The 455,086-nt window shown below is 65.8% G+C and carries 421 protein-coding genes, 10 tRNA genes, 6 pseudogenes, 1 riboswitch and 1 other annotated feature (2 of these 439 only partly in view); of the genes and pseudogenes, 321 read left to right on the top strand and 116 right to left on the bottom strand.

The genetic code is table 11. The annotated features are described in order from the left end of the window. A protein-coding gene (locus PA01_16645; protein KAI5912360.1) for a methyl-accepting chemotaxis protein crosses the window boundary here: on the top strand, positions 1–106 show its end. Its footprint begins 1,412 nt before the window's first position; 106 of the gene's 1,518 nt are visible here — the last part of the coding sequence; the start codon falls outside the window, past its left edge; it ends in the stop codon at positions 104–106. 146 nt (positions 107–252) lie between these two features. Continuing rightward, positions 253–1,692, top strand: a complete 1,440-nt coding sequence (gene thrC / locus PA01_16640; GenBank protein KON80051.1) for a threonine synthase — start codon at positions 253–255, stop codon at positions 1,690–1,692. Positions 1,693–1,810: 118 nt separating this feature from the next. Here thrC and nadC read toward each other — a convergent pair whose 3' ends face one another. From nadC to PA01_16610, 6 genes are all read right to left on the bottom strand, one after another. Next, a complete protein-coding gene (nadC, locus tag PA01_16635) occupies positions 1,811–2,659 on the bottom strand; it encodes a carboxylating nicotinate-nucleotide diphosphorylase (protein KON80050.1) in 849 nt (282 codons plus the stop codon). 31 nt (positions 2,660–2,690) lie between these two features. Then, positions 2,691–3,647 carry a DMT family transporter gene (locus PA01_16630; GenBank protein ID KON80049.1) on the bottom strand — a complete coding sequence of 319 codons (957 nt, stop codon included), beginning with the start codon at positions 3,645–3,647 and terminating at the stop codon, positions 2,691–2,693. Between the two features lie 74 nt (positions 3,648–3,721). After that, on the bottom strand, positions 3,722–5,227 hold the full coding sequence (locus tag PA01_16625) for a bifunctional ADP-dependent NAD(P)H-hydrate dehydratase/NAD(P)H-hydrate epimerase (protein KON80048.1): 1,506 nt from the start codon (positions 5,225–5,227) through the stop codon (positions 3,722–3,724). Positions 5,228–5,380: 153 nt separating this feature from the next. Continuing rightward, positions 5,381–6,919 carry a SpoVR family protein gene (locus tag PA01_16620; protein KON80047.1) on the bottom strand — a complete coding sequence of 513 codons (1,539 nt, stop codon included), beginning with the start codon at positions 6,917–6,919 and terminating at the stop codon, positions 5,381–5,383. After that, the gene (locus PA01_16615; protein KON80046.1) at positions 6,916–8,184 is read right to left on the bottom strand and encodes a YeaH/YhbH family protein; all 1,269 of its coding nucleotides are present in this window, start codon (positions 8,182–8,184) and stop codon (positions 6,916–6,918) included. The genes PA01_16620 and PA01_16615 overlap by 4 nt, the downstream gene beginning before the upstream one ends. A gap of 54 nt (positions 8,185–8,238) precedes the next feature. After that, positions 8,239–10,161 carry a PrkA family serine protein kinase gene (locus tag PA01_16610; GenBank protein KON80045.1) on the bottom strand — a complete coding sequence of 641 codons (1,923 nt, stop codon included), beginning with the start codon at positions 10,159–10,161 and terminating at the stop codon, positions 8,239–8,241. Positions 10,162–10,511: 350 nt separating this feature from the next. On the opposite strand from PA01_16610, the gene tig reads away from it, so the two are divergent. The 22 genes from tig to PA01_16505 all read left to right on the top strand — a co-directional run bounded on the left by tig (position 10,512) and on the right by PA01_16505 (position 32,555). Further along, complete coding sequence (gene tig, locus PA01_16605; GenBank protein ID KON80044.1) at positions 10,512–11,816, top strand: trigger factor; 1,305 nt, start codon at positions 10,512–10,514, stop codon at positions 11,814–11,816. Positions 11,817–11,835: 19 nt separating this feature from the next. Further along, positions 11,836–12,474 carry an ATP-dependent Clp endopeptidase proteolytic subunit ClpP gene (gene clpP / locus PA01_16600; protein ID KON80043.1) on the top strand — a complete coding sequence of 213 codons (639 nt, stop codon included), beginning with the start codon at positions 11,836–11,838 and terminating at the stop codon, positions 12,472–12,474. 17 nt (positions 12,475–12,491) lie between these two features. Continuing rightward, positions 12,492–13,760, top strand: coding sequence for an ATP-dependent Clp protease ATP-binding subunit ClpX (gene clpX / locus PA01_16595; protein ID KON80042.1), 1,269 nt, complete (start codon positions 12,492–12,494; stop codon positions 13,758–13,760). Between the two features lie 87 nt (positions 13,761–13,847). Next, positions 13,848–16,274 carry an endopeptidase La gene (lon, locus tag PA01_16590; protein ID KON80041.1) on the top strand — a complete coding sequence of 809 codons (2,427 nt, stop codon included), beginning with the start codon at positions 13,848–13,850 and terminating at the stop codon, positions 16,272–16,274. Positions 16,275–16,443: 169 nt separating this feature from the next. Then, positions 16,444–16,519: transfer RNA gene (locus PA01_16585), tRNA-Val, on the top strand. Positions 16,520–16,664: 145 nt separating this feature from the next. After that, the gene (locus tag PA01_19170) at positions 16,665–16,904 is read left to right on the top strand and encodes a hypothetical protein (protein KON80040.2); all 240 of its coding nucleotides are present in this window, start codon (positions 16,665–16,667) and stop codon (positions 16,902–16,904) included. Positions 16,905–17,023: 119 nt separating this feature from the next. Further along, positions 17,024–17,623, top strand: coding sequence for a DUF937 domain-containing protein (locus tag PA01_16575; protein KON80039.1), 600 nt, complete (start codon positions 17,024–17,026; stop codon positions 17,621–17,623). Next, positions 17,623–18,171 carry a DUF3617 domain-containing protein gene (locus PA01_16570; protein KON80038.1) on the top strand — a complete coding sequence of 183 codons (549 nt, stop codon included), beginning with the start codon at positions 17,623–17,625 and terminating at the stop codon, positions 18,169–18,171. Before PA01_16575 ends, PA01_16570 begins: the two co-directional genes overlap by 1 nt. A gap of 108 nt (positions 18,172–18,279) precedes the next feature. Next, on the top strand, positions 18,280–18,840 hold the full coding sequence (locus PA01_19165) for a hypothetical protein (GenBank protein ID KAI5912359.1): 561 nt from the start codon (positions 18,280–18,282) through the stop codon (positions 18,838–18,840). Next, positions 18,837–20,327, top strand: coding sequence for a helicase-related protein (locus PA01_16565; protein KAI5912358.1), 1,491 nt, complete (start codon positions 18,837–18,839; stop codon positions 20,325–20,327). The genes PA01_19165 and PA01_16565 overlap by 4 nt, the downstream gene beginning before the upstream one ends. Positions 20,328–20,608: 281 nt before the next feature. Further along, positions 20,609–22,003, top strand: coding sequence for an MFS transporter (locus PA01_16560; GenBank protein ID KON80410.1), 1,395 nt, complete (start codon positions 20,609–20,611; stop codon positions 22,001–22,003). 572 nt (positions 22,004–22,575) lie between these two features. Continuing rightward, complete coding sequence (locus tag PA01_16555; GenBank protein ID KON80037.1) at positions 22,576–23,607, top strand: TRAP transporter substrate-binding protein; 1,032 nt, start codon at positions 22,576–22,578, stop codon at positions 23,605–23,607. A 180-nt stretch (positions 23,608–23,787) separates the two neighbouring features. Further along, on the top strand, positions 23,788–24,162 hold the full coding sequence (locus tag PA01_16550; protein KON80036.1) for a helix-turn-helix domain-containing protein: 375 nt from the start codon (positions 23,788–23,790) through the stop codon (positions 24,160–24,162). After that, positions 24,159–24,638, top strand: a complete 480-nt coding sequence (locus tag PA01_16545; GenBank protein KON80035.1) for an arsenate reductase ArsC — start codon at positions 24,159–24,161, stop codon at positions 24,636–24,638. Before PA01_16550 ends, PA01_16545 begins: the two co-directional genes overlap by 4 nt. Positions 24,639–24,665: 27 nt before the next feature. Continuing rightward, a complete protein-coding gene (arsD, locus tag PA01_16540) occupies positions 24,666–25,025 on the top strand; it encodes an arsenite efflux transporter metallochaperone ArsD (GenBank protein KON80034.1) in 360 nt (119 codons plus the stop codon). Between the two features lie 14 nt (positions 25,026–25,039). Next, on the top strand, positions 25,040–26,815 hold the full coding sequence (gene arsA / locus PA01_16535; protein KON80409.1) for an arsenical pump-driving ATPase: 1,776 nt from the start codon (positions 25,040–25,042) through the stop codon (positions 26,813–26,815). Between the two features lie 18 nt (positions 26,816–26,833). Next, a complete protein-coding gene (arsB, locus tag PA01_16530; GenBank protein KON80033.1) occupies positions 26,834–27,949 on the top strand; it encodes an ACR3 family arsenite efflux transporter in 1,116 nt (371 codons plus the stop codon). A gap of 148 nt (positions 27,950–28,097) precedes the next feature. Continuing rightward, on the top strand, positions 28,098–28,277 hold the full coding sequence (locus PA01_16525) for an NF038104 family lipoprotein (protein KON80032.1): 180 nt from the start codon (positions 28,098–28,100) through the stop codon (positions 28,275–28,277). Positions 28,278–28,519: 242 nt separating this feature from the next. Continuing rightward, positions 28,520–28,996 carry a 4Fe-4S dicluster domain-containing protein gene (locus tag PA01_16520; protein KON80031.1) on the top strand — a complete coding sequence of 159 codons (477 nt, stop codon included), beginning with the start codon at positions 28,520–28,522 and terminating at the stop codon, positions 28,994–28,996. Positions 28,997–29,010: 14 nt separating this feature from the next. After that, on the top strand, positions 29,011–30,861 hold the full coding sequence (locus PA01_16515; GenBank protein ID KON80030.1) for an aldehyde ferredoxin oxidoreductase family protein: 1,851 nt from the start codon (positions 29,011–29,013) through the stop codon (positions 30,859–30,861). A gap of 121 nt (positions 30,862–30,982) precedes the next feature. Beyond that, a complete protein-coding gene (locus tag PA01_16510) occupies positions 30,983–32,257 on the top strand; it encodes an FAD-dependent oxidoreductase (protein KON80029.1) in 1,275 nt (424 codons plus the stop codon). A 46-nt stretch (positions 32,258–32,303) separates the two neighbouring features. Continuing rightward, positions 32,304–32,555: a MoaD/ThiS family protein gene (locus PA01_16505; GenBank protein ID KON80028.1), complete on the top strand. Its 252-nt coding sequence runs from the start codon at positions 32,304–32,306 to the stop codon at positions 32,553–32,555. Between the two features lie 175 nt (positions 32,556–32,730). Here PA01_16505 and PA01_16500 read toward each other — a convergent pair. Further along, positions 32,731–33,953, bottom strand: a protein-coding gene (locus PA01_16500) for an IS3 family transposase (protein KON80027.2) whose coding sequence is annotated in 2 segments (ribosomal slippage) — positions 32,731–33,671 and positions 33,671–33,953 — 1,224 coding nt in all. Because the reading frame shifts where the segments join, the coding sequence is not laid out codon by codon here. After that, positions 33,559–33,675 (bottom strand) — a sequence feature (AL1L pseudoknot). Its footprint overlaps the gene before it by 117 nt. Positions 33,954–34,059: 106 nt before the next feature. On the opposite strand from PA01_16500, the gene PA01_19160 reads away from it, so the two are divergent. Next, positions 34,060–34,188, top strand: a complete 129-nt coding sequence (locus PA01_19160; GenBank protein ID KON80025.2) for a hypothetical protein — start codon at positions 34,060–34,062, stop codon at positions 34,186–34,188. Positions 34,189–34,368: 180 nt separating this feature from the next. Here PA01_19160 and PA01_16485 read toward each other — a convergent pair whose 3' ends face one another. Beyond that, positions 34,369–35,064: a DUF502 domain-containing protein gene (locus PA01_16485; GenBank protein KON80024.1), complete on the bottom strand. Its 696-nt coding sequence runs from the start codon at positions 35,062–35,064 to the stop codon at positions 34,369–34,371. Between the two features lie 307 nt (positions 35,065–35,371). Here PA01_16485 and PA01_16480 point away from each other — a divergent pair, with 307 nt between their 5' ends. Together PA01_16480 and PA01_16475 are read left to right on the top strand one after the other, a co-directional pair. Beyond that, positions 35,372–36,076, top strand: a complete 705-nt coding sequence (locus PA01_16480; GenBank protein ID KON80023.1) for an ABC transporter permease — start codon at positions 35,372–35,374, stop codon at positions 36,074–36,076. A gap of 5 nt (positions 36,077–36,081) precedes the next feature. Next, the gene (locus PA01_16475; GenBank protein ID KON80022.2) at positions 36,082–36,795 is read left to right on the top strand and encodes a phosphate ABC transporter ATP-binding protein; all 714 of its coding nucleotides are present in this window, start codon (positions 36,082–36,084) and stop codon (positions 36,793–36,795) included. Positions 36,796–36,838: 43 nt separating this feature from the next. Here PA01_16475 and PA01_16470 read toward each other — a convergent pair whose 3' ends face one another. After that, complete coding sequence (locus tag PA01_16470; GenBank protein KON80021.1) at positions 36,839–37,759, bottom strand: LysR family transcriptional regulator; 921 nt, start codon at positions 37,757–37,759, stop codon at positions 36,839–36,841. A gap of 105 nt (positions 37,760–37,864) precedes the next feature. Between PA01_16470 and PA01_16465 the strand changes: the two genes are divergently transcribed. The 6 genes from PA01_16465 to PA01_16440 all read left to right on the top strand — a co-directional run bounded on the left by PA01_16465 (position 37,865) and on the right by PA01_16440 (position 42,396). Then, the gene (locus PA01_16465; GenBank protein ID KON80020.1) at positions 37,865–38,743 is read left to right on the top strand and encodes an NAD(P)H-binding protein; all 879 of its coding nucleotides are present in this window, start codon (positions 37,865–37,867) and stop codon (positions 38,741–38,743) included. Positions 38,744–38,779: 36 nt separating this feature from the next. Continuing rightward, positions 38,780–39,325: a cytochrome b gene (locus tag PA01_16460; GenBank protein ID KON80019.1), complete on the top strand. Its 546-nt coding sequence runs from the start codon at positions 38,780–38,782 to the stop codon at positions 39,323–39,325. An 11-nt stretch (positions 39,326–39,336) separates the two neighbouring features. Then, the gene (locus PA01_16455; GenBank protein ID KON80018.1) at positions 39,337–39,930 is read left to right on the top strand and encodes a YceI family protein; all 594 of its coding nucleotides are present in this window, start codon (positions 39,337–39,339) and stop codon (positions 39,928–39,930) included. A 56-nt stretch (positions 39,931–39,986) separates the two neighbouring features. Beyond that, entirely contained in the window at positions 39,987–40,565 is a 579-nt protein-coding gene (locus PA01_16450) for a YceI family protein (protein KON80017.1), read from the top strand. 336 nt (positions 40,566–40,901) lie between these two features. Continuing rightward, a complete protein-coding gene (locus tag PA01_16445) occupies positions 40,902–42,068 on the top strand; it encodes a class I SAM-dependent methyltransferase (protein KON80016.1) in 1,167 nt (388 codons plus the stop codon). A gap of 121 nt (positions 42,069–42,189) precedes the next feature. Next, the gene (locus PA01_16440) at positions 42,190–42,396 is read left to right on the top strand and encodes a CsbD family protein (protein KON80015.1); all 207 of its coding nucleotides are present in this window, start codon (positions 42,190–42,192) and stop codon (positions 42,394–42,396) included. Positions 42,397–42,485: 89 nt separating this feature from the next. On the opposite strand, the gene PA01_16435 is transcribed toward PA01_16440, so the two are convergent. The 4 genes from PA01_16435 to PA01_16425 all read right to left on the bottom strand — a co-directional run bounded on the left by PA01_16435 (position 42,486) and on the right by PA01_16425 (position 50,648). Beyond that, positions 42,486–42,950, bottom strand: a complete 465-nt coding sequence (locus PA01_16435; GenBank protein KON80014.1) for a phasin family protein — start codon at positions 42,948–42,950, stop codon at positions 42,486–42,488. A 173-nt stretch (positions 42,951–43,123) separates the two neighbouring features. Next, positions 43,124–43,264 (bottom strand): DUF3096 domain-containing protein, encoded by a 141-nt coding sequence (locus PA01_19155; GenBank protein ID KAI5912357.1) that lies wholly within the window; start codon positions 43,262–43,264, stop codon positions 43,124–43,126. 86 nt (positions 43,265–43,350) lie between these two features. Beyond that, the gene (locus PA01_16430) at positions 43,351–45,360 is read right to left on the bottom strand and encodes an AsmA family protein (protein ID KON80013.1); all 2,010 of its coding nucleotides are present in this window, start codon (positions 45,358–45,360) and stop codon (positions 43,351–43,353) included. 158 nt (positions 45,361–45,518) lie between these two features. Beyond that, the gene (locus PA01_16425; GenBank protein ID KAI5912356.1) at positions 45,519–50,648 is read right to left on the bottom strand and encodes a CHAT domain-containing protein; all 5,130 of its coding nucleotides are present in this window, start codon (positions 50,646–50,648) and stop codon (positions 45,519–45,521) included. 565 nt (positions 50,649–51,213) lie between these two features. Between PA01_16425 and PA01_19150 the strand changes: the two genes are divergently transcribed. Both PA01_19150 and PA01_16415 read left to right on the top strand, forming a co-directional pair. Continuing rightward, complete coding sequence (locus tag PA01_19150; GenBank protein KAI5912355.1) at positions 51,214–51,624, top strand: EF-hand domain-containing protein; 411 nt, start codon at positions 51,214–51,216, stop codon at positions 51,622–51,624. 127 nt (positions 51,625–51,751) lie between these two features. Continuing rightward, positions 51,752–52,393, top strand: coding sequence for an ABC transporter substrate-binding protein (locus PA01_16415; GenBank protein KON80408.2), 642 nt, complete (start codon positions 51,752–51,754; stop codon positions 52,391–52,393). Between the two features lie 101 nt (positions 52,394–52,494). Here the strand turns inward: PA01_16415 and PA01_16410 are convergent, their stop codons facing one another. Together PA01_16410 and PA01_16405 are read right to left on the bottom strand one after the other, a co-directional pair. Beyond that, entirely contained in the window at positions 52,495–52,986 is a 492-nt protein-coding gene (locus PA01_16410) for a hypothetical protein (GenBank protein ID KON80407.1), read from the bottom strand. A gap of 208 nt (positions 52,987–53,194) precedes the next feature. Continuing rightward, positions 53,195–54,454 (bottom strand): MFS transporter, encoded by a 1,260-nt coding sequence (locus PA01_16405; protein KON80406.2) that lies wholly within the window; start codon positions 54,452–54,454, stop codon positions 53,195–53,197. Between the two features lie 107 nt (positions 54,455–54,561). Here PA01_16405 and PA01_16400 point away from each other — a divergent pair, with 107 nt between their 5' ends. After that, positions 54,562–55,452 (top strand): LysR substrate-binding domain-containing protein, encoded by an 891-nt coding sequence (locus PA01_16400; protein KON80012.1) that lies wholly within the window; start codon positions 54,562–54,564, stop codon positions 55,450–55,452. Positions 55,453–55,456: 4 nt separating this feature from the next. Here the strand turns inward: PA01_16400 and PA01_16395 are convergent, their stop codons facing one another. After that, the gene (locus tag PA01_16395) at positions 55,457–56,398 is read right to left on the bottom strand and encodes an AEC family transporter (GenBank protein KON80011.1); all 942 of its coding nucleotides are present in this window, start codon (positions 56,396–56,398) and stop codon (positions 55,457–55,459) included. Positions 56,399–56,618: 220 nt separating this feature from the next. After that, positions 56,619–57,212 carry a hypothetical protein gene (locus tag PA01_16390; protein ID KON80010.1) on the bottom strand — a complete coding sequence of 198 codons (594 nt, stop codon included), beginning with the start codon at positions 57,210–57,212 and terminating at the stop codon, positions 56,619–56,621. Positions 57,213–57,575: 363 nt separating this feature from the next. On the opposite strand from PA01_16390, the gene PA01_16385 reads away from it, so the two are divergent. Further along, a complete protein-coding gene (locus tag PA01_16385; GenBank protein ID KON80009.1) occupies positions 57,576–58,640 on the top strand; it encodes an RNA methyltransferase in 1,065 nt (354 codons plus the stop codon). A gap of 33 nt (positions 58,641–58,673) precedes the next feature. Here the strand turns inward: PA01_16385 and PA01_16380 are convergent, their stop codons facing one another. Then, positions 58,674–59,183, bottom strand: coding sequence for a DUF2242 domain-containing protein (locus PA01_16380; GenBank protein ID KON80008.1), 510 nt, complete (start codon positions 59,181–59,183; stop codon positions 58,674–58,676). Positions 59,184–59,388: 205 nt separating this feature from the next. Here PA01_16380 and PA01_16375 point away from each other — a divergent pair, with 205 nt between their 5' ends. Further along, positions 59,389–59,832 carry a CBS domain-containing protein gene (locus tag PA01_16375; protein KON80007.1) on the top strand — a complete coding sequence of 148 codons (444 nt, stop codon included), beginning with the start codon at positions 59,389–59,391 and terminating at the stop codon, positions 59,830–59,832. An 81-nt stretch (positions 59,833–59,913) separates the two neighbouring features. On the opposite strand, the gene PA01_16370 is transcribed toward PA01_16375, so the two are convergent. Beyond that, positions 59,914–60,390 carry a hypothetical protein gene (locus PA01_16370; protein KON80006.1) on the bottom strand — a complete coding sequence of 159 codons (477 nt, stop codon included), beginning with the start codon at positions 60,388–60,390 and terminating at the stop codon, positions 59,914–59,916. A gap of 55 nt (positions 60,391–60,445) precedes the next feature. Further along, the gene (locus PA01_16365) at positions 60,446–62,227 is read right to left on the bottom strand and encodes an alpha/beta fold hydrolase (GenBank protein KON80405.2); all 1,782 of its coding nucleotides are present in this window, start codon (positions 62,225–62,227) and stop codon (positions 60,446–60,448) included. A gap of 182 nt (positions 62,228–62,409) precedes the next feature. On the opposite strand from PA01_16365, the gene gstA reads away from it, so the two are divergent. Continuing rightward, positions 62,410–63,018: a glutathione transferase GstA gene (gene gstA / locus PA01_16360; GenBank protein KON80005.1), complete on the top strand. Its 609-nt coding sequence runs from the start codon at positions 62,410–62,412 to the stop codon at positions 63,016–63,018. 101 nt (positions 63,019–63,119) lie between these two features. On the opposite strand, the gene PA01_16355 is transcribed toward gstA, so the two are convergent. Both PA01_16355 and xseA read right to left on the bottom strand, forming a co-directional pair. Beyond that, complete coding sequence (locus PA01_16355; protein KON80004.1) at positions 63,120–63,707, bottom strand: superoxide dismutase [Fe]; 588 nt, start codon at positions 63,705–63,707, stop codon at positions 63,120–63,122. A gap of 133 nt (positions 63,708–63,840) precedes the next feature. Beyond that, the gene (xseA, locus tag PA01_16350; GenBank protein KON80003.1) at positions 63,841–65,217 is read right to left on the bottom strand and encodes an exodeoxyribonuclease VII large subunit; all 1,377 of its coding nucleotides are present in this window, start codon (positions 65,215–65,217) and stop codon (positions 63,841–63,843) included. Between the two features lie 300 nt (positions 65,218–65,517). On the opposite strand from xseA, the gene PA01_16345 reads away from it, so the two are divergent. The 7 genes from PA01_16345 (at position 65,518) to PA01_16315 (ending at position 70,639) form a co-directional block, all read left to right on the top strand. After that, complete coding sequence (locus PA01_16345) at positions 65,518–66,126, top strand: MotA/TolQ/ExbB proton channel family protein (GenBank protein ID KON80002.1); 609 nt, start codon at positions 65,518–65,520, stop codon at positions 66,124–66,126. Positions 66,127–66,134: 8 nt separating this feature from the next. After that, positions 66,135–66,557, top strand: coding sequence for a biopolymer transporter ExbD (locus PA01_16340; protein ID KON80001.1), 423 nt, complete (start codon positions 66,135–66,137; stop codon positions 66,555–66,557). A gap of 50 nt (positions 66,558–66,607) precedes the next feature. Further along, complete coding sequence (lpxK, locus tag PA01_16335) at positions 66,608–67,618, top strand: tetraacyldisaccharide 4'-kinase (GenBank protein ID KON80000.1); 1,011 nt, start codon at positions 66,608–66,610, stop codon at positions 67,616–67,618. Beyond that, positions 67,599–67,793 (top strand): Trm112 family protein, encoded by a 195-nt coding sequence (locus tag PA01_16330; GenBank protein ID KON79999.1) that lies wholly within the window; start codon positions 67,599–67,601, stop codon positions 67,791–67,793. Before lpxK ends, PA01_16330 begins: the two co-directional genes overlap by 20 nt. Then, complete coding sequence (kdsB, locus tag PA01_16325) at positions 67,793–68,569, top strand: 3-deoxy-manno-octulosonate cytidylyltransferase (protein ID KON79998.1); 777 nt, start codon at positions 67,793–67,795, stop codon at positions 68,567–68,569. The genes PA01_16330 and kdsB overlap by 1 nt, the downstream gene beginning before the upstream one ends. 81 nt (positions 68,570–68,650) lie before the next feature. Beyond that, positions 68,651–69,304 (top strand): adenylate kinase, encoded by a 654-nt coding sequence (gene adk / locus PA01_16320; protein KON79997.1) that lies wholly within the window; start codon positions 68,651–68,653, stop codon positions 69,302–69,304. A 78-nt stretch (positions 69,305–69,382) separates the two neighbouring features. Further along, positions 69,383–70,639: a 6-phosphofructokinase gene (locus PA01_16315; GenBank protein KON80404.1), complete on the top strand. Its 1,257-nt coding sequence runs from the start codon at positions 69,383–69,385 to the stop codon at positions 70,637–70,639. 25 nt (positions 70,640–70,664) lie between these two features. On the opposite strand, the gene PA01_16310 is transcribed toward PA01_16315, so the two are convergent. Together PA01_16310 and murJ are read right to left on the bottom strand one after the other, a co-directional pair. Beyond that, the gene (locus PA01_16310; protein KON79996.1) at positions 70,665–71,300 is read right to left on the bottom strand and encodes a YbhB/YbcL family Raf kinase inhibitor-like protein; all 636 of its coding nucleotides are present in this window, start codon (positions 71,298–71,300) and stop codon (positions 70,665–70,667) included. Positions 71,301–71,456: 156 nt separating this feature from the next. After that, a complete protein-coding gene (murJ, locus tag PA01_16305) occupies positions 71,457–72,992 on the bottom strand; it encodes a murein biosynthesis integral membrane protein MurJ (protein KON79995.1) in 1,536 nt (511 codons plus the stop codon). A 117-nt stretch (positions 72,993–73,109) separates the two neighbouring features. On the opposite strand from murJ, the gene rpsT reads away from it, so the two are divergent. Continuing rightward, a complete protein-coding gene (rpsT, locus tag PA01_16300) occupies positions 73,110–73,376 on the top strand; it encodes a 30S ribosomal protein S20 (protein KON79994.1) in 267 nt (88 codons plus the stop codon). Positions 73,377–73,524: 148 nt separating this feature from the next. Here the strand turns inward: rpsT and PA01_16295 are convergent, their stop codons facing one another. Further along, the gene (locus tag PA01_16295) at positions 73,525–73,821 is read right to left on the bottom strand and encodes a DUF3579 domain-containing protein (protein ID KON79993.1); all 297 of its coding nucleotides are present in this window, start codon (positions 73,819–73,821) and stop codon (positions 73,525–73,527) included. A gap of 292 nt (positions 73,822–74,113) precedes the next feature. Between PA01_16295 and PA01_16290 the strand changes: the two genes are divergently transcribed. From PA01_16290 to PA01_16220, 16 genes and pseudogenes are all read left to right on the top strand, one after another. Beyond that, positions 74,114–75,283, top strand: a complete 1,170-nt coding sequence (locus tag PA01_16290) for an aspartate aminotransferase family protein (protein ID KON79992.1) — start codon at positions 74,114–74,116, stop codon at positions 75,281–75,283. An 11-nt stretch (positions 75,284–75,294) separates the two neighbouring features. Then, complete coding sequence (gene argF, locus PA01_16285) at positions 75,295–76,218, top strand: ornithine carbamoyltransferase (GenBank protein KON79991.1); 924 nt, start codon at positions 75,295–75,297, stop codon at positions 76,216–76,218. Positions 76,219–76,301: 83 nt separating this feature from the next. Then, complete coding sequence (locus PA01_16280; GenBank protein ID KON79990.1) at positions 76,302–77,531, top strand: argininosuccinate synthase; 1,230 nt, start codon at positions 76,302–76,304, stop codon at positions 77,529–77,531. 12 nt (positions 77,532–77,543) lie between these two features. Then, positions 77,544–77,774 (top strand): DUF2788 domain-containing protein, encoded by a 231-nt coding sequence (locus PA01_16275; GenBank protein ID KON79989.1) that lies wholly within the window; start codon positions 77,544–77,546, stop codon positions 77,772–77,774. Between the two features lie 13 nt (positions 77,775–77,787). Beyond that, positions 77,788–78,123, top strand: coding sequence for a pyrimidine/purine nucleoside phosphorylase (locus tag PA01_16270; protein ID KON79988.1), 336 nt, complete (start codon positions 77,788–77,790; stop codon positions 78,121–78,123). A gap of 13 nt (positions 78,124–78,136) precedes the next feature. After that, complete coding sequence (locus PA01_16265; GenBank protein ID KON79987.1) at positions 78,137–78,622, top strand: YajQ family cyclic di-GMP-binding protein; 486 nt, start codon at positions 78,137–78,139, stop codon at positions 78,620–78,622. Between the two features lie 11 nt (positions 78,623–78,633). Continuing rightward, on the top strand, positions 78,634–78,834 hold the full coding sequence (locus PA01_16260; GenBank protein ID KON79986.1) for a YjfB family protein: 201 nt from the start codon (positions 78,634–78,636) through the stop codon (positions 78,832–78,834). A 252-nt stretch (positions 78,835–79,086) separates the two neighbouring features. After that, on the top strand, positions 79,087–80,631 hold the full coding sequence (locus PA01_16255; protein KON79985.1) for a cytochrome B6: 1,545 nt from the start codon (positions 79,087–79,089) through the stop codon (positions 80,629–80,631). 205 nt (positions 80,632–80,836) lie between these two features. Beyond that, positions 80,837–81,127, top strand: coding sequence for a hypothetical protein (locus PA01_16250; protein ID KON79984.1), 291 nt, complete (start codon positions 80,837–80,839; stop codon positions 81,125–81,127). Between the two features lie 280 nt (positions 81,128–81,407). Then, a complete protein-coding gene (locus tag PA01_16245) occupies positions 81,408–81,971 on the top strand; it encodes a GspH/FimT family pseudopilin (GenBank protein KON79983.2) in 564 nt (187 codons plus the stop codon). Then, positions 81,962–82,747: a prepilin-type N-terminal cleavage/methylation domain-containing protein gene (locus PA01_16240; protein ID KON79982.1), complete on the top strand. Its 786-nt coding sequence runs from the start codon at positions 81,962–81,964 to the stop codon at positions 82,745–82,747. The genes PA01_16245 and PA01_16240 overlap by 10 nt, the downstream gene beginning before the upstream one ends. 16 nt (positions 82,748–82,763) lie before the next feature. Continuing rightward, complete coding sequence (locus PA01_16235) at positions 82,764–84,053, top strand: PilX N-terminal domain-containing pilus assembly protein (GenBank protein ID KON79981.1); 1,290 nt, start codon at positions 82,764–82,766, stop codon at positions 84,051–84,053. A gap of 7 nt (positions 84,054–84,060) precedes the next feature. Further along, the gene (locus tag PA01_16230) at positions 84,061–85,809 is read left to right on the top strand and encodes a hypothetical protein (protein KON79980.2); all 1,749 of its coding nucleotides are present in this window, start codon (positions 84,061–84,063) and stop codon (positions 85,807–85,809) included. A gap of 32 nt (positions 85,810–85,841) precedes the next feature. Further along, positions 85,842–85,997: pseudogene (locus PA01_19145) on the top strand (prepilin-type N-terminal cleavage/methylation domain-containing protein). Next, positions 85,977–86,300, top strand: a pseudogene (locus PA01_16225) (type IV pilin protein). Before PA01_19145 ends, PA01_16225 begins: the two co-directional pseudogenes overlap by 21 nt. A gap of 93 nt (positions 86,301–86,393) precedes the next feature. Further along, positions 86,394–87,410: a histidine kinase gene (locus PA01_16220; protein KON79978.1), complete on the top strand. Its 1,017-nt coding sequence runs from the start codon at positions 86,394–86,396 to the stop codon at positions 87,408–87,410. Positions 87,411–87,435: 25 nt separating this feature from the next. On the opposite strand, the gene PA01_19140 is transcribed toward PA01_16220, so the two are convergent. Continuing rightward, positions 87,436–87,897 (bottom strand): GspH/FimT family protein, encoded by a 462-nt coding sequence (locus PA01_19140; protein KAI5912354.1) that lies wholly within the window; start codon positions 87,895–87,897, stop codon positions 87,436–87,438. A 361-nt stretch (positions 87,898–88,258) separates the two neighbouring features. Between PA01_19140 and PA01_16210 the strand changes: the two genes are divergently transcribed. Beyond that, positions 88,259–88,918 (top strand): TIGR02281 family clan AA aspartic protease, encoded by a 660-nt coding sequence (locus PA01_16210; GenBank protein ID KON79977.1) that lies wholly within the window; start codon positions 88,259–88,261, stop codon positions 88,916–88,918. Positions 88,919–89,086: 168 nt separating this feature from the next. Beyond that, positions 89,087–89,620: a CoA pyrophosphatase gene (locus tag PA01_16205; protein ID KON80403.2), complete on the top strand. Its 534-nt coding sequence runs from the start codon at positions 89,087–89,089 to the stop codon at positions 89,618–89,620. 50 nt (positions 89,621–89,670) lie between these two features. Here PA01_16205 and PA01_16200 read toward each other — a convergent pair whose 3' ends face one another. Together PA01_16200 and PA01_16195 are read right to left on the bottom strand one after the other, a co-directional pair. Beyond that, on the bottom strand, positions 89,671–90,012 hold the full coding sequence (locus PA01_16200; protein ID KON79976.1) for a DUF86 domain-containing protein: 342 nt from the start codon (positions 90,010–90,012) through the stop codon (positions 89,671–89,673). After that, on the bottom strand, positions 90,002–90,310 hold the full coding sequence (locus tag PA01_16195) for a nucleotidyltransferase domain-containing protein (GenBank protein KON79975.2): 309 nt from the start codon (positions 90,308–90,310) through the stop codon (positions 90,002–90,004). The genes PA01_16200 and PA01_16195 overlap by 11 nt, the downstream gene beginning before the upstream one ends. Before the next feature lie 198 nt (positions 90,311–90,508). Here PA01_16195 and PA01_16190 point away from each other — a divergent pair, with 198 nt between their 5' ends. From PA01_16190 to PA01_16145, 10 genes are all read left to right on the top strand, one after another. Further along, positions 90,509–91,276 (top strand): 3-hydroxyacyl-CoA dehydrogenase, encoded by a 768-nt coding sequence (locus tag PA01_16190; GenBank protein ID KON79974.1) that lies wholly within the window; start codon positions 90,509–90,511, stop codon positions 91,274–91,276. Positions 91,277–91,471: 195 nt separating this feature from the next. Continuing rightward, complete coding sequence (locus tag PA01_16185) at positions 91,472–93,964, top strand: heavy metal translocating P-type ATPase (protein ID KON80402.1); 2,493 nt, start codon at positions 91,472–91,474, stop codon at positions 93,962–93,964. After that, entirely contained in the window at positions 93,964–94,161 is a 198-nt protein-coding gene (gene ccoS, locus PA01_16180; protein KON79973.1) for a cbb3-type cytochrome oxidase assembly protein CcoS, read from the top strand. The genes PA01_16185 and ccoS overlap by 1 nt, the downstream gene beginning before the upstream one ends. Positions 94,162–94,559: 398 nt before the next feature. After that, a complete protein-coding gene (gene ccoN, locus PA01_16175; GenBank protein KON79972.1) occupies positions 94,560–95,984 on the top strand; it encodes a cytochrome-c oxidase, cbb3-type subunit I in 1,425 nt (474 codons plus the stop codon). Positions 95,985–95,999: 15 nt separating this feature from the next. Continuing rightward, positions 96,000–96,638, top strand: a complete 639-nt coding sequence (gene ccoO / locus PA01_16170) for a cytochrome-c oxidase, cbb3-type subunit II (protein KON79971.1) — start codon at positions 96,000–96,002, stop codon at positions 96,636–96,638. Positions 96,639–96,655: 17 nt separating this feature from the next. Continuing rightward, complete coding sequence (locus tag PA01_16165) at positions 96,656–96,835, top strand: CcoQ/FixQ family Cbb3-type cytochrome c oxidase assembly chaperone (GenBank protein ID KON79970.1); 180 nt, start codon at positions 96,656–96,658, stop codon at positions 96,833–96,835. Between the two features lie 3 nt (positions 96,836–96,838). Then, positions 96,839–97,741, top strand: a complete 903-nt coding sequence (gene ccoP / locus PA01_16160; GenBank protein KON79969.1) for a cytochrome-c oxidase, cbb3-type subunit III — start codon at positions 96,839–96,841, stop codon at positions 97,739–97,741. 83 nt (positions 97,742–97,824) lie between these two features. Next, on the top strand, positions 97,825–99,258 hold the full coding sequence (gene ccoG / locus PA01_16155) for a cytochrome c oxidase accessory protein CcoG (GenBank protein KON79968.1): 1,434 nt from the start codon (positions 97,825–97,827) through the stop codon (positions 99,256–99,258). Between the two features lie 15 nt (positions 99,259–99,273). Next, complete coding sequence (locus tag PA01_16150) at positions 99,274–99,786, top strand: FixH family protein (GenBank protein ID KON79967.1); 513 nt, start codon at positions 99,274–99,276, stop codon at positions 99,784–99,786. Between the two features lie 23 nt (positions 99,787–99,809). Then, complete coding sequence (locus tag PA01_16145; GenBank protein KON79966.1) at positions 99,810–100,049, top strand: hypothetical protein; 240 nt, start codon at positions 99,810–99,812, stop codon at positions 100,047–100,049. Between the two features lie 48 nt (positions 100,050–100,097). On the opposite strand, the gene PA01_16140 is transcribed toward PA01_16145, so the two are convergent. Beyond that, positions 100,098–100,541: a universal stress protein gene (locus PA01_16140; protein KON79965.1), complete on the bottom strand. Its 444-nt coding sequence runs from the start codon at positions 100,539–100,541 to the stop codon at positions 100,098–100,100. A gap of 461 nt (positions 100,542–101,002) precedes the next feature. On the opposite strand from PA01_16140, the gene PA01_16135 reads away from it, so the two are divergent. Further along, entirely contained in the window at positions 101,003–102,700 is a 1,698-nt protein-coding gene (locus PA01_16135) for an alpha/beta fold hydrolase (GenBank protein KON79964.1), read from the top strand. A 147-nt stretch (positions 102,701–102,847) separates the two neighbouring features. On the opposite strand, the gene PA01_16130 is transcribed toward PA01_16135, so the two are convergent. Then, positions 102,848–103,537 carry a Crp/Fnr family transcriptional regulator gene (locus tag PA01_16130; protein KON79963.1) on the bottom strand — a complete coding sequence of 230 codons (690 nt, stop codon included), beginning with the start codon at positions 103,535–103,537 and terminating at the stop codon, positions 102,848–102,850. A gap of 107 nt (positions 103,538–103,644) precedes the next feature. On the opposite strand from PA01_16130, the gene PA01_16125 reads away from it, so the two are divergent. From PA01_16125 to PA01_16115, 3 genes are read left to right on the top strand one after another with little or no spacing between them, the layout of a single operon-like run. Then, entirely contained in the window at positions 103,645–104,868 is a 1,224-nt protein-coding gene (locus tag PA01_16125) for an NnrS family protein (GenBank protein KON79962.1), read from the top strand. Between the two features lie 6 nt (positions 104,869–104,874). After that, the gene (locus PA01_16120; protein KON79961.1) at positions 104,875–105,270 is read left to right on the top strand and encodes a SirB2 family protein; all 396 of its coding nucleotides are present in this window, start codon (positions 104,875–104,877) and stop codon (positions 105,268–105,270) included. Continuing rightward, positions 105,270–105,821 carry a hemerythrin domain-containing protein gene (locus PA01_16115; GenBank protein ID KON79960.1) on the top strand — a complete coding sequence of 184 codons (552 nt, stop codon included), beginning with the start codon at positions 105,270–105,272 and terminating at the stop codon, positions 105,819–105,821. Before PA01_16120 ends, PA01_16115 begins: the two co-directional genes overlap by 1 nt. Before the next feature lie 6 nt (positions 105,822–105,827). Here the strand turns inward: PA01_16115 and fnr are convergent, their stop codons facing one another. Next, positions 105,828–106,568 carry a fumarate/nitrate reduction transcriptional regulator Fnr gene (fnr, locus tag PA01_16110; protein KON79959.1) on the bottom strand — a complete coding sequence of 247 codons (741 nt, stop codon included), beginning with the start codon at positions 106,566–106,568 and terminating at the stop codon, positions 105,828–105,830. 125 nt (positions 106,569–106,693) lie between these two features. Here fnr and hemN point away from each other — a divergent pair, with 125 nt between their 5' ends. After that, on the top strand, positions 106,694–108,085 hold the full coding sequence (gene hemN / locus PA01_16105; protein ID KON79958.1) for an oxygen-independent coproporphyrinogen III oxidase: 1,392 nt from the start codon (positions 106,694–106,696) through the stop codon (positions 108,083–108,085). Positions 108,086–108,185: 100 nt separating this feature from the next. After that, complete coding sequence (locus PA01_16100) at positions 108,186–108,896, top strand: sulfite exporter TauE/SafE family protein (protein KON79957.1); 711 nt, start codon at positions 108,186–108,188, stop codon at positions 108,894–108,896. Positions 108,897–108,936: 40 nt separating this feature from the next. Here PA01_16100 and PA01_16095 read toward each other — a convergent pair whose 3' ends face one another. Beyond that, positions 108,937–109,341 carry a MerR family DNA-binding protein gene (locus PA01_16095; protein ID KON79956.1) on the bottom strand — a complete coding sequence of 135 codons (405 nt, stop codon included), beginning with the start codon at positions 109,339–109,341 and terminating at the stop codon, positions 108,937–108,939. A 109-nt stretch (positions 109,342–109,450) separates the two neighbouring features. On the opposite strand from PA01_16095, the gene PA01_16090 reads away from it, so the two are divergent. After that, positions 109,451–111,862: a heavy metal translocating P-type ATPase gene (locus PA01_16090; GenBank protein ID KON79955.2), complete on the top strand. Its 2,412-nt coding sequence runs from the start codon at positions 109,451–109,453 to the stop codon at positions 111,860–111,862. 25 nt (positions 111,863–111,887) lie between these two features. Beyond that, entirely contained in the window at positions 111,888–112,097 is a 210-nt protein-coding gene (locus tag PA01_16085) for a cation transporter (GenBank protein ID KON79954.1), read from the top strand. Between the two features lie 33 nt (positions 112,098–112,130). Here the strand turns inward: PA01_16085 and PA01_19135 are convergent, their stop codons facing one another. Then, complete coding sequence (locus tag PA01_19135) at positions 112,131–112,415, bottom strand: energy transducer TonB (GenBank protein ID KAI5912353.1); 285 nt, start codon at positions 112,413–112,415, stop codon at positions 112,131–112,133. 590 nt (positions 112,416–113,005) lie between these two features. After that, positions 113,006–113,146: riboswitch (cobalamin riboswitch) on the bottom strand. A 176-nt stretch (positions 113,147–113,322) separates the two neighbouring features. Between PA01_19135 and PA01_16075 the strand changes: the two genes are divergently transcribed. The 3 genes from PA01_16075 to PA01_16065 are packed head-to-tail and all read left to right on the top strand — an operon-like array spanning position 113,323 to position 118,209. Beyond that, positions 113,323–115,377 (top strand): amylo-alpha-1,6-glucosidase, encoded by a 2,055-nt coding sequence (locus PA01_16075; protein KON79953.2) that lies wholly within the window; start codon positions 113,323–113,325, stop codon positions 115,375–115,377. Continuing rightward, positions 115,370–116,998: an alpha-amylase family protein gene (locus tag PA01_16070; protein ID KON79952.1), complete on the top strand. Its 1,629-nt coding sequence runs from the start codon at positions 115,370–115,372 to the stop codon at positions 116,996–116,998. The genes PA01_16075 and PA01_16070 overlap by 8 nt, the downstream gene beginning before the upstream one ends. A 59-nt stretch (positions 116,999–117,057) precedes the next feature. Beyond that, complete coding sequence (locus PA01_16065) at positions 117,058–118,209, top strand: DUF2183 domain-containing protein (GenBank protein ID KON80401.2); 1,152 nt, start codon at positions 117,058–117,060, stop codon at positions 118,207–118,209. A 129-nt stretch (positions 118,210–118,338) separates the two neighbouring features. On the opposite strand, the gene PA01_16060 is transcribed toward PA01_16065, so the two are convergent. Next, positions 118,339–119,370 (bottom strand): helix-turn-helix domain-containing protein, encoded by a 1,032-nt coding sequence (locus PA01_16060; GenBank protein KON79951.2) that lies wholly within the window; start codon positions 119,368–119,370, stop codon positions 118,339–118,341. Between the two features lie 687 nt (positions 119,371–120,057). Here PA01_16060 and PA01_16055 point away from each other — a divergent pair. From PA01_16055 to PA01_15985, 15 genes and pseudogenes are all read left to right on the top strand, one after another. Beyond that, positions 120,058–121,437, top strand: a complete 1,380-nt coding sequence (locus PA01_16055; GenBank protein KON79950.1) for a DUF1329 domain-containing protein — start codon at positions 120,058–120,060, stop codon at positions 121,435–121,437. Between the two features lie 27 nt (positions 121,438–121,464). Further along, positions 121,465–123,237: a DUF1302 domain-containing protein gene (locus tag PA01_16050; protein KON79949.1), complete on the top strand. Its 1,773-nt coding sequence runs from the start codon at positions 121,465–121,467 to the stop codon at positions 123,235–123,237. A gap of 57 nt (positions 123,238–123,294) precedes the next feature. Then, complete coding sequence (locus tag PA01_16045; protein KON79948.1) at positions 123,295–125,658, top strand: efflux RND transporter permease subunit; 2,364 nt, start codon at positions 123,295–123,297, stop codon at positions 125,656–125,658. Positions 125,659–125,668: 10 nt separating this feature from the next. Beyond that, positions 125,669–126,649, top strand: coding sequence for a YCF48-related protein (locus PA01_16040; protein ID KON79947.2), 981 nt, complete (start codon positions 125,669–125,671; stop codon positions 126,647–126,649). 27 nt (positions 126,650–126,676) lie between these two features. Continuing rightward, positions 126,677–127,159 carry a TerB family tellurite resistance protein gene (locus PA01_16035; protein KON79946.1) on the top strand — a complete coding sequence of 161 codons (483 nt, stop codon included), beginning with the start codon at positions 126,677–126,679 and terminating at the stop codon, positions 127,157–127,159. Between the two features lie 83 nt (positions 127,160–127,242). Continuing rightward, the gene (gene peaA, locus PA01_16030; protein ID KON80400.2) at positions 127,243–128,877 is read left to right on the top strand and encodes a quinohemoprotein amine dehydrogenase subunit alpha; all 1,635 of its coding nucleotides are present in this window, start codon (positions 127,243–127,245) and stop codon (positions 128,875–128,877) included. Between the two features lie 21 nt (positions 128,878–128,898). After that, complete coding sequence (peaB, locus tag PA01_16025; protein KON79945.2) at positions 128,899–130,323, top strand: quinohemoprotein amine dehydrogenase maturation protein; 1,425 nt, start codon at positions 128,899–128,901, stop codon at positions 130,321–130,323. Next, entirely contained in the window at positions 130,320–130,640 is a 321-nt protein-coding gene (gene qhpC, locus PA01_16020; protein KON79944.1) for a quinohemoprotein amine dehydrogenase subunit gamma, read from the top strand. The genes peaB and qhpC overlap by 4 nt, the downstream gene beginning before the upstream one ends. Before the next feature lie 5 nt (positions 130,641–130,645). Continuing rightward, positions 130,646–131,719, top strand: coding sequence for a quinohemoprotein amine dehydrogenase subunit beta (peaD, locus tag PA01_16015; protein KON79943.1), 1,074 nt, complete (start codon positions 130,646–130,648; stop codon positions 131,717–131,719). A gap of 13 nt (positions 131,720–131,732) precedes the next feature. Then, a complete protein-coding gene (locus tag PA01_16010) occupies positions 131,733–133,451 on the top strand; it encodes an ABC transporter ATP-binding protein/permease (GenBank protein ID KON79942.1) in 1,719 nt (572 codons plus the stop codon). Then, the gene (locus PA01_16005; GenBank protein ID KON79941.1) at positions 133,448–134,146 is read left to right on the top strand and encodes a S8 family serine peptidase; all 699 of its coding nucleotides are present in this window, start codon (positions 133,448–133,450) and stop codon (positions 134,144–134,146) included. Before PA01_16010 ends, PA01_16005 begins: the two co-directional genes overlap by 4 nt. Further along, positions 134,143–135,060 carry a hypothetical protein gene (locus tag PA01_16000; protein ID KON79940.1) on the top strand — a complete coding sequence of 306 codons (918 nt, stop codon included), beginning with the start codon at positions 134,143–134,145 and terminating at the stop codon, positions 135,058–135,060. Before PA01_16005 ends, PA01_16000 begins: the two co-directional genes overlap by 4 nt. 152 nt (positions 135,061–135,212) lie before the next feature. Continuing rightward, positions 135,213–136,247, top strand: a complete 1,035-nt coding sequence (locus PA01_15995) for a U32 family peptidase (GenBank protein KON79939.1) — start codon at positions 135,213–135,215, stop codon at positions 136,245–136,247. A 47-nt stretch (positions 136,248–136,294) separates the two neighbouring features. After that, positions 136,295–136,468: pseudogene (locus PA01_15990) on the top strand (thioredoxin family protein). Between the two features lie 409 nt (positions 136,469–136,877). Next, a complete protein-coding gene (locus PA01_15985) occupies positions 136,878–138,809 on the top strand; it encodes an AAA family ATPase (protein KAI5912352.1) in 1,932 nt (643 codons plus the stop codon). 39 nt (positions 138,810–138,848) lie between these two features. Here PA01_15985 and PA01_15980 read toward each other — a convergent pair whose 3' ends face one another. Beyond that, positions 138,849–139,445, bottom strand: coding sequence for a DUF3365 domain-containing protein (locus PA01_15980; protein ID KON79938.1), 597 nt, complete (start codon positions 139,443–139,445; stop codon positions 138,849–138,851). Between the two features lie 318 nt (positions 139,446–139,763). On the opposite strand from PA01_15980, the gene PA01_15975 reads away from it, so the two are divergent. Next, positions 139,764–140,690, top strand: a complete 927-nt coding sequence (locus tag PA01_15975) for a CobD/CbiB family protein (GenBank protein KON79937.1) — start codon at positions 139,764–139,766, stop codon at positions 140,688–140,690. Between the two features lie 22 nt (positions 140,691–140,712). Beyond that, positions 140,713–141,894, top strand: a complete 1,182-nt coding sequence (locus PA01_15970) for an acetyl-CoA C-acyltransferase family protein (protein KON79936.1) — start codon at positions 140,713–140,715, stop codon at positions 141,892–141,894. An 86-nt stretch (positions 141,895–141,980) separates the two neighbouring features. Here PA01_15970 and rsgA read toward each other — a convergent pair whose 3' ends face one another. Together rsgA and PA01_15960 are read right to left on the bottom strand one after the other, a co-directional pair. After that, positions 141,981–142,931 (bottom strand): ribosome small subunit-dependent GTPase A, encoded by a 951-nt coding sequence (gene rsgA, locus PA01_15965; GenBank protein ID KON80398.2) that lies wholly within the window; start codon positions 142,929–142,931, stop codon positions 141,981–141,983. Positions 142,932–142,946: 15 nt separating this feature from the next. Continuing rightward, positions 142,947–144,203, bottom strand: a complete 1,257-nt coding sequence (locus PA01_15960) for a M48 family metallopeptidase (GenBank protein KON79935.1) — start codon at positions 144,201–144,203, stop codon at positions 142,947–142,949. Positions 144,204–144,277: 74 nt separating this feature from the next. Between PA01_15960 and orn the strand changes: the two genes are divergently transcribed. Continuing rightward, positions 144,278–144,829 (top strand): oligoribonuclease, encoded by a 552-nt coding sequence (orn, locus tag PA01_15955; protein ID KON79934.1) that lies wholly within the window; start codon positions 144,278–144,280, stop codon positions 144,827–144,829. A 22-nt stretch (positions 144,830–144,851) separates the two neighbouring features. On the opposite strand, the gene pgi is transcribed toward orn, so the two are convergent. The 3 genes from pgi to rpmE form a co-directional block, all read right to left on the bottom strand. Continuing rightward, positions 144,852–146,486, bottom strand: coding sequence for a glucose-6-phosphate isomerase (gene pgi / locus PA01_15950; GenBank protein KON79933.1), 1,635 nt, complete (start codon positions 146,484–146,486; stop codon positions 144,852–144,854). A 5-nt stretch (positions 146,487–146,491) separates the two neighbouring features. After that, a complete protein-coding gene (locus PA01_15945; GenBank protein KON79932.1) occupies positions 146,492–148,129 on the bottom strand; it encodes a hypothetical protein in 1,638 nt (545 codons plus the stop codon). 187 nt (positions 148,130–148,316) lie between these two features. Continuing rightward, complete coding sequence (gene rpmE, locus PA01_15940; GenBank protein ID KON79931.1) at positions 148,317–148,535, bottom strand: 50S ribosomal protein L31; 219 nt, start codon at positions 148,533–148,535, stop codon at positions 148,317–148,319. 414 nt (positions 148,536–148,949) lie between these two features. On the opposite strand from rpmE, the gene PA01_15930 reads away from it, so the two are divergent. The 3 genes from PA01_15930 to PA01_15920 all read left to right on the top strand — a co-directional run bounded on the left by PA01_15930 (position 148,950) and on the right by PA01_15920 (position 150,795). Next, positions 148,950–149,663, top strand: a complete 714-nt coding sequence (locus PA01_15930) for a methyltransferase domain-containing protein (protein ID KON79929.1) — start codon at positions 148,950–148,952, stop codon at positions 149,661–149,663. Positions 149,664–149,675: 12 nt separating this feature from the next. After that, positions 149,676–150,401 carry a UPF0149 family protein gene (locus PA01_15925; protein KON79928.1) on the top strand — a complete coding sequence of 242 codons (726 nt, stop codon included), beginning with the start codon at positions 149,676–149,678 and terminating at the stop codon, positions 150,399–150,401. Between the two features lie 61 nt (positions 150,402–150,462). After that, complete coding sequence (locus tag PA01_15920) at positions 150,463–150,795, top strand: YkgJ family cysteine cluster protein (protein ID KON79927.1); 333 nt, start codon at positions 150,463–150,465, stop codon at positions 150,793–150,795. Positions 150,796–150,853: 58 nt separating this feature from the next. Here PA01_15920 and PA01_15915 read toward each other — a convergent pair whose 3' ends face one another. Next, on the bottom strand, positions 150,854–151,723 hold the full coding sequence (locus PA01_15915) for a DUF4922 domain-containing protein (protein KON79926.1): 870 nt from the start codon (positions 151,721–151,723) through the stop codon (positions 150,854–150,856). Positions 151,724–151,830: 107 nt separating this feature from the next. Between PA01_15915 and PA01_15910 the strand changes: the two genes are divergently transcribed. Then, positions 151,831–152,052, top strand: coding sequence for an RNA-binding S4 domain-containing protein (locus PA01_15910; GenBank protein ID KON79925.1), 222 nt, complete (start codon positions 151,831–151,833; stop codon positions 152,050–152,052). Positions 152,053–152,058: 6 nt separating this feature from the next. Here PA01_15910 and PA01_15905 read toward each other — a convergent pair whose 3' ends face one another. The 4 genes from PA01_15905 to acnA all read right to left on the bottom strand — a co-directional run bounded on the left by PA01_15905 (position 152,059) and on the right by acnA (position 157,429). Then, complete coding sequence (locus PA01_15905) at positions 152,059–153,798, bottom strand: potassium channel family protein (protein KON79924.1); 1,740 nt, start codon at positions 153,796–153,798, stop codon at positions 152,059–152,061. A gap of 16 nt (positions 153,799–153,814) precedes the next feature. After that, positions 153,815–154,198, bottom strand: coding sequence for a DUF6394 family protein (locus tag PA01_15900; protein KON79923.1), 384 nt, complete (start codon positions 154,196–154,198; stop codon positions 153,815–153,817). A gap of 108 nt (positions 154,199–154,306) precedes the next feature. Then, positions 154,307–154,702, bottom strand: a complete 396-nt coding sequence (locus PA01_15895) for a YchJ family metal-binding protein (GenBank protein ID KON79922.1) — start codon at positions 154,700–154,702, stop codon at positions 154,307–154,309. Between the two features lie 9 nt (positions 154,703–154,711). Continuing rightward, a complete protein-coding gene (gene acnA, locus PA01_15890; protein ID KON79921.1) occupies positions 154,712–157,429 on the bottom strand; it encodes an aconitate hydratase AcnA in 2,718 nt (905 codons plus the stop codon). 335 nt (positions 157,430–157,764) lie between these two features. Here acnA and PA01_15885 point away from each other — a divergent pair, with 335 nt between their 5' ends. From PA01_15885 to PA01_15865, 6 genes are all read left to right on the top strand, one after another. Beyond that, positions 157,765–160,386 (top strand): bifunctional aconitate hydratase 2/2-methylisocitrate dehydratase, encoded by a 2,622-nt coding sequence (locus PA01_15885; GenBank protein ID KON79920.1) that lies wholly within the window; start codon positions 157,765–157,767, stop codon positions 160,384–160,386. Between the two features lie 244 nt (positions 160,387–160,630). Beyond that, entirely contained in the window at positions 160,631–161,047 is a 417-nt protein-coding gene (locus PA01_15880; protein KON79919.1) for a VOC family protein, read from the top strand. Between the two features lie 91 nt (positions 161,048–161,138). Further along, positions 161,139–161,315 carry a hypothetical protein gene (locus PA01_19130; GenBank protein KAI5912351.1) on the top strand — a complete coding sequence of 59 codons (177 nt, stop codon included), beginning with the start codon at positions 161,139–161,141 and terminating at the stop codon, positions 161,313–161,315. A gap of 350 nt (positions 161,316–161,665) precedes the next feature. Then, a complete protein-coding gene (locus PA01_15875) occupies positions 161,666–163,450 on the top strand; it encodes an N-acetylglutaminylglutamine amidotransferase (GenBank protein ID KON79918.1) in 1,785 nt (594 codons plus the stop codon). After that, positions 163,447–165,177: an N-acetylglutaminylglutamine synthetase gene (gene ngg, locus PA01_15870; protein KON79917.1), complete on the top strand. Its 1,731-nt coding sequence runs from the start codon at positions 163,447–163,449 to the stop codon at positions 165,175–165,177. The genes PA01_15875 and ngg overlap by 4 nt, the downstream gene beginning before the upstream one ends. Positions 165,178–165,192: 15 nt before the next feature. Further along, a complete protein-coding gene (locus tag PA01_15865; GenBank protein KON80397.2) occupies positions 165,193–166,467 on the top strand; it encodes an osmoprotectant NAGGN system M42 family peptidase in 1,275 nt (424 codons plus the stop codon). A gap of 10 nt (positions 166,468–166,477) precedes the next feature. Here PA01_15865 and PA01_15860 read toward each other — a convergent pair whose 3' ends face one another. Next, positions 166,478–167,041, bottom strand: a complete 564-nt coding sequence (locus PA01_15860; GenBank protein KON79916.2) for an alpha/beta hydrolase — start codon at positions 167,039–167,041, stop codon at positions 166,478–166,480. A 147-nt stretch (positions 167,042–167,188) separates the two neighbouring features. After that, a complete protein-coding gene (locus PA01_15855; protein ID KON79915.1) occupies positions 167,189–167,458 on the bottom strand; it encodes a hypothetical protein in 270 nt (89 codons plus the stop codon). A gap of 209 nt (positions 167,459–167,667) precedes the next feature. Here PA01_15855 and PA01_15850 point away from each other — a divergent pair, with 209 nt between their 5' ends. The 22 genes from PA01_15850 (at position 167,668) to PA01_15745 (ending at position 190,071) form a co-directional block, all read left to right on the top strand. Then, positions 167,668–168,567: a helix-turn-helix transcriptional regulator gene (locus PA01_15850; GenBank protein ID KON79914.1), complete on the top strand. Its 900-nt coding sequence runs from the start codon at positions 167,668–167,670 to the stop codon at positions 168,565–168,567. A 428-nt stretch (positions 168,568–168,995) separates the two neighbouring features. After that, entirely contained in the window at positions 168,996–170,135 is a 1,140-nt protein-coding gene (gene bzdN, locus PA01_15845; protein ID KON79913.1) for a benzoyl-CoA reductase, bzd-type, subunit N, read from the top strand. Between the two features lie 19 nt (positions 170,136–170,154). Further along, entirely contained in the window at positions 170,155–171,468 is a 1,314-nt protein-coding gene (gene bzdO, locus PA01_15840) for a benzoyl-CoA reductase, bzd-type, subunit O (GenBank protein KON80396.2), read from the top strand. A gap of 32 nt (positions 171,469–171,500) precedes the next feature. Beyond that, entirely contained in the window at positions 171,501–172,310 is an 810-nt protein-coding gene (locus PA01_15835) for an acyl-CoA dehydratase activase (GenBank protein KON79912.1), read from the top strand. A 35-nt stretch (positions 172,311–172,345) separates the two neighbouring features. Next, positions 172,346–173,263: a benzoyl-CoA reductase, bzd-type, subunit Q gene (gene bzdQ, locus PA01_15830; protein ID KON79911.1), complete on the top strand. Its 918-nt coding sequence runs from the start codon at positions 172,346–172,348 to the stop codon at positions 173,261–173,263. 108 nt (positions 173,264–173,371) lie between these two features. Further along, positions 173,372–173,656: a ferredoxin gene (locus PA01_15825; protein KON79910.1), complete on the top strand. Its 285-nt coding sequence runs from the start codon at positions 173,372–173,374 to the stop codon at positions 173,654–173,656. 40 nt (positions 173,657–173,696) lie between these two features. Then, a complete protein-coding gene (locus PA01_15820) occupies positions 173,697–173,993 on the top strand; it encodes a hypothetical protein (GenBank protein KON79909.2) in 297 nt (98 codons plus the stop codon). Between the two features lie 54 nt (positions 173,994–174,047). Continuing rightward, on the top strand, positions 174,048–174,500 hold the full coding sequence (locus tag PA01_15815) for a GNAT family N-acetyltransferase (GenBank protein KON79908.1): 453 nt from the start codon (positions 174,048–174,050) through the stop codon (positions 174,498–174,500). A 28-nt stretch (positions 174,501–174,528) separates the two neighbouring features. Continuing rightward, positions 174,529–175,167, top strand: coding sequence for a PHP domain-containing protein (locus PA01_15810; GenBank protein ID KON79907.1), 639 nt, complete (start codon positions 174,529–174,531; stop codon positions 175,165–175,167). Between the two features lie 146 nt (positions 175,168–175,313). Next, complete coding sequence (locus tag PA01_15805) at positions 175,314–177,863, top strand: FAD-dependent oxidoreductase (GenBank protein ID KON79906.2); 2,550 nt, start codon at positions 175,314–175,316, stop codon at positions 177,861–177,863. An 11-nt stretch (positions 177,864–177,874) separates the two neighbouring features. Beyond that, positions 177,875–178,057, top strand: a complete 183-nt coding sequence (locus PA01_15800) for a hypothetical protein (GenBank protein KON79905.1) — start codon at positions 177,875–177,877, stop codon at positions 178,055–178,057. A gap of 124 nt (positions 178,058–178,181) precedes the next feature. Further along, positions 178,182–178,961, top strand: coding sequence for an enoyl-CoA hydratase-related protein (locus PA01_15795; GenBank protein KON79904.1), 780 nt, complete (start codon positions 178,182–178,184; stop codon positions 178,959–178,961). A 167-nt stretch (positions 178,962–179,128) separates the two neighbouring features. Next, a complete protein-coding gene (gene had, locus PA01_15790) occupies positions 179,129–180,196 on the top strand; it encodes a 6-hydroxycyclohex-1-ene-1-carbonyl-CoA dehydrogenase (protein ID KON79903.1) in 1,068 nt (355 codons plus the stop codon). 36 nt (positions 180,197–180,232) lie between these two features. Then, positions 180,233–181,363 (top strand): 6-oxocyclohex-1-ene-1-carbonyl-CoA hydratase, encoded by a 1,131-nt coding sequence (gene oah / locus PA01_15785; protein KON79902.1) that lies wholly within the window; start codon positions 180,233–180,235, stop codon positions 181,361–181,363. 140 nt (positions 181,364–181,503) lie between these two features. Next, a complete protein-coding gene (gene fabG / locus PA01_15780; protein KON79901.1) occupies positions 181,504–182,250 on the top strand; it encodes a 3-oxoacyl-ACP reductase FabG in 747 nt (248 codons plus the stop codon). Between the two features lie 116 nt (positions 182,251–182,366). Then, positions 182,367–183,968 (top strand): benzoate-CoA ligase family protein, encoded by a 1,602-nt coding sequence (locus PA01_15775; GenBank protein ID KON79900.1) that lies wholly within the window; start codon positions 182,367–182,369, stop codon positions 183,966–183,968. A 61-nt stretch (positions 183,969–184,029) separates the two neighbouring features. Then, positions 184,030–185,217 (top strand): ABC transporter substrate-binding protein, encoded by a 1,188-nt coding sequence (locus tag PA01_15770; protein KON79899.1) that lies wholly within the window; start codon positions 184,030–184,032, stop codon positions 185,215–185,217. Positions 185,218–185,304: 87 nt separating this feature from the next. Continuing rightward, a complete protein-coding gene (locus PA01_15765) occupies positions 185,305–186,171 on the top strand; it encodes a branched-chain amino acid ABC transporter permease (protein ID KON79898.1) in 867 nt (288 codons plus the stop codon). A gap of 2 nt (positions 186,172–186,173) precedes the next feature. Then, on the top strand, positions 186,174–187,148 hold the full coding sequence (locus tag PA01_15760; protein ID KON79897.1) for a branched-chain amino acid ABC transporter permease: 975 nt from the start codon (positions 186,174–186,176) through the stop codon (positions 187,146–187,148). After that, a complete protein-coding gene (locus tag PA01_15755) occupies positions 187,141–187,902 on the top strand; it encodes an ABC transporter ATP-binding protein (GenBank protein ID KON79896.1) in 762 nt (253 codons plus the stop codon). The genes PA01_15760 and PA01_15755 overlap by 8 nt, the downstream gene beginning before the upstream one ends. Then, positions 187,895–188,611: an ABC transporter ATP-binding protein gene (locus tag PA01_15750; GenBank protein KON79895.1), complete on the top strand. Its 717-nt coding sequence runs from the start codon at positions 187,895–187,897 to the stop codon at positions 188,609–188,611. Before PA01_15755 ends, PA01_15750 begins: the two co-directional genes overlap by 8 nt. A 101-nt stretch (positions 188,612–188,712) precedes the next feature. Next, entirely contained in the window at positions 188,713–190,071 is a 1,359-nt protein-coding gene (locus tag PA01_15745; protein ID KON79894.1) for an aromatic acid/H+ symport family MFS transporter, read from the top strand. A 43-nt stretch (positions 190,072–190,114) separates the two neighbouring features. On the opposite strand, the gene PA01_15740 is transcribed toward PA01_15745, so the two are convergent. Next, entirely contained in the window at positions 190,115–191,011 is an 897-nt protein-coding gene (locus PA01_15740) for a TetR family transcriptional regulator (protein ID KON79893.1), read from the bottom strand. Between the two features lie 276 nt (positions 191,012–191,287). Between PA01_15740 and PA01_15735 the strand changes: the two genes are divergently transcribed. From PA01_15735 to PA01_15710, 6 genes are all read left to right on the top strand, one after another. Then, on the top strand, positions 191,288–192,430 hold the full coding sequence (locus tag PA01_15735; protein ID KON79892.1) for an ABC transporter substrate-binding protein: 1,143 nt from the start codon (positions 191,288–191,290) through the stop codon (positions 192,428–192,430). A 17-nt stretch (positions 192,431–192,447) separates the two neighbouring features. Next, positions 192,448–194,301 carry a feruloyl-CoA synthase gene (locus PA01_15730; protein ID KON79891.1) on the top strand — a complete coding sequence of 618 codons (1,854 nt, stop codon included), beginning with the start codon at positions 192,448–192,450 and terminating at the stop codon, positions 194,299–194,301. 50 nt (positions 194,302–194,351) lie between these two features. After that, complete coding sequence (locus tag PA01_15725) at positions 194,352–195,122, top strand: crotonase/enoyl-CoA hydratase family protein (protein KON80395.1); 771 nt, start codon at positions 194,352–194,354, stop codon at positions 195,120–195,122. A gap of 2 nt (positions 195,123–195,124) precedes the next feature. Beyond that, positions 195,125–196,384, top strand: coding sequence for a thiolase family protein (locus PA01_15720; GenBank protein KON80394.1), 1,260 nt, complete (start codon positions 195,125–195,127; stop codon positions 196,382–196,384). 31 nt (positions 196,385–196,415) lie between these two features. After that, the gene (locus PA01_15715) at positions 196,416–197,183 is read left to right on the top strand and encodes a 3-hydroxyacyl-CoA dehydrogenase (protein KON79890.1); all 768 of its coding nucleotides are present in this window, start codon (positions 196,416–196,418) and stop codon (positions 197,181–197,183) included. 156 nt (positions 197,184–197,339) lie between these two features. Beyond that, the gene (locus PA01_15710; protein KON79889.1) at positions 197,340–199,130 is read left to right on the top strand and encodes an acyl-CoA dehydrogenase; all 1,791 of its coding nucleotides are present in this window, start codon (positions 197,340–197,342) and stop codon (positions 199,128–199,130) included. A gap of 178 nt (positions 199,131–199,308) precedes the next feature. Here PA01_15710 and PA01_15705 read toward each other — a convergent pair whose 3' ends face one another. Beyond that, positions 199,309–200,550, bottom strand: coding sequence for a polysaccharide pyruvyl transferase family protein (locus PA01_15705; GenBank protein ID KON79888.1), 1,242 nt, complete (start codon positions 200,548–200,550; stop codon positions 199,309–199,311). A 175-nt stretch (positions 200,551–200,725) separates the two neighbouring features. Here PA01_15705 and PA01_15700 point away from each other — a divergent pair, with 175 nt between their 5' ends. The 5 genes from PA01_15700 (at position 200,726) to PA01_15680 (ending at position 206,696) form a co-directional block, all read left to right on the top strand. Further along, a complete protein-coding gene (locus PA01_15700) occupies positions 200,726–202,630 on the top strand; it encodes a radical SAM protein (GenBank protein KON80393.2) in 1,905 nt (634 codons plus the stop codon). A gap of 240 nt (positions 202,631–202,870) precedes the next feature. Beyond that, on the top strand, positions 202,871–203,083 hold the full coding sequence (locus PA01_15695) for a hypothetical protein (GenBank protein KON80392.1): 213 nt from the start codon (positions 202,871–202,873) through the stop codon (positions 203,081–203,083). A gap of 159 nt (positions 203,084–203,242) precedes the next feature. Continuing rightward, a complete protein-coding gene (locus tag PA01_15690; protein ID KON79887.1) occupies positions 203,243–203,674 on the top strand; it encodes a PaaI family thioesterase in 432 nt (143 codons plus the stop codon). A 450-nt stretch (positions 203,675–204,124) separates the two neighbouring features. Next, the gene (locus PA01_15685; GenBank protein ID KON79886.1) at positions 204,125–206,224 is read left to right on the top strand and encodes a TonB-dependent siderophore receptor; all 2,100 of its coding nucleotides are present in this window, start codon (positions 204,125–204,127) and stop codon (positions 206,222–206,224) included. 139 nt (positions 206,225–206,363) lie between these two features. Further along, entirely contained in the window at positions 206,364–206,696 is a 333-nt protein-coding gene (locus PA01_15680; GenBank protein ID KON79885.1) for a thioredoxin family protein, read from the top strand. 12 nt (positions 206,697–206,708) lie between these two features. On the opposite strand, the gene PA01_15675 is transcribed toward PA01_15680, so the two are convergent. The 4 genes from PA01_15675 to PA01_15660 all read right to left on the bottom strand — a co-directional run bounded on the left by PA01_15675 (position 206,709) and on the right by PA01_15660 (position 211,890). Beyond that, the gene (locus PA01_15675; GenBank protein ID KON79884.1) at positions 206,709–207,107 is read right to left on the bottom strand and encodes a S4 domain-containing protein; all 399 of its coding nucleotides are present in this window, start codon (positions 207,105–207,107) and stop codon (positions 206,709–206,711) included. Positions 207,108–207,189: 82 nt separating this feature from the next. After that, complete coding sequence (locus PA01_15670) at positions 207,190–207,912, bottom strand: BON domain-containing protein (protein ID KON79883.1); 723 nt, start codon at positions 207,910–207,912, stop codon at positions 207,190–207,192. A gap of 222 nt (positions 207,913–208,134) precedes the next feature. After that, entirely contained in the window at positions 208,135–210,459 is a 2,325-nt protein-coding gene (locus PA01_15665) for a MoaD/ThiS family protein (protein KON79882.1), read from the bottom strand. A gap of 234 nt (positions 210,460–210,693) precedes the next feature. Continuing rightward, positions 210,694–211,890, bottom strand: a complete 1,197-nt coding sequence (locus PA01_15660; protein KON79881.2) for a porin — start codon at positions 211,888–211,890, stop codon at positions 210,694–210,696. Positions 211,891–212,189: 299 nt separating this feature from the next. Here PA01_15660 and PA01_15655 point away from each other — a divergent pair, with 299 nt between their 5' ends. The 6 genes from PA01_15655 to PA01_15630 all read left to right on the top strand — a co-directional run bounded on the left by PA01_15655 (position 212,190) and on the right by PA01_15630 (position 220,404). Then, entirely contained in the window at positions 212,190–213,239 is a 1,050-nt protein-coding gene (locus PA01_15655; GenBank protein KON79880.1) for a TRAP transporter substrate-binding protein, read from the top strand. Positions 213,240–213,359: 120 nt separating this feature from the next. Further along, entirely contained in the window at positions 213,360–213,881 is a 522-nt protein-coding gene (locus PA01_15650) for a TRAP transporter small permease (GenBank protein ID KON79879.1), read from the top strand. Further along, positions 213,878–215,197 carry a TRAP transporter large permease gene (locus PA01_15645; protein ID KON79878.1) on the top strand — a complete coding sequence of 440 codons (1,320 nt, stop codon included), beginning with the start codon at positions 213,878–213,880 and terminating at the stop codon, positions 215,195–215,197. Before PA01_15650 ends, PA01_15645 begins: the two co-directional genes overlap by 4 nt. A 162-nt stretch (positions 215,198–215,359) precedes the next feature. Further along, positions 215,360–216,841 carry an AMP-binding protein gene (locus PA01_15640; GenBank protein ID KON79877.1) on the top strand — a complete coding sequence of 494 codons (1,482 nt, stop codon included), beginning with the start codon at positions 215,360–215,362 and terminating at the stop codon, positions 216,839–216,841. Between the two features lie 57 nt (positions 216,842–216,898). Further along, positions 216,899–219,040 carry a XylR N-terminal domain-containing protein gene (locus PA01_15635; protein KON79876.1) on the top strand — a complete coding sequence of 714 codons (2,142 nt, stop codon included), beginning with the start codon at positions 216,899–216,901 and terminating at the stop codon, positions 219,038–219,040. Continuing rightward, entirely contained in the window at positions 219,037–220,404 is a 1,368-nt protein-coding gene (locus PA01_15630; protein ID KON79875.1) for a sigma-54 dependent transcriptional regulator, read from the top strand. Before PA01_15635 ends, PA01_15630 begins: the two co-directional genes overlap by 4 nt. A 62-nt stretch (positions 220,405–220,466) precedes the next feature. Here the strand turns inward: PA01_15630 and PA01_19125 are convergent, their stop codons facing one another. After that, on the bottom strand, positions 220,467–220,592 hold the full coding sequence (locus tag PA01_19125) for a hypothetical protein (GenBank protein KAI5912350.1): 126 nt from the start codon (positions 220,590–220,592) through the stop codon (positions 220,467–220,469). Between the two features lie 186 nt (positions 220,593–220,778). Here PA01_19125 and PA01_15625 point away from each other — a divergent pair, with 186 nt between their 5' ends. The 10 genes from PA01_15625 to PA01_15585 all read left to right on the top strand — a co-directional run bounded on the left by PA01_15625 (position 220,779) and on the right by PA01_15585 (position 229,746). After that, positions 220,779–221,546, top strand: coding sequence for a hypothetical protein (locus tag PA01_15625; protein KON79874.1), 768 nt, complete (start codon positions 220,779–220,781; stop codon positions 221,544–221,546). Positions 221,547–222,029: 483 nt separating this feature from the next. Further along, positions 222,030–222,332 carry a cytochrome c gene (locus PA01_15620; GenBank protein ID KON80391.1) on the top strand — a complete coding sequence of 101 codons (303 nt, stop codon included), beginning with the start codon at positions 222,030–222,032 and terminating at the stop codon, positions 222,330–222,332. Positions 222,333–222,339: 7 nt separating this feature from the next. Further along, entirely contained in the window at positions 222,340–222,993 is a 654-nt protein-coding gene (locus PA01_19120) for a hypothetical protein (GenBank protein ID KAI5912349.1), read from the top strand. Next, positions 222,990–224,537, top strand: coding sequence for an FAD-binding oxidoreductase (locus PA01_15610; protein ID KON79873.1), 1,548 nt, complete (start codon positions 222,990–222,992; stop codon positions 224,535–224,537). Before PA01_19120 ends, PA01_15610 begins: the two co-directional genes overlap by 4 nt. A gap of 8 nt (positions 224,538–224,545) precedes the next feature. Continuing rightward, the gene (locus PA01_19115) at positions 224,546–225,310 is read left to right on the top strand and encodes an aldehyde dehydrogenase family protein (GenBank protein KAI5912348.1); all 765 of its coding nucleotides are present in this window, start codon (positions 224,546–224,548) and stop codon (positions 225,308–225,310) included. Between the two features lie 2 nt (positions 225,311–225,312). Beyond that, a complete protein-coding gene (locus PA01_19110) occupies positions 225,313–225,987 on the top strand; it encodes an aldehyde dehydrogenase family protein (protein ID KAI5912347.1) in 675 nt (224 codons plus the stop codon). A gap of 79 nt (positions 225,988–226,066) precedes the next feature. Next, the gene (locus tag PA01_15600) at positions 226,067–226,996 is read left to right on the top strand and encodes a transporter (GenBank protein KON80390.1); all 930 of its coding nucleotides are present in this window, start codon (positions 226,067–226,069) and stop codon (positions 226,994–226,996) included. Positions 226,997–227,588: 592 nt separating this feature from the next. Further along, on the top strand, positions 227,589–228,167 hold the full coding sequence (locus PA01_19105) for a hypothetical protein (GenBank protein KAI5912346.1): 579 nt from the start codon (positions 227,589–227,591) through the stop codon (positions 228,165–228,167). After that, positions 228,167–228,565, top strand: a complete 399-nt coding sequence (locus PA01_15590; protein KON79872.1) for a phage holin family protein — start codon at positions 228,167–228,169, stop codon at positions 228,563–228,565. The genes PA01_19105 and PA01_15590 overlap by 1 nt, the downstream gene beginning before the upstream one ends. Further along, entirely contained in the window at positions 228,562–229,746 is a 1,185-nt protein-coding gene (locus PA01_15585) for a DUF3618 domain-containing protein (GenBank protein KAI5912345.1), read from the top strand. The genes PA01_15590 and PA01_15585 overlap by 4 nt, the downstream gene beginning before the upstream one ends. A gap of 134 nt (positions 229,747–229,880) precedes the next feature. Here the strand turns inward: PA01_15585 and PA01_15580 are convergent, their stop codons facing one another. Further along, on the bottom strand, positions 229,881–230,357 hold the full coding sequence (locus PA01_15580) for a MarR family transcriptional regulator (protein ID KON79871.1): 477 nt from the start codon (positions 230,355–230,357) through the stop codon (positions 229,881–229,883). Positions 230,358–230,609: 252 nt separating this feature from the next. Between PA01_15580 and PA01_15575 the strand changes: the two genes are divergently transcribed. Further along, positions 230,610–230,807 (top strand): YfhL family 4Fe-4S dicluster ferredoxin, encoded by a 198-nt coding sequence (locus PA01_15575; protein KON79870.1) that lies wholly within the window; start codon positions 230,610–230,612, stop codon positions 230,805–230,807. A gap of 171 nt (positions 230,808–230,978) precedes the next feature. Here PA01_15575 and paaX read toward each other — a convergent pair whose 3' ends face one another. Beyond that, positions 230,979–231,935, bottom strand: coding sequence for a phenylacetic acid degradation operon negative regulatory protein PaaX (gene paaX, locus PA01_15570; GenBank protein KON79869.1), 957 nt, complete (start codon positions 231,933–231,935; stop codon positions 230,979–230,981). A gap of 310 nt (positions 231,936–232,245) precedes the next feature. Between paaX and fdhD the strand changes: the two genes are divergently transcribed. From fdhD to gspD, 24 genes are all read left to right on the top strand, one after another. Then, positions 232,246–233,067: a formate dehydrogenase accessory sulfurtransferase FdhD gene (gene fdhD / locus PA01_15565; GenBank protein ID KON79868.1), complete on the top strand. Its 822-nt coding sequence runs from the start codon at positions 232,246–232,248 to the stop codon at positions 233,065–233,067. 13 nt (positions 233,068–233,080) lie between these two features. Then, positions 233,081–235,837: a molybdopterin-dependent oxidoreductase gene (locus PA01_15560; protein KON79867.1), complete on the top strand. Its 2,757-nt coding sequence runs from the start codon at positions 233,081–233,083 to the stop codon at positions 235,835–235,837. Further along, positions 235,834–236,481, top strand: coding sequence for a 4Fe-4S dicluster domain-containing protein (locus PA01_15555; GenBank protein ID KON79866.1), 648 nt, complete (start codon positions 235,834–235,836; stop codon positions 236,479–236,481). The genes PA01_15560 and PA01_15555 overlap by 4 nt, the downstream gene beginning before the upstream one ends. 8 nt (positions 236,482–236,489) lie before the next feature. Then, on the top strand, positions 236,490–237,401 hold the full coding sequence (locus PA01_15550) for a dimethyl sulfoxide reductase anchor subunit (GenBank protein KON80389.1): 912 nt from the start codon (positions 236,490–236,492) through the stop codon (positions 237,399–237,401). 97 nt (positions 237,402–237,498) lie between these two features. Next, positions 237,499–238,071 (top strand): 2-oxoacid:acceptor oxidoreductase family protein, encoded by a 573-nt coding sequence (locus PA01_15545; GenBank protein KON79865.1) that lies wholly within the window; start codon positions 237,499–237,501, stop codon positions 238,069–238,071. Then, on the top strand, positions 238,068–238,367 hold the full coding sequence (locus PA01_15540; GenBank protein ID KON79864.1) for a 4Fe-4S binding protein: 300 nt from the start codon (positions 238,068–238,070) through the stop codon (positions 238,365–238,367). Before PA01_15545 ends, PA01_15540 begins: the two co-directional genes overlap by 4 nt. Positions 238,368–238,369: 2 nt before the next feature. Next, positions 238,370–239,629 (top strand): phenylglyoxylate dehydrogenase, encoded by a 1,260-nt coding sequence (locus PA01_15535; protein ID KON79863.1) that lies wholly within the window; start codon positions 238,370–238,372, stop codon positions 239,627–239,629. Positions 239,630–239,654: 25 nt separating this feature from the next. Beyond that, positions 239,655–240,908, top strand: a complete 1,254-nt coding sequence (locus PA01_15530; GenBank protein KON79862.1) for an FAD-dependent oxidoreductase — start codon at positions 239,655–239,657, stop codon at positions 240,906–240,908. A 23-nt stretch (positions 240,909–240,931) separates the two neighbouring features. Then, on the top strand, positions 240,932–242,326 hold the full coding sequence (locus tag PA01_15525) for a thiamine pyrophosphate-dependent enzyme (protein KON79861.1): 1,395 nt from the start codon (positions 240,932–240,934) through the stop codon (positions 242,324–242,326). Further along, positions 242,316–243,665 (top strand): phenylacetate--CoA ligase, encoded by a 1,350-nt coding sequence (gene paaF, locus PA01_15520; protein ID KON79860.1) that lies wholly within the window; start codon positions 242,316–242,318, stop codon positions 243,663–243,665. Before PA01_15525 ends, paaF (PA01_15520) begins: the two co-directional genes overlap by 11 nt. Before the next feature lie 184 nt (positions 243,666–243,849). Continuing rightward, positions 243,850–245,934 carry a CoA-binding protein gene (locus PA01_15515; protein ID KON79859.1) on the top strand — a complete coding sequence of 695 codons (2,085 nt, stop codon included), beginning with the start codon at positions 243,850–243,852 and terminating at the stop codon, positions 245,932–245,934. A gap of 76 nt (positions 245,935–246,010) precedes the next feature. Further along, positions 246,011–246,421 (top strand): LysR family transcriptional regulator, encoded by a 411-nt coding sequence (locus tag PA01_15510; GenBank protein ID KON79858.1) that lies wholly within the window; start codon positions 246,011–246,013, stop codon positions 246,419–246,421. Between the two features lie 47 nt (positions 246,422–246,468). Next, positions 246,469–246,594 carry a hypothetical protein gene (locus tag PA01_19100; GenBank protein KAI5912344.1) on the top strand — a complete coding sequence of 42 codons (126 nt, stop codon included), beginning with the start codon at positions 246,469–246,471 and terminating at the stop codon, positions 246,592–246,594. 537 nt (positions 246,595–247,131) lie between these two features. Continuing rightward, positions 247,132–248,823, top strand: a complete 1,692-nt coding sequence (locus tag PA01_15505) for an ATPase, T2SS/T4P/T4SS family (GenBank protein ID KON79857.2) — start codon at positions 247,132–247,134, stop codon at positions 248,821–248,823. Beyond that, positions 248,816–250,057 (top strand): type II secretion system F family protein, encoded by a 1,242-nt coding sequence (locus PA01_15500; protein KON79856.1) that lies wholly within the window; start codon positions 248,816–248,818, stop codon positions 250,055–250,057. Before PA01_15505 ends, PA01_15500 begins: the two co-directional genes overlap by 8 nt. Positions 250,058–250,157: 100 nt before the next feature. Then, the gene (gene gspG, locus PA01_15495; protein KON80388.1) at positions 250,158–250,589 is read left to right on the top strand and encodes a type II secretion system major pseudopilin GspG; all 432 of its coding nucleotides are present in this window, start codon (positions 250,158–250,160) and stop codon (positions 250,587–250,589) included. Further along, positions 250,586–251,077: a GspH/FimT family pseudopilin gene (locus PA01_15490; protein ID KON79855.1), complete on the top strand. Its 492-nt coding sequence runs from the start codon at positions 250,586–250,588 to the stop codon at positions 251,075–251,077. Before gspG ends, PA01_15490 begins: the two co-directional genes overlap by 4 nt. After that, the gene (locus PA01_15485; protein KON80387.2) at positions 251,074–251,475 is read left to right on the top strand and encodes a type II secretion system GspH family protein; all 402 of its coding nucleotides are present in this window, start codon (positions 251,074–251,076) and stop codon (positions 251,473–251,475) included. The genes PA01_15490 and PA01_15485 overlap by 4 nt, the downstream gene beginning before the upstream one ends. After that, positions 251,472–252,137 (top strand): prepilin-type N-terminal cleavage/methylation domain-containing protein, encoded by a 666-nt coding sequence (locus PA01_15480; GenBank protein ID KON79854.1) that lies wholly within the window; start codon positions 251,472–251,474, stop codon positions 252,135–252,137. The genes PA01_15485 and PA01_15480 overlap by 4 nt, the downstream gene beginning before the upstream one ends. 102 nt (positions 252,138–252,239) lie before the next feature. Beyond that, positions 252,240–253,070 carry a general secretion pathway protein GspK gene (locus tag PA01_15475; protein ID KON79853.2) on the top strand — a complete coding sequence of 277 codons (831 nt, stop codon included), beginning with the start codon at positions 252,240–252,242 and terminating at the stop codon, positions 253,068–253,070. Beyond that, the gene (locus tag PA01_15470; GenBank protein KON79852.1) at positions 253,060–254,082 is read left to right on the top strand and encodes a PilN domain-containing protein; all 1,023 of its coding nucleotides are present in this window, start codon (positions 253,060–253,062) and stop codon (positions 254,080–254,082) included. Before PA01_15475 ends, PA01_15470 begins: the two co-directional genes overlap by 11 nt. Then, the gene (gspM, locus tag PA01_15465) at positions 254,079–254,639 is read left to right on the top strand and encodes a type II secretion system protein GspM (GenBank protein KON79851.1); all 561 of its coding nucleotides are present in this window, start codon (positions 254,079–254,081) and stop codon (positions 254,637–254,639) included. Before PA01_15470 ends, gspM begins: the two co-directional genes overlap by 4 nt. Beyond that, entirely contained in the window at positions 254,636–255,256 is a 621-nt protein-coding gene (locus tag PA01_15460) for a hypothetical protein (GenBank protein KON79850.1), read from the top strand. Before gspM ends, PA01_15460 begins: the two co-directional genes overlap by 4 nt. A 17-nt stretch (positions 255,257–255,273) precedes the next feature. Then, positions 255,274–257,628, top strand: a complete 2,355-nt coding sequence (gspD, locus tag PA01_15455; GenBank protein ID KON79849.1) for a type II secretion system secretin GspD — start codon at positions 255,274–255,276, stop codon at positions 257,626–257,628. 385 nt (positions 257,629–258,013) lie between these two features. Here the strand turns inward: gspD and PA01_15450 are convergent, their stop codons facing one another. Both PA01_15450 and PA01_15445 read right to left on the bottom strand, forming a co-directional pair. Then, complete coding sequence (locus tag PA01_15450; protein ID KON79848.1) at positions 258,014–259,690, bottom strand: ATP-binding protein; 1,677 nt, start codon at positions 259,688–259,690, stop codon at positions 258,014–258,016. Then, positions 259,687–260,943, bottom strand: coding sequence for a DUF3391 domain-containing protein (locus PA01_15445; GenBank protein KON79847.2), 1,257 nt, complete (start codon positions 260,941–260,943; stop codon positions 259,687–259,689). The genes PA01_15450 and PA01_15445 overlap by 4 nt, the downstream gene beginning before the upstream one ends. 202 nt (positions 260,944–261,145) lie before the next feature. On the opposite strand from PA01_15445, the gene tadA reads away from it, so the two are divergent. Both tadA and PA01_15435 read left to right on the top strand, forming a co-directional pair. Then, positions 261,146–261,610, top strand: a complete 465-nt coding sequence (tadA, locus tag PA01_15440; GenBank protein ID KON79846.1) for a tRNA adenosine(34) deaminase TadA — start codon at positions 261,146–261,148, stop codon at positions 261,608–261,610. Between the two features lie 5 nt (positions 261,611–261,615). After that, positions 261,616–262,095, top strand: a complete 480-nt coding sequence (locus tag PA01_15435) for a L,D-transpeptidase (protein KON80386.1) — start codon at positions 261,616–261,618, stop codon at positions 262,093–262,095. Between the two features lie 52 nt (positions 262,096–262,147). On the opposite strand, the gene PA01_15430 is transcribed toward PA01_15435, so the two are convergent. From PA01_15430 to PA01_15420, 3 genes are read right to left on the bottom strand one after another with little or no spacing between them, the layout of a single operon-like run. Beyond that, the gene (locus PA01_15430) at positions 262,148–262,948 is read right to left on the bottom strand and encodes an NRDE family protein (GenBank protein ID KON79845.1); all 801 of its coding nucleotides are present in this window, start codon (positions 262,946–262,948) and stop codon (positions 262,148–262,150) included. Next, positions 262,939–263,247, bottom strand: coding sequence for a DUF4936 family protein (locus tag PA01_15425; GenBank protein KON79844.1), 309 nt, complete (start codon positions 263,245–263,247; stop codon positions 262,939–262,941). The genes PA01_15430 and PA01_15425 overlap by 10 nt, the downstream gene beginning before the upstream one ends. Positions 263,248–263,250: 3 nt before the next feature. After that, positions 263,251–264,297: a folate-binding protein YgfZ gene (locus PA01_15420; GenBank protein ID KON80385.2), complete on the bottom strand. Its 1,047-nt coding sequence runs from the start codon at positions 264,295–264,297 to the stop codon at positions 263,251–263,253. A gap of 112 nt (positions 264,298–264,409) precedes the next feature. On the opposite strand from PA01_15420, the gene mltG reads away from it, so the two are divergent. The 10 genes and pseudogenes from mltG (at position 264,410) to rmuC (ending at position 275,686) form a co-directional block, all read left to right on the top strand. Continuing rightward, positions 264,410–265,411 (top strand): endolytic transglycosylase MltG, encoded by a 1,002-nt coding sequence (gene mltG, locus PA01_15415; GenBank protein ID KON79843.1) that lies wholly within the window; start codon positions 264,410–264,412, stop codon positions 265,409–265,411. Continuing rightward, a pseudogene (tmk, locus tag PA01_15410) lies at positions 265,408–266,039 on the top strand (dTMP kinase). The gene mltG and the pseudogene tmk overlap by 4 nt, the downstream one beginning before the upstream one ends. Further along, on the top strand, positions 266,036–267,097 hold the full coding sequence (holB, locus tag PA01_15405) for a DNA polymerase III subunit delta' (protein ID KON79842.1): 1,062 nt from the start codon (positions 266,036–266,038) through the stop codon (positions 267,095–267,097). Before tmk ends, holB begins: the two are co-directional and overlap by 4 nt. Continuing rightward, complete coding sequence (locus PA01_15400; protein KON79841.1) at positions 267,094–267,456, top strand: PilZ domain-containing protein; 363 nt, start codon at positions 267,094–267,096, stop codon at positions 267,454–267,456. Before holB ends, PA01_15400 begins: the two co-directional genes overlap by 4 nt. Positions 267,457–267,489: 33 nt before the next feature. After that, a complete protein-coding gene (locus tag PA01_15395) occupies positions 267,490–268,263 on the top strand; it encodes a TatD family hydrolase (GenBank protein KON79840.1) in 774 nt (257 codons plus the stop codon). Positions 268,264–268,267: 4 nt separating this feature from the next. Continuing rightward, positions 268,268–268,939, top strand: a complete 672-nt coding sequence (locus PA01_15390) for an ankyrin repeat domain-containing protein (GenBank protein KON79839.1) — start codon at positions 268,268–268,270, stop codon at positions 268,937–268,939. A gap of 156 nt (positions 268,940–269,095) precedes the next feature. Continuing rightward, the gene (gene gdhA, locus PA01_15385; GenBank protein KON80384.1) at positions 269,096–270,439 is read left to right on the top strand and encodes an NADP-specific glutamate dehydrogenase; all 1,344 of its coding nucleotides are present in this window, start codon (positions 269,096–269,098) and stop codon (positions 270,437–270,439) included. 182 nt (positions 270,440–270,621) lie between these two features. Beyond that, the gene (locus PA01_15380) at positions 270,622–271,794 is read left to right on the top strand and encodes a M20 family metallopeptidase (GenBank protein KON79838.1); all 1,173 of its coding nucleotides are present in this window, start codon (positions 270,622–270,624) and stop codon (positions 271,792–271,794) included. 28 nt (positions 271,795–271,822) lie between these two features. Next, positions 271,823–274,318 (top strand): FtsX-like permease family protein, encoded by a 2,496-nt coding sequence (locus PA01_15375; GenBank protein KON79837.1) that lies wholly within the window; start codon positions 271,823–271,825, stop codon positions 274,316–274,318. Between the two features lie 162 nt (positions 274,319–274,480). Continuing rightward, positions 274,481–275,686 (top strand): DNA recombination protein RmuC, encoded by a 1,206-nt coding sequence (gene rmuC, locus PA01_15370; protein ID KON80383.2) that lies wholly within the window; start codon positions 274,481–274,483, stop codon positions 275,684–275,686. Between the two features lie 29 nt (positions 275,687–275,715). Here rmuC and moaA read toward each other — a convergent pair whose 3' ends face one another. Next, positions 275,716–276,795, bottom strand: coding sequence for a GTP 3',8-cyclase MoaA (gene moaA / locus PA01_15365; GenBank protein KON79836.1), 1,080 nt, complete (start codon positions 276,793–276,795; stop codon positions 275,716–275,718). A 286-nt stretch (positions 276,796–277,081) separates the two neighbouring features. On the opposite strand from moaA, the gene PA01_15360 reads away from it, so the two are divergent. From PA01_15360 to PA01_15350, 3 genes are all read left to right on the top strand, one after another. Continuing rightward, entirely contained in the window at positions 277,082–277,366 is a 285-nt protein-coding gene (locus tag PA01_15360) for a hypothetical protein (GenBank protein KON79835.1), read from the top strand. A 102-nt stretch (positions 277,367–277,468) separates the two neighbouring features. Next, positions 277,469–279,889: an AAA family ATPase gene (locus PA01_15355; GenBank protein KON79834.1), complete on the top strand. Its 2,421-nt coding sequence runs from the start codon at positions 277,469–277,471 to the stop codon at positions 279,887–279,889. Between the two features lie 163 nt (positions 279,890–280,052). Then, positions 280,053–280,304, top strand: coding sequence for a hypothetical protein (locus tag PA01_15350; GenBank protein KON79833.2), 252 nt, complete (start codon positions 280,053–280,055; stop codon positions 280,302–280,304). Positions 280,305–280,373: 69 nt separating this feature from the next. Here the strand turns inward: PA01_15350 and PA01_15345 are convergent, their stop codons facing one another. From PA01_15345 to PA01_15330, 4 genes are all read right to left on the bottom strand, one after another. Beyond that, positions 280,374–285,191 carry a DUF3320 domain-containing protein gene (locus tag PA01_15345; GenBank protein ID KON79832.1) on the bottom strand — a complete coding sequence of 1,606 codons (4,818 nt, stop codon included), beginning with the start codon at positions 285,189–285,191 and terminating at the stop codon, positions 280,374–280,376. Between the two features lie 224 nt (positions 285,192–285,415). Beyond that, positions 285,416–285,491, bottom strand: a tRNA-Asn gene (locus PA01_15340). Between the two features lie 39 nt (positions 285,492–285,530). Continuing rightward, a tRNA-Asn gene (locus PA01_15335) sits at positions 285,531–285,606 on the bottom strand. 60 nt (positions 285,607–285,666) lie between these two features. Then, positions 285,667–286,872: an aspartate/tyrosine/aromatic aminotransferase gene (locus PA01_15330; protein KON79831.1), complete on the bottom strand. Its 1,206-nt coding sequence runs from the start codon at positions 286,870–286,872 to the stop codon at positions 285,667–285,669. 171 nt (positions 286,873–287,043) lie between these two features. On the opposite strand from PA01_15330, the gene uvrB reads away from it, so the two are divergent. After that, positions 287,044–289,101, top strand: a complete 2,058-nt coding sequence (gene uvrB, locus PA01_15325; GenBank protein ID KON79830.1) for an excinuclease ABC subunit UvrB — start codon at positions 287,044–287,046, stop codon at positions 289,099–289,101. A gap of 11 nt (positions 289,102–289,112) precedes the next feature. Beyond that, entirely contained in the window at positions 289,113–289,580 is a 468-nt protein-coding gene (locus PA01_15320; protein ID KON79829.1) for a low molecular weight phosphotyrosine protein phosphatase, read from the top strand. Positions 289,581–289,693: 113 nt separating this feature from the next. Here PA01_15320 and PA01_15315 read toward each other — a convergent pair whose 3' ends face one another. Further along, positions 289,694–292,717 (bottom strand): Rne/Rng family ribonuclease, encoded by a 3,024-nt coding sequence (locus PA01_15315; protein KON79828.1) that lies wholly within the window; start codon positions 292,715–292,717, stop codon positions 289,694–289,696. Between the two features lie 381 nt (positions 292,718–293,098). On the opposite strand from PA01_15315, the gene PA01_15310 reads away from it, so the two are divergent. Next, a complete protein-coding gene (locus tag PA01_15310) occupies positions 293,099–294,058 on the top strand; it encodes an RluA family pseudouridine synthase (GenBank protein KON79827.1) in 960 nt (319 codons plus the stop codon). Beyond that, on the top strand, positions 294,051–294,707 hold the full coding sequence (locus PA01_15305) for an HAD-IA family hydrolase (protein ID KON79826.1): 657 nt from the start codon (positions 294,051–294,053) through the stop codon (positions 294,705–294,707). The genes PA01_15310 and PA01_15305 overlap by 8 nt, the downstream gene beginning before the upstream one ends. Positions 294,708–294,754: 47 nt before the next feature. Here the strand turns inward: PA01_15305 and PA01_15300 are convergent, their stop codons facing one another. Both PA01_15300 and PA01_15295 read right to left on the bottom strand, forming a co-directional pair. Then, positions 294,755–295,474, bottom strand: a complete 720-nt coding sequence (locus PA01_15300) for an SAM-dependent methyltransferase (GenBank protein KON79825.1) — start codon at positions 295,472–295,474, stop codon at positions 294,755–294,757. Next, the gene (locus tag PA01_15295; protein ID KON79824.2) at positions 295,471–296,052 is read right to left on the bottom strand and encodes a Maf family nucleotide pyrophosphatase; all 582 of its coding nucleotides are present in this window, start codon (positions 296,050–296,052) and stop codon (positions 295,471–295,473) included. Before PA01_15295 ends, PA01_15300 begins: the two co-directional genes overlap by 4 nt. Before the next feature lie 116 nt (positions 296,053–296,168). Between PA01_15295 and PA01_15290 the strand changes: the two genes are divergently transcribed. From PA01_15290 to PA01_15250, 9 genes are all read left to right on the top strand, one after another. After that, positions 296,169–296,672 carry a YceD family protein gene (locus PA01_15290; protein KON79823.1) on the top strand — a complete coding sequence of 168 codons (504 nt, stop codon included), beginning with the start codon at positions 296,169–296,171 and terminating at the stop codon, positions 296,670–296,672. 27 nt (positions 296,673–296,699) lie between these two features. After that, on the top strand, positions 296,700–296,879 hold the full coding sequence (gene rpmF, locus PA01_15285) for a 50S ribosomal protein L32 (protein KON79822.1): 180 nt from the start codon (positions 296,700–296,702) through the stop codon (positions 296,877–296,879). Positions 296,880–296,965: 86 nt separating this feature from the next. Further along, positions 296,966–297,979 carry a phosphate acyltransferase PlsX gene (plsX, locus tag PA01_15280; protein KON79821.1) on the top strand — a complete coding sequence of 338 codons (1,014 nt, stop codon included), beginning with the start codon at positions 296,966–296,968 and terminating at the stop codon, positions 297,977–297,979. After that, the gene (locus PA01_15275) at positions 297,976–298,941 is read left to right on the top strand and encodes a ketoacyl-ACP synthase III (GenBank protein KON79820.1); all 966 of its coding nucleotides are present in this window, start codon (positions 297,976–297,978) and stop codon (positions 298,939–298,941) included. The genes plsX and PA01_15275 overlap by 4 nt, the downstream gene beginning before the upstream one ends. 15 nt (positions 298,942–298,956) lie before the next feature. Then, positions 298,957–299,886 carry an ACP S-malonyltransferase gene (fabD, locus tag PA01_15270; protein ID KON79819.1) on the top strand — a complete coding sequence of 310 codons (930 nt, stop codon included), beginning with the start codon at positions 298,957–298,959 and terminating at the stop codon, positions 299,884–299,886. Continuing rightward, complete coding sequence (gene fabG, locus PA01_15265) at positions 299,883–300,641, top strand: 3-oxoacyl-ACP reductase FabG (protein KON79818.1); 759 nt, start codon at positions 299,883–299,885, stop codon at positions 300,639–300,641. The genes fabD and fabG (PA01_15265) overlap by 4 nt, the downstream gene beginning before the upstream one ends. Positions 300,642–300,732: 91 nt before the next feature. Then, positions 300,733–300,972: an acyl carrier protein gene (gene acpP, locus PA01_15260; GenBank protein KON79817.1), complete on the top strand. Its 240-nt coding sequence runs from the start codon at positions 300,733–300,735 to the stop codon at positions 300,970–300,972. 21 nt (positions 300,973–300,993) lie between these two features. Beyond that, on the top strand, positions 300,994–302,232 hold the full coding sequence (gene fabF, locus PA01_15255; protein ID KON79816.1) for a beta-ketoacyl-ACP synthase II: 1,239 nt from the start codon (positions 300,994–300,996) through the stop codon (positions 302,230–302,232). A 21-nt stretch (positions 302,233–302,253) separates the two neighbouring features. Then, positions 302,254–302,724 (top strand): hypothetical protein, encoded by a 471-nt coding sequence (locus PA01_15250; GenBank protein KON79815.1) that lies wholly within the window; start codon positions 302,254–302,256, stop codon positions 302,722–302,724. Positions 302,725–302,726: 2 nt separating this feature from the next. Here PA01_15250 and nadB read toward each other — a convergent pair whose 3' ends face one another. Next, a complete protein-coding gene (nadB, locus tag PA01_15245; GenBank protein ID KON79814.2) occupies positions 302,727–304,310 on the bottom strand; it encodes an L-aspartate oxidase in 1,584 nt (527 codons plus the stop codon). Positions 304,311–304,534: 224 nt separating this feature from the next. Here nadB and rpoE point away from each other — a divergent pair, with 224 nt between their 5' ends. The 20 genes from rpoE to PA01_15145 all read left to right on the top strand — a co-directional run bounded on the left by rpoE (position 304,535) and on the right by PA01_15145 (position 320,018). Then, positions 304,535–305,134 (top strand): RNA polymerase sigma factor RpoE, encoded by a 600-nt coding sequence (gene rpoE, locus PA01_15240; GenBank protein ID KON79813.1) that lies wholly within the window; start codon positions 304,535–304,537, stop codon positions 305,132–305,134. Positions 305,135–305,147: 13 nt separating this feature from the next. Beyond that, complete coding sequence (locus tag PA01_15235) at positions 305,148–305,711, top strand: sigma-E factor negative regulatory protein (GenBank protein ID KON80382.1); 564 nt, start codon at positions 305,148–305,150, stop codon at positions 305,709–305,711. After that, entirely contained in the window at positions 305,708–306,685 is a 978-nt protein-coding gene (locus PA01_15230) for a MucB/RseB C-terminal domain-containing protein (protein KON79812.1), read from the top strand. The genes PA01_15235 and PA01_15230 overlap by 4 nt, the downstream gene beginning before the upstream one ends. After that, positions 306,682–307,155: a SoxR reducing system RseC family protein gene (locus PA01_15225; protein ID KON80381.2), complete on the top strand. Its 474-nt coding sequence runs from the start codon at positions 306,682–306,684 to the stop codon at positions 307,153–307,155. The genes PA01_15230 and PA01_15225 overlap by 4 nt, the downstream gene beginning before the upstream one ends. 41 nt (positions 307,156–307,196) lie before the next feature. Then, entirely contained in the window at positions 307,197–308,573 is a 1,377-nt protein-coding gene (locus tag PA01_15220; GenBank protein ID KON79811.2) for a DegQ family serine endoprotease, read from the top strand. Between the two features lie 23 nt (positions 308,574–308,596). Beyond that, positions 308,597–308,836, top strand: coding sequence for a glutaredoxin family protein (locus PA01_15215; GenBank protein KON80380.1), 240 nt, complete (start codon positions 308,597–308,599; stop codon positions 308,834–308,836). A gap of 54 nt (positions 308,837–308,890) precedes the next feature. Next, positions 308,891–310,687: a translation elongation factor 4 gene (gene lepA, locus PA01_15210; protein ID KON79810.1), complete on the top strand. Its 1,797-nt coding sequence runs from the start codon at positions 308,891–308,893 to the stop codon at positions 310,685–310,687. A gap of 48 nt (positions 310,688–310,735) precedes the next feature. After that, positions 310,736–311,524, top strand: coding sequence for a signal peptidase I (lepB, locus tag PA01_15205; protein ID KON79809.1), 789 nt, complete (start codon positions 310,736–310,738; stop codon positions 311,522–311,524). A gap of 19 nt (positions 311,525–311,543) precedes the next feature. Next, a complete protein-coding gene (locus PA01_15200; protein KON79808.1) occupies positions 311,544–311,903 on the top strand; it encodes a DUF4845 domain-containing protein in 360 nt (119 codons plus the stop codon). Next, positions 311,903–312,580, top strand: a complete 678-nt coding sequence (gene rnc / locus PA01_15195; protein KON79807.1) for a ribonuclease III — start codon at positions 311,903–311,905, stop codon at positions 312,578–312,580. Before PA01_15200 ends, rnc begins: the two co-directional genes overlap by 1 nt. Next, the gene (gene era, locus PA01_15190) at positions 312,577–313,494 is read left to right on the top strand and encodes a GTPase Era (GenBank protein KON79806.1); all 918 of its coding nucleotides are present in this window, start codon (positions 312,577–312,579) and stop codon (positions 313,492–313,494) included. The genes rnc and era overlap by 4 nt, the downstream gene beginning before the upstream one ends. Positions 313,495–313,515: 21 nt before the next feature. Beyond that, complete coding sequence (gene recO, locus PA01_15185) at positions 313,516–314,235, top strand: DNA repair protein RecO (GenBank protein KON79805.1); 720 nt, start codon at positions 313,516–313,518, stop codon at positions 314,233–314,235. Beyond that, positions 314,232–314,987, top strand: a complete 756-nt coding sequence (locus PA01_15180) for a pyridoxine 5'-phosphate synthase (GenBank protein ID KON79804.1) — start codon at positions 314,232–314,234, stop codon at positions 314,985–314,987. The genes recO and PA01_15180 overlap by 4 nt, the downstream gene beginning before the upstream one ends. 10 nt (positions 314,988–314,997) lie before the next feature. Then, a complete protein-coding gene (acpS, locus tag PA01_15175) occupies positions 314,998–315,375 on the top strand; it encodes a holo-ACP synthase (GenBank protein KON79803.1) in 378 nt (125 codons plus the stop codon). Next, entirely contained in the window at positions 315,372–316,442 is a 1,071-nt protein-coding gene (nagZ, locus tag PA01_15170) for a beta-N-acetylhexosaminidase (protein KON79802.1), read from the top strand. Before acpS ends, nagZ begins: the two co-directional genes overlap by 4 nt. A gap of 23 nt (positions 316,443–316,465) precedes the next feature. After that, positions 316,466–318,274 (top strand): excinuclease ABC subunit UvrC, encoded by a 1,809-nt coding sequence (uvrC, locus tag PA01_15165; protein ID KON79801.1) that lies wholly within the window; start codon positions 316,466–316,468, stop codon positions 318,272–318,274. A gap of 32 nt (positions 318,275–318,306) precedes the next feature. Continuing rightward, positions 318,307–318,900, top strand: a complete 594-nt coding sequence (gene pgsA, locus PA01_15160) for a CDP-diacylglycerol--glycerol-3-phosphate 3-phosphatidyltransferase (protein ID KON79800.1) — start codon at positions 318,307–318,309, stop codon at positions 318,898–318,900. A 36-nt stretch (positions 318,901–318,936) separates the two neighbouring features. Continuing rightward, positions 318,937–319,012 (top strand) — tRNA-Gly (locus tag PA01_15155). Positions 319,013–319,083: 71 nt separating this feature from the next. Continuing rightward, positions 319,084–319,157: transfer RNA gene (locus PA01_15150), tRNA-Cys, on the top strand. 246 nt (positions 319,158–319,403) lie between these two features. Continuing rightward, positions 319,404–320,018, top strand: coding sequence for a site-specific integrase (locus tag PA01_15145; GenBank protein ID KAI5912343.1), 615 nt, complete (start codon positions 319,404–319,406; stop codon positions 320,016–320,018). Here the strand turns inward: PA01_15145 and PA01_19095 are convergent. The 4 genes from PA01_19095 to PA01_15130 form a co-directional block, all read right to left on the bottom strand. Then, positions 319,984–320,343, bottom strand: coding sequence for a helix-turn-helix domain-containing protein (locus tag PA01_19095; GenBank protein ID KAI5912342.1), 360 nt, complete (start codon positions 320,341–320,343; stop codon positions 319,984–319,986). The genes PA01_15145 and PA01_19095 overlap by 35 nt on opposite strands. Positions 320,344–320,452: 109 nt before the next feature. After that, positions 320,453–321,409, bottom strand: a complete 957-nt coding sequence (locus tag PA01_15135) for an IS110 family transposase (GenBank protein KON79799.1) — start codon at positions 321,407–321,409, stop codon at positions 320,453–320,455. Positions 321,410–321,499: 90 nt separating this feature from the next. Beyond that, positions 321,500–321,871, bottom strand: a complete 372-nt coding sequence (locus PA01_19090) for a hypothetical protein (GenBank protein ID KAI5912341.1) — start codon at positions 321,869–321,871, stop codon at positions 321,500–321,502. Beyond that, on the bottom strand, positions 321,868–322,296 hold the full coding sequence (locus PA01_15130) for a hypothetical protein (protein KAI5912379.1): 429 nt from the start codon (positions 322,294–322,296) through the stop codon (positions 321,868–321,870). Before PA01_15130 ends, PA01_19090 begins: the two co-directional genes overlap by 4 nt. 202 nt (positions 322,297–322,498) lie before the next feature. On the opposite strand from PA01_15130, the gene PA01_15125 reads away from it, so the two are divergent. The 3 genes from PA01_15125 (at position 322,499) to PA01_19085 (ending at position 323,905) form a co-directional block, all read left to right on the top strand. Continuing rightward, positions 322,499–323,098 (top strand): TrkA family potassium uptake protein, encoded by a 600-nt coding sequence (locus PA01_15125; GenBank protein KON80379.2) that lies wholly within the window; start codon positions 322,499–322,501, stop codon positions 323,096–323,098. 84 nt (positions 323,099–323,182) lie between these two features. Beyond that, positions 323,183–323,404, top strand: coding sequence for a hypothetical protein (locus PA01_15120; protein ID KON79798.1), 222 nt, complete (start codon positions 323,183–323,185; stop codon positions 323,402–323,404). 45 nt (positions 323,405–323,449) lie between these two features. Continuing rightward, on the top strand, positions 323,450–323,905 hold the full coding sequence (locus PA01_19085) for a hypothetical protein (GenBank protein ID KAI5912340.1): 456 nt from the start codon (positions 323,450–323,452) through the stop codon (positions 323,903–323,905). On the opposite strand, the gene PA01_19080 is transcribed toward PA01_19085, so the two are convergent. The 3 genes from PA01_19080 to ilvD form a co-directional block, all read right to left on the bottom strand. Then, complete coding sequence (locus PA01_19080) at positions 323,841–324,014, bottom strand: VOC family protein (protein ID KAI5912377.1); 174 nt, start codon at positions 324,012–324,014, stop codon at positions 323,841–323,843. The genes PA01_19085 and PA01_19080 overlap by 65 nt on opposite strands. Positions 324,015–324,137: 123 nt before the next feature. Continuing rightward, on the bottom strand, positions 324,138–324,860 hold the full coding sequence (locus tag PA01_15115; GenBank protein ID KAI5912339.1) for a cytochrome P450: 723 nt from the start codon (positions 324,858–324,860) through the stop codon (positions 324,138–324,140). Between the two features lie 152 nt (positions 324,861–325,012). Then, the gene (ilvD, locus tag PA01_15110) at positions 325,013–326,716 is read right to left on the bottom strand and encodes a dihydroxy-acid dehydratase (protein KON79797.1); all 1,704 of its coding nucleotides are present in this window, start codon (positions 326,714–326,716) and stop codon (positions 325,013–325,015) included. 196 nt (positions 326,717–326,912) lie between these two features. Here ilvD and PA01_15105 point away from each other — a divergent pair, with 196 nt between their 5' ends. Beyond that, positions 326,913–327,557, top strand: a complete 645-nt coding sequence (locus PA01_15105) for a rhomboid family intramembrane serine protease (protein KON79796.1) — start codon at positions 326,913–326,915, stop codon at positions 327,555–327,557. Between the two features lie 208 nt (positions 327,558–327,765). On the opposite strand, the gene PA01_15100 is transcribed toward PA01_15105, so the two are convergent. Further along, positions 327,766–329,061: a pyridoxamine 5'-phosphate oxidase family protein gene (locus tag PA01_15100; protein ID KON79795.1), complete on the bottom strand. Its 1,296-nt coding sequence runs from the start codon at positions 329,059–329,061 to the stop codon at positions 327,766–327,768. A gap of 57 nt (positions 329,062–329,118) precedes the next feature. Next, the gene (locus tag PA01_15095; protein ID KON79794.1) at positions 329,119–329,664 is read right to left on the bottom strand and encodes a peroxidase-related enzyme; all 546 of its coding nucleotides are present in this window, start codon (positions 329,662–329,664) and stop codon (positions 329,119–329,121) included. Positions 329,665–329,763: 99 nt separating this feature from the next. Here PA01_15095 and PA01_15090 point away from each other — a divergent pair, with 99 nt between their 5' ends. Next, entirely contained in the window at positions 329,764–330,702 is a 939-nt protein-coding gene (locus PA01_15090) for a LysR family transcriptional regulator (GenBank protein ID KON79793.2), read from the top strand. A 160-nt stretch (positions 330,703–330,862) separates the two neighbouring features. Then, the gene (locus tag PA01_15085; protein ID KON80378.1) at positions 330,863–331,804 is read left to right on the top strand and encodes an IS630 family transposase; all 942 of its coding nucleotides are present in this window, start codon (positions 330,863–330,865) and stop codon (positions 331,802–331,804) included. A 14-nt stretch (positions 331,805–331,818) separates the two neighbouring features. Here the strand turns inward: PA01_15085 and PA01_15080 are convergent, their stop codons facing one another. Genes PA01_15080 through PA01_19070 form a run of 3 tightly spaced genes read right to left on the bottom strand, consistent with a single transcriptional unit; the run spans position 331,819 to position 332,794 of the window. Continuing rightward, positions 331,819–332,229, bottom strand: a complete 411-nt coding sequence (locus tag PA01_15080) for a hypothetical protein (GenBank protein ID KON79792.2) — start codon at positions 332,227–332,229, stop codon at positions 331,819–331,821. After that, a complete protein-coding gene (locus PA01_19075) occupies positions 332,226–332,441 on the bottom strand; it encodes a DUF6036 family nucleotidyltransferase (GenBank protein KAI5912376.1) in 216 nt (71 codons plus the stop codon). Before PA01_19075 ends, PA01_15080 begins: the two co-directional genes overlap by 4 nt. A gap of 5 nt (positions 332,442–332,446) precedes the next feature. Then, entirely contained in the window at positions 332,447–332,794 is a 348-nt protein-coding gene (locus PA01_19070; protein ID KAI5912338.1) for a hypothetical protein, read from the bottom strand. Positions 332,795–333,984: 1,190 nt separating this feature from the next. Here PA01_19070 and PA01_15070 point away from each other — a divergent pair. Next, positions 333,985–335,331 carry an NAD(P)/FAD-dependent oxidoreductase gene (locus tag PA01_15070; GenBank protein ID KON79791.1) on the top strand — a complete coding sequence of 449 codons (1,347 nt, stop codon included), beginning with the start codon at positions 333,985–333,987 and terminating at the stop codon, positions 335,329–335,331. Positions 335,332–335,483: 152 nt separating this feature from the next. On the opposite strand, the gene PA01_15065 is transcribed toward PA01_15070, so the two are convergent. Both PA01_15065 and PA01_15060 read right to left on the bottom strand, forming a co-directional pair. Then, positions 335,484–335,675, bottom strand: coding sequence for a zf-HC2 domain-containing protein (locus tag PA01_15065; GenBank protein ID KON79790.1), 192 nt, complete (start codon positions 335,673–335,675; stop codon positions 335,484–335,486). After that, the gene (locus PA01_15060) at positions 335,675–336,283 is read right to left on the bottom strand and encodes a sigma-70 family RNA polymerase sigma factor (protein KON79789.1); all 609 of its coding nucleotides are present in this window, start codon (positions 336,281–336,283) and stop codon (positions 335,675–335,677) included. Before PA01_15060 ends, PA01_15065 begins: the two co-directional genes overlap by 1 nt. Before the next feature lie 382 nt (positions 336,284–336,665). On the opposite strand from PA01_15060, the gene PA01_15050 reads away from it, so the two are divergent. The 3 genes from PA01_15050 (at position 336,666) to istB (ending at position 339,599) form a co-directional block, all read left to right on the top strand. Continuing rightward, the gene (locus tag PA01_15050) at positions 336,666–337,037 is read left to right on the top strand and encodes a hypothetical protein (protein KON79788.1); all 372 of its coding nucleotides are present in this window, start codon (positions 336,666–336,668) and stop codon (positions 337,035–337,037) included. Positions 337,038–337,242: 205 nt separating this feature from the next. After that, positions 337,243–338,769: an IS21 family transposase gene (istA, locus tag PA01_15045; GenBank protein ID KON79787.1), complete on the top strand. Its 1,527-nt coding sequence runs from the start codon at positions 337,243–337,245 to the stop codon at positions 338,767–338,769. Between the two features lie 41 nt (positions 338,770–338,810). Next, on the top strand, positions 338,811–339,599 hold the full coding sequence (gene istB, locus PA01_15040) for an IS21-like element helper ATPase IstB (GenBank protein KON79786.1): 789 nt from the start codon (positions 338,811–338,813) through the stop codon (positions 339,597–339,599). Between the two features lie 75 nt (positions 339,600–339,674). On the opposite strand, the gene PA01_15035 is transcribed toward istB, so the two are convergent. Together PA01_15035 and PA01_15030 are read right to left on the bottom strand one after the other, a co-directional pair. Further along, complete coding sequence (locus tag PA01_15035; protein ID KAI5912337.1) at positions 339,675–340,514, bottom strand: DUF3179 domain-containing protein; 840 nt, start codon at positions 340,512–340,514, stop codon at positions 339,675–339,677. A gap of 177 nt (positions 340,515–340,691) precedes the next feature. Then, on the bottom strand, positions 340,692–341,192 hold the full coding sequence (locus PA01_15030) for a hypothetical protein (GenBank protein ID KON80376.2): 501 nt from the start codon (positions 341,190–341,192) through the stop codon (positions 340,692–340,694). A 165-nt stretch (positions 341,193–341,357) separates the two neighbouring features. On the opposite strand from PA01_15030, the pseudogene PA01_19065 reads away from it, so the two are divergent. The 17 genes and pseudogenes from PA01_19065 (at position 341,358) to PA01_14955 (ending at position 357,528) form a co-directional block, all read left to right on the top strand. After that, positions 341,358–341,504: pseudogene (locus PA01_19065) on the top strand (ABC transporter ATP-binding protein). A 284-nt stretch (positions 341,505–341,788) separates the two neighbouring features. Next, positions 341,789–342,919 (top strand): PAS domain-containing sensor histidine kinase, encoded by a 1,131-nt coding sequence (locus PA01_15025; GenBank protein ID KON80375.2) that lies wholly within the window; start codon positions 341,789–341,791, stop codon positions 342,917–342,919. Next, positions 342,894–343,526: a response regulator transcription factor gene (locus PA01_15020; protein ID KON79785.1), complete on the top strand. Its 633-nt coding sequence runs from the start codon at positions 342,894–342,896 to the stop codon at positions 343,524–343,526. Before PA01_15025 ends, PA01_15020 begins: the two co-directional genes overlap by 26 nt. A gap of 348 nt (positions 343,527–343,874) precedes the next feature. Next, complete coding sequence (paaA, locus tag PA01_15015; protein KON79784.1) at positions 343,875–344,876, top strand: 1,2-phenylacetyl-CoA epoxidase subunit A; 1,002 nt, start codon at positions 343,875–343,877, stop codon at positions 344,874–344,876. A gap of 145 nt (positions 344,877–345,021) precedes the next feature. Then, positions 345,022–345,303, top strand: coding sequence for a 1,2-phenylacetyl-CoA epoxidase subunit B (gene paaB / locus PA01_15010; protein KON79783.1), 282 nt, complete (start codon positions 345,022–345,024; stop codon positions 345,301–345,303). A 21-nt stretch (positions 345,304–345,324) separates the two neighbouring features. Then, a complete protein-coding gene (gene paaC, locus PA01_15005) occupies positions 345,325–346,080 on the top strand; it encodes a phenylacetate-CoA oxygenase subunit PaaC (protein ID KON79782.1) in 756 nt (251 codons plus the stop codon). Between the two features lie 22 nt (positions 346,081–346,102). Then, positions 346,103–346,636 carry a phenylacetate-CoA oxygenase subunit PaaJ gene (paaJ, locus tag PA01_15000; GenBank protein KON79781.1) on the top strand — a complete coding sequence of 178 codons (534 nt, stop codon included), beginning with the start codon at positions 346,103–346,105 and terminating at the stop codon, positions 346,634–346,636. Positions 346,637–346,661: 25 nt separating this feature from the next. Then, positions 346,662–347,738 carry a phenylacetate-CoA oxygenase/reductase subunit PaaK gene (gene paaK, locus PA01_14995; GenBank protein KON79780.1) on the top strand — a complete coding sequence of 359 codons (1,077 nt, stop codon included), beginning with the start codon at positions 346,662–346,664 and terminating at the stop codon, positions 347,736–347,738. 186 nt (positions 347,739–347,924) lie between these two features. Beyond that, positions 347,925–349,586 carry a phenylacetic acid degradation protein PaaN gene (paaN, locus tag PA01_14990; protein KON79779.1) on the top strand — a complete coding sequence of 554 codons (1,662 nt, stop codon included), beginning with the start codon at positions 347,925–347,927 and terminating at the stop codon, positions 349,584–349,586. Positions 349,587–349,688: 102 nt separating this feature from the next. Beyond that, positions 349,689–351,008 carry a phenylacetate--CoA ligase gene (gene paaF / locus PA01_14985; GenBank protein ID KON79778.1) on the top strand — a complete coding sequence of 440 codons (1,320 nt, stop codon included), beginning with the start codon at positions 349,689–349,691 and terminating at the stop codon, positions 351,006–351,008. A gap of 12 nt (positions 351,009–351,020) precedes the next feature. After that, positions 351,021–352,226: a 3-oxoadipyl-CoA thiolase gene (gene pcaF / locus PA01_14980; protein KON79777.1), complete on the top strand. Its 1,206-nt coding sequence runs from the start codon at positions 351,021–351,023 to the stop codon at positions 352,224–352,226. 107 nt (positions 352,227–352,333) lie between these two features. After that, a complete protein-coding gene (locus PA01_14975) occupies positions 352,334–353,482 on the top strand; it encodes an ABC transporter substrate-binding protein (protein KON79776.1) in 1,149 nt (382 codons plus the stop codon). Positions 353,483–353,604: 122 nt separating this feature from the next. After that, on the top strand, positions 353,605–354,480 hold the full coding sequence (locus PA01_14970; GenBank protein KON79775.1) for a branched-chain amino acid ABC transporter permease: 876 nt from the start codon (positions 353,605–353,607) through the stop codon (positions 354,478–354,480). A gap of 2 nt (positions 354,481–354,482) precedes the next feature. Then, positions 354,483–355,415 carry a branched-chain amino acid ABC transporter permease gene (locus tag PA01_14965; protein ID KON80374.1) on the top strand — a complete coding sequence of 311 codons (933 nt, stop codon included), beginning with the start codon at positions 354,483–354,485 and terminating at the stop codon, positions 355,413–355,415. Beyond that, positions 355,415–356,170 (top strand): ABC transporter ATP-binding protein, encoded by a 756-nt coding sequence (locus PA01_14960; GenBank protein KON79774.1) that lies wholly within the window; start codon positions 355,415–355,417, stop codon positions 356,168–356,170. Before PA01_14965 ends, PA01_14960 begins: the two co-directional genes overlap by 1 nt. A 32-nt stretch (positions 356,171–356,202) precedes the next feature. Beyond that, positions 356,203–356,610: pseudogene (locus PA01_19060) on the top strand (hemerythrin domain-containing protein). Positions 356,611–356,814: 204 nt separating this feature from the next. Beyond that, positions 356,815–357,528, top strand: a complete 714-nt coding sequence (locus PA01_14955; GenBank protein ID KON80373.2) for an ABC transporter ATP-binding protein — start codon at positions 356,815–356,817, stop codon at positions 357,526–357,528. A gap of 305 nt (positions 357,529–357,833) precedes the next feature. Here PA01_14955 and fghA read toward each other — a convergent pair whose 3' ends face one another. After that, complete coding sequence (fghA, locus tag PA01_14950; GenBank protein ID KON80372.2) at positions 357,834–358,691, bottom strand: S-formylglutathione hydrolase; 858 nt, start codon at positions 358,689–358,691, stop codon at positions 357,834–357,836. Positions 358,692–358,728: 37 nt separating this feature from the next. Beyond that, positions 358,729–359,838 (bottom strand): S-(hydroxymethyl)glutathione dehydrogenase/class III alcohol dehydrogenase, encoded by a 1,110-nt coding sequence (locus PA01_14945; GenBank protein ID KON79773.2) that lies wholly within the window; start codon positions 359,836–359,838, stop codon positions 358,729–358,731. A 407-nt stretch (positions 359,839–360,245) separates the two neighbouring features. Between PA01_14945 and PA01_14940 the strand changes: the two genes are divergently transcribed. Together PA01_14940 and PA01_14935 are read left to right on the top strand one after the other, a co-directional pair. Next, positions 360,246–360,321, top strand: a tRNA-Gly gene (locus tag PA01_14940). Between the two features lie 59 nt (positions 360,322–360,380). Beyond that, complete coding sequence (locus PA01_14935) at positions 360,381–361,583, top strand: alkaline phosphatase family protein (protein ID KON79772.1); 1,203 nt, start codon at positions 360,381–360,383, stop codon at positions 361,581–361,583. A 28-nt stretch (positions 361,584–361,611) separates the two neighbouring features. Here the strand turns inward: PA01_14935 and PA01_14930 are convergent, their stop codons facing one another. The 7 genes from PA01_14930 to hutH form a co-directional block, all read right to left on the bottom strand. After that, positions 361,612–362,055: a DUF1178 family protein gene (locus PA01_14930; protein ID KON79771.1), complete on the bottom strand. Its 444-nt coding sequence runs from the start codon at positions 362,053–362,055 to the stop codon at positions 361,612–361,614. Positions 362,056–362,095: 40 nt separating this feature from the next. Next, a tRNA-Leu gene (locus PA01_14925) sits at positions 362,096–362,180 on the bottom strand. A gap of 67 nt (positions 362,181–362,247) precedes the next feature. Next, positions 362,248–364,107: a DEAD/DEAH box helicase gene (locus PA01_14920; GenBank protein ID KON79770.1), complete on the bottom strand. Its 1,860-nt coding sequence runs from the start codon at positions 364,105–364,107 to the stop codon at positions 362,248–362,250. Between the two features lie 149 nt (positions 364,108–364,256). Further along, on the bottom strand, positions 364,257–365,237 hold the full coding sequence (gene hutG, locus PA01_14915) for a formimidoylglutamase (protein KON79769.1): 981 nt from the start codon (positions 365,235–365,237) through the stop codon (positions 364,257–364,259). Beyond that, complete coding sequence (gene hutI / locus PA01_14910) at positions 365,221–366,459, bottom strand: imidazolonepropionase (protein KON79768.1); 1,239 nt, start codon at positions 366,457–366,459, stop codon at positions 365,221–365,223. The genes hutG and hutI overlap by 17 nt, the downstream gene beginning before the upstream one ends. Positions 366,460–366,463: 4 nt before the next feature. Then, positions 366,464–368,152, bottom strand: a complete 1,689-nt coding sequence (locus PA01_14905) for a urocanate hydratase (GenBank protein ID KON79767.1) — start codon at positions 368,150–368,152, stop codon at positions 366,464–366,466. Positions 368,153–368,173: 21 nt separating this feature from the next. Further along, positions 368,174–369,754 carry a histidine ammonia-lyase gene (gene hutH / locus PA01_14900; protein KON79766.1) on the bottom strand — a complete coding sequence of 527 codons (1,581 nt, stop codon included), beginning with the start codon at positions 369,752–369,754 and terminating at the stop codon, positions 368,174–368,176. Between the two features lie 368 nt (positions 369,755–370,122). On the opposite strand from hutH, the gene PA01_14895 reads away from it, so the two are divergent. Together PA01_14895 and PA01_14890 are read left to right on the top strand one after the other, a co-directional pair. Continuing rightward, positions 370,123–371,646 (top strand): sensor domain-containing diguanylate cyclase, encoded by a 1,524-nt coding sequence (locus PA01_14895; protein KAI5912336.1) that lies wholly within the window; start codon positions 370,123–370,125, stop codon positions 371,644–371,646. 163 nt (positions 371,647–371,809) lie between these two features. Beyond that, positions 371,810–372,709, top strand: coding sequence for an LOG family protein (locus tag PA01_14890; protein ID KON79765.1), 900 nt, complete (start codon positions 371,810–371,812; stop codon positions 372,707–372,709). Between the two features lie 36 nt (positions 372,710–372,745). Here the strand turns inward: PA01_14890 and PA01_14885 are convergent, their stop codons facing one another. From PA01_14885 to PA01_14875, 3 genes are read right to left on the bottom strand one after another with little or no spacing between them, the layout of a single operon-like run. Then, complete coding sequence (locus PA01_14885) at positions 372,746–373,291, bottom strand: TPM domain-containing protein (protein KON79764.1); 546 nt, start codon at positions 373,289–373,291, stop codon at positions 372,746–372,748. Between the two features lie 28 nt (positions 373,292–373,319). After that, positions 373,320–374,315 (bottom strand): TPM domain-containing protein, encoded by a 996-nt coding sequence (locus tag PA01_14880; protein KON80371.2) that lies wholly within the window; start codon positions 374,313–374,315, stop codon positions 373,320–373,322. Between the two features lie 42 nt (positions 374,316–374,357). Then, the gene (locus PA01_14875) at positions 374,358–374,975 is read right to left on the bottom strand and encodes a LemA family protein (protein KON79763.1); all 618 of its coding nucleotides are present in this window, start codon (positions 374,973–374,975) and stop codon (positions 374,358–374,360) included. 341 nt (positions 374,976–375,316) lie between these two features. On the opposite strand from PA01_14875, the gene PA01_14870 reads away from it, so the two are divergent. Next, positions 375,317–377,305, top strand: coding sequence for a winged helix-turn-helix domain-containing protein (locus tag PA01_14870; GenBank protein KON79762.1), 1,989 nt, complete (start codon positions 375,317–375,319; stop codon positions 377,303–377,305). A gap of 55 nt (positions 377,306–377,360) precedes the next feature. On the opposite strand, the gene PA01_14865 is transcribed toward PA01_14870, so the two are convergent. The 5 genes from PA01_14865 to PA01_14845 form a co-directional block, all read right to left on the bottom strand. Next, positions 377,361–378,695 carry a tetratricopeptide repeat protein gene (locus PA01_14865; protein ID KON79761.1) on the bottom strand — a complete coding sequence of 445 codons (1,335 nt, stop codon included), beginning with the start codon at positions 378,693–378,695 and terminating at the stop codon, positions 377,361–377,363. Between the two features lie 169 nt (positions 378,696–378,864). Then, positions 378,865–379,969 (bottom strand): peptide chain release factor 2 gene (prfB, locus tag PA01_14860; GenBank protein KON80370.2). Its coding sequence is split into 2 segments (ribosomal slippage): positions 378,865–379,887 and positions 379,889–379,969, totalling 1,104 coding nucleotides; the frame shifts between segments, so codons are not numbered across the junction. A gap of 156 nt (positions 379,970–380,125) precedes the next feature. Continuing rightward, positions 380,126–380,794: an outer membrane beta-barrel protein gene (locus tag PA01_14855; GenBank protein ID KON79760.1), complete on the bottom strand. Its 669-nt coding sequence runs from the start codon at positions 380,792–380,794 to the stop codon at positions 380,126–380,128. A gap of 146 nt (positions 380,795–380,940) precedes the next feature. Further along, the gene (recJ, locus tag PA01_14850; GenBank protein KON79759.1) at positions 380,941–382,632 is read right to left on the bottom strand and encodes a single-stranded-DNA-specific exonuclease RecJ; all 1,692 of its coding nucleotides are present in this window, start codon (positions 382,630–382,632) and stop codon (positions 380,941–380,943) included. Further along, positions 382,629–383,717, bottom strand: a complete 1,089-nt coding sequence (locus PA01_14845; protein ID KON79758.1) for a hypothetical protein — start codon at positions 383,715–383,717, stop codon at positions 382,629–382,631. Before PA01_14845 ends, recJ begins: the two co-directional genes overlap by 4 nt. Before the next feature lie 363 nt (positions 383,718–384,080). On the opposite strand from PA01_14845, the gene PA01_14840 reads away from it, so the two are divergent. Both PA01_14840 and lolD read left to right on the top strand, forming a co-directional pair. Beyond that, positions 384,081–385,334 (top strand): lipoprotein-releasing ABC transporter permease subunit, encoded by a 1,254-nt coding sequence (locus PA01_14840; GenBank protein ID KON79757.1) that lies wholly within the window; start codon positions 384,081–384,083, stop codon positions 385,332–385,334. After that, entirely contained in the window at positions 385,327–386,013 is a 687-nt protein-coding gene (lolD, locus tag PA01_14835) for a lipoprotein-releasing ABC transporter ATP-binding protein LolD (protein ID KON79756.1), read from the top strand. The genes PA01_14840 and lolD overlap by 8 nt, the downstream gene beginning before the upstream one ends. 12 nt (positions 386,014–386,025) lie before the next feature. Here the strand turns inward: lolD and PA01_14830 are convergent, their stop codons facing one another. Continuing rightward, the gene (locus tag PA01_14830) at positions 386,026–386,571 is read right to left on the bottom strand and encodes a DUF2062 domain-containing protein (GenBank protein KON79755.1); all 546 of its coding nucleotides are present in this window, start codon (positions 386,569–386,571) and stop codon (positions 386,026–386,028) included. Positions 386,572–386,675: 104 nt separating this feature from the next. On the opposite strand from PA01_14830, the gene PA01_14825 reads away from it, so the two are divergent. The 3 genes from PA01_14825 to PA01_14815 all read left to right on the top strand — a co-directional run bounded on the left by PA01_14825 (position 386,676) and on the right by PA01_14815 (position 390,798). Continuing rightward, positions 386,676–389,024, top strand: coding sequence for a DNA internalization-related competence protein ComEC/Rec2 (locus tag PA01_14825; GenBank protein ID KON79754.1), 2,349 nt, complete (start codon positions 386,676–386,678; stop codon positions 389,022–389,024). A gap of 145 nt (positions 389,025–389,169) precedes the next feature. Further along, positions 389,170–390,084: an alpha/beta hydrolase gene (locus tag PA01_14820; GenBank protein ID KON79753.1), complete on the top strand. Its 915-nt coding sequence runs from the start codon at positions 389,170–389,172 to the stop codon at positions 390,082–390,084. 12 nt (positions 390,085–390,096) lie between these two features. After that, positions 390,097–390,798, top strand: a complete 702-nt coding sequence (locus PA01_14815; protein KON79752.1) for a DUF599 domain-containing protein — start codon at positions 390,097–390,099, stop codon at positions 390,796–390,798. Positions 390,799–390,819: 21 nt separating this feature from the next. Here PA01_14815 and msrB read toward each other — a convergent pair whose 3' ends face one another. From msrB to PA01_14800, 3 genes are all read right to left on the bottom strand, one after another. After that, a complete protein-coding gene (msrB, locus tag PA01_14810) occupies positions 390,820–391,260 on the bottom strand; it encodes a peptide-methionine (R)-S-oxide reductase MsrB (protein KON79751.1) in 441 nt (146 codons plus the stop codon). 37 nt (positions 391,261–391,297) lie between these two features. Continuing rightward, positions 391,298–392,467 carry a DUF2863 family protein gene (locus PA01_14805; GenBank protein ID KON79750.1) on the bottom strand — a complete coding sequence of 390 codons (1,170 nt, stop codon included), beginning with the start codon at positions 392,465–392,467 and terminating at the stop codon, positions 391,298–391,300. A 120-nt stretch (positions 392,468–392,587) separates the two neighbouring features. Beyond that, positions 392,588–393,421, bottom strand: coding sequence for a kinase/pyrophosphorylase (locus PA01_14800; protein ID KON79749.1), 834 nt, complete (start codon positions 393,419–393,421; stop codon positions 392,588–392,590). A 108-nt stretch (positions 393,422–393,529) separates the two neighbouring features. Here PA01_14800 and ppsA point away from each other — a divergent pair, with 108 nt between their 5' ends. From ppsA to PA01_14780, 4 genes are all read left to right on the top strand, one after another. After that, positions 393,530–395,896 carry a phosphoenolpyruvate synthase gene (gene ppsA, locus PA01_14795; protein ID KON79748.1) on the top strand — a complete coding sequence of 789 codons (2,367 nt, stop codon included), beginning with the start codon at positions 393,530–393,532 and terminating at the stop codon, positions 395,894–395,896. Between the two features lie 82 nt (positions 395,897–395,978). Continuing rightward, on the top strand, positions 395,979–396,362 hold the full coding sequence (locus PA01_14790; protein ID KON79747.1) for a pyridoxamine 5'-phosphate oxidase family protein: 384 nt from the start codon (positions 395,979–395,981) through the stop codon (positions 396,360–396,362). A gap of 112 nt (positions 396,363–396,474) precedes the next feature. Beyond that, positions 396,475–396,975, top strand: coding sequence for an LEA type 2 family protein (locus tag PA01_14785; GenBank protein ID KON79746.1), 501 nt, complete (start codon positions 396,475–396,477; stop codon positions 396,973–396,975). A 105-nt stretch (positions 396,976–397,080) separates the two neighbouring features. Next, a complete protein-coding gene (locus PA01_14780; GenBank protein ID KON79745.1) occupies positions 397,081–397,869 on the top strand; it encodes a 3-hydroxybutyrate dehydrogenase in 789 nt (262 codons plus the stop codon). A 94-nt stretch (positions 397,870–397,963) separates the two neighbouring features. On the opposite strand, the gene PA01_14775 is transcribed toward PA01_14780, so the two are convergent. Continuing rightward, positions 397,964–400,024: an NADPH-dependent 2,4-dienoyl-CoA reductase gene (locus tag PA01_14775; GenBank protein ID KON79744.1), complete on the bottom strand. Its 2,061-nt coding sequence runs from the start codon at positions 400,022–400,024 to the stop codon at positions 397,964–397,966. A 270-nt stretch (positions 400,025–400,294) separates the two neighbouring features. Between PA01_14775 and rimP the strand changes: the two genes are divergently transcribed. The 7 genes from rimP to pnp all read left to right on the top strand — a co-directional run bounded on the left by rimP (position 400,295) and on the right by pnp (position 409,000). Continuing rightward, positions 400,295–400,723 carry a ribosome maturation factor RimP gene (gene rimP / locus PA01_14770; GenBank protein KON79743.1) on the top strand — a complete coding sequence of 143 codons (429 nt, stop codon included), beginning with the start codon at positions 400,295–400,297 and terminating at the stop codon, positions 400,721–400,723. Between the two features lie 26 nt (positions 400,724–400,749). Continuing rightward, positions 400,750–402,225, top strand: coding sequence for a transcription termination factor NusA (nusA, locus tag PA01_14765; GenBank protein ID KON79742.1), 1,476 nt, complete (start codon positions 400,750–400,752; stop codon positions 402,223–402,225). A gap of 13 nt (positions 402,226–402,238) precedes the next feature. Beyond that, positions 402,239–405,070 (top strand): translation initiation factor IF-2, encoded by a 2,832-nt coding sequence (gene infB / locus PA01_14760; GenBank protein ID KON79741.1) that lies wholly within the window; start codon positions 402,239–402,241, stop codon positions 405,068–405,070. 3 nt (positions 405,071–405,073) lie between these two features. Continuing rightward, the gene (rbfA, locus tag PA01_14755) at positions 405,074–405,457 is read left to right on the top strand and encodes a 30S ribosome-binding factor RbfA (protein KON79740.1); all 384 of its coding nucleotides are present in this window, start codon (positions 405,074–405,076) and stop codon (positions 405,455–405,457) included. Positions 405,458–405,463: 6 nt separating this feature from the next. Then, positions 405,464–406,390: a tRNA pseudouridine(55) synthase TruB gene (gene truB, locus PA01_14750; protein KON79739.1), complete on the top strand. Its 927-nt coding sequence runs from the start codon at positions 405,464–405,466 to the stop codon at positions 406,388–406,390. Positions 406,391–406,468: 78 nt separating this feature from the next. Continuing rightward, positions 406,469–406,738 carry a 30S ribosomal protein S15 gene (gene rpsO, locus PA01_14745; protein KON79738.1) on the top strand — a complete coding sequence of 90 codons (270 nt, stop codon included), beginning with the start codon at positions 406,469–406,471 and terminating at the stop codon, positions 406,736–406,738. 162 nt (positions 406,739–406,900) lie between these two features. After that, a complete protein-coding gene (gene pnp / locus PA01_14740) occupies positions 406,901–409,000 on the top strand; it encodes a polyribonucleotide nucleotidyltransferase (protein ID KON79737.1) in 2,100 nt (699 codons plus the stop codon). A gap of 98 nt (positions 409,001–409,098) precedes the next feature. On the opposite strand, the gene dksA is transcribed toward pnp, so the two are convergent. Beyond that, on the bottom strand, positions 409,099–409,524 hold the full coding sequence (gene dksA / locus PA01_14735; GenBank protein KON79736.1) for an RNA polymerase-binding protein DksA: 426 nt from the start codon (positions 409,522–409,524) through the stop codon (positions 409,099–409,101). Positions 409,525–409,704: 180 nt separating this feature from the next. Here dksA and PA01_14730 point away from each other — a divergent pair. The 3 genes from PA01_14730 to PA01_14720 all read left to right on the top strand — a co-directional run bounded on the left by PA01_14730 (position 409,705) and on the right by PA01_14720 (position 410,002). Then, a tRNA-Pro gene (locus PA01_14730) sits at positions 409,705–409,781 on the top strand. Positions 409,782–409,808: 27 nt separating this feature from the next. After that, positions 409,809–409,885: transfer RNA gene (locus tag PA01_14725), tRNA-Arg, on the top strand. A gap of 41 nt (positions 409,886–409,926) precedes the next feature. Then, positions 409,927–410,002 (top strand) — tRNA-His (locus PA01_14720). A gap of 13 nt (positions 410,003–410,015) precedes the next feature. Here PA01_14720 and PA01_19055 read toward each other — a convergent pair. Beyond that, a complete protein-coding gene (locus PA01_19055; protein KAI5912335.1) occupies positions 410,016–410,237 on the bottom strand; it encodes a DUF504 domain-containing protein in 222 nt (73 codons plus the stop codon). A 74-nt stretch (positions 410,238–410,311) separates the two neighbouring features. Between PA01_19055 and PA01_14715 the strand changes: the two genes are divergently transcribed. The 12 genes from PA01_14715 to PA01_14660 all read left to right on the top strand — a co-directional run bounded on the left by PA01_14715 (position 410,312) and on the right by PA01_14660 (position 423,903). Next, positions 410,312–410,926, top strand: a complete 615-nt coding sequence (locus PA01_14715; protein KON79735.1) for an MOSC domain-containing protein — start codon at positions 410,312–410,314, stop codon at positions 410,924–410,926. After that, on the top strand, positions 410,923–411,501 hold the full coding sequence (locus PA01_14710; protein ID KON79734.1) for an NnrU family protein: 579 nt from the start codon (positions 410,923–410,925) through the stop codon (positions 411,499–411,501). Before PA01_14715 ends, PA01_14710 begins: the two co-directional genes overlap by 4 nt. A gap of 431 nt (positions 411,502–411,932) precedes the next feature. Beyond that, complete coding sequence (locus PA01_14705; protein ID KON79733.1) at positions 411,933–412,259, top strand: hypothetical protein; 327 nt, start codon at positions 411,933–411,935, stop codon at positions 412,257–412,259. A gap of 750 nt (positions 412,260–413,009) precedes the next feature. Further along, entirely contained in the window at positions 413,010–414,014 is a 1,005-nt protein-coding gene (sbnA, locus tag PA01_14700; GenBank protein KON79732.1) for a 2,3-diaminopropionate biosynthesis protein SbnA, read from the top strand. A gap of 8 nt (positions 414,015–414,022) precedes the next feature. Continuing rightward, positions 414,023–415,036, top strand: a complete 1,014-nt coding sequence (gene sbnB / locus PA01_14695) for a 2,3-diaminopropionate biosynthesis protein SbnB (GenBank protein ID KON79731.2) — start codon at positions 414,023–414,025, stop codon at positions 415,034–415,036. A gap of 5 nt (positions 415,037–415,041) precedes the next feature. Further along, on the top strand, positions 415,042–416,796 hold the full coding sequence (locus PA01_14690) for a siderophore biosynthesis protein (protein ID KON79730.1): 1,755 nt from the start codon (positions 415,042–415,044) through the stop codon (positions 416,794–416,796). A 3-nt stretch (positions 416,797–416,799) separates the two neighbouring features. After that, entirely contained in the window at positions 416,800–418,005 is a 1,206-nt protein-coding gene (locus PA01_14685) for an MFS transporter (GenBank protein ID KON79729.1), read from the top strand. A gap of 44 nt (positions 418,006–418,049) precedes the next feature. Continuing rightward, on the top strand, positions 418,050–419,744 hold the full coding sequence (locus tag PA01_14680; protein KON79728.2) for an IucA/IucC family siderophore biosynthesis protein: 1,695 nt from the start codon (positions 418,050–418,052) through the stop codon (positions 419,742–419,744). Positions 419,745–419,748: 4 nt separating this feature from the next. Continuing rightward, the gene (locus PA01_14675; protein KON79727.1) at positions 419,749–421,536 is read left to right on the top strand and encodes an IucA/IucC family siderophore biosynthesis protein; all 1,788 of its coding nucleotides are present in this window, start codon (positions 419,749–419,751) and stop codon (positions 421,534–421,536) included. Then, positions 421,527–422,288, top strand: a complete 762-nt coding sequence (locus tag PA01_14670; protein ID KON79726.1) for an aldolase/citrate lyase family protein — start codon at positions 421,527–421,529, stop codon at positions 422,286–422,288. The genes PA01_14675 and PA01_14670 overlap by 10 nt, the downstream gene beginning before the upstream one ends. Further along, entirely contained in the window at positions 422,285–423,481 is a 1,197-nt protein-coding gene (locus PA01_14665) for a type III PLP-dependent enzyme (protein KON79725.1), read from the top strand. The genes PA01_14670 and PA01_14665 overlap by 4 nt, the downstream gene beginning before the upstream one ends. A gap of 197 nt (positions 423,482–423,678) precedes the next feature. After that, complete coding sequence (locus PA01_14660; protein ID KON79724.1) at positions 423,679–423,903, top strand: hypothetical protein; 225 nt, start codon at positions 423,679–423,681, stop codon at positions 423,901–423,903. Between the two features lie 254 nt (positions 423,904–424,157). Here PA01_14660 and PA01_14655 read toward each other — a convergent pair whose 3' ends face one another. Continuing rightward, positions 424,158–426,356 (bottom strand): FAD-dependent oxidoreductase, encoded by a 2,199-nt coding sequence (locus PA01_14655; GenBank protein KON79723.1) that lies wholly within the window; start codon positions 426,354–426,356, stop codon positions 424,158–424,160. Between the two features lie 178 nt (positions 426,357–426,534). Between PA01_14655 and arsS the strand changes: the two genes are divergently transcribed. Continuing rightward, positions 426,535–427,533, top strand: a complete 999-nt coding sequence (arsS, locus tag PA01_14650; GenBank protein ID KON79722.1) for an arsenosugar biosynthesis radical SAM protein ArsS — start codon at positions 426,535–426,537, stop codon at positions 427,531–427,533. Between the two features lie 179 nt (positions 427,534–427,712). Here arsS and PA01_14645 read toward each other — a convergent pair whose 3' ends face one another. After that, a complete protein-coding gene (locus PA01_14645) occupies positions 427,713–429,509 on the bottom strand; it encodes an ABC transporter transmembrane domain-containing protein (GenBank protein KON79721.1) in 1,797 nt (598 codons plus the stop codon). A gap of 371 nt (positions 429,510–429,880) precedes the next feature. Here PA01_14645 and PA01_14640 point away from each other — a divergent pair, with 371 nt between their 5' ends. Beyond that, the gene (locus tag PA01_14640) at positions 429,881–430,237 is read left to right on the top strand and encodes a hypothetical protein (GenBank protein ID KON79720.1); all 357 of its coding nucleotides are present in this window, start codon (positions 429,881–429,883) and stop codon (positions 430,235–430,237) included. A 79-nt stretch (positions 430,238–430,316) separates the two neighbouring features. Here the strand turns inward: PA01_14640 and PA01_14635 are convergent, their stop codons facing one another. Beyond that, the gene (locus PA01_14635; GenBank protein ID KON79719.2) at positions 430,317–431,213 is read right to left on the bottom strand and encodes an adenylate/guanylate cyclase domain-containing protein; all 897 of its coding nucleotides are present in this window, start codon (positions 431,211–431,213) and stop codon (positions 430,317–430,319) included. Between the two features lie 381 nt (positions 431,214–431,594). On the opposite strand from PA01_14635, the gene infA reads away from it, so the two are divergent. Then, the gene (gene infA / locus PA01_14630; protein KON79718.1) at positions 431,595–431,864 is read left to right on the top strand and encodes a translation initiation factor IF-1; all 270 of its coding nucleotides are present in this window, start codon (positions 431,595–431,597) and stop codon (positions 431,862–431,864) included. A 37-nt stretch (positions 431,865–431,901) separates the two neighbouring features. On the opposite strand, the gene PA01_14625 is transcribed toward infA, so the two are convergent. Together PA01_14625 and PA01_14620 are read right to left on the bottom strand one after the other, a co-directional pair. Further along, positions 431,902–432,885 (bottom strand): aldolase/citrate lyase family protein, encoded by a 984-nt coding sequence (locus PA01_14625; GenBank protein KON79717.1) that lies wholly within the window; start codon positions 432,883–432,885, stop codon positions 431,902–431,904. Positions 432,886–433,008: 123 nt separating this feature from the next. Further along, positions 433,009–433,998 (bottom strand): malate dehydrogenase, encoded by a 990-nt coding sequence (locus tag PA01_14620; GenBank protein KON79716.1) that lies wholly within the window; start codon positions 433,996–433,998, stop codon positions 433,009–433,011. Between the two features lie 219 nt (positions 433,999–434,217). On the opposite strand from PA01_14620, the gene PA01_14615 reads away from it, so the two are divergent. The 18 genes from PA01_14615 (at position 434,218) to moaE (ending at position 453,556) form a co-directional block, all read left to right on the top strand. After that, positions 434,218–434,946, top strand: coding sequence for a GntR family transcriptional regulator (locus PA01_14615; GenBank protein KON79715.1), 729 nt, complete (start codon positions 434,218–434,220; stop codon positions 434,944–434,946). A 105-nt stretch (positions 434,947–435,051) separates the two neighbouring features. Continuing rightward, on the top strand, positions 435,052–435,441 hold the full coding sequence (gene sdhC, locus PA01_14610) for a succinate dehydrogenase, cytochrome b556 subunit (GenBank protein KON79714.1): 390 nt from the start codon (positions 435,052–435,054) through the stop codon (positions 435,439–435,441). Continuing rightward, positions 435,435–435,782, top strand: coding sequence for a succinate dehydrogenase, hydrophobic membrane anchor protein (gene sdhD, locus PA01_14605; GenBank protein KON79713.1), 348 nt, complete (start codon positions 435,435–435,437; stop codon positions 435,780–435,782). Before sdhC ends, sdhD begins: the two co-directional genes overlap by 7 nt. Then, positions 435,752–437,578 (top strand): succinate dehydrogenase flavoprotein subunit, encoded by a 1,827-nt coding sequence (gene sdhA, locus PA01_14600; protein KON79712.2) that lies wholly within the window; start codon positions 435,752–435,754, stop codon positions 437,576–437,578. Before sdhD ends, sdhA begins: the two co-directional genes overlap by 31 nt. Positions 437,579–437,597: 19 nt before the next feature. Further along, positions 437,598–438,308 carry a succinate dehydrogenase iron-sulfur subunit gene (locus tag PA01_14595; protein ID KON80369.1) on the top strand — a complete coding sequence of 237 codons (711 nt, stop codon included), beginning with the start codon at positions 437,598–437,600 and terminating at the stop codon, positions 438,306–438,308. Continuing rightward, positions 438,305–438,541 carry a succinate dehydrogenase assembly factor 2 gene (locus tag PA01_14590; GenBank protein ID KON79711.1) on the top strand — a complete coding sequence of 79 codons (237 nt, stop codon included), beginning with the start codon at positions 438,305–438,307 and terminating at the stop codon, positions 438,539–438,541. The genes PA01_14595 and PA01_14590 overlap by 4 nt, the downstream gene beginning before the upstream one ends. 61 nt (positions 438,542–438,602) lie before the next feature. Continuing rightward, positions 438,603–439,898: a citrate synthase gene (gltA, locus tag PA01_14585; protein ID KON79710.1), complete on the top strand. Its 1,296-nt coding sequence runs from the start codon at positions 438,603–438,605 to the stop codon at positions 439,896–439,898. 138 nt (positions 439,899–440,036) lie between these two features. Beyond that, a complete protein-coding gene (locus PA01_14580) occupies positions 440,037–442,865 on the top strand; it encodes a 2-oxoglutarate dehydrogenase E1 component (protein KON80368.1) in 2,829 nt (942 codons plus the stop codon). Positions 442,866–442,914: 49 nt separating this feature from the next. Then, complete coding sequence (odhB, locus tag PA01_14575; protein KON79709.1) at positions 442,915–444,099, top strand: 2-oxoglutarate dehydrogenase complex dihydrolipoyllysine-residue succinyltransferase; 1,185 nt, start codon at positions 442,915–442,917, stop codon at positions 444,097–444,099. Between the two features lie 80 nt (positions 444,100–444,179). Further along, on the top strand, positions 444,180–445,610 hold the full coding sequence (gene lpdA / locus PA01_14570; protein KON79708.1) for a dihydrolipoyl dehydrogenase: 1,431 nt from the start codon (positions 444,180–444,182) through the stop codon (positions 445,608–445,610). 88 nt (positions 445,611–445,698) lie between these two features. After that, complete coding sequence (gene zapE, locus PA01_14565; GenBank protein ID KON79707.1) at positions 445,699–446,811, top strand: cell division protein ZapE; 1,113 nt, start codon at positions 445,699–445,701, stop codon at positions 446,809–446,811. Between the two features lie 119 nt (positions 446,812–446,930). Next, entirely contained in the window at positions 446,931–447,548 is a 618-nt protein-coding gene (locus PA01_14560) for a methyltransferase domain-containing protein (protein ID KON79706.1), read from the top strand. Between the two features lie 190 nt (positions 447,549–447,738). After that, a complete protein-coding gene (locus PA01_14555; GenBank protein KON79705.1) occupies positions 447,739–449,694 on the top strand; it encodes an ATP-dependent DNA helicase in 1,956 nt (651 codons plus the stop codon). 32 nt (positions 449,695–449,726) lie between these two features. Next, positions 449,727–451,067: a hypothetical protein gene (locus PA01_14550; GenBank protein KON79704.1), complete on the top strand. Its 1,341-nt coding sequence runs from the start codon at positions 449,727–449,729 to the stop codon at positions 451,065–451,067. A gap of 43 nt (positions 451,068–451,110) precedes the next feature. Then, positions 451,111–451,608: a molybdopterin-guanine dinucleotide biosynthesis protein B gene (gene mobB / locus PA01_14545; GenBank protein ID KON79703.1), complete on the top strand. Its 498-nt coding sequence runs from the start codon at positions 451,111–451,113 to the stop codon at positions 451,606–451,608. Positions 451,609–451,611: 3 nt separating this feature from the next. Beyond that, the gene (locus tag PA01_14540; GenBank protein KON79702.1) at positions 451,612–452,817 is read left to right on the top strand and encodes a molybdopterin molybdotransferase MoeA; all 1,206 of its coding nucleotides are present in this window, start codon (positions 451,612–451,614) and stop codon (positions 452,815–452,817) included. A 4-nt stretch (positions 452,818–452,821) separates the two neighbouring features. Continuing rightward, positions 452,822–453,076, top strand: a complete 255-nt coding sequence (gene moaD, locus PA01_14535) for a molybdopterin converting factor subunit 1 (protein KON79701.1) — start codon at positions 452,822–452,824, stop codon at positions 453,074–453,076. A gap of 3 nt (positions 453,077–453,079) precedes the next feature. Next, complete coding sequence (moaE, locus tag PA01_14530; GenBank protein KON79700.1) at positions 453,080–453,556, top strand: molybdopterin synthase catalytic subunit MoaE; 477 nt, start codon at positions 453,080–453,082, stop codon at positions 453,554–453,556. 146 nt (positions 453,557–453,702) lie between these two features. Here moaE and PA01_14525 read toward each other — a convergent pair whose 3' ends face one another. Continuing rightward, complete coding sequence (locus PA01_14525) at positions 453,703–454,212, bottom strand: phasin family protein (GenBank protein KON79699.1); 510 nt, start codon at positions 454,210–454,212, stop codon at positions 453,703–453,705. Between the two features lie 293 nt (positions 454,213–454,505). Here PA01_14525 and clpB point away from each other — a divergent pair, with 293 nt between their 5' ends. After that, on the top strand, positions 454,506–455,086 hold the 5' portion of the coding sequence (gene clpB, locus PA01_14520) for an ATP-dependent chaperone ClpB (GenBank protein KON79698.1). The gene runs 2,002 nt beyond the window's last position; only the first 581 of its 2,583 coding nucleotides appear in the window; it begins with the start codon at positions 454,506–454,508; its stop codon lies off the right edge, out of view.

The raw sequence follows: 455,086 nt of genomic DNA, 5'->3' as shown, positions 1-455,086 counted from the left end.
CGACACCGGCGAGGTGTTGTGCGATCTTTCGCTGCCGCTCGTCGTCGGCGGCCGCCACTGGGGCGCCTATCGCTTCGGCTTCGCGCCGGCGTTGCTGCAGGATTGAACCGGGAAAGGGGCGTCCGCCCGAATGGACTGGGTCGGCCGGCTGGCGGATAATGCCGCGTTTGTGCCGCCGGCAAGACCGTGCGCCGGCGTTGCAGCGGCCCGCCGACCGTTCCATTTGAACCTGCTCATCTGAAGGACCCCACCGTGAAGTATCTCTCCACTCGCGGCCACGCCGCGCGCCCCGAGTTTTGCGACATTCTGCTTGGCGGCCTTGCACCCGATGGCGGGCTGTACCTCCCCGAAAGCTATCCGCGGATCTCGCGCGCCGAGCTCGACGCGTGGCGCTCGCTGTCGTATGCGGAGCTCGCGTTCGCGATCCTGTCGAAGTTCATCACCGACATTCCCGCCGCCGACCTGAAGACAATCTGCGACCGCACCTACACTGCCGACGTCTATCGCTTCGCGCGCCCGGGTGACGATGCCGCCGCGATCACGCCGGTGCACTGGCTTGAAGCCGGCAAGCTCGGTCTGCTGGAACTGTCGAACGGCCCGACGCTCGCGTTCAAGGACATGGCGATGCAGCTGCTCGGCAACCTGTTCGAGTACGTCCTCGAGCGCCGCGGCGAGACCATCAACATCCTCGGCGCGACTTCCGGCGATACCGGCTCAGCGGCCGAATACGCGATGCGCGGCAAGCACGCCGTGCACGTCTTCATGCTGTCGCCGCATGGCAAGATGAGCGCTTTCCAGCGCGCGCAGATGTATTCGCTGCAGGACGAAAACATCCACAACATCGCCGTCACCGGCATGTTCGACGACGCGCAGGACATCGTCAAAGCGGTTTCGAACGACGCCGCGTTCAAGGCGAAATACAAGATCGGCGCGGTCAATTCGATCAACTGGGCGCGCGTGGCAGCACAGATCGTCTATTACTTCAAAGGCTATTTCGCGGCGACGCGGTCGAACGACGAACAGGTCGCGTTCTGCGTGCCGTCGGGCAATTTCGGCAACATCTGCGCCGGCCACATTGCCCGCCAGATGGGGCTGCCGGTCGCGCGGCTGATCCTCGCGACGAACGAAAACGACGTCCTCGACGAGTTCTTCCGCACCGGCGTCTATCGTCCGCGCAAGGCTGCCGAAACGCACGTCACGTCGAGCCCGTCGATGGACATTTCGAAGGCGTCGAATTTCGAGCGCTTCGTGTTCGACCTCGTCGGGCGCGACCCGCAGCGCGTCGCCGAACTGTGGAAAGCGGTGGATGCCGGCGGCGCTTTCGACCTGTCGACGTCCGCCGATTTCGCCCGCATCGGCGATTTCGCGTTCGTGTCGGGCTGCAGCTCGCACGCGGCGCGGGTCGCGACGATCCGCAAGGTGTTCGAGCAGTACGGCACGATGATCGACACGCACACTGCCGACGGCGTCAAGGTCGCGTGGGACTGCGCCGGCAGCGTGCCAGCGGGCGTGCCGCTGCTGGTGCTCGAAACCGCATTGCCGGCGAAGTTTGCCGAAACGATCCGTGAAGCGCTCGGGCGCGAGCCGGAGCGGCCGGCCGAGCTCGAAGGCATCGAGAATCTGCCGCAGCGCGTCGAACTCATGGCGCCAGACGTCGAGGCGGTCAAGCGCTTCATCGCCGAACGCGTGTAGCCTTGCAGCATAGGGAGGCCGCGAACGGGAATCCGTCCCGGCCTCTGTCAGGCTGTCCGCGTCCTGTTGGGAGAGCGGCTGCTCCGGTGGTTCGTACCTGTCTAACCCGAAGCGGCTTTCATTCCTCGACGTGGCGCAGCGACAGGTCGATCGCCCGGACGTCCTTCGTCAGGCTGCCGATCGAAATACGGTCTACGCCGGTTTCGGCGATCGCGCGCACTTTTTCCAGATTCACTCCGCCCGATGCTTCGAGCTCGGCGCGCCCGTCGGCGATGCGCACCGCTTCGCGCATCGTCTCGAGGCTCATGTTGTCGAGCAGGATCATCTTCGCGCCGGCGTCGAGCGCTTCATGAAGCTCGTCGAGCGTCTCGACCTCGATCTCGATGAACACGTTCGAAGGCGCGATCGCCTGGGCCTGCTCGATGACGCGGGCGATGCTGCCGGCGGCGATGATGTGGTTTTCCTTGACGAGGATGCCGTCGTAGAGTCCGACGCGGTGGTTCACGCCGCCGCCCACCGTCACTGCGTATTTCTGCGCGAGGCGCAGGCCGGGCAGCGTCTTGCGGGTGTCGACGATCTTCGCCCGTGTGCCGGCGATCGCGTCGACGAAACGCCGGGTCGTGGTCGCGGTCGCTGACAGCAACTGCAGAAAATTCAGCGCGGTGCGCTCGGCGGTCAGCAGCACGCGGGCGCTGGCGACGACTTCGCACAGCACCTGGCCCGGTTCGATCCGGTCGCCGTCGCGGACGTGCCAGACGACCGCGGCAGCGGGGCTCATTATCTCGAACGCGGCGTCGAACCACGCGGTGCCGCACAGCACTGCCGCTTCGCGCGTGATGACCCGACCGCGTGCGTCGGTTTCCCACGGGATCAGGCGCGCGGTAAGGTCGCCCGTGCCGACGTCTTCCGCCAGCGAGGCGGCGACGTTGCGCTGGATTTCGATGCGTAGCTGTTGTGACAGATTCATTGGCGTCGGCCTTCGAAGTGGAGCGGGGATTCTAGCGGTTCCGTCCCTTCGATGGCGCGAATCTCGTTTGTCCCGGTGCGGGTCCGGCTGCCGTCGCAAGCGCCTCGTGCCGGCGCTGCGCGATACGGCGGCCATCGACGGCGATCAGCACGCCTGCGCCGCCGATCGTCACGATGCCGACCAGTCCCCAACCGTCCGGCAACTGGCCGAAGCCGAACCAGCCGATCAGGGTCGCCCACAGCAACTGCACGTACAGGATCGGCGACAGCATCGAAGCCGGGGCGTCGCGGAACGCGCGGATCAGCAGGAAATGCCCGCAGCCGCCGTAGATGCCGAGCGATGCGATCAGCAGCGCATCGAGCGCTCCGGGCATCGGGCCCTGCCACAACCACGGCAGCGCGAGGCTCGTGACGCCGGTGCCGACCAGCGCCGTGTAGAACAGCATGTTGACCGGAGTTTCGGTCGGGGAAAGCTGGCGGGTGAGAATCTGATAGGCCGCGTAGCTCACGGCCGCGCCGAGGGCGAGGGCGACGCCTTCGGCCACCAGCGCGCCGCCGGGTCGCGCAATCAGCAGGACGCCGACGAAACCGGTGACGACGGCGACCCAGCGCAACGGGCCGATGCGTTCGCCCAGCAGGGGTCCGGCCATCAGCGTGACCAGCAGCGGCGCGGCGAAGACGATCGCCGTCGTTTCGGCCAGCGGCATCACCTGCAGTGCGGCGATATTGAAAAAAGTCACGGCGAGCAGGCAGGTGGCGCGAACAATCTGTCGTCCCGGCCGCTTCGTCGTGATGAGCTTCAGTCGCATCGACGGCGCCAGGAACACCACCATCAGCAGGAAATGCAGCGCGTAGCGCGACCACACCAGCATCGGGACCGGATAGGTCGCGGCGAGGCGTTTGGCAGTCGCGTCGAGGAGCACGAACAGGAACAGCGCGCCGAGGAGCAGCACGATGCTGCGCAGCGCATGGGGGTGAGTGTCGGCCATGGGGCGGGAGTTCGATTATTGTGGAGGCATACACCCGGAAGTCGCGGACCGAAACACCCGCATCCGCCTTGATTTCAGCGCCCGCGGACGGACTTCACGATCCAGCCGTTGAACACGCCGCGCGCGGCTTCGGAGACTTCGCTCGCCGTCAGGCCGATCGGGCCGATGCCTTCGCGGGCCAAGCGGTCGGCAGCCGCACCGTGCAGATGCACCGCCGCAAGCAGCGCCGAACGGGCGGGCCAGCCCTGGGCGAGCAGGCTGGCGATCAGGCCGGTCAGCACGTCTCCCATGCCCGCGCTCGCCATGCCGGGATGGCCGGTGGTGTTGATGAACCATTGTCCTGTCGTCGTCGCAAGCACGCTGCCGCCTCCCTTGATTACGACGTCGGCGTGAAAGCGCGTCGACAGTTCGAGCGCCGCGGCAACGCGGTCAGCTTGCACGGCAGCGGTGCCGATGCCGAGAAGGCGACCGGCTTCGCCCGGGTGGGGGGTAAGCAGGGTTGGCGCTTCGCGAGCGGCGACCTGCGCTTTCAGGGGTGGCGCCTCGGCCAGCAGGTTGAGCGCGTCGGCGTCAAGCAGCACGGGGCGATCGGAGCGGACCGCACGCTCGAGCAGCGCCAGCGCGGTCGCGCTCGTACCCAGGCCGGGCCCGAGCGCGAGGACGCTGGCCTGTTCGAGAACCTGTTCCGGCCGCTTCAGCATCAGTTCGGGCTGAGTGTGGTCGACTGGAAGCGCGTGATCGTCGACGAGCCCGACATACACGCGGCCGCTCCCGAGTTTCAGCGCCGCGCGGCCCGCGAGCAGCGCTGCGCCGGTCATCCCCGGTGCGCCGCCGATGATGCCGACGTCGCCGTAGCTGCCTTTGTGCGTGTTTTGCCGTCGCGGCTGCAGGAACTCGCGCATCATCGCAGGGCGGATCTCGAATCCCGGCGGCGAAACCCACGCAGCGGGGTCGATGTCGAGTCGATGGACGTGCACCGCGCCGGCGCAGTCCGGCCCGTCGAGCGTCAGCAACCCGGGTTTGAGTGCGATGAAAGTCAGCGTCGCGGTGGCCTGGAACACCGTCCCGAGGATTGCGCCGGTGTCGGCGTCGAGGCCGCTCGGGATGTCGATCGCGAGCCGCGGCGCCTGCTGCGCGTTCATCGTGTCGATCCAGCGGGCGTAGCGGCCTTCGACCGGCCGGCGCAGCCCGATGCCGAACAGCGCGTCGACGACGAGCGCCCAGCCGTTCGCCGGCGCGCCGGGAAAGTCCGAAACCGTTTCGCCGCCCGCGGCGCGCCACGCGGTGAAGGCGGCCGCGGCATCGGGCGGCAGAGTGCCTGGATTTTCGGCGAATGCCACCGTCACCGGCCGCCCGGCCTGCAGGAGCCGGCGGGCCATGACCAGTCCGTCGCCGCCGTTGTTGCCCGGTCCGCACACGATAAGCACCTGTCCTGCGCGGTCCTGCGTCAGGCGCACGGCTTCTTCCGCCGCGGCGCGGCCGGCCCGCTCCATCAGCGACGGCTGGGCGAGCGGTGCGACGCGTGCTTCGATGGTACGGATGCCGGCGACCGGATAGATCGGACTGGGCGGCTGGAACATGGGGTCTCCGGATGACGAGGGAAAGCCCCGATTCTACCGCCCGGCGATTTGTCGATGATGCGTAACGGGTGATTCCTGCGATATCGGAAAGGGTCGGCAGGCCGTGCGTGCGGCCGCCTGCGCTCCTCGCAGCGACGCGTGCCGCTGCGTCGGTCAGTTGTCCGGATGACCGCGGCGCTTCTCGATTCTCGTCTCCTGCACCAGTTCGACAGTACCGTCCTCGTGCTGCGTCTCGAGACGCACGGTGAACCCCCATAGCCGCGCCATGTGCTTCATGACTTCGTCAAGCGTGCCGCCAAGCGGCCGGCGCCGGTATTCCTGATGGCGCAGCGTCAGCGAGCGGTCGCCGCGCAGATCGACGTTCCAGACCTGGATGTTCGGCTCGCGGCTGCCGAGGTTGTACTGGTCGGACAGGATCTCGCGCACGCGACGGTAACCGCGGTCGTCGTGTATCGCGGACACCCTGAGCTTGGACTCGTGCTCGTCGTCGAGAATCGCAAACAGCCGCAGATCGCGAATCACTTTCGGTGACAGGTACTGGGCAACGAAGCTCTCATCCTTGAAGTTCTTCATCGCGAAATCGAAAGTCTCGTGCCAGTCGCTGCCGGCGATGTCCGGGAACCACGCTCGATCCTCCTCCGTCGGCGATTCACAGATGCGGCGGATGTCCTGCCACATCATGAAACCGAGCGCGTAAGGGTTGATGCCGTTGTACCAGCGCTCGTTGTACGCGGGCTGATATACGACGTTGGTGTGCGACTGGAGGAATTCGAGCATGAAGCTGTCGGCCAGCAAGCCCTCGTCATAGAGCCGGTTGAGGAGCGTGTAGTGCCAGAAGCACGCCCAGCCTTCGTTCATCACCTGCGTCTGGCGTTGAGGAAAGAAGTACTGCGCGATCTTGCGCACGATGCGCACGATCTCGCGCTGCCACGGTTCGAGGAGCGGCGCATGCTTCTCGACGAAATACAGCAGGTTCTCCTCGGGTTCGGGCGGGAAGCGGGGCCGCGAGGCCCGGCCGGGCTTGGCGTCATGAAGCGGCAACGTCCGCCACAATTCGTTCACCTGGCTCTGCAGATATTCGGTGCGTTCGCTTTGGCGCAGCTTCTCCTTCGCCAGCGAGAGCTTCGGCGGGCGCTTGTAGCGGTCCACCCCCAGGTTCATCAGCGCGTGGCACGAATCGAGCAGCAACTCGACTTCTTCCTCGCCGTGGCGCTCCTCGCATTCGGCAATGTAGTGCCGCGCGAAGATCAGGTAGTCGACGATCGCGTCGGCGTTGGTCCAGGTGCGGAAGAGGTAATTGCCCTTGAAGAAGCTGTTGTGGCCGTAAGCCGCGTGGGCGATCACCAGCGCCTGCATCGTCAGCGTGTTTTCCTCCATGAGGTACGCGATGCAGGGGTTGGAGTTGATGACGATCTCGTAGGCGAGCCCCATCTGGCCGCGCCGATAGCCTTTCTCCGTCGTCAGGAAGTGCTTGCCGAACGACCAGTGGTGATAGTTCACCGGCATGCCCACCGACGCATAGGCGTCCATCATCTGCTCGGCGGTGATCAGCTCGATCTGCGGCGGATAGACGTCGAGGCCGAATTCGCCGGCGACCCGTGCGATTTCAGTGTGGTAGGTGTCGATCGCCTCGAACGTCCATTCCGACGTCGCGGTCAGCTGCTGGAGTTTTTTCACGGCGGCACGTTTCATACGAGCGTCTTCTTGAACAGTTCGCGGAATACCGGATAGATATCGGCCGGCGCTTCGATTCTCTGCATGGCGAAGTTCTTGTGTGCCCCCATCAGCTTCTCGTATTCGCGCCAGAGATTCTGGGGTTCGCCGGGCGTGATCTCGATGTACGCGAAGTACTGGCAGTACGGCAGGATTTGGGCATCGAGCAGTTCGCGGCAGATCGGCGAATCGTTGTCCCAGTTGTCCCCGTCGGAAGCCTGGGCGCCGTAGATGTTCCAGTTGCCGCGCGCATACCGCGAGGCGATGACTTCGTGCATCAGCTTGAGTGCGCTCGACACGACCGTGCCGCCCGACTCGCGCGAGTGAAAGAACTCATCCTCGTCGACTTCCTTCGCGATCGTGTGGTGGCGGATGAACACCACCTCGATGTGCTCGTAGGTGCGATTGAGGAACAGATAGAGCAGCATGAAGAAGCGCTTTGCGGTCGCTTTCTTCTCTTCGTCCATCGATCCGGAGACATCCATCACGCAGAACATCACCGCCTGCGTCGTCGGCTTCGGCACCTTGATGCGGTTGTTGTAGCGCAGGTCGAAGCTGTCGATGAACGGAATCGCCTCGATCTTCGCCCGCACCCGCGCGATTTCCTCCCGCAGCGCGATCGCTTCCGGGCTGTCTTCGCCGCAGGCTTCGGTGACGTCGTCGAGTTCTTTCTGCAGCTCCCGCAGTCGCACCGTGAACGGCGAGCCGAGCGCCAGCCGGCGCCCGAGCGCGCCGCGCATCGAGCGGATGATGTTGATGTTCGCCGGCGTCCCGTCGGCGGTGAAGCCGGCCCGCTGGGTCTTGTAGTCGGTGATCTTCGCAAGCTGCGTGCGGATCAGGTTCGGCAACGCGAGGTCGTCGAAAAAAATGTCGAGGAACTCCTCGCGCGACAGGTGGAAGACGAAGTCGTCCTCGCCTTCGCCCTCGTTGCTGGCCTTGCCCTGGCCGCGACCTCCGCCGCCGCCCGAGGGCGGACGGTTGATCAGGTCGCCGCTCGAGAACTGGTCGTTACCCGAAAAGACCTGCTCCCATACGCCGCCGCGACCGTGCTGGAATTGCGGTTCGCTCAGATCCTTCGACGGGATCGATATCTGTTCGCCGTTGTCGAGATCGCGGATCGAACGATCCTGGATCGCATCGCTGACCGCGCGGCGAATCTGCTGCTTGAAGCGACGCATGAAGCGCTGGCGATTGACCGCGCTTTTCTTCTTGCTGTCAAACCGTCGATCGATGATGCGGGTCATGGGTTCCTCCCGTGTTGGACTCCGCCCGCCGCCGCGCGCCGGGCGGAACGTCGCTTACGACGACTTGCGGACCCGCAGATACCACTCGCACAGCAGCCGAACCTGCTTCTCGGTATAGCCTTTTTCGATCATCCGGTTGACGAAGTCCTGGTGCTTCTTCTGCTCGTCGCCGCTCGCCTTCGCGTTGAAGCTGATGACCGGCAGCAGTTCCTCGGTATTCGAGAACATCTTCTTCTCGATGACCGCGCGCAGCTTCTCGTAGCTCGTCCAGCTCGGATTCTTGCCGTCGTTCTTGGCCCGCGCACGCAGCACGAAGTTGACCACCTCGTTGCGGAAATCCTTCGGATTGCTAATGCCGGCCGGCTTCTCGATCTTCTCGAGCTCGTCGTTGAGCGCCGAACGGTCGAGGATCTCGCCGGTATTCGGATCGCGGAATTCCTGGTCCTGGATCCAGAAGTCGGCGTAGGTCACGTAGCGGTCGAAGATGTTCTGGCCGTACTCGGAATAGCTCTCGAGATAGGCGGTCTGGATCTCCTTGCCGATGAACTCGGCGTAGCGCGGGGCGAGGAACTCCTTGATGAAGCCCATGTAGCGGGCTTCGACTTCGGGCGGGTACTGCTCCTGTTCGATCTGCTGTTCCAGTACATACATCAGGTGCACCGGGTTGGCGGCGACTTCGCGGTGGTCGAAGTTGAACACCTTCGACAGCGCCTTGAACGCGAACCGTGTGGACAATCCCGTCATTCCCTCGTCCACGCCGGCGTAGTCGCGGTATTCCTGGTAGCTCTTCGCCTTCGGGTCGGTGTCCTTGAGGTTCTCGCCATCGTACACCCGCATCTTCGAATAGATGCTCGAGTTCTCGGGCTCCTTGAGCCGCGACAGCGTCGCGAACTGCGCCATCATCCGCAGCGTGTCGGGCGCGCATGGCGCGTCTGCGAGCGAACTCTCGGTCAGCAGCTTCTCGTAGATGTGTATCTCGTCCGACACGCGCAGGCAGTACGGCACTTTCACCGTGTAGATGCGGTCGAGGAACGCTTCGTTGTTGCGGTTGTTCTTGAACGCGACCCACTCCGATTCATTTGAGTGCGCCATCACGATGCCGTCGAACGGGATCGCCCCGAAGCCTTCGGTGCCCTTGTAGTTGCCTTCCTGCGTCGCGGTCAAGAGCGGATGCAGCACCTTGATCGGCGCCTTGAACATCTCGACGAATTCGAGCAGGCCGCGGTTGGCGAGGCACAGGCCACCCGAATAACTGTACGCGTCCGGGTCGTCCTGCGAATATTCCTCGAGCTTGCGAATGTCGATTTTTCCGACGAGTGAAGAAATGTCCTGATTGTTCTCGTCGCCGGGTTCGGTCTTCGCGACCGCGATCTGTTTGAGGACCGACGGGCGCAGCTTGACGACGCGAAAACGGGTGATGTCGCCACCGAACTCGTGCAGACGCTTCACGGCCCACGGACTCATGATCGTATTCACATAGCGGCTCGGGATGCCGAAGTCGTCTTCGAGCAGGCGGCCGTCCTCGTTCAGGTCGAACAGGCCGAGCGGCGACTCGTGCACCGGCGAGCCCTTGATCGCGTAGAACGGCACTTTCTCGATCAGCGACTTCAGTTTTTCGGCAAGCGACGACTTGCCGCCGCCGACCGGGCCGAGCAGGTAAAGGATCTGCTTCTTCTCTTCCAGACCCTGCGCCGCATGGCGGAAGTAGGAAACGATATGCTCGATGACCTCTTCCATGCCGTAAAAGTCACGGAAGGCCGGGTACAGCTTGAGCATCTTGTTGGAAAAGATGCGCGACAGTCGCGGATCGACGCGGGTGTCCACCAGTTCGGGTTCCCCGATGGCCATCAGCATCCGTTCCGCGGAGGTGGCATATGCCGAGCGGTCCGACTTGCACAGCTCGAGATACTCCTGGATCGACATCTCTTCTTCGCGGGCTGCCTCGAATCGCGCCTGGTAGGCATTGAAGATGGTCATCTGGATATCTCCCTTCATGATCGAATCAGTTGAAACACAGAGCGGCAAACACGCTCTTCGACGTTTGGCGAACGACCCGGCACCCTCGGCCCGGCGCGTCTCCAGCCCCTGCCGTCACCCGTGAGAGGCACCTGGACGCAGCAAGTTCCATGCAATGTGCACCGTGCCGGGAAAGATTCCTCGTGGCATTTTGCCGCCGAAAGCCGGCTGGAAGGAAGCTCCGGAGGCTGTGTTAGAATTGAATTTTTACTCCTAATCTGCCTGTTGAACTCACCTTGATCGGCATCGCGCCGCTTGCTGGTCGGGAGTCGATTTTCAGGGCAAACTTTGACTCGTCAGGGATCACTTTAATGCAGACCAACCAGGAAACGCAGGGCGCGCTCGAGCGCCGCATCGACATGTCCGTGCCCATGGCCGAGATCGACAAGGAAGTCGATTCCCGGTTGAAGCGGATGGCCCGCACCGTGAAGATGCCGGGTTTCCGGCCGGGCAAGGTCCCGATGAAGATCGTCGCGCAAACCTACGGCTCGCAGGCGCGTTCCGAAGCGATCGGCGCGGCAGTGGAAAAAGCTTTCGGCGACAAGGTGCGGGAACAGAATTTGCGCGTCGCCGGCTACCCGCGGATCGAGCCGCGCGAAGCGGCCGCCGAGGGGGCGCTGGAATTCAGCGCAGTGTTCGAAGTCTATCCCCAGGTGCCGCTGGGCGACTTGTCGGGGCAGAAAGTCGAGCGGCCGGTGCTGACGGTGGGCGACGCCGAAGTCGACAAGACGATCGAAGTGCTGCGCAAGCAGCGCACGACCTTCGAGGCCGTGGATCGGCCCGCCCAAGACGGCGATCGGGTGGTGATCGACTTCGCGGGACGCAAGGACGGGGAGCTCTTCGAAGGCGGGAAGGCGGAGGATTTCCCGTTCGTGATCGGCGCCGGTTCGATGCTCAAGGATTTCGAGAGCGCCGTGCTGGGTCTCAAGGTCGGGGAAACGAAGACTTTTGAAATGACGTTCCCGGAGGACTATCACGCAGCGGAGCTTGCCGGACAGAAAGTGGAGTTCGAGATCACGGTGAAAGGCGTCGAAGCGCCGGTCCTGCCCGCCGTGGATGCGGATCTCGCCCGCGCGCTCGGCGTGGCCGACGGTGATGTGACGAAGCTGCGTGACGAAGTCCGGGCGAACCTGGAGCGCGAAGTGAAACGTCGCATCCAGGGGAAGGTCAAGGAACAGGTGATGGAGGCGCTGCTGGTAGCGAATCCGATCGAGGTGCCGAAAGCGCTGGTCGAGGCCGAGTCGAGGCAGCTCGCCGAGAACGCGAAGCGCGACCTCGAGATGCGCGGCATGAAGACCAAGGACATTCCGGTGGAGCCGTCATGGTTTGCCGACCAGGCGGTTCGCCGCGTCAAGCTCGGTCTCATCATGGCAGAGCTGGTGAACGCGAAGGAACTGTACGCGAAACCGGAGCAGGTTCGCGCGATGATCGACGAGATGGCGCAAAGTTACGAGGATCCCGCGGAACTGGTGCGCTGGTACTACGCTCAACCCGAACGTCTGGGTCAGGCCGAAGCGGTCGTGATCGAGGACAACGTTGTTGCGTGGGTGGTGTCCCAGACTCAAACTGAAGACAAGCCGGTGAGTTTCGACGAATTGATGGGTAACGCGGCCTGATGCCGCAAGGGGCATAGCGATGAACAGTGCAGCGCCACAGGGAAGCAGCAACTGGGATCCGGTCGGCCTCGGACTGGTCCCGATGGTGGTCGAACAAAGCGGTCGGGGCGAGCGCGCTTACGACATCTACTCGCGTCTGCTGAAGGAACGGGTGATCTTTCTGGTTGGTCCGGTCAACGACGTGACCGCGAACCTGATCGTGGCGCAACTCCTGTTCCTCGAATCCGAGAATCCGGACAAGGATGTCTATTTCTACATCAATTCGCCGGGCGGCTCGGTGTCGTCGGGCATGGCGATCTACGACACGATGCAGTTCATCAAGCCGAGCGTGAGCACCTTGTGCATCGGCCAGGCGGCGAGCATGGGTTCGTTCCTGCTCGCGGCCGGCGAAAAAGGCAAGCGCTTCTGCCTGCCCAATTCGCGCGTGATGATCCACCAGCCGCTCGGTGGATTCCAGGGGCAGGCTTCCGACATCGAAATCCACGCCCGCGAAATCCTCGGCATCCGCGCGAAACTGAACGAGATGCTGGCCAAGCATACCGGCCAGCCGATCGAGCAGATCGAGAAGGATACCGACCGCGACCGGTTCATGTCGGCTGCCGATGCCGTGGAGTACGGTATCGTCGACAAGGTGCTGACCAATCGCGCCGACAGTTGATATAAGAGAGGAAGACCATGACGGATAAGAAGGCGGGTGGCGAAAAGCTGCTGTACTGCTCGTTTTGCGGGAAGAGCCAGCATGAGGTTCGCAAACTCATTGCGGGGCCGTCGGTCTTTATCTGCGACGAGTGCATCGAACTGTGCAACGACATCATCCGCGACGAGATTGCCGAGACCGTCGACGCGGAAGGGGCGCGCACGACGTTGCCGACCCCGCAGGAAATCTGCGAGATCCTCAACCAGTATGTGATCGGACAGACCCAGGCCAAGCGCAACCTGTCGGTCGCCGTATATAACCACTACAAGCGCCTGCGCCACCTCTCCGGCCGCAAGGAAGAGGTCGAGTTGTCGAAGAGCAACATCTTGCTGATCGGTCCGACCGGTTCGGGCAAGACGCTGCTCGCGCAGACGCTGGCGCGCCTGCTCAATGTGCCTTTCGTCATGGCCGATGCGACGACGCTCACCGAAGCCGGTTACGTCGGCGAGGACGTCGAGAACATCATCCAGAAGTTGCTGCAGAAATGCGACTACGACGTCGACAAGGCGCAGCACGGCATCGTCTATATCGACGAAATCGACAAGATTTCGCGCAAGTCGGACAACCCGTCGATCACGCGGGACGTTTCCGGCGAAGGCGTGCAGCAGGCGCTGCTGAAGCTGATCGAAGGCACGGTCGCGTCGATTCCGCCGCAGGGCGGGCGCAAGCATCCGAACCAGGATTTCATCCAGATCGACACGACGAACATCCTGTTCATCTGCGGCGGCGCGTTCGACGGCCTTGAAAAAGTCATCCGCAACCGCACCGAAAAGATCGGCATCGGTTTCGGCGCCGAGGTCAAGAGTCGCGAGGGAAAGAACGTCTCGGAGTCGTTCCGTCAGGTCGAACCCGAGGATCTCATCAAGTTCGGTCTGATCCCGGAATTCGTCGGTCGGTTGCCGGTTGTCGCGACCTTGCAGGAACTTGACGAAGAAGCGCTGATCCAGATTCTGGTGGAGCCGAAAAACGCGCTCGTCAAACAGTACCAGAAGCTTTTTTCGATGGAAGGCGTCGACCTCGAGATCCGTCCCGCAGCGCTTCATGCGGTCGCTCGCAAGGCGATTCGGCGCAAGACCGGGGCACGTGGCCTGCGCTCGATTCTCGAGTCCGCGTTGCTCGATATCATGTATGACCTGCCCACGCTGGAAGGGGTGGAAAAGGTGGTGGTGGATGAAGGCACCATCGAAGAGGGCGCCCAGCCCCTTCTGATGTATGCCGAGCAGCCGAAGGTTTCGGGCTCGAACTAGCCCGGACCAATCGGTCGCGCGCCGCTTGATTTTTCCCGGTCGGGCCCCCATGTGGGCTCGACACGTCCCATCGAGGTAACAACAATCATGTCAGGCCCGCTCGACCTCCCCAACGAACAAATGGAACTGCCGCTTCTGCCGTTGCGCGACGTGGTGGTGTTTCCCCATATGGTGATCCCGCTCTTTGTCGGGCGTCCGAAGTCGATCAAGGCTCTCGAGAACGCGATGGAAGCGGGCAAGGGCATCTTGCTGGTGGCGCAGAAGTCGGCTGCCAAGGACGAGCCGTCGGCCGAAGACCTGTACGAAATCGGCTGCATCGCGAACATCCTGCAGATGCTCAAGCTTCCGGATGGCACGATCAAGGTGCTCGTGGAAGGCGTGCAGCGCGGCCGCGTCGATTCGGTCGAAGACCAGCGCAGTGTATTCGTCGCGAAAGTTACGCCGGTGCCGGTGCCCGAAACCGACACCAACGAACTCGAGGCGATGCGCAGGGCGATCGTCGCGCAGTTCGACCAGTACGTGAAACTCAACAAGAAGATCCCCCCGGAGATCCTCGCGTCGCTCGCGGGCATTGAGGATCCGGGCCGGCTCGCCGACACGATCGCAGCGCATCTGCCGCTCAAGCTCGAGCAGAAGCAGGAAGTGCTGGAAATGTTCGGCGCGGGCGAACGACTCGAGCGCCTGCTGACGCAGCTCGAAACCGAACTCGACATCCTGCAGGTCGAAAAGCGCATCCGCGGCCGCGTCAAGCGCCAGATGGAGAAGAGTCAACGCGAGTACTACCTGAACGAGCAGGTCAAGGCGATCCAGAAAGAACTCGGCGAAGGCGAGGAAGGCGCCGATCTCGAGGAGATGGACCGCAAGATCAAGTCCGCCGGCATGCCGAAAGATGCGCTCGCGAAGGCGCAGGCGGAGTTCAAGAAGCTGCGCCTGATGTCACCGATGTCCGCCGAAGCGACGGTGGTGCGCAATTACATCGAGACGCTGATCGGGTTGCCGTGGAAGAAGAAATCGCGCGTCAGTCGCGACCTCGCCGAAGCCGAAAAGATACTCGACAAGGATCACTACGGTCTCGAGCGGGTCAAGGAACGCATCCTCGAGTACCTCGCAGTCCAGCAGCGCGTCGACAAGGTCAAGGCGCCGATCCTGTGCCTCGTCGGCGCTCCGGGCGTCGGCAAGACGTCGCTCGGCCAGTCGATCGCGAAAGCGACGAACCGCAAGTTCGTGCGCATGGCGCTCGGTGGCGTGCGCGACGAGGCCGAAATCCGCGGCCATCGCCGCACTTACATCGGTTCGATGCCCGGCAAGATCCTGCAGAACATGCAGAAAGTCGGCGTCAAGAACCCGCTGTTCCTGCTCGACGAGGTCGACAAGCTCGGTCAGGACTTCCGGGGCGACCCGAGTTCCGCGCTGCTCGAAGTGCTCGATCCGGAGCAGAACCACACGTTCCAGGATCATTACATCGAGGTGGATTTCGATCTGTCCGACGTGATGTTCGTCGCGACCGCGAATACGTTGAACATTCCCCCCGCGCTGCTCGACCGGATGGAGGTGATCCGCCTGTCCGGCTATACCGAGGACGAAAAAGTCAATATCGCGCAGCGTTACCTGCTGCCGAAGCAGATGAAGAACAACGGCCTCAAGCGCGACGAGCTGTCCGTGACCGAAGAGGCGTTGCGCGACGTGTGCCGGTATTACACGCGCGAGGCAGGGGTGCGCAGCTTGGAACGCGAAATCTCCAAGATATGCCGCAAGGTCGTGAAATCGCTGGTGTTGCGCAAGCGCGCAAGCAAGATCATCGTCAATGCGCGCAATCTCGACAAGTATCTCGGCGTGCGCCGCTACTCCTTCGGCATGGCGGAAAAGGAAAACCAGGTCGGGCAGGTGACCGGCCTGGCATGGACGGAAGTGGGTGGAGAATTGCTGACCGTCGAAGCGGTGGTGTTGCCCGGCAAGGGCAAGGTCGTGACGACCGGCAAGCTCGGCGAAGTGATGCAGGAGTCGATCCAGGCCGCGTTGTCGGTGGTGCGCAAGCGTGCTCGCTCGCTCGGCGTTCATGAAGACTTCTATCAGAAGAGCGACATTCACATCCATTTGCCGGAAGGCGCAATTCCGAAGGACGGGCCTTCCGCCGGTACGGCGATCTGCACGGCCCTCGTGTCGGTGCTGACCGGCATTCCGGTGCGCTGCGATGTCGCGATGACGGGCGAGATCACGCTGCGCGGTGAAGTCCTGCCGATCGGGGGCTTGAAGGAAAAGTTGCTCGCAGCGGTTCGCGGGGGCATCCGGGTGGCGCTGATTCCTGAGGAAAACGTCAAGGATCTGGCCGAGATCCCGGAGAACATCAAGAATACGCTCGAACTGATCCCGGTACGGTGGATCGACCAGGTGCTCGAGCACGCCCTCGAGCGACAGCCGCAACCGCTGACCGAAGCCGAACTCGCGCAGGAAACGGCGGCGGTAGCGGAGCCGGCTGAAGGCGTGGCGGGCAAAAGCGGCGCCAGAGCCCACTGAGCGCTCTCTCGCCGTTTCCCTCGCACCGAAGACGCGGCGCAGCCTGATTTTCATGCTGCGTCGCGGTCGTCCTCGCCTTGTCCGCATGCCAAGGGACCAAGGCGAAATCGCACTGGCAAAGCGGCGAAGGATGGTTTACAGTTCCCCGCTTCTTCGAGTCTGCTGCTACGGGTGCTTAGCTCAGTTGGTAGAGCGCCGCCCTTACAAGGCGGATGTCGGCGGTTCGAGCCCGTCAGCACCTACCAGATACGAATAACAACCAGTGTCACGCAGTACCATAACCCGCACGGCTCAAGGCTTTGCGGGTTTTTTGTTGTGTCAGCCGGCGAAGTCCTGCCTCTTATTGGTGCATTCATCTTCGGTTCAGGCGACAAAATCTGGACTCGGCCCATGTTTACAGCTATCGGCTCTGTCATGAAACGTCACGCCGCAACTTCGATGCTGCTTTTTTCAACGCTGCTTGTTGCGCCTCCTTTGGCCCTGGCCGACATCGAATCGGGCCGCCCCGAACTTCCCGCGGAGCGTCCCGTCGCGCCCGCCGAGGAGAAGTTTCATCAGGACTGTGCGAGATGCGGTGAGCGAATCTCGCGGCTCATCGCTGCCGGACGCGAGGAGTGGCACTATCATTAACATGCGTGCGGCCTCGAGCAGGCAGCGCAGCGGCTTCTTCGCTCACAACCAGAGTCCCGTGCAGCGCGGTTTTTTCCGACGCCGACCGGCTGCCTCCCCATCCCTACAGGAGCAAGCACATGCAGATCACGGACATCCTTGCGCAGACAGGCGGGCTGCAGTCGCTCGCGCGCGAACTGGGCCTCAGCGAGACGCAGGCGGCGAAGGGCGCCGAGGCGCTCGTCCCGGCGATTCTTGGCGGGTTCAAGAAGCAGGCGCTGCAACAGCCTGCCGGTGTCGCAGGACTCGATGGGCTGCTCGGACAACTCGGCGGCGGGGCGCTTTTCGACCAGGTGCTGGCGCCGCAACCCACGGACGTGAGCCGCGGCGACAACGTGCTCGGCGAGATATTCGGCTCGAAGGACGTAAGTCGTGCGGTCGCGCAGAACGCGTCCGACCGGTCGGGCCTCGATCCCTCCCTGTTGAAGAAGATGCTGCCGATGCTTGCAATGCTCGTCGCAGGCTACCTGGCGAAACAGCGGGGCGCCGGCGACGTGGGGAACTCCTCTCCGATCGGCGGCGGGCTCGGGGGCCTGGGAGGTCTGTTCGGTGACCGGACGGGAGCCGCCGGCGACGCCTCTGGCCGCGCTGCTCCGGGACTCGCTTCGATGCTCGACCTGGACGGCGACGGCAACATGCTCGACGACATCGTGCGGATGGCCGGCAAGGTGATGCGCTGATGAGCAGGACACGTTCGCTGATTCTCGGTCTTTCGGCGCTCGGCATGAGTGCGGCAGGATATGCAGCCGATATTCGGCCCGGGTTGTGGGAATTTCGCTCGACGCGGATGAACATCGGCGGTCTGCCCGACATGTCGTCGCAGATGGCGCAGATGCAGCAGCATCTGAAGAGCCTTCCTCCGGACATGCGGCGCATCATCGAGCAGCAGATGACCGAACGCGGCGTGACGCTGGGTCAGGATGGCGCGGTGCGCAGCTGCATCTCGCCGGAACAGGCGAGGGAGGACAACATCTACTCCGGCAAGATCGAGGGCAGCTGCACGTTGGGCAACGTGACAAAGACCGGCGACCGCGTGACGGGACAGCTGACCTGCACGCAGCCGCAAGCAACGGGCGATTTTGCGGCGCGGGTCAGCAGTCCGGAACACTTCACGACGCGCGTCAATATGAAGTCGGCGCACGGCAACATGCAGATGGAAACGGAAGCGCGCTGGCTTTCCGCACACTGCGAGGTTTCACAACGCGCCGTGCCGCCGACGGCACGATAAGGTCAGGCGGCAGGCACAGGAGTTGCCGGCGAAGGAATCGGGCGGCTGGGGCGAGGCACAGCGCCGGCCGTCGCGAAGTTTGAATCGTTATTGACCGAGTCGAACAAATTGGAAGAGAACTTCTTCATCGATCCCGAAGCGATCGTGCCGGCCGGGCAGGACCCGGAAAGCGACGACGCGCTGCTCGACGTCGCCCGCGAGTTGCACGCCTACCTGCAGGGATTCGGCGCCCGGCTGGTGCACAACGACGGCGCGGTCGCGGTCGAGGTCGCCGGCAACGTCGAAGTCGATGGCCGCCGCTATCCGTTTCGCCTCGTGCCCGAGCGCTGCGTCCTCGCCCGCGTCCAGAAGTGGCGCAAGCTTACTGCCGAGCGCCATCTGGCGCTGGTCCGCGAGCGGCTCAACGAAGCTTCGGTCGCGGAGTTCGAAAGCGAGGTGCACCGTTTTGTCGCGCGTGTGCTGCGCGAGGCCGAAGCCGAGGGCTGGCCGGGGGGCGCTTCCTGCGCGCGCTCGAAACCGGCAAGGAGCTGGCGAGCCGGCGCTTTCGCATCGTCGAGGACCGCCTCGCCGATGCGGCTTCGCGCCGCCGCGCCGAGACGCTTGTCGAAGTCGCCCGCGGCACGGTCCAGCTCACCCGTTACCCGGAGTCGTTCGAGACCGCATTCATGATGCGGCGACGCTTCGTCGCGATCCTCGGGCCGACGAACTCCGGCAAGACGCACCAGGCGATGGAAGCGCTCGCGCAGGCGGCGACCGGTGTGTACCTCGCGCCGCTGCGCCTGCTCGCGCTGGAGAACTACGAACGCCTCGCCGACCGGGGCGTCGCGGTGAGCCTCGTGACCGGCGAGGAGCGCCGCATCACGCCCGGCGCGACGCATGTCGCGAGCACGATCGAGATGCTCGACACGTCGCGCGCGGTCGAAGTCGCGGTGATCGACGAGATCCAGATGCTCGAGGATCTCGAGCGCGGCTCAGCGTGGACCGCCGCCGTGTGCGGAGCGGCGGCGAAGACGGTGTATCTGCTCGGTGCGCTGTCGGCGCGTCCGGCGGTCGAGGCGCTCGCCGAGCGCCTGGGCTGCGAGCTCGAAGTGACCACGCTCGCGCGCAAGTCGCCGCTCGAGATGGCGCCACGCGCCGTCGGCAGCATCGGCCAGCTGCGTCGCGGCGACGCCGTCATCGCGTTCTCGCGCCGCGACGTGCTCAACTGGGCGACGAACATCGCCGCGGCCGGGTTTCGCGTCGCGACGATCTACGGCAACCTCTCGCCCGAAGTCCGTCGCGCGCAGGCGCAGCGCTTTCGCGACGGCGAGGCCGACATCGTCGTCGCGACCGACGCGATCGGCATGGGGCTCAACCTTCCGGTCGCGCGGGTCGTGTTCTCCACCGCGAAGAAGTTCGACGGCATCTCCGAGGACCTCCTGCCGCCGTGGCTCACTCACCAGATCGCCGGCCGGGCGGGACGTTTCGGCCTGCACGAGGCCGGGCTCGTCGCCGGATTCGACGACCATACCCACCGCATCATTTCGCGCCTGATGCGCACGCCGGCCGATCCGCTGTCGAACCGCGGCTTCTACGTCACCCCGTCGCTGCGCCACGTGAAGAGCATCGCCGCGGCAACCGGGGAGCGCACGCTGGCGCGGCTGCTCGAACTGTTCTCGCGCAACATCGACCTCACCGACGACTTCTTTCTCCCCGGCGACCTCAGCGAGCAGACCGAGCGCGCGCAATGGCTCGACTCCCTGCCGCTGTCGCTCGAGCACCGCTTCACGCTGTCGCTCGTGCCGGTGTCGACACGCGTTGAAACGCTCAACCAGGCGTGGCAGGGATGGGCGCGGGCGCTGGCGAAGGAGCGTAGCTCGCATCTGTCGATCGAACCGGTCGGCGACGCGCGCTACGCGCTGCAGGCAGCCGAGGACGCCTGCAAGAAGTACTCGGCGTATGCGTGGCTCGGCTACCGCCTGCCCGACTACTACCCCGATGCCGAAGCGGCGGTGGCGCTCGCCCGCAGCATGTCGGAGACGGTGGATGAAATGCTCGCCCGTCAGCACGGCCGGCGGCGCGACGACAAACGCCCGCCGACCCCCGCCCGGCGCGTTCGCCGCGGCCCGGCAGCGCGCGGCGATCGACGAGAAGGGCGGGCGCGCACCGGGGGATGAGCGGCATCCGGCGAGGCGCTCCGGGGCACCCGTCGCCATTCGGAGTGCATTGAACACCGACGTGCCGGCCACCCTGCATCTCGGCAGCGACGACAAAAAGTTGTATCTACAATTGCTTGATTCCCACCAAACCAACTGCTATTGTTCCGCCCGTTTTGGGCCGTCCGATCCGGGTTGCTTCCAGCGAGGCCTCCCGAAAGGCGTGCGACGCGCAGCGAGCGCTCGCGGCGGCGCATGAAGTGAAAACGGCAAGCGATCAGGAATTCAACGGAGACAAGTTCATGCTGCAAAAATCGTCCCCCGGCGGGGCGCCCGTCGACATCGGCCGGGTCCTCGACCACGGACCCTTCACGTCGATGCAGATGCTCGCGGTCATGCTCGCCGCGTTCGCGATCGTCATGGACGGATTTGACGGACAGCTGATCGGGTTCGCGCTCCCGATGCTGATCAAGGAGTGGGGCATCACCCGTGCGGCGTTTGCGCCGGCGGTGGCCGCAGGGCTGGTCGGCATGGCGGTCGGCAGCGCGTGCGCCGGCATCGTCGCCGACCGCATTGGCCGGCGGCTCGTCGTCGCCGCGAGCGTGTTCCTGTTCGGCATCGCGACCTGCGCGATCGGCTTCGCGCCCGACGTGGTGACGATCTCGGTGCTGCGGTTCATCGCGGGCCTGGGAATCGGCGGCGCGTTGCCGAGCGCCTCGACGATGACGGCCGAGTTCACGCCTGCACGTCATCGGACTCTCGCGGTCACCGGCACGATCGTGTGCTACCCGCTCGGCGGCATGCTCGCGGGCCTCTTCGCGAGCGCGATCCTTCCGGTGTTCGGCTGGCGCGGCCTGTTCTGGATCGGCGGGGCATTGCCGGTCGCGTACAGCTTCGTGCTGCTCGCAACGCTCCCCGAGTCGCCCCGTTATCTCGCCCGCAAGCCGGATCACTGGCCGGTGCTGAAGAAACTGCTCGCGCGCATGGCCCGTCCGACCGCCCCCGACACGACTTTCGTCGATGCGGCGGAGCGTGCCGCCGAGCAGCGCGCCGGATTCACTTCGCTGTTCGCTGGCGGGCTGGCACGCGACACGCTCGCGATCTGGTGCGGATTCTTCATGGTCATGCTGGCGACTTACACCGCGTTCAGTTGGCTGCCTGCGATGCTCGCATCCGAGGGGCTCCCGGCAGCGCTGGCCGGCTCCGGTCTGACGGCCTACAACCTTGGCGGCGTCGTCGGTTCGCTGGGCTGCGCGATCGCGATCACGCGCTTCGGCTCGCGCTGGCCGCTGATCCTGTGCTCAATCGGCGCGGCCGCGAGCGCGTTCCTGCTCAAATACGTCGATATCGCCGAGAACGGGACTTGGCTGATGATCGGCCTCGGCGTGCACGGCATGTTCGTCATCGCGGTGCAGGCGACGATGTACGCGCTGTGCGCGTATGTTTACCCGACGATCGTGCGCGCCACCGGCACCGCTTCGGCGCTGTCCTTCGGCCGCCTCGGCGCGATCCTGAGCTCGTTCGCCGGGGCCGCAGTCATCACTTCCGGCGGCGCGTCGTCCTACCTGTCGATGCTCGGCTTCACGATGGTCTTGACGCTGGTCGCGCTGGCGCTCGTCAAACGCCATATCCCGAGCGTGAACGCACAACCGCCCGTCGTCGCGCCGGCCGCGGCGACCGCAAAAGGCTACGCCTGATCGCATCAGGCCGGGCCCGGACTTCGCCTGTTGCGGTGACCGGGCCTTCCGCTGGTGCGGAAAGAGCCGCTGACGGGCAGGGCATTGCTCGCCGCCTTCATCCCTTGTTCCATATGCGATCCACGCCCGGCCTGGGGCCGAGTGCCTGGTGTATTCGACGATTGCGCGTGCGCCAGCAGCGGCTCACGTTGCTGTTGTTGCTGTTGGGGGCGTCGATATCGCCGACGCTCGCCGCCCCCGACATGTGAATTTCGCCTCGTGCGCGATAGTGCGCGCCTCGCACGCAACTTCCATCACCCCGCCGGATACCCGGCGCCGGCTCGCCTCACGTTCGGAAGCGCAGTACCTCACGGTTCGTCTTCAATCGCGTTTGACAACATGTAATGAGTGAACCATCATTCGCACGCATTGGCCGACGGGCCATCGGTGCGGACCTTTCGCGGATGTGCGGCGGTACGCGGCCGATCCCCCGCAGTTCCTGTGCTGCTTTTCCCTGGTCGTTCCGCTGTATCCGGTTCGGACGGTCGGTCATCGCCGAAGCCGGTTCATTCCACGTGCAGAAAGGAAAAACGATGAAGACTCGCACCGCGCTCACACCGCTTTTCGCATCCGCCCTGATGACGTTCGGCGCCGCCTACGCGCAAGGGGACAAGGTCGTCACGTTGCGCGTGCACCACTTTCTGCCGCCTTCGTCGAATGCCCAGGTGAAACTCATCGAGCCGTGGTGTGCGAAGATCGGCGCGGAATCGGCAGGCCGGCTCAAATGCCAGATCTATCCGGCGATGCAGATGGGCGGGACGCCGGCGCAACTGTTCGACCAGGCCAAGGATGGCGTCGCCGACATCGTCTGGGCGGTTCCCGGTTACCAGGCCGGGCGCTTCCTCGTGTCGGAGGTATTCGAACTGCCGTTCATGGGCATCTCGGGTGAAAAGTCGAGCCGGGCGTTGTGGGCCTATGCGACGAAAAATGCGACGGACGAATATCGCGGCGTACGACCATTGATGTTCCACGTCATTGCCGGAATGGCGCTGCACACGACGAAGAAGCCGATCAAAACGATGGCCGATTTCGACGGCATGAAGCTGCGTGCCCCGACCCGTCTTGCGACGAGGATGGTGAGCGCACTCGGCGGGACACCCGTGCCGATGCCGATGCCCCAGGTCTCGGAGAGCCTCGCCAAAGGGGTCATCGATGGCGCAATGATGCCGTGGGAAGTGGTGCCGGCGATCAAGGCGCAGGAGATCGTCAAGTATCACAGTGAGACCGATCCAACGATGCCGCTGCTGTCGACGACGACTTTCGTGCTAGCAATGAACCCGGCGAAATACGACAGCCTGCCGGCGGAACTGAAGAAAGTCATCGACGCCAACAGCGGCGCCGACGTGTCGGCGTGGGCGGGCAAGGTTTTTGACGAGGTGACGCTGACCGGGCGCCAGTCGGGTGTGGATCAAAAGAACACGTTCTACATGGTGCCCGCGGACGAAGTGAAGAAATGGCAGAAGGCCTCGGACGGCGTCGCGATGGAGTGGGTCAGCGAAGTCACCGCGAAAGGCCACGATGGACAGAGGCTCCTCGCGGAAGCCAAAGCGCTTCTCGACAACTGACGCGTCCGTCATGCGTGCGCAAGCGCGCCGGTAAGCAGTCATCGACGCTGCGAAGAACGCCGCGGAGGCGCACGGGCGAGGAGGGGACTCCTTGCCCGTTTTCATGCTGATCCGCTCCCGAATTGACGTCCCTTCGTTCACTGTCTTACAATGTTTCGAAAATAGTGGAAATGTAGAACCATGGATCAGAAATCAGCGCTTGCAGTGTTCGAGAGCCTCTCGTCCGGAGTGCGGCTGGATGTGTTTCGATTGCTCGTCAAGGCGGAGCCGACAGGCATCGTCGCCGGCGAGATCGCGTCAGCACTGGATGTGGCGCCGAGCAGCCTGTCTTTCCATCTGCGCACGCTCACCCAGGCAGGCCTGCTGACCGTGGAACAGGAAGGGCGCTTTCTGCGCTATCGGGCGAATCTTCCTCTGATGGCCGAAGTCATCGGTTTCCTCACCGAAAACTGCTGCGCCGGCGTTCCCGGGCGTTGTGTGGCGGTATGCGACGTCGAGGCGCAGCTCGCGGACTGCTCCGGCAGCTGCGGCACGGGTACGGAGTCCCGGGCATGAAAGTGCTGTTCCTGTGCACCGGCAACTCGTGCCGCTCGATTCTCGCGGAAGCCACGTTCAACGCGCTCGCCCCGCACCGGCTGAAAGCGCTCAGCGCGGGCAGCCGCCCCGCCGGCTACGTCCATCCGCGCGCGCTCGCGCTGCTGGCGCGTGAAGGGATCTCGACCGAAGGACTGTCGAGCAAGGCGTGGGACGGACTCCCGGGCACGCCCGACGTCGTGATCACCGTGTGCGGCAGCGCAGCGAGTGAAACGTGTCCGGCCTATCTCGGGCCGGCAGTGCGCGCGCACTGGGGCGTCGAAGACCCCGCCGGGGCGAGCGGCAGCGATGCCCGGATCGACGCCGCCTTTGACCATGCCTATCGCACGCTGCGTGCGCGCATCGAAGCGTTTCTCGCGCTGCCCGAAAACCTTGCCCGACGCGATCCGGCCGCATTCCGCGCGGCGCTCGAACGCATCGGGCACATCGCTGCCTGACCCCGTTCAACTTCCAAGGAATCCGTCATGACCACGATCCAGATCTTCGATCCCGCGCTGTGCTGCAGTTCCGGGGTGTGCGGCACCGATGTCGATCAGCAGCTCGTCAACTTCGCCGCCGACGTCGAGTGGGCGAAGCAGGAGGGCATCGCGATCGAGCGCTACAACCTCGCCCAGCAGCCGCTGGCGTTTGCCGGCAACACGGTCGTAAAGGGTTTCCTCGAGCGTTCGGGCGCCGACGCGCTGCCGCTGGTGCTCGTCGATGGCGAGGTCGCGCTCGCGGGGCGCTACCCGAACCGCAGCGAGTTGTCGCGCTGGGCGGGAGTGAAGGCGAAGCTCACGCCGTTGCCGGCGAGCGAGTGCTGCAGCGGCGGTCGCTGCTGCTGAGCGCGGGAATCGCGATGCGCTTCCTCGACCAGCCTCCGCGCTACCTCTTTTTCACCGGCAAGGGCGGCGTCGGCAAGACTTCGCTCGCGTGTGCGACCGCGATCCACCTCGCGGCGACGGGTCGCCGCGTGCTGCTCGTCAGCACCGACCCCGCGTCGAACGTCGCGCAGGTGTTCGAACAGGAGATCGGCAGTCGCATCACGCCGCTGACGGCCGTGCCCGGCTTGTCGGCGCTCGAGATCGACCCGCAAGCCGCTGCCCAGGCTTACCGCGACCGCATCGTCGGTCCGGTGCGTGGCGTGCTGCCCGAGGCCGTCGTGCGCAGCATCGAGGAACAGTTGTCCGGGGCGTGCACGACCGAGATCGCGGCGTTCGACGAGTTCACCGGACTGCTCACCGATGCGACGTTGACGGCCGGATTCGACCACGTCGTGTTCGACACTGCGCCGACCGGCCACACGATCCGCCTGTTGCAGTTGCCGGGCGCATGGTCGGGTTTCCTGCAGAACAATACTGACGGAGCGTCCTGCCTCGGCCCGTTGGCCGGGCTCGACAAGCAGCGCGAGCAGTACGGCGCAGCGGTCAGCGCGCTCGCCGACCCGGCGCGCACGCGGCTGGTGCTCGTCGCGCGCGCGCAGGCTTCGACGTTGCGCGAAGTCGCCCGCACGCAGATCGAGCTCGCCGCGATCGGCCTCGCGCGGCAGTTCCTCGTCATCAACGGTGTATTGCCCGCAGCGGAAGCGGCGGACGACGCGTTGGCGGCGGCGGTGCTGCGACGCGAAGCGGCCGCGCTCGACGAGCTGCCGACCGGGCTGCGCGGCCTGCCGACCGATCGGGTGCCGCTGATGCCGTTCAACCTGGTCGGCCTGCCCGCGCTGCGGGCCTTGCTCGGCAGCGCCGACGCGGCAACGGTAGCCTCGGCCCCGCCAGCTGGGTTGGAGGAGCGTCCGGCGCTGCCGGACCTGGCGAGCCTCGTCGATGAACTGGCCCGGGATCGTCACGGACTGGTGATGCTGATGGGCAAGGGCGGCGTCGGCAAGACGACGCTGGCAGCGGCGATCGCGGTCGAACTCGCGCAGCGCGGCTTCCCGGTGCATCTGACGACGTCCGACCCGGCGGCGCACCTCGCGGACACGCTCGACGGCTCGCCGGCGAACCTCACCGTCAGCCGCATCGATCCGCAGGCCGAGACGGAACGCTATCGTCGCGAGGTGCTCGACACGCGCGGCGCGAGCCTCGATGCGCAAGGCAGGGCGCTGCTCGAAGAAGAGCTGCGTTCGCCCTGCACCGAAGAGATCGCGGTGTTCCAGGCGTTCTCGCGCGTCATCGGCGAGGCCGACCGCAAGTTCGTCGTCATGGACACTGCGCCGACCGGCCACACGCTGCTGCTGCTCGACGCGACCGGGGCGTATCACCGCGAAGTGGCGCGGCACATGGACAAGAGCGGCGTCGCGCAATTCACGACGCCGATGATGCAGCTGCAGGACCCCGCACAGACGAAAGTGCTGGTCGTGACCCTCGCCGAGACGACACCGGTGCTCGAGGCCGCGCGCCTGCAGGCTGACCTGCGCCGCGCCGGCATCGAGCCGTGGGCGTGGATCATCAACAACAGCCTGGCTGCGACGACGACCGCAGCATCGATGCTGCGCCGGCGCGCCGGGCAGGAATGGGCGCAGATCGAGGCGGTGCGCGAACATCACGCGAAGCGGCTCGCGCTCGTCGCGATGCAGGCCGACGAGCCGACCGGAATCGGGCGGCTGCGGGCGCTCGCCGGAACGGGTGCGAATTGAAGGGAGGCAGTGCTTGGCATGTCTGCGCAGTGTGAAGTGATGGCGAAAAACGAGGCGGACATTCCGCTCGGGCGATTCGAGCGTTACCTCAGCGTCTGGGTGTTCCTGTGCATCGTCGCAGGCACGGTGCTGGGGCAGGTCCTGCCGGCAGCGGCGCAGGCGGTGGGGCGCCTCGAAATCGCGCACGTCAATATCCCGGTCGGGGTGCTGATCTGGGTGATGATCGTGCCGATGCTGATGAAGATCGACTTCGCGTCGCTGCACGAAGTGCGCGCGCAGGGGCGCAGTATCGGCGTGACGCTGTTCGTCAACTGGGCGGTCAAGCCGTTCACGATGGCGTTGCTCGGCTGGATCTTCATCCGCCACGTGTTCGCGCCGTGGCTGCCGGCCGAACAGCTCGACAGCTACGTCGCCGGGCTGATCCTGCTCGGCGCCGCGCCCTGCACGGCAATGGTTTTCGTCTGGAGCAACCTGTGCCGGGGCGATGCGAACTTCACGATCAGCCAGGTCGCGCTCAACGACCTGGTGATGGTGTTCGCGTTTGCGCCGATCGTCGCGCTGCTGCTCGGCGTGTCGTCGATTCCGGTGCCGTGGGACACGCTGCTCCTGTCGGTCGTGATGTATATCGTCATCCCGCTGGCGATCGCGCAGTTCTTGCGTCGGCGCCTGCTCGCGCGCGGCGAGCAGACTTTCCGCGACGTGATGGAGCGCATCGGCCCGGTCTCGATCGTCGCGCTGCTGGCGACGCTGGTGCTGCTGTTCTCGTTCCAGGGGCAGGCGATCATCGAGCAGCCGCTCGTCATCGCGATGCTGGCGGTGCCGATCCTGCTGCAGGGAATACTCATCGCGGCGCTCGGCTACTGGCTGAACCGCAGGCTCGGCGTCGCGCACAGGGTGGCCGGACCTTCGACGATGATCGGCGCGTCGAATTTCTTCGAACTGGCGGTCGCGGTCGCGATCGTCCTGTACGGCTTCGACTCGGGCGCGGCGCTCGCGACCGTCGTCGGCGTGCTGATCGAAGTGCCGGTCATGCTGTGGCTGGTGCGCATGGTCAATGCCAGCAAGGGCTGGTACGAAGCCGGCGCCGCGCCCGCCAGGCTCGCTGCCGCGGCGCCTCGTCGCCCATCGCGTTGAACTGGCGCTGAATTCGCGCGCCGCGCCGCGGCAGGCCGATTGTCGCCGAGGTGGCGGGGCCGCATAATTTCGCCGCTGCACGGACCTTCCTTGCGTAACCCGTGACCGCCCGGGTTCCGTTCATGATGCGGTTTTTCCGAGGCAATCGATGAGAGCGATCCTGCTGGCTGCGCTGACCGCGGCTGTTTTGCTGACCGGTGGCTGTGCCGTCTTCACCGTTGCCGACGCGGCGGTATCGGTCGTCGCGACGACGGTGAAAGTCGGCGCCAAAGTCGTCGGCGCGGGCGTCGAAGCGGCGCTGCCCGATGACGACGACGAGGACGACTGACGCGCCGGCAGCGGGCCTCGTGAAGGGGTACTGGCGGCCGGCGAAAACGCCGTCCCGTCCCATGCGCGCCGTCGGGAAAACAGATTGCTTCGGCCCGGCCCCGGTGCTACTTTCAGGAACGCAAAAGCCGGATCGGCGAACGCAAACGCCCGCAGCCGGACCCCCTCGGCGCCAGGCAGTCGAAAGCCCGTTGGCGATGCTCGTAGTCCCGAAAACGTGTCACAGCCCGGAGGAAATCATCGATGTGGAAATCGCTTCACATTGACCCCGCCAAGTGTACCGGCTGCCTGCAGTGCGAAATGGCATGCTCTTACGAACACACCGGCGTCATCAATCCCAGCAAGTCGCGGATCAAGGTCTTCAGCTTCGAACACGAAGGGCGCAAAGTGCCCTACACCTGTACGCAGTGCACCGAAGCGTGGTGCCTGCACTCCTGTCCCGTCGATGCGATCCGGCTCGACCTGACGACCGGCGCGAAGATGGTGTTCGAAGACACTTGCGTCGGCTGCAAGGTCTGCACGATCGCCTGTCCGTTCGGCACGATCAACTACAACCAGGACACCGGCAAGGTGCAGAAATGCGACCTGTGCGAAGGCGATCCGGCGTGCGCGAAAGCCTGTCCGACCGCCGCGATCACCTACGTCGATGCCGACTGGACCGGCCTCGCGCGGATGCAGGCCTGGGCGGCGAAAGCCAACACGCCGGCTTCGGCGGCCTGAGAGGAGCGGACATCATGGGATGGAATCGCAAGGTCCTGCGCGTGAACCTCGCCGCAGGCACGTGCACTGCCGAGCCGCTGAACATGCAGTGGGCCGACGAATACCTCGGGTCGCGCGGGCTGGCGACGAAATATCTCGTCTCCGAGATCGATCCGAAAGTCGATCCGCTGTCGCCGGACAACAAGATGATCATGGCGACCGGCCCCTTGACCGGCACGCTGGCCTCGACCGGCGGGCGCTACACGGTGGTCACGAAAGGGCCGCTGACCGGCGCGATCGCCTGTTCGAACTCCGGCGGCTTCTTCGGCGCCGAGATGAAGTTCGCCGGCTGGGACATGGTGATCTTCGAAGGCCGATCTTTGAGGCCGGTGTACCTCTTCATCGAGAACGACCGCGCCGAACTGCGCGACGCGTCGCACCTGTGGGGCAGGAGCTGCTGGGAAACCGAGGAGACGATCCGCGCGCAGCATCAGGACCCGCTGATCCGTGTGTCGTCGATCGGTCGCGCGGGCGAGAACCAGGTGATGTTCGCGTGCATCGTCAATGACCTCCATCGCGCGGCGGGGCGTTCGGGTGTCGGCGCGGTGATGGGTTCGAAGAATCTCAAGGCGGTCGCGATCCGCGGCACGAAAGGCGTCGCGGGCATTCGCGATTTCCCGGAATTCGTCAAGGCGACGACCGAGGCGAAGAAAGTGCTCGCCGGCAATGCGGTGACGAGCGAGGGGTTGCCGAAATTCGGCACCCAGGTGCTGATGAACGTCATCAACGAGATGGGCGCGCTGCCGACGCGCAACCACCGCGACGTGCAGTTCGAGGACGCGTCGAAGATCTCCGCCGAAGCGATGCACGAGAAACGTCCGAGCGACGGCAAGCCGCAGCTCGTGACGAACGCCGCATGCTTCGGCTGCACGATCGCGTGCGGGCGCATCTCGGCGATCGACAAGACGCACTTCACGGTAAAGAACAACCCGAAATACTGGGGCGCTTCCGGCGGCCTCGAATACGAGGCGGCGTGGGCGCTCGGGGCGGCGAACGGCGTCGGCGACCTCGAAGCGCTGCAGTACGCGAACCTGCTGTGCAACGAGCAGGGCATGGACCCGATCTCGTTCGGCGCGACGGTCGGCGCGGCGATGGAGCTATACGAGATGGGCGTGCTGACGCAGGAGCAGCTCGGCGTCGACGCGCCGTTCGGCTCGGCCGAGGCGCTCGCGAAGCTCGCCGAAATGACCGCGACCGGCGGAGGGTTCGGGCGCGAGATCGGCCTCGGTTCGAAGCGCCTGTGCGCGAAATACGGCCACCCCGAGCTGTCGATGAGCGTCAAGGGCCAGGAATTCCCCGCTTACGACTCGCGCGGCATCCAGGGCATCGGCCTCGCGTACGCGACGTCGAACCGCGGCGCCTGCCATCTGCGCGGCTACACGGTCGCCTCGGAAGTGCTCGGCGTGCCGGTCAAGACCGACCCGCACGTCATCGAAGGCAAGGCCGAGCTCGTCAAGGCGTTCCAGGACGCGACGGCGGTGTTCGATTCGGCCGGCATCTGCGTGTTCACGTCGTTCGCGTGGACGCTCGCCGACGTGCAGCCGCAGATCGCCGCGGCTTGCGACGGCGACTGGTCGATGGACAAGCTCGCGACGGTCGGCGAGCGCATCTGGAACATGGAGCGCCAGTTCAACAACGCTGCCGGCCTGGCCGCGCGGGACGACAACCTGCCGCCGCGCCTGACGAGCGAAGCGGCGAAGACCGGGCCTGCGAAAGGCATGGTGAATCGCCTCGCCGAGATGCTGCCCGAGTATTACGAGGTGCGCGGCTGGACCCCGGAAGGCACGCCGACGCCGGAGACGCTGTCGCGGTTGGGGCTGTCCTGACCGCCGGATGATGCGCCCTGCGGGACGCGGCGAGGTGGCCTTTACGGGTTGCCTTGCCGCCTCCCGCTTACGCGGTCGCCCGTCCGGGCCGCGCCTACCGACGCGAACGAGGATTGTCCCGATGAAACACGTGATACTCGGCAACGGCCCGGCGGGCGTGATTGCCGCCGAAACCCTGCGCCGCGCCGCGCCGAACGACGACATCCTGCTCTTCGGCAGTGAAGACGCGCCGCCGTATTCGCGCATGGCGATTCCCTACCTGCTCGAAGGAAACATCGACGAATCCGGCACGTGGCTGCGCAAGTCGCCGGGCCATTTCGATCGCCTGCGCATCCAGGAGGTGCGCGGCCGCGCGGTGTCGCTCGACAGCGACCGGCGCCGCATCCTGTTCGATGACGGCCACTTCGAATCCTGGGACCGGCTCTTGATCGCGACCGGCTCCCACCCGGTGCGGCCGCCGATTCCCGGCGTCGATCTGCCGGAAGTGCAGACCTGCTGGACGCTCGAGGACGCGCGCGCGATCGCCCGCTTCGCGACGCCCGGTGCGCGCGTGCTGCAGCTCGGCGCGGGCTTCATCGGCTGCATCATCATGGAAGCGCTCGCCGCGCGCGGCGTCGAGCTGACGGTCGTCGAGATGGGCGACCGCCTCGTGCCGCGGATGATGACGCCGCAGGCCGGCGGCATGATCCGCAAATGGGTCGAGGACCAGGGCGTGCGCGTCGTGACGAACGCCGGTGTCAGCCGCATCGACCGCCGCGCGAGCAACGACGCGCCGCTCGATGTGACGCTGTCGACCGGCGAAGTCGTCGTCGCCGATCTCGTCATCGTCGCCGCCGGCGTCGCGCCGAACATCGCGTTCCTCGAATCGACGCCAGTGCATGTCGCGAAAGGCGTGCTCGTCGACGACCGGCTCGAGACCAGCGTCCCCGGTATTTTCGCCGCCGGCGACGTCGCCGAGGCCCCGGATCTCTTCACCGGTGCGCATCTGGTTGCCGCAATCCAGCCGAACGCGGCCGACCAGGCGCGCGTCGCGGCGCTCAATATGGCGGGGCACGAGACGCGCCTGAAAGGCGTGCTCGCGATCAACGTACTCGCGACGCTCGGCCTTGTATCCTCGTCGTTCGGCCAGTGGTGGGGCGAGCCGCCCGAGAGCGGCGGCGCGGGTGTCGAGCACGTCGATGCGTCCGCATACCGTTATCTCAGCCTGCAGTTCAAGGACGATGTCATGATCGGCGCGACGTCGATCGGGCTGACCGAGCACGTCGGCGCGCTGCGCGGCCTGATCCACGGCAGGGTGCGCCTCGGCGAATGGAAGGAGCGGCTCCTGCGTTCGCCGCTGCAGTTCGTCGAGGCGTACATCGCGCGCGCGCAGCAACCGATCGCGCTCGCGCGATGATCGGCGCAGCACGCGCGTGCTGCCGTGCGCCAGGGAGGAGTGCGGGATGAGAGTCGCGTTCAAGCTGTTCGCGTCGCTGACGGACTACCTCCCGCCCGAGCGCGACGGCAACCGCATCGAACTCGACGTCGAGGCAGGCACGACCGTCGCGGAGCTGATCGCGCGTTTCCGGGTGCCCGAACGCAGCGCGCACCTCGTGCTCGTCAACGGCCACTTCGTGCCCCCGGCGGGGCGTGCCACGCGCCGGCTCGCCGATGGCGACGAACTCGCGGTGTGGCCGCCGATCGCCGGTGGTTGAGCGCGCGACGAGCGGACTTCGGACTCGTGGCGATTGACGCGTTCGAGCGTGAAGTCACCGCGTCGCCGCAGCAGTTCGAGCGCGAATTGCGCAAGGCGTGGCCCGCCGGCGTCGTGACGCTCGCCCCCGGGCGATTTGAATCGCCCCGGGTTTCGCGGAGGCCGTTTTGTGTGAGTCAGGCGGCGACCGCCTGCTCGCCAAGGCTGCGGTAATAGTTTGCCTCGGCTTCGGCTGGGGGAATGTACCCGATCGGCTCAAGTAACCGGTGATGGTTGAACCACGAGACCCATTCGAGGGTGGCCAGCTCGACCGCTTCGACGCTTTTCCAGGGCCCACGCCGGTGAATGACTTCTGCCTTGTAGAGCCCGTTGATGGTTTCGGCGAGCGCGTTGTCGTAGCTGTCGCCCCGGCTGCCGACCGACGGCTCGATGCCCGCTTCTGCCAGTCGCTCGCTGTATCGGATCGAGACGTACTGCGAGCCGCGATCGCTATGATGAATCAAAGCATTACGTTCGGGTTGGCGCGCCCACAGGGACTGTTCCAGCGCATCGAGGACGAACTCCGTGCGCATGGACCGGCTGACGCGCCAACCTACGATGTAGCGGGCGAAGACGTCGATGACGAAGGCGACGTACACGAAACCCTGCCAGGTCGAGACATAGGTGAAGTCGGAAACCCAGAGCTGGTTCGGGCGCTGCGCGGCGAACTGACGATTGACGCGATCGAGCGGACAAGGAGCAGCAGGATCCGGCCGGGTAGTCCGCATGACCTTGCCGCGCATGGCGCCGCGCAGCCCTTTGACACGCATCAACCGCTCAACCGTGCAGCGGGCGACCTCAAGGCCTTCGCGCCGCAACTGCCGCCATACCTTGCGCGCTCCATACACCTGCAGATTCGCCTGCCAGATCCGCTCGATGTGGTCCTCCAGCATCGCGTCGCGACGGGCCCGCGCACAGCGCAAAGCCGGATCGCGCCGGCGCGCCACGGCACGTCGATAAGCCGACGGGGCGACCTGCAGCACCTTGCAGATCGGCTCGACCCCGAAGTGCTCGCGGTGCGTGTCGATGAAACCGTTCATCACTTGTTGCGGCGGTCGAGCTCCGCCTGCGCGAAATACGCGCTGGCCAGGCGCAGGATCTCGTTGGCCTTCTTCAGCTCGCGGACCTCGCGCTCGAGTTCCCTGATGCGTTGCTGCTCGGCGTTCGTGAGCCCCTCGCGCTGGCCGGTGTCGCGCTCATGCTGGCGAACCCACCGGCGCAGTGTCTCCGCCGTGCAGCCAATCTTTGCCGCGATCGAGACGATCGCCGCCCACTGGGATTCGTACTGACCCTTGGCCTCACACACCATACGCACGGCGCGCTCGGTGACCTCGGGGGAGAACTTCGCTGTCTTTTTCATGGGCTCCATCTTCTCAAGAGTTGGAGCCTCCGCAAAACCCGGGGCGATTCAATTCCGCGTGCGGGAAGGTCACACGCAGCTCGACATCGAAACGGAATCGCGGGGCATGCGACGGCTCGGCCGGTTGGAGCTGCCGGTCGTCGTCGTGCGCTATCGCTTCGCCGGGGGTGACGCGGTGACGCGTCGCGCGTTGCTCGCCGCGCTCGACCGGGCGATGCAGCGCGGCGGCGGCTGAGCGACGCAGCTCGGCGACAGCGCTCCAGACGAGCGCGGCATTGATGACGCCGAGCGCGACGCCGGGGCGCGACCAGTGCCACAGCGCGCGGGGTGGCCGAGCCAGGGTGTCAGCCAGCGCAGCCATCGATTGGCGACGAGGGTCTTGCGCTTCGGGATTCGGCGTCGTTCGAATTGCCGTTTAGCTGCCTGCCGGAGGTGGATTCTTGAATCGGATCCGGTCGGGAGCGGTCGTGCCGCCGGTCATGACGAAAGTCATCGCTTCTTCCATCGTCCAGTCCGTCTGCACGACGTCGACGAGGGGGACGATTTCAATATAGCCCGAAGTCGGATTCGGGGCCGTCGGCACGTAGACTGCCGCGAGCTCCGCGCCGCTCGTCGTGTCCCGCATCACCTTCGTCACGAAGCCTATCGTCTTCATCTCCGGTGTCGGAAAGCTGATCAGAACGACGCGCTGACCCTTGACCGGCGGCTTCTGCAGCGTTTGCAGGAAACGCTTCGTGCCGCCGTAGATCGTTTGCACGAGCGGCAGGCGCGCGACCATCGCTTCGGCGGCGTCAAGTAGCTTGCGTCCGATCACGAGCGAGGCCATGACGCCGATCGCATAGAGGCTCGCGAGCGTCAGCAGCACTGCGACGAGCTTCTGGAAGTCGGAGTCGAGCAGCCATGCGGCAAGGGTGTCCGAAATCGGCTCGACGAGCCGTGCGGACGCGCGCAGCAGCGGCGTTCCCATCGCGGCGAGGATGCCGAGCAGGAAGTCGAACACGAGCCAGGTCACCCACAGCGGCGCGACGGTGAAGAATCCGATCAGCACGCGCCGGCCGAAATGACGGCTGGCGCGTCCGGGATGCGGAAAAATCGGGTCCTCCGCGGTCATCGCGTCGCGCCAGGCGCGTTCGGGTTCCCCCCGGCCCGCGGCATCGATGCGGCCCCGGCCGCCAGGCGGTGGTGAGCGTCGATCGTTGTCGAGTGAATCTGCCTGTCCTCCCACTTCGCGTGCCGCCCGAGCGGCGCCTCGGACACTGCGCATGCCCGCCAACGGCCGATTCGGTTCGTCGCTGCCAGCTTCGATATTGTATTGTCGCCCGCGTTCCGGTTGCTTTGCGAAGGAAGATATTCGTCACGGTCCGGTGAGAAAGGCCCGGGCGCTGCCGAAACGCCGCCGTTCCGCTATCCTCCCGCCGATGTCCCTGTTCGCCGCGACCTTCTCCGAAGCATTTTCACTGCTCGCCACGTTCGACGACCGCGTCGCGGAGATCGTCGTGCTGTCGCTGCGCGTCAGTGGCGGTGCGGTGCTGATCGGCATGCTGTTCGGGTTGCCGCTGGGGGCGTGCCTCGCGATCGGCAATTTCCCCGGCAAGCACACGCTGTCGGTGCTGATGAACGGGCTGATGGGAGCGCCGTCGGTCGTCGTCGGCGTCATCGTCTATCTGCTGCTGTCGCGCTCGGGCCCGCTCGGCGATTACGGCCTGCTGTACACGCCGGCCGCGATGGTGTTCGCGCAAAGCCTGCTGGTCATTCCGCTGATGGCGGCGATCACCCGCCAGGTCATCGAGGACGCCTGGCAGCGCTGCGCCGAGGAACTGCGCGTGATGCGGTTCTCGTGGTGGCAGAGCGTCACGACGCTGCTGTACGACTGCCGCCATTCGCTGGTCGTCGCGGTGCTCGCGGGACTGGGGCGGGGGATGAGCGAAGTGGGCGCAGTGATGATCGTCGGCGGCAACATCGACGGCGCGACGCGCGTGATGACGACGACGATCGCGCTCGAGACGAGCAAAGGCGACCTGCCGCTCGCGATCGCGCTCGGCATTGTGCTCGTCGTCGTGATCCTGGCGCTCAACGCGTTCGCGTTCGCGATGCGCGGCTGGGCGATGCGGCGGTACGGATGAGCGCAATGTTCCCGCTGCGGATCCGTGACCTGCGTTTCCAGCCGAACGGCCGGGCGGTGCTCGACGGCGTCGATCTCGAACTTGCAGGCGAAGGCATCACGCTGCTGCTCGGGCCGAACGGCGCCGGAAAAAGCGTGCTGCTGCGCACGCTGTGCGGCCTGATCGAGCCGAGCGGCGGGACGATCGACTGGGGCGGGACGGTGCTGCCGAAGTTCGGCGTGACGATGGTCTTCCAGCACCCGATGATGCTGCGCGCATCGGTGCTGGAAAACGTCGCGCTCGCGCTGAAGCCGCATGGCATCGGCCGCGCCGAACGCCATCGCCGCGCCGCAACAGTGCTCGCGCGCGTCGGGCTCGGCGGGCGCGAAGCCGACAGCGCGCGTTATCTGTCGGGCGGCGAGAAGCAGCGCCTCGCGCTCGCCCGCGCGTGGGTCACGGCGCCGCGCCTGCTGCTGCTCGACGAACCGACCGCGAGCCTCGACCCGTCGGCGACGGGCGAAGTCGAGCGCATCGTGCGTGAGATCCGCACCGACGGCACGCGCATCCTGATGGCGACGCACAATCTCGGCCAGGCGACGCGCCTCGGCGACGATGTCATTTTCATGAGCGCCGGGCGGGTGCGCGAGCACGCGCCGGTGCAGCGGTTCTTTGCGAAGCCGGCGTCCGAGGAGGCGCGCCTGTTCATCCAGGGCGAATTGCCGTGGCGGATGAATTTCTGAGCCGCATGGCGCGGCAGCCCCGTTGCCTGACCGCGGCGCTCGCTCAGGCGCTGACGCGCGGCACGGCGCGAGTCCAGTACGGCGTCGGGCCGAACCGTTCCGCGAGGTAATCGACGAGCACGCGCACGCGGTGCGGCACGTAGCGGCTGCCGGGGAACACCGCGTAGATCTGCAGCTCGGTGGCGGAATAGTCCGCCAGCACTTGCTCGAGCAGGCCCGCCTGCACCGCCTGCGCGCTGAGGAAAGTCGGCTGGTTCGTGATGCCGAGGCCGCGGATCGCCGCTTCGAGCAGCGCGTCGCCGTTGTTCATCTGCAGGCGCCCCTTGACCGGAACCGTGCGGTGTTCGCCGTCGATGCGGAAACTCCAGCCGGACGACGGCGCGAGCGTGTAGCTCAGGCAGTGGTGCCCGAGCAAATCGTCCGGGTGCTGCGGGCGGCCGTGGCGGTCGAGGTATGCAGGGGCGGCGACGACGGTTAGTTCGCTGGTGCTCAGGCGGCGGATGACGAGCGTCGGGTCGATGTGCTGCGAGATGCGCACCGTGAAGTCCAGCCCCCCTTCGATCAGGTTGACGCGCTGGTCGGTGAATTCGAGGTCGACGGTGACTTCCGGGTAAGTGGTGATGAAGTCGGAAATCAGCGGCACGAGGTGGCGGATGCCGAAGCTCATCGGCACGCTGATGCGGATCGGCCCGCGCGGGGCGCGCTTCTCGCCGGCGAGATCGCCTTCGGCAGCTTCGACCATCGCGAGGATCTCGCGGCATTTTTCCAGGTACGCGGCGCCGGACGACGTGAGGCTCAGGCGTCGCGTGCTGCGGGCAAGGAGCTTCGTGCCGAGGTGCGCTTCGAGCCCCGCGATCTGCCGCGTGATTGCCGAGCGCGCGACGTTGAGGTGATCCGCGACCGCCGTGAAGCTGCCGGCTTCGGCGACCCGAACGAAGACATCCATTGCCTGCAGACGGTCCATTGTTTTCCTGGTCGCAACAAAGAATTTGAAAATAGCGCCTGTTTCGATACTAATCAATCGCCTAAAGTACGTCGCTTGAAAGTGGCGGCACGAGAGGAGGGCAGGGTGATTCTGGTGACAGGGGCGAGCGGGCAGTTGGGGCGGCGTATCGTCCAGTGGCTCTCGGTGCGGCTTCCCGAAGGGGGTGCCGGACAGCTCGCCGTCAGCGTTCGGGACCCGGCACGCGTCACCGACTTTGCGGCGCGCGGCATCGACGTGCGGCGCGGCAACTTCGACCGCGGTGAAACCCTGTCCGCAGCGTTCGCCGGCGTCGAGTGCCTGGTGCTGGTGTCGACCGACGGGCCGGCAGACGCCTGCATCGGCCGCCACCGCAACGCGATCCAGGCAGCCACGGCTGCGGGTGTGCGGCGCGTTTGCTACACGAGCTTTCTCGACGCCGATGCGACGTCGCCATCCGCTTTCGCCCGGATCCATGCGGCGGCCGAAGCCGACCTCGCCGCGTCCGGCCTCGCCTGCACCGTGCTGCGCAATGGCCTTTATGCCGATTTCATGCCGATCGAATTCGCCGCCGCGCTGCGTACCGGAGTGCTGCGGCTGCCGGCAGCGGACGGCAAAGTGAGTCACCTGTCACGCAACGAACTGGCCGAGGCGATTGCCGCTGCGGCCATCGCGCCGCGGCTGGAGAAACAAACGTATGAGCTGACCGGGCAGACCGCCCATGATTACCGCGATCTCGCTGCCCGGGTCGCTGCCGCAGTCGGCAAGACGCTGCGCTACGAAGCGGTGCCTGCGCGGGCCGCTGCCGAGTCGGCCCACCCGGGGGACATGCCCGCAGGGACGGTCCGCGCGCTCGCGCCGCTGTACGCGTCGATCGCCGGGAACCGCCTCGCCCGCACGACGAACGATTTCGCGGCGCTCGTCGGCCACCCGCCGAAATCGGTCGATTGCCTCGTCGCCGAATTCTTCCGCGCGCCCCGCGCGTAGGCGCGCGCCGCACCGCACGCAAAAGGAGAACACCCGATGCCTTCCCGGCCCCACTACACGATACCCGCGCGCACCGCGCACTGGCTGATGGCCGCGCTGATGCTCGCGGCGTTTCCGCTCGGCGTCTATATGCACGACTTGCCGCTGTCGCCATCGAAGCTGCAGCTCGTCTCGTACCACAAGTGGCTCGGCGTCGCAGTGCTGCTGCTGATCCTGCCGCGCCTCGTCGTGCGCCTCGCACACCGCCCGCCCGCGCCGTTGCCAGCGCCGACGTGGCAGCAGAAAACCGCCGCCGCGACGCACCTGCTGCTGTATGCGCTGATGATCGCGGTGCCGCTGACGGGGTGGCTGATGAGTTCCGCGAAAGGCTTTCCGGTCGTCTTCCTCGGCGTGCTGCCGTTGCCGGACCTCGTCGGCAAGAATCAGGAGCTTGGCGAGCTGTTCATGGCCGCCCACGAAATCCTCAACTACACGCTGCTGGTGCTGGTCGGGCTGCACGTCGCCGCTGCGCTCAAGCACCATTTCATCGACCGGGACAGGACCCTGTCCCGCATGCTGCCGGTACTCGAACGGGTCCGCTAAGGAAAATCAAAATGAACACATCGCTGTCATTGAACGCCGCACTGCTCGCTGTCGCGCTGCCGCTCGCCACGGGCGCAGCCCTCGCGGCCGGGCCGGAACAGGTGTTCAACCAGGTCCAGGCGGACAAGAGCCGGGTCGATTTCGTCTTCAAGCAGATGAACGTGCCGATCGAAGGGCATTTCGGCAAGATCAGGACGGATCTCGTGTTCGACGCCGCGGCGCCGGCAAAATCGAGCGTCCGGCTCGAACTCGACCTCTCGAGCATCGATGCCGGTTCGTCCGAAGCCAACGCCGAAGTGCTCGGCAAGCCGTGGTTCAACGTCAAGGACAACCCGACTGCGACTTTCGTGTCCACCGCGGTCAAGCCGCTCGGTGGCAACCGCTTCGAGGTCGTCGGCAATCTCAGCCTTAAAGGCAGGACGCAGCCGCTGACCGCACCCGTCACCGTCACGCGCGAAGGCGATACGGCGACGTTCGACGGGGGTTTCACGCTCAAGCGGCTCGAATTCGCAATCGGCGACGGCATGTGGGCCGACACGTCGGTCGTCGCCAATGACGTCGATGTCCGTTTCCATGCCGTCGCCCGCAGTGCCGCAGCGAAGTAACGCCGGCGCACGCTCTTTCACTCTTTCTTATCCACTCAACGCAAAAGGAATCAACGATGAACGAATTCGTCCGTCTCGCCGTCGCCACCACGTTCGCCGCCGCTGTCGCCGCTCCCGCGCTGGCCGCTCCCGAAACCTTCAGCATCGATAATTCCCACACTTTCCCGCGCTTCGAGTACAGCCACTTCGGCTACTCGACGCAGCAGAGCCGCTTCAACAAGACTTCCGGCACGATCGTGCTGGACCGGGCCGCGAAGACCGGTTCGGTCGACGTCACGATCGACGCGACGTCGGTCGACACCGGTTCCCAGCTTTTCGACGCCCATATCCAGGACGAGAAGTTCTTTCACACCGAGAAATACCCGACGATCACGTTCAAGTCGACGGGCGTAAAATTCGACGGCGACAAGCTCGCGTCGGTCGATGGCGACCTGACGATCAAGGGCGTGACGAAGCCGGTGACGCTCGAGATCAGTTCGTTCCACTGCATGCCGCATCCGATGCTGAAGAAACTCGGTTGCGGCGCGAACGCGACGACGATGATCAAGCGCTCGGAATTCGGCGCCGGTGCGAACGCGCCGTATGTCAGCGATGAAGTGAAGCTCGTGATTGCGGTCGAAGCGGTGCAGAACTAGTAGTCCGTTCCACACCAAACCAGTTACCGTTCGCGGTGAGCCTGTCGAACCGCATTGCCTTGCCGCAACTGGCCTTCGACAAGCTCAGGCCGAACGGATTCATTGGAATGATTTTTCTGGAACGGACTACTAGGCACCCGCTCCGCGCTGGACTCCGAGCACGCAGTGCCCCCGGCGACGGGGGCACTGTCGATTGGACCCGGCGTTTCCTGAGCGGGACGCGCGAGGCGTTTCCTGACAGGGGGCGCGGAATTTAGTGGAGAAGCTGGTGGATCTGAATTCGGGAGCCTCGGGCTCGTCTGCGCTGTCGCAGCCATCGGCAGCCGCTGCAGGGGCATGGCCGTCGTGAGCGGCGATACCTCGATCGTGTGGAACGAGGATGGGGAGGTGCGTTCGGCGCGCTGGCGCTCGGAGAGCGCTGCGCCGGTGCCCAAACGCGTCGTCGTCGCCGACGACCGCCTGAGCGCCGACGCCGCGTACCGGCTGGCGTGCGAGGGGACTGCGATCCTGTGGCGCGGGGACTTCCAGAATGCGCGCCAGCTGCTGCAGGCGATGGCGCGCCGCACCGAGCGCCGTGGCGGACGATCGGGCAAGCCGGGCAAGGCCGCTGCCGGGAGCAACGTCGCCGCGACCGACGCGTTCCATCTGTACCGGCAGGCCCAGGCGCAGCGGGCGCGCACGCTCGGCATGCTGCTGCTGCCGTTCGAGGCCGACTACACTCTTCCGCTGCGCCGTGCCCCCGACGTCCGGCAGGCGTGCGCGCAAGCCTACGGGCCGCCGACCGAGCCTTTCGTCGCGTCGCTGCGCGAGCTGCTCGGCCTGATCGGCGCGCACGAATGGCGCAAGAAAGGAGTGTCGATCGCGGCGCTCGGTGAGCGCATCCACCCGCATTACGGCGTGTTTTCGCCGCTGCGCGGAGAATACGTCGGGCTGGTCATGGAGGCGCCGCTGCCGGTGGGGGCCGCAGAACTCGCGTTCGATATCGGCACCGGCAGTGGCGTGCTCGCGGCGGTGCTCGCGCGCCGCGGCGTTCGCCGCGTCGTCGCGACCGATCAGGATCCGCGGGCGCTGACGTGCGCGGCTGAAAACCTCTCCCGGCTCGGCCTCGCCGCGCAGGTCGAAGTCGTCCGCGCCGATCTCTTTCCCGAAGGTCGCGCGCCGCTCGTCGTCTGCAACCCGCCGTGGGTGCCGGCGCGGCCGAGCTCGCCGGTCGAGTACGCGGTCTACGACCCGGACAGCCGCATGCTGCGCAGTTTCCTCGCCGGGCTGGTCGGGCATCTTGCCCCGGGCGGGGAGGGCTGGCTGATCCTGTCCGATTTTGCCGAGCATCTCGGACTGCGCTCGCGCGCCGAACTGCTCGCGCTGATCGACGACGCGGGCCTGAAAGTCGTCGGGCGTCTCGACGCCCGCCCCGAGCATCCCCGCGCCGCTGATGCGTCCGATGCGCTGCATCGGGCACGCGCAGCGGAAGTGACGTCGCTGTGGCGACTCGCGGCGCGTTGACGCCCGCCCCGGGAACGCAGATTGCTGCACGGATCGGTGACTACGGACTCGACTCGACCGATGAGCTCATCGGTCGGACGGATCCGGTCAAAGAGATCACCCAACCACAAGGAGCGACGAAATGAACTGGGATCGGATCGAAGGCAACTGGAAGCAGTTCAAAGGCAACGTCAAGCAGCAGTGGGGCAAGCTCACCGACGATCAGCTCGATGTCATTGCGGGCCGCCGTGACGAGCTGGCCGGTCGCATCCAGGAGTCCTATGGAATATCGAAGGACGAGGCGGAAAAGCAGATCTCGGACTGGGAAGCCCGACAAAAGGATATCTGAGTCCCTGACGGCGCGGCTGTTTTAGCCGCGGGGCTGCAAAAAAGGCCCCTTGCGGGGCCTCGCCGTGAGGTCTGCGGCAACCGAATCGTCTACGCCGATTTCTTGCCGTACGGCCGCCCTTCAGCTGCTTGCGAAGCGGCTTCGCTCGCGGCGGTGAGGTTGTCCGCGGTCAGCGACGAAAACCGGCGCATGCCGGTGTTGAAAGCTTCGAAGGCGGAATTCCAGTCACCGATGAACGGGTTGCGGCCGGTGAACTGCGGAATCATCGCATTGACGGCTTCCTGCTGGGTACGGGCAAGGATGTCGCACGCCTTGCGGGTGTAATTCTGGGCATTTTCGAGTAACGGCTGGAAGACCATCAGCTGGACGTCCTGAGGATTTCTGGCACGACCCATTTCCTGAATCGCCGATGCACTGATTTCCATCGCTTCGTGCATCGCGCTCATGTTCAATTCCGCGAGCCGCTGCGCGCTGGTCAGATAAAGCGTCGAAATCGTCTGGAACGCCTGGGCGACATTCGCGCCGATCGCTTCGTGCTCATGCTTCGTGGGCATCGTGTTATTCCTCCGGATTCTCGTTGTAGGACGCCGGAGCCTTGTCGACCTCTTCTTGCGTCACGGTTTGTCGCGCCGTGGAGTACCGGGCGCGAAGAGGCTCAGTTTCCTCCGTTCGTCGCCAGAAGCAATCCCTCAATCACTACCGGATGTTTCGAGCGCTGCGACGCGGCTCAGCGCACGCCGAAGAGCCCGATCAGGCCGATGACGATCAGGTAAATCGCGACGATGTAGTTGAGCAGTCGCGGCACGATCAGGATCAGGATGCCGGCGATCAGCGATACCAGCGGGCCGGTGCTCAGATGCAGGTCCATGTTCGAACTCCTTCAGCGTCGAACTCCTTTAGCGACGTTCCAATATAGTAGAAATCCATTACCTTTTTTCCGATACGTGAGCCCGCTCATTCGCGCGACGACGATTTCGCCTCGCGGATGAGCTTCGCGCAGTCGCTGTCGATGCCGGGCCCGGTTTCGACGAGCGGGAGGAGGGCGAGCAGCGGGTTGATCAGGCCCAGCACGACGGCGCCGAGCCCGCGCGCGGCGACCTTGGCGGTGTCGACGGAGGGTTCCGGATTCGCGAACGTCCCCTGGATGTAAATCGGGCTGCGCAGCGCGACAGGAGTCGTGACTTTGGTATCCGATTCCAGCGTGAGATCGAGTTTTTCCTCGCCCAGGTCGACCGTGCCGGAGCCGATGATCCGCATGATGTCGGTGTCGAGCACGAGCGCGTTCGTTTCCATGAGGCCGTCCTTGACGCTGAAGTCGGCGATCAGGCAGCGGATCTCGACGAGTTCATCGCCGGTAAGCTTCAGCTGCAGCATGTCCCACAGGTGCAGCCCGATCGCTTCGACCATGAAACGGCTGATCTGACCTTCGGACAGGATCAGCGCGGCTTTGCCGTCCGCGGTGCCGAGCATGCCCGCAACGGAATTTCCCCGCCCCTCGAGATCGACCTGGCCATTGAGTTCTCCGAGCGTCGGTTTCGCGAGGTCGGACGGAGGGAACAACTTTGCGAGCTTGAGGTTTCGCACCCGAAGCTTGGTGCTCGCTTCGAGCGGTTTTTCCTGGCCATTCATGCGCACGGTGCCGCTGAGCGTCCCTCCGGCAATGCCGAATTCGAGCGGATCGAGCGTCAACACCGAATCCTGCATCTGCAGGCGGGTCACGAGCTTGTCGATCGGCAGCGCGTCGGGGCGGCGGATCCGGTCGGCCCGGAGCTTGACGTCGGCATCGACGGTGTCCCACCGTCCGGTGCGGAACGGAATCTCGGGCAGCACGGTGCCGTCCCGAGCGGGCGCATCGGCGGCAGCGTCTTCCGGCTCGGCCGGCGCTTGCGTCGCCCCGACGAGCGGGCCGAGGTCGGCGAAATCGAGCAGCTTGAACGACAGGTCGCCATGCAGCGCCGGCCGTTCGCCGCCGGTGGCCACCTGGATCGTGCCCGCGACGTCGCTCTTGCCGATCGCTCCCGAAAAGTTCTCGTAGCGCCACATGTTGCCGTTGCGGATCAGGTGGCCGGCAGTGCGGTAAGGCGGTGTTTTCGGCAGCGCGATGCCGATGAGCCGATACAGGTCTGCGATGCTCGCGCCGCGCAGGTCCAGATCGAGGTCGATCGCCGTCAATTTCAGCAGACTGGTGATGCTCCCTTCGGCTTTCACCGCTGTGTCGCCGAAGCGCGCCTGCACGTCGAGCGGGTACGGCGTTTCCTCGTCGCGCAACGCGAGGACTGGACCCCCGGTGCCTTGGGCAGTCATCGCTAGCCCTTTGTATTGCCCTTTTGCATCGAACCGGATGCCGCTTTCGGCCGCGGTGACCGCCGGTGCATCCGCTTCGGATTTCCCGCGGGCTGCGTCGTCCCGCTGGCGTTCGGCGCTGCTGTTTCCGCTGTTTTCGCCCTCGCCGGCCGTCGACAGCGTCGCGTCGATGCGGGTCTTCTGCGCGGGATCGACGTAACGGATGCGTCCGTCGTGCAGCGCGAGGCGGCCGATGCCGACACGCGCGCCTTCGTCCTTCTGTTCCCGGTCGAGCAGCCAGTTTTTCCGGCCGTCCGGGTGTTGTTCGAGAAAGACGTCGACGTGGTCGAGCGTGATCTCCGGCAGCATCACGACGCGTCTGAACAGCTGCGGCAGGCTGACGCCGACGCTGATGTTCTCGGCGGTGAACATCTGCGGTTCCTCGGCCCACTCGGGGTTCGCGAACGTCACGCCCGCGGCGCTCAGGCGCGTGACCGGCCAGCCCCAGTCGATGTCCAGATCGCCATTGATCACGAGCTCGCGGCCGGTCTTCTCGGTCGTCTGGCGCATGATCGGGCCGCGTAGCCAGTTCGGGTCGAACAGCAGCGCGACGAGCACGATCAGCCCGATCAGGCCGAGAACTGCCACGCCGATGCCCTTGAATACGCGTCCCGCACTCATCTGTCCCTGCCTCCGTGACCACCGGCCACCGCGCGTTCCGTCGTGCCTGCATCGATGCGAGCGCGCAATGTTCCGGCCGTGCGAGTTGCGAGCAATCAGCGTTCCCAGGTATCACGACGCAGGCGACGATCGGCGCAGCTGCGGTGCGGGAGCAACGCTCACGGCTTCTTTTTCGATCGCGATCGCCTCGCACTAGCCGGACGGGGTTCGGCGCTGCGGGCCGGCGGTGCGCCACGATCTTCGGCTGCGATCGCGCCGTGATATGCGGCGCGGGGCGGCCTGAAACCTTCGCCGAGTTCACGATACACGGCGCCGATTGCCGCCTGCACTTCGGGGAGCGTTTGCCAAGCGGGCGGCGCGCGGGCGAGCAGGGCGCCGAGCTCGCGTTCGAGTGTTGCGAGATCGCGAGGTTCATGGCTGAGATCGAGGCGCGCGCAGGCGAGCGCGTCCAGCAGCTCCAGAGGCGACACCATCGCAGCGGCGCTCGCTCCGCCGGGGTCGCCGGCGGACGGCTCGAGCACATGCTCGGGGTCGCCATACGCCTGATATGCGCCAAAGGTGTTGTACCGAGGAAAGCGCTCCCATGTGCTGAGGCGCGCGGCGAACACTGCCGGGCCGAACGGCTGGCAGCGACGCACGAAGCGGTCGAAGAAAGTCGTCGCGAAGACTTTCGCCGCGTCGTCGTTGACCTGCCAGCCGGCGACGACGATGCAGCGTACGCCGATCTCGATCAGCTCGCGCGCCAGGCTGTACGCGAGCCGGTTCGCGGTCTCGCGTTGCACGCTCATCGCCCCGAGGTGGCAGCAATTGAGGAACACGAGCTCCGGCACGGTTTCCATCTGGCCGACTTCGGCTGCCGTCAGCAGCAGCCCGTCGGACAGCACGACGCCGCTGCGGGCACGCCCGTCGCGCGCGACGACGCGAAACACGCCGTGCGCGGCGATCACGAGGATGCGCCACGGCTGATGGAAAAGGCGAGCGAACACATCGAGCGCTTCAAGTCCTTCGCCGTGGGTGACTTCGTAGCCGCATTCGGCGAGCAGATCGCGGATCGCCGCCCCTTCGGCTGCCGCGCCGGGCAGGTCGGGCAGGTGATCGACGTGCGGCGCCAGAGCGGCTGCGGCCGGGTCGCCGAAAGCGGCGTGGTAACCGCGCGTCGAAGGATTCGCGATCACGCATGCGACTTTGCGCGTCAGGATCAGCGGGTTGCGACGGTAACGCGGCGAGGCGAACTTGCGCACGATCGCCGTCTTCAGCGCGAGCGGCTGGTCGTCGGCTTGCACCATCTCCCACGGCAGCTTGGCGGTGTAGCCGTCGACGACGAGCACGAGTTTTTCGGTGTCGCGCGCGGTCGCCTTGAATTCGAGCGGCATCATCAGCTGGAACAGCGTGCGCGACAGGTCCGCGCTGTATTCGTCGCGGCCGATCGCGTTCTTCACCAGCGCTTCGATCAGGCCGGGCTGGCGTTGCTGCACGACGGTTTCGGCGCGGGCGCGCTCCGACAGGAACACGTACTTGAGCCGCGTCGCGAGCGGTCGGGCACGCGGATGCAGGGTCTGGCCCGGAAAGGTTGGCGCTTGCCCGATGTCGTCTTCGCCGTTCGACGTCGATTCGTCGCTGCGATCCGCGTCGGTGACCATCAGGCGCGGCCAGTAACCGAAGCGCGCGAACACCGCCAGGCGCGGGCGCGCGCCTTCACCCTCGCGCAGTTCTTCGGCCGGTGCGACGCGGGCTTCGAGCCGGCGCAGATCGGCGGCGATGCGTTCGGGCAGTTCGCGCACCGCGCGCGCCGCACTGATCGCGGTGTCGAGGAACAGTTCGATCAGCTCGAGACGGGCGACGCGCAGCCGGGTGCCCGGCATCGCGTCGGCGAACTGGCGGTTCGCCGCGATGACGCCGCGCACGATCATCGCAATCGAGTCCTCGATGCCGATATGCGCGGTCGAGTTGTAACCGATCAGCAGGCTCGCGAGCGTCAACTCGGTACCGGTGTCGTCCGCAGCCGCTGCGCTCCCGTCCTGGCGGTCGAGCGAGTGCAGCAGGAAACGCAGCACGCCGGCGCGCACCGTCTCGGCGATGTCCAGTGCCGTCACTTCGCCGAAGCACCCGAGGCCGACGATCACGGCGCCGCGCGCAGTCCCGTGCGACCGGTCTGCGGCATCGCGGGCCTGCAGCACGACTGCGCTCGAGCCGACTTCGCCGGCGTACACGCCGAGCCGTTCGCGCTGCCGCAACGCCCCGTCGACGAGGTAACGGTCGATGCTGGCCTCGGCGCCGGCGATCGTGTCGCCGATGTAGTGGCCGCAGATGACCGGGTGGCGGGCGAAGCGCAGGTCCATCGCCGCGACCGAAACCCGCAGCGACTGCAGGTTCGCCGCCGGCAGGCGAGGTTTCGGCTTGCCGCCGAAGATGCTGTATGCGAGCTCCTCCTCGGTCGGCAGCACGGGCGGAGGGGCGTCGTACGTCGACGTCGCTGCGGCCGCGCCGCGCAACACCGGCAGGCGGCCGAGGCGGGTGGTCGTGCCGGCGTGCAGCAGTTCGACGATTGCCGGAAAGTGCTCCCTGGTGCCGGTCAGGCTGCCGTGATCGACCGGCATGAACCAGCATTGTTCGTCCGGCAGGCCGGCGAGGCGCTCCGACGCCCAGCTCACCGAGCCGTCGCCTTCCGGCGTGCCGACCATCTTCAGCCGGCCGCCGTCGAGCACGAGTCCGCACGGGGTGTTGTCGGCCTTGCCGAACACGCAGACGACGCGCTCGACCGGTTGCGGCGGGGCGCCCGTCGCGAGCGTGGCGCGCCACAGCTCGCGGGCCTGCGCCACCGTGTCCGCATTCGGTCGACCGGCGAGGTGGTTGCCGAACCAGCGGTCCTGGTTCTGCTCGGCAAGCGCCGACCACACTGCGGCGTCGAGATAGTCGGCGTGCAGTGCTGCGCCATTGTCAACGAAGCCCGGCCGCGGCAGGAGCTGCAACGCGCCGGGGAAGCCGGCGATGATATCGAGCACATGCTGCATGTCGTGGCGCAGGTCGAGGCGCGCGAGCTTGCGCACCAGCTCGGACTTGCCGAGCATCGCTTCGACCATCAGGTGCGAGCCGTTATTCGGCGTGCCGAGCATCACCAGCCGGCCGCCCGGCCGGACCACGAGCTGCGCCCACAGCTGCGGGTGCTTCGCGATCATCGTGCGCGCGACGAGGCCACCGAGGCTGTGCGCGAGCAGGCGCACCGGCTGGTTCGGGTGCTCGGCGAGGGCCTGCTTCAGCACCGCCGCGAGATGGTCGGCCGAGGCGCCGTCGGCCTGCATCGGCTGGCGCCAGTCGTACGGGCAGCGGATCACGAAGTGGCTGTCGGCGAGGTAATCCGCGAGCTCGCCGTAGAACATCTCGAACAGCGCTTCCTCGCGCACGTCCGGCCGGTCGAAGCGGATTTTCGTCAGGCCGCCGCCCGCGAGATCGAGAAAGTCGAACCACACCCGGTCGCCGTCGCCCGGCCGCCTGTCCGCCGCGCGGATCTCGAGGTGCGAACCCATGATCCCCGGCAGCAGGATCACGACCGGTCGGGTGTCGGGCGAAGGCGCGGGACGCTTCGCCGCCCGGCTGCGGGCGGTCGCGGCATCCGGCTCGTGGCGTCGGACGAGCGGAGTGAAGGCGGTGAGCGCTGCCGGCTCCTCGGCCGTCAGCCAGTCGCGCAGCGCGCTTCGCGTGCGGCGATGCGAGAAATAGCCGAAGTGATGCACCGACGCCCCCTGGTCGAACAGGTAGCGGGCGTCGTTGCGCGTGGCGAGGCCCGCGTACATCGACTCCGTATCGATGACGAGGTCGTTGTCGGCGCGGTCGAAGAACATCCAGTCGGTGAACAGCACGCCGATCCGCCTGAGCACGCTGCCGCCTTCGATGTCGCCGCTGATGATCGACATCGCGATGCCGTGCTTGCGCTGGGCGTCCGCGAGGAGCCGCGCCATCGGCGCGTCGGTCAGCATCGCCTCGATGCCCGGCAGGAAGCGCGGGTCGATGCGTCGGGCGGCGATCTCCAGCACGATGCGCCGGAAAGCTGAAAGCGCCGCGCTGCCGGCCGGACCGGTCGCCGCGCCGACCACCTTCGTCATCAGGCTCAGCAGGCCGGACAGGAACACGTCGAGGTTGTCCGTCAAGAGCGAGGTGCCGCGTGCCGGACAGGCGACGCGGATGTAGCGCTCGATGCGGAAGTTCTTGTCGGCGAGTTCCTGGCGCAGCGCGCGCAGCGAGTCCTGCTCGCGCGCCGCGACCAATTCGCGCAGGCGCTTTTGCTGCGCCGTCTCGGTCGTGTTCGGCGGCGACTCGCGACGATAGGCGGTGATCGCGGCGTCGGTGAGGCCGGCAAGGCACAGCAGGTCGCCGACGAGGCCGCCGCGCGAATGCGTGACGAGCGACAGCCGGGCGCCTGCGGGCAGCGCCCGCGCGAGCGCGAGCGCGTTGTCGATCGGGCTTTCGGAAAACGTCCGGTGCTCGAAGCCGAACATGCGGCCGCCGAAGCGCCGCGCCAGCGCCTCCCAGTCGCCGGCGGCGCTGCCGCTGCGCAGATCGCCGAAGCTGGCGAAAGTGTGCGAGCCGGTGCCGTGAATGAACAGCAGCATCGGCGCGTCCACGCCGGCCGTGAGCCGCGCGTCACCGGGTTCGCAGCGGTCGGACGCGGCAGGCGCGACGTCGTTGCGCCAGTGGTAGATCCCCGGCGCGCCCGGCAGGCGGCTTTCGATTGCCCACATCAGCGCTTTCGCGCCGAGCCACGACGCGCCGGATTGCGCGAGCTCCGGCGCCGCTTCGCCGAGCCACTCCCGCAGCCATTCGAGCGCCTGGTCGAGCGCCGCGCCGGTGATCGCGTCGCTGCCCAACGACAGCACCGACAATCGCGACCAGATCCACTCGGTCCTGCCGCGTGCCCCCGCCGCCTGGTCGCGCAGCGCAGTGAGGTCGAGCGAGCCGTCGGCGCTTACCGCTGCGGGATGAACTCGGGCGAGATCGTCGCGCAGCTTGTCGGCGCGGATGAAGACCGCCGTGCCGTCCGCCGCTTCGAGCGCAAGCAGACGGTCGTCGGCGACTGCGGTGACGCTTTCCGGTCCGTCCGCCCGTCCGGGTGCGACGAGGCTGAAGGCGGCCTCGACGTGGACGATACGATCGAGAAACGGGTCGGGGAACTGCACGGCAGCCCGGCTTCCGCCTGTCAACGCAGGCGGCAGGGCCGCGGCGGCCGCGTCAGCGGGAAGCGTCTCGCCGGGCAGGTGGACGAGGATCTCGCCCGGTTTCAAGGTGCTCGGCATCGGGCCTCCGTCGGAAATGCGCTCCGTCCGGCCACGCCGGACTGCCGTTCGGACGCAGGCCGCCCGCGACCTCATGTCCCGCCGGACTTTTCACACGCCTTCCGGCTCGTCGCCGCTGTCGTCACGCCCGGATGCGGGGACCGGGGGCTTATTCTTTTTGACTATTCCTGTTTAGAAGCCGGCTCCGATTTTGTCAATCGGGCAGGGCAGAAGCCTTTGGCGGCGCCTCGGCAGGTACGAGCGTGCGGCACATTCGTCATGCTTTTGTCGCCGAACAGCGACAAGCGTCGGACGGCCAAAAAACAATGTCATGTCGGGACGCCTGTCCCGGCTGGCGCTGGCAACGGATGCGGCGGCACGCCGCGAATTCCGCCGCTGCCGGTGTCGTCGGAGTGTTGCTGATCCACGACGGATTCGGTGCGTCGGACGCGCCGAGCGCTCCTCGCATTCCGCCAAACTCTTGTGGTGATGGGGGTTTCCGTCGCTTGGCATCCGATTTGCTCATCGGTCAATGCCGGATTTTCGCCGGCTGCCCACTCGGACGAGAACTCTCAGGAGACCTACCATGAAACGCAAACTCACACTCACGGCCTTGATCATCGCCGCGGCTATGCCGCTCGCAGCGGTAGCCCAGGGTAGCAGCGGCCAAAGCTCGTCCCCCAGCCGGACGACACCTTCCGGCACCACGCCTGCGACCCCGGCGACCCCGGCCACCCCGGGCGCGGCGGGAACTCCGGCCACGCCGGCGACTCCGGCGACTCCGGCTTCGCCTGGTGAGCGGATGGGAGGCGATGTCGCGAAGGACTCGGACGCGACGATGTTCATGGAACTGGACCGTGACAGGGACGGTCAGGTGACCAAGGACGAGGCCAAGCGCTCGGCCGACTTGACCGCGCGCTTCGACCAACTCGACACCGACCGGGACGGCAAGCTGTCGATGAACGAGTGGAACGCCGGCCACAAGAAGACGCCGTGACGAAAACGCCGTTCACGGGAGGGCGAACGTCGTGGTCGGTATCCTGCCGGCCCGTTCGCCTTCCGTTTGAAGGCTCCCGGCGTGCCGGCTCCAGTGCCGGTGCTTCGGGAGCGCTGCCAAGGAGTTCATGATGCCGTCGTTTGCGCGTTCACTGCTTGCTGTCGTGCTGCTGCTTGTGGCGCCGGTGGTCGCCGCCCAGCAGCGGGCGCCCGACGCCTTGGTCAAGGACGTCACTGAAGAGGTGTTGGCGATCCTCAGCGAGGACAAGCAGATCCGCTCCGGAGACAGCACGCGCGCCGCCGAGTTGATCGAGACGCGCATCGCGCCCCACTTCGATTTTCCGCGCATGACGGCGCTCGCCGTCGGTCGCCACTGGACGCAGGCGAACGAGGAGCAGCGCAGGCAGCTCACCGAGGAATTCCGCACGTTGCTGGTCCGCACTTACGCGAACGCGCTGACCGAGTACCACGACGAGACGGTGACGTTCAAGCCGATGCGCAAAGGGCCGGACGCGAAGGAAGTGGTGGTTCAGAGCCAGATCAACAAGCCCGGTGGGCAGCCGATCGATCTCGACTATCGGCTCGTCGACAAGGGCGGCGAGTGGAAAGTCATCGACGTTACCGTGGCCGGTGTCAGTCTCGTGACGAACTACCGCAGTGGCTTCAGCAACGAGATCAGCAGCGGCGGGATCGAAGGTTTGCTGAAGGCGCTGCAGGAGAAGAACCGCAACCCGCAGGCCCCTGCCCGGACCGCAGCCGGGACGAGCTGATCGAGCGCGTCCAATGATGAGGGTAGTCGAGCTTCGTAACCGAGCAGGAGGCGACGACGAGGGGCCGTCTGCCCGGGCGGTTTCCGCTGTTGTCGGGAGCGTTACAGTCCGCCGAGGCGCTTCGCGTTGGCCGTCGCCTTGGCGTGGATCGGCCGAAGTCCACGATGGGCGAGCGTCACGCCCGAAGCGGCGAGCTTCGACATGCTCTGCGCCGATGCCGAAACCAGGTTGAAGAGATCGGCCTGTCGTTCGACCGACTGACCGAGCGTCTGGCTGCCGGCCAGCGAGAGCATTGCGGTGGCGCCCTCGACCATCCGCGCAGACGTCTGTTCCCACAGGCGCTGGTTGAGTTTCATCAGGTGCATCGTCATCGCCTGCGCCGATTCGGCTGCCGCCTCGAATTTTTCCTGCCCCATCAGCGCGAATTCCTGCTGGTCACTCGCGCTCGGCGCAAAGCCCGCGCCGGCCATCCGCGTCGTGCGGTGGCCGATCACCTGCGCGGACGCCATCATCATCTCGATCGTCCTCACGGCGAGGTTGGTCCATTGGAGCATCGGGTCGGCGGACAGGCCACGGGGTCGGACTTGAGTCATCGTGATGTTTTCTTCCATTCAATGAGACGGAGCTGCCGGGACGATGTCTCGGCGATCATCGTAAAGATCAAGAGTAACAAGAAACGGCGGAGGCGCGTGTTACGACTCGTGCCGGTCGCATGTTACGCCTCAAATTTGCGATTCTCCGGGAACCCGACGGCGCAACGCGGCGCGGACCGTGCCCGGAGTCGCGTCACGGGAGCGAAGACTAGGATACGGGGTTGAGCGCGGTCGGAGCAGGCGCTGCGAGCGGCTGCAGCTTTCGCAAGCACCACGCCGCGCCCAGTGCGATCGCCATCGCGAGCGCGATCGCCGCGACGACGCCGGGCCACGCCGCCCATTCCCACGCCAGCCCGGAAAGCGTGCCGAGCATGCTCGCCCCGAGATAGTAGCTGCACAGGTACAGGGCCGCCGCGAGGGCGCGGCGCTCATGGGCGCGCCGGCCGACCCACCCGCTCGCCGCCGTATGTGCGCCGAAATAGCCGAACGTGAACACCGCAACCCCGGCGATGACGCCGGGCAAAGCGCCCGACAGCGTCAGCGCGAGGCCGCAGCCGCTCGCGAGAATCATCGCCCATAGCACGGTGCGCCGGCCGACCCGGTCGACGAGCCGGCCGGTCCACGCCGACGAGGCGGTGCCGACGAGGTAGAGCATGAACACGCCTCCGATCGCACTTTGGCCGAGGGAAAACGGTGCGAGCTGGAGGCGGAAGCCGAGGTAGTTATAGAGGCTCGTGAACGCCCCCATCATCAGGAACGCGATCGCGAAGAGGCTGCGCATGCCGCGGTCGCCGAGCAGCGCCGCGGCGTCCGCGATCACGTCGCCGAGCCCGGCGGCGCGCGGCGCGAAATGGCGTGAGCGCGGCAGCGCATACCAGAACAGCGCGGCGGCGATGACACCGATGAAGCCGAGGGCCGCCAGCGCGAGCCGCCACGAACTCCAGTCGGTCAGCACGGCGACGAGAAAGCGCCCGCTCATGCCGCCGAGCGCATTGCCGGCGATATAAAGGCCGATCGCGCGACCTTGCGCGCCCGCAGCGACTTCTTCGCCGAGATAGGCCATGGCCGCCGCAGGCAGGCCGGCGAGCACTGCGCCGAGCAGCACCCGCAGCACCAGCAGCTGGGTGAAATCCGCGGCGAACGCGGCCGCGAGCGCGACGATCGCGCCGAGCACGAGCGCGCCTTTCATCACCCGCTCGCGCCCGTAACGGTCCGACAGCACGCTCGCGGGGATCAGCATCGCCGCGAGCGCGGCTGTTCCCGCCGCGACGGACAGGCTGGCAGCGGTCGGCGCGACAGCGAAATCGGTGGCCAGGCGCGGCAGGATCGGCTGAGTCGCGTAGAGCATCGCGAACGTCGCAAAGCCGCCGACGAACATCGCCAAGTTCGCTTTGCGGAACGCGCTGCTGCCCGCTTCGATGCGCCCGTCCTCGCGGATCGCGTCGGCAGTGTCGCAACGGCTGGCCATGATCGTCTCCTCGTGCAAATGCGCTGTTCCTGGAGAGGAATGCTAGGTTGTCGCGATGCCCCGAGTCCAATATATTGTTCTAGCCTTATCGATATAAAAAACAGATCATGGAACTGCGCCATCTGCGCTATTTCGTCACCGTCGCCGAAGAGCTCAACTTCACGCGCGCCGCCGCGCGGCTGCATATCGGGCAGCCACCGCTGTCGATGCAGATTCGCGATCTCGAAGCGGAAATCGGCACGCCGCTGTTCGACCGCAGCCGGCGGCGCGTCGCGCTCACCGAAGCGGGGCGACGCTTTCTCGAGCACGCGCGGGAAATCCTCGCCCGGTCGCGCGAGGCCGTCGAGGAGGCGAGGCGGGCCGGACGCGGCGAGGCCGGTGAGCTGAAAGTCGGTTTTGCGTCGTCGCTCCCCTACACCTCGACGCTTGCCGACACGCTCTACACCTATCGTCAGCGCTATCCGAAAGTCGGGCTGCAGCTGCACGAGATGTTCACGACCGAGCAGTTCGGCGCGATCCTGCACGGGGTTCTGGACGTCGGCTTCGTGCGCCACGGCGGCCTCGAAGTCCCCGCCGGCATCCGGGCGCGCGAAATCGGGCGTGATCCGTTGCGGCTCGTCGTGCATGCCGCCCATCCACGGGCCGATCGGGGGGAAGTGTCGCTCGCGGAATTTCGCGACGACGGCTTCATCGCGTTTCCGCCCGACGTTGGCTCGGGCCTGCCGTTCGTCCTCGATCGCCTGTGCCGCAGCGCCGGGTTTGTGCCGCGCATCGTGCAGACGGCGCGCGAGGCGACGACGCAGATCGGACTGGTCGCCGCGGGTCTCGGCACGGCGCTGCTGCCGGCGCCGCTCGAGTGCGTGCGGCTGCCACGCGTACGCTATCTGGCGATCCGCGACGAGGGAGCGCATTTTTCGCTCGCCATCGCGACCCGCGACGCTGCGCCGAGCCCGCTGCTCGCGGGCTTTCTCGAGGTGCTGAACGAAGTCGCCGGATAGGCGGTCAGTCCATCCGGGCCTGCAATACCCAGATCACTGCGCTGATCGTGAAGAACGCACTGACCGTCGCGGCCATCAACGCGGCAGCGCACAGCTCTTCGCGGCCGTATTTCTGCGCCAGGATCGGATAGATGCTCAGCATCGGCATGCACGCGAACGTCACTGCGGCGATCTGCAGTGCGGGGTCGGCGGGCGGAACGAGCAGCACTGCGGCGAACACCGCGAGCGGATGGAGCAGCAGCTTCCCGGCGACGATATACGCGATGTCGCCACGCATCCCCGCGATTTTCAGCCCGACCAGCGTGCCGCCGATGACGAACAGCGCGATGCCCGCCGACGCCAGCGCGAGCAGGTCGATGGCGCGCAGCGCCGGCCCGGGCAGCCGCAGGTCGAGCATCGTGCACGCGAAGCCGGCAGCGATCGCGAGGATCAGCGGATTGCGCCCGAGGCGCAAGAACGTGTTCGACACGACCTTGAGAGCGCTTTCACCGTTGCCGCCGCCGCTCTCCGCGAGCGCCAGCGCGAGAGGCAGGATCAGCAGGTTCTCGACGAGAAAGCACAGCGCGAGCGCGACCGCCGCGGGCGGGCCGAGCAGCTGCAGGACAATCGGATAGCCGATGAAGGCGCTGTTCGACAGCGACATGCCCATCCCGTGCACGGCGCTCAGCTGCAGGCTCCTGTGGCGAAAAAAGCGCGTCGCTGCAACGCCAATCGCGAACGTCGCGAGCGAGCCCAGCGCGTACGCGAGCAGGTAACGGGTGTCGAGGATTTCCGCGAACGGCCGTTCGGTCAGCGCCTTGAACAGCATTGCCGGCAGCGCGATGTTGATCGCGAATTTGCCGAGGATGCGCGTGTCGGACTTCGCGAAAAAACCCGATTGCACCGCGGCGAACCCGAGGGCGATGACGATGAAGACCGGGCCGGTGATCGTGAATACTTGCAGCATGAGTGACATCCGGGCGCAGGCTGTATCCGGAACGGATTGCCAGGCGAGCGCGCGAGGATAACACCGGACTGCAGAGTATCAACGCGGCCGGGCTGTGACGCCGGAGCGTTGCAGCGATGGGGTGAGCGGCGAGAAGGGGGAGCGAGGAAAAAAACAGAGGCAGGTGAACTCCGCGCTGCAGGGTCGATTCCCTGCAGCGGGCGTTCATCTGCCGGGATCGTCACGCCGCGCGACGACGATCGGGAAAGTCGATCACACGGGCGTGGGTGCGACGCTCGAAGAGCACCGGACCGGCGGCGTCGTCGTTCCGTGCCCCGGTCGCGCCGAAAGCGAGCAAACCCATTTCGGCCTGCGCAGCGGCGGTCATTTCGAACCACGAGCGGATGAGTTCGGTGATTCGCTGCGCGTTTTCCGCGTCGAGCGGGCGCGATGCCTGATCGTTCCCTTCAAGGTCCGACGCCGGCGCGCGCGAACGCGACATCTCCGCGATCGCGATGTCCGCAGCCGCGCTCTGCATCTGCAGCGTCCGCTCCCGCAGCGAATCGAGCAGCGTCGTCATCCTGGTGATCGTGCGCATCGTCGGCGCGCACGGCGTACCGCTCACCTGCCGGAACGTCGCCGCGCCGGCGCTTGCCGTTGCGTTCGTCAGCGGGTTCGCTTCCGCATCGCTGCCCGCATTTGCGGCCTGCCACGCGAGCACCGCGTCCAACTGGCGCTCCCACGCCAGCCCCCAGGTTTCCGGCAGATCGAGCGGTGGAACGAATTCGCACTCCATGTTTTCGGTCCGAAGCTGTTCTGTCGGCAAATTCTTCATGTCAGGTCTCCTCATCTTGCGTCGATTCGGGTATCGGTGCAGCACCGGCTGCCTCACCCGCCATACTGATTAATAGTCGTCAAAGAGCGACTGGCCAAGGAGATTATGAGGAGGATCGGGGAGGTTGCCGATACCGCGCTCGGTGTAGCTGGCATCCGGTGAAAACGGGTACCTTGCTGCCCCGAAGCGCGACTATTAATCTAATTGAATACAAGCGTTCGCCCTGCGCGGGTCGAAGGGCACTGCCAGGGCTTCGACGCGCCTGTCCCGAGCGAGGCCGAAAGGCTCAGCCCGAACGGCATTGGGTTGCCGGTTACAGCAATAGGCGGCGATCGTCGCACGATGCTAGCATTCGCGCATTTGATGCGTATCGACGATATCCGCCAGCGCCTGCAGGTCAGCGGCGCCAAACCCTGCCACGAAGAGCGCGTACTGCGCGCCTGGACGCACGCACTCCCGCTCGACGGCGGCCGATGCCGGCCCGAGGATTTTTTCCCGGCGCCGCTGCGCGCCCGGCTGCCCGCGCTGACCGCGGAGCTCGCCGCGCTCGCGCACGTGCGCTCCGAACATCCCGGCCAGGACGGTGCGCGCCTGCTGGTCGAACTGGCCGACGGTCAGACTGTGGAGAGCGTGCTGCTGCCGCGCGACGGCCTGTGCGTGTCGACGCAGGTCGGCTGTGCCGTCGGATGCGCTTTCTGCATGACCGGCCGCGACGGCCTGCTGCGCCAACTCGGCAGCGCCGAGATCGTCGCGCAGGTGGTGCTCGCGCGCTCGCGCAGGGTCGTCCGCAAAGTCGTGTTCATGGGCATGGGCGAGCCCGCGCACAACCTCGACAACGTGCTCGAGGCGATCGCGCTGCTCGGCAGCGAAGGCGGGATCGGACACAAGAACCTGGTTTTCTCGACCGTCGGCGACCGGCGCGTGTTCGAGCGGCTGCCGCAGGGAAAGGTCAAGCCGGCGCTCGCGCTGTCGCTGCACACGACTCGCGCCGCGCTGCGCACGGAGCTCATGCCGCGCGCGCCACGCATCGACCCGGCCGAACTCGTCGAGCTCGGTGAAACCTACGCTCGCGCGACGGGCTATCCGATCCAGTATCAATGGACGTTGCTTGCAGGCGTCAACGACGACGACGAGGAACTCGACGGCATCGTTCGGCTGCTCGCCGGCAAGTACGCAGTGATGAACTTCATCCCGTACAACAGCGTCGCCGGCACGGGTTTCGCCCGTCCTTCGTGGGAGCACGCCGCGGCAATGGCGCGTCACCTGCATCGGCGCGGGATCCTGACGAAGCTGCGTCATTCGGCAGGGCAGGATGTCGATGGCGGCTGCGGGCAGTTGCGTGCCCGCGCGGCGACCTTGGAGGCGACGCACAAGCCGGCCGAAGCCAGGCCCGCTGAAACGGTCCTCGCGCAGCACGGGCAAGCCTGAGCGATCGCGGGAAGGTCCCGCGAACTGCGGAGGTCAGGCGTCGAGGGCGTCGATGAGGGCGAAAAGCCGTCGATAGAAGTCCGGGTCGGCGACGGTTTCCTCGCCGACTTTCACCAGCGCTTCCTTGTGCGCCGTCCACGGCAGCGAAATCGAGCCGACGCCTGCGACGCTGACGCCGGTGCTGTTCGAACTCGACTTCAGCTCGTAACGCGTCTGCAGCGCATTGGCGTACAGGACCGTTCCGACGTTGCTGGGCAGGCACACCAGCGTGATGTGGAGCGTTATCCCATGGTCCGCCTTCGGCTGGAAGAATTTCTCGCCGCGGATGCTCGTCGGATTCGCGCTGTCGATGCGGTAACCCTGGCTGAGCAGCGCGCGCTTGCCCACGTCGCATGCGACAGGCGGTTCCTGCGTGCTCCAGTTGACGAACGGGGACTCGGGTTCGAAAGTTTCGGTACGGTAGACGGGCTGGGGAGACGAGCAGCCGGCGAGGAGCAGTCCGACGACAGCAATGACCGAAAGAAAACGCGTGCGCTGGAGCATGAGGGAAATTCCGGAAAGCAATGGCCGATTCATTGGTGCGAATGTTAGAGCATCCGCGGCCGTTGGGTGGGGTCACTTGGCCGAGGTCCGAAAAAACAGCGTCGCTGCGCGCCGAGGCTTCGCGCCAGTGGCAACGCGGGCCGCTGGCAACGCCGGCCTCGAACAGCTACGATCAACTATCAGCCGATTCGCCGGGGAGAAGCCCGTGAAAAGCGTCGCCGCCATTCTGAAGGAGAAGCGCGATCCGCGCGTCCACACGATCGGCCCCGACGCGTCGGTGTTCGAGGCGCTCGAACGGATGGCCGAACACAACGTCGGCGCGCTCCTCGTCATGGAAGCCGGGCGGCTCGTCGGCATCGTCAGCGAACGCGACTACGCGCGCAAAGTCATCCTGCTCGCGCGTTCGTCGAGGGATCTGCGGGTGCGCGCGATCATGTCGTCGCCGGTCATGTATGTGGGTTTGCACCAGACCAACGAGGAATGCATGGCGCTGATGACCGAAAAGCGGCTTCGCCATCTTCCCGTCGTCGAAGCGGGCAAGGTGGTCGGCATCGTGTCGATCGGCGACCTGGTGAAAAGCATCGTCGCGGAGCAGCGCTTCATCATCGAGCAGCTCGAACACTACATCGCCGGCGACCGCGGCGTCTGAGCGCGGCGCGAGCGCTCCGTCGGCGCCGCCCGCCTCGCGTCGCTGCCGCGGGATTTCCTCCCGCAGGACCCGGAAGACGCTTCAGTGCGCCTTGCGCGCGCGCGAAGGCCTGGCCGCCGCAGCTTGCGGCGGCGTCGACACCGACGGCACATAATCCTCGATCAGGTCGCGCAAAGTCGTGCTGAGCGGCATTGCGCCGGTCGTCTCCCGCAGCGCCGCGGCGGCGTCCCGCTGCCACGTCGACAAAGCTTCCTGCACCGCCGTAACGAAAGCGCTCTGGCTGCCGATCATCGTTTCGGCGAGGTGCTGCACGGCATTGACTTGGTGCTGCGCGGCTTTCCATGGCGTTTCGCCGGCCGCCAGCGTCATCGCCGACCAGTCGCCCGCAGCGAGCATGCGACCGACGACGGTCTCGAGTTCGGCGCTGCAAGTGTCGATCGAATGCGTGCTCGCGTCGATCCAGCGCAGGCTGTTTTCCCGGTGCAGCGCGCACAGGCGCAAGTACAGTTCGAGATTCGTCTTGTACAGCGCCAGCGACGCACGCGTGTCGAAATGCATGGCGACCTCCTTTTTGGAAGGGGCGAACGGGACGGCCATGGAGGCCGGCAAATGCCTATTTTTCCCGCACGTACTGGCCGGGAGCGTCCTCGAGGACGGGGTAACCGGACTGCGGTGCCCCCAGTGTCGGTGGGGCGACGGGGGCCGCCGAGCGCGCCTTCAGCCAGGCAACCCACTCCGGCCACCACGATCCTTCGTGTCGTGGCGCGCTCGCGAGCCACTCGTCCGGTGAGACATAGTTGCCACCAACCGGTCGCTCGAGGATCTGGAAGTGCCGTCGTGCGCGGCCGGGCTCGCTGACGATGCCGGCATTGTGGCCGCCGCTCGTCAGCACGAAGGTGATTTCCGCCGGGGTCAGGTAATGCAGCTTGTGGACCGACCGCCACGGCGCGACGTGGTCCGTGACCGTGCCGACACAGAAAATCGGTGTGTCGATGTCGCTCAGCGCAACGGGCTTGCCGCCGACCGGGTAACGCCCTTCGCTCAGGTCGTCGTTGAGAAACAGCAGCCGCAGGTACTGCGTGTGCATGCGCGCGGGCATGCGCGTCGGGTCGGCGTTCCACGCCATCAGGTCGTTCATCGGCGCGCGCTCGCCCATCAGGTACTCGCCGACCATGCGCGACCACAGCAGGTCGTACGAACGCAGCAACTGGAACGCGCCGGCCATCTGCCCGGCGGTGAGATAGCCGGTTTCGGCCATCTGGGCTTCGAGCAGGCTGACTTCGCTTTCGTCGATGAAAAGCGCCAGCTCGCCCGGCTCGGTGAAATCGGTCTGCGCGGCGAACAGCGTCATCGACGCGAGCCGCTCGTCGCCGTCGCGCGCCATCGCCGCGTTGGCGATCGACAGCAGCGTGCCGCCGAGACAGTAGCCGGCGGCATGCACCTTGCGGTCGGGGACGATCGCATTGACCGCGGCGAGCGCGGCATGGAAGCCGGACTGCACGTAGTCTTCCATGTCGAGGTCGGACTCTTTGGCGCCGGGGTTCTTCCACGAGATGCAGAACACCGTGTGTCCCTGGTCGACGAGATACTTCACGAGCGAATTGTGCGGTGAGAGATCGAGGATGTAGTACTTCATGATCCACGCCGGCACGATCAGGACCGGTTCGGGATGGACTTTTTCGGTCGTCGGCGCGTACTGGATCAGCTCGATCAGACGGTTCTTCAGCACCACTTTGCCCGGCGTCACGGCGACATCGCGGCCGACGACGAAATCTTCGGCGCCGGCCGGAGGGTGGCCGGTCGCGACGCGCTCGAGATCGTCCAGCGCATTCACCAGTCCCCGCCACAGGTTCGTTCCTCCCTGCTCGGCGGTGCGTTTGAGCACGAGCGGATTCGTCGGGAGATAATTGCCCGGTGAAAACACGTCGAGCCACTGCCGTGCGGTGAACGAGATGACGTTCTCGTGATGCCGGGAGACGCCGGGAACGCCGCGCGTCGCCGCCTGCCACCATTCGTCGGCGAGCAGGAAGGACTGGTGCATCAGGTTGAATGGCCAGTGATGCCATTCGTCGGCGATGAAGCGCCGGTCGCGCGCCGGAGGCTCGATGCATTCATGCGCGGGCGAACCCGGCAGCGCACGGGCGAGTTCGCGGACGTAGCGCACCAGGCGGCGGTTCTGTTCGAGGGCGAGGTTGACGAGCTCGAGCCGTTTGCCTGGCGAACCGGCCAGGTGCCCGGCCCAGTCGATGCTCGCGAGCAGCAGGGACATCGGGGAAACCGACGACGTCGCCCGCGCCAGCGCGGCATGGACCTTGATGTCGAGCGGATTGCGGCTGCGTGAGGGCGGTTCCGGAATTGTCGGGGGCGTCGCGGGCGAAGGATTGCGCACGTTCATGGTCGTCTGCTCCTGGAGGGCAACAGCGGGGCGATGATCCGTCGAGCGGGGCTCGCGCGCATAGTGTGGGGCATTCTTTTACCCTGTGTTAGAGTTTTCGCTGCCCGGCCTGGGGCGGACGGAACGTCCAGGCACCCGAACGCGCAGCACCTCAGGATTCAATTCCCTCGAAGGAGACGTCGATGAAGCTCTATCATTCCCCCGGAGCATGCTCGCTGGCGCCGCATATCGTCTCGCGCGAGCTCGGCCTCGCGATCGAACTGGAAAAAGTCGATATCCCGACGAAGAAGACTGCCGGGGGCGACGACTACTGGAAGATCAATCCGAAAGGCTACGTGCCGGCGCTGGTGCTCGACAATGGCGAAGTGCTCACGGAAGTCGGGGTCATCTGCCAATACCTCGCCGACCAGAAACCCGAATCGGGGCTGGTGCCGAAACCCGGCACGATGGAGCGTTACCACCAGATGGAGGCGCTCAATTTCGTCGCCACCGAAATCCACAAGCAGATCGGGGCGCTGTTCAATCCGGCGATGACGTCGGAGTTGAGGCAGGTGCAACTCGGCACGATCGAGCGCCGCCTCGATGCGCTGGAAAAGATCCTCGCCGGAAAGCAGTTCGTCACCGGGGACACTTTCACGGCCGCCGACGCGTATCTGTTCACGGTGCTCAACTGGACGGGGATGCTGAAGATCGACGTCGCGAAGTGGCCGAACATTGAGGCGTTCATCGCCCGCGTCGCGCAGCGGCCGAAGGTGCAGGAGGCGATGAAGGCCGAAGGCCTGGTCGCATAGCGGCGAGGGCTTCCGCTTCAGGCAAAACGGCCGGTCGACGGGATGTCGACCGGCCGTTCCGTTTTCTGCGCACCCCGTCGAAGGGGGGTAAAACAGCGCGCTCAGGCGGCGAAATTCTTCGACGCGAAGTCCCAGTTCACGAGATTGTTCAGGAACGCGGCGACGAAGTCCGGGCGGCGGTTGCGGTAGTCGATGTAATAGGCGTGTTCCCACACGTCGATGCACAGCAGCGGCTTGTCGCCGGTCGTCAGCGGCGTGCCTGCCGCGCCCATGTTGACGATATCGACGCTGCCGTCGGCTTTCTTCACGAGCCAGGTCCAGCCGGAGCCGAAGTTGCCGACGGCGGAGGTCGTGAAGGTCTTCTTGAAGTCTTCGAACGAACCCCACTTGGCCTTGATCGCGTCGGCCAGCGAGCCCGCCGGTTCGCCGCCGCCGTTGGGCTTCATGCAATTCCAGAAGAACGTGTGGTTCCAGACCTGGGCGGAGTTGTTGTAGAGGCCGCCGGCCGGCGCCTTCTTGACGATCGCCTCGAGATCGAGGTTCTCGAATTCGGTGCCCTTGATCAGGTTGTTCAGGTTCGTCACGTACGCCTGATGATGCTTGCCGTAGTGGAATTCCATCGTCTCGGCGGAGATGTGCGGGGCCAGCGCTTCTTTCGCGTAGGGCAGCTGAGGCAGGGTATGTTCCATTTTTCTCTCTCCTGTTGCAATTCAGGTTGTTGGGCTACAAGCCTGACGATTCTAGGCGGGCTTTGATGATAGTGGCAATGCCGGAACGGCGACTCCGTGGACAGGGTCCTGCCACAAGCGCGCGTTGTCCGCGTCATGCGTCCGTGCTGTTCACCGTAGCATGAAGTCGGCCGGTGGCCAGTTCTACCGATACCTTTTCGCCGGCGCCGACGCCTGCCGCGGTGCGCACGATGCGTCCGTCGGCATCCCGCGTGATGCTGTAGCCGCGCGCCAGCACGGCGTGCGGCGCGAGGTGCTGAAGATGGGCGGCGAGGCCTTCCAAGCGTGCGCGAGGCCGGTCGATCAGGCGATCTGCGGCGAGCGCGAGGCGGTTTGCAAGGCGGGCGCAGCGTTCGGCCTCGCGGTCGAGGTCGGGCCGGCGCGCCTCGAGGCGAAGGCAAAGCTGCTCGTTGCGGGCCTGCAGGCGCTCGAGACGCCGGCTCATCGCGGCAGCGAGCCGGACGCGGAGGCGGGCGGTGCGTTCTTGTGCCGCCGCGAGGCGTTCGCGCGGGTGGACGAGGCGCAGGGCGGCGCGGTCGATGCGCTGCGCGAGCGTGTCGAGACGATAGTGCAACGCTGCCGAAAGCGTGCGGCCGAGCGAAGTGATTCGCCCACAGGCTTCGTGGTAGCCGGCGCTCGCGAGTTCGGCCGCGCCGGTCGGAGTGGCCGCGCGCAGGTCGGCAGCAAAATCGGCGATCGTGAAGTCGGTCTCGTGTCCGATGCCGCTGACGACCGCCACCGGGCACGCGCGGATCGCCCGGGCGAGGTTTTCGTCGTTGAACGCCCACAGATCCTCGATGCCGCCGCCGCCGCGCACCAGCAGCAGCAGGTCGATGCCATCCGTTGCGGCGCGCGCCGAGGCAACGCGCAGCGCCTGCGCCAGTCGTGTTCTGGCCGCATCTCCCTGGACCGGAGCCGGGTACAGCACGACTTCGAGGTGGGGCGCGCGTCGTCGCAGCGTCGCGAGCACATCGTGCCACGCGGCCGCTGCCGGCGACGTGACGACGCCAATGCGTCGCGGGTAGCGCGGCAGCGGCCGCTTGAGGGCCGCGTCGAACAGTCCTTCGTCAGCGAGTCTGTCCTTGAGGCGCACGAAAGCTTCGAAAAGATTGCCGACGCCGGCTTGGCGAAGCGCTTCGATGCCGAGCTGGAAATCGCCGCGCACCTCATACAGCGTCACCAGTGCGCGGGCTTCGACGCGCATGCCGTTTTCGGGCCGGAACGGCAGCAACTGGGCGCGATTGCGCCACATCGTGCAGCGAACCTGCGCCTGCGCGTCTTTCAGCGTGAAGTACAGGTGGCCCGACGGCGCGCGAGTCAGGTTCGACAGTTCACCGCCGACCCACAGCAGCGGAAAACGGGATTCGAGCGTCTGGCGCGCGAGCCGGTTGAGTTCGGCGACGCTCAGTACGGTGCCGGCCGAAGGGAGACGGCGCGGATCCCCGTCGCCATGCGGGAGCTCGGTTTGCATGCGCGGATTGTAGCGGAATCCACAAGCGCCGCGCCGTGTCAATCCCGATCAGGAAAACCCTTTCGATTCAAGGTCGTATTTTTAAGTTATTGATAAAAAAGAAGAATTAAGTTGCCCATTTTTTGATCGAAGTGGCCATTGGCTTGACGCGACAGAGTTTCGGGGCGCTATCCGCGAAAAATCCACACACTTATCCACAGCTTTTGTGGATTCTTCGAGGCCCGCTGCCCAACTGTTCGAGCTTGCCCTGCCCGCATGCGAACGCTAGAGTTCCGCCTTTGCAAAGGGGAGTCTTCTCGCGTGTTCGCGCTCATACAGGCCTCGGGCTGGCCGATCTGGCCGCTGTTGCTGGCATCGGTGATCGCCCTGGCGCTCATCATCGAGCGCGTGACGACGCTGCGCCGCTCCAGAATCGCTCCTCCCGACCTGCTCGACAAGGTGCTCGCGGATCTGCGCCAGAAAGGCGTATCGGGTGAAATGGCGAACCGCGTCGCAGCCCATTCGCCGCTCGGGAAAGTGCTCGCCGCCGGATTACGCAACGTCAACAGCTCCCGCGAAGTCATGAAGGAGGCGATCGAGGAAAGCGGGCGCGTCGTCGCGCACGAACTCGAACGCTTCCTGACGACCCTCGGCACGATCGCCGCGATCAGCCCGCTGATGGGGCTTTTCGGCACCATCGTCGGCATGATCGACATCTTCGCGTCGCAAAGCGCCGCCGGGACGAACCCGCAGCAACTCGCGCAGGGCATCTCGACCGCGCTCAACTCCACCGGCCTGGGCCTGATCATCGCGATCCCGGCGACGATTTTCTGGCGCCATTTCCGCGCTCTCGTCGACAGCTTCGTCATCGAAATGGAGCAGCAGGCGATCAGGCTCGTCGAAGTCGTGCACGGCGAGCGTCGCGCCTGAGAACGCACGTGAACTTCCAGCGCGGCCGACGCCAGGAAGAGCCGGAGATCAACCTGATCCCGCTCATCGACATCATGCTCGTCCTGATCATCTTCCTCGTGCTGACGACGACGTTCTCGAAAGTCTCGGGCCTCGAGATCAACCTGCCGACCGGTGAAGCGCAGACGGCCGAGACGATGCCCGACCAGATCGATATCGCGGTGAGCGCCAGCGGCGACATCCTCGTCAACCGGCAGCCGGTCGAAGGCAAGGACATCGACGCGATTGCCGCGGCGCTCGGGCAGGCGGTTCCTGCGGGGAAGGATGAGCCGGTCGTCGTCATCAATGCCGACGCCAAGGCCGCCCATCAAAGTGTCATCAACGCGATGCAGGCGGCGCAGCGTGCAGGCCTGTCGCACATCACGTTCGCGATCCAGGCGCCGCCCCAGTGACGCCGGCCGCTGCCTTTTCCCGCCGGGGACCGGCCCGGTCGTTCTGAGCGATGCCGCGCAACGCGCCGGCGTTCTGGCAGACCCGCTCGCTCGCGGCCGTGCTGCTGCTGCCGCTGTCGGGCCTGTTCCTGCTGCTTGCGGCCGCGCGCCGGCAGTTGTTCAAGCTCCGCGTCCGGCGGGCGGTACGCCTTCCGGTGCCGGTCGTTGTCGTCGGCAACATCGCGGTCGGGGGCAGCGGCAAGACACCGGTCGTCGAATGGCTCGTCGCCCGGCTGCGGGACGCGGGCTTCACGCCGGGCATCGTCAGCCGCGGCTATGGCGGCAAAGTCGCCGGCGCCGTGATCGTCCCGCCGCACGGCGAGGTACGGCTGTTCGGTGACGAGCCGGTGTTGCTCGCGCGGCTCACCGCATCGCCGGTCGCCGTCGGCGCCGATCGCCCGGCCGCGGCGCTCAAACTGCTGCAGGCCCATCCCGAATGTGACGTGATCGTCGCCGACGACGGCTTGCAGCATTACCGGCTCGCGCGCGACGTCGAAATCGCGGTCGTCGACGAACGCACGCTCGGCAACCGCTGGCTGCTGCCGGCGGGGCCGCTGCGCGAAGGGCCGGGGCGGCTGCGCGACGTGGATATCGTCGTCGCCCATGGCGCACTGTCGCCCGCGCTGTCGTCGCTTCTCGGCGGGCGTGCGGTCTTTGCGATGCATCTCGAAGGCGCCGAATTCCGCCGCCTCGACGGCGGCGCGTGCTGCAATGCCGAAACGTTTCGCGGCAGGCGCGTGCACGGCATCGCCGGCATCGGCCGCCCGGAGCGTTTCTTCGCCCAGTTGGCGGCGCTGGGGCTCGACGTCGTGCCGCACCCGTTTCCCGATCATCATCCCTTCACTGCCGCGGACCTCGATTTCGCACCGGGCGAGCCGAAAATCCTCACCAGCAAGGATGCGGTAAAATGCGCGTCTTTCGCGTCCGCCGACACTTGGGAGTTCCCGGTGAAAGCGCATCTCGCTGCGGGCGCCACCGAACGTATCCTGGAGAAACTGACGCATGGACGCCCGACTGCTTGAAATCCTCGTGTGCCCGATCTGCAAAGGCCCGCTCGACTTCGTCAAGGACAAGCAGGAACTGGTGTGCAAGGCCGACCGCCTCGGCTTTCCGGTCCGCGACGGCATCCCGGTGATGCTCGAAGAGGAAGCGCGCCAGCTCGGCGCCGAAGAAGTCGACGCCTTGCGGCGCCGCTGATGGCTGCGTTCCACGTCGTCATCCCGGCGCGCCACGCGTCGAGCCGGCTTCCGGGCAAGCCGCTTGCCGACATCGCCGGCAAGCCGATGGTCGTGCGCGTGCTCGAGCAGGCGCGCCGCGCCGGCGCCGCGTCGGTGTGGGTCGCCACCGACCACCCGGCGGTATTCGACGCGGTCCGCGCAGCCGGCGGCGACGCGCTGATGACGCGCGAAGACCACCCGAGCGGTACCGACCGGCTCGCCGAAGTCGTCGACGCGCTGGGCTGGAGCGCCGACGACATCGTCGTCAACGTCCAGGGCGACGAACCGCTGATCGAGCCGAAGCTGATCGCGGCCGTGGCCCAGGCGCTCGCCGACGACCCGGTCGCGGCGATCGCGACCGCCGCGCACCCGCTGCATGTCGCTGCCGAGTTCTTCAACCCGAACGTCGTCAAAGTCGTCTGCGACGCGCACGACCACGCGCTGTATTTCTCGCGCGCCCCGATCCCGTGGGCGCGCGATGCGTTCGCCACGGCGCGCGACGAGCTTCCCGCCGGCCTGCCGGTGCTGCGCCACGTCGGCCTGTACGCGTACCGCGTCGCGTTCCTGCGCTGCTACGCGAGCCTCGCTCCGTCGCCGCTCGAGCAATGGGAAGCGCTCGAACAGCTGCGCGCGCTGTGGCACGGACACCGGATCCGGGTGATGCCTGTCGAAGTTGCGCCGGCCGCGGGCGTCGACACGCCCGAAGACCTCGAGCGCGTGCGGGCGGCGTTTGACCGGCACGAACGAGTCGGCTAAGTTTTGCGGCTTTTGTTTGCAGTTCTTTTTTGCATAACGACGCGGCCGGCAGCATCGGCCGCCTGACTGGGAGAGAGATGTATGCGTCTGATTCTGTTGGGACCGCCGGGCGCGGGGAAAGGTACGCAGGCGAACTTCATCAAAGAGAAGTTCGGCATTCCGCAGATTTCCACCGGCGACATGCTGCGCGCCGCCGTCAAGGCCGGAACGCCGCTGGGCGTCGAGGCGAAGAAAGTCATGGATGCGGGCGGGCTCGTGTCCGACGACATCATCATCGGCCTCGTCAAGGACCGCCTGAAGGAAGACGATTGCAAGTCCGGCTACATGTTCGACGGCTTCCCGCGGACGATTCCGCAGGCCGAGGCGATGAAGGAAGCCGGGGTGCCGATCGACTTCGTCCTCGAAATCGACGTGCCCGACAGCGAGATCATCGAGCGCATGAGCGGGCGGCGCGCGCACCTGGCGTCGGGGCGCACCTATCACGTCAAGTACAATCCGCCGAAAGTCGCCGGCAAGGACGACCTCACCGGCGAGGACCTCGTGCAGCGTGACGACGACCGCGAGGAGACGGTCGCGAAGCGCCTCGAGGTCTATCATTCGCAGACCAAGCCGCTCGTCGAGTACTACTCGAAGTGGGCCGCGTCGGGGCAGCCGGGCGCGCCGAAAGTGCGCAAGATCAGCGGTCTCGGAGCGGTGGACGAAATCACCGCGCGGGCTTTCGCGGCGCTGAAGTAAACCGGATTTTTCCCGCCTGGCGCGGCGAGCGGCGGGAGTCTTTCCCGTTCCTCGCCGCGTTTGCGTTTCTGGACCGTGATGAACAAAGCCAACCTGCTCTATGCCCAGTCGGGCGGCGTGACCGCGGTCATCAACGCGACCGCGGCAAGCGTCATCGAAGCCGCGCGGGCGCGCGCCGACGCGATCGGGCGGGTGCTCGCTGCGCGTCACGGCATTCTCGGCGCGCTCGACGAAGACCTGATCGACACCGCGCCGCTGTCGGCCGCCGATCTGCGCCGCCTCGCCGGCACGCCGGGCGGCGCGTTCGGCTCGTGCCGCTTCGACCTCGACGCGCCGGAGGCGAACCGCGACCAGTACGACCGCCTGTTCGCGGTGTTCGCGGCGCACGACATCGGTTATTTCCTCTACAACGGCGGCAACGGTTCGATGGACACGGTCGCGAAAGTGTCGCGCGCGGCAGCCGATCGCGGCTATCCGCTGGTCTGCGTCGGGGTGCCGAAGACGGTCGACAACGACCTCGAAGGCACGGACTGTTCGCCCGGTTTCGGCTCCGCAGCGAAGTACGCGGCGACGTCGATGCTCGAAGCCGGGCTCGATCTGGCGGCGATGACGAGCCGCGTCGGGCGCGCGTTCGTCCTGGAAGTCATGGGGCGCAACGCCGGCTGGCTCGCCGCGGCGACCGCGCTTGCCGCGCGCAACGACGACGAGCCGCCGCATGTCATCCTGATGCCCGAAGTGCCGTTCGACGAGGAAGTGTTCCTCGCGGCAGTGCGGTCCACGGTGTCGCGTCTGGGCTATTGCGCGATCACCGTATCCGAAGGCATCCGCCGCGCCGACGGCTCGCTGCTGATGGAGCAGAACGAGGATGCGAAAGGCCATGTCCAGCTCGGCGGCGCCGGGCAGTGCATCGCGCGCCTGATCCACGCACGCTTGGGCTACAAGCATCACTGGGCGATCCCGGACTACCTGCAGCGCGCGGCCGGCCACCTGGTGTCGGCGACCGACTACGCGCAGGCTCGCGCGGTCGGGCAGGCGGCGGTGGAGTACGCGCTGGCGGGGCGCGACGGCGTGATGGCCGCGATCCGCCGTCTCGCCGGCGCGCCGTACCGCTGGGACGTGGCGCCCGTCGCGGTGGCCGCGATCGCGAACCTCGAACGCCAGGTGCCTGCGGCCTTCATTCGCGCCGACGGGCTGCACGTCACCGATGCCGCGCGGGCGTACCTGCGCCCGCTGATCGAGGGTGAAATGCCGGCGTGTTTTGCCGGCGGACTGCCGGATTACCCGCGTTTCGCGCTGCCTGGCGTGCCGCGCCTCCTCGCGCCGTACCGTCCGTGACGGGCGCTTGCGACGCCTGCCTGCGTCACCGCGCGCGGTGCTCCAGCGCGGGATTCAGGCTGTAGAGGCCGGTCAGCTTCGCCTCGGCGAGCACGTGGCCCGCGAGCGCGTTGCGCACTTCGGCGCCGCCGAAGCGGCCTTCGAGCGCGATGCATTCGACGTCGAGCGCGTACAGCGTGAAGACGTAATGGTGCACCAGCTCGTCGTTCCACGGCGGGCAGGGGCCGTCGTAGCCGTAGTAGTCGCCGCGCATCGACTCGTCGCCGGCGAACCATGCCGTGTAATCGTTGATTCCGTGCCGCCCGTGCGGGGCCTGCGGTCCGGGCTTGCCGGCGGGGGTGACGCCCGCCGAGAAGCTGCCGGCGGCGATTTCGCGCAGCTCCGCGGGAAGATCCACCAGCACCCAGTGAAAGAAATCGACGCGCGGCAGACTCGCCGGCACGACGTGTCCTTCCTGATTGACGTCGTCGCCCTTGCTTGGAACATCCGGGTCATGGCAGATCAGCGCGAACGACCGGGTTCCGGACGGGATGCTGGTCCACGCCAGGTGCGGGTTGAGGTTGCGGCCGAGGCATACGTGCCCGGCGGCGGCCGGAATGCAGAAGGCGAATTCGCCGGGAATCGTGGCGTTGTCGGTGAAGCTCTGGCTCGTCAGTTTCATGCCCTTGGGCTCCTTCGGTGGGGCGGCGGGAAAGCCGGGATGGATTCATTGTAGAGCGCGATGCGGTGATCGGCGGCCTGCCTCCGGACCGACGTCGGTCCGGAGGAAGCCCTTGCGCAGCCCTTGTGCAGCCCTTGTGCAGCCCTTATGCAGCCCTTATGCAGCACGGCGGCGAAAATCGCGCAGGCGAAAGCCGAGCGCCAGAAGTGTCGCGAAATATGCCGTCACGCCGGCCGCGACGACTGCCGACAGCCGCAGCACGCGCGCCAGCCCGCCTTCGGCCAGCCACCACGCATCGTCGCCGCGGCCGAACCACAGCACGGTGCCGAGCACCACCAGCCCGCCCGCGAGCCGCAGCCAGAACGTGCCCCACGCCGGCTGCGGCCGGTACACGCCGCGCCGCCTCAGTCCGCGATACAGCAGCCCGGCGTTGAGCAGCGACGCGAGGCCGATCGACAGCGCGAGCCCGGCGTGCTGCAGCGGCACGATGAATGCGAGGTTCATCAGCTGCGTCGCCGCGAGCGTCAGCAGCGCGATCTTCACCGGCGTGCGGATGTCCTGACGCGCATAGAAGCCCGGTGCGAGGATCTTCACGAGGATCAGCCCCGCGAGGCCGACGCTGTACGCGATCAGTGCGAGGCGCGTCTGCATCACGTCGGCGGCAGTGAAGGCGCCGTGCTGGAACAGCGTCGAGATCAGCGGCACCGCGAGCAACGCCAGCGCCAGCGCCGCCGGCAGCGTCAGCATCAGCGTCAGCCGCAGGCCCCAGTCGAGCAGCGACGAAAAAGCTTCGGGCTGTTCGTCGGCATGCAGCTTCGACAGGCTCGGCAGCAGGATCGTCCCGAGTGCTGCGCCGAGCAGTCCGGCGGGGAATTCCATCAGGCGGTCCGCGTAGTACAGCCACGACACGCTGCCGCTGGGCAGAAACGACGCGAAGACGGTGTTGATGATCAGCGAAACCTGGCTCACCGACACACCGAGCATCGCCGGTCCCATCAGCTTCGCGATGCGCCGCACGCCGGGATCCGACAGATTGAGGTCGAAGCGCGGCAGCAGCCCGAGGCGCGCGAGCGGGCGCAGCTGCAGCATCAGCTGCAGCACGCCGCCGATGAACACCGCCCAGCCGAGCGCGAGCACAGGCGGGTCGAAGTACGGCGCGGCGAACAGCGCCATGCCGATGAACGACAGGTTCAGCAGCACCGGCGTGAAAGCGGGAATCGCGAAGCGGCTCCAGGTGTTGAGCACGCCGCCGGCGAGCGCGACGAGCGACATGAACAGGATGTAGGGGAAGGTGATGCGCGTCAGCTCGACGGTCAGCGCGAACTTGTCCGGATTCGCCGCGAACCCGGGTGCCGTGACGTGGATGATCCACGGCGACGCGAGAATGCCGAGCACCGACACTGCCGTCACCGCGAGCCCGAGCGCCGTCGCGACGCGATTGACGAGCCGGTGCGCCTCGTCGGGCCCCTGGCGGTTCCGGTATTCGGCGAGGATCGGCACGAAGGCTTGCGAGAAGGCCCCTTCGGCGAACATGCGCCGCAGCAGGTTCGGCAGACGGAACGCGACGAAAAAAGCGTCGGTCGCGATCCCGGCGCCGAATGCCCGGGCAATGACGAAATCGCGGACGAACCCCAGGATGCGCGACAACAGGGTCATGCCGCTTACGGTGGCGAGGGCGCGCAGCAGATTCATCTGGGGTAGCCAAAAGGGGGGGATGATAACGGCTGAAGGCCCGCGGCGCACTTGCATCGGGCAGCCCGAATCGGTAGACTCGCGCGTTTTCAAGAACCAACCAACGGAAGAACATCTATGGCCAATTCGGCACAAGCCCGCAAGCGCGCCCGTCAGGCGGTCGTGGCCCGCGCTCACAATGGCAGCCTGCGTTCACGTCTGCGTACCGCGATCAAGGCTGTGCAAAAGGCCGTCGTGGGTGGCGACAAGGCGGCGGCACAAGCGACGTTCCGCACCTCGATGAGCACCATCGACAGCATCGCGGACAAGAAGATCATCCACAAGAACAAGGCCGCTCGCCACAAGAGCCGCCTGTCGGCCGCGATCAAGGCGATGGCCGCCTGATCTTCACACCCGGCTGGCAGCAAATAAAAACGGCGACTTCGGGTCGCCGTTTTTATTTTCCGCGTCCCGTCCGCCGCGGCCACGGTTCAATGCCCGCTTCTGCTTCGGGCCGAAAAAGGCCGGGCGGCGGGCAGGGCTGCGCGGAGAATCAGATCTTGACCTGCTCGTCGTCGATCCGGTCGACGACCAGGTCGTTGTCTTTGGCGAAGTTGGTCAGGAATTTGTAGGCGAGCGGCTCGATGTCGTGCAGCCTCGCATCGACCAGCACCGCCTTGTGCCCTTTGAGCGTGCAGCCCGGGCGCACGTAGGGCGAATACATCATGCGGTGATCCGCGCCGAACGCCGACATGATGCCGCACAGGCGATCGGCCCAGTCGCTCGGGCGGAAAGTCTTTCCCTCTCGCGTGACCCCGATGATGACGAAGCTTTCGATCAATTGGCTCATGTGGCGCAACCCGGCGGCTGAGGGAATTTTCAGAAGGCGGTGTCCCGGCTCGAGCCGGTGTTGTGGGGACCGCGAAAGACGCGGCGGATTCTAGCAGAAAACACGCTTTGCGATTTCATGTCGTGGCTGACGGTTTCATGATGCGGGTGTCGTGCCGCGGCGAGCCGGCGCCGCGGCGGAGGCTCGCAATCTGTACAAGGCGCACATTTTTCGCTTAACATCGATCCTTCGATTATTCACGGCGGCGAGTGCCGCCGTGTGCATTTCTGCTTCATCCTGATCGGGGTCCTCCATGTCGCATCTCATGAATACCTACGCCAGATTGCCGGTCGCATTCACGCACGGCGAAGGGGTCTGGCTCTTCGATGAGACGGGCAAGCGTTATCTGGACGCCCTGTCCGGGATCGCCGTGTCGACACTCGGTCACAACCACCCCCGTCTGGTGCGCACGATCGCCGGTCAGGCGGCGAAGGTGCTGCACACGTCGAACCTCTACCGCATCCCCCTGCAGGAAGAACTCTCCGACCGGCTCGCCGCGGTATCGGGCATGGATGAAGTGTTCTTCTGCAACTCCGGCTGCGAAGCCAACGAGGCCGCGATCAAGCTCGCGCGTTTCTATGGACACCGCAAAGGCATCGACCAGCCGGCGATCATCGTCATGGAAAACGCTTTCCACGGGCGCACGCTGGCGACCTTGTCGGCGACCGGCAACCGCAAGACGCAGGCCGGCTTCGAGCCGCTGGTGTCCGGTTTCCTGCGCGTGCCGTACAAGGACATCGGCGCGATCCGCACGGTCGGCGAGCACAATCACAACGTCGTCGCGGTCATGCTCGAAATGATCCAGGGCGAGGGCGGCGTCAATATCGCCGACGAAACTTTCCAGCGCGAGCTGCGCGCGATCTGTGACGAGCGCGGCTGGCTGCTGATCTGCGACGAAGTCCAGTGCGGCATGGGGCGCACCGGAAGCTGGTTCGGTTTCCAGCAAGGCGGCGTGACCCCCGACGTGATGACGCTCGCGAAGGGCCTCGGTTCCGGCGTGCCGATCGGCGCATGCGTCACCGCCGGGCGCGCCGCCGGCCTGTTCGGCCCGGGCAATCACGGTTCGACTTTCGGCGGCAATCCGCTCGCCTGCGCTGCGGGCCTCGAGACGCTCGCGACGATCGAGGACGACGGGCTGATGGCCAACGCCGTCAAGGTCGGCGACGCGATCCGTGCCGGTTTGCACGAAGCGCTCGCAGGGCTTTCCGGCGTCGTCGAGATCCGCGGCCGCGGCCTGATGATCGGCATCGAGCTCGATCGCCCCTGCGGCGACCTGGTCCGCCAGGCGCTGGACGCCGGCCTGCTGATCAACGTCACCGCCGACCGCGTCATCCGCCTGCTGCCGGCGCTGGTATTTACCGAGGCCGATGCCCAGGAACTGGTGTCGCGTCTCGCGCCGCTGGTGCGCAAGCATCTCGAATGAACGGGCGCGCGATGACCAGACCCAGGCATTACCTGCAGTTCAAGGATTTCACGCGCGACGAATACCGGCACGTGTTCGACCGCACGCGCTGGATCAAGGACAAGTTCAAGCGCTACGAGCCGTATCACCCGCTGTTCGACCGCACGCTGGTGATGATCTTCGAGAAGGCCAGCACGCGCACGCGGCTGTCGTTCGAAGCCGGGATGCAGCAGCTCGGCGGTTCGGCGATCTACCTCAATACCCGCGACTCGCAGCTCGGTCGCGGCGAGCCGGTCGAAGACGCGGCGCAGGTGATCTCGCGCATGAGCGACGTCGTGATGATCCGCACTTTCGAGCAGGACATCATCGAGCGCTTCGCCGCGCATTCGCGCGTGCCGGTCATCAACGGGCTGACGAACGAATACCACCCGTGCCAGATCCTCGCCGACATCTACACTTTCATCGAGCACCGCGGCTCGATCCAGGGCAAGACGGTCGCCTGGGTCGGTGATTCGAACAACATGTGCAACACCTGGCTGCAGGCTGCCGAGCTGCTCGACTTCAACGTTCACGTATCGACGCCGCCCGGCTACGAAGTCGAGCCGGAACGGGCCGGACTGTACGGCACCGGTCATTTCGAGCAGTTCGCCGACCCGATGGAAGCGTGCAAGGGCGCGGATCTCGTCACCACCGACGTGTGGACGTCGATGGGTTTCGAAGCGGAAAACGACGAGCGGATGAAGGATTTCGCCGACTGGTGCGTCGACGCCGAAATGATGGCAGCGGCCCGCGCCGATGCGGTGTTCATGCACTGCCTGCCCGCCCACCGTGGCGAGGAGGTCACGGCGGACGTCATCGACGGCGCGCAGTCGGTCGTGTGGGATGAAGCGGAGAATCGCCTGCACGTCCAGAAAGCGCTGATGGAATACCTGGTGCTCGGCAAAGTCGAAGACTAGCCGGCGTCTATGCAAGTCCGGGCTGCAGACCGCACGGCTGCGGCCGGTCTGTTGAGCGGAAATCGGAAAAAGCGGAAATCGACATGAGCGACGTCAAGAAAGCGGTGCTTGCCTATTCGGGCGGGCTGGATACCTCGGTCATCCTGAAGTGGCTGCAGGATACCTATCAGTGCGAAGTGGTGACGTTCACGGCCGACCTCGGCCAGGGCGAAGAGCTCGAGCCCGCGCGCGACAAGGCGCTGAAGTTCGGCATCAAGCCCGACAACATCTTCATCGACGACCTGCGCGAAGAGTTCGTGCGCGACTTCGTCTTCCCGATGTTCCGCTGCAACACGGTTTATGAAGGCGAATACCTGCTCGGCACGTCGATCGCTCGTCCGCTGATCGCCAAGCGCCAGATCGAGATCGCGCGCGCGACCGGCGCCGACGCGGTGTCGCACGGCGCGACCGGCAAGGGCAACGACCAGGTCCGCTTCGAACTCGGCTACTACGCGCTGATGCCGGGCGTGAAAGTCATCGCGCCGTGGCGCGAATGGGACCTGCTGTCGCGCGAGAAGCTGCTCGCGTACGCCGAAAAGCACGGCATCCCGATCGAGATGAAGCACAAGCAGGGCGGCTCGCCGTATTCGATGGACGCGAACCTGCTGCACATCTCTTTCGAAGGCCGCCACCTCGAGAACCCGGCTGCGGAAGCCGAGGAATCGATGTGGCGCTGGACCGTGTCGCCGGAAGCCGCCCCTGATGCCGCTGAATACGTCGACCTCGAATTCGAGCGCGGCGACCTCGTCGCGATCAACGGCACGCGCATGAAGGCGCACGAGCTGCTCGCGAAGCTCAACGAGCTCGGCGGCAAGCACGGCATCGGCCGGCTCGACCTCGTCGAGAACCGCTACGTGGGCATGAAGAGCCGCGGCTGCTACGAGACGCCGGGCGGCACGATCCTGCTGCGGGCGCATCGGGCAATCGAATCCGTGACGCTCGACCGCGAAGTCGCGCACCTCAAGGACGACCTGATGCCGCGCTACGCGAGCCTGATCTACAACGGCTACTGGTGGAGCCCGGAGCGCCGCGCGCTGCAGGCCCTGATCGACAACACGCAGGAATCGGTCAACGGCTGGGTGCGCGTCAAGCTCTACAAGGGCAACGTCATCGTCACCGGCCGCGACTCGAAGACCGATTCGCTGTTCGACCCGACGATCGCGACGTTCGAGGACGACCAGGGCGCCTACAACCAGAAGGACGCGCACGGTTTCATCCGCCTCAACGCACTGCGCATGCGCATCGCCGCGAACGCGAAGACGAAGCGCGGCTAAGGAGGCCGATCGATGGACGGCGACGCAGTCATCTTCGGACTGACGATCGCGGAGTTCGAGGACTGGTCGCTCAAGATCCTGCTGACTGCGCTGATCGTGTACATGCTGTTCATCATCGGCAACCTCGCGAAGCAATCGAAAGCCGGCCGGTACGGCACGGTGTGGCTGTTCATCGCGCTCGGTCTGGGTTTCGTCGGCTTCGTCGCGAAGAGTTTCATCCAGAGATTTCTCGGCATCGAATAGGAATGCAGCAATCATGAGCCTCACCGAAAAGTTCGACGGCGTCACTGTCGCCACCAAGGCCAACGTCTATTTCGACGGCAAATGCGTGAGCCACGGCATCGTGCTGGCCGACGGCACGAAGAAGTCCGTCGGCGTAATCCTGCCGGCGACGCTGACGTTCAACACCGGCGCGCCCGAGATCATGGAAGGCGTCGCCGGGAGCTGCCGCGTGCGCCTGAAAGGCGCCAACGGTGAAATGAGCGAGTGGAAAGACTACGGCGCCGGCGAGTCCTTCAACGTGCCGGCCAACTCCAGCTTCGACATCGAAGTCGCCGGCGAACCGTACCACTACGTCTGCCACTTCGGCTGACCGGAGGCGAGCCATGCCATCCTTCGACATCATGTCCGAAGTCGACCTGCCTTCGCTGAAGAACGCGGTCGACGTCGCCAACCGCAAGATCAGCGGCCGCTACGACTTCAAGGGCAGCGACGCGCGGGTCGAGCAGGGCGAAAAAGTGTTGACGCTGTTCGGCGACAGCGACTTCCAGATCGACCAGATGCGCCAGATCCTGCTGCCCGAAATGACGGCGAAGAAGATCGACGTGCGCTGCCTCGAATACGGCGACCTGCAGAAGATCGGCGGCAACAAGCTCAAGCAGGAGCTCAAGGTCCGCGTCGGCGTCGAGCAGGACCTCGCGAAGAAGATCGTCAAGCTGCTCAAAGACAGCAAGCTCAAGGTGCAAGCCGCGATCCAGGGCGAAGCGATCCGCGTCTCGGGGGCCAAGCGCGACATCCTGCAGGAAGCGATCGCACTGGTGAAGAAGGAGATCACCGACTTCCCGCTGCAGTTCGGCAACTTCCGCGACTGACGGCACTGCGGATGAACGTCACCGCGATCGCCACTGCGGCTGCCGCGAACAGCGCGGCGCGCCTCCAGGCGCACGCCTCGCTGCTCGTCCTCCGGAAAGCGATGGAGCTGCAGCGATCCGGCGCCGCGCAGCTCCTCGAGGCGCTCCCCCAACCCGCGGTCGCACCCACTCCCGACGCCAGCGTCGGCGGATCGATCGACCTCTTTGTCTGACCGCTGCGCGTCGCAACGCGAGCGATCCCGCATCGGAGTGACGGGCGATTCGGCCGAAACTCCCTTGAAATTCCCTGAAAACACGGCGTTTCCGACATTCACTACCCATTTCTGGTAGTGAATGTACGTCCTGTTCGTCATAACAATCCTGCTGTTCAGCGTCTAGTGTTCGAACTGGTGACCGCTCCGCGCCTCGGGGAACGGTCGGGGGGCCGCGTGCGAAGCTTCCGAGGAAAGCCAAAGGAGAGATCGATGAACAGACGACGTAGCCCGGTTTTCGGTGCCAGTGTTGTGATCGCCGCCCTCTTGACGAGTGGAGCACCGAGTCATGCCCAGAACACCCCCGACCGTCCCGCCGCGGCGCCCCGCGATGCAGCGGCCGAAGTGCAGGCTCCGCGCGAGGTCCCCGTCACCCGCCCCGAGCAGCGCCTGTCCGAACATGACCGGTCGGACGTGTTCGACCCGCCGGACGGCGCACCGCTGTCCCCGGCCTTCCGCAACCAGCCCGACAATGGCCGCGTGCTGGGCTTCGATTTCGCCCGCGATCCGCTGAACGCCAAGAAGCCGATGCAGACGTTCGAGGAGACGATGCGCGCCGACGTCGACGCCCGCGCAAAAGTCATGCAAACCCAGCGTGAGCTGCTGGCGAGCCGCTACGATCTGACGCCGCGTCTCGACCCGGAAGCGCGGATGTCCCGCGGCAAGCCGCTGCCGGTCGGCCCGACGGCGCGTCTTGCGGAAGGCGTGGACTGGGATGCCCTGGGCGAAATGGCGCCGGAGCAGATCCGCGAGCGCGGCATCTTCCCCTATCCGTCGCTGCCTCATCCGAAGCAGGCCACGGGCGGGCAGGTGTTTCCGCAGATGCAGATCGACATGTTCCCGCGCCTGGAGCGCTTCGACGTCGAGTTCGACCTGCCCGAAGCTTTCCTGCCGGAATTCCCGCCGGCGATTTTCCTGCAGAACCGGCCGGAGCTGGGCGACGTGTCGCGCGGCGAAGTGGTGTCGATCAACAACTTCCACCGCCTGTTCAAGGGCATCCTCACCCCCGTCCAGCTCGACGGCCTGCGCCTCCTGGTCACGCCTTTCCCGCAGGAGGAGTTCAACGCGACGGACGACCGCAAGAGCGCGCAGCCGAGCCTCGGCGTCGCCTGCTTCGACTGTCACGTCAACGGCCACACGACCGGGCAATTCCACCTGAACCCCGACGACCGCCCGCAGGAACGGCGCTTCCGCCTCGATACGACCAGTCTGCGCGGCCTCTTCAACCAGCAGATCCACGGCTCCAAGCGCAGCCTGCGCTCCGTCGAGGATTTCACCGAGTTCGAGTTCCGCACTGCCTACTTCAACGGCGACCCGATCCACGCGATGAAAAAGGGCTTCACGATCTTCGACCGCATCCACGTCAGCCACATGGCGCAGGTGCAAAACATGCTCGACTTTCCGCCGACGCCCAAACTCAACGTCGAAGGGCGGCTCGATCCGGCCAAGGCGACGGAGCAGGAGCTGCGCGGCGAGGCGATCTTTTTCGGCAAAGGCCGCTGCGCCGGCTGCCACGAGCCGCCGGCCTACCTCGACCACCAGATGCACGACCTGCACCTCGAACGCTTCCTCGACGAGCCGGGCGACGGACCGATCAAGACTTTCACGCTGCGCGGCATCAAGGACAGCCCGCCGTACCTGCACGACGGGCGCCTGCTGACGCTCGAGGACACGGTCGAGTTCTTCAACCTGGTCCTGGCGCTGAAGCTGAACGGGCAGGAGAAAGCCGACCTCGTCGCGTTCATGCGGCAACTGTAGGAAAAAGGGCGGGATGGGGTGGCGCGCTTCACGACAACTGCGCCGCTCCTCCCGCGGCGGTGGGCAGTGATGGATGGGGGCGATCGGCGACGGTCGCGCCCTGCACCGGTTACCGCAGCCGCTCGTCGAGTAGACTATGCCCCTTCATCGAAAGCACCACCGCCCGATCGAGGCTCCGATATACAAGCAACGGGAAGTCTGAAGAGTGATTGGAATCCTGAACAGAATCACCCGCAGGAAGCACGACGACAACAAGCGATCGCTGAGGGAGAACGCCGAAAAAGTCCTGAAGCACGATCAGCTGATCGCGAGAGTGAAATCGGGAACGGAAGTGCCACCCGGAACTGCCGACGCCGGTGCCCGCTCAAAGGAGCCGCCTTCAGCGGACCCCGTGATCGACGTAGTAGACTCCACCATGCCGCCTCAACCCGGCCTGCCTCCGGGATTCGAGGATGAGCTTCGGCGTCTGAGCAAGCTGATGGATTTCGACGATTAGTAGGTAAGTAAGTTGGCTTGACCCATTTCTCCGGCGCCATTTCTGCCGTCGCCCCATTTGTCGGCCGCCCAGCCGTTCATCCGCCGATTCATGCCATTCGCTCTCCCGGTCTTTCATCAGGGATGAGGCGAGGTTACGATCTGTAACAAATCAAAGAGAGTTTCTGGCGGTGCCGCGTCGAGGTCACATCTGCCCGGTTCCGGGTGTTTGCCCATCGTGCCGCACCAAATTCACGCTTGTGTCGTCCAGGGGCATTTTGCATAACTTTGGGACGGGTCTCATGAGTACTTTGCGTCGTCCTTCTGGGGTCACGCTGATCGAACTAATGGTTACTGTTGCCGTGCTCGCGATCATTGCAGCCACAGCCGCGCCGAGCTTTCAGAGCTTCCTCGACAAGAACCGCCTCGTCGGGGCGGCCGAGGCGATCTATAGCCAACTGCAGTCCGCACGCTCGGAGGCAGTCAAGCAGTCGGCCGACATGGTGTTCGTGGTCTCGCCGGACGCGCCGTGGTGCGTGGGATTCAGCCGACGCAATACCATTACCGGTACGCCGTGCGACTGCACCTCGGCGATCGATGACGAGGACGCCTGCAGCGTCGTCGCCGACGGGACGAACTCGGTACTGAAGGTCGTCGAGGGCAGCGCGTTCAATGGTGTCACGGTGGATGCCGGCGCGCCGGCGAGCATGACTTTCAGTGGGGTCCGGGGTACGACGACTGGGGCCGGATCGATTCCGCTCCAATCCGCGTTGGGCCGTCAGTTACAGGTGGAGGTCAATTCAATCGGCCACGTGCGCCTCTGTTCGCCGTCAGCTCCCGTCGGAGGCTATCCCTCATGTTCCTGAGCAAATCCCGCCAAGCGGGCCTGTCGCTCGTCGAACTCATGGTCGGTCTGGTCGTGGGCTTGATCGTTGTCGCGGGCGCGGGCGCCATGTATGTGACGACGGTGCGCGGGCAGACCCATGCGCTGCGCGCCGCGAAGCTTAATCAGGATCTGCGGGCGACGATGAGCGTGATCGCGTCCGACATCCGGCGCGCCGGCTACTGGGCGGGCAGCGTCGCCGTGAACGCCGGGCCGCCGGTTACCTATACGTTCCCGACCAATCCCTACACCGCGGCAACGACTGACCTCGCGATTCTCGAAGGTGGCACTTGCGTGATGTATGGCTACGACGCCGACGGGGACGGGGCAGCGGTCGAGGGGGGCGAAGTATTCGGTTTCAAGCTCGATGACGACGACGTCATACGGATGCTCGATCCCGGCAACACGCTGACGCAGACGTCCAACTGCACCACCGGCACGTGGGGCGCGATGACCAGCAACGATACCGTCGTCATCGACTCGCTGACCTTTTCGACGACCGGCTCTCAGTGCATGAACGCGACGACCGGGCTTACTTGGCGGATCACGGAATCGAGTACGAACCGACCTTGTGCCGCGCCGGAGGGCGAGATCACGCTGAACGGAGGTGGCTACGTCGAGCCGGTCGCGGGTGATCTGATGACCGAAGTGCGGCAGGTGACGATCACGCTGACTGGCCATCACGCGAGCGATCCCGCGATGGCGAGCACGGTGACGGAAACCGTGCATCTCGCGAACAACCGTATCTTCAACTGGTAGTGAGTGGGGTGATGTGATGCGAAAACCGAGCGGATCGCGCGCGCAACAGTATGGCGCCGCCACGCTGCTGGTATCGATGGTGCTGCTGATCGCGGCCACGCTACTGGTGCTCTACGCTTCCAATACGGTTGTTGGCGAGCAGCGGATGTCGGCGAACGAAGTGCGCAGCAAGCAGGCGTTCGAGGCGGCCGCGGCCGGCATCGAGCTGACGATTCAGCAAATCAACGCAAGCGAAGACGACATCGACTTCAATGCGGCTGCGCAGACCGCACTAAACATTAGCTGGACGCCAACGAATTCGAGTTTCAGCGTGTTGTTCTGCGAACCAACGACCTTTGATCTCGCCAATTTGCCTCACTGTGGAGATAGTGCGGACGATGGCATCACGGCAGCTTCGTGTACCACTCCTGGTGCCTCTGCAAAAACGGCTTGGGCGGTTTCGTGCGGATGGAGCGACGACAGTGCAGCGAGAAAACGCATCCTCACGTTGGTCGCGAAGACCGACCCGGTGCCGGTAGACATTTCGAATCCGCTGATTGCGAATGGCTCGGTCGGGATGAGCGGTAATGCGACGGTCGTCAATTACTTCAATAATCTCACCGTGTGGACTGGGTCGACCCTCGACAACACCGGCAACACCGGCAAGACGGTGATACGGCGCCCGGGCATGACCAACGCCACGAGCGGCTGCGCAGGGGGCGCCGGTGCTTGTACGTCGCAAGAGGTGACGGACCAAGTTGGTGGTGGCGACCAGGTCTGCACCCAGGCAGAGGATTTGATCTGCACGACGAGCACCGGCGTGTTTGGGCCGGACGTCATCCAAAGCGATACGACGCTCGCGAACTTGACCGGGGACCAGTATTTCGAGAATTTCCTCGGCATGAAGCCGAATGAGTACAAGTCCACGCAGGCCGAAGAGGTCGTGGTCGGCGCCCACGCGGGTTCCATCGGTGACGGGGAAGCCGACAACGGCGGTGGCACAGTATTCTGGGTCGAGGGCAATGCCGCGATCAATCAGGACATCGGCTCGGCCAACAAACCCGTGGTGCTGGTCGTCGATGGTGACCTCGACCTCAGCGGCAGCCCGACGATCTTCGGTATTGTCTTCGTGAGGGGGAATCTGACGCAGAGCGGTTCGGCGACGATCCGCGGCGCGGCGCTCATCACTGGCAGCGTGGATGCCGACGGCAGCCTCAACGTGATCTACGATCCGGACGCGATCGGGGGCGGGAAATGCTGGAAGTTATGCCTCACTGCCGGGAAGTTGGCGCGATTTCTGAGCTTACGCAACATATTCGACAGGTGAAGCGGCCATGAAAAACGCTGGACGGCAGGCCCACAGGGGCATGGTACTCATCGAGGCAATGGTCGCCCTAGTGGTGATGGCTGCCGGGGTTCTCGGCATCGCGAAACTCAACACCTTCTTCATCGAGGTCAGCGGGCAGGCGAAAGCGAGGACGCAGGCGGTGCAGTTGGCGGAAGGCAAGCTCGAAGAGTTGCGTTCGCTGATGGTGAGGAGCCAGTTCGACGCAATTGCCGGTGAATGCGACAGTGTGTACGGTATGTCTGCGTCCGACGTGCAGTCGACGGCGTTCGAGCGCTGCTGGACGACGACGCCCGATCCGATCACCGAAGACGATGACCATGCGGAAATCACGGTACTTGTGTCCTGGACCGACCGGATGAACGTCGAACAGGTGGTCGATGTGCGCTCGATTGTCGCGTGGGACGATCCCGGCAAGGCGGTCGCGCTCGTCAAGCCCGGCGAGGGGGCGGGCAGCCACGCCGAAACTCCTACCGGGCGGGCGCAAATTCCCGGTAATACCGTCCCGCCCATTACCTCAGGCTTCACGCCGACCGTTGATGGTCTTCGTCTGAAGCAGATTGATGACAAATGGCACCTTGCCGACTCGACTGGCAAGGTGGTGTTGGTCGCGACTCGGGACGATGAGCAATTTAGCCAGATTGCGGGCAACGTCTACATTGATCAGAACAATCTAAGTTCCCTCACTAATGAGGTGGTCTATGTCGTAATTTCCGACGCATCGTTTTGTTCGATGACGCCGGCGAAAAACCCCGCCAGCCCAAGTGCTCTGACAAACTATGACACGGGAACCATCTATAAATACTTCAGTTATCGTTGCTATGTCGGCGCGAACTGGTTCGGCAACATCGGTGTAGTGCGGACAGACAGTGCGAACACGAATGACCGCGTGTGCCTCGGTGATCCGGCCGTCACTGCGGTGGCGTCGACTGTGAAGAGCGACAATCGCCATCCTACGCTCGGCAGCTCCCGGATGTATCGCGGCTACGTGTCAGCCGGCGCTTTCTACAAGTCGACTGGCATCGGTGTACAGTCGAGTGATACGAACGACTACACCGAAGCCGTCTACGACGGTCACGATTTCCTGCTGACGAGGATCACCGGCAATCCGGTCGATTCGGATTGCAGCGCGAAGCTCAGGCTCTACGACAATACGAGTCCATATCAGCCGTTCTCGACCGACGCGGTCACGCACACCGGCTTCCAGCCTGATAGCGACACGCTGGACGCAACCGAAACTGCCTACCTATATGGCGGCAGCGATACCGTAGTGCTCGGCAATCCCGGAAAGTTGTTCTGCTTCACTACGACTTGCCCCGATCCTTTGCCGAACGCTGCAACGCCTGAAATCACGATCAGTATCACCGGGCGGGTTACGCGAAGCCCGACGACGGGTTCCGGCAAGCCGACGACCGTGTCGATGTCGACGAACAGCGGCGGCAACTGCACTCCGCCGTCCTGGTCTGGCAATGATGCTGAAAGTAGCCTTTACACCTGCTCCTTTACCGGCGCCGGCTTCACCGGCAGTAGCTGGTCGGGGGCGATCACCGTTACCACGGGAAGCGGCAACTTTGTTTGCCAGACTGCCACGACCGGAACAGCGTCGCCGCTACCGGCAGCCCCTTCGACTGCGACAGCGACGACCTACACCTTTAATTTCACGGACCAGTCGATCAGTGCGGGCAGCAGCACCTTTAACTTCGGGATCGGCGAGACCGCAGATCATTGCGTACCCTGAACTCGACAATTGATTTTGGGAGCAGCACGGATATGAACGAGAGAGGCCACAACTTGCGCGGCTGCCCCACCGCCGTCCGAGCGGCGGAGGGTTTCACGTTGATCGAATTGATGATCGCTATCGCAGTGATCGGTATCCTGGCTGCCATCGCCTACCCGAGCTATCAGGACTACGTCCGCAAGGCGCGTAGAGCCGATGGCAAGGAGGCGTTGGTGAGGTTGCAGATCGAGCAGGAGAAGTGGCGTACCAGCCATACGACCTATACCGGCACTATCGGTGGCACGGCCGGCGTATCCGGGCTCGGCTTGCCGACGACTTCTGCAGAGGGCCATTACACCATTGCGATCACCGCCAACTCGGCGATCGGCTTTACTGCGACAGCCACGGCTCGGGGATCGCAGGCGAGCGATACCGACTGCACCACGCCCACGCCCTTGACGTTGACGGTTGCGGCCGGAGGCGAAACCAAGACGCCGGCGACCTGCTGGTAAGTGCCAGGCCGTTAAGGTGACGGTTGCACGAACCCCGGAAGCGGCTGGGAGCTTTGCTCCCGCTGCCGTGGCAGGGGCTGATGAGGCGGGGCTGTGCGTAGTGACAAACTGATCACGCTTCCCGATTTTCGCAACCTCGGTGTGATTCTGCGGATTCTCGTGATTGCGGAGTTGGCAAGTCTCGGCGCGCTGCTGGCGCACTCAACGGATGGATTCGCGGCCTTGCTCCGCGTTCCCGACTCGGGACTGCTGTTCGAATCATCGCTGCTGGTTGTCATGCTGCTCCTTTTTCTGCTGTCGCCTTGGCTACGCCCTTTGCCGTACCGCCAGGCGGTGTGGCTAATAATCGGGTTGGCGGCGGCCGTTTCAGCAGCGCAGGACGTCGGTCTGAAGGCATGGGTCGGACCCCTGCCGACTGGGGGCGGCTTAAAGGCGGCGGTGATCGCGGCATTGCTAGCCGGCCTGATCCTCGCGTATTTCAACTGGCGCCAGCGAGTACTTTCCCCTGCGCTCGCGGAAGCACGCCTCATGGCGCTGCAGTCGCGGATTCGGCCGCATTTTCTGTTCAATAGCCTTAATACTGCGGTGTCGCTTGTACGGCGCGATCCGCGGCTGGCGGAGCAGGTTCTGCTCGACATGTCGGACCTGTTCCGCGTGCTGCTCGCTGAACCGCGTTCGCTCGTGCCGCTCGCCGACGAGATCCGGCTGGCGCGTTCATATCTCCAGATCGAGCAGCTTCGGCTTGGGGAGCGCCTGCGGGTAACATGGGATTGCGAGAACGCGCCGATGAGTGCATCGGTGCCGATCCTGTTGCTGCAGCCCTTGCTTGAAAACGCCGTCCGGTATGGCGTCGAACCCGCGTCAGGCGGGGGAGATGTTTTCGTCCGGATCCACGCAGAAAGTGGGGCACTGCATATCGAGATCGCCAATTCGATTCACGATGCAGCGTCGGAAGTTTCGAAGGGAAACCGGATCGCCCTTGCGAATATCGAAGAACGACTCGCGCTGCATTTCGACTCCGAAGCGCAGCTGCGAACTTTCGGCAAGGATGGGCGTTTCGTTGTGCAGGTGAGACTGCCGGTTGATGCCGGATCCCGGGCGGCTGTATGAAGGCTCGTGCATGCACGATGCTTCGTCAGCAGGTCGGGTAGCCGAGAACTTTTCCGTCGCCGCTTGGCGAACAACTGCGCACTCGTCCGATATTGCTGACGATCACGCGGACCTCCTTCCCGCCTGCCGATCTCAGCGTTACCGTCGCGTTCGTACCGAGCGCCGTGCCGCGCACGGGGTTGAAGCGTGTCGATCCGCGAGTGGCCCGAGCGATCACGCCCGGAAATTCTGCAGCCTCGAACACTTTCAGAACCCGTTCGTCGGCCTGCGGGATCGAGCACGCGGTTTCGTCTTCGGGATCGGCAATGGCGGTGTCGCACGTGGTGAGATCACGAATGCCGACGCGCCACGCGCCCGTGTTGTTCATCGAGTAGGTGACGACCATCGGAACCATCTGCTTGATCCCTTCCGAGCGCGCCAAGTGCAGCGCGGATTGAACTGCCTCGGCCGCGCCGCTCACGCGGCGGGATTCGACCATCATGGCCATCAGAGGCTGGCCTGCACCGAGCAGGATCCCGATCACCGCGAGTGTGACGAGAAGTTCGACCAGGCTGAAGCCGGACGTGGGCTTTCTGAACATGCCAAATATATAAATGGTCTGGGCAATATATGCAAATAAAGTACATTCTCTCCGTGACGTTATCCTCCCTGGTCCCTCTCCACTGCAGTCTGGTGCGCTTGAGCATTCGGCGGTAACCTCTACGCCATTACTTTGAATGGGGGCCGAGATCCTGATCTTTCTCTTGCGACCCTCGTTCCGGCGGCCCATTTCTTTCGGGCCGGCGACTGCCGGGAGTGCCTTCCGCCACTGCCGCCATACCGCGCAATTTCTTCTCCGAAGGTCATCGATGCTGCGGATTTCAAAGCTGTGCGGGGTTGCGATGGCGTCGCTCGGGGCGGCTTTCGCAGCTGCGGCGTCGTTCGGCGCCGAGGTCGAACTGGTCGGCGTGTTCGGCGCGAAGGCGGTGCTGATCGTCGATGGCGGGGCGCCGAAGACGCTGGCCGTCGGGGAACGTACGCGCGAGGGAGTCAGGTTGATCGAAGTCCGTGGCGAGACGGCGGTCGTCGAGGTGGATCGCATGCCGCGCCGCATCGCGCTCGGGCAGTCGGTGCTGCGCGCGGGCGGGCCGCCAACGGTGTCGGCAGCGGTCAGTCTTTTTGCCGATTCCTCCGGCCATCACTTCGCGAACGGCACGATCAACGGGGCCGCGGTGCGTTTTCTCGTCGACACCGGCGCGAGCATGGTGTCGATCGGGATGGCGGATGCGCGGCGGGCCGGCATCGACTACCGTCGCGGTGTGCCGGCCCGCACGCAGACGGCAAGCGGGCCGGCGATGGTTTGGAAAGTGCGGCTCGATAGCTTGCGTGTCGGCGACATCACGATGCACGGCGTCGACGGACTGGTGCATGAAAACGACCTGCCGTTCGTGCTGCTCGGGATGAGTTTTCTCGGCCGCATGGACATGCAGCGGGAGAGTGATCGGCTCGTGCTGCGCAAGCGCTATTGAGCGCCCCGAGGAACCGGCTGTGCCGTTTCCGCTCCCGAATAAAGGGACAAGAAAATCCGGGGCTGCCAAGCGTTTTCTGGAGAGGTAAGACGAGTGATCGAAAAGAAGCTCATGGAAGCGGCACTCGATGCCGAGGGGCTGCGGCGCCGGTTCGTCGATGCGCCGCAGATGGCGCCGGTGCGCGAAGACGGCTCCCATCGGGGCGAGTTCCGCCCGGCCGCGGTGCTGGTGCCGGTGGTCCTGCGCCCGGAGCGGCTTGCGGTGCTGCTGACGCGCCGCACCGATCATCTGCATCATCATCCGGGCCAGATCAGCTTTCCCGGCGGGCGCGTCGAGAAAGCGGACGTCTCGCCGGTGATGACGGCGTTGCGCGAGACCGAGGAGGAGACCGGTCTCGACCCGGAACGCATCGAACTGCTCGGCGAACTGCCCGATTACTTCACCGGGACCGGCTTCAGGATCACGCCGGTGGTCGGGCTCGTGCATCCGCCGTTCGAGCTGAAGCTCGACGCTTTCGAAGTTGCCGAAGCGTTCGAAGTGCCGCTCGCGCATTTCCTCGACCCGGCCAACCACGAGCGCCACAGCATGGAATACCAGGGCCGGATGCGACAGTATTACGCGATGCCGTACGAAGGGTATTTCATCTGGGGCGCGACGGCGGGAATCCTGGTGTCGCTGTACCGGTTCCTGGGCGGATCGTGAACGGGGACTGCGTGAATCGGCGCGCCGTTGCCGGGGGGTGGCGGTTCAGATCAGGAAGGGGCCAAGAGGTCGGTGATCGTATGGCGGAGGGTAGATAGTTTCGCTTCGACGACGCCCCATACGAGCTTGTCGTCGACTGACGCATAGCCATGGATCAGCACGTTTCGAAACGACACGATGCGCGCGAGATCGGGGATAGTTTTCGCTGTTGCCGGGTCACGGCGCGAAAGCGCATTGAGCGCTTCTCCGATGATTCCGAGTTGCCTCTCGACTGCGGACTTCAGCATCGGGTCGCTGACGTAGTCCTCGTAAGATCTGCCCGATACGAACTGCTCGATGAGCGCGGCAGCGTTTTGCGCGTCCCAGAGATACTTGGGCGAATCAGCGTGCATAGATCGTTTCTCGCGTCTGCAGGACACGATCCCGGAAATAAGGGTTCGCCATCGCGCTGCTCGTGACGAGATCGATCGGACGCCCGAGCAGCAGTTCCAGTTCTTCTTGCAGGGTAAGCCAAGCCTCAGCGTACTTGGCAGGGGGCCTATCGTTGAACTCGACCAGGAAGTCGAGATCGCTGCTGGACGGCGAATAGTCGTCGCGAACCCCTGAGCCGAAAAGATCCAGGCGCTGAACCCCGAGCGATCGGCAAAGTTCGGCGATTCGTTCGCGTTGTGACTCGACGAGAGCAATCACTGTCGTCTCCATGGGGGCGTCGGGAGCGAATGAAGTTTAGCCTATGCGCGTCAGTCGCTGGCGCGATAGACGAACCGCTGCCGGGGAACGGGTGGAAAATCTATCGGTGTCGGCTCGCCAGTTGACGTTGACGTCAACGGACATTATGGTGCGCCTTCGTACGCCCGCATCCGGGCGGCATTCACGGAGAGTCTCGCAATGAAGATCGAAAATGGCGTGTTCGTCGTCACCGGGGGCGGGTCGGGACTGGGGGCGGCGACCGCGCGGATGCTGGTCGGGGCCGGAGGCAAGGTGGTGCTGGCCGACGTGAATCGTGACGCGGGCGAGGCGCTCGCGGCGGAGCTGGGCACCGCGGCGGCGTTCGTCGCGACCGACGTAACTGACGAGGCGAGCGCGAAGGCGGCGATCGATCGCGCGGTGTCCGGCTTCGGGGCACTGCACGGGCTGGTCAATTGCGCCGGCATCGCTCCGGCCGAAAAAGTCGTCGGTCGCGAGGGACCGCACCGGCTCGAGTCGTTCGCGCGCACGATCACCGTCAACCTCATCGGCAGTTTCAACATGATGCGGCTCGCCGCGGACGTGATGACGAAGGCGGCGCCGAACGACGAAGGCGAGCGCGGTGTGATCGTCAGCACCGCGTCGGTCGCGGCCTATGACGGCCAGATCGGCCAGGCGGCGTATGCGGCCTCGAAGGCGGGCGTGGTCGGGCTGACGTTGCCCGTGGCGCGCGAGCTCGCGCGCTTCGGCGTGCGGGTGATGACGATCGCGCCGGGGATCATGGAGACGCCGATGCTGATGGGCATGCCGCAGGAAGTGCAGGATTCGCTCGGCAGGACCGTGCCCTTCCCGTCGCGCATGGGACGGCCCGCGGAATACGCGGCGCTGGTGCGCCACATCATCGAGAACGCCTACCTCAACGGCGAGACGATCCGCCTCGACGGCGCGATTCGCATGACTGCGAAATGAACTGAAGCGGACGCGGTCGCGGCGACCGTGAGCGGCGCGAGCGACGATTGCGGCGCTCCGGGGGGCGGGCGTGCCGCAAGTTTTGCTGCACTGCAATAGCGGCGCGACGTCGAGTGTGCTAAATAGACGTTTCACTGCCTGAACGGGCGGATGGATCGCCCGTTCGCCGCCCTCGCAGCCCTCGGTGTTTCCCTGATGAGCGCTTCCGAAATCGAGTCTGTCCGAGCATCGTTGCCCGAGCAGGACTGCTATCACTGCGGCTTGCCGGTCCCGCCCGACACGCATCACTACGTGACGATCGACGGGGCGTCGCGGCGCATGTGCTGCGTTGGCTGCGAAGCCGTTGCGGAGTCGATTGTCGCGAACGGTCTGACCGATTACTACCGCCATCGCGACGCGATGCCCGAGCCGCAGAAGGAGGCGCTGCCGGCCGAACTACAGGAACTCGGGCTGTTTGATCATCCCGATTTCCAGAAAACCTTCGTGCAGCCGATCGGCGAGCACGAGCGCGAAGCGGCGCTGATCCTCGAAGGGATCACTTGCGCCGCGTGCGTGTGGCTGAACGAACAGCACGTCGCGCGCCAGCCGGGCGTCTCGTTGGTCGAGGTCAACTATGCGACCCGGCGTGCGCGGGTGCGCTGGGACGAACGGCGCATCAAGCTGTCCGAGATCCTCTCCGCAATCCAGGCGATCGGCTACCGCGCGTATCCCTACGACGCCGAGCGCTCGGAGCAGATCGGCAAGCGCGAGCGGCGGTCGATGCTGTGGCGCGTCTTCGTCGCCGGCTTCGGCATGATGCAGGTGATGATGTACGCCTTCCCGGCGTACATCGCGCCGGAAGGCGACCTCGCGCCGGACATCGAGCAGCTGATGCGCTGGGCAAGCCTGCTGTTGACGCTTCCGGTCGTGCTGTATTCCGCGGCGCCGTTTTTCCAGCGCGCGCTGCGCGACCTGAAGCTGCGCCGTCTGGGCATGGACGTGCCAGTGGCGCTCGGGGTCGGCAGTGCGTTCGCGGCGAGCGTCTGGGCGACGCTTGTCGGGAGCGGCGAAGTGTATTTCGACTCGGTGACGATGTTCGTGTTCTTCCTGCTGTGCGGGCGCTATCTGGAGATGGTCGCGCGTCAGAAAGCGGTGCGTGGCGTCGAGGAGCTCGGCAAGGTGCTGCCGGCGTTTGCCGAGCGCCTGTCGGGCTGGCCTGCGTCGGACGGCGAGCGCGTGCCGGTGTCGCAGCTGGTGCCGGGCAATTTCGTGCGGGTGCGGCCCGGTGAAGCGATGCCCGCTGACGGCGTCGTCGTCGACGGGCGCAGCGAGGCGAACGAGGCGCTGCTGACCGGCGAGAGCCTGCCGGTGCCGAAATCTGCCGGCAGCCCGGTCACCGGCGGCAGCATCAATATTTCGAGCCCGCTGACGGTGCGCGTCGAGCAGGTCGGGGACTCAACCCGCCTCGCGGCGATCCGCCGCCTGATGGAGCGCGGCGCGAGCGAAAAGCCTCGCCTCGCGCAGCAGTCGGACCGCGTCGCGGTCGTGTTCATCGTCGCGCTGCTGGTGCTCGCGTTCGCGACGGGTTTCGCGTGGTACTTCATCGAGCCGGGGCGGGCGCTGTGGGTGTTCGTGTCGGTGCTGGTGGTCGCGTGTCCTTGTGCGCTGTCGCTGGCGACGCCGACGGCGCTGACAGTGGCGACCGACGCGCTGGCCCGCATGGGCGTGCTGGTGACGCGCGGGCACGCGATCGAGACGCTCGGGCGCGCGAATCACTTCGTCTTCGACAAGACCGGCACGCTGACGCGCGGGCGGATGAGCCTCGAGGAAGTCCAGCCGCTCGGCGAGCTGGGCGAAGCCGAATTGCGCATGCTGGCGGCGGCGCTCGAGCGCGACTCCGAACATCCGGTCGGCGAGGGCCTGCGCCGCGCCGCCGCGGCAGACCGCGTGCTGCCCGTGGTCGATGAGGTCGTCGCGCAGACCGGGCAGGGCATCGCGGGGCGGATCGATGGCGTGCGCCATGCGATTGGACGCCCGGGCTACGTCGCAGCGCAACTGGATCTCGCCGAACCGGCGCGGTGCGCGCAGTTCGAGACGCGCGGCGGGTCGGTGATTGCGCTCGGCAGAACGGGCGAATGGCTCGGCCTGTTCCGCCTCGCGGACGTGCCGCGCGAGGAGGCCGCGCAGCTGACGACCAAGCTTCTCGCCGAGAAAGCCCGCCTGACGGTGCTGAGCGGCGATTCGCCCGGCGCGGTCGACGCGGTCGCGCAGGGCCTGGGCATCGACGACGCCCATGGCGGGCTGACGCCTCAGGGCAAGCAGCAGTGCCTGGAGAAGCTGCAGCGTGTTCCCGGCGCAGTCGTGGCGATGGTCGGCGACGGCGTCAATGATGCTCCGGTGCTTGCGCAGGCACACGTGTCGGTGGCGATGGGCGGCGGTACCGAGCTCGCCCGCAACGAAGCCGACATCGTGCTGTTGAGCGAGAGCCTGGCCGGGCTCGGACGCGGGCTCGATCTTTCGCGCCGCACGCTGCGGATCATCCGGCAGAACCTGTGGTGGTCGTTCGCATACAACTTCACTTCGGTGCCGCTCGCGATGGCGGGTCTCGTCACGCCGTGGATGGCCGGCATCGGCATGGCCGGAAGCTCGCTGCTCGTCGTTCTCAATGCGCTGCGCCTGCAGCGCCAACCATGGAGCAGGGTTCGCTGATGGAAAGCCTTTACATCCTGATCCCGCTCTCGGTCGTGCTGGTTTTCGGGATCGGCGTGATTTTCTGGTGGTCGCTCAAGTCGGGCCAGTACGACGATATGGAAGGTCCGGCGTACCGGGTGCTGATGGACGACCGCGATGCGCCACCGCCTGCCGAAAAGCAGCCGGACGACCCCGAGCGCGAGCCGCCGAAGTGAGTCGGACCACGTCGTCGTGCTGTCAGGGACACTCTTTGTTGACCCTGGTCAAAACTTCATCCGGACGAGATGGGCATACTTTTTCCATGGTTTTTACGGGTGTCGCCGCGAAATTTCGGGCGGCACTTCGGCAACTGGTATTTATGTCTCTCTGTTGGGGTTGGGGGTGCGTTCGATACGCACCCTTTTTTTTGCCTGCGATTTTTACCATGTTCCCAACATGGTTTTTTGCGCGATTGATGTTCCATGTGCTTCCGCCCGATTGCGCGGTGCAATATAATGTTGATCTAAGTCAACGGCCGATCAGCGGGGTTGTGCATCGACGCGTTCGTCCGGGCTGCTAGGGCGGGTGTGATTGCAGACCGGGCGCAAGGGTTTTTCATCAAGGGGGCAGTTACATGCAATCGCAAGCGACTTACAACTACAAAGTCGTGCGCCAGTTCTCCATCATGACAGTGGTGTGGGGAATCGTGGGCATGCTGGTCGGCGTGATCATTGCGGCACAGCTTGTATGGCCGGAACTCAACGTCGGGGAATGGTTCCACTTCGGCAGGTTGCGTCCGCTTCACACCAACGCGGTGATCTTCGCGTTCGGCGGCTGTGCGCTCTTTGCGACGTCGTACTTCGTCGTTCAGCGCACCTGCCATACCACGCTGTTCGCGCCGCGTCTCGCGGCGTTCACGTTCTGGGGCTGGCAACTGGTCATCGTGCTGGCCGCGATCACGTTGCCGCTTGGCATCACGAGCAGCAAGGAGTACGCCGAGCTCGAATGGCCGATCGACATCCTGGTCGCGGTGGTGTGGGTGTCCTACGCGGTGGTGTTCTTCGGCACCATCGCCAAGCGCAAGACTTCGCATATCTACGTCGCGAACTGGTTCTTCGGCGCGTTCATCCTGACCGTCGCGCTGCTGCATATCGTCAATAGCGCCGCGCTTCCGGTGACGCTCACGAAGTCTTATTCGGCGTACGCCGGCGTGCAGGACGCGATGGTGCAGTGGTGGTACGGGCACAACGCGGTCGGCTTCTTCCTGACGGCCGGCTTCCTCGGCATGATGTATTACTTCGTGCCGAAGCAGGCCGAGCGCCCGGTGTATTCGTATCGCCTGTCGGTCGTGCACTTCTGGGCGCTGATCTTCACCTACATGTGGGCCGGCCCGCACCATCTGCACTACACCGCGCTGCCCGACTGGACCCAGTCGGTCGGCATGGTGTTCTCGCTGATCCTGCTGGCGCCGTCGTGGGGGGGGATGATCAACGGCATCATGACGCTGTCCGGCGCGTGGCACAAACTGCGCACCGACCCGATCCTGAAGTTCCTGATCACCGCGCTGTCGTTCTATGGCATGTCGACGTTCGAAGGCCCGATGATGTCGATCAAGACGGTGAACGCGTTGTCGCACTACACGGACTGGACTGTCGGCCACGTCCATTCGGGCGCGCTCGGCTGGGTCGCGATGATCTCGATCGGCTCAATGTATTACCTCCTGCCGCGCATGTACGGTCGCACCGAGATGTATTCGACGGGCCTGATCAACGCCCACTTCTGGATCGCGACGATCGGCATCGTGCTGTACATCGCGTCGATGTGGATTGCCGGGGTGATGCAGGGGCTGATGTGGCGCGCGACGAATCCGGACGGCACCCTTACGTACTCGTTCGTCGAGAGCGTCAAGGCGAGCTATCCGTTCTGGTCGATTCGCCTCGCAGGCGGCGTGCTCTTCCTGACCGGCATGCTCATCATGTTCTACAACATGGTCAAAACGATGGCCGGCCACCGCGCGTACGACGCTCCCGTCGTGCTTCCCGCCGCTGCGCACGCCTGATCGGAGAAACGTGACATGGCCAAATCCAAATCGAATCACGATTTCATCGAGCGCAGCGTTGGCTGGCTGATCGTGCTCACGCTGCTGACGGTGAGCGTCGGCGGCCTCGTCGAGATCGTCCCGCTGTTCTTCCAGAAGTCGACGACGATGCCGATCGATCGCCAGGGCAACCCGCTGAACGTCAAGCCGTACGATCCGGTCCGGCTCGTCGGTCGCGACATCTACGTCCGCGAAGGCTGCTACAACTGCCACTCGCAGATGATTCGCCCGTTCCGCGCCGAGACCGAACGCTACGGCCACTACTCGGTCGCCGGCGAATTCATCTACGACCGGCCGTTCCAGTGGGGCTCGAAGCGGACCGGTCCGGACCTGCAGCGCGTCGGTGGTCGCTACTCTGACGAGTGGCACCGGGTGCACCTCAACAATCCGCGCGACGTCGTTCCGGAGTCGAACATGCCCGCGTTCCCGTGGCTCGAACGCCCGGTCGCGACGGACGACATCGAGCAGAAGATGCAGGTGCTGCGCACCCTCGGCCATCCGTATTCCGATGAGGAAATCGCAGGGGCCCGGGCGGCGCTCGAAGGCAAGACCGAGATGGAAGCGCTGATCGCGTACCTGCAGGGGCTGGGTACCGCGCTTTCGAACTTCAAGTGACGAGCAGGAGAAGCGCCGTGGATATCAACGATTTGCGTTCCCTCATCACCGTACTCGGCATGGCCTGCTTTCTGGGCATCTGTTTCTGGGCTTACAGCAAGCGGGCCCGGGCCGGATTCGATGAAGCGGCGCTGCTTCCCTTCACCGACGATGACGAGCCGGCGCCGCAGGGTGGCCGGCAAGCCAAGGAAGGATAAAAAATGGCTGACTTTGTTAGCGGCTTCTGGAACGTGTATGTGATGGGCCTGGTGGCCCTGAGCCTGCTGTTCTGCCTGTTCGTGCTGATGTCGAACAACAAGCGCGAGACCGGCCCGGTCGAGTTGCACGGCCACGTCTGGGACGAAAACCTCGCCGAATACAACAACCCGCTGCCGCGCTGGTGGTTGTACCTGTTCTGGCTGACGCTGATTTTCGCGGTGGTCTATCTGATCCTGTATCCGGGATTCGGCAACACGAAGGGCGTGCTCGGCTGGGCGTCGGTCGGGCAGTACGAAACTGAAATCCGGAAGGCGGAAGAGCGCTACGCGCCGATCTTCGCCAAGTACCAGGGCATGGACGTGGCCGCAGTGGCGGCCGACCCGGAGGCCCGCGGCATGGGGCAACGGCTGTTCGTGACCTACTGCGCGCAGTGCCACGGTTCGGATGCGCGCGGTGCGAAAGGTTTCCCGAACCTCACCGACAAGGCTTGGCATTGGGGGGGGGAGCCGGAGACGATCAAGGCCACCGTCACCGCCGGGCGGATCGGCGTGATGCCCCCTCTCGGTCCGACGCTCGGCGCCGGCGGCGTGAAGGATGTTGCGAACTACGTGCGCTCGCTGTCCGGCCTCGCGCACGACTCGCTGCGCGCGCAGCGCGGTGCGGAGCTGTTCCAGCAGAACTGCGCGGCCTGTCACGGCGCCGAGGCGAAAGGGACGCCGGCGATGGGCGCTCCTGATCTTTCCGACGACGCCTGGCTGTACGGCTCGTCGGAGGCGACGATCATGGAAACGGTCACGAAGGGCCGGATGAACCGGATGCCGGGATTCGGCGAATTCCTCGGCGAGGCGAAAGTGCACCTGCTGACGGCGTACGTCTACGGCCTCTCGAACAAGCCGGCGCAGTAAACCGTTTCGGGCAGCAGTCATTCCCCGGGGGCGACCCGGGGATTTCAAGCCCATGAAATTAGAATTTACGGATATAGCGATATATGACCGCCCCGATACCTCTTCGGAAGTTCCCTTCCCCGCGTGACAAATCGGCCGCCGAGTCCGACGAACTCTATGCCGCGCGGAAGAAACTCCACGTGCGTTCGGTGAGTGGCCGCTTCGCAACCTGGCGCTGGATCCTCGTGTGGTTTACGCAGATCCTCTATTACGGCCTGCCCTGGCTCACGTGGAATGACCGGCAGGCAGTGCTGTTTCACCTGACCGAGCGCAAGTTCTACATCTTCGGCTGGGTGTTCTGGCCGCAGGACGTGTTCTATCTCGCGATCCTGCTGATCATCTCCGCTTTTGCGCTGTTCTTCTTCACCGCGATCGCGGGGCGGCTGTGGTGCGGGTACGCGTGTCCGCAGACCGTGTACACCGAAATATTCATGTGGATCGAGGAGAAGATCGAAGGGGATCATCTCAAGCGCAAGAAACTGGACAGCGCGCCGCTGGGCGCGCGAAAGCTCGCGGTCCGCTCGGCGAAGTACGGCGCGTGGATTCTGCTGTCGCTGTGGACCGGTTTCACGCTGGTCGCGTACTTCACGCCGCTCGACGAGTTGCTCCAGGCGGCGAAGACGCTGAGTTTCGGACCATGGGAAATGTTCTGGATCCTGTTCTACGGCGGCTTCACCTACCTTTTTGCCGGCGTGATGCGCGAGCAGGTCTGCAAGTACATGTGCCCGTATGCGCGCTTTCAGGGCGTGATGTTCGATGCCGACACCCTCGTCGTCACGTATGACCAGGAGCGCGGTGAGCCGCGGGGTTCGCGCCGGAAAGGCGTCGCACCGCGCTCGGCCGGGTTGGGGGACTGCGTGGATTGCGGGATCTGTGTTCAGGTGTGCCCGACCGGGATCGACATCCGGGAGGGGTTGCAGTACGAATGCATCGGTTGCGCGGCGTGCATCGACGGCTGCGACGACGTGATGGACCGGATGGGCTATCCGCGCGGGTTGATCCGTTATTCCACTGACAATGCGCTCAAGCAGCACTGGGGACGAAAGGAGATCATCGCGCACCTGCTGCGGCCGAGAACGCTGATCTACAGCGCGATCCTGACGTCCGTTTGCATCGCGCTGCTGTGGGGCCTGGCGACGCGTTCGGACCTGCGGGTGGACGTGATCCGCGATCGGGCAACGCTCGCGCGCGAGGTCGAAGGCGGCCTGATCGAGAACGTCTACCAGCTGCAGATCATGAACATGCTCGAAACGCCTCGCATGTTCGACATCGCGGTGTCGGGCCTCGACGGGATTCGCATCGACGGTGTCCGTCAGGTGAACATCGCTCCGGCATCGACTGAATCCGTGACGGTGCAGGTGAGAGTGCCGCCCGAATCGGCGGCGCCGGGTTCGCACGAAATCGTCTTCGACGTCGGCATGAGCGGCGATCCGTCCGTGTCGGTGCAGGAAGACACCACTTTCCATCTGCCTCGCTAAGACGGGATCGACCGCATGCGCACAGCACTTCTGACGAAAGACATTCAGCCTTGGTATCGGCAGGGCTGGCCGTGGTTCCTGATTGCAATCCCGGCGACCGCCGTGCTTGCGGGCGCAGTAACTTTGTGGCTGGCCATCACCACTTGGGACGGGCTGGTGGTGGACGATTACTACCAGCAGGGCAAGGCAATCGAACAAACCATCGGTCGCTCGATCCGCGCCCGCGAAATGGGCCTCGTCGCCGATCTCCGGCTTCGTGCCGAGGAGGTCAGCGTTCGGCTGGGCGCCGCGCAGGGGATCGTGTTGCCCCCGACTGTCGTGCTGACGATCGCGCACCCGACGCGCGCCGGGCAGGACCAGAAGCTGCTGCTCAAAGGGCGCGACGGCACGTTCGCCGGTGCTGTCGCACCGCTATCGTCGGGTCGTTGGCTGATTCAGCTCGAGGACGAGGCGCAGACGTGGCGACTCAGTGAAACCATCGTCGTGCCGACGGGCGCGGAGATCCGGATCGTCCCTGCGGATTCTTAACTGACTGGCGAAGGGGGTGTCACGTGCTGAAATGGATTCAGGTCCTGTGGCCTTCGTTTCTTGTCGCAGGCATTGCCGAGGCGGTTTTCTTTACGGTTGTCGATCCGAAGACCCTGTATTTACTCGGCGAGCCTGTTGAATATTCGCTGACGGCGACGTATTCGATCGGGTTTTTCGGTTTCTGGATCGTCTGTGCGGTCTCCAGCCTGGCGACGCTGTTTCTGCTGCGCAGCCCGGAAGAACTGAACCGGCAGCAGCCCTAGCGCGCGGCGAGACCCGCGTCTGCGGGTTTCGCCCGCCGGCCGTCAATCTCAGCGATACACCAGCACGGGAATATTGCTGTGGGTGAGCACTTTTTGCGTCTCGCTGCCCAACAACAGGCCGGCGATCCCGCGGCGACCGTGTGAAGCCATGAAGATCAGGTCGCAGCCGTGCCGCCTGGCCGCGTCGATGACGGCTTCGTACGGCACTTCATTGACGATCGTATCGGTGTCGGCAGCGACACCTTCGCTATCTGCCACCGCCTTGGCCTTGCCGAGAATCTTCCTTGCTTCCTCTTCGGCCGATTTCGCGAACTGCTCGGGAGTCGTCGGATCGATCAGCGCGCCTTCGCCATAGATCGGCATCGGAAAATCGGGCTGCGCATAAAAGAACGTGATCCGTGCGCCGGCGTCCTTGGCGAACGAAACCGCCCGTGCGACAGTGCCTTCGGACAGCGGCGAGCCGTCGGTGGGGACGAGAATGTGCTTGAACATCGCGCTGCTCCCTCGGTTTTTGATGGACGATTGATTATAGCCACGTCAGGCGCGATGGCGCGTCGCAGGCAGCAGCGGACGATTGACCCACGTCAACCAGCACGAAGGGATATGAGAACAAGCTACCCGAAGCGCAGGAGAGGCCATGAATTTGACATCTCCGGCCGCCGCCGGCGAGGTTGCCGAGCATCTGCGAAGGTGCGCCACGAGGGCCGAGCCGTGCGTTTCATGCAGCACGTCGAGGACTCGAGCGCATTGAACGCACAGCCCCCGGGGCGGGTCATCATCGCTGGAATTACGATTCCTGCAGCGGGGCAGGTCTATCCGCTCGATCGAGCAGGACCATTTCGGCGGGGCGATTGCAGCATGCGGCGGTTCGCCCCCCCAAAGACGACGGGATGATGGCCGTGAATACAGCAAGAAACGGGAAACCTTCCAGTCCGCTCACGCCGCCGCAGGCGGTGCGTCGGACGCTGCGCCAGATCCACGACCACGTCGAGGGCACTGTCGATCCCCTCGGCGTCGCAGCGCCGATCGTGCATGCGCAACTCGCGTGGGCTGCGCACCCGCAGGAACTTGCGGAAAGGGTCGCCAGCCTGTCCTCCGATCTTTGGCGTCTGCACGAGCACTCGTGGCGCCGCCTTAGCGGGCTGGCGAATCCCGATCCGATCAGCCCGAATGCGGGCGACGAGCGCTTTGCCGACCCTGTCTGGACGGACGTCGCGAGCTGGGATCTGGTCAAGGAGTGGTACCTGGCCTTTACCCATCACATGCAGGACATGCTGTACGACACCCCCGGCTTGTCCGGCAAGGAGCGCCGCCGCGCCGCATTCTGGTGGCGAAAGTGGCTGAACACCGTCGCGCCGACGAACTTCTATTGGACGAACCCCGTCGCGATGCGCAAGGCCATGCAGACCCGCGGCGCGAGCCTTTTGCGCGGCTACGGCATTTTTCTCGGCGATCTGCAGGCGGGCGACGTGCGCATGACCGATCCGCACGATTTCGAGGTCGGCAGGAATCTCGCCACGACCCCCGGCGCCGTCATCTTCCGCAACGAGCTGCTGGAAATCCTCCATTACGCGCCGACCCGGGCCAAAGTCCATGCCGAGCCGGTCGTGATCGTCACGCCGTGGATCAACAAGTTCTACATCCTCGATCTGGTGCCGAGAAAAAGCATGATCCGCTTTCTCCTCGACCAGGGGCTGGACGTGTTCATCACGAGCTGGAAGAACCCGGATGCCGGGATGCGCGACGTGGGGTTCGACCACTACCTGCAGGACGGCGTTCACGCGATTGTCGAGACGGCCCGGCGTTTTACCGGTGCCGCGCGAGTGCACGCCGTGGGCTACTGCATCGGCGGAACAGCGCTGTCGATGTACATGGCGTGGGCCAATCGGCGTTTCCAGCCGGAAGAGGTCCCGGTGGCGGACTGGACGTTGCTGACGACGCTCGTGGATTTTCGCCAGCCCGGCGACATCGAAGTCTTCATCGACGACGGAAGCATCCGCTATCTGAGCGCCAGCATGACGCGCAAAGGGTTCCTCGACGGCAAGGAGATGGCGTCCGCGTTCCGCCTGCTGCGTTCCAACAGTCTCATCTGGCACTACGTCGTTCATGGCTGGCTGTACGGCGAGGCACCGCCGCCGTTCGACGTGCTGTACTGGAACATGGACACGACGCGGATGCCATGCGCGATGCACTCGTGGTATTTGCGCGAACTCTACCTGCACAACCGGCTGATCGAGCCGGATGCGCTCATGGTTGCCGGCGAGCCGATCGATCTCGCCCGCATCACGCAGCCGCTGTATGCCGTCGCCGCCGAGGACGACCACATCGCCCCGTGGCACGAGGTTTATCGCGTCAACAACTTCGTCACCGGACCGAAGCGCTACGTGTTGTCGAGTTCGGGGCACATTCTCGGCATCGTGAATCCTCCGGTGACTCCGCCGAAGCGCAAGTATCGTGTCGCCGACGCGCACCGGTCCGACACCGCGGAAGCGTGGCACGCGAAAGCCGCGGAAGAGTCGGGCAGCTGGTGGACCGACTGGATGAACTGGCTCACGCCGCGGTGCGGGGAGCTGGTCGAGGCGCGGGCGGCCGCATCGGAAGTCTATCCCCGGCTCACGGATGCGCCCGGGATCTATGTCCTCGCGCCCTGAGCACGATCCGAGCACGATTCGTCCGGCGGCTTTTTGGAGGCCGCGGCCCCTTCCGCGGGCTTCTTTATGCAATTGACCCGAGTCAAGGTGAGCACTCGGGGCGCTGGGGAGAATGCTTCGGGCCTGCAAGCCGGCCGGCTCGTGCGATCAGCCCTGGTAATGGGCGAGGCCGACGGGGTCGTGCAGGGCGATGTGTTTGCCGTGGACGGTGATCAGTCCGGCATTGACGAGGTCGTGGAAAATTCGCGAAAGCGTTTCGGGAGTCAGGTTCAGACGCGAGGCAATGACCTGCTTGCTGGTCGGCAGCTGGATGTCGCGAGCGCCGGTGGCGCCGTCCTGCTCGACCTGCTGCAGCAGATAACCGATGACGCGCTGGGTGCTCGAGCGCAGCGAATAGATTTCGACGTCCTGGATCATGCTGTGCAACCGGATGGCCATGCCCGCCAGCAATTTGCGGGCGAAGCTGGAGTCCTGGTCGATCAGATCCGAGACCACCGCTTGCCCGATGTGCAGGAGGCGGGTGGACACGAGTCCTTCGGCGAAAACGGGATACGGGCGGTTCAGGAACATCACCGCTTCACCGAAGCTGTGCATCGGGCTGATGATTTCGACAACCTTTTCGTTGCCCTGGGCCGACGAAACCGCGAGTTTCACCTGCCCGGAGACGACGAAAAAGAAACCATGGACCGGGTCGCCGCGCTGGAACAGGACTTCACCTTTTTCCAGCGTGCGTTCCCGGGTGTAGCGGGCAACCCGGTCGATGTCGTCGGCGGAAAGTTCGCTGAAGAACGAAATCTGACGCAGCAGGGTGGGGATGTCGGCAATGGGGTTGGGCATCTTGGCCTCCAGCGGAAACAACTGGACATTCTACCGTGTCGGACCCTTGCCCCCGGAATTCCCGGCCGTAACGGCCGGGCAGGGATTCACTGAAGGAACGCAGCACCATGCAGACTCAAACCCAGGCCGCGCCCGCGCCGCCGATCCTCTTCGCAGCGCCGCATCGGGCGATGTTCTTTTCCGGTGGCGTGATGTTGCTCGTGGCCTTCGTGCTGTGGGCATTGGAACTCGCGGGCCGCATCGGCGTGGGGACGCCGCTGTCGTGGACGCTTCCGCCGGGCTGGATGCACGCGTTGCTGGTTCTCGCCGGCGTGTTCCCATTGTTCATGTTCGGTTTTCTCCTCACCGCGATGCCGCGCTGGCAGGGCGCTCCGGACGTGTCCGCTGCACTCTGGCTGCCACCGTGGCGTCTGCTCGCCGCCGGGTGGGCGGTCACGATGGTCGGATTGTGGATTCCCGGCCTGCTCGCGGTCGGCCTGCTGCTGGTGCTCGCCGGATGGGGCGGCGCGCTGCGCGTGCTGTGGGGCGTGGCATTCAACGACAATCCCGACTCGCTGCACGCCCGGCTGGTGACTGCTGCGCTCGCGGCAGGTGCTTTCGGCGTGCTCGCCTGGATCGTCTTTGCGATCACCGGTGACGGCGTGTGGGCGCGTGCCGCGATCAACCTCGGGGTGTGGTGGTGCCTGCTGCCGGTGTTCTTTACGGTCTGTCACCGCATGATTCCGTTTTTTTCCAGCAACATCGTCAAGGATTACGTGGTCGTCCGTCCGCGCTGGGCGCTCGGCATCGTGCTCGGGGCGAGTGTCATCCACGGCACGCTGGCGATGGCGGGGTTCGGCACGATGACCTGGATCGTCGATGCGCCGGCGGCGGCGACCGCGCTGTGGCTGTCGGTGCAATGGCGGCTCATCCCGGCGTTGCGCGTGCCGCTGCTGGGAATGTTGCACATCGGTTTCGCGTGGCTCGGGATCGCTTTCCTGCTGTCGACGCTGCAGGGCGTCGCCGCGCTGTTCGGCCATGCCTGGCTCGGCCTCGCGCCGCTACATGCGCTGGGTGTCGGATTCTTCGGCTCGGTGCTGCTGGGCATGGTGTCGAGAGTGACTTTGGGGCATTCGGGCGGCAAGCTCGTCGCGGACAAGCTGACGTGGTCGCTGTTTCTCGGGCTCGAGTTCGTCGTGGTGCTGCGGGTGGCCGGCGAACTGGTGCCGCCTTCGTGGTCGAGCGGCGTGATGCTCGCCGCAGCGCTGGGCTGGATTGGCGTGTTCGGCTTGTGGGGAGCTCGATATCTGCCCGTTTATCTGCGCCCGCGCAGTGACGGCCGGCCGGGATGACGTGCGGTGTACGCTGCGATCAAGCACCTGCACATCTTCTGTGCGATGTTGAGCGGGTCGGGCTTTTTGCTGCAAGGGATCTGGATGATGCGGCGCAGCCCGCTGCTCGATCATCGCGCGACGCGCATCCTGCCGCACGTGATCGATACCGTGTTTCTCGCCAGCGCGATCGCGCTCGCCACGCTGAGCGCGCAGTACCCGTTCGTCGCTCCGTGGGTTACGGCGAAGGTGACCGGGCTGGTCATCTACGTGGTGCTCGGTTACATCGCGCTGCGCGGCGGCTCGACGATGCGTGTACGCGTCTTCGCGCTGGCCTGCGCATTGCTCGTCTTTTCATGGATCGTGTCGGTCGCGTTGACGAAGAACGCGGCCGGCTTTCTTGTTCTTACCGGAGCTTTCTGATGGCTGATTCCCTGATACCCGTTGCTCCCGGCCTGGAAACGCCGCTCGAAATGCTCGAAGCCTGCCACGGCCGTCTGCAGGCGCAGCTCGCGACCCTGTCGCGCCTCGCGGCGTGGCTGCCCGAGCATGGTGCCGACCGCCAGGCACAACAGGCGGCGGCCAACGTGATGCGCTACTTCGACCTGGCTGCCGTCAATCACCATCTCGACGAGGAAGACGACCTGTTCCCGGTGCTGCGCGCGCGCGTCGATGGCGGACGCCGGGAAGCGCTGTACGAGCTGATCGACTGGATACTGGCGGACCACCAGGAAATGTTCGCGGCGTGGGCGGCGATCCGCGCGAAGCTCGATCCGATCTCGCGCGGCGAACCGGCGGAGCTGCCGGCCGCGGAAGTCGAGCAATTCACGGCCCGTTACCGACGCCACATGGCGCGCGAAGAGGGCGAACTGCTGCCCTATGCACGCGAGTTGTTGACCGAGCAGGACATCGCCGCCCTGACAGCGACGATGACTGCGCGACGGCGGCAGGACGCACCGCCGCACAGTCCGTGATGCGGATCAGGGGCGCGCGGACGGGTGCTGGATCAGCTTTTTCAGCCCGCCGATATTGAGAATGCGGATGTGTTTCTGCTGGACGGCGATCAGTCCCTCTTCCTGGAACTTCGAGAACGCCCGTGACACGGTCTCCAACTTCAGCCCGAGGTACGAGCCGATTTCCTCGCGCGTCATCCGCAAGTGGAATTCCGCTGCCGAGAAGCCGCGCGCGGTGAAGCGCTGCGACATGTTCAGCAGGAACGCCGCGAGACGTTCTTCCGCGCGCATCGAACCGAGCAGCGTCATGACGCCGTGGTCGCGGACGATCTCGCGGCTCATCACCTTGTGGAACTGATGCTGCAGACCGTCGACGACGCGCGACAGCTCTTCGAGCTTGCCGTATGCGATCACGCACACTTCGCTGTCCTCGAGCGCGATCGCATTGCACGAATGCAGCTCCGTGCTGATGCCGTCGAGTCCGAGCATCTCGCCGGTCATCTGGAAACCGGTGACCTGCTCGCGTCCGTCTTCAAGCAGCACGTCCGTCTTGAACGAACCCGCACGGATCGCATAGATCGCCTCGAAAGGGTCGCCCGCGCGATACAGGTGATGCTGGCGCTTGATCTTGCGACGCGCTCCGACCAGTTCGTCGAGGCGGTCGATCTCGTTTTCCGACATGCCGAACGGCAGGCACAGCTCGACCAGGTTGCACTGGGAACACGCGACTTTCAGACTGGCTACCGTAATTGGCACCGTGGCCTTCATTTGCACGATAATAATGCCCTCTGTTCAAGTCCGACTTGCGATTGCCAGGGAAGTCCGTTGATCCACGTCAACCCCCGCGGCGCTGCTTTTTGCGATCGTACGAAACGCACCCGAGCGATACAACCATGACCAGCCAGAACGATCTTGTATTCGACCCGCAGCTGATCCGCCGCTTCGATATCAACGGGCCGCGCTATACGTCCTATCCGACCGCCGACCGCTTCGTCGAAGCCTTCGATGACCGCGCCCTCCGCGACTGGCTTGCCCAGCGTGCGGTGGGCGGGGTAAGCAAACCTCTTTCATTATACTTCCACATCCCATTTTGTAACACGATTTGCTACTACTGCGCGTGTAACAAGATCATCACGAAGGATCATGCCCGTTCCGCCAAGTATCTGAAATACCTGGATAAAGAAATCGGCATGCAGGCCGAGGCGCTCGGCGGCAGCCACCAGGTCACCCAGCTGCACCTCGGAGGCGGAACGCCGACTTTTCTTTCGCACGACGAGTTGCGCCAGCTGATGGATTCCGTCCGTTCGCGCTTCACGCTGGTGCCGAACGGCGAATACTCGATCGAAGTGGACCCGCGCAAAGTCGACTTCGAAACGGTCAAGCTGCTTGCCGACCTGGGTTTCAACCGCATGAGCGTCGGCGTGCAGGACTTCAACGAGGACGTCCAGGTCGCGGTCAATCGCGTGCAGAGCTTCGACGAAACCAAGCTGGTCATCGACTCGGCCCGGGCGACCGGCTTCAAGTCGATCAGCCTGGATCTGATCTACGGGCTGCCGAAGCAGAACATCATCAGCTTCAACCGCACGCTCGAGCAGGTTCTCGCGCTGTCCCCGGACCGCATTTCGCTTTACAGCTATGCGCATCTGCCGGGTCTGTTCAAGCCCCAACGGCGCATCACCGTCGTCGATATGCCCACTTCGGACACGAAGCTGCAGATCCTGCAACTGGCGATCCGCCGGCTGACCGAAGCAGGCTACGTGTATATCGGCATGGATCACTTCGCGAAGCCGGACGACGAGTTGACCGTGGCGCAGCGCCAGGGCCGGCTGCATCGGAACTTCCAGGGCTATTCGACGCAGGCCGAATGCGACCTGCTCGCGTTCGGCGTGTCCGCGATCGGCAAGATCGGACCGGTATATTCGCAAAACTACAAGTCGCTCGACGAGTATTACGACGCGCTCGATCGCAACGAACTGCCGGTGCTGCGCGGCATCGAGCTGACGGCCGACGACCTGCTGCGCCGGTCGATTATCCAGGCGCTGATGTGTCATTTCGAGCTTTCGATCGATTCGATCGAAATCGCGCACCTGATCCAGTTCAACGAATATTTCGCCGAAGAATTGCAGGACCTGCGTGCAATGGAAGAGGCCGGGCTCGTCGAGGTTACCGACAAGTGGATCACCGTCATGCCGGCAGGCCGTCTTTTGGTGCGTGGCATCGCGATGGTGTTCGACCGGTATCTGCGGGCCGATCGGGAGCGCGCTCGCTACTCCAAGGTGATCTGACCGCGCCGTCGGGCGGAGCCTCGCGGCGGGGGAGTGTTAGAATAGAAGCGTTTTCTGTCGCGGGTTCCGCGTCGCCTTCGCTTGTATTCGATGCCCCCTGATGCCTGAAACCGGTTATATCGCAGTTTTCCTCATCGGCCTGCTTGGCGGAACTCATTGCGTAAGCATGTGCGGGGGGATCGTCGGGGCGATGACTTCGGTGCGCATGCCGGGCGACACGCGTCGGCAGTGGCCGATCCACCTCGCCTACAATCTCGGGCGCATCGCCACCTATACCCTGCTCGGCGCGGTGCTCGGCGCGCTCGGCACCGTCGGCCTGCTGTTCAACGACGTGCTGCCGGTCCAGCTCGGCCTGTATGTGCTGGCGAACCTGATGCTCATCGCGCTCGGCTTGTACCTGACCGGCTTCACGCGTCTATTGACTCCGGTGGAGCGGGTCGGGCTGCGGCTGTGGCGGGTGGTTCAACCCCTGACGCGGCGCTTCCTGCCGGCACGTTCGGCAGCTCAGGCCCTGCCCCTCGGCCTGTTGTGGGGGTTCCTGCCGTGCGGCCTCGTGTATAGCGTCCTGACCACGGCGCTCGTCACCGGTTCGGCGGGGCGCGGCGCCGGCCTGATGCTGGCGTTCGGGCTCGGAACGCTGCCGAACCTGATGCTCGCGGGAATGCTCTTCAAGCGCTTCCGGGAGGTCACGCGCAACGGCAAAATCCGCTTTGCCGCCGGTCTGCTGGTGCTCGGGTTCGGAGTATTCGGGCTGCTCAACGCGCCGACGCTCGGGGGCAAGCTGTGGAGCGGGGTGGTCTGCGAAGTCTGAAGGCACGCGGCGAGCGAACCGTGCTCCGCATGCCCCTTTGTCAGTCAGCTTCCCCGCCGAGGGTGCGCAGGATCGGACACGGCGCCGGTGCTTCCGTGTGCTCGCAGCAGCTGACGAGCTCCTGCAAGGCGGAATGCACGCTCTGCAGTTGCCGGATGCGCTCTTCGACATCCGCAATCTTCGCCCTCGCCAGGGCTCGTGCACTTTCGCGGTCGGTTTCCTCGTCGAGGGCGAGCAGGCTGGCGATTTCATCGAGCTTGAAACCGAGGGTCTGGGCGCGGCGGATGAAACGCAGGCGCGCGAGCTCCGCGCCGCCATAGACGCGAAACGCGCCTTTCTTCGTGCCTGCCGTCGCCAGCAGGCCGCGACGCTGGTAGTAGCGCACGGTTTCGACGCCGACGCCGGCAGAACGTGCCAGCGTGCCGATTGTGATTTCGCTGCTCATGGGAGTTGACTCCGTACTTCGGTACAGGGTCTAGACTGCCACCGACAGCTGCGGCCCGCAACATCGTTTCCGCGGACCGCTGACCTTCGGTGTTTTGCAGAGTCGACCAATGAACAATCCCGTGATGGATCCGCGCAACGCTGCAATCGAACTGCCGGTGTCGGGCATGACCTGCGCCGCCTGCGCTGCACGGATCGAGAAAGTGCTGAACCGCCTGCCCGGCGTCAGCGCGAACGTGAATCTCGCGGCCGAGAAAGCGCGCGTCAATTTCTCCGGCGCAGAGGCGGGCCCGGCCGAGGTCGTCGCGGCGATCCGCAAGGCGGGCTTCGATGTTCCGGCGGCGACGCTCGAGCTGGCGATTTCGGGCATGACCTGCGCCGCGTGCGCCGCGCGGCTCGAAAAAGTCCTCAACCGGCTGCCGGGCGTCGAGGCGGGGGTGAATTTCGCGACCGAGCGCGCGACCGTGCGTTACCAGCCCGGTCTGGTAACGGTCGAGGCGATGAAGGATGCCGTGCAGCGGGCCGGTTTTGCTGCGGCGGAAACCGGGCTTGCGGACCGGCAGCAGGTGCGTTTGCGACAGGCGGCGGCGTGGAAAGCCGAGCTGCGGCACTTCTGGATCGCGGTGCTGCTGACGCTGCCACTCGCTGCCCAGATGCCCGCGATGTTCGGCGGGGGCTGGACGGCCGACGCCCATCACGAGTTCCTCCCGCGCTGGCTGCAGCTGATGCTCGCGACGCCGGTGCAGTTCTGGATCGGCGCGCGCTTTTACCGCGGCGCGTGGTCCTCGGTGCGAGGAGGGGGCGCGAACATGGACGTGCTGGTCGTGCTCGGCACGAGCATGGCCTGGAGCTACAGCGCGATCGTCACGCTGTTCGGCCGCCATGACCTGCACGTGTATTACGAAGCCTCGGCGATGATCATCACGCTGATTCTGCTCGGCAAGCTGCTCGAGGCGCGGGCGAAGGCCCGCACCACCGCTGCGCTCGATGCGCTGCTGCGCCTGCAGCCGAGGGTCGCGCATGTCGAGCGCGCCGGCGAACTGGTCGCGGTTCCGGTCGACAGTCTGAAGCCGGCGGATCTCTTCGTCGTGCGGCCGGGAGATGCCGTGCCGGTCGATGGCGAAGTCGTGTCCGGCGCGTCGGCGCTCAACGAGGCGATGCTGACCGGCGAGAGCATGCCGATCGACAAGCGCCCCGGTGACAAGGTGTTCGCCGCGACGCTCAACGGGGAAGGGGTGTTGCGCTGCCGGGCGACCGGCGTCGGCGCCCACACGCTGCTCGCCGGCATCATCCGCATGGTCGAGCAGGCGCAGGGCTCGAAAGCGCCGGTGCAGCGCCTCGCGGACCGCATCGCGGCGGTGTTCGTGCCGGTGGTGGTCGGCATTGCCGTCGTCACGTTCGTCTCGTGGTGGTGGCTCGGCGGCGATTTCGCGCAGGCGCTGATCAGCGCGGTCGCCGTGCTCGTGATCGCGTGCCCGTGCGCGCTGGGCCTCGCGACGCCGACGGCGATCATGGTCGGGACCGGGCAGGGCGCGCGCGCCGGCATGCTCGTCAAGAACGCCGAAGCGCTCGAACTCGCCGAGAAAATCCGCGTGCTCGTCGTCGACAAGACGGGCACGCTGACCGAAGGCACGCCGGCGGTCAGCGATGTCGTGCCGATCGACGGATGGGACCGGACGAGCCTCCTCGGCATCGCGGCCGCGCTGGAACAGGCCAGCGCGCACCCGATCGCTGCGGCGGTTGTCGCCGAGGCGCGCGCCGCAGGCGCAACGATTGCGTCGGCCGGAGACAGCCTCGCGGAGCCGGGCAAGGGGCTGTCGGGCTCGGTCGATGGACGGCACGTCGTGCTCGGTACGCCGGCTTTCCTCGTCGAGCGGGGCATCGACATGTCGGGCGCCTCCTGGGAGCATCTCGCGGCGGCCGGCAAGACGATGGTCGCGGTCGCCGTCGACGGTCGTTACGCCGGCGTGATCGCGGTCGCCGATCGCGTGCGCCAGGATTCGGCGAGCGCCGTGGCGCGCCTGAAAGCGCGCGGCCTGCGGGTCGTGATGCTGACCGGCGACCACGCCGCCACGGCGGCGGCGATCGCTCGCGAAACCGGCGTCGACGAGTGGCAGGCGGGCGTGATGCCGGCAGACAAGGCCGCTGCGGTGCAGACGTTTGCCCAGGGCGGCGAACGAATCGGGATGGCCGGTGACGGCATCAACGACGCGCCGGCGCTCGCGGCCGCCGATGTGTCGTTCGCGATCGGGGTCGGAGCGGACGTTGCGGTCGAGGCGGCCGACATCACGCTCGTGAGGAACAGCCTGCACGGTGTCGCCGACGCGATCGACCTGTCGCGCGCGACCTTGTCCAAGATCCGGCAGAATCTCTTTTTCGCGTTCATTTACAACATACTCGGCATCCCGCTCGCTGCGTTCGGATTGCTCAATCCGGTGATCGCGGGTGCGGCGATGGCGATGAGCTCGGTGTCGGTCGTCACCAATTCACTGTTGCTCAAGCGGTGGCGGCCAGGTCGGTGATTTTCGGTGGACAGGAGAACTCGTGATGGTCGAAACAGTAATCAGAGTCGAAGGAATGAGCTGTGGCGGGTGTGTGAACAGCGTCACGGCGGCGCTGAAAGCGCTCCCCGGTGTCGCGGACGCCACCGTGTCGCTGGAGTCCGCGCAGGCGCGCGTGCAGTACGACCCGGCGACGGTGTCCGAGCAGCAGCTGCGCGAGGCGGTCGAGGATGCCGGTTTCGACGCGCCGGCGTAATCGAACTGCTGGCGCGGCGCACTGTTGGCGCAGTCAATCGTCGAGACGGAACACGATCGGAACGCGCAGCCAGCTGTCGATCGGCACCTGTCCGCGCTGCGCGGGCGCGAAACGCCAGTTGCGCACGGCTTGGCGTGCCGCATCGTCGAGGCGCGGATGGCCGCTGCTTTCCGCCACTTCCACGGCGTCGGCGCTGCCGTCGCCGAGTACATGCACCTTGAGGATGACTTTTCCTTCGTCGCCGCGTCGTCGCGACGATCGCGGATAGGTCGGCGCCGGGTTATGCAGATATGCGGCATCGAAGCTCGCGGGAGTCACTGCAAGGGTCGTCGCTTGCGCAGTCGGTGGCGTAGGTGCCGGAGCGGGCATGTCGGGAGCCGCTGCACTGCCGGAAAGTGACGAGGAGGGCGCAGCGTCGGCGACGGGCAGGGGTGGCTCGTCGGGATGCGGAAGTGCGTCGGCGGGCGGGGCCGGCGCCGGGGACGGGCGAGGCGACGTTCGCGGCGGCGCCGGGGGACGGCGCGCAGGGCGCGTTGCCGGTTTTGCGACGGTGCTGCGCGGTGCGATCGTCGCAACAGGCGGCGCGTCCACGGGCACTGGCGTCACGGACGGAGGGGCTGCCGGCGCCGGCGGGGCGATCAGGCGCACGCTGAGGGTCGCCGGGGCGGAAGGCGGAACCCGGGCCGGGGCAGGGCCGCCGAGACCTGACAGCGCGAGCAGCCCGGCCGCGTGGGCGCCGGCGACGAAAGCCAGCGCTCCCCACTGAACCGACGAGAACCGCTGGCGGGCGGCATTGCCGCCGGACCAGGCGGATCGAGAACCGGGTGAGCCCATTGAATCCCGCGTAAAGGTTGTCGAATGCGGGGCTGGCACGGGCACGAGGCACGTGCTGCGCGGCCGGCCCGCAACGCAGTCACCATCAGGAAGGCCGGTCTCCGGGCTTTGCGCAAGGCGCGCATTTACCGTTGCGGGGGCAGCGCAGGAATTTCACCTGCTTCCCGATTCTCCGCGGCATCGATCGTCGCGGCACCTTCGAGCGGGCCGATTATATCGCTTCCGCCGGTCGTTTTCCGCACCCCTCTGCGGCTGACGGGAGGGCCAGCGCTCGGCTGCCGCAAATTTGGCGTGGGCGCCGCAGCGATCAAGGCGGCGACCCCGCAGATCGGGAAATGTGCGAACGCGGCGGTGCGGCTGCGGTCCTTTCGGCATGGACCACGAACAACCGATGACTTCTCGCCCGCTCGTTCCGCTCGTGCCGCCGTGGAAGGCGGGCGGCGATCCGGCCGCGCTGCGCGAGCGGGAATGGCTCGTGACGAACGGGCTCGGCGGCTTCGCGTCAGGAAGCCTCCTCGGCGTGCCGACGCGTCGCTATCACGGATTGTTCGTGCCCAGTCTCTCGGAGCCGAAAGGGCGCTATGTCGCGCTGTCGCGGCTCGATGAACTTGTCGAGACCTCCGCCGGGCCGGTCAATCTCGGGGGCGCCGAGTTCATCGACGGCATGCGCAAAGGTGTTGCCGAACGCCACCTGCGCGAATTCCGGCTCGACGGGCTGACGCCGGTGTGGGTGTTCGACATCGACGGCAGCATCGTCGAGCGGTCGATCGTGATGCCGCATGGACGCAACGCAGTGTGCGTGCGATGGCGGCTGCTCGACGGGCCGGCGCGACGGATGCGCATACGGATCTACGTCGGGTCTCGCCGTCAGGACGCGGTGCTGGTATGCGACGAAGCGCGGCCGTGCGAGCTCGAGCGCACGACGGCGCAAGACGGCGGACAGGTCCTGCGGCTCCGACAGCCGGCGCGCGACATCATGTTGCGCGTCGCGGTACGGCCGGACAACAACGCGTTCGTCGAGGAGTGGCAGATCGACCGCGAGGTGCTCTTGCGCGTCGAGCGCGATCGCGGCTACGACCACGTCGAGCACATGCACAGCCCGGGCGAGTGGTCGTTCGACCTGGGCCCCGAGCGCGACGCGGCGTTTTTCGCGACGACGGACGCCGAGTTGCCAGGGCTCGACGCGGGCGCGTGGTTCGACGCCGAGCGTGCGCGGCTCGACGCCCTGCTTGCGCACGGCGGGTTTGACGACGCCGACGAAGTCGCGCAGCGGCTTGTGCTGGCCGCGGACCCGTTCATCGTGCTGCCGGGCAGCCGCAGGGATGAGCCGCCTGGCGGGCGGTCGGGCGAGAACGCGTTCCGCTCGGTGATCGCCGGTTATCACTGGTTCAACGACTGGGGGCGAGACACGATGATCTCGCTCGAAGGGCTGACGTTGTGCACGGCCCGGCTCGACGAGGCGAGGGCGATCCTGCGCACGTTCGCGGGCTATATCCGCGACGGACTGCTGCCGAATCTGTTCCCTGAAGGCGGGCGCGAAGCGCTGTATCACACGGTCGATGCGACGCTGTGGTATTTCCACGCGCTCGAACGTTACGTGCTGCGCACGGGGGACATCGCCCTCGTCGGAGAGCTCTATCCGGCGCTGCAGGACGTCGTCGCGCATCACGTGCGCGGCACGCGCTTCGGCATCGGCGTCGATCCGCGCGACGGGTTGCTGCGTGCCGGCGCTGAAGGCTATCAGCTGACGTGGATGGACGCGAAAGTCGACGACTGGGTGGTGACGCCGCGGCGCGGCAAGCCGGTCGAGATCCAGGCGCTGTGGTACAACGCGCTGCGGCTGATGGCCGGCTGGGCGCGGCTGCTCGGCGTCGCCGACGACGGCTGCGACGCGCTCGCGGACCGGGTCCACGGGGCGTTCAACGCGCGCTTCTGGTCGCCTGAGCGCGGTCACCTCGTGGACGTCATCGACGGGCCGGCCGGCGACGACGCGAGCCTGCGACCGAACCAGATCTTCGCGCTGTCACTGACGCATCCGGTGCTCGACAAGCACCACTGGGACGACGTGCTCGCCGCGGTCGAGCGCGCACTGCTGACCCCGCTCGGGTTGCGCACGCTCGCGCCCGCCGAAGCGGGTTACCAGGCGCGCTACGAGGGGTCGCTGCGCGAACGCGACGCGGCCTATCACCAAGGCACGGTATGGCCGTGGCTGATTGGCCATTTCGTCGATGCGTGGGTCCGCGTGCGCGGGCGCGTCGGGGCGCGCGAATTGCTCGCGGCGTTTCCGGCGCAACTGCTCGAAGCCGGGGTCGGCAGCGTCAGCGAGGTGTACGACGCCGAGCCGCCGCACCGCGCCGGGGGATGCATCGCGCAGGCGTGGAGCGTCGCCGAAGTGCTGCGTGCGTGGCTGGCGACGCGCGAGGAGCGGAGGAAAGCGGATGGCTGAGCACTGGTACAAGAATGCGATCGTGTACTGCCTCGACGTGCGCACGTTCGCCGACGGCAACGGTGACGGTACCGGCGATTTCGTCGGTCTCGGACACAAGCTCGACTATCTGCGCGGGCTCAATGTCGATTGCGTGTGGCTGCAGCCGTTCTTTCCGTCGCCGATGCGCGACAACGGTTACGACATCGTCGACTACTACAGCGTCGATCCTCGCACCGGCACGCTCGGCGACTTCGTCGAGTTTTCGCGCCGCGCGCGCGAGAACGGCATGCACGTGATGGTCGACCTCGTCGTGAACCATACGTCGGTCGAGCATCCGTGGTTCCAGGCCGCGCGCAGCGACCCGCATTCGCCGTATCGCGACTATTACGTCTGGAAGGACGACAAGCCGGACGACGCCGACCAGGGCATGGTGTTTCCCGGCGAGCAGCATACGACCTGGACGTGGGATCGCGAGGCGAAGGCGTATTACTACCACCGCTTCTACGACCATCAGGCCGAGCTCAATATCGCGAACCCGGCGGTCGAGCGCGAGATCGAGAAGATCGTCGGCTTCTGGCTGCAGCTCGGCGTCAGCGGCTTTCGCATCGACGCGTTGCCGTTCCTGATCGAGCTGAAGGGCCTGGCGGTCGAAGGCGAGCGCGACCCGCATCGGTACCTGCGCGAGCTGCGTCACCATGCGCAGACCCTGTGCGGCGAGGTCTGCCTGATGGCCGAGGCGAACCTGACGCCGCAGGAGGTGCCCGATTACTTCGGCGACGGCGACATGATCCACATGTCGTTCAACTTCTGGGTCAATCAGCACCTGTTCCTCGCGCTCGCGCGCGGCGATGCGACGCCGATCCGCGAGGCGTATGCCGAGCTGCCGCCGCTGCCGCAGTGGTGCCAGTGGAACAACTTTCTGCGGAGTCACGACGAACTCGACCTCGGCCGGCTGACCGACGCCGAGCGCGAGGAAGTGTTCCGCGCGTTCGGTCCGGACGAGGACATGCAGCTCTACGGCCGCGGCATCCGGCGGCGTCTCGCGCCGATGCTCGGCAACGACCGCCGCCGCATCGAGCTCGCGCACAGCCTGCTGCTGACGCTGCCCGGCACGCCGGTGCTGCGTTACGGTGACGAGATCGGCATGGGCGACGACCTGTCGCTGCCGGCGCGCGAGAGCGTGCGCACGCCGATGCAATGGAACGACGAGGCGAACGGCGGTTTCTCGTCCGCTACGCCCGATCGCCTGGCGCTGCCGCCGATCGCCGACGGCCAGTTCGGTTACTCCACCGTCAACGTCCAGGCGCAGCGGCGCGATCCGGACTCGCTGCTGAACTGGCTCGAACGCGCGCTGCGCCGGCGCAAGGAATGCCCCGAGTTCGCGTTCGGCGAATGCACGTGGATCGACACCGACCAGCAGCATGTGCTCGCGCAGCGCTTCGACCTCGGCGATTCGACATGCTTCGCGGTTCATAATCTCAGTTCGAAGCGCGTGAAGTTCCTGCTGCCGGTCGGATGCGGCGAACACCTGCACGACGTGCTCGCGTTTCACCGCCACGAGGTCGAGGAGAACGGACATTTCCGCCTCGAGCTCGAACCGTACGGCTACCGCTGGCTGCGGCGCGGTCCCGCGGACTAGGGGCGGCTCGGGCTGCACGACGCAAGGACGCTCGGACAATCGCAGGAGCACGACTGCCTATGGTCTGGAAACGCAGGCTCGCCGCTTTCGTTGGCCGCACGGACGACTTCATCGACGGCGCGCGCGCGCCGCTGAGAAGGCTGTGGCCCGCGTCAGGGCCGTTTTTTATCGCGGCCTACGCGAGCTACGGCACGCGTGACGACGTGTTCGTTCACGGCCGGGTGCTCGAGGACGAAGGCTTCGTGGCGCCGGGCGCAGGCCAGCGCACGTGGCGCAATCTCGTCGAGCTGTACAAGCGCTTCGAGTCCGACGAGGTCCCGCAGGCGCGGGTGAGGGTACGCTTTGCCGGCGTGGACGAGACCGTGACCGCGGACATGGAAGGCTATTTTCGCGCCGACCTCTCGCTCGCCACGCCGCTCGAGCGCTCGGGCTGGCATGAAGCGCAGCTCGAGCTCGTCGCTCCGCTGCCGCGAGCGGGCGCCGCGGTTCGCGCCGCTGCACCGATCCTCGTCCCGCCGCGCACGGCGCGTTTCGGTGTGATCAGCGACCTCGACGACACGGTGATGTGGACGAACGTCACCGACAAGCTGCGCATGCTGTTGCTGCTCGTGCGCTCGAATGCGCACACGCGCAAGCCGTTCAAGGGCGTCGCCGCGTTCTACCGTGCGCTGCGCGACGGCACCGGCGGCGCGGAAAACAATCCCGTCTTCTACGTCTCGGGCAGTCCGAGGAATCTCTACACCCCGCTCGTCGAGTTTCTGCGCCTGCAGCGCATCCCCGAAGGACCGCTGCTGCTGAAAGACTTCGGCGATCACACGCTGTTCGCGTCCGGCGACCAGCAACTGCACAAACTGAGTCATATCGAGCGGATTTTTGCGCGCTATCCCGAGCTGCCGTTCGTGTTGATCGGCGACAGCGGCGAAAAGGACCCGGAAATCTACACCGAGGTCGTGCGCATGCATCCGCAGCGGGTGCGCGTGCTCTACATTCGCAGCATCGACCCGGATCCCGACCGGATCGCCGCGATCGATCGCCTGATCGCCGAGGTCCGCGAGGCGGCCGTCCAGCTCGTGCTCGCTCCCGATACGGAGTTCGCTGCCGCACACGCCGCAGCCGAGGGGCTGATCGGCACGCAGGGGCTCGCGGACGTGCGGGCCGACAAGCGGGAGGAGCTCGACGGGCCGCCGGCCGGGGCCAAGCGCGAAGCCTGACTGCGTCACGATTGCGGCTTTCGGAACCCGCTGCTCAGCGTCGTGTGCGAAGAAGGCTGCAAAAGCCGGAACCGGCCTGAAGGGGTGGAGCAGACGATCGCCGCAGCAGCCTGAAGTGATGCCGCCCGCTCAGCAGCCCGCCCGGCTTGCGCCGGAGCCGGTGCCACGCAGCGTCTCCGACGGAAGTTCGCCGAACATCGTGCGATAGTCGGCCGCGAAGTGCGACAGGTGCCAGAAGCCCCATTGCGCCGCGATGTCCGCAACCGCGGCGTGGCCGTGCTCGGCGCTCTTGAGCGCGCGGCGCACGCCGTTTAGGCGCAGCGCGCGCAGGAAGCTGACCGGGTTGAGGTTGAGAATGTCCTGGAAGCTGTATTGCAGCGTGCGCCGCGAGACCTCGAGCTCGGTGCACAGGTCCGCGACCGTGATCGGCTCATCGATATGGGCGCTCATGTATTCTCGCGCGCGATCGACGATATGTTGCCGGCCGCGCCCCGGCGTCGCGGCGCGCGCTGCGTCCGGCGAACCGCTGATGGCCGCGAGGAGGCTCGCGTAGATCGCCTGCTCGAGGCCTTTGCGCATCTGCGGATGGCGGAGCAGTTCCGGCGTCGCTTCGAGGCTCGAGATCACCGTCAGCAGGAAGGATCGGAGCGTCGTGGCCTGTTCGGGTGTCGCGGCGATGACTCGGCGGTTGCCGATTTCGGCTTCGATGTCGCGGTGTTCGACCTGTGCCGCGTAGTCGCTGAACGCCTGCGTGTCAGTCGTGACCGCGACGACGTCGTGCACGCGCGGTGTGCGGTAGTCGAGATCGTCGCCGCCGCGCAGCGTGATCAGCGAATCCACTCCGCAGGCCTCGCCGCAATACCAGCCGGTGCCGTCGAGCGCGACCGGCACGCCGACCGTGCGCGAGCCTTCCCACGCGCTGCCGATTTCGTGCACGACCTGGTTCGTGCGCTCGCGAAAGACCTGGACGTTGCCGAACCAGAATTCCTCGAACTTGCCGGAGAATGCACCCGCCGACAACTGGTCGTAGCGCTGGCGCCAGTGCTGAAGGCAGGAGGCGTGGTCGTCGGCGTCGCGCGTGTCGAGCTGGACGACGGAAAAGGCGTCGTCGCCGGCGAGCGCCGCGTCGTCGCTTGCCGCCGTCATTGCAAGAGCTTCCATTCGGTCTGTCTCCTGACCGGAAAGTGTTCTGATGATATTTTCTTTATATCTTTCAGACTAATCCCAAACCCACACGGCGAACAAGTTTTTTCGGTTGTTTCGTGTATCGCGACGTGTGATTGCGCGTGCCGGAACCGACGTCCGCGAAGTGCTCCGACGTGAGTCTGCGCGGGCGGGCAGGGAGTCCTTTGCCGCTCGCACGGCGGTTTCGTCCCCGTGTGCGGCAGGCGGACGGGAAATCGTACTTGCCGATTTCGGATAACGCCCGGCGAACACCCGTTCCTACAATCCGCCTCAGCGATGCGTCCGCAGGCCGGGCGCAATCGACAATAAAACGGTCCGCCGCACAATCGCGAGCGGGACACGGAGACAGCGAAGGCGCGCTCATGGCCGCCGTCGCCCGAAAAGGAGGTCGATCGATGGCTCGACGTCACGCATTGCACGCCCGATGCTTGCAGCCCGCTGCGCCGCCCGCGCTTTTCCCGGCACATCGCGCGGCGTGTGCCGTGCACGCCGATCTTTCCTCCCCGGCAGTCTCCGCCCGTTCCCGGCTGTCGCCTGCAGATTCCGGCGGCGCCCGATCCCGCAGGCGCAGCGCCGCGGCGCGCAGCGAGCAGCACAACACGTCATCGAGAACGTGAAGGCAGCAGAAGTACCGCAATCCACATAAAAAGCGAGGAGACGAACGTGACCAGAACGACCATCAAACCACCCCGCCTGGGGCTTATCGGCCTCGCCGTGGCGGCGCTTTTCGGCGCCTCGATCGTGCGGGCGGCCGCCACCGACGCCGAGGCTGCCGCGCTCGGCAAGAACCTGACGCCGATCGGCGCCGAAGCCGCGGCCAACCCGGACGGCTCGATTCCCGCCTGGACCGGCGGCATGACGAAAGCGCCGGCGGGCTGGAAGCCGGGGCACCTCGATCCGTTCAAGGACGACAAGCCGCTCTATTCGATCGACGCGTCGAACGTCGATAAATACGCCGACAAGCTGTCGGCCGGGCAGATTGCGCTGATCAAGGCCTACCAGGGCTACCGGATGGACGTGTATCCGAGTCGCCGCAGCTGTCCGGTGCCCGACTTCGTCGCCGAGCAGACGAAGAAGAACGCGACCGCCGCGAAGCTCGGCGGCGACGGCTGGCAACTCGAGCAGGTGTACGGTGCCGGCATCCCGTTCCCGATTCCGAAAACCGGCGCCGAAGCGATGTGGAACTTCAAGCTGCGGTACACCGGCCTGGGCCGGCGCGCGCAGATTGCGGCACTGATGCCCGAAAAGGACGGCTCCTACGTCGAGAACAAGCAGTGGGCGTACGAGATGTATCCGTTCAACGACCCGAAAGTGACTGGTCCTGCCGACGTCGGCAGCGTCGAATCGAAGCTGCTTTACGACGTGCTGACCCCGCCGTCGCGCGCCGGCGAGGGCTACCTCGTCCATACCTACGTGGACAAGCCGCAGGACGCGTGGATTTACTTCCCCGGCCAGCGCCGCGTGCGCCGTTCGCCGACTTTCGCCTACGACAACCAGGTCGCCGGCTTCGACAACCTGTACTTCGTCGACCAGATCAACATGTTCACCGGCGCGCTCGACCGCTATGACTACAAGCTGGTCGGCAAGAAGGAGATGTTCGTCCCGTACAACTCGTACAAGCTGATCGACAAGTCGCAGAAGTTCAAGGACATGCTCGGGCCGGAGTACGTCGACCGCGACATCCTGCGTTACGAGCCCCATCGCGTGTGGGTCGTCGAGGCGACGGTGAAGCCGGACAAGCGCCATTCCTTCGCGAAGCGCGTGTTCCACTTCGACGAGGATTCGTGGGCCCTGCTGCAGGTCGACATGTACGACGCGAAAGGCAACCTGTGGCGCGTGCAGGAAGGCAGCCTGTGGGCGGCGCCGGAGGTCGGGGCGTGCATCACTTACGAGACGCAGATGTACGACCTCGTCGCGCGCCGCTATGTCGTCGATAACTGGACTGCGGAAGGCGAGGTGCTCGACCTGACCGCCGCGAAGGACGGCCGGGTTACGGCCGCGAACTTCACCCAGGACGAAATGCGTCGCCGCGGCGAACGCTGACCGCCGCCCACTCGAGGGAGAAAACCAATGAAAACAGAGACGATTTCGCATCGTCGGGGCCTGTTCGCCCCGTCGATCCTGGCCGTGTCGGTCGCGGCGGCCTGTTGGGCGCCGGAGAGCCATGCGTTTCGCTTCGGCTCGGAGGAAGGGCTGTCGGGGAGTTTCGACAGCACGATCTCGTTCGGCGTCGCGAGCCGGCTCGAATCGCCGAGCTGCACGATAATCAGCAACGACAGCGGCGGCTGCAACAACACGACGAACAACGAGCTGCACACGAAACAGGCCGGAAACGGCTATGCGAACGCCGACTTCAACTACACCCAGTTCGACGACGGCAACCTCAACTACGACGAGGACGACATCGTTTCCGCCGCGTTGAAGGGCACGCACGACCTGTCGCTGAAGTACCCCGGTGGCTGGAGCGCGCTCGCCCGGGTGAACTGGTTCCACGACTGGAAAGCGGACGACACCGAGCGCACCGACGTCGCGAGCGAGGCGACCGACGACGCGACGCTGCTCGACCTGTGGGTCGCGAAGACGTTCAGCCTCGGCGACCGCCGCGGCAAGGTGAAAGTCGGCAACCAGGTGCTGTCGTGGGGCGAAGACATCTTCATCGTCGGCGGCGTGAACCAGATCAACGCGATCGACCTGCAGAAATTCCACGTCCCGGGCACGCAGCTGAAGGAAATCTTCATCCCGGCGCAGATGATTTCGGCTTCAATGGACCTGACCGAGAAGCTCGGCGTCGAAGGGTATTACCAGTGGCGCTGGAACGGTTTCAAGTTCGACCCGTCCGGCACGTTCTTCTCGACGGTCGACGTGCTCGGCAAGGGGCGGCGCATCGCGTACGTGCCGACGAGCATCATCGAGGATTTTGCCGGCGTCGGCGCCTGTGCAGGGCTGCCGAACGGGCGCTGCGGTGACGATCCCGGCCTCCCGGACGCCGATCTCATCGCCGAAGGCCTCGCGGTTCCGTACCTCGGCCAGGACGAGCCGAAGAAAGGCGGCCAGTACGGCGTGAATTTCCGCTACAACGCCGAGGAGATCGACACCGAGTTCGCGTTCACGTACCAGCGCTACCACGACAAGCTGCCGTTCCTCGGCTTCACCGGCACGCCGGAAGGAGCCGTCACCGGCTATTTCCTCGCGTACGGCGAAGACAAGGACCTGTACGCGATCTCGGCGAACACCAAGCTGATGAACGTCGCCGTCGGTGCGGAACTCTCGTACCGCCCGGACGACAGCGTGGGCATCGACCCGACGGTGCCGTTCGCGGGCAAGTTCAGCATCTACGAGAACGGCAGCAACCCCGGCTTCGTCGAGGAAGAGAAGTACCAGTTCCACCTCACCGGCTTCTACACGTTCTCGCACAACGATCCGCTCGGCGGCATCGCGAAGGCGCTCGGCGCCGTCGACGGCTTCGTCCTCGTCGAGGCCGCGGTCGCGCATTACCCGGGCCTCGACCGCAGCGGCGTGACGCCGTTTTTCCTGCCCGACTATTCGCTGCCGGACAAGACTTCGTGGGGCTACGTCGTCGAAGCCGCGCTGAACTACCCGAACGCGTGGGGCAGCGGAGTCACGCTGACGCCGCAGATCGACTGGTACCACGACGTCAATGGCACGACGCCGAACGGGCTGCCGTTCGTCGAAGGCCGCAAGGCGCTGACGCTGTCGCTGTTCGCGAACTACCGCGACAACTGGAAAGGCGGGATCCAGTGGGTCAACTTCTCCGGCGGCGGCGCGAACAATTTGATGCGTGACCGCGATTTCCTGTCCGCGAGCATTTCGCGTTCGTTCTGAGTTAGAGCGCCGGCACGGCGGAAGCTTTCCGCGGTGCCGGCCTGACGGATACCCAACATGATCGAGACACTGGTGCGTGCGTTGCAGCGGGCGTGCTTCCGGCACCGCCCGACGATCCTGCTCGCGCTGCTTGGCTTCACCGTGGTGATGGCGGTATTCGCTTCCCGCCTCGAAATGAGCGCCGGCTTCGACAAGCAGCTGCCGCAGGACCACGAATACATCCAGACTTTCAACCAGTACCGCGAGGTGCTGTTCGGCGCCAACCGCATCATCGTCACCGTCGAGGCGAAGAACGGCGACATCTGGAACGAGAAGGCGCTGACGAAACTCCACGACGTCACGCAGGCGGTGTTCTTCATGAAGGGCGTCGACCGTCGCACGGTGACGTCCCTCTGGACGCCGAACGCGCGGGCGGTGCAGATCACCGAGGAGGGCATGCGCGCCGAGGACGTGATCGGCGGCGACGTGACCGTCAAGGCGCTCACCGACGACAACATCGCGGCGATCCGCGAGCGCACGATCGTTGGTGGCTTCGTCGGCAGCCTCGTCGCGAACGATTCGTCGTCCGCGATGGTCGTCGCCGAGCTCGCCGATCCCGATCCGCAGACTGGTGAACGGCTTAATTACCAGCAATTCAGCGAACGTCTGGAGCGCGAAATCCGCGACGTCTTCACCGATGAGGACATTCGCATCCGCATCATCGGCTTCGCGAAGCAGATGGGGGACATCTCGGAAGGGGCGACCAGCGTCATCGAGTTCTTCGCGCTCGCGTTCCTGCTCACTGCGGCGGCAGTCTATTGGTACACCCGCTCGCTGATGCTGACTTTCCTGCCGCTCGCCTGTTCGCTGGTGTCGGTGGTGTGGCAGTTCGGCACGATCACGCTGCTCGGCTTCGGCCTCGACCCGCTCGCGATCCTGGTGCCGTTCCTGGTGTTCGCGATCGGCGTGTCGCACGGCATCCAGCAGGTCAATTACATCGCGAAGGAAGTCATCAACGGTGCCGACGGCTACACCGCCGCGAGTCGCAGCTTCACCGGCCTGTTCGTGCCCGGCACGCTCGCACTGATCACCGCCTTCGTCGGCTTCGCGACGCTGGTGCTGGTGCCGATCCCGATGATCCGCGAGCTCGCGATCACCGCGTCGGTCGGCGTCGCGTACAAGATCGTCACGAACCTGATCATGCTGCCGGTGGTCGCGAGCTATTTCCGCTTCGACGACGCGTTCGTGGTGCGCGCAGGCAAGGTCGAGGCGATGCGCAACCGCATGATGTCGACGCTCGGAGTGCATATCGCGAACCCCAGGAACGCCGCGATCGGCACGCTGGTGTGCGTGGTGCTGATGGGCATCGCGGTGTGGCAGAGCCAGGGCCGCCACGTCGGCCACGTGCTGCCGGGCGCTCCGGAACTGCACGACGATTCGCGCTACAACCAGGACGTCGAAGCGGTCGTCGGACGCTACGGGCTCGGTCTCGACTTGTTGACGGTGGTCGTCGAATCGCCCGCGGACGGGTGCTACCGCCATGACGTCATGAGCTATGTCGACCGCTTGACGTGGTATCTGGCGAACGTGCCCGGCGTGCTGTCGGCGCAGTCGCTGCCGAGCATGACGAAGCTCTCCGCGTCCGGGGTCAACGAGGGCAACCCGAAATGGGCCGCGCTGCCGCGCGAGGAGCTGACGCTCGGCGAAGCGGTGCGCCAGGTGCCTGAAGGCATGCGGCTTTTCAACGCCGACTGCACGCTGCTGCCGGTCAATCTTTATCTGGCCGACCACAAGGCGTCGACGATCGAAGGGGTCGTCGCCGCAGTGAAGCATTTCCGCGCGATGCAGCCGTTCGACGGCGTCACCGTGCGGCTCGCCAGCGGCAACGCCGGCGTGCAGGCGGCGACGAACGAAGTCGTCGAGCATTCCGAACTGCCGATGATGCTCTACGTGTATGCGACGATCCTCGTGCTGGTGTTCGCGGTGTATCGCGACTGGCGCGCGATGATCGCGTGCTGCGTGCCGCTGACGCTGGCGACTTTCCTCGGCTACTGGTTCATGAAGGAGCTCGACATCGGGCTGACGGTCGCGACCTTGCCGGTGATGGTGCTGGCGGTCGGGATCGGCGTCGACTACGCGTTCTACATCTACAACCGCCTGCAGATGCACCTCGCCCATGGCGACGACATCGTCACGGCGTTCAAGCAGGCGCTGCGCGAGATCGGCGTCGCGACGGTATTCACCGCGGTGACGCTGTCGATCGGCGTCGCGACGTGGTCGTTCTCGGCGCTCAAGTTCCAGGCCGACATGGGGATGCTGCTGACGTTCATGTTCATGATGAACATGATCATGGCGATCACGCTGCTGCCGGCGCTCGCGGTCACGATCGACATGCTGATTCCGCGCCGCGGGCCGGTCCGCGCGCCGCTGATGGCCCACTGAGGAGATGTCCGTGAAAAGATCGAACCGATTGTCGCGCGGCATCGTGGCGCTGGGCCTGGCGATGAGCGCGTTGGCGTGTGCGGCCGCGCCGGCCACGCCCGAGAGCATCACGATGACTGTCCCGGCAATGAAGGCAAGACTCGCGGCGAAAGTGCCGCTGACCGGCATCGCCCGCGCCGGCAACGCGCTCGTCGCGGTCGGCGACTACGGCATGGTCGTACGCTCGAACGACGGCGGCACTACCTGGCAGCAGGCCGAAGGGCCGGTCAGCGCGCTGCTGACAGCGGTGCACTTCGTCGATGAGCGGCACGGCTGGGCGGTCGGCCACGGCGGCGTGATCCTCGGCAGCGACGATGGCGGCGCGAGCTGGAAGCTGCTCGAGGTGCTCGACGAGCGCCCGGTGCTGCTGTCGGTGCATTTCCTCGACGCCAAGCGCGGCTACGTCACGGGAGCCTACGGCGTGGCGTTCCGCACCACGGACGGCGGGCGCAGCTGGATGCCGATGGCGGTGGGCAGCGGCCAGGATGCCGATTTCCATCTCAACCACCTGTTCTCGGTGCGCGACGGCACGCTATTCATTGCGGGCGAAAGCGGCCTGGCGTTCCGCTCGACCGATCGCGGCGCGAACTGGACGAAGCTCGACACCAGCGTGTCCGGCTCGCTATGGAGTGGCTTCGAACTCGGCGGCGGCGAAGTCGTGCTGCTCGGCATGAGCGGCAAAGTCATCACCAGCCGCGACGGCGGCGACACCTGGCACGAGCGCGATACCGGCACCGAGCAGTCGCTGACTGCCGGCATCACGACGACCGACGGCGGCGTGATCGTCGTCGGAGCGGGGGGCGTCGTGCTGCGCGGCAACGGCAGTGGCCCACTGCAGCTCGAAATCCGGCCCGACCGGCAGAACCTCGCCGCGGTGATGGCGGCTCCGGACAGCGGTGGCGTCGTCGTGGCCGGACAACTCGGCGTCGAGCGGCTCGTGCCGGCGCGCTAATTCAGGACATTCCGTGGAGACCTGCGCATGCTGACAAAACTGATGGCGCTGCTGTCCGGCGAACTCCAGCCCGAAGGTCTGGAAACCGGTCCGTTCGAGCGACGCCATATCGCCGTTGCGGTCCTGCTGCTCGAAGCGATGTACATCGACCATCGCGCCACCGAGCGCGAGCACGCGGCGGTCGGCCGCCTGCTGCACAAGCATTTCGGCTTGGCGGAGGACGTCGCAGGCCAGCTCGTGGCCATCGCCGACGAACGTTTCGCCGAGGTGCTCGACGATTGGGAGTTTGCCGAAGCGGTGCGTGCGGGCTTCGACGTGGCCGAGCGCCAGGAGGTGCTGACGATGTTGTGGGAGGTGGCCTATGCGGACGGGGATCTCGTCCGTCTCGAGGACCGCCTGATGAACCGCCTCGCGAAGCAGCTCGAAATCGGCCCGCAGGCCGCGGATGCGGCACGGGCTGCCGCGGTGGCGCGTGCCGGGCTGCTCGACGATGGTGCCGGCGCAGCCTGACAGGGACGAGAGGCGACAACGATGAGCATTCCTCAAAATAAAGAACCACATGGGTGGAAACGGAGGGCGATGTGAAGGCGCAAATGAGCGACGCGTTTCGCGAAGGCGTTCGCGACGGGATTCGCGACGCAATGCAGTGTGGGGCAAGGGTCGCGGGCGTCCTGGCCGTTGCGACGGGCATCGCCGGGGCGGCGCACGCGGCGAACGGGGACGCCGCGGCGCAGCAGCTGCTCGAGGCGAAGTGCGGCGCCTGTCACCTCGACAACGGCAAGCTGAACCGTATCTCGGAGATCCGCAAGAGCCCGGAAGGCTGGGACATGACGGTCGTGCGCATGGGCATCTGGCACAAGGTCGAGCTCGCGCCCGGCGAGCGGCAGACGATCGTCAAGTACCTTGCCGACCGGCAGGGCCTCGCGCCGTCGGAGAGCGCGCCTTACCGTCCGCTCACCGAGCGCCAGCCGAACATGCAGGACACGGCGCCCGACGAGGAACTCGCGCAGATGTGCGGACGCTGCCACAGCTATGGACGCGTCGCGCTGCAGCGGCGTGACGAAGGTGAATGGCGCAAGCTGATGCACACCCACCTGGGCCAGTTCCCGAGCGCCGAATACTCGGCGATGGGCCGCGACCGCAACTGGTGGGAAATCGCCCGCGACCAGATGCCCGGGCGGCTGGCAGCGCTGTACCCGAAGGACACGCCGGCGTGGCGCGAATGGCGCAGTGCGCAGCACCGCCCTGCGACGGGGAACTGGGTCGTCGCCGGCGAGCGCCCGGGCTGGGGCGCCTACACCGGCACGATGACGGCGCGCGCGAGCGCGCCGGATCGCTACGAAGTCAGCTACGAGCTGCGTTTTGGCGCCGGCAACACGGTGCGCGGGCAGGGTGACGCGATCGTCTACACCGGCTATGAATGGCGCGGCTCGGCGCAGCTCGGCAACGAGGATACGCGCTCGATCTTCGCGATCAGCCCGGATGGCTCGCGCCTGTCGGGACGCTGGTTCCTCAAAGGAGCCGACGAGATCGGGGCCCGCTTCGAAGCGGTGCGCGCCGACGACGCGGTCAAGAACGAACTCGTCGCAGTCACGCCGCGGATGCTGCGCGGCGGCGCGACGACCGACCTGACGCTCGCCGGCGTCGGGCTCGACGCGAAAGTCGATTTCGGTCCCGGCATCGAAGTCGTCGAATGGCTCGGCAAATCACCCGGCGAGCTGAAAGTGCGCGTGCGCGTCGCGGCCAATGCGCCCGAAGGGGTGCGCAACGTCGTCGTCGGCGGCCGCGAGTCGGCGCAGACCGTCGCGGTGTTCAATCGCTTCGACACCGTCCGCGTCGAGCCGGCGTTCGCGGTCGCGCGGCTCGGCGGCGGCACCGTTGCGCCGATGAGCGCGCAGTTCGATGCCATTGCCTTCCTCAACGGCGCGGACGGCAAACCGGGCACCGACGACGACATTCGCCTCGGCAGCGTCCCCGCGAGCTGGTCGACCGAGCCGTTCGACGACCGGGCGCGCCACGACGAGGACGCGCGCTACGCCGGGCACATGGCGCCGCACGGCCAGTTCGTGCCGTCGTTTGCCGGTCCCAATCCGCTGCGACGCGGCGGCATCAACAACGTCGGCAACCTGTCAGTCATCGCGACGGTGGCCGACGGTGACCGGACGCTGAACGGCAAGGGCCAGCTGATGGTCGTTGCGCAGCGCTGGAACCCGACACCGCTGCGCTGAAGGAGACACTCCGTGACGACAATGCAGGTGCAGGCCCACAACTATCGTTCGATCCGCGCCGGCGGTCGGCATGTCCTGCTGCACGTGCCGACGACGTCGATCTTCGAGCTCGATCCGGCCGCGACCGACCTGCTCGGGCTGTTCGAGTCGACGCCCGCAGTCGCCGCCGAGGACATCCAGGCGCGCTTTGACGGGCGCTATTCGCCGGGCGAGCTGTGCGACAGCCTCAGCGATTTCATCGAGCTGGGGATCGTCGCACCGCAGGCGAAGCACTACGAGATCCCGCCGCGGCTGGTCGAGCGCTCGCCGCTGAAGACGCTCGTGCTGACGCTGACGACCGGCTGCAACCTCGGTTGCAGCTACTGCTACCGTGAGGACCTCACGTCGCCGAAGAACTCGGCGGTGATGGACTACCAGACCGGCACGCGCTCGATCGACCTGCTTTTCGCCGAAGCGAGCGAGAACGAGCGCGTCGCGGTGGTGTTTTTCGGCGGCGAGCCGCTGACGCGCATCGCGGTGATCCGCGACCTCGTCGACTACGCCGAGGAGAAGGCTGCGGCGGCCGGCAAGGACGTCGAGTTCTCGCTGACGACGAATGCGACGCTGCTCACCGACGACGTCATCGATTTTCTCGAGGCGCACCGCTTCGGCATCACCGTCAGCATCGACGGCGGCGAAGCGCAGCACGACCGTCACCGCCGCACGATCGCCGGCGGGGGCACCTACAAGACGGTCGCGATGCGCGTGCAGCGCCTGCTCGAACGCTACAAGTCGCGCCCGGTCGGCGCGCGCGTGACGCTCGCTTCGGGCAATGTCGATGTCGCCGGCATTTATCGGCACCTGCACGACGAGCTCGGCTTCTTCGAAGTCGGCTTCGCGCCCGCGACCGCCGGGCCGGATTCCCCGGTCGGGCTGTCGCCACAGGAGCTCGACGAAGTGTTCGCGGCGATGCAGGCGCTCGGCCGCGAATACGTCGGCGAGGCCAAGCGGGGCCGGCGCCACGGTTTCGGCAACATGCACCAGCTGATGACCGACCTGTGGATGGGCACGCGCAAGGTGCTGCCGTGCGGCGCCGGCGTCGGCCTGCTCGCGGTCGGCACGACCGGCAAGATCTCGCTGTGCCACCGCTTCACCGGCTCCGACTCCGACCTCGCCGGTTTCGGCGACGTGACGAGCGGCATCGCGCGCGAGTCGCTGTCCGGCTTCGTCAGCGCCGCGCAGAACCCGCACGCCGCGTGCCGCACGTGCCCGGCGCGCAGCCTGTGCGCGGGCGGCTGCTACCACGAATCGTATTCCCGCTACGGCGACCCGTTCCTGCCGACTTTCGAGTACTGCGAGCAGATCCGCGCGTGGATCGCGTTCGGCCTCGAAGCCTTCGGCGAGATCGCGATCGCCAATCCGGCCTATTTCAACGCCTCCAACGGACAAAGGAGTGCCAGACAATGAAACGCTTGCGAGCCCTCAACCACAAGGCACAGCTGCTCGAACACGCGGTGCAGGAAGGCAACGGCGAGGAAGTGCAGCTGATGAGCAGCGTCGTCGGCTGCACGACGACTTTCGATCCGGGCTGGGAGGTCGACGCTTTCGGCGGACTGGCCAGCCTGTGCCAGCCGATGGAGGCGGATCTGTACGGCTGCACCGATCCGTGCTGGTGGCCGGCGCAGCTCGCCGACGGCCTGAACAGCGCGCGCGACTGGACCGACGGCAAGAACTCGGCGCTGCGCGACTGGCGCGAGCTGCAGACCCTGTTCCCGGGAGATTGAGCATCATGAAGAAACTGCTCGTTGCGCTGTGCTGCGTCGCAGCGTCGGCGTCCGCGCTCGCTGCGGAATACCTGCTGACGGTGACGCGGCCGAACACTTTGCACGTCATCGATCCGGCCAAGCGCGAAGTGGTGCGTTCGATCACGATTCCCGGCGACGGCGTGCCGGGGACGATCACGGTGCCGAAGGACGGCAAAGTCGCGTATGTGCTGACCAATCGCATGGAGAGCGTCGTCGGCATCGACCTCGACAGCGGCAACCAGGTGTTCCGCGCCGACTTCTCGAGTCCCGGCAAGCGGGTCAAGGGTTTCTTTGCCGCCGCCGTCAGCGAGGACGGGCGCGAGCTGTACGTGCACCAGGCGCCGGTCGTGCTCGGGCGCTCGGAGTACCAGGTCGAGGACACTTACATCGCGGTGTTCGACACCGCCGACGGCGTGGGCGCGAAGCCGCGCCGCACGTTCCCGGCGCCGCGCCGTATCAGCCTGCTCGCGCCGACCGGCAACAAGGACCACCTGCTCGCGCTGGGCTGGGACATGTACCTGTTCAACACGCGCAGCGGGGCGATCGAGAAGACTTTCCCGATCCGCCACTGGGAGCGTCCCGGCCTGGGCGAGCCGGACGTCCTGGCGATGTGGGGAACGTTCGAGCAGGCGCGCGCGTTGAGCACGCCGTACTTCGTCGCGAAGACCGACGCTCCGCCCGATTCCGCCGAAGCGTTCAAGGCCGGCATCGCGGTGTTCGACCTCGACGCCGAGACGCTGAAGACGGTCGAGTTCGAGAACGCGCAGACGGCGATGTTCTCGTCGGTGATCAATCCGGCTGCCCGCAACGAAGCTTTCCTCGTCATGAACCAGCTGTCGAAAGTCGATACCGAAACCGGCAAGCTGATCAAGCGCGTCGACCTCGAGCAGACGTTCTACGCCATCAATATCTCGGGCGACGGCAAGGAAGTCTATGTCGGCGGGGCGCTCGACAAGATCGCGATCCACGACGCCGAAACGCTCGAGAAAACCGGCGAGATCATGATGCCGGGCGGCGCGGACCAGTCGATCGGATGGCTGCGGGTCGTCAGGCGCTGAGGAGCGTCGCCGCGTGATCGCGCTGCGGAAAAACGGGTCGCCGCCGCTGCAGGCGCTCGCGTGGGCGTGGCCGACGCTGCGCGGGCGGGCCGGCGCGGCCGCCGGCATCGTCGTACTGTCGTTCCTCGCGTCGGGCGCCGCGCTGCTGCCGCCGTATCTCACGCAGCGCCTCGTCGACGACGGCATCGTCGGCGGGCGCATGGATCTGGTGCTGCAGCTGTGCGGCGCGTTCCTCGCGCTGCTCGTCGCCGGCGTCGCGATCGAGGCCGTTTCCCGGCTCGCGTATCTGAAGCTGTCCGCGCACGTGCTGTTCGGCCTGCGCGAGCAGATCTACCGCCACCTCCAGACGCTCGCGCCGACGTACTACGCGCGCACCCGCGGCGGCGAGATCCTGTCGCGCCTCGACGGCGACGTCGCCGAAGTGCAGCGTTTCGCGATCGACGCGCCGATGGGGCTTCTCAACGCGGCGTTCTCGCTGGTCGTCGCGCTCGCGCTGATGCTGTCGCTGAGCCCGCTGCTGACGGCGCTGGTGTTCGCGCTCGTGCCGCTGCACGTCGCGGCGCTGATCGGCTCGCGGCCGTGGCTCGAACGCAGCGCGCAGGCGGTGCGGCAGCAGAGCGCGGCGATGTCGAGCTTTTTCGTCGAGTCGCTGCGCGCGATGAAGTTCATCCAGGCGACGAATGCCGGCGCGCGCCAGGAGGCCGAGCTGCGCGCGCATCACGGCGACTATTTCGCGGCGCTGCGGCGCTCGCAGGTCGCCTCGCTCGGCGCCGGGGGCGTGCAGCGCATCCTGTCCGGGCTCGGCGTGCTGCTGGTGTTCGCGGTCGGCGGCAGCCTCGCGGCGGCGGGCGAGCTGACGGTCGGCGTCGTCGTCGCGTTCATCGCCTACACGACGCGCGCGGCCGGTCCGCTGCAGACTGCGGCCGGTGTTTTCATGGGCTGGCAGCGCGCGAAAGTCAGCCTGAAGCGCATCCGCGAGCTGGCCGCCGAACTGCCGACGGTCACGTCGCCGGCGCAGCCGGTCGCGCTCGCGCAGCCGGTGCGCGGCGACCTGCGCCTCGTCGACGTGCGTTTCGGCTACGGCGAGGGGCGCGTGCTCGACGGCGCGTCGCTCGACATCCCGGCCGGCCGCAAGCTTGCGCTGATCGGCGCATCCGGCGCCGGCAAATCGACGCTGATCGACTTGCTGCAGCGTCATTACGATCCGTGTGCCGGCCACATCCTGCTCGACGGGACGCGGCTCGATCGGCTCGATCTCGCCGAGCTGCGCCGGCGCATCGTCGTCGTCGACCAGGACCCGGTGCTGATGCCCGGCAGCGTGCGCGACAACCTGCGCTTCGTCGCGCCGGATGCCGACGAGGCGGCGCTGCTGCGCGCGCTCGACCTCGCCGGTCTCGCGCGCTTCGCGCATGCCGGCGGCCTCGACAAGGCGGTCGGCGCGTCGGCGTCGGCGCTGTCGCGAGGCGAACGGCTGCGCATCGCACTCGCCCGCGCGATCCTGCAGGACCCGGCAGTGCTGATCCTCGACGAGACCACGTCCGGGCTCGATCTGCCCGTCGCCCAGGCGATCGTCAGCGCGGTCGACCGCGTGTTCGCCGGGCGCACTCGCATCGTCATCACGCACAACCTCGCGTCCGTCGGAGAGCTCGACGGCGTCGTCGAACTGCGCGACGGCGCGCTCATCGAGCAGCCGCCGGCGCGACCGCCCGCGCCGCTGCTGAGGGCCGTATGAAACTGCGCGTCGGCGTCGTCGATGGCGGTTTCGAATGCGTCGCCCCGGCAGCGCTGCACGCGGCGGCACAATTCACCGGTAGCGAGTCCGATGGCGTCGTGCGCTGCGAAATGCCGCACGCCGCTGCGCTGCCGCACGGCGAATGCGTCGCCGCGCTGATCCTCGCTGCGGCGCCGGCAGCGTGCCTGATCGACGCGCGCGTCGCCACGCTCGCCCGCCCCGCGACGCCGCGCCTCGTCGCCGCGGCGATCGACTGGTGCGTCGCCGAAGGAGCGCGGGTTGTCAACCTGAGCCTCGGCCTCGCCGACGACCGCCGCGTGCTGCGCGACGCCTGCGAGCGGGCCGTGGCGCAGGGCGTGGTGCTCGTCGCCGCAGCGCCGGCGCGCGGCTTGCCGGTCTATCCGGCGCGTTACCCCGGCGTACTCGCGGTGAGCGGCGATGCGCGTTGCGCTCCCGGCCAGTGGTCGCGCCTCGATGCGGCGAGCGCTTCCGGCGCCGCGTGGGGAACCTGTCCCGACGCGCCCGGTGGAGCTCCGGGCGGCGCGAGCATGGCCGCAGCGCGCTTTGCCGGCCTCGTCGCGAATCACCTCATGCAGCACCCCGACGCGGGCCTTCGCGGGCTCGGTGACCACCTCGCGGCCTTTGCCTCTTGGCACGGGCGCGAAAACAGAAGAATCGCGGAGACCGATTCATGACCCCCACCCCGACCCCAACTCCGACTCCTTCCATTCCGCCGAAACCTCCTGCCGGCCCGATCGAGCTCGGCTTCGCGCTCGTCGATGAGCGTGAGCTGGCTGCGTTCGCGCGCCATGAGCGTGTCACGCGCGACGACTACCTCGAGCAGCTCGGCAACGCACGATCGTGTGTCACGCTGCCCGATGACGCCGAGCCGACGCATTTCTTCCTCGGCAGCGAGTTCTGCGAGCACCTGCTGCCGAGCGTCGAGGCGATCGATCGTGCCGTCGCGCTTTGCGAGCGCTGGGAAGTCACGTTCGGCCTCGTCACGCCGATCGCCTGCGACACGCTGTTCGAGCCGCTGCGTGCCGCGTTCGCGCGCCTGCCTGCGGGCGCCGAAGTGACCGTCAACGACTGGGGCGTCGCGCGCGTCGTGCAGCGCGAATTCCCCGCGCTGCGGCCGGTTGCCGGGCGGCTGCTCGGCAAGATGCTGAAGGACCCGCGGCTGCCGTCCGCGACGTGGGCGCGCATGTACCCGAACGGCCTGCGCGCCGGCCCGTTCCGCGAGATCCTCGACAAGCTGGGCATCGGTCGCCTCGAACTCGACTTCCCGCCCTTCGGCGCTGCCGACATGTATGCCGGCATCGATTTCCCGGTCGGCGTGCGTGCGCCGTACGGCTACATCGCCAAGGGGCGCATCTGCAAGCTCGGCTCGCTTGCGCTCGAGGTGCCGGAAAAATTCTCGCCCGGCCACCGATGCCGCCGCGAATGCCTCGGCTTCTCCGAGGTCGGTGCCCGACCCGGCACCCGGGAGCTGCAGACTTCGCAGCGCGGCAACACGATGTATTACCGCCACGCGCCGGGCATGACCGCGGCGATCGCCGAGGCGGTAGCGAATGGCTGGGTCAGCCGTATCGTTCTGTCGGGAGCGTGAAATGACAGCCCCCACGCTCACTTTGTTCGCGGAGGGCCGGCTTTGCACAGCCGACCCGTTCGACAGGCGTGGCGCAGTGCGCCGCGAAACCCCTGTTTCACCCCCCAAAGGTGGGCAGGCCTCCCTTGGGGCGGCCCTACGGGAGTCCTGACATGAAAATCACCGCACCGATCAGCACGCCTGCCGAAGTCGAACCGCTCGTGCGTGCCGGCGCGCGCGAGCTCTATTGCGGCGTCGTGCCACCGGACTGGATCCAGCGTTTCAACACCTCGGGTGTCAATCGCCGCGTGTTCGGCAACCTCAACGGCTACGCCGACCTCGAGCGCGTCGTCGACCAGGCTCACGCGCTCGATGCCGAAGTGTTCCTCGTCCTCAACGCGCAGCAATACGGCGAGCAGCACCTCGACGCGCTGACCGAAATCGGCGCACGCTTTCGCAGCATCGGCGGTAACGCCGCGATCGTTGCCGACATCTCGCTGATTGCCTCGCTCGCGGCGAACGTGCCGGAGCTCGCGATCCACGTCAGCTCGGTGGCGACCTGCCGCAACGTCGAATCGGCGCGCTTCTTCGCGCAGCTCGGCGCGCGTCGCATCATCGTGCCGCGCGACGTCACCGTCGCCGAGATCTCCGCGATCGCGACCGGACTCCCCGAGCTCGACATCGAAGCTTTCGTCCTCAACGACGGCTGCGTGTTCGAGGAGGGCGCGTGCCACACCGTGCATCTGCCGATGAGCAAGGGCGGTCCGATCTGCATCGACAACTACCAGTTCGAATACCGCGCCGCAAATGGCGAAGCGCCGGCCGAACGGGCGCTGCGCCGCTTGGAAAAGAACGACCAGGACTACAAGCGCTGGCTGTGGTACCGCTTCGGCAACGGCTTTTCGGTCGCGCCGAACGGCTACCCTTGGGGCCCGTGCGGCCTGTGCGCGATGCCCGCAATGCACGCGGCGGGCGTGCATTCGGTGAAGATCGCCGGGCGCGAAGGGGCGAGCGAGCGCAAGGTGAAGAGCGTCGAGCTCGTCCATGAGGTGTTGCGCCGTATCGAGGACGGCGAACCGGAGGCGAAAGTCCGCGAATGCGCGGTCGGACTGCGCGACGCGCCGAGCCACTGTGCGAGCGGTTACATGTGCTACTACCCCGAGAAGCGCAGCCGGCAGGAGATCGTTGTACACGCACAACCGGCCTGAAGTCGCCGCCGGATCGCCTGCGACACAAGACGTTCTGTCGTCCCGCGGCGCTCGCGTCTCTCGGCGTCCAAGCGGACATCGTCACGATCACCGACATGGCCACGATCCTCGACTACGACGTCATCCAGACGCCGGGCCTCGTCATCAATGAAAAGCTCGTTTCGTCCGCCCGGATTCCGACTGCGTCGGCGTTCGCCGAGTGGATCCGGATGAGCAGCTGAGCGCAGAGGAGCGGCGGTTCCCGGATGCACTCCGCGCAGTCGGGCTGTCGGACGACCGATTATGTAACTATATGTTTCGTTACCTGTTTGGTGCGGCGAAACCGGCTGCATAACGCGTAGGCGTAATACCGGCTGAAGTCTGGCAGCGGCGGCCGCCACACAGGCCGCCCTGTGCGAACGTCATCGTCTCAGCGGGGCGCGCGAAAGTTGCTCGCGGATGCCTGCTGGGAAAGAATGCTTCACCGCACAAAAATACTGCGTGTGCGGTAGCAATAATCGAGGGTGCAGCGTTACGGTCACACCCCGGCACGCTGCACTCGAAGCTGAACCCGGCGGTTCGCGCCGCCACATAACAGGCCCTGCCTGGACCCTCCGACGGTCCTATTCGGGGCTGAATCCCGGATCGTCGATGAAGCTATTCTCTGCCTGGCCCCGCTGGGTCCAAATCGTTTTTTCCGTCGCCGTGTTTTTCATCGCCGTCGCCGGCTGGGTCGCGTTCGACTACCACAGCCACGCGCCGAGCGCGACCGGCAAGACCGAACTCGCACGCGAGTTCGAATCCGGGCCCCGCATGTGGCTCGATCACCCGCTCGACGCCTCGGTGTTCGCGGACAAGCTTCGCCAGGGCGAGATCGCTGCGGCCGGCGTCGATGGCCAGCGCGTGCTCGCGACGACCCGCAGCGGCGAGCAAATCAGCACCGAACTCGTCGCCGGCGACGAAGGACTGCTGGCCGGCCTTGAAGCGGCGAGTCGGGAGCAGGGGTTCGCGCTGACCCGCATCAGCGTCGACGCGCGCACGGTCGGCGAACGCGTCCTCGCCAGCACGGGCAGCGTGCTCGAACGGCTCTTCACGCTGTTGACGGTCGCCGCGATGGTCTTGGTCGGCGTCTATCTGCTGCGACAAGGCGCAATGGGCGGCGGCGCGAAAGCCAAGCTTGCCGAGAAGCCGCAGACGAGTTTCGCGGACGTGGTCGGCGCGTCGGACGCGAAAACCTCCCTGCAGCAGGTGACGGCCTTCATGCGCGACCCGCAGAAATATCTCGCGCTCGGGGCCAAGCCGCCGCGCGGCGTGCTTCTCGAAGGCCCGCCCGGAACCGGCAAGACCTTGCTGGCGCGCGCGCTCGCCGGCGAATGCAAGGCGAACTTCATCGCCGTCGATGGCTCGCATTTTTCGAGCATGTTCTACGGCCAGGGCATCGCGAAGGTCCGCGAGCTCTTCGCGACCGCCCGCAAGAATGCGCCCTGCATTATTTTCATCGACGAGTTCGATGGCATCGGCAAGCGCGCGAGCGGTGCCAAAGTCGAAGGCGGGCAATCCGAAGAGAATCGCATCATCAACAAGCTGCTCGTCGAGATGGACGGTTTCTCGACGTCCGACCACATCGTCGTCATCGGCGCGACGAACCACGTCGGCAACGTCGACGACGCGCTGCGCCGCCCCGGGCGCTTCGACCTCGTCGCGCGCGTCAATCTGCCCACCGTGCATGATCGCCGCGAACTGTTCGAACTGTGTCTCGCAGGGGTGAGGGCCGAGCCCGGGCGGATCGACGCGGAGGCGCTCGCGCGCGCGAGCAGCGGTTTGTCGCACGCCGACATCACGAACATCGTCAACCGCGCGACGGTGCTCGCGGCGGAGTCGGGCAGCGCTTCGGTGACCCAGGCTCACTTGCACCGCGCGCTCGAAACCCATCAGCTCGGCGGCGAAGTGTCGAGCCTGAAGGCCGCGTTCACCGAAACGCACCGCGAGCGCATTGCGGTGCACGAGGCCGGCCACGCGCTGGTCGCCCATGCGCTGAAAGCGGGCCGTGTCGAGCGCATCAGCATCGAGCCCCGCGGCCAGGCGCTCGGCGTGACCTTCGTCAGCCGCGAGGACGAAGTGCCGCTGTATGGCGAGCGCGAACTGAAGGCGCGGCTGTCGATGCTGCTGGCCGGGCGCGAGGCCGAACTGATGAGCTATGGCAACACGACGTCGGGCGCGGCCGATGACCTCAAGCGGGCCTCGGAACTGGCAATCGAAATGGTCAGCTCGATGGGCTTTTCGAGCCAGTTCGGCCTGCTGAGTCTCGCCGGCGTGCCCGAAGCGCTGGTCGGGCCGCACATCCAGGAGCGGGCGCTCGGCGAAGCGCGCGCGATGCTCGAAGCGGCGCAGCGTGCGTGCCGCGAGACGCTCGAACATCATCGCCACGTGCTGCATGCGGTGACTGCGGCGCTGCTGAAGGACGACACGGTTTCCGGCGCCCTGCTGCGCGAGCTGTTGCCGGCGCATGATTTCCATGCCGACGCGGCGAACGATGCGGCGGCACTGCGCGTGGCAATGGAAACGGCCCCGGGGCCGGTGTAAAGCGCGCTTGTTCCGGGGCGGGCGTAGCTCGGGGCGGCGTCAGAGGCGCTTCGTCGCGACGATCGCGCCGCGGATCTCCCCTTCCTTGTAACCGATGGCGCGGTCGTCGGGATAATGCTCGTCGATGACGGCTTTGACTTCGGGCTTCAACTGCTCGCGCGGGCCATGGCAGCTCAGGCATAGCGCTTGGGTCGGCAGAGCCTTCGCATAGCGATAAACGGCCCCGCCGCTGGCCTCGACCACTTCCCCTTTCTCGAGCGTCGCGGGGTTCTCGCCCGCGGCGGCTCGGCGGTCGAATTCTTCCAGCGCGGCTTTTTCCCACGCGTCAGGGGTCGCGCGCTGCGCGTTGCGCAGCTTCAGGCTGACGCGCTTGAGTTGCCAGCCGGTGCTCGCCGCGACTTCTTTCGCCATCGCCGGCGCCATGTCCTTGCACACCGGGATCGCCCCTTCGGGACCCACCTCGGCGATTTTCTCGGTCAGTGCAGCGAGCAGCTTCGGCGGCAGCGGGGATGCGGCTGCCCGCGCTTGCGCAAGCATCGCATCGTCGGCGGCGAGCACGGAAAACGACAGGCAGGCACAGCCGAGCGCGACGGCCACGGGGGTGGGGAGGCACTTGAGGGCGGGAATGAGTTTCATCAGAATCTCCTCGTCTGTCGTATAAAAGAGAACTCTAATATTACCCCCGATTTCCTTTCAGTGCGCTCGGCACGATGGCACTTCGGATCCGGCAGCGACCTTGACCGACCACGGCGCAGGAAGTCGGCCGGTTTGGTACGGGAAAAAAGCGCTATCGCGGCCCGATCCGCAAACCGGATCGAAGGCCCGGAAACGGTCGCAAGAGTGCCGGCGACGCAGCGCCAGCGTCATTCCGTGGTGCACAATAGGCCCGGCCTTTTGTGGTATCTTGGCCAAAAATGAATGGTTTACAGATTGTTTACCCCGACCTCCCCCTGAATGACGCTTTTCTCGCTGATCGTTGCACTGCTCATCGAGCAGCTGCGCCCGCTGCCGGTCCGGCAGCTTGTTCTGGATCCCCTCAGACGGTTTTCCGGCGTCCTCGTTGACCGCTTCAACGACGGCCGGGCGCGCAACGGAACGATCGCCTGGTGGTTGCTGATGCTTCTCGGGGTTTTGACAGGCGGGCTGGTCTTCGTCCTGCTGTGGCTGATCCACCCGGCGCTCGCGTTCGCGTTCAATATCGGCGTGCTGTACCTGACGATGGGTTTTCGCCAGGAGAGCCATTACTTCACCGACATCCACCTCGCGCTGCGCATGGAAGAGCTCGCGCGCGCCCGCACGCTCCTCGGCGAATGGCGCGGCGGACAGTATTCCGAAGCGAGTTCGAGCGAAGTCGCGCGGCTCGCGATCGAGAAAGCGCTCGTCGCGGCGCACCGCAACGTGTTCGGTGTCGTGTTCTGGTTCATCGTCATGCCCGGGCCGACCGGCGCGATTTTCTATCGCCTGGCGCGCTTCCTCGGTGAGGAATGGGGGCAGCGTCGCGATATCGAATTCGGCGAGTTCGGCCGCTTCGCGAGAAAGGCGTTCGCACTCATCGACTGGCTGCCGGCACGCCTGACCGCGGCGTCGTTTTCGGTCGTCGGCGATTTCGAGGACGCGCTGTTCTGCTGGCGCACCCAGGCGATGCTCTGGGGCGAAAAGGCGTCCGGTATACTGATTGCCGCGGGTGCGGGAGCGCTGGGAGTGCGCTTAGGGATGCCCGTGCACGAATCCGGCGAGATCGTCGAGCGGCCGGAAATGGGCGTCGGCGCGGAAGCCGATGCGGATTACATGCAGAGTACCGTGGGCCTGGTATGGCGAGCGCTGGTGCTTTGCTTGTTAATGCTCGCTTTGGTTGTGATAGCCGGCTGGGTTGGTCGTTGATTTTTGAGGAGGGAGCACTGAGATGGCGAATCGTGAAGTAGTGGTTTTGAGTGCGGTACGTTCGGCGGTCGGCGGTTTCGGCGGTTCGCTGAAGGACATGGAACCGGCCGACCTCGGCGGTGTGGTCGTCAAGGAAGCGATTGCCCGCTCCGGCGTCGATCCGCAGCAGATCAGCTTCGCCGCGGTCGGCAACTGCATTCCGACCGAGTCGCGCTACGCTTACGTCGCGCGCCTGGCGACGATCCAGGGCGGCATGTCGATGGATTCGGTCGCATTCGCGGTCAACCGCCTGTGCGGCTCGGCGCAGCAGGCAATCGTCAATTCGGCTCAGGCGATCATGCTTGGCGACGCCGATTTCGCGATCGGCGGCGGCGTCGAAGTGATGTCGCGCGGCGCGTACCTGCTGCCGGCGCTGCGCAGCGGCGCGCGCATGGGCGACACCAAGGCGATCGATGCGATGGTGGCCGTCCTGACCGATCCGTTCGGTGTCGGACACATGGGCGTCACCGCAGAGAACCTGACGACGAAGTGGAACATCAGCCGCGAAGAGCAGGACGCATTTGCGCTGGAGTCGCAGAACCGTGCTGCGGCGGCGATCGCCGAGGGCCGTTTCAAGAGCCAGATCGTGCCCGTCACGTTCGAGACGCGCAAAGGACCGGTCGTCTTTGACACCGACGAGCATCCGCGCATGACGACGATGGAAGCGCTGGGGAAGATGAAGCCGGCTTTCAAGAAGGACGGCTCGGTGACCGCCGGCAACGCTTCGGGCATCAACGACGCGGCGAGCTTCCTGGTGCTGGCCGAGGCGGGCAAGGCTGCGGCGGCAGGCCACAAGCCGATCGCGCGCCTGGTCGCTTACGCGATCGCCGGCGTGCCGAACGACGTGATGGGTGAAGGCCCGATTCCCGCTTCGAAGCTCGCGCTGCAGCGCGCCGGGCTGACGCTCGACAAGATCGACGTCATCGAATCCAACGAAGCGTTTGCCGCTCAGTCGATCGCCGTCAATCGGGGGCTCGACCTCGACCCGAAGAAGACGAACCCGAACGGCGGCGCGATCGCGCTCGGCCATCCGGTGGGTGCGACCGGCGCGGTGATCATCACCAAGCTGCTGCACGAGCTGATCCGCGTCAATGGCCGCTACGGCATGGCGACGATGTGCATCGGCGGCGGCCAGGGCATCACGACGATCTGGGAACGCGTCTGATCGCGTCTCGCGACCGACACGCAACCCCGCTGCGGCGGGGTTTTTTTCGCCTGTAATTTCGCCCGGTCGAAGGAGGGCGGAACGAATCACCAGCCCTGCGTCTGCCGTTTCGCGTGGGTGATCTCTTCACGGATGACGCGGAAATGCTCGAAGCGTCGCGCCTCGATCGCGCCCGCTGCAATCGCCGCGCGCAGCGCGCAGCCCGGTTCGGATTCGTGCAGGCAATCGCGGAAGCGGCATTTTCCGAGGTGCGGCGCGAACTCGACGAAGCTTGCCGCCAGTTCGTCGGCAGTCAGGTGGGCGAGACCGAAAGCCTGCAGGCCGGGACTGTCGATCAGCCAGCCGCCGTCGAGCGCATAGAGGCGCGCGAACGTCGTCGTGTGCTTGCCGCTGTTGAGCGCTTCGGAAATCTCGCGCGTCGCCGCCTGCGCGTCGGGTATCAGCGCGTTCGTCAGCGTCGATTTGCCCATGCCGGACTGGCCGACCAGGATGCTCCGTTCGCCGGCGAGGAAAGGGCGCAGCGCTCCGGCGCCTTCGCGCGCACTGAGTTCGACGATGCGGTAATCGAGTTTCTCGAACGGCGCGAGGATGCGCCGGGCGGCCGGCAGCTGGTCGCGCAGATCGGCCTTGTTCAGCACGATCAGGGTGCTGATCTGCTGGCTTTGCGCCGCGGCGATGCAGCGCGAGATCAGCAGGTCCGAGAAACCCGGTTCGGTCGCGACGACGACCACGACCTGCGTGAGGTTCGCCGCGATGAGCTTTTCGCGGAACGCGTCCGAACGCCACAGCAGGTTGCGGCGCGGGTGCAAGCGGTTGATGACGCCCTGTCCGCTGCCGGTAGGGCTGACCTCGACTTCGTCGCCGCACGCAAAGACGCTTTTCTTGCCACGCGGATAGCACTTCAGCCGCGGCTGCGCCGGATCGGCAGCGCTTGCCGCGTGAGGTGCGGCGATATCGACTTCATAGTGACGGCCGAAAGCGGCAGTGATGACGCCGTTCAGGCTTGCGCCGACGTCAAGCGAAGGGGATGCAGTCAATTGGGGTCGCCCGCCTCAGCTGGCCGCGCGCAGGCGCGAAACCCGCAGCAACGCTGGCGGGTGGGAATCGAAAAAGCGGGAATACAGCGGATCGGGCGTCAGCGTCGAGGCGTTGTCGCGATACAGCTTGACCAGCGCTGCGGCGAGATCGGCTGCGCTCGCCTGCCGGGCCGCGTACGCGTCGGCCTGAAACTCGTGCACCCGCGACCAGTGGCTCATCAGCGGTCCGAGCGGAAATGCGAACACCGGCAGCACCAGCGCGAACAGGCCCAGGGCGACGGCGGTGCTGCCGGCTCCGTCGGCGATGCCGAGCCCGGCGAAGAACCAGGACTGTTCCATCAGCCAGGCGAGCAGCCACAGTAGCGCGAGGCTCGTCGCGGCGACCACCGCGAGCCGCTTCCAGATGTGCCGGTGATGGAAATGGCCGAGTTCGTGCGCGAGAACCGCCTCGACTTCGGCAGGGCTGAGCTTGTCGAGCAGCGTATCGAAGAACACGATGCGCTTGGCGGCGCCGAAACCCGTGAAATAGGCGTTGCCGTGCGCCGAGCGACGCGAGCCGTCCATGACGAACAGTCCGCGCGAGCGGAAGCCGCAGCGCGCGAGAAGGTTTTCGACGCGCTTTCGCAGCGCCTCGTCGGCGAGCGGCGTGAACTTGTTGAACAGCGGGGCGATGAACGTCGGCCAGACGAACAGTCCGAGCAGGTTGAAGACGAACCAGAACAGCCACACCCACAACCACCACTGCTCGCCCATCGCGCCCATCAGCCACAGCACCGCGCCAAGCACCGGCAGGCCGATGAGCGCGGCAAGGAGCGCTTCGCGCGCAATGTCGGCGGCGTACAGCGCCGGCGTCATCCTGTTGAAGCCGAAGCGTTTTTCGATGACGAACGTGCGGTACAGCGCGAACGGCAATTCGATGAGCCAGCCGAGGACGCCGAGTGCGGCCAGCAGCGCGACGCCGTGCGCGAGTCCGGCAGGGTCGAACCACTCCGCCAGCGCGCGGTGCATCGCCTGCAGGCCGCCGCCGAAAGTGAGGGCCAGCACGAAGACCGTACCGACCGTGGCGTCGACGATCCCCAGTGCCATTCGTGCACAGGTGTAGTCGGCAGCCTTGCGGTGCGATTCGACACTGATCGCGTCCGCGAACGGCGCAGGCACCTGTTCCCGCCGCGCCCGCACGTGGTGCCTCTGGCGCAGCATCAGCGCGACCTTGATGAACAGGGTGGCGAGAAGCGCGGCGACAAACAGATTCGAGAAGGTGTCGGGTGCCATGCGGGAGGGGTGGGAGGCGGCGGGGCGGCGATTTATGCCACAATCTGCGCTTTGTTAAACCGGGCCGAAGGATTATGGCACAGGATCAGAACCACCTCATCTGGCTGGACATGGAGATGACCGGCCTCGAGCCCGACTCCGACCGCATCATCGAGATCGCGATCGTGATTACCGATTCCCAGCTCAATACCGTCGCCGAAGCACCGGTGATCGCTGTGCATCAGCCCGACCGCGTGCTCGACGCAATGGACGAGTGGAACCGGAACACGCACGGCAAATCGGGCCTGACCGATCGCGTCAAGGCGTCGCTGATCGGTGAAGCCGACGCCGAAGCGCAGATGCTCGCGTTCCTGCAGCAACACGTGCCGGCGCGCACGTCGCCGATGTGCGGCAATTCGATCTGTCAGGACCGGCGCTTCATGGCGCGCTACATGCCGCAGCTCGAAGCCTGGTTCCACTATCGCAACCTCGACGTATCGACGCTGAAGGAACTCGCGAAACGCTGGCGGCCCGAGGTGTACAAGGGAGTCGAGAAAAAAGGCAAGCACGAAGCGCTCGCCGACATCTACGAGTCGATCGCCGAATTGCGCCACTACCGGGACAACTTCCTGCGCCTCGTGCCGTGATTTCCGGCCGTGGCGCGCACGATCAGCTACGGTCCGGAGTGCTTCGCAGCGCTTCGGCTGCCGCCATCAGCCCTGCTGTCGAAGCGTCGTGATTCTCGCGCGAGCCGGATGAAAGACTGCGCGCCATCTCCTTGCCCAGCTCGACGCCGTACTGGTCGAAGCTGTTGATTCCCCAGATCCAGCCTTGCACGAACACCTTGTGCTCGTACAGGGCCATCAGCTGGCCGAGCGAGAACGCGTCGAGCGCGGGCAGCAGCACCGTCGTGCTCGGCTGGTTGCCCGGACAGGCAAGATGCGGGGCGAGTACTGCCGCTTCGCTTTCCGCCAGGCCTTTCGCGCGCAGGCTGGCGAGCGCCGTGTCGAGGCTGCGCCCCGCCATCAGCGCGGCCGACTGTGCGAACGCGTTCTCGACCAACGCACGCTGGGAGGCGTCGTCTGCCCCGACCGGGACGATGAAATCGAGCGCGACGCGACGCGTGCCCTGATAAAACAGCTGGTGGAACGCATGCTGGCCGACCGTGCCGACGCCGCCCCACACGATCGGCGAAGTGTGGACGATGCTCGCGGAGCCGTCGCGCAGGCAGCGCTTGCCGTTGCTTTCCATTTCGAGCTGCTGCAGCCACGCGGCGAAACTGCGCAGGCCGTGCGCGTAGGGCAGCAGTGCGAGACTTTCGATGCCGAGGAAATCGCTGTTCCACAGGCCGACGAGGCCCATCAGCACCGGAAGATTTTCGCTCGGCGGCGCTCCGCGGAAATGTTCGTCCATCGCCCGCGCGCCGGCCAGCAACGCGTCGAACCCGCTCTCGCCGATCGCGACCATCAGCGGCAGGCCGATCGTGGACCACACCGAATAGCGCCCTCCGACCCACTCGGGCAGCGGGAAGATGCGTTCCGCGGCAATGCCGAATGCGGCCGCAGCGTCAGTCGCATTGCTGACCGCCGCGAAATGCAGCGCCGGGTCGCAGCCGGCTCCGAGGCCTGCTTGCAGCCAACTCCGCGCTGCCTGCGCGTTGGCCAGGGTTTCGGCGGTCGCAAAGCTTTTCGACGAGACGATGAACAACGTGCTCGCGGAATCTGCGTCGGCGAGCGCTTCGTCGAGCTCGCGCCGATCGATGTTCGCGACAAACCGGACTTCCGGGGTCGCCTGCAAGCCGGTCGGTACGAGCGCCTGCGCCGCCATGCGGGGGCCGAGGTCGGAGCCGCCGATGCCGAGGTTGACGACCATGCGGATCGGTTTTCCGCTCGCGCCGGTCATCGTTCCGCTGCGCAGCGCCGCCGCGAAAGCGCGCATGCGCTGTTGCGATTGCGCGAGGGGGGCGGCGTCTTCGGGCGGAGCCGGGCAGGCGCCGCGCAGCGCCATATGCAGCACGGCGCGGTCTTCGGTGAAATTCAGATGCTCGCCGGCAAAAAGCGCGTCGATACCGTCGGGCAGGCGTGCCTCGCCGGCGAGATCGACGAGCGCGGCGAGGGCCGGCGCGTCGATCGATTGCTTCGACAGGTCGAGGAGCATGCCGCGGTGAGAGAAGGACAAGGTCGCGAAGCGCGAGGCGTCGCGCTCGAACAGTTCCGAGACGCGCGTCGTGCGGAGGCGGACAGCGTGGTTTTCGAGCGTGCTCCACGTGGGGAGCCGGTGCGCAGGGGTAAAGGGTTCAGTCACAGGGGTCAGTCACGGCGATAAAGACGGAATATTTCGAGTTGTTTGCCACCGCCGCGGCGATACTCCCAGATCTGTTGCCATTCCTGGGCGGGCGTGAGCGCGGCGGGGCTGCGGCTATCATATACCAGCAAAAAACTGCAGGCCGTCTCATTGCCGGAGACCCTCTCGGGCCGCACGCCGGCGAAATAATGGAACGATGCGCGCTGGCTCGGCGACAGTCCGAGCATCGCGACGCAGTCGCTCCTTTCCCCGGCGAGTGCGATCCCCAGCGACGTCGCGACCGGCCGGTAGCTGCGGTCGTAGTCGAACCACGGCATCAGCAGCACGACTGCGAGGCACCATAGCGTCGTCATCCCCATCGCCCAGCTTGCCGGGCCGCGATTGAAGGAGCGCGGCAGGCGCCACATCAGCACGACCCATGTCATGCAGATGCCGATCCCGGCCAGCGCCTGCGTCACGCTCCCTTTGAGTTCGAACCCCGGGGCGACTCGCGCGACGTGACGGGCCAGCCCGGGGGGCCAGGAGACGGCCTGGGCCGTCCATGCGATCCAGACCAGCACCGCGAAGACGACGAAAGTCATCACCGCAAACCAGTCGAAAGCATTCGCGGCGCCGCGGCGCAGCGTCGGAATGCCCGCTGCGGCGAGCAATGCGAGCGGGGGGATCAGCGGGAGCATTGTTGCCTGCGCGAGGCTGCCGTTGGCGATGATCCAGCTGCCGGCAAGCAGCGCCGAGGCGATCGGCAGGAGCCAGGAAATCCGCATCAGCTGGCGGCGCGCGCGCCACAGCGACCACAGCGCGATCGGCCACAACGGCCAGACGAACCAGCCGAACAGTTCGATCAGGCGCGAAAACTCGTCCGGCCGGAGAGGTTCCGCGCCGAACTCGAGCCATTCGTTGCGCCACCACAGTGCGAGCAGTTCGGGAGCCTGATAGTGAAGCACCAGCGGCCATAGCGCGCCGGCGCCGACGGCGAGGCTCAGGCCGAGGATCAGCCCGCCACTCGCGCGCGGATTGCGGCATTCCGGGCACGCAATGACGACGACGAGAAACAGCGGCAGCGTCAGGATCACGCCGGGCAGGCCTCCGGCGAGAAATGCGAGCACCGAGCCCGCAGCGGCCTGGAGGCTGCCGAGCGCGGGCCGCGTCGGAATCAGCGACAGGCCCGCAAGCGTCATCGCGACGAACGACATCACGGCGATCATCGGCTGGGTTTCGTGCGCGTGGAGCACCAGTCCCAGCGTGCCGAGCGTCAGCAGCGCGGCCGGAGTGCGCGTGTGCTTGCCGTACAGCCGCGCCGAAGCACGCGCGATCCAGAAGATCGCGAGCGCGGTGTATAGCGTGGTGGCGAGGCGCGCCGCATCGTGAGGCGGCAGCAGCCAGCCGAACAGCAGCGCAAACACCGAACCGGTCCAGTAATACAGCGGCGGGAAACTCGTCGATGGTTCGCCGGCGATCAGCGGGAACAGGAGGCCGTTGCCTTGCAGCATCTCGAAGATCGGGCCGAAATGCCGGGCGTCGTCGCCACGCCACGGCACATGCCCGGTCAGGCCGACAAGAAGATACAGCGCGACGAGCACGGCCAGCCCGGCTGCTCCGTAAAGGTGCTGCTTCGGCAGGGGAGAGGTGGGGGGGCGAGTCATTCAGGACGGGTGTCGGGCAGCACTTTCAGGTGCGAAGACCACCACGGACACGTTCGCGACGCACCGTCGTCGTCAGGGCGGGATTCTAGCCGGCAAACGGTCGGGCGTGCCGCCGCGAGAGGCTGACGGCGTGCCGGTCGAATAAAAAAGGCAGCCGAAGCTGCCTTTTCTAGACTTTGGCCAGGAATCAGCCGAGGCGCTGAACGCTGCCGTATTTCTGGCGGAAGCGCTCGACACGGCCCGCGGTGTCGACGATCTTCTGCTTGCCGGTGTAGAACGGGTGGCAGGCCGCGCACACTTCGACGTGCAGCGCCGGCTTGCCGAGCGTCGAGCGCGTCTCGAAAGTGTTGCCGCAGGAGCAGGTCACCTGGACTTCGGCGTATTTGGGATGGATATCCGCTTTCATGATGATTCCCTTGTACGAGCGGGCGGTGACTGTGGCCGCCCTGAGATCTGATTGAAACGAAGAATTATCGGGGATGAAGGGAGCAAAAGCAAGGATCGCGCACCGTTGCGGGGCAACCGGAGGGCCACGGCGTCGACCGTTCCCACCCGCCTGCGCTGGCCCACGATTGCCCCTACAATACGCAGCTTTCTTGCCGGAGCTTCGTGTGCGGCTCGTTCTCGCGCCGATCAAGGCGCACCTCGATATGCGCCCGGGGGGACCGGACAGTGGCCGAACCGGCGGCCCGGAGAATCATCCTCGCGCCGACAGCTTTTTCCAGGAGATCCGTTCGATGCGTCATCGGGCCGAAATCGACGCTCTCGTGATGCGTCACGGGGTCGTCGGCCGGGCGCTTGCCGCCGGAGCCGTGAATCGATGAGCTACGCCAATTCCCGCATTCCCGCGAGCGCCCAGTCCGGCATCCACGAGCAGCTCATGCGTCGCGTCGAGCGCCATCTCGCCGAGCCGTTCCGCAAGCCTTACGCCGACTACAACCGGGCCGCGTTCGCCGCGAGCCTGGAACAGTGGAACGGGACGGCGCCGCTGATCCTGGACGCCGGCTGCGGCGTCGGCCACAGCACGATCCAGCTGGCGCGCAGCTTTCCCGACCACTGGGTGATCGGCGTCGACCAGTCCGAGGACCGCCTGAACCGGCGCAAGCCGTATCCGCAGGCGCTGTTGCCGACGAACATGGTGTTCGTGCGCGCCGATCTCGTCGACTACTGGCGACTGTGCTGCGATGCCGGCTTGTCGCTTGCGCGCCACTACATCCTGTATCCGAACCCGTGGCCGAAGATCGGCCATCTGGCACGACGCTGGCACGCCCACCCGGTGTTCCCGTTCATCCCGCAGCTCGGCGGCGTGCTGGAGTGCCGCAGCAACTGGCACGTCTATATCGAGGAATTCGCGTGTGCGCTGGGCCGCGTGACCGGACGGGAGATCGTCCCGGAGGAATTCGAGGCACCGATACCGCTGACGCCTTTCGAGCGCAAATATCGGGACTCCGGCCAGGCGCTGTATCGGGTCGTCTGCGACCTCGGCAATGCTGCTTGCACGCCGCTGCCCGAAAGCGCACCCTGCGTGCCTTGACGGAGAGAAACGATGAATAGCGAAGCGCCCCAGGACGAAACGCCGAACGCCCACCTGCTCGACGACGCGCAGTTCGAAGCCCTCGAAGAGCTGCTCACGTCCGACGCGGTGCCTGAAGACTGCATGGACCTGGAGATGCTCGACGGGTATCTCGCCGCGGTGCTCGCGTCGCCGCAGCGCATCGCGCCGGAGCGGTGGCTGCCCGAAGTGTGGTCCGCGCATGGCGAGGACGCGTCGTTTGGTTCGGGAAGCCGGATGCAGCGGGCGATCGGGCTGGTGCGGCGCTATTACAACGAGCTGGCGACGACGATCGGCGAGCCCGAAGGGTGGGAGCCGTTTTGCTACGCGGCCAGCGACGGCGATTCGCTGCGCATCGGCGAGGAATGGATCGAAGGCTTCGCCCAGGGGCTCGAGCTGTGGTCGGACGATTGGGACCGTGGCGTGCCCGAGGACGTCGCACAGTCCGTGCGGGACGCGCTCGATACGATGATGGCGCCGTGGGCCGACGAAGCGGTGGCAAGCGCCGCGGACGATGCCACGCGGCTGCAATGGCTGGAACTGGCCGTCACGAGTGTCGGCCAGATCATCGGGCAGTGGCGAAAGCTCGGGCTCGCACCGGTCGAGCTGCTGTCGGTCGATGAGCCCGCTGCACCGGCCCCGGCAAGTGCGGGGCGCAACGAGGCCTGTCCGTGCGGCAGCGGCAAGAAATACAAGAAATGCTGCGGCGCCCCGCGATGACGGGCAGGTCGGCCCATGCGGCTTCCGTGATCGAGGGCAGGGTGCGCGGTCCGGCAAGCCGATGAGCGACGATCACTGCACCCGCTGCGGCGCGTGCTGCGCGGCTTTTCGCGTGGATTTTCACCGTTCCGAGCTGGCCAGCGCGAGGGCGGGCGGCGTGCCCGACGCCATGACGGTGCCGGTCACCGGCGTGCTCGTGCGCATGCGGGGCACCGACGAAGCGCCGCGTTGCGTCGCCCTGGCCGGCGAGATCGGGGTGCGCGCGCATTGCACGATCTATTCGAGCCGGCCTTCGCCGTGCCGCGACTTTGCGCCTTATGCGGCGCTCGGGATCGGCGAAGAGGCGTGCGATCGGGCGCGCGCGCGACACGGTCTGCCGCCGCTGCGGTCCTGAAGCAGCTCAGCGCGCCGGCGCGTTCGCGAGCGTCGCCTCCGAGTGTTTCCGGTTTCGATCACGCGGGAACGCCGACTGCCGCCAGCAGGTGCAGCGGGCCGAGGCGCCGCACGACGTCGATCTGTTCGGGGCGGCGAACGAACAGCGACCCCGCGAAACCGAGCGCGTTCACCGAAATGCCTTCATGCTGCTCGCGGCTGCGCGGAACCACGACGAGCCAGCCGCCGCCGGTCAGCATGTTGTAGGGCGGCATCGGATCGCGGTCGGCAGCGATGCCGAGTGCGTCGCACGCGGTGTGGAACGCGTCGTGGAGGATCGCTCCACTGACAGCGGAATCGCTGCCCGGCGGGGCAGGCCGGAGGCCCACGAAACAATGCCGCCACGGCAGCCGGGCGTCGAACGTGACGCCTCCCGCCACATCCGCCTGCAGGCGGGCGGTGAAGCCGGCGAAGTACGAACCGCCGGCAGTGGCGGGAATCCACTGCAGATGCTTGTGGCGCTGGCTTGCACCGGCTTCGGTGCCGCCGTTGTAGAAGCCGAGCCCGCCGAGCTCGGTGGTGACGCGCGCGAGGGCGACGAAATCCGCCAGGCCGAGCGGCGCGGTCTGGGATTCGAACGCGCGCGTGACGATGAGCAGATGGCGCTCGATCACCGGATATTTGTTCAGCACGGCGAGATGGTGCTTGCCGACCGGCCCGACGTTCAGATCCTCTTCGGGAGGCAGGAACGGGTTGTGGTCCGGATCGCGGCGCAACGCCGCGCTGACCCGGCCGGCATCCTTCAGCGCGAGCGAAGATACCCAGCGAACGGTGAAGTCGAAGTCTTCGTCGCGGATCAATGCCCGCTCGGTGCGGATCGGTTGCAGCGCTCCCGATGCGTTCGCGTGGACGTACGTTCGGTCGATTCTCGGCAGGAGCGGCAGCGGCATATTTCTCGTTCGCGGAAGCGGCAGACGGTGGTCCGGCAGTGTAGGCTCGCGGCTTCCGATCGATCAATTGATTCGCGCAGCTCCAGAGCGCTGCGCGGGAGTATGCAATGACAATTTCCTTTGCCGTGCGCGGCGAATATATCCAGCTCGACCAGCTGCTGAAAGCAACCGGCCTCGCCGGGACCGGCGGCGAAGCGCACGCCGCGGTCGAAGGCCAGCGGGTGCGCGTCGACGGGCGGGTCGAACTGCGCAAGCGCGCCAAGCTGCGCCCGGGCCAGACAGTCGCTTTCGGCAACGAGACGATCGTCCTCGTCGCCGCGCACGGCTGAACCGGTTCAGCGTTCGTGCTGGGCCGCCTGCGCGACCGGAGCGCGCGAGAATTTCTCCCACAGCCAGCCTCCCGGCAGATCCCGCCCGGTCAGCACGTAGGTAAGGGTGTGTTCGTTCGATAGCGTCAGCTCGAATTCGCGCCTCGCCACGTGTCGGCCGACCAGCAGCAGCTCGTCGCCAGCGCGGATTTCGGTCGCCGGATCGGGCAGCAGCAGGTGATCGTCGTCGTCGCGGTGCAGGTACAGCACTTCGCACGCGAGTTCATCGTCGCGGTTCGACGGCGCGCGCAGGATTTCCCCCAGGGCGATCGTCGCGCCATGCATCAGCTTGTGGTGGAGGGCCGGTGCCTGCGTGAAGCTGATGCGTTCGCTCCACACGCTCGGCACCTGCCAGCCGAAGCGTCCGGTCAGTCGGTCGAGCAGCGCCGCGCACCACGGTTCGTCGCGACGCTTGACTTCGTTCAGGAAAGGCACGAGCAGCGGCGTCGTCAGGATCGCCAGGCATTCATGGGCAATGATTTTGCTCGGCACCACGTCGACGTCGGAGTCGTAGGCCTCGAACAGCGAGTGGTTGGCATAGTGATTCTGGCGCAGGATCACGAACAGCGCCGGATTGAGTTCGCGCGCGGTCACCGCGATCGACAGGTTGTCGACGTCGTTGCCGGTGCCGGCGATGATGCCGACCGCGTCGCGCACGCCCGCCTGCTCGAGCGCCGGGGCGCCCGTGCCATCCCCCTGCACCCAGCGGTGGTGAGGATCGTCGGACGATTCGCGGTCGATGATCGTGATCGATACTGCCGATTCCTGTTCCATCGCCTGCACCATGACCCGCCCGAAGCGCCCGTGGCCGCATACGATCCAGTTGCCCGACGGCGGATCCCGCTCGCGCTCGACGGTCGTCCCCGGCAGGCCCGTCAGCCACGTCAGCAAGTGCCACGCAGCGGGTGCGTGCAATGCGAGCGACAGGTACTCGGCGAACTTCTCGAACGGGTTGATGATGTGGCGCGTGCCGAACGATGCCATGTTCGCAGCGGTTTCCGGCGTCTCGGCGCGGCACAGCGCCGGGATTTTCGGCGCGAGCAGGCGGGCGGCGATCGCGATCGCGAGGTTCGCGCTGTCGTCGTTCGTCAATGCGATAACGCCGATGCAATACGGATGGGAAAGGCCGGCGAACTGCAGCAGCTCGGGGTTGCGTGCGTCGGCACACATCGTCGGCACGTCCGCCCGGTAGCTGTGCAGGTCGATTTCGCCGGCCTTGACTTCGTCGCATTCGACGACGACGGCGCGATAGCCGAGCTGGTCGAGTGCGCCGCAGATCAGCCGCCCGGTCTCGCCATAGCCGCACACGATGTAGAACGGCTCGCGCAGGCGCTTGACTGCACGCAGGAAGCGATGCGTGCGGATCGCCAGCTGCAGGCTGCGATCGGCGAGCAGGGCAAAGACGGTGCCGATGCTGTATGCCCAGCCGACCACCGACAGGTAGATGCACAGCGTCACCCACAGGCGCTGCTGGTCCGAAAATGCGTACGGAATCTCGCCGAAGCCGATCGTGGTCGCCGTGTAGCTCATGAAATAGAGCGCGTGGAAGAAGCTCAGGTGATACACCCTGCCTTCGTCGTCGACACCCGGCGCGAGCGTCAGCCCGAGCACCGAGATCGCAAGAATGCTGATGAGCAGGATCAGCGGCGCCCGCAGGCGGCGCATGATCAGCAGGATGATGCTGTGATGGCGCAGCAGAGGCGTCATCGGCGCGCCTCGCCGCCTAGCGGCGCTGCATGATCGTTTCGGCGATCAGGATCGCCACCGACACGACGTTCGCGAACAGCGCTCCGCCCGACAGTGAAACCACCCGCGCGACCATCTCCGGCGTCACTCCCCCCGCGGAGACATGCGCGGCGTAGCCCCATACCATCGCGGCGGCGATGAGCTGCAGGTCCGCGACCAGGCTCGTCGCCAGATGGACCGCGCCGATCTGCGTGCGGTCGCCGAACTTGAGTACGGTCGCGATCAGGCTCACGACGATCGCGGCGAAAAGCTCGTAGATGTCGTGGTGCGAAGGGTCGTCGATGTCGCCGACGAAGAAGCCGAAGTTGAGCGTGGCGGCGAGCACGATGAAGAAGCCGAAGATGACTTTTTCGAGGTTCATGTTTTTGTCGTCGCCGGATCGCGCTGCGGCGCGTCGGTTGTCATCTGAGTCCAGTCGGGCAGGGTATCCCCGGCAATTATAGGGCGCGCGGGATGCTGCACGACCGGTTCACTCGTGAATATCGCCCTCCACATACTGCCAGCGGCCCTCGGTACGCACGAAGCGGCTCGTCTCGTGCAGGCGATGAGCGCGGCCGCCGACGCGATATCGCGCGACGAACTCGACGACGGCGGCATCCGCACCGGTCTGGACGTGCTGGCGGATCTGCAGCCCGATCCATTTTCGCGCCGGCTCCGCGGTGAAATCGATCGCTGCCGGCCGGCTCGACGGATGCCAGCTCGCCAGCAGATACGCCTCGTCGCCGAGCGTGAACGCCGTGTAGCGGCTGCGCATCAGCGCCTCCGCGGTGTCGGGCAGCACTTCGCCGGCGATGAGCGGAGCGCAGCAGTCGTCGAAGGATCTGCCCGACTGGCAGGGGCAGGGCGGGGCGGCAGTTCGTCGCATCGCCGAATTCTATTGCACGCGCCCGAGAATCTCCCGCAGCACGTACGGCAGGATGCCGCCATGACGGTAGTAATCGACTTCGACGGGCGTGTCGATGCGGCACAACACCGGCACCTCGATCCGCTCGCCATTGCGCCGGTGCGCGACCAGCGACAGATCCTGCTGCGGTTTGAGCGTCGCGCCGATACCGAGCACATCGAACGTCTCGTCGCCGACGAAACCGAGACTCTCCCACGAGTCCTGGCCTTTGAACTGCAGCGGCAGTACGCCCATGCCGACGAGGTTCGAGCGATGGATGCGCTCGAAACTTCGGGCGATGACGGCCCTGACGCCGAGCAACTGCGTGCCTTTCGCGGCCCAGTCGCGGCTCGAGCCGGTGCCGTACTCCTCGCCGGCGAAGATCACGGTCGGCGTGCCGGTCGCCATGTACGCCATCGCCGCGTCGAACACCGTCGTCTGCCGGTCGTCGAGAAGCGTGTAGCCTCCTTCGACGCGCGAGCCGTCCTGTTTCGGCGGCAGCATCATGTTCCTGATCCGCACGTTCGCGAAAGTGCCCCGCACCATCACGTCGTGATTGCCGCGCCGCGAGCCGTAGGAGTTGAAATCCTGCTTCGCGACGCCCTTGGCGCTCAGCCACTGACCGGCCGGAGTCGTCTCCCTGAACGAACCGGCCGGCGAGATGTGGTCGGTCGTGACCGAATCGCCGAGCATCAGCAGCACGCGCGCGCCCTTGATGTCGGCGACGGCGCCCGGTTGCGCGGAGAAACCCTCGAAGAAGGGCGGTCGCGCGATGTAGGTCGATTCCGGCCATGCGTACACCTGCCCCGCCGGCGCCGAGATCTCGTTCCACAGGTCGTGGTCTTTCGTGAAGTCGGAGTACAGGCGCGTGAACGTCGCCGGGTCCATCGCGTAAGGCATCACTGCGGCGATCTCGTCTGACGTCGGCCAGATGTCCTTCAGGTACACATGATGGCCGTCCGCTCCGGTGCCCAGCGGGTTCTCGGTGAGATCGACGTTGGCCCGCCCCGCGATCGCGAACGCGACCACGAGCGGCGGCGACGCGAGAAAGTTGGCGCGGATGTTCGGATGAATGCGCGCTTCGAAGTTGCGGTTGCCCGACAGCACCGCGGCGGCGATGACGTCGTGCTCGCCGATCGCATCGTTGAGCTCCGGCGCGAGGTCGCCCGAGTTGCCGATGCAGGTCGTGCAGCCGTAGCCGGCCAGCGCAAAGCCGAGCTCGGCGAGCGGTTCGAGCAGCCCGGCTTTCTGCAGGTAGTCGGTGACCACGCGCGAGCCCGGCGCGAGCGAAGTCTTGACGTGGGGCTTCACGCGCAGCCCTTTCGCGACCGCTTTCTTCGCCAGCAGGCCGGCGGCGATCAGCACGGCCGGGTTGCTGGTGTTCGTGCAGGACGTGATCGCGGCGATGAGGATGTCGCCATGGCCGAGGTCGACGCCCGGCAGCTTCGTCGGAAAACGCGTGCCGAGCGCAGCTTCCGGCTGGCCGAAGCCGTTTTCGCTCGCCGGCCGGGAGAACAGCCGGTCGAACATGTCTTCCATGTCGGACAGCGGGATGCGGTCCTGCGGTCGCTTCGGCCCGGCGAGCGACGGGACGATCGACGCCAGATCGAGCGTGACCGTCTCCGAATAGTCGATCTCGCCTGCCTGCGGCACGCCGAACAACTGCTGCGCGCGGAAATAGGCTTCGAACAGTTCGCACTCGACGTCGCTGCGGCCGGTGCCGCGCATGTACGCGACGGTCTTGTCATCGACCGGGAAGAAGCCCATCGTCGCGCCGTATTCGGGAGCCATGTTGGCGATCGTCGCCCGGTCGGTGACCGTCAGGCTCGCCGTGCCTTCGCCGAAGAACTCGACGAACTTGCCGACGACCTTGCGCTGGCGCAGCAGTTCGGTGACGGTCAGCACGAGGTCGGTCGCCGTGACGCCTTCGTTCAGTCGCCCTTTCAGCTCGACGCCGACGACGTCCGGCGTCAGCAGGTAGACCGGCTGGCCCAGCATGCCGGCTTCGGCTTCGATCCCGCCGACCCCCCAGCCGACGACGCCGACGCCGTTGATCATCGTCGTGTGCGAGTCGGTGCCGACCAGCGTGTCCGGGTAATACAGCATGCCATCGCCGGCGTCGTGGCCGCGCACGCCGCGGAACAGATATTCGAGATTGACCTGATGGACGATACCGATGCCCGGCGGCACGACGCGGAACGTGTCGAACGCCTGCATCCCCCATTTCATGAACTGGTAGCGCTCGCGGTTGCGCTGGAATTCGAGTTCCATGTTCTGCCGCAGCGCGAGCGGCGAGCCGTAGTGATCGACCTGCACGGAATGGTCGACGATCAGATCTACCGGCACGAGCGGTTCGATCAGCTTCGGGTCCTTGCCCAGGTCGGCCGCGACGTTGCGCATCGCGGCGAGATCGCACAGCAGCGGCACGCCGGTGAAGTCCTGCAGCACGACGCGGGCGACGACGAACGGAATCTCCGCGGTGCGCGGCGCGTTCGCCGTCCAGCCGGCGAGCTGGCGCACGTGCTCTTCGGTGACTTTCCTGCCGTCGCAATGGCGCAGCACCGCTTCGAGCACGATGCGGATCGATACCGGCAGACGCGAGATCGTCGCGACGCCGGCGGTTTCCAGTGCCGGCAACGAGTAATAACGGCCGCTGCGCCCGGTCGGGGTGGAGAAGGTTTGGAGCGTGTCGAACAGAGTATGGAGCATGGTTCGTCTCCCGATGAATGAAGCTTCGTCGAAGGGCGCGACGTGACGCCGCCGGTTGCACATCCACCATTGGAACCCCTGCCGGCTGCGCTCGTTCCCATGGTGTTCCTTGCCCTGTTTAGTTGAAAGCTCCGCTCGAAGCAATGACGACGTGATGAGAGCGACCGGACCCGGCCCGCAACCCGGGCGGGAAGAGTAGAATCCCGGCGCGGCAACGGGATGACCCGGATGCTGCATCGCACACCAGGTCTTATAAAAGACATATAATCACAGAGTCTCGTTCGGGTACGCACCCGGACGCCCTGCCACCGCCACGATATTGGAAGGAATCGCCCGTGCTTGAAGCCTACCGTGCCCATGTCGCCGAACGTGCCGCCCTCGGAATCCCGCCGCTGCCGCTGTCGAAGCAGCAGACCGAGGAACTGGTCGCGTTGCTGAAGAATCCCCCGAAGGGCGAGGAAGAGTTCCTCGTCGAGCTCCTGACCTACCGCGTGCCGGCGGGCGTCGACAATGCCGCGAAGATCAAGGCGGAATTCCTCGCCAAAGTGGCGAAGGGTGAGGAGACCTGTGCGCTGGTGTCCCGCACGAAGGCGACCGAACTGCTCGGCAGGATGCTCGGCGGCTTCAACATCAAGCCGCTGATCGACGTGCTCGCGAACTCGGAAAATGAGGCCGAAATCGGCGCGGTCGCCGCCGAAGGGTTGAAGAAGACGCTGCTGATGTTCGACTACTTCCACGACGTCAAGGAACTGGCCGAAAAGGGCAATGCCAACGCCCGTGCCGTGCTGCAGTCGTGGGCCGACGCCGAGTGGTTCACGAGCCGTCCGGAAGTGCCGGCGTCGCAGAAGCTGACCGTGTTCAAGGTCACCGGCGAAACCAACACCGACGACCTGTCGCCCGCGCCGGACGCCTGGTCGCGCCCCGACATCCCGCTGCACGCGCTGGCGATGCTGAAGAACCCGCGTCCGGGCATCACGCCGGAAGAATCGGGCGTGCGCGGCCCGGTGAAGTTCCTCGAAGAGCTGCGCGCGAAAGGCAACCTGGTCGCCTACGTCGGCGACGTGGTCGGCACCGGTTCCTCGCGCAAGTCGGCAACCAACTCGGTGCTGTGGTTCACCGGTGAGGACATCCCGTTCGTGCCGAACAAGCGTTTCGGCGGCGTGTGCCTCGGCTCCAAGATCGCTCCGATCTTCTTCAACACGATGGAAGACGCCGGCGCGCTGCCGATCGAGCTCGACTGCGGCCAGCTCGACATGGGCGACGAGATCGAACTGAAAGTCGACGCCGCCAGCGGCAAGGTCACCGCGCTGAAGAACGGCGCCGTGGTGTCCGAATCGCAACTCAAGACCCTCGTGATCCTCGACGAAGTGCGCGCCGGCGGCCGCATTCCGCTGATCATCGGCCGCGGCCTGACCGCCAAGGCGCGCGAAGCGCTGGGCCTGCCGCCCTCGACGCTGTTCCGCCTGCCGCAGGCTCCGGCCGATTCCGGCAAGGGCTTCTCGCTCGCGCAGAAAATGGTCGGCCGCGCCTGCGGTCTGCCGCTCATTGACGGCAATCAGCAGGGCATCCGCCCGGGCACCTACTGCGAACCGAAGATGACCACCGTCGGCAGCCAGGACACCACCGGCCCGATGACGCGCGACGAGCTGAAGGACCTCGCCTGCCTCGGCTTCTCCGCCGACCTGGTGATGCAGTCGTTCTGCCACACCGCGGCGTATCCGAAGCTCGTCGACGTCAAGATGCATCGCGAGCTGCCGAGCTTCATCTCGACGCGCGGCGGCGTGGCACTCCGTCCGGGCGACGGCGTGATCCACTCGTGGCTGAACCGCCTGCTGCTGCCCGACACGGTCGGCACCGGCGGCGACTCGCACACCCGCTTCCCGATCGGCATCTCCTTCCCGGCCGGCTCGGGCCTCGTGGCGTTTGCCGCCGCGACCGGCGTGATGCCGCTCGACATGCCGGAATCGGTGCTGGTGCGCTTCAAGGGCAAGCTGCAGCCGGGCGTCACGCTCCGCGACCTGGTCAACGCCATCCCGTACTACGCGATCAAGCAGGGCCTCTTGACCGTCGAGAAGAAAGGCAAGAAGAACATCTTCTCCGGCCGCGTGCTGGAAATCGAAGGCCTGCCCGAGCTGAAGGTCGAACAGGCGTTCGAACTGTCGGATGCCGCTGCCGAACGTTCGGCCGCCGCGTGCTCGGTGCACCTGGATAAAGAGCCGATCATCGAGTACATGCGCTCGAACATCACGCTGATGAAGTGGATGATCGCCAACGGCTATCAGGATGCGCGCACGCTGGGCCGCCGCATCAAGGCGATGGAAGCGTGGATCGCCGATCCGAAGCTGCTGAAAGCCGACGCCGACGCCGAGTACGCGGCGGTGATCGAGATCGATCTGGCCGACGTCACTGAGCCGATCGTCGCGTGCCCGAACGACCCGGACGACGTCAAGCTGCTCTCCGAAGTCGCCGGCGACAAGATCGACGAAGTGTTCATCGGCTCGTGCATGACCAACATCGGCCACTTCCGCGCCGCCGGCAAGGTGCTCGACGGCAAGAGCGACATCCCGACCCGCCTGTGGATCGCGCCGCCGACGAAGATGGACGCGATGATCCTCAACGAGGAAGGCTACTACGGCGTGCTCGGCAAGTCCGGCGCGCGCATGGAGATGCCGGGCTGCTCGCTGTGCATGGGCAACCAGGCGCAGATCCGCAAGGGCAGCACCGCGATGTCGACCTCGACGCGCAACTTCCCGAACCGCCTGGGCATCGACACGCGCGTCTATCTGGGCTCGGCGGAACTCGCCGCAGTGTGCGCGCTGATGGGCAAGATCCCGACGGTCGCGGAGTACATGTCGCAGGTGGAAGTGGTCAACGCGAAGGCGAAGGACATCTACCGCTACATGAACTTCGATCAGATCGAGGAGTTCAAGAGCGTGGCCGACACCGTCACGGTCTGAGGCCGGAAGCCGGGCCGCTCGGGTTCGGTTAACCGGTCGCTTCACCAAACGCCCCTGTCCGGGAAACCGGGCAGGGGCGTTCTGTTTGGTCTGATGCACCGTGCACGCCCGTTTCCGCCGGAGCGGCCGGTGCGCTCGAATGCGTGGCGCCGCTGGTGTACTACGATGAAAACCAGGCGACGGAAGTATCCGGCGCCGAGTCCGCCCCCGACAGTGAAACTCCGACTTGTCAAAGGAGCATGTGATGCTACTCAACCCCTATCTGACGTTCGATGGCCAGTGCGAGGCCGCTTTCCGCTTCTATGCCGACTGCCTTGGCGGCACCGTCACGGCGCTGGCCCGCTTCGGCGAAGCGCCCCAGTGCGACGAGGTGCTGACGCCGGAGCAGCGGGATCGGATCATGCATGCACGCCTGGCGGTCGGCGACCAGGTGCTGATGGGCTCGGACACGACTCCCGAGCACCCGTACGAAGGCATCCACGGCTGCGCGGTGTCGCTGAACGTCGATTCCGTCGCTGAAGCCGAACGCATCTTCACGACGCTGGCCGAAGGCGGTACGGTGCAGATGCGGCTGGCGCAGACGTTCTGGGCAGCGCGCTTCGGCATGTGCGTCGATCGCTTCGGCGTGCCGTGGATGATCAACTGCGAGCAGAACCAGTGAGGCATCGGTGAGGCGCGGAGCAATGTGCGGCGCCGGGGCCGCGCATCTTCCATAGCCGGCGCTCGCTTCGCGGCTTTGCCGCGACCATTCAATGAGCAACGACATCACGGTCGGCGAACCGTCGATGGTGCTGACTTTCATCGGCGTGAACATGCTCATCTCCCCCTGGTATCACGTCCCGGTCGCCGCATCGTTGACGATCGTCGCCGTGCCGATCGGATCGAACGTAATCGTCAGCCTGCAGGCGACCCGCCGGCCTTCGTCCTGACTTCCGTCTCGCGCCAGGCGCCGCCGCGCTGCGGGCCGAAAACCTGCAAGCCCTGCATTGATCGCGGTCGCATAAAATATTTGTGCAAAAGCAATTTGCTATAATGGTTTCCATTTTTGTGCCGTTGGCGCGCTGGAGCGCGGGCAACGTCCGCTCCGGCGCTTTGTCACAATCGAGCTCCGGTGCGATGGCGGAGATTGCGATCCGTGCTTCCCGACACGAGGTTTCGGCCGTGTGTTGCGAAGACCGGGACTGAATGGACTGCGTGACCCGGTGCTGTGCCTCCGATGGGTGCCTTCCGGCATCGGGACGGTGAGAGCCGATCCACGCGGACAAAGGAGGGGCAAGACATGTGCGGTATCGCAGGTGAAATCAGATTCGATGGACAGTCGCCCGACGTGGCGGCACTCGAGCGGATGAATGGGCGACAGCGCGTGCGCGGTCCCGACAGCGGCGGCGTGTTCGTCCAGGGCGCGCTCGGTTTTGGCCACCGCCGGCTGAAGATCATCGACCTGTCCGAATCGGCGCAGCAGCCGATGTTCGACCCGGCTCTCGGTCTGGGGATCGTCTTCAATGGAGCGATCTATAACCACGGCGCGCTGCGCCGCGAGCTCGAAGTTCTGGGTTACCGCTTCTACTCGACCGGCGACACGGAAGTCCTGCTGAAGGCCTACCACGCGTGGGGGCAGGATTTCGTGCAACGGCTCAACGGCATGTTCGCATTCGCGATCTGGGAGCGCGACAGCGGCCGCGTCGTGCTCGGTCGCGACCGGCTCGGCATCAAGCCGCTGTATTACAACGAACAGCCCGGCCTGCTGCGCTTCGCGTCGAGCCTGCCGGCGCTCGTTGCCGCCGGCGGCGTCGACACCACGGTCGATGCGGTGGCGTTGAACCACTACCTTTCGTTCCATGCGGTCGTGCCGGCGCCGCACACGATTCTCGCCGGCGTGCGCAAGCTGCCGCCCGCGACGCTGATGACGATCGATCCGGACGGGCGCCGCAGCGAACACAGCTACTGGTCGTTGGCCTACTCGCACGACCCGGGTGACGCGGCGCGCAGCTTCGAGGAATGGACGGAAATTCTGCTTGATGGCTTGCGAAGTGCGGTCGGGCGGCGCCTGGTTGCGGACGTACCGGTCGGCGCGCTGCTGTCGGGCGGCGTCGACTCGAGCCTGATCGTCGGGTTGATGGCGCAGGCCGGCGTGCAGGATCTGCGAACTTACAACGTCGGCTTCGAGGACGTCGGCGGGGAAAAGGGCAACGAGTTCGAATATGCCGACATCGTCGCCGAGCGTTTCGGCACGATCCACGAGCGCATCTTCGTGCCCGAGGCGCAACTGCTCGCGCGGTTGCCGGAAGCGGTCGCGGCGATGAGCGAGCCGATGGTGAGTCATGACTGCATCGGCTTTTTCCTGCTGTCGGAAGCGGTGTCCCGTCATTCGAAAGTCGTGCAGAGCGGGCAGGGGGCGGACGAAGTGTTCGGCGGCTACCACTGGTACCCGAAGCTCGCCGGCAGCGGCGACCCGGTCACCGATTACCTGGCGGCATTTCGTGACCGCGACCACGACGAGTATTGCCGCACCGTTGCCGCGGCGCATCGCGCCGACGATTGCAGCGCTGCGTTCGTCGCCGCCCACTTCGACCTGCCCGGCGCGATCGACCCGGTCGACAAGGCGCTGCGTCTCGACACCACCGTGATGCTCGTCGACGATCCGGTGAAACGCGTCGATAACATGACGATGGCGTTCGGTCTGGAAGCCCGCGTGCCTTTCCTCGACCATGAACTCGTCGAGCTGGCGGCGCGCATTCCCGCGCGGCACAAGCTCGCGCACGGCGGCAAGGGCGTGCTCAAGGAGGCCGCACGCCAGGTCATCCCCTCCGCGGTCATCGACCGGCCGAAAGGGTATTTTCCGGTGCCGGGCTTGAAATACCTGCAAGGCCAGGTGCTCGAGCGGGTGCGCGACGCATTGACGAACCGTGCGGCGCGGGAGCGCGGCCTGTTCCGCCGGGAATATGTCGACATGCTGCTCGCCGATCCGGGCGCGCACATCACCCCGCTGCGCGGCTCCAAACTGTGGCAGCTCGGGTTGCTCGAATGGTGGCTGCAGACCCACGTGACCGAGGGCACGCGATGATCCGCAAACAGCTTGTCCGGTCACTGCGAACCGGAAACCAGCCGCTGCACCTGCCCGTCGGTCAGCCCGAGGCCCAGGCGATGCCCGACAACGTCGTGATCGAGTGTGGCTGGGGGCGACTGCTGCCCGGCCAGACGTGGCGCGACCCGGCGCTGCTCGCGACGGAACTGCTGCAGGAGCGACCCGGGCAGCGCGACATCGCGTTCTACGTCGAGAAGCCGCACGTCGTGGTCGCGGCCGCGCCGCAGCAGCTCTTCGTCGATCCCTCCGAAGCGTTTCGCCTGTCGCTCGGCGGTTACCGCAGCGCCCGCCAGACGAGGCGGGGGTTCACGTTGCGACGCCTGCGCACGCGCGCCGACGTCGCCGCGATCAACGTGCTGTACCGCAGCCGCGGCATGGTGCCGGTCGATACGCAGCGCGTGTGGCGTGAGCGCGCGAGCCGGGCGATCACTTACGCGATGGCCGAAGACCGCACGAGCGGCGAGATCATCGGCGTCGCGATGGGACTGGACCATGTCGAAGCGTTCGCCGACGCGCAACACGGCGCGAGCCTGTGGGCGCTCGCCGTCGCCCCGCAAGCCGCCCATCCCGGCGTCGGCGAGTCGCTTGTGCGCTACCTCGCCGAACATTACCAGGCGCGCGGACGGATAAGCCTCGACGTGTCGGTGATGCATGACAACAGCCAGGCGATCGCGCTGTACGAAAAGCTCGGGTTCCAGCGCATCCCGGCATTCGCGGTGAAGCGGCGCAACGCGATCAACGAACCGCTGTTCACCGGCCCGGAAAACGGCGCGCAGGACCTCAATCCCTACGCCCGCCTGATCGTGACCGAGGCGCGCCGGCGCGGCATCCTCGTCGAAGTGCTCGACGCGGAAAACGGCTATTTCCGCCTCACGCTCGGCGGGCGCAGCATCGTCTGCCGCGAGTCGCTGTCGGAGCTGACCAGCGCGATCGCGATGAGCCGCTGCCAGGACAAACGGGTGACGCTGAAGCTGCTGCGCGACGCGGGGCTGCGGGTTCCGGCGCAGGCGGACGCGACGGATGCCGAAGCGAACGCGCGCTTCCTCGCCGAGCACCGTGCGGTCGTCGTCAAGCCCGTCGAAGGCGAACAGGGCAAAGGCATCAGCGTGGATCTGCGTTCGCCGGACGAGGTCGCGGCCGCGATCGAGCGCGCGCATCACTTTTGCGACCGCGTGATTCTCGAGCAGTATTGTGAAGGCGAGGACTTGCGCATCGTCGTCATCGACTTTCGCGTCGTCGCCGCGGCGGTGCGCCGTCCGCCGGTCGTCGTCGGGGACGGGCGTTCGACGGTGCTGGAGCTCATCGAGAAGCAAAGCCGGCGCCGCCAGGCTGCGACCGGCGGCGAGTCGAGCATCCCCGTCGACGAGGAGACCGTGCGCTGCCTGCGCATGCAGGGACACGGCCTCGAGGACGTGCTCGACCACGACGTGCAGCTCAGAGTGCGAAATACCGCGAACCTTCACACCGGCGGAACGATCCACGATGTCACGGGCGAGCTTCATCCGGCGCTGCGCGACGCGGCCGAAGCGGCGGCGCGGGCGCTCGACATCCCGGTCACGGGGCTGGATTTCCTGGTGCCGGCGGTCGATCGCGGCGACTACGTGATCATCGAGGCGAACGAGCGCCCGGGCCTGGCCAACCACGAGCCGCAGCCGACCGCGGAGCGCTTCATCGACCTGCTGTTCCCGCGCACCCGGGCCGCCTGAACCACGAAAGGAGGAATGATGATTCCGCTCGCCAACGCATTGCCGGAGATCGATTACGACTACCTCGAGGAGACGATGCTGCAGCTCCTCGCGATCCCGAGCCCGGTCGGGCTGACCGATGCGGTTGTGCGCTATACCGCCGCCCGGCTCGAGGCGCTCGGGATCGAATACGAGCTCACGCGGCGCGGCGCAATCCGCGCGACGCTGCGCGGTCGCGAGGCGCAGCCGGCGCGCGCGGTCGTCACGCACCTCGACACGCTGGGCGCGATGGTCCGGGAGATCAAGCCGAACGGACGGCTGGCGATCGCGCCGATCGGCCACTGGTCGGCGCGATTTGCCGAAGGTTCGCGCCTGACGGTGTTCACCGACCACTGCCAGCTGCGCGGCACCTGCCTGCCGCTGAAAACTTCGGGGCACGCCTTCGGCAGCGAGATCGACAGCCAGCCGGTCGGCTGGGACCACGTCGAAGTGCGGGTCGACGTGCCGGCAACGACGGCGCTGGAACTCGAACAGGCCGGCCTGCACGTCGGTGACTGGATCGCGTTCGATCCGCAGACCGAAGTCCTGCCCGGCGGCTACATCAACTCGCGCTATCTCGACGACAAGGCCGCGGTTGCGGCGCTGCTCGCCGCCTGCAAGGCGGTCGGCGACCACCGCCTGCCGCTTGCGGTCGACGTCCATCCGTTGTTCACAATCACCGAGGAAGTCGGCTCGGGCGCGTCCGCGGCGCTGCACGGCGAGATCGCGGAGATGGTCAGTCTCGACATCTCGATCGCCGCGCCGGGCCAGAACACGTCCGAGCATGCCGCGACGATCTGCGTGCAGGACATGTCGGGGCCGTTCGACTACCACCTCACGCACAAGCTGATCGCGCTCGCGCGCGAACACGGCATTCCCCACCGGCGCGACGTGTTCCGCTTCTACCGCTCGGATTCGGCCGCGGCGGTCGAGGCGGGCAACGACATTCGCACGGCGCTGATCGGCTTCGGCGGCGACGCGTCGCACGCGCAGGAACGCACGCACCGCGACGCGCTGGTCGCGCTGACGCGGCTCGTCGTCGCCTACATGACCAGCGAACCGGTGACGCGGCGCGACCGGTGCACGATGAGTTCGCTCGCGGGCTTCACCGAGCAGCTGCGGCCCGAAGACATGGTCGTGCCGTCGACGCCGCTGCCGGTGCCGGGCGAATTCCTCGAGGGCGGCCGGCAGGACGCCGCGGCGGACAACGGCGGCGAGGCACAGGATGGCGACCCGCTGCAATGCGAACCCGAAGGCGATCCGAAGACCTGATTCGCCGCTGCTACGGCAGCTCGTCGCCGTCGTGCAGGAAGTGTCCTGTCGCGAGGAAAGCTGCGACCTGACGCGCGCACGCTTTCGAGAACAGCATTTCGGAATGGGCGACGTGCAGTGTGAGCGAGTCGGTCGCCCCGGCGAGCTGCGTCTCGGCGACGGCGATGATGCCATCATTGGGTTTCGGCAGGCCGAACAGCAGCGGCCCCGTGCCGACGCCGCGATCACCGGCGATGACGCCGATTTCGACGTGCGCGGCGAGCGGCAGTGGGATTCCCCGCCAGTCCCGCATCGAGTGCCCGACGATCCGGGCGCATCCGGGAATCCCTGCCAGCATCGTGGCGCAATGCGATCCGCGACATGGTGTTCCCATCAGCACGACCCGGCCGCTGCGCGGCAGGTCCGGCTGCGCCAGCAGGTTCAATATCAGCAATCCTCCCAGGCTATGCCCGACGAGGTGCACGATTTCGGCGTCCCGGCCGGCGACGAAGTGCGCGAGCCGATCGGTGTTCGCGGCAAGGCCGCGACGCACTGACGGATAGGAAAAGGTTTCCACCCGAAAACCGCAGCGCATGAGCGCTCGCCGCAGAAAATGCAAGACGATCCCGTGCATCCATAACCCATGGACCAGGACGACGGTTTCGCCGCGCTGCAGGCGCGGGGGCTTTTCAGTTGGAGACAGGGTGACTCGCGTACCGCGGGAGTATTGCGGGCCTGCCAGTCAGTCCTGCCGATCGACCTCGAACATGTGGAGGACCGAATTGAACGCATCGGCGCTGACGCACGGGTCGTACCGCGAGAGGAGTTCGAGCTGGCGGACTTTCGTCGCCGACTGGGCGAGATCGATGATCAGCTGCCGCTCGGCGGCGATCTCGTCGCGCATGCGGCTGGTGACGAACAGGAACGGAATCGGGATGTAAAGATCATCCGGCCCCTGGGTGTGATAGCGAAGATTCGTGATGCGTGTCTCGTTGTCGGTATGTCTTTTCATTGTTGCGCCTTTTTGTTGACGTTCGGAGCACATCCAACTCTGCGAGTCCAATCGCCGAAAAGCGTTGATGTACCTTAAGAAATCTTGAAGACATACACGGGCGCGCACAATACCCATTTTCGCGCAATTGCCATAAGCGGTTGCAAAGATGCGAAAACAGTGCACTATAATGCATTAATATGAATCATCCTTCCGAACGGTGAACGCTCATGCACAGCGAAAACAGTGGCGAAAGACTGAAGCGGCCCGATTTGACGGTCGAAGAAAACGGCTATTTGCTGATGTTGGGAGAGCGTATACGCGAATTGCGTGCCCGGCGTGGGATGACGCGCAAAGCGCTGGCGCACCAATCGGGAGTGTCGGAACGCTACCTCGCCCAACTGGAAACCGGACACGGCAACATCTCGATCATCCTGCTGCGCCAGATCGCGCTGGGCATGGGTCTGCCGCTCGTCGACCTGGTGCGCGAAGAGCCGGAGCAACCGGCCGAGCTGACGCTGCTGGTGCAATACCTGAGCCGTTTTTCGCCGAAAAAACTGAACTGGGCGCGCGGGCTGCTCGAAAACGAACTCGAATCGTCCGGCAAGGCCGGTCGGCGTGAGCGCATCGCGCTGATCGGACTGCGCGGCGCCGGCAAGACGACGCTCGGTTCGCTGCTGGCGAAAAATCTCGAAGTGCCGTTCTTCGAGCTGGCGAAAACCATCGAGCAGGAAGCGGGGGCCGAGCTTTCGGAAATCTTTTCGCTCTACGGCCAAGGCGCCTACCGGCGCTACGAGCGACGCAGCCTCGAGTCGATCATCGAGAACAACGAGCGCTTCGTGCTCGTTCCCGGCGGAAGCATCGTCTCAGAGCCGGCGACGTTCGAATTCCTGCTGTCGTCGTGCTACACGGTGTGGCTCAAGGCGTCGCCCGAAGAACACATGGAGCGCGTCGTCGCACAGGGCGACTACCGGCCGATGAAGGACAGCCAGGAAGCGATGGACGACCTGCGCCGCATCATTGCAGGCCGGATCGCGATGTACAGCAAAGCCGACGCGATCGTCGAGACGTCGGGCAAGACCGTCGAGCAGAGCCTCGCTGCGCTGCGCGAAGTCGTCGTTTCGGCCTGAACGACCCACGGCCGGCACCGCTGGCCGTGCCGGCTGCCGTTCTCCGGCGGCCCCTTTCCACTGCCGCTCCCTCGCGCGCCGCCAAAATCTTCCCCCTCCCGCCTTCGGACGTGCCCCGGCGAGCCGAGGAATCTCCTGTTAGCGCTTCCTCCCTGCCAGCCGTTTCCGCAAGGGCTTCGGACTCTCCAGACAGGGCTGCCCGTTCCGTTCGGCCCGATTTATCTTGCTGCAATGCACAAAATTGCATGTCCGGAGAAAATGCCGAAGAAAAATGCACGAGAGTGCAGTTTTCCTGTGCCGCATTTGATCTATGTCAACAGCGGCTGCACTGGAGTGCGTAGTATGCGCAATCATGCAGGGCCGGAAAAATAATGCAGCAGCCGCGGGGTCGGTACAGGCGCCGCGGATAAATCAGAGGAGATAGTTTGATGAGCGATGGTTTGTTCGACCAGTTCAAGACCTGGTACGAGAAGCGCCACGATTATGCACGGGACTGGAAGGCGCGGACCGGTGGGCAAGTGGTTGCAACGATGTGTACCTACACTGCCGAGGAATTGCTGATCGCTGCCGGGATGCTGCCGGTGCGCGTGCTCGGTGCCCATGAGCCGCAGAACGTTACCGAGCCGCACATCTTCGGCATGTTCTGCCCGTTCTGCCGCGACTCGCTCGCCCAGGGCCTGCTCGGCCGCTTCGATTACGCCGAAGGCGTGACGCTGACCCAGTCGTGCATCCAGTATCGCCAGACCTTCGGTTCGTGGCGCCAGCATGTCCCGACGGTGAAGTGGGACTACTACGTGCCGATGCCCAACGAAGTTCAGTCGCAACATGCAAAGAAGGCTCATTACGAAGAGCTGCAGTCGTTCCGCGTGTTCCTGCAGACGCTGATCGGCAAGGAAATCACCGACGACATGCTGCGCGAATCGCTCGCCGTGGTCGATGAGAACCGCCGCCTGCTGCGCGAGCTCTTCGACTACCGCAAGGATGCGAATCCGAAGGTGACCGGCGTCGAAGCTGTCTATGCATCGCTGACCGCCCAGTTCATCGACAAGCGCGAGCACAACGAGATGCTGAAGAAAGTGCTCGCCGCGCTGCCGTCGCGCAAGGTCGAGCGCAAGACCGGTGCCCGTTTCATGACGATCGGTTCGGAAAACGACGATATCGCATTCATGGCGATGGTTGAATCCGTCGGCGCGACGATCGTCATCGACGACCAGTGCTCGGGTACCCGTTACTTCTGGAACGAGTCGAAGCCCGAAGCCGACGTCATCAAGGCGATTGCCGATCGTTACTGCGATCGTCCCGCCTGTCCGACGAAGGATTACCCGGTTCATACCCGTTACGACCACGTGCTCGGCCTGGCCAAAGACTACGACGTTCAGGGCGCGATCTTCCTGCAGCAGAAGTTCTGCGATCCGCACGAGGGCGACTACCCGGACCTGAAGCGTCACCTGGAGGCCAACGGCATCCCGACGCTGTTCCTGGAATTCGACATCACGAACCCGATCGGCCCCTTCCGCATCCGTATCGAGGCATTCCTCGAGACGCTGAGCGAAGAAGAGCTGTTCTGAACTGACTGCGGAGAGAACGATGAACGCAATGGCAAACAAGTATCCGACCGAGCAGCTCAAGCTGTGGGGCAAGGCCAAGCAGCTGCGCGAGCAGTATTACCAGAATTACGCGCGGGCGAAGGAAAAAGGCGGCATCCGCTGGTCCGGTTCGGCATGGGCGCTCGACGCGATCCCGGCCGGCCTCGGCGAGGACGTGTATTCGCTGACCGGCGAGCCGTACGCGGCAGCTGTCGCGCACGACCGCAAGTTCGCGAAGGAATGTATGGACGCTGCGGAAGCCTACGGCTTCGCCCGTGACCTGTGCTCCTACATGCGCATCTACTGGGGCGGCATGCATCTGAACAAGTACGCGTTCGGCGGCGAGTTCCCGAAGCCGGACTTCGTGTTCCAGACGCAGATCTGCTGCTCGCACTCGAAGTGGTACCAGCACGTCGCGAAGGAAGAGAAAGTTCCCGAGTTCTACCTCGACGTCGGGGTCGGCCCGTATCGCGACATGACTGATGCGCGCCTCGACTATGTCGCGAACCAGCTGCACGACGGCATCGAGTTCGTCGAGAAGGCGAGCGGGCGCAAGTTCGATGACGAGCTGTTCATCAAGGCGGTCAAGAACGAGATGCGTTCGACCAGCCGCTGGGCCGACATCTGCGCGCTGAACAAGGTCAAGCCCGCGCCGCTCGACGAGAAGACGATGTATTCGCTGTACGTGCTCTGCACGCTGCAGAAGTCGTCGCAGTGGTGCGCCGACTTCATGGACGAGCTGTACGAGGAAGTGAAGGATCGTGTTGCCCGTGGTATCGCCGCCGTGCCGAACGAGTCCGTGCGCCTGATGACGGACACGCAGCCGCCCTGGTCGTTCCTGAAGATCTTCCGCTACCTCGAGACCTATGGTGCGGTGTCGATCGGTTCGCTCTACACCTTCGCGCTCGAAGGCATCTGGGAAGACAAGCCGGACGGTTCGTGGGGTGGTCGCACGCTGCCGTGGGAGAAGGGCATCGAGATCAACGATCGCGCGACGGCGGTGCGTCTGTATGCCGACTGGAACCTGTCGAAGCCGCAGTGGCAGCACTTCTACGATCCGCGCATCAAGAGCGAAATGATGCTGCGCATCATCAAGGAATGGCAGGTCGACGGCGTGATGCTGCACCTGAACCGCGGCTGCGAAGGCCTGTCGATCGGCATCATGGAAAACCGCCTCGCGATCGCTCAGGCCGGCGTCCCGGTGATGACGTTCGAAGGCAACATGGGCGACGAGCGCGAGTTCGACGAAGTCCGCACCCAGGCCCGTGTCGATGCGTTCATGGAACAGCTCGGCATGCGTCGGCAGGCCGCCTGAGCGAATACTGGAACCCAAGGAGGATACAAAGAATGATTACCGCAGGAATCGACATGGGCTCGCGCAGCGTCAAGGTGGTGCTGCTCGAAGAGATCAAGGTGGATGGCGCGCCGCAGCTGAACTATTCGGTCAAGAAAGCGCACCTGATGATGCCGGGCGACATCGACGCCGACCAGGCCGCCGAGAAAGCTTTCACCGAAGCGCTGGCTGCCGCCGGCGTGTCGCGTGACCAGGTGAAATCGGTGTTCGCGACCGGAGCCGGGCGCAAGCAGGTCGAATTCGCGACCGAAGGCGTCACCGAGATGACGGCCGGGGCGCGCGGCGCGGTGTACATGTACCCGCAGGCGCGCACCGTGGTCGACGTCGGTGCCGAGGAAGGCCGCGGCATCAAGACCGACTCGGACGGCAAGGCGATCGACTTTGCCGGCAACGAGAAGTGCGCCGCCGGCGCGGGCTCGTTCGCCGAAGCGATGAGCCGCGCGCTGCAGCTTTCCCTCAAGGAATTCGGCGAAGCGAGCCTGCGCTCGGACAAGTCGATCCCGATGAACGCGCAATGCACGGTGTTCGCCGAGTCCGAAGTGGTGTCGCTGATCCACTCCTCGACGCCGAAGGAAGACATCGCCAAGGCGGTGCTCGATGCGGTGGCGAGCCGGGTGTGCGCGATGGTGCGGCGCGTCGGCATCGAAGGCAACGTCGTGCTGATCGGCGGCATGGTGCACAACCCCGGTTTCGTCCAGTCGCTCAAGACCGCGATGGACGTCGATCAGGTGCTGCTGCCGGACCTGCCCGAGTTCGTCAGCGCCTTGGGTTGCGCGCTGATTGCGGCCGAGCGCCAGCACTGAAACCGCCAAACGACACGGATAAAGGAGCGATCAAAATGAATGCAGAAGTTGCTGCGGCATCGGTGGCAGAAGCGGCCCCCGAGAAGAAGGAATTCTGGCGTTGGCAGGAAAACACCGTCTGGGACGAGAACAAGGACTGGCGCGACGCGAAGATCATCACCTGCGGCATCGACGTCGGGTCGGTGTCCTCGCAGGCGGTGCTGGTCTGTGACGGCGAGCTGTACGGCTACAACAGCATGCGCACCGGCAACAACTCGCCGGACTCGGCCAAGAATGCGCTGCAGGGCATCATGGACAAGATCGGCATGAAGCTCGAGGACATCAACTACGTCGTCGGCACCGGCTACGGCCGGGTGAACGTGCCGTTCGCCCACAAGGCGATCACCGAGATCGCGTGCCACGCTCGCGGCGCCAACTACATGGGCGGCAACAAGGTGCGCACGATTCTCGACATGGGCGGCCAGGACTGCAAGGCGATCCACTGCGACGAGAAAGGCAAGGTCACGAACTTCCTGATGAACGACAAGTGCGCGGCCGGTACCGGGCGCGGCATGGAAGTCATCTCCGACCTGATGCAGATCCCGATCGCCGAACTGGGCCCGCGCTCGTTCGACGTCGATGTCGAACCGGAAGCGGTGTCGTCGATCTGCGTCGTGTTCGCCAAGTCCGAAGCGCTCGGTCTGTTGAAAGCCGGCTACACCAAGAACAAGGTGATCGCGGCCTACTGCCAGGCGATGGCCGAGCGCGTCGTGAGCTTGCTCGAGCGCATCGGCGTCGAGGAAGGCTTCTTCATCACCGGCGGCATCGCGAAGAACCCCGGTGTCGTCAAGCGCATCGAGCGCATCCTCGGCATCAAGCAGGTCGAGACCAAGATCGACAGCCAGATCGCCGGCGCGCTGGGCGCAGCGCTGTTCGGCTACACGCTGATGCAGAAGCAGGCGAAAGCGGCCTGAAGTCGGGGCTGACGCAGCGCCGGCCGTCTCGGGAAACGCCGCAATTGAATGCGGCGGTTTTCCCGGACGGCCGGCCGCCTACGACATAATCCACAGGAGAGAACGGACATGATCGCGAACTACGGCTACAAGGACGGTTCCGGCGAGTATTACATCAGCATCGATACCGACAAGTGCATCGACTGTGCGGCTGACCGGGCCTGCCTGACCGCGTGCCCGAAGAATATGTTCGAAATCATCACCGATGATTACGACGACGAAGTGGCATGGGTGAAGAAGGAATGCACGCGTACGCTCGCTTACAGCTGCACCGAATGCAAGCCGGCCGGTGGCTACACCAGCCTGCCCTGTACCACCGCCTGTACTCCGGGCGCGATCAAGCATTCCTGGTAGGCCGGACGAGATGAAAGGCGTGACGACGGAGGGTTCTGCGGTGAACGTGAAGAAGATGATCCCGATCAAGCTTGCTTCGGCGAATGAAGAAGAGGAAATCGAAGACCGTCTGTTGCGCCAGGGTTGGAAGCGGCTGACGACGATCGGCGAACCGCGGTTGTCGGAGATCGCCGAGGCTTATCGCGGTATGGGTTTCGAGGTGCACGTCGAGACTTACAAGAGCGAAGGCGACGGCTGCAACACCTGCCTCGACGCCGACCAGGAAATGGGCAAGATCATCGGCACGGTGTACACGCGCCGCGCGGCTGTGCCGCAGAAGGATGACGAGTTGTTCTGAAGGGCGTGCGACGCGCGTCCCGCGCGAAGCCGCGATATCCAAGGAGGAGTGCAAATGGCCGAACAGAAGCGCGTAATGCGGGTGCTGAACAAGGACGACCTGAATGCAATCGTCGAGATCGATGCTGCGGCTTCGAAGCAGACTCGTCGCGACTACTACGAGCGCAAGATCGAAACGATCCTGAACCCGAAGCACAACATCAATGCTTCGCTGGTCTGTGAGATCGACGGCAAACTCGCGGGCTTCGTCATGGGCGACATCTATTTCGGCGAGTTCGGGATCCCGGAAAGCACCGCGACGATCGACACGATCGGCGTCGATCCGCGCTTCCAGAACCATGGCGTGGCAAGCGAGCTGCTCGAGCAGTTCATGATGAACATGAAGGCCGGCGGCGTTAGCAAGGTCTACACGCTGGTGAATTGGGACGACTTCGCGCTCGAGAAATTCTTCTCGCGGCAGAAGTTCGCGCCTTCCAAGCGCATCAATCTCGAATACACGGTGGTCTGAGAAACGACTGCGCGCGGAGCCCATCCCCATGTGGATCGATTGTCATTGCCACACCAAGTACTCGTACGACAACTGGCTGGAGCCGGTGAACCTGATCCGGCGTGCCCGTGAACTCGGGCTCGATGCGGTTTGTATTACCGAGCATTACTCGTACGAGGCGTCGGAGCCGGTCGAACAGGTCGGTCGTGACGAGGGGATGCTGGTTCTGCGCGGCGTCGAGATTGCGACGGACCGGGGCCACATGCTGGCTTACGGCGTCGAAGACGACGGCTGGAACATCTGGGGACGTGACAATTACCTCCCGCTGGCCGAAGTCGTCGAACGTATCAACGAAATCGGCGGCATCTGCGTGCCGGCGCATCCGTTCCGCGAAGTCGGGGCGTGCCTGCTCGAAGGTGTGCTGGATCTGACCGGGCTTGCCGCACTCGAGACGCACAACGGCGGCAACCGCGAAAGCGACAATGAACTGGCGATTTCCGCCGCGCAGCACATGGCGCTGCCGTCGCTCGGCGGTAGCGATTGCCACAAGACCGAAGCGGTCGGCCGCTGCGCGACGCAGTTCCTGCAGCCGGTGACCGACATGAAAAGTTTCATCGCGGCGGTGCGTGCCGGAGCGTGCCGGGGAGGGTACTTCCCCGGTTTCACGCGGGCAGCACTCGCGGCCTAGCCGGGACGCTGCCGCGGTCCGGCAGCGAACGCCGCACCACCGCACAATCGAACGCAACCGGGCCCCGCCGAGCCGGAGCCTGGAGCAACAACAGCGCAAAACGACGCCGGAAAGCGAAAACCGGCGATAGCAGAGGGACGAGAGACATGGAAGCCGTACAGACATCCGAGATCAGGTGGTGGAAGGCCAGTCGGCCGGTCGATATGCCGGAGTTCGGCGCCCTGGTGCAGTTGAGCATCGACGGTGTCGAGGTCGAAGCGCCCGCTGGCGCGTCGATCCTCAATGCCGCGACGGCAGCCGGCCTCTACATTCCCGCGCTGTGCGCGCACCCCGATCTGCCGCCGGCTGGCCAGCGTGGCGCCGGAGACGGCGGCTGCAACCTGTGCATGGTCGAGGTCGAAGGCGAAGAGGGGCTGCGCAAGGCCTGTTCGATGCCGGTCAAGGCCGGCCTCGTCGTCAAGACCCAGTCGCCCGCGATCCAGGAATCGCGCCAGGCGAGCCTCGCCAAGATCCTCGGCCCCCATCCGCACGTCTGTCTGACCTGTCCGCAGCGTGAAGGCTGTTCGCGCTCGCAGTGCTCGTACGGCAACCCGCAGGAGACGCGCTGCTGCTCGATCTTCTCGAGCTGCGAGCTGCGCAAGGTGTCCGACTACATCGGCATCCCGAACACGACGCCGCCGTACAAGCCCGCGCAGCTGCCGATCGTGCTCGACGAGCCGTTCTTCGACCGCGACTACAACCTCTGTATCGACTGCCGCCGCTGCCTCGTCGCCTGTAACGACGTGCGCGGCGTGGGCTGCCTCGAAGTCAAGGAAGTCGAGACGCCGCAGGGCAAGCGCACCTATGTCGGCACGATCGCCCCGACGCTGATCGAATCCGGCTGCACGTTCTGCCAGGCCTGCGTGACCGTGTGCCCGACCGGCGCGCTGATGGACCGCACGCTCGACCCCGCGCACCGCGAGGAATCGATGGTGCCGTGCAAGTCCGCGTGCCCCGCAGGCATCGACGTGCCGCGCTACGTGCAGCTTGCCGCCGAAGGCAAGTATGGCGAAGCGATCGCCGTCGTGCGCGAAAAACTCCCGTTCCCGGGCATCCTCGGCCGCGCCTGTTTCGCAATGTGCGAATCGGCCTGCCGCCGCAAGGACCTCGACGACCCGCTGTCGATCCGCAACCTCAAGCGCATCGCCGCGGACAACGACACAGGCATCTGGCGCGAATTCGCCAAGAAGCTTCCCGCGACCGGCAAGAAGGCCGGCGTCATCGGCGCCGGACCTGCGGGCCTGACCGTCGCGTACTACCTCGCGAAGCAGGGTCACGCGGTCACGATTTTCGACGCCCAGCCGGCCGCTGGCGGCATGGCGCGCTACGGCATCCCGTCGTACCGCGTGCCGGCTGAAGTCATCGACGACGAAGTCGCCGAAGTTGCCGCGCTCGGCGTCGAGTTCCGCTACGGCGCGAAAGTCGAGAACGTCGATGAGCTTTTCAATGACGGCTATGGTGCAGTGTTCGTCGGCATCGGCTGCCAGGGCGGCGACAAGCTCGGCATTCCCGGCGACGACCTGCCGGGCGTCGTCGACAGCCCGACCTACCTGCAGGCGGTGACGATGGGTCTCGTCAATACGCCGGACGGCATCCAGACCGGCAAGAAGGTCGCGGTCATCGGCGGCGGCAACGTCGCGACCGACAACGCCCGCAGCTCGCGCCGCTACGGCGCTGAAGTCGACATGGTGTATCGACGCACCCGCGAGGAAATGCCGGCGCGCCTGGAGGAGTTCGAAGGTTGCGTCGAGGAAGGCGTGAATATCCGCTACCTGCTCGCGCCGAAGAAGATTGAGCCGGGCACCAACGGTTTTCGGCTGCAGATCACCTACGCGAAGATGGCGCTCGGCGAGGCGGATGCTTCAGGTCGCCGCCGCCCGGTCGAGACCGGCGAAGAGCTCGTCGAAGGCGTGGATCTCGTGATCGGTGCGATCGGCCAGTTCCCGAACCGCTTCGAAGGCTTCGGCGTCGAGACCGATCGCAAAGGCCGCATCACCGTGCGCGAGGATTCGATGCTGACGAGCCGGCCGAAGGTGTACGCCGGCGGCGACTGCGTGCTCGGACCTTCGACGCTGATCGAGTCGGTCGCGCAAGGCCGGGTTGCGGCCTCGGCGATGGACAAGGCGCTCGGCGGCGACGGCGACATCTCCGAAGTGCTGCTGCGCGACGGCTGGGAAACCAACCCGCGCATCGGTCGCAAGGACGGCTTCAACACGACGCGCAAGTTCCACCCGATCATGCTCGCACCGGAACAGCGGACCGGCTGGGACGAAGTCGAGCTCGGCTTCGACGACGCGACCGCCCGTCTCGAGGCTGCGCGCTGCTTCAAGTGCAACCTCGCGCCGAAGATCGCCGAAGCGGTGCTGCCGCCGGAATCGTCGCTGAAATTCGACGAGGCGACGATCGCGTCGGTGCCGACCGAGTCGGGTGTGTTCCAGCTGCTCGACGGCGACAAGAACGTGCTGATGATCAAGGGCGTCGAGAACCTGCGCGAAGGGCTGATGGAACAGTTCGAACGCGGCGGCGACGCGACGAACTTCGTGTTCGAGGAAGCGGCGTTGTTCACGTCGCGCGAAAGCCAGATGATCCAGGCTTATCTGCAGCAGTACGGCAAGATGCCGGGTGGCGGCTCGGACGAACTCGACGACCTGTTCTGAGCGGCACCGACATGGGACAAGTCATCGATTTCTGGTCGGCGGAGGAACTGCGCCCGACGATCTCGGCGGAGGCCAAACGCCGCTGCACGAATTGCGGCGCCGACTTGTGGCACATCAGCTGTGACGGCGAAGTGTGCTGTGCGGACTGCGACGCCGTGTGCCCGTACCGTCTGCAGGTGAAGAACGAGAACTAGCGGAATGATGGCCTACAACCGTTCGCCCTGAGCCCGTCGAAGGGCATGTGCAGGGCTTCGACAGGCTCAGCCCGAACGGTATTGGGGCGGGATCAGCAAAAATGCAGTGGAAACGGGAGACACCATGACTCAATCGCAATTCAAGTTCATTACCTACGGCGTCGCCAATGGCCTGGCAACGCTGACGATCAACCGGCCGCCGTTCAACGTCCTCGACATTCCGACGATGGAGGAGATGAACGTCGCGCTCGACCAGTGCCTCGCTGACAACAGCGCGAAGCTGCTGATGATCACCGGCGCGGGCGAGAAGGCTTTCTCGGCCGGCGTCGAGGTCGCGGACCACACGCCGGACAAGGTCGATCGCATGATCGAAGTGTTCCACGGCATCTTCCGCCGCATGCAGCAGCTGCCGATCCCGACGCTCGCCGCGGTGAACGGTGTCGCGCTCGGCGGCGGCATGGAAGTGGCGATCGCCTGCGACATGCTCGTCGCGGCCTCCAACGCCAAGTTCGGCCAGCCCGAGATCAAGCTCGCGGTGTTCCCGCCGATCGCCGCGGTGCTGCTGCCGCGCCTGGTGCCGCCGGCCCGTGCGCTCGAGCTGCTGCTGGGCGGCGAGAACATCGGCGCGGACGAGGCGAAGGCGATCGGGCTGGTGAACCGCGTGTTCGCGAAGGAGTCGTTTGCGGCGGACGTGCAGGACTTCGTCGCGCCCTTCCTGGGCCTCAGCCGTGCCGCGCTCGCCAGCACGCGCAAGACGATCCGCGCCGTGGCCGACAAGCCGTTCGGCGCCGCGCTCGACACGGCCGAGAACATCTACCTGAAGGAATTGATGAATACCGACGACGCGAAGGAAGGGCTGGCTGCCTTCCTGGAAAAGCGGAAACCGGTTTGGCGGAATAGCTGACGGACTTTCGTGCCGATGGCCCGCCCCGACCGAGGCATGTTCCGCGCCTCGTTGGCGCAAGCGGACGCCTCGGCACGAAACACGCCTCGACGGGGCTGCTGCAGGGCAAACCGTCGGGCCGCACCTGAAATGATGTTTGAAGATGCGAAATCAATGGGAGACGAAGCGTGATTCCTGAATTCATCGATACCTGGCAGATGACCGAGCCGGGCAAGCTGCAGAAGACCCGCGTGCCGACGCCCGAGCTGGGGCCGGGCGACGTGGTGGTGAAGATCGCCGGCTGCGGCGTGTGCCACACCGATCTGTCCTACTACTACATGGGCGTGCCGACGGTGCAGAAGCCCCCGCTGTCGCTGGGACACGAGATCTCGGGCACGGTGATCGGCGGCGAAGCGTCGATGATCGGCAAGGAAGTGATCGTCCCGGCGGTGATCCCGTGCGGTGAATGCGAGCTGTGCAAGACCGGTCGCGGCAACCGCTGTCTCGCGCAGAAAATGCCGGGCAACTCGATGGGCATCTATGGCGGCTATTCGAGCCACATCGTCGCGCAGTCGAAGTACCTGTGCGTGGTCGAGAACCGCGGCGACACGCCGCTCGAGCATCTCGCGGTGGTCGCCGACGCGGTGACCACGCCGTACCAGGCGGCGGTGCGCGCGGACCTGAAGAAGGACGACTTGGTGATCGTCGTCGGCGCCGCCGGCGGCGTCGGCAGCTTCATGGTGCAGACCGCAAAAGGCATGGGTGCGAAAGCCGTCATCGGCATCGACATCAACGAAGAAAAGCTCGAGATGATGAAAGGCTTCGGTGCCGACTTCATCATCAACCCGAAGGACAAGAGCGCGAAGGAAGTGAAGGAGCTCTTCAAGGCCTTCTGCAAGGAGCGCGGCCTGCCGTCGAACTACGGCTGGAAGATCTTCGAGGTCACCGGCAGCAAGCCGGGCCAGGAGTTGGCGCTGTCCTTGCTGTCCTTCACCGGCAAGCTCGTCATCGTCGGCTACGGCACGGCCGAGACGAACTACATGCTGTCGAAGCTGATGGCCTTCGATGCGGAGATCATCGGCACGTGGGGCTGCCCGCCGGACCGCTACGCCGCGGTGCGCGACATGTGCCTCGATGGTCGCATCCAGCTCGGACCGTTCGTCGAAACGCGGCCGATGAGCCAGATCGAACACGTGTTCGACGAGGCGCACCACGGCAAACTCAAGCGACGCGTCATCCTGACGCCCGATTTCTGAACCACGCTGACAAACTGTAAAAACAGGAGACATTTCATGGCACTCGATTGGCTGCCCCGCGACAACGAAATCAAGGATCACGCCCTGCTGGGCGAAGAACACTTCGGCACCGAGGCTCCCTCGGTCCTGTTCGAGAAGCGCCCGGTGACGGATCCGCAGGGCAACGTGGTTCCCGGCCTGTACGCAGCGTGGATCATCCTGAACAATCCGAAGCAGTACAACTCCTACACCACCGAGATGGTGAAGGCGATCATCGCCGGCTTCCAGCGCGCGTCGTCCGACCGCACCATCGTCGCAGCGGTGTTCACCGCCGTCGGCGACAAGGCGTTCTGCACCGGCGGCAACACCGCCGAGTACGCGTCCTACTATGCACAGCGCCCGAACGAGTACGGCGAGTACATGGATCTCTTCAACGCGATGGTCGACGGCATCCTGAACTGCAAGAAGCCGACGATCTGCCGCGTGAACGGCATGCGCGTTGGCGGCGGCCAGGAAATCGGCATGGCGACCGACATCACCGTCACCTCCGACATGGCGGTGTTCGGCCAAGCCGGCCCGAAGCACGGCAGTGCGCCCGACGGCGGCTCGACCGACTTCCTGCCGTGGATGCTGAACATGGAAGACGCAATGTACAACTGCGTCTCGTGCGAGCCGTGGAGCGCGTACAAGATGAAGTCGAAGAACCTCGTTACGAAAGTCGTGCCGGTGCTGAAAAAGGACGGCGAATGGGTCCGCAACCCGCTGGTCCGCACCGACGCGTATGTCGATGACGGCGAGCTGGTCTACGGCGAGCCCGTCGCTGCCGACAAGGCCAAGGCCGCGAAGGAGCTGATCGCGCAATGCACGACCGACTTCGCGAAGCTCGACGAAGCCGTCAATGCGCTGGTGTGGAAGTTCACGAACCTCTTCCCGCAGTGCCTGATCAAGTCGATCGAGGGCATTCGCGGCAAGAAGAAGTTCTTCTGGGACCAGCTCAAGACCCCGAACCGCCACTGGCTCGCCGCGAACATGAACCACGAGGCATACCTCGGCTTCACCGCCTTCAACAACAAGAAGGCAACGGGCAAGGACGTCATCGACTTCATCAAGTTCCGCCAGCTCGTCGCCGAAGGGCATGCGTTCAACGACGCCTTCGCCGAGCAGGTCCTGGCCAAGCCGCAGTCCTAGAGTCAAAAGTCTCTCCCTTCTCGGGGTGGGGGCGACGGTCATCCGTCTTTAACCCACCCCGTTTTTTTTCGCCCGGGAGAGAGCGAAATCCCTGGCTGTACCTAATTCGAACAGTCGCGTCCGCAACAAGGGGAGCAGACATGCAATTGAAGGACAGAGTCGCCATCGTCACCGGCGCCGGGCAGGGCATCGGCGCCACGGTGGCGAGGGCCTACGCCCGCGAGGGCGCGAAAGTGGCGGTGATCGATCTGAACATCGACGCCGCCAATGCCGTTGCGGCCGAGATCGTCAAGAACGGCGGCGAGGCGCTCGGCGTCGCGTGCGACGTGTCGAACCGCGACCAGGTATTGGCGATGGCCGAGCAGGTCACCGCGAAATGGGGACGCGTCGACATCCTCGTCAACAACGCCGGCATCACGCGCACCGCGATGCTCAACAAGATGACGCCCGAGCAGTGGCAGCAGGTCCTCGGCGTGCATCTGACCGGCGCCTTCAACTGTCTTCAGGCGGTCGTCGGCGGCATGATCGAGCGCCAGTACGGCCGCATCATCTACGTCACCTCGACGGCCGGCCTCTTGGGCACGATCGGCCAGATCAACTACAGCGCGGCGAAGGCGGGCATCCTCGGCATGACGAAGAGCACCGCCAAGGAGCTCGCCCGCTACAACATCACGTCCAACGCGATCGCGCCGGGCGCGGCGACGCCGATGACGGAAACCATCCGCACCGACGAGCGCTTCAAGGAAAAGTATCTCGACCGCATTCCGCTCGGACGCTGGGCCGAACCGGAAGAGATCGCCCCGGTGTTCCTGTTCTTCGCCTCCGATGCGTCGAGCTACGTCACCGGACAAATACTGGCAGCTGACGGCGGCATGACGATCCGTTAGCCACTGCGCCACCGCGCGAACGCGCGGCATCGACGCGGCGGGTCGAAACGATTGGGCGGGATTCGGATCGCGTCGGTGAAAAAAATCGTCAATCGAGTCGAATTGGAGGAGAGACCATGCCAGAACTGAGTACCGCCGACCACACGTCGAGCCCCCCGCAGATCACGATCCCGCGCGACTACAACGCTGCCCACGATCTGATCGAGCGCAACCTGCGGGCCGGCCGCGGCAACAAGATCGCGGTGATCGACGACGCCGGCCAATACACATATGCGCAGCTGGCCGAGCGCATCGACCGCTTCGCCCACGCGCTCGGCGAAATGGGCGTGCGGATGGAAGAGCGGGTGTTGCTGTGCCTGGTCGACACCGTCGATTTTCCGACGGCGTTTCTCGGCTGTATCAAGGCCGGGGTCGTCCCGGTGCCGATCAACACGCTGCTGACGGCGTCCGACTACAGCTACATGCTGCGCGACAGCCGCGCGCGCGCGCTGGTGGTGTCGTCGCTGCTGCTGCCGGCGTTCTCGAACGCGATCGAGCAGAGCCCGTTCGTCAAGAACGTCGTCGTGTCCGGCGGAGATGAAGCCGTCAGGGGCACTCATCTCGATTTTGCCGACCTCGTCGCCGCGCCGCGCCCGCCGTTCGAAGCTGCGCCGACATGCCCCGACGACCCCTGTTTCTGGCTGTACTCGTCGGGTTCGACCGGCGCGCCGAAAGGGACGGTGCATCTGCATTCGAGCCTGATCAACACGTTCGAGCTGTACGCGCGGCCGATCCTCGGTGTCGAGGAGAGCGACGTCGTGTTCTCCGCGGCGAAGCTGTTCTTCGCCTACGGACTGGGCAACGGCCTGACGTTCCCGCTCGCCGCGGGCGCGACCGCGGTGCTGATGTCCGAGCGCCCGACGCCCGCGTCGGTCTCGCGCGTGCTGCGCCAGCACCAGCCGACCGTGTATTGCGGCGTGCCGACGCTGTACGCGTCGATGCTTGCGAGCCCGGAACTTCCCGGACGCGAGGAAGTGTCGATCCGCCGCTGCGCGTCCGCGGGCGAAGCCCTGCCGGCCGAAGTCGGCAAGCGCTGGACCGAGCACTTCGGCGTCGAGATCCTCGACGGTCTCGGGTCGACCGAGATGCTGCACATTTTCCTGTCGAACCGGCACGGCGAAGCGCGCTACGGCACGAGCGGAAAACCGGTACCCGGCTATGAGCTTCGGCTCATCGGCGACGACGGCGAAGAAGTCGCGCCCGGCGAAGCCGGCGAACTGCAGGTGCGCGGTCCGACCAGCGCGGCGTTGTACTGGAACAACCGCAGCAAGAGCCGCGACACCTTCATGGGGCAGTGGACGCGCAGCGGCGACAAGTACAGCCAGGACGCCGACGGCAATTACGCGTATGCGGGCCGCAACGACGACATGCTCAAGGTGGGCGGCATCTACGTCTCGCCGATCGAGGTCGAGTCCGCGCTGATCACTCACGAGACCGTGCTCGAAGCTGCGGTCGTCGGCAAGGCCGATGTGGACGGCCTGATCAAGCCGCTCGCGTTCGTCGTGCTCAAGCCCGGTCTGCGCCCGTCGCCCGGACTCGGCGACGAGCTCAAGCTGCACGTGAAATCGAAGCTCGCGCCTTACAAATATCCGCGTTGGCTCGAATTCGTCGATGAGCTGCCGAAAACCGCCACCGGAAAAATCCAGCGATTCAAGCTGCGCGCCGCGTCCTCCGTGTAACATCACGTTCAAATAAAGGTATCGAGCCGAATGATCGGCCAATCACCGGAGGAGTCGCGCCATGAGTCATGAAGTCAATCGTCGCCAGTTTCTGATCTCCAGCGCCGCGGTCGCGGCAGGCCTGGCGCTGCCGTCTGCGCCGCTGTTCGCGCAGGGCGCGAGGAAGGTGCGGGTCGGGCTGATGCTGCCCTATACCGGCACCTATGCGGCGCTCGGCAATGCGATCACCAATGGTTTCAAGCTGGCGGTCGAGCAGGGCGGCGGCAAGCTCGGGGGGAGCGAGGTCGAATACTTCACCGTCGACGACGAGTCGGATCCGGCGAAGGCGCCGGAAAATGCGAACAAGCTGATCAAGCGCGACAACGTCGACGTGCTGGTCGGCACCGTCCACTCCGGCGTGGCGCTGGCGATGACGCGCGTCGCACGCGAGACCAAGAGCCTGCTGATCGTGCCGAACGCCGGGGCCGACGAGATCACCGGCCCGCTGTGCGCGCCGAACATCTTCCGCACGTCGTTCTCGGCGTGGCAGCCGGCCTACGCGATGGGCAACGTGATGGCCGAGCGCAAGCACAAGAACGTCGTCACGTTGAGCTGGAAGTATTCGTTCGGCGAGCAGTCGGTGGCGGGTTTCAAGGAAGCGTTCGAAAAGGCCGGCGGCAAGGTCGTCAAGGAGCTGTACCTGCCGTTCCCGAACGTCGAGTTCCAGCCGTACCTGACCGAAATCGCGGCACTCAAGCCGGACGCAGTGTTCGTGTTCTTCGCCGGCGGCGGCGCGGTGAAGTTCGTCAAGGACTACGCCGCGGCGGGGCTCAAGAGCACGATCCCGCTGTATGGATCGGGCTTCCTCACCGACGGCACGCTCGAGGCGCAGGGCGAGGCCGCCGAAGGCCTGCTGACGACGCTGCATTACGCCGACGGCCTCGATATCCCGAAGGACAAGGAGTTCCGCGCCGCCTACGCGTCTGCGTTCAAGATGCAGCCGGACGTCTATGCGGTGCAGGGCTATGACACGGCGCAGCTCTTCGCCGCAGGCCTCGCGGCGGTCAAGGGCGACGTCGGCAAGCGCGACGAACTGATCAAGGCCATGGAATCGGCGACGATCGACAGCCCGCGCGGGAAGTTCACGCTGTCGAAAGCCCACAACCCGGTGCAGGACATCTACCTGCGCAAGGTCGAGGGGAAGGAAAACAAGGTCGTGTCGGTGGCAGCGAAGGCGCTGGCCGACCCGGCTCGCGGCTGCCGCATGTAATCCTCCACGCGGAGCCGCGGCTGCGGCTCCCGCCCCTCGCTTTGCCGTCATCCGGGCGCTTTCGCGGCGACCCGGACTGGAGCCTTCATGGACTTGACGACCTTCCTGATTCAGCTACTGAATGCGTTGCAGTACGGGTTGCTGCTGTTCCTCGTCGCCAGCGGACTGACCCTGATTTTCGGCATCATGGGCATCATCAACCTCGCCCACGGCAGCTTCTACATGATGGGCGCCTACATGGCGTTCGCATTGACCTCGGCGACGGGCAATCTCTTCGTCGCGATCCTCCTCGGCATCGTCCTCAGCGCGCTGATCGGCTTCCTCCTCGAATGGGGCCTGTTCAGCCGGCTCTACAAGCGCGACCACCTCGACCAGGTGCTGCTGACCTACGGCCTGATCCTGATGTTCGAGGAGATACGCAGCATGATCGTCGGCGACGACGTCCATGGCGTGCGGATTCCCGAGATGCTGTCGGCGTCGGTCCAGCTCAGCGAGACGCTCAGCTACCCGGTATACCGGCTGTTCATGTCCGCAGTGTGCATCGTGCTCGCGGTGCTGATGTACTGGCTGATCCGCCACACGCGGCTCGGCATGATGATTCGCGCGGGCAGCAGCAATCGCGAAATGGTCCAGTCGCTCGGCATCAACATCGATCTGATCTACCGCCTCGTGTTCGCGCTCGGCGTCACGCTCGCTGCGTTCGCCGGCATGCTCGCGGCGCCGGTGTCGTCGGTCTATCCGGGCATGGGCAACCAGGTGCTGATCATCTGCTTCGTCGTCGTCGTGATCGGCGGCGTCGGTTCGGTGTGGGGGGCGCTCGTCGCGGCCCTGCTGATCGGCCTCGCTGACACCTTCGGCAAAGTCATCATTCCCGACTTCGCCGGACTGACCGTCTATTTGCTGATGGCCGTGGTGCTGTTGTGGCGCCCCGAAGGCATCTTCCGGAGAATATGACCATGTCTTCAGCGATCAAGACTTCGCGTGGCGCGCTGTTGGCGACACTGCTGGTGCTGTCGATCTTCCCGCTGTTCGGCTCGGACTACTACAGCGAACTGCTGACGAAGATCATGATCATGGCGATCTTCGCCATGAGCCTCGACCTGCTGGTCGGTTTCACCGGCCTCGTCAGCTTCGGCCACGCCGCGTTCTTCGGCATCGCCGCCTATGCGGTCGTGCTGGTCTCGCCGCAGTACGACCCGGCCAGCCTGTGGCTCGTGCTGCCCGCGGCGGTGCTCGCGGCGGCAGTTGCGGCGTTCGTCATCGGCCTGTTCGTGCTGCGGACGAAGGGGATCTATTTCATCATGGTGACGCTCGCGTTCGCGCAGATGATCTACTTCGTGTTTCACGACTCTCCGCTCGGCGGCGGGTCGGACGGCGTGTTCATCAACTTCAAGCCGGAACTGCGGATCGGCGAGACGCAGCTGCTCGACCTCGGCAACGCCGCGCACTTCTACTACGTCGTGCTGCTGCTGCTGGTCGCGACGTACGTGTTCCTGCGCATCCTGCTGCGCTCGCCGCTCGGACACGCGCTCGCCGGAATCAAGAGCAACGAACACCGCATGCTGTCGCTGGGCTTCCCGGTGTTTCTGTACAAGCTTGCCGGTTTCGTCATCGCGGGCGCGCTGGCCGGCGTGGCCGGGTTCCTCTCGGCGTGCCAGTTCGGCTTCGTGACGCCGGAGATCCTGTCATGGCACCAGTCGGGCAACGTGCTGCTGATGGTGATCCTCGGCGGCATCGGCACACTGAACGGTGCCGCGATCGGCGCGTTCGCGTTCGTCGTGCTGCAGGAAGTGTTCTCGGCGCTGACCAAGCACTGGCAGTTCCTGATGGGCACGGTGATCGTTCTGGTGGTGATGCTGCTGCCGGGCGGCCTGTCGAGCCTGACGCAGCGCGTGCGCCGCATGCTCGTCGGAGGTGGCTCGAATGGGTGAACTGGTACTGGCTGCGCGCGGGCTGTCCCGCCAGTTCGGCGGGCTCGCCGCGAACAAGGACGTGTCGCTCGACATGCATCGCGGTGAGCTGCACGCGGTGCTGGGGCCGAACGGGGCGGGGAAATCGACGCTGATCAACCTGCTGTCCGGTGACCTGCCGCCGTCGGGCGGACAGATTCTCTACCGCGGGCAGGATATTTCGGGCTGGAGCCCGGACCGGCGCTCGCGCGCCGGGATCGGCCGCAGCTATCAGCGCACGAACATCTTCCCGGCGTTCACGGCGTTCGAAAACTGCCGGCTCGCGGCGCAGTCGCGCGCGCCGCGGGCATTGCGCGTGTTCTCGCGCGCTCAGAACTACGACGACCTGCGCACCGCGGCCGACCGGGCGCTCGAACAGGCCGGACTCGCCGCGCGACGCGACGTCGTCGCCGCGACGCTGAGCCACGGCGAGCAGCGCCAGCTCGAGATCGCGATGGTGCTCGCGACTGCGCCGTCGGTGCTGCTGCTCGACGAGCCGCTTGCCGGGATGGGCTCGGAGGAGTCGCAGCTGATGGTCGCGCTGCTGCAGAAGCTCTCGGCCGATCACGCGATCCTGCTCGTCGAGCACGACATGGACGCGGTGTTCGCGGTCGCGGACGTCATTACCGTGATGGTGACGGGGCAGGTGCTCGAGAGCGGACCGCCGGACCAGATCCGCTCGAGCCTCGCGGTGCAGGAAGCCTATCTGGGCGGAGGAGAACCCGACGATGAGTGAAACCTTGCTGGAAGCCGAAGGCCTTCATTCCTTCTACGGCAGCAGCCACATCCTGCACGGCATCGATTTCGTCGTGCGCCGCGGCGAGACGATCGGGCTGATGGGCCGCAACGGCATGGGCAAGACGACGCTGATCCGCAGCATGCTCGGCCACGTTCGTCCGCGCCACGGGCGCGTCGCGGTGCGCGGCAAGACGATGACCGGTGCGGCGCCGTATCTGATCGCGCGCAAGGGCATCGCCTACGTGCCGGAAGGGCGCGGCATTTTCCCGAACCTTTCGGTGCGGGAAAACCTGCTGATGGCCGCCAAGCCGGGCATCGACGGACGCCGGGACTGGACGTACGAGCGGGTGCTGGAGACTTTTCCGCGGCTCGGCGAACGGCTGACGAACGGCGGCGGGCAGCTCTCGGGAGGCGAGCAGCAGATGCTGACGATCGGTCGCGCGCTGATGACGAACCCGGACGTGCTGATCCTCGACGAGGCGACCGAAGGCCTGGCGCCGCTGATCGCCAAAGAGATCTGGTTTATCGTTCGCCAGATCCGCGCGACCGGCATCGCGACGATCGTCATCGACAAGAACCACGCGGCCGTGACCTCGATCTCGGATCGCAACGTGATCCTCGTCAAAGGCAAGGTCGCGTTCGAAGGCTCGAGCGCGGAGCTGCGAGCGCAGCCGGAACTCCTGCAGAAGCATCTCGGCGCAGGCTGACGCAGACCGCACGGCGCGCGCCGTGCGGCGAATTCGATATTGATCCCGCCGACACTTCATGAAGCGGCGTGGCACAGGATTTCACCCCTAGGAGACAGGCAATGCGAAAAATCGATGTTCACGAGTTGATCGACAAGGCGAAATTCAACCGCTTTCACTGGCAGGTGCTGTTCTGGTGTGCGCTGATCATCATTTTTGACGGCTACGACCTGGTGATCTACGGCGTCGTGCTGCCGGTGCTGATGAAAGAGTGGGACCTGACGCCGCTGCAGGCGGGCACGCTCGGCAGCTACGCGCTGTTCGGGATGATGTTCGGGGCGCTGATTTTCGGTCCGTTGTCCGACCGCTTCGGGCGCAAGCGGGTGATCGCGATCTGCGTCGTGCTGTTCAGTTTCTTCACGTTCATAAACGGCTTCGCGACGACGCCGACCGAGTTCGCGATCTGCCGCTTCCTCGCCGGGCTGGGTATCGGCGGGGTGATGCCGAACGTCGTCGCACTGATGACCGAGTACTCGCCGAAAAAACTGCGCACGACGCTGGTCGCGATCATGTTCAGCGGCTATTCGGTCGGCGGGATGCTGTCGGCTGGCCTCGGCATGTACCTCATCCCGAATTTCGGCTGGCCGTCGGTGTTCTTCGTCGCCGGCATTCCGCTGCTGCTGCTTCCGCTGATCCTCTACGCGCTGCCGGAGTCGATCGGCTTCCTGCTGCATGCGAAGCGCGACGCCGAAGCGGGGGTGCTGCTCGGAAGGGTCGAGCCGAGTTTCGCGGCGCGAAGCGGGGACCGCTACGAAATGCCGACCGGCAAGACGTCCCATGTGTCGCTGGTGGCGCTGTTCAAGAACGGGCGCGCGCTGAGCACGCTGATGTTCTGGCTGGCGTTCTTCATGTGCCTGCTGATGGTGTACGCGCTCGCGTCCTGGCTGCCGAAGCTGATGACGCAGGCGGGATACGGACTCGGGTCGAGCCTGTCGTTCCTGCTGGTGCTCAATTTCGGGGCGATTTTCGGCGCCGTCGGGGGCGGTTTCATCGCCGACCGGCTGCACCTGAAGACCGTGCTGATGGTGTTCTTCGTCATCGCGGCGGTCTCGATCAGCCTGCTCGGCTTCAAGAGCCCGACGGCGGTGCTCTACCTGCTGGTTGCCGCGGCCGGCGCGACGACGATCGGATCGCAGATCCTGCTCTATGCATACGTCGCGCAGTTCTACCCGATGGCGATCCGCTCGACCGGCATCGGCTGGGCTTCCGGCGTCGGGCGCAGCGGCGCGATCGTCGGACCGATCCTCGGCGGCACGCTGCTCGGCATGGCGATGCCGCTGGAATACAACTTCATGTTCTTCGCGATCCCCGGCGCGATCGCTGCGTTCGCGGTGTCGCTGGTCGCGCGCAGCGCGGCCCACGCGCCGACCGAAGAGCTGCCCCTGCCGTTCGCCGCGGAATCGGGCGCGATCGCCGACTGAGCCGGCCGCGCGCCGCGTTCGCGCAGCGCGCGGGGCGCCCCCGCTATCGCGGGCTGGTGCCCCAGCGCAGCATGTCCACCATCGTCGCCGCGATTTCCTGCGGCGACCGCCGCCCTGCGCGGTACCACAGGTATACCCAGTTCATCGCGCCGAGCAGCGTCAGCCGCAGCAGCGAGCGGTCGGTGCCCGGCGCGACGGGCAGGGCGTCGATGAGTCCGCGGTACAGATCCTCGTAGTCGTCGCGCACCGGCCGGATTTTCGCGAGCAGCGCGTCGTGGCCGATCAGCGACAAGCTGTGGCCGGTCACGCGGTGCACCGGCGAGCCGCCGACGATCAGATGCACATGCACTTGGCACGCGCGCGTTAGGCGCTCCCACGGGTCGCTCGCGCTGTCGACCGCGCGCTGCACCGCTTCCATGACATCGCGGAAACCTTCGCGGTGCACTGCCAGATACAGCTCGTCCTTCGACGCGAAGTGGTGATACACCGATCCGGCGAGCAGTCCGGCCTTGTTCGCGATGTCGCGGATCGAGGCACGGTCGTAGCCCTGTTCGGAAAACAGTTCGGCAGCCGCGTTGAGGATCACCTGCCGCCGGTCCAGCGGCTCGTCGTGCGGACCGGCATTGCCTGCCGACGGTCCGCGCGCCGCCTGCGCGCTCAACGTCGCGCGCTCGAGCAACCGGCGCTGGCCGTCGCTCAGCGCCGCGAGCCCGCGATCCGAATCACGTATCAGCGCGTGCAGGCGTTTTGCCGCGGTCTCGAGCCCGTGCTTCTGCCACAGGTAGCGCACGCCGGACGCTGAAATCCGCATCCCCGAACGCCGCAACCGCTCCGCGACCGCAGCCTGCCCGAGTTCGGGCTCCTCCCGCGCCAGCTGCAGGATCGCCTGCTCGGGGTCGAGTGCGGGGGTGTCGTCGTCGGAAGTTGTTTTCGGGGCCATCCAAAATCCTGCAATGCGTCGCGGCCGCAATGATAGCGAGCAATGAGCACAAATGCGCCTCGATAAGCCGCGCCTGCGCCGCGTCCACTCGCGGTGTGCTGCGCTCGGTCCGCTTTGCGACAGTTGCTGACAAACTACTTGAACAAGTGTTTGACAAGACTGTTTGACGTTGCTAACTTTGCGACACGCCGACATCTTTCGGCGCGATATCCAGAGCGGTCCAGCCGCCGTTCGATTGACCCGGGGAAGTCCGGCGTCAAAACCAGAGGAGTGACCATGCAAGTCAAGAAGCTCGCCGTCCTGTGCTCGTTCGCGTCGCTGTCGTTCGTCCAACCCGCTCTCGCGGATATCACGGTTGGGGTTTCATTGTCGGCGACGGGCCCAGGTGCGTCGCTCGGCATTCCCGAGAAAAACGTCTTCGCGCTGCTGCCGACGCAGATCGGCGGGGAAAAAATCCACTACATCGTCCTCGATGATGCGACCGACCCGTCGATCGCGACGAAGAATGCGCGCAAGCTGGTCACCGAGAACAGCGTCGATGTGCTGGTCGGCTCGTCGACGACGCCGGCCACCGCGGCGATGGCCGAAGTCGCCAACGAGAGCGGCACGCCGCAGGTCGCGATCAGCCCGGTGTCGCTGCCGGAGGACCGCAACAAATGGGTGTTCCGTACGCCGCAGCAGAACAGCGTGATGGCCGATGCGCTGCTCGCTCACATGAAGGCGACGGGCGTCAAGACGCTCGGCTTCATCGGCTTTTCCGACGCCTACGGCGAAGACTGGCTCGGTGCGGTGAAGAGCCGCGCCGAAGCGGCAGGCATCAAAATGGTCGCGGTCGAGCGCTACGCGCGCGCCGACACGTCGGTCAGCGGGCAGGTGCTGAAGCTGGTCGCGGCGCGGCCCGACGCGGTGCTGGTAGTGGGCTCCGGAAGCCCGGCCGCGCTGCCGCAGACGACGCTCGGCGAGCGCGGCTACAAAGGCCAGATCTACCAGACTCACGCGGCCGCGAACCAGGCTTTCCTGAAGGTTGCGGGCAAGGCTGCGGAGGGCGCGATCATGCCGGTTGGCCCGGTCGTCGTCGTCGATCAGGTGCCGGACACGCACCCGTCGAAGACTGCCGGACGCGATCTCGTACGCAAGTATGAAGCTGCGTACGGGGCAGGGTCGTTCTCGTCGTTCGCGGGTCACGCGTTCGATGCGTTCCGCCTCATCGAACAGGCGATCCCGGTCGCGCTGAAGGCCGCGAAGCCGGGAACGCCGCAGTTCCGCGCAGCGCTGCGGGACGCGATCGAGTCGAACAAGGAGGTCGTCGGCAGCCATGGCGTGTTCAACATGAGCGCCGGCGACCACTTCGGTCTCGATGATCGCTCGCACGTGCTCGTGAAGATCGAGAGTGGTGCGTACAAGATGATCGCGCAGTAAGCCGAACGGAAAATGCCATGAGCACCGTAATATCCGATATCGACGCGATGTTCGCCCGGCCGGTCGTGAACATCGAGACGCGCCCGGACGGCAGCCGCATCCTGCGTTCGGGAATTCCGCTGCCCGACAGTTATGCGCGCTGCGTCGGCGAGTGGCTCGAACGCTGGGCGCGCGACACTCCGGAGCGACTGTTCCTCGCCGAGCGCAACGCGGCCGGCGAGTGGGACCGCGTCAGCTATGGCGAAGCGCGCCGCCGCGTCGTCGCGATCGCGACCTGGCTGCTCGGCCAGAACCTGTCGGCCGAACGGCCGGTGGCGATCCTCTCCGACAACTCGATCGAACATGCGCTGCTGATGCTCGCGGCGATGCACGTCGGGGTGCCGTCGTGCGCGATCTCGTCGGGCAACTCGCTGATGTCGAAGGACTTCGCCAAGCTGAAGGCGAACATCGAGTTGCTGCGCCCGGGCGTCATCTATGCCGATCCGGTCGGCAAGTTCGCGCCAGCGATCGATGCAATCGGGCCGCTCCACGACGGCGTCGTCGTCGCCGGCGGTGGCAGCGAATCGACTGCAGGATGCGTGCCGTTCGCCGATCTCGAGGCGCGCAGCGACGAGGCGGCGGTGATGGAGGCGTTTGCCCGGATCACGCCGGACACGATCGCGAAGTTCCTGTTCACGTCGGGCTCGGTCGGCACGCCGAAAGCGGTCGTCAACACCCAGCGCATGCTGTGCGCGAGTCAGCTCGCGAAGGAGCTGGTGTGGCCTTTCCTGATCGACGAACCGCCGCTGCTGATGGAATGGCTGCCGTGGAGCCACACGTTCGGCAGCAATCACAACTTCAACATGGTGCTGCGCTTCGGCGGCAGCATGTATCTCGACGACGGCAAGCCGACGCCGGCGCTGCTCGACAGGACGCTGCGCAACCTGCGCGAAGTCTCGCCGACGATCTACTTCAGCGTGCCGCGCGCGTTCGACATGCTGGTGCCGGTGCTGCGTCGCGACAAGGTGCTGCGCGACAGCTTCTTCAAGCGCCTGAAGCTGATCTTCTACGCCGGCGCCGCGCTGCCGCAGCACCTGTGGTCCGAGCTCGAGAACCTGTCCGAGGAAGCGACCGGGCGGCGCGTCACGATGGTGTCGTCGTGGGGCTCGACCGAGACGTCGCCGCTCGCGACCGACTGCCATTTCCAGGCGGTGCGCTCGGGCGTCATCGGCGTGCCGGTGCCCGGCACCGAACTGAAACTCGTGCCGTCGGCCGACAAGCTCGAAGTGCGCGTCAGGGGGCCGAACGTGTTTCCCGGCTACTGGAAGCAGCCCGAGCTGACGGTAAAGTCCTTCGACGACGAAGGTTTCTACCTGATCGGCGACGCGGTCGAGTTCGTCGATCCGGCGCGTCCGGAACAGGGCCTGCTGTTCGACGGCCGCGTCGGCGAGGACTTCAAGCTGCTGACCGGCACGTGGGTGCATGTCGGAGCGCTGCGCGTCAAGGCGATCGATGCGCTCAAGCCGGTCGCCCAGGACATCGTCGTCACCGGACATGACCGCGACGACATCGGTCTGCTGGTGTTCCCGAACATTCCCGAATGCCGTTCGCTGTGTCCGGGGCTGCCCGCCGACGCGCCGGTCGAGCAGGTGCTGTCGAACCCGGCGGTGCTCGCCCGCGTGCGCCTCGGCATGGCGGCGATGATGCAGGCCGGCGGCGGCTCGTCGACGTGCCCGACGCGCGCGCTGCTGATGGCCGAGCCGCCGTCGGTCGAAGCCGGCGAGATCACCGACAAAGGCTACATCAACCAGCGCGCGGTGCTGACGCGGCGCCGCGACCTCGTCGAATCCCTGTACGCGATGATGCCGGACAAGTCCGTCGTCACCGTGTAGCCGGACGCCGACCGGAGAACTTCGGCATGAATCACGAAAGGATCACCCTGATGAGCGAACAACTGGTAAGAACCTCGCATGAGGACGACATCTACACCATCACGCTGGCGCGCCCCGCCAAGCGCAACGCGATCAGTGACCGCCTGCTGGCCGCGATCGACGAAGCTTTCGCGACCGTCCCCGACGGCGCGCGGGCGATCGTGCTGGCCGGCGAGGGCGAGCATTTCTGCGCCGGGCTCGACCTGACCGAGCACCAGCACCGCGAGCCTTTCGGCGTCATGAAGCACTCGCAGGGCTGGCACCGCGTGTTCAGCCGCGTCCAGAACGGCGGCGTTCCGGTCGTCGCCGCGCTGCACGGTGCGGTGATCGGCGGCGGGCTCGAGCTCGCGGCTGCGACTCACGTGCGCGTCGCCGAGCCGAACACGATCTACCAGCTCCCCGAAGGGCGCCACGGCATTTTCGTCGGCGGAGGCGGCTCGGTGCGCGTCGCGCGGATCATCGGCGCGGGGCGGATGGGCGAGATGATGCTGACCGGACGCATCCTCGATGCCGACGAAGGCCAGCGCCTCGGCCTGTCGCATTACCTCGTCGGCCCCGGCGAAGCGCTCGCGAAGGCGCAGCAGCTCGCCCGGCGGATTGCCGAAAACGCCCCGATGGCGAACTGGGCGATGGTCACGTCGATCGCCCGCATCGAGAACATGGCGGCCGACGACGGCTTCTTCGTCGAGTCGCTGACCGCCGCGGTCACGCAGACCGGCCCGGAAGTCGCCGAGCGCATCGGCCAGTTCCTGCAGCGCAAAGGCCAGGGAGCACAGCGATGAACATGACGAATTCCTACGCCGCGTCGCAAGCCGCGGCCCATGCCGCGGGCTACGATGACATCTGGCTCGTCGCCGGCAGCCGCACGCCTTTCGCCGACTACAACGGCGTGCTGCGCGACGTTTCGCCGACCGACCTCGGGATTTTTGCCGCACGCGCATTGTTCGAGAAAAGCGGCGTGCCGGCCACCGAGATCGACGCGATCGTCGCCGGCAACATGGCGCAGGCGAGTTTCGACGCGTATTTCCTGCCGCGCCATATTGGTCTCTATTCGGGCGTCGACCCGTCGGTGCCGGCATTGCTCGTGCAGCGCCTGTGCGGTACCGGCTTCGAGACGATCATCGCCGCCGCCGACCAGATCACGCTCGGCAAGGCGAAAGTCGCGCTGTGTGTGGGCACCGAATCGATGTCGCGCAACCCGATCGCCGCCTACACGCACCGCGCGGGTTTCCGCATGGGCCAGCTCGATTTCCGCGACTTTCTGTGGGAAGCGACGAAGGACACCGCGCCCGGCGCAAGCATGGGCGACACCGCGGAGAACCTCGCCAAGCGCTACGGCATTTCGCGCGACGAGGTCGACCGCTTCGCCGCGCAGAGCTTCGCCCGCGCCGTCGCCGCGTGGGAGTCGGGCTGGTTCGCAGGCGAAGTCGCGCCGGTCGTCAATGCGAAATGGGAACTGGAGGGTTACAACGCCCGCTCGCTGAAGCTCGCCGACCGGGCCGAAGTATGCGAGCGCGACGGCCATGTCCGCCCGACGTCGTTCGACGCGCTGCAGAAGCTCAAACCCGCGTTCGGCGGCGTGCAGACCGGCGGCAACAGCTCGGCGATCGTCGATGGCGCCGCGGCGGTGATCGTCGCGCACGGCGACTGGGTGCGCGCGCACGGCGTCCGGCCGCTCGCGCGCATCGTCGCCGGCGCGTCGGTCGCCGTGCCGCCGGAGATCATGGGTATCGGCCCGGCGCCGGCGATCCGCGCCGCAGCGGCGAAAGCCGGCCTCACTGTCGGCGACCTGGGACGCATCGAGATCAACGAAGCGTTCGGCGCTCAGTACCTCGCGTGCGAACGCGAGCTGGGGCTCGATCGCGACAAGACGAACGTCCATGGCGGGGCGATCGCGATCGGCCATCCGCTGGGTGCGTCCGGCGTGCGACTGACGACAACCGTCGCGCGCGAGCTGCAGGCAGCGAAGCTGCAGTTCGGCGTGTCGTCGGCGTGCTGCGGCGGCGGCCAGGGCGTCGCGATCGTCGTCGAGAACGTCGGCTGAGTCACCGGCGGCAGGAAAAGGGGAAAAAACGATGAAACTCGAAAGCAGCACTTTTATCGTCACCGGAGGTGCGTCGGGGCTCGGCGAAGCGACGGCGCGCGCGTTCCACGCTGCGGGCGCGAATGTCGTCATCGCGGACCTGAACGGCGTCGGCGGGGAAAAACTCGCCGATGAGCTCGGCGCCCGTGCGGGGTTTCACCGCACCGACGTCGCGTCGGATGCCGATGCGCGTGGCTGCGTCGAGCTCGCCATCGAACGCTTCGGCGCGCTCAACGGGCTCGTCAACTGCGCCGGCATCGGCAGCGCGGCGAAAGTGCTCGGCCGCGACGGCCCCCATCCGCTCGACATGTTCGCGCGCATCGTCAATATCAACCTGGTGGGCACTTTCAACATGATCCGGCTCGCGTCCGACGCGATGTCGAACGGCGAGGCGAACGCCGGCGGCGAGCGCGGCGTGATCATCAACACCGCGTCGATCGCCGCGTATGACGGCCAGATCGGCCAGGCCGGCTACGCTGCGTCGAAAGGCGGCATCGTGTCGATGACGCTGCCGATCGCGCGCGAACTCGCGCGTTTCGGCATCCGCGTCGTGACAATCGCGCCGGGCCTGTTCCTGACGCCGATGATGCAGGGTCTGCCCGAAGACGTGCAGCGCTCGCTCGGCGAAGCCGTGCCGTTTCCGCCGCGCCTCGGCGAGCCGGCCGAATACGCGCAGCTCGCGCGCCAGATCGTCGAGAACGCGATGCTCAACGGCGAGACGATCCGCCTCGACGGCGCGATCCGCCTCGCGCCCCGCTAAGGAAGCGCTGATTAATAAATCAAAACCGTTCGGGCTGAGCCTGTCGAAGCCCTTGTTGTTGCAGGGAATGCCCTTCGACAAGCTCAGGGTGAACGGAATAAATCAGCGCTTCCCTGAGCCCGTTTGGCCGGCCCTGCGCCGGCAGGAGTTGCCACCATGCACGACTACGCTGCGCCGCTGCGCGACATGCACTTCATCCTGCGGGAGCTCGCCGGCCAGGACGCGGTTTCTGCGCTGCCCGGATTCGAGGACGCGATGCCGGACGTTGTCGAGGCGATCCTCATCGAAGCCGGCAAGTTCGCCGCCGGCGTGCTCGCGCCGATCAATTTCCCGGGCGACATGCAGGGCTGCCGGCTCGACGCTGACGGGCGCGTCGTCACGCCCGACGGCTGGCAAGAGGCGTGGGACCGCTTCGTCGAAGCCGGCTGGACCGGCCTGTCGCTGCCGCCGGAATTCGGCGGACAGGGCCTGCCGAAGCTCGTATCGACGCCGGTGTGGGAGATGTGGTTCGCAACGAACATGGCGTTCGCGATGCTGCCGCAGCTGAATGTCGGCCAGGCCGAAGCCTTGCTGATCGCCGCGAGCGACGAGCTCAAGCAGACCTGGCTGCCCAAGGTCGTCAGCGGCGAGTGGGGCAGCACGATGAACCTCACCGAACCGCAGGCGGGCTCCGACCTCGCCGCAACGCGCACGCGCGCCGAGCCTGCCGCCGACGGCAGCTTTCGCGTGTTCGGCCAGAAGATCTTCATCTCGTACGGCGAGCACGAACTGACGAGCAACATCGTCCACCTCGTGCTCGCCCGCCTGCCCGACGCGCCGGCGGGCGTCAAAGGGTTGTCGCTGTTCCTCGTGCCGAAATTCCTGCTCGACGCCGACGGCAATCCGGGCGCGAGGAACGACGTGCGCTGCATCGCGATCGAGCACAAGCTCGGCATCCATGGCAGCCCGACCTGCACGATGAGCTACGGCGACGCCGGCGGGGCGGTTGGCTGGCTCGTCGGCGCGCCGAACCGCGGCCTCGAGACGATGTTCATCATGATGAACGAGGCGCGCTTCGGCGTCGGCGTGCAGGGGGCCGGGCTCGGCGAACGTGCTTACCAGCTCGCGCTCGGCTATGCGCGCGAACGCGTGCAGGGGCGCGACGCGATCACCGGCGAGGCCGGCCAGCCGATCCTCCATCACCCCGACGTCAAGCGCATGCTGCTGTCGATGCGCGCGCGAGTCATGGCGATGCGCGCGCTGCTGTACACCGCCGCCGGCTGGTTCGACGTCGCCGAGCATCATCCGGACGCCGCGTTCGCCGCCAAATGCCGGCGTTACGTCGACCTGCTGATGCCGGTCGCGAAAGGCTGGTGCACCGAAGTCGGCCAGCAGGTCTGCAGCGATGCGATCCAGGTGTTCGGCGGCATGGGCTTCGTCGAGGAGACCGGCATCGCGCAGTTCGCCCGCGATGCGCGCATCATCACGATCTACGAAGGCACGACCGGCATCCAGGCGAACGACCTGATCGGCCGCAAGATCCTGCGCGAAGGCGGCGAGACGCTGCGCGAACTGATCGTCGATCTGCACGCAACTGCCGATGCGCTGCGCGAAGACGCTGAACTGGCGTCGCTTGCCGACCGATTTGCCGACAGCATCGTCGCCGTCGAACGGGCGGCCGAGTGGGTGCTCGCGAACGGCAAGGAACGCTTTGCCGAAGTGCTCGCCGGCGCAGTGCCGTTCCTGCATCTGCTCGGCATCGCGTGCGGCGCGTGGCAGATGGCCCGCGTCGCGCTCGCCGCACGGCGACGGCTCGCGGCTGGCCAAGGCGACCCGGTCTACTTCGCGAGCCTCGTCGAGCTCGCACGTTTCTACATCGCAAGCTTCGGCCCGCAGGCGGCAGCGTGCTCGCAGGCGGTGCGGGAAGCCGGCGGGCCGCTGATCCGCTTCGACCCTGCTGCCTTCTGAGCGAAGTAAGCCCCGCCGTGGCGAGGTAAACCGAGACGGAGAAACAGCCGAGGCCGTTCGCCCTGAGCCTGTCGAAGGGCGCTGCCAGGGCTTCGACAAGCTCAGCCCGAACGGTAATTAGCTGACGAGCCAATAATGGCGAATGGAAGCTGTTTCTTGAGACCCCGCACCGCTCGCTTCATCCGAGCCGCTGCCGGGTTGCGTCGAACTCGCTGCGATAGCGTTCGACGAGTTCGCGCGCGGTCTGCCGCAGCCGCTCCGGGTCGGCGTTCAACGCGTTGCTGATGCCATCGGCGAGGTCGTCCACTGCGACTGTCGCACGCACTTGCGGTGGCTCCCACGTCGCGGCGAACGCTGCCGGCTTGCCGGGCCGCCCGTCTGCGGCCGGGTGGAGCAGGTTGACGCGCGGCAGCGCGAAAGCCATTGCGACGATCCGGCCGTGCAAGCTGCTGCCGCAGTAGCCGCGACTCGCCGCGATCAGCGCGCAAATGTCCCAGATGTCGAGCGATTCGACAATCCTCACCGGTGTCGCCCGCAGGCGCGCGGCGAGCCGCGCGTAGCAGGCCATGTCGTCGTGCCACGGCGCCGCGCCGGCGCGAAACAGTGCGACGCCGTAACCGCTCGAGCGCGCGCTTTGTTCGAGCCCGGCGGCGATTGCGTCGAGCGTGGCGTCGTCGCCGAAGTCGGCGCTGAACTGCATCGCGAGATACCCTTGCGGGAACGCCGCGCGGATCTGCGCGACTTCGCCGACGCGTGCGTGCCGGGCAATGCGCTCACCGAACAGCGCCGCGACCATGACCGCGGAGTCGGGCACGAGCCGGGCGGGGCGGCCTGCCGCGGCGAGCTGCGCGAGCGTCTCGCGGTCCCGCACCCCGACCACCTCGGCAGCGCGAAGATTCGCGAGGACTTCGGCGCGCATTGCCTCGTCGCACTCGCCAAAGCCCGCGCCGCCGACGGCGTTGTAGATCACGCGAGCACCGGGGAAAAGATCGCGCGGCACGCAATACGGCGCGAACGCCCGCGTGCCAAGCCGGCGCTGCGTCCATTCCAGTGCCCATTCCAAGGCCTCTTCCGGGCACCGGTCGAGGCGGGCGACGACTGCGTGCGCGTCCCGCAGCGGGAGCAGCATCACCGCGGCGTGCCACGCGCCACACGTGAGAATCTCGCCGCCGACGTGGATGAGCTTGACGGGGCGCTCACCGCAGGACGCCGCGAGTGGCCCGATCGCGCGGATCGCGTGCCCGCCGAAATGCCGCAGATCGGTGTCGACGAGGCCGGCGAACACCGGATTCCGGTCGTTGAGCATCGCGGCGACGATGTGCGGAAACAGCAGGTCGCCGAAGTTGTGGCGGTCGAACGCGCCGAACAGGATTGTCACGATGTCTGTCTGCGGCGGGGGAACGACCTGACTTCCTGCCACCACTGTCTCCTTTCGCTGCGCGCTGTCAGGGCGCAATGATTGCCTCTAGAATGTGCGGCCCGAGCCCAGCGCAAACCTTGCGGCGATTTCCGAAGGATCATGCCGGTCGCAGTCGTCGGCGCGCGTCCCTCGCGACCCGGTTACCGATCCGGTCCTCCCGACAGGCTCTCCTGCCATGATTTCAGACACCTCCTTGCGCGTTTTGTCGGTGATTCCGCCGATGACGCAACTCAACACGCCGTACCCGTCCACCGCGTACCTGACCGGCTTCCTGCGTTCGCGCGGCATCGACGCGGTGCAGGAGGATCTTGCGCTGGCGCTCGTGCTAGAGCTGTTTTCCGCTGACGGGCTCACGGCGATCCGCGACGGCATCGAAGCGACGCCCGAACGCGAACGCCCGCCACGCGTGCAGGCTTTCGTCGCGCAGTTCGACCGCTACCGGACGACGATCGGACCGGCGATCGCGTTCCTGCAGGGACGCGATCCGACTGTCGCGCACCGCATCGCCGGGCGCAGCTTCCTGCCCGAAGGTTCGCGCTTCGACGCGCTCGACGTCTATGTCGATCCGGACGGAGGCGATCCGCTCGCGTGGGCGTTCGGTGCGCTCGGGTTGCAGGACCGCGCGCGGCACTTGGCGACGCTGTATCTGAACGACGTCGCCGACGTGCTGCGCGAGGCCGTCGACCCGCGCTTCGAGTTCGTGCGCTACGCCGAATCGCTGGCGCAGAGCCAGCCAACGTTCGATCCGCTTGCCGAAGCCCTCGCGGCGCCGCTCAATCTCGTCGACCGCACGCTGCGGGCGCTGACCCTCGAGGCGATCGCCCGCCATGCGCCGCAGCTCGTGCTGCTGTCGGTGCCGTTCCCGGGTGCGGTGTACGCGGCGTTTCGCATCGCGCAGGCGATCAAGCAACACGATCCGGCGATCGTCACGGTCCTGGGCGGCGGATTCGTGAATACCGAGCTGCGCGAACTGAGCGAGCCGCGGGTGTTCGACTATTTCGACTACGTGACGCTTGACGACGGCGAGCGCCCGATCCTCGCGCTGCTCGACCACCTCGGCGGCAGGCGTTCGCGGCAGCGGCTGGTGCGCACGTTCGTGCGCGACGACGATGCGACGGTGCGTTATATCGACATCGGCGAAGCCGACATCGCGTTCGCCGAAGTCGGCACGCCGACCTGGGACGGGTTGCCGCTCGACCGCTACCTGTCGGTCCTCGACATGCTTAACCCGATGCATCGGCTGTGGTCGGACGGGCGCTGGAACAAGCTCACCGTCGCGCACGGTTGCTACTGGAAAAAGTGCAGCTTCTGCGACGTCAGCCTCGACTACATCTCGCGCTACGACGGCGTGGCCGCGACGACGCTCGTCGACCGCATCGAGGCGATCATCGACGAGACCGGCCAGACGGGTTTCCATTTCGTCGACGAAGCCGCGCCGCCGAAAGCGTTGAAGGCGCTCGCGCAGGAGCTTCTCGACCGCCGCCGCGCGATCTCGTGGTGGGGCAACATCCGCTTCGAAAAATCGTTCACGCCCGAGCTGTGCCGGCTGCTCGCCGACAGCGGCTGCATCGCGATCTCCGGCGGTCTCGAAGTCGCATCGGACCGCCTGCTCAAACTCATGAACAAAGGCGTCTCGGTCGAGCAGGTCGCGCGCGTCACGCACGGCTTCAGCGAAGCCGGCATCCTCGTCCACGCTTACCTGATGTACGGGTTTCCGACCCAGACCGTGCAGGACACCGTCGATGCGCTCGAATACGTGCGCCAGCTCTTCGCAGCGGGCTGCATCCAGTCCGGGTTCTTCCATCGCTTCGCCTGCACCGTGCACTCGCCGGTCGGCCAGCAGCCCGAAAGGTACGGTGTCACGCTGGCGCCGCTGCCGCCGGCATCGTTCGCGCGCAACGACGTGCGTTTCCTCGACCCGACGGGCGTCGACCACGACATGCTGGGGGTTGCGCTGAACAAGGCGCTGTACAACTACATGCACGGCATCGGTCTCGACGAAGACGTGCGCAGCTGGTTTGCCGATCGCGTGCCGCGCCCTCGCGTGCACCGCCATTTCATCGCCCGGGCGTTGCGGTGAGCGTTTCGGGCAGACCGATGTCATCGTTGGTACCTGTGGTCGCCGACTTTTTCTCCGGCGCGATCCTTGAGGCGGAGCGCCCCTTGCGCTAGGCTGGTGTCCCAAAGCGGAGGCCGGATGTTGATGGTGGCGTGCCGCCACGACGGCGGCACGATTCGGCAAATCGGGCCGGGCAACCGAAAATCCCTGTTCGCGGGCGTGCCGCGAGGTCCTTCGATACTGGAAATGGAGTGTTCGAGCATGAGTGCGTGGAGCTGTCCTCACGATCTGGAGGGAATTTGTCAGCGGGTGCAGGGCGCGGTATGTTCGCCGGGCATGCGCGGTTGCGAACTCGAAGGCAAGGTCCGGTTCGCGCGCGACGAGATGAACCTGCCGCGCAAGCCGGTCAAGGCGGCTCCCCCTGCGCGCAGCGAAAAGCCTGCCCAAGCTCCGAGGCGCCGGCTGCCGTTCTGAACGCCGCCAGAAAACGGCTTTGCCGTTTCCGCCCCCCCGACGGGGACAAGAAAACTTGAGGCGGCGCGACGTTTTTTCGAGAGCGGGCCGCACGCGACAATCGAGACAATCGGATTTCCGGGCCTCCGCGTCGCCGGGGCCTCTTCTCAAGGACAGTGAATGAGCCGACTCCGCCCCGATGTGACACTCGACGTGCTCAACGAGCGCGGCGGCGAATACCTGCCGGGCTATCTCGGCATCGAAATCCTGTCGGTGGAGCAGGGCACGCTCAACAGCCGGATGCCGGTCAGGCAGCTGCATTTCGCACCGAACAAGTTTCTCCACGCGGCGAGCATCGTCGCGCTGGCCGATACCACCTGCGGCTACGGTACGATGGCGCACCTGCCGGACGGCGCCGAATCATTCACGACGATCGAGCTCAAGAGCAACCATCTCGGCACGGTCAGGGACGGCAGCATCGCGTGTGTCGCGACGGCTCAGCACCTCGGGAAGAGCACGCAGGTGTGGGACGCCGTCGTGACCGACGAGGAGACCGGGCGCAAGCTCGCGCTGTTCCGCTGCACCCAGATGATCCTGTGGCCGAAGTCCTGAGCGGACACCCGATACTCGGATCGCACGGCGGCGTTTGCGCACCATAGCGAGCCGGAACCCGCTCCACAGCGCCTGAAACGCTTCTGCTGCGGTCTGCCGCGCCGCTTGCACGCGCGGGTCCGCTTTTCTCAGCTCCGCCAATTCCCTGCGCCCCGTAGCGTGATCAGCCCCGAAACCGCGCTGCCGCAAAGTCAGCGAGGGTGTGGGTGTCGCGATGACGCTCAATTGAAACCACTTGTCACTGAGAATGCTTCCCGTTTATGATGCGAAGCGTTCTCATTCACGCCCTCACGCCCGACATCATTCGTCAAGGCGGCAATCGAAATACCACCGTCCGCCCTGAGCCCGAACGGTATTCGGTGGCGGGGTTAATGGCGCAAATTTCCCAGTCAACGGCAAGCCAGGCGACATCTCTCCGAGCCAGCCAGGATTCACGAAGGAGCAAGATAGATGTCGTTCAAGATCCGCATGAAGCCCGCGGCAGTGGCGGTGTTCGCCGCGCTCGGCGGTGCTCATGTCGCTGTGCATGCCGCCGACGCGGTGCTGGTCCCGGTTGTCGTCAAGGGCGAAGCCGAGCGGGCCGACGGACCGGTCGAGGGCTACCGTGCGACGCGTTCGGCCACGTTCACCAAGACCGACACGCCGTTGAAGGAAGTGCCGGCGTCGATCACCGTCGTGCCGGGAGAAGTGATCCAGGACCAGGCGATGCGCGGCATGTCCGACGTGTTGCGCTACGTGCCGGGCGTAACGGTGGCGCAGGGTGAAGGCAACCGTGACCAGATGGTCATCCGCGGCAACAACACGACGGCCGACTTCTTCGTCAACGGCATTCGCGACGATGCGCAGATCTTCCGTGACGTCTATAACCTCGAGCGGGTCGAAGTGCTGAAGGGCCCCGGCGGCATGGTGTTCGGCCGCGGCGGCGCCGGCGGAGTGGTCAACCGCGTGACGAAGCGGCCGGTATTCGGCCATGTCGGTGAAGCCAGCCTCACCGTCGGCAGCTGGGATCAGCTGCGCGGCACGGTCGACGTCGGCGAAAAGATCAACGACGGGGCGGCGTGGCGCCTGAACGCGATGGCGGAAAAAGCCAACAGCTTCCGCGACGGCGTCGACCTCGAGCGCTATGGCATCAATCCGACGATCACGTTCACGCCGGGGGGCGCCACCGCGCTGACGCTCGGCTTCGAGCATTTCCGCGACGAGCGCACCGCCGACCGTGGCGTGCCGTCGCGCAACGGCCGGCCGTTCGACGACAGCGAGAGCCGCTTCTTCGGCAACGCCGACCAGAGCGAATCGCGCACCGGAGTGGATGCGCTCACCGCAGTCCTCGAACATGACTTCGGCGGCGTGCAGTTGCGAAACAGCTTCCGCGCGGCGCAGTACGACAAGTTCTACCAGAACGTCTTCGCGGGCAGCGCAATCAGTGGCGGAGGAACGCTCACGCTCTCCGCCTACAACAACTCGAACGACCGGCTGAACGTCTTCAACCAGACCGACCTGACGACCAAGTTCGCGACCGGTGGCCTGCAGCACACGCTGCTCGCCGGTATCGAACTCGGCTATCAGGACAGTGACAGCCGACGCAAGAGCGGTCAGTTCGCCCCCGGCACCAATACCGTGCCGGCGAGCAATCCGTTCGGGACGGCGATCAGTTTCATCCCGACTGCGGGCGACGCGAACAACAACGTCGAGTCGAATACTTACGCCGCCTACCTGCAGGACCAGATTGCGCTGAACGAGCAGTGGAAAGTGCTCGCGGGCCTGCGCTACGACAAGTTCGAAGTCGATTTCAACGACAAGCGGGCGAATCCTACTGACCTGTCGACCACCGATGAGGAAGTCAGCCCGCGTTTCGGGCTGATCTGGACGCCGACGGCGACGCAGACCTACTACGCGAGCTACAGCTACTCTTTCCTGCCCGCCGGCGAACAGCTGAGCCTCTCACCCACCACCGAGGACCTCAAGCCCGAGAAGGCCATCAACTACGAACTCGGCGCGCGCTGGGATGTCGTGGCCGAGCTGACGTTGTCGGCGGCGGTGTTCCGCCTCGATCGCGAGGACGTGCGTGCCGCCGACCCGCTGAACCCGGGCTTCTTCGTGCAGACCGGCGAGCAGCGCACCGAAGGCTTCGAAATCGGTCTGCAGGGCCAGGTGACGCCGTGGTGGCAAGTTTTCGCCGGCTACGCGAACCTCGACTCCGAGATCACGAAATCAACCTCCAGTGCGCCGAAAGGACGCAAGGTCGGGCTCGTTCCCGATCACATGACCTCGATCTGGAACCGCTTCGACCTCGGGCAGGGCTGGGGCGTCGGTCTCGGCGTGATCAATCAGTCGTCGAGCTACACGTCCTTCACGAACAGCGTGAAACTGCCGTCGTTCACCCGCGTCGACGGCGCGGTCTACTACACCTTCAACGACCGCAAGACCCGGATCGCGCTCAACGTCGAGAACATCACCGACAAGGAATACTTCCCGACTGCGCACAGCGACAACAACATCAGCCCGGGAGCGCCTCTCAATGCGCGTCTGACGCTGAGCACGGCGTTCTGAAAACTGATCCTTCCGCGGGCTGATGCGACGTGCAAAAGCCCGCGGAAGAGCGGCCCAAGCGGGCCCGACGGCTTTCGCGAGCCCTCGGGCCCGTTTTTTGATACCTTTCCGCCACCAGACTTTGCCGGAAGGAAATGCCATGACGACGAACACTGCCTATTCCGCGACTGCGCCCGAGCGCGCCGAGATCGATGCGCTGCAGGAGCCTGCGGTCGTCGAGTTCGGCGCGAACTGGTGCGGGTACTGCCAGGCGGCGCAGCCGCTGATTGCCACTGCGTTCGCCCGCCATCCGCAGGTGCGGCATATCAGGGTCGAAGACGGCAAGGGGCGCAAGCTCGGCCGCTCGTTCGGCGTCAAGCTGTGGCCGACGCTGATCTTCCTGAAAGACGGAAAGGAGGTCGCCCGCCTGGTCCGCCCTGCGAATGCGGAAGCGATCGCGGAGGCGCTCGGGCGCATCGACACGGACGCGTGAGGCGCGCCGCCTTCATCCGCCTTCGTTGAACCCCCTGATCTGCCGCCGCGCCTTCTTCGTCGGACGCCCGCGCAGATCGCTGCCCGGCACCGGCGCGAGCCGGCGGCTTTCCTTTTCCGCCGCGCGCCGTTCGCTGCTTTCGGCAGTCTCCTCGTACAGTTCGCGTGCTTCCGGCGCCGGACGACGCTGCTCGTTGAGGCCGCGTACGACGACTGACCAGTGGGCATCGCCCGTGACGATCTCGAGCGTGTCGCCCGGGCGCACGTCGCGAGCGGGCTTGACGGCGTGACCGTTGAGCCTGACGTGGCCGGCCTCGACGGACTGGCTCGCGAGCGAGCGTGTCTTGTAGAAGCGCGCCGCCCACAGCCATTTGTCGAGGCGCATGCGCTCGGTGTTTTCGGCGTTGGCCATGCTGAAACGTGTATTTCCTGAGGGTTATCGAGCGGTGCCCCGACCGCGGCGGGCCGGGCAGACGAGCGGGCGGGTGGCCGGTTCAGCGTACCTCGATTTCGTTGATCACGCCCCTGACACCGTGCAGGAACCACGCGTCCAGTTCGGCGCGCTGGCGTTCGTCGTCCGACGAGACGACGCCCTTGAGCGTGACGACGAAATCGCGACTGCCGACGGCGATCTGCTCCGCATGCACGAGCGGGTCGGTTTCGAGCACGAGGCGCGTCGCTTCGACGACTTCCTCGTCATTGTCCTCTTCGGGAGGCCTGATTTCGAGCGCGTTGTCCACGTCGCGGCAACCTCGCGCCCACCACGCCAGCACGCCCGCCAGGCGTTTGTGGGACAGACTGATGACGTGGCCGCTCAGCGTGATCACGCCATCCTCGACGGCGATGTCGATCGCGCCGCTCGGATCGACACTCGCGTCGCGCAGCACTTCCATGCGGCCCGAACTCAGGACCCGCAGCGTGCAGTTGGAGAAATCGACGTCCCGCGAAATCCGTTTGCACGCCGCGTCGCGGATCGCGCCGTCGGCTGCTTCCGCGGCCGGGGCAATCCGCAGCCGATCGATGACTGTCTGCACCCCCTCGACCGCGGTGGCGGCTGTAACCGCGCGTCGCTTGCTCGCGATTCCCGGCACCTCGCCTGACAAGGTCACGACGCCCGTCGCAACGCTCACGTCGAGCGGATGAAGGACCGGATCGATATGCGCTCCGCGCTCGAGTGCGGCAAGAACCCGGCGCACGATGTCGTCTTTCGTCTGCATGATTCCGTCTCCTTCGCGATGTCGGCAGGGCCGTTTGTCTGATCATAGACAACGAACCCGCAGTGGCGCGATCGGTAAAGGTGGGGTGGTGACAGCAGGCGGGATGGGCAACGCGGGGCCTCGCCGATCCGGGCCCCCAAAAGCGCAGCGCCCCGTTGCTGGCGGGGCGCTGTGGCGCTCTTTATGGTCCGGCCGCGGCGATCGGCGGCCCAGGGCGTGGGCTCAGCCGCCGGCGATGATTGGCACCAGGGTCACTTGGTCGCCGTCGTTCAACGCGGTCTCGCGCTCGCCCGACAGCACCATGCGGCCATTGACCGCGACATTCCACGAATGGTCGCCGAGTTCCTCCTGCGCTTCCGGGAACCGCCGGCGCAGGGCCTCGCGCAGCGCGATCACGTTCGACACCGGCTCGTCGATGACGATGTGCTTGTCCGGCGCACCCGGAATCGCCTTCGGCAGTTCGACGCGGACCGCAAAGCCGGTCATTGTGCGGGCGAGCTGCTGGTGCCAGTCGGCACTCGGCACGCCTTCGGCGTTCAGTCCGGTGAGCGTGTAGAAGCGCGACTTCATCGCTTCGAACTCCTTGCGATCGACTTTCTCGCCCTTGAACGGACCGACTTCGATTTCCTCGTCGAACCAGCGCCGCGGCAGCGTGTCGTCCTTCGCGCGCAGGCCGAAGCGGAAGTTCAGCAGCCGCTCGATGCCGGTGATGTTGCGTCCGATCTCGTTGAGCTCATCGGCGCTGAGCGTCACCTCGGTGGCCGTCGACACCTGTGTCGCGAAGTCGCTGCAGTCCGGCGTCGTCGGCGAGTTGAACAGCTTGGTGTTGAACCGGCACATGCCGACGGAGTCGCCGACGGCGAACGTGTTTTCGCAGCGGCGCACGGCGAACTCCTTGCCGCCGTAGCCGTTTGGTTCGGGCGCGACGGCGCCGCCATAGAGCTGCGTCTTGAATGCGGCGTCATCATTGATGCGCGCGTTGATTTCGAGCGTGACGCGGTTCCTGAGGTGGTCCATGCCGCGGGTCGCGACCGACAGCCCGAGCGCGAACGCCTTGAGGATGCGCGCGTCGTGCGGGTCGGACTGGAACAGGCCCTTGACCGCCATGCGGTAATCGAGCGCTTCCTTCGGGTACTTGCCGCGCTCGACGGCGCGCGACGAGTCCGCGATCGTGTCGCCGAAGCCTTCGCGCTTCGCGGTCATGAAGAGGAGCTTCTCGACCGTGTCGTAGTTGCCCCACGACAGGTCGAGGCCGCCGGTGTGACTGGCGTCGATGATGCCGCGCTGCCACAGTTCCATCGCCCACGCGATCGCGCTGCCGGTCGAGGCCGAGTCGAGACCGAGGTCGTTGAGGATGTTGTTCAGGCGCAGGATGTGCTCCGGCTCCTTCAGGCCGATCATCGGGCCGAACTTGCCGACGGTGACGTACTCCGGGCCGTCGCCCTTGTCGTACTGGTCGAACTTGCCGTCGCCGCGGATGCCGTTATAGGTGCGCTGCTTGCCGTGTTCGACGTCGGCCTGCGCCTTGTCGTAGCTGGCGTTGCCCTTGAGGCCTTTCAGTGCTGCCGAGCCCCAGCCGCCCTTGCCTTCGGGGGTCATGTCGTTGAGGTTGCGGCAATGCACCGGGCACTTGAAGCAGCCGTCCATGCCCGGGCGGTAGGGATCGAAGTTGTCGGCGTCGAGCGTCTCGTGCCACGCGGTCTTCTGGTTGTTCATCGTGCCGAGTGCGCCGAGCACGCGGGAAGGCTTGTACAGGAACGGCGTACCGACCTGCTTGAGCGCATTCTTGATCACCGATGTGGACGTGATCTTCTTGCCGATCACCTTGTTGTGCGCCTTGAGTTCGGCGACCTTGGGCGCTTCGTCCGGCTTGCCGTGCACCATGATCGCTTTCAGGCGCAAGGCGCCCATTTTCGCGCCGCCGCCGCCACGCGCCCAGATCGCCTTGATGCCGCCCATGATGCCGCTGCACAGCGCGAGGTTTTCGCCAGCGCTCGTGATGCGGGCGAGCGCCATGTCCTTGCGTTCGGTGCAGTCGAAGTCGCGCTCGATCGCGCCGGGGATCTCGAGGTTGTCGAGGCCGACGTAAGGCGTCGCGTCGAGGAACTGGACTTCGTCGTGCGCGATGCGCAGCAGCGTCCATTGCGGTGCCAGGCCGTACAGCACGATGTGGTCGTAGCCGTGGCGCTTGACGAAGGACGGGAAGTAATCGCCGCCGTTGGTGTCGAGGATCGCGTCGCTTTCGGGGGAGCGGCTGGTGAAGTTGCCCCGCGTCGCGGCCGGCATGTCGCCGGTGAGCGTGCCCGCGCCGAAGATCAGCGGCACTTCGGGGTCGAGGGCGTCGCGTTCTTCCTGCAGCAGGTTGTAGAGCAGGTACATGTTCGCGCCGCGGCCGCCGAGGAACGTCTGCAGCACGTCGCGCGGCAGGTATTTGCGGCGCGTCTCGCGGCGTTCGAGATCGACGAACAGGGTCAGGCCCTGCGTCGGGAACTGCGGCGCGTCATGCATTCTGGCGCACAACTGCTCGACCTTCGTCCTGATATTCATTGGCGTGTCCGTGGCAATCAAGGGGTGGTTCGAAGTATAGAGAGCAAATTGTTTGACGTCAAACAATGGCGGAAGGAAATGAACGCCTTCGAACGGCAACCGGTTTCCGAACCTTCGGCGACGAAGCTCGGCGTCCATCTCATCCCCCGATCGCTTGGCCCGTCCGGGCATCGAAGCGGAGACTGCAAATGAAAACGGGCGCCGTGGCGCCCGTCGATTCCGGTCAGGAGACGATCAGAACAAGTGGTTCAAACCGATCATCAGGTTGCGGCTCGTGTCGCCGAGCGAAGTGTTGGCCGCGCTGACAAACGACGGGGAGCGGACCGCCCGTCCGTCGTCGTTGCTGATGTGGCCGTAGCCGGCGTAGGCGAGCGTGCGCTTCGACAGCGAGTGGGCGTACACCACCGCCCACGAGTCGGCGTCGCTGTCGTCCGTATCCGCGTCCAGGCGGCCGTAGCCCACCGAGAATTTGCCCGAAGTGCCGATCGGCACGGTGCCGCCGATATGCCAGACGTTGTCGGTGTCTTGCGCTGCGGTCGCATCCTCGATGCGCTGATATGAGCCGGCGAGCTTGAACATGCCGAAATCGTAAGAACCGCCGATATACGCTTCGCGCTTGTCCTCGTCGCCGACGTGTTCCTCCACCTGGCTGTAAATCAGGCCGATCGCGAGCGGGCCGTTTGCGTACTCCGCGCCGATCGCTGCGATGTCGCCTTTCCGGCGGTCGTCGTCTTGGTTGACTTCGTTGAAACCATAGATCGCGTTGAGCGTCAGGCCGCCGAAGTTCGGCGACTTGTAGTTGATCGAGTTGCTGACGCGGGCGGGTCCACCTGCGACCAGGTTCGATCCGGCGGCAGCCGCCAACGCAAACTGCGGGCTGATCGGCACGGGAACGATGGCGTCGTACTTGAACACGTAGTAGCCCGGGTGGTACTGGCGACCGAGACCGATGAAGCCGAAGCCGCCCTGCAGGCCGATGAACTGCTGCCGCGAAAGGTTGGGGGCTGCACCCAGGCCTGCGTTCTGGTCGAGCTCGATCCCGTACTCCAGCGTGAACACCGCCTTGAGCCCGTTGCCCAGGTCTTCGGTGCCGCGGAAGCCGAGGCGCGAACCCGCCCAGCCGCCACTTTGCACACCGGTGAATTTGGCGTCTCCGGTCTTGCCGTAGCCGATGAAAGCATCAGCCACGCCATACACCGTCACATTCGACTGGGCTGCGGCTGAAGCCGAAGCCAGACCGGCGACGATACACGAGACCGCTATGGCAAGACGTTTTTTGTGCATTGATTTCCCCTTTTTTGATGTGGATTCGAAGCCCGTCGCAACTCGTCCGACGCGTATCGGCAAGTTGAACTTTGTTATGAATGGTGCTGCTCTCCCTGGTGAAAGCTGTGGCGGTTCTTGTCGGCGCATCGCCGGGGCGATAACCATTCTTGCGCCAATGTATTTTCCGAATCGTGTCGAACAAATAGTTACAAGTCAAACAAAAGATCAGCAAATTCATCCGTCAGGCGTCGGATGGCTGCGGGCGCGTGCTGCTGCAAAGCCTTCCGAGGGTCAGGGGCGACGCTCCTCCGACGTCCCTTGCAAGAGACATTTGTGAATATCGTAGATTGTTTGATATTCATCAATCGAAGCGAAAATAGGCGGCGCGCCGTGTTGTCGGGCGCCTGCCGCAGGCCTATCGTGCAGGAAAACAAAAACCACGAACCGATACACCGGAGGAGCATATGAGCAAAGGTATTTCAGCTGGATTCAGGGTAGTGGCCGGCGTGGCGCTGGCGTTGGCGGTCGGCGCAGCGTCGGCGGAGGAAGTGACGCTGAAAGTGCATCACTTTCTGCCGCCGGGTTCGACGGCGCACGCGAAGTTCATCACGCCGTGGTGCGACAAGATCAACAAGGAATCGGCCGGCCGACTGAAGTGCCAGATCTACCCGGCGATGCAGCTTGGCGGCACGCCGCCGCAGCTGATCGACCAGGCGCGGGACGGCATTGCCGATATCGTCTGGACGCTGCCCGGCTACAGCGCCGGGCGCTTTCCCGCAGTCGAAGTGTTCGAGTTGCCGTTCATGACCAAGACGGCGGAATTGTCGAGTCGTGCATTGTGGGAATACGTCACGGTGAACAAGCTCGACCAGACCGAGTTCAAGGACATTCATCCGATCCTGTTCCACGTCCATGACAGCGGCCAACTGCATCTCGTCAAAGGGCCGATCGCCCAGCAGTCCGACTTCCGCGGCCTCAAGCTGAGGGCGCCGACGCGCCAGACGAACAAGTTCCTCGCCGCGCTCGGTGCGACGCCGGTCGGCATGCCGGTGCCGCAGGTTTCCGAGGCACTGTCGAAAGGCGTCATCGACGGAGCGATGCTGCCGTGGGAAGTCGTCCCTGCGGTCAAGGCCCACGAACTGGTCAAGTTCCACAGCGAAGGCGATCCGAAAGCGCGCGCGCTCTACACGACCGCGTTCGTCTTCGCGATGAACAAGGCGAAGTACGACAGCCTGCCGGCCGACCTGAAGCAGGTCATCGACGCCAATGGCGGAGCCGAAGCCTCGGCGTGGGTCGGCAAGGTGTGGGACGAGTCGGCGGCCGCCGCGCGCAAACTGGCGTCGGACCGCGGCAACCAGTTCAACGTCATCCCGGCGGCCGAACTCAAGAAATGGGAGAAGGCCGGCCAGCACGTCTATGACTCGTGGGTCTCGGAAGTGTCGGGCAAGGGACACGACGGCAAGGCGCTGCTCAAGAGCGCGCAGGATCTGATCCAGAAGCACGACCCGATCTGAAGCATTCGGCACCCCGCGGTGCGGACCGCCACGGTTCGCCCCGCGGCCACATGACCCGCGGTCTGCGGGTCCGGGGACGAATCGTCCGCCGGCCGGGATCGCCTCACCGGGAGACTTCAAATGTCCGAACCCATTGCAACGCCCGTTTGTTCGCCACGGGATCCGATCGGTCGCTCGCTGTTCCTTCTTTCCCGCACGTTCGCCGCGATCGGCGGACTGGTGCTGGTCGCAGTCAGCATCATGTCGGTGTTCAGCATCGCGAGCCGCGCGCTGACCGGCAACGCCGTACTCGGCGACTTCGAACTGGTGCAGATCGGGTCCGCCGTGGCGGTCGCCGCGTTCCTGCCATGGGGCCAGATGCGCGGCAGCCACGTGTTCGTCGACTTCTTCACGACCGGCCTGCGCCCCTGTATGCGGGCACGCCTCGACGGTCTCGGTGCCTTGTTGCTCGCGATCTGCGCTGGAATCGTGGCCTGGCGAATGACGATCGGGACGGTCGATCTCAGGGCCAGCAGTGAAACCTCGATGCTGCTTGGAGTGCCGACCTGGTATGCGTACATGCTGATGTCGCCATCCTTCGCGCTGCTCGCTGCGACCGCGTTTTACACGTCCTCACAGAAATTCCTGGAGCAGCCAGCATGAGCGGTACGGCCATCGGTGCAAGTTTCTTCGTTTTCCTGCTGGTGCTGCTGGCGCTGCGGGTACCGATCGCGATCTCGATGCTGATCACCGGGGTGGCCGGCTACGTTACGATGGCGGGCTGGGATCCGCTGCTGGGCTATCTGAAAACCGCGGCCTACGGGCGCTATTCGATCTACGATCTGTCGGTCGTCCCGCTGTTCCTGCTGATGGGCAGCTTCGCGTCGCGCGGCGGTCTGTCGAAAGCGCTGTTCGGGGCCGCCGAATCGATGATCGGCCATTACCGCGGCGGGGTCGCGATGGCCGCCGTCGGCGCTTGCGCAGGGTTCGGCGCGATTTGCGGCTCGTCGCTCGCGACGGCGGCGACGATGGGCCAGGTCGCGCTGCCGGAACTGCGCCGGCTCAATTACTCGCCGGCGCTCGCGACAGCGACGCTCGCCGCCGGGGGGACGCTGGGGATCCTGATTCCGCCGTCGGTCGTGCTCGTGATCTACGCGATTCTCGCCGAGCAGAACATTGCCAAGCTGTTCGCCGCGGCGCTCATTCCGGGGATCATCGCCGCCCTCGGCTACATCGCCGTCATCGCGCTGCACTGCCGGCTCAACCCGGATGCGGGCCCGGCGGGGGAACGCAAGAGCGTGGCGCTGCGCATTCGTGCGCTGATCGACGTATGGCCGGTGCTGGCGATCTTCGTCGTTGTCATCGGCGGCATCTACGGCGGCATTTTCACGCCGACCGAGGCCGCTTCGGTCGGCACGATCGGGGCCGGGGTGCTCGCGGTCGCGAAAGGCATGCGCCTGGAGGGACTGATGGAGTCGCTGTACTCGACCGCCGAGGCCACCGCGATGATCTTCCTGATCCTGCTGGGGGCCGACGTGCTCAACGTGTTTCTCGCGCTGACGCAGATGCCCGCCGAACTGGCGAACTGGGTCTCGGGCTCGGGCCTGCCGCCGCTGCTGGTGCTGTTCGCGATCATCGTCATCTACGTGTTCCTCGGCTGCGTCATGGACAGCCTGTCGATGATCCTGCTGACGATCCCGATTTTCTTCCCGGTGATCATGGGCCTCGATTTCTGGGGCCTGGACCAGACCGAGAAGGCGATCTGGTTCGGCATCCTCGCGCTGATGGTCGTCGAAGTCGGCCTCATCACGCCGCCGGTCGGCATGAACGTCTACATCATCAACAGCATGGCGAAGAATGTCCCCATGTCGGCGACTTTCCGCGGCATCGTGCCGTTCCTGATGTCGGACGCGCTGCGCGTCGTCCTGCTGGTTTTCTTCCCGGTCCTGACGCTGTTCCTGGTCCGGTTAATCGGATGAAGCCCGGGACTTCCGGGGATTATCAAAGCGGCACTTAAATACAACCGTTCGCCCTGAGCTTGTCGAAGGGCGTCGCCAAGGCTTCGACAGGCCTGGCTTGGGCGAAGCCGAAGGGCTCAGCCCGAACGGCACTTGGTGGCCGGGTCAATAGGAGAAATCGCAATGAATGCTGCGGAAAGTTTGCTGTCGATGGGCGCCGACACGGCGATCGCGATCGAATGCGACGACGAAAAAGTGAGTTACGCGGTGCTTCGCGACCGCGTGAGCCGCGCGGCCGGCGCGTGGCAGGCGCTCGGCCTGCAACCCGGCAACCGCGTCATCGTGTTCGCGCCGGACAGCATCGACTGGGTCGTTGCCTACCTCGGCGCGATCTGGGCGGGCGGAGTCGCGATCGGCGTCAATCCGCGCCTGTCGATGAACGAGTTCGCGCCGATCCTCAACGAATGCGAGCCGCGCTTCGTGTGGTGCGAGAACGAGCAGGCCAGCGCGCTTGTCGCGCAGGCGCGGACTGCTGCGGAGATCGTCGCGAGCGGGCCCGGCACCTGTAACTGGACGACGCACCTGGCCGCGGCCGAACCGATCGCTCCGGTCGAACGCGTCGCCGAGGATCCGGCGCTGTGGATCGGCACGTCGGGGACGACCGGGGTGCCGAAAGGCGTCGTCCATGCGCAGCGCACCGTGGTCGACGCGCATTCGTTCGCCTGCGGCATCCTCGGGTTGACCGCGGCCGACCGGCTCTACGCCAGTTCCAAGCTGTTCTTCGCTTATGCGCTCGGCAACAGCCTGTTCGCGGGTCTGCGCGTCGGCGCGACGGTGATCCTCGACCGCGAATGGCCAACTGCGGAGCGCGTCGAGTACATGGTCGAAAAATATCGCCCGACGCTGCTGTTCAGCGTCCCAACGCTGTACCGCAAGATGCTGCAGACCGGCGTCGCCCGGCGGATCGCGCAATACGGCATCCGCCACTACGTCTCGGCCGGCGAGGCGCTGCCGCTGGGCGTGCGGCAGGACTGGCGCGAAGCGACGGGCCACACGCTGATCAGCGGCTACGGGACGTCGGAGACGCTGTGCCTGATGCTTTTCAGCGACGACGATTCCGGCCTGATGCGGCCGACCCCGCTGACCGAAGTCCGTCATGCCGACGACGTCGATCCGGACGTGCCGCAGCGCGTGTGGATCCGCCATTCCGCAGTCGCGCTCGGCTACTGGAAGCGGCCCGAGGCGCAGGCGGACGGGTTCCGCGACGGCTGGTTTTCTCCCGGCGACATGTTCCTGCGCCACGCCGACGGGCGCTTCGAATACACCGGACGCAACGACGACATGCTGAAGATCGCCGGCCAGTGGGTCAGCACCTTGTGGGTGGAGCAGTCGCTCGCGTCGGTCTGTGGCGAAACGCTTCATCAGATCGCCTCCGTCGGGGTAAGCTCCGCCGACGGCCTGACGGCGCTCGCAGTGCTTGCGGTGGCAGCGCCGGAGCGCGGCAGCGAAGCGCGCCAGAAGATGGATGAAGGCATTGCGACGCTCCCCGGTCATCGTCGTCCGCGCTGGGTGCACTGGTTCGACGAACTGCCGCTGACGCCGACCGGCAAGCTTCAGCGCGGGCGTCTGCGGGCGTTGCACGAGAGCGCCGTCGGCGTGTCCTGACGGGGGGTTTGCGTCGCGCGCTGGGCAAAAATTCTGCCACGGCAGAGGAGAACGGAAATGCGCGCGGACGAACTTGATTTCTTCTCCCTCGTCGAGCTGCGGCCCAACGAGGGGGCGATCGAGTTCTGTGGCCGCCGGGCGATCCTGTTGCATACCGATGCGATGGGAGCGCTGCGCAAGGAGCTCGTCGAAACGCTCGGCGCGGAGGCGGCGAAAGTAGTCCTGACGCGCTACGGCTTCAGCTGCGGTCACGAGGATGCCGGCCTCCTCGCCGCGTACATGCACCCGGACTCGATCGAGCAGTTCGTCCGCGGCGGCCCGCGCACGCACATGTTCGCCGGCATCGCCGAAGTCGAGACCTGCTCTGTCGAGATCGACTGCGAGCGCCGGCGCTATCGCATGGGCGGCTTCTGGCGGCGCTCCTATGAAGCCGAGCAGCACTTGCGCCTGTTCGGCCGCTCTCGCGAGGCCGTGTGCTGGACGCTGGCCGGCTACGCGTCCGGCTTCGCGTCGTACGTGTTCCAGACCGACATGATCTGCATCGAACACGAATGCGAAGGGCGCGGCGACGAGCGCTGTTCGTGGACGCTGATGAATGCCGACGACGGTTCGGCCGAACTCGCCGAACTGCGCAAGTATTTCCAGCCGCTGAACATCAAGGATCAGATCAACGGCCTCGAAACCAAGGTTTTCGAGCGCACGCGCGAGCTCGAGGCGTCCGAGCAGCGCTACCGCAACCTGATCGAGGATCTGCCCGAAATCGTCTTCGCGCTGCATCTGTCCGGCCGTCTGGTGCAGCTCAACAAGGCCGGGCGGACGCGCCTGGGCATCGACGAGGCCGAGCTGCCGTCGCTGCGCCTGAAGGATCTGGTGCTGCCGGAGTATCGTGCGCAGGCGTCGAGCTTCCTGAAGCAGAGCGCGCGGCAGCGCAGCGTCGCCCGCCTCGACGTCGTGATGAGCGATTCGGCGGGACATCCTTTCCCCGTGCAGCTGCAGGTCGAGCCGGTCATCAAGGGCGACAAGATCGTCGGCTACAGCGGCCTCGCGCTCGACGTCACTGCGCAACAGGAACGCGAACGCAAGCTCACGGAATACGCCGCGCGGCTCGAAAACCGGGAACAGCAGATCCAGGACATCATCAACGACGCGGTGTATATCCTCAATCTGGACGGGCGCCTGAGCTTCGTCAACGCGCGCATGGCCGATCTCCTCGGCGTGCCCGCGGATCGCGCGATCGGCCGGCGCTGCGGCGAATTCATGCTGCATTCGTCGGCCTTGCGACTGGAGCGGGATTTCCGGCGGCGCCTGGCCGGCGGGCAGGGGCAGCCGTTCGAGATCGCGCTCGAGGCGCCGTGCGGGACGAACTATCTCCTCGAAGTCAGCACCACGGTGCTGTTGACGAACGGAAAAGCGGAAGGCGTCATCGGCGTCGCGCGTGACATCACCGCGCGGCGCGAAATGGAGCGGCAGCTCGCCCAGGCGAATCGTCTCAGTTCGCTCGGGCAGTTCGCTTCGGGCATCGCGCACGAGATCAACAATCCGCTCGGCCTCGTGTCCGGCTTCGCCGAAGAGCTGCAGGCGCTGATGGAGGCGATCCCGAATGCCGCGCAAATCCCCGACCTGGAGATCATCCGCGACGGGCTGACGACGATCCAGCAACAGGCGCAGCGCTGCAAGGCGATCACCGACAACCTGCTGCTGTTTTCGCGCCGGCAGACGCCGCCGATCGAGCCGGTCGACGTCGCGCTGTACGTGCAGGAGCGCTTTGCCTCGTATCGCGATGTCGGCCTCACGCGCGGGCTGGAGATCACGTTCGACATCGAGGACCGCTTGCCACCGGTGCGCACGAACCCGACGCTGCTCGACCAGGTGATCCAGAACCTCGTCAAGAATGCGCGCGACGCGATGAACGGCGCGGGCCGCCTGCGCGTCGAGCTGCGAAGCGTGGACGACGCCGTCGAACTCGGCGTGCTCGACGAAGGCCCCGGTCTGCCTGCGGGCGTCATCGACCACGTCTTCGACCCGTTCTTCACGACGAAGCCGCCCGGCCGCGGCACCGGCCTGGGCCTGTCGATCTGCTACGGGATCATGTCCGAGCTGCACGGCAGGATCACCTGCGGCAACCGGCACGAAGGCGGAGCATGGTTCCGGATTTCGCTGCCATACGATGAAGCCGGCATCGAAGGGGCCGACATATGAGCCGCCATATCCTGATCGTCGACGACGAAGCGCTGTACCGCCAGCTGCTCACCAGCCGGCTCGGCCGCGCCGGTTACCGCCTCAGCGAAGCCGCCGACGGCGAAGCGGCGCTCGACTGCGCGCAGTGCGGCGGAATCGACCTCGCGCTCGTCGACATCAAGATGCCGGGCATCGACGGCATCGAGGTGTTGAAGCGCCTCAAGGAGCTCGACCCGCTGATCGAAGTCGTGATCCTGACCGGCCACGGCAACGTCGACACTGCGATCTCGGCAATGAAGCTCGGTGCGTTCGACTACCTGTCGAAACCTTACAAGCTGACCGAGCTCGACATCGTCGTCGAGCGTGCGCTCGAAAAGCGCGCGATGGCGCAGCGCTGCGCGGCGTTGAGCGCCGAAATCGCCCATCTGCGCGGCCCGGACGACGCCGCGGTGATCGGCGCGAGCGCCGCGTGGCAGCGCACGCTCGCGCTCGTGCGCAAGGCCGCACCGCTCGACCTGCCGGTGCTGATCACCGGCGAGAGCGGCGCCGGCAAGGAGGTCGTCGCGAGCGCGCTGCACCGCTGGAGCGGCCGCGCCGCCGAATCGTACGTGCCGCTGAACTGCGGTCTGCTCGACGACGATCTCGTCGAAAGCGAACTGTTCGGCCATAAACGTGGTGCGTTTTCCGGTGCGACGAGCGACAAGGACGGCCTGTTCCAGGTTGCAAGCGCCGGCACGCTGTTCCTCGACGAAATCGGCGAGCTTCCCGCCGCATGCCAGGCGAAGCTGCTGCGCGTGCTCGACAGCGGCGAATTCCGGCAACTCGGCGCGACCGCGCTGCGGCACACCGGCGCGCGCGTCATCGCCGCGACGCACCGTGACCTCGAGGCGCTGGTCGCCGACGGCAAGTTCCGCCACGACCTCCTGTATCGCCTGAATGTCGTCCATATCCATGTCCCGGCGCTGCGCGAGCGGCGCGAAGACATCCCGCTGCTCGTCGACCACCTGATGCGGCGCGCCGCATCCCATCTGCCCCGCCTGCCGCGCCTTTCATCGGCGGCGCTGTCGCGGCTGTGCGACTACCCTTGGCCGGGCAACGTGCGCGAGTTGCGCAACGTCATCGAGCGCCTGCTGGTCTTCAATGACGGCGAGACGATCGACGAAGCGACGGTGTGCTCGATCCTGTCGATCCCCGCCGAAAATACGCCCGCTCCCGCTGCGCGCCGCGCCTTTTCGGCGATCACGCCTCTCGAAGAGTTCGAGCGCGAATACATCGTCTGGGTGCTCGACCAGCTGGACGGCAACGTCAGCGCCGCTGCACAGGCCCTCGGGGTGTCGTGCTCGACCGTGTATCGCTTTCTGCGCACGGCCCAGCCCGCCGATTAGCGCCTGCCCGACGGGCAGGAGGCGACGACGAGCCGGACCTTCCCGTGCCTGCGCCGTCGGGCTTAGCCGGTCTCATCGCCGACCATTTCAACGTCGCAGCTGTTCAAGCCAATTTCCCGCTGCCGCTGCATCGACGATTTCAGCGATGCAGGTCCCTTGCCCTGATGCGCCCGCAGCAAGAAGGCCACGGCGGATTCCGCCGTTACGTTGTCGAAAATTTTTACATCTGGCTGCCTCGAGCCTTCGTCTCGGTTTGTAATCTATTGAAACCAAATTAGATATTCGCCCTGGTCCGCAAAATGCATCGAAGGCTTGCAGCGGAGGTTGCGTGCATTCCTTGCGCAAATGAGTTCAGCGGGCCAAAGGGGGCGATCATGACATCGATTCTGTATACGTCGGGAATTGAACGGGATGCGAGGGAACAGTCGGCTGGAACGTTTTCCAACGGCGCAACAGCGTGCCTGGTGGCACTTATCGTGATGCTGGGGGGGGCGCTCCCGGCCGCCGACGCGATCGCTACACCCCTCGACGAATTCAAGGCGCGCTACGAGGACGGGACATTTCTTGCCCACGAGCCGGATTACGCCGCCCTTTATTCCAGATCGACTGACCGCACAATCGAAATCACCCACGTGCAGCAATTCGATGGTCGCATCGATGCCTGGTATTCCACCGCGATGCTCTACGATGGCCAGCCCTACGAGCAACGCGGCGTCATGTCCCTGTATATCGAAGATGGCAAAGTTGTACGCGAAGAACATGCCGCGATCGAATCCGAGGCAGTGATCGACCTTGCGATGGCCGGGCAGGCCGCCGATATCGGCACAACTGCGGCGGCACTCGGTATGGGATTTGCCGAAGGTAATCCGGCAGTGGCAGCACTCATCGGCACGCCAGCGGGCATCGTTACGGTCGTCGGGCTGAAGCTCGGGGCCGTGCAGTACGCCAATTCACGTGGCTTGGCCGAGTGTGTCACGGCGCGCTCGCTGCTCGGATCCATCGGCTGGGGCGCCGGAGCGTGGAACGTCGGCATGGTGGCGGCCGGTCCCGTTGCCGCGGTCGTGCTGGGAATTACATCGGCGTATGTGGCATGGAACCGCGTCGCTGCCGAATCACCCACCCGATGTATCACTGCTGTTTGATTCTCCGCTGATCGAGAATCCGGCACCTGCCGATCTTGTGGCCAGGGTGCCGGGTTTTCGCGTTTGCATCCTGCGCTCTGCAACGATGCTATAGAGGGTCGCCGGCGCCGGTTCCGCCGGCGCGGAGTTGCGGACGGTCGATTTAGTTCATCACGATGGGCTTGTGCTGCTTGCCCGCGCTATCCGCGTACCGCCGTTCGGTGAGAGGCTCCTGCGCACCGTTCTGTCGCAAAAACCGACACTGCCCGGATTTGCAACACTCTGCCGAAGACCCGCGCTGGCTGACAACGCGCGCGGCATAGGCACGGCGGGCCGGAAGATGTCCAGATTCCAGACACTCGCCCCGTTGCACCCTTCGCCCTGAACGATTCTCCAACCCACTGATAACAGTGGAAAATGTTCGTGTCGCTCATTACGGCACAGGCCTTGCTTTACTGCCTTTGCGGGAATGCCGCAGAGACGGGATACAGGGAGGAGAACGAGATGGGGGCCAACAGGTTGGCGTGTTTAGTTGTCGGTGCCGGCGCGATGCTCGGGGCGGCGGGTGTCGCTGCAGGGCAGTGGCGCGACGGAGCGCAGGTGTACGAGAAGGTCTGTGCGCATTGTCACGAGGCCAATGTCGGCCCCGTGCTCAAGGGCCGGCAGCTTCCGCAGGTGTACATCGAGCGCGTCGTGCGCCACGGCAATCGGGCGATGCCGAGTTTTCGGCCGAGCGAGATCGACGATACGGCCCTTGCCGAAGTGGCGCAGCTGATCGGCGCCAGCGCGCCGGCGGTGAAGGAGTAGATGCGCGATGGAGCGACGTGATTTCCTCAAGGGAGTACTGGGAGGCGGAGCGCTGGTCGGAGTGCCGCTCGGGCGCTTCGCAGCTGCAGCCGCGCCTGCCGATGTCGCGGCCGCAGTCCCGGTGACCCTCGTCAGTCAAGTGGATCTGCCTTTTGCGACGACGCTCGCCGCGCGGATCGCCGGCAGCCTGGAGGCGACGGGCTTGCGCGTTGCGCGGCGTGCGCTGCGCCGTGACGAGCTGGGCCGCTTCGCGAGCGTCATGGCGCTGCTCGATGATGCGCGCAACGGCCATCTGATCGGGGTCATGGACGATGCCTCGGCGCTGATCGTCCAGCAGCTCGCGGCTTCCCGCGGCGCGGCGTGCGTGATCCAGACGCATCACAGGGTGTCGAATGGGGCGGTGCGCAGTTGCTGCAGCGTTGCCGGCCTCGAATCGAACCTCGTCTGGTCTGACGGCATCGCGTTGCCGGCAGACCGCATCGGGCGCCTGTACGCACAGGCAGTCGGCCGCGGACGCACGCCCTCGTCGGGCCGCGCGGCCGCAGTTGCCGAAGACGCGTTCGCAAGCGCCAGAGGCGCTGGCGCGGCGAGCCTCGTGTCCTTCGTCCTCAATACATCGAGCATCGAACGACGTCCTACATCCACGGAGACAGCAGCATGAGTTCAAACGACAGGACATTGCCGAAAGGCGTGACGGCCGCAGATTTCGACAAGGCGATGCGGGAGATCCGCGCCATCGTCGGCGCCGAGCACGTGCTCGTCGATGAAGAGCCGCTCGCGCCGTACAACAAGATCATGATGCCGGTCGCCGATGCGCAGCACGCGCCGTCGGCGGCGGTCATGCCGGACGGCGTCGAAGAGATCCAGCGCATCGTGAAGGTCGCGAACACGTACCGCATTCCGGTCTATCCCGTCTCGACCGGCAAGAACATCGGCTACGGATCGGCGGCGCCCGTGCAGCGCGGCCAGATCGTCCTCGACCTGCGGCGCATGAACCGCATCCTCGACGTCGATGCGGAGCTGTGCACCGCGCTCGTCGAACCGGGTGTGACCTATCAGCAGCTCTACGACTACCTGCAGGAAAACAAGCTTCCGCTGTGGTTCTCGTGCCCGGCGCCGTCGGCGATCGCCGGTCCGGTCGGCAACATGGTCGATCGCGGCGTCGGCTACACGCCGTATGGCGAACATTTCATGTTCTCGTGCGGCATGGAAGTCGTGCTCGCCGACGGCGAAGTGCTGCGCACGGGCATGGGTGCGATGGAGAATTCGAACACCTGGCAGGTGTTCAAGTGGGGCTACGGCCCGACGCTCGACGGCATCTTCACGCAGTCGAACTACGGCATCGTCACCAAGATGGGGATGTGGCTGATGCCGGCGCCGCCGGATTTCCGCCCGTTCTGCATCCAGTACCCGAACGAAACCGACATCACCAAGATCGTCGATGCGCTGCGCCCGCTGCGTATCGCGATGGTGATCCCGAACGCCGTGGTGATCGCACACACGCTGTGGGAGGCGCCCTGCACGCCGGTCAAGCGCGCGGACTACTTCACCGGTCCGGGCGCGATCCCCGACGACGCGGTGCTGAAGATCCAGGCCGATCATGGCATCGGCGCATGGAACGTGTACGCCGGCCTTTACGGCACGAAGGAAACCAACGACGCGAACTGGAAGATCATCGAAGCGGTCGCCGCGGGCACCGGCGGCACGATCATCACCGAGGAAGCTTCGCGCGGCAGCCAGGCGCTGCAATATCGCTTCGACCTGATGAAGGGCAAGCCGAACCTCGGCGAGTTCGGCCTCTACAACTGGCGCGGCGGCGGGGGCTCCGTCTGGTTCGCGCCGGTGTCGCAGGCAAAAGGCACCGAGACGCTCAAGCAGATGAAGATGGCGAAGGAGATTCTCGGCAAGTACGGCTTCGACTACGTCGGCGAATTCATCGTCGGCTGGCGCGACATGCACCACGTCATCGATCTCCTGTACGACCGTTCGGACGAGACGCAGACGAAGAACGCCTACGCCTGCTACGACGAACTGCTGCATACGTTCGCGAACGAAGGCTACGGCATGTACCGCGCGAGCACCGCATTCGCCGAGAAGGTCGCAGCGACCTACGGGCCGGTCAAGCGCGACGTCGAAAAGCGCCTGAAGAAGGCGCTCGATCCGAACAACATCATCGCGCCGGGCCGGTGCGGCATCAGCCTCTAGGAGCAGACATGAAGGAATACAAGCTCTTCATCGACGGTGAATGGGTCGAGTCGTCGTCGGGCACGATCCTCGACGACTTCAATCCGGCGACCGGCGAAGTGTTCGGGCGCGTGCACCAGGCTTCGGCCGATGATCTGGAGCGCGCGATCGCGGCAGCGTACCGCGCGCGTGAAAGCTGGGGCGGCACGCTCGCGAACGAGCGCGAGGCGATCTTGATGCGTGCGGCGACGATCCTCGAGCAACGCATCCCGGAAGTCGCCGAGGTGCTGATCGACGAGGCCGGGTCGACCTTCGGCAAGGCGATGTTCGAAGCGTCGTTCGTCGTGAACCTGCTGCGCAGCGCCGCAGGCGAATGTCGGCGCATCACCGGCGAGACGATGCCGTCGGACAGCCCCGGCGTGTTCTCGATGAGCGTGCGCCGGCCGCTCGGGGTGATCGCGGGCATCGCGCCGTTCAACTTCCCGTTCCTCCTCGCGACGAAGAAAGTCGCGCTCGCGCTTGCCGCCGGCAACACCTTCATCCTGAAGCCGGCGAGCTACACGCCGGTCACCGGGCTCAAGATCGCCGAGATCTTCGAGGCCGCCGGCCTGCCGAAAGGCGTGCTCAACGTCGTGCCGGTGCAAGGCTCGGTGCTCGGCAACACGTTCGTCGCCGATCCGCGCATCCGCATGATCACGTTCACCGGCTCGACCGAAGTCGGGCGGGAGCTGTCGGCCGAGGCCGGCAAGCACTTCAAGCGCATCACGCTGGAGCTCGGGGAAAAAGCCCGCTGATCGTGCTAAAGGACGCCGACGTCGATTACGCAGTCGATGCCGCCGCGTTCGGCATCTTCCTGCACCAGGGGCAGGTGTGCATGGCGAACTCGCGCCTGATCGTCGAGGCGCCGATCTTCGACGCGTTCTGCGAAAAGCTGACCGCCAAAATCAAGGGGTTCCAGGTCGGCGATCCGCACGATCCGCAGACCGTGATCGGCCCGCTGATCGATCGCAAGCAGTGCCGCGTGCTCGACGGCCACGTCGCCGATGCGGTCGCGAAAGGCGCGAAGCTGCTCACCGGTGGCAGGAGCGAAGGCGCTTTCTACCAGCCGACGATCCTTGCCGGCGTGACGCCGGACATGCTGGTGTTCCGCGAAGAGAGTTTCGGCCCGGCGGTATCGGTGATCCGCGCCGAGGACAGCGAAGCGGCGCTCGCGCTCGCGAACGACTCGTGCTACGGCCTCTCGTCGGGCCTGATCACGAACGACCTGCAGAAAGCGTTCGACCTGTCGCTGCGGCTCGAAGCCGGGATGGTGCACATCAACGACTCGTCGATCATGGACGAGCCGCATGTGCCGTTCGGCGGCGTCAAGGACAGCGGTTTCGGACGCGAGGGCGGGCATCACTCGATGGACGAGATGACCGAGCTCAAGTGGGTCACCGTGCAGCTGGGGCAGCGGCAGTTCCCGTTCTGATGCGGCCCGGATTCCGCGCTGCGCCCCGCTGCGCAGTGCGGAACGGTTGTTGCGGAAAATCGAATATCAGGGAGAAAACATGAAGGTAAATCAAATGGCCGTGGCCGCCGTGCTGGCGGCCCTGGTGGCAGGCAATGCGATGGCGAAGGAGGGGGGCGACCAGTACCCGAACGGCGCGGAAAACTGGCTGGCCGGTGCAGTGCCCCCGCCCGGCAACTACTTCCTCAATTACTTCGGCTATTACGACGCCGAGCTGCGCGACGGCGACGGCGACAAGGTGCCGAACACGTCGGTGCGCGCCTGGTTCGACGCGCTGCGCTTCATCAAGATGACCGACACGAAGATTCTCGGCGGTGACTGGGGCATGCACCTGATCGTGCCGGTCGTCAACCAGGAGGTGAAGCTCGGCGGGCGCAGCGCGTCGGAGACCGACCTCGGCGACATCACGATCAACCCGATCATCGTCGCGTGGCATACGCCGAACCTGCACTGGACCGTCGCGCTCGACTTCAACTTGCCGAGCGGCAAGTACAAGTCCGGCGATCCGCGCAAGAGCATCGGCACGAACTACTGGAGCATCGAGCCGATCTTCGCGATGACGTGGCTGTCGGACTCGGGCTGGGAGGTGTCCGGCAAGTTCATGTACAACATCAAGTCGAAGAACAAGGACTTCCGCCCGGCACCTGGCGCGCCGAAGATGGATTACGAGTCCGGGGACGACTTTCACATGGACTACGTCGTCGGAAAGCACATCGGCCCGTGGGCGGTGGGGCTGTCCGGCTACTACCTGAAGCAGACGACCGACGACAAGCTCGAAGGCAGGAAGATCTCGTCGGCGCTCGGGCCGTGGTCGTCCGGGCGGCGGGGCGAAGTGTTCGCGATCGGCCCGAGCGTGAGCTACACGAGCAAGACCGGGACGATGTTCATCGCCCAGTGGCAGCATGAAACGGAAGCGGAGAATCGATTCCGCGGCGACAAGGCGTGGTTCAAGGCCGTGCTGCCGTTGTAGGTGCCGCGATTCGTTGGTGAACATCTCGCTCCTTCGCCAACTCCGCAACGGGGCTGGAAAAGCCGCGGAATCAGATCCAGCTGCCCGGCGTTATTGCCGACCCGACAACAAGATTCCGTTCGGGCCAGGCTTGTCGAAGCCCCGGCAGCCCTTCTACAAGCAAGAGGCGAGCGGCTGTATTTGATTGCCGGATTCGTAACGCCCGCGACTACCCCAGCCTGCGCGTCGGACAAATCTTCCCCAGCAAACCGCGCTGGTCCCACTGTCCTTCCTCGTTCACCGGCGAGCCTTCCATAGAAGGCACAGCGATTGCCTGTCTTCGCCGTGATGGCCGGGCCACTGCTCTGGCCATGAATGGACTGCAATCAAGTGAGAGGAGGCGACGATGAATACGAACAATCCTGACATCCCCGGCGCGGGCGACGCGTTTCGCATGTCGACCGGCGGCACTGCGGCAGGGCCGTCGGCCGCAGGGGTCGCGGCCGGTGTCGGCACAGCAATGGAAGTGGGCACGCCGGGCGACACGAGTACCGGCAGGGGCAACGCTTCGGGTGACGGAGGCGAGGGCGGGCGCGGCCGGCCGGAGCGGGAGATGCGGCGCGAAGCGAAACATCTCGCCGAGTCGCTGTTCGACAGCCAGAAAAGCGGCGTCGCGAAGGGCGCGGTCGGTCTCGCCCGGGCATTGCGGCGTGCCGGCGACGAGCTTGAGCACCAGGAGCAGCAGAGCGTCGGCCACTACGTCGACTGGGCTGCGGACCGGCTGGAAGGTTTTGCGCGCTCGATGGAGCACAAGAAGGTCGACGGCCTCATCTCGGATGCGCAGGACCTCGCGCGCAGGCAGCCGGCGCTGTTTCTCGGCGGCGCGGTGGTCCTGGGGTTCGGGCTTGCGCGAATGTTGAAGAGTTCCGCGCGGCGGCCGCACGAACAGGAGCGCGCCGGCGAGCGGGATCACGGGAGCGACTTCGGGCGCTATCAAGGGCGCGCCGGTTTCGAACAGGACGACGCAAACGTCCCGATTGCCGCGCACGCACCCGCGACAGAACATCCGTCCGGCACAGGTCATTCGACCAATCCGCTCGATCGCACCGTCTCTGGCGCAGATCCCTCGGTCGGTACCGTCGTCACCCCGGGCGAACGGGAACCCAAGCTGCCGGCTGGAGGGCCAGTGTGATGGACATCAACAAGGAAACTCGCAGCCTGCCCGAACTCTTCACCGATCTGATGCGTGAAACCTCGACGCTCGTGCGCAAGGAGATTGATCTCGCGAAGGCGGAGATGAGCGAAAAGATTTCGCAGACGACGTCCGCGCTAACCTCGCTCGCGGTGGGTGGGGTCGTCGCGTTCGCCGGCGTGCTGGTGCTGCTCGACGGCATTGCGCGCGCGATCGCCGTGTTCGCCGACATCGGCCTGTGGGCGGCTGCGCTGCTCGTCGGCGTCATCGTCCTCGTCATCGGACTGGTGATGCTGAATCGCGGCCGCCACAACCTCGACGCCCGCAACCTCGTGCTGCGGCGCACCGCGCAATCGCTGCGCAGGGACAAGGAATTCGTGAAGGAGCAGACGAGATGAACACAGACGATCCCAGGAATGCCACCTACCGGCAGCCGCAGCAGTATCTCGACGAGGGGCAGACGCGCGTGCCCGATGCGAGGATGACGTCCGACCGTAGCCCGGAAGAGATCGAGGCCGAGATCGCAGCGGAGCGCGCACGGATGGGCGACACGCTCGAGGCGATCCAGCGCCGGCTGTCGCCGGGGCAATTGCTCGACCAGGTGCTCGACTACACGAAGCGCGGGTCGGGCGATTACGTGGCGAATCTCGGCGCCAGCGTCAGGGACAACCCGCTGCCGGCAACACTCGTCGCGGTCGGCCTCGCGTGGCTGATGGCCTCGGGAACGGGCACGCATATGCGCAGTGCAGAGCACATCGCTCGCCCGAGGACTGCCGACGACGAGTCCTCGACCGGACGGATCAAGGGGGCGGCCGAGCGTGCGAGTTCGGCGATGAGCGACGTGGTCCATCGCATCGGCGACGCCGCGCGCAGCGTCAGGGAAAGTGTCAGTGGCGCGGCTCACGGCGCGCGAGAAAGCGTCGAGCACGCACGCGAATCCGGATCGCACGCCGGCGAGCGGATGCGCGAACAGGGCCGCCACGCGCGCGATTCGGCCAAGCATTACGCGGAGCGCGCCGCCAGCGGTTGGAGCTATATGGCCACCGAGCAGCCGCTCGTGCTCGGCGCCATCGGGGTGGCAATCGGCGCCGCGCTAGGTGCGGGACTGCCGCCGACGCGGCGTGAAGACGAACTGCTCGGTGAATACCGTGATGACCTCGTCGATCGCGCCACGGAGACCGGCAAGGAGCAACTGGAGCGTGGCAAGCGGGTCGCTACGGCCGCGGTGGCCGCCGCCGCGTCCGAGGTCGATCGCGACGGGCGGTCAGCCGAGACAGGGGACGACCAGACCGCTGCGAGGACCGGCGGCATGGAGGCAGCGGCCAAGGCGGCCGCTGCTGCCGCCAGGGAAGAGGCCGAGCGGCAGGGGATCATCCATTCCCGTTCGGGGTCGGCGATGAACTCGGGGACGGCCGAGGGCGGGCAGGCGAGCTCGACGTCGGGCGCGAGTGGAAGCGTGAGCGGCTCTTCGAACGCGACGACCGGGTCGCCGTCCGCCCAAGGGACGAGCCCCGCCGGCGCGAGCGCCTCCGCCTCTGGCGCGACTCCAGCGTCCACGAAGTCGCCGGGTACCAGGTAGCACAGCTGGTCGCTAGCGAACCGGGCGGGCGCAAGAAACCGGAGTCCGCCGCGAACGATGATGCGACGCGCGACGGCGAGGCGAGTCAAGACGCCTCTCCGGCGTTTTTGCAGAAGCTTTCCGCCGAATCCGGCTTAGGTGCGCGGCTGCGTCAGACGCTGTTCTGGAAAAATCTTTTGCAGCAGCCTCACCAGCGTGACGCGCTCCTCTTCGGACAGGTGCTCGACGAGCCGTTTCTCGTGTTCGCCGACGCGGCGCTTGAGTTTTTTCAGCAGCGCGACTCCGTCCGGAGTGAGCACCAGCGCGTTCGAACGACGGTCGTTTTCGGCCGGGCGTCGTTCGACGAGGCCGCGGCGTTCGAGATTGTCGATCACCGAAACCACCGTCGAGCGGTCGAGGTGCGCGGCGCGCGCAAGTTCGCTCTGCTTCAGCCCGGGGTTCGCGTCGATGATGACGATGACGCCGAACAGTCCGGGCGTGACGTCGAACTCGCCGAGCGCAGCGGCGAAATCGCGAAAGATCGCGATCTGTGCAAGCCGCAGCTGATAACCGGCCAGGCTGGGCAGAATGCCGAAATCGAGGCCTTTGTCTGCGGATGTCTTCTTTTTCATGTCCATTCCGGGCTTGGCGTCACAGGCGCCACTCAGGTTCCAAGGGCGAATGCTACCGTAGATCGGCTCCGCGTTGAACTGCGCCTATATTGTTAGAAGTCAAACAGTTTGACTTGGAGCAATATGGATGTTACCGTTCGGCCATCGGAATGCTGGCGATAGCCGGAAGGGTGCCTCCCGCCGACGCACCCTTCGGGCCAACCCGGGCCGAATCACCATGGACCCAAGCATACAAACCAGGAGAAAGCGGCAATGGCCTTGATGATCAACGATGACTGCATCAGCTGCGATGTGTGCGTTCCGGAATGCCCGAACGACGCAATCGCGACCGGCGACGACATTTTCGTCATCGATGCCGGCAAGTGCACGGAATGTGTCGGCTACTTCGACTCGCCGCAATGCATCGACGTCTGTCCGGTCGATGCCATCGTGCCGCTGGTCGCTGCGTAGCGCCTTTTCTGCTGTTCTCCGAACGGGGCGGCCGATCGGAGGGCGGAGAGGGCAGCTAGGCATGATACAAACAAAAGGCGCGAAAGCGCTTTTTGTGTATCATTAACGCATTGTGGATTGATTGACCAGAAACGGTTTCACTGCCAGCAGTCAGCGTCGATGCATCCTGCGCTACCGCTGCTCGGCCATTTCGCGGTAGGTGGTGTCTGCGAGGCCGCCGAAACGTTCGTAGAAGTACGGCGCGGCGGGCGGCAGCGGGCCGTTGGGCGTCTTGCATGTCGCCATCAGGTGCTGCTGGGCGAGGCGGTAGGTGATGCGATAAATGTCGCGGCACACTTCGCGGGCCACCGAACCGCTCCAGTCGGCAGGCATCAGCTGGTCCGGCAGGAGCGGGTCGTGCAGCAGGGCGCGCCGGAAATCGTGCATCGTCAGGGTCTGCACGAGAAAGCATTGTTCCGGATCCAGGTCGCGAGCCGTGCGCAGCGCCCGCAACACCGGCCGCAGCCGGTCCGCGAACTCCCGGTAGGTCGCACCGATTGCTTCCAGATTCCAGCATTCGCGCGCCAGATCCTGCAGCGGGCGGTTCGACAGCGCGCCTAGATTGGTGGCGGTCATTGGCACGACCTTGTCGTGGGTGCCGGTCTCCTGGAGGATTTCCAGCAGGGTTTCAGTGTCCGCCGACGGGTGCGCGAGCACGCCCGGGGCGACCGTTCCGTAACCCGCCCACGACAGTTCCTTGCGCAGCGCGTCGCGTTGCGGCGCGGCCAGCGTCGACGGCAGGATCACGATCTGCCATTCGCCGTTCCACGGCAGCTGCCGTGCGTCGTAAATCCGGCGGTAGGCGTGTTCGAACCGCCGCCGGCCGGAGGCGGTGAGGCTGTAATAGCTGTTGCGTCCGATCTGCTCGGAAACCAGCCACTTGTCCTGCGCCAGGCGATAGACGCTGGTGCGCACCATTCTCTCGTTCAGGCCCAGCGGCTCGACCAGCCGTATGAAGCTGCCGAGCCATACGGTTCCGCCGTGCGGGGCGATGAAGTCTCCGTAGATGGTGATGATCAGCGAGTTCGCGCGTACGCGGCGTTCCGCCAGGTAGTCGTTGATCCACTGCGTAATGAACCGGCTCTTCATTGTCGTGAACGTGTTTCTCTGAGGGAGGGTTATTTCGTTATTGAATTGAATGCTGATTGATTCTAGCGCCGCTCGGGCGATTTAAGAACAGAAGGGACGTGATTCGGACGGCGGACTTCGACCGCCGGAGCGCAAAATGCGAGCTTCGCTGGCGCGACGCGGAATGATGCATCGCACCATGAAATGGTGGATGAAAAACGATACAAATATATTGACTTCTATCGGACGAATTTGTATCGTTACGGTCAAGTGAAGAGGCTGATTCGCCAATCTCGGCGGATCGGGGTGAAACCGGTTGGCGGGGTGAGCGATGCGGCACGATTCGGATTCGATCGCAGATTCGCACGGCAGGGTAGGGGTGGAGCGCTGGGTTGGCGCCGACGCCACCTGCGAAGAAGACCTGGTTGCCGAAGAAGTCCCTGCCGCGCTCGTGTACAACGGCTTTTCCCACGCCGTAATGATGACCACCCCTCAGGACCTCGAAGACTTCGCGCTTGGCTTCAGCCTCAGCGAAGGCATCATCGACGAGGCCCGTGAGCTCTACGATATCGAAGTTGTTGACCACCCCCAGGGCAGCGAAGTGCAGATGCGCATCGCGGGCGAACGTTTCGCGGGGCTGCGCCAGCGTCGCCGCGCGATGGCCGGGCGCACCGGCTGCGGACTGTGCGGCATCGAGAGCCTGGAGCAGATCGCCGGGCGCCGGCTCGGCACGGTGGATGCGGGCCGCGGCGCGCTGCAGGCCGGCGCATTGTCCCGGGCACAGGCCGAGCTGCACGCGCGCCAGCACCTGTTCCACCTGACCGGCGCAGTGCATGCAGCGGCGTGGTGCGGCCTGGACGGCGCGGTCGAGCTCGTGCGCGAGGACGTCGGCCGGCACAACGCGCTCGACAAGCTGATCGGGGCGGTTGCTGCCAGCGGCGGCGCGTTCGGCGACGGTTTCGTGCTGATGACGAGCCGCGCGAGCTACGAGATCGTGCAGAAGGCCGCGGCGGTGGGCATCGCAGTCGTCGCGGCCGTGTCGGCCCCGACCGGCATGGCGGTGCGCCTGGCCGAAGCGGCCGGGGTCACATTGATCGGGTTTGCACGCGGCGAGCGCCACAGCGTGTATTCGCACCCGCAACGCATTCATTGAGGTGAGGAACAACATGACGCTTGCCCCCAAGCCGCAGTCGGTCGCCAAAGTCGCGAGCTACTGCTACAACTGCGTCGCCGGCCCGGACTTCATGACGGTCAAGGTCGTCGATGGCGTCGCGACCGAAATCGAGCCGAACTTCGCCGCCGAGGACGTGCATCCGGCGCGCGGACGCGTGTGCGTGAAAGCCTACGGGCTCGTGCAGAAGACCTACAACCCGCACCGCGTGCTGCAGCCGATGAAGCGCACGAACCCGAAGAAAGGGCGCAACGAGGATCCGGGCTTCGTGCCGGTGTCGTGGGACGAGGCGCTGGATCTCGTCGCCGCGAAGCTCACCGCGACGCGCGAAAAAGGGGTGACGGACGAAGCGGGCCTGCCGCGCTTGGCGGCGAGCTTCGGCCACGGCGGCACGCCGGCGATGTACATGGGGACGTTCCCGGCCTTTCTTTCCGCGTGGGGTCCGATCGACTTCAGCTTCGGCTCGGGCCAGGGCGTCAAGTGCGTGCACTCCGAGCACCTGTACGGCGAGTTCTGGCACCGCGCGTTCACCGTCGCGGCCGACACGCCGCTCGCCGACTACGTGATCTCGATCGGCTCGAACGTCGAAGCTTCCGGCGGCCCGTGCGCGGTGACGCGCCACGCCGGAGCGCGGGTGCGCGGCTACAAGCGCGTGCAGGTCGAGCCGCACCTGTCGGTGACCGGGGCCTGTTCGGCCGAATGGGTGCCGATCCGGCCGAAGACCGACCCGGCGTTCATGTTCGCGCTGATCCACGTGCTGGTGTGCGAACACGGCCTCGCCGAGCTCGACGTGGCGTTCCTGCGCGATCGCACCTCGTCGCCGTATCTCGTCGGCCCCGACGGGTTGTACCTGCGCGACGCCGCAAGCGCCAAGCCGCTGCTGTGGGACGAGAGAACCGGGCGTGCCGTGCCGTTCGACACGCCGGGCGCGGTGCCGGCAGTGGCCGGATCCTTTGCTGTCGCCGGTGCCGTGAGCGTCGACGCCGACGACGTGCGGTGCGAGATGGGCGCGGTCGAAGGCAAGACCGCGTACACGATGCTCGTCGAGCACATGAAGAAATACACGCCGGAATGGGCGGCAGGCGTGAGCGACGTGCCGGCCGAGACAATCCGGCGCATCGCCAACGAATACCTCGAAGCGGCCTCGATCGGTGCGACGATCGACATCGACGGCCACACCTTGCCGCTGCGCCCGGTCGCGGTGACACTCGGCAAGTCGGTCAACAACGGCTGGGGCGCGTTCGAATGCTGCTGGGCGCGGACGCTTCTTGCGACCCTCGTCGGCGCGCTCGAGAACCCCGGTGGCACGCTCGGCACGACGGTGCGGCTGAACCGCCCGCACGATGACCGTCACGTTAGCGTCAAGGCCGGCGAAGACGGCTTCATGGCGCAGAATTTCAACCCGACCGACAAGGAACACTGGGTGTCGACGCCGACCGGGCGCAACGCGCACCGCACGCTCGTGCCGATCGTCGGCAACAGCGCGTGGAGCCAGGCGCTGGGCCCGACGCAACTGGCGTGGATGCACCTGCGCGAAGTGCCGAGCGACTGGTCGATGCCGGTGCCGACGCTGCCCGACGTGTGGTTCGTCTATCGCTCGAACCCGGCGATCTCGTTCTGGGACACGCCGACGCTGGTCGACACGATCGCGACGTTCCCGTTCACGGTGTGCTTCGCCTACACCGTCGATGAAACCAACTGGATGGCCGACGTGCTGCTGCCGGAAGCGACCGACCTCGAGTCGCTGCAGATGATCAAGGTCGGCGGCACGAAGTTCGTCGAGCAGTTCTGGGAGCACCGCGGCGTCGTGCTGCGCCAGCCCGCAGTGGCGCCGCAGGGCGAGGCGCGCGACTTCACGTGGATCAGCACGGAGCTCGCCAAGCGCACCGGGCTGCTCGAAGGCTACAACGCCGCGCTCAACCGCGGCGCCGGAGGTGGCGCGCCGTTGAAAGGCGAGCACTACGACCATTCGCTTGACCTGAGCCAGGAACATGGCGTCGAGCCGATCTGGGACGCGATCTGCAAGGCTTCGTCGGCGAGCCTGTCGAATGGCGCCGAGACGCACGACCTCGAATGGTTCAAGGAGCACGGCTTCTACACCGTGCCGATGTCGAAGCTCGACTGGTACCTGACGCCGACGCTGGAAAAGCACGGGCTGCGCTACGAGATGCCGTACCAGGAGCGGCTGTTGCGGATCGGCCGCGAGCTCGGCAACCGGCTGCACGAGCAGAAGATGCACTGGTGGGACGCGCAGCTCTCCGAATACACGGCGCTGCCCGAGTGGCACGACGTGCCCGGGCGCTGGACCGAGCAGCTCGTCAATGTCGGCGCCAACCCGGACGACTTCCCGCTGTGGCTGCTCGCGACCAAGAGCATGCAGTACCACACCGGCGGCAACGTCTCGATCGCGCTGATGCGTGAAGTGTCGCAGAACGTGCGCGGCCACACCGGCGTGATCATCAACGCGAAGACTGCGAAGAGCCTCGGCATCCAGGACGGCGACCGCGTCGAGATCCGCTCGCACATCGGCGCGACCTACGGCGACGCAGTGCTCGCGCAGGGCGTGCGCCCGGACACCTTGGTGATCCTTGGCCAGTTCGATCACTGGGCGACCCCTTTCGCCAAGGATTTCGGCATGCCGAGCCTCAACACGATCGCGCCGATGTCGCTCGAATTGACCGATGCGACCGGCTCGGGCTCGGACATCGTGCGTGTTGCAGTGCGCAAGGTTGCTGCCAAGGAGACTGTATGACCCGCTACGTGATGGCCATCGATCTGCGCCGCTGTGTCGGCTGCCAGACCTGTACCGCGGCGTGCAAGAACGCCAACGCGACCCCGCCGGGCGTGCAGTGGCGCCGCGTGCTCGATCTCGAGACGGGCGAATTTCCCGACGTGCGCCGCAGCTTTGTGCCGGTTGCGTGCATGCATTGCGACGAACCGCCGTGCGAGGAAGTGTGCCCGACCACCGCGACGAAAAAGCGCGCCGACGGGCTGGTCACCATCGACTACGACACCTGCATCGGCTGCGCGAACTGCGTGATGGCCTGTCCGTACGAGGCGCGCTCGATCGTGCACGAGGCGAAGTTCGCTTACGGCGACACGCCGATCAAGTCCGAGGAAGTGCGCTTCGACCCGGCGCGGATCGGCGTGTCGATGAAATGCACGTTCTGTGTCGATCGCATCGACGAGGCGGCGCGCACCGGCCAAGTGCCCGGGCGCGACCCCGAAGTCACGCCGGCGTGCGTCAATTCGTGCATCTCGGGGGCGATGAGCTTCGGCGATATCGACGACCCCAACAGCAACGTCAGCCGGCTCCTGGCCGAGACGCAATCGTTTCGCATGCACGAGGAGCTCGGCACGGGCCCCGGCGTGTATTACATCTGGGACAAGGGGTGAAGGCCGCGATGAAAGCGAAGACCTTGAAGGCGGGCGACCGGATCGGTCCGCGCCAGCAGCACAACTGGGACTGGCGCGCGGCGTCGAACTTCATCGCCGGCGGCGCGGGCGGCGGAGTGCTGTTCTTTGCCGCGTTGGCGAGCCTCGCCGGCACCGACGTTCGCGCCCTGCTGCTCGGCGGGATGGCGCTGATCGGCGCGGGACTCACCTGCGTGTGGTTCGAGATCGGCAAGCCGTGGCGTGCGTTGAATGTCTACCGGCATCTGGCCACGTCGTGGATGACCCGCGAAGCGGCGGTGGCGCCGCTGGTGTTTGTCTGTGGTGCGCTTGCGCTGTTCACCGCAGACACCCTGTTCGTGCTGCTGACGGGCGTGTTCGGCGCCGCTTTCGTCTATGCCCAGGCACGCATTCTGTCCGCCGACAAGGGGATCCCGGCGTGGCGCCATCCGCGCTGCCGGCCGATGCTGGTCGCGACCGGTTTCGCTGAAGGCGCGGCGCTGGTGGCGGTGGCTTCCCCGTTCGTGATGACGAGCGCGGCGGGCCAGGTCGGAGTCGCCGCGGTGACGCTCGGGCTGCTGCTGGTTCGTGCCCTGCTGTGGCGCAGCTACCTCGCGGGGCTACGCGCGGACGGGGCGCCGGAAGGCAGCCTGCGCGCGCTCGCGGCGGTCGATGGGCAGTTCCTGAAGTTCGGCAACCTGCTTCCCGCAGCACTGCTGCTGGTTGCGGCGCTCGGCGCACCGCTGGCGGGCTTCGCGCTGATTCCGGCCGGACTGATCGCGGTCGGCGGCGGCTGGCTCGTCAAATACACGCTGGTGCGCCGCGCCGCCTTCACGCAGGGTTTCGCGTTGCCGCACCTGCCGGTGCGCGGCCGCGGCCCCGCTGGCGCCGCGGTGAAACCGGGCTGGGGCGGAGCCGGCTGAACGGCCGGGGCCGGTCCCCGACCCGCGAAGCCAAACGAAGCAAACGACAGGGGCCGGGCCAGCGAGCCGGGTCCCGCGAGCAGCAGGAGGAGACAAGATGTACGAGGTGCGATTCCATGGCCGGGGCGGCCAGGGTTCGGTGCTGGCGTCAGGCATTCTGGCCGCGGCGCTGGTCGAGGAAGGCAAATATGCGGTATCGATCCCGTCGTTCGGCTTCGAGCGGCGCGGCGCGCCGGTCGTGTCGTTCCTGCGCGCGAGCGAGCGCCCGATCCGCCAGCTCACCAATATCTACAACCCCGACTGCCTGATCTGCGTCGATCCGACGCTGACCCGCTCGGTCGATATCTTCGCCGGACTGAAAGCCGGCGGCACGCTCGTGCAGGCGACGCACAAGCCGCTCGCCGAGCTCGTGCTGCCCGACACGGTCGGGCGCGTGGGCTTGTGTGACGCGGTCAAAATCGCGCTCGAGATCTTCCGCCGGCCGATCACCAACACCTTGATGCTCGGCGCGTTCGCGAAGACGACGGGTGTCGTGTCGCTCGACGCGTTGAAGCGCGCGCTCGAGGACTCGGACTTTCGCGACGCCGGGCTCGCGCAGAACATGACGGCGCTCGAGCGCGGCTATGCCGAGACGAGCGTGCACCAGATCGAAAGGAGGGTCGCCGCATGAGCCGGCATCAAAGCTATCCGCTGTTCAACCTCGAGCAGGCCAACGTCCCCGACGACCTGTGCCCGGTCGCGACTGACATCAGCCCGATGCTGCCCGGCGACTGGCGCAGCCAGCGCCCGGTCGTCGACCGCGACAAATGCGTCAAATGCGCGGTGTGCTGGCTGTACTGCCCGGTGCAGTGCGTCGAGGAGCACGCCGCGTGGTTCGACTTCAACCTCAACACCTGTAAAGGCTGCGGCATCTGTGCGACCGAGTGCCCGCAGCGCGCGATCACGATGATCGGGGAGGCCCAGTGAACATGAGCACCACCACGCTCGAAAAACCCGCGGTCAGCGCGCCGAAGAAGCAGAAAGTGATGCTGTGCGAAGGCAACGAAGCGGCCGCGCTCGCGGTCGCGCTCGCGCGCCCCGACATGGTCGCGGTGTATCCGATCACGCCGCAGTCCTCGCTCGTCGAGCACGTCGCGAAACTCATCGCCGACGGCAAGATGGACGCCGACATCGTCGACGCCGAAGGCGAACACTCGGTGCTGTCGGTGCTGCAGGGCGGCGCTCTGGCCGGTGCGCGCACCTACACGGCGACCTGCGGTCCCGGCCTCGCGTTCATGTTCGAGCCGTATTTCCGCACGTCGGGCATGCGCCTGCCGATCGTGATGTCGATCGTCACGCGCGACGGCATCACGCCGCAATGTGTGTGGGGCGGGCACCAGGACGCGATGACGGTGCGCGAAGTCGGCTGGGTGCAGATCTACTGCGAGACGGTGCAGGAAGTGCTCGACACGACGGTGATGGCGTTCAGGATCGCCGAAGATCACGACGTGATGCTGCCGGTGAACATCTGCCTCGACGGCAATTACCTGTCGTACGGCACCGCGCGCGTCGAACTGCCCGATCAGTCGGACGTCGATGCGTTCATGGGGGCGAAGGACGTCAACTGGCACGTCGCGCTCGACCCGTTGAAGCCGATGGCGGTCGATCCGCTCACCGGCGGCGCGGGCGGCAAGGGGCCGGCGACGTTCGTGCGCTATCGCAAGAGCCAGTGCCGCGGCATGCAGAACGCGCTCTCCGTCATCGAAGCCGTGCATGCCGAGTGGGCGGAGCGCTTCGGGCGCAGTTACGCGCCGCTCGTCGAGGAGTACCGTCTCGACGATGCCGAGTTCGCGATCATGACGCTCGGCAGCATGACGGGGGCGGCGAAGGACGCCGTCGACGAGGCGCGCGAAGCCGGCAAGAAAGTCGGCCTCATCAAGATCAAGACGTTCAGCCCGTTCCCGGTCGAAGCATTGATGCGTGCGCTGTCGAAAGTGCGCGCGCTCGGCGTCGTCGATCGCTCGGTCGGTTTCCGCTGGAACTGCGGGCCGATGTACCAGGAAGTGCTCGGCGTGCTGTACCGCCTCGCGGGGCAATCGGGCACGGTGCTGCCGGCGATGAGCTTCATCGGCGGCCTCGCCGGCGCGGACATCACGATTGGCCACTTTCACCGCGTCATCGACGCCACTGCGGCCCTCCTCGACGGGCCGGCGCCGACCGAGCCGGTGTGGCTCAACGAGAATGACTGAGGGCGGCAGAACCATGGAGCCAGCGATGGAACAGACCCAATACCTGATCGTCGGCAGCAGCCACGCGGCGCTCGAGGCGATCAGCGCGATCCGCATGCATGACGCGGAAGGCACGCTGACGGTGGTGACGCGCGACGCGCACCTGCCGTATTCGCCGACCGTGCTGCCGTATGTCGTGTCCGGAAAATCCGCGCCCGAGCGCGTGTTCCTGCGCGACGACGACTTCTTCGCGCGCAACGCGGTGAGCTACCGGCCGGGGGCCGGGCTCGCCGCGCTGCACGCGGACGCGAACACCGCGGAACTTGCCGACGGCACGCGCGTCGGCTACGACAAGCTCTTGCTCGCGACCGGCACGTCGCCCGCGATCCCGCCGATCCCCGGTATCGACACCGTCTCGTACCACGTGCTCCGGACGCTCGACGACGCGCTCGGGCTGCGCGAAGCGATCGCGCAGTCGCGCCAGGCGGTCGTGCTCGGCGCCGGGCTCGTCGGCATGCACGCCGCGGAGAACCTGGTCAAGGCGGGCGCGAGCGTCACGATCGTCGAGATGAGCGACCAGCTCACCGCGGGCTACTTCGACAAAGTGGCCGCGCAGATGATCGAGCAGGCGTTCACCGACAACGGCGCGAAGATCCTCACCGGCAGCCGCGTCGTGCGCCTCGAGCCCTCGCCCGTGGGCGCGCGCCTGACGCTCGCCAACGGCACCACGCTCGAAGCCGATCTCTTGCTCGTCGCCACCGGCGTCAAGCCGAACCTCGAGTATCTCAATGGCAGCGGCGTCGCGTTCGACCACGGCATCCTCGTCGACGACACGATGCGCACGAGCGTCGCCAACGTCTGGGCGGCAGGCGACTGCGCGCAGGCGAAGCATTTCTTCTCGCCGACGCCGCGCGTCAACGCGATCCTGCCTTCGGCGACCGAGCAGGGGCGTCTGGCCGGCATGGCGATGGCGGGCGATGCGGGCATCAAGCCTTACGCGGGCGGCGTGCCGCTCAACACCTACCACTTCTTCGGCCGGCATGCGATCTCGGTCGGCTCGAGCGAAGCGCCCGAAGGCAGCGAGGTGCTGACCCGCTTCGATGAAAAAACCGGACGTTACCTGAAAGCGATCTTCCGCGACGGGCGGCTCGCCGGCATCTTCGGCGTCAATGAATTCTTCGACGGCGGCATCATGGCGCAGCTGATCGTGCGGCGCATGGACCTCACGGCAGTCAAGGAGCGCCTGGTCGCCGACCCGCTCAAAGTCGGCCGTGAGCTGATGTCGAGGACGTGGCGCTAGAAGCGCCCGATCAAGGAGCAGATATGGGACGAGCTTACAGCACGATCGCCTTCGACCCCGCCAAGTGCGACGGCTGCGGCGATTGCATGACGGCCTGCGCGCAGGCCAAGACCGGCACCGACGATTGGGCGCGTTCGCGCATCCAGATCGTCGGCCGAGGTAACGCAGCCACGGACGCAATGGCCAACGCAATTGAGGACGCCACTGAAAAAGCGTTCGAGCTGGCGCTGTGCCGCCAGTGCGCCGACCCCAAATGCGTCACCGTGTGTCCGGCCGGCGCGCTCGCCAAGGACGGTGCGTCGGGCGTGATCGGCTGGGACGCTTCGAAATGCGTCGACTGCCTGCTGTGCACGGTCGGCTGTGCGTACGGCGGCATCGCGTTGGAGGAGGCCACCGGCCACGTGTCGAAGTGCGACACTTGCGATGGCAGGCCTGCGTGCGTGCCGGTGTGCAGCAAGGGCGCGCTGACCTATGTGACGACGGCGAACATCTACAACGAAGTCGGCGACTGGGAAGACCTCTTCGCGCCGGGACTCGCAGGCTGCCAGGGGTGCAACACCGAACTGCTGATGCGCCACACGCTGCGCCGCGTCGGCCCCGATACCGTGCTCGCGACCCCTCCCGGGTGCGTGCCCGGCATGGGCTCGGTCGGCTTCAACGGCACGACCGGCACGAAAGTCCCGGTCTTCCATCCGCTGCTGACGAACACCGCCGCGATGCTCGCGGGCGTCAAGCGCCAGTTCAAGCGCATGGGGCGCGACGTGACCGCCTTGGCGATCGCCGGCGACGGCGGCGCGTCGGATGTCGGCTTCCAGTCGCTGTCGGGCGCGGCCGAGCGCGGCGAGCAGATGCTCTTCATGGTCGTCGACAACGAAGGCTATATGAACACCGGCATGCAGCGCTCGAGCTGCACCCCGTACGGCGCCTGGACGTCGACGACGCCGATCGGCGCCGGCTGTGCCGCAGGGCAGCCGGCGCAGGGCAAGACGCAGGACGCGAAGAATCTGCCGCTGCTAATGGTGAACCACCGCTGCGCGTACGTCGCGACCGCGTCGACCGCGTACATGGAAGACCTCTACGCGAAGCTCGACCGCGCGATCGAAGCGTCGAAAACCGGGTTCGCGTACGTGCATGTGTATTCGCCCTGCACGACCGGCTGGCGCTTTCCGTCCGACCAGAACATGGAAGTCGCGAGGAAAGCGGTCGAGACCAACTTCGTCATGCTGTGGGAGTTCACGCCGGACGAGGGCCTCAACTTCACCCGCCCCGTCGACGACCCGCTACCGGTCACCGATTACCTCAAGGCCATGGGACGCTTCCGTCACCTGAGCCCCGACCAGATCGAGCATATCCAGGGGAAGGTCATGGAAAATGCAAAATTCGTACAACGTTTTTCGGAGCAGGCCCATGGCGGCTAGACAAGACTGGGAGTCGGGGCGCGCCCCGGCAGGGGATGAACTGGAACCGATCGAGACCGCGAGCCGCGAGGAACTCGCTGCGCTGCAGCTCGAACGGATGAAATGGTCGTTGCAGCACGCGTACGACAACGTGCCGCACTACCGCGCCGCGTTCGACGCCGCGGGCGTGCATCCGTCCGACCTGAAGCAGTTGTCCGATCTTGCGCGTTTCCCTTTCACGAGCAAGAAGGAACTGCGCGAGAACTACCCGTACGGGATGTTCGCGGTGCCGATGAGCGAGGTCGTGCGCGTGCACGCCTCGTCCGGCACGACCGGTCTGCCGACCGTCGTCGGCTACACGAAGAACGACATCGCGATGTGGGCGGGTGTCATGGGGCGCTCGCTGCGCGCCGCCGGCGGCACGCGCAACGACATCATCCTCAATTCCTACGGCTACGGCTTGTTCACCGGCGGCCTCGGGGCGCATTACGGTGGCGAGAATCTCGGTGCGGCGGTGATCCCGATGGGGGGCGGCAACACCGAGAAGCAGGTCCAGCTGATCCGCGAATTCGCCCCGACGATCATCCTCGCGACGCCGTCGTACATGCTGACGATCGCCGACGAGCTGCAGCGCCAGGGCATCGATCCGGCTTCGACGTCGCTGCGCCTCGGCGTGTTCGGCGCCGAACCCTGGACCAACGAGATGCGCCGCGAGATCGAGACGCGGCTCGGCATCGACGCAATCGACATCTACGGGCTGTCCGAAGTGATCGGCCCGGGCGTCGCCTGCGAATGCATCGAGACGAAGGACGGCCCGCATATCTGGGAAGACCATTTCTATCCCGAAATCATCGATCCCGAGACCGGCGAAGTGCTGCCCGACGGCGAGCCGGGCGAGCTCGTGTTCACGTCGCTGACGAAGGAAGCGCTGCCGATCATCCGCTACCGCACGCGCGACCTCACCGTGCTGCTGCCGGGAACTGCGCGGCCGATGCGCCGTATCGGCAAGATCACCGGCCGCAGCGACGACATGCTGATCATCCGCGGCGTGAACGTCTTCCCGACGCAGATCGAAGGAATTCTGCTCAAGCATGAATGCCTGTGCGGCCATTACCAGCTGCAGATCACCCGCGAGCACCACATGGACGAGATGACGGTGCTCGCCGAAGTGCGCCACGACCTGTCGGAGGTGCTCAATGCGAGCCAGCGCGCGGCGATCGCGACGGAGATCCGCCACGAGATCAAGAGCGCGGTCGGCGTGTCGGCCGATGTCCACGTGCTCGAAACAGGCAGCATCGAGCGCACGCAGATCGGCAAGGCGAAGCGCGTCGTCGACAAGCGGCCGAAAGCGAGTGTGTGACGGCCGTGCCCGTGACGGCGGACGTGAATGAGGCGTCTGCCGTGCGGGCCTTCCGGCAGCGGGAATGGCGAATTGGGGAATGGCCGGTCGAAGCCGCCCGGTTTTGCCGCCCGGCCCCGGTGGCACAAGGGAATTCCAACAAAGGCCGCGCGGCAGTCCGCGGGGCGATAACGGAGACAGCACAGTGAACGATCGGTCGACATTCAATCCGGGTGCGGCGGTGAACGCCGTCGCCGGAGAGCTGTTCAAGCAGGCGGCGTCCGAAGGGCGCGACGCGCTCAACGCCACGGAACTCGAGAAGTTCGTCGCGAGCTTTGGCGCCGCGCTGGCCGAGGGGACGCCGGGCGGCGTCGATCTTCGCATCGAACTGAACAACACGCGCGAGTTCGGCATCGTCATCACCGCAGGGCAGGGCGGTATCGATGCGCAGCTCGACCGCGACAATTTCCGCAAGGACCGTGCGAGCGTTTCCGCTTCGGTCGAACTGACCGACGCCGCCGACTTTCTCGGCCTGTTCCGGCGCACCCTTGCGTACCGCAAGATGGCAGCGCTCGCGCAGCGTGACGGACGTCGTCCGCCGGACCAGGTGCTCGAATTCTGCTTCGGCCTGATGCTCGGCCTCGCCCGCGAGTATTCCGCGACGAACCCGCAGGCGCCGTTCGTGCTGCGCACACTCGAACTCGACTCGGTGCAGTTCAACAAGAAGCCGACGGTCGGCAGCGCCCGCTTCGAGTTCGGCGCCCCGGTCGCGGGTCGCCTGCCGCGCCCGGTGCACAAGATCGACAAGCTGATCCACCCGCAGTCGATCGGTGTCATCGGCGTGTCGGCGACGAGCATGAACTTCGGCCGCATCATCCTCAAGAACCTGATGGGCAGCGGCTACCCGAAGGACAAGCTGACCATCATTCGTCCGGGCGAGACCGAGATTGACGGCGTTCGCTGCGTCGAGAGCCTGCGCGCCCTGCCCGCGAAGCTCGACCTGCTGATCGTCGCTGTGCCTAACGATGCGGTGTACGCGCTGGTCGACGAAATCATCGAAACCGATGCCGTCGAATCCGTGATGCTGATTCCCGGCGGTCTCGGCGAAACCGCCAAGAGCCGCGAGCCTGCCGCCGAGCTTGCCGCGAAGATCAACGCCGCCCATGGCAAACCCGGTGGCGGTCCTGTGTTCCTCGGCGCGAACTGCCTCGGGGTGGTCTCGCATCCCGGCGGTTACGACTCCTGGTTCATCCCGCTCGAGCGCCTGCCCAAGCCGCAGAAAAAGGCGCAGCGCAACTCCGTGATGCTGAGCCAGTCCGGCGCCTTCATGATCACGCGCATCTCGCAGAACCCCTGGCTCGACCCGGCCTACATGCTCGCGCTGGGCAACCAGACCGACCTCACTCACGGTGACATGCTCAACTTCTTCGCCGAGAAGAAAGGCATCGACACCCTCGGCATCTACATCGAAGGCTTCAAGGATGGCGATGGCCTCGACTTCGCCCATGCGGTGCGCAAGGCGGTCCTCAACGGTAAGCAGGTCGTCGTGTACAAGTCCGGGCGCACCGAAGCGGGTGCCGGCGGCGTCATGGGCCATACGGCTTCCATCGCCGGCGATCCGGTGCTGTTCGAGTCGGTGCTGCGCCAGGCCGGCGCGATCGTCGCCGAGGATTTCAATACGTTCGACGACCTCTTCTATATTGCTGGCGCGCTGCACGGCAAGAAAGTCGGCAAACGCATCGGGGCGATCAGCGGTGCCGGTTTCGAGGCCGTCGGCATGGCCGATTCGATCGTCTCCGAGACTTTCGCACTCGACATGGGCGCGCTCGAAGATGCCACCGTCGAGCGCGTGCAGGCCATCCTCGCCGCCAAGCGCCTCGACGCGCTGGTCGAAGTCAGGAACCCCATCGACATCAACCCCGGCGCGGACGACGAGGCCCACCTGCAGATCACCGAAGCGTTTCTCGACGACCCGAACATCGACGCCGTCGTCGTCGGCCTCGACCCGACAGCCCCATCGATCCGCGGTCTCGAAACCAGCAAGCTGCGCCCCGGTTATGACCTCTCGGACCCGAAGGGCACCGTGCACATCTACCCGCCGCTCGCGGCGAAGAGCGAGAAGCCCGTCATCGGCATCGTCGACGGCGGCTCGCTCTACGACGCGATGGCTGCCCGCCTGATGGACCAGGGCGTGTGCGTGTTCCGCAACTGTGGACGCGGCACGCGGGCGCTGGTCCGCTACGTCGAGGCGCGCCTCGACGCGGACGCGATCAGGAACCGCAACCAATAAGCCCTTGCTGAAAAAGCGGCAGCCTTCCATCCGGGCGGCTGCCTTTCGAAAACATGGAACAACTGGAGGAAATCAAATGAGCGAAACCCTGAAAGCCGGCCTGACCTCGACGCGGCGTTACGACATCGATGCCGGCCGCACGATCGGATTCATGGGCGACGATTGCCGCGTCTACTCGACGCCGAGCCTGCTGTACGACATCGAAGTCGTGTGCCGCGACCTGCTGCTCGAAAACATCGAAGCAGGCAAGGATTCGGTCGGCACGCGCGTCGAACTCGACCACGTCGGCGCGACCTTGCTCGGCATGTGGATCGAGATCACCGTAACCGTGACCGAAGTCAATGGCCCGGCCGTGACGTTCGAATTCACCGCACGCGACGCACTCGAGGAAGTCGCCCGCGGCAAGCACAGCCGCTTCGTCGTCGGCGCCGAGAAGACCGCGCAGCGGCTGAAGGCGAAACTCGCCAAGGCGCTGGCCACCGCCTGAGTTGCCGGACCCGCTGTGCCGTCCTTGCGGACGTGCGCAGCGAGGTCATGGAGCGCCCTGTAGACGTGCGCATGCCGTCGTCGCTGGCGGCGGTGCACCTCGCAGCGCACGGCTACCCGAGCCGTGTCGCTGTCGAGGACGAAGTCGGTCGCGCGCCCACGCTCCTGAACTAAATCCCGACGAATATCTCAACCTCGACCTGAAGGCGACGATTCGTTCCGGTTCGATCGCCAAGACGGTTGCCGCACGGCTTGAAGAAGCGCGCGCAGGCATGGAGCTCATTGCAACGATGCCGGAGCGGGTGCGCTCGTTTTGCAAGCATGAGTACGCGGATTGCCAATCACTGTAAGTGCTCGATAAACCCCAGCCTCCGGCGAGCACCACGCGGTGGCCTGAAGGCCGTTTCTGCTCCAGTGCAGGGCTTTTGCACCCTTCTCAGCACACTGCCTCAATCGACAGCGGCGGAAATTCGGACCGGGATGTGAAGTCCCCTCGCGAGGACTTAGTACTTTGCTCGGACGAGCCCTGTCGTCATATCCCCCGCCCTCTCATCCATCTTTTTTCCCGTCTCCCTCCCGGAGATGTGGAATCGCGGCGGCGTTGGAGTTAGCCTTGGATCCTGACAAAAAAGGTCCGGTGCCGACTCTCGTCGGTGACTCCGGGCTTCCGACCACGGGCGACAGATGCAGACAGCTTCGACGGTTAAGGCGATGCGACTTGGCGAATTGCTCGTCCGCCAGGACAAGCTTACGCCCCGCGATCTCAAGCACGCCCTCGCCGCGCAGCAGGAGATCGGTGATCTGTTCGGGCGCGTGCTGGTCCGGCTCGGGTTGCTGTCCGAGCTTGACGTCGCGAGCGCGCTGTCGGGCCAACTCGACATCCCGCTCGTCCTCGCGAAGGACTATCCGCACGAGGCAATCCTCGTCGAGGGACTCGCTTCGGACTATCTCGTCGCGCACGGCGTGCTGCCGCTTTGCCGCGATGGCGACCGACTCGATGTCGTGATGGGCGTGCCGCAGGACGCGTTCCTGACGAAGGCGCTGCGTCTCGCGACCGGTCTGGGGATCCGCGCACGACTCGGGCTCGAATCCGAGATCCAGGCCGCGCTGTCCCAGCTCTACGCCGAACCGGAGGTCGAGGAGGAGCAGGGGGCAGGGCCGCATGCGCCCAGCGAAACGGCGAGCGGGGACGACTTCATCGAGCACCTGCGCGACCTCGCGAGCGAAGCGCCGGTGATCCGGCTCGTCAATCAGCTGATCGCGCGCGTCATCGACCTACGCGCGTCAGACATCCATATCGAGCCGTTCGACGACGGCGTTCACGTGCGCTATCGGGTCGACGGCGTGCTGCAGGACGCGGAGACAGTCGCGGCCGAACTCGGTCCGGCGGTCACGTCGCGCATCAAGCTGCTCGCGCATTTGAACATCGCGGAGCGGCGTCTGCCACAGGACGGGCGGATCATGACGCGCGTCAAGGGGCATGAGCTCGACCTGCGCGTGTCGTCGCTGCCCACCGTGCACGGCGAGAGCGTCGTGATGCGCGTGCTCGACCGCGCGAGCGTGCGCCTGAGCCTCGAAGATATGGGCTTCGCCGGCGACAACCTCGCACGCTTTCGGGAACTGCTCGGCAGGCCGCACGGCATCCTGCTCGTGACCGGCCCGACCGGCAGCGGCAAGACGACGACGCTGTACGCCGCGCTCGCGAAGTTGAACGCGACCGAGCTGAAGATCCTGACGGTCGAGGACCCGGTCGAATACCAGCTGAGCGGCATCAACCAGGTGCATGTGCAGCCACAGATCGGTCTCACGTTCGCGCATGCGCTGCGCTCGATCCTTCGGCAGGACCCGGACATCATCATGATCGGTGAGATGCGCGATGGCGAAACCGCGCAGATCGCGGTGCAATCGGCCCTTACCGGACATCTCGTGCTGTCGACGCTGCACACGAACACCGCGGTCGGTGCGATCATCCGGCTCGAGGACATGGGCGTCGAGCGCTATCTGATCACTTCGACCGTCAACGGCGTGCTGTCGCAGCGCCTCGTGCGCCAGCTCTGCCCGCACTGCAAGGTGCCCGTCGATCTGCCTGCGGCGACGATTGAAAGTTCCGGACTCGGGCGCTTCGTGGGCGGCGGCGCCGGCAAGACTTACGCGGCGCGCGGCTGCCCGCAATGCAAGGACACCGGTTACCTCGGCCGCACGTCGATCCACGAGCTCTTCGTCCTGGACGACGCGGCGCACGAGATAATTCTGTCCGGCGCCGACGCGGCGACGCTCCATGGCGTCGCGCGGCGCGCAGGCATGCTGACGCTCTACGAGGACGGATTGCGCAAGGTCGCCGACGGCACGACGTCGCTCGCCGAGGTGCTGCGCGTGACCCAGGACCAGAACGCCAATGGTTGACTACGCCTATCGCGCAGCGCGAGCGGATGGCCAGATCCTCGAGGGGCATCTGGAGGCCGCGTCGAAGGACCTTGCGCTGCGCATGCTGCGCAGCCAGGGCTACACGCCTATCCGCATAGACGAGGCGGGCGGCGCGGCGACGCCTTTCGCGGCCCCCGCCCACACGACCCGGCCCGCCGGCCTGTTCGCGAGCGATCGCGGGCCGGGTGCTTCCGATGTGCATGCGCTCACCGGCGAGCTCTCGATCATGCTACGGGCCGGGCTGCCGCTCGACCGGGCGCTGCGGGTGCTTGCGGGAATGACGACGAAGCCGTCGGTACGGGCGATTATCGACGACCTGCTCGCTGGGGTGAAGGCCGGCAAGGGTCTGAGCCAGGCGCTTGCGCCGCACCGGCCGCTGTTCGGCGAGTTCTACATCAACATGGTCCGGTCGGGCGAGGCCGGTGGCGAGCTTGCCGACGTGCTCGCGCGCCTCACCGAACACCTCGAACGGATGCGCGCGCTGCGCGAGAGCGTCGTCTCGGCGCTGATCTATCCGGCGATCCTCGTCGTCGTCGCGGTTGTATCGGTGTTCCTGATGCTTGCGTTCGTGATTCCGCAGTTTGAGTCGCTGTTCGAGGACATGGGCGACGCGTTGCCGCTGCCGACGCGGATGATCGTCGCGGCCGGCCACGTCGTCGTCGACTGGGGTTGGATGCTGGTGCTCGCGCTCGCCGCCGCGATCCTGATATTGCGCCGTTGGTCGCGCACGCCCAACGGGCGGCAGTGGCTCGACGCGCGGATTTTGCGACTTCCCGTTCTCGGTCCGGTCGTACAGAAATTCGAGATCACGCGCTTTGCCCGAAGCATGGGAACCTTGCTTCACAGCGGCATCTCGATCGTGACGGCAATCCGCATCGCGTCCGACACGATCGGCAACGTCCACCTGCGCTCGGCGATGACCGGCGTCGTGCCCGCGATCAAGCAGGGCGGGCGGATGGCCGACGCGCTCGCCGCGACGGGCCTCTTCACGCCGCTCGCGCTGAACATGGTGCGCCTCGGCGAGGAGACCGGCCGGCTCGACGAGATGCTGCTCGATCTCGCGCGCGTCCACGACGGGGAAGTACAGGCCGGTGTGAAGCGTGCGCTGACGCTGCTCGAGCCGCTGCTGATCCTCGCGCTCGGCGCCGTCATTGCGTCCATCATCATCTCAATCCTGATGGGCATTCTTTCGATCAACGAACTCGCGATGTGACCACGACGATGACCCGGACCCACTCTTGCCCTGCTGCTGGCGCGGTTACATGTTTCCGGCGACCCGGAACCCTTTCCACCTGATCCACGAGCGCCAACCGATGACGACCTCCTCACGCCCGCATTTCCGAAGCCCCGGCTTCACGCTCGTCGAACTCCTCGTCGTGCTCGTAATCCTTGGCCTGCTCGCCGGGCTCGTCGGCCCTCGTGTCCTTGACCAGCTTGGCGGCGCAAAGTCGAAGACGGCCCGCGTCCAGGTCAGCGATCTCGAACAGGCTGCCGAGCTGTTCAAGCTTGACGTCGGACGGTTTCCGACGAACGAAGAAGGGCTCGACGCGCTTGTGGCGCGGCCTGCGGCCGGGACGGGCTGGAACGGGCCCTACCTCAAGGGCGGCGTGCCGCCAGACCCTTGGGGCATTCCTTATCAGTACGAAAATCCCGGCCGCCGTGCGCAGATCGACATTTTCACGCTCGGTGCGGACAACACGCCGGGAGGCGAAGGCGAGAACGTGGACGTCGGCAACTGGAAATGAACCGGCGCCCGCGCTCCTCGAGCCCCGCAGGCTACCGCCATCGGTCGTTTCGCGGCTTTACGCTCGTCGAGATACTCGTCGCGCTAACAATCGCGGCCACGCTGTTCGCGGTCGCGCCGGTCGTGCTGGACCGCGCATACGAAACGATGCAGTACCGCGCGACGCTGCGGACGCTGCTCACGGGGCTGAACGCCGCGCGAGCCGAAGCGGTACGCAGCGGTCGCACGACGACGTTCGACGTCGACTTACAGACTCGCCGTTTCGGCGTTGACGCGCGTTTCGACTCCGAACTGCCCAGCGACCTCGACGTCCGCGTCGTCGTCGCGCAGGGCGAGATCCGACCGGGCGGCCAGGCGGCGATCCGTTTTTATCCTGAAGGCGGCGCGACCGGCGGTAGCGTCGAGCTCATCCGGCCGTCGGGGGCCGGGGTCAGATTGCGGGTTGACTGGCTGCTCGGACGCGTGACGCAGGAGCCGCTCGGAACGTGAGTCTGCGCCCCACCGCGCGCACCGCGCGAGGCTTCTCGCTGCTCGAGGTGCTCGTCGCGTTCGCGATCATGGCGATCGCGCTCGGCGCGCTGTATCAGTCGCTGGGGGGAAGCGTGCGCGCGACCGCCATGTCCGGGCGTCATACCCGGGCCGTGCTCACCGCTGAATCGGTGCTCGCGCTCTACGAGTCAGTCCCCGGTGCCGGACTCTACGCCGAGGGTGGAAGCGAAGACGGGTTCGCGTGGCGCATTTCGAGCGCGCCATATCCGGTCATGTCACACACCCCGCCGGAGTGGGAACTGCATCAGGTCACTGTCCAGGTAAGCTGGCAGGAGAGTGGGCGAGAGCGTGGCTTCCGGCTCGTTACGTTGCGTCCGCTCGAGGCGGAAGGGCAATGAGACGCGGGCGGGCCGAGGACGGTTTCACACTCGTCGAGGTCGTCGTCGCCCTCTTGCTCGTGTCGCTCGTGATGCTCGGCCTGACGACGGCACTGCGCACGTTCGGCGAGACCGGCGCGCGGCTCGACGTGCACCGCCACGACGCGGAGGATATGCGCCTCGTCAGCGCTTTCCTGCGCCAGAGTTTCGCGGACGCATCGGCGCGACGCCTTCCTCTCGGGCCTGACGGCGGGCTCCGCCCGGGATTCGTCGGCACTCCGGACGTGGTCGAATGGCTCGCACCGATGCCCGCCCGACAGGGGGTCGGCGGATTGCACCGCTTGCGCCTGTCGGTCAGCGAGCTGCGCACGTCGGTCGGTGAAGACCGGCGGCTCGTTCTGCAATTCGTGCCTTTCGTCGTCGCCGAACGCGACATCGACTGGACTGCCGAGCCCGAGCACGTGCTCGTCCCGGGGCTCGCGGCGTTCTCGATTCGCTACCTCGGCAGCGAGGGCAGCTGGAAAGAGACTTGGGCTGTCCCGGGGTTGCCGCGCGGCGTGCGCTTAAGGATCGCGAATGCGGCCGGGCCCTGGCCGGAACTTGTCGCGGGGGTACGTGCCGCCCGCGTCGCGCCCGGCGAGGACGGCGCCGACGACACGAGCGGCATCGGGGAGGACGACTGAATGGCGAGGACCGGCGCCGCCGCAGTCCATGCGGGCTTCGCGCGTGTTCGCCAGCACGGTGTCGCGCTCGTCGCAGTGCTGTGGATGACGGCTGCACTCACGTTGCTCGCCGCGGCGCTCGCCGCTGGCGCGCGGGAGGAGCTGCGGGCGAGCGGCACCGCACGCGCGACCGCCGAAGCGGCGGCCCTCGGCGATGCGGCGATCCAGCTCGTCGCCGTCGACCTGCGCGGGGCTCCGGAGCGCGCGCGGGCGGGCGCGATCACGACCTACAACTTCGGCGGGCGCGAGATCGAGATCCTGATTTCGTCCGCGAGCGGCTTCGTCGATATCAATCGCGCACCCGCGAGCCTGCTGCGCGATCTGTTCCTCTACGGGGCCGGCGTCGAGGCCGGGACCGCGGAAGTTCTCGCGGATCGCGTCATCGACTGGCGCGATCCGGACAGCACCGCCGGCGAGCGCGGCGCCGAGGACGATGCGTATGTCGCAGCCGGTGTGCGATTCCGCCCGCGCGGCGGTCGGTTCGAGTCTCCTGAAGACCTGCTGCAGGTGCTTGGATTGACTTTCGAGGTATATGATAAGGTCAAGCCATTCGTGACGCTTTACGGTCCTGGCCGCATCGATCCGCTCGCCGCGCCGCCAGGCGTACTGCATATACTCGCACGTGGCGACCGCGATTTCGCCCGCGGCTTTGCCGCAGCCCGGGACGCCGGGGAAACCATCATCGACATGAGCGCCTTCGTGCAGGATCACCTTCAGCCAACGTCTCCGGCGTCGCGCTATCGCGTCGAGGCCCGCGTCGCCGACAGCAGCGGACAGCGCTTCGCTCGGGTGCGCTGGATCGAGCTCGTCGAACGCGACGGGCTGCCGTGGCGCAGCTTGCGCGTCGAGCCAGTGCGTGCGATCGGTGCGGAGGATGCCGCAGATGGCGCTTGAGCTCAGAGACTGGCGCCTCTTCGGTTTCGACCTGCGCTCGCTGCCGCGGCGCTGGCGCAAGGGCTGGGACGAGGCGCTGGCGTGGCCGATGTTCGCGTGGCTGTCGCCGCGGGAGCCGGTGCGCGTCCTGCTTCCGGACGGTGCCGAGGAAGTTCGCAGTGGCGCGACCGCAGTTGCGGCCCCCGCGAGCGCGCAGCCCAAGGCCGTCGCTGTCGTGCTGCCCGAGCCGAACGTCCTCGTCCGCGAACTTCGCCTTCCGCCGCTCGCGCGCGCCGAGTTGCGCGAAGCGGTCGCGCTCGAAGTCGCGTCGCTGAGCCCGTTCCCGACCGAGCAGGTCGTGTCGGGCTGGCGCGCCGAACTTCGCGGGGACCGGCTGCACGTGCGTCTCGCGCTCGCGGCCCGCGACCAGGTCGCCGCGTTCGTCGCCGCGAACGCCGAGCGGCTCGGAGGCAAGGAGCCCGAGGTCTGGGCAGACGCGACTGCGCCAATCGTGCTCGACGGATACGCCGAGGGCGAACGTAGCGCCCGCCTCGTCACCGACCGCACTGTCCTTGTTGCCCTGGTCGCGGGCGCGGCGATGCTCGCGCTCGTGCTGGCCTTGATCCCGGTGCTGCAGGCCCGCGAGCGCCTCGAGGACGCCGAGGCGCGCCTCGCGGCGCTGGAAGCCGAAACGGAGAGCCTCGTCGCGTCGCGCAATGCGCTCGCACTTGGCAACGATCGGATACGCGCGGTGCGCGCGCATCTGGACGAACGCCCGGAAGTCCTGCAACTGATCGAGACGCTGAGCGCGCTGCTGCCCGACGATGCGTATCTGACGCGCCTCGAGATCCAGGGAAGGCAGGTGCGAATCGGCGGGCAGGCGGCGAACGCATCCGCCCTGATGGACATGCTCGGAACGCTGCCCGAGTTCCATGAGGTCAAGGCTCCGGCGCCGATTTCGAGGGTCGCCGGCTCCGATAAGGAGAGCTTCGTCATCGAGTTCGTGCTCGCTCCACCGGGAGAAGCCTCGTGAACTTCCCCGGACGCGATGCGCGCTTCGTCGGGGCGACTGCGGCAGCGCTGCTGCTCGCCGCAGTGTCCATCGCCGCATTCGGGCTCGCGGAAGCCCTCGGCAACGCGCGCGAGCCGCTCGGCGCGATCGAGGCCCGGTACGCGCGGCTCGCGGGTCTGAAGGAAGTCCGCGACCAGGTCGAGCGCGGCGTCGCGGATGTCGGCGAGGTTCTCGCGCGGCACACGTATCCGGCGTCGAGCGGCACCGATCGCATCGGCACCGACCTTCAGCAGCGGGTGCGTCGCGTCGCCGAATCGGCGGGCATGGGGGTCACCGGGAGCCAGATTCTTCCGGTCAGGGCGGCGAACGGCTTGTCGCAGATTCCGGTCGCCGTGACCGTCGAAGGCAGCCTCGAAGGCCTGCGTGCGATGCTCGCTGCGCTAGGTCAGGAGATCCCTTCGATCCACATCGACAGCATCGTGATTCAGACCCGGATGCGCCGCCGGCTGCGCGGCGCGCCTCCGGACCAGCGCCTGAGCGCGCAGATGAACCTCAGTGTCCTGCACTTGCAGCAATGAAGCGGACAGCGTTTTTCGTTCTGATGGTGATCAATGGCGCGTTGCTCGTCGCAATCGCGATCCTGTGGGCGGGCGCCGACTCGGACTGGACGCCGCCCGCGGCACTGCCCCCGGAACCCGCTTCACTCGCCGCCGAGCGGATCGAGGCGCGCGACTCCGAGCTCGCGGCGCTCGAGGAGTCGGCGAAACGGCCGCTGTTCTCAGCGACGCGCCGCCCTTCCGACGAGCTCGCCGATAATGACGGACCGACCGGGGCGTTCGATCCGGTCGTGCTGGGGCTGTTCGAGCGCGCCGGGGGCGGGAAGGGCGCGATCGTGCGGATCGACGACAAGGTGCATCGGCTCAGCGTCGGCGATGGCCTCGGTTCGTGGGTGCTGGACGCGATCGACGCGCAAGGGGCCGCCGTGTTCAAGCGCGACGACGAGCGGCTCGCAGTACAGCTCCTGCACCTGCCGCAGCCAGCTCCGTCTCCTGCCGCGGCCGCTGAGCGCGCCGCACCCGGGCGAGCTGCCGCGTCGTCCGCGGGCGGAATTCGTCCGGTTCCTTCCACAGATTCCCGCTCACCGGCGCGTGGACGCGCAGAGCGGCGGTCGCGTGCGGGACTCGACAACGACTGATTGAAGAAGAATCATCAATGCCTCCTTTCGAATCTGAAAAAATTTTCCGCGTAATCCTGATCCTTGCGACGATCCTGCTCGCAGGATGCGCCGGGAGCGCGGGCGTGCGCTCCGACGTCGTGCTTGGCGGTGACGCGCCGCACTCGCGTGCCGCTACCCCGGCTCCTGTCGCGACGGTCCCGTCCGCGGAAATCGGCGCGGCCGAGGAGCCGCTCGACCGCCAGCAGCCGATGCTGATGATCGGGACGGATCGGCAGGTCCGGCTCGCGCCGGCGCGGCCGGTGTCCATCTCCGCGGGCGGTGCCGTTTCGTTGAAATTCGAGCAGGCTCCGGTGACTGAAGTCGTGCATGCGGTCCTCGGCGACGTGCTGAAGCTCAACTACACGCTGCACCAGCCGGTGACCGGCGAAGTCACGCTGCACACCCAGGCGCCGCTGCCGCCCGACCAGTTGCTGTCGCTGCTCGAGGCCGTCCTGCAGGCGAACGGCCTGCTGCTCGTGCGCGACGCCGGTGGTCTCTATCACGTGGGCCCCCCTGAAGCGCTACGGGGTCTGAGCAGCGCACCGGCGCAGGTCGGGGCGCTGCCGTCGGGCTACGGCATGGTCGTCGTGCCCCTGCAGTTCGTCGGTGCCGCCGAGATGGCCGAGATCCTGCGCCCGATCGCGAATCCGGATACCTTCGTGCGCGTCGACACGCTGCGGAATCTGCTGGTCCTCGCGGGCCCACGCAATCAGATCGAAAACTGGCTCGAGTTCGTCGAGATATTCGACGTCGATATGCTCAAGGGCATGTCGGTCGGCATGTTCCCGCTCGAGCATGTGTCGGTGCAGGAAATGGCTGCGACGCTGCGGCTTCTGACTGGCGGAGCCGCAGTCGATACGCCGCCTGCACCTGCTCCGCGCGCTCCTGCAAGGCGTGCTCCTGCAGCGCGCCAGCGCGCGGAGGCGGGGGCCGGAGCCAACGTCGAGGAGCAGGTCGAGGCGCAGCCCGTACCGCTCGGCCCGCTCGGCGGGGCGCTGCGCATCCTGCCAATCGAGCGTCTGAACGCGATCCTGGTCGTCACGCCGCGCGCGCATTTTCTTCAACAGGTCCGCGAATGGGTGGAGCGCTTCGACCAGCCGCGCGACGGCGGCAGCGAGCCTCAGCTCTACGTGTATCCGGTGCAGAACGGGACGGCGCAGCACCTTGCCGGCCTTCTGACCGCGATCTTCGGCGGCACTGAGCAGGCCGCGCCTGTTCCCGTCGACTACGGCGTCGCGCCGCGCCTCGGGATGGGCGCGCTCGGAAGCGGCGGGAGCGGCACCGGACTCGGACTCGCCGGAGGCGGGACGAGTCCGGTGACCCAGGCGCTCAGCGCAGCCGAGCGCGACAGCGACCGCGGGCGGGGCGGCATCGCGCAGGCGACGCTCGCGCCCGACGTTCGCGTCGTATCCGACGACTTCAACAATGCGCTGTTGATCCACGCACCGAAGTCCGAGTATCGCAAGATCGCTGCCGCGTTGCGCCGGCTCGACCTCGCCCCGACCCAGGTGCTGATCGAAGCGAGCATTCTCGAGGTCACGCTGACCGACGAGACCCGCTACGGCATCCAGTGGATGTTCGATCAGCGCGTCGGCGGCGACCACAGCGGCAGGGGCATGCTGAACAATCGCGCGACCAACGAGATCGCGTCGCTGTCGTCGGGCTTCTCGTATTCGATCTTCAACAGCGCCGGGCAGCTGCGGGCGGTCATCAACGCGCTCGCGGAAAAGTCCCTGCTGAACGTGATCTCGAGCCCGAGCGTCATGGTGCTCGACAACCACACCGCGGCGATCCACGTCGGCGATCAGCAGCCGGTGCTGTCGTCGACGACGATCACTGACGGGGGTACGACGACGTCGTCGATCCAGTTCAAGGACACTGGCGTGATCCTGTCGGTGACACCGTCGGCCAATTCGGGCGGCATGGTGTCGATGGTGATCCGCCAGTCGGTCACCGACGTCGGCCCGGTCGATGCCGCGACCGGGCAGCGCAGCTTCCTGCAGCGCGAGGTGTCGAGCCGTGTCGCGGTGCGCTCCGGCGAAACAGTCGTCCTCGGCGGCCTGATCCGCGACAACAATGGACGCGACAGGCAGGGAATTCCGCTGCTACATGACATTCCACTTCTCGGCGCGCTGTTTGGTACGACCGGGAACTCGTCGGTCCGCACCGAACTGCTCGTCATGATCACGCCGCGCGTCGTGCGCAGCGACCAGGACGTGCGCGACCTCGGCGCGGAAATGCGCCGCCGGATGCAGGGTCTGCGAGTCCTGCGCGGGTGGGAACGCTTCGAGGAAGCCGTGCCGGACGTGCCGGAGCAGCACGGCATGTTGCCGGCTGCGGCAGGAACCTGAGCACGAAAATCAGGCGCCGGCTCGCCGCCGCGCTTTCCGTCGGCGCTTTTATCCGCGCGGCCGCAATGGCTGCGCGTGAGCCTCGGCGTCGTGCAAATGGAGAGAGTGCTCGAAATGCCAGCGTCGCCTTCGTCGCCGGCTACTGGACGCAGCCGCTTCGTCGTCGGCGCCGAGAAGACCGCCCAGCGGCTCAAGGCGAAACTCGCCAAGGCGCTGGCCCCGGCGTAATGCGTTAAGCATTGAGCGAGCGGCGCTGTGCTGCCGGATGCGGCAGCACAGCGCTGTTGCCCCTCTGGGGGAGGGAACGGCCGGCCTGTCCCTCCCGCATCCTCTGTGCCAACCGGGCGTTGGCGCACCATTCAATTCCCCGATTTTTCGCTCTTTGCTACCCGTGCGCTTTGTGGTCGGAGCTTGCGTTGTGGGGCAGCACGACCCTGAAAGTGGATCCGGTGCCGACTTCGCTGCGGACTTCGATGCGGCCGCCGTGCTTGTGTACGATTCCGTATGAAAGCGACAGGCCGAGCCCGGTGCCTTTGCCGACTGCCTTGGTCGTGAAAAAGGGTTCGAAGATCCGCCCGACGTGCTCCGGCTTGATGCCTTTGCCGGTGTCTTCCACTTCCACCCACACGTTGTGCGCGTCGTGGCCGGTGCGCAGCGTGATCCGGCCGCGATTCTCGATCGCGTGCGCCGCGTTGATCAGCAGGTTCATGAACACCTGGTTGATTTGCGACGGGAAGCATTCGATCTGCGGCGGATGGCTGTATTCCTTGACCACCTCGGCCTTGTACTTGAGTTCGTTCCACACGACGTTCAGCGTGCTCTCGAGCCCGGTCTCGAGGTTTGCCCACTCGCGCTCCGAGCGGTCGACGTGGGAGAAGTCCTTCAGGTCCTGCACGATGCGTTTCACCCGCTGCAGTCCGTCGAGGGACTCGCCCAGCAGGCTCGCGATGTCCTCGCTCAGGTAAGCGGCATCCACTTCCTTCTTCAACTCCTCGAGCTCCCGGAGCTTGTCCGGAGCGCGCGTGCCTTCGAGCTGCTCGTAAGCCGCGAGCAGCTTCAACATATCGTTGGCGTATCTCTGCAAGGTGCCGAGATTGGAGTTGACGAACGCGATCGGGTTGTTGATCTCGTGCGCGACGCCCGCCGCGAGCTGGCCGATGGAGGCCATCTTTTCCGACTGCAGCAGCTGGTTCTGCGCTTCCTCGAGTTTCCTGATCAGCACTTCCTGGCGCATCTTCTCGGCCAGCAGCGTCGCGTTCGCGGTTTCCAGTTCCGCGGTGCGTTCCCGCACGCGTTCTTCCAGTCTGTCGCGCGAGTCGCGCAGCGCCTCTTCGGCATGCGTGCGCTGGGTGATGTCGCTGTAGCCGAAGACGCGGCCGACGATGCGCTCGCCAAGATACTGCGGGCGCGACTTGCATTCGAAAACCCGGCCGTCCCCGAGCCGCAGGAGATCTTCAGTTTCGCTGCTGTCGACGATCGCCTGCAGGCGCGTACGACAGCTTTCAGACTCGACGACGTGCTCCGCCATGAATTCGATGATCGCCGCGTCGTTGCGCTCGAGCAGCAAGTCGTCGGGAATGTTCCACATCGTGCTGAACAGCCGGTTCATGCTCGAGATGCGACCGTGCCCGTCGATCACGAGGATTCCGTTGCCGGTCGATTCGAGCGTCGCCCTGAGCTGCGACAGGGTCTGCTCGAGCGCGTCCTCGACCTTGCGCTCGTTCTGAACGTCCTTCGCCTGCACCAGCAGCAGGGGCGCTCCGCCGTGGTCGACGACCCGCACCGACTTGATGACGTTCAGCATCGACGCATCGGCGCAATGATAGAGCCCTTCATGGCCTTCGATGTCGCGATACTGGCCGTTGCGCACGTCCTCCCAGTAGAAGACGTCCTGCAACGAGCTTTCGATGTCGGTGATCGTCATCGCGAGCAGCTCTTCACCGGAATATCCGAGTGTCTGCGCGGCGATGCGGTTGGCCATGACGATCCCGAGATGGACCGGTTCGACGAGCAGCATCATGTGCGGGCTGTGATCGAGCATCAACTGCGGAAGGCCGTTCATGTCGCGACCGCTTCCTGACCAGGCTTGCCTGCGTCGAAGTAATAGCTCACCCGCTTGCGCGGACTCAGGTAGTTGTAGATTTCGCCGGGGACCTGCGCAGGCCTGATGGCCCGCGCGATGTTCAGATCCGGTTCGCGTATCAGATCGACGAGGATCGCGTCGTCCTTCGGGATGTTCGCGTCGTAGATGACGATCATCGGTTTCATTGGCGCGGCGGTATTGACGGTTGCGACCATCGCGATGATGCCGTTGGACAGCTGCACGATCGTGCCCGGCGGATAGACGCCGAGGCAACGGATGAATATCTGCAGCAGCTTCGGATCGAACTTGTTGCGCAGCTTGGCGAACATCACCGACAGCGCCTCGTGCGGCGTCATCGCATCGGTGATATCGACGGGATTGCACAGCTCGTCGTAATGGTTCGCGATGGCGACAATGCGTGACAGCAGTCCGATCGCCTCGCCCTTGAGTTTTTTCGGGTAGCCGGTGCCGTCGAACAGCTCGTGATGCTCCCGGATGATCGCCAGGACCGGCGGGGCGAGCTGCAACCGCTGGCCGATCTCGACGCCGTATTGGCAATGCATTTCATACAGGTGGCGTTCGGCCTGGGTCAGCGGCTCGTTCTTCAGCAGGATCCTGTTCGGGATCTCCCTGCGGCCGATATCGTGAAACAGCGCGCCCATGCCCAGCACGCTGACGACCGCCTGCGGCAGGCGGATGTCGCGCGCGACCATCATCGACAGCATCGTGACGTTCAGGGAATGGAAATAAAGCTCCTCGCCGCCCATCTTGTCGCCCATCACGTGGATCGCCAGTTCCGGCGCGCAAAGTATCGACTCGGCGATCTGCGTCACCAGTTGCGTCGCCTGCTGCACGGTTTCGGCAGGCCGGGACAGCAGGTTCTTCTCGATGTCGCGGATCGCCTTGGCCGAATTGATAAAGGCGTTCTCGATGCGTGCGGCAGCTTCGCGCTGCGCTTTGATCCGCTCCATCAACGCGCGCTTGGCCTGGAGCGCGGGGGCCAGATCGGGCTTGGCGTCCGCGGCGGCTGCCGGAGGCGCTTGTCGCGGAGCGCCCTGGAGCGGTGCGCTGATGTCGCTGAGGGACGGGTTGTAGCGGACCGTCTTCAGGCCGAGGCTGCGGATGGTCCTGATCTGCTCCTCGGTCTTGATCTTGAAATGGCTGAACGCAAAAGGATGCTCGAACCAGCTGACATCGAGAACGACGTACAGTCCGACCCGGAGCTGATCCATGGTGACAACGGAGTTCTCTGACATTGATGATGACGGCTTGAGTGTTGCCGGGCGGGGGAATGGGAGATGAGGAGCGGGACGCGAAACGCGTCATCGTATTGTCCCCGCGGCGATTATTCAACTTCGCCCGCCGACCGGCGCGCGCTGTCGTGGCGCTGCACAGCCGCGCTCCAGTAAACTGCGGGGCGAGGAGACGAGTTCGATGAGTGACGAAGATTTCATGCGTGCGGCGCTGGAGCAGGCGCGAAGGGCGGGAGCGTGCGACGAGGTGCCGGTCGGTGCGGTCGTCGTGCTCGACGGCGAGATCGTCGGCCGCGGCTTCAACCAGCCGATCGGGCGCCACGATCCGACTGCCCACGCCGAAGTGATGGCGTTGCGCGACGCGGGCGAGCGGCTCGGAAATTACCGCTTTCCCGGCTGCGAGCTGTTCGTCACGCTCGAACCGTGCGCGATGTGCAGCGGCGCGATCATGCATGCGCGGGTGGGGCGCGTCGTGTTCGGCGCGCGCGATCCGAAGACGGGGGTCGCCGGCAGCGTGATTGATCTTTTTGCCGAGCGCCGGCTGAATCATCACGCGCAGGTCGCCGGCGGCGTGCTCGCCGACGAATGCGGCCGCCTGCTGTCGGGGTTCTTCGCGGCCCGGCGCGGGCGCACGCTGATCGCGTGACAATCGTGCACATCCGGATCAGCATTGCCGGGCAGCGGCTGTTTCTGTTCGGGCCGGACGAAGCCTGCATCCGGTGCTATCCGGTATCGACCGGCGAGAAAGGTGCCGGCGAAGTTCGGGACAGCGGCTGCACGCCGCGCGGCCTGCACCGCATTCGTGCCAGAATCGGCGCCCATGCGCCTATCTGCACGGTATTTCGCGGACGGCGTCCGACCGGCGAAATCTGGTCGCCCGGTTTCGCTGCCCGGCATCCCGGCCGCGACTGGATTTTGTCCCGCATTCTGTGGCTGTGCGGGTGCGAGCCGGGGCGCAATCGGCTCGGCAACGTCGATTCGATGCGCCGTTATATCTACATTCATGGCACGCCGGACGATCAGCCGATGGGCGTGCCGCGGTCGCACGGCTGCATCCGCATGCGCAACCGCGACGTCATCGAGCTGTTCGAGCTCGTCCCGGCCGGCACCGCCGTCGAGATCGTCGAGTAGGGCCGCCCGGCGGCACGCGGTGCTGCGGCGGACAAGGGGGGTCAGCGGCGACTCAGCGTGCGATGGGAGGGCGTGTGGTAAAGCGGTGCCGCACTTCGCTTGCAAGTTCGCCCTGGTCGTCCCACGTCCATTCGACGAACCTCACGTCGCCGTCGCGCCGCATCGTGATCACGGTGGAGCAGCGCGTGCCGTAACCCGGCGCGCGGATGAAGGCGGGCGACAGCCAACGCTCCCAGTCTGCGCTGACGCCCGTTTCCGGCAGGTGGCTGTCGGGCGCCGGGGCGTCATCGCGCAACAGCGGAAGGAGCGCGTCCTCGCCGTCTTCGGGTAGGCGGGCGAGGGCGGCGGCGAAGCGCTCGCGGGCAAGCCGGACTTTCGGCCACGGCGTATCGAGAAGATGGTTCGACAGCCCGTAGATGCCGGTCTCGAGCAGCCGTACGCTGCCGATGGTGCTTTCATGAATGCCCAGATGCCGGCCGTCGCTGACGAACAGGTTGAATGCAGCGTAGTCCGGACTGACTGCCGCAATCCGGCGCAGGGTCGAGTCGGCATCGGAGTTGGCATTGGCGTTTGCGGCCGCAGTGAGGCAGTCGCGCACGAGAACGCCGCGCGACGGCGCCCCCGGCCGGTGCAGCGTCGGGTCGCGATAATTCGTCAATGCCGCGAAGCGTCCGCTGCGCGTGACGCCCATCCACGTCCCGCCGCCTTCGAGGTCCCGACCGGCGAGCAGATCCGGCGCGTCGGTCCACCAGTGCGCGGGCACTGCGGGACGCGCGAGGAACTCGTCGCGGTTCGCGGCCACGACGAGCGGGTAGTCGGGGTGAGCCTGCCAGCCGACGACGATCAGGCACATTCGACGAAACGTTCGAGGTGCCTGGCCGAACCGGGCTCGATCAGGTCGGCGAGCCGATGCGCTTCGATCTCGGCAGCAAGCGCCGCTTCGAAAGCGACCGGATCGGCAACGGATTCGTACATCTCCATCCACGTCGCATCGTCGCCGCGGCGCTCCATCAGCCGCCCTGCGACCATCGTGCGGGCCGCGACCGCAGCCTGCATCGCGCGCACGTTCGCATGCGCATCGTCGCGGTCGATGCCGGCGCGAATGCGGTAGTAAATGAAGTAATGAATGCGCGCGGTTTCGCTGGTGGCCATCGTTCAGGGCAGCGCGTAAGGAAGGTCGAGAAACGAAAGCCGCGGACCGGCAAGGCTGCCCAGATGCACGTCACCCGCTTCGGCGCAGCTGGTCTGCATGACCGCGAGCGCCTCGAACCCGCCTTCGGGGGAGGGCGCGACGTTGACGAGCTTGCCGGCGGACTGGTCGCCGAACTCCGGCGCGAAGACATCGGCGCCCGGCAGCGGCTCCGTGCCATCGGCGATCCGAACGTGGTACATGCGCTTCTTGAGCTTCCCGAGGTACTGCGTCCGGGCGACGATCTCCTGGCCGGGGTAGCAGCCTTTCTGGAAACTGACGCCGCCAATGATTTCATAGTTGAGCATCTGCGCGACGAATTCTTCCTGCGTCGGAACGGTGATCAGCGGCACGCCGGCGCGCACCATCGCGAGCTGCCACGCTGCGCTGCCGGCCTTCGCCGCGCCCGCCGCGAGCAGTGCGCCAAATGCTTGCGGAGCGTCGGCGACGGGAAGCGCGACGAGGAAGTTGTTGTCATCGAGGCGGATGCAGCGCGTGTCCCCCGTTACGGCCTGCGTCATCGCCGCGGGCGGCACGGCGAGCCCGGCGCGCGCAAGCACCTGGCTCGCGTCGCCGCCGCTGACCCCGACGAGCGCCGTTTCGGCGCCGTCATCGGCGAGCCTGACTTTGCTGCGCAGCACGTACATCGACAGCTTCTTCAGCAGCGCCGGCTGGAGGTCGGCGGACGTCACGAGCGCGTGACCGTCGGCTTCCTTCCACAGCAGGATGCTCGCGAGCATCCTGCCTTTCGGCGAGTTGAAGCTGGTCCACTGCGCGCCGTCGGCCGAGAGGTTCTTGACGTCGTTCGAGAACAGGTTGTGCAGGAACGGCGCGGAATCTTCGCCGCGACTGCGGATGATCCCGAGATTGACGAGCGGCACGACGACAGTGGCAGCCGGCGCAAGCCCGGCGTCCGGGGTATCGAAACGGATGCCGGTGCTTTCGATCGTAGCGCCTTCCGCGATGAGAAAATCGGTCCAGGTCGAATGGGTCCAGGTCGAATTCGTATTCATGTCGTTAAGCCGGAGTCGGAGAATGCGATGAAGTATTATAGGGTCCGCCCGCCCCAAGCGGTCGCCGGCGCATCGCCTCCGACACGCCGAAGTTCAATTATTTCACTATCGCATGAAGTCGCTGCTCCTCCGATTGTTTCTCGTCGTCGCACTCGGCGCTGCAGCGGGTCTCTCCGCTGCGTGGTGGTATGTCACGCGTCCGCTGCCGCTCGCCCGGCCGGTCGTCGACTTCACGGTGCAGCGCGGGTTTACGATGCGCGAAGCGGCTGCGGCGATCGCCGACGCGGGTGTCGATATCGATCCGCGCGTGCTGTACTGGATTGCGCGGCTCACGGGCAAGGCCGACCGCATTCTGGCGGGCAGCTACGAGGTCCACACCGGGATCACGCCGTGGCTGCTGATCCTCAAGCTGTCGAGCGGCGATGTCTCGCAGGCTCAACTGCGCCTCGTCGAGGGGTGGAATTTCAGCCAGGTGCGGGCCGCGCTCGAAGCAAACGCCGAGCTGATCCAGGACACCGTGGGCCTGTCGGAGGCGGAGATCCTGCAGCGCGTCGGTGCGACCGAATCCCACCCCGAAGGGCTGTTCTTTCCCGATACCTATCTTTTCGACAAGCAGTCGAGCGCGCTGGCGCTGCTCGCCCGCTCGTATCGGGCGATGCACGAGCGGCTCGCGCAGGTGTGGGAGGCGCGAAACTCCGATCTGCCGCTCGCGTCGCCGTACGAAGCGCTGATCCTCGCGTCGATCGTCGAGAAGGAAACCGGCCGCGCGGAAGATCGCGCGCTGATCGCGTCGGTGTTCATCAACCGCCTGCGCAGCGGCATGCGTTTGCAGACCGATCCGACGGTGATCTATGGCCAGGGCAGCGCGTTCGACGGGAATCTGCGCAAGCGCGACCTCGAAACCGATCACGCGTACAACACCTATACGCGCAGCGGACTTCCGCCGACCCCGATCGCGATGCCGGGACTCGACGCGCTGATTGCCGCGGTCAGGCCGGCGACGACCGATTATCTTTATTTCGTCTCACGCGGTGACGGCACGAGCGAGTTTTCGACGAATCTGAATGACCATAACAAGGCCGTGACTCAATATCAGCGGAGAACAGGAAGTTGAGCGGATCGCAGGCGCCGGCACGTTTCATCACGTTCGAAGGCATAGACGGGGCGGGCAAGAGCAGCCAGATCGCGGCCGTCGTCGCGCTCCTTGAGGCGCGCGGACTGTGCGTCGAACAGACCCGCGAGCCCGGGGCACCGCGCTCGGCGAGCGCTTGCGCGAGCTGCTGCTGCACGAACCGATGCACCTCGAAACCGAAGCGATGCTGATGTTCGCCGCGCGCCGCGAGCATCTTGCCGCGCGCATCCTGCCGGCACTCGCGGCCGGGCGTTGGGTCGTGTCGGACCGCTTTTCGGATGCCACCTATGCGTACCAGGTCGGCGGCCGCGGCCTCGACCCGGCGAAATTCGCAGCGCTCGAAGCGTGGGTGCATCCGGGCTTCCAGCCCGACCTGACGCTCGTCTTCGATCTGCCGCCGGAAGTCGCCGCTGCGCGGCTCGCGAGGGGCGGCGCGCAACCCGACCGCTTCGAGCGCGAGCAGCGCGATTTCTTCGAGCGGGTGCGTGCCGCGTACCTCGAACGGGCGCGCATCGCGCCCGCGCGCATACGCATCGTCGATGCCGGGCGCACGCCCGAATCGATCCGCGCCGAGGTCGAGGCGATCGTCGAGGAGTGTTGCCTGCGATGATGCACCCGTGGCTGCAGCAAACCTGGCAGCGGCTCGTCGCGCTCGACGAACGCCTGCCGCACGCGCTGCTGTTCGTCGGCCCGGCGGGACTCGGCAAGCGCGATCTCGCCGACGCATTGGCGGCGCGCCTGTTGTGTGCGACGCCGCGCGCCGACGGCCTCGCGTGCGACCAGTGCACGACCTGTCAGCTGCGCCGCTCGGGCAACCACCCCGACCTCTTCATGATCGTGCCGGCTGCCGACAGGGAAGGCGGCGACGGCGACGAGGGCCGGGAAGGCGGGGAACGCGACGCCGGGGTGGCAAAGAAGAAATCCACGCAGATCGTCATCGAGCAGATCCGCGAGCTGCAGCAGTCGCTTTCGGTGACCGGCCACCAGAGCGGGCGGCGCGTCATCGTCGTCGATCCGGCCGACGCGATGAACCCGTATACCGCGAACGCGCTGCTGAAGCTGCTCGAAGAGCCTCCCGCCGGTTGCCTGTTCGTGCTCGTGTCCTCGGCGCCGCGCCGCCTGCTGCCGACGATCCGCAGCCGCTGCCAGCAGTGGAGCTTTTCGCGGCCCGCCGCGGACGTGGTCGGGCAGTGGCTCGGCACGCACGATGCGCCGGCCGCGGAGCTGCTCGCCCTGACCGGCGGCATGCCGCTGGCCGCGCAGCGCTTGGCCGGACAGGGCGCCGGCGCACTGCTGGGCCGTTTCGTGCGCGACGTGGCGCAATTGCCCGCGACCGATCCGCTCCAGCTCGCCGGTCAGTGGGAAACCTGGCTGAAATCCAAGGAAGCGCTCGCTGCCGGTTTCGGTGTCGTGCAGCTGGTCGAGTGGATGCAGCGCTGGGTGACCGATCTCGCGTCGCTGCGCCTCGGCGGTCGCGTACGGTTTTTTCCCCGCGAGGAAGGCGTCGTGCGCGCGCTGGCGCAGCGCTCGACCGTCGCCGCAGTGTTGAACTGCTACAATGAGCTCGCCCGGATTCGCCGGGTTGCCCAGCATCCGCTGAATGCCCGACTGATGCTCGAAGACATGCTGTTGCGCTATGTACGTGCGCTGGCCGGACCGTCATCATGAGCGAAAGCAAACCGAGCGCTGCACGTCCGAGCGTGTTGTCGCTGAACATCAACTCGAAATCCGCGCTGTACGCCGCGTATATGCCGTTCCTCGCGAACGGCGGCATTTTCGTGCCGACGCCGCGGCCGCATCAGATCGGCGACGAGGTGTTCATGCTGCTGCAACTGATGGACGATCCGACGAAGCACCCGGTCGCGGGGACCGTCGTATGGATTACGCCGCCTGACGCCCAGGGCGGCCGCACGCAGGGGATCGGCGTGCATTTCAGCGCCGACGATTCGGGACGCGCGCTGCGCGGGCGCATCGAGCAGATCCTCGCCGGACACCTCGGTTCCAGTCGTCCGACCCACACCCTTTGATTCCGCCCGGTTTCCCCGAGGTTCGTCGATTCCATGTTCGTCGATTCACACTGTCATCTCGATTTTCCCGACCTGGCCGCGCGTGAAGACGCCGTGCTCGCGGCAATGGCGGCGAATCGCGTCGGTCACGCGCTGTGCGTCAGCGTGAAGCTCGAAGACTTCCCGCGGGTGCTGGCGCTCACCGAGCGTCATGCGAATCTCTTCGCCTCGGCCGGCGTTCATCCCGACAACGACGACGTCGAGGAGCCCGACGCGGCGCGCCTCGGCACGCTCGCCGATCACCCGAAAGTCGTCGCGATCGGCGAGACGGGCCTCGATTACCACTGGCAGAAAGACGCTCCGGAATGGCAGCGGGCGCGCTTTCGCACCCACATTCGTGCTGCGCGCGCCTGCGGCAAGCCGCTGATCATCCATACTCGCTCCGCCGCGGCCGATACGCTGCGCCTGATGCGTGAAGAAGATGCCGCCGGGGTGGGCGGTGTCATGCACTGCTTCACCGAGACGCGCGAGGTCGCCGAAGCGGCGCTCGACCTCGGCTTCTACATTTCCTTCTCCGGCATCGTCACGTTCAGGAACGCGACCGATCTCAAGGCGGTCGCGCAGTACGTTCCGCTCGATCGCCTGCTGATCGAAACCGATGCGCCGTATCTCGCGCCGGTGCCGCACCGCGGCAAGACGAATGAACCCGCCTGGGTGGTGCATGTCGCCGAAGAGATCGCGCGCCTGCGCAACGAGCCGCTGGAGCGCATCGCTGCGGCGACGACCGAAAATTTCTTCCGCCTGTTCCGCCACGCCCGGAGATCCTGATCCCATGAAGCGAACGATCCTTGCCGCACTGCTTGCCGTCGCGCTCGGCAGCGCATCCGTCCTGGCCAGCAGCTACGAAGATTCGCTGAACGCCGCGCGGCTCGGCGAAACCCGGCCGCTGGTACAGCTGCTCAGCCGCGGGCTCGATCCGAACACCGTCGATGAACAGGGCAATACGCTGTTGATCCTCGCGGCGCGCGAAGGCCACGCGGACACCGTCGCGGCGCTTCTCGAATTCCGGCCGAAGCTCGGCCAACGCAACGCGGCGGGGGATTCGGCGTTGATGATGGCGGTGCTCAAGGGCCATGACGATGTCGTCGATGTGCTCCTCGATGCCGGCGCTCCGGTCAATCATGACGGCTGGACGCCGCTGATGTACGCCGCTTTCGAAGGCCGTGTCGCGATCCTCGAACGCCTGCTCGCGCAAGGCGCGGACGTCAATGCGCTGGCGCCGAACCAATCGAACGCGCTGATGCTCGCGGCGCGCAACGGCCACATCGACGTCGTGCGCCGGCTGCTGCGCACGGACGTCGATCTCGACCAGAAGAACGACGCGGGCTTCACGGTCGACAGCTGGGCGCAGGCCAACGGCAACACCGACATCGCCGAGCTGGTACGAACCGAGCGCAGCAGGCGCGCGAAGGCGTCGCCGGGGATGCGGCGCGAGACCAGGTAGGGGTGGGTGCGGTGCGGTCGCGATGAAAACCGCGAATGAACCGGAATGGTGCGCGTGAGGCACAAAAATAGTGCAGGAAACGGCGAGTTCAAGGAAAATCCTCGTCCGCCCGCGCTTCGCGGGTGTCCGGTCACCTTCCTGCCAAAGGTCAATGCAATGCGCTATCAGTCCCTTGAAGAGTTCCTCTCTCACGTAGAACAACGCAATCCCGGTCAGCCCGAGTTCATCCAGGCGGTCGCCGAGGTCATGGAAAGCCTCGTGCCGTTCATCACCGAACATCCGCGCTATGCTGAACACGGCCTGCTCGACCGCCTCGTCGAGCCGGAGCGCGCGATCCAGTTCCGGGTGTCGTGGGTCGACGACCGCGGCGAAGTGCAGGTCAACCGCGGCTACCGCATCCAGCACAGCTCGGCGATCGGGCCTTTCAAGGGCGGACTGCGTTTCCACCCGTCGGTGAACCTGTCGGTGCTGAAGTTCCTCGCGTTCGAGCAGACTTTCAAGAACGCGCTGACGACGCTGCCGATGGGCGGCGGCAAGGGCGGGTCGGATTTCGATCCGAAAGGTCGCAGCCCGGGCGAGGTGATGCGCTTCTGTCAGGCTTTCATCACCGAGCTGTACCGTCATATCGGCGCTGACACGGACGTGCCGGCGGGCGATATCGGGGTCGGCGGGCGCGAGGTCGGCTTCATGGCCGGGATGATGAAGAAGCTGTCGAACAAGGCGAGCTGCGTGTTCACGGGCAAAGGGCTGAGCTTTGGCGGCTCGCTGATCCGTCCGGAGGCAACCGGTTACGGCATGGTGTATTTCGCCGAGGAGATGCTGCGTCACGCGGGGCAGACGATGGCGGGCATGACGGTTTCGGTCTCGGGCTCGGGCAACGTCGCGCAGTACGGCATCGAGAAGGCGATGGCGCTCGGCGCGAAAGTCATCACCGCGTCCGACTCGAGCGGCACGGTCATCGACGAGGCGGGCTTCACGCCCGAAAAGCTCGCGGTGCTGATGGACGTCAAGAACGTGCATTACGGTCGCGTCAGCGAATACGCCGAGCGCCTCGGCCTGCATTTCGAGCCCGGCAAGCGGCCGTGGCACGTCCCGGTCGACGTGGCGTTCCCGTGCGCGACGCAGAACGAGGTCGACGGTGACGACGCCGCGGTGCTCGTGCGCAACGGCGTCAAGTGCGTCGCCGAAGGCGCGAACATGCCGTGCAATGCGGCTGCGGTGCGCGTGTTCGAGAAGAACGGCGTGCTGTATGCGCCGGGCAAGGCGAGCAACGCCGGCGGCGTCGCCACTTCGGGGCTGGAGATGAGCCAGAACGCGATGCGGCTGTCGTGGACCCGCGAAGAGGTCGATGCGCGCCTGCTCGAGATCATGCAGGGGATTCACCGCATGTGCCTGCAGTACGGCAGCAAGCCCGACGGTTCGGTGAATTACTCCGACGGCGCGAACGTTGCCGGCTTCGTCAAGGTCGCCGACGCGATGCTCGCGCAGGGCGTCATCTGAGGCCTTCGTAACGAAAGCTGCGACATTTTCCACGGGGAAGGCGGCTCGCCGTCCCCGTGGAAGGAAAGCAATTCGTCGCTGCGGTCGCGCAGCCCTCGCCCGGTTCGACGGCCGGCGTCAGGATCATTACACTCGATGTTTTCGCACAACGTCACCGAAACCCGATTCACAAGGGGGCAGACATGAGCGTCATCGAATCCATCCGGCCCCGTCTCGCGAAACTCACCGAGATACGCCGCGACCTCCACGCCCATCCCGAACTCGCGTTCGCCGAACACCGTACCGCCGAGCTGATCGCGCGCCATCTCGAAGCCGCGGGCATCGAAGTCCACCGCGGCCTCGGCAGGACCGGAGTCGTCGGCGTCGTGCGCGGCGGACGCAGCCTGCGGGCGATCGGCCTGCGCGCCGATATCGATGCGCTGCCGATGCAGGAGCGCAACGCGTTCGCGCACCGTTCCGTGCACGAAGGGTGCATGCATGCGTGCGGGCATGACGGCCATGCGACGATGCTGCTCGGCGCGGCCGACGCGCTCGCGGCGCGACGCGACTTCGACGGCACTGTGTATCTGATTTTCCAGCCTGCCGAGGAAGGCGAAGGAGGCGGGCTGGCGATGATCGAGGACGGCCTGTTCGACCGTTTTCCGATGGAGTCGGTTTTCGGCATGCACAACTGGCCCGGCATGCCGGCCGGACAGTTCGGTGTGCGCAGCGGCCCGGTCATGGCGAGCGCCGACCGTTTCGACATCGACGTGCGCGGTCACGGCGCCCACGCGGCGATGCCTCATCTGGGCGCCGACCCGGTGACCGCAGGCGCGGCGCTGGTGCAGGCGATCCAGACGATCGTCAGCCGTACGCTCGATCCGATCGATTCGGCAGTGGTGTCCGTCACGCGGTTCAATGCCGGCGAGGCGTACAACGTCATTCCTGACCGCGCCCAGCTGGGCGGTACCGTGCGTGCCTTCAGCGAAATCGTGCAGGGTCGGGTCGAATCGGCGCTGCAGCGCATCTGCGACGGCGTCGCCGCGGCGTTCGATGTCGAAGTCAGGCTGGATTATCGCCGCGGCTATCCGCCGACGATAAACAGCGCGGCCGAAGCTGCCCTCTGTGCGGAAGTGGCGAGCGAACTGGTCGGCTCGGCGAATGTCGCGACCGATACCCGTCCGAGCATGGGAGCGGAAGACTTCGCGTACTTCCTGCAGCGCAAGCCCGGCTGCTATGTCTGGATCGGCAACGGCGAGGGCGAAGGCGGGTGCATGCTGCACAACCCGACTTACGATTTCAACGACGACATCATCGCGACCGGCGTCGCGTACTGGGTCGAACTGGTGCGCAAGGTACTCGCGCCGGCGCGATGAGCGTGCGCGACAGGATTCTGCGGTCGACATGAAAACCATCCGGCTCGCGTGGCGCATGATGTTGCGCGACCTGCGCGCGGGCGAGTTGCTCCTGCTCGGCCTCGCGATCGTCATCGCAGTGGCGAGCCTGACGAGCGTCGGTTTCCTTGCCGACCGCGTGTCGCGCGGGCTCGACCGCGAAGCGAACCAGTTGCTCGGAGGCGACCTGTTGCTGCGCGCCGACCGGCCGTGGGACCAGCAGTTTGCGGACGAAGCACGGCGGCGCGGCCTGCGGACCGCCGAGACAGTGGTATTCACGAGCATGGTGAGCACCGCAGAGGCGGCCCAGCTTGCGGGCGTCAAGGCGGTCGAGGCGGACTATCCGCTGCGCGGCAGCGTGCGCGTCGCGCCTGGTCCGAACCGCCCGGATGCGGTCGCCGAGCGAATGCCGCAGCGCGGCGAAGTCTGGCTCGACGAACGGCTTTTCGCCGCGCTCGGCGTCGCAGTCGGCGACACGGTTGGACTCGGGCAGCTCGAGTTCCGCGTCGGCGCGATGGTGACGTTCGAGTCGGATCGCGGCGCGAATTTCTTCAGCCTGTTGCCGCGGGCGATCTTCAACGCCGCGGACCTGCCCGCAACGGGCCTGTTGATCGCCGGCAGCCGCGCGACGTGGCGGCTGCATCTGGCGGGCGAACCGGACGCCGTCGCGGGTTTCGAACCCTGGGCGCGGCAGCGGCTCGGGCGCGGACAGGCAGTGGAAAGCATCGAGAATGCGCGCCCCGAGGTGCGTGGCGCGCTCGACCAGGCGCAGCGCTTCCTGCGGCTCGCGGCGCTGCTCGCGGTGATCCTCGCCGCGGTCGCGGTCGGCCTTGCGGCGCGCCGCTTCATGCAGCGTCATCTCGATGGCTGCGCGGTGATGCGCTGCCTGGGCGCGCGCCAGGCGCAGGTGTTGTGGATCGTCGTCGGCGAGTTCGTGTTCTTCGGCCTCGTCGCGGCGACGCTCGGCGGTGTGGCCGGCTGGGCGGTGCAATTCGGGCTCGCGGCCGTGCTCGCCGAAGTGATGGGAGCGGAGCTGCCGCCGCCGTCGCTGCTGCCGTTTGCGCATGGCCTCGCGGTCGGCATGGTGCTGCTCGTCGGCTTCGTGCTGCCGCAACTGCTGCGCCTCGGGAAAGTATCGACGCTGCGTGTGCTGCGGCGTGAACTGGGCGTGGTCGAGCCGGTCAGCGGACTTGCATGGGCGTGCGGCGCCGGCGCGCTGCTCGCGATCATTTTCTGGATCGCCGGCGACCTGAAGCTCGGCGCGACGGTCGCGGCCGGTTTTGCGGCGGCGCTCGGCCTGTTTGCGCTCGCGGCGTGGGGCGTGTTGCATGCGATCGCCGGCTCGAAAGGCCGCCGCACGATCCGCCATGGCGGCTGGCGCTACGGCCTCGCGTCGCTCGCGCGGCGCATGGCAGGCAGCGTGATCCAGGCGACCGCGCTCGGTCTGGGGCTGACGGCGCTTCTGCTGCTGACGCTGGTGCGTGCGGACCTGCTCGAGAACTGGCGCGGGATGACGCCGCCGGACGCGCCGAACCGCTTCATCATCAATATCCAGCCCGATCAGCGCGAAGCGCTCGCGGCGTTCTTCGTCGACCACGGACTCGTTGCTCCCGACATCATGCCGATGATCCGCGGGCGCCTCGTCGCGATCAACGACCGGCCGGTCGATCCGGACGATTTCGTCGATCAGCGCACGAAACGGCTCGCCGAACGGGAGTTCAACCTGAGTTACGGCGCCATGCTTCCCGACGGCAATCGGATCACGGACGGGCGCTGGCACGGCGATCAACGCGAAGCCCAGTTTTCGGTCGAGAAAGGCCTCGCCGAGACTTTCGGGTTGGCGGTCGGCGACCGCGTGCGCTTCGATATCGCCGGACGCCTCGTCGAGGCACCGATCACCAGCGTGCGCGAGCTCGACTGGAATTCGATGCGCGTCAATTTCTTTTTCATCGCCGCGCCCGGCATGCTCGAAGACGATCCGGCGAGCCTGATCACGAGCTTTCGTCTGCCCCCCGACAGCCACGCATTTACGGCCGCCCTGGTGGCCCGTTTCCCGAACCTGTCAGTCATCGATGTCGGCGCGGTCATCGAGCAGGTCCGCTCGATGACCGACAAGCTGGTGCTGATCGTGCAGTTCGTGTTCGGCTTCGCGGTGCTGGCAGGGTTCGTCGTGCTGTATGCGGCGCTGCAATCGACGCACGACGAGCGCGACTACGAACTCGCGGTACTGCGCACGCTCGGCGCGCGCAACCGGCAGGTGCGGGGCGCGCTGTTCGCCGAATTTCTCGTCCTCGGCGGCGTCGCCGGAGCGCTCGCGGGCGTCGGAGCCACGGTGATCGGCTGGGCCCTTGCGCATTACGTGTTCAAGATGGCGTACGTGCCGGCGCCGTGGCCCATCCTGTTCGCAATCATCATCGGCGCAGGCGGCGTGGTCGCGGGAGGTTGGCTCGGCACGCGCAAGCTGCTCGCGCGTCCGCCGCTCGCGAGCCTGCGCGCGTCGGCGTGATTCCGGCGCCGACTCCCGCCATCCCCGCGGCGCTGCGGGCGATTTGCTGCCGGAGTCCGGCGTTCCCGCCCGGTGCCCGCGTTGCGGCAACTGCAAGCGGGCGGGGCGCGCCGGATCATCGTCGCTATAATCCGGCACGATTTCGAACGGGGTGCGATGCGGATGCCTGAATACATGCTGGCCGGGCTGGTGGCCGGACTGATCGTGATCGTCGTCTGGCTGGCGTGGCGCATGCGCCGGCTCGAACAGGATCTTCCGGAGGTGCTCGTCGCTGAAGTCGAGGCTGCGCTCGCCGGGCAGCATCGCGCGATGCTCGGCGACCTGCACGACGGCCTGGCGCGCCAGGCCGACCGGCTCGCCGAACATGCACGCGCCGATCGCGACCTGCTGCAGCGCGGGCTCGCGGGCGCATCGGGCCAGCTCGCCGCGAGCATCGAAGCGATGACGCGCAGCGTCGATCGTCGTCTCGAAACCCTGTCCGGCCACGTCAACGAGCGCCTCGACGAAGGCTTTCGCAAGACCAACGAGACGTTCACGAACGTGATGGCCCGGCTTGCGACGATCGACGAAGCGCAGAAAAAAATAGACGGTCTGACCACGAACGTCGTCAGCCTGCAGGAACTGCTCGGCGACAAGCGCGCGCGCGGTGCGTTCGGCGAAGTGCAGCTCGAAGCGCTGGTGCGCAACATGCTGCCGCCCGATTCCTACGCATTCCAGCATACGCTGCCGAACAATGCGCGTGTCGATTGCGCGCTGCGCCTGCCCGAGCCGACCGGCCTCGTCGGTGTCGATTCGAAGTTTCCGCTCGAGAACTACCACCGCATGGTCGGCGAAAGCGTTTCGGACCTCGACCGCAAGCTCGCGCAAACGGCGTTTCGCGCCGATGTCAGGCGCCATGTGGACGCGATCGCGTCGAAATACATCATCCCGGACGTGACTTCCGACGGCGCAGTGATGTTCGTACCGGCCGAAGCCGTGTTCGCGGAGATCCACGCCCATCATCCGGAAGTCGTCGCCTACGCGCAGGGGCGCCGGGTGTGGATCGTGTCGCCGACGACGCTGATGGCGGTGCTGAACACCGCGCGCGCGGTCTTGAAGGACGTCGAGACGCGCAAGCAGGTGCACGTCATCAAGGATGCGCTCGGCAAGCTCGCGAAGGACTTCGCGCGCTTCGACGAACGCATGAACGCGCTCGCCCGCCACATCGAGCAGGCGAGCAAGGATGTTCAGGACGTGCAGGTCAGCTCGCGCAAGATCAGCGCGCATTTCCAGAAAATCGAGTCGGCGCAGCTCGACCAGGGGGCCAGCGATGAGCTGGTGCCGGTGATGGTGGCGTCGGTGAGGCGGGCGGAAGGCGGTGCGGGCTGACGGGACGGTATGCGCGTCGGCGGCGTGGCTCAACCGCCGATGTAGGACATTTCGATCTTGCGCAGTCCGGCGGTATTCGCGGTGCGGATTTCCGAGTAGCGATCTTCCCGGTTGTGCCACACGCCGGCGATCGTCTGGTCCAGCTCGTCATCGGAGACGCCCGCGCGCAGCATTTCACGCAGATCGTGCCCGGTCTGCGCGAACAGGCAGGTGTAGAGTTTGCCTTCCGTCGACAGCCGGATGCGTGAGCAGGTCGAGCAGAACGCTTGCGTCACCGACGAGATGACGCCGATCTCGCCGGCGCCGTCGCGATAACGCCAGCGCTCGGCGACTTCGCCGGTGTAGTTCGGATCGACCTGTTCAAGGGGAAAGACCTGGTTGATGCGTTCGATGATTTCACGCGAGGGCACGACCGAATCGAGCTTCCAGCCGTTCGAGCTGCCGACGTCCATGAACTCGATGAAGCGCAGGATGTGGCCGCTGCCGCGGAAATGGCGCGCCATGTCGAGGATGCCGGAGTCGTTGACGCCGCGCTTGACGACCATGTTCACCTTGATCGGTCCGAGCCCGGCATCCTTGGCTGCGGCGATGCCTTCGAGCACTGCCGCGACCGGGAAATCGGCATCGTTCATGAGCCGGAAGGTCGGATCGTCGATCGCGTCGAGGCTGATCGTGACGCGATCGAGGCCCGCGTCCTTCAAGGTCCGCGCCATTTTCGGCAGCAGCACGCCGTTGGTCGTGAGCGTCAGTTCGATGTTGGGAATCTGCGCCAGCATTTCGATGAGGTTCTCGACGTGCTTGCGCAGCAGCGGCTCGCCGCCGGTGATGCGGATCTTGCGCACGCCACGCGCTGCGAAGCGGCGGGCGACGCGGGTGATTTCCTCGAACGACAGCAATTCCGTGCGCGGCAGGAACGGGTAGTCGGCCCCGAACACCGAGCGCGGCATGCAGTAGATGCAGCGGAAATTGCAGCGGTCGGTGACGGAGATCCGAAGGTCCTGTACCGCGCGGTCGCGCCGATCCTTCAGCGGGCCCTCAGTCGGATAAGGGGTGCCGGAGACAGTCGGTGAGGCGCTCGAAGGGCCGGGCTGGATCGGGATGATTTTCATGTGACGCGGTTCGCTGAGAGCTTTTGGCGATTATCGGACGCCGTGCCTCCGGATTCCTTGCCCTGGAGCAAGTAGCCAGGGTGACAGCCGTCGGCTTTTCCATTATCGGCAGCATCGACAAGGCACGCAAGCCGGGCCGCTTCAGTCCCTTCATCCGTCGTGTTCCTTCCGGTGTGCCTACTGTGTCACGACGCGCTGCCGGTCCCGGTGGTTCGCAACTGGCGGCTCGGATATAAAAGCGAATTCTCGATTTCAATGGCTGCACGAGGCCGGGCGGAGTGTTCCGATGCGGAGAAAAGTTACCGAAACGTCGACCGAAGAGCTTTACGAACGGTTTCCCCATCTGCGGAAAATCGACCTGCTGTGGGGAAACCCGGAGTGCCGGAAGTTCCTTTTCATGCTGATGACCGACACGCGCGGCGGTACGCGGCAGGGTTTTCCGCGCGAACATGGCGCAACGATCATGGCGCTGCTTCTCGAGCACGACCGATGTTTTCCGCAGTTCGAGCACGTCGTCAGTCCCCACGACCAGCGCTGGGGAAACGACATGCGACGCAAGGAGTGGAGGTGATCGGCACCTTGCCGTCGAAGCGGATTGAAGGGGATCATGACGGGAGCTTCGGGCAGGTCGGCCGGAGCTCCCGTTTCATTGCGGCATCTGGAGAACGACGATATGGCCGATTTCGAGCCTCTGCCAGCGCAATGGTTGCGCGTGGCTTGTGCGTCGGACGTTTTCGAATTCGATTCGACGGCCGGTCTCCCCGATCTGCCGGGCGGGCTCGGGCAGGCGCGGGCCGAGGACGCGCTGCGTTTCGGTCTGGCGATGCGTCAGCCCGGCTACCATGTTTTCGTCCTCGGTGAATCGGGCACCGGTCGCCACGTCGCGGTGCAGCGCCTGCTGCGCGAACTCGCGGACCAGGGCGAGGTGCCGCCGGACCTGTGTTACCTGCATAATTTCGACGATCCGCTGCGCCCACGGCTGCTGACGCTGCCGGCCGGCCGAGGGGCAATGCTGCGTGCCGACATGCAGGCGTTCATCCGCGAATTGCGGCCGGCGATCGACGCCGCGCTCGACAGCGACACTTACAGCAGCCGTATCGAATCCTTGCAGGCCGCGCACAAGTCGCGCGAGGAAGCGGCGCTGCGTGAGCTCGGGCAGGCGTGCGCGGCGGAGGGAATTTCGCTGCTCAAAACGCCGGAAGGCTTCGTCTTTGCGCCGATTCACGACGGGGAGACGATGTCGCCGGAGGAGTTCGAGGCCTTGCAGCAGCCGGAGCGGGATGCGATCGAAGCCAAAGTCGGCGCGTGGAGCGATCATCTCACCGCGCTGCTCGAGCAGTTTCCCGGTTGGCGCAAGGCATTGCACGAGGCCATGAAGCGCGCCGCGCGCGACGCGCTGGCGCCGGCTGTGTCGCACCTGACGCGAGGCTTGCGCGAGCGCTACGCAGACCTCGAGCAGGTGGAGAGTTTTCTTTCGGCGATCACCGCCGAATTGCTCGACAGCGGCGACGAGTGGGCTGGCGGCGAAGACGAGGAAGACGTCCCCGAGGACGAAGCGCGGACGCGATTCCACCGTTACCAGATCAACCTCCTCGTCGATCACTCGGCAACGCGCGGCGCACCGGTCGTGTACGAGGACAATCCGGGTTTCGTCAACCTCATCGGCCGCATCGAGCACGTCGCGCAGATGGGCACGCTGGTGACGCACTTCAACCTGATCCGTGCCGGGGCGCTGCACCGGGCCTGCGGTGGCTACCTCGTTATCGATGTCGAGCGCCTGCTCGGGCAACCTTTTGCGTGGGACGGACTCAAGCGGGTGCTGCGGGGACGCGACATCCGCATCGAGCCGCCGGCCGAGGCGCAGGGCTGGACCAGCATCGTGACTCTCGAGCCGGAGCCGGTGCCATGCGACATCAAGGTCGTGCTGATCGGCGATCGCGAGCTGTTCTTCCTGCTCACCGAGCACGATCCCGATTTCCCCGAGCTTTTCAAGGTCGGCGCCGATTTCGATGACGATCTGCCACGGACGGCCGAGAACGTCGTGCGTTACGCGCATCTTCTGGCGACGCTCGCCCGCTCGGCGAGCCTGCTGGCGCTCGACCGCAGCGGTATCGCCGCGATGGTCGAACACGGCGCCCGCATCGCCGAAGACGGCGGACGGCTGACGCTGCAGACGCGCCTGCTCGCTGACGTGATGCGCGAAGCGGACTACCATGCGCGCAACGCGAAGCTGACGATCATCGGGCGGGCGCAGGTCGATCTCGCCGTCGCTTCGCGTGCGCGGCGGTATGCACGCTACTCCGAGCGGGTGCTGGAAGCGATGGTCGAGGGGACGACGCTGATTTCGACGTCGGGCGAGCGCTGCGGCCAGATCAACGGTCTCGTGATCGTCGACATGGCGGGAGAGCGCTTCGGCCACCCGGTGCGGATCACTGCGACGGCGCGGCTCGGTGAAGGCGACGTCATCGATATCGAGCGCGAAATCGAGCTCGGCGGGGCGATCCACTCCAAAGGCGTGCTGATTCTCTCGGCTTTCCTGGCATCCCGCTATGCCCGCCATCAGCCGCTATCACTGTCGGCGAGCCTCGTGTTCGAACAGTCGTATGTGCCGGTCGAAGGCGATTCGGCGTCGCTCGCGGAGCTGTGCGCGCTGCTGTCCGCGCTCGCACAGCTGCCGATCCGCCAGTCGTTCGGCGTGACCGGATCGGTCAATCAGCTCGGCGAAGTCCAGGTGATCGGCGGCGTGAACGAAAAGATCGAAGGGTTTTTCGACCTGTGCGCGATACGCGGGCTGACCGGGGAGCAAGGCGTCGTGATCCCGTCGGCAAGCGTACGTCACCTGATGCTGCGCAACGATGTCGTCGAAGCGGCGCGGAACGGGCAATTTCACATCTACAGTGTCGCAACGGTCGATGAGGCGATGACCGTGCTGACGGGGCTCGCCGCAGGCATGCCCGATGCGAAAGGGGTGCTGCCGAAGGAGAGCATCAACCAACGCGTCGCCTCGGCGCTCGCCGCGATGACCGCCGCGAAGCATGCGTTTGCCGAAGGGCCCGGGCGTACGCATCGCCATCGCAGGCGGAGCGATCATTGAGGCACGGGCCGGCTGCGAGGGCGGGCAACGCAGGCGGGAGTCGAATTTGCTTCACGTATAGTCTCTGCTCATCCTGGAGCCTACGATGATCTCGAGTGCCCTTGAATTGTCCAGGCCGGAACGAGTTCCCCATCGATGGCATGTCCTCAAGGTGTTGCGGGCGATGCGATCGGGCCATCCGTTCATACGACTTTTCGACATGTCGTGCCTGATGCACCTTGAAGGTGTTCCGCTGGCGGTGCATTTCTTCGGCTACCTGGAGCGCAACGGCTACATCGCGCCGCGTGCCACAGCGGGCCTGCTCGCCCATTACTACACGCTCACTTCCGACGGCATCACGTTGTACGAGGAAGGGGAGCGGTGGTGGGGCTCGCTCGGGTGGCAGCAAAAGCTCTGGGTGATCTGGCGGGGGTAGGGGGTAGATTTTGCGCGACCGCTCCGGTTTGCGTCGTCCTTGACGATCAGGTCTCTGGCAGCCTTGATTTCAAGCTACCGCGTAGCGATCCGCGACGAGCCGAAGGCGGCCGGTCGCGAGGAGTGTGTCGAGTCGTCCGCCCAGGACGCCGGCACTATTCGCCGACGCGCGCCCAAAACCCAGGGCCTCGACGGCGCTCGTGATGGCCGCCTCCCGCTCCATCGAGAAACCCGCGTGGATCGCCTGCAGCAGCGCGGCGTCCAGTTCCTCCGGCGAGACCCATTCGATCCTGCGCTCGGCCGGCGCGAAGGCGCTGCGGCTTCTGGCCCGCACGTCGCCGCGCGGTTGGGTATGGAGAAATCCGCCCGCATGCTCGAACAGCCCGGTGCGCACGCCGTGTTCGATTGCCCTCGAAACTGCGTGCGTGATGCGACTGCCGGCACGGCTCACGCCAAAAGCCTCCAGCAGGCGTCGGGTCACTTCGGCTTCATGGACGGGCGCTTCGATCGCCACGACCTTCTGTATGAGGTCCCCCAGTTGCGGAACGGCGATCTCGTGGATCGCTTCGGCGCCTTCCGAGCGCGGCAGAACGGCTTTGCGGTAAGTCGCGACGCCAGGCGGAGTCGTCTCCGCGTCCGGCTGCGCACGCTCTATAACCGGCGCGTTCACGGGCCGGACAGCCGGTCGAACCGGGCGGGCCGCCTTGCGCAGTGCGCACGCGGCCTCGATCGCGGCGATCGCGCGGTCGACTTCCCGCCCGGGATCGCGGAACCAGTCGGTGCTCCAGATCCGGTGGAAGGTCCAGCCGAGGCCTTCGAGAACCCCCTGGCGCAGGCGGTCGCGGTCGCGGGCCGAACGTGAGCTGTGATAGGCCGCCCCGTCGCATTCGATTGCCAGAACGTAACGACCCGGCAGCTCCGGGTCCTTGACCGCCATGTCGATGAAATATCCGGCGGTGCCGACCTGGGGTTCGATCCGGTAGCCGCGCGCCTGCAGCGCGGTCATCACCTCGAACTCGAACGGCGAGTCGGGCGCGCGCCCCGTTTCCCGCGGAATGTCCAGCACGCGTGTCTCGGCGTACTTGAGGAAGTGCTTGAGAGCGCGCACGCCGTGACTCGCCGTCTCGTCGAGGTCGAGTTCCTCGCCGCGGAAGTTGCTGAAGACGGTCATGCCCATCTTCGCGCGACTGATGAGGACGTTGAGGCGCCGCTCGCCGCCTTCGCGGTTCAGCGGGCCGAATTCCTTCGCGATCCGTCCGGACTCGTTGCGCCCGTATCCGATGCTGATGAAAATGCGGTCGCGCTCGTCGCCCTGCACGTTTTCCAGGTTCTTGACGAAGAACGGCTCGGTGGGATGAGCTTCGGTGAAGAACCGCTCCGACCCGGGCGATTTGCGTCGCAACAGTTCCAACTCCACCTGGATCAGGTCGCGCTGCGCGACGCTGAACGCCACCACGCCCAGCGACAAGCCCGGGTGCGTCGTCGCATGCTCCATCACTGCCTGGGCGACCGCGCGGGCTTCGTCGCGGTTGGTGCGCGTGCGCCCGCGGTCGTACAGCGCATGCGGAAGACAAACCATCTCCAGGCCTGTTGCCAGCATATTCGTGCCCGACGACGGGAAGATCGTGAGCCTGCGCTCGTAGAACTCGACATTCGATACGGCGATCAGCGATTCGTGGCGGCTGCGGTAATGCCAGCTGAGGTAACGTTCCTGGGCGCCGCGGGCGCGAAAAAGCGACAGCACGCTTTCGATGTCGGCGGTGACGTTGTCCGCTTCGTCGAACTCGACGTCACGTCCGAAAAAATCGGTCGGCGGCAGCTGGCGCGTGTCGCCGACAACGATCGCCTGCCGACTCCGCAGCAGCGCGCCGAACGCATCGACCGCTTTCACCTGCGAGGCCTCGTCGAAGATGACGACGTCGAACTCGACTTTGCCGGGAGGCAGGAAGCTGGCGATGGACATCGGGCTCATCATGAAAACAGGCTTGATCGCCTGCACCGCGCGGCCGGCCTGATCCATGAGCTGGCGGATCGGCATCAGGCGCCGCTTCTTGTTGGCCTCGTTGCGCACGATGCCCATCTCTCCCGGATCGGAAAGACGCGGCTGGGTCTCCCAGATCCGCTTCGCGAGCGCGGCCTGCGCGTGGCCCAGCGACAGCTGGTCGAGGTGGCGGAAGCGGTCGATGAGGTGCGCCTGCCTGACGCGGTCGAACCGGGCGAGCGTCGGCGAGGCGGCGTAAGCGTGAGCGACGAGGCCGGCATACCAGCTGTAGTCGAACGCATGAACGAGGTCGTCCGCGTCGCGCTCCCAGCCCGCTGCCGCCTGCGCCACTTCCGGCAACCCGAGGGCGACGAGCTCGTCCCGGAGGTCGTTGAAGCGGATCGTCTCGTAGATCGTCGGCACCGCTTCGAGCCACGTCGCCAGCTGCTCGTGCAGCTCGGCAAAAGGGGAGTCGAGGAGCGTGGACGCCGGCCGGGTCGGGACGAAACCCAGAAGGTCGACGATCGTCGTGACGCGTGCGCGCAAGTCGTCGGCAGCGCTATGGATCGCCGTGATCGAAGTGCCCACACTGCCGGCATCCGGCTGCTTGGCGAGGAAATCGACGATGCCGGCAGGCAGAAGCCCTTTGCCGATGTCGGCATGGAGTGCGATGACCCATTCGCTCGCCCGCCCGAGGACTTCCCAGTCGGAACGTTCGCCGATCCATGGGGTGCCGAAAAGCGTTTCACCAAGCGCGAGATGCTGGTCGTAAGCGCGCTTGCTCAGCTGGTAGCCGAGGATGCCATCGACCAGCGCGAGCGTCGACGCATTGTCCTTGGGCAGCGGCTTTTTGCACAGGCCCTGGACGCGGGCCCGGGCGCGTCGATAGTCGCCCGAGAAAACGCGCCACCACTTTTCGCCGAACTGCGCGAGGTGCTGGCGCTCGGTCAGCAGGTCCTGTTCCCATGCCTGCTCAATCAGCATCCCGTCGTGCGCGGCGCGCTTCGAAGCCATCTGGCGGCCGGCCGCGACGAGCGCCCGGATGGATTCGGGCGTGGTCTGCCATGCTGCGCTATCGAGGCGCACGCCGGTAAGCGCCGGCGCTTCCGTTGCGCGCCGCGCCGTGCGACAGAGCACGTCGACATCCTGGAGCGTGGCCGGGTGTTCGAGTCCGAAGCGGGCGGCCAGCTGCCCCGCCGACTCCCGCACGCGTGACAGCACCGTGACGGCGTGCTGCAGCTCCTCCGTGACCTGCGCCTGCTGAGCAGGCGAGAAGGTCGTGCACGCGGTACCGTAGAACGTGTTGAGCGACGGCCGCCCGTTTTCCCGCAAGTGACGCGCCAGCTCCGCGACTTTTTCGCGGGCGCGGGCGTGGTCTCGCTGCGACCACGCTTTCATCGGCTCGAAGGACCATGCCGGCAAGCTCTCATGCTTGCGCTGGAGGCGCAAGTAATGGCCCAGCGCGGTGATGAACGGGATTGCGCTCGCGCCGATGGCCGTATTGACTGCTTCGCAATACGCATTCAGCTCGTCGCGGACTTCCTTGAGCGCCGCCAGGTCGTCCGCCCCGTCCGCTGCCAGCGGTCGACCTTGCTGCAAGGTGCGTTCGAGCTCCCGGATCACCGACTGCTTGGTCGCCTTGTGGCTGTGCAGTTCGAGCACCGCATCGCCCAGATGGCACTCGTCGAGGCGGCGCTTGACGACTTCGAGCGCCGCCATCTTCTCGGCCACGAACAGCACTTTTCTGCCGCCGGCCAGCAGCTCCGCGATGATGTTCGTGATGGTCTGGGATTTCCCCGTGCCCGGCGGTCCCTGGATCACCAGGTTGCGGCCTTCGCGCGCTTCGAGGATCGCCATCGTCTGGCTGCTGTCGGCGTCGCGCACGAAGCGCACTTCGCCCGGCGCGATGATCGTGTCGAGACGCGTGTCCTCGGCGACGAAAGCGGCTTCGTTCGAAAAGCCTTCGCCGAGCAGGCGCCCCAGGACCGGATGTTCGCTCGGTCGCTTGTCCTCGGGCCAGAGTGCTTCGTCGAGGTCGTTGAACATCAGGAACTTGCCGAACGAGAAAAACCCGAGGTGGATCTCGTCAGGCGCCACTTTCCAGCGCGGCTGCTTCGACACGCACGCGGCAACGGCTTCGTAGAAAGCTTCGGTGCCCGGCATCTCGGAAGCATCGGCGTTCGCATCGCCCATGTACTGCGGCAGATCGAGCGCAAAGTCCGTCTTCAGCTTTGCCGCAAGCGACAGGTTCTGGATGAGATCGTCGTCGCTGTAGCGCAAGCGGAAGACATCCCGGGTGCCCGTGCGGGACAGCTCGACCGGCACGAGCAGCAACGGCGCCTTGCGAAGCTTGTCCGAGGAGTCCGCCTCGTACCAGTGCAGGAAACCCAGCGCAAGAAAAAGGATGTTTACCCCTTGCTCCTGGATGAAAGTCTGCGCTTCGGTGTGAATTTTCAGCAGGCTGAGAAATAGCCGTTCCTCGGAAAGAACCGTCTGCAGCCGGGTGTCCGTGTGCTGCGCCGCGACGGCGCCACCGGCGACGTCCCCAGCCGGCCAATCAGCCCCGTCGAGTTCTGCGACGAGGGCCATCGTCGCCGCGTCCGGCGCCGGCGCATCGTTTTCCTCGCGGATTTCACCCGGCTCGGGGGCCGCGTCCTGAACGGAGTCAGTCTCGACGATGCTGTTCCCGGTCTCTTTCCCGCCCTTCGTTTTTTTCTCGGGCGCGGGCACGAACGTCATGGCCTTGTTCTGCCGGTACAGGAGCTGAAGGATCTGCTCGGAGCGCTCATCGACGATCGCGAGGCTCCGGGGGCCGCTGCGAAAGTTGATCATCGTGTTGCGCAGGCCGATGTCGAGGAGGTCCTTTCGACTGCTGGCAAGCTTCCTTTTAATCTCTGCGTGCGACATTTCACGTTACCTATTCAACGTCAGCCCGAGCACAGGATACCGGACCCATAAAGGCGATCAATGGTAAGCGAATACGCTCTGTCTCCGAGGTCCGCCGCCGAAGTCCGGACGACCCGGCGCCGTCGATCGGGCGAAGCCGGCGGCGCATCAAAGTGATGCGATCGGAAACGGGCCGGAAAAAGAAAAAGGCCAACCTTTGAAGGCTGGCCTTGTCCTGCTTTTCCTGGCTCCCCGACCTGGGCTCGAACCAGGGACACACGGATTAACAGTCCGTTGCTCTACCGACTGAGCTATCGGGGATCGGTAAGGTGTCCGGCGAAAATCGCCGGACCGAATTTTTGGCTCCCCGACCTGGGCTCGAACCAGGGACACACGGATTAACAGTCCGTTGCTCTACCGACTGAGCTATCGGGGAATTGAGCCGCGCAGTATAGATATCCGGCGCGGACCCGTCAATATTTCACGAGGAGGATTTTCACGCCTTCGCGACGGACGCGATCGCCTTGGCGACGTAGCCGATATTGCGCGAGTTCAGCGCCGCGAGGCAGATCCGCCCGGTCGACACCGCGTAGATGCCGAACTCGTTCTTCAGCCGCTCGACCTGGGCGGCAGACAGGCCGGTGTAGGAGAACATGCCGCGCTGCTCGATGACGAACGAGAAATCCTGGGCGACGCCGGCACCTTTGAGGCTCTCCACCAGGCCGACGCGCATCGCGCGGATGCGATCGCGCATGCCGGCGAGCTCGTCTTCCCACATCTGGCGCAGTTCGGGGGCGTTGAGCACTGCGGCGACGACTGCGCCACCGTGGGTGGGCGGGTTCGAGTAGTTCGTGCGGATGACGCGCTTGACCTGCGACAGCACGCGACCGGCTTCGTCCTTGTCGGCAGTGACGATCGACAGCGCGCCGACGCGCTCGCCGTACAGCGAGAACGACTTCGAGAACGAACTGGAGACGAAGAACTGCAAGCCGCTCGCGGAGAAGAGGCGAACCGCGACCGCGTCCGGCTCGATGCCGTCGGCGAAACCCTGATAGGCCATGTCGAGGAAAGGCACGAGGCCGCGCGCGCGGCAGGCATCGACGACTTCGCCCCACTGCGCTTCGGTGAGATCGGCGCCGGTCGGGTTGTGGCAGCACGCGTGCAGCACGACGACCGAGCCGGCCGCCAGTTCGCCGAGCTTCGCTTTCATGCCCGCGAAGTTCACGCCGCGCGTCGCGGGATCGTAGTACGGGTACGTGTCGACGGCGAAACCGGCGGACTCGAAGATCGCGCGGTGGTTTTCCCAGCTCGGGTCGGAGATGTAGACGCTCGCGCCCGGATTCAGCCGCTTCAGGTAGTCGCCGCCGACTTTCAGCGCGCCGGTGCCGCCGAGCGCCTGGATCGTCACGACCTGGCCGTTTGCGATCAGCGCGGAATCCTTGCCGAACAAGAGGTTCTGCACCGCGTTGTTGTACGCCGGAGCGCCTTCGATCGGCTGGTAGCCGCGCGGCGGCATTGCCTCGAGGCGCGCCTTCTCGGCAGCCTTCACTGCGGCCAGCAGCGGAATCTTGCCGTTGTCGTCGTAATAGACGCCGACGCCGAGGTTGACCTTGTCGCTGCGGGTATCGGCGTTGAAGGCCTCGTTCAGGCCGAGAATCGGATCACGAGGCGCCATCTCGACGGTGGCGAAGATCGAAGGCATACACAACTCCAGGTTGAGCGGGCGCGCGGTCCGGCCCGAAGCCTCGTCTCGAGTCCGGGTCCAGGCTGCCGTGCTTTGAGCCGCGTTTTGGGAAATAATAGGCCTCTTGCCGTGGCCATTCCGTCCTGGACGGCAACCCGGCAAGCGCCTGAAACAGCCGGAAATTTTAGCATGACGAGTTCGACCGACAGCGTTCCGGTAATCACTTTCGAAGGTAGCCCGTTCAGCCTTCACCAGCCATTCCCGCCCGCTGGCGACCAGCCGGCGGCGATCGACCTGCTTGCCGAAGGTATCGCCGACGGACTGATGTACCAGACGCTGCTCGGCGTGACCGGCTCGGGCAAGACGTACACGATGGCGAACGTCATCGCCCGCTGCGGCAGGCCGGCGCTCGTGCTCGCGCCAAACAAGACGCTCGCCGCGCAGCTCTACGCGGAATTCCGCGAGTTCTTCCCCGAAAACGCGGTCGAGTATTTCGTCTCGTACTACGATTATTACCAGCCCGAAGCCTACGTCCCGTCGCGCGACCTGTTCATCGAGAAGGATTCGAGCATCAACGAGCACATCGAGCAGATGCGCCTGTCGGCGACGAAGAGCCTGATGGAGCGACGCGACGTCGTCATCGTCGCGACCGTGTCGTGCATCTACGGTATCGGCGACCCGGTCGACTACCACGCGATGATCCTGCACCTGCGCGAAGGCGAGCGCATCGCCCACCGCGACCTCGTGCAGCGTCTCGTCGCGATGCAGTACACGCGCTCGGACATCGATTTTCGCCGCGGCACGTTCCGCGTGCGCGGCGACGTCATCGACGTCTTTCCGGCCGAGAACGCCGAACTTGCGGTGCGCATCGAGCTCTTCGACGACGAAGTCGAACATCTGACGCTGTTCGACCCGCTCACCGGGCACCTGAAGCAGAAGCTCGTGCGCTTCACGGTATATCCGTCCAGCCACTACGTGACGCCGCGCGCGACGGTGCTGAAGGCGATCGAGGCGATCAAGGACGAACTGCGGGACCGGTCGGCCTGGTTCCAGACTTCGGGCAAGCTCGTCGAAGCGCAGCGCATCGAGCAGCGCACCCGCTTCGACCTCGAGATGCTCAACGAGATGGGTTTTTGCAAAGGCATCGAGAACTACTCGCGACACCTCTCGGGGCGCGGGCCGGGCGAGCCGCCGCCGACGCTGATCGACTATCTGCCGCCGGATGCGCTGCTGTTCGTCGACGAGTCGCACGTGTCGATTCCGCAGGTCGGCGGCATGTACAAGGGGGACCGCTCGCGCAAGGAAAACCTCGTCGGCTACGGTTTCCGCCTGCCGTCCGCGCTCGACAACCGTCCGCTGAAATTCGAGGAATTCGAGCGCCTGATGCCGCAGACGATTTTCGTCTCGGCGACGCCTTCGACCTATGAAGCTGAACACCAGGGGCAGGTGGTCGAGCAGGTCGTGCGTCCGACCGGGCTGATCGACCCGGCGATCGATGTCAGGCCGGCCACGACGCAGGTCGACGACCTGCTGTCCGAAGCGAAGCGGCGCATCGCAGCCGGCGAGCGCGTGCTGGTCACGACGCTGACCAAGCGCATGGCGGAGGATCTGACCGACTATCTCGCCGAGAACGGGATTCGTGTCCGCTATCTGCATTCCGACATCGACACCGTCGAGCGCGTCGAGATCATCCGCGATCTGCGCCTCGGAAAATTCGACGTGCTCGTCGGCATCAATCTGCTGCGCGAAGGGCTGGACATCCCCGAAGTGTCGCTGGTCGCGATCCTCGACGCCGACAAGGAAGGCTTTCTGCGTTCGGAGCGCTCGCTGATCCAGACGATCGGGCGGGCCGCGCGGCACATCAACGGCCGTGCCATCCTGTACGCCGATGTCGTGACGCGCTCGATGCGCGCGGCAATCGACGAGACTGAACGACGGCGGACCAAGCAGATCGCGTTCAACGAGGCAAACGGCATCGTGCCGAAGACAGTGAGCAAGCGGATCAAGGACATCATCGACGGTGTCTATGCAGGTGACGAGGAGCGCGAAGGGCGAAGCGTGGCCGAACCGCCGCCCGAGTACTTTTCGATGAACGAGAAGACCGTGGCGAAACTGATCCGCAAGCTCGAAAAGGAAATGCAGGAGCACGCCCGCAACCTGGAGTTCGAGAAAGCGGCCGCCGCGCGCGACGAGCTGTTCCGCCTGCGACAGCGGACGTTCGGCGCGGACCAGCACGGCACCCCATGAAGGAGGAAAGATTGACGAAGATCCTGTTTGTCTGCACGGGCAATATCTGCCGGTCACCGACCGCCGAAGGCATCGCCCGTCACCAGATCGAAGCGGCCGGACTGTCCACGGCGATCATCGTGGACTCCGCCGGCACCTACGGCGGTCACGTCGGGGAGCTTCCCGACCCGCGCGCGCGAAAAGCCGCAGGGAAGCGCGGTTACGATCTTTCCACGCTGCGGGCGCGAAAACTGGAGATGGCCGATTTCCAGAATTTCGACCTTCTTCTGGCGATGGATACGGGCCATCTCGAAGTCATGCGGGGCCTGTGCCCGGAAGTTTACCGGCCGAAACTGCAACTGTTCATGAACTACGCCCGCAAGCACCCGTTGAGCGAGGTGCCCGATCCCTACTTCGGAGGTGAGAACGGTTTCGAGGCGGTGCTCGATTATTGCGAGGATGCCGTCGAAGGTCTGCTCGAAGAGATTGTCGCGCGCTGAGGTGAACACGCGCCCGCTGTCGCTTCCGGCCTCGCGGGCGCATCCCGGCGCTACGGCAGAAAAATGGGGCCGTCCGCGAGGAGGGCCCCATTTGCGCCTAAACGCTGCAAGGCTTATTTGGAGTGAGTTTCGACCTGTTGCAGCGGCTCGTTGACGATGACCGGTGCCGGACGCGGCCGCCGTCCGAGCGGCTGCGCAGGCGTCTCGTCCAGCGTATTCGCCAGTTCCTGGACCTTGTCGCGGCTGGTTTCGATCATCACTAGGCCGCTTTCGGCCAGGTTCAGACCCAGGTCGATCGGTGCGGAGGGCGCCCGGGACTCGGCAGTCCTGACTTCGGCTTCGCTCACGGCGACTTCAGTTTCCGGCGCCACGACCTCTTGCGCGGAAGTTGCAGGAGCGGCCTGTTCGGTTGCGGCTTCGGCGGATTCCTCGCCCGCGGACGCCTGTGCCGGTTCGGTGCCTGCCGGGGTGACGGGTTCCATCAGGCTGGCCTGCAGCGCCTCACGCGCGCGCTCGGCAGCTTCGATTGCCGCTTCCGGGGCAATTTCCGCTTCGAGTGTCGGTTCAATTGCGGCTTCTCTTTCAGGCACCGGTTCCGCGGCAGTTTCGAACTTCACCGGCGCCGGCGCTGCCTCGCTTTCCGCCGGTGATTCAGCCGCGATGCTGGCTGCCGGATGCAGCGAGACAGGCAACGGTGCGACTTCGGCGGTGACCGCAATGGGTTCCGGCGAGGTGACGGCGACAGGCAGCGGGGCGGCAGCTTCCGCGGCAGCGACGGGGAGTTCGGCGACAGCCTCGGCCGGTTCGGTACTGAGGATCGGAGTCGTTTCCGGTGCTGAGTCGACGCTCGGCATCGTCGTTTCGGCCAAGGTATTCGCGGTTTCATCACCCGATGCGGCGACTTCCGCCTGCTGTTCGGTCCCGCGCCGATCCCGACGGCCACGGCTGCGGCGACGGCGCTTCTCGACCGTGCCGTCTTCGGCTGCGGGAACGATGGCGGCATTCTCCATCGGGGCGACCGGGGCGGCGGCGGTCGCGACAGTGCCGACCGGCAATTCCACGACGTTGTCGACTACAGCGGCGGCCTCACCGGCCTTCGGCTGAGTACGCGGACCCCGGCCCTGGCGCGTGCGGCCGCCGTTGTCGCGCTCCGGACGGGCCGGCCTGTCGCCGCGGTCGACGACGGTGTCGGATCGTTCCGTACGCTCGGCCCGCTCGGGCCGCTCAGCGCGTTCGCTGCGCATCGACCCTCTTGCAGCCTGGGCGGTCGAAGTCGACTCGTCACGCTCGCCTCGTTCGGTGCGTTGCGGGCCCTCGCGACGGTTGCGATTGTTGCCACGGCGACTATCGCTGCGCTCGGGCCGCGGGCGGGACTCCTGCTTCACGGCGACTTCCGGAACCATCTGCGGCGCGACGGCAGGCTTCTCGCTGCGCAGCCAGCCGAACAGCCGCTGGAACAGTCCGACAGGCTTCGCGGCGGGGGCGGGCGTCGCCACCGGCTCGGGTTTCGGCTCGACGATCGGGGCGGGCTGGGCCGGCGAGATTCCCTTCACGACCGCTTCCGCGCGCGGCGGCTTGTTGTCGTCCTTCGACGGCAACCGCAGATCGATTTCCGCAGGTTTGCCGACCATCTGGTAGCTCGCCAGCGCGACTTCTTCCTGGTTCAGCTGGTCATGACGCAGACGAATGATTTCGTGGTGCGGCGTCTCCAGATGGCGGTTCGGGATGATGATCATCTGGATCTTGTGGCGGACCTCGATATGCGCGATATCGACGCGCTTCTCGTTGAGCAGGAAGGTCGCGACGTCGACCGGAACCTGCAGATGCACGGCGCCGGTGTTTTCCTTCATCGCTTCCTCTTCGAGGATGCGCAGGATGTGCAGCGCCGACGATTCGGTGCTGCGGATGTGGCCGGTGCCGTTGCAACGCGGGCACGGGATGTAGCTGGTTTCGGCGAGTGCCGGGCGCAGGCGCTGGCGCGACAGTTCGAGCAGGCCGAAGCGGCTGATCTTGCCGGTCTGCACGCGCGCGCGATCGTGGCGCAGCGCGTCCCGCAGCAGGCCTTCGACTTCGCGCTGGTTCTTTTGCGACTCCATGTCGATGAAGTCGATGACGATCAGGCCGCCGAGGTCGCGCAAACGCAGCTGGCGCGCGATTTCCTCGGCCGCTTCGAGGTTGGTGCGGAACGCGGTTTCCTCGATGTCCGCGCCTTTGGTCGAGCGGCCGGAGTTCACGTCGATCGACACCAGCGCCTCGGTGTGGTCGATGACGACCGCTCCCCCACTGGGCAGGGTGACCTGGCGCGAGTACGCCGATTCGATCTGGTGCTCGATCTGGAAACGCGAGAACAGCGGCACGTCGTCGCTGTAGCGCTTGACGCGGTTCACGTTGGCCGGCATCACGTGTGACATGAACTGGCGCGCCTGTTCATACACGTCGTCGGTGTCGATCAGGATTTCGCCGATCTCGGGCTGGAAATAGTCGCGGATCGCACGGATCACGAGGCTGCCTTCCTGGTAGATCAGGAACGCGCCGGACTGCGACTGGGCTGCGCCATCGATCGCGCGCCACAGTTGCAGCAGGTAGTTCAGGTCCCACTGCAGCTCTTCGGCGTTGCGCCCGATCGCCGCGGTGCGCGCGATCAGGCTCATGCCGGAAGGAATCTCGAGCTGATCCATGACGTCACGCAGCTCGGTGCGCTCGTCACCTTCGACGCGGCGCGACACGCCGCCGCCGCGCGGATTGTTCGGCATCAGGACCAGGTAACGGCCCGCGAGCGAGATGTAGGTCGTGAGCGCCGCGCCCTTGTTGCCCCGTTCGTCCTTCTCGACCTGGACGATGAGCTCCTGGCCTTCCTTCAGCGCGTCCTGGATGCGGACTTTGCCGGCATCGGCGCCGGCGGCGAAATAGGTGCGGGAAATTTCCTTGAATGGCAGAAACCCGTGCCGCTCGCCGCCGTAATCGACGAATGCAGCTTCAAGACTCGGTTCGATGCGGGTGATGACGGCCTTGTAGATGTTGCTCTTGCGTTGCTCCTTGGCGGCCGATTCGATATCGAGGTCGATCAGTTTCTGACCGTCCACGATCGCGACGCGCAATTCCTCGGCCTGCGTCGCGTTGAAAAGCATGCGCTTCATTTATGTCGTTCCCCCGCGCGGAACCCACGGGCAGGACGAACGGCGCGCACCATCGCGCTTACTACGAGATCAGGAGCGGGTAGTGATGCCTACTTTTTTCTGGTCGGTAATGGGCAGTGATGGGTCGGCTGGTCGAATTCTCGCGTGTTCCCGCCGAAGGCCGGAACCCTTGATCCTGCGTGTGCGTTACGCGTCTAGATTCAATCAAATGGATTGAAGTTTGTCGATTGCGTTACCATCAATGCCTTTTTTGGCAGCGCTGGCACGTTTTGGTTGCCCGGGAGCTCGCATTCGGGCTCGGTGTCGTCCGTCCGCATCCGCTTTCGTGCGCGAGGGACTTCGACTGCAACCGGGGCCAACCGGGGCCAAGTATATTTCAGGATGATGGGACAAGGCAAAGCGATTGCGGTACGGCGCGAACGGGTGGACGAGGCGGCGGCCGGCCAGCGTATTGACAACTACCTGTTGCGGATCTGCAAAGGCGTGCCGAAGAGCCACGTCTATCGCATCCTGCGCAGCGGCGAAGTCAGGGTGAACGGCGGGCGGGTCGCCCCGACGTACCGTCTCGCCGAGAACGACGAAATCCGCATTCCGCCGATCCGGCTGGCCGAGAAGACGACTGGCGGGCCCGCGCCGGCCGGAGAACCGCTGCCGGCGGTCTTCGAGGATGAAGCGCTGCTGGTGGTGGATAAACCCTCGGGCAAAGCGGTGCATGGCGGCAGCGGCGTGAGCTTCGGCGTCATCGAGCAGCTGCGCAGCCAGCGCCCCGACGCGCGGCTGCTCGAGCTCGCGCATCGCATCGACCGCGAGACTTCGGGTTTGCTGGTGATCGCGAAGAAGCGCTCGGCGCTGACCGCGCTGCACGACATGATGCGCGAGGGGCGCGTCGAAAAGCGTTACCTGACGCTGGTCCCGGGACGCTGGGCGAACCCGCTGCAGCACGTCAAGGAACCGCTGTTCAAGTACCTCACGCCCGAAGGCGAGCGGCGCGTGAGGGTGAGCGGCGACGGCAAGGCCTCGCACAGCATCGTCAGGCTGGTGCGGCGCTGGTCGCGGTTCAGCCTCCTCGAAGTCGAACTCAAGACCGGACGCACGCACCAGATCAGGGTGCACCTCGCCCATCTGGGGTTTCCATTGTGCGGCGACGACAAGTACGGGGATTTCGCGCTGAACAAGTCCCTCGAGGCGGAAGGCCTGAAGCGCATGTTCCTGCACGCGGCGCGGCTGTCGTTCGCTCACCCGCTGACAGGCGAAGCGATCACGTTGACAGCCGATCTGCCCGCCGAATTGCAGTCCTTCCTCGCCCACCTCGACACCACGGAGCCGCGCAAGCATGGCTGACCGCTACGACCTCATCGTTTTCGACTGGGATGGCACGCTGATGGATTCGGCTGCGGCGATCGTCGCGGCAATCCTCGCGGCGTCGCGTGACCTGAACCTGCCCGAGCCGTCGGAAGAGCGCGCGCGCCACGTGATCGGCCTCGGCCTGTCCGACGCATTGCGCCATGCGGTTCCCGAACTGGCCGAAAGCGACTATCCGTTGATGGTCGAACGTTATCGCTTTCATTACCTGTCACGCGACCATGAGCTGACGCTTTTCCCCGGCGCCGCCGCAATGATCGAGCAGCTTGCCGGAATGGGGCGGAGCCTTGCGGTCGCGACCGGCAAGAGCCGGCTCGGGCTCGGGCGGGCGCTGGAGCAGACCGGCCTCGGACCGTATTTCCACACCACGCGTTGCGCCGACGAATGTTTTTCGAAGCCTCATCCGGCGATGCTCGAAGAGATCATGGACGAGCTCGGCATTGCGAAGCACCGCACGCTGATGGTCGGCGACACGACGCACGACCTGCAGATGGCGAAAAATGCCGGCGTCGAATCCCTGGCGGTGGCGTTCGGCGCCCATCCGCGCGCAGCGCTCGAGGCGGAAGCACCTGTCGAGGTCCTCGCGACTCCGGCAGAGCTGGCAGCATGGCTGCGCGACAACGCATGAGGTGCTGCGCCCCGCGTCGGGCAAGTTGCGCGAAGGTGGCCGGCGGATCAGCGCGCCAGAATGAGGAAGAGCGCAGGGCGCCGCGCGAGATCCGGCTTCGGGGCGCGCTGCCATTCGGCGATGCTGCGCGTACGGATCCATTCGTCGTCGGTCGTCAGATTGCGCGCGATGCACAGGCGCGAAGTCGGGTGGCACACCGCGAGCAGCGCTTCATGGAGCCGTTCGTTGCGGTAGGGCGTCTCGATGAAAATGTGCGTGCGCTTCAGTCGGCGCGACTCTGCTTCGAGTTCGCGGATGCTCCGGTCGCGCTCGATCTCCGCGACCGGAAGATAGCCATTGAACGCGAAGCTCTGGCCGTTGAGTCCGGAGGCCATCAGCGCGAGCAGGATCGACGAAGGCCCGACCAGCGGCCGGACCGGAATCTCCAGCGCGTGCCCGCGGGCCACGAGCCGCGCTCCCGGATCGGCAACCGCCGGGCAGCCGGCTTCGGACATCAGCCCGATGTGTTCGCCGGCAAGCGCCGGCTCGAGCAGCGCGTCGAGCTCGGCGTCGCTGTCCCGCTCGGGCAGGACGCGGATGTCGAGCTCGCGCAATGGCGCCGGATGTTCGAGGCGCTTGAGTTCGGCCCGGGCGGTCTTGGCGTTTTCGACGACGAAGTGACGGATGCCTGTCGCGATGCGCTGCGCGTCGGTCGGCAGGAAGCGCGTCCACGACGTGTCGCCGAGGCTCACCGGCACCAGGAACAAGGTTCCCGATGGCGGCTTCATGGCAGCTGGAGGCCTTCGGCCCGCAGCATGCGCGACAGCGCGATCAGCGGCAGGCCGACCAGCGCGGTCGGATCGTCGCCGGACAGCGAGTCGAGCAGCGTGATTCCGAGCGCTTCGGACTTCGCGCTGCCGGCGCAATCGAGGGGACGTTCCTTGTCGACGTAACGAACGATCTCGTCGTCGGACAGCTCGCGAAACTTCACCCGCGTCGGCACGTTCTCGCAGCGGACCTGTCCGGTGCGGGCGTTGATCACCGCCACCGCGGTATGGAATATCACCGTCGTGCCGCGCATGCGTTGCAGCTGTCCGATCGCGGCCGCGACCGTTCCGGGCTTGCCGAAGATTTCCCCATCGAGGTCGGCGACCTGGTCGCTGCCGATGACGAGCGCGTCGGGATAGCGTGCCGCGACTGCGCGCGCTTTCTCCACTGCGAGGCGATTCGCGGTCTCCGGCGGCATCTCGTCCGCCAGGGGCGTTTCATCGACGTCCGGGCGGGCCGTCTCGAACGGCAGCTGGAGACGCTCGAGCAGCTGGCGCCGGTACGCGGAGGTCGAAGCGAGGACGAGTTTCATCGGTATCTGGCGTATCGCGGGAGATGTTGATTTCAGGCGGCTGCCCACGGCGACGTCGGCGATCGCACGAGTGCTTCAGCTATTTTGACAGGGCAAGCCGAAAATAATATCATGCGCGCCTTATGTCGCAACGATGCCTTATTCCGGATCCGTTCAAGTTTGCCGCCGAGGGGCGCACGCTGTCCGGCACCATCCCGTCGGCGGATCTGAGGCGGCTCGCGGATGTGCTTGTCGATGCTTCCGGCGAAGTCGCCTATGAGCTGTCAGGCGAGCTGGGGGTCGATCGCAGACCGCGTCTCAGACTGCGCGCGACCGGAGTATTTCCGTTGCAGTGTCAGCGTTGCCTGGGTCGGATGGAGTGGCCGCTGAACATCGAAACGCTGCTCGAACTGGTCAGGCCGGGGCAGGCGATTCCGGAAGGCGAGCTGGAAAACGATGAATTCGATGTGATCGAAGCGACGCCGGATCTGGATGTCCTGGCGCTCGTCGAAGACGAAATCGTACTCGCGGTGCCCATAGCGCCGCGGCATGAAAAGTGTGACGTGCCACGTCCGTCGGACGGGGCGGAAAAGAAATCGCCTTTTGCTGCGCTCGAGAAGCTTCGCAAGAGCGATAGCGCAACTTAGGCGCGATATTTGTATTAGGAGCGTTTCATGGCTGTTCAGCAGAACAAGAAGTCCCCTTCGAAGCGTGGCATGCACCGTGCGCACGATTTCCTGCCCACTCCTCCGCTGGCGGTCGAGCCGACCACCGGTGAAGTGCATCTGCGTCACCACATCAGCCCGAGCGGCGTATACCGCGGCAAAAAGGTCGTCAAGACCAAGGGCGAATAAGCCCGGTTAGCGGAAACGGCGCGGCGCCTTGTGCGCCTGCGCCGTTTTTTCATCCGAATCAATCGTTCGAGCCACGCGAGAAGCCGATGGGTGTCACCATTGCGATCGACTGCATGGGTGGCGATCATGGCCCGGCCGTGACCGTTCCTGCTGCGCGGGCGTTTCTGCGCAATCATCCCGAAGCCCGCATCATCCTCGTCGGGCGCCAGGATGCGCTGGAGCAGGCGATCGGCACGATCGGAAACGGATTCGGCGAGCGGCTTTCGCTTCGCGCCGCGTCGGAAGTCGTCGCGATGGATGATCCTCCGGCCATTGCGATGCGCACGAAGAAGGATTCGTCGATGCGCGTCGCGATCGACCTCGTCAAGTCCGGCGAGGCGCAGGCCGCGGTGTCGGCCGGCAACACCGGCGCGTTGATGGCGATTTCGCGCTTCGTGCTGAAAACCTTGCCGGGAATCGACCGGCCGGCGATCGCGACGATTCTGCCGACGCGCAAGGGGCAGACGTACGTCCTCGATCTGGGCGCCAACGTCGACTGCCTGCCCGAGCATCTGCTCCAGTTCGGCATCATGGGCGCAATGCTGGTGTCGGCGGTCGAGCATCTCGACCGGCCGACAGTCGGCCTCCTCAATATCGGCGAGGAAGCGATCAAGGGCAACGAAGTGGTGAAGCGGGCCGGGGAGCTGCTGAAGACGAGCGGCCTGAACTTCTACGGCAACGTCGAAGGCGACGACATCTACAAGGGTACGACCGACGTCGTGGTGTGCGACGGATTCGTCGGCAATGTCGCGTTGAAGACCTCCGAAGGCCTGGCGCAGATGCTGGCGACTTTTCTGCGCGAAGAATTCAGTCGCAATCTGCTCAGCAAGGCGATGGCGCTGATCGCGATGCCGGCGCTCAAGCGCTTCAAGCATCGCGTCGATCACCGTCGGTACAACGGCGCGGCGCTGCTCGGATTGCGCGGCGTCGTCGTCAAGAGTCACGGCTCGGCCGATGCGTTCGCGTTCGAGCAGGCAATCCACCGCGCTGCCGAGGCGGCATCGAACCGCCTGATAGAGCGCATTACCGAACGGATGACGGCTATGGGGGTAGCAGCATGATCTACGCACGGATCGCCGGAACTGGCAGCTTTCTGCCGGGCGAGCCGGTAACCAACGATGACCTGGTGGCGCGCGGTATCGATACGTCCGACCGATGGATCATCGAACGGACCGGAATCCGCACTCGGCATCTGGCGTCAACGGAAATGTCGTCCAGCGACCTGGCGAAGACGGCGAGCGAGCGCGCCCTCGAAGCGGCAGGAGTGCGTCCCGACGACATTGACCTGATCATCGTCGCGACCTCCACGCCCGACTGCATCTTTCCCAGCACTGCAGCACTGCTCCAGTCGAAGCTCGGCATTCGCAATGGCGCTGCCGCATTCGACGTGCAGGCGGTTTGCAGCGGTTTTGTCTATGGCCTGACGATCGCCGAGAAGTTCATCCGCTCGGGCAGCCACAAGCGCGCGCTGGTCGTCGGCGCCGAAGTGTTCTCGCGCATTCTCGACTGGTCGGATCGCGGCACCTGCGTGCTGTTCGGCGACGGCGCCGGCGCGGTCGTGCTCGAAGCGGCCGACGCGCCGGGAATCCTGGCGAGCGCGCTGCACGCGGACGGAAGCCATCATCCGATCCTCTGCGTTCCCGGCGCAGTGGCGGCCGGCCAGGTCGTCGGCGACCCGTTCCTGCGCATGGACGGACAGGCGGTGTTCAAGTTCGCGGTCAGGGTGCTCGGCGACGTCGCGCTGGAAGTGCTCGACCACGCCGGCGTCGCGATCGACGCGGTCGACTGGCTGATTCCGCACCAGGCGAACATCCGCATCCTGCAGGCAACGGCGCGCCGGCTCGGCGTCGCGATGGACAAAGTGATCACGACGGTCGATCGTCACGGCAACACCTCCGCGGCATCGATTCCACTGGCGCTCGACCTCGCCGTCCGCGATGGCCGTATCCGGCCGGGGCACCGCTTCCTCATCGAAGGGGTGGGCGGCGGCTTCACGTGGGGCGCGGCGCTGCTCCAATTCTGATACAGGACGGATACGATGGTTTTTGCGCTGGTTTTTCCGGGACAGGGGTCGCAATCGGTCGGCATGATGTCGGCCTACGGTGAACGGGCCGAGATTCGCGACACATTCGCCGAAGCGTCGGAGGCCCTCGGCGAGGATTTGTGGCAGATGGTGAGCGAGGGGCCGGCGGAGCGGCTCTCGTTGACCGTGAATACCCAGCCGTTGATGCTCACCGCGGGGGTTGCAGCGTACCGTGCGTGGCTGGCTGCAGGCGGGCCGAAGCCTTCGCTCGTCGCCGGTCACAGCCTGGGGGAATACTCGGCGCTGGTCGCCGCGGGAGCGCTGAGCTTCAAGGATGCGGTGCCGCTGGTGCGCTTTCGTGCGCAGGCGATGCAGGAGGCGGTTCCGGCAGGCGAAGGGGCAATGGCAGCGCTGCTCGGCCTCGACGTCGATGCGGTCCGGGAGGCATGCGCCGAGGCGTCCCGCGGCGAAGTCGTCGAAGCGGCGAACCTGAACGCGCCGGGCCAGATCGTCATCGCCGGAGCGAAAGGTGCGGTCGAGCGCGCCATCGAGGCGGCAAAGGGGCGCGGCGCGAAGCGCGCGATGCTGTTGCCGGTCAGCGCTCCGTTCCACTGCGCGCTGATGAGGCCGGCAGCCGAGCGCCTGGCCGAACGCCTCGCGACGGTCGCGATCGAGCGCCCCCAGATCGCGGTGCTGAACAACGTGGATGTCGCGGTGTGCAATGATCCCGCCGCAATCCGCGACGCGCTGGTCCGCCAGGCGTTCTCGCCGGTGCGCTGGATCGAAATCGTCCAGGAAATTTCCCGGCGCGGCATCGGCCACGTCTTTGAATGCGGCCCGGGCAAAGTGCTCGCGGGGATGACCAAGCGGATCGCAGGTGATCTCCAGGGGGGCTCGATTCACGACGCCGCCAGTCTCGAACTCTCGATCGCGGCAGTGAAATGAACGCAACGAATTCACCCCTGAACGGGGCAGTGGCGCTGGTGACCGGCGCTTCACGCGGTATCGGCCGCGCGGTCGCGCTCGAACTCGGTCGGCTCGGCGCCACGCTCGTCGGGACGGCGACTTCGGAAGCGGGCGCGGCGGAAATCGGCAGGAGTCTGCTCGAAGCTGGCGCCGAAGGCTGCGGTCTGGCGCTGGATGTGACCGACGGTGCGGCCTGCGAGGCGGCGATCGGAGAGATCGAAAAACGTTTTGGCGCGGTCGGCATTCTTGTGAACAATGCGGGCATCACGCGCGACAATCTCGCGCTGCGCATGAAGGATGACGAATGGGATGCGGTGATCGACACCAATCTGAAGTCCGTCTTCCGCATGTCGCGCCTGGTCATGCGCGGAATGATGAAGGCGCGCGGCGGGCGCATCATCAACATCACTTCGGTGGTCGGCAGCGCCGGCAATCCGGGACAGGCGAACTACGCCGCAGCAAAGGCCGGAGTGGCCGGGATGAGCCGCGCGCTGGCGCGCGAACTGGGCAGCCGCAACATCACTGTCAATTGCGTTGCGCCCGGATTCATCGATACCGACATGACGCGGGCACTGCCCGAAGCCGCGCGCGACGCGCTGCTGGGCAGCATCGCGCTCGGTCGTCTTGGCCGACCGGAGGAGATCGCCGCGGCGGTCGCCTTCCTTGCTTCACCCGCTGCTGCTTACGTTACCGGGACGACCCTGCACGTGAATGGTGGTATGTACATGTCGTGAGCGCCGGCCGCGATAGCGGTTGCCATCCTTTTTGGTAGAATACGCCGGCTTTTTTATTCATATCTGGATCATTCAGGGAAGGAGTTTGTTCATGGAGAACATCGAACAGCGCGTCAAGAAGATTGTCGCCGAGCAGCTTGGCGTGAACGAGTCGGAGATCAAGACCGAGTCGTCTTTTGTCGACGATCTGGGCGCGGATTCGCTGGACACCGTCGAACTGGTCATGGCGCTGGAAGAAGAATTCGAGTGCGAAATCCCGGACGAAGAGGCCGAGAAGATCACCACGGTTCAGCAGGCGATTGACTACGTCACCGCTCATCTGAAGAAATAAATCTGATTACCGGAGCGAACATTGACCCGTCGCAGAGTCGTCATTACCGGTCTCGGGATCATCTCGCCGGTCGGTAATACCGTTCCGGAGGCCTGGGACAACATTGTCAACGGCCGCTCCGGCATCGGCGAAATCACGCGTTTCGATGCTTCCAGCTTCCCGGTCAGGATCGCCGGCGAAGTGAGGGGTTTCGATATCGGCGCCTACCTTTCTCCGAAGGAGGCGCGCCGCATGGATGTTTTCATCCACTACGGCCTTGCCGCGGGCATCCAGGCGTTCCGGGATGCCGGACTGGACGTTACCGCCTCCAATGCGGAACGCATCGGGGTAAACATCGGGTCGGGAATCGGCGGTCTGCCGATGATCGAAGCGACCCACGACGATTTTCTCAAGGGCGGGGCGCGCAAGATTTCCCCGTTCTTCATTCCCGGCACGATCATCAACATGATCGCCGGAAATCTGTCGATCATGCTCGGGCTGAAAGGTCCGTGCCTGGCAATGGTCACTGCATGCACGACGGCGACGCACTGCATCGGCGAGGCAGCCCGCCTCATCCAGTACGGGGATGTCGATGTGATGGTGGCCGGCGGTGCCGAATCCACCGTCACGCCGCTCGCCGTCGGCGGCTTTGCTTCGGCGAAAGCGTTGTCGACGCGCAACGACGATCCGCTTACCGCGAGCCGTCCGTGGGACAAGGGACGCGATGGTTTCGTGCTCGGCGAAGGCGCCGGCGTGCTGGTCCTCGAAGAGTACGAGCATGCGAAGGCGCGCGGCGCCCGAATCTACGCGGAAATAGCCGGCTACGGCATGAGCGCCGATGCCTTTCACATGACTGCACCGGCCGAAGACGGCGACGGCGCGGCGCGCTGCATGGCGCACGCGATGCGCGACGCCGGCATGACGGTCGATGAGTTCGACTACGTCAACGCCCACGGTACCTCGACGCCGCTCGGAGACGTCGCCGAGACGACTGCAGTAAAGCGCTGTTTCGGTGATCGGGCAAAGTCGATCGCGGTGAACTCCACCAAGTCGATGACCGGTCATCTGCTCGGGGCCGCGGGAGGTGTGGAAGCCGTGTTCACCGCGCTGGCCTTGCACAACCAGATCGCTCCGCCGACGATCAACATTTTCGAGCAGGACGAGCGGTGCGACCTTGATTACGTCGCGAACAAGGCGCGTCCGATGGAGATCCGCGCAGCGCTTTCGAATTCGTTCGGGTTCGGCGGCACGAACGGCACGCTGGCGTTTCGTCGCATCTGAACGGACGGAATAGCGCGGCGCATGCGCTATCCGCTCGAACTGCCGCTCAGGCCCTCCCGGCAGGCACTGGCCCTGATCGCCGCGATCCATACGATCGCGGCGATCGCGTTTCTGCTTTCGTCGTTTTCCGCGCCGGCTCTCGGTTCGGTTCTTTTCGTGCTTGCCGTATCGCTCTTCGCCGGCCTGCGCGTCGAGTTGCGGAAAACGGACCGAGTTCTGACGCTCGAGAACGACGGAACGCTTCGCGACCGCGGCGAAGTGGCGATGCTGGTGCCGGAGACGGGCTGCACCGATTTCGGGTGGGCCGTGTGGCTACAGTGGCGACGCGACGAAGCGGACGGCGCCGGTGCGCGCGGTCGCGGATCGATCATGCTGCTGCCCGACAACCTGCCCGAAGGACACTGGCGAGGGCTCCGCATCTGGTTGCGGCAGAAAGCTCGTGCCGCCCCCGAAGAGGTCAGGGTGCGCGAAAACCCGGGGCGTCGACCGTAGGATCAGGTTTTTCGCGGCTGCAGGATCGTCGGGAGCGCCTCGTCGAGCAGTCCAGGATAGTCGCGCGAGAAGTGCAGCCCGCGGCTTTCCTTGCGCTCGAGCGCGCAGCGCACGATGAGATCGGAAGTGACGACCAGATTGCGCAGTTCGATGAGATCGTTGGTCACGCGGAAGTTCGAGTAGAACTCGTTGATCTCGCTCGTCAGCAGGCGGATCCGGTGCTGTGCGCGCTGCAGGCGCTTGGTTGTCCTGACGATGCCGACATAGTCCCACATCGCTCGCCGCAGTTCCGCCCAGTTGTGCGCGATCACGACCTCTTCGTCGGCATCGGTCACCCGACTCTCGTCCCACTCGGGCAGCGCAGCGATCGGGTCGCGGGGGCGCGCCTGGATGTCTTTCGCAGCCGCTTCCCCGAATACCAGGCATTCGAGCAGCGAATTGCTCGCGAGCCGATTGGCGCCGTGAAGGCCGGTGCAGGCCGATTCGCCGACGCAATAGAGGCCGGCGACGTCGGTACGCGCCGCAAGGTCCGTAACGACGCCGCCGCACGTGTAATGAGCGGCCGGGACGACGGGAATGCCTTCGCGCGTCATGTCGATGCCCAGTTCGAGGCAGCGCGCGTGGATGTTCGGGAAATGTTCCCGCAGCCAGTCGGCCGGCTTGTGGCTGATGTCGAGATAGACGCAGTCGAGGCCGCGTTTCTTCATCTCGAAGTCGATTGCGCGGGCCACGACGTCGCGCGGAGCCAGTTCCGCGCGCGGGTCGTGCTCCGGCATGAAGCGCGTGCCATCGGGGAGTCTCAGGATCCCCCCTTCGCCGCGGACGGCTTCGGAAATCAGGAACGACTTGGCTTGGGGATGGTAGAGGCAGGTCGGATGAAACTGGATGAACTCGAGGTTGGCGACGCGACAGCCGGCGCGCCATGCCATCGCGATCCCGTCGCCGGTGGCGACGTCCGGGTTGGTCGTGTAGAGGTAGGCCTTGCCGGCGCCTCCGGTCGCGAGCACCGTGCTGCGCGCCGCGATCGTGATCACGCGCCCGTCGGCGATGTCGAGCACGTAGGCGCCGAGGCAGCCTTCGCCACTGCGTCCGACCTTGTCGCCGAGGATCAGGTCGATCGCGATGTGGTTCTCGAGGATGTGGATGTTCGGATGCGCGCAGACGCGTTCGGTGAGCGTCGCCTGGACGGCAGCGCCGGTGGCATCGGCGGCGTGGATGATGCGGCGATGGGAGTGTCCGCCCTCGCGCGTCAGGTGGTATCCGATCGCGGACTGGTCTTCGCGCGTGAAGGGAACGCCCCGGCGGATGAGCCATTCGATCGCAGCTTTGCCGTGCTCGACGACAAAGCGGGTCGCCGCCGGATCGCACAGGCCGGCGCCCGCGGTGAAGGTGTCCTGGATATGGGCTTCGATGCTGTCGGTGGCATCGAGTACCGCTGCAATGCCGCCCTGTGCCCAGGAACTCGCGCTGTCGGCGATGGAGCGTTTCGTCACCAGCGCAACGCGCAGATGGTCCGCAAGGCGCAGCGCGAGCGATTGGCCGGCGGCGCCGCTGCCGAGAATGAGTACGTCGTATTGTATTGACAAGGTCGTGGGCATCCAGGGTCGGTCGCGCGCCGGAATATAGCACGTCGCAGGGAGGAAGCCGGAGTCCTCGCCTGCTATTGGAGCTGCCGGAATCACAAGACCCCTTCGTCGTCTGAACTATTCTTGGAAGGCTGTGTCTGTTGCAGTAGCTTCGGCTTTGCCGGACTCATGGGCGGTCGTTATACTGGCGCGGATTTTGCCCAACCTAGAGAAACGACCCGCTCATGAGCGATCGCGAAATTGATCAGCAGCTTGTCGAACGCGTTCAGCGCGGCGACAAGCAAGCCTTCGGCTTGCTGGTAACAAAATACCAACGCAAGCTGCACAGGCTGCTTTCGCGGTTGATTCGCGATTCTGCCGAGGTGGAGGACGTCGCCCAGGAGACGTTCATCAAGGCTTACCGTGCCTTGGGTTCTTTCAGGGGCGACAGTGCTTTTTACACTTGGCTTTACCGGATCGGAATCAACACCGCTAAGAACTACCTGGTATCCCAGAGCCGCCGTGCCCCGACTTCGACCGGATTCGATTCGGAAGAAGCGGAAACCTTCGAGGAAGGCGACAACCTGCGCGACATCAATACGCCCGAAAGGCTGATGATGACGCGCCAGATCGGGCAGACGGTGGATGAGGCGATGGAGGCGCTGCCCGAGGAGCTGCGCACCGCGATCATGCTGAGAGAACTGGAAGGCCTTAGCTACGAAGAGATCGCGAGCATCATGGACTGTCCGATCGGGACGGTCCGGTCCCGGATTTTCCGGGCACGCGAGGCAATTGCTGAACGACTGCGGCCGCTGCTGGATACGGCTCCTGACAAACGTTGGTAGGTGGGTGGTACTCATGAAGGACAAACTGTCGGCACTGCTGGATGGCGATCTGGACGAACAGGCAATGAGCCCGGTTTTAGACTCGATTCGTCGAGATCGGTCTTTGCGCTCCGACTGGGAAACATACTGCCTCATAGGAGACGTCCTGCGAGGGACCGGGGACACTTCTCCTGGGCTGGTCGCCCGGGTGATGGCCGGCATCGAAGCCGAGCCGACCGTGCTTGCCCCTCCTGCTTCCGGTTCCGCCGGTGCGTCGTCGAAGGGTTCGCAGCCTCGGGCGAGAAAGTCGCTGATGCCGCTTGCCGCGTCGGTCATGGGCATCGCCGCCGTCGGGTGGGTTGCGTACACGTTGAACGCCGAGCCCGAAGGAGACCTTCGCACCGCGAGCGCTCCCAGCGCCCTCCAGGCAGTGGAAAATGTTTCAGTCCCGGTCGCGACCGTGTCGCATCCCCCGCCGGTCGACCGTCAGCGCGAATATCTCTTCGCGCATCAGGCGATGACGTCCGGCGGACCGCTTTCGGGCGTCATCCAGCACGTTCGGACAGTTTCGGATGTGAGACAGGACGTCAATCGATGAGAGGTCTTGCCGCTGCGTTGAGTCTGTGTCTGCTGTTCGTCCAGACGCAGGTTCTGGCGCAGGCACCGAGCGACCCGGTGTCCTGGCTCGAGCGCATCGCTACGGCGGGCCAACGCCTGACCTACTCCGGGACCTTCATTTATCAGTCGGGCAAGAACTTCGAAACTTCCCGGATCTCGCACATGGTCGACGCGGGCGGGACCGAGCACGAGCGACTCGAGGTGCTCGACGGAAGTCCTCGCGAAGTGATCCGGACCAACAGCGAAGTGCGATGCGTCCTGCCGGATCAGAAGCTCGTCATAATCGATCAGCCGGGCGGACAGCGCGCGTTTCCGGCGCGGCTTCCGGCATCGTTCGGAAGCGTTACCGAGAATTACCGCATTCGCAAGGGCGAACCGAGCCGCGTCGCCGGACTCGACGCGCAGCTCGTCATCCTGGAGCCCAAGGACGACCTGCGCTACGGCCACCTGCTGTGGGCCGAAGTCCAGTCCGGCCTGTTGCTCAAGGCCCGCACGATCGACGAGCGCGGCGAGATCATCGAGCAGTTCTCTTTCAGCGATGTGAAGATCGGCGGCGAGATCGCCACCGAGGCCTTCAAGCCGCGCTATGTCAAAGACGACCGATGGCGCATTGTCCGCGCCCATGGGGTCGAGGTGGGAAAGGAAGAGAGCGGCTGGATGTTGACGACGCCGCTGCCCGGGTACTCGATGAAGTCGATCGTGCGACGGCCGCTCGGGCGTGATCGCGCCGAAGTTCTCCATCTCGTATTCAGTGACGGTCTTGCCGCAATCTCGGTATTCATCGAACCGCTGGCCGCCGAGGGTGCCGTCAATGGTACGGAGCCGCTGGCAGCGAGCGGAGCGATAAACACATACAAGCGTGTCGTTGCGGGCCACCTGGTCACGGCGCTCGGGGAAGTTCCTCTGCGGGCACTCCAGAGGTTGGGCGACGGGATCGAACCGGTCGCACGATGATCGAAGCCAGGGCGGTGGTCACTCGCGCGGAAAGCGGCGAGGCATGGGTTCGCATCGAGGATCGTCCGGGCGGATGCGGTCGCTGTGACGAACCGGGCGGGTGCCGCTCGATCGGGCTTGCGTATATGCTCGAAGCGCCCGACAAGGTGTTCAGGGTGCCCAACCGGATCGGCGCCGAAGCGGGCGACGCCGTACGCCTGCGCATCGACGATGATGCTCCGCTGCGCGGTGCCTTGCTCGGCTACGGCTTGGCGGTCGTCCTGCTCATCGCCGGCGCGGCGCTCGGGACCGGCCTGGCAGGTGAAGGGCAGGGCGATCTGTTCGCGCTGAGCGGAGGGGTCGGCGGTCTCGTTGCCGCGGTGGGATTGCATCGCTTCGTGCTGCGCAGTGCGCGGTTGCGCCAGGCGTTCGACGTCGAGATGGTCAAGGAGCCGGCGTCGTGCCGACACCACGCGGGAACGGCTTCATGACGCCATGGAGCACGGTGTTTCGTTGTCTGATCGCGGTCGTGATGTCGTCGCTGATGCCGATCGCGGCCGCCGCGTCAGCCGTATCGCTGCCGGACTTTACCGAACTCGTGCAGCGCCAGGGCGCCGCGGTCGTGAATATCAGCACGAGCCAGTCGCCGAAAGAAGGCACGGCGTTGTTTCCGGGCTTCGACGAAAACGATCCGATGTTCGATTTTTTTCGTCGCTTCATTCCCCGCAAGCCCGATCTGCCGAGGGCGGATCCTGAAACCCGCTCGCTCGGCTCCGGGTTCGTCATCAGTCCCGACGGTTACATCCTGACCAATGCGCACGTCGTCGATGCGGCCGACGAGATTCTCGTCCGCCTCGTCGATAAGCGCGAATTCCGCGCCCGGGTCATCGGCGCGGACACGCGCAGCGATGTCGCGCTGATCAAGATCGAGGCGACGGACTTGCCGAGGCTCGTGATCGGCGATCCGGACAAGCTGAAGGTGGGCGAATGGGTCGTCGCGATCGGCTCGCCGTTCGGTTTCGATCATTCGGTGACGGCGGGGATCGTCAGTGCGACCGGCCGCAGCCTTCCCGACGAGAACTTCGTCCCGTTCATCCAGACCGATGTCGCGATCAATCCGGGCAATTCCGGGGGGCCGCTGTTCAATCTCCGAGGTGAGGTCGTCGGCATCAATTCCCAGATCTACAGCCAGACGGGCGGGTTCATGGGACTGTCGTTCGCGATCCCGATCGACGTCGCGATGGATGTCCAGCAGCAGCTGCGTACCACCGGGCGCGTGCAACGCGGGCGGATCGGGGTCGCGATACAGGAGGTGACGCGCGGGCTCGCGGAGAGCTTCGGCCTGCCGCGGGCCGCAGGGGCCCTCGTGAGCGCGGTCGAACCCGACGGCCCGGCCGCGCGTGCCGGGATCGAACAGGGCGATGTCATCGTGAGCTTCGCCGGCAAGAGCGTGGAGGCATCGGCTGATCTGCCTCGTATCGTCGCGGCGAGTCGGCCGTCCACGCGCGTCAACGTGCAGGTGTACCGCAATGGCGAACCGCGCGAACTGAGTGTGACGGTCGGCGAATGGCTGGACGACGCGCCGGCCCGCACGCCGCGCAGCGAGCGCCCGCAGCCGGCGCCGAACAAGCTGGGGCTGGTGGTCGCCGAGCCGACGCCGGCCCAGCGGCGCGAGCGCGAGGTCGAGCACGGACTGATCGTCGAGCGCGTGCAGGGCGCTGCCGCGCGCGCGGAACTGCAGCGTGGCGACTTCATCCTCGCGCTGGTGTCGGGAGGCCGACAGGTCCCGCTGAAATCGGTCGCCGCCTTCACGCGCGCCGTCGCGGGGCTCAAGGACGGCCAGCAGGTGACGCTGCTCGTGCAGCGCGGCGAGGCGACTTCCTACGTGACGCTGCAGGCGGGCGAGTGAGCGGCGTGCGCGAGCTGGTGGTGATGAGCCGCGAGTGGTGCCACCTGTGCCACGATCTGCTCGATGAGCTGCGGCCGCTGGCGACGGAGCTCGGCTGGACGGTGCGCGTTCTCGACGTCGATGCCGACCCGGAACTCGAGGCGCGCTGGAACGAACTGGTGCCGGTCGTGCTCGGCGGCGACACCGAACTGTGCCGCTTCCGGCTCGACGCGGCGGCCGTTCGTGCCTATTGCCGACGTTTTCCGCTAGAATCCGCGCCTTAGCCAGGTCAACCAATTCATCCAAGGTGCCGCACGGCACCTTTCTTTTGTTGTCGCATGCAACATATCCGAAATTTTTCGATCATCGCCCACATCGATCACGGCAAGTCCACGCTGGCCGATCGGCTCATCCATTTCTGTGGCGGCTTGTCCGATCGCGAGATGGAGGCGCAGGTTCTCGATTCGATGGATCTCGAGCGAGAGCGCGGAATCACGATCAAGGCCCAGACGGCCGCGCTGCAGTACAAGGCCAGGGACGGGCAGGTCTATAACCTCAACCTGATCGACACGCCGGGCCATGTGGATTTCTCGTACGAAGTCAGCCGGTCGCTGTCGGCGTGCGAAGGCGCGCTGCTCGTCGTGGATGCGTCGCAGGGCGTCGAAGCGCAGACGGTAGCGAACTGCTATACGGCGATCGAGCAGAACGTCGAAGTCGTTCCGGTGCTGAACAAGATCGACTTGCCGGCAGCCGACCCCGAGAGCGCGCGCAAGGAGATCGAGGACGTGATCGGCGTCGATGCGTCCGAGGCGGTGCTGTGTTCGGCGAAGACCGGACTCGGCATCGAGGACGTGCTGGAAACCGTCGTGCGCCGCGTGCCGCCGCCGAAAGGCGATCCGGACGCGCCGCTGAAGGCGCTGATCATCGACTCGTGGTTCGACAATTACGTCGGCGTCGTGATGCTCGTGCGCGTCGTCGATGGCGTGCTCAAGCCGAAAGACCGCATCCTGCTGATGGCCAATGGCGCGCAGTACCCGTGCGACCAGGTCGGCGTGTTCACGCCGCGCTCCGTGGCGCGCCCCCAGCTGTCGGCCGGCGAAGTCGGATTCATCATCGCCGGCATCAAGGAACTGCAGGCGGCGAAAGTCGGCGACACCGTGACGCTCGCGACGCGCCCGGCGAGCGAGCCGCTGCCGGGCTTCAAGGAGATCAAGCCGCAGGTGTTCGCCGGCCTTTATCCGGTCGAATCGAGCGAATACGACCAGCTGCGCGATTCGCTCGAGAAGCTGCGGCTCAACGACGCTTCGCTGCAGTACGAGCCGGAAGTCTCGCAGGCGCTCGGTTTCGGGTTCCGCTGCGGCTTTCTCGGCCTGCTGCACATGGACATCGTGCAGGAGCGGCTCGAGCGCGAATTCGACATGAACCTCATCACCACCGCGCCGACGGTGGTGTACGAAGTCGTGATGAACAGCGGCGAGGTGATCCGCGTCGAGAACCCGGCCAAGCTCCCCGATCAGTCGAAGATCGCCGAGATCCGCGAGCCGATCATCACCGCCACGATCTTCCTGCCCCAGGACTACGTCGGGCCGGTCATCACGCTGTGCAACCTCAAGCGCGGCGCGCAGGTGGACATGCGCTACCACGGCCGCCAGGTCCAGCTGATCTACGACCTGCCGATGAATGAAGTCGTCATGGATTTCTTCGACAAGCTGAAATCCGTTTCACGCGGCTACGCCTCGCTCGACTACGATTTCAAGGAGTACCGCGCAGCGGATCTCGTCAAGCTCGACCTGCTGGTCGGCGGCGAAAAAGTCGACGCGCTGTCGGTGATCGTCCATCGCGCGTCTGCGCAGTACCGCGGGCGCGAAGTCGCGGCGAAACTGCGCGGACTGATTCCGCGTCAGATGTTCGATGTCGCGATCCAGTCGGCGATCGGCTCGCACATCATCGCCCGTGAAACGATCAAGGCGCTGCGCAAGAACGTGCTCGCCAAGTGCTATGGCGGCGACATCTCGCGCAAGAAGAAGCTGCTCGAAAAGCAGAAGGAGGGCAAGAAGCGGATGAAGCAGGTGGGCAACGTGGAAATCCCGCAGGAAGCTTTCCTCGCCGTGCTACGGGTCGATGAAGGCAAATGATGCGCAGGCCGGCGTGATGGCGCCGGAACGCTTCGATACGGAGTCCGTGTGAATTTCGCCCTGGTATTGTTTCTGCTGCTGGTCGCCACCGGAATGCTGTGGCTGATCGACCGCTTCGTCGCGCGCAAACGGCGCGCCCCGGGAGCCCCCTCGCCGTGGTGGGTCGAGTACGGGGCGAGTTTTTTCCCGGTCATCCTGATCGTGTTCGCGCTGCGATCCTTTCTCGTCGAGCCGTTCAAGATTCCGTCGGGCTCGATGATTCCGACGCTGCTCGTCGGGGACTTCATCCTCGTCAATAAATGGGTCTATGGCATTCGCGTGCCGGTGATCAACAAGAAGATCATCGACGTCGAGGAGCCGAAACGCGGCGACGTGATGGTGTTCCGCTATCCGGCCGATCCTTCCCTCGACTACATCAAGCGCGTGGTCGGCCTGCCCGGCGACAAGGTCGAATACCTGAACAAGCGGCTGCGGATCAACGGTGAAGTGGTAGAACTCGCACCCCAGCCCGACTACCTCCACCCGGATCGCCTCTACTATTCTCCCCGTTTCGCCGAGAAGCTCGGCGAAGCGAACCATTCGGTGCTAATCGAGCGTGATACGCCGGCATTCGTTCCGCATGTGCTCGACTTCCCGTATCGCGAAAACTGCACCTACACGACGGCCGGGGTAAGCTGCACGGTGCCGGAAGGGCATTATTTCGTCATGGGCGACAATCGGGACGCGAGCAGCGACAGCCGCGTGTGGGGGTTCGTGCCGGACGAGAACATCGTCGGGCGCGCATTTTTCATCTGGTTCAACTTCAGTGACATGAAGCGCATCGGTGGTTTCCATTGATACGGAGAACTTTAATCGCATGAAAAGCAGACAACTCGGTCTTAGCCTGATGGGCGTGCTGATCGTCGGGGCGCTGTTGGGCTCGGCGTTGCTGGTCGCTTTCCGCACCGTGCCGGCGATCAACGAATACCTCGCCATCAAGCGCAACGTGAAGCTGGTTGCGGAAGAAGGCGACAACGGCGTGGCGACCCCCGAACTGCGTCGCAGCTTCGACCGGCGTCGCCAGATCGATGACGTCGTCACGGTCAGCGGGGCAGACCTCGACATCACGAGGCCCGGCGGCAAGACGGTCGTCGAAGTCGCCTACGAACGCAAAGTGCCGGTGGCGGGGAACGTCAGCCTGCTGTTCGATTTCCAGGCCACGTCGGCCGAGCAATAGTGGCCGGCAAGCTCGATCGCCTGCAGCGCCGCCTCGGACACCGGTTCGACGATCCGGCGCTGCTCGAGCAGGCACTCACGCATCGCAGTTTCGGACAGCCGAACAACGAGCGGCTGGAGTTTCTCGGCGACAGCATCCTCAACTGCGTCGTCGCGATTGCGCTGTTCGAGCGTTTCGCAAGCCTGCGCGAAGGCGAGATGTCGCGCCTTCGCGCGTCACTGGTGTGCCAGGACGGCCTGCACCGGATCGCGCTGGAACTCGACCTCGGCGAACATCTCCGTCTCGGCGAAGGCGAGATGAAAAGCGGCGGCTTTCGCCGTCCGTCGATTCTCGCCGATGCGCTCGAGGCGGTGTTCGCCGCGACCTTTCTCGATCAGGGCTTCGCGGCCGCGAAAGCGGTCATCGATCGCCTGTATGGCCCGATGATCGCCGCGATCGATCCGGGCGTCGCTGCGAAAGACCCGAAAACGGCGCTGCAGGAGCTGCTGCAGGGGCGCAAGCTGCCGCTGCCGACCTACGTCATGGCCAAGATCCACGGCGAAGCCCATGCGCAGGAATTCGAGGTGGTGTGCGAGGTCAACGCACTGAACCTTCGCACCACCGGCCGCGGCACCAGCCGCCGTGCCGCAGAACAGCAATCGGCGGAATTCGCGCTCGCCCAGTTGAGGAAGCAATGAATCAGGAAAACACGCCGCAAGCCGATGACAAGGTGCCGTTTCGCACCGGCTTCGTCGCCATCGTCGGACGCCCCAACGTCGGCAAGTCGACTTTGCTGAACCGGCTGATCGGGCAGAAGATCAGCATCGTCTCCCGCAAGGCCCAGACCACGCGGCATCGCGTCACCGGCATCCTGACGGACGACAACGCGCAGTTCGTGTTCGTCGATACGCCCGGTTTCCAGACCCGCCATCGCAACGCGCTGAACCGTTCGATGAACCGCACCGTGTCGCAGGTGCTCGGCGACGTCGATCTGGTGTTCCTGGTGATCGAGGCGGGGCGCTTCGGCGACGACGACCGCAAGGTCGTGTCGGTGCTGCCGGCCGACGCGAAAGTGGTGCTGGTCATCAACAAAGTCGACCGGCTGGGCGACAAGAGCCAGCTCCTGCCGTTCATCGCGAAGATGGCGGAAGTCTATCCCTTCACCGAAATCGTGCCGTTGAGTGCCGAACGCGGCACGAACGTCGAAGCGCTCGTAAAGGCGGCCACGCCGTTGCTGCCCGAAGGCGAACCGATGTATGGCGCCGACGAGATCACCGACCGCAGCGAGCGTTTTCTGGCGGCGGAATTCCTGCGCGAGAAGCTGTTCCGCCTGCTCGGCGACGAACTGCCGTACGGCGTCGCGGTCGAGATCGAGAAGTTCGAGACGGAAGGCAACCTGCGCCGCATTCATGCAGCCGTCGTGGTCGACCGGTCCAGCCACAAGGGCATCGTCATCGGCAAGGGCGGCGAGCAGCTGAAGCGCATCGCCTCCGAAGCGCGTGTCGAACTCGAAAAGCTTTTTGACGGCAAGGTGTTCCTCGAAGTGTGGGTCAAGGTCAAGAGCGGCTGGGCCGATGACGAACGGGCGCTCAAGAGTCTCGGCTACGAATAATCCGACCGTGCGCGTGGGGCCGTGAGCCAGAAGCAGCGCATCGATCAGCAACCTGCGTTCGTCCTGCACACTTATCCGTGGCGCGAAACCAGCTTGATCGTCGAGATTTTCTCGCGGGACCACGGCCGGGTCGCGCTGGTGGCCAAAGGCGCTCGCCGGCCGATGTCGGCGCTGCGCGGCGTGATCATGGCGTTCCAGCCGCTGCTGATGGACTGGTCCGGCGGAGGCGAAGTCAAGACGCTGGTGCGTGCCGAGTGGCGCGGCGGGCAGCCGCTGCTGACCGGCCGGGCGCTGATGTGCGGTTACTACCTCAATGAACTGCTGGTGCGGCTCACCGCGCGCGAAGATGCGCATCCGGCGCTGTTCGATGCCTACGCGGACGCGCTTGCGCAGCTCGGACGCGGCGACGCGGCGCCGATCCTGCGGCGCTTCGAACTCACGCTGCTGCGCGAACTCGGTTACGGCGTGGGCCTCGACATCGAAGGCGACTCGAATCGGGCCGTCGATCCCGCGCAGCAGTACGTCTATATAATCGAGAAAGGTCCGGTACGGCTCGCCGGCAACGACGAAGGACGGCCGGGCGTGAGCGGCCAGACGCTGCTCGACATGGCGCGCGGCGATTTTTCCCGCGCCGAAACCCTTTTCCAGAGCAAGGCGCTGCTGCGCCTGCTGATCAATCACTATCTCGGCGGACAGCCGCTGCAGTCGCGCCGGGTGCTGAAGGAGTTGCAGGAACTGTGATCGAACTCGGCGTCAACATCGACCACGTCGCGACGCTGCGCCAGGCGCGCCGCACGTGGGAACCGGATCCTGCGTGGGCGGCGGCGGAAGCCCATCTCGGCGGGGCGGACGGCATCACCGTGCATCTGCGCGAGGACCGCCGCCACATCCAGGACGAGGACGTGCGCAGGCTGCGCGAGCTCACGCAGGTCAAGCTGAACCTCGAGATGGCCGCGACCGACGAAATGGTCGGCATCGCATGCGCGCTCAAGCCCGAGATGGCGATGCTCGTGCCCGAGGGGCGTCACGAGGTGACGACCGAGGGCGGGCTCGACGTGCTGGCACAGGAAGGCCGATTGAAGGACGTCATCGCACGGCTCGCCGATGCCGGCATCGTCGCGAGCGTGTTCATCGACGCCGAACTCGGACAGGTCGAAGCGGCGGCCCGCATCGGCGCGCGGGTCTGCGAGATTCATACCGGCCGCTACGCCCATGCGTTCCACGCCGCCGGCCGCGATGCGCAGAGTGTCGCGGTCGTCGAGCAGCTCGACAAGGTGCGCCGCGCCGGCGAGGCGACCCAGGCACTGGGCATGCGCTTCAATGCCGGCCATGCGCTGAACTACTACAACGTGCAACCGATCGCACGTTTGCCGGGAGTGCGCGAACTGCATATCGGGCACGCCATCGTCAGCCGTTCGGTGTTCACCGGGCTGCGCGAGGCGGTGCGCGAAATGAAGCGGCTGATGCGCGAGGCCGCCAGCCTCGGGCGATGAGCGCGCGCGCATGATCCACGGCATCGGTACCGACATCGTGCAGGTCGAACGCATGCAGCGCTCGCTTGACCGTCATGGGGCGCGTTTCGCCGCACGAATTCTTGCCGCGTCCGAGCACGACGGCTTTGCGGCGAGCCGCGACCCCGCACGTTTCCTCGCCAAGCGCTTCGCGGCCAAGGAGGCGTTCGGCAAGGCGCTCGGAACAGGCGTCGCGATTCCGGCAACGCTGCACGCGGTCGCGGTCGACCACGACGAGCGCGGCAAGCCGCTGTATTGCTATGACAGCGCGCTGGCCGGTTTTTTGGCCGAGCGCGGCCTCAACGCACATTTGAGCCTCACCGACGAGGCGGACTACGTCGTCGCCTTCGCCCTGATCGAGAAACGATGACTTTCCAATCCGATTCGCCTGCCACTGTCCGGCCGCTGGGGCCGGTGATGCTCGATGTCGCAGGGTTTGCGCTGACCGATGAAGAGCGCGAGCGCCTGCTCGACCCGCTGGTCGGCGGCGTGATCCTGTTCGCCCGCAACTTCCGCGATTCGGAACAGTTGCAGGCGCTGACTGCCGAGATCCATGCGCTGCGCAGTCCGGCGCTGATCATCGCGGTCGATCACGAAGGCGGCCGGGTGCAGCGTTTTCGCAGCGGCGGCTTCACGCGCATTCCGTCGATGCGCTGTCTCGGCCGCCTTTGGGAGCATGATCATGTCGCCGCGCTCGAATCCGCGCGCTGCACCGGCTACGTGCTCGCCGCGGAGCTCCTCGCGCACGGCGTCGACCTCAGCTTCACGCCGGTGCTCGATCTCGACTTCGGTTGCAGCCGTGTCGTCGGCGACCGGGCTTTCCACCGCGACCCGCTCGTCGTCGCGGCGCTCGCGCAGTCGCTCGTGTCCGGCATGGCGGACGCGGGCATGGGCTGCGTCGGCAAGCACTTTCCGGGTCACGGCTATGCCGAAGCCGATTCGCACGTCGAGATCCCGGTCGATGAGCGCGAATTCGATGCGATCTGGGCCGAGGACATCGCCCCGTACCGCCACCGGTTGGGGCGCCAGCTGGCCGGCGTGATGCCCGCGCACGTCATCTACCCGCGCGTCGATCCGAATCCGGCCGGTTTCTCGCGCTTCTGGCTGCAGGACATCCTGCGCGGGCGCGTCGGCTTCGGCGGCGTGATCTTCAGCGACGACCTGACGATGGAAGGCGCGACTGTCGTCGGCGACATCCTTGCGCGTGCGCGCGCCGCGTTCGGCGCCGGATGCGACATGGTGCTGGTGTGCAACCGGCCCGACCTCGCGGTCGACCTGCTCGACCGCTGGGCGCCGGACATCGCCCCGGAGAGCCGCGCGCGCATCGAGGCGTTGCGCGCGCGTCCGCAGGCTGCCGATCCGTTCGCGCTGGAGCTGCATCCGGTCTATCGGCAGGCGCGTGACGTCGTCGCCGGCCTCGTCGAGGACGCGGCCTAGATCGCGTTCCCCGGGTCTTCACGATGACCGCGCCCGGCAGCCCGTTCGACGCCCGGACCTTCCTCAGGACGGTGCCCGAGGAGCCGGGCGTCTATCGCATGATCGGCGCCGACGAGCGGGTGCTCTACGTCGGCAAGGCGAAGAATCTCAAGCGCCGCGTGTCGAGCTATTTCCAGCGCACCCAGCCCAGTCCGCGGATCGCGATGATGGTCGCGCAGATCCTGCGCGTCGACATCACGCCGACGCGCTCCGAGGCCGAAGCGCTGCTGCTCGAGAACAACCTCATCAAGAGTCTCGCGCCGCGTTACAACATCCTGTTTCGCGACGACAAAACCTATCCGTACATCGAGCTGTCCGGCGACGAATTCCCGCGCCTGGCCTACCACCGCGGCGCGTTCACCAAAGGCGCGCGCTACTTTGGCCCGTTCCCGAACGTCTGGGCGGTGCGCGAAAGCATCCACCTGCTGCAGAAGACGTTCCGCCTGCGCACCTGCGAAAACCCGGTGTTCCAGAACCGCTCGCGCCCCTGCCTGCTGCACCAGATCAAGCGCTGTACCGCACCGTGCGTCGGTCTGATCGACAAGGACGCGTACGCCGCGGACGTCAGGCTTGCGGCGCGCTTTCTCGAGGGTCGGGCCTCGGAAGTCATCGACGACCTCACGGCGCGCATGCACGCCGCGGCCGAGCGCCTGGCGTTCGAGGAGGCCGCGGCATGCCGTGACCAGGTGCGCGTGCTGCAGGCGGTGCTCGCCCGCCAGTTCGTCGACAGCCGCAAGGACGAGGATGTCGATATCATCGCCGCGGTCGAGGAGGGCGGGGTGACCTGCGTGAACATCGCGATGGTGCGCGGCGGGCGGCATCTCGGCGACCGTCCGCAGTTTCCGAGTGCGGCGGCCGGGATCGGCGCGCTGGATGCTGCGCTGGCGTTCATCGAGCAGCACTACCGCGAGCACGAGCTGCCGGCAAAGGTGCTCGTGAATGTGCCGCTCGCCCCGGTCACGCTGCTGATGGACGAGATCTGCGACAAGCCCTGCGCGTTGCTCGCGCCGCGTCTGCAGGCTGAAAAAGTGTGGATGGGGATGGCGGAGAACAACGCGCGTCTTGCGATCGTCGCCCGCGCACGGGACACCGGCCGGGCTGAAATGCGCCTCGAAGCCCTGCGCGAGGCGCTCGACCTGGGTGAGCCGCCGCGGCGAATCGAGTGCTTCGACATCAGCCACACGATGGGCGAAGCGACCGTCGCATCGTGCGTCGTAAGCGTCGACGGGGCGATGAAGAACTCCGAATACCGTCGCTACAACATCACCGGCATCACGCCCGGCGACGACTTCGCCGCGATGCGGCAAGTGCTCGAGCGCCGCTACGGCAAGGTCGCGGCCGGCGAAGGCGTGTGCCCCGACCTGATACTGATCGACGGCGGCAAGGGGCAAGTCAGTTCGGCACGTTCGGTATTGGCTGACGTCGGGCTCGAATCGGTCGCAATGGTGGGGGTGGCGAAAGGCGAGGAGCGCAAGCCCGGCCTGGAGACGCTGGTTTTCCCGGACGGCCGCCTGCAGAACCTCGCGATCGACCATCCGGCACTGCATCTGATCCAGGAAATCCGTGACGAGGCCCATCGCTTCGCGATCACGGGCCACCGCGCCAAGCGGGCGAAAGCGCGTATCGGCTCGCGGCTCGAGGACATTCCCGGCGTCGGTCCGACGCGCCGGCGCAACCTGCTCGCGAGCTTCGGCGGACTCGACGGGGTGCGCGCGGCAACCGTGGAGGACCTGTGCCGCGTCGGCGGGGTCAGTCGAAAGACTGCGGAAGCGATATACAATGCGCTGCATTGACGCGCTCGCATCGGCCGGCAAGGCCTCATTCAATGCTATTCAATGTTCCAAATTCACTGACCTGGGCGCGCATTGCGCTGATCCCGCTGTTCGTCGGCGTGTTTTATCTTCCCGACAGCTGGCTCGACGCTGAAGAGAAAAACTTGGCCGCGACGATCATTTTCATCATCGCGGCCGTCACCGACTGGTTTGACGGTTATCTCGCCCGCGCCCTCAACCAGACTTCGGCCTTCGGCGCATTTCTCGACCCGGTCGCGGACAAGCTGATGGTTGCGGCAGCGCTGATCCTGCTCGTGCAGCTCGCGCGCGTCGATTCGATCATCGCTGTCGTCATCATCGGCCGGGAGATCACGATTTCGGCGCTGCGCGAATGGATGGCGCGCGTCGGCCAGTCCGCGGGGGTTGCGGTCGCTTTTGTCGGGAAGCTGAAAACCGCGGCGCAGATGATGGCCATTCCATTGCTGCTCTACAATGCCCCGCTGCTGTCGCTGGACTTGCGCATGATCGGTAACGTCCTGATTTATATCGCGGCAGCCCTGACGTTGTGGTCGATGGGGTATTACCTTCACCGCGCGATGCCGCAGCTTGCCCGCTATGACCGCGATATTCGAAACAAAAGCGGTTGACAGGCATAAATACGAACCTATAATGGCGGTCTTTCAGCGGGAATAGCTCAGTTGGTAGAGCGCAACCTTGCCAAGGTTGAGGTCGCGAGTTCGAGACTCGTTTCCCGCTCCAGAATTGCCGGAAAATTCCATTTGAATTTTCCGCCCGGTGAAGGCGCATCGGGAAGGCAGGCCAGCAAAGCTGGCGCGATGGCAGAGTGGTTATGCAGCGGCCTGCAAAGCCGTGTACATCGGTTCGATTCCGGTTCGCGCCTCCAAAAGAATCAAGCACTTAACCCGCTTCGGCGGGTTTTTTGTTGCCTGAAATCCGGCGAAAAGTGGTCTAAAGTTGGGTCGTGCCACTCCACTTGTGTGGCAAAACCACTCGTCCACGTGACGATTGTGTGTGGACGCGATGCCTAGATTGGCTCGCCCGGCGCCACGCACCCATCTTTCCCGGCAACCCGCTCCGACCCCTTCCGAAAGCCTACTCGGCCTACAGCCAGTCGGACGGGGAGGTGGCGATGGTGAACGGCAAGGGCCCGCGGGAGGACATGGCACGCGACCGAAGGCTGCAGCCGGGCGAGGAGGAGCGTATTCGGGCGGTCCTCGGCGGCAAGAACCCCGAGGGCAAGCAACGGGCGCTGACCCTGCGACACGCGGATGCGCTAGCCGTGATGTTCGACCTGGCGCTCGAATCATCGATGCGCTTGGGGGAGACGTTCACGCTCACGCTCGACCAGGTGAACCTACCGGGACGCACCATTTTCCTGGACCGGACAAAGAACGGCGACAAACGCCAAGTGCCGATTACGAGCGTTGCCGATCGGTTGTTGCGCGACTACATCGGCGAACGCACGAGCGGGGTGCTGTTCCCCTGGTGGAGTGGCACTTTCGACGCAAGCGAACTCGAGCGCATCACGTGGCAGCTTTCCCGCCAGTACGCGCGGATCTTCGCCGCGGCAAGGTGCGAGGACCTCACGTTCCACGACCTGCGCCACGAGGGGATATCGCGGTTTTACGAGCGGACGACGCTCGAGAGCGCCGTGATCAGAAAGATGGTGGGGCACCTGTCCGAGCGTGCCCACCAGCGGTACATGAACCTCAGGGCGTCGAGCTTCGCCGACCGGTTGTGGTGAGGATCACGCCTCGAGCGACGAGTGCCGGAAGCTTGTTTCGCCGCCCATACCTTGCCCGCACGGCACCCGACCCGGTCGTGACCGCAGGACGTTCCGAGCGCGCCATTTCGCCTGCCGCGATTCGTTTTGCATAATCGCGCCGCTCGGCCGTCTGACGTTCGATCTCGGCGCGCAGGTACTCCCGTAGATCGGCGATGTGCAGGACGTAGGCCTTGCCGATCCGTCCGGCGGGGATCGTGCCAGTGTCGATGAGCTCCTCGAGCGTCTCGGTGGAGGTATTCAGGTACTCGGCGGATTCCGTCAGGCTGTAGGTTTCCTTGCTCACGATTCAGCCTCCGTCGCTCCCCCTCGGGGGTGCGATCGCGCGCCCGCAGCGCTGGATCGCGGCGTTGCTGCCCGTGGCGCCCCGATGAGCTGAGCAACTGTCTTTCAAGTCAAGCGAGATGAATCGAATCGTCCCAAGAGGCGCCGGATCGGACCATCGCATTGAGGATGGTCAGCAGCTTGCGCATGCAGGCGACGATGGCGACCTTCTTGGGCTTTCCTGCGGTGACGAGGCGCTCGTAGAAGTGCCCGATCACACGATTGAATCGGATGGCGGCGAGCGTGGCCATGTAGAGGGCGCGCCGAACGTCGGCGCGCCCGCCGAAGATGCTGCGCTTACCGCGCATCTGTCCGGAATCGCGATTGAAAGGGGCGAGCCCGACCAAAGCGGCGATCTCGCGCCGGGACAGGGTGCCCAGTTCCGGCACGTCGGCGATCAGGGTGGTGAGGGTGGCCGGCCCGATGCCGCGCACGCTCGCGAGCTGGCGGGCGAGTGCGGCATGATGGCTGTCGATGTGGCTGGCCAGTTGGGCCTCGACCGTATCGAGCTGCTGACGGATGGCCTTGATGAGGGCCTCGATACTGGCACGGGCAGCCTTATGGCTGACCGCCAAGCGCTGGCGCTCGGCCACCAGCATCGTCACCAACTGCCGACGCCGGGCCACCAGCGCCTGCAGTGCCTGTTGCTCGGCGGTGGGCAGGGCCTTGACGAACTTGTCGCGCTCGGGGTGACGCACCAACACCTGGGCCAGCGCCGCCAGGGCGCGCGCGTCGATGCGGTCCGTCTTGGCCAGATAGCCCATGGCGCGGGCAAAGTCGCGTGCCTGGCGCGGATTGACCACGGCGACGGCGAACCCGGCTGCCTGCAGCGCACAGGCCAGATCCCGCTCGAGGCCACCGGTGGCTTCCATCACGATCAGCTCGACCGTCCGCCCAGCCAAGGTCGTGATCAGCGCTTCATGGCCGGCGTCGTCGTTGGGAAACGTCCGCACATCCGTCATCACACCCAAGGCAGCATCGAAACTCAGCTTGGCAATGTCGATACCCACCACGATCGCTTCGGGCATGTTCCTACCCTCCCATCCTTGCAAATGCGATTTTTCAGTCCAGCAACTGTTCGGGCTCCGGAGGAACGGTCGCGACGGCGCGCCATCTGCTCAGTTACGGGCTTGCAGGCCCCGAGGGGTAACAGGCTGCGCCGCCGTGCCCGAAACGACTCGCGCTGTGGATTTGTGGACGATGGCCTGTCGGCCACCGGGCCGCTTGCCGTGGAAAAGTCTGACGACTTTTCCACCGCGCGGCCCTTCGCCCACAAGCTCCACAGCGCACCAATCATTTTTATAAAGATCAATCTGGAAGATACAAGGGGCACCTTCGCTGATCTTGGCACCGTACCGGCCGGTCGGCTCGTGCGGGGCAGGGTTGGCCAGATTGAAGTGGTTTGCTCGGCCGCAGACCGACCAGCCGAAGTGGAAGCGGTAAATCCGTCGCGCGCCGCTAGAACGGACCGGGGTGTCGGTACGTTTCATGCCACACCCTCCTCGGTCTGGCGCCGCCTCGGATCGGCCTGCGGCCGCAGCTCGTAGTAGCGATCGATGAAGAGGTGCTTCGCCACGATGGGCGGCAGCGGCTGGAGTTTGAGCGACAACGGCCGAACCTGGAGGAGGGCGGGGCACATGCTGTCGCGCGGTCGCTCGAGGTCGCGTTGCTCAGTGGCCCGAAGGATGAGGTCGGCGTCCTGGACCGAGGAAGGCAGGGTGCCCGAGACCCCGAACTTCGCCCGAATCGCCGCGGTGGTACGGCCGTCCATCTCGCGGCTCGCCAGCAACTGCCCGAGGGCCTCCTCGATGTCGAGCAGCAGGGCTGGCAGGGCGTCTTGAGGGGGCACCATTACGCTCGCGAGATAGTCGTGTTGCGCGACCGAGTAGGTGGTCAGCCACCAACTCGAACGCATGCCGCACCCCGAGCGGGGCTACCGGGCGTGCCTCGGGCTGATGCGCCTCGGTCGTCAATACGGCAACGAACGCCTCTTCTCTGTCATTTGACAGCGCTGAGATTAATGTCCGTTGACAGGATAGGAGCCGCCAGAAACCAGGCCGGTCGCCAAGGGCGACTCGAAAACAAAAAGCTACGGAGTAGCCGCCGAAAGACCGCGCATGGGCTACGGCGGCATCACCCTGCCGGGCCGATGCACATTTGCTGATAGGCGCAGCCGGCGCCGACATCTGCTCACCCATGCGGTGCAGGCCGATTCGACCAACGCGATGACTATGCGCCAGCTCGGCGTGGCCGATTTCGCGCATGCCATCGCGGGTATCGGTGGCGATCTCGCAGCCAGTCTGATGACGGTAATGGCATTGACCGAATTGGAGATTCCCGACATCTGGGTCAAAGCCATGACGCCCCAGCACGGCAAGATCGCCGAGCGTATCGGCGCGCACCACATCGTCTATCCGGAAGCCGACATGGGGGAGCGCGTCGCCCATCTGATCAGCGGGCGAATGATGGACTATATTGAGTTCGACGATGGCTTCGCAATCGCAAAGATCCACGCGCCAGCCGCCACCCACGACCTCACGCTCGCAGCGTCGGCCGTGCGCGAGAAATTCGGTGTCACGGTCGTCGGCATCAAGCGCGCCCATGAAGATTTCCAGCACGGAAAGCCGAGCAGTGTCGCGCGCCCAGGTGATCTGTTGATCGTTTCCGGTCCGACCAAGAAGGTCGAGGCTTTTGCCGCTAGCGGCCGGCGCCGTTAGCGAGCCCGGCGACCTGCGGATGAGAACGGACCTACGCTCGGACCGGCGAGTTCCTGCTTCTACTTCTGAAAGGGCTTTCGGTACATGCTCAACTGGATCCTGAGTCAATTCAAGCGGCAGCGGACTGAAGATCTCGAGCGGGCGCGAGAAATGGTCAAGGCTGCTAAAAGTGGCAGGCAACATATCGTCCCCGTCAAGGCGCGCGAGCTTGCCCGCGCATTCGGGATCGAAGTCGATGCCCATGAGAGCATTGATCACGTGATTGACAAAATCCGACGCTATCTCACACGCATTGGCGAGATGTGAAACTGACCGCCTGGAAGCACTGAACGAGAGTCAGACAAGGTGCGCGTGGCCTATGCCAGTGAGCCCTTTCGAATGACCGTAGAGCCTCGACAACAGGCATTCAATCTGAGCGCGAACGAAGGGCAGCAACGGGTTGAAAGTTCGCGTTCGCCAGATAGGAAAGATGCCGTCCGTTGCCTCCTGGCGCTGAACGACAGGTTACGGGCGCATTCCCGCCCGATTGAGCGCCGCAGCTCAACGGCAGGTCAGGCCGAGACGCTGAATTCGATCATCCGGCATGTTTCGGAGCGGAACAGCCATTCGAAAGTCCGTTGTCGAGAGAAGGTGACCGGCCGGAGCAGGCGGGATTTCTCGCCCGGTGAGCACCGCGACGTGCCGTTCGTCGCTGGCACGGCTTCGGCGTCAACCGCGCCGAGCGGCCTTGATCGCAGCGATATCAATCTTTCTCATCCCCATCATGGCTTCGAACGCGCTGAGCCGCAGCTGGATCAGGATCGGTGATGGCGGCTGTCAGGGCGCGTGGCCGGATTTGCCACAACAGTTCCCACTTGTCTTTGCACTCGCCGCATGCGCTTTCCTGTCCGTCATTTTCTACAGTCGCCTTCCACAGGCGGTCCGTTTCAGTCTGGTCGGTAGTCCAACCTGAAATCCCACGCCAACAGTATCTGCGGGCGCCGAGTTAATGGTAGGTGGCACGTGCCAGCTTCCAACTCATGCGCCAAGGCGAACGGGGTTACGCCAGCACGATCGGTACCATGGCCCAGCCGCCAACTGGAGACACGGCCCGCTCGGCTGGCCGCTGCGAGTCGAGTGCAATCGACGACGTCGCGGCGAGGAGTTCTTGCATCGCGATGCGCATTTCCAGCGTTGCCAGCAAGCGTCCGGGGCACGCGTGCCTTCCGATGCCGTACACCAGGTTTCGGTCGGCGTTACGCTCCGGATCCATGGCGTCCGGGTCGCCGAAGACCGCCTCGTCCCGGTTCGCGGACGTCCAGTTCAGTTTCACGCGTGCACCTTGCGGCAGTTCCGTGCCACCGATCGTGACCGGGCACATCGTCACGCGGCGATTGGACACGAACGGGTCGTCGATCCGAAGGATCTCATCGATGATGGCATCGATCTCGGCGTCAGGTACGCCCGAGCGCAGATGATCCTGCACCGCTGGGTGCGTCGCCAAGTAATGGACTAGCACGCCGATACATTGTGCGATGGAGCCCAGGTCCCCACCCGTCCAGTTACGCAGAACCGACACGATCTCCGCGTCGGTCAGCGGCCGGCCGTTCACTTCGGTCCGCATGAGCCCGGCGGTGACATCGTCCGCGCCGTCCTCGCGCGCAGCGCCGCGGCGCGGCTCGAGCACGGAGCGGATCAGGTCGTCGAACGACTCTGCCACCCGCTGCGTCCACGACCGATCGCCCGAGCGCGTCGCGGCATGGTTCTCGGCAACCCAGTCCACGAGGCGATCTTCGAGATCGGCTGGCCAGCCCAGCCGAGACCGCCTGTCACCGACCGGCGTGAGAACGCCTGTTGCGGCTTCTCGCGATCTGCACCAGCTGGGCTTCGCCAGGCCCGATCCCGCGGCCTCCGGCCGGGTCTGCGGGTCACCAACTACAAGTCCAGATCCGTAACCGCACCCTTGCTCGCGGAACTGGCGAGCTTCGCAAACTTAGCCAGCACGCCGCGGGTGTAGCGCGGGGACGGCGGCGTCCAGTCGGCGGCTCGGCGCGCGAGCTCTTCATCGCCGACATTCAGCTGGACGAGCTGCCGGTGCGCGTCGATCGTGACCGAGTCCCCGTCGCGGACCAGCGCGATTGGGCCACCGACGAACGCTTCGGGGGAAACGTGGCCGACGACCATGCCCCAGGTGCCTCCCGAGAACCGGCCGTCGGTGATCAGCCCGACCGACTCTCCGAGCCCCTGCCCGACGAGCGCCGACGTCGGGGCGAGCATCTCGCGCATGCCGGGGCCGCCCTTGGGTCCCTCGTAGCGGATCACCACCACGTCACCCTCTACGATCTTGCGCGCCATGATCGCCGCCATCGCGTCGTCCTCGGAGTCGAAGACGCGCGCCGGGCCGGTGATGGCGGGATTCTTCAGGCCCGAAATCTTCGCCACGCAGCCTTCCGGCGACAGATTGCCCCGGAGGATTGCCAGGTGGCCCTGCGCGTACAGCGGATCGGACAGCGGACGGATGACGTCCTGATCGGCACCCGGCGCTGCGGGTACGTTCTCGAGCAGCTCCGCGATCGTGCGCCCGGTGATCGTGACGCAGTCGCCGTGCAGCAGACCCGCGTCGAGCAGCAGCTTCATCACCTGCGGAATGCCGCCTGCCTGATGGAGATCGGTCGCGAGGTACTGCCCGGATGGCTTCATATCGACGATCACCGGCACGCGTCGCCGGATGTGCTCGAAGTCGTCGATCGTCCACGGCACCTCGGCGGCGTGGGCAATCGCCAGAAAGTGCAGCACCGCGTTGGTCGAGCCCCCCGTCGCCATGATCACGCTGACGGCGTTCTCGATCGCCTCGCGGGTGACGATGTCGCGCGGGCGAAGGCCGCGTTTGATCGCCTCCACCAGCACCCGGGCGGACTCGGCGGCGCTCGCGAGCTTCTCGGCGTCCTCGTTGGCCATCGTGGAGGAATACGGCAGGCTCATGCCGAGCGCCTCGAACGCGGCGCTCATCGTGTTGGCCGTGTACATCCCGCCGCACGAGCCGCTGCCGGGGCAGGCGCGCTTTTCGATTTCCTTGAAATCGACCGGGTCGAGCCGCCCCGCGGTGAATTCGCCCACCGCCTCGAACACCGAGACGATGTTCAGATCCCTGCCTTTGTAATGCCCCGGTTTGATCGTGCCGCCATAGACGTAGATGCCCGGCACGTTGGTGCGCACGAGCGCCACCATGCCGCCGGGCATGTTCTTGTCGCATCCGCCGATCACCACGACCCCGTCTTGCCAGAGCCCATTGACGCAGGTCTCGATGCTGTCGGCAATGACTTCCCGCGACACCAGCGAATACTTCATGCCCTCGGTGCCCATGCCGATGCCATCGGACACGGTAGGAGTGCCGAACAGTTGGGGATTGGCGCCGGCCTCCTTCAAGGCTGCGACGGCAGCATCGGCCAGCGGTTGCAGCCCGCTGTTGCACGGCGTGATCGTCGAATGTCCGCTCGCCACGCCGACCATCGGCTTGCCGAAATCCGTCTCCCGATAGCCCATCGCGTAGTACATCGATCGATTGGGCGCGCGCATCACGCCTTCGGTCACGTTGCGCGAACGTTCATCGATCCGGGCTGGACGGGTGGGGTCGGACATATCGTCTCCTTGCGGGTAGCGGTTCGCATCCCCGGCTTCAGGGCATCGGCCGCGCCCCGACGTTTCCTGAGAATCATAGGCCGGGCCGCCCTCGGCCGCACTGGCCGGCTGCGCCGCCCATCCAGGTCGCGAGCGAGCCTAGAATGAAGCAAGACGCGCACATAGCGGGCCGAAGTCGGCCGATGAGGCAAGGACGATGGACGTAGACATTCCCGACCCGGCCTACACGAGCTCCGAGCGCGCCCGCGCGAGCTTCCGCCTTGCGTTCAGGATCGCACTCTGCCTGGTCGCTTTCCTGTGGCTGATCCAGGTGGTGAACACGGCGCTCGACTTGGGCCTCGAGAGGTTCGGCGTGCGCCCGCGCGAGTTGAGCGGACTGCCCGGCATCGTACTGGCGCCGCTGCTGCACGGCAGCTTCGGCCACCTGATCGCCAACACGGCGCCGCTGCTGGTGTTGCTTACGGCGATGCTGCACCTCTATCCGGGCTCGGCCGTCCGGGCACTCCCAGCGATCTTCCTCGGCCCCGGCGCCGCTGTGTGGCTGCTCGGCCGCGCATCGGTCCATATCGGTGCGAGCGGTGTGGTCTACGGCCTGGTCGCCCACATTTTCCTGGCCGGCGTGATCCGACGCGATCGGCGCGCGATCGCCGCGTCCCTGCTCGTGTACTTTCTCTACGGCAGTCTGGCCTGGGGAGTCCTACCGATTCAGCAGGGGCGGTCGTGGGAAACTCATTTGGCGGGTGGCCTGATCGGCGCGCTGTCGGCGATAGCGCTGCGGCGTCTCGATATCCCGCCTCGCCGCCGCTATGCCTGGGAGGACGAAGAAGGCGAGCGCGAATGATCCATTGCATGGCGCGACGAAAACCGGCCGCCCGCGCGTGAAGCGCCGCGCGAGCGTCCGTTGCGGTCATTTCTGCCGCCGCGCCGCCCGAATAGTTCGACCGTCCGCTTGCGCAAGCGGCCTGATTTCAAAGCGATCGCAAGAGTGGTCAGTTTTAAACCAGCGCCGACAATCACCTTGCTTCGCGCGGGCGAGCTTTCGTTCGGCGTCAGCAAAACGACTCGGACTGCACCCGCTGCGGCGCAATGCCGAGTCGGCCGGCCTGGGCGCGCACACTTTCGATCAAGGCAGCCGGTCCGCAGACATAGAACACCGCATCGCCGGATGCACGCCGCAACACCTCCGAGACGTCGAGACGCCGTTGGCCCGGAACGCGGCTGAAATAGGTAAAGTAGCCGCCTGGAAGCTCCGGCGCGAGTTGTTCGCGATAGGCCATTTCGGCCGGCGTTCGTGCAGTGTAATGGAGCTCGAACGTCACGTTGCGCCGGCCCAGCGCCTCGGCCATGGCCTTGATCGGCGTAATACCGATGCCGCCGGCAATCAGCACGGCCGGTCGCGAGTCGGTATGCAGCGGAAAGTGGTTGATCGGCCGCGCGACGCGCAGCCGCATGCCAATCTGCCAGGTCTCGTGGATCGCGAGGGAGCCCCCGCGCCCATCGCTTTCGCGGAGCACCGCGATTTCATAGACATCGCGGCTGCCGCATTCCGTAACCAGCGAATACTGACGTGTGACAACGGAGCCGTCGGCAAGACGCACGGGTACTTCGAGGTGCGAACCGGCCTCGGCCGGCGGCAGGGCGCCCCAGTCCTGCGCACGCAGTTCGTAGGCGCGGATGCGCGGTGTCAGTTGCCGGACACCGGTTACCGTGAGGGCAAGTTCGCCAATGCCGAGCGGTTCGTCGGTTGCGGCTCTTGTCTGGGAAGCATTTCCGACGTGCGCCGACACGGCTTCCTTGATCCGTTGCGCCACTTCATCTTCCGTGAAACGAGGGGTGATGTACTTCGGGCAGTTCCAGTCGAAGCCCTCGATGCGGATGACGATGCCGCGCTCGACACGCGCCCGGTAATGGGGATTGTCGAGGCGAGCGAGCAAGTCCGGCTCGCTGTCCTCGTCAACGACCCGCGCCCGCCCGAGGATTTTCAGTCGGGTCTGATGCGGATAGTCCATCAGGAACAGGCTGACACGGTCATCGCCTGCGAGGTTGCCGGCCGAGACGTACTGCCGGTTACCGGTAAAGTCGGCGAATCCGATCGTGCGCGCGTCGAGCACCTTGAGAAAGCCCGCCGGACCGCCGCGGTGCTGGACGTAGGGCCAGCCGGTCTCGCTCACCGTACCCAGGTAGAAGCTGTCGCGTGCCTCGATGAAGGCGGTCTCGTACGGGCCGAGCACGGCTTCTTCAACCGCTCCCTGCTCGCCGCGTGCATACGCCTCGCGGCTCCCCATGCGCGCCTGGAGCGCCCGGACCTTGGCGGTGAAGGCAATGTGTATGAATGCGTTGGCCATGGTGGTCTCCCTCGCGCGGGGCGGAAGCGGGTTGGCGCTTCCGCGGCCGCGCCGATCTCAAGGGGCGAGCCTCAGTTCGACCTTCGGGAAGTCGATGTCGACGCGGCTGGCCTTGCCGAGGATGTTTGTCAGGATGTTCAAGCCGACGTGGGTGATGATCTCGACGATCTCGGCATCGCCATAGCCGGCGCTGCGCACGTCGGCAAGTTCGGCCGAGGTAACCTCGCCCGAGTGCACGACGAGGGCGCGCGCAAACCTGACGGCTGCGGCGGCCTTGGCATCTTGGCTGCCGCCGGCCCGGTTGGCATCGATCTCCGCGTTGTCGAGCCCAACCTTGCGGCCGATCGCGGTGTGTGCCGACAGGCAGTATTGGCAGGCATTCTGCTGCGCCAGGGCGAGGGCAATCCGCTCGCGGGTCAGTGGGTCGAGGCTGCCCGCGTGGGCAATGCCGTGCAGGCCCAGGAAGGCTTTGAGGGCCTGCGGGGAATTCGCGAAGACCTTGAGGAAATTCGGAATGATGCCGAGTCGGGAATGGATCGCGTCGAAAAGCGCCTTCTGCTCAGCGCTGGCAGTCTCGTGCGTGACGACGTTGATGCGGGCCATGAGGTTTCTCCTTGGCAGTGATGAGGGGACCGGGGTGTCGTTGTTACGTCGACGGTCATCACTTTGCCAAAGGCGGTTGCCGGCAAGAATAGCCCTAAAATGCAATTCATTATTCCGACAGTCGTAATTATGATGGACCGCTTTCACCTGATGAATGTCTTTGTCGCCGTGGCGGAAGCCGAGAGCTTTGCCGGCGCCGCACGTCGCCTGAGGCTGTGTCCACCCGCAGTAACGCGCGCAGTGGTCGCACTCGAGGAGCGCCTTGGGGTGCGCTTGCTCACCCGCACCACGCGTGTCGTGCGGGTGACCGAAGCCGGTGCGCGCTACCTTGAGGATGCGCGTCGCATCATGATGGAAATGGACGAAGCCGATGCCGCCGCGGCGGGCGTCAACGCCACTCCGCGCGGACATCTGGCGGTCACGGCGCCGGTCCTCTTCGGCAAGCTCTATGTGATGCCGGTCATCACCGAATATCAGACCGCCTTTGATCAGACCACGGTGTCCGCACTGTTTGTCGATCGGGTTGTGAATCTCGTCGAAGAAGGCATTGACGTCGGCATTCGCATCGGCCCGCTGCCCGATTCATCACTGCGTGCCATCCGCGTCGGACGGGTACGCCGGATCGTCGTCGGCGCGCCTGCCTATTTCGACAAGCATGGCATTCCGCAGACCCCCGAGGACTTGGCAAAACATCGCCTCATTGCGTCGAACGGCATCTCCCCGACAAACGACTGGGGCTTCCTCTCGGACGGTGCGAAACGGGTGGTCCGCCTGCAACCGCGCATCATCGTGAATACCAATGATGGTCCGCTGGAGGCGGCGCGCGGGGGGTACGGACTGACGCGGCTGCTGTCCTACCAAGTGGCGCCGGAACTCGCTTCGGGAGCACTGCGCACCGTCCTCGCCGACTACGAGGGGCCGGATCTGCCGGTACATGTGGTCCATGGCGAAGGGCGCAATGGGTCGGCCAAGGTGCGCAGCTTTGTCGATCTTGCGGTCGAGCGACTGCGTGCGGACCGGGCCCTGAACGAGGGGTGATGGGCAAGCACGGGAGTTGAGCCACAGTCGGCCGCCGGTCGGTCACGCTTTGTCAGATCCGCTCGTCGCCTTGAAGCTAGTGTGGTGAGTTGTAAATTGCATGAACAAATGGCTCATCGGCTTGTCTCTCATGCCATACGATTGGCGGCGGGAGAAAGCGATGGGCAGACCGAAGGCAGAGATCGTGCTGAGCGACGGCGAGCGTGAGCAGCTTGAAGCTTGGACGCGAAGGCGCAAGACCGCGCAGGCGCTCGCGTTGCGCTCGCGGATCATTCTCGAGTGCGCCTCGGACGTCGATAGCAAAGTTGTCGCTCAACGCATGTCGGTGTCTCAGCAGATGGTATCGAAATGGCGTAACCGTTTCGCGGCAAATCGGCTCGATGGCCTGCTCGACGCCCCGCGCTCGGGGGCGCCGCGAACGATCGACGATGCTCGTGTCGATGCCGTGATTGCCAAGACGCTCGAAACGGTGCCGAAGAATGCCACCCATTGGAGTACGCGAAGCATGGCGCGCGAGATGGGGATGTCGCAGACGGCGGTCAGCCGCATCTGGCGCGCCTTCGGCCTGCAACCGCACCGGCAGGAAACGTTCAAGCTCTCGACCGATCCGCTGTTCGTCGACAAGGTCCGCGACATCGTCGGGCTGTATCTGGATCCCCCGGTGAAAGCGATGGTCTTGTGCGTCGATGAGAAGAGCCAGATTCAGGCGCTCGACCGCACCCAGCCGATCCTGCCGCTGGCGCCGGGACTTCCCGAACGGCGAACGCATGACTACATGCGTCACGGCACGACGACGTTGTTCGCTGCGCTCGATATCGCCACGGGAGAAGTCATCGGGGAGTTGCACCGACGTCATCGCAGCGGCGAATTTCTGACGTTTCTGCGCACCATCGAAGCCAACGTCCCGGCCGATCTCGACGTTCATCTGGTGATGGACAACTACGGCACGCACCGTTCCACCCGCCAACTCGAGCAGGCCATCCGCGACTACCTTACACGCTACAACGATGATCCCAAACCATTCGCATGGAGCAAATCCGCCGACGAAATTCTCGCAAGCGTCGAACGATTTTGTATGCGAATTTCTAACTCAGCACACTAGATCAGGTAAGCAAGTCAGGCCGCTTTGCCCTTGTCAGCGGCGTACTGTCTCGTTTGGTATGGCATCAGCTCACCTAAGCGGCTCGTGAGGTCCATCGAGGCGCCCCATGCTACAGCCAGAGGATCCTTGCGACCGGCCACCCCAGCGCTGGGTGCCGGGGGCGGCGGCTGGTACTGACGGACAGCAGAGAGCAGCCGTAGCTTCTGCTCTTTCGGCAGAACGTTGAAGCGAGCCAGCCTGTCAACCAGGTAGCCGGCGTCCGGCCGAAGCTTGGCAGGCACCTCGGCCAAATTAGGCACCTCGCCGACGTACCATAGCCGTTCAGCGACTTCACGCAGCAGGTCGGGATCGACACGCGCGAAGCCCTGGCGAGCCACATCGCCAAGCATCCGCTCGAGTGCCATCCGTCGAACCGACCGTGTCACGAAGATCTCCTTTCGTTGAATTTTCTTCTAACATGGGACAAATTCTGGGTCAAGTCCGGTCCTACATAGTATTTGTTGGCCTCCAGCGCCAATTGCTCAAACTTCTCCCAAGAGGCCTCCGGTAAGGAGAGGAGGGTGAGGATGTCTTCCAGATCCACATCTCCCAAGCGTCCTAGCTTGGAAAGGGCGATGTCCTCGATGCTCGGCAGCATGACGATCACGGGTGACCCACGGGTGCCCTCAACAGGCACGGCGCGGTCCTGGTAGTCAATGTGCAGCGGCCCAGGGTTGGGTTGAAGGTCGGGTCGTACGCCAGCTGCGACGGGCCTTCCTCCGGATCGTCGTAATCCACTGGCGGCAGTTCGGCCAGGATGAGCATCAGCTCCTGCTTGAGCGGCGGCGGGTACGCGAACTCGGCATCGACGTCGGTGCTGGCCCTGGATCGGGCATGGAGATGCACGGCACAGCCCCCGAAAATGTATGCGTGAACCGCACCGGGCGGCACTTGGCGCCGCGCGAGTTCCTCACCCAAGGTACTGAAGAGCCGCAGGATTGCGCCGGTCATTGGGGTGTTCATGGTGCCCCCACAGTTGTTGCCTGAGATTGTATAGGGCTAGCTGAGTGAGCTGGATCGCATCTACAAGATCGGAGGGCTGTGACTTTGAATGTCATCGCCTGGGGACTGATCGCGGCTCTACACTCACGTCTTGCAAAAAGCGGAGATAAGCGGCACCAAGCGGCGCCGAAAAGTGGCAAACCGAGTGGCAACGGCCCTAAAACCCGCGCCGTTGCTGGAGATTGTACGGCCTGCAAAGCCGTGTACAGCGGTTCGATTCCGGTTCGCGCCTCCAATAGAATCAAATACTTGAGCCCGCTATAGCGGGCTTTTTTTTGCCCAAAAAACGACTCGCAGAGTGTTTTGCCGCTCCGGGGTCAAGCGGAATGGAGCGGTACGTACACGGCCAAATTGACCTTGTACGATGCCTTCGCTATGGCACGGGAAGCTCGCGGGGAGCGTTCAGGGCAACGCTTGGCGGCAGGGGGTTCGCTATTTGTTGCGGTGGCGGTCGAAGAACAGGAATTTGATGGCCGCCGCCGCGACGAGCACAAGTACTACGATAACCGATAGGCCCAACAGCCCCATACGGCCGTCATGCCGTTCATTCCATGGATCATGGTCTTGCCCTTTTTTGCTCACGTTCTCGTGTCAGACCGGCGAGCGGGCGATCCGATTCTCGAGTACGTCGGCGGCCGCGCACGTGCCACCGCCTCTGGCTGTGCCTCGGCTGGAGCCTCCCCGTGAGGAGCAGGTGCGCCGCAAGACGATGGTTTCTGATCGCGCCTTGGAATCGGTCAGATTATGCGCGCGCGTGCGCAGGTGTCGCGTAAAGAGTTGCGCAGCGCGTGTAGAGCTTGCCTGGCAAGAACTGCACGATCACAAGGGAACCGACCCCCGTCCGGGCCCGCGCGTTGCTTTAGGTCGAGTTCAAAGCGAGCCTTTGCGGTGTCGTTTTTTTTGAGTGACCGGCTCGTGAGCGGCGATGCAGGACGGCTTCGGGCACCTTCCGCTCGAACGGCTTGGCGTGATCGGCGACCGCCGCACCGTCCCGGTCTTTGCGGCTACGGGCAACTTTCACTGGTGGAGCTTGCCGACCTGATGGTCTGCCTGGATGGCCGGCCCGACAGCAGGCGATGCACGGCGTGCGCGTCCGCAGGCTGTGCGGTGCTCGTCTCGATTCGATGGAGAGAAAGCAAATGGCAAAGCGATATCAACTCGTAGTCATCGGTACCGGGACGGCCGCGATGGTGGCCGCGACGCGAGTGCGCGCTGCAGGCTGGAGCGTCGCGGTGATCGACGAGCGTCCATACGGCGGCACTTGTGCGCTGCGCGGCTGCGATCCGAAGAAGATGCTCGTCGGTGGCGCCGCGGCGGTCGACCACGTCTGGCGCATGCGGGGCAAGGGTGTTGGAGGCGACACCCGGCTCGACTGGCCGGATCTGCTCGCCTTCAAACGCGGTTTCACCGGTCCCGTGCCGGCGAAGCGCGAGCACCATTACGCGGAACAGGGCATCGACACCTATCACGGTCGGGCTCGGTTCACGAGCCCCAACACGGTCGACGTCGGCGGCCAGACACTTGACGCCGAGCACGTCCTCGTCGCCGCCGGTGCCGAACCGATCAAGCTCGGCATCGCGGGCGAGGAGCACCTGATCACTCACGAGGAGTTTCTTGAATTGGAAACCCTGCCGCGCCGGATCATTTTCGTCGGCGGCGGCTTTATCGCGTTCGAGTTTGCGCATGTCGCCCGGCGCGCCGGTGCCGAAGTCACCGTTCTCGAGCAAGCTTCGCGCGTGCTCGGGCCATTCGACCCGGACCTCGTGGGGTGGCTGGTGGAGAAGTCCCGGGATGTCGATATCGACGTGCGCACCGATACTGCCGTCGAGACGATTGAACGCGACAGTGACCGCTTCACCGTCCGTTCCACTACAAATGGCAACCCGGAAAGCTTCCACGCCGACCTCGTCGTGCATGGAGCCGGCCGTGCGCCCGCGCTCGATGCGCTTGATTTGGAAGCCGCCGGGGTGGCGCGCGAGCGGGGGCGGCTGAAGCTCAACGAGTTCCTGCAGAGCGTCTCCAATCCGGCGGTCTATGCGGCAGGTGATGCCGCGCAAGTCGGGCCGCCGCTCACGCCCGTGGCGAGCCACGACGGGGAGGTGGTCGCGGCGAATCTGCTGAACGGGAACCACCAAAAGCCGGACTACAGCGGGGTGCCGAGCGTCGTCTTCACGATCCCGCCCCTTGCTGCGGTCGGGCTGACCGAATCGGAGGCGCGCCAGCGCGGTCTCGAGCTCCGCGTCAAGTGTCAGAAAGCCTCCGACTGGTTCACGGCACGCCAAGCCGCGGAGCGGACCTATGGCTTCAAGGTCCTGGTCGACGAGGCGACCGACCGGGTGGTCGGAGCTCATCTCGTCGGGCCGCACGCGGACGAGGTCATCAACCTTTTTGCGCTCGCGATACGCCACGGCCTTACGGCGAAACAGCTGAAGACGACGATGTTTGCTTACCCTACCGGTGCCTCCGATATCGGATACATGTTGTAGGGCGATGCTCCGCGCGCGGTTCGTCGACCGGTTGTTCCTCTACCTGACGGCGGTCGATGGGCTCACGTTTGCGCGAGTCGGGTACCGGCGCTCACATAGATGACCCGTCGAGCAGGAATCCGATCGCCCGCCTCGGATGGCCGACGTGCGGCTCAGGATTCGTCGCCGGCGCGCCCTTCGCTCAGACGTCGTGCGGTCTTGCGCAGGAAACCCAGGTGCTTGCCGTAGTTCGTGCAGCCGATGCACATCATGCGGTGGAATTTCAGCGCGAGCCGTTCGCGCAGCGTGAGCTCGCGCTCGTGCGCCTCGGACATCAGGCGCGTCGCGTGCCTGCAGTTCATCATCAGATGGCCCCCCTCGTGAACCAGCGATTTTCGAGGCACTCGCGCAGACCGAGGCGTGCGCGGCGGTGCAGGATCACCCAGCAGTTGTTGCGCGAGATGCCGAGCTCGCGGCAGATCTCGGCAGTTTCGAGCTCCAGGAACTCCCGCATCGTGTAGACGCGGGCGATCTGCTCGGGCAGGCCGTTCAGGCAGGCCTCGAACACTGCCCAGAACTCCTGTTGCGACAGCGACGCTTCCGGATCACGCCACGTTTCCGGCCGGTCCTCCGCATTCCAGAACCCGCGCGCGTCGAAGAGCGCGTCGAAATCCCCGAGATCGCCGTCGACGGCATTGATGAGATCCGAGCCGCAGATCTCGCGCGACGCGCGGCGAATGTGGTCGACGATCTTGTTGCGCAGGATCGCGAACATCCAGGTCTTGAAGGCCGCCCGCCCGGCGAAGCTCTGCGCGCCGCTCATCGCCGCGATCAGCGCCTCCTGCACTATGTCTTCGGCGGCGCCGGCATCGCGCAGCTGCAGCTGCGCAAAGCGCAGCATGTCGCGGCGGATCGCCAGGATCGACGGGTCGTCCCATAGAATCGCGCCGGCGTCATGCGCCCCATCGGTCATTGTTCATTCCTCCCGCATGCTCTGGCAGTGCCGCGTGCCGCACTGTAGCCCGACACGAGACAGGGCTCGAGGAAATTCCGCAACCCGCGCAGCCAGTCGATCGGCTCCACGGCGACGACCATAGCGCCCCGATCGACGAGGCTCGGCACGATGCCGACGACGAACGAGATTTCCAGTCCCGCGCGGGCGGGGTCGGGACGGCAGGCGGCGCGAAGCAGCTCGACCCCCCTTACGGAACACGAGGCCGTCGCCACGGGGCGGGTCGAATTGCCCCGCTGCTTGGTCGGAGCGCGCCGGTGATTCCTTACAACGAAAGGCGCCGCCGGCATTCGCGAGTTGGAGCTGCCCGTTCCACCGCTCGTCGCGTGCGGACCGCCCGATCGTGATCACCGACGCGGCGCTCGCCGAGCGTGCCGAAGGCATCGGCTTTTACTCGGCGACCTATCGCCTCTTCAAACTCGGCGGGCTCGAGCCCGAGAGGAGCGAGGCCGGCGAACGACGCGAGCTCGGGCCCGAGCCGATCAAATTCTGTGCACGTCAGCGTTTGCCGAAAAACGCCGGCCAGACGAAGGCGAACGCCGGGGAGCTCGGGACCTCTCTGCCCGCGGCGTCGCGCACGACCACCGTCTCCAGCTCGGTGTCCCATACGGCAGTCACGGGCGTGTCGCCCAAGCGATCTTCGACGCGCCCGCGGCGGCGCACGTCCTCGTGCACGAACCGGACGGCATCGCCCGTGTCACCGACCGGCACATAGGAGCCAGTTGATGATCGGCACAATGGAGCCAGCGCGTGATCGGCACATTGAGGCCAGGGCGTGATCGGCACATAGGCGCCAGCGCCGGATCGGCGTAATGGAGCCAGCAAAGTTCTGACGGACGTCTCGACCTTGAGCGGTCCATCGCTACCCTGCCGGGTTTTGGTTTGGCAGGAGGGAGCCGGTGGCCCGCAGGAGCATCGAGATGTACGAGTACCGCCAGGCCCTGATGCGCATGCGCCAGGGCGACTCCGAGCGCGAGATTGCGCGCGCGAAGCTGATGGGACGGGCCAAGGCCGCCCGTTTCCGCGAATTGGCCGCAGCCCGCGGCTGGCTCGATCCGGAGCACCCGGTTCCGGAAGATGCCGAGATCGCCGCGGCGATCGGCAGTCCGCGGCTGCCGGTGACGGCGCAATCATCGATCGCCGCGTTCCGGCCGCTGGTCGAGCAGTGGCTCGCACAGGGGGTCTCCGGCGTGGTGATCCACGCCACCCTTAAACGTGAGCACGGCTTCACCGGGCACTATTCCAGCGTGCGCCGGCTTGTCGCCACGATCGAGCGCGAGCGCCCGCCCGAGGCGACCGTGCGGCTGTCGTTCGCGCCTGGCGAGGCAGCGCAGGTCGATTTCGGCGCCGGCCCGCAGCTCGTCGATCCCGCCTCCGGTGAGCTGCGCCGCACATGGGCCTTCGTGATGACGCTGTGTTTCTCGCGGCACCAGTATGTCGAATTCGTGTGGGACCAGAGCGTGCGCACCTGGCTCGGTTGCCACCGACGTGGCTTCGAGTGGTTCGGCGCGGTGCCTGCGCGCCTCATCATCGACAACGCCAAGTGCGCCATCACCAAGGCGTGCGCGCACGACCCCCAAGTGCAACGTGCTTACGCCGAATGCGCCGAAGGCTACGGCTTTCGCATCGACGCCTGTCCGCCCCAGGAGCCGCAGAAGAAGGGCATCGTCGAGGCGGGCGTCAAATACGTCAAAGGCAACTTCCTGCCCACGCGCAGCTTCCGCGATCTGGCCGATCTGAACGCGCAGGCGCGTGACTGGGTGTTGAAGGAAGCCGGGCTGCGCATTCACGGCACGACACGCATCAAACCGCTGGACAGCTTCGCCGTCGAGCGCAGTGTGCTGCGGCCGTTGCCCGCAGTACCGCCGGATCTGGGCACTTGGCATCAGGTGTCGGTGCATCGCGACTGCCACGTCAGCTTCGAGCGCGTGCTGTACTCCGTGCCATTCACCTTGGTCGGCAAGAGTTTGTGGTTGCGCGCGACCGACAGCGTGGTCACGGTCTATCAGGACTTCAAACCCGTTGCCACGCATGCCCGCGCCCGTCGTCCCGGCGAGCGGCGCACCGTCATCGATCATCTGCCGCCCTCGGCGCAACGTTTCTTCGCGCACGACCGCAGTTGGTGTCTGCAACAGGCCGCGGAGATCGGAACCGCGTGCGCCCAGCTCATCGGGCGCCTCTTGAGCGACCGCATCAGTGAGCGGCTGCGTGCCGCGCAGGGCGTGCTGCAGCTGAAGAGCCGCTACGGCGCTGCGCGCCTGGAGGCGGCCTGCGAGCGTGCACTCGCCCACGACAGCCCGCATTACCGCACCGTCAAGACCATCCTCGCCGGCGGCCACGACTTGCAGCCGCTCACCCCCGTGAGTACCGAACCCTACGCCGGCCGCGCCCGTTTCGCCCGCGCGACCGCGGCGCTCTTCGCCGACGATCCGACGTCGTTTCACTGACCGGGTGCACCGCGCGCCCCCTTTACCCAAGGAGTCCCACCATGAATCCCGCCCCCGAACTGGCACCGCAACTCAAACAACTGCGCCTCTCCGGCATCCTCGATTCGCTCGACGCGCGCAATCGCCAGGCGATCGACGCGAAGCTCGCCTATACGGAATTTCTCGCGCTGCTGATCCAGGACGAGGTCGCGCGGCGCGAGCAGAAGAAGTTCGCCACGCGGCTGCGTCGCGCCGCGTTTCGCGCTACCAAGACGCTCGAAGGCTTCGAGTTCGACCGGCTGCCCTCGACCAACCGCGCGCTGGTGCATGATCTCGCGACCGGGCGCTACATCGATGAACGTGCCCCGGTGCTCATCGTCGGCCCCTGCGGCACCGGCAAGAGCCATCTCGCGCAGGCGCTCGGGCACTGCGCGGTGCGCCAGGGTCACGACGTCGTCTTCGCGTCCTGCTCGCAGTTGCTCGCGAGCCTCAACGCGGCGCGGGCTACCGGAGCCTATGAACGGAAGCTCCAGCAACTGGCGCGCGTGCCGGTCCTCATCATCGATGACTTCGGGCTGAAACCGCTGCGTTCGCCCGCCGACGAAGACCTGCATGACCTGATCGCCGAACGCTACGAGCAGACCGCCACCGTCGTCACCAGCAACCTCGACTTCACCGAGTGGGACCAGGCCTTCCCGGGTAACCGCCTACTTGCTTCCGCCACCGTCGATCGCCTGCGTCACAACGCCTACTGCCTGACGCTCGACGGAGCCTCTTACCGCACCCCGCGGCAGGGTCCGAACAAGGCCAAAACAGCCCTTGTCGGAACCCCAAAAAACAGCCAATCTTGAACCCCCGCAGACGTTCGTCAGAGCCCCTTCCAGCTGGCTCCTATATGCCGATCATCGGTGGCTCTATTGTGCCGGTCAGTGACAGCCCGCGAAGGCGTTGTGGGGCGTCGCCTCGGCGGGGCGAAACGCATAACTGATGATGGCCTTCGGATGCAGCGCGAGCTGCTCGTCGCCGCGGACCGGAAAGACGAGATTTCGGTCGGTGTAGTAGCTGCCGTAGGGGTACTTGAAGTAGTCGCGGCGGTGGCCGGTCTCAGTGGACAGCACTCGGGTGTCGGGGTGGCGCGCCTTCCAGGCGCCGAGGGTCGTTTTCACCACCGGCAGCCGCTCCAGGATTCGATTCACCGCCGGTCCCACGGCGCCGATCCCCCAAGGCTGGACGTAGAGCGTGTCGTCGGCGCGGTCGTACATCACCAGGCAGCTCTGGTAGAGCTTGCCGGAAACGCCGAAGGTCGTGCCGCCGCGCTGAAACACGAGCCCGGTATCGCACAGCGGGCAATAGGTGATCGTCACCGGTACGCCGCCCACCGTGTCGTTGACGACCTCATGCCAGTTGAGGATCCCGTACGGATAGGCGCGCACGTCGCCGTTCACCTCGACGCCGAGCACCGCTTCGTCGTCCGCAAAGGGCGTCTCGGCAGCGGACGTGAAACGGGGCGAGTCGATACTCGGGATGCCATCCTTGGGCGGCCCCCCGCTGATCAGCTCGCCGAGGTCGATGCGGCTTGCCTGCTCGGGGGCCACGTTGCGGGCCCGGATGTCCGCCAGTTCCCGCGTCTGATCGCTCAAGAGCTGCGTGAGATGGAAGTGGCGCAGCTTGAAATTGTCCCAGCCGCCGGCATTCCAGACGAATGCACCCAAGGCGATACCGCTCGCGGCCACCAGGCCGCCCGCGAAAAGGATCCAACGTTTCATCACTCCAACTCCCGCCGTCAGCGAAGTCCGATCGGCTACGGAAGCGACGCGAGCGCACGCGATTCGTGGGCCTGCATGTCGACGAGCAGCCCCGTGAGCCTGGGAAACAGTCACTCTCTCGCGCGGTTAGCGCCGGCCCACGACCTTGCGGCGTCGTGGCCGGGCCCGCTCTGGTCGTCAATGGGGCCTGCGCAGCGCGAGGTACGCCACCGCTGCCGCCAGACCGAAGATCATGTGGGCGACCGCGCTGACCCATCCGCGCGCCATCGCGAACCACGGAAACGCCGCCGCGGCGATCGGATAGAAGTTGATCAGGTAGATCGCGAAGCCGATCACGAGACCTGCAATCGACGCGAGGCCAGGCCGCAGCTGATGCACGATCCACCCGATCGCGAGGCCGTAGGCCAGCGCGAGCGGGAAGTGGATCAGCATCGCGGCCATGACGATGCCGAAGTCGAACTCGGCCGGCGCGCCCGGCGGCGGCAGCACCTCGGGCCCCATCGCCATCGCGGCGATCATGTGCGGCGGGCCCCACGGACTTTGGCCTTCGAACAGCGCGACCATCGCCATCTCCACGATCAGGAACACGACGCCGGCGATCAAGCCGGCCCACGCCGCGGCGCGCCAGTCGGTGGGCTGATGCACCAGGTAGCGTTCATAGGCATGAGTTGTTATCACGCGTTCTCCTTGTCGGTTACTCCGTGAACCTTCAGGCCGGCGCCGCGAAATCGGGTTTCCTCTTTATTTTTAGAGAGTTATGTAAGGATCGGAGCGTCCGCGCGACTAACCGGGCCCTGTTTTCGCCGCCCGCCGATGACTATCCGCGCCGGCCGTGCTTCCCGGAATCTCGATGGCGAGATGCGCGAGCGGCTCGCGCGGGAGGTGCGCGAGATCCTGAAGGCAAACGACATCGTCGCCATCGTCGTCACCCACGACCAGCGTGAGGCGTTTGGGGCCGCGGACCAGATCGGCATCCTGCGCGAGGGGCGCTGACGAAGATCAACGAGGAACTGGCCCGGCTCGCCGGCTGATGACAATGCGATGCGCTTTTTTTTATGAATGATTGCGGGAACGTTGGCAGAAAGCGCAGACACGCCGCATTACGCGAGCGGCGGGCGATGCGTTCGGTGGCGAACTCGGGTAAGAACCGGTTGCCTCCCGCGCAGCCCGCAGGTGAAGATCCCGCACAGCGCGGGCGCGGTTCAGGCTTTGGACGTCGTTCGGATTCGAAACGCATCCATTGACGTCGATCGGCAGGAATGTTTCGATAGCTCATGGCCCCACCCGCATGTCCCGCCGACCCTGCCGGTCCGCAACCCGAACGCCCGGAAATCGAATTCCACGACATTCCCTTCCAGGGGATCATCGAGCAGTCGCTGGCGGGCGTGTATCTGGTTTTCGACGAGCGGTTCCAGTATGTGAACTCGACCTTCGCCGAAATGTTCGGCTACACGCAGAAGGAGTTCGTCGGGACGTCGATCCGGGACTTCGTTCTCCCGGATTTCGTCGGGGAAGCGATGGAGAACTACCGGCTTCGCGTTTATGGGGGTGTGCCGTCGATTCGCTATTTCACGCGGTGTCGGCACCGGGATGGTCATGTGGTGCATATCGACGTGCACGGTTCACGGGTCGACTATCGGGGGCAGCCAGCCCTGGCGGGAGTCGTGATCGACGTCAGCGACCGCGTCCGGCGAGACCTGGATCTGCACCGGTCGCGACGGCGGCTCAGAGAGCTGGCCTCTTACCTCAACAGCTCGCGCGAGGAGTTGCGTGGACAGCTGGCGCGCGAAGTGCACGATGTCCTCGGTGGCATGCTCAGCTCCATCAAGCTCGACGTCTTCCGCATCCAGCGGCGCACCACCGATCCTGCCTTGGCGGAGATTCGCGAGATCACGGAAGAACTCCTCCCGCTGATCCAGGACACGATCGACACCGCCCGGCAGATTTCGGATGAGTTGCGGCCGCGCATGCTGGATACGCTCGGGCTTGTCGCCGCGATCCGCAGCGAGCTCGACGCCTTCGGCCGGCGCAACGAGATCCTCGTCGGCTTCACGCTGGAGGGGGACGACCCCGAGCTGTCCGCCGAGACGGCCACGCAATGCTTCCGCGTGTTCCAGGAGGCCTTGACGAATATCGGGCGGCACGCGCAGGCGGAAACGGTCGAGGTGCGGGTGCGCAACCGCGATGGCCGTTTCGAGATGCAGGTTCGCGACGACGGGAAGGGCATCGATCGGCCTTCGATGCGGGAAGGGTCGATCGGGATGTTGAGCATGGCCGAACGCGCACGCAGCATCGGCGGCTCCTTGTACGTTCATGCACGCGCCGGCGGGGGAACGGTCGTGCTGCTCGCAGTGCCGGGTTATATGGGGCGACGAAGCAATGATCGAACTGCTGATCGTCGATGACCATACGATCTTCCGTTCCGGCCTGAGGCGCATGCTCTCGGACGAAGCGGACCTGCACGTCGCGGACGAGGCGAGCGACGGCGCGAGTGCGCTGGCGAAGATCCGCGCGGGCAAGTTCGACGTCGTGCTCATGGACATCAACATGGCCGGACGCAGCGGTCTAGACACCCTCGAGTCGATCCGTGCCGAGCGCCCGGACCTGCCGGTCATCATGCTGTCGATGTACCCGGAGGAGCAGTACGCCGTGCTCGCATTGCGCGCCCGCGCGAACGCCTACCTGTCCAAGGACGTGGAGCCGCAGGAGCTGATGGCCGCGATCCGGCACGTCGTCGGCGGAGGGCGCTACGTGTCGCCGCGCAGTGCCGCGAATCTGCTGATGCAGATGGATCGAACGCGCGAAGGCGCGCCGCACGAGAAGCTCACGGCACGCGAGATGCAGGTAATGATGAAGATCGTGCGCGGCATGTCGCTGACCGACGTCGGCGTGCAGATGTGCCTGTCGGTCAAGACGGTGAGCACCTACCGCAACCGCATCCTCGAGAAGCTCGGCCTCGCGAGCAACGCCGAGCTGGTGCAGTACGCGATGCGCAACGGGCTGCTGGATTGATTTAACCCGCCGCCTCGTCTTCCCCGGTCGCCCGCGCCGCGGGCCGACAATAATCTTGTGACATGATCCGGAATTGATCGATATGTCGGAATGCCATGTATCGCAAGGCTTTCCGGATTGCCTCATTCTTCCTGCAGCATAAGGGCTTGGAGATCTACCGTCTCCCCGGTGTCCGCAATCAGAAAATTCCTACAAGAGGTCGAGAACACGCCGACAGTCCGACCCGGTCCGCTCCCCTAGGATTCGATCCAACGCGCGCTTGTCATGAATCACTAATGATTGACGACGCGCAAAGAAACGTATCACGTCTGATGACGGATGCACGAATCCGAAGAGAGGAGGAACAACATGTACGCCCAGATGGTGGATACAGGGGTGAAGCGGGTGCAGGGGCTCGACGAGATGTCGGCCGAGGAGCGCGCGTTCCAGGAAAAGATCGACGCCGGCATCAAGATCGAGGCGAAGGACTGGATGCCCGAGGGCTACCGCCGCACGCTGATCCGCCAGATCTCGCAGCACGCGCACTCCGAGATCGTCGGCCAGCTGCCCGAAGGCAACTGGGTGACGCGCGCGCCGACCCTGAAGCGCAAGGCGATCCTGCTGGCGAAGATCCAGGACGAGGCCGGCCACGGGCTGTACCTCTACAGCGCGGCCGAGACGCTCGGCGTGACGCGCGACCAGGTCTACGCCGACCTGCTGTCGGGCAAGGTGAAATATTCCAGCATCTTCAATTACCCGACGACCAACTGGGCCGACATCGGCACCGTCGGCTGGCTCGTCGACGGCGCGGCGATCATGAACCAGATCCCGCTGTGCCGCTGCTCCTACGGCCCGTATTCGCGGGCGATGGTGCGCGTGTGCAAGGAGGAATCCTTCCACCAGCGCCAGGGCTACGACCTCGTGATGACGATGGCGCGCGGCACGCCGGAGCAGAAGCAGATGGCGCAGGACGCGCTGAACCGCTGGTGGTGGCCGGCGCTGATGATGTTCGGGCCCCCGGACAGCGACTCGGTGCATAGCGCGCAGTCGATGCAGTGGAAGATCAAGATCCTGTCGAACGACGAGCTGCGCCAGAAGTTCGTCGACCAGACTGTGCCGCAGGCCGAATACCTGGGCCTGACGGTGCCCGATCCCGAACTGAAGTGGAACGAGGACACCGGCCACTATGACTTCGGCGAGATCGACTGGGAGGAATTCCGCCAAGTCGTCGCCGGCAACGGTCCATGCAACCGCGACCGCCTGCGCACCCGCGTGAAGGCCTGGGACGACGGCGCGTGGTTCCGCGACGCGCTGCTCGCCCACGCCGAAAAGAAATCGGAAAGACAAGTCGCGACCGCGAAGGCCGCCTGACATCAACGCCGCAGCCGCATACCCCGTTCGCCCTGAGCTTGTCGAAGGGCAGGGCTTCGACAGGCTTGTCCTGAGCCAGTCGAAGGGCTCAGCCCGAACGGCTTTGCGTTGCCGGGCGAATAACGACATCGAGAGGAGAAGAGAAATGAAGGAATGGGCCCTTTGGGAAGTGTTCATCCGCAGCCAGCACGGCCTTGCCCACAAGCACGTCGGCAGCCTGCACGCGCCGGATGCCGAGATGGCGATCAACAACGCCCGCGACGTCTACACGCGCCGCAACGAAGGGCTGTCGATCTGGGTGGTGCCCGCGTCCGAAGTGACCGCGAGCAGCCCCGCGGACAAGGAAGCCTTGTTCGAGCCGGCGAACAACAAGATCTACCGCCACCCGACCTTCTTCCCGGTGCCGGAAGAAGTGAAGCACATGTGATGACGGGATCCGGAGACAGACATGCTGCTCGATGACAAGTCCGTTTATCTGATGCGCCTCGGCGACAACGCGCTGGTGCTGTCGCAGCGCCTTTCCGAGTGGTGCGGCAAGGGCCCCGCCTTCGAGGAGGACATGGCGCTGACCAACATCGCGCTCGACCTGATCGGCCAGGCGCGAATGTGGTTGTCCTATGCCGGCGAGGTCGAAGGGCGCCGCCGCGACGAGGACATGCTGGCCTTCCGCCGCGACTCGCACGAGTTCACCAACCTGCTGCTGGTCGAGCAGCCGAACGGCGATTACGCCCACACGCTGGTGCGCCAGTTCTTCTTCGACGTGTGGCATCAGCTCGTGCTCGAAGCGCTGACCCGCTCGGCCGATGACCGCATCGCGGACATCGCGTCGAAGGCGATCAAGGAAGTCGCCTACCACCTGCGCCGCAGCAGCGACCTGGTGGTCCGCCTGGGCGACGGCAGCGCCGAGAGCCGCCGCCGCATGCAGGAAGCGGTGGATGAGCTGTGGATGTTCACGGGCGAGATGTTCAACGCCGACGAGACCGAGGAGCTGCTTGGCGCGCAGGGGCTGGCGTGCGATCCCTCGACGCTGAAGGACGCGTGGCTCGCGATCGTGCGCGAAGTCTTTGCCGAGGCGACGCTCGAGCTGCCGGAAAGCGAATGGATGCAGAAGGGCGGCAAGCAGGGCCGGCACGGGGAGCACCTGGGCCTGCTGCTCGCGGAGATGCAGTTCCTGCAGCGCGCCTATCCCGGCGCGAGCTGGTGACAACGTGGTAAGTGAGGCAGCGATGGTCGACGTGCGCGAACGCAGCGAGAGGGTGTGGGGCTTGCTCGCCGATGTGCCCGATCCCGAAATCCCGGCCATTTCCATCGTCGATCTGGGGATCGTGAGGGAGGTGAACTGGCACGACGAGCCGGCCGGAGCAGTGTGCGAGGTGGTGATCACGCCGACCTATTCGGGATGTCCGGCGACGGAAGTGATCGGCCGCTCCATCGAGGAGGCGCTTCGCGAGCGGGGCGTGGAACGTGTGCGGCTGCAAAGCCGTATCGCCCCCGCCTGGACCACGGACTGGCTGAGCAGCGAGGGGCGCCGGAAGTTGAGCGAATACGGAATCGCGCCGCCGGCTCGCCGCGCCGACGGACGCCAGGTGATCAACATCACCGGGCTGCGCCGCCGCCCGGTCGAAGACGCGCCCCTCGCGTGTCCGCACTGCGGCTCCGCGAACACCGCGCCGATCAGCCGTCATGGTTCGACCCCGTGCAAGGCGCTCCATCGCTGCCTCGACTGCCTCGAGCCGTTCGACTACTTCAAGTGCCACTGAGAAAGGCACACCAAAGGAGCAAGAGATGAGCAAGTTCCATGATATGCGGGTCGCCAGCGTGCGCCCCGAGACCCGCGACGCGATCGTCGTCACCTTCGACGTGCCGCCCTCGCTCGCCGAGGCGTTCCACTACGCCCCCGGCCAGCACCTGACGCTGCGCACCGACATCGGCGGCGAGGACGTGCGCCGGTCGTACTCGATCTGTTCCGGCGCCGACGAGCGCGCGCTGCGCATCGCGATCAAGCGCGTGCATGGCGGCCTGTTCTCGAACTGGGCGAACGACTTCCTGAAGGCCGGCGTGAGCGTCGAAGTGATGCCGCCGTCGGGCCATTTCGGCGTCGCGCCGGATCCGCAGCATCGCCGCAGCTACGTCGCGTTCGCCGCAGGCAGCGGCATCACGCCGATCCTGTCGCTGATCACGACGATCCTCGCCGCCGAGCCGGGCAGCCGCTTCACGCTGGTGTACGGCAACCGCTCGTCGTCGAGCGTGATGTTCCGCGAAGAGCTGGCGGACCTGAAGGACCAGTACGGCGAGCGCCTCAACCTCGTGCACATGCTGTCGCGCGAGCAGCAGGACATCGACCTCTTCAACGGCCGCATCGACCGCGAGCGCTGCGACGCGCTGCTCGAGCGCTGGATCGACCCAAAGCGCATCGACATGGCCTTCATCTGCGGTCCGATGGACATGATGGAAGCCGTGTCGGCGTCGCTGCAGGCGCACGGCGTGGAGAAGTCGGCAATCAAGATGGAGCTCTTCGCGACCAGCCTGCCGAAGGGTCCGCGCCCGGCGCATTCGCATCCGGTCAAGGGGACGGAGGACTGCGAAGTCACCGTGATCCAGGACGGCCGCGTGCGTCAATTCACGATGCCGAAGAACCGCGACTCGGTGCTCGACGCGGGCCTCGCGCAGGGCATCGAGATGCCTTACTCGTGCAAGGGGGGCGTCTGTTCGACCTGTCGCTGCAAACTAATCGACGGCGAGGTCGACCACGACACCAACTTCGCGCTCGAGGACTACGAGATCGCGCGCGGCTTCCGCCTGTCGTGCCAGAGCTATCCGGTCACGGACAAGCTGGTCCTGGATTTCGATCAGGAAACCTGAGCCCTTACACGTGCATCACCGGCAGCGGTCCGGAAGAGGCCGCGCCGGCCACGAATCAAACCGGCGATCCACTTCACCACCGTTCGCCCTGAGCCTGTCGAAGGGCGAGGCTCGGCGGGGCTTCGACAAGCTCAGCCCGAACGGTCTTTGGTTGTCCAGTCAATGAACCCGAGAGAGAGAATCGAAATGACCCACCCGATGTTTGCGCGCCATCAGGCGATGCTCGACCGCGCCGTCCAGGCCGTCGCCGATCGCGGCTACTGGAGCCCGTTCTCCGAAATGCCGAGCCCGAAAGTGTATGGCGAGACCGCGATGGCCGACGGCCGCGCAGCGTTCGACGCCTATTGCGGCACCGATTTCGAACTCGACCAGCCCGGCTGCACCGGCACCGCGGGCAGCGAGCGCTCGCCCTACGGCGTGCCGATGAACATCCGCTATCCGCGCTGCAGCGGCGAGGCGCTGATCGAAGCGTCGCAGGCCGCGCGCGACTCGCTGCAGGCGCTCGGCCCGCAGGGACGCACCGGCGCGCTGCTCGAAGCGCTCGTGCGCCTCAACCGGCGCAGCGTCGAGATCGCCCACGCCGTGATGTTCACGACCGGCCAAGGCTGGATGATGGCCTTCCAGGCGGGCGCCGCGCATGCGCAGGACCGCGCGCTCGAAGCCGTCGCCTACGCCTGGCGCGAGATGTCGGCGATTCCCGCCGAGGCGCACTGGGAAAAGCCGCAGGGCAAGAACCCGGCGCTGGTGATGAAGAAGCGCTACGAGATCGTCGGCCGCGGCGTCGCACTCGTCATCGGCTGCGGCACGTTCCCGACGTGGAACACCTATCCGGGCCTTTTCGCCGCGCTCGCGACCGGCAACCCGGTGATCGTCAAGCCGCACCGCAACGCGATCCTGCCCGCGGCGATCACCGTGCGCGTGCTGCGGGAAGTGCTCGCCGAGGCCGGCGCGGATCCCAACGCGGTGCTGCTCGCCGTCGATGACTCGCGCGAACTGACGCGCTTCCTCGCGACGCACAAGGCAGTGAAGTCGATCGACTTCACCGGCAGCAACAGCTTCGGCAACTGGCTGATCGAGAACTGCCGCCAGGCGCAGGTGTATGCCGAGCTCGCCGGCGTCAACAACGTCGTCATCGAATCGACCGACGACTACAAGGGCATGCTGCGCAACCTCGCCTTCACGCTGTCGCTGTATTCGGGCCAGATGTGCACGACGACGCAGGCGATCCTCGTGCCGGCCGGCGGTATCGACACCGACCAGGGCCACAAGAGCTTCGACGACGTCGCGGCGGACCTCGGCCGGTCGATCGACAAGCTGCTCGCTGATCCGGCCGTCGCTGCGGCGGTGCTCGGCTGCATCCAGTCGTTCGACACGCTCGGCCGCCTCGACGAGGCGGCGAGCTGGGGCGAAGTGGTGCTCGCGTCGAAGCCGGTCGCGCACCCCGAATTCCCCGAAGCGACGGTCCGCACGCCCGTGCTGCTGAAGTGCGACGCGGCCGACGAGGCCGCCTACATGGAAGAGCGCTTCGGCCCGATCGCCTTCGTCGTGCGCACCGCCGACGCCGCGGCGGCGCTTGCGCTGTCGGAGCGCATCACGACCGAACATGGCGCGCTGACCGTGGGCGCATACAGCAGCAAGCCGGAATTCGTGCAGCAGGTCGTCGCGGCGACGCAGCGCGCGGGCGTCGCGCTGTCGCTGAATCTGACGGGCGCGGTCTATGTGAACCAGTCGGCGGCGTACTCGGACTACCACGGCACCGGCGCCAATCCGTCGGCCAACGCGAGCTATTCGGACAGCGCCTTCGTCGCGAACCGCTTCCGCGTCATCCAGCATCGCTTCCCCGCGTAAGCGACAACAAAACCACGACATACCCAGCAGACAGGACGGCGAAGCGGACCCGGACAGGAAGATCCGCCGCCGTTCCAACCCCACAGAGAGAGGAGTACTGGAATGAACGCACGCATGGAACATGGCATCGGGTTCGACCCGATCGAGACGGCCAGCCGCGACGAACTGCGCGCGCTGCAGCTCGAGCGCCTGAAGAAGACGGTGCAGCACGCCTACGACAACGTCCCGCACTATCGCCGCAGCTTCGAGGCGGCCGGCGTCCATCCGTCGGACCTGAAGACGCTGGAGGACTTGTCCAAATTCCCCTTCACCGTGAAGAAGGACTTCCGCGACAACTACCCGTTCGGCCTCTTCGCCGTGCCGCGCGAGGAAGTGGTGCGCGTGCATGCTTCCAGCGGCACGACCGGTAAGCCGACCGTCGTCGGCTACACGCAGAACGACATCGACAACTGGGCCAACCTCGTCGCGCGCTCGATCTACGCCGCCGGCGGGCGCAAGGGCGACGTCGTGCATATCTCGTACGGCTACGGCCTCTTTACCGGCGGCATGGGCGCGCACTACGGGGCCGAGCGCCTCGGCTGCACCGTCGTGCCGATGTCGGGCGGCCAGACCGAGCGCCAGGTCCAGCTGATCCAGGACTTCAAGCCGAAGGTCATCATGGTGACGCCGTCCTACATGCTCAACATTCTCGAGCAGTTCGTGCGCCAGGGCCTTGACCCGGCCGAGTCGTCGCTGAAGATCGGCATCTTCGGCGCCGAGCCCTGGACCGAGGCGATGCGCCACGAGATCGAGGCGCGCGCCGGCATCGACGCGGTCGACATCTACGGCCTGTCCGAAGTGATGGGGCCGGGCGTCGCCAGCGAGTGCATCGAAACCAAGGACGGCCCGGTGATCTGGGAAGACCACTTCTACCCCGAGATCATCGACCCCGAGACCGGCGAAGTGTTGCCCGACGGCGAGGAAGGCGAGCTCGTCTTCACGTCGCTGTCGAAGGAAGCGCTGCCGGTGATCCGATACCGCACGCGCGACTTCACGCGCCTGCTGCCGCCGAGCTCGCGCTCGATGCGCCGCATCGGCAAGATCACCGGCCGTTCGGACGACATGCTGATCATCCGCGGCGTGAACGTGTTCCCGAGCCAGATCGAGGAGCTGATCCTGAAGCAGAAGGAGCTGTCGCCGCACTACCAGATCGAGCTCACGCGCGACGGCCATATGGACAAGATGGAAGTCGTCGTCGAGCTCTCGACCGAAGCGGCCGACCTCGGCCCGCTGCGCCAGCAGGAGATCGCCAAGCTGCTCCAGCACAACATCAAGTCCTACATCGGCATCAGCACGAAGACGACGATGGCGCAGCCCGGCTCGCTCTTCCGCTCGGTCGGCAAGGCCAAGCGCCTGATCGACAAGCGCAACGTCGCGGCCTGAGGAGGGGAGACGATGAACAACGCCTATATCTGCGACGCCATCCGCACCCCGTTCGGCCGCTACGGCGGCACCCTGTCGGCGGTGCGCGCCGACGACCTCGCGGCGTTGCCAATCCGCGCGCTCGTCGAGCGCAACCCCGGAGTCGACTGGGCCGCGGTCGATGACGTGATCTACGGCTGCGCGAACCAGGCCGGCGAGGACAACCGCAACGTCGCGCGCATGGCGGCGCTGCTCGCGGGGCTGCCGCAGGACGTCCCTGGCACGACGCTGAACCGCCTGTGCGGTTCCAGCCTCGATGCGGTCGGCATGGCCGCGCGGGCGATCAAGGCCGGCGAAGCGGACCTGATGATCGCCGGCGGCGTCGAGAGCATGAGCCGCGCCCCGTTCGTGATGGGCAAGGCCGACACGGCGTTTTCGCGCTCTGCTGCGATCGAGGACACCACGATCGGCTGGCGCTTCGTGAATCCCGTGATGAAGGCGAAGTACGGCATCGACTCGATGCCCGAGACCGCGGAGAACGTCGCGCAGGAATTCGGCATCAGCCGCGCCGACCAGGATGCGCTCGCGCTGCGCTCGCAGCAGCGCTGGGCGGCCGCGAACGAGGCGGGCCTCTTTGCGAGCGAGATCGTGCCGGTGGCGATCCCGCAGAAGAAGGGCGAGCCGAAGCTCTTCACGACGGACGAGCATCCGCGCACCGATACGACGCCGGAGACGCTCGCGAAGCTGAAAGGCGTGGTGCGTCCCGACGGAAGCGTCACGGCCGGTAACGCCTCGGGCGTGAATGACGGCGCGTGCGCGGTGCTGCTCGCGTCCGAAGCCGCGGTCGATCGCTACCGCCTGAAGCCGCGCGGGCGCGTCGTCGCGATGGCGGCGGCAGGCCTCGCGCCGCGCATCATGGGTTTCGGCCCGTCGCCCGCGTCGAAGAAGGTGCTCGCGAAAGCGGGCCTGACGCTCGCCGACATGGACGTCATCGAGCTCAACGAGGCGTTCGCCGCGCAGGCGCTGGCGGTCACCCGCGACCTCGGCCTGCCCGACGATGCCGCGCACGTGAACCCGAACGGCGGCGCGATCGCGATGGGACACCCGCTCGGCGCCTCCGGCGCACGCCTGGTCACCACGGCGTTGAACCAGCTCGAACGCACCGGCGGCCGCTACGCGCTGTGCACGATGTGCATCGGCGTAGGGCAGGGCATCGCGCTCGTCATCGAGCGCGTGTGAGGCGCCAGAGCGCCTGACACGACTCCCGTTCGCCCCTCGACCGGCTCGGGGCGAACGGGAGGTATCTGATTGCCACTGGATAAGAAAGAAACCGAAGGAGACTCCCAATGGAAAAGCGCACTTTCATCAAGTTCACCCTCGCCGCGGCGGCCTGCGCGGCCCTCGGCACGGCCTACGCCGCCGACCCGATCCGCATTGGCGCAGTGCTATCGGTCACCGGCCCGGCCGCCTACCTCGGCGACCCGGAGCTGAAGACCCTTCAGATGTACGTCGAGATGCTCAACAAGAACGGCGGCGTGCTGGGCCGTCCGCTCGAGCTCGTGCATTACGACGACGGCAGCGAGTCGGGGAAGGCGAACGGCTTCGCGAAGCGTCTGATCGAGAACGACAAGGTCGACCTGATCATCGGCGGCACGACGAGCGGGGCGACGATGGCGATGGCACCGCTGGTCGACCGCGCACAGGTGCCGTTCATCTCGCTCGCCGGCGCGGTCGTGATCGTCGAGCCGACGAAGAAGTGGATGTTCAAGACGCCGCACACCGACCGCATGGCGGCCGAGCGGGTCTTCGACGACATGAAGAAGGCGGGCCTGACGAAGGTCGCGCTGCTGTCCGAGAACAGCGGCTTCGGCCAGTCGGGGCGCAAGGAAGCGCAGGCCGTCGCGGCGAAGTACGGCATCACGCTGGTCGCCGACGAGACCTACGGTCCCAAGGACACGGACATGACGGCGCAGCTCACGAAGATCAAGGGCGCGTCCGGCGTGCAGGCGGTCTTCGTGTTCGGCCTCGGCCAGGGGCCGGCGGTCGTGACGAAGAATTTCGCGCAGCTGGGCATCAAGCTGCCGCTGTACCAGTCGCATGGCGTCGCGTCCGACGAATACATCCGGCTCGCCGGCGCCGCCGCCGAAGGCGTGCGCCTGCCGTCGCCGGCGCTGCCGATCGCGGCCAAGCTGCCGGCCAACGATCCGCAGAAGAAGGTCGTCAGCGACTACGCGAAATCCTTCGCCGAGCGCTGGAAGTCCGAGCCTTCGACCTTTGGCGGTTATGCCTACGACGGCCTGATGCTCGCCGCCGATGCGATCGGCCGCGCCGGTTCCACCGACAAGGCCAAGGTGCGCGACGCGCTCGAGGCGACGACGAACTTCGTCGCGACGAGCGGGGCCTTCAACATGTCCGCGTCGGACCACATGGGCCTGAGCCTCTCGGCCTTCCGCATCCTCGAGATCCGCAACGGTGACTGGACGCTGCTGAACTAAGCGCCGCGACTCCCCACGGCGTTCGCTTCGGCGGCCGCCTCCCGCTGCCTGTGCATCGACACGCCCCGGGCTTTCCCGGGCGGCGGGAACCCGTTCGTCCCGAATTCCGAAGGAGGCATCCCGTGCTGTCCGAACTGCTGCAGTTCCTCTTCTCCGGCCTCACCGTCGGCGCGATGTACGCGCTGGCCGCGGTCGGTTTTTCCCTGATCTACAGCGCCTCGGGCGTGATCAACTTCGCGCAGGGCGAGTTCATCATGCTCGGCGGCATGTCCGCGGCGCTGCTCGTGCAGGCGGGCGTCCCGCTGCCACTGGCGATCGCGCTCGCGGTGCTGGTCGCCGCGGCGGCCGGGCTGATCGTCGAGAAGCTCGCGATCGAGCCGGCTGGCAATTCCGAAGTCGTCACGCTGGTCATCATCACGATCGGCGCATCGCTGACGCTGCGCGGGCTCGCCGAAGTGTTCCTCGGCAAGGGCAACCACGCGCTGCCGGCGTTCTCGGGCGAGGAACCGATCGCGATCCTCGGCGCGACGCTGATGCCGCAGAGCCTGTGGGTGATGGGCGTGACGCTCGTCATGGTCGTAGCACTCGCGCTCTTCTTCGGCCGCACGAGGCTCGGCAAGGCGGTGCTCGCGACCTCGTGCAACAAGCTCGCCGCGCAGCTCGTCGGCGTGAACACCCGCTTCATCCTGCTGCTCGCGTTCGGCCTGTCGGGGGCGCTCGGCGCGCTGGGCGGCATCCTCGTCGCGCCGATGACCTACACCAGCTACGACGTCGGCATCATGATGGGCCTCAAGGGCTTCGTCGCGGCGACCCTCGGCGGGCTGGGCAGCGGCGTCGGCGCGATCGTCGGCGGCCTGTTGCTGGGCGTCGTCGAGGCGATGACCGCCGGCTACATCTCGTCCGCCTACAAGGACGCGATGCCCTTCGTGCTGATCCTTCTCATCCTCTTCTTCCTGCCGCAGGGCCTGTTCGGGAAGAAGACCACCGACCGGGTATGACGATGAAACCCACCACACGCGGATTCCTGTTCCTCGCGTTCGTGCTGGCGGTGCTGCCGCTGGCGCTGCCGAACGCCTACTACTACGACCTCGCGATCCGCATCGCGATCAACGCCAGCATCGCCGTTGGCCTCAACCTGCTGATCGGCTACACCGGCCAGATCAGCCTCGGCCACGCCGGCTTCTTCGGCATCGGCGCCTATGCGTCGGCGATCCTGACGAGCCGCTACGGCTGGCCGTCGGCGGTCGCGCTGATCCTCGGGGCGGTGGCGACCGCAGTCCTCGCGTTCGCGGTCGCGCGTCCGATCCTGAAGCTCAAAGGGCATTACTTGGCGATGGCGACGCTCGGGCTCGGCATCATCCTGTCGATGCTGATCATCAACGAGACCGACTTCACCGGCGGCCCGGACGGCATGCCGGTCGACGCGTTCAGCCTGTTCGGCTGGCAGATCGCGGGCGAGCACACCTGGTATGCGGTCGTCGCGGTGATGCTGCTGCTGGTCACGCGTGCCGCGCTGAACCTCATCGACGCGCCGGCCGGGCGCGCGCTGCAGGCGATCCACGGTTCCGAGATCGCGGCGCGCGTCGCGGGCATCGACACCACGTCGTTCAAGGTGCGCGTCTTCGTCCTCTCGGCTGTCGTCGCGAGCGTGATGGGCAGCGTTACCGCCCATTACGTCGGCTTCCTGACGCCGGGCGCGGCGGGCTTCTTCCATTCGATCGAGCTCGTCACGATGGTCGTGCTCGGCGGCATGGCGTCGGTGTTCGGCTCGATCCTCGGCGCGGTCGTGCTGACGCTGCTGCCGCAGCTGCTGTCGGCGTTCGAGGGCTGGGAGACGGTGGTCTTCGGCCTGATCCTGATGCTGACGATGATCTTCCTGCCGCGCGGCATCGTGCCGACGCTGCGCCTGAAGTTCGCCGGGAGGGCCGCGTGATGCTCGAAGTGCGCAACCTCTCGAAGACCTTCGGCGGCGTGAAGGCGGTGCAGGACGTGTCCTTCACCGTGCGGGCGGGGACGATCCACGCGGTGATCGGCCCCAACGGCGCCGGCAAGACGACGCTCTTCAACCTCATCACCGGCATCTACACGCCGACCGGTGGCGAGATCCTGTTCGACGACGCGCCCGCCGGCGGCGAGAGCCCCGACCGCCTCGCGCGCCGCGGCATGAGCCGGACCTTCCAGAACCTGCAGGTGTGCATGAACATGAGCGCGATCGAGAACGTCATGGTCGGCGCCCACCTGCGGCTGGGCTCCAGCCTGCTCGCCGGCCTGTTCCGGCTGCCCGGGCTGGCGAAGGCCGACGCCGAATGCCGCGACGAGGCCGCGCGCCTGATGGAGTTCGTCGGCGTCGGCCAGTATCGCGACACCCACGCCAGCCAGATGTCCTACGGCGCGCTCAAGCGCCTCGAGATCGCGCGCGCGCTCGCGGCGAAACCGAAGCTGCTGCTGCTCGACGAACCGGCCGCAGGCCTCAACCACACCGAGACCGCCGAGATTGAGGCGCTGATCCGCAAGGTGGCGGACTCCGGCGTCACCGTCATCCTCGTCGAACACGACATGAAGCTCGTCATGAACCTGTCCGACCACATCCTCGTGCTCGACTACGGCCGCAAGCTCGCCGAAGGCACCGCCGCCGAGATCCGCGACAACCCCGACGTCATCGCCGCCTACCTCGGCGCATCGGCCTGAAGGAGACGACCATGGAAGTTCTTGAATCGCGGATGCTCGCCCTCGACATCATCCAGGCCGAGCATCGCGGCATGTGGCGCGTCGCCGCCGCCTTCGATGCGCTCGCCGAGGCGATGGGCGAAGGACGCGACCTGCAGGCCGCCGCAGCGACGACGGTGGAGCTGCTCGAATACCTGGACGCGTACATCGACCGCATCCACCACCGCAAGGAAGACGAGTTCCTGTTCCCGGCCCTGCGCCGGCGCGACCCCGCCGCCGCCGCGGCCATCGCGCGGCTCGAAGCCGAGCACCGCGACGGGCCGGCCCACCGCGACCGGGTGCATGCCCTCGCGGTGGCGTTCCGCGACGGCCAACGCGGCGAGCAGCAGACCTTCCTCGACGCGTTGCGCGAGTTCGCCGAGCACCTGCGCCAGCACATGCGCCTGGAGGAGACGGCGGTCATTCCCGCCGCGCGGCGTGCGCTGGAGCCCGAGGACTGGGAGCGCATCGACGCGGCCTTCGCCGCCGACGAGGACCCGCTGTTCGGCGTCCGCTCGCGCGGCGACCTCGACACGCTGAAGGCGCGCATCATCGCGCTCGCGCCCGAGCCGGTCGGCCTCGGCGGGCGGCGCGAGAGCACGTCCTTCGTGCCCGCGCCGCAGCCGGTGCGCGAGACCGTCCTCGAAATCCGCGGCCTAACGTCGCACTACGGCCGCATCCAGGCGTTGCACGGCATCGACCTCGACGTGAAGCAGGGCCAGCTCGTCGCGCTGGTCGGCGCCAACGGCGCCGGCAAGACGACGCTGCTGCGCACGATCTCCGGCGTGCAGCCGGCGTCCGGCGGCGTCGTGCGCTTCGGCGGCGACGACATCACCCGCCTCGCGCCGGAAAAGCGCGTGCGTGCCGGCATCTGCCAGGTGCCCGAAGGGCGGCAGGTGTTCGGCCCGATGAGCATCGAGGACAACCTGCGCCTGGGTGCCTACGTCCGCCATGATCGCGAGATCGAGCAGGACCTCGAGCGCATGTACGGCATCTTCCCGATCCTGAAGGAGAAGCGCGCGCTGCCCGCGGGGACGCTCTCCGGCGGGCAGCAGCAGATGCTCGCGATGGCGCGCGCGCTGATGGGGCGCCCCAAGCTGCTGCTCCTCGACGAGCCTTCAATGGGCCTCGCTCCGCTGCTCGTCGAGGAGATCTTCCGCGTCATCCGGCGCCTGAAGGCCGACGGGATCACGATCTTCCTCGTCGAGCAGAACGCGCACGCCGCATTGGCGATCGCCGACATCGGCTACGTCGTCGAGACCGGCCACACGATCCTCAGCGGGCCGGGTCCCGAGCTGCTGCACGACGAGCAGGTGAAGAAGGCCTATCTGGGCATGTGATGCCCGTCACGAAAAACGGGAGAAATGCCGTGTCCGACCGCCACGATTCAAAGGACAAACTTGCCGAACCGCTGGTCCTGGCCGAGCGCCGGGGCCGCGTCGGCCTGCTCACGCTGAACCGCCCCGACCACCTCCAAGCCCGAGGGGACGCCGGTTCACCGCGGCGGCGAAGGTGCGGCGCACCGCGGTGCTCATTTCAAATCCCCTTGGAAAAAATGCTTGAAGCACACGGAGCTCCTCCTAGAACACGAGCACCTTGTCCGCCTCGGCGGTCCAGGTCCCCAGCTCCTTGAGCGTTCCGGAATTCACCCGCCAAGCGCGGCGGCATGATGGCGCAAGTGGTCGTCGATGAAACTCGCGATGAAGTAATAGCTGTGGTCGTAGCCGGGCTGGATGCGTAGCGTCAGCGGATAGTTTGCCGCGCGCGCGGCAGCTTCGAGCACTGCGGGCTTGAGCTGCTCGACGAGGAATGCGTCACGGTCGCCCTGATCGACGAGGATCGGCAGCGTTTCGCGCGCCTGGCCGATCAGCTCGCTCGCATCCCATTCGCGCCAGCGTGTACGATCCGCGCCGAGATAGCGCGAGAAGGCTTTTTCGCCCCACGGGCAGTGCGTCGGATTGGCGATCGGCGCGAACGCCGAGACCGAGCGGTAGCGCCCGGGGTTCTTCAACGCGCAGACGAGCGCGCCGTGCCCGCCCATCGAGTGGCCACTGATGGCACGCCGGTCGGAGGCGGGAAAGTGCGCCTCGACGAGCGCCGGCAGTTCATCGACGACGAACTCGTGCATCCGGTAGTGCCGGGACCACGGTGCTTCGGTCGCATCGAGATAGAAGCCTGCGCCGAGGCCGAAATCCCAGGCGCCGTCGGGGTCACCCGGCACGTCGGGGCCGCGCGGGCTCGTGTCGGGCGCGACGAGGATCAGCCCGAGCTCGGCGGCGAGGCGCTGTGCGCCGGCTTTCTGCATGAAATTCTCGTCGGTGCAGGTCAGCCCCGACAGCCAGTACAGCACCGGCAGCTTCTTGCCCTGCTCGGCCTGCGGCGGCAGATAGACCGCGAATACGGTGTCGCCGGCGAGCGCCGTCGAGCGGTGCCGCAAGCGCTGCAGCCAGCCGCCGAAGCATTTCTGCGACGAGAGTTGTTCGAGGGGCACGGCATCCTCCATTGAAAACGGTCGGCGTGGCTATCCGCGGCGCGACCATTCAGAAATGGATCACGCTGCGGATGCTCTGGCCTGCGTGCATCAGTTCGAACGCGCGGTTGATGTCTTCGAGCGGCAGGTGGTGGGTGATGAAGACGTCGAGCGGAATCTCGCCGCGTTGCGCTTTCTCGACGTAGCCCGGCAGCTCGGTGCGGCCCCTGACGCCACCGAACGCGCTGCCGCGCCACACGCGCCCGGTCACGAGCTGGAACGGGCGTGTCGAGATCTCCTGGCCGGCGCCGGCCACGCCGATGATCGTCGATTCGCCCCAGCCCTTGTGGCAGCACTCGAGCGCGGCGCGCATCAGCTTGACGTTGCCGACGCACTCGAACGAGTAGTCGACGCCGCCGTCGGTCATCTCGACGATGACGTCCTGGATCGGCTTCGCGTGGTCGTTCGGATTGACGACGTCGGTCGCGCCCAGCTGCCGCGCGAGGTCGAACTTCGCCGGATTGAGGTCGATGCCGATGATGCGCGACGCCTTCGCCATCTTCGCGCCGAGGATCGCCGCGAGCCCGATGCCGCCGAGGCCGAAGATCGCGACCGTCGCGCCGGGCTCGACCTTCGCGATGTTGAGGACTGCGCCGATGCCGGTCGTCACGCCGCAGCCAAGCAGGCACACCTTGTCGAGCGGCGCCTCCTTCGGGATCTTCGCGAGCGAGATCTCGGGCACGACCGTGTATTCGGAAAACGTCGAGGTGCCCATGTAGTGGTAGATCGGCTGGCCGTTGTACGAGAAGCGCGTCGTGCCGTCCGGCATCAAGCCCTTGCCCTGCGTTGCGCGCACCGCCTGGCACAGGTTCGTCTTGCCCGACTTGCAGAACTTGCACTCGCGGCACTCGGCCGTGTAGAGCGGGATCACGTGATCGCCCACGCCGACCGACGTGACGCCTTCGCCGACCGCCTCGACGATGCCGCCGCCTTCGTGGCCGAGGATCGCCGGGAAGATACCTTCGGGGTCGTCGCCCGACAGCGTGAACGCATCGGTGTGGCACACGCCGGTCGCGAGGATGCGCACGAGCGCTTCGCCTGCCTTCGGCGGCTCGACGTCGACTTCGACGATCTGCAGCGGTTGCTTCGGCCCGAAGGCGACGGCGGCGCGTGACTTGATGGTCATGGGAGCGGTCCTGGCGGGTTGGGAAAGCTCAGTCTAATGGATCCGCACGGCGTGGGAACGGGGGCGGGGGCTGCGGGTTTCCCGACGTCGCATTTGCGCCGCGATCCGTCGTTTCCGGGCAAATCCCGCCTCGACGGGAATTTCCCCTTCTTTGCGCCTGAACGACCGGTTGGACGCGTACAGCCAAGAGCTCCGAAAAACAGGGCCTCAAACGAAGAGGGCAGCGAACGCTTGCAGAAGGCGGAGACTTCCGGCATTATGCGCGCCTCGACAACGCAGCGACGTGTCGAGAGGTGGCAGCACCGAGTGGCAGCGGTCCGGAAATCCGCGCCAATACTGATTTGTACGGCCTGCAAAGCCGGGCATATCGGTCCGATTCCGGTGCGCCTCCAGAAGTACATGCGGGAATAGCTCAGTTGGTAGAGCGCAACCTTGCCAAGGTTGAGGTCGCGAGTTCGAGACTCGTTTCCCGCTCCAGAAATTGACAAAAGGAAGGTGCGAGCGCACCTTCCTTTTGTCGTTTACCGGCTCTGGCCATGCCCGCCTGCCGAAACATTCCATTTTCGTTGCCGCGTGCCGCTGTCGTGCCCGATTACGGGGCGAATGGCCTGTATGGCGTCGTCGGCGCGATCCGTGCCTTTCTTGATGGCCAGCGCTGGGCGGTACCAAGCGAGGAGCGCGTCGATTTCGCGCAGGACGAACCCGCGCCGGTGCTGGTGTTCCTGCTCATTGACGGCCTCGGTGACGCGTTCCTGCAGCGTTTTGGAGCGGGAAGCGCGTTGCTCGCGCACCGCCAGCGACGGCTGACTTCGGTTTTTCCGAGCACGACGGCGAGCGCAGTAACGACCACGCTCACCGGGCTGGCGCCGGCCCGCCATGGATTGACCGGCTGGTTAATCCACGACAAGCGGTTCGGCGGGGTCGTCGCACCGTTGCCGATGAGGAAACGTTCGGGCGGACTCATTCGGGGCGCGATGGCGTCGGAGCGCCTCTTTCCGTATCCGAGCCTGTTCCAGAACCGCAGGCGCAAGTCGATTTACGTCAATCCGCGCAGTCTCGCGCATTCGCCGTTCTCGGCGAGGCACGGACGCGGGGCCGAGATCGTCGCGTATCGCGGGCTCCAGGGAATGGTCGCTGCGATAGCGACGGCAGCAAGGGCGCTGAAGAGCGCAGCAGGGGGCTATATCCACGCCTACTATCCGGTGTTCGATGCGCTCAGTCATGCACACGGCTGCGAGTCCGACGAGACCATCGCGCAGTTTCGCCATATTGATGCGGCGTTCGCCGCCTTGCTCGATGACCTGGGCGGAACTGGCGTCGACGTCGTCGCGAGCGCGGACCACGGCTTCATCGATTCGCCTGCGGAGCGCGTGATCCGCTTCGAACGGTTCACGGACGCCGCGGCAATGCTCGCCGGACCATTGTTCGGCGAACGTCGGGCCGCGCTGTGCGAGCTTCGCCACGGGGCGGAGGACGATTTTCGCGCGTTCGTCGGGGCGGAACTGCCAGGCAAGGCGGTGCTGGTGCGTTCGCGGGACCTGCTGCGCAGCGGGTTTTTCGGGCCGGGGCCGCGACACCGGCAGTTGCGCGAACGCCTCGGCAGCCATGCGCTGCTGATGGAACCCGGCTGGACGATCACGGACAGGATGCCCGGCGAACACGCGCACCGGATGATCGGCGTGCATGGCGGACTGTCGCCGCAGGAAATGTGGGTGCCGCTGATTCACGCCCGCTGTTGACGCCCCACGGGCAGCGGGCCGGCAGGGGTCAGTGCAACGCTTCGTCGTCGGGCGGCACGGGCAGCACCATGATGCCTTCGTCGATCAGTTCCCCGATGTCGTCGTGCGATGCTTTCCCTTTGATGTTGCGCGCTTCGCTTTCGCCGTAGTGGATGCGGCGCGCTTCCTCGACAAACCGCTCGCCGACGTCCTCCGACTCCTTGCCGAAGCGGCGCAGCATCGCCACGGCCGTGGCGACCGCGTCCATCTGCTGGGGCGTTGCAGGGCGCGGCGAGGAGCGCGGTACCGGAGCCGCGGGCGGCACCGAGCCGGTGTTGAGGTACGGAGCGCTCGGACGCCGGCTGATCGATGCCGACCCGCAAACGGGACAGACGACCTGTCCGCGCTCACGCTGGGTTTCGAACGCGGCAGCCGAGCCGAACCAGCCTTCGAACAGGTGCTCGTGGTCGCAGCAAAGGTTCAGAACGATCACCGCAGGCAGTCCTGGAGAAAATCACGCACAGCGCGCTCGCTGGTGCCGGGGACGGGACTTGAACCCGTAAGCCCGAAGGCGGCGGATTTTAAGTCCGCTGTGTATACCGATTTCACCACCCCGGCGCGATGGGTGGCGCATTCTACCCTGCGCCCAACACGCCTGCACACCGCGGCTGGCGGCGCAGTCGATTCAGCGATCGTGCGGTTTTTTCTTGCCAGGCTTGAAGCCGGGGGAGGGCGCGCGCTTATCGCTGCTGAAGGATCTCGGGCCGGGGCTGCCGGGACGAGGCGGCTTGCTTCCGGGGGCCGCGTGACGCGGCGCAGCGCCGGGACGAGGAGGGCCCGGGCGTACGCGGGCGGCGTCGCGCTTTGCTTCCTCGGCGTCGAGCGGGCGGATGTTCAGCTGGTGCTGGCGTACGCGCACCCGGCGCAGGATGTCGAGGACGTCGTGCGGCAGGGCGCTCGGCAGTTCGACGGTGCTGTAGTCCTCGTAGAGGTTGATCTGCCCGATATAGCGGCTTTCGATGCCGGCCTCGTTGGCGATCGCGCCGACGATGTCCTTCGGCGTCGCCTGCTGGTTGCGGCCGACGTCGATGCGGTAGCGCTGCAGATTGCCCTCGGAAAACTCGCGTCGGCGTTCGAGGATTTTCTCGCGGTTTTCGCGCGGCGCGCGCTCGGCGCCCGGTTCGCGTCGCGGTTCGGGGAGGCGCGCGATGTCGGGACCTTTCGACTCCGGCAGCTGCAGCGGGCGCTCGCGCTGCGCGAGGAAAGCGAGCGCGGCGGCGATGTCGTCGAGTCCGGCTTCGTGGGTCGATTCGATGCCGGCGACGACGTCGCGGAAGAACGCGAGGTCTTCGGATTCGAGCACTTCGGCGACTTGCTGGCGGAATGCGGCGACCCGCTTGTCCGCGACCGCTTCGCGCGACGGCAGTTGCAGCGCCTCGATCGGCTGGCGGGTCGCGCGTTCGATGACTTTCAGCATGCGTATCTCGCGCGGCGCGACGAACAGGATCGCGCTGCCGGTGCGACCGGCGCGCCCCGTGCGGCCGATGCGATGCACATACGCTTCGGTGTCGTACGGGATGTCGTAGTTGATGACGTGGCTGATGCGCGACACGTCGAGGCCGCGCGCCGCAACGTCGGTCGCGACGACGATGTCGAGCTGACCGCCCTTGAGCTGTTCGATGACGCGCTCGCGCAGCTGCTGCGTCATGTCGCCGTTCAGCGCGGCGGCCGAGTAGCCGCGCGCTTCGAGCTTGTCGGCCAGCTCGACGGTCGCGGTCTTGGTGCGGACGAAGATGATCGCGGCGTCGAAATCCTCCTCGACTTCGAGGATGCGCGTCAGCGCGTCGAGCTTGTGCGCGACGCTGACCTGGCAGTAGCGCTGGCGGATCGCGGCGACCGTGGTCGTGCTGGTCTTGATCTTGACTTCGCGCGGGTCGCGCAGGTAGCGGTGCGCGACGCGGCGGATCGCGTCGGGCATCGTCGCCGAGAACAGCGCCGTCTGCCGCTCGGCCGGCGTGTGCTGCAGGATCCATTCGACGTCGTCGATGAAGCCCATGCGCAGCATCTCGTCGGCTTCGTCGAGCACCAGCGTCGTCAGGCTGTCGAGATTGAGGCTCTTGCGCTCGATGTGGTCCATGACGCGGCCCGGCGTGCCGACGATGACATGCGCGCCGCGGGCGAGCTGGCGCAGCTGCACGACCATGCTCTGGCCGCCGTACACCGGCAGCACGTGGAAACCGGGCAGGTTCTTCGCATAACGCTGGAAAGCTTCGGCGACCTGGATCGCGAGTTCGCGGGTCGGCGCGAGCACGAGCACCTGCGGATTCTTCACGCTGAGATCGAGGCGGTCGAGCAGCGGCAGCGCGAACGCGGCGGTCTTGCCGGTGCCGGTCTGCGCTTCGCCGAGCAGGTCGTGGCCGGCGAGCAGATGCGGAATGCAGACCGCCTGGATCGGCGACGGCGTTTCATAGCCGATTTCGGACAGCGCATCGAGCAGCGGTGCACGGAGATCGAGTTGGGCGAAGCTTTCGATGGGGGAAGTCATGGGATTCTGGTGCGGGCAGCGGAAAAGGGAATAGGCGCCGATCCGTCGAGCGTGACGGGGCGCTTCACGAATGAAGCGCATCGTACCGAAATCCCGCCGGTGCCGCTTGGCTCAATCGCGCCCGGGGAACACGCAGGCAAGACGGTACCTCAGCTCCGGTGACGGTCGATCTCGCGCGCGATCCGCCAGACGAGGCGTGCGGCCAGACGCGCGGTCCGGGCGTCGGAGTCGACGGAAGGGTTCAGTTCGGCGACGTCGGCGACGCGCAGCTTGCCGCTCGAGGCGGCGATGCCGATCACCGCCTCGACGACGGCCGGTTCGACGCCGAGCGTCGCCGGAGCGCTGACACCGGGCGCGCACCCCCCCGGCAGCGCGTCGAGGCACAGCGTCAGGTAGAGCCAGTCGATGCCGGCGAGGAAATCGCGCACCGTGTCGGCGATCGGATCGAGATCGCGCACGCCCATTTCCTCGTCGAGGCGAAACGTGACGCCGAGCGCGCGGGCGCGGTCGAACAACGCGGCAGTGTTCGCCGCTTCGGCGATTCCCAGCACGCAGTAGCGGAATTTCCAGCCGCGGGCCGAGCAGTCTTCGGCGATCTGGCGGAAGGGCGTGCCAGAATTGCCCGCGGGCGCCGCGCGCAGGTCGAAATGGGCGTCGACGTTGAGAATGCCGATGCGCGGAGGATCCGGTTGGCGGGCCGCATGCAGGGCAAGCCCCTGCCAGGCTGCCCACGCGATCTCGTGGCCGCCGCCGAGGCCGATCGGCACATGCCCCGCGTCGAGCAGCGTCGCGATGCGTTCAGCGTAGCCGGCCTGCATCGTCTCGAGCGTCTGCTCGCCGGATCCGGGCGTGCGGGCGCCCGCATCGCCGGCGTCGTACACCGGCCGTGCCCCGTGCCACCCGAGGTTCGCGAGCGCGCGGCGCAGCGTCCCAGGGCCTTCGGCGGCTCCGGGGCGGCCGTGGTTGCGCCGCACGCCGAGGTCGCACGGGAAACCGAGCAGCGCGATGCCGGGGGGTGCGTGCGGCGGCAGCATCGTGACGCACTGGTGCCAGCGCAATGCCCGCGGGCCTTCGTGCACGTCGGTGCGGCCGCGCCACGGCTCCCGATTTTCCTCATCGTTGTGCGGCATCACTTGCTCCGCTGATTTGTCCGCCGAACACGCGCAATGCGAGCGGGTTGTAGCCGAGGTGGTAGCACAGCTCGGCCGGGGTATCGACGTGCCACAGGCCGAGATCCGCGAGTTTTCCCGCCTCCAGCGTGCCGAGGTCGTCGCTGCGCCCGAGCGCGCGGGCCGCGTTGCGCGTGACGCCGGCGAGCGCCGCGGTGGGAGGGAGGCGGAACAGCACGCAGGCCATGTTGACCGCGAGCAACAGCGAACTGAGCGGCGAAGTGCCGGGGTTGCAGTCCGTCGCGATCGCGATCGGCACGCCGAGCGCGCGCAGCCGCGCGACCGGTGGAAGGTGCGTCTCGCGCAGGAAATAGAATGCCCCGGGCAGCAGCACGGCGACGCTGCCGGCCGCGGCGAGCGCCGCTGCACCGGCTTCGGAGAGGTGTTCGAGATGATCGGCGCACAGCGCGCCGTAGCGGGCCGCCAACGCCGCACCACCCGAATCCGAGAGCTGCTCGGCATGCAGCCTGACGGGCAGCCCGAGCGCACGGGCTGCGCGGAACACCGCTTCGGTTTGCGCCGGGCTGAACGCGATGCGCTCGCAGAACGCATCGACGGCATCGACGAGGCCTTCGCGGTACAGTGCCGGCAGCATCACGTCGCAGACTTCGGCGATGTAGTCGTCGGCGCGTCCGTCGTAGTCGGGCGGCAGCGCGTGCGCGCCAAGGAACGTCGTCGTTACGCGGACCGGGGCGATTTCTCCCAGCATACGCGCCGCGCGCAGCATGCGTCGCTCGGCGGACAGTTCCAGCCCGTAGCCCGATTTGATCTCCACCGTCGTGACTCCTTCGGCGATCAGTCGCGCGAGACGCGGCCGGCTCGCGGTGACCAGCGCTTCCTCGCTGGCGGTCCGCGTTGCCGCGACCGTCGCACGGATGCCGCCGCCGGCGCGCGCGATCTCCTCGTAGCTCGCGCCCTCCATGCGCAGCTCGAACTCTTGCGCGCGGTTGCCGGCATAAACGAGATGGGTGTGGCAGTCGATCAGTCCCGGCAGCAGCCAGCCGCCGGCGCCGTCGATTTCCTGGGCGGCACGCGCTTCGCGCGGCAGGTCGCGTTCGGCGCCAAGCCATACGATGCGCCCGGCTCGCACCGCGAGCGCACCATCCCGCAGCGTGCCGTACGGTTCGTTGCCGGCGAACGTCGCCAGATGCACGCGGCGGAACAGCAGGTCCCAGGCGGCCATGTGATCAGGCGTCGTGCATCGGCAGGCGCAGGCCGATTTCCCGTGCCGTCGCGAGCGCTTCCTCGTACCCCGCGTCGGCATGGCGCATCACGCCGCTCGCCGGGTCGTTGAACAGCACCCGTGCGATCCGGCGCGCCGCTCCGTCGGTGCCGTCGCAGACGATCACCTGGCCGGCGTGCTGCGAATACCCCATGCCGACGCCGCCGCCGTGATGAAACGACACCCACGTTGCGCCGCTCGCGGTGTTGAGCAGCGCGTTGAGCAGCGGCCAGTCGGATACCGCGTCGGAGCCGTCGCGCATCGCCTCGGTTTCACGGTTCGGGCTCGCGACCGAACCGGTATCGAGATGGTCGCGGCCGATGACGATCGGCGCATGCAGTTCGCCGTGGCGGACCATCTCGTTGAACGCGAGACCGACGCGGTAACGGTCTTTCGGGCCGAGCCAGCAGATGCGCGCGGGCAGGCCCTGGAACGTGATGCGGTGCCGGGCGAGGTCGAGCCAGTTGTGCAGGTGCCGGTCGTCGGGGATAAGCTCCTTCACTTTCGCGTCGGTGCGATGGATGTCCTTCGCGTCACCCGACAGCGCGACCCAGCGGAACGGGCCGTAGCCGCGGCAGAACAGCGGGCGGATGTACGCCGGAACGAAGCCGGGAAAGGCGAATGCGTCGATGACGCCGGCGTCGCGCGCCATCTGGCGGATGTTGTTGCCGTAGTCGAACACCGCCGCACCGGCCCGCTGCAACGCGAGCATCGCGCGCACCTGGTTCGCCATCGAGCGCTTCGCCGGTTCGAGGATGCTCTGCGGATCGCTGCGCTGGCGCTCGCGCCATTGCTGCAGCGTCCAGCCTTGCGGCAGGTAGCCGTGGATCGGATCGTGCGCGCTGGTCTGGTCGGTGACGACGTCGGGCATCACGCCGCGGCGCGCGATCTCCTCGAACACGTCGGCGGCGTTGCCGACGAGGCCCACCGACAGCGTGCGGCCCTCCGCCCGCGCCGCGTCGAGCAAGGCGAGCGCCTCGTCGAGCGACGCGGCCTTGCGGTCAAGGTAGTGCGTCTTCAGGCGCAGGTCGATGCGCGTCTCGTCGCACTCGACTGCGAGCATCGAAAACCCCGCCATCGTCGCCGCGAGCGGCTGCGCGCCGCCCATGCCGCCGAGCCCGCCGGTGAGGATCCAGCGCCGCGCGCCCTGCCCGCCGAAATGGCGATCGGCGCAGGCGGTGAAAGTCTCGTACGTGCCCTGCACGATGCCCTGCGAGCCAATGTAGATCCACGAGCCCGCCGTCATCTGGCCGAACATCATCAGGCCTTTGCGGTCAAGCTCGTTGAAGTGCTCCCACGTTGCCCACTTCGGCACGAGGTTGGAGTTCGCGATCAGCACGCGCGGCGCATCGACGTGGGTGCGGAACACGCCGACCGGCTTGCCGGACTGCACCAGCAGCGTCTCGTCCTCGCCCAGTTCGCGCAGCGTCGCGAGGATCGTGTCGAAGCACGCCCAGTCGCGCGCCGCGCGCCCCATGCCGCCATAGACGACGAGATGTTCGGGGTGCTCGGCGACTTCGGGGTCGAGGTTGTTCTGGATCATCCGCCACGCGGCCTCGATCAGCCAGTTGCGGCAGTGCAACGTCGCGCCATGCGGCGAACGCACGACGCGGCCCGGCGCGTAGCGGGGATCGGTGCTGTGGACTTCGTTCATCGCGGCCTCCTTCGGAGCGCTTCAGTGGGATTCGACGTCTTGCGCGGCCGAACGGGACGCATCGCCGTCCGCCACGCGTTCGGAGTCGAAGGACAGGGGACAATGGCGCCCGAAAGCTCCCGCCGACACGTCGTCCTTGATCGATGCGATGTCCGGCGCGAAATAGTGGTCGATGTCGTAATGCGGAACGCGGCTGCGGATCAGCGCGAGCACGGCCTGCAGGCGCGGCGAAGTGCAGTGCGGAGCGCGCAGCTCGACGCCCTGCGCCGCGGCGAGCAGCTCGATTGCGAGGATCGTCGCGGTGTTGTCGGCGAGCTCGCCGAGCTTGCGTGCAGCGAACGTCGCCATCGACACGTGATCTTCCTGGTTCGCCGACGTCGGCAGCGAATCGACGCTCGCCGGATGCGCGAGAAGCTTGTTCTCGGACGCGAGCGCGGCCGCGGTGACCTGCGCGATCATGAAACCGGAATTGACGCCGCCTTCGGTGACGAGGAACGGCGGCAGGCCCGACAGCGTCGCGTCGATCAGCAGCGCGATGCGCCGCTCGGACAGCGCGCCGATCTCGGCCGCCGCGAGCGCGAGCGCGTCCGCGGCGAAAGCGACCGGCTCGGCATGGAAGTTCCCGCCCGACAGCACTTCGCCGCTGTCGGGAAAAACCAGCGGGTTGTCGGATACGGCGTTCGCTTCGATCAGCAGCACGCGCGCGGCGTGGCGCATCTGGTCGAGACAGGCGCCCATGACCTGCGGCTGGCAGCGCAGGCTGTACGGGTCCTGCACCTTGCCGCAGTCGCGATGCGCGAGGTTGATCCCGCTGCCTTCGAGCAGCTGACGGTAGGTGGCAGCAGCGTCGATCTGCCCCGGCTGACCGCGCAACACGTGAATCCGGGCATCGAACGGCTTGAACGAGCCGGCCGCGGCGTCGACCGACAGTGCCCCCGCGACGAGCGCGGTGCGGAATACGGTTTCGATCGCGAACAGATTGACAAGCGCCAGCGCCGTAGACACCTGCGTGCCGTTGAGCAGCGCCAGCCCTTCCTTCGCCCCGAGCCTCATCGGCGCCAGTCCCGCGATCGCCAGCGCTTCGCTTGCGGGCACGCGTCGGCCGTCGATATCGGCTTCGCCGATGCCCAGCAGCAGCGCGGAAAGATGCGCGAGCGGTGCGAGATCGCCGCTCGCGCCGACCGAGCCCTTGGACGGTATGCGGGGCACGACGCCGGCGTTGAAGAGTCCGAGCAGCGCATCGATGAGTTCCATGCGCACACCCGAGTGTCCGCGCGCAAGGCTCGCGATCTTCAGCGCCAGCACGAGGCGCACTGTCGGCAGCGAAAGCGGTTCGCCGACGCCCACCGCGTGCGACAGCACTAGGTTCTTCTGCAGCAGCTCGAGCTGATCGTCCGGAATGTGCGTCTGCGCGAGGCGGCCGAAACCGGTGTTGATGCCGTAAGCCGGCTCGCCGCTGTGCGCGATCGCCTCGACCGTCGCGGCGCCGCGCGCGATCGCCGAAAAGCAGCCTGGTTCAAGCTCGAGCCGGCACTCGCTGAACGCGATCGTGCGCAGTTCGGCGAGCGTCAATCGACCGGGATGAAGGCAAACGGCAATCATCGGGAGTTCCCCCTACTGGCGTTTTGACCGCTCGTGCGCCGGAAAATTTGTCGTCGGCGACGCGACCGCAGTCATATGGCACTCGTCACGCCAGGATGGTTCGCTGCCCGGGTTCGTGCAGCGGAACCCATTCACCGTTTCATCATGGGAGGTCATTCGCCTGGCGTTATTCAATTCGCTTTATCCGATCGGCTGGCCCTGGAGGCGGGAAGGCGCTACCCTTGGGCATCGCGGCGGTCTGCCATTGAAGATCCAAAACGAAAATCCGGTCAGTTCGGCGATCTCGCTCCATGACGGAAGCATCCACTCCGACCATCCGTTCCCGACTCGCCCTGCTCGTCATGGCGTGCATCGTGCCCGCATCCTTGATGACCGCGGCGCTGATTCACTACGACTATCAGCGCGAGAATGCTCAACTCGTGCGCGAGGTGATCGCGACTGCCCGCGCGCTGACGTCCGCCGTCGATCGTGAACTGGCGGCGACGGAGTCGGCGCTGAAGGTCCTCGCGACGTCGCCTTACCTGGCTTCCAACGATCTCGCGGCTTTCCACCGCCAGGCGGTGCAGGTTCTGCAAACCCAGTCGGCGAATAACGTCGTGCTCACCGATACGAGCGGCCGGCAGCGGATCAACACGTTCCGGCCGTTCGGCGAACTCTTGCCTTTCGAAGGGGCGATGCCGCAGTTGAGGCACGTCCTCGCAACAGGGGGAACCTATGTCTCCGGGCTTTTTGTCGGGCCGGTGGTGCACCGGCCGGCGCTCAGCGTCTCGGTACCGGTGCACGGCGACGAGCGGATCGTCTACGTTCTGAGCATGGGTTTTTTTCCGGATCGCCTGTCCGGGATCCTGAACGAGCAGCGCCTGCCGCACGGCTGGACCGGCGAAATACTCGATGGCGAAAGCATTGTCGCTGCCCACACTGAAACGGAGCAGTTCATCGGGCGGAAGGGTTCGCAGGCGTTGACAGCGAGGCTCGCCGAAGCCGCCGAGGGATCGGTCGAAATCCTTACCGACGCCGGTCTTCCTGTCGTCTCCGTTTTCAGCCGCTCCGCCGTTTCCCGGTGGACGACGGTCATCAGCATTCCCCGGAAAGCGCTCACGAGCCAGCTGCGACAGTCGCTCGCCTGGCTGGTCCTCGGTACGGTGGTTCTGCTCGGCAGCAGTCTGCTTCTTGCCTGGAGGCTCGGAGGCCGGATTGCCGGCGCTTTTTCCGGACTGACGGGTCCGGCCGTGGCGCTGGGCTCGGGTGAGCCGATCGTCGTTCCGAGCTTCCGGCTCCGGGAAGCCGACGAGGTCGGAGGAGCGCTGATCAAGGCATCCGCGATGCTGCAGCAGACCCGGCACAAGGCGCTGCACGATGAACTCACGGGGCTGGCGAACCGCGTGCTGCTCGACGAAATCCTCAACAAGCAGGTGGCACTGTCGCAGCGATGCGACAGCGAGCTTGCTCTCCTTTACATCGATCTCGATGGTTTCAAGGCGGTAAACGACTGCCATGGCCATGGAATCGGCGATGAGCTTTTGCGCGTCGTGTCGCATCGTATCAACGGGGCGATTCGATGTTCCGACGTCGCCGCCCGTCTGGGCGGCGACGAGTTCGTCGTCGTGATGTTCGCCGCAGGAGCGGACGGGGCGGCGGCCCTGGCTCGCAAACTCGTGGAAACGCTTTCCGAACCGTACCAGATTGGCGAAATCCCGATCGGCATCTCGGCGAGCATCGGCATTGCAATATCTTCCGGCAGGGAAACCACGTGCGAAAGATTGCTGGAGCAGGCAGACACCGCGATGTATCGCTCCAAGGCCAAGGGAAAGCGGTGCTACACGAGCGCGGCGGGCGAACCCGGTTCATGCGCGTCTGGGGGAAACGAAGAGGGATGCGTTTCGCGCCGCTGAATGGTCCCCGTGTAGCGCCCGTCGGCGAGGGCGGCCGGCTTTCTCCCGGGCCGCCGCAGCAATCGCCCCGCCTGCCCGACTCTTCGGTCGCTCTCGTGACACCGAAATCCGCGGCCGAAAATGCGATCATGGGAGCCGATCACTTTCCGGAGCAAAACCGAGCATGAAGAAATCGCACCACATCCGCGCCCGCAATTTCCCGTCCGCGCAGGACGAAGTCCAGGCCGCGAAACCCCATTCGCCGTACGACGCGCCCGGCAGCGCTTTCCGCATGGCGTTTGCGGACAACGAATTCCTGCTGCGCGAGGAGCTGCGGCCGGTGCGGCTGCAGCTCGAACTGCTGAAGGCGGAGCTGATCCAGCAGGAGCAGGGGGTCGAATCCACGGTCGTGGTGTTCGGCAGCGCGCGCTTCAAGTCGCCCGAGGTGGCGGCCGCGATGCTGGACGAGGCGCGCGCGGGCGACGATCCGATCGCGATCCGGCGCGCCGAGCAGATGGTGAAGAACGCCCGTTACTACGCTGAAGCGCGCCGTTTTGCCGAGCTGGTCACGCTTGAAGCCGATGCGCTCGGCGAGCCCGTCATCATCGCCACTGGCGGTGGGCCCGGAGTCATGGAAGCGGGCAATCGCGGCGCGCACGATGCGGGCGGGCGCAGCATGGGCATGAGCATTTTCCTGCCGTTCGAGGAAGCGCCGAACCCGTGGATCACGCCGGAGCTGTGTTTCCAGTTCCATTACTTCGCGATTCGCAAGATGCATTTCCTGATGCGCGCGGTCGCGGTCGTAAGCTTTCCCGGCGGTTTCGGCACCCTCGACGAACTGTTCGAAGTGCTGACCCTGACGCAGACGCGCAAGATCCGCCGCCGCCCGATCATTCTTATCGGCCGCGACTTCTGGCAGCGCCTGATCGACTTCGACGTGATGATCGAGCATGGCGTGATCAGCCCGCAGGATGTCGAGCTTTTCCACTACGTCGAGACCGCCGAAGAAGCCTGGGACGCGATCAAGGCCGCTTACAGCGAAGACAATCCGGCGCTCGTGGCCCGGCAGTTGAAGGCGAGCTGAATCCTGCTCGGGAAGCCCGGGGAGCGGGTGCGGGGCTTAGCGAAACACGGGACGGTTGGGAAGCTGATCCTCCCGCTGCGGTGGAGTTTCACCCGGGCCGCGACTGGTCGGAAAGTGCCGCTCGAGCGCTGCCGTGACGGCGTCGATCGCGCGGCCGAGGCCCTCTTCGTAGCGCCCGGCACGGAACTCAGCGCTCATGCTGGCCAGCGTCTCCCGCCAGTAGGCGTCCTCGACGTGCCGCGCGAGACCGCGGTCGGCGATGATGTCGATGCCGTGCTCCGCCAGTTGCAGGTAGATCAGCACGCCGTTGTTCAGTTCGGTATCCCACACCCGCAGCTTGCCGAATTCGGTCAGCGCGCGCTCGCGCACCACCTGCTCGATCGGCACGCGGCGCCGTAAATGGCGCCACAGGTAACTCATCGGCAGGCTCGCTTCAATGCACACGCAAATCTCGCCCGTGTGACGCCGTTCGCTGTCGTGCACGCGCGCCTCGAGGCGTTGCAGCGTGTCGTCCCCGATCGCCCGACGCGCATCGTCGGAATCGAGCCACAGGTGGCGTATCACGCGCATCACAGCGTTCATCGATGACTCCCGCTCCGGTTCGGCAGCGCTACCATCGTCCCGACGCGCCGCCGCCGCCGAAACTCCCGCCGCCGCCGGAGCCGAATCCGCCGCCGCCGAATCCGCCACCGCCACCTCGGCTGCCCCCGCCCCAGATGATCGGGCCGCCAAAACCGCCGCCTCCGCCGCGGCCACCGCGGCCTCCTCCGCCGATGCCGAGCACGAGCACGAAAATGAACGCGACGACGCCGGCGACGATCGCCAGCAGCAGGCTGCCGAGCAGCAACTGCGCGAGCACGCCGGCGACGCCGCCGGTCGCGAGCGCGCCGAGCTTGCGCCCCAACATGCCCACGAGCACCGCCCCCACGATCGGTACGCCGACGAACAGGAACGCGCCCAGGTCTTCGAGCGATGGCGCTTCGCCGCGCCCGCGCATGTCGGGCTCGGGCAAGGGCAGGTTTTCACCGCGGATGCGCGCCATCAGCGCGTCGAGGCCGGCGTCGATGCCGGCCGCAAACTCGCCTCTGCGAAAAGCCGGCGTGATCGCGCGATCGATGATGTGGAACGCGGCGAGATCAGGCACCGCCCCTTCGAGCGCGCGGGCGACTTCGATGCGCACCCGGCGGTCGTCTTTCGCGACGACCATCAGGATGCCGTCGCCGATTTCGCGCCGGCCGATCTTCCACTCGGCCGCGACGCGGTAGGCGTAGGCGGCGATGTCCTCGGGAGCGGTCGTCGCAACGACCAGCACGACGATCTGGGCCCCGCGTTCCGCTTCGAAGGCCGCGAGCTTCGCTTCGAGCGCCTGCTGTTCGCCGGCATCGAGGGTGCCGGTCCGGTCGATGACGCGCGCAGTCAGGGCAGGAACCGGCTGCAGATCCTGCGCGAACGCCGCGGCCGGGCCAAGCAGTGCCGCGAGCGCGACGAAGGCTGCGAAGGCGATCGAAGCGTTCGCCAGGCAGCGTCGGGCCGTGGCGGCGACGGCCTGCAGGCCGGCAGCGAAGGGAGCGGGCCAGGAGGGGGCGGGCCAGGAGGGGCAGTTCATCGGATCAGCTCGGAGGATGATCGTCCCGGGCCGCGCCGTCGCTCAGCGCGCCCCCGACGTGCCGAAATCGACGCTCGGCGGACGCGAGATCTCCTGTTCGTTCGCGACAGTGAAACCCGCTTTCGGCTCGTAGCTGAAGATCATCGCCGTCAGGTTCGTCGGAAAGCTGCGCGCGAGCACGTTATATTCCTGCACCGTCTTGATGTAGCTGTTACGCGCGACGGTGATGCGGTTCTCGGTCCCTTCCAGCTGCACGCGCAAGTCCTGGAAAGCCTGGTTCGCCCGCAGGTTCGGATAGTTTTCGGCCACTGCGAGCAGCCGCGACAGCGCGCCCCCGAGTTGGCTCTGCGCCTGCTGGAAGCGTTCCATCGCCTGCGGATCGTCGAGCATCTCGGGCGTGACCTGGATCGCCGTCGCGCGCGAGCGGGCTTCGATGACGCGGGTCAGGGTTTCCTGTTCGAAATTCGCTTCCCCTTTGACGGTGTTCACGAGGTTTGGAATCAGATCGGCGCGGCGCTGGTACTGGTTCAGCACTTCGGCCCAGGCTGCCTTGCTCTGCTCGTCGAGGCGCTGGAAATCGTTGTAACCGCAGCCGCCGAGGCCGAGCAGCGCGCACGCGGCGACGACCACGGAGAAGCGTCGGAAAAGTCTCTCGAACATGCGGTGCGTCCCTCCATCGATTGTTGCGGACGGGCAGCGGCCCGGGCGGGGCCCGGCTGCAAGTCTTCGGCCCGCTGCTCGGCCACGCACCATCATAAAGCCGCCCGAAGCCTAGGTGTTCGGAATATTTGCGCTGCCTCCGGCCCTGCATCGCTCGTGGCCGCGCAAACGCTGCAGCACTTCGGTGTCACTTTTCTCCATCGCGGCGCTGACAGCGCCCCCAAGCGCACCCTGCGCGTTCGTCCCCGCTGCACTGCCTATACTGGCCTATCAGAGGGTCACCGCTCGCTTGGCGACAGTCATCGCACGGCGGGGCAAACGGTGCGCAGGGAGTCGCGACAATGAGCGACAGCAAGGACGTCCGCATCGACATGCTCGGCGGCTTCTCGGTCTTCCGCAGTGGCCGCGCCGTCAGCCTGCCCACGCGCAAGGCAGCAGGTTTGCTGGCGATTCTCGCGTCCCGCATGGGCACGGTGTTTTCACGCGAACGCCTTGCCGACATGCTGTGGGGCCGCAGTGCCGAAGCGCAGGCACGCGCGAGTCTGCGCCAGGCGCTCACGCAGTTGCGCAAGTCGCTCGACGACGCGGGCGAATCGGTAATCGGGGCCAACAGTGAAGGCTTGCACCTCGTGCCCGATGGCGTCACGGTCGACGTCGCGGAGTTCGAGACTGCGTCGGCCGAAGGTAGCCCGTCGGCCCTGGAGCGCGCCGCCCAGCGTTATCGCGGTCCTTTTCTCGACGGCTTCACGCTGAACGAGGCCCTGTTCGAGGACTGGCGCGCGCTCGAAGCTGAACGACTGCGGCGGATCGCGCTGAACGGCATGGTAAGGCTGCTCGCACATCAGGTCGAAGGGGGTGAGGTGGAGGCCGCGACAGCGCTGGCCGAGCGCGTGCTCGCGATCGACCCGGCGGCCGAGGAGACATACCAGTTGCTGATGCGACTGCATCTGGGCCGCGGCGCCCTCGGTTCGGCGATGCGCGAATACGAACGCTGCAAGACTGCGCTGGCGACACTCGGAGTTCCGCCGTCCGCAGCCACCGAAGCCTTGCGACAGCAAGTGCGCGTACGACCGGTGCCCGCCGATAAGAAGAGCGGCGATCCTCCGCTGATCGCGGTGTTGCCGTTCGCAAACCTCTCGGACGACGCAGAACAGGGCTATTTCGCACGCGGCTTCACCGAGGACGTGATCCGCGAGCTGGCGCAATTCCGTTCGCTGCGGGTCATCGCTTCGCATTCGTCTTTCGGCGCTGCCGATCCGCATGCGATGCCGGCGGAAACCGCAGCGCGGCTCGGGGCACGCTACCTGTTGTGCGGCAGCGTGCGCCGCAGCGCCGGATCGGTGCGGATCGGCGCTGAGCTCGTCGAGGCCGAAAGCGGCTGTTTTCTGTGGTCCGGCCGCTTCGATGTCGTGCCGAACGACATTCCCGCTACGCAGGACGAGATCGGCCGTGCGGTCGCTGCAACGCTGGTGACGCGCATCGACGACGACCGGCTGCGGCAGGCGATGCGCAAGCCCCTCACTGACCTGGCCGCTTACGATTGCTGGCTGCGCGGCATGGCGCAGCTGCGGCACGCCAGTCCCGAGAGCCATGCCGAGGCGCGCGCGCTGTTCCAGCATGCGCTCGAGATCGACCCCGCTTTCGCCCGCGCCTGTTCGGGTCTGTCGCTGACATATTTCAACGAATGGAGCTGCCTCGCGTGGGACCGCTGGGCCGAGAACGAGAGCAGGGCTTTCGACTATGCCCAGCGCGGGGTGCGGATGGACGATCGCGACCCGATCACGCATTTCATCCTCGGACGCATCCTCCTTTACCGGCGCCAGTTCGACAAGGCCGATCGCCACCTGCAGCGCGCCGAGCTACTCAATCCCAACGACGCCGACATCCTTGCGCAGCTTGCCGTGTCGGACATGTTTCTCGGCCACGCGGAGCGCGGCGCCGAACGGGCGCGTCTGGCAATGCGCCTGAACCCCTTCCACGACGACTGGTACTTCGCGTTCGCCGCCGGGCCGCTTCTTTTTTCGGGCCGCATCAAGACCGCGATCGAATACGGCCTGAAGGCGCCGGACGTCGCGACCGATGTCCATGCCTACCTTGCGGCCGCGTTCGCGCATCTCGGAAACCTCGAGGAAGCTGCGCACCACCTGGCGCTGTTCCATGAGGCCTACCGGCGCAACATCGCTGCCGGCCCCGCGATTGCACCGGACGAGACGGCGCGCTGGCTGATGCACGTGAACCCGTTCCGCCGCGACGTGGACGCGCGGTATTTCCTTGCCGGCCTGGCACGAGCCGGGCTCGCGATCCCGGCCGATCTGCAGCGGCCGGGATGAGCGGGGGAGGGGCGGGTGAAATTGCAGGCGGCCGGGCGGGAGGCTGCGGCGACGCTCAGGCAGCCAGCGCGACGCCGCTGCTGCAGGCGCGCTGCATCAGTTCACGCGCGGCAGGGCTCGCGGGCTTCAGGTCGAGGCGTTCGGCGGCCAAGGCCCGCGCCAGCGCGAGCTGTCCGTCGCGCAGCGCCGCTTCGAGCAAAGTCAGGTCGAGGAGATCGCGCTGGGCATGGCTGCCGCCGAAGCGGTGCGCGATGTCGCGGACCGGGCGCAGCAGGCGCACCGTCGTCGCGTAATCGCCGGCGCCGAATGCGTGGATCGCATTCGTCACCGGGCCGCCGACCTCACGGATGAATATCGCGTTGTCGCCGGCCCCGCGCATCGCCCGCGCCTGGCTTGCGAGCACCGTACGGGCCTGCTCCGCGCGGTTTGCACCGACGAAGGCCATCATCGCGTGCGCGTCGTTGAACGAGTAGTTCCCTGCGGCGGCGAACGGCGCCCACGCGTCGGCGACCGTTTCCCACCGGGCACCGACGTCCACGCCCCGCAGCTGCAATCGCCACAGCAGCGCCGCGGCATCGACGATGTCGAGCACGACCTGTGAACGCGCGCCATGGATCGGTCCGTCGACGAGCGCCAGCACTTCGTCGATCTCGCCCAAGTCGAGATGGAAGAGGGCGAGATGCCACCAGTTGTGCACGGCGAAGAAGTTGTCCCTCGACCACGCGTCCAGATTCGTGCGCATCCATCCGATGCCGTCGCGCTGTCGGCCTTGCATCTCCATCACATGCGCGACCGCGTGCTGGCCCCAGCCGTTGCGCGGCTCGATCTCGACTGCCCGCCGTCCGACGGCTTCGGCGCGCTCATAAAGGCCCGTTTCCTCTAAACCGAAAGCGTGCATCGCGAGCAGGTTGTGGTAGCCGGGCATGTCCGGTGGCCACGATGGCAGCGCGCGGGCGACGCGGTCGCGCAGCATGCGCGACGCGCCAGTATAGAAATCCGTGAGGTGGCCCGCCTGGAGGGCGAGCGCGTCGCGTGGATGGTCGATTGCGAGGTCTTCCAATATCCGGCCTGCGGCTCGCCATTCGCCGTCGATGAGATGGTCGACGGCGGCGAGGTGGCCGCGCTCGCGAGCATTCGCTGCAAGCCGGTGGGCCGTCTCGGCCGACGCCCGCGCTGTGGGAAGGGCGGCCGGCTCGGTGCCGAGCAGGTGCAGGTAGGCATTGAAGACGTGCCCGATGGCGAACCCGGGACTGTCTTCCAGGGCCTGGCCAATCGTCGCCACCGGATCACCGATGTAGCACTGGAACTCATTGAGCGCCTGCTCGAAGCCTTCGATCGCTGAAGCGCTGGCGCCGCTGTAGATATTGCCGAGTCGGTCGGCGTGTTGCATGTCTCTCTCCTCCTGTCGCGATGCCCGCCGGACGTGTCGGGCGCAGTCGGAAGATTAGACTCGGGGTATGGCTGGGGGCGTCAATCGCGTGTGAAATCCGCGGGAAAAAAGGCCGTGCCGGGCGCTGACGCCGCGATTGCGGCAGCCGCGCCCGAAGAGGTCAAAGGTCTCAGACGCCCTGTTTCAGGCTCGCCCCGATGAAGTCGTCGAGGTCGCCGTCGAGCACGGCCTGGGTGTTGCCGACTTCGTAGTTCGTGCGCAGGTCCTTGATGCGCGACTGGTCGAGCACGTAGGAGCGGATCTGGTGGCCCCAGCCGATGTCGCTCTTCGAGTCTTCGAGCTTCTGCTGTTCGCTCTGGCGCTTGCGCAGTTCCAGTTCGTACAGCCGCGCTTTCAGCATCGACATCGCCTCGGCCTTGTTCTTGTGCTGCGAGCGGTCGTTCTGGCACTGCACGACAACGCCGGTCGGCTCGTGCGTGATGCGCACCGCCGAGTCGGTCTTGTTGATGTGCTGGCCGCCCGCGCCGGAAGCGCGATAGGTGTCAATGCGCAGGTCGGCCGGGTTGATGTCGATCTGGATCGAGTCGTCGACTTCCGGGTACACGAACACCGACGAGAAGCTCGTGTGGCGGCGCGCGTTCGAGTCGAACGGGCTTTTGCGCACGAGGCGGTGGATGCCGGTCTCGGTGCGCAGGAAGCCGTAAGCGTAGTCGCCGCTGACCTTGATCGTCGCGCCCTTGATGCCGGCGACTTCGCCTTCGGATTCTTCCATGACCTCGACATTGAAGCCCTTGCGCTCGCAGTAGCGCAGGTACATGCGTTCGAGCATGCCCGCCCAGTCCTGCGCCTCGGTGCCACCGGCACCGGCCTGGATTTCGATGAAGCACGGGTTCGGGTCCATCGGATTGGAGAACATCCGGCGGAATTCGAGCGCATGCACTTTCGCCTGAAGCTCGCCGAGGTCCGCTTCGACCGCTCCGAGCGTGTCTTCGTCGTCCTCGGCTTCAGCGAGATCGAACAGGTCCTTCAGGTCCGAAGACAGGCTTTCGATATCGCGCAGGTTGTGCACCACGTCTTCGAGCTGGCGCTTTTCCTTGCCCAGTTCCTGGGCGCGGGCCGCGTTGTCCCACGCGGCCGGATCCTCGAGCGCGCGAGTTACTTCTTCGAGCTTCGATGATTTCTCATCGTAGTCAAAGATACCTCCGAAGTTCACGACCCCGCGAACGGAGGTCGTCGAGTTGCTGGGCGATGGCGTTGAGGCGTTCGGCTTCCATGGCGATGCTCCGGGAAATTCGGAAAACCGCGAAGTATACCCGCGATGACGAGCCCCCGCGCGGTGCGCCCTCCAGCGCTGCCGCCGGCGTGCCCAAAAGAATTCGGCGGCCCGGAGGGAGCCGCCGGTTTTCCGCGGGGGGAGGCGCGGGCGACGCTCAGAAGCGGTAGCCGATGCCGACCATGTACACCCACGGATCGATATCGATGTCGACTTTGACTTTGGCCCCGTTCAGGCGCGCAGTCGCTTCGCTGTCGATGTCGGTGCGCCACACTGCGGCGTTCAGCATAATGCGGTCGGTCAACATGTAGTCGATGCCGGCCTGGACGGCGAGGCCCCACGAACTTTCGCGGTCGAGCTGCGAGAAGCCTTGAGCCTTGCGCGCATCCTTGAGCTCCTCGTCGAAGAAATACGTGTAGTTGATGCCGGCGCCGACATACGGCTGCCACTTCGACGACGGGTCCAGCGGGAAATACTGCAGCGAGAGGGTCGGCGGAAGCTGCTTGATCGTCGCGAGCTTGCCGTTGAGGCCATTCATGTGTTTGAGCGTGACGTCGTGCTCGAACGGCGTCGCTGCGAGCAGTTCGATGCCGACGTGGTCCGTGAGCATGTAGCCGAGCGTCAGGCCGAGCTGCGTGTCGTCGCTCACCTCGACATCCGACCCCGAAATCTTTCCGGCCGGCGTCGAGACGCTGGATTCGCCGATGTCCGGAGCCACCATCGCCGCGCCGGCGCGCACGAGGATGTCTCCCTGCTTGTGTGCGAGCGCGACCGGGCTGGCGACAGCGAGGGCAAGCATCGACGAAATGAGAAAGGAAGGTTTCATGGCGCGATCCTCTTGCGGTTATTGGTCGCTTCCGATTATATCCACTTCCTCAGCATGGTTATGTGCAGTGCACAATAATATTTCTTTTGGATAGATAGACGAAATTGATCGGCCGCGACGGAAGGCGCGGCAACAGGCCCGCGACGCTAAACGGTGTCGAAATGTTCGAGCATCAGCTGCAGGCTGGTGACCCCGTTGTATTCGTTCGGCGCGAGCCGGTAGGCGGCATGGATGTTCGCGCCCGCGCTGTCGGCGAAGTTGAAGCGGATCGCGTCGAAGCGCGCGCCGTTCTTCGACAACTGCAGCTTCAGGTGCTTGTCCTTGAGCAGACGCTGGTTGTCGACGCGGAAACGATCCTCGAACACCGGGGCTGCGAAGCCCTGTCCCCAGATGTCCTGTTCGATCAGCCGCGCCGAATCGAGCGTCATGTAACCGCTTTCGAGCGCGCCGTCGGTTTCGAGCGTGCGCGTCAGGTCAGCAGTGCCGACGAGTGACTGGACGATCTCCTCGAATGCTCCCCGGAAGCGCGGGTAATCCGTCTCGCGGATCGTCAGGCCTGCCGCCATCGCGTGGCCACCGAAGCGCAGGATCAGCTGGGGATGCCGCTTGGCGACGAGATCGAGCGCGTCGCGCAGGTGCACGTTGGCGATCGAGCGCCCCGATCCTTTCAGTTCGCCGTCCGCGCCGCGCGCGAACGCGACGACGGGTCGGTGCAGTTTCTCCTTGATGCGTCCGGCGACGATCCCGATGACGCCCTGGTGCCAGTCGGGCTCGAACAGGCTCACGGTCGCGCTCTGCCCGGGATCGAAGCCCGTGAGCCGCATCAGCGCCTCTTCCTGCATGCCGTGTTCGATGCCGCGCCGTTCGCGGTTGAGCCTGTCGAGGTCCTGCGCGATGTTCAGCGCCCGGCCCATGTCGTCGCTGATCAGGCATTCGATGCCCAGGCTCATGTCCGACAGCCGCCCGGCGGCGTTCAGACGGGGGCCGAGCGCGAAGCCGAGGTCGAAAGTGTTCGCGCGTTCGGGCTCGCGCCCGGCGGCGGCGAACAGCGCGCGGATGCCGGGCTGCATCCGCCCGGCACGCATGCGCGCGAGCCCCTGGGCGACGAGGATGCGGTTGTTGTGGTCGAGCTTCACGACGTCGGCGACGGTGCCGAGCGCGACCAGATCGAGCAGCTCGCCGAGGTTCGGCTCCTGCCGCCCGGAGAACGCGCCGCGGCTGCGCAGCTCGGCGCGCAGCGCGAGCATCGTGTAGAACATCACGCCGACGCCGGCGAGCGCCTTGCTTGGAAAGTCGCAGCCGGGCTGGTTCGGATTGACGATGACGTCTGCATCGGGGAGCGTGTCGGCGGGCAGGTGGTGGTCGGTGATCAGCGTCGCCATGCCGTAGCTGCGCGCGGCGGCGATCCCTTCGACGCTGGCGATGCCGTTATCGACGGTGATCAGCAGGTCGGGCTGCATCTGCGCGGCCAGTTCGACGATCGCCGGCGTGAGGCCGTAGCCGTATTCGAAACGGTTCGGCACGAGATAGCCGACGTCGGCGCCGAAGGCGCGCAACGCGCGGATGCCGACTGCGCAGGCGGTGGCGCCGTCGCAGTCGTAGTCGGCGACGATCACCATCCGCGCGCCGGCCTCGATCGCGTCGGCGAGCAGTTGCGCGGCTTCGTCGGTGCCGCGCAGCGCCGCCGGTGGCAGCAGCGCCTTGAGCCCGTAGTCGAGCTCCTCGCGCCGCGAGACGCCGCGCGCCGCGTAGATGCGCGCGAGCAGCGGATGGGTGCCGCTGTCGATCAGATGCTGGACGGCACGGGGCGGGACGTTGCGGGACTGGATGCGTGTCATCGGTCGGGGCGGGCAGGAGCGGTCACCGGCTCTGCGGGGAGAGACGGAGCCGGCGGGGTGAGCGATTTGAGAAGCGCGTCGAAAGCGAGCGGTTTGCGCCAGAACTTCCAGCGTTCGCCGGCGCGCACGACGAGTTCGAACGTGCCGCGGTCGCCAGGGGCGGTGAGAGTCAGCTTCTGCACGCGGCCATCGCCGAGCGCCTCGACGAGCGGTGCGATCCAGTCGCGTTCGAGCGTGGCGAGGTTGCTGCGCCAAGTATCCAGATCGAGCTGTCGTGCCGCGTGGAGGAACGTGTCGAGGACGACGATCGTGTCTTCGCGCAACGCCGTCGCGAGCTCCGGCGCCGCGGCTTCGCCTCCGGCGGCGCGCACCATGCCGCGGGCGAGCGGTTCGGCTGCCTGCACTGCGGGCAGCGTCGCTGCGGGGGCGTTTTCCAGCGTGCCTGCACCCCAGAACCACAGGCTGTTCGCGGGCCGCCGCCCGGCGGCTTCGCGCGCCTGGTTGAGCGGATGGTTGTGCAGCAGCACCTGCACTTCGTTCATCGTGCGCTGCCACAGGCGGGCGTCGTCGCCTTCCGGGAGGAACTGGCGGATAGGCCGTCCGATGACGTCATGCAGCGGAAAAAGCCTGGCGCGGGTCGGCGCGGCCAGGCGGAGGTACCAGCGCGTCGGCGTGCATGCTTCGAAGCGGCCAAGATCGCCGAAACTGTCGTTGAGGGCGGCAATCAACGTCGAGACCTCGTCCTCGTCGAGTTCATCGGCCGGAAAATCGTTGAGCAGCAGGTGCTCGCGCGCGAAGGACAGGTTCACGGGGTCGGCGCACAGCCAATCGCCGCCCGGATCGGGCGCAAGCGGTGCCGATTCGCCGAGGCGGCGCAGCGCGGCCAGCGGCAGCGGGCCGTCGGACGGGCGGGTGCCCAAACCGAACAGGCGCGCAAGCTGGAGGTCGAGCGGCTCGAAGTCCCGATGCTCGCGCCGGCCGAGGCCGAGGAGTCGTGCGAGTGCGGGAAGTTCGATGCCCGCTGCGGGGGCGACGAGCGAAGCGCCGGGCCAGATCAGGCCGGGAATGACGAGGTGAATCTGCATGGAGCGACCGCAACAAGAAGCCGATCGAGTCTAGCACAGCGCCCGGCAGGTCCGAGGGCACGACGCGATCGGGTCCGGCCGGGAGCCGACGCCGCGCTCGGTGCGCGCCGGATTGCGGTTCTCGTTATTAGCCCGGCAACCAAATACCCTTCGGGCTGAGCCCTTCGACAATCCTGTCCTGAGCGAAGTCGAAGGGCTCAAGGCGAACGGCTGTATTTGATTGCCATCTTGATAGCATCGACAGACGCAGGACGCATCGAAACGAGCGGAGTGGTGGCGATTTTTCGCGATCCTGCAGGCCGTTCGTCGCGCTCGATCCGTCATTGCGGCAGAATGGCGCCTTTTCGCCGCTGCCCCCACCCGATGCGTTACGAAATCCTCGTCGGCTTGCGTTACACCCGGTCGCGCAAGCGGGCGCAGGGGCGCAACCGCTTCATCTCCTTCATCTCGCTCGTGTCGATGCTCGGCACCGCGCTGGGCGTCGCCGCGCTGATCGTCGTGCTGTCGGTGATGAACGGCTTCCAGGAGGAGTTGCGCACGCGCATCCTCGGCGTCGCTTCGCACGTGCAGGTGTCCGGTTTCGACGGCGAGCTCGAGGCGTGGCAGCAGGTGGCTGACCAGGCCGCGCGCCACCCGGACGTCGTCGCCACGGCGCCATACATCCAGGAGCAGGGGATGCTGTCGTTCGACCAGGCGGTGCGCGGCACGCTGGTGCGCGGCGTGCTGCCGGCAGCCGAAGACGGCGTCGCCGATTTCGTGCGCTTCATGCGCTCGGGCAGCTTCGACGCGCTGCAGCCCGGGCGCTTCGGCATCGTGCTCGGGCGCGACCTCGCGTTCGCGCTGCAGGCGCAGCTCGGCGACAAGGTGACGCTGATCGCCCCGCAAGGGCTCGTGACGCCGGCGGCAGTGCTGCCGCGGGTCAAGCAGTTCGAGGTCGTCGGGATTTTCGAGGCGGGGATGTTCGAGTACGACTCCGGCCTCGCGCTGATCCACTTGCGCGATGCGCAGGCGCTGTACCGCATGGACGAGCGTGTCAGCGGCGTGCGGCTGAAGCTCGACGACCTGTTCGCCGCGCCGCGCGTCGCGCGCGAACTGCCCGGTGTGATCGAAAGCCCTGTCTCCGTCAGCGACTGGACGCGCAGCCACGCGAATTTCTTCCGCGCCGTGGCGCTGGAGAAAACGATGATGACGATCATTCTGTTCCTGATCGTCGCGGTCGCGGCGTTCAACATCGTGTCGACACTGGTGATGGCGGTGCAGGAGAAATATGCCGACATCGCGATCCTGCGCACGCTGGGCGCGAGTCCCGCGTCGATCATGGCGATTTTCGTGCTGCAGGGCGCGATCATCGGCCTCGTCGGCCTTGCCGCGGGCGTCGCCGGCGGATTGTTGCTGGCGCACAACCTCGACATCGTGATTCCCGCCCTCGAGCAGGTCACGGGCGCGACGTTGTGGAACAAGGAAATCTACTACATCAGCGAGCTGCCGTCGAAAGTGCTGCCCGCCGACGTCATCACGATCGTGTCGCTGTCTTTCGTGCTGACGCTGGTGGCGACGCTGTATCCGAGCTGGCGCGCGTCGCGCGTGAATCCGGCCGAGGCCCTGCGCTATGAGTGAATCAACGAATCAGCCGGTGCTGGCCTGCGAAGGCCTGTCGAAGACTTTCCGCGAAGGGGCCGACGCGCTGCAGGTGCTCAATGGGGTGACGCTCGCCGTCGCATGCGGCGAACGCATCGCGATCGTCGGTGCGTCCGGTTCGGGCAAAAGCACTTTGCTGCATCTGCTCGGCGGCCTGGATGTGCCGAGCGCGGGCGCGGTGCGCCTGCGCGGACGCGATTTCTCGCGCATGTCGGAGGCCGAGCGCGGCCGGGTGCGCAACGAGGCGCTCGGCTTCGTGTATCAGTTTCACCACCTGCTGCCGGAGTTCTCGGCGCTCGAGAACGTCGCGATGCCGCTCTACATCCGGCGCCTGGAACGCGAGGCGGCGAACGCACGGGCGGTCGCGATGCTCGAGGAAGTCGGTCTCGGGCACCGGCTCGACCATGCGCCGGGCGAGTTGTCCGGAGGCGAGCGCCAGCGGGCGGCGATCGCGCGGGCGCTGGTGACGCAACCGGCGTGTGTGCTCGCGGACGAGCCGACCGGCAATCTCGACCGACGCACCGCGCAGAGCGTGTTCGACCTGATGCTGAGCCTCAACGAGCGGCTCGCAACGAGCTTCATCATCGTCACGCACGACGAGCAGCTCGCCGGGCGCGCGCAGCGCACGCTGCGGCTCGACGACGGCCGCCTCACCTGAGCGGCACGGCGTTCAGCCGCCGTTGCGATGAGTGCGGCGGCCGTGCCAGGTGCGGATCAGCCAGATTCGCCACGCTGCCTTGACGGCGAGGTAGCCGAGCAGCGACAGCGTCGCTGCGAGCAGGATCAGGCCGAGCCCGAGCGGCTTGCCCAGGCCCGCCATCCAGTCCACGAGCGCGCCACCCCACGCGATCAGCGTCAGCTCGCCGAGTTCGGGCGGCGGCGCGAACTCCTGCCCGTTGATGCCCATCGCCCAGCTGCCGATCTTGTAGGCGAGAAAATACAGGGGGACGATCGTCACCGGGTTCGAATACAGCGTCGTGATGATCGCCAGCGGCAGGTTGACGCGGAACACCAGGCAACAGATCGCTGCCGCGCCGGCCTGCAGCGGCCCGGGGATCATGCCGCAGAACAATCCGACCGCGAAGCCGCCGGCTGCCGAATGGCGATTCAGGTGCCAAAGCCGCGGGTGCAGCAGCGTGCTCGCGAACGGCCGCAGCCAGCGGTTGGAGCGAATCGTTTCGTGCTTCGGCAGAAAACGCTTGAGGATCTTGCGCATGGTCATCCGGTTCGGAGCGGCGATTCTAATGGTTCGCCGGGCAAGTCCCAAACGCGGCGACGAGCTTGTCAGCGCTTCCCGGCCGCAGGCATGATGTGCGCGATATGCGAATGTCAATAATCGCCTTTGCGCTGGGCGTCTGGCTGTGCCAGGGGCTTCCGGAGCTGCCCGGCACCGGTTCGCTGGTCGTGCTTCTTGCTGCGGGCGGCGCGGTCGTGGCGGCGGTGTGGCGCGCCGGAGCTCGCATGCGCCTCGCCGGAATGTGCCTCTTGGCGCTTGCTGCCGGGTTCGTTTGGTCGGCGGGGCGGGCGCAATGGCGTCTCGCCGATGAGCTGCCGATGGCCTGGGAAGGACGCGACGTGGTCGTCACCGGCGTCATCGACGAGCTGCCGCGAACCCTCGATCGCAGCGTGCGCTTCGTGCTGCGTGTCGAATCGGCGACCGCGCCGGTACCGCAGCGGATGCTGGTGTCTTGGTACGCTCCGCGCGCCCGTGCCGCCGGCGACGAGGATGCGGACGACAAGGGACACCTCCCGTCGCTGCGACCGGGCGAGCGCTGGAAGCTGACGCTGCGCCTGAAACGCCCGCACGGCCTGGCCAATCCCGGCGGCTTCGATTACGAAGCGTGGCTGCTGGAGCGCGGCCTTCGGGCAACGGGCTACGTGCGGGCGAAAGGGGAAAACGTCCTGCTCGATCCGCTCGTCGCCAGTCCGATGGTCCTCGTCCACCGCCTGCGCGATTCGGTGCGCGACCGTTTTCTCGCGACGCTCCCCGGCGCCGAATACGCCGGCGTTCTCGTCGCGCTGGCCGTCGGTGACCAGAACGCGATCGCGCAGGAGCAATGGACGGTATTTCGCAAGACGGCGGTCGCCCACCTCGTCAGCATCTCCGGATTGCACGTGTCGATGATCGCGCTGGTGGTCGGCGGCATTGCCGGGTGGGGGTGGCGGCGCATCCCGGCGCTGACGCTGAGGTTCCCGGCAAGGAAGGCGGCGGCGCTCGCGGGGCTTGCCGCCGCAGCGGCCTATTCGCTGCTCGCGGGCCTCGGCATTCCGACGCAGCGCTCGCTGATCATGCTCTCGGTGGTGGCGCTGGCGCTGCTGCTCGGGCGCGAGTCGGCAGGCAGCCGCATCATCGCCCTCGCGTTGTTCACGGTGCTGGTGATCGACCCGTGGGCAGTCCTGTCGGCGGGATTCTGGCTGTCGTTCGGCGCCGTCGCGGCGATCATGTACGTCGTTGGCGGGCGCACCGGCAGCATGCCGGGCTGGCGTGTTGCGGTGACGACGCAGCTCGCCATCACGCTGGCGACCGTTCCGGTGCTGCTCGTGCTGTTCAACGCGTTCTCGCTGCTGTCGCCGTTTGCCAATGCGTTCGCGATTCCGCTGGTGAGTTTTCTGATCACCCCGCTCGTGCTGGCCGCGATCGTGCTGCCGTTCCCGCCGCTGCTGGAACTGGCGCACTGGCTGACCGGGTTGATGATGGTCGCTCTCGAATGGCTCGCGGACATGCCGTTCGCGATGTGGCAGCAGGCCGCGCCGCTGCCGCTGCTCGCCGTTGCGGGGAGCGCCGGTGTGCTGTGGCTGCTGCTGCCGCGAGGCACTCCCACCCGTCATGTCGGCGCGCTGGCGATGCTGCCGCTGCTCGCCTGGTCGCCACCGCGCCCGGCGCCGGGCGAGTTTCGCCTGACAGTGCTCGACGTCGGCAATGGCATGGCAGCGCACCTGCAAACGGCCCGACACGACCTGATGTACGACACCGGGCCGGCTTACGGGCCGGACGTGGATGCGGGGGAGCGTGTGCTGTTGCCCTATCTGGGCGCGCTCGGAGTGCGGCGGCTCGATCGCCTCGTGATTTCGCATGACGACCTCGACCACACGGGCGGCGCGGCGTCACTGATGGAGGGTGTGGAGATTGTCGATATGCTGGCGGACCTGCCGCCCGGGCACCCGCTCCGCGCCGACCGCGTTGCGCCCGTTTCCTGTGTCGCCGGCGAGCGCTGGCACTGGGATGGCGTCGATTTCGAAGTGCTGCATCCGGGCGCAGGGGATGACCCGCGTCGCGACAACGACAGGTCGTGCGTGCTCCGCATCGCCGCCCCGGGCGGGTCCGTGCTGCTCGCCGGGGACATCGAGGCGTGGGCCGAGCGCACGCTGCTCGCGCGGTCGGCCGACGCGCTGGCGAGCGATGTCGTGATCGTGCCGCACCATGGCAGCCGTTCGTCCTCGAGTGCGGCGTTCATCACGGCCATCCAGGCGCAAGCCGCGATCTTCACGGTCGGTTACCTCAATCCGTTCCGCCATCCGCATCCGGCAGTGTGGGCCGGCTGGGCGGCTTCCGGGGCGCGCAACTGGCGCACCGACAGCCAGGGCGCGATCCGCGTCGAGGTGCGCGACGACGGCGTGAGCGTCGCGGCGCAACGCGTAGTCGCACCGCGCTACTGGCACGGGCGTTAGTCCTGTGACTTGACGTTCCACGTGTATGAACGGCTTCGAGGCGGGCCCGGCCCTGCCTGAGCGGCTTCGCAGTGTGGCTCCGGCGTCACCGGCATACGCATCCGGGCTGCTAAACTCCGGCTTCCTAATCCAACGGCCTGAATCGATGAGCCTGCTCGACACCTTGCGCCGCCTGTTTCGACCCGCGCCGCTGCCGACCCGCCCGTATCGCGGACTGCGCGAGAAGTCGGTGCAGTGCATCGGACCCCACGGCCTGCATCGCATGGCCTATACGGAATGGGGCGACCCGGCGAACCGCAGGGTGCTCGTCTGCGCGCACGGCCTGACGCGCAACGGCCGCGACTTCGACTTCCTCGCGCAAGCCCTCGCCGACGACTACCGCGTCGTCTGCCCCGATGTCGTCGGTCGCGGGCGCAGCGACTGGCTCGGCGTCAAGACCGATTACGGCTTTCCGCTGTACGTCGCCGACATGATCACGCTGCTCGCGCGGGTCGATGCCGACACCGTGCATTGGGTCGGCACCTCGATGGGCGGCATCATCGGCATGCTGATCGCCAGCCAGCCGCACACGCCGATCTCGCGCCTCGTGCTCAACGACGTCGGGCCGGTGATCACTGCGGTGTCGCTGCGGCGCATCGGCGAATACGTCGGCAAGGCGCCCAAGTTCTCCAGCATGGCCGCCGCCGAAGCCTGGATACGCGAAGTCAGCGCGCCGTTCGGACCGCTGACCGACGCCCAGTGGCGCCACCTCACGGAATATTCGGTCAGGCCGGTCGAAGGCGGCTTCGCCATGGTTTATGACCCTGGGATCGGCGATGTCTTCCGCCACACGCCGATCACGGTCGACGTCGATCTGTGGGATGTGTACAAGGCGATCCGCTGTCCGACGCTGGTGATCCGCGGCGCGGAATCGGATCTGCTGGAAGCGGAGACCGTCGCGCGGATGGCGCAGTCCGGGCCGCGCGCGCAGATCGCGGAGTTCCCGGGCGTCGGTCACGCGCCGGTGCTGATGGATGCGTCGCAAATCCGCATCGTGAGCGACTTCCTGCGCGCCTCCTGAGCAACGGCCGCGATGAAGGAATTCATGACGGCGATCTCGGGACCCGATTGGGCGGGGCTGTGCTGGTTTCTCGTCGCGTGGGTCGGCTATGGCTGGTTTTCGGAACGCAGCCGCTGGGCGCGCGACGGCCTGATGGGAGTCACGCATCGTTACCGGCTCGAGTGGGCGCGCCAGCTCGTGCAGCGCGAGATGCGCATGACCGACGCAGCACTGGTCGGCAACCTGATGCAGAGCGTGTCGTTTTATGCGAGCACGACGATCTACATCATCGCCGGCCTGCTCGCGGTGCTCGGCGCACTCGATCAGGTGATCCGCTTTGCCGCCGACCTGCCGTTCGCGCGGGAAACCTCGCGCGCGGTATCGGAAGTGAAGCTGCTGCTGCTATTGACGGTGTTCATCGTCGCGTATTTCAAGTTCACGTGGTCGTTACGTCAGTTCAACCTGCTGTCGATCCTGATCGGCGCGAGCCCGCACATCCGCCCCGGCGAAGATGCCGAGGCGACGGTGAACCGGCTCGCGACGGTCAATTGGCTGGCCGGCGACGAGTTCAACCGCGGCATCCGCGCCTATTATTTCGGCATCGCCGCAGTCACCTGGTTCATCCAGCCGTGGCTGTTCATCGGGGTCACGACGATCGTCGTGGTGGTGCTCTACCGCCGCGACTTCTCGTCGCCGGTTCTCGCGTCGCTGGTGCAGGCTCCAGCCCGCCCGTGAGCGGCTGCCGGGCGACCGCTGCTAGCCGGTCGACTGCGGTCCTCGCCTCTGGTCGTCATCCGCGGACGCGTCCGGTTCGAGCCGGATCGATGCCGAATTGATGCAGTAGCGCAGGCCCGTCGGCTGCGGCCCGTCCTCGAACACGTGCCCGAGGTGCGCGCCGCATTCGTGGCACAGCACTTCGGTGCGCTGCATGAAGTGGCTGCGGTCGTCGGCGGTCTCGACGTTTTCGGGCACCGCGGCCGTCCAGAAACTCGGCCAGCCGCAGCCGGCGTCGAACTTGTGTTCGGAACTGAACAGCGGTGCGCCGCAGCAGATGCAGCGGTATTCGCCTTTGTCCCAGCGATCCCAGTATTCCCCGGTGAAGGCGCGTTCGGTGCCTTTTTCCCGTGTGACCTGGAATTGCGCCGGAGTGAGCTGTGCGCGCCATTCGGCTTCGGACTTGTCGATCTTGCGGCTCATGGACGACTCCTCGTGTCGGCCCGACTGCCGGACGGCGTCAGTGCAGGTGCCGCGGCGTCGGCTCGCCGTGTTCTTCGGGCATTTCGGCGTGCACGATCTCGCCTTCGGGGGAAGGGTAGAGCGGCGCGCCGCAGTCATCGCAGTATTCGAGCGGGAAACGGTGCTCGAGGTTCACGATTTCGGTGACGCCGCAGTCGCGCAGCACCGCTTCGATCTGCGCCGGACTGTCGGCGTTGTCGTCCTCGGCGCCGAGCAGCGGCCAGACGACGCCATGCACCACCTCGTCCTTGCCGCGCAAGGTCAGACCGACGCGATATTCCTCGAGTTCACGCTCGTGGAACGGCGCGATCACCGCGCGCAGGTTGCCGGCGGGCGCTTCCATCTCGGCGCCGAGGAAGGCCACCGATGCGCGGATCGCGTACGGGCGGCTGTCCTTGTCGGCTTGCCGGCTGGCGGCGAAATAGGCGTCGGGCAACACGACTTCCATCGCGCAACCCGGCAGCAGCGGCATCAGGCACGCGCCGCCCTGCTTGCGCCACTGGCTGAGGGACTGGTCGCGCGATCCGCCCGCCTGCTGCCAGCCGAACAGCGCTTCGCCTTTCGGCACCACGATCGCGGCGAGCAGATAGCGGGTGTCCGACAGGAACTGCGCCGTCTCGGGCATGCCTTCGGTCTCGATATGCAGGTCGCGCCCGGAAAGCGCGGACTGCCCCAGCTTCGCGGCAAACTCGGCGGTGGCGCTGTAGCCCTGCGGCAACTGGTCGGGGCTGAACAGAAAATCGGCCAGTGCGAGCTTGACGCGATCGGCGAGGACGTGAGCCTGCAGATGCACCCGCAGGTTCGCGAGCACCGCGGGCGAAATGGTCGTCGCCGGAATGCGGTAGCGCGACCACGCGAGCACCGGCGCGGCAATCAGCAGGATATCGTGCTCGGGCGACACGCCCGGGGCGCTTTCGGCGCGCGACTCGATGAAGTCGGCCAGTTCGTCGTAGCCGGGCGAGTCGGCGCTGTACAGGTGGTCGAGCGCAGCGTTCAGCGTTTCCTCTTCGCTGTCGGCGAGCAGGCGGTCGATGGCCGCGCACAGGTGGCGGTCCCAGTAATGGTCTTCGGCTCGGCTGCCGGATTCGGCCAGGCCCGTTGCGAGCCAGATCAGCTGTTCGGCTTCGCGGCCCAAACCGCCGCGGCGCTTTTGACGTGTTCGTTTCATCCGTAAATTCCTGTTTGGGTGATGATTGCCGCTGTCGGACTCTCGAGAAAACGCTGAGCCGCCCCAAGTTTTCCTGTCCCCCGCGGGAGGCGGAAACGGCAAGGCCGTTTTCTCGGGCGATCAGTACACCGGGCGGTTCAGCCGCACGGCCTGCAGAATGGTAGCCGATATCTCTTCAATGGATTTGCTGGTCGAATCGAGCCACTGGATGTTTTCACGGCGCATCAGCTTTTGTGCCGCGTCGATCTCGAAGCGGCAGTTTTCGATCGACGCGTAGCGGCTGTTCGGGCGCCGTTCCTGGCGGATCTGCGACAGGCGCTCCGGCGCGATCGTCAGGCCGAAGAGCTTGCCGCGATGGCGATGCAGCTCTCCGGGGAGCTTGTTGCGGTCGAAATCCTCCGGGATCAGCGGATAGTTCGCCGCCTTGACGCCGAACTGGACCGCCAGGTACAGGCTCGTCGGCGTCTTGCCCGAACGTGAAACGCCGACCAGGATCACGTCGGCGTCGGCCAGTTCGCCGTCCGACGAGACGCCGTCGTCGTGCGCCATCGCGAAGTTGATCGCCTCGATGCGCGCCTTGTAGTCGCTGCTCTCGGCGATGCCGTGAAAGCGCCCCACCGTGTGCGTCGACCGCTGCCCGAGTTCGGCCTCGAGCGGATTGATGAACTGCTCGAACAGATCGACGAACAGCGCATCGACTTCGCGCAGCCCGCTCAGCGGGTCGGGGTTGACCAGCGTGCTGAAGACGATCGGGCGCACGCCGTCCATCGCTGCCGTTTCGCGGATCTGGCGCGCACAGTCGAGCGCCTTGTCGAGGTCGTCGACGAACGGCACGCGGACCTGGCGAAAGCGCGCGTCAGGAAACTGCGCGAGGAGGCTGTGGCCGAGCGTCTCGGCGGTGATGCCGGTGCCGTCGGAGATGAAAAAGACGGTACGGATGGGAGTGTCACTCATGTTTTGCGCCGGAAAAGGGGCATTGGGGAAAACCTGCCGTGCGGCAGAGCAGCATTTTTCGCTAAAATCGGATTTTGCTTTCTCCCCCACAAAATCGGAAGGCCATTCATGACTCGTTACGTCATTCCCTTCACTGAACTGCGCATGTCGGACGTGGAGCAGGTTGGTGGCAAGAACGCCTCGCTCGGCGAGATGATCAGCCAGTTGCCTGCCAGCGTCCGGGTTCCCGGCGGTTTCGCGACCACTGCGGACGCGTTCCGTGAATTCCTGGCTCACCAGGGGCTTGCCGGGCGCATCGCTGCCGCGCTCGACGCGCTCGACGTGGATGACGTGGACACGCTGGCGAAGACCGGCGCGCAGATCCGCCAGTGGATCGTCGAGACGCCTTTCCCGGCCAAGCTCGAAGAGGAGATTCACGCAGCGTACAACGTGTTGACCGCCGAAGGCGAGGGGAGCTTCGCGGTGCGCTCGTCGGCGACCGCCGAGGATCTGCCCGACGCGTCGTTCGCCGGCCAGCAGGAAACCTTCCTCAACATCCACGGCTACGAGCACATCCTGCACGCGATGAAGGAAGTGTTCGCGTCGCTGTACAACGACCGCGCAATCTCGTACCGCGTGCACAAGGGCTTCACGCATGCCGAAGTCGCGCTGTCGGCGGGCGTGCAGCGCATGGTGCGCTCGGATACCGGCGCGTCGGGCGTGATGTTCACGATCGACACCGAATCCGGGTTCAACGATGTCGTCTTCATCACGGCGTCCTACGGGCTCGGCGAGACGGTCGTGCAGGGCGCGGTGAACCCGGACGAGTTCTACGTGCACAAGTCGACGCTCGCGCTCGGCAAGCCGGCGGTGATCCGCCGCAACCTGGGTTCGAAGCTGATCAAGATGGTTTTCGCCGACAAGAAGGAGGCGGGCAAGTCGGTCCGCACCGTCGATGTCGCCGAAGCGGACCGGGTCAAGTTCTCGCTGACCAACGACGACGTGCTCGAACTCGCGCGCTACGCCGTGATCATCGAGAAGCACTACGGCCGGCCGATGGACATCGAGTGGGGCAAGGACGGCGAGGACGGCAAGCTGTACATCCTGCAGGCGCGTCCCGAGACGGTGAAAAGCCAGTCTTCCGGGCACGTGATGGAAAAATACCGCCTCAAGCAGTACGGCAAGTCGCTGACGCACGGCCGCGCGATCGGCCAGAAGATCGGCGTCGGCACGGTGCGCGTCGTCAAGGATGCGTCGGAGATGAGCCGCGTCCAGGCCGGCGACATCCTCGTCACCGACATGACGGACCCGAACTGGGAGCCGGTGATGAAGCGCGCCAGCGCGATCGTCACGAACCGCGGCGGGCGCACCTGCCACGCCGCGATCATCGCGCGCGAGCTCGGCATCCCGGCGATCGTCGGCTGCGGCAACGCGACCGAAGTGCTCGACGAGGGCGACTCGGTGACCGTGTCGTGCGCCGAAGGCGACACCGGCTACGTGTATCGCGGCCGGCTCGACTTCGAGGTCGTCACGACCGACATGGGCAACCTGCCCGAAATTCCGGTCAAGATCATGATGAACGTCGGCAACCCGGAGCTCGCGTTCGAGTTCGCCCAGATTCCGAACGGCGGCGTCGGTCTCGCGCGCCTCGAGTTCGTCATCAACAACATGATCGGCATCCACCCGAAGGCGATCCTCGACCTCAACCAGGTGCCGGCGAGCCTGCGCGCCGAGATCCTGCGCCGCTCGCGCGGCTATGCGACGCCCAAGCAGTTCTTCATCGAGAAGCTCGTCGAAGGGGTCGCGACGATTGCCGCGGCGTTCTATCCGAAGCCGGTCATCGTGCGCATGTCGGACTTCAAGTCGAACGAATACCGCAAGCTCTTGGGCGGCGAGATCTACGAGCCGGAGGAAGAGAACCCGATGCTGGGCTTTCGCGGCGCGTCGCGCTACATCGCGCACAGCTTCCGCGACTGCTTCGAGCTCGAATGCACGGCGATGAAAAAGGTCAGGAACGAGCTCGGCCTGACGAACGTGCAGATCATGATTCCGTTCGTCCGCAACGTCGAGGAGGCCGCTGGCGTCGTCGAGCTGCTCGCCGAGCACGGCCTGAAGCGCGGCGTCAATGACCTCAAGCTGATCATGATGTGCGAGATCCCGTCGAACGCGCTGCTCGCCGATGCGTTCCTCGAACATTTCGACGGCTTCTCGATCGGCTCGAACGACTTGACGCAGCTCACGCTCGGCCTCGACCGCGATTCGGGCCTCGTCGCGCACGCGTTCGACGAACGCGACCCGGCCGTCAAGCAGCTGCTGTCGATGGCGATCCAGTCCGCGAACCGCCTCGGCAAATACGTCGGGATCTGCGGCCAAGGGCCGTCGGATCACGCGGATTTCGCCGAATGGCTGATGGACGAAGGCATCCAGACGATTTCGCTGAATCCGGACACGGTGATCGACACGTGGCTGAAGCTCGCCGCGCACGTCAAGAACTGATTCCGCGCGTCCGTCCCATCCAACGAGCGGCTCCGCGTGCGGAAGCCGCTCGATCCCTGCCATTCGCTGAAAAGGAACAACAATGAGCGCAATCGATGCCGTGACCCGGGAGCTCCTGGACAAGACCGAATTCGTGACCATCGTCACCGAAGGGCCGGACGGTCCCCACGTCGTCGGCAACTGGGGCGACTATCTGCGCCGGCTCGGATTCGACGAAGACCGGCTCGTCATGCCGGCCGGCTACTACCGCCAGACCGAGGACAACCTGCAACGCAACAATCGCGTCCAGGTGCTCGTCGCGTCCCGCGCCGTGCAGGGGAATCACGGTCCGGGCCAAGGCTGCGTGCTGCGGGGAACAGGCGCGATCCTGGAGCAAGGCGAACTTGCCGAGCGCGCGAAATCGGCTTTTCCGTGGGCGCGCGGCGCCCTCGTGATCACCGTCGAGAGCGTCCAGACCCAGCTCTGATCACCGTTCATCCGAGGCTGCCCCGAACCGCTTCACGTACGCCCGCGAACGAAGCGCTTCGAAGCCGACTCGTAAAGTCTTCCTCCGCTCGGTTCATCATGAGGTGCCGCTGATGCTCTCGCATCCAGGACCGGTTTCCGTCCGCATCCTTCTCGGCGTAGCGACGCTGCTGCTCGCGCTGGTGCTCGGTGGCTGCGCGGGAATGGCCGCTCGCGATCCCGTGCGCATCGCCGTCGTCGGGATCGACCCGCTCCGGGGCGAAGGCCTCGAGATGCGCTTCAACCTCAAGCTTCGGCTTCAGAACCCGAACGAGGCGCCGCTCGACTACGACGGCCTGGCAGTCGAGCTGGAGTTGAACGGCAAGCCGTTTGCGAGCGGTGTCAGTGGCACGAAAGGCAGCGTGCCGCGGTTCGGTGAAGCGCTGCTCAGCGTTCCCGTGACGGTTTCCGCCTTCACCGCGATGCGCCAAGCGCTCGCGCTCGTCGAGGGCGGTGCGCTCGACGGCGTGCCCTATCTTCTGCGCGGCAAGCTGGGCGGCGGCGCATTTGGCGTGACGCGCTTCAGCGAAAAAGGAACGCTGAGCCTCCCGGAGATCGACGATCCGGGCAAGTGAGGGGGCGGCAGGAGAGCGGGGCTTACGATCCTTCCTTGCTTTCACCGGTCGCGTACCCAGATTTCTATCTTTAACGGCTTGTCATTGAGGAAAGGAGTTTTTCCGATGAGCGAACGGCTGGATGGGAAAGTCGCTGTCGTCACCGGCGCCGGCAGCGGCATCGGCAAGGCGATCGCCGAGCATCTCGCGCAGGCAGGCGCGACAGTGGTGGTCACGGACCTCGACCTGAAGAGTGCCGACGAGGTGGCGCGCGGGATCGTCGCTCTGGGCGGGCAGGCGAGCGCGCTCGCGATGGACGTGACCGATGAAGCGGCCGTCGATCGCGGCATCGACGAAGTGGCGGCGAAATACGGCAGCGTCGACGTGCTGGTCTCGAATGCCGGCATCCAGATCGTCAACCCGATCGTCGCCTTCTCGTTCGCCGACTGGAAGAAGTTGCTCGCCGTCCATCTCGACGGCGCGTTTCTGACGACGCGCGCGGCGCTGCGGCACATGTACAAGGACAAGCGCGGCGGCGTCGTGATCTACCTCGGCTCGGTCCATTCCCACCTCGCGTCGCCGTTGAAGTCCGGATACGTGACCGCCAAGCATGGCCTGCTCGGGCTGGCGCGGGTGCTGGCGAAGGAAGGGGCGGTGCACGGCGTGCGCTCACATGTCGTCTGTCCGGGTTTCGTGCGCACTCCGCTGGTCGACAAACAGATCCCCGAGCAGGCGAGGGAGCTCGGGATCAGCGAAGAGGAGGTCGTCCGCAAGGTGATGCTCGGCGCGACCGTCGATGGAGCGTTCACGACGGTCGACGAGATCGCGCGCACCGTGCTGTTCCTCGCCACCTTCCCCGGCGCCGCGTTCACCGGCCAGTCGTTCATGGTGAGTCACGGCTGGTCGATGCACTGAGCGCGCGACGGTTCGTTCGCGCCTGCCGGCGGGCGTTTCGTCACGCACGCCCTGCATGCCCGCCGCTTTGTGAGCGATGCGGGCCGAGGGAAGCTCAGAGCGCGACTGCGACGCGCGTGCCTTGATCGATGGCGCGTTTCGCATCGAGTTCGGCGGCGACGTCCGCGCCGCCGATGCGGATCACCGGCACTTCGGCCGCCTGCAGCGGGGCCTCGAGGTCGCGCAGCGGATCCTGGCCGGCGCAGACGACGATGGTGTCGACCGGCAGGAGCTGCCTTTCGTCGCCTATGCGCAGGTGCAGGCCGGCGTCATCGATCTTCTCGTACCTGACGCCGGCGAGCATCTTCACGCCGCGGCGCGCGAGCAGCGTGCGCCGGATCCAGCCGGTGGTTTTCGCCAAGCCTTCACCGACCTTCGTCGGCTTGCGCTGCAGCAGCCACAGTTGTCGCGGCGGCTCTTCTTCCGACGCCGTCGCGAGTCCGCCGCGCCGTGCATAGGTCGCGTCGATGCCCCACTCGCGCCGGTAGTGCTCGATCGGGTCGTCGGCGAGGTCCGCATGAGTCAGGAATTCACTGACGTCGAAGCCGATGCCGCCCGCGCCGATGACCGCGACCGTCCGGCCGACCGCTTTTCGGCCGGTGATCACGTCGACATAGCTCGCGACTTTCCGATGGTCGATGCCGGGGATGTCCGGCGTGCGCGGCGAGATGCCGGTCGCGAGCAGCACGGTATCGAAACGGCCGACGAGATCGTCCGCAGCGACGCGCCGGCCGAGCTTCACTTCGACGCCGGCCTTGTCGAGCCGATGACGGAAGTAGCGCAGTGTCTCGGCGAATTCCTCCTTGCCGGGAATGTGCTTCGCGAGGTTGAACTGCCCGCCGATCTCGGCAGCGCTGTCGAACAGCGTGACGCTGTGGCCCCGTTCGGCAGCCGTCGCCGCCGCCGCCATGCCGGCCGGGCCGGCGCCGACCACGGCGACGCGCTTTTTCGCCGTCGCCGGCGCGATGACGAACTCGAGCTCACGGCACGCGATCGGGTTCACGAGGCACGTGCACGGCTTCGCTTCGAAAATGTGGTCGAGGCAGGCCTGGTTGCACGCGATGCAGGTGTTGATCTGCGCGGCCTCGCCTGCTGCGGCCTTGACGACGAAATCCGGGTCGGCGAGGAACGGCCGCGCCATCGACACCATGTCGGCGTCGCCGCGCGCGAGGACGTCCTCGGCGACTTCCGGCGTGTTGATGCGGTTCGAGGTGATCAGCGGGATGCCGACTTCGCCTTTCATGCGCCGCGTCACCCAGCTGAACGCGCCGCGCGGGACCATCGTCGCGATCGTCGGGATGCGCGCTTCGTGCCAGCCGACGCCGGTGTTGATCAGCGTCGCGCCCACCGCTTCGACGGCTTTCGCCAGCGCGACGATTTCTTCCCACGGCGCGCCGCCCTCGACGAGGTCGAGCATCGACAGCCGATAGATGATGATGAATTCGGCGCCGACGCGCTCGCGCACGCGCCGCACGATCTCTACCGGAAAGCGATGCCGGTTGCCGACGCTGCCGCCCCAGCGGTCGGTGCGGTGGTTCGTGTGCGGCACGGTGAACTCGTTGATCAGGTAGCCTTCCGACCCCATCACCTCGACGCCGTCGTAACCGGCGCTTTGGGCCAGCGCCGCGCAGCGCGCGTAGTCGTCGATCGTGCGCTCGATGTCGGCTTCGCTCATCTCGCGCGGAGTGGCCGGGGAGATCGGCGCTTTCAGCGCCGACGGTGCGACCGCGCCACGATGGTAGGCGTAGCGCCCGGTGTGCAGGATCTGCATGCAGATCTTCCCGCCCTCGGCATGCACCGCCGCGGCGATCGGGCGATGATGCGCGACCTCTTCCTCGTTCGTCAGCACCGAGGCGCCGGGAAAGATCACGCCGTCCGCGTTGGGCGCGATGCCTCCGGTGACGATCAGCCCGACTCCGCCGCGCGCGCGCCGCGCGTAGAACGCGGCGAGTTTCTCGAAGCCGTTGCCGGATTCTTCCAGACCGGTATGCATCGACCCCATCAGCACGCGGTTCTTCAGCGTGCAAAAGCCCAGATCGAGAGGCTCGAGCAGGTGCGGATAGTCGCTGCCCGGCGTGGCCTGGGTCGGTCGGGGCGCCGAAAGGGGGTGCGTCATTACGGTCTCCTGATGATGTTTTGCACGGGGAACGTACGGGGGCGTATTGAAGCCATCGCGCCGATGATAGAGCGGGATCCGGAAGAGGACCAGCGGTGGAGCGCTGCCGCGCTGGACGGGGAACATCGGCGAACAGGGGGCGAATTGCCTGTTGCCCGGATAGCAGTTATAATTTTAGGGCTTTGGCGGGTCTAATTTTCGGTCCTCCAGTTTTCAGTTGGGAATCAACAGGGATGGGCGTTAGCCCATTTTTTATTTGTGGGCGTGGAAATGGACGTCGAAGGTCTGGTTGAACAGGTTGTCAGCGGGCTCGGCTTCGAGCTGGTCGATTTCGAGACTTCCCCGAAAGGGCGGCTGATGCGCGTTTTCATCGATATCGAGCGCGGCGTGACGGTGGATGATTGTGCCACGGTCAGCAATCAGCTCACCCGCGTGTTCGAAGTCGAGAACGTCGACTACGACCGGCTCGAAATCTCCTCGCCCGGCCTTGATCGGCCGCTAAAAAAAACCGCCGACTTCGAACGCTTCGCGGGCGACGAAGTGCAGGTGCGGCTACGCATGCCGATCGGCAATCAGCGAAATTTCATCGGGGTGCTCGAGGGACTGAGCGAAGGCGTGGTGCGATTGCGCACCGAGAAAGGCGAAGTTGCCTTTCCCTTCGATGAAATCGAGAAAGCACGCCTGGTGCCCAAGTTTTGAGCTTTCGGATGTGGAGGTTTTGATTAATGAGCCGCGAGATATTGCTGCTTGTGGATGCGCTGGCGCGCGAAAAGAATGTGGCCAAGGACATCGTCTTCGGCGCACTGGAGAGTGCGCTCGCCTCCGCAACCAAGAAACGCATCAACGATGAAGCCGACGTGCGCGTGACGATCGACCGCGATACCGGCGACTACGAGTCTTTCCGGCGCTGGGTCGTGATGCCCGACGAGGAGGTCGTCAACGACGAAGCCGAGATGGGCATCATCGACGCCCGCGAGATGGTCCCCGGCATCGAACTCGGGGAATACATCGAGGAGCCGCTCGAGCCGATCGATTTCGGTCGCATCGGCGCCCAGGCGGCCAAGCAGGTCATCCTGCAGCGCATCCGCGACGCCGAGCGCGAACAGATTCTGAACGACTTCCTCGAACGCAAGGAACATCTGGTTTCGGGCTCGATCAAGCGCATGGAGCGCGGCAACGCGATCATCGAGATCGGCCGGCTCGAAGCCGTGATTCCGCGCGACCAGATGATTCCGCGGGAAAACCTGCGCGTCGGCGACCGCGTCAAGGCGTTCCTGCTGCGCATCGATCGGGGCGCGCGGGGCCCGCAGCTGATCCTGTCTCGCACCGCGCCGGAATTCGTCGGCAAGCTCTTCGAGCTCGAAGTGCCGGAAATCGAGGACGGGCTGCTCGAGATCAAGGCCTGCGCGCGCGACCCGGGCCTGCGGGCGAAAATCGCGGTGCAGTCGAACGACCCGCGCATCGATCCGATCGGCACGTGCGTCGGTCTGCGCGGTTCGCGCGTCACCGCGGTGCGCAACGAGATTGCCGGCGAGCAGATCGATATCATCGTCTGGTCGGCCGATCCGGCGCAGTTCGTCATCGCAGCCTTGCAACCGGCCGAAGTCGTGTCCATCGTCGTTGACGAGGAAAGCCACGCGATGGACGTCGTGGTCGACGAGAACAACCTGGCGATCGCGATCGGGCGCAACGGGCAGAACGTCAAGCTCGCATCCGAACTCACGGGCTGGACGATCAATCTGATGAGCGAGGAAGAGTCCGCGCAGAAGACCGGCCAGGAACGCGAAGGGCTGCGCGAGCTGTTCATGGAAAAGCTCGATGTCGATGATGAACTCGCGGACATCCTGATCGACGAAGGTTTCTCGTCGCTCGAGGAAATCGCCTATGTGCCGCTCGCCGAAATGCTCGAGATCGAGGCTTTCGACGAGGGTACGGTCAACGAGCTGCGCAATCGGGCTCGAAACGTGCTTCTTACCGAGGCGATCGTCACGGAAGAGCATCTGGAGAATGTTTCCGACGACCTGATCAACCTGGAAGGAATGGACAAGCCGCTTGCCGCCACGCTGGCCCGGCACGGTGTCCTGACCCGGGATGATCTGGCCGACCTGGCTGTGGATGAGCTGGTCGAGATCGCCGGGATCGATCAAGAACGGGCAAGTGCGTTGATTTCGGTCGCGCGGGCGCACTGGTTCGAAGAATGACGGGAGGGCATTGATGGAACAGATGAGCGTAACCCAGTTCGCCGGCGAACTTAAGATGCCGGCCTCGGTGCTGCTCGAGCAGTTGCAGAAGGCCGGAGTCGAGAAGAGCGGTGCCGACCAACTGCTGACTGAACAGGACAAGGCCAGACTGCTCGAATATCTGCGCCGGTCTCACGGCCAGAGCCAGCCGAAAGGCAAGATCACCCTGACCCGCAAGCAAACGTCGGAAATTCGCGCGACCGATTCGTCGGGCCGCGCCCGCACCGTCCAGGTCGAAGTGCGCAAGAAGCGCGTCTTCATGAAACGCGATGACGTGAGCCCCGAGACGGGCACGCTCGAGAGCGCGCAGATCGAAGAGGAAACCGCAGACCTGGCGATGGGGGAAATCGAGCCCGCACCCGACACCGAAAACATCGTCGAGCCCGTCGCGGAAGTCACTCCCGAACCGGAACCGGTGCGCGAACCCGAGCCGGAACCCGAGCCCATCGTCGAACCGGAACCCGAACCCGAGCCGGAACCCGAGCCGGAACCTGAACCCGAGCCTCAGCCCGAACGCGAACCGGCCACCGTGGAAGCTTCCGTATCGGCAAAAACCGAGGCTCCCGCTCGCGCGCCGTCTAGGGCGCCGCTGCGCGTGTCGATCCTGAGCGACGAAGAACGCGCTGCCCGCGAACGTGAAGCGCGACGGCACGAAGAGTTGCGCGCTCGCCAGGCTGCTGACCTCAAGGCAAAGCAGGATCGCGAAGCGGCGGCACGTGCGGCTGCCGAAGCACGCCGTGCCGAAGAAGAGGCACGGGTGCGCGCGGAGGCCGAGCGGCGTGCCGAAGCAGCCAAGCCGCAGGTCAAGGAAGCCCCCAAGGCGCCCGTCGGCACGCTGCACCGCCCCGCCAAGACCGAGGAAAAACCCGCCGGCAAGGACGCGAAGCGAACCGCACGTGGCGAGACGGCTGGGGAAAGCGCGAAGCGCCGCGGCCTGAAGACCCGCGGAGAAGTCGGTGCCACGACCGGATCGTGGCGCGGCGCGCGCGGCGGCGGCAGGCGCGGCGCGCAGGACGAGCACAAGAGCTTCCAGGCGCCGACCGAACCGGTGGTGCGTGAAATTCACGTGCCGGAAACCATTTCCGTCGCCGACCTCGCGCACAAGATGTCGGTCAAGGCCGCCGAGGTCATCAAGATTCTCATGAAGATGGGATCGATGGTGACGATCAACCAGGTGCTCGATCAGGAAACGGCGATGATCCTGGTCGAGGAAATGGGGCACAAGGCGTTCGCCGCGAAGCTCGACGACCCGGATACCTACCTCGAGAGCGCCGAAGCGCATCACGACGCGAGCGTCGAGCCGCGCGCGCCGGTCGTCACCGTCATGGGCCACGTCGACCACGGCAAGACGTCGCTGCTCGACTACATCCGGCGCGCGAAAGTCGCGTCCGGTGAGGCGGGCGGCATCACGCAGCACATCGGCGCATACCACGTCGAGACGCCGCGCGGCATGCTCACGTTCCTCGATACGCCGGGCCACGAGGCGTTCACCGCGATGCGTGCCCGGGGCGCGAAAGCGACCGACATCGTCATTCTGGTGGTCGCTGCCGACGACGGCGTGATGCCGCAGACGCGCGAAGCGATTCACCACGCGAAAGCGGCCAACGTTCCGCTCGTCGTCGCGGTCAACAAGATCGACAAGCCCGACGCCAATCCGGATCGCGTCAAGCAGGAACTCGTCGCCGAAGGCGTGCTGCCCGAGGAATACGGCGGCGACGTGATGTTCATCAACGTGTCGGCGAAGACGGGCGAGGGCATCGACCCGCTGCTCGAAGCCGTGCTGCTGCAAGCCGAAGTGCTCGAACTGACGGCGCCGGTCGATTCTCCCGCGAAAGGCCTGATCATCGAGGCGCGGCTCGACAAGGGCCGCGGCCCGGTCGCCTCGTTGCTCGTGCAGTCGGGGACGTTGCGCAAGGGCGACGTGATGCTCGTCGGGGCGACGTTCGGCCGCATTCGGGCGATGCTCGATGAGAACGGCAAGCCAATCGACCACGCCGGTCCGTCGATTCCGGTCGAAGTTCTCGGCCTGTCGGACGTGCCGGCTGCGGGCGATGAGGCGATCGCGCTGGCCGACGAGAAGAAGGCGCGCGAAATCGCGCTGTTCCGCCAAGGCAAGTACCGCGAGGTCAAACTCGCGAAGCAGCAGGCGGCGAAGCTCGAAAGCATGTTCGAACAGATGGCCGAAGGCGAAGTCAAGACCTTGCCGCTGATCATCAAGGCGGACGTGCAGGGTTCGCAGGAAGCCCTGGTGCAGGCGTTGAACAAGCTGTCGACCGACGAAGTGCGGGTCAACGCGATCCACTCCGCGGTAGGCGCGATCTCGGAATCGGACGTCAACCTCGCGCAGGCTTCCGGAGCGGTCATCATTGGCTTCAACACCCGTGCCGATGCCGGCGCACGCAAGCTGGCGGAAACTTTCGGTGTCGATATCCGTTACTACAACATCATCTATGACGCGGTCGACGAAGTGAAGGCCGCGCTCTCCGGGATGCTGGCCCCCGAACGCCGCGAGAACGTCATCGGCCTGGTCGAAGTGCGCCAGGTGTTCAAGGTGCCGAAAGTCGGAACGGTCGCAGGCTGTTATGTGCTCGAAGGCGTCGTCAAGCGCGGGTCGCAGGTACGCGTTCTTCGCAACCACGTCGTCATCCACACCGGCGAGCTCGAGTCGCTCAAGCGCTTCAAGGACGACGTCAAGGAGGTCAAGTTCGGTTTCGAATGCGGCCTTTCGATCCGCAACTTCAACGACGTCCAGGAAGGTGACCAGCTCGAGGTGTTCGAGATTCAGGAAATCGCCCGGACCCTGTAAATCATGCCCAAGGAGTTTTCCCGAAGCCAGCGCGTCGCGGAGCAGATCCGCCGCGAGCTGGCGGAGCTGATCCGGCTCGAAGTGAAGGACCCGCGCGTCGGGTTCATCACTTTGACCGACGTCGAGATCACGCCCGATTACGCGCACGCGAAAGTCTTTTTCACGTCGATGAAGGGCGAGGAAGGGCTCGACGAGATTCTGACGGGGTTGCGCCGCGCGAGCGGTTTTCTGCGTCGCGAGCTCGGCAAACGGGTGCGCATCCACACGCTGCCCGAGCTGCATTTTAATTACGACAGTTCGGTCGAGCGCGGCAGCCGCATGTCGCAGCTCATCGACCAGGTGGTCCGGGATGATGACGCCCGCCACAAGGACGATCCGGAGAGCTGAGCAGATTTGAAAGCCTCGAAACAATTCCGGCATCAGCGCCGGATCGTCGACGGCGTCCTGCTGCTCGACAAGCCCCGCGGCCTGACGTCCAACGCCGCTTTGCAGACGGCGCGCCGTCTCCTGAACGCAGCGAAGGCAGGGCATACCGGAACGCTGGACCCGATGGCAACCGGATTGCTGCCGCTGACTCTTGGCGAGGCGACGAAGTTCTCGCAGATGCTGCTCGATGCCGACAAGGCCTACGAGGCCACGGTGCGGCTCGGCATCGAAACGGCGACCGGCGACGCGGAAGGCGTGGCGATCGCAACCGCTCCGGTGCACGTGACGGACGATTCGATCCGTCAGGCGCTGGCGGCGCTGACCGGTGCAATCGAGCAGGTGCCGCCGATGTATTCGGCGCTCAAGCGCGACGGCAAGCCCCTTTACGAATATGCCCGCGCCGGGATCGAAGTCGAGCGCGCCGCGCGCCCGGTGACGATCCATTCGCTCGAACTGCTCGGCGTGGAGGGTGATTCGTTGCGGATCCGCGTCGATTGCAGCAAGGGAACCTATATCCGCACGCTGGCAATCGACCTGGGCCGCCTGCTCGGTTGCGGCGGGCATCTCACCGAATTGCGGCGGACAAGGATCGGATCCTTCAACGTGGACGAGGCCGTCACGCTCACGGCGCTGGAAGCGGTGCCTCCGGAGTCGCGCGCCGGGCTGCTGGCGCCGGTCGATGCGCTGGTGGTTCATCTGCCGCGCATCGAACTCGGTGCCGCCGAGGCCGGGCTGCTTCTGCAGGGACGCGCGCTTGCGGCTCACGGTGGCGCAGCGGGGCTGGTGCGCATTTACGGCGAAGGCCGTTACCTCGGGCTGGGGGAATGCGACGGAAACGGCACGTTGTCGCCAAAACGTCTCGTTTCGACGGTCGCCACAGCGCAACAATCTTGATAACGATTGAGTTTTCCGGGCAGCGTTCGGTATAATCGTCCGCTTCTGATTGGCAGAACGAAAAGAGTAAACACCCACATGGCTCTCGATACCGCATCCAAGTCGCAGATCGTCACCGACTTCCAGCGCGCCCAAGGCGACACCGGTTCCCCGGAAGTCCAGGTCGCGCTTCTCACCGCCCGCATCAATGGGCTGACCGGTCACTTCAAGGCCAACGCGAAGGATCACCACTCGCGCCGCGGTCTGCTCAAGATGGTCAGCCAGCGCCGCAAGCTGCTGGACTACCTGAAAGGCAAGAACGCCGACAGCTACCGCAACCTGATCGAGCGTCTGGGTCTGCGCAAGTAATCACGCTGGCCGTGGCGAGTCCGACAGCGCTGAAAAAGGCAACTTAAGCCGGCAAGCCGGTGCGCGCCCCACGGGGCCGCACCGGCTTTGTTTTTGCGGCGTCGGATTTGTCAAACATCGCAGTTGTAGTTTGCTGCACCATTTATCGAGAGGATCTTCACTTTGCCTACCGCTATCAAGAAAACCTTCGCGTACGGTGCCCATACCGTAACGCTCGAAACAGGCGAGATCGCTCGCCAGGCCGGCGGTGCCGTGATCGTCAACATGGACGACACGATCGTGCTGGCCACGGTCGTCGCCGCCAAGGAGGCCAAGGCGGGACAGGATTTTTTCCCGCTTACCGTCGACTACGTCGAGAAATTCTACGCCGCGGGGCGCATCCCGGGCGGCTTCTTCAAGCGTGAAGGCCGTCCCACCGAGAAGGAAACGCTGACCAGCCGCCTGATCGACCGTCCGATCCGTCCGCTTTTCCCGGAAGGCTTCTATAACGAAGTCCAGGTCATCATCACCGTGCTGTCGCTCAACCCGGAAGTCGATCCGGACATCCCGGCGATGATTGGCGCGTCGGCCGCGCTGGCGATTTCCGGCGTTCCGTTCGACGGCCCGATCGGCGCATGCCGCGTCGGCTATGGCGACGGCCAGTACCTGCTCAACCCGACGGTCGAACAGCTCAAGACCAGCCAACTCAACCTGGTGGTCGCCGGTACCGAAGCGGCCGTGCTGATGGTCGAATCGGAAGCCAGGGAACTGTCGGAAGAAGTCATGCTCGGTGCGGTAATGTTCGGCCACCAGCAGATGCAGGTCGCAATCCGCGCGATCAACGAGCTCGTCGAAGTGGCAGGCAAGCCCGAATGGGACTGGCAGCCGCCGGCGAAAAACGAGCCGCTGATTGCCCGCATCAAGGAACTGGCCGGCGCCCAGCTCGAAGAAGCGTTCCGCATCACGAGCAAGCAGGCCCGCACCCAGCGCATCAACGAGATCCGCAAGCAGACGTTCGGGGTCGTGGCCGACGGGCTCGAAGTGCCGCCGAGCGGCAACGAGCTCAAGGACATCTTTCACGATCTCGAAGCCGGGGTCGTCCGCAGCCGCATCCTCGCGGGCGAGCCGCGCATCGACGGACGCGACACGCGTACCGTGCGCCCGATCGATATCCGCGTCGGCGTGCTGCCGCGCACGCACGGGTCGGCGCTGTTTACGCGCGGTGAAACCCAGGCCCTCGTCATTGCGACGCTGGGCACCGGGCGCGACGAACAGATCATCGACGCGATCGCCGGCGAGTACCGCGAAAGCTTCATGCTGCATTACAACTTCCCGCCGTTCTCGACCGGCGAAACCGGTCGCATGGGCGTAACGAAGCGCCGCGAGGTCGGACATGGCCGCCTCGCCAAGCGCGCGCTGATCGCCGCGCTGCCGGCCGACGAGGACTTCAGCTACACCGTGCGCGTCGTGTCCGAGATCACCGAGTCGAACGGTTCGAGCTCGATGGCTTCGGTATGCGGAGCGTCGCTGGCGATGATGGACGCCGGTGTGCCGATGAAGGCGCACGTCGCAGGCATCGCGATGGGCCTGATCAAGGAAGGCAATCGCTTCGCCGTCCTGACCGACATTCTCGGTGACGAGGATCACCTCGGCGACATGGACTTCAAGGTCGCGGGCACTGAGAACGGCATCACCGCGCTGCAGATGGACATCAAGATCCAGGGCATCACGAAGGAAATCATGCAGGTCGCCCTGGCCCAGGCCGGCGAGGGACGGATCCATATCCTCGCGCTGATGAAGCAGGCGCTGGCCTCGCATCGCGGCGAAGTGTCGGAGTTCGCGCCGCGCATGCTGACGATGAAGATCAATCCGGAGAAAATCCGCGATGTCATCGGCAAGGGCGGAGCGGTGATCCGCGGGCTGCAGGAAGAAACCGGTACCGTCATCGAACTGCAGGACGACGGCAGCGTCACGATCTCGTCGGTCAGCGCCGAAGGTGCGCAGCTCGCGAAGGAAAAGATCGAGGCGATCACGGCCGAAGTCGAAGTGGGCAAGGTCTACAACGGTACCGTCGTCCGGCTCCTGGATTTCGGGGCGATCGTCAACATCATGCCCGGGCGCGATGGGCTTCTGCACGTCTCGCAGATCGCGAACGAGCGGGTCAATAACGTCGCCGACTATGTGAAGGAAGGGCAGGCGGTGCGCGTCAAGGTGCTGGAGACCGACGAGCGCGGCAAGATTCGCCTGAGCATGAAGGCACTGCTGGATCAGCCGGCCGAGTAAGCGACGAATCGGACTGAAGAAAAAGGGACGCCATGGCGTCCCTTTTTCATGTGGTGGTCCCGGGGTGGTGACGTCGCCGGGAAGCAGAAGGGAGCCGTTTACTTCGCCACCTGGCGTTCGCGCATTTCTTCCAGCGTCTTGCAGTCGATGCACATCGTCGCAGTCGGACGCGCCTCGAGGCGCTTCAGGCCGATTTCGACCCCGCAGCTGTCGCAATAGCCGTATTCACCCGCGTTGATCCGGCCCAGCGCTTCGTCGATCTTCTTGATCAATTTTCGCTCACGATCCCGGTTGCGCAACTCGAGCGCAATATCGGATTCCTGGCTCGCACGGTCGTTCGGGTCGGCAAACACCGTGGCTTCGTCCTGCATCGTGTGCACCGTGCGTTCGATGTCCCCGACCAGTTCCTGTTTGACCGTTTCGAGCATGCTGCGGAAGTGAGCCAGCTGCTTCTCGCTCATGTACTCCTCGCCTTCGGCGGGAACATAGGGCGGGAATTGCTTTTGCAGGGTGTCGTCTGGCATGACTTCGACTTCCGGTTGGTAATTGAAGGAAGCGAACTAATAGCAGAATCTTCTGCAACGAGCAAGCAAGTGCCTGTCCCGAGCAGCATCGGCCCCGCTCGCGAGCCTCGCATCAACAACTTCATGCCCCAAGAAACATGTTTGACGCACGCCCGCCAACTGTGTATTATTCGCCGCTCTCGGGGTGTAGCGCAGTCCGGTAGCGCGCTTGCTTTGGGAGCAAGATGTCGGGGGTTCGAATCCCTCCACCCCGACCAGCTAACCCCGAAATGCCCGCGGGATTTCTGCCCGTAGCTCAATTGGATAGAGCACCGGCCTTCTAAGCCGGGGGTTACAGGTTCGATCCCTGTCGGGCAGGCCAAATGGTTTTTTGGTTGCAGAGTTTCTGCAACCTTGAAAGTGGCGGCATTAGCTCAGTTGGTAGAGCACTGGATTGTGGCTCCAGTTGTCACCGGTTCGATCCCGGTATGTCGCCCCAAATATTCAAGCATTTAGAGAAGTGCAGTATCCAGATCGGTTGTAGAACGATCTACAAAAGCGGGCCCGCCAATGAGCGGGCCCGCTTGTTTTTTAACGGTTTCGCACTGGATTGGTGAGTACTCAATTCTCGGGGCGGCCGACGCGACGCGGTCGCGATAGCCGATGACGAACTCGCCGCGGCCGCAGGCGGAGGCCCAGCGGATGCGGGCGAGCAGTGCGTGGATCGGAATCATGGCGTGCGCTGGGGCGGGGGACGGCAGGCGCGGTAGGATGATGCATCCGCCGTGTTTCATCCGCACTGACCGCCATGCCGCCTGCCCGTTCCGCCGCCGCCTCCGCTGCCGAGCCTGTTGCCCTGCGCACGCTGACACGCCGCTTCGCTCACGCCGGCCGGCTCGAAGCGATCCTGTTGCGCCCGGCGCGACGGGCTGCGGCGCAGTCGGTGAGCGAGGCGCGAGCGCTGGCCGGCCGCGGACTCGCCGGGGACCACCGCGCCGCCTCCGGCCGCGGCGGCGGCAAGCGCCAGCTGAGCCTGATCCAGGCCGAGCATCTGGCGGCGATCGGGGCGCTGGCGGGCCGCAACGAGGTCGATCCGGCGCTGCTGCGGCGCAACCTGGTGGTCTCCGGCCTCAACCTGCTCGCTGCGCGCACGCTGTTCCGCGACCAGCCGCTGGTGCTGCGCATCGGCGCCGAGGTCGTGCTCGAGCTCACCGGCGTCTGCGAACCCTGCTCGCGCATGGAGGAGGCGCTCGGCCCCGGCGGCTACAACGCGATGCGCGGCCACGGCGGCGTCGCCGCGCGCGTCCTTATTGGCGGCGTGCTGCGCATTGGCGACGCGGTCGTCTGTGAAGCGGCGCCGCCTGCGGCCGCGGCGCCCGGTGCCGACCCGCCCCTCACAACCCGCCCGGAGAACCCCAAATGATCGCCCTGATCCTCGGACTGCTGCTGTTCTTCAGCACCCATTCGGCGCGCATCTTCGCCGAGGACAACCGTGCCCAGTACATCGCCCGCTACGGCCTGGCTAAATGGAAGCTGGCCTACTCGCTCGCCTCCGCGATCGGCCTCGGACTGATCGTGTGGGGCTACGGCGCGGTGCGGCTCGACCCGCTCGTGCTGTGGGCGCCGCCGCCGTGGACGCGGCACCTGGCCGCGGTGCTGACGCTGCCCGCCTTCATCCTGATCGCCGCCGCCTACGTGCCCGGCACGCGACTGCGGGCGAAGCTCGGCCACCCGATGGTGCTCGGCGTGCAGCTGTGGGCGCTCGCGCACCTGCTCGCCAACGGCGCGCTCGCCGACCTGCTGCTGTTCGGCTGCTTCCTGGTGTGGGCGATCGCGAGCTTCGTCGCCGCGCGCCGGCGCGATCGGGCGCAGCGGGTGATGCGGGGGGATGGGGCGCTGGGTTGGGATGCGGTGGCGGTGGGGGTCGGGGCGGGAGTGTGGTTCGTGTTTGCGCGCCACCTGCACGGGGTGTTGTTCGGGGTGGTGCCATTTGGGTGAGGGGGCGGGGTCCGGCTGACGGTAGCCGCGCGACTGTTGGCTAGGGCGTCATGCGGGCGGCGATGCAGGTCAGCGACGATGTGGAGGCCGTCCCGATCGTGGGGCGGGCCTTCCATCATGCAGTTCGTCGCGCTCGATCGATACTGCTCCGGGGCCGTAGCGCAATCTGCCGACAATTTCACGCACCCCATCGACACCGTGGACAGCGCATTCCAAATCGGCTCAGACCAGCAATCGGCGGTCCGTTCGGCATTCAGCCGGGCGAAATAATTGCTGCTTGGGAACCTGAGCTGAGGGGATCTCCAGCGCTGCATGCACCTTGTTTCATTGCTGAAGACTCCTCAGCGGCCGTCGACACAGCCGCTTCCAGGCCTTGCGGGCTTTGGCAGCGCGGGATATCGGCGATTTTCCGGCACCATGAGGAGTTCGAAATGAAAGCAAGAGCACTGTTCGTCGCGCTCGGCTCTGCCGCGCTGTTGAGCTTCACGCCTGTCGTTTCTGCACAGCAGTCGGGCGTGGTCAACGTCGAGTTGCGAAATGTGGCGAACAATATCGCCAAGAACATCAACGTCGACGTGAGTCAGATTCCCGTGACCGTCCAGGCGCCCGTGAGCGTCGCCGCCACCGTGTGCGGGATCGAAGCTGCGGTACTGACGCAGCAGGCGGCGGGCGGGAATGCGACCTGCACGGCCAAGAGCACTTCCTCCGCTCTGGACCAAATCGTCCAAACTCAACTGAAAGGAACCACGCAAAAGTAAGGGCGAGCTTGTGGCGACCGGCATTGTTACCCGCGACGCCGTGGCACGATCTTCGCGTTGTGCCCGGCGTTGTCACGAGCGAGACGGGGAACTGCGGGAGTGGGCGCAGCCGAGCCGAGTCGTCACGGTCCAGGGTTCAATTTGATCACTCTGAGGCCGACAAGGTGCCTTGGCACCGACCCGGCCGGCAGCGGCAAAATCGGGTGCGCTCGGCCAGCCCTTGCCGCGCAAAGCCGGTCCTTGGCTCGGGGTTCGATCGTGAGCGGACGGGTTGGAAGAACATCAGATAGGCGGCATTGACATGAGAAATGAGAAGCATTAGCATTCGTGCTCACATCATTACTGCTCGAGAGGGTACATACCCCGCTCAACACTCGAATCGCGATTCGCCAGCGCCGGATTCGCCTTCCTCCCAGCGGGGAAGCGCTTCTGAGCGCGAACGGTAACGCGGGGTGAGCCTGTCGTCTTTAGGCGACAGGTGGAGAGTGGTCTGTTCGTTGTGGTACCGACGGCGTTGCCGTCCGAACACGCGGGTTTCTCGTCAGCCAGCCACGCCTTCCCAGGCGAGCCAGCCAGTTGCCAACGGCTTCATTGGGGAGGTGTCATGTCATTTGGTTCACCTGAAATACATGCAGGCGCATGCGTTATGGAGTCGGCTTGCCTGCTTCCTGTGCGTAGGCAGGCGCATTTACCGAGACATTTGCCGGCGCGAGACTTCTTCGCCGCTCCGACTGCGGGGAGGAGGGCGTCATGATCCTCGACAGCATTCTCGACGACGTCGGGGCCACCCCGATCGTGCGCCTGTCCCGCCTGTTCCGTGGCTCGCGGTGCGAAGTCCTTGCCAAGATGGAGCTGTGCAATCCAGGCGGCAGCGTCAAGGACCGGCCGGCGCGCTACATCATCGAACGCGGACTTGCCGACGGCAGCATCCCGCCCGATGCGCACATCGTCGAAAGCTCCTCGGGCAACCTGGCGATCGCGCTGGCGATGGTGTGCCGGCTTCGCGGACTTCGCTTCACTGCGGTGGTGGACCCGAAGATCTCGCCGACCAATCTTCGCATCATCCGCTGCTATGGCGGGAACATCGAGCAGGTCACCGAAAAGGATCGCCAGGGCGGCTACCTGGAGACACGCATCGAATGCGTCAAGCAGATGCTGCGCGAGCGGCCGGGCACGGTATGGATCAACCAGTACGCCAACGAGCGCAACTGGCAGAGCCACTACCACGGCGAGGGCGAGGAGATCCTGCGTGAGCTGGACCGGCCGGTGGACTACCTCGTGCTGGGGGTCAGCACGTCCGGCACCTTGCACGGCATCGCGCGACGACTGCGCGAGGCGTGGCCGAACCTGAAAGTTGTCGCGGTCGACGCCGCCGGGTCGGTGCTGTTCGGTGCGCCGCCCTGCCCACGGGAGCTGCCCGGGATCGGTGCCAGCCGGGTGCCGGAGCTGTTGCGGCGCGACGAGATCGGCGACGTTATCCATGTCGACGATTACGAATCGGGGCTCGCCTGCCGCGAGCTGGTCAGGCACGAAGGCATTTTCGCCGGCGGCTCATCGGGCTCGGTGATCGCCGCGATCCAGCGCCTCTCCGCCCGTCTGCACCATTCCGCCCGCATCCTCACGATCCTCCCGGATCGCGGCGAGCGCTACCTCGACACGGTCTACAACGACGAGTGGCTGTCGCGCATGAGAGACCGCCACCTCGCGCACCGCCGCGAAACTTCCCTCAACTCGACCCTTGGACAAGCCGCATGACAAACACGATGAGTTCCACGCAACTGCTCTACCTCAGCCGTCGCGACTTGGTTGAACTGGGCGGCGGCCGTTCGCAGCCTTACGTCGACGCGATTGCGGAAGGCCTCGCCGCGCATGCCCGCGGTGCCTACGTGCAGCCGCTCAAGCCCTATCTGCGCTGGCCGGGCGCCGACCACATCGCCGACCGCATCATCGCGATGCCATGCTATCTGGGTGGCGAGGATCCGATCGCGGGGCTGAAGTGGATCGGCAGCCGCCAGCACAATCCGGTGCGCTTCGGCCTCGAGCGCGCCAGCGCGGTGGTGGTGCTGAACGACGCGCAGACCAACTACCCGATCGCGATCATGGAAGGCGGCTTGCTCAGCGGCATGCGGACCGCCGCGATCACCGCCGTCGGCACCCGGCATCTCGCCCGCAGCGGCTTCACCGACGTCGCCTGCATCGGCTGCGGCCCGATCGCCCGCATGCAGATGCAGACGCTGCTCGAGCAGTTCCCGTCGATCGAACGTCTCCATCTGTTCGATCTTTCGCCGTCTGCCGCAGAGGCGCTGTCGCGCACGCTGAAGGAAAGCTTCCCCAAGGTTGCGATGCTGCGCGCCGTTTCGGCCGAAGCCGCAGTGCGCGAGGGCGACGTCGTCGTCACCTGCACCGTGGCCGACGCGCCTTACCTGGCCTTCGAGTGGCTCAAGGCCGGCGCCTTCGTCAGCAACGTGTCCATCATGGACGTGCACAAGGACGTCTACGAGAAGGCCGACAAGGTCGTCGTCGACGACTGGGATCAGTCCAACCGCGAGAAGAAGATCATCAACCAGCTCGTGCTCGAAGGGCGTTTCAGCCGCGAGCGCCTGCACGCCGAGCTCGGCGAGATCGTCATCGGCGAGCGGCCGGGCCGCGAGCGCGACGACGAGATCATCCTCCTCAATCCGATGGGCATGGCGATCGACGACCTCGTCTGCGCACGGCATTTCTACCGGCTTGCGCAGGCACAGGGCGCCGGCACCCGTTTGCCGCTCTACGGCTGACCTGCATGCCGAACATGCCCTCTCACTCTTACGAGCGCCGCCTGCTCCAGGACCTCTTCGATGCGCTCTGGCTCGAGGATCTCTACGGCTTCCGCAGCCAGTGCCGCTTTCACGCTGCGGTAGAGGGGGAGGCGGTCGTCGAAGTGGAATTGAGCCCGGGGCGGGTGCTGCGCTGGCACGGCCGCCAGGCCGGGGGTGTGCGCCCGTTCCGGGTTTCGGAGCGCGGCGTCGCCTCGCCGGGTGCGTCCCAGTCGGCCAGACTCGCCCCCGTCGAAGTTGCCGAAACGCTGCAGACTGCCGACTGGTGGAAGGAGTCGACCGGCCGCTTCGCCCGCTTCTTCAGCCTGGCGAGCGACCAGGCCAAGCTCGCTGCCACGCACGAACCGGGCATTCTGGCAAAGCTCGCCGCCGCTCCGGACGACCTGCTCTCGTGGGAAACGTTGAGTTGTCTGAAAGACCGCCCTTTCCACCCCTTGGCACGCGCCAAGGACTGGGGCGACAGCGACGGTTCGGCTTATGCCGCCGAGGCGGCGGCGCCCATCCCGCTGCAATGGGTCGCCGTGCGACGGGATCAGGTGCGAGGCAGCACCGACGCCGTCGGTCAGCCCGTCGCGGAAGCGCTGCTCGACCCTGCGCAGCATGAGCGGCTTGCCGCCGCCGCCCGCGCGCGCGGCGCCGAGGGCGATGCGTGGTTGTGGATGCCGGTGCACCCCTGGCAGTGGGCGCACCTCGAACGGCGCGCATCGCCGCCGCTCGCCCAGTGTATCGACCTTGGTACCGGGCCAGGGACGGCGATTCCGACCGCCTCGCTGAGATCGCTCGCCGTCGTTGGCCGTCCGGCCACGCACCTCAAGCTTGCGCTCTCGGTCAATGCGCTGGGCGCCGTCCGAACGCTGCCGCCGCGCTACCTGCACAACGCGACGCTCGCCCGCGCCTGCCTCGAGAATCTGCGCGAGCGGGACGAGTGGCTGGCGTCGCATCTGCTGCTGTGCGACGAGAACCACTGGTGGGCGCTGCGCCAGTGCGACGCGCTCGAAACCGAACCGGGCGAGCTCGCCTGCCTGGTTCGCCGCTACCCCTCACTGCCCGACGCGCGGCTGATTCCGATGGCGGCCCTGCCGGTCGTCACCGCCGACGGCGCGCTGCCTGCGTTCGACCTGCTCCTGGGGCCGTTGGCCGAGGAAGACGACGCGTGGGCACTGTTCGCCGATGTGGTGGGTGCCCTGCTGGAGTTGGGCTTGCGCTGCCTCGCTTACGGCGTCATGCCCGAGCTGCACGGGCAGAACGTGCTGCTCGCGTTCCGTGGCTGGCGCATTGCCGCGCTCGTCCTGCGCGACCACGACACCTTGCGCATCTGCCCGCCGCTGATGAACGCGCAGGGGGCGGCGGTGCCGGACTACGTCGTCGACCGCCGCACTCCCAACACGCTGGAGCTCGCGACGCCGCGCGAGCTGCTCGCCTACCTGCAGACCCTCGCCATCGAGGTGAACCTCTACGCCGTGATCGCCGCCCTGTCCGATCGTTACGGCCGGGACGAGGCGCGCGGCTGGCGGATTCTCGGCGGCGTCCTGGAAGCCTGCCTGGCGCGCGTGCCGCTGCCGGCGGCGATCGCCGCCTCGACCCGCAGCCTGTTGCTGGACGAACCGGGCTGGCCTTTCAAGCAGGTGTTGGCGCCGTTGCTCGGTCGCGCGAGCTTCGGCACCGGCATGCCCAGTGCCATGGGGCGCATCGACAATCCGCTTCTTCCCGCTCGGAGCTGAGCGATGGACTCCGTGCCGCTGCCTTCGCGCAACCTCGCGCTGCTGCTCGCCTGCCAGGCGGTGACGACGCTCGGCTTGATGGTGCTGGTGCCGATCATGCCACTGTATGTCGCGACGCTGAGCGGGGTCGATGCCGTCGGCGCGGCGCGCTGGAGCAGTCTGGCGCTGGCGGCGCCGGCCCTCGGCACCCTGTGCTTCGCTGCGTCAGTCGGCAAATGGTGCGACCGCTTCGGCTATCGCCGCATGCTGCTCACCTCGCTGGCGGTGTTCATCGGCAGCATGCTGTTGATGGCGCTGAGCCCGAATGTCTTCGGCTTCATGCTGGGTCGCCTGCTGCAGGGCTTCAGCACCATCGGCGTGGTTCTCACCGCTTTCATCGGTCACGCCAGCGCGGAAACTTCACGGGGGCGCGCGCTGGGGCTGCAGGAGAGCGCGATCGCCTGCGGCTGCCTGGCCGGGCCGGTGCTCGGTGGCGTGATGCTCGACTACTGGTCGCTGGCTCCGCTGCTGATCACCACGGCGGTCGCGACCGGCATCGCCGGCCTGTTGCTGTGGAGCCAGCTCAGCGAGCCCGCCAGAGCCTCGCCGACCGCCGACGCGCCGCCTTTCGCCGGCCTGTGCGGCGTGCTCGCCGACGCCGACCTGCGCAACTGGATGGTCGCCGCGTGCCTGGCTCAGGCCGCTGCCTTCGCGCTGGTCAACGTGTTCGCGCTCTACCTCGCTGCGCGCTTTCCCGCGACCGACGCCATCGCCAGCAAGACCGGGCTGCTGCACGCGCTGGGCTGGCTCGCCGCGATGTTCGCGGCCCCGCTGTGGGGCCATGTAAACGACCGAGGCGATCCTCGGCGCCATTTCATCCTGGCCGCCCTCGGCTGCGGGCTGTCCATCGGCCTGCTGGGGATAGTCGATCAGATGTGGCTGGTCGCGTTGCTGCGCGTCGTTCAAGGCGCCTGCTACGCAGCCCTGGCGCAGTCGATGCTGCTCGCCTGCAGCCGGCAATTGCCGGCCTCGGCCTACGGCCACCTGACCGGACTGAGCAGGAGCTTCATGGTCCTCGGCCAATTGCTCGGCCCGCTCCTGGTCATGCTGCTGATGCCGACGCTCGCGCCGGCAAACCTGTTGTGGGCGGTCGCGGCCCTGTTCCTCGCCACCGGCCTGCTGGCCTGCGGCGGCCGCCACGCCGTTCTCGCCAGCCGTCTGCAAAGTTAAAAGGAAGGATCGGAATGTCCTCACGCCTGCTAGAACTTCCTCCAGTGGAACGCCGCCTGGTGGAGCAGTACTTCAACACGTATTGCCGCGAGACCGGGCGCTTCGACCCGCGTCTTGCGCCTGACGAGACGGGTCCGGCGGACTTGCGTCCGCAGTTCGAGGAGTGGGGCGCCGCCGGGCTGATGCCGTTTCTGCTGCGGTTCGACGGCAGCGGGAACTGCCTGGCGGGCGCCCTGAGCCACTTCTCGTCGATCGGCTACCATCGCCTGGCGCCGTTCGCCTTGATCGGCTGCGACTGCAACTGGCAACCGCTCGTCGAGGCGACGCCGCTCGCCGACCTGATCGCCGCCGCCCTTGGCGCCGCGGGGCGCCATCGTGTGGACGTCGCGGAGCGCTGCCGCGCGCGCCTGCAGAGCTTGATGCGCAACAGCCTGGATCACGTGCGCCGCTTTCACCAGCCCGCGCCCGCGGCGCCGCGCCCGCCTTTCGTGGCCGCGGAGCAGGCGCTGCGTTTCGGCCACATTTTCCATGTCACATCCAAGGCTTCCGAGGGGTTCAGCGAGGCGGACCTGCAACGCTACGCGCCCGAGCTGGGCGCCTCCTTCCGCCTGCACTATTTCGCGGTGACTGCAAACCTGATCGAGGCGCAGACGGTGAATGGAGACGTCCCGCCGCTGGACCCCGAGGCCGCGCGCGGTGCGGCCAAGTGGCTCGACAGCGGAGATTACCGGTTGCTGCCCTGCCATCCGTGGCAGGCCGAATACCTCCTCGGCCTGCCCGAAATCGATGCGCTGAAGCAGAACGGCGCGCTCGTCCCGCTCGGCCCGCTAGGGGAGAAGGTGTGGCCCACGTCTTCGGTCCGCACGGTGTGGCTGCCGCGCCGCAACGTCTTCCTCAAGCTGTCGCTGAACATCCGCATCACCAACTTCGTGCGCAACAACCCGTCGGAACAGGTCGAGCGCGCCCTGGACGCCAGCCGGGCGCTGTCGCTGCTGCTGCCGCACGCGCTCGAATCCGCTGCTTTCCGCGTCCTGCCCGAGATTGCCAGCCAGACGCTGAAGTTGCCCGACGAGGCGCTGCGCGCCGCCTGCGCGGTGGTGTATCGGCAGGCGATGCCGGCCGAGGAAGCCGAGCATGTGCGGGTGCTGGCCGCGGTACTGGAAGAACCGGCCGGGGGCGAGATTCCGCTGCTCGCGCTGCTGCGGCAGGCGGCCGGGGAGGGCGCGCTCGACGAGGCGCTGGTGCGCGCGTGGTGGGCGCGCTACCTCGACGTGACCCTGCTGCCCTTGCTTAAGCTCTTTGTCGAATACGGCATCAGCCTCGAAGCGCACCTGCAGAATGCGATGGTCGCCTTTCGCGACGGCTGGCCGACGCGCGGCTACGCGCGCGACATGGAGGGCACGAGCATCAGCCGAAAGCGCTTCCCCCGGCTCGACCGCATCAAGCCCGACAGTCCGGTGCTGTACTCGGAAGAGCAGGCTTGGCACCGCTTCCAGTACTACGTGGTGGTCAACCACATCGCCCAAGCGATCGCTTGCCTGGGACGCACCGGCCTCGTCACCGAGGGCGTGCTGTGGCAGGACACTGCTGCGCGCCTCACGGCGAGTGGCGATCCGCTGGCGCTGCAACTGGTTGCGCGCCCGACGCTGCCGGCCAAGGCCAACCTGCTCAGCAGCTTCGATCAACAGGGAGAACGGCCGAGCTGGGTCGACCTTCCCAACCCCATGTTTCAAAGGTAATCCCATGCGACCCACCGACTATCAGGAGCTGATCGACAGCGCCGCCTACCGTCAGGCGAGCCGGCGCGTGCTGCGCCAGCTCATCGAAGCGCTGCTGTTCGAGCACGCCCTGCGGCACTGCGAGTGGCACGGCGATGCGCTCACCGTGCCCGGGCGCGGTGCCGACGGTGCCTCCGTCAACTACCGTTGCCAGGCGCAGCGGACTTTCAGTTTCGGCCGCGTGCGCGTCACCTCTCCGTTGTCGCGCGAACCCGCCGGCGCCCCGGTCGAAGAGGCTGCCGATCCGGCGCTGTTCCTCGCTGAAATCGCACCCTGGCTCGAGGCCGACGAGGCCCGCCTCAAGCAGTTCGCCGCCGAGCTCCTCGCCACCCAGATCAAGGATGCCCAGACGCTGCATGCGCGCGGCGGCCGGATCCTGCGCGATGCCGACTACGACACCGTCGAAGCGCGGCTCACCGACGGCCATCCCTATCACCCGAGCTACAAGTCGCGTCTCGGCTTCACCCTCGACGACAACGCGGCGCATGCGCCGGAGATGGCCACTACAGTGACGCCGCTGCTGCTCGCAGTGCGCCGTAACCGCTGCCGCTGGGCCTTCAGCCCGACAGCGGACCACGCGGCCGCGGCGCGCGCGTTGCTGGACGATGCCGGCTGGCAAGGCTTTCGCGACGCCCTCGTCCGCCGCGGTGCGCGCCTCGAAGACTACTTGCCGCTGCCGGTCCATCCATGGCAATGGGAGGAAGTGATCCTGCCCGCGTGCCATCAGGAGCTCGCGCGCGGCGAGCTGGTCGTGATCGGCGAGATGGCGCAGCGCTACCTGCCGCAGCAGTCGATCCGCACGCTGAGCAACCTCGACGCGCCGCGGCAGCTTTCGCTAAAACTCGCGATGAACCTCGTCAACACCTCGACGTCGCGCGTGCTGGCGCCGCACACTGTCGTGAACGCTCCGGTCATCAGCGACTGGCTGCAACGACTGGTCACCGAGTGCACGGACTGGCCCGAACCGCTGGTGCGCCCGGTGATCCTGCGCGAGGTCGCCGGCGTGAGCTGCACCGCGCCGGCTCCGGTGCACGGGCTCTATGGCGCGATGTCGTGCATCTGGCGCGAGAGTGTGCACAGTCACTTGCAGCCGGGAGAAGCCGCGGTACCGATGACGGCGGTGATGCATGTGGATGGCGACGGGCGGCCTTTCGTCGACACCTGGGTGAAACGCTACGGCGCGGAAAAGTGGCTGCAGCGCCTCGTCGAGCGAGCCTGGCTGCCGGTGCTGCATCTGCTGTGGCAGCACGGCACGGCGCTCGAGTCGCACGCGCAAAACATGATCCTGCTGCACGAAGACGGCCTGCCGGCGCGCGTGGCGCTGAAGGATTTCCACGACGGCGTGCGTTTCTGCCGCGACCTGCTGTCCGCGCCGCCGCCCGCGCTCACCGCGCCGCCCGTCGAGCATGCCCGCGTCAACCCGAACTCCTTCCTCGAGGCCGGCGACGCCGACGAGTTGCGCGATTTCACCTTCGATGCGCTGTTCTTCGTCAGCCTCGCGGAGCTCGCGTGGGTGTTCGCGCGCTTCTACGACGTCGCGGAAGAGCGCTTCTGGCAGATCACGCGCGACGTGCTGTGCGCCCACCAGGCGCGGCATCCGCAGTGGGCGGCCCGCTACGCGCTGTTCGACTGCCTGGCCGACGAAGTCGCGATCGAAATGCTCGCGAGCCGACGCTTCCAGCCGGAGATCCGCCTGCGCACGCGGCTCGCCCCCAACCCGCTGGCACAGGCCGGGAAGCCGCGATGCGCCTGAAGGCCCGCCTGCAGGCAAGCGAGCCGGTGTGCGGATTGTTCTGCTCCACACCCGCGCCGCTCACGGTCGAGCTGATCGCCGCCGCCGGCTACGATTTCGTCGTCATCGACCTCGAACACACCCTGATCGGCGGCGAGACGCTGGCCGCGATGCTGCTGGCGGCGCGCGCGAGCGGGATCGCGGCGCTCGTTCGCGTGGCCGCAGCCCATCAGGCGGTACAGGCGCTGGACGCGGGCGCGGAGGGCATCGTCTTTCCCCGCATCCGTTCGGCCGAGGCGGCGCGCGAGGCGGTGCGCGCGTGCCATTTCGCGCCGGCCGGCGATCGCGGCCTCAATTCCACCTGGGCGAGCCGCTACGGTGGCGACGATCTCGTCGCGGCGGTCGATGCCGCGCGCGAGCAGACCGTCGTGGTGGCGATGATCGAGGACCGCGACGGCCTCGAGCAGGCCGAGGCCATCGCCGCGGTGGCAGGCGTCGACGTGCTGCTGGAGGGGGCGGCCGATCTCTCGCAGTCCTTCGGCGTGCCCTGGCAGACCCGCCATCCCGAGGTGCGCGCCGCCGTTGCGCGCATCCATGCCGCAGCACGGCGGCACGGCAAGGCCTTCTGCGCGCTGCCACGCGCCCCACAAGACTTTCAAGCCTGGTGCGCCGAAGACGTTCGCATGTTCGTCCTTGGCGACGAGCGCGGCATTGCCCGACGCGCCATGGCGAGCCATTTGGCCCAGCATCGAACTCAGGATTCCACCCGATGAACCTGCAAGCCCTGCATCGCTATCTCGAAGGGCGCACCCAGCCCGTCTGCGCCTACCTCTACGACCTCGCCCATCTGCGCCGCCGCGTGGAAGGGTTGCGCCGCCGCCTGCCCGAGCAGTGCAGCCTGTTCTACGCGATCAAGGCCAACAGCGACGCCCCGATCCTGCAGACCTTGCTCGGCTGCACGGACGGTTTCGAAGCGGCTTCGCTCGGCGAGATCGAACGCGTGCGCGGCGTGGACGGCACCGTGCCGATCGCTTTCGGCGGCCCGGGCAAGACCGACCCCGAGCTGGAAGGCGCGCTCGCCCGCGAGGTCGCGCTGATCCACATCGAGAGCGAGCACCAGTTGCGGCGCCTGGACTGGATCGCGCGCCGCCGCGGTCGGGCCGCGGACATCCTGCTGCGTGTCAATCCTGCGCACGTGCCGCAGCAGGCGACCCTGCGCATGGGCGGGCAGGCGACCCAGTTCGGCATCGAGGAGGCCGCGATTCCCGAGCTCGTCGAACTCGCCCAGACCTTGCCGGGCGTCCGTCTCAGGGGATTCCACATTCACGCCATCTCGAACAATCTGGATGCGCAGACCCACCTCGCGCTGCTCGCGCACTACTTCGATTTGGCCGAAGCGTGGCAGCGGCGCCACGGCCTGACGCTCGACTGCCTCAACGTCGGCGGCGGCATCGGAGTAGATTACGCGGACCCGGATGCGTCCTTCGATTGGGACGGTTTCTGCGACGGGCTCTCGGCGCTCATCGCGGCGCGCCGGCCGGCGTTTCGCATCGTCTTCGAATGCGGGCGCTTCCTCACCGCCGACTGCGGCGTTTACCTCGCCGAGGTCACCGATCTCAAGACCACCCATGGCAGCCACTTCGCGATTTTGCGCGGCGGCTCGCATCATTTCCGCCTGCCGGTATCGTGGCAGCATAACCATCCCTTCGTCGTTCTGGCACGCGACGATTGGCCCTATCCCTTCCCGCGCCCGGCGTTGCACGACGATGCCGTCACGCTGTGCGGCGAGCTGTGTACACCCAAGGACACGCTCGCACGCGAGGTCCACGTCGAGCGCCTGCGCGCCGGCGACTGCATCGCCTTCGTGCTCGCCGGTGCTTACGGCTGGCACATCTCGCATCACGATTTCCTCAGCCATCCACACCCTGAGCGGGTGTACGTCGACGAACTGATGCAAGAGCCGTGAGGCGACCGAAGATCCGCGGGCGGCCGCGCTAGAAGTCACGCAAGCTCGTCCTGCTATGACTTCGTGAAAGGGTAGGGGGCTACTTTTTCCGCGTCTTGCGCGAAATTTTATTTCGTTGCTTCCGGACTGGATCCGGGAACGATATGTGCAAGCTCCCTGGCATTCTGCGACTGCAGAATTTCGACCAAGGAGAGGCAATGAAGAACCCCTGGACCAAGAAGAACCCGTTCTTGAGCATCTGGCTCAGCGCGGCCAACAGCGCCGCCGGGCGCGCCCGTGCCCAGACGACGGCTGCGGTCAAGCGAGAAGCGAACAAGGCCGCGAAGACCGCAACGCGCAACGGCGTCAAGCAGTTAACGGATTTCTGGGTGAATGCCCTGAAGCCGGCGCCGAGAGCGCGCAAGCCGCGCAAGCCCCGTTGATGTGGGGGTGCGGGGGCGTTTTTTGCCGAAGGCACGCCGCTTCGGGAGGGCGATAGTCGGGCACCCCGCCCGCGCGGGCGTGGCGGCAAAAAACGGATCCTGTCCGGCACCTCACACTGTTCGAGGAGGGCGCGGTCTTCCGGGAATATCACGGGGAGATTGCGCCGCCGGGCGCGTCGAGTTCATCGTTGGGGCAGCTTCTTCATCTGTGTGGAAGCAACTGCTCGGCACCGCGTCAGCGGGCTACGCATCGGTCAGCTCTGCGACGGGGAGGTCGTGGGGCGTGCCTCGCCTGTGGAATCCTCGCCCGACCCTCTGCGCCAGTCGTGGAAACGCCTGACCCACTCAAGCAGCTTCCGCGGTGCATGCGCGCGTTTCCATTCACCGGCGGCGTACTTGTTGGCTTCGGCGAGCGTCGGGTAGATGTGGATCGTGCCGAGGATCTTGTTGAGCCCGAGGCCGTGGCGCATCGCGATCACGTATTCGGCGATCAGGTCGCCGGCATGCTCGCCGACGATCGTGACGCCGAGGATCCTGTCCTTGCCGGGCACGGTGAGCACCTTGACGAAGCCGTGCGCCTCGCCGTCGGCGATCGCGCGGTCGAGATCCGCGAGGTCGAAGCGGGTGAGCTCGAAGGGAATGTTGCGCGCGCGCGCCTCCTGTTCGTTGAGGCCGACGCGGGCGACCTCGGGGTCGACGAACGTCGCCCACGGCACTGCCGAGTAGTCGGCGCGGAATTTCTTGAACGGCGCGAACAGTGCGTTGACGGAGGCATACCAGGCCTGGTGGGCGGCGGTGTGGGTGAATTGGTAGGGGCCGGCGACATCGCCGGCGGCATAGATGTTGGGAAAGCTCGTCTGCAGATAGGCGTTGACGTCGACGGTGCGTCCGGCCGAAATGCCCAACTCCTCCAGGCCGTAGCCTTTCAGTTGCGCGGCTCGCCCGACGGCGATCAGCAGCACGTCGAACGGGATGCGCACTTCCTGCCCCTGGTGTTCGGCAAGCAGGATCTTCTCGCCATCCTCGACGATGAAGCGCCGCGTGTCGTGGGTGGTGCGCAGATCGATGCCTTCGGCACGGAAGCGCGCCATCACCGCCTCCGACACCTCCGCATCCTCGCGCGGCATGACCCGCGCGCCCTTGACGATCAGTGTCACTGCGGAGCCGAAACGCGCGAACGTTTGCGCCAGTTCGCAACCCATCGGGCCGCCGCCGAGGACGAGCAGCCGGCGGGGCAGTGTGCGCAAGGTCCAGATCGTGTCCGAGGTGTAGTAGCCGACGTCGTCGATGCCCGCAGTTGGCGGCACCGCGGGGCGGCCGCCTGCCGCGATGATGATGCTGCGCGTGGTGAGCCGCTGGTGCCCGCCGTCATTGCGCGTGATCTCCACTTCCCACGGCGAGACGATCTTCGCCCGGCCCTCGATCACCTCGACGCCGAGCCCGGTGTAGCGCTCGACCGAGTCGTGCGGCTCGACGGTCTTGATGATGCTGTGCACGCGCTCCATCACGTCGGCGAAGTCGAAGTCCGCACGCGCCGAGCGAATGCCGAACTCCTTCGAGCGCCGCATGTGCGAGAGCAGCTTGGCCGAGCGGATCAGCGCTTTCGACGGCACGCAACCCGTGTTCAGGCAGTCGCCGCCCATCTTGTGCTTTTCGACCACCGTCACTTTCGCCTTCACCGCGGCGGCGATGTAGCTGCTCACCAAGCCGGCAGCACCGGCACCGATGACGACGAGGTTGCGATCGAAACGTGCCGGCTTCGCCCAGCCCGCATAGGCCCTGCGTGCCTTGACGACCTCGACGAGCTTCTTCGCGATCAGCGGGAACACGCCGAGCAGCGCGAACGAGGCGACGAGTCCCGGCGACAGGATGCCCGACAGCGAATCGATCTGCGCGAGCCGGGTGCCGGCGTTCACATAGACGAGGGTGCCGGCGAGCATGCCGAGCTGGCTCACCCAGTAGAAAGTCCAGGTGCGGATCGGCGTGAGCCCCATGACGAGGTTGATGACGAAGAATGGAAACACCGGCACCAGGCGCAACGTGAAAAGGTAGAAGCCGCCGTCCTTCGCGACGCCCTCGTTGATCGCCGCGAGGCGCTCGCCGAAGCGCGCCTGCACGAGATCACGCAGCACAAAGCGCGACGCGAGGAAGGCCAGCGTGGCACCGATCGTCGACGCGAACGACACGATCAGCGTGCCCCACGCGAGCCCGAAGATCGCGCCGGCGACGAGCGTCATGACCGCGGCGCCGGGCAGCGACAGACCGGTGACCGCGACGTACACCGCGAAGAAGCCGAATGCCGCTGCAACCGGCCGCGCGTCCCGCCACGCTTCGATCGCGGCCTGCTGGGTCTTGAAGAAGTCGAGACTGAAGTACCGATCGAGATCGAGCACGAAGAACAGCGCGGTCGCGAGGACGATCGTGCTCAGGAGGATCAGGCGGCTGGTTTTCATCGCTTGGACCCGGTGTCGTGGATGATGCGAACGCCACATGCCGATTGTCGTCGACCGCATGAATAACTTACAGCGTCCGGGAGATCGCCGCCCGATGTGCCCCGTCTCGCGTGAGCGGGCTGTAAGGCGGCGGGACCGGATTCGACTAATAATAACGACTTCGCTCGAGGAGGCTCCGATGCATCCGACTTTTCCGCTGCTCGCCGTCACTGACTTTCCGAAGATCCGTCGCGTGGTGGTGGAGACCCTGCAGCTGAATCTCGGCTATCGCTGCAATCAGAGCTGCGTGCATTGCCACGTCAACGCCGGACCGAATCGAACGGAGGAGATGTCGGCCGAGACGGCCGACGCGGTGCTTGCCTTTCTCGATGCCAGCCCGACGGTCGCGACACTGGACCTGACGGGCGGGGCGCCGGAGATGAACGCGAATTTTCGCCGTCTGGTGCGTGCGGCGCGCGAGCGGCGCTTGCGCGTGATCGATCGCTGCAACCTGACCATCCTCGACGAACCCGGTCAAGAGGAGCTGGCCGGTTTTCTCGCTGCGCAAGGGGTCGAAGTCGTCGCCTCGCTGCCGTGCTACCTCGAAGACAATGTCGATAAGCAGCGCGGCAAGGGCGTCTTCGGCGCGAGCATTCGCGCGCTTCAGCAGTTCAACGCGCTGGGTTACGGAGCGCAGGACAGCGGGCTGGTGCTGAACCTGGTCTACAATCCGCAAGGGCCGGTGCTGCCGCCGCCCGAGGAGTCGCTCGAAAGCGCCTACCGCGAACACCTCGGCGAAGCGTTCGGGATCCGCTTCAACCGCCTTTTCACGATCGCCAACATGCCGATCAAGCGCTTCGGGAGCACGCTGGTCTCGAACGGGCAGTTTGCCGCCTACATGAAGACGCTGCGCGGCGCGCACCGGACTGTGAATCTCGCAGCGGTGATGTGTCGCAGCCTCGTCAGCGTGGACTGGCAGGGCTACCTGTACGACTGCGACTTCAATCAGCAGCTCGACATGCCGATCGGCGACGCCTGCCATCCGCGCCTGCACCTACGCGACGCGACCGCGGCAGCCCTTGCCGGCGCCGGGATCCGTGTCGCCGACCACTGCTACGGCTGCACCGCCGGCCAGGGTTCGAGCTGCGGCGGGGCGCTCGGCGATATCGGGACCGAAGCCGGGAGTTGTGCGGCGTGAATATCGCCGGGGCAAATAGGCCTTTTCGGCCGATACGGCGGGAAGGTATGCGGCCCGGTCGGACAGCTTTCTGAAGCACTTCGCGCATCGACTTTGTCCGTTCCCCAAGGCCGGGGGCAAGGTGATCCTGTTCGCACTGCCGCTGGAACCGCTGCAAGGCCGGGACGCCGTCAAGACGCTCACAGGTCGAGTTGGAGCGCGGCCAGACGCGCGTAAAGGCCGCCCCCGTGGCGCAGATCCTCCGGCGTGCCGGTCTCGACGATGCGGCCCCGATCCACCACCACGATCCGGTCGGTTTTTTGCACCGTCGCAAGCCGATGGGCAATGATCAGCGTCGTGCGCCCCTGCATGGCGACGTCGAGTCCTTGCTGGACGAGGATTTCGGATTCCACGTCGAGCGCGCTGGTGGCTTCGTCGAGGAGCAGCAGCGGCGCGCCTTTCAGGATCGCGCGCGCAATCGCGATGCGCTGGCGCTGCCCTCCGGACAGGCGGGTGCCGCGCTCGCCGAGGAAGGTCTGGTAAGCGTCGGGCAGTCGCTCGATGAACTCATCGACGAGCGCTGCCCGGGCTGCGGCGATGACTTCCGCGTCGCTCGCAGCGCGGCGGCCGTAGCGGATGTTCTCCAGCGCGCTGGCGGAAAAGATCACCGGGTCTTGCGGCACGATCGCGATGCCTTTGCGCAGGTCGTGCAGGCTCAGTTGCCGGATGTCCTGTCCGTTGATGCGGATCGCGCCGCCCGATATTTCGTAATAACGCAGCAGGACCTGGAACAGGCTCGTCTTGCCCGCGCCGGACGGGCCGACAAGCGCGACGCTCTCGCCCGGCGCAATCGTCAGGCAGATGTCGTCGAGCGCACGCGGGTGGGGCCGCGCGGGATAGCAGAACGTCACGTGCTCGAAACTGATCGCCGCCTGCGTGGGACGCAGCGGCAGTTGGGGGCGGGGCGCCTCGCGGATGGCGGAGTCCGCGTGCAGCAGTTCCAGCAGGCGCTCTGCGGCGCCGGCCGCGCGCATGACGTCGCCCCAGACTTCTGCCATCGTCCCGACGCCGCCGGCGACGAGTGCCGCGTACAGGACAAAGGACGCCAACTGGCCTTGCGTCAGGATGCCGTCGTGCATCTGGCGCACGCCGACCCACAGCACGAAGATGATCGTTCCCATCACTGCGGTGATGATCAAAGTGGTCAGTGCCGCGCGCACGCGCGTGCGCCGGATCGCCGTCGTGAACCCGGTTTCCGCGGCAACGGCAAAGCGTTCCGCCTCGTGCCGCTCCTGCGTATAGGCTTGTACCGTCGGCATCGCATTGAGGACTTCACCGGCCACCGCCGAAGCGTCGGCAATCCTGTCCTGGGATTCGCGCGAAAGTCTTTTGACCTTGCGGCCGATGACGATGATGGGCAGCGTCAGCAAGGCCATGAGGCCCAGGTTCAAGGAGAACAGGTAGAGACTGGTGACGGCCAGCATGACCATGCCGCCGGTGAACTGGAACAGGCTGCGCAAGCCCATCGACACCGAACTGCCGATCACGGTCTGGATCAGCGTCGTGTCGCCGGTCAGGCGGGACAGGACTTCACCGGTCTGCAAGGTCTCGAAAAACTGGGGCGCCTGGGACAGTACGCGCCTGTACACCGCACAGCGCAGATCGGCGGTTGCCCGCTCGCCGATCCACGACACGGTGTAATAACGGGCGGACACCGCCAGCGCCCAAGCGCTCGCCAGTCCGAACAGGGCGATGAAATGCGCGTTCAGGTTCGGCTCACCGAGCAGAGCGTTGCCGGTTTGTGCCGGTGCGCCGAACCCGAGGTCGACGAGGTCGCCAAACGCCAGCGGCAGCAGCAGGATGATTGCCGAACCGACACAGAGCAGGATGAAGGCCAGCGCAATTCTCGCCCGATAGGGCTGCAGGAACGGCCACAGGCCTGTCAACGCCGACAAGCGGCGCGGCGTCGAGGCGTGTTTCACGGTATCGCCGGGCATCCGTAATTATTGTTCTTCTCGAGGCGGCATGGACGAACCGGCTCGATGTTGTCTCCCGTTGGCGCAAAGTACGGAAAGCAAGGCGGGTGGCCTTACCGCCGGGAGCTGCGGTGACAGAGGGAATTCCCGGCCTCGATCCGCCCGACGGCCGGCCGAAGCTTGCCTGCAGTGCGGCGTCCACCTGTTACCAATCAGGTCTTTCGCACGGAAGCCGCTATGTTTATTCTTAAAGATACCTATCCAGTAAACTCGGAGCCACAATGAAAAGCGCAGCAGGTGAAAAGCGCAGACGCGCCGGTGAACGGGGGAGTGTTTCGGGCAGCTCACCCGGCGTCGACCCGGCCTTGTGGATAAAGTGGTCGGAGTCGGCGATGCTCGAAGGGATGAAGTGGTTCGACGTATGGCTCCAGGGAACCCAGCGTTTCTGGAGTGCCGGGTTCAGGACACTCGGACGTCCGGGCGCCGGAAAGGAGGATCTGCGCCGTGTGTCGGATATCCCGTGGATTCCGCATCTCGAAGCCGAGGTCATCCCCCTGCGCCGCAAGACCGACCAGCCCGGAGCCGAAGCGACCCGCATCTCGATGCGCGTGCCGATGCCGTGGCCGATTGGGGGAGCGGAGGTAATTTCGCTCCAGGCGATCGTCGGCCGACGCAGCAGCCAGGACGCTGAGTTGCAAGACGGGGAAGATTCAGCCGGTCCCGACAAGAATCGCAGAACGCAGCGGTGAATGGGCGGTGACCCACGTCCCGCCCAAAACGCCGGGATGATTGAAGCCAAGGCGCTTGGCAGGACTGTTGGCTTTCGTGTCAGAGGCAAACGAAGCCGATAAGGTGCGGATTGTCGGTGCACGTCCGCCCGAGGGCGAAGTGTCCCTGTTTCCTGAGGACGACTTCCTCACGCGACAGCACGAATTCCTTTTCACCGTCTATCAGTACGAAAGTGCCGTTGCTGCTGCGGTCGACCAGCACGAACTTGTCGCCGCGCAGTTCGATTTCAGCATGCTGGCGCGAGGCGCGGGTATCACTTAAGCGCAAGTCCGCCAAGGCATCCCGGCCGAGCCGTGCGCTCGGCATCTGGGCATTGAGCACAAGCGACTGCGGGCCGAGATAAAGCCGCAGTTCGGGCTTTTCCTCGGCGTCGAAGTCCACTGTCTGCACCACGGTCAGGTCGCCCGGGGCCCCGCCGCACAGCAGTTCGAAGGGCTCGGTCAGTCGCGAAGCGCCGCGCAGGCTGCGTGCCTGCAGTGGGCGGAGCAGCGGGCGCCACTCGGCGCTGAGTTGGCGGGCCGTTTCCATCGACGTGATGGCGCGCCCGGGCGACGCGAGTTCCAGCAGGCGCGCGGCGATGTTGACCGTGTCACCGAACACGTCGCTGTCGTTTTCGACGACGGGGCCGTAGTGAAACCCGATGCGTACCGCCAGTTTCTGCCCCCCCGAGAGCGGCAGCTCCCGCACCACCTGATGAATCCTGAGCGCCGCCTCGCAGCCGTGATCGGCTTCGCCGAAGACGGCCATCAGACCGTCTCCGGTGTGCTTGACGACCCGTCCGCGACGCCGTTCGATTTCGCTGCGCATTTCGTGCAGGCAGCGATCGACTAGCCGGAAGGCGACCGAGTCGCCGACGCGTTCATAAAGGCGGGTGCTTCCGGCGAGATCCACAAAAAGCACAGTGCGTTCGGGCGAGTGAGGCTGAGCGTGGGTCATGGGGGAATTATAAGGAATTGGCCCGGACTTCTGCGTTCTTCCGCCGACGCCAGGCGCTTGCTTACACTTGGGGAGCGCAGGGGTAATCCTGTATAGTGATCGCGATAACCCAAGCGCCGGCATATGCGACTGCAGCGGGCGCCCTGTGCCACCTCCCATGTCCCGGTATTCTCGACGCCTCGACAGCTCGGACGTTGCGCCGGTGTCGGATCCGTCGTCCTCCTGCCGCCGAAAGGAAAGGGTTTCCTCGCAGCGCTCGATGAAACGGGCGGATGCTGAAAGCGCGGGTGTTTCCCGAAATGGCGAATGCTCGGTCGACAGGCGAGGAAGGGCGAACGCGGGGGAATCCCTCGCCGGATGGATGATTGAAAGGAAAAGGAAATGGCCAAAGAAGAGCTGCTGGAAATGGAAGGGGTCGTCAACGAAGTGCTGCCCGATACGCGCTTTCGCGTGACGCTCGAGAATGGGGTCGAAGTGCAGGCCTACGCTTCGGGGAAGATGCGCAAACACCGCATCCGCATCCTCGCCGGAGACAAGGTCAGCGTCGAACTGTCTCCGTATGACCTGACCAAAGCGCGCATCAGTTTCCGTCACAAGGACGAGCGGCCCGCGGGAGCAGGTGCTCCCCCGCAGCAGTTTCGCCGCCGCTGATCGCAATCCGGGCAGCAAAGGTGCTGCCCGGTCGCGACTACGAGAAAAAGCGGCGACGCCCTTCGTCCGGCAGGACCATGCCGGTCGAGCGGGCACGCTGCAGCAATTCCCAGTAGTAGCGGTAGGAGGCCCGGTCGTGGAGCTTTCCGCGATACTGGATCGGGCCCCAGTCACCCTCCTGGGCAGCGGCGAGAATGCCGCTCGCTTCTTCGACTTCGGAAAAGTCTGGGCGCATCGCTTCGATGATCGGAAGAATCTGATTCGGGTGAATGCTCCACATCCGCAGGTATCCGAATTCGCGTCGCGCCCGTTCGGCGTCGTGGCGGATGAGTTCCAGATCCTTGAGTTCGGTCGTCACGTTATGTGATGGAACGACGCCGTTGGCGAGGGCCGCGGCGGCGATTTCGACTTTCGCGCGGACGACGAGCGGATGCGTGAATTGGCCCGGACTTTTCATTGCCGCGCCGGGAATCGCGCCGTGGTGGCCGGAAACGAAATCCATCAGGCCGAAGTCGAGCGATTCGACGCCGGGCAGCGCCGCAATATCCCACGCTTCGCGCAGCGCGCCGTGCGTCTCGATCAGGACATGGACCGGAATTTCCCGTCCGGTGCGGGCAGCGGCTTCGAGCCGGCGGAGGGTTTCGATCTGGTGGCGCGCATCGGCCGCGGAGCGCGCTTTCGGCAATGTGATGAACGCGAGCCGGCCGCCTGCCCTGGCGATGAGGATTTCGAGATCGCGCTGCCAGTGAGGATGCGTGACGTCATGGATTCTCGCGCCGACGCGGCCGTCGCGATTGTCGCCGCACATCACGATATCGGCGACCATTTCGGCGTGCTCGGCTTCGGCGCCGGTACGCGCGCCGTCTTCGCAATCGCAGGTCAGATCGAACACCGGACCCAACTCGTGCTGAAGCGCCAGCGCCTTCCTCATCAGTTTTTCCGAGCCGGCGTAATGATCGACTGCGGCGAGGACCGGAAACGGCTTTTCGCCGGCGAACAGGACGTCAGCAGGGTGTCGCATCGCACATCTCCGTGGGTGGGGAAAGGGAAAGGGCTCGATTCTCCAAGGAACCGCCGCTTTCCACCATCAAAAAAATGCCGCGGCATTGGCCCGCGGCATTTTCTCGCAAGGAAGCGGAAACGGTTACTTGAGCATGTCGGCGACTGCCGCGCGCTCGTCTTCCAGTTCGCCGAGAGTCTTGTTGATCTTTTCGCGCGAATATTCGTCGATCTCCAGCCCCTGGATGATCTTGAAGTCGCCGTTCTTGCACTCGCACGGGAAACCGAACACGACACCGGCCGGAATGCCGTAGGAGCCGTCGGACGGCACGCCCATCGTCACCCAGTCATCCGAGCCGAGGGCCCAATCGCGCATGTGGTCGATCGCCGCGTTCGCGGCGGAGGCGGCCGACGACAGCCCGCGGGCGTCGATGATCGCGGCGCCGCGCTTGCCGACGGTCGGCAGGAACACGTCGTTGTTCCACGCGTGATCGTTCACCAGCGCCTTGACGGAGTCGCCGTTGGACGTGCAGAAACGGTAGTCGGCGTACATCGTCGGCGAGTGGTTGCCCCACACGACCATCTTCTTCAGGCTCGACACCGGCCGGTCGGTCTTCGCCGCGAGTTGCGACAGCGCGCGGTTGTGATCCAGGCGCAGCATGCCGTGGTAGTTGTTCGGGTTCGTGCGACCGACTTTCCGCGCAGCGGCGCCGGCGATGTAGGCGTTGGTGTTGCACGGGTTGCCGACGACCAGCACCTTGACGTTCTCGTTCGCGTTCTCGGCGATCGCCTTGCCCTGCACGGTGAAGATCGCGCCGTTGGCGGTCAGCAGGTCGGCACGTTCCATGCCGGGGCCGCGCGGGCGGGCGCCGACGAGCAGGCAGTAGTCCGCATCCTTGAACGCGACGTTCGGGTCGTCGGTGGCGACCATCCCGGCGAGCAGCGGGAACGCGCAGTCCTCGAGTTCCATCATCACGCCCTTGACCGCCTTCTGGGCCTGGGGAAGATCGAGCAGTTGCAGGATCACGGGCTGGTCTTTGCCCAGCATCTCGCCGCTGGCAATGCGGAACAGCAGGCTGTAGCCGATCTGGCCGGCGGCGCCGGTGACGGCGACGCGCACGGGGGCTTTGCTCATGTGAGTACTCCCTCTAAAGCGAATTGAAGACAGTGAGAATGATTGGTCTGTCGCCCGCGATTTCAGTTCAGCGTTCGACTCGGGTGCCTGGTAAAGCCAGCCGCCGGGGCCGAAAGATGTTAGAAGCAAGTACCGCCGCTGTCAATTCACCTCTCGTGTCTTATATAAGACACGAGACAGATGATGGACGCTGGAAAACTTTTATGATGAAATGCGCGAATGGCACAGGAATCCCCCACATTCAGTCCGCTTTACCGGCAGATCAAGAGCCTCATCCTGCAGGCCCTCGAATCTGGCGAGTGGCGTCCCGGTCAGGTGATTCCGAGCGAGCAGGAACTTGCTGCCCGCTTCAGCGTTTCGCAAGGCACGGTGCGCAAGGCCATCGATGAAATGGCGGCCGACAATCTGCTGATCCGCAAGCAGGGCAAAGGCACTTTCGTGGCGTCCCATAACGATCCGCGGGCTTTGTTCCGCTTCCTGCGGCTCGTGCCGATGGATGGCGATCTGGCGCCACCGCAGAGCGTGCCGATGGACTGCTGGCGGGCGAAGGCCGGGCAGGAAGCGTCACGCATGCTGGGCATCGAGCTCGGCGATCCGATCATCATCGTCCGGCGCTTGCTGAAATTCGCCGCCAAGCCCGTCGTCATCGACGAGATCTACCTGCCCGGCGAAGTGTTTCCGGGGCTCACGCTGGAAGTGCTGCAGAGCTGGAACGGCTCGCTCTACAGTCTGTTCGAAACCCGTTTCGGCTTGCGCATGATCCGTGCGCAGGAACGCCTGCGAGCCGTGGCCGCAGACCGCTCGACGAGCGAGGCGCTGAAAGTGCCGGAAGGAACTCCGCTGTTGTCGGTCGAACGGGTCACCTACACGTACGGGGACCGGCCGGTCGAGTGGCGGCGCGGGCTTTATTCGACCGCGGAGCATTTTTATCTGAATGAACTGAACTGACCGGGGCGGGATCGGGCGGAGCATGTTCCGCGTATATAATCCCGGCTCCTTGCAATCTGGGAGAACCGCGTCGGGAAACCGTCGCTCATCGAGGGGTAAAACAATATGTCAGAAGCCATAGTGCGCAAGCAGCGGCCGAAATTCCTGGCCCTGCACGAGATCCGGCTCCCGCTGCCGGGTTTCGTCTCGATTCTTCATCGGGTGAGCGGAGCAGGACTGTTCCTGATGCTGCCGTTCCTGCTGTTCCTGTTCGACCGCAGCCTGGGCTCGCCGGAGTCCTTTGAAACATACAAGAGTGTGGTGGCGAACCCGCTCGCGAAGCTGCTGCTGCTCGGCCTGCTGTGGGCGTACCTGCACCACTTTTGCGCCGGCATCCGTTTCCTGCTGCTCGACCTGCACAAGGGGACCGACCTCAAGTCCGCCCGCAGCAGCTCGCGCATCGTGCTGATCGTGAGCATCGCGCTGACCATCATCGTCGGGGTGAAGCTATGGTAAAGCGTATCGTTGTCGGCGCTCACTACGGCCTGCGCGACTGGATCGCGCAACGTGCCACGGCCGTGTTCATGGTGATCTTCACGATCCTGTTCGCGATTGCCGCGCTCAGCTTGCCCGAAATGAGCTATGAAGCGTGGTCCGGCCTGTTCCGCGGCGGCGTGATGCGCTTCTTCACGTTCCTGTTCTTCCTCGCCTTGTTCTACCACGCATGGATTGGTGTGCGGGACATTTTCATGGACTACATCAACCCGGCCGGCGTCCGCCTGGTCCTGCATGTGGTAACGATCTTCGTGCTCGTCGGCTATGCCGGATGGGCTGCCCAGATTCTTTGGAGGCTGTGAGCGTGAACGTCGCAAAGCGTACTTTTGACGCGGTCATCGTGGGTGCCGGTGGAGCGGGGCTGCGTGCCGCCCTGCAACTTTCCGAGTCCGGAATGAAAACCGCCGTGCTGACCAAGGTGTTCCCGACGCGCTCGCACACCGTCGCAGCTCAGGGCGGCGTCGCCGCCTCGCTTGGCAACACTACCGAGGACAACTGGCACTGGCACATGTACGACACCGTCAAGGGGTCGGACTGGCTGGGCGACCAGGATGCAATCGAATTCATGTGCCGCAAGGCGAACGAGGTCGTCGTCGAACTCGAACACTACGGCATGCCGTTCGACCGCACCGACAACGGCAAGATTTACCAGCGCCCGTTCGGCGGCCACTCGCAGAATTACGGCCAGGCGCCGGTGTCGCGCTCCTGTGCCGCAGCCGACCGTACCGGCCATGCGATGCTGCACGCGCTGTACCAGCGCAACGTGCGCGCGAACACGCAGTTCTTCGTCGAATGGATGGCGCTCGACCTGATCCGTGACGCCGACGGCGACGTGCTCGGCGTCACCGCAATCGAAATGGAAACCGGCGAAGTCTGCGTCTTTCACGCGAAGGCGACGATTTTCGCGACCGGCGGCGCGGGACGCATTTTCCACAGCTCGACGAACGCGTTCATCAACACCGGTGACGGCCTCGGCATGGCGGCGCGCGCCGGTGTTCCGCTCGAGGACATGGAATTCTGGCAGTTCCACCCGACCGGCGTGTTCGGCGCGGGCGTGCTGATCACCGAGGGCGTGCGCGGCGAAGGCGGCATCCTGCGCAATGCGTCCGGCGAGCGCTTCATGGAGCGCTATGCGCCGAACCTGAAGGATCTCGCGTCGCGCGACGTCGTGTCGCGCTCGATGGTCACCGAGATCAACGAAGGTCGCGGCTGCGGTCCGGACAAGGATCACGTGCTGCTCGACATCACGCACCTGTCGCCGGAAACCATCATGAAGCGGCTGCCGGGCATCCGCGAGATCTCCATCCAGTTCGCGGGCGTCGACCCGATCAAGGCGCCGATCCCGGTCGTGCCGACTGCGCATTACCAGATGGGCGGCATCCCGACGAACTTCAAGGGCCAGGTCGTGGCGCCGAAGGACGGCAACCCGAACTCGCCGATCTCGGGTTTCTACGCTGCCGGCGAATGCGCGTGCGCTTCGGTGCATGGCGCGAACCGGCTCGGCACGAACTCGCTGCTCGACCTGCTGGTGTTCGGCAAGTCGGCCGGCGAGTCGGTCGTCGAGGACTTCCAGAGCGGCCAGCTGAGCCTCAAGCCGCTGCCCGCGGACGCTGCCGACGTGTCGCTGGCGCGGCTCGCCCGTCTCGAAGGACAGAAGAACGGCGAGAGCGTGTTCGAAGTCGGCCTCGAGATGCGCCGCACGATGCAGAAGCACGCCGGCGTGTTCCGCTTCGACAACCTGCTGAAGGAAGGTGTCGCGAGGATCAAGGAAGTTGCCGAACGTGCCAAGCGCACCGAGATCAAGGACAAGTCGAAAGTGTGGAATACCGCGCGCACCGAAGCGCTGGAGCTCGACAACCTGATCGAAGTCGCCAAGGCCACGATGGTTTCGGCCGAGGCGCGCAAGGAATCGCGCGGCGCACATGTGCGGGATGACGCACCCGACACGGCGGAATTCCCGAACGGCCGCAACGACAACCAGTGGCTCAGGCACACCCTGTGGTACAGCGAAGGCAATCGGCTCGACTACAAGCCGGTGACGATGAAGCCGCTGTCGCAGGATGTCGAGCCGATCGCACTCGCGAAACGCACCTACTGAGCGCGGGAGAATGACTGAAATGAGCAAGCGTACCGTCAAACTGAAGATGTACCGCTACGATCCGGACAAGGACGACAAGCCGTACATGCAGGATTACACCCTCGAACTCGAACCGTCCGACAAGAAGCTGCTGGACGCGCTCGTTCGCCTGAAGTCGAAGGACGACACCCTGTCGTTCCGCCGCTCGTGCCGCGAAGGGGTGTGCGGTTCGGACGCGATGAACATCAACGGCAAGAACGGCCTGGCGTGCCTGACCGACATCGATGGCCTGCCGCAGCCGATCGTGCTGCGCCCGCTGCCGGGCCTGCCGGTGATCCGCGACCTGATCGTCGACATGACCCAGTTCTTCAAGCAGTATCACTCGATCAAGCCGTACCTGATCAACGACAATCCGCTCCCCGATCGCGAGCGCCTGCAGTCGCCGGAAGAGCGCGAAGAGCTGAACGGGCTCTACGAATGCATCCTGTGCGCATGCTGCTCGACGTCGTGCCCGTCGTTCTGGTGGAACCCGGACAAGTTCGTCGGCCCCGCGGGCCTGTTGGCGGCGTATCGTTTCCTCGCCGACACGCGCGACGAGGCGACGACCGAACGTCTCGACAACCTCGAGGACCCGTACCGCCTGTTCCGCTGCCACAGCATCATGAACTGCGTCGACGTCTGTCCGAAGAGTCTCAATCCGACGCGCGCGATCGGCAAGATCAAGGACATGATGGTCAGCCGGGCGGTATGAGCATCAACCGGGGACGCTTGCGCTGGCAATGCCGTCGGGCTTTTCTCGAGCTCGACCTTGTCTTCGCACGCTTTCTGGAAAGGGATTTCGACCGTCTCACGGACGGTCAACTGGCGGATCTGGAGGACTTGCTGCGCTGCGAGGACCATGAGCTTTGGGCCATGGTCAACGGCAGCGAGCCCTGCGGGAACGACCGGTGGAAGGAGATGATCGGCCTGTTGCGTCAGCAATGACCAGCAGGACGTTCGTTACAGGGAGCTAGTAGTTACTACCGGCAAGCAAAAGGGATGACCTATGAGCACTGAACGCACTGCAACGCTAACCGTCGATGGCAAGACCGTCGAATTCCCGGTAATGACCGGCACCCATGGCAATGATGTCATCGATATCCGCACGCTGGGGGCCAAGACCGGTTTCTTCACTTACGACTCGGGCTTCCTGTCGACCGCGAGCTGCAAGTCCACGATTACGTTCATCGACGGCGACAAGGGTGAACTGCTCTATCGCGGTTATCCCATCGAGCAGTTGGCCGACAAGTGCAACTTCCTCGAAGTCGCCTATCTGCTGAAGAACGGCGAGCTCCCGAACGGGACGCAGAAAGTGGAGTTCGAGAACACCATCAAGAACCACACGATGCTGCACGACCAGATGACGAAGTTCTACACCGGCTTCCGTCGTGACGCGCATCCGATGGCGGTGATGGTCGGCGTCGTCGGCGCACTGTCGGCCTTCTATCACGAAGCGATGGATTTCTCCGACTCCGAGCACCGCAACATCTCGATCAACCGCCTGATCGCGAAGCTGCCGACGATCGTCGCGATGGCCTACAAGTACAACATGGGCCAGCCGTTCATGTATCCGAGGAACGAGCTCGACTACACGGCGAACTTCATGCACATGATGTTCGGCACGCCGTGCGAGGAGTACAAGCCGAATCCGGTGCTGGTGCGCGCGCTCGACACGATCTTCACGCTGCACGCCGATCACGAGCAGAACGCCTCGACCTCGACGGTGCGTCTGGCCGGTTCGTCGGGCGCGAACCCGTTCGCGTGCATCTCCGCCGGCATCGCCTGCCTGTGGGGCCCGGCGCATGGCGGTGCGAACGAAGCGTGCCTGAACATGCTCGAGGAAATCGGCGACGTGTCGCGCGTCGGCGAGTACATCGCGCGGGCGAAGGACAAGAACGACAGCTTCAAGCTGATGGGCTTCGGCCACCGCGTCTACAAGAACTTCGACCCGCGCGCGAAGCTGATGCGCCAGGTCTGCTACGACGTCCTCGGCGAGCTGGGCCTCGAGAACGACCGCCTCTTCAAGCTGGCGATGGAACTCGAGAAGATCGCGCTGGAAGACCAGTATTTCGTCGAGAAGAAGCTCTATCCGAACGTCGACTTCTACTCCGGCATCGTGCAGAAGGCGCTGGGCATCCCGACGTCGATGTTCACCTGCATCTTCGCGCTGGCGCGAACCGTCGGCTGGATCACGCAGTGGGAAGAGATGATCACCGATCCGGAATACAAGATCGGTCGTCCGCGCCAGTTGTACATCGGCGCAGCGCGGCGCGACGTACCGGCGCTCGCACAACGTCCGTAAGAGACGAACAGGGAGAGGCGGCGAACCAGTCCGACCACGACCTCGACGGGATGGCACGGTGTGGCCATCCCGTTTTTTTCGGGGCCTCCGGAGCAATTCGCCGATTGCAGCGATAACAAGACACAGGTGGCAATCAACATGATGAAGCAGCTCCGATCGACTTCGTACCTGTTCGGCGCGAATGCGCCATTCATCGAAGAGCTCTACGAGAATTACCTCGCCGACCCGGCTGCGGTGCCGGAAGCCTGGCGCGGCTATTTCGACGCCCTCCAGGCGCAGGCCGGCGCCGCGGTGCGCGACGTCGCGCATGGCCCGGTCATCGCCGCATTCACCGAACTCGCCAAGCGCGGCCCGGTGCGCACGGTGACCGCGGGCGGCGACGATCGTCGCCAGGTCAGCACGTTGCAGCTGATCAACGCCTATCGCTTCCTCGGCAATCGCTGGGCGAATCTCGACCCCCTCAAGCGCACCGAGCGGCCGCAACTCGCCGAACTCGAACCGTCGTTCTACGGCTTCACCGAAGGCGACCTCAACCAGAGTTTCAACGTCGGGTCGTTCCACGGTTTTTCTGCCGATCACGCGACGCTGCGCGAAATCCTCGAAGCGCTGCGGCAAACCTACTGCGGCTCGATCGGTTCCGAATACATGCACATCTCGGATACCGGTCAGAAGCGCTGGATCCAGAGCCGTCTCGAGAGCGTCCGCGGCACACCGCGCTTCTCCGTCGAGATGAAAAAACGCATCCTCGAGCGCACCACCGCCGCCGAGACGCTGGAAAAGTTCCTGCACACGAAATACGTCGGCCAGAAGCGCTTCTCGCTCGAAGGGGGCGAATCGACGATCGTCGCGATGGACGAGCTGATCCGCGTCGGCGGCACGCTCGGCGCGCAGGAGATCGTCATCGGCATGGCGCACCGCGGGCGGCTGAACGTGCTCGTCAATACGCTGGGCAAGTCGCCGTCGATGTTGTTCGCCGAATTCGAAGGCAAGGCCGCGGCCGACCTCACCGCCGGCGACGTCAAGTATCACCTCGGCTTCTCGTCGGACGTTATGAGCCCGGGCGGCCCGGTGCATCTGACGCTGTCGTTCAACCCGTCGCACCTCGAGATCATCAACCCGGTCGTCGAAGGCTCGGTGTATGCGCGCCAAGTGCGCCGCAACGACGAGACCAAGGGCCAGGTCATCCCGGTGCTGATCCACGGCGACGCCGCAGTCGCGGGCCAAGGCGTCAACCAGGAGATGCTGAACTTCTCGCAGACGCGCGGCTATGGCACCGGCGGCACGGTGCATATCGTCGTGAACAACCAGATCGGCTTCACGACCTCCGACCCGCGCGACTACCGCTCCTCGCTGTACTGCACCGACATCTTCAAGATGGTCGAAGCGCCGATCTTCCACGTGAACGGCGACGACCCCGAAGCGGTCGCGTTCGCCACCGCGATGGCCGTCGAGTTCCGCCAGGAGTTCAAGAAGGACGTCGTGGTCGATATCGTCTGCTACCGCAAGCTCGGCCACAACGAGCAGGACGAGCCGATGGTCACGCAGCCGCTGATGTACCGCAAGATCGCCAGCCACCCGGGCACGCGCAAGCTGTACGCCGACCGGCTGGTGACCGAAGGCACGTGCGCGCCGGACGAGCCGGAAAAGATGATCAAGGACTTCCGCGAGCATCTGGACAAGGGCCAGTTGCTGTACAACCCGGTGCTGTCCGGCCATAACCGCCAGTACGCCGTCGACTGGACGCCCTACATCGGCCAGCCCTACACCGATGAAGCCGACACCGCGATCCCGCTGACCGAACTCAAGCGCCTGTCCGAGCGCCTGACGACGCTGCCCGAAGACTTCAGCCTGCACCCGCGGGTCAGGAAGATCCTCGAAGACCGCATCGCGATGGGCCAGGGCGACCTGCCGCTCGACTGGGGCATGGGCGAGAACCTCGCCTACGCGAGCCTGCTCGCGCAAGGGTTCGGCGTGCGCATCTCCGGCGAGGACGTCGGCCGCGGCACTTTCTTCCACCGCCACGCCGTGCTGCACGACCAGAAGCGCGAGCGCTGGGACCAGGGCACTTACGTGCCGCTGAAGCATATCCAGGACGGCCAGGCGACGCTGCAGATCTTCGATTCGGTGCTCTCGGAAGAGGCGGTCCTCGCGTTCGAATACGGCTACGCCACTGCCGAGCCGAACGAGCTTGTCGTCTGGGAAGCCCAGTTCGGCGACTTCGTCAACGGCGCCCAGGTCGTGCTCGACCAGTTCATCTGCTCGGGCGAAGCGAAGTGGGGCCGCCTGTGCGGGCTGACGCTGATGCTGCCGCACGGCTACGAAGGCCAGGGCCCGGAGCACTCGTCGGCGCGGATCGAGCGCTTCATGAACAACGCCGCCGAGAACAACTGGCAGATCTGCGTGCCGACGACTCCTGCGCAGATCTTCCACCTGCTGCGCCGGCAGATGCTGCGCAAGGTCAGGAAGCCGCTCGTGATCATCACGCCGAAATCGCTGCTGCGCCACAAGGAAGCGACTTCGACGCTGGCCGAACTCGAAGGCGGCCAGTTCCGCACCGTCATCGGCGAGACCGAAGCGCTCGATCCGAAGAAAGTCAAGCGAGTGGTGCTGTGCCAGGGCAAGCTTTACTACGAACTGCTCGCCTATCGCCGCGAGAACGCGATCAAGGACACCGCGCTGGTGCGCATCGAGCAGCTCTATCCGTTCCCGGCCGCTGCGTTCGGCGCCGCCGTCGACCAGTTCCCGAACGCGCGGGAAGTCGTCTGGGCACAGGAGGAGCCGCGCAACCAGGGCGCGTGGTACTGGCTCGCATCGCGCCAGCACCTCGTCAATGTGCTCGGACCGAAGCGCAAGCTTCTGCTGGTGTCGCGTCCGGCGGCTGCATCGCCCGCGGTCGGCTACTACGCGAAGCACAACGCACAGCAAAAAGCGGTCATCGAGAACGCCTTCGGCCCGCTTCAGGACTGATTCAACTCATAACGCCGAACAATACCGGACAACACGGGGAGAGAAATTCATGTTGATTGAAGTGAAAGTGCCGCAACTGTCGGAATCCGTATCCGAGGCCACGCTGGTGTCGTGGCACAAGAAGGAAGGCGACGCGGTGTCGCGCGATGAGAACCTCATCGATATCGAAACCGACAAGGTCGTGCTGGAAACCCCGGCGCCGGCCGACGGCGTGCTGGTAAAGATCGTCAAGGCCGACGGCGAGAACGTCGGCAGCGGCGACCTGATCGCCCAGATCGACACCGAAGCGAAAGCGCCGGCTGGAGCCAAGCGTGTCGAAGCGGTGCAGGCGGTTGCCGCGCCGGCCCCGGCGTTGGCGATGGCCAGCGGCGGAGCGCCTAGCCCGGCCGCGCGCAAGATCCTCGAAGAGAAGGGCGTTGCTGCCGGCGACGTTTCCGGCACGGGCCGCGGCGGTCGCGTGACGAAGGAAGACGCAGTTGCCGCCCAGCCGCGCGCCGCTGCGCCCGTCGCAGCAGCGCCCGTGCAGGGAGGCGACCGGGCCGAAGAGCGGGTGCCGATGACGCGCCTGCGCGCGCGCATCGCCGAGCGCCTGATCCAGTCGAAGAATGAAAACGCGATCCTGACGACGTTCAACGAAGTCAACATGGCGCCGGTGATGGCACTGCGCAAGCAGTACGGCGAGAAGTTCGAGAAGGCGTACGGCGTGCGCCTGGGCTTCATGGGCTTCTTCGTCAAGGCCGCGGTGACCGCGCTTAAGCGTTACCCGATCATCAACGCGTCGGTCGATGGCAGCGACATCGTCTACCACGGCTACATCGACATCGGCATCGCCGTCGGCAGCCCGCGCGGTCTCGTCGTGCCGATCCTGCGCGACGCCGACCAGATGTCAATCGCCGACATCGAGAAGAAGATCGCCGAATTCGGCCAAAAGGCGAAGGATGGCAAGCTGTCGCTCGAAGAGCTCACCGGCGGCACGTTCTCGATCTCGAACGGCGGCGTGTTCGGGTCGATGCTGTCGACGCCAATCATCAACCCGCCTCAGTCCGCGATCCTCGGCATTCACGCCACCAAGGACCGTCCGGTCGTCGAGAACGGCCAGATCGTCATCCGCCCGATCAACTACCTCGCGCTGTCGTACGACCACCGCATCATCGACGGTCGCGAAGCGGTGCTCGGCCTGGTGGCGATGAAGGAAGCGCTGGAAGATCCCGCGCGCCTGATCCTCGACGTGTGATTGACCGGCTGCGTGACGGACCGGCACGGCGAAGCCGTCGTGCCGGTCCGTCATGCTGTTCCATTTATCCGGAGTGAATAATGGCTGACAAGCAATTCGACGTTCTCGTCATCGGTGGCGGACCGGGCGGATACGTCGCAGCGATTCGCGCTGCACAACTGGGCTTCAAGACCGCGTGCGCGGAGTCCAATCCCTATGCCGATCCGAAAGGCGAACCGCGCCTCGGCGGCACCTGCCTGAACGTCGGCTGCATTCCGTCGAAGGCGCTGCTGCACACCTCGCACCTGTTCGAGGAAGCCGAGCACGCGTTTCCGACCCAGGGCATCAGGGTCGAGGGCAAGGTGAGCATCGACGTGCCGGTGATGATCGGCCGCAAGAACAAGGTCGTCGACCAGCTCACCAGCGGCATCAAAGGCCTGTTCAAGAAGAACAAGGTCACTTTCCTCGCCGGACACGGCAGCTTCGAAGGCAACGGGCCGGCAGGATATGTCGTCAGGGTTGGTGCGGAAACCATTGAGGCCAAGCATGTCGTCATCGCGACCGGCTCGAAGCCGCGTCACCTGCCGGGCATTCCGGTGGACAACAGGATCGTCTGCGACAACGTCGGGGCGCTGGACTTCGACTCGGTGCCGAACAAGCTCGGCGTCATCGGTGCCGGCGTCATCGGCCTCGAGATGGGCTCGGTGTGGCGCCGCCTCGGCGCGGAAGTGACTGTCCTGGAAGCGCTGCCGGACTTCATGTCGTTCGCCGATATCGACGTCGCGAAGGAAGCGCTGAAAGTCTTCACGAAGCAGGGGCTCGATATCCGGACCGGCGTGACGATCGGCGAAACCAAGGTCGGCGCCGATGGCGTGTCGATCGCCTACACCGGCAAGGACGGCAAGGAAGCGACGCTCGAATGCGACCGGCTGATCGTCTCGGTCGGCCGCGTGCCGAACACCGACGGGCTGAACGCGAGCACGGTCGGGCTGGACGTCAGTGATCGTGGCCAGATCGTCGTCGACGGGCACTGCCGCACGAACCTGCCGAATGTCTACGCGGTCGGCGATGTCGTGCGCGGCCCGATGCTCGCGCACAAGGCGATGGAAGAGGCGGTGATGGTCGCCGAGATCATCGCCGGACAGGCCGGTCACGCGAATCTGGACACCGTCCCCGGCGTCATCTACACGTCGCCCGAGATCGCGTGGGTCGGCAAGAGCGAGCAGCAGCTCAAGGCCGAAGGCGTTGCCTACCGTGCCGGAAAGATCCCGTTCATGGCGAACGGGCGCGCGCTGGGTTCCGGCGACCCGACCGGCTTCGTCAAGATGCTCGCCGACGCCAACACCGACCGCATTCTCGGCGTGCATATCATCGGCGCCAACGCGTCCGAGCTGATCTCCGAGGCGGTCGTCGCGATGGAGTTCGGCGGCGCTGCGGAAGACCTCGCGCGCATCTGCCACGCTCACCCGACGCTGTCGGAAGTCGTGCATGAAGCGGCGCTGGCGGTGGACAAGCGGCCGTTGCATTTCTGATCGTCGGCCTGCCGCAAGACAGGGGTGGTGCGGGAATATCCTGGCCACCCCTGATTTCGTTTCCGAACATCGCTTTTTCAGTGCCTCCATGCCCCATCGTGTTCTCAAAGTCGCCCAGCACGGAATGCTCGATGCGTACGAGGCGCAGCTCAAGGCGCGCGGCTACAAGTCCGACCCCGAGCAGCGCGCCGCGGTGCAGCGTCTGCAGCAGCTCTATACCGACCTGATCGGGTTCAAGGTCGCGCGCCGCGGGACGCTGCGCAAGCTCCTCGCCCGGCCGCGCCTGCCGCGCAGCGTCTATTTCTGGGGCGGCGTCGGGCGTGGCAAGAGCTTCCTGATGGACTGCTTTTTCGACGCGGTGCCGTACCAGCGCAAGCGCCGCGTGCATTTCCACGCGTTCATGCAGGAAGTGCAGAACGACCTGAAGAATTTCAACGACGCGCCCGATCCGCTGCAGCGCGTCGCCGACCGCATCGCGCGCCAGACGCGGCTGCTGTGTTTCGACGAGTTCCACGTCTCGGACATCGCCGACGCGATGATCCTCGGGCGCCTGCTCGACGCGCTGTTCGCACGCGGCGTGATCTTCGTCATGACCTCGAACTATCCGCCGGAAGGCCTCTACCCGAACGGGCTGCAGCGCATCAATTTCCTGCCGGCGATCGAGATGATCAAGCGTCGCTTCGACGTGATCGAGGTGGACCACGGCACCGATTACCGCTTGCGCACGCTGGAGAAGATCGAGATTTATCTCGTGCCCGACGACGCCACGGCCGAGCGCAAGATGCGCGAGGATTTCCGCCGCCTGGCCGCGAGCGACGGCGAAACCGGCCCGATCGACCTGCTCGGCCGCGAGCTGCCGGTCGTGCGCCGCGCCCCCGGCGTCATCTGGTTCGACTTCGCGACGCTGTGCGACGGGCCGCGGTCGCAGAACGACTATCTCGAAATCGCCCGCGAGCATCACACCTTGCTGCTCTCCGGGGTGCCGCGCATGAGCGCCGGGAATGCGTCCGAAGCGCGGCGTTTCACGTGGCTCGTCGACGTCCTCTACGATCATCGCGTCAAGCTCGTGATGAGCGCCGAAGTCGAGGCGCCTGAGCTGTACACGACCGGCCACAACGCGCACGAATTCGTCCGCACGGTCAGTCGGCTGATGGAAATGCGCAGCCGCGACTACCTTGCCGAGGCCCATCGCACGGAGTGACCGGGCATCGGGCGCGTGCCGCGCACCCGCTTCGCACCTCGTCCCGCTCCAGCCTTGAGCGCGCACAATCCCCGGGCGGCTGCTAACATGAGCTGATCATCCGACCCGTCGCGAGTGACATGGACCAGCAAGCCATTACTGCCGCCTACCGTCGCTATGCCCCGGTCTATGACATCCTGTTCGGTCCGGTTTTCGAGCCCGGGCGGCGGCGGCTGGTGCAGGCGCTGAACTGCCGGCCGGGCGAGGAAGTCCTCGAAGTCGGCGTCGGCACGGGCTTGTCGTTGCGTCATTACCCCCGCTACGCGCGGGTCACGGGCATCGACCTTTCTCCCCACATGCTCGCGCGCGCGAGCCTGCAGGTGCAGCGCCATGATCTGCGCAATGTCGCGCTGATGGCGATGGACGTGCAGCGGCTGTCGTTTCCGGATGCGAGCTTCGACAAGGTCAGCGCGCTGTACGTCGCCTCGGTGGTTCCCGATCCGGCGGTGATGATGCAGGAGCTCGAGCGGGTCTGTCGGCCCGGCGGCGAAGTCGTCGTCGTCAATCATTTCACCCGCAGCAACGGTTTCGCGTCGCGCATCGAGCGCAGCCTCGCGCCCCTCGCGCGTTCGCTCGGGTTCCGGCCGCTGTTTCCGCTCGAGGCGTTCATCGGCCTGACGCATCTCGAGCTGACCGAGACCCTGCCGGTGAACGCTTTCGGATACTGGACGCTGCTGCGCTTTCGTAATCGCGCCTGAGCCGGCACGACCGCAGGCGGCCGGCTGGGCAGCCCGGCGTCGGTGGCGCTTCGCCCGCGTCGCGCCAATCGATCGTCATCACGGGCTCGGCGGCCCCGCCGGCGCGCGCGTGGTGAGGCAGCCCGGGGCGAAAGCCGTCTCGTGCGCCGCCCGCAGGTGATAGCATTGCCGACTGCTCCTGTTTTGCGCCATGCCAGATCTAGATTCCGCCTTTTCTCCCGATGGATTGCTTGCGACGGCAGTGCCGTCGTTCCGGCCGCGCCCGCAACAGCTCGAAATGGCACGGCGCATCGCCGAAGCCCTGCAGGATAACCGCGTCCTCGTCGCCGAAGCCGGCACCGGCACCGGCAAGACATTCGCGTATCTGGTGCCGGCGCTCCTGTCCGGGGGCAAAGTGATCGTGTCGACCGGCACCAAGACGCTGCAGGATCAGCTCTTCAATCGCGATCTGCCGACGGTGCGTGCCGCGCTGAAAGTGCCGGTCACCGTGGCGCTGCTGAAGGGCCGCGCGAACTACGTCTGTCCGTACCACCTCGAGCGCAATTCGCATGATGGCCGCTTCCTCACCGCGCAGGATGCGGCCGACCTGCGCGCGATCGCGCGCTTCGCGAAAACGACGCGCAGCGGCGACAAAGCCGAATGCACGGACGTGCGCGAAGACTCGGCGGCGTGGCTGGCCGCCACGTCGACGCGCGACAACTGTCTCGGCCAGGAATGCCCGAACGTCAAGGAATGTTTCGTGCTTTCGGCGCGGCGCGCCGCGATGGATGCCGATGTCGTCGTCGTCAATCATCACCTGTTCTTCGCCGACGTAATGCTGCGCGACGAAGGCATGGGCGAGCTGCTGCCGGCGTGCAACGCGGTAATTTTCGACGAAGCGCACCAGCTGCCGGAAACCGCGAGCCTGTTCTTCGGCGAGAACGTATCGACCGCGCAGCTGCTCGAACTCGCGCGCGACACGCGCTCCGAAACCCTCGCCGGGGCGCGCGACTGCCGCGAACTGATCGACGCGAGCCGGGCACTGGAGAAAGCCGCGCGCGACCTGCGCCTCGCTTTCGGTGCGGAGCCGGTGCGGCTCTCGGCGGCGCAGGCCGCCGCGCTGCCGCAATTCGACGAGGCTCTGAAAGCGCTCGACGACGAACTGGGCCGCTTCGCGGCGATCCTCGGCACGCAGGCCGAGCGATCGGAAGGCCTCGCGAACTGCCTGCGGCGCAGCGACGAAATCCGGCAACGGCTCGGGCGCTGGCGCACGCCCGATTCAGCCGAGCTGATCCGCTGGGTCGAAGTGTTCACCCAGTCGGCCGCGCTGAACGCGACGCCGCTGCACGTGTCGCAGGTGTTCCGCCGCCAGCTTGAGAGTCATCCGCGAGCGTGGATTTTCACTTCGGCGACACTCGCCGTCGGCCGCGATTTCGGCCACTACTGCGACGAACTCGGGCTGTCGTGGCTCGAGCCGCCGCCATTGACCGAGGTGTGGGGCAGCCCGTTCGATTACGCCGAGCAGGCCTTGCTGTATGCGCCGGCCGGCCTACCCGATCCGAACCATCCCGACTATGTCGAAGCCGTCGCGAAGACTGCGCTGCCGCTGATACGCGCGGCGCGCGGGCGGACGTTCGTGCTGTGCACGTCGCTGCGCGCGATGCGGCGCGTCCACGGCCTGCTCGCCGACGGCCTCGAGCGCGCCGGCGACAAGCTGCCGATGCTGCTGCAGGGTGAAGGCTCGCGCACGGAACTGCTCGAACGTTTCCGCCGTCTCGGCAATGCGGTGCTGGTCGCGAGCCAGAGCTTCTGGGAAGGGGTCGACGTGGCGGGCGATGCGCTGTCGCTGGTCGTAATCGACAAACTGCCGTTCGCGCCGCCGGACGATCCGGTGCTCGCGGCACGCGTCGAGCACCTGCAAAAGAGCGGGCGCAACCCGTTCATGCATTACCAGTTGCCGCGCGCGGTGATCAACATGAAGCAGGGCGCCGGCCGCCTGATCCGCAGCGAGCGCGACCGCGGCGTGCTGTGCATCTGCGACCCGCGCATGATCGACAAGCCCTATGGCAAAGTCATCTGGCGCAGCCTGCCGCCGATGCAGCGCACGCGCATCGAGGCCGAGGCGGTCGCGTTTCTCGAACAACTGCCGCCACCGCCGTGCACGTGAGCCGGAAAGTGGGGCATACGATGGAGACACCGATGAGCACAGCCGTCGACGCCGGACTGGATCCGTTGCTGCGCGCGTTGTCCGACGGCGATGGCCTGGACGTCGCCGAACGCCTCAATCGCGGCTGCCAGTGCGTGTCGCTCGATCACGAGCGCCTGCGCAGCGAACTCGAACGGGACGCGCGCGACGGTGCGCTGCTGTCGATGATCGTCTCGACCCGCCCGCATCTGTTTGCCGATTCGGTCGCTTTCGTCGCTGCGCATCACCAGGCGCGCATGGCGCAAATCGTCGCCGCAGTCGAGCGCGTGGTCGCGCTGCCGGGGTGGGAGGCGCTCGCGTTCGCCCACGCGCCGCCCGCCGCGAAGCTGCCGACTGCGGCAGCGGGCGTGTTTCTCGGCTACGACTTCCACCTCGGCCCCGAAGGGCCGCAGCTCATCGAAATCAATACGAACGCCGGCGGCGCGCTGCTCAACGTTGCGCTGGCCCGTGCGCAGCGTGCGTGCTGTGCCGAAGTCGCGCCGCTCGAGGCGGCCGTCGCCGCAGGCGGGCCGAACGATCCGGAAGCCGCGTTCATCGACATGTTCCGCAGCGAATGGCGCGCGATGCGCGGCGAGCAGGTGTTGCGCACCGTCGTGATCGTCGACCGCGAACCGCAGTCCCAGTACCTGCTGCCCGAATTCGTGCTGTTCCAGCGCCTGTTCGAACGCCACGGGCTCGCTGCGTACATCTGCGATCCGGCCGAGCTCGAATTCGCCGACGGGCGCCTGTGGCTTGGCGAAACCGTCGTCGATCTCGTCTACAACCGCCTCACCGACTTCGCGTTGATCGAGCCGGAAAGCGCGGCGCTCGCCCGGGCGTGGGCGGCCCAGGCGGCGGTGATCACGCCGCACCCGCGCGCCCATGCGCTGTACGCCGACAAGCGCAATCTCGCGCTGCTCTCCGACGACGCGGTACTGCAGGCGATCGGCGTCGAGGCCGGAACGCGCGCGGTGCTCGCGGCCGGCATCCCGGCCACGCGCCTGGTCCGGCCGGAAGACGCCGAAGCCTTGTGGCGCGACCGCCGGGAGCTGTTCTTCAAGCCTGCTTCGGGCTTCGGCAGCCGCGCGACGTATCGCGGGGACAAGCTCACGCGCAGGGTGTTCGACGAAATCCTCGCCGGCGACTACATCGCGCAGCGACTCGTGCCGCCGAGCGCGCGGCGCCTGTCGGTCGGTGGCACCGCGACCGACTTGAAGATGGACCTGCGAAATTACGTGTACCGCGGCCGCGTGCAACTTCTCGTTGCGCGGCTGTATCGCGGCCAGACGACGAATTTCCGCACGCCCGGCGGCGGGTTTGCTGCGGTGGTGGCGCTTCCCTGCGCACAATCGTGAGCATGTTGTATGCTCCTCAACATTTGAATCGAGCGAACCACTGATGATCGTATTCGGCATCGCCGGCTGGTCCGGTTGCGGCAAGACCACCCTGATCGAAAAGCTCATTCCCCAGTTCACCGCGCGCGGGATTTCGGTGTCCGTCATCAAGCACGCCCACCACGGTTTCGACCTCGACCGCCCGGGCAAGGACTCGTTTCGCCACCGCGAGGCGGGAGCCAGCCAGGTGCTGATGCTGTCGAACGATCGCTGGGTGCTGATGCACGAGCTTCGCGGTGAGGCGGAGCCGACGCTCGAAGCGCAGCTGCGCCTGTTGTCGCCGTGCGACGTCGTGCTGATCGAGGGCTACAAGGCCGCTGCCGTGCCGAAGATCGAAGTGCATCGCCCGGCGCACGGCAAGCCGCCGCTGTGGACCGACAATCCCCACGTCGTCGCAGTCGCGACCAACGCCGGGATCGAGTGTCCGTTGCCGACCCTTGCGCTCGACGACGGCGCGGCGATTGCCGAATTCATTCTTGCTTACCCGCGGTTACCCGCGTAAATCATGAACGCCAACATGCTCTCCTTTGACGAAGCGCTCGACACGCTGATCCGCAAGGCCCAGCCGGTCCGCGAGATCGACATGGCCGACACCTTCGTCGCGCAGGGCAGGGTGCTCGCCGCCGATCTGCATTCGCCGGTTTCGGTACCTGCGCTCGACACGTCGACGATGGACGGCTACGCGCTGCGCGCGGCTGATGTCACGGCGCCCGGGGCGTCCCTCGCGGTGTCGCAGCGAATTCCCGCCGGCAGTGTCGGCCATCCGCTTCAGCCGGGCACTGCCGCGCGCATCTTCACCGGAGCACCGCTGCCCGCCGGCGCCGACGTCGTCGTGATGCAGGAGATGTGCGAGCACCAGGGCGAGGCGGTGGTGATCAATCATCAACCGCGCGCCGGCGAGGCGGTAAGACTGGCCGGCAGCGAGATCGCCCGCGGTGAAACGGTGCTGGCGGCTGGCACGCGGCTGCGCCCGCAGGAGCTCGGACTCGCTGCGTCGGTCGGCATCGCGCAGCTGCCGGTCGTGCGCCGCATGCGCGTCGCGCTGTTTTCCACCGGCGACGAACTGGTCATGCCGGGCGAACCGCTTCCCCCGGGCGGCGTGTATAACTCCAACCGCTTCCAGCTGCGCGCGCTGCTGCTGCAGCTCGGTTGCGAAGTCACCGATTTTGGCATCGTGCCGGACCGTCTTGAGGCGACGCGCGCAGTGTTGCGCGACGCCGCGCAAGGACACGAGCTGATCCTCACGAGCGGCGGCGTCTCGGTCGGCGAAGAAGATCACGTGAAGCCCGCGGTCGAAGCCGAAGGCTCGCTCGACCTGTGGAAGATCGCGATGAAACCCGGCAAGCCCTTGGCGTACGGGCGCGTCGGAGCAGCTGCGTTCATCGGTCTGCCGGGCAACCCCGTGTCGAGCTTCGTGACTTTCCTGATGATGGTGCGGCCCTTCATCCTTGCGACGCAGGGGGCGAGCGCGCTGAAACCCCGGGCCGTGGCGTTGCGGGCGGATTTCGACTGGCCGCGGCCGGATCGCCGTCGCGAGTTCCTGCGTGCGCGCTTCAACGACACCGGAGGCGTCGAGCTGTATGCTCACCAGGGCGCTGCAGCGCTGTCGTCGATCGTATGGGCCGATGGCCTCGTCGATGTGCCGGCCGACACGCCGATCCCGCGCGGCGTGACGGTCCGCTTTCTGCCTTATGGTGAGCTGTTATATTGAAATCATGAACGTCAAAATCCTTTATTTCGCGTCGCTCAGGGACGCGGTCGGGCGTGCCGAAGAATCGTTCGTGCTGCCCGCCGGGGTGGGCACGATCGGTGATCTGCGCGCTTTCCTTGCCGAGCGGGGCAACGAGTGGGACGCGCTCGCGGAAGGCCGCAACGTGCGCGCCGCCCGCAATCAGCGCATGGCGAGCCCGGGCGAGCCCGTCGGCCCCGGCGACGAGATCGCTTTCTTTCCGCCGGTCACCGGAGGCTGAAACATGTCGGTAAGCGTCCAGCAAGCAGATTTCGACGTCGGCGCCGAGATTGCCGCGCTGTCGCAGGGGCGGCCCCAGGTTGGAGCCGTGGCGAGCTTCGTCGGCCTGGTGCGGGACGTCAGCGGCGGTGCCGAAGTCGCGGCGATGACGCTCGAGCACTATCCGGGAATGACCGAGCGCTCGCTCGAAGACATCGTCGGCGAAGCCCGGCGGCGCTGGCAACTCGACGACGTGCGCGTGATCCATCGCTACGGCAGGCTCGAGCCGGGAGACCGCATCGTCTTCGTCGGCGTCGCCGGTGCTCATCGCGGCGAGGCGTTCGCGGCATGCGAGTTTGTCATGGACTATCTGAAGACCCGCGCGCCTTTCTGGAAGCTCGAGGAAACACCGGACGGCGCGCATTGGGTCGATGCGCGAGATAGCGACGACAGCGCAGCGGCGCGCTGGGAGACGAAGTCGGAGTCGCCGCCGCAGAGCTGACGCGGCTGCATTTGCGGCGGGAGCGCAGCAAGGCCGCAGCGCGATCCGCAAGCGGCGGGAGAATCGGGAAGCGCCGGGAAAGCGTCGGAAAAACCGCACGACGGAGAAACGGCGCCCACGGCGCCGTTGTTGCAACCGGACCGGGCTTACTTCTTCGGCTTGGTGCCACCCGGTTGCGTGAACATCTGGAACGCTTCGGATGAAGCGCGCGTCATCTGCTCGAAGGCCGAGCGCGTCGTGTCCATTGCGGTCTGGAGCGCAGTCATCGCATTCTGGTCGTTGATCGGCATGCCGGTGAACATCTTCTGCATCGCCTCGAACATCTCCTTGCCGCCTGTGGACAGTTGCTCGCCGACGAGCTTTCCGACTTCGGCCTGGGTACGATTCGTCAGTTCCGCCATTTCACGTGCGCACGACAGCATCTTTTCCGTCGTGCTCTGGGCGTACTGCGTGCGCAGTTCGATCGCCTGCTGCGGATCCTTGACGCTGGAAAGCGCCTTGGCGCTCTCCACACCCTCTTCGAACAGGCTCTTCGCCACCGCAACCTGCAGTTCCATGATGCGCTGCGAGTTTTCGATCGACATCTGCGCCAGACGCACCGCCGCTTCGAGATTTTTCTTCTGAAGCTCGTTGATCTGGTCCTGTTTCGTTGCCATATTCTTTCTCCACGCGCAAAGTTTGAACACTGGAACTACCAAGCGCTGCGGGCGCCGTACGTGCGCCGCCGCTCCCTCGCCCCGGCATCCGGATATATTACAGTAGGATGGAATCGGCGTAATACCGCACTGCCTGTACCCGTTGCACTGCAGCAACATTCGCCCGCATGTTTCCCTCTGGCATTGGCCGGACGCGGTCACCGGTTTCGGCGAACCGCTGACTTTGAACCGTTGACTTTGTTGTCCGTGCCCCCATCTTCGATGGCAATCCACTCAGAACAGGAACGCACACCATGCGCTTCGACAAGCTCACGACGAAGTTCCAGCAGGCTCTTTCCGATGCTCAGAGCATCGCAGTCGGCAACGACCAGCAGTTCATCGAACCCCAGCACCTGCTGCTGGCGATGCTCGGCCAGGAGGATGCGGGCATCGTCTCGCTGCTGCAGCGGGCCGGCGTCAATGTGCCGCCGCTCAAGGCTGCGCTCGACAAGGCGCTGACGCGGCTGCCGAAAGTCGAAGGGCACGGCGGCGAAGTGCAGATCGGGCGCGACCTTTCGAATCTCCTGAATCTCGCCGATCGCGAAGCCCAGAAGCGCGGCGACCAGTTCATCGCCAGCGAGATGTTTCTGCTCGCGCTCACCGAGGACAAGGGCGAGACCGGGCGCCTGCTGAAAGAGCACGGCCTGGCGCGCAAGCCGCTCGAAGCGGCGATCACGGCGGTGCGGGGCGGTTCCGGTGTCGGCAGCCAGGATGCCGAAGGCCAGCGCGAAGCGCTCAACAAGTATTGTCTCGACCTCACCGAGCGCGCCCGGGCAGGCAAACTCGACCCGGTGATCGGTCGCGACGACGAGATCCGCCGTGCGATCCAGATCCT

Source organism: Azoarcus sp. PA01, assembly GCA_001274695.2.
GTDB lineage: Bacteria > Pseudomonadota > Gammaproteobacteria > Burkholderiales > Rhodocyclaceae > Aromatoleum.
Note: the sequence above shows the minus strand (reverse complement) of the source record. Positions and strands in the feature narration are given on the sequence as shown.

Excerpts from the sequence above, each read along its gene's own strand:
- nadC (KON80050.1), bottom strand. The coding sequence starts at position 2,659 with ATGAATCTGTCACAACAGCTACGCATCGAAATCCAGCGCAACGTCGCC.
- PA01_16630 (KON80049.1), bottom strand. The coding sequence starts at position 3,647 with ATGGCCGACACTCACCCCCATGCGCTGCGCAGCATCGTGCTGCTCCTC.
- PA01_16625 (KON80048.1), bottom strand. The coding sequence starts at position 5,227 with ATGTTCCAGCCGCCCAGTCCGATCTATCCGGTCGCCGGCATCCGTACC.
- PA01_16620 (KON80047.1), bottom strand. The coding sequence starts at position 6,919 with ATGAAACGTGCCGCCGTGAAAAAACTCCAGCAGCTGACCGCGACGTCG.
- PA01_16615 (KON80046.1), bottom strand. The coding sequence starts at position 8,184 with ATGACCCGCATCATCGATCGACGGTTTGACAGCAAGAAGAAAAGCGCG.
- PA01_16610 (KON80045.1), bottom strand. The coding sequence starts at position 10,161 with ATGACCATCTTCAATGCCTACCAGGCGCGATTCGAGGCAGCCCGCGAA.
- tig (KON80044.1), top strand. The coding sequence starts at position 10,512 with ATGCAGACCAACCAGGAAACGCAGGGCGCGCTCGAGCGCCGCATCGAC.
- clpP (KON80043.1), top strand. The coding sequence starts at position 11,836 with ATGAACAGTGCAGCGCCACAGGGAAGCAGCAACTGGGATCCGGTCGGC.
- clpX (KON80042.1), top strand. The coding sequence starts at position 12,492 with ATGACGGATAAGAAGGCGGGTGGCGAAAAGCTGCTGTACTGCTCGTTT.
- lon (KON80041.1), top strand. The coding sequence starts at position 13,848 with ATGTCAGGCCCGCTCGACCTCCCCAACGAACAAATGGAACTGCCGCTT.
- PA01_19170 (KON80040.2), top strand. The coding sequence starts at position 16,665 with ATGTTTACAGCTATCGGCTCTGTCATGAAACGTCACGCCGCAACTTCG.
- PA01_16575 (KON80039.1), top strand. The coding sequence starts at position 17,024 with ATGCAGATCACGGACATCCTTGCGCAGACAGGCGGGCTGCAGTCGCTC.
- PA01_16570 (KON80038.1), top strand. The coding sequence starts at position 17,623 with ATGAGCAGGACACGTTCGCTGATTCTCGGTCTTTCGGCGCTCGGCATG.
- PA01_16565 (KAI5912358.1), top strand. The coding sequence starts at position 18,837 with ATGATGCGGCGACGCTTCGTCGCGATCCTCGGGCCGACGAACTCCGGC.
- PA01_16560 (KON80410.1), top strand. The coding sequence starts at position 20,609 with ATGCTGCAAAAATCGTCCCCCGGCGGGGCGCCCGTCGACATCGGCCGG.
- PA01_16555 (KON80037.1), top strand. The coding sequence starts at position 22,576 with ATGAAGACTCGCACCGCGCTCACACCGCTTTTCGCATCCGCCCTGATG.
- PA01_16550 (KON80036.1), top strand. The coding sequence starts at position 23,788 with ATGGATCAGAAATCAGCGCTTGCAGTGTTCGAGAGCCTCTCGTCCGGA.
- PA01_16545 (KON80035.1), top strand. The coding sequence starts at position 24,159 with ATGAAAGTGCTGTTCCTGTGCACCGGCAACTCGTGCCGCTCGATTCTC.
- arsD (KON80034.1), top strand. The coding sequence starts at position 24,666 with ATGACCACGATCCAGATCTTCGATCCCGCGCTGTGCTGCAGTTCCGGG.
- arsA (KON80409.1), top strand. The coding sequence starts at position 25,040 with ATGCGCTTCCTCGACCAGCCTCCGCGCTACCTCTTTTTCACCGGCAAG.
- arsB (KON80033.1), top strand. The coding sequence starts at position 26,834 with ATGTCTGCGCAGTGTGAAGTGATGGCGAAAAACGAGGCGGACATTCCG.
- PA01_16525 (KON80032.1), top strand. The coding sequence starts at position 28,098 with ATGAGAGCGATCCTGCTGGCTGCGCTGACCGCGGCTGTTTTGCTGACC.
- PA01_16520 (KON80031.1), top strand. The coding sequence starts at position 28,520 with ATGTGGAAATCGCTTCACATTGACCCCGCCAAGTGTACCGGCTGCCTG.
- PA01_16515 (KON80030.1), top strand. The coding sequence starts at position 29,011 with ATGGGATGGAATCGCAAGGTCCTGCGCGTGAACCTCGCCGCAGGCACG.
- PA01_16510 (KON80029.1), top strand. The coding sequence starts at position 30,983 with ATGAAACACGTGATACTCGGCAACGGCCCGGCGGGCGTGATTGCCGCC.
- PA01_16505 (KON80028.1), top strand. The coding sequence starts at position 32,304 with ATGAGAGTCGCGTTCAAGCTGTTCGCGTCGCTGACGGACTACCTCCCG.
- PA01_19160 (KON80025.2), top strand. The coding sequence starts at position 34,060 with ATGCGACGGCTCGGCCGGTTGGAGCTGCCGGTCGTCGTCGTGCGCTAT.
- PA01_16485 (KON80024.1), bottom strand. The coding sequence starts at position 35,064 with ATGACCGCGGAGGACCCGATTTTTCCGCATCCCGGACGCGCCAGCCGT.
- PA01_16480 (KON80023.1), top strand. The coding sequence starts at position 35,372 with ATGTCCCTGTTCGCCGCGACCTTCTCCGAAGCATTTTCACTGCTCGCC.
- PA01_16475 (KON80022.2), top strand. The coding sequence starts at position 36,082 with ATGTTCCCGCTGCGGATCCGTGACCTGCGTTTCCAGCCGAACGGCCGG.
- PA01_16470 (KON80021.1), bottom strand. The coding sequence starts at position 37,759 with ATGGACCGTCTGCAGGCAATGGATGTCTTCGTTCGGGTCGCCGAAGCC.
- PA01_16460 (KON80019.1), top strand. The coding sequence starts at position 38,780 with ATGCCTTCCCGGCCCCACTACACGATACCCGCGCGCACCGCGCACTGG.
- PA01_16455 (KON80018.1), top strand. The coding sequence starts at position 39,337 with ATGAACACATCGCTGTCATTGAACGCCGCACTGCTCGCTGTCGCGCTG.
- PA01_16450 (KON80017.1), top strand. The coding sequence starts at position 39,987 with ATGAACGAATTCGTCCGTCTCGCCGTCGCCACCACGTTCGCCGCCGCT.
- PA01_16445 (KON80016.1), top strand. The coding sequence starts at position 40,902 with ATGGCCGTCGTGAGCGGCGATACCTCGATCGTGTGGAACGAGGATGGG.
- PA01_16440 (KON80015.1), top strand. The coding sequence starts at position 42,190 with ATGAACTGGGATCGGATCGAAGGCAACTGGAAGCAGTTCAAAGGCAAC.
- PA01_16435 (KON80014.1), bottom strand. The coding sequence starts at position 42,950 with ATGCCCACGAAGCATGAGCACGAAGCGATCGGCGCGAATGTCGCCCAG.
- PA01_19155 (KAI5912357.1), bottom strand. The coding sequence starts at position 43,264 with ATGGACCTGCATCTGAGCACCGGCCCGCTGGTATCGCTGATCGCCGGC.
- PA01_16430 (KON80013.1), bottom strand. The coding sequence starts at position 45,360 with ATGAGTGCGGGACGCGTATTCAAGGGCATCGGCGTGGCAGTTCTCGGC.
- PA01_16425 (KAI5912356.1), bottom strand. The coding sequence starts at position 50,648 with ATGCCGAGCACCTTGAAACCGGGCGAGATCCTCGTCCACCTGCCCGGC.
- PA01_19150 (KAI5912355.1), top strand. The coding sequence starts at position 51,214 with ATGAAACGCAAACTCACACTCACGGCCTTGATCATCGCCGCGGCTATG.
- PA01_16415 (KON80408.2), top strand. The coding sequence starts at position 51,752 with ATGATGCCGTCGTTTGCGCGTTCACTGCTTGCTGTCGTGCTGCTGCTT.
- PA01_16410 (KON80407.1), bottom strand. The coding sequence starts at position 52,986 with ATGACTCAAGTCCGACCCCGTGGCCTGTCCGCCGACCCGATGCTCCAA.
- PA01_16405 (KON80406.2), bottom strand. The coding sequence starts at position 54,454 with ATGGCCAGCCGTTGCGACACTGCCGACGCGATCCGCGAGGACGGGCGC.
- PA01_16400 (KON80012.1), top strand. The coding sequence starts at position 54,562 with ATGGAACTGCGCCATCTGCGCTATTTCGTCACCGTCGCCGAAGAGCTC.
- PA01_16395 (KON80011.1), bottom strand. The coding sequence starts at position 56,398 with ATGCTGCAAGTATTCACGATCACCGGCCCGGTCTTCATCGTCATCGCC.
- PA01_16390 (KON80010.1), bottom strand. The coding sequence starts at position 57,212 with ATGAAGAATTTGCCGACAGAACAGCTTCGGACCGAAAACATGGAGTGC.
- PA01_16385 (KON80009.1), top strand. The coding sequence starts at position 57,576 with ATGCGTATCGACGATATCCGCCAGCGCCTGCAGGTCAGCGGCGCCAAA.
- PA01_16380 (KON80008.1), bottom strand. The coding sequence starts at position 59,183 with ATGCTCCAGCGCACGCGTTTTCTTTCGGTCATTGCTGTCGTCGGACTG.
- PA01_16370 (KON80006.1), bottom strand. The coding sequence starts at position 60,390 with ATGCATTTCGACACGCGTGCGTCGCTGGCGCTGTACAAGACGAATCTC.
- PA01_16365 (KON80405.2), bottom strand. The coding sequence starts at position 62,227 with ATGAACGTGCGCAATCCTTCGCCCGCGACGCCCCCGACAATTCCGGAA.
- gstA (KON80005.1), top strand. The coding sequence starts at position 62,410 with ATGAAGCTCTATCATTCCCCCGGAGCATGCTCGCTGGCGCCGCATATC.
- PA01_16355 (KON80004.1), bottom strand. The coding sequence starts at position 63,707 with ATGGAACATACCCTGCCTCAGCTGCCCTACGCGAAAGAAGCGCTGGCC.
- xseA (KON80003.1), bottom strand. The coding sequence starts at position 65,217 with ATGCAAACCGAGCTCCCGCATGGCGACGGGGATCCGCGCCGTCTCCCT.
- lpxK (KON80000.1), top strand. The coding sequence starts at position 66,608 with ATGCCGCGCAACGCGCCGGCGTTCTGGCAGACCCGCTCGCTCGCGGCC.
- PA01_16330 (KON79999.1), top strand. The coding sequence starts at position 67,599 with ATGGACGCCCGACTGCTTGAAATCCTCGTGTGCCCGATCTGCAAAGGC.
- kdsB (KON79998.1), top strand. The coding sequence starts at position 67,793 with ATGGCTGCGTTCCACGTCGTCATCCCGGCGCGCCACGCGTCGAGCCGG.
- adk (KON79997.1), top strand. The coding sequence starts at position 68,651 with ATGCGTCTGATTCTGTTGGGACCGCCGGGCGCGGGGAAAGGTACGCAG.
- PA01_16315 (KON80404.1), top strand. The coding sequence starts at position 69,383 with ATGAACAAAGCCAACCTGCTCTATGCCCAGTCGGGCGGCGTGACCGCG.
- PA01_16310 (KON79996.1), bottom strand. The coding sequence starts at position 71,300 with ATGAAACTGACGAGCCAGAGCTTCACCGACAACGCCACGATTCCCGGC.
- murJ (KON79995.1), bottom strand. The coding sequence starts at position 72,992 with ATGAATCTGCTGCGCGCCCTCGCCACCGTAAGCGGCATGACCCTGTTG.
- rpsT (KON79994.1), top strand. The coding sequence starts at position 73,110 with ATGGCCAATTCGGCACAAGCCCGCAAGCGCGCCCGTCAGGCGGTCGTG.
- PA01_16295 (KON79993.1), bottom strand. The coding sequence starts at position 73,821 with ATGAGCCAATTGATCGAAAGCTTCGTCATCATCGGGGTCACGCGAGAG.
- PA01_16290 (KON79992.1), top strand. The coding sequence starts at position 74,114 with ATGTCGCATCTCATGAATACCTACGCCAGATTGCCGGTCGCATTCACG.
- argF (KON79991.1), top strand. The coding sequence starts at position 75,295 with ATGACCAGACCCAGGCATTACCTGCAGTTCAAGGATTTCACGCGCGAC.
- PA01_16280 (KON79990.1), top strand. The coding sequence starts at position 76,302 with ATGAGCGACGTCAAGAAAGCGGTGCTTGCCTATTCGGGCGGGCTGGAT.
- PA01_16275 (KON79989.1), top strand. The coding sequence starts at position 77,544 with ATGGACGGCGACGCAGTCATCTTCGGACTGACGATCGCGGAGTTCGAG.
- PA01_16270 (KON79988.1), top strand. The coding sequence starts at position 77,788 with ATGAGCCTCACCGAAAAGTTCGACGGCGTCACTGTCGCCACCAAGGCC.
- PA01_16265 (KON79987.1), top strand. The coding sequence starts at position 78,137 with ATGCCATCCTTCGACATCATGTCCGAAGTCGACCTGCCTTCGCTGAAG.
- PA01_16260 (KON79986.1), top strand. The coding sequence starts at position 78,634 with ATGAACGTCACCGCGATCGCCACTGCGGCTGCCGCGAACAGCGCGGCG.
- PA01_16255 (KON79985.1), top strand. The coding sequence starts at position 79,087 with ATGAACAGACGACGTAGCCCGGTTTTCGGTGCCAGTGTTGTGATCGCC.
- PA01_16245 (KON79983.2), top strand. The coding sequence starts at position 81,408 with ATGAGTACTTTGCGTCGTCCTTCTGGGGTCACGCTGATCGAACTAATG.
- PA01_16240 (KON79982.1), top strand. The coding sequence starts at position 81,962 with ATGTTCCTGAGCAAATCCCGCCAAGCGGGCCTGTCGCTCGTCGAACTC.
- PA01_16235 (KON79981.1), top strand. The coding sequence starts at position 82,764 with ATGCGAAAACCGAGCGGATCGCGCGCGCAACAGTATGGCGCCGCCACG.
- PA01_16230 (KON79980.2), top strand. The coding sequence starts at position 84,061 with ATGAAAAACGCTGGACGGCAGGCCCACAGGGGCATGGTACTCATCGAG.
- PA01_19140 (KAI5912354.1), bottom strand. The coding sequence starts at position 87,897 with ATGGCCATGATGGTCGAATCCCGCCGCGTGAGCGGCGCGGCCGAGGCA.
- PA01_16210 (KON79977.1), top strand. The coding sequence starts at position 88,259 with ATGCTGCGGATTTCAAAGCTGTGCGGGGTTGCGATGGCGTCGCTCGGG.
- PA01_16205 (KON80403.2), top strand. The coding sequence starts at position 89,087 with ATGGCGCCGGTGCGCGAAGACGGCTCCCATCGGGGCGAGTTCCGCCCG.
- PA01_16200 (KON79976.1), bottom strand. The coding sequence starts at position 90,012 with ATGCACGCTGATTCGCCCAAGTATCTCTGGGACGCGCAAAACGCTGCC.
- PA01_16190 (KON79974.1), top strand. The coding sequence starts at position 90,509 with ATGAAGATCGAAAATGGCGTGTTCGTCGTCACCGGGGGCGGGTCGGGA.
- PA01_16185 (KON80402.1), top strand. The coding sequence starts at position 91,472 with ATGAGCGCTTCCGAAATCGAGTCTGTCCGAGCATCGTTGCCCGAGCAG.
- ccoS (KON79973.1), top strand. The coding sequence starts at position 93,964 with ATGGAAAGCCTTTACATCCTGATCCCGCTCTCGGTCGTGCTGGTTTTC.
- ccoN (KON79972.1), top strand. The coding sequence starts at position 94,560 with ATGCAATCGCAAGCGACTTACAACTACAAAGTCGTGCGCCAGTTCTCC.
- ccoO (KON79971.1), top strand. The coding sequence starts at position 96,000 with ATGGCCAAATCCAAATCGAATCACGATTTCATCGAGCGCAGCGTTGGC.
- ccoP (KON79969.1), top strand. The coding sequence starts at position 96,839 with ATGGCTGACTTTGTTAGCGGCTTCTGGAACGTGTATGTGATGGGCCTG.
- ccoG (KON79968.1), top strand. The coding sequence starts at position 97,825 with ATGACCGCCCCGATACCTCTTCGGAAGTTCCCTTCCCCGCGTGACAAA.
- PA01_16150 (KON79967.1), top strand. The coding sequence starts at position 99,274 with ATGCGCACAGCACTTCTGACGAAAGACATTCAGCCTTGGTATCGGCAG.
- PA01_16140 (KON79965.1), bottom strand. The coding sequence starts at position 100,541 with ATGTTCAAGCACATTCTCGTCCCCACCGACGGCTCGCCGCTGTCCGAA.
- PA01_16130 (KON79963.1), bottom strand. The coding sequence starts at position 103,537 with ATGCCCAACCCCATTGCCGACATCCCCACCCTGCTGCGTCAGATTTCG.
- PA01_16125 (KON79962.1), top strand. The coding sequence starts at position 103,645 with ATGCAGACTCAAACCCAGGCCGCGCCCGCGCCGCCGATCCTCTTCGCA.
- PA01_16115 (KON79960.1), top strand. The coding sequence starts at position 105,270 with ATGGCTGATTCCCTGATACCCGTTGCTCCCGGCCTGGAAACGCCGCTC.
- fnr (KON79959.1), bottom strand. The coding sequence starts at position 106,568 with ATGAAGGCCACGGTGCCAATTACGGTAGCCAGTCTGAAAGTCGCGTGT.
- hemN (KON79958.1), top strand. The coding sequence starts at position 106,694 with ATGACCAGCCAGAACGATCTTGTATTCGACCCGCAGCTGATCCGCCGC.
- PA01_16100 (KON79957.1), top strand. The coding sequence starts at position 108,186 with ATGCCTGAAACCGGTTATATCGCAGTTTTCCTCATCGGCCTGCTTGGC.
- PA01_16095 (KON79956.1), bottom strand. The coding sequence starts at position 109,341 with ATGAGCAGCGAAATCACAATCGGCACGCTGGCACGTTCTGCCGGCGTC.
- PA01_16090 (KON79955.2), top strand. The coding sequence starts at position 109,451 with ATGAACAATCCCGTGATGGATCCGCGCAACGCTGCAATCGAACTGCCG.
- PA01_16085 (KON79954.1), top strand. The coding sequence starts at position 111,888 with ATGGTCGAAACAGTAATCAGAGTCGAAGGAATGAGCTGTGGCGGGTGT.
- PA01_16075 (KON79953.2), top strand. The coding sequence starts at position 113,323 with ATGACTTCTCGCCCGCTCGTTCCGCTCGTGCCGCCGTGGAAGGCGGGC.
- PA01_16070 (KON79952.1), top strand. The coding sequence starts at position 115,370 with ATGGCTGAGCACTGGTACAAGAATGCGATCGTGTACTGCCTCGACGTG.
- PA01_16065 (KON80401.2), top strand. The coding sequence starts at position 117,058 with ATGGTCTGGAAACGCAGGCTCGCCGCTTTCGTTGGCCGCACGGACGAC.
- PA01_16060 (KON79951.2), bottom strand. The coding sequence starts at position 119,370 with ATGGAAGCTCTTGCAATGACGGCGGCAAGCGACGACGCGGCGCTCGCC.
- PA01_16050 (KON79949.1), top strand. The coding sequence starts at position 121,465 with ATGAAAACAGAGACGATTTCGCATCGTCGGGGCCTGTTCGCCCCGTCG.
- PA01_16045 (KON79948.1), top strand. The coding sequence starts at position 123,295 with ATGATCGAGACACTGGTGCGTGCGTTGCAGCGGGCGTGCTTCCGGCAC.
- PA01_16035 (KON79946.1), top strand. The coding sequence starts at position 126,677 with ATGCTGACAAAACTGATGGCGCTGCTGTCCGGCGAACTCCAGCCCGAA.
- peaA (KON80400.2), top strand. The coding sequence starts at position 127,243 with ATGAGCGACGCGTTTCGCGAAGGCGTTCGCGACGGGATTCGCGACGCA.
- peaB (KON79945.2), top strand. The coding sequence starts at position 128,899 with ATGCAGGTGCAGGCCCACAACTATCGTTCGATCCGCGCCGGCGGTCGG.
- qhpC (KON79944.1), top strand. The coding sequence starts at position 130,320 with ATGAAACGCTTGCGAGCCCTCAACCACAAGGCACAGCTGCTCGAACAC.
- peaD (KON79943.1), top strand. The coding sequence starts at position 130,646 with ATGAAGAAACTGCTCGTTGCGCTGTGCTGCGTCGCAGCGTCGGCGTCC.
- PA01_16005 (KON79941.1), top strand. The coding sequence starts at position 133,448 with ATGAAACTGCGCGTCGGCGTCGTCGATGGCGGTTTCGAATGCGTCGCC.
- PA01_16000 (KON79940.1), top strand. The coding sequence starts at position 134,143 with ATGACCCCCACCCCGACCCCAACTCCGACTCCTTCCATTCCGCCGAAA.
- PA01_15995 (KON79939.1), top strand. The coding sequence starts at position 135,213 with ATGAAAATCACCGCACCGATCAGCACGCCTGCCGAAGTCGAACCGCTC.
- PA01_15985 (KAI5912352.1), top strand. The coding sequence starts at position 136,878 with ATGAAGCTATTCTCTGCCTGGCCCCGCTGGGTCCAAATCGTTTTTTCC.
- PA01_15980 (KON79938.1), bottom strand. The coding sequence starts at position 139,445 with ATGAAACTCATTCCCGCCCTCAAGTGCCTCCCCACCCCCGTGGCCGTC.
- PA01_15975 (KON79937.1), top strand. The coding sequence starts at position 139,764 with ATGACGCTTTTCTCGCTGATCGTTGCACTGCTCATCGAGCAGCTGCGC.
- PA01_15970 (KON79936.1), top strand. The coding sequence starts at position 140,713 with ATGGCGAATCGTGAAGTAGTGGTTTTGAGTGCGGTACGTTCGGCGGTC.
- PA01_15960 (KON79935.1), bottom strand. The coding sequence starts at position 144,203 with ATGGCACCCGACACCTTCTCGAATCTGTTTGTCGCCGCGCTTCTCGCC.
- orn (KON79934.1), top strand. The coding sequence starts at position 144,278 with ATGGCACAGGATCAGAACCACCTCATCTGGCTGGACATGGAGATGACC.
- PA01_15945 (KON79932.1), bottom strand. The coding sequence starts at position 148,129 with ATGACTCGCCCCCCCACCTCTCCCCTGCCGAAGCAGCACCTTTACGGA.
- rpmE (KON79931.1), bottom strand. The coding sequence starts at position 148,535 with ATGAAAGCGGATATCCATCCCAAATACGCCGAAGTCCAGGTGACCTGC.
- PA01_15930 (KON79929.1), top strand. The coding sequence starts at position 148,950 with ATGAGCTACGCCAATTCCCGCATTCCCGCGAGCGCCCAGTCCGGCATC.
- PA01_15925 (KON79928.1), top strand. The coding sequence starts at position 149,676 with ATGAATAGCGAAGCGCCCCAGGACGAAACGCCGAACGCCCACCTGCTC.
- PA01_15920 (KON79927.1), top strand. The coding sequence starts at position 150,463 with ATGAGCGACGATCACTGCACCCGCTGCGGCGCGTGCTGCGCGGCTTTT.
- PA01_15915 (KON79926.1), bottom strand. The coding sequence starts at position 151,723 with ATGCCGCTGCCGCTCCTGCCGAGAATCGACCGAACGTACGTCCACGCG.
- PA01_15910 (KON79925.1), top strand. The coding sequence starts at position 151,831 with ATGACAATTTCCTTTGCCGTGCGCGGCGAATATATCCAGCTCGACCAG.
- PA01_15905 (KON79924.1), bottom strand. The coding sequence starts at position 153,798 with ATGACGCCTCTGCTGCGCCATCACAGCATCATCCTGCTGATCATGCGC.
- PA01_15900 (KON79923.1), bottom strand. The coding sequence starts at position 154,198 with ATGAACCTCGAAAAAGTCATCTTCGGCTTCTTCATCGTGCTCGCCGCC.
- PA01_15895 (KON79922.1), bottom strand. The coding sequence starts at position 154,702 with ATGCGACGAACTGCCGCCCCGCCCTGCCCCTGCCAGTCGGGCAGATCC.
- acnA (KON79921.1), bottom strand. The coding sequence starts at position 157,429 with ATGCTCCATACTCTGTTCGACACGCTCCAAACCTTCTCCACCCCGACC.
- PA01_15880 (KON79919.1), top strand. The coding sequence starts at position 160,631 with ATGCTACTCAACCCCTATCTGACGTTCGATGGCCAGTGCGAGGCCGCT.
- PA01_19130 (KAI5912351.1), top strand. The coding sequence starts at position 161,139 with ATGAGCAACGACATCACGGTCGGCGAACCGTCGATGGTGCTGACTTTC.
- PA01_15875 (KON79918.1), top strand. The coding sequence starts at position 161,666 with ATGTGCGGTATCGCAGGTGAAATCAGATTCGATGGACAGTCGCCCGAC.
- ngg (KON79917.1), top strand. The coding sequence starts at position 163,447 with ATGATCCGCAAACAGCTTGTCCGGTCACTGCGAACCGGAAACCAGCCG.
- PA01_15865 (KON80397.2), top strand. The coding sequence starts at position 165,193 with ATGATGATTCCGCTCGCCAACGCATTGCCGGAGATCGATTACGACTAC.
- PA01_15860 (KON79916.2), bottom strand. The coding sequence starts at position 167,041 with ATGCGCTGCGGTTTTCGGGTGGAAACCTTTTCCTATCCGTCAGTGCGT.
- PA01_15855 (KON79915.1), bottom strand. The coding sequence starts at position 167,458 with ATGAAAAGACATACCGACAACGAGACACGCATCACGAATCTTCGCTAT.
- PA01_15850 (KON79914.1), top strand. The coding sequence starts at position 167,668 with ATGCACAGCGAAAACAGTGGCGAAAGACTGAAGCGGCCCGATTTGACG.
- bzdN (KON79913.1), top strand. The coding sequence starts at position 168,996 with ATGAGCGATGGTTTGTTCGACCAGTTCAAGACCTGGTACGAGAAGCGC.
- bzdO (KON80396.2), top strand. The coding sequence starts at position 170,155 with ATGAACGCAATGGCAAACAAGTATCCGACCGAGCAGCTCAAGCTGTGG.
- PA01_15835 (KON79912.1), top strand. The coding sequence starts at position 171,501 with ATGATTACCGCAGGAATCGACATGGGCTCGCGCAGCGTCAAGGTGGTG.
- bzdQ (KON79911.1), top strand. The coding sequence starts at position 172,346 with ATGAATGCAGAAGTTGCTGCGGCATCGGTGGCAGAAGCGGCCCCCGAG.
- PA01_15825 (KON79910.1), top strand. The coding sequence starts at position 173,372 with ATGATCGCGAACTACGGCTACAAGGACGGTTCCGGCGAGTATTACATC.
- PA01_15815 (KON79908.1), top strand. The coding sequence starts at position 174,048 with ATGGCCGAACAGAAGCGCGTAATGCGGGTGCTGAACAAGGACGACCTG.
- PA01_15810 (KON79907.1), top strand. The coding sequence starts at position 174,529 with ATGTGGATCGATTGTCATTGCCACACCAAGTACTCGTACGACAACTGG.
- PA01_15805 (KON79906.2), top strand. The coding sequence starts at position 175,314 with ATGGAAGCCGTACAGACATCCGAGATCAGGTGGTGGAAGGCCAGTCGG.
- PA01_15800 (KON79905.1), top strand. The coding sequence starts at position 177,875 with ATGGGACAAGTCATCGATTTCTGGTCGGCGGAGGAACTGCGCCCGACG.
- PA01_15795 (KON79904.1), top strand. The coding sequence starts at position 178,182 with ATGACTCAATCGCAATTCAAGTTCATTACCTACGGCGTCGCCAATGGC.
- oah (KON79902.1), top strand. The coding sequence starts at position 180,233 with ATGGCACTCGATTGGCTGCCCCGCGACAACGAAATCAAGGATCACGCC.
- fabG (KON79901.1), top strand. The coding sequence starts at position 181,504 with ATGCAATTGAAGGACAGAGTCGCCATCGTCACCGGCGCCGGGCAGGGC.
- PA01_15775 (KON79900.1), top strand. The coding sequence starts at position 182,367 with ATGCCAGAACTGAGTACCGCCGACCACACGTCGAGCCCCCCGCAGATC.
- PA01_15770 (KON79899.1), top strand. The coding sequence starts at position 184,030 with ATGAGTCATGAAGTCAATCGTCGCCAGTTTCTGATCTCCAGCGCCGCG.
- PA01_15765 (KON79898.1), top strand. The coding sequence starts at position 185,305 with ATGGACTTGACGACCTTCCTGATTCAGCTACTGAATGCGTTGCAGTAC.
- PA01_15760 (KON79897.1), top strand. The coding sequence starts at position 186,174 with ATGTCTTCAGCGATCAAGACTTCGCGTGGCGCGCTGTTGGCGACACTG.
- PA01_15755 (KON79896.1), top strand. The coding sequence starts at position 187,141 with ATGGGTGAACTGGTACTGGCTGCGCGCGGGCTGTCCCGCCAGTTCGGC.
- PA01_15750 (KON79895.1), top strand. The coding sequence starts at position 187,895 with ATGAGTGAAACCTTGCTGGAAGCCGAAGGCCTTCATTCCTTCTACGGC.
- PA01_15745 (KON79894.1), top strand. The coding sequence starts at position 188,713 with ATGCGAAAAATCGATGTTCACGAGTTGATCGACAAGGCGAAATTCAAC.
- PA01_15740 (KON79893.1), bottom strand. The coding sequence starts at position 191,011 with ATGGCCCCGAAAACAACTTCCGACGACGACACCCCCGCACTCGACCCC.
- PA01_15735 (KON79892.1), top strand. The coding sequence starts at position 191,288 with ATGCAAGTCAAGAAGCTCGCCGTCCTGTGCTCGTTCGCGTCGCTGTCG.
- PA01_15730 (KON79891.1), top strand. The coding sequence starts at position 192,448 with ATGAGCACCGTAATATCCGATATCGACGCGATGTTCGCCCGGCCGGTC.
- PA01_15725 (KON80395.1), top strand. The coding sequence starts at position 194,352 with ATGAGCGAACAACTGGTAAGAACCTCGCATGAGGACGACATCTACACC.
- PA01_15720 (KON80394.1), top strand. The coding sequence starts at position 195,125 with ATGACGAATTCCTACGCCGCGTCGCAAGCCGCGGCCCATGCCGCGGGC.
- PA01_15715 (KON79890.1), top strand. The coding sequence starts at position 196,416 with ATGAAACTCGAAAGCAGCACTTTTATCGTCACCGGAGGTGCGTCGGGG.
- PA01_15710 (KON79889.1), top strand. The coding sequence starts at position 197,340 with ATGCACGACTACGCTGCGCCGCTGCGCGACATGCACTTCATCCTGCGG.
- PA01_15700 (KON80393.2), top strand. The coding sequence starts at position 200,726 with ATGATTTCAGACACCTCCTTGCGCGTTTTGTCGGTGATTCCGCCGATG.
- PA01_15695 (KON80392.1), top strand. The coding sequence starts at position 202,871 with ATGAGTGCGTGGAGCTGTCCTCACGATCTGGAGGGAATTTGTCAGCGG.
- PA01_15690 (KON79887.1), top strand. The coding sequence starts at position 203,243 with ATGAGCCGACTCCGCCCCGATGTGACACTCGACGTGCTCAACGAGCGC.
- PA01_15685 (KON79886.1), top strand. The coding sequence starts at position 204,125 with ATGTCGTTCAAGATCCGCATGAAGCCCGCGGCAGTGGCGGTGTTCGCC.
- PA01_15680 (KON79885.1), top strand. The coding sequence starts at position 206,364 with ATGACGACGAACACTGCCTATTCCGCGACTGCGCCCGAGCGCGCCGAG.
- PA01_15675 (KON79884.1), bottom strand. The coding sequence starts at position 207,107 with ATGGCCAACGCCGAAAACACCGAGCGCATGCGCCTCGACAAATGGCTG.
- PA01_15670 (KON79883.1), bottom strand. The coding sequence starts at position 207,912 with ATGCAGACGAAAGACGACATCGTGCGCCGGGTTCTTGCCGCACTCGAG.
- PA01_15665 (KON79882.1), bottom strand. The coding sequence starts at position 210,459 with ATGAATATCAGGACGAAGGTCGAGCAGTTGTGCGCCAGAATGCATGAC.
- PA01_15660 (KON79881.2), bottom strand. The coding sequence starts at position 211,890 with ATGGTTATCGCCCCGGCGATGCGCCGACAAGAACCGCCACAGCTTTCA.
- PA01_15655 (KON79880.1), top strand. The coding sequence starts at position 212,190 with ATGAGCAAAGGTATTTCAGCTGGATTCAGGGTAGTGGCCGGCGTGGCG.
- PA01_15650 (KON79879.1), top strand. The coding sequence starts at position 213,360 with ATGTCCGAACCCATTGCAACGCCCGTTTGTTCGCCACGGGATCCGATC.
- PA01_15645 (KON79878.1), top strand. The coding sequence starts at position 213,878 with ATGAGCGGTACGGCCATCGGTGCAAGTTTCTTCGTTTTCCTGCTGGTG.
- PA01_15640 (KON79877.1), top strand. The coding sequence starts at position 215,360 with ATGAATGCTGCGGAAAGTTTGCTGTCGATGGGCGCCGACACGGCGATC.
- PA01_15635 (KON79876.1), top strand. The coding sequence starts at position 216,899 with ATGCGCGCGGACGAACTTGATTTCTTCTCCCTCGTCGAGCTGCGGCCC.
- PA01_15630 (KON79875.1), top strand. The coding sequence starts at position 219,037 with ATGAGCCGCCATATCCTGATCGTCGACGACGAAGCGCTGTACCGCCAG.
- PA01_15625 (KON79874.1), top strand. The coding sequence starts at position 220,779 with ATGACATCGATTCTGTATACGTCGGGAATTGAACGGGATGCGAGGGAA.
- PA01_15620 (KON80391.1), top strand. The coding sequence starts at position 222,030 with ATGGGGGCCAACAGGTTGGCGTGTTTAGTTGTCGGTGCCGGCGCGATG.
- PA01_19120 (KAI5912349.1), top strand. The coding sequence starts at position 222,340 with ATGGAGCGACGTGATTTCCTCAAGGGAGTACTGGGAGGCGGAGCGCTG.
- PA01_15610 (KON79873.1), top strand. The coding sequence starts at position 222,990 with ATGAGTTCAAACGACAGGACATTGCCGAAAGGCGTGACGGCCGCAGAT.
- PA01_19115 (KAI5912348.1), top strand. The coding sequence starts at position 224,546 with ATGAAGGAATACAAGCTCTTCATCGACGGTGAATGGGTCGAGTCGTCG.
- PA01_15600 (KON80390.1), top strand. The coding sequence starts at position 226,067 with ATGAAGGTAAATCAAATGGCCGTGGCCGCCGTGCTGGCGGCCCTGGTG.
- PA01_19105 (KAI5912346.1), top strand. The coding sequence starts at position 227,589 with ATGCGGCGCGAAGCGAAACATCTCGCCGAGTCGCTGTTCGACAGCCAG.
- PA01_15590 (KON79872.1), top strand. The coding sequence starts at position 228,167 with ATGGACATCAACAAGGAAACTCGCAGCCTGCCCGAACTCTTCACCGAT.
- PA01_15585 (KAI5912345.1), top strand. The coding sequence starts at position 228,562 with ATGAACACAGACGATCCCAGGAATGCCACCTACCGGCAGCCGCAGCAG.
- PA01_15580 (KON79871.1), bottom strand. The coding sequence starts at position 230,357 with ATGAAAAAGAAGACATCCGCAGACAAAGGCCTCGATTTCGGCATTCTG.
- PA01_15575 (KON79870.1), top strand. The coding sequence starts at position 230,610 with ATGGCCTTGATGATCAACGATGACTGCATCAGCTGCGATGTGTGCGTT.
- paaX (KON79869.1), bottom strand. The coding sequence starts at position 231,935 with ATGAAGAGCCGGTTCATTACGCAGTGGATCAACGACTACCTGGCGGAA.
- fdhD (KON79868.1), top strand. The coding sequence starts at position 232,246 with ATGCGGCACGATTCGGATTCGATCGCAGATTCGCACGGCAGGGTAGGG.
- PA01_15560 (KON79867.1), top strand. The coding sequence starts at position 233,081 with ATGACGCTTGCCCCCAAGCCGCAGTCGGTCGCCAAAGTCGCGAGCTAC.
- PA01_15555 (KON79866.1), top strand. The coding sequence starts at position 235,834 with ATGACCCGCTACGTGATGGCCATCGATCTGCGCCGCTGTGTCGGCTGC.
- PA01_15550 (KON80389.1), top strand. The coding sequence starts at position 236,490 with ATGAAAGCGAAGACCTTGAAGGCGGGCGACCGGATCGGTCCGCGCCAG.
- PA01_15545 (KON79865.1), top strand. The coding sequence starts at position 237,499 with ATGTACGAGGTGCGATTCCATGGCCGGGGCGGCCAGGGTTCGGTGCTG.
- PA01_15540 (KON79864.1), top strand. The coding sequence starts at position 238,068 with ATGAGCCGGCATCAAAGCTATCCGCTGTTCAACCTCGAGCAGGCCAAC.
- PA01_15535 (KON79863.1), top strand. The coding sequence starts at position 238,370 with ATGAGCACCACCACGCTCGAAAAACCCGCGGTCAGCGCGCCGAAGAAG.
- PA01_15530 (KON79862.1), top strand. The coding sequence starts at position 239,655 with ATGGAACAGACCCAATACCTGATCGTCGGCAGCAGCCACGCGGCGCTC.
- PA01_15525 (KON79861.1), top strand. The coding sequence starts at position 240,932 with ATGGGACGAGCTTACAGCACGATCGCCTTCGACCCCGCCAAGTGCGAC.
- paaF (KON79860.1), top strand. The coding sequence starts at position 242,316 with ATGGCGGCTAGACAAGACTGGGAGTCGGGGCGCGCCCCGGCAGGGGAT.
- PA01_15510 (KON79858.1), top strand. The coding sequence starts at position 246,011 with ATGAGCGAAACCCTGAAAGCCGGCCTGACCTCGACGCGGCGTTACGAC.
- PA01_19100 (KAI5912344.1), top strand. The coding sequence starts at position 246,469 with ATGGAGCGCCCTGTAGACGTGCGCATGCCGTCGTCGCTGGCGGCGGTG.
- PA01_15505 (KON79857.2), top strand. The coding sequence starts at position 247,132 with ATGCGACTTGGCGAATTGCTCGTCCGCCAGGACAAGCTTACGCCCCGC.
- PA01_15500 (KON79856.1), top strand. The coding sequence starts at position 248,816 with ATGGTTGACTACGCCTATCGCGCAGCGCGAGCGGATGGCCAGATCCTC.
- gspG (KON80388.1), top strand. The coding sequence starts at position 250,158 with ATGACGACCTCCTCACGCCCGCATTTCCGAAGCCCCGGCTTCACGCTC.
- PA01_15490 (KON79855.1), top strand. The coding sequence starts at position 250,586 with ATGAACCGGCGCCCGCGCTCCTCGAGCCCCGCAGGCTACCGCCATCGG.
- PA01_15480 (KON79854.1), top strand. The coding sequence starts at position 251,472 with ATGAGACGCGGGCGGGCCGAGGACGGTTTCACACTCGTCGAGGTCGTC.
- PA01_15470 (KON79852.1), top strand. The coding sequence starts at position 253,060 with ATGGCGCTTGAGCTCAGAGACTGGCGCCTCTTCGGTTTCGACCTGCGC.
- PA01_15460 (KON79850.1), top strand. The coding sequence starts at position 254,636 with ATGAAGCGGACAGCGTTTTTCGTTCTGATGGTGATCAATGGCGCGTTG.
- gspD (KON79849.1), top strand. The coding sequence starts at position 255,274 with ATGCCTCCTTTCGAATCTGAAAAAATTTTCCGCGTAATCCTGATCCTT.
- PA01_15450 (KON79848.1), bottom strand. The coding sequence starts at position 259,690 with ATGAACGGCCTTCCGCAGTTGATGCTCGATCACAGCCCGCACATGATG.
- PA01_15445 (KON79847.2), bottom strand. The coding sequence starts at position 260,943 with ATGGATCAGCTCCGGGTCGGACTGTACGTCGTTCTCGATGTCAGCTGG.
- tadA (KON79846.1), top strand. The coding sequence starts at position 261,146 with ATGAGTGACGAAGATTTCATGCGTGCGGCGCTGGAGCAGGCGCGAAGG.
- PA01_15430 (KON79845.1), bottom strand. The coding sequence starts at position 262,948 with ATGTGCCTGATCGTCGTCGGCTGGCAGGCTCACCCCGACTACCCGCTC.
- PA01_15425 (KON79844.1), bottom strand. The coding sequence starts at position 263,247 with ATGGCCACCAGCGAAACCGCGCGCATTCATTACTTCATTTACTACCGC.
- PA01_15420 (KON80385.2), bottom strand. The coding sequence starts at position 264,297 with ATGAATACGAATTCGACCTGGACCCATTCGACCTGGACCGATTTTCTC.
- mltG (KON79843.1), top strand. The coding sequence starts at position 264,410 with ATGAAGTCGCTGCTCCTCCGATTGTTTCTCGTCGTCGCACTCGGCGCT.
- holB (KON79842.1), top strand. The coding sequence starts at position 266,036 with ATGATGCACCCGTGGCTGCAGCAAACCTGGCAGCGGCTCGTCGCGCTC.
- PA01_15400 (KON79841.1), top strand. The coding sequence starts at position 267,094 with ATGAGCGAAAGCAAACCGAGCGCTGCACGTCCGAGCGTGTTGTCGCTG.
- PA01_15395 (KON79840.1), top strand. The coding sequence starts at position 267,490 with ATGTTCGTCGATTCACACTGTCATCTCGATTTTCCCGACCTGGCCGCG.
- PA01_15390 (KON79839.1), top strand. The coding sequence starts at position 268,268 with ATGAAGCGAACGATCCTTGCCGCACTGCTTGCCGTCGCGCTCGGCAGC.
- gdhA (KON80384.1), top strand. The coding sequence starts at position 269,096 with ATGCGCTATCAGTCCCTTGAAGAGTTCCTCTCTCACGTAGAACAACGC.
- PA01_15380 (KON79838.1), top strand. The coding sequence starts at position 270,622 with ATGAGCGTCATCGAATCCATCCGGCCCCGTCTCGCGAAACTCACCGAG.
- PA01_15375 (KON79837.1), top strand. The coding sequence starts at position 271,823 with ATGAAAACCATCCGGCTCGCGTGGCGCATGATGTTGCGCGACCTGCGC.
- rmuC (KON80383.2), top strand. The coding sequence starts at position 274,481 with ATGCCTGAATACATGCTGGCCGGGCTGGTGGCCGGACTGATCGTGATC.
- moaA (KON79836.1), bottom strand. The coding sequence starts at position 276,795 with ATGAAAATCATCCCGATCCAGCCCGGCCCTTCGAGCGCCTCACCGACT.
- PA01_15360 (KON79835.1), top strand. The coding sequence starts at position 277,082 with ATGCGGAGAAAAGTTACCGAAACGTCGACCGAAGAGCTTTACGAACGG.
- PA01_15355 (KON79834.1), top strand. The coding sequence starts at position 277,469 with ATGGCCGATTTCGAGCCTCTGCCAGCGCAATGGTTGCGCGTGGCTTGT.
- PA01_15350 (KON79833.2), top strand. The coding sequence starts at position 280,053 with ATGCGATCGGGCCATCCGTTCATACGACTTTTCGACATGTCGTGCCTG.
- PA01_15345 (KON79832.1), bottom strand. The coding sequence starts at position 285,191 with ATGTCGCACGCAGAGATTAAAAGGAAGCTTGCCAGCAGTCGAAAGGAC.
- PA01_15330 (KON79831.1), bottom strand. The coding sequence starts at position 286,872 with ATGCCTTCGATCTTCGCCACCGTCGAGATGGCGCCTCGTGATCCGATT.
- uvrB (KON79830.1), top strand. The coding sequence starts at position 287,044 with ATGACGAGTTCGACCGACAGCGTTCCGGTAATCACTTTCGAAGGTAGC.
- PA01_15315 (KON79828.1), bottom strand. The coding sequence starts at position 292,717 with ATGAAGCGCATGCTTTTCAACGCGACGCAGGCCGAGGAATTGCGCGTC.
- PA01_15310 (KON79827.1), top strand. The coding sequence starts at position 293,099 with ATGATGGGACAAGGCAAAGCGATTGCGGTACGGCGCGAACGGGTGGAC.
- PA01_15305 (KON79826.1), top strand. The coding sequence starts at position 294,051 with ATGGCTGACCGCTACGACCTCATCGTTTTCGACTGGGATGGCACGCTG.
- PA01_15300 (KON79825.1), bottom strand. The coding sequence starts at position 295,474 with ATGAAGCCGCCATCGGGAACCTTGTTCCTGGTGCCGGTGAGCCTCGGC.
- PA01_15290 (KON79823.1), top strand. The coding sequence starts at position 296,169 with ATGTCGCAACGATGCCTTATTCCGGATCCGTTCAAGTTTGCCGCCGAG.
- rpmF (KON79822.1), top strand. The coding sequence starts at position 296,700 with ATGGCTGTTCAGCAGAACAAGAAGTCCCCTTCGAAGCGTGGCATGCAC.
- plsX (KON79821.1), top strand. The coding sequence starts at position 296,966 with ATGGGTGTCACCATTGCGATCGACTGCATGGGTGGCGATCATGGCCCG.
- PA01_15275 (KON79820.1), top strand. The coding sequence starts at position 297,976 with ATGATCTACGCACGGATCGCCGGAACTGGCAGCTTTCTGCCGGGCGAG.
- fabD (KON79819.1), top strand. The coding sequence starts at position 298,957 with ATGGTTTTTGCGCTGGTTTTTCCGGGACAGGGGTCGCAATCGGTCGGC.
- fabG (KON79818.1), top strand. The coding sequence starts at position 299,883 with ATGAACGCAACGAATTCACCCCTGAACGGGGCAGTGGCGCTGGTGACC.
- acpP (KON79817.1), top strand. The coding sequence starts at position 300,733 with ATGGAGAACATCGAACAGCGCGTCAAGAAGATTGTCGCCGAGCAGCTT.
- PA01_15250 (KON79815.1), top strand. The coding sequence starts at position 302,254 with ATGCGCTATCCGCTCGAACTGCCGCTCAGGCCCTCCCGGCAGGCACTG.
- rpoE (KON79813.1), top strand. The coding sequence starts at position 304,535 with ATGAGCGATCGCGAAATTGATCAGCAGCTTGTCGAACGCGTTCAGCGC.
- PA01_15235 (KON80382.1), top strand. The coding sequence starts at position 305,148 with ATGAAGGACAAACTGTCGGCACTGCTGGATGGCGATCTGGACGAACAG.
- PA01_15230 (KON79812.1), top strand. The coding sequence starts at position 305,708 with ATGAGAGGTCTTGCCGCTGCGTTGAGTCTGTGTCTGCTGTTCGTCCAG.
- PA01_15225 (KON80381.2), top strand. The coding sequence starts at position 306,682 with ATGATCGAAGCCAGGGCGGTGGTCACTCGCGCGGAAAGCGGCGAGGCA.
- PA01_15220 (KON79811.2), top strand. The coding sequence starts at position 307,197 with ATGTCGTCGCTGATGCCGATCGCGGCCGCCGCGTCAGCCGTATCGCTG.
- PA01_15215 (KON80380.1), top strand. The coding sequence starts at position 308,597 with ATGAGCCGCGAGTGGTGCCACCTGTGCCACGATCTGCTCGATGAGCTG.
- lepA (KON79810.1), top strand. The coding sequence starts at position 308,891 with ATGCAACATATCCGAAATTTTTCGATCATCGCCCACATCGATCACGGC.
- PA01_15200 (KON79808.1), top strand. The coding sequence starts at position 311,544 with ATGAAAAGCAGACAACTCGGTCTTAGCCTGATGGGCGTGCTGATCGTC.
- era (KON79806.1), top strand. The coding sequence starts at position 312,577 with ATGAATCAGGAAAACACGCCGCAAGCCGATGACAAGGTGCCGTTTCGC.
- acpS (KON79803.1), top strand. The coding sequence starts at position 314,998 with ATGATCCACGGCATCGGTACCGACATCGTGCAGGTCGAACGCATGCAG.
- nagZ (KON79802.1), top strand. The coding sequence starts at position 315,372 with ATGACTTTCCAATCCGATTCGCCTGCCACTGTCCGGCCGCTGGGGCCG.
- uvrC (KON79801.1), top strand. The coding sequence starts at position 316,466 with ATGACCGCGCCCGGCAGCCCGTTCGACGCCCGGACCTTCCTCAGGACG.
- pgsA (KON79800.1), top strand. The coding sequence starts at position 318,307 with ATGCTATTCAATGTTCCAAATTCACTGACCTGGGCGCGCATTGCGCTG.
- PA01_15145 (KAI5912343.1), top strand. The coding sequence starts at position 319,404 with ATGGTGAACGGCAAGGGCCCGCGGGAGGACATGGCACGCGACCGAAGG.
- PA01_15135 (KON79799.1), bottom strand. The coding sequence starts at position 321,409 with ATGCCCGAAGCGATCGTGGTGGGTATCGACATTGCCAAGCTGAGTTTC.
- PA01_19090 (KAI5912341.1), bottom strand. The coding sequence starts at position 321,871 with ATGAAACGTACCGACACCCCGGTCCGTTCTAGCGGCGCGCGACGGATT.
- PA01_15130 (KAI5912379.1), bottom strand. The coding sequence starts at position 322,296 with ATGCGTTCGAGTTGGTGGCTGACCACCTACTCGGTCGCGCAACACGAC.
- PA01_15125 (KON80379.2), top strand. The coding sequence starts at position 322,499 with ATGGGCTACGGCGGCATCACCCTGCCGGGCCGATGCACATTTGCTGAT.
- PA01_15120 (KON79798.1), top strand. The coding sequence starts at position 323,183 with ATGCTCAACTGGATCCTGAGTCAATTCAAGCGGCAGCGGACTGAAGAT.
- ilvD (KON79797.1), bottom strand. The coding sequence starts at position 326,716 with ATGTCCGACCCCACCCGTCCAGCCCGGATCGATGAACGTTCGCGCAAC.
- PA01_15105 (KON79796.1), top strand. The coding sequence starts at position 326,913 with ATGGACGTAGACATTCCCGACCCGGCCTACACGAGCTCCGAGCGCGCC.
- PA01_15100 (KON79795.1), bottom strand. The coding sequence starts at position 329,061 with ATGGCCAACGCATTCATACACATTGCCTTCACCGCCAAGGTCCGGGCG.
- PA01_15095 (KON79794.1), bottom strand. The coding sequence starts at position 329,664 with ATGGCCCGCATCAACGTCGTCACGCACGAGACTGCCAGCGCTGAGCAG.
- PA01_15090 (KON79793.2), top strand. The coding sequence starts at position 329,764 with ATGCAATTCATTATTCCGACAGTCGTAATTATGATGGACCGCTTTCAC.
- PA01_15085 (KON80378.1), top strand. The coding sequence starts at position 330,863 with ATGGGCAGACCGAAGGCAGAGATCGTGCTGAGCGACGGCGAGCGTGAG.
- PA01_19075 (KAI5912376.1), bottom strand. The coding sequence starts at position 332,441 with ATGCTGCCGAGCATCGAGGACATCGCCCTTTCCAAGCTAGGACGCTTG.
- PA01_19070 (KAI5912338.1), bottom strand. The coding sequence starts at position 332,794 with ATGACCGGCGCAATCCTGCGGCTCTTCAGTACCTTGGGTGAGGAACTC.
- PA01_15070 (KON79791.1), top strand. The coding sequence starts at position 333,985 with ATGGCAAAGCGATATCAACTCGTAGTCATCGGTACCGGGACGGCCGCG.
- PA01_15065 (KON79790.1), bottom strand. The coding sequence starts at position 335,675 with ATGATGAACTGCAGGCACGCGACGCGCCTGATGTCCGAGGCGCACGAG.
- PA01_15060 (KON79789.1), bottom strand. The coding sequence starts at position 336,283 with ATGACCGATGGGGCGCATGACGCCGGCGCGATTCTATGGGACGACCCG.
- istA (KON79787.1), top strand. The coding sequence starts at position 337,243 with ATGTACGAGTACCGCCAGGCCCTGATGCGCATGCGCCAGGGCGACTCC.
- istB (KON79786.1), top strand. The coding sequence starts at position 338,811 with ATGAATCCCGCCCCCGAACTGGCACCGCAACTCAAACAACTGCGCCTC.
- PA01_15035 (KAI5912337.1), bottom strand. The coding sequence starts at position 340,514 with ATGAAACGTTGGATCCTTTTCGCGGGCGGCCTGGTGGCCGCGAGCGGT.
- PA01_15025 (KON80375.2), top strand. The coding sequence starts at position 341,789 with ATGGCCCCACCCGCATGTCCCGCCGACCCTGCCGGTCCGCAACCCGAA.
- PA01_15020 (KON79785.1), top strand. The coding sequence starts at position 342,894 with ATGATCGAACTGCTGATCGTCGATGACCATACGATCTTCCGTTCCGGC.
- paaA (KON79784.1), top strand. The coding sequence starts at position 343,875 with ATGTACGCCCAGATGGTGGATACAGGGGTGAAGCGGGTGCAGGGGCTC.
- paaB (KON79783.1), top strand. The coding sequence starts at position 345,022 with ATGAAGGAATGGGCCCTTTGGGAAGTGTTCATCCGCAGCCAGCACGGC.
- paaC (KON79782.1), top strand. The coding sequence starts at position 345,325 with ATGCTGCTCGATGACAAGTCCGTTTATCTGATGCGCCTCGGCGACAAC.
- paaJ (KON79781.1), top strand. The coding sequence starts at position 346,103 with ATGGTCGACGTGCGCGAACGCAGCGAGAGGGTGTGGGGCTTGCTCGCC.
- paaK (KON79780.1), top strand. The coding sequence starts at position 346,662 with ATGAGCAAGTTCCATGATATGCGGGTCGCCAGCGTGCGCCCCGAGACC.
- paaN (KON79779.1), top strand. The coding sequence starts at position 347,925 with ATGACCCACCCGATGTTTGCGCGCCATCAGGCGATGCTCGACCGCGCC.
- paaF (KON79778.1), top strand. The coding sequence starts at position 349,689 with ATGAACGCACGCATGGAACATGGCATCGGGTTCGACCCGATCGAGACG.
- pcaF (KON79777.1), top strand. The coding sequence starts at position 351,021 with ATGAACAACGCCTATATCTGCGACGCCATCCGCACCCCGTTCGGCCGC.
- PA01_14975 (KON79776.1), top strand. The coding sequence starts at position 352,334 with ATGGAAAAGCGCACTTTCATCAAGTTCACCCTCGCCGCGGCGGCCTGC.
- PA01_14965 (KON80374.1), top strand. The coding sequence starts at position 354,483 with ATGAAACCCACCACACGCGGATTCCTGTTCCTCGCGTTCGTGCTGGCG.
- PA01_14960 (KON79774.1), top strand. The coding sequence starts at position 355,415 with ATGCTCGAAGTGCGCAACCTCTCGAAGACCTTCGGCGGCGTGAAGGCG.
- fghA (KON80372.2), bottom strand. The coding sequence starts at position 358,691 with ATGGAGGATGCCGTGCCCCTCGAACAACTCTCGTCGCAGAAATGCTTC.
- PA01_14935 (KON79772.1), top strand. The coding sequence starts at position 360,381 with ATGCCCGCCTGCCGAAACATTCCATTTTCGTTGCCGCGTGCCGCTGTC.
- PA01_14920 (KON79770.1), bottom strand. The coding sequence starts at position 364,107 with ATGACTTCCCCCATCGAAAGCTTCGCCCAACTCGATCTCCGTGCACCG.
- hutG (KON79769.1), bottom strand. The coding sequence starts at position 365,237 with ATGCCGCACAACGATGAGGAAAATCGGGAGCCGTGGCGCGGCCGCACC.
- hutI (KON79768.1), bottom strand. The coding sequence starts at position 366,459 with ATGGCCGCCTGGGACCTGCTGTTCCGCCGCGTGCATCTGGCGACGTTC.
- PA01_14905 (KON79767.1), bottom strand. The coding sequence starts at position 368,152 with ATGAACGAAGTCCACAGCACCGATCCCCGCTACGCGCCGGGCCGCGTC.
- hutH (KON79766.1), bottom strand. The coding sequence starts at position 369,754 with ATGATTGCCGTTTGCCTTCATCCCGGTCGATTGACGCTCGCCGAACTG.
- PA01_14895 (KAI5912336.1), top strand. The coding sequence starts at position 370,123 with ATGACCGCGGCGCTGATTCACTACGACTATCAGCGCGAGAATGCTCAA.
- PA01_14890 (KON79765.1), top strand. The coding sequence starts at position 371,810 with ATGAAGAAATCGCACCACATCCGCGCCCGCAATTTCCCGTCCGCGCAG.
- PA01_14885 (KON79764.1), bottom strand. The coding sequence starts at position 373,291 with ATGAACGCTGTGATGCGCGTGATACGCCACCTGTGGCTCGATTCCGAC.
- PA01_14880 (KON80371.2), bottom strand. The coding sequence starts at position 374,315 with ATGAACTGCCCCTCCTGGCCCGCCCCCTCCTGGCCCGCTCCCTTCGCT.
- PA01_14875 (KON79763.1), bottom strand. The coding sequence starts at position 374,975 with ATGTTCGAGAGACTTTTCCGACGCTTCTCCGTGGTCGTCGCCGCGTGC.
- PA01_14870 (KON79762.1), top strand. The coding sequence starts at position 375,317 with ATGAGCGACAGCAAGGACGTCCGCATCGACATGCTCGGCGGCTTCTCG.
- PA01_14865 (KON79761.1), bottom strand. The coding sequence starts at position 378,695 with ATGCAACACGCCGACCGACTCGGCAATATCTACAGCGGCGCCAGCGCT.
- PA01_14855 (KON79760.1), bottom strand. The coding sequence starts at position 380,794 with ATGAAACCTTCCTTTCTCATTTCGTCGATGCTTGCCCTCGCTGTCGCC.
- recJ (KON79759.1), bottom strand. The coding sequence starts at position 382,632 with ATGACACGCATCCAGTCCCGCAACGTCCCGCCCCGTGCCGTCCAGCAT.
- PA01_14845 (KON79758.1), bottom strand. The coding sequence starts at position 383,717 with ATGCAGATTCACCTCGTCATTCCCGGCCTGATCTGGCCCGGCGCTTCG.
- PA01_14840 (KON79757.1), top strand. The coding sequence starts at position 384,081 with ATGCGTTACGAAATCCTCGTCGGCTTGCGTTACACCCGGTCGCGCAAG.
- lolD (KON79756.1), top strand. The coding sequence starts at position 385,327 with ATGAGTGAATCAACGAATCAGCCGGTGCTGGCCTGCGAAGGCCTGTCG.
- PA01_14830 (KON79755.1), bottom strand. The coding sequence starts at position 386,571 with ATGCGCAAGATCCTCAAGCGTTTTCTGCCGAAGCACGAAACGATTCGC.
- PA01_14825 (KON79754.1), top strand. The coding sequence starts at position 386,676 with ATGCGAATGTCAATAATCGCCTTTGCGCTGGGCGTCTGGCTGTGCCAG.
- PA01_14820 (KON79753.1), top strand. The coding sequence starts at position 389,170 with ATGAGCCTGCTCGACACCTTGCGCCGCCTGTTTCGACCCGCGCCGCTG.
- PA01_14815 (KON79752.1), top strand. The coding sequence starts at position 390,097 with ATGAAGGAATTCATGACGGCGATCTCGGGACCCGATTGGGCGGGGCTG.
- msrB (KON79751.1), bottom strand. The coding sequence starts at position 391,260 with ATGAGCCGCAAGATCGACAAGTCCGAAGCCGAATGGCGCGCACAGCTC.
- PA01_14805 (KON79750.1), bottom strand. The coding sequence starts at position 392,467 with ATGAAACGAACACGTCAAAAGCGCCGCGGCGGTTTGGGCCGCGAAGCC.
- PA01_14800 (KON79749.1), bottom strand. The coding sequence starts at position 393,421 with ATGAGTGACACTCCCATCCGTACCGTCTTTTTCATCTCCGACGGCACC.
- ppsA (KON79748.1), top strand. The coding sequence starts at position 393,530 with ATGACTCGTTACGTCATTCCCTTCACTGAACTGCGCATGTCGGACGTG.
- PA01_14790 (KON79747.1), top strand. The coding sequence starts at position 395,979 with ATGAGCGCAATCGATGCCGTGACCCGGGAGCTCCTGGACAAGACCGAA.
- PA01_14785 (KON79746.1), top strand. The coding sequence starts at position 396,475 with ATGCTCTCGCATCCAGGACCGGTTTCCGTCCGCATCCTTCTCGGCGTA.
- PA01_14780 (KON79745.1), top strand. The coding sequence starts at position 397,081 with ATGAGCGAACGGCTGGATGGGAAAGTCGCTGTCGTCACCGGCGCCGGC.
- PA01_14775 (KON79744.1), bottom strand. The coding sequence starts at position 400,024 with ATGACGCACCCCCTTTCGGCGCCCCGACCGACCCAGGCCACGCCGGGC.
- rimP (KON79743.1), top strand. The coding sequence starts at position 400,295 with ATGGACGTCGAAGGTCTGGTTGAACAGGTTGTCAGCGGGCTCGGCTTC.
- nusA (KON79742.1), top strand. The coding sequence starts at position 400,750 with ATGAGCCGCGAGATATTGCTGCTTGTGGATGCGCTGGCGCGCGAAAAG.
- infB (KON79741.1), top strand. The coding sequence starts at position 402,239 with ATGGAACAGATGAGCGTAACCCAGTTCGCCGGCGAACTTAAGATGCCG.
- rbfA (KON79740.1), top strand. The coding sequence starts at position 405,074 with ATGCCCAAGGAGTTTTCCCGAAGCCAGCGCGTCGCGGAGCAGATCCGC.
- rpsO (KON79738.1), top strand. The coding sequence starts at position 406,469 with ATGGCTCTCGATACCGCATCCAAGTCGCAGATCGTCACCGACTTCCAG.
- dksA (KON79736.1), bottom strand. The coding sequence starts at position 409,524 with ATGCCAGACGACACCCTGCAAAAGCAATTCCCGCCCTATGTTCCCGCC.
- PA01_19055 (KAI5912335.1), bottom strand. The coding sequence starts at position 410,237 with ATGATTCCGATCCACGCACTGCTCGCCCGCATCCGCTGGGCCTCCGCC.
- PA01_14715 (KON79735.1), top strand. The coding sequence starts at position 410,312 with ATGCCGCCTGCCCGTTCCGCCGCCGCCTCCGCTGCCGAGCCTGTTGCC.
- PA01_14710 (KON79734.1), top strand. The coding sequence starts at position 410,923 with ATGATCGCCCTGATCCTCGGACTGCTGCTGTTCTTCAGCACCCATTCG.
- PA01_14705 (KON79733.1), top strand. The coding sequence starts at position 411,933 with ATGAAAGCAAGAGCACTGTTCGTCGCGCTCGGCTCTGCCGCGCTGTTG.
- sbnA (KON79732.1), top strand. The coding sequence starts at position 413,010 with ATGATCCTCGACAGCATTCTCGACGACGTCGGGGCCACCCCGATCGTG.
- sbnB (KON79731.2), top strand. The coding sequence starts at position 414,023 with ATGAGTTCCACGCAACTGCTCTACCTCAGCCGTCGCGACTTGGTTGAA.
- PA01_14690 (KON79730.1), top strand. The coding sequence starts at position 415,042 with ATGCCGAACATGCCCTCTCACTCTTACGAGCGCCGCCTGCTCCAGGAC.
- PA01_14685 (KON79729.1), top strand. The coding sequence starts at position 416,800 with ATGGACTCCGTGCCGCTGCCTTCGCGCAACCTCGCGCTGCTGCTCGCC.
- PA01_14675 (KON79727.1), top strand. The coding sequence starts at position 419,749 with ATGCGACCCACCGACTATCAGGAGCTGATCGACAGCGCCGCCTACCGT.
- PA01_14670 (KON79726.1), top strand. The coding sequence starts at position 421,527 with ATGCGCCTGAAGGCCCGCCTGCAGGCAAGCGAGCCGGTGTGCGGATTG.
- PA01_14665 (KON79725.1), top strand. The coding sequence starts at position 422,285 with ATGAACCTGCAAGCCCTGCATCGCTATCTCGAAGGGCGCACCCAGCCC.
- PA01_14660 (KON79724.1), top strand. The coding sequence starts at position 423,679 with ATGAAGAACCCCTGGACCAAGAAGAACCCGTTCTTGAGCATCTGGCTC.
- PA01_14655 (KON79723.1), bottom strand. The coding sequence starts at position 426,356 with ATGAAAACCAGCCGCCTGATCCTCCTGAGCACGATCGTCCTCGCGACC.
- arsS (KON79722.1), top strand. The coding sequence starts at position 426,535 with ATGCATCCGACTTTTCCGCTGCTCGCCGTCACTGACTTTCCGAAGATC.
- PA01_14645 (KON79721.1), bottom strand. The coding sequence starts at position 429,509 with ATGCCCGGCGATACCGTGAAACACGCCTCGACGCCGCGCCGCTTGTCG.
- PA01_14640 (KON79720.1), top strand. The coding sequence starts at position 429,881 with ATGCTCGAAGGGATGAAGTGGTTCGACGTATGGCTCCAGGGAACCCAG.
- PA01_14635 (KON79719.2), bottom strand. The coding sequence starts at position 431,213 with ATGACCCACGCTCAGCCTCACTCGCCCGAACGCACTGTGCTTTTTGTG.
- infA (KON79718.1), top strand. The coding sequence starts at position 431,595 with ATGGCCAAAGAAGAGCTGCTGGAAATGGAAGGGGTCGTCAACGAAGTG.
- PA01_14625 (KON79717.1), bottom strand. The coding sequence starts at position 432,885 with ATGCGACACCCTGCTGACGTCCTGTTCGCCGGCGAAAAGCCGTTTCCG.
- PA01_14620 (KON79716.1), bottom strand. The coding sequence starts at position 433,998 with ATGAGCAAAGCCCCCGTGCGCGTCGCCGTCACCGGCGCCGCCGGCCAG.
- PA01_14615 (KON79715.1), top strand. The coding sequence starts at position 434,218 with ATGGCACAGGAATCCCCCACATTCAGTCCGCTTTACCGGCAGATCAAG.
- sdhC (KON79714.1), top strand. The coding sequence starts at position 435,052 with ATGTCAGAAGCCATAGTGCGCAAGCAGCGGCCGAAATTCCTGGCCCTG.
- sdhD (KON79713.1), top strand. The coding sequence starts at position 435,435 with ATGGTAAAGCGTATCGTTGTCGGCGCTCACTACGGCCTGCGCGACTGG.
- sdhA (KON79712.2), top strand. The coding sequence starts at position 435,752 with ATGGGCTGCCCAGATTCTTTGGAGGCTGTGAGCGTGAACGTCGCAAAG.
- PA01_14595 (KON80369.1), top strand. The coding sequence starts at position 437,598 with ATGAGCAAGCGTACCGTCAAACTGAAGATGTACCGCTACGATCCGGAC.
- PA01_14590 (KON79711.1), top strand. The coding sequence starts at position 438,305 with ATGAGCATCAACCGGGGACGCTTGCGCTGGCAATGCCGTCGGGCTTTT.
- gltA (KON79710.1), top strand. The coding sequence starts at position 438,603 with ATGAGCACTGAACGCACTGCAACGCTAACCGTCGATGGCAAGACCGTC.
- PA01_14580 (KON80368.1), top strand. The coding sequence starts at position 440,037 with ATGATGAAGCAGCTCCGATCGACTTCGTACCTGTTCGGCGCGAATGCG.
- odhB (KON79709.1), top strand. The coding sequence starts at position 442,915 with ATGTTGATTGAAGTGAAAGTGCCGCAACTGTCGGAATCCGTATCCGAG.
- lpdA (KON79708.1), top strand. The coding sequence starts at position 444,180 with ATGGCTGACAAGCAATTCGACGTTCTCGTCATCGGTGGCGGACCGGGC.
- zapE (KON79707.1), top strand. The coding sequence starts at position 445,699 with ATGCCCCATCGTGTTCTCAAAGTCGCCCAGCACGGAATGCTCGATGCG.
- PA01_14560 (KON79706.1), top strand. The coding sequence starts at position 446,931 with ATGGACCAGCAAGCCATTACTGCCGCCTACCGTCGCTATGCCCCGGTC.
- PA01_14555 (KON79705.1), top strand. The coding sequence starts at position 447,739 with ATGCCAGATCTAGATTCCGCCTTTTCTCCCGATGGATTGCTTGCGACG.
- PA01_14550 (KON79704.1), top strand. The coding sequence starts at position 449,727 with ATGAGCACAGCCGTCGACGCCGGACTGGATCCGTTGCTGCGCGCGTTG.
- mobB (KON79703.1), top strand. The coding sequence starts at position 451,111 with ATGATCGTATTCGGCATCGCCGGCTGGTCCGGTTGCGGCAAGACCACC.
- PA01_14540 (KON79702.1), top strand. The coding sequence starts at position 451,612 with ATGAACGCCAACATGCTCTCCTTTGACGAAGCGCTCGACACGCTGATC.
- moaD (KON79701.1), top strand. The coding sequence starts at position 452,822 with ATGAACGTCAAAATCCTTTATTTCGCGTCGCTCAGGGACGCGGTCGGG.
- moaE (KON79700.1), top strand. The coding sequence starts at position 453,080 with ATGTCGGTAAGCGTCCAGCAAGCAGATTTCGACGTCGGCGCCGAGATT.
- PA01_14525 (KON79699.1), bottom strand. The coding sequence starts at position 454,212 with ATGGCAACGAAACAGGACCAGATCAACGAGCTTCAGAAGAAAAATCTC.